Genomic DNA, 444863 nt, shown 5'->3' on the forward strand with positions numbered 1-444863 from the left:
CACCTCGACACCTCCTTCGACATGACGACGACCGCCATCGCCGCCCACGCGCTCTCGGCGGGGCTGGTCATCGGCCTCGTCTACGCCTCGATGCCCGAACTCGGCATCCTGCTCGGACTCGCAATCGTCTCGCACAAGGGCCCCGCCGGCTACGCCGCCGCCCGACGCCTGGGCCGCAGCGGCAAGTCCGCAACCGCCCTCCTGCTCCCCGCGACCGGCGTCGGCCTGACGGCCATCCCGTCCGCCCTCCTCCCGGCCCCCGAGTCCGCGGTCGTCAACGCCGTCATCTTCGGCTTCGCCGCCGGCATCTTCCTCCACGTCGCGATGGACTTCCTGCCGAACTGCGAGGCCGGCAGCGAGATCGACGAGGTCTGCTCGCTCCACGAGCACTCCCACGACCTGCTCGACGAACTGCGGACCCACGCGGTCGGCTCGACCGTCCTCGGCGCGGCCGCCGTCGTCCTCGCCTGGGTCGCTATCTGACCCCCTTCGCAAGCCCGCGCGACCAGTGCGGCGACTTCGACGCGTACGCGAACCAGCACCACTACCGCTCGAATCGACGACTCCGCCGCTCGAGGGACGTGCGAACTGAACGGCGAAGGACCTATTACGAAAAAGTGAAATAAATGTATCATGAGCGCAGACAAGCAGGACTCGAGAAGGGAACTCGGGTTTTCGGTTCGTCGCTTCGTACTGCTCGTAGTCCTCCTGATAGCTTCGAGAGGCGCTGTTGCGTTTGTTTTTAATGGGAACCGGCTGGCTGGCGTTCTGGTTGTCATACTCGTGAGTATACTCGTCGGTTGGCTCTTTCTCCGGTACGAGGATTCTCGTAGTGGGGAGTAACGTCCCTGTGGTCACCACGGCAGGCTCGTCTATTGTAAGCGGGAGTCAGCGTAGGGCGTCTCACTGAGCGCCCCAGCGTCACTTTTCGAGGCGTTCCCGCCGCTCGTCGGGCGGTTCGAACGGGCGGTCCTGTCCGTCGAAGTCATAGACGGTCTCCGGAACGTCACTGGCGTCAGATGGACGCGCGCCGTCTGCGGTGCCTGACTGTCTGGCCCGGTCCCCAGACTCCGACCGCACCGGCACGTGCCACTCCGCCGCGTCGTCTTCGTCGACGATGACGTAGTACTTGCTCGCCTCCCAGCAGAGGAACAGGACGAAGGTCGCGGGCGTGAGAAAGAACGCCCCCTCGAAGGCCGACAGGTGCGAGCGGAGCACGACGAAGGCGGTGGTGGCGACGAGTCCACCGGCACAGACCCCGAAGACGAGCGTCCGGACGCGGGCTCGCCTCATCGGTACCCCGCCTGTTCCCACCGGCGAGCGAGTTCGACCTTCCGCTCGGGCGGGTAAAACTCGTGCTCGGGCGAGAGCGATTCGACGTACTGCAGCCGTCCGAGGAGCCCCGTACGGGTCGTGTTCTGAATGCCGAGTCCCGGCGAGGCATTGACTTCGAACACCTGCGGCACGCCGTCGCTGTCGACCGCGATGTCGACGCCGGCGTAGCCCAGTCCCGACGCGCCCGCCGCCCGGACGGCGACGTCGAGCACGTCGGTCCAGTTCGGCACCTGAAACGTCGTGAGGTCGGTTCCGGTGTCGGGATGCGTCGTCAGCCAGCGGTGGTGGCTCTGCTGGTACGCGCCCAGCGACGTCCCGTCCGCGATCGACAGTCCGACGCCGACCGCGCCCTTGTGCAGATTGGCCTGGTCACCGGACTCGGCGGTGGGGAGACGCACCATCGACATCAGCGGATACCCCTCGAACACGAGGACGCGGATGTCGGCCACACCGCCCGAACTCCGCGCCTCGAAGAACGGGTGCTGCTCGATGCGCTCCTCGACGATCACCTTCCCGTCGCCACCGAGCCCCGAATACTGCCCCTGGAGGATCCGGCGGGCGTGCCGGAGCAGTTCGGTCGCGGTCCGGGCCCCCTTGCCGGTCCGGTACGTCTCTCCGTCGCGGCCGCGCACGACGACGATCCCCTCCCCGCCGGAGGCGCCGTCCGGTTTGAGCACGAACTGGTCGTGGGTCTCGATCGCGTGGCGAACGTCGTCGAGGTCCGCCTCCTCCTCGGCGATCGCGAAGGCGACCGGCGTCGGGATACCGATGGCGAGGAATCGGCGTTTCGCCTCCACCTTGTTCGCGCTGTGTCTGAGATGTCCGGGGTTGTACTTCCTGATGTAGCGGTTCCTGACGTTCATCGTGAGGGCCGTGCCGACGTGGAGGCGCTGGGTCTCGCCGCGGAGCCGGGCTCGGAGGTTCGTGCCGGCGACCTGGAGCCGTCGCCAGATCCCGTTGAGCGCACCGCCGTAGTGGACGCTGAACCGGTAGTACTCCTTGAGTCGGATGCGGGTCGTCGCGCCCAACACGATGCTCAGCGCCACCATCGCGACCCACGCTTCCGGGGTGTCGAGGAACCACTCGATGAAGGCGGTCGCCGAGATGACCGCGTACGCGACGGTGATCGTCACCAGCGTCCAGAGCAACTGAATCGACGGGACCGACCAGCCGCGTTCGTCGACGTCGCTCGCGAACCGCTCGGCGTACCACGCCGTGAGGATCGCCGGGAAGAATACCCGAATCGTCCCGGAGAGCCGCGGGAGGAGCCCGATGTCTCCGAGCACGAGAGCCGAGGCGACGGCGATTGAGACCACCGCCATGATCGTTCCCACCCGGTGTGCCGTCCCGATGCCGAACGGCTCCAGGATGTAGTAGACGCCAAGCGAGATGACGAAGATGTTGAGAAACAGCGCCATTCCCCAGAGAAGCCCGGTCGAGACGAGGACGAACGAGATGACGGCGGGTGCGAACAGGCCGTAGGTCTTGATACCGAACTCGTTGCGGAACGTCGCGATGAGAATCCCCGCGATGGCGAGCTGAAAGAACGTCTCGTACCGGGAGAGTGCGGCCGAGAGCGACCCGGTCAACACCCGGAGAACCCAGCCGAGTAACAGCAACGTGAGCAACAGACTGAGCAGCAAGTAATAGCGACGAAACGCGTCGTCGAAGATCGTCGTTATCGGTCGTAGCGTCCGTACACCCATCAGTACTGCCAGTTTGGGTACCGATGAGCATTAGGTATTCGGTGTCGATGATCGAGATTGATACTTTCTGCATCCGGATAATCACGATTGAACAGTTGTACTATTTGCTTACTCACCAGACACGGTCGTTTGCGCCTATCGATCAGCGGTGATCGCCCCGGTCGGTGCGTACGGATTTAGGCTGCGCCGTCCACCTGAGTCTATGAGCGGCCGAGAGCCCGAGACCGAGCGCGTATCTCCGCAAAAGCAGCTGACCGGCGAGTACATGCAGATGGCGGGGCGTCGGAGCAACGTCCACGGACTGGTCGAAATCGACGTCACCGACGCCAGAGAGCGGATCCAAGCCATCGAGGAAGAGACCGGCATAGCGCTCTCGTTCACGGCTTTCGTCGTCTCCTGTCTGGCGGCTGCCGTGGCGGAACAGCCGGAAGTCGACCGCTATCACGACTGGCGGGGACGGGTCCACGAGTTCGAGGACGTGGACGTGAACGTCCTCGTCGAACGGGAGGTCGACGGCGAGCGGATCGGCGTCCCCCACGTCGTCCGCGCGGCGAACCGGCGGACGGTTCGGTCGATTCACGACGAGATTCGACGCGTCCAGACGGAGCCGTCATCCGGTACGGAGGCCGGGTTCGACGCGCTCGTCCGCCGCCTTCCCGGATTCGTCCGCAGGCAGCTCTGGCGACTCCCGCAGTGGTTCCCGTCGCGGTGGAAGGGCCTGGCCGGCACCGTCGCCGTCACGTCGGTCGGGATGTTCGGTTCCGGAAACGGGTGGGCGATCAGTCCCACGAACTACACCCTCCAGCTCACCGTCGGCGGCATCGGAACCAAACCACGCCTGATCGACGGAGACCTCCGGTCACGCGAGTTCCTGAGCGTGACCGTCACCTTCGACCACGACGTGGTGGACGGGGCGTCGGCCGCGCGGTTCGTCCAGCGTCTCCGCACACACCTGGAAGACGGGTCCGGGCTGGACGCCGTCTCCGGCGAGTGAGCGACCGCTCGGCTTCGATCCGAGACCCAGCGTCTCGCGAGACCGACCGTTCTCGCCCTACCGATTCGCCAGCGACGAGAGCGCCCGATACCCGCCGCCGTAGCTGAGCGCGTAGGCGAGCACCGTCCCCGCCACGGCCAGCGCTCCGGCCGCGAGTAACTGCGTGAACGGGTCCGGCGGCGTGAGCAACGCTGTGAGAGGAACGACGAGTCCGAGCGCGACCAGCGCCGTGACCGCGAACTGCGTTCGAGTCGAGAGGGCCATGGTGTCGCGATGACGGCGCAGGGTCAAATATCGTCGCCCCTGCTTTCCAGCGTGAGTCGCCAGCAGGCAAACACCTACAGGCCGCCTCTCTCAAGTGACGATATGCCCACTGGGGACGCGCCGCCGCTGGGGACCAACATCGAGGGCGAGGAGCCGGACGTCGAACCGACCGTCGAGACCGACGAGGCGACCTACACCGACGACGCCGAACTGGAGCGGACCATCGGGCTGTCCGGCGGGCTGGCCATCGGCATCGGGACGATGATCGGCGCGGGGATCTTCGTCTTCCCCGGCCTGGCGGCGGGACAGGCGGGTCCGGCCGCCGCGGGGTCGTTCGCCCTCGGCGGCGTCGTCGCGCTGCTGGTCGCCCTGCCGACCTCGGAGCTGGCGACGGCCATGCCGAAAAGCGGCGGCGGCTACTACTTCATCTCGCGGGGGCTGGGCACGCTTCCGGGGGCCGTCGTCGGCCTGTCGCTGTGGTTCGGCCTGGTGTTCGCGACGGCGTTTTACCTCGTGGGGTTCGGCTACTACGCCATCGACACGCTCGCCGTGCTCGGAATCGCGCTCGGCGGACAGTACGTCGTGCCCATCGCGCTGGTCTTCGGGGCGGGCTTCACGCTGCTGAACGTGACCGGGACCGAGAACGCCGCAAAGCTCCAGAACGGCGTCGTCGCGCTCCTGCTGTCCATCCTCGCGGTCGTGTTGCTCTGGGGGGTGCTGAACGCCGTCGGGCTGGTCGGTCAGCCGAGCACGCCGGAGCGGTTCATGCCGTTCGGCCCGTTCCCGGTGCTGACGACGGCGGCGCTCGTGTTCACGTCCTATCTCGGGTTCGCCCAGGTCGCGACGGTCGCGGGGGAGATGAAGCGCCCGGGGCGGAACCTCCCGCTGGCGATGACGGGGTCGGTGCTCGTCGTCGGGACGCTGTACGTCGTTACCATTTTCGTCGCCACGAGCGCCTTCGAGAGCGCCACGCTCGCGAGCCTCGGCGAGACCGCGATGGTCGACGTGGGCCGCCACTACCTCGGCGGGGCCGGCGCGGTCGCCATCGTCGTCGGCGGCCTGCTGGCGACCATGTCGAGCGCGAACGCGTCGATACTGAGTACGTCGCGCGCCATCTACGCGGTCTCGAAGGACGCGCTGTTGCCGCGGTGGGCGAGCCGCATCAATCTGAAGTACGGGACGCCACACGTGGCGCTCGGGCTGGCGGGCGGGCCGGTGCTCGTCCTCGTCGCGACCGGGCGGGTCGAGGTGCTGGCGGAGGTGGCGTCGTTCCTCCACCTCGTCCTCTACGGCCTCATGTGCGTCGCGCTCGTCGTGCTCCGCCGCGACGAACCCGACTGGTACGACCCCGACTTCCGGACGCCGGGCTACCCGGTCGTCCCGGTGCTCGGCGCGATTGCGAGCTTCGCGCTCATCGGCTTCATGCGACCGCTCTCGCAGGCCATCGGCCTCGGAATCATGCTCGTGACGGCCGGCTGGTACGCTTATTACGCGCGGGACGTTAGTCTCAGGGGGGCTCTCTAGTGACTCGCGTCGTCGTCCCGGTCGCGGTGCTCGAGAACGAGGCGGTCTCGTTCGGGCTGATGAACCTCCTCGGAACGATGGACGTGACGGTGCTCGGCTACCACGTCCTGCCCGAGCAGACGCCGCCCGATCAGGCGCGACTCCAGTACGAGGAGCGTGCGAACGAGGCGCTCGCCGACATCACGGAGGAGTTCCGCGAGGCCGGCGGCGCGGCCGACTACCGACTCGTCTTCACGGGCGACCGGGCGAAGACCGTCCGGCGGGTCGCCGACGAGGTCGACGCGCGGGCCTTCGCCATCACCGGCGCGACAGGCACGGTCGACCGCCTGCTCGTCTCGCTCTCCGGCGACGTCGCGGCGGACCGAATTCTCGAATTCGTGATCGAACTCGTCGGCGACCGCGAGATCGGCGTGACGCTGCTGCGGGTCGCCGACGACGAGGAGACGACGACGCTCGCGGACGCGCAGGCGCGACTGGCCGACGCCGGAATCGACGCGCGGACGGTGCTGGCGGAGGAAGCAAGCCCGCTCGACGCGCTGCTCGCCGCCGTCCCGGACCACGACGCCATCGTGATGGGTGAGCAGGCGCCCTCGCTCCAGTCGTTTCTGCTCGGCGACGTCACCGACCGCGTCGCGGCGGGCTCGGTCGGACCGGTGCTCGTCGTGCGACAACCACCGTCGGAGCAAGGATAACTCGGACTCTCGAGGGAGCGCGTCGGCGGCCATCCCGCGGACTCGCTGAACCGAAAAGCGCTCGCTCGCTTCGCTCCCGGCCGTCTCACTCTTCCAGCAACTGCTCAGCCAGAATCGGGACGAACGTGCCGATGTCCGTCACCATCCCGACGGCCTGGGCGGACCCGCGGTCGAGCAGTTGCGTGACGGTCGCGGGGTTGATGTCGACGCAGACGACCCGCGTCGTCGACGGGAGGCAGTTCCCGACGGCGACCGAGTGCAGCAGCGTCGAGAGCATCAGCACCATGTCGGCCTCGTGGGCCTGCTCGCGGATGGCGTTCTGGGCCTCGACGGCGTCGGTGATGGTGTCGGGCAGCGGACCGTCGTCGCGGATCGAGCCGGCGAGGACGAACGGGCGGTCGTTGTCGACGCACTCGTACATGACGCCGGACTCGATGGTTCCGGATTCGACGGCCTCGGCGATGCCGCCCTCGCGGATGACCTCGCTGATGGTGTAGATGTGGTGCTTGTGGCCGTGGCGGGGGTGGTCCAGGCTCTCGGTGTCCATCCCGAGCGACGTGCCGTAGATGTCGCGCTCGATGTCGTGGACGGCGAAGCCGTTGCCGGCGGACAGCATGTCGACGTAGCCCTCGCGGACGAGGCGCGCGAGGTCCTCTCGCGCACCGGAGTGGATGAGCGCCGGGCCGCAGACGGCCAGCACCTTCCCGCCCTCTTTTTTCGTCTCGCGGATGGCGTTGGCGATCTTGCGGATGGTCGACTCCGACGGGCGCTCGGAGGAGACGCCGCCCTGCATGAAGCCGAACGCGCCGCCGGAGTCGCGCGGGCGCTCCGGGGGCTGGACCTTGATCCCGGTCTCGTCGGTGACGACCATGTCGCCCGCTTCGATGGCGTTCAGAACTTTGGTGTAGGCGCGCGGGGCGTCTCCCCCCTCGTCGTCTTCGTCCTCCACGACGACCGCGCAGTCCATCTCCATGTCCTCGACCTCGATCCACTCGCCCTCGTAGCGGATGTACGTCGGGTGATTCGTCGTCGAGTAGAAGCCGTGCGGGACGACCTGGTCGTCGGGCGCGGGGACGAGCGTGGCGTCTTTCGGGTCCGAGGGGTTGACGCCGTGCTGGTGCAGTTCGTGGATGATCGACTGGAGCTGGTCCTCGTCGTCGGCCTCGACGAGCATCCGTGCGTAGGACTCCTCGTCCTTGTGGCGGCCGATGTCGAACTCCTGGACGGAGAAGGAGCCGCCCATGTCCATGATGATGCCGAAACAGGACTGCATCATCCCGGAGTCGATGATGTGGCCCTCCAGTTCGACCTCGCGAGAGACGGTCATGGCGGAGACATGGAGGCAGGTGTGTAAGACGGTTTTGGGTCCCCGATGGGTGTGTCGGCCCGCCGAGCCCCGGCGGGCTACCGACCGTCGACGTGGCGCTGGACCGACCACGACAGGGCCGCGTCGCTGGCGCGGAGGCGCTCGAAGAACCGACGGAGCCCGTCCGGCTCGGTCGTCGGGAGGACGTGCAGGCGGACCGTGCCGTCCCTGACGGCGACGCGGAACACGTCGGCCGTCTCCTCGTCGCGGACCAGCCACAGCGGCATCGGCAGGTCGTGGAAGTCGCCGTAGCGGTACGGTCCGTCCGCGAGGATGTCGACGACGGTGTCGGCCAGCTCCGGGGTCGCCCGCTCCGCGTCGGGCGTGAGTCGGAACTCCGTCCCGCCCTCGTACTCGACCCCGCTCCCGTGCGGGAAGCGCCGCTGTGGATGGGCGGGAATGGTGAACGAGGGGTCCGTCGTCATCTGTGAAGTGGTTGGGCGTGATACAAGATAAATTCGCGGGCGAGTCTGGACCGGGAGTGGCGTTTATCCGCGAGCGACCCGTCTCCTCGGGCATGTGTGGCCGCTACAGCCTGTTCGCCCCGCCGGCCGACATCGAGGAGCGCTTCGACGCCGCCTTCGACTTCGAGTTCGCGCCGCGGTACAACGCCGCCCCGAGTCAGGCGCTCCCGGTGATCGCGAGCGAGGAGCCCGAGACGCTCCAGCGGATGCAGTGGGGCCTGATCCCGTCGTGGGCCGAGTCCCGATCGGACCACGGCTACATCAACGCCCGCGCCGAGACGCTGGCCGAGAAGCGCTCGTTCGCCGAGGCCTACGAGTCGCGGCGCTGTCTCGTCCCGGCCGACGGCTTCTACGAGTGGGTCGAAGAAGACGGTGGGAAACAGCCCTATCGGGTGGCGCTGCCCGACGACGACCTGTTCGCGATGGCGGGCCTGTACGAGCGGTGGGAACCGCCACAGCGCCAGACCGGGCTCGGCGAGTTCGGCGCGAGCGGGGTCGGTGACGGCCAGGACGACGTGATCGAATCGTTCACTATCGTCACCACGGAGCCGAACGAGACCGTTTCCGCCCTCCACCACCGGATGGCCGTCGTCCTCGCGCCGGAGGAGGAGGCGCTGTGGCTCCGCGGGAGCGTCGCGGAGGCGAAGTCGCTGCTCGATCCCTACGACGGTCCGATGCGGACCTATCCGGTGTCGACGGCGGTCAACGACCCCGGCAACGACTCGCCGGCACTGATCGAAGAAGTCGGAACGTGAGCGGTCGCGGTCGGCTCACTCGCTCGCGGCGTGCTGGCGCTTGAAGTGGTACACCATCTGCCAGAGCGCGTCCTCGTCGGCCTTGCTTCCGGCGGCGGCTCGAAGTTGGCGGTACAGCCCCTCGGAGACGTCGATCTCGGGCATCACCGGAGAAGTGGCACTCAGAATAGATAAAGTTCCGGAGACTCGGAACCGAGTGAACAGTTCGACCCGCAGTTTTCGGGGTGTGGAGTTACGGCGGCCACTCCGCTACACCCGGGCGTATGCAGACTCTCGCAGAGCGAGACGGTGCTGTGGCGTCCAGTGTGACGGATCTCATCGGCGACACGCCGCTGGTCTGTCTCGACGCCTTCGCCGACACTCTCTTTGGAAAGGTCGAGGCCGCGAACCCCTACTCGGTCAAGGACCGCATCGCGCTGTACATGGTCGAGGCGGCCGCCGAGTCGGGCGAACTCCCCGACGGCGGGACCGTGGTCGAGGCGACCAGCGGCAACACCGGCATCGGCCTCGCCGCCGTCAGCGCCGCCCGGGGGTACGACTGCGTGCTGACGATGCCAGAGTCGATGAGCGAGGAGCGCCGCCGTCTGCTCGCGGCGCTCGGCGCGGACCTCGAACTCACGCCGGCCGACGACGGCATGAGCGGTGCCATCGAACGCGCGGACGAACTGGCGAGCGCCCCCGACGCGGTTCGCGCGCGGCAGTTCGAGAACGAGGCCAATCCGCGTGCCCACCGCGAGACGACCGGGCCGGAGATCTGGCGGGACACCGACGGCGACGTGGACGCGGTCGTCGCCGGCGTCGGGACCGGCGGCACGATCACCGGCATCTCCGAGTACGTCGAGGAGGAGGTCGGGGCCGACCTCACCTCGGTCGCAGTCGAACCCGAGTCCTCGAAGCTCCTCTCCGCCGACGACCCGGACAGCCACGAGATACAGGGCATCGGCCCGGGGTTCGTCCCCGACATTCTCCGGACGGACCTCCTCGACGAGGTGCGCACGGCGAGCAAGGACGAGGCCGTCGCGGCGGCCCGGCGGCTCGCGAGCGAGGCGGGGCTCATGGTCGGCATCTCGTCGGGCGCGGCGCTGCACGCGGCCGCCGACTACGCCCGCGACAATCCCGACGAGACGGTGGTCGTCGTCCTCCCGGACACCGGCGAGCGCTACCTCTCGACCGACCTCTGGGGCGGCGACTGAGCGCGACTCACCGGACGAACTCGTGCGGGTCCGTGTCCTCGGTCAGCACCCGCCCGTCGTCCCCGCTCTCGAACGCCTCGCCGGCCAGCATGAGGTACAGGGAAGACCCGGTAGCGAGGAGGACGCCGGCGAGCGGGACCGCGACCGTCGAGCCCGTCAACAGGGGGAGCAACTGGACGACGGCGAGACCGCCGAACGCGACGACGCCGACCCAGCGGCTCCACGGTTTCCTGAGCGCGAGCCCGACACCGGCGGGAACGAGGAGGAGGCCCAGCACGGCCTGGCTGACTGCGAGAACGAGCGCGCCCGGCGACCCGAGTGACGAGACGAGTCCCAGGACCCCCGACAGCGTGTGGACGGCACCGAGTCCGAGCGCCAGCGCCGCGACGGCGTAGAGGCCCGCCTCGCCGTGATCGTCGACCATAGTCCAAAACTGAGCAGCTGAAATAAATGCTTTCTGTGGCGACCGCCGCCCGGAGAGCGGCCTACTGGACGCGGCCGAACGCCAGCGTCCCGCTGATGCTCTCGATGTAGGCGGTGACGACCTGGCCCTCGCGCGCGCCGGAGACGAAGATGGTGTACTTGCCCTTCTCGGCGACGCCGTCGCCCTCGCGGCCGGTGCCGGTGATCTTGACCTCGTAGGTCTCGCCCTCTTCGAGCGTCGGGCGGTTCTGCTGGGTGTTCGAGCGCGCGCCCTTCTCGACCGGGCGGAACGCACCACAGGCCTGACAGCGGAGCATGTCGACGCCGTCCTCGGTCTTGAGGACGGTGTCGGGCAGGCCACACTCCGAACAGGTGACGTACTCGGCGACGTAGGCGTCGATGGCCGCCTGGAAGTCGGCGGTGTCGAACGACCCGTTGTAGCGGGCCTCGCCGCCGTCGAACTGGCCGTTGGTCCCGAACTCGCGCTGGATGGCGCGGTGGAGGTGCTGGGCGTCGCGGGAGACGGCGTCCGCGATGGCCCCGAGGTTCGTCAGCCGCGTGAACGCCCCGTCGGTCTGGCCCTCGGGGTCCGGAATCGACAGCCGGTCACCGGATTCCCTGGGCTGGTCTGGCAACACGTCGTACGCTCGCTGGAGCGCTGCGTCGTAGTTCATACGTATTCGACGGCGCTGGCACGTAAATGGATTCCGTCACGACCGCACGATATTCACTGCCAGTGACATTATTAGGCTGACGAACGAACGGAGGCGCATGGAGCCTACAGAGGACCCCGGCGAGACGAGCGAGGGAGCGCCGCTCTCGGCGGACCGCCTCGACGGACTGCTGCGGGCGTTCTCGGCCGAACACCGCCGGATGGTCGTCACCTACCTCGCCCAGCACGACTCGGCGTCGGTCGAGGAGCTCACCGACGTCGTCGTCGGCTGGTCGCAGACCAGCGACGGGTCTGCCGACGCCGATGAGAGCTGGCTCCAGACCTACTCGGACCTCTATCACCACCACCTCCCGGCGCTCGCCGACGCGGGACTGGTCGAGTACGACCCGGACACCGAGACGGCGACACTGGAGTCGCTCTCGGACCCGGCGTCGGATCTCCACTCGACGATAACCGAGCTGGCCCGCGTCGGCCGTAGCGAGGACGAGTGATCGACGATGACGGTGCGAGAGCTGCTCGACCGGTTCGAGCGGACCGGGCTGCGGCTGACGGTGTACGGCCCGGAGCCCGACGCGGCGATCACCGAACGGCTCTCGTCACAGCACGTCGCGGTCGACTGGCAAGTGCTGCCGACAGCGCCGTCCGAAGCCTTCGTCGTCATTCGAGATCAGAGCGGGTTCGCCGGTGTAGTCCGCCTCGACGACTTGCGGGCGTTCCTGTCGGATCCGCCGCCGATCGAGAGCGAACTGGGTCCGACGAACACCGGCGAGTGCGGAGCGGACGAGACGGCGTCCGACGAGCCCGTCCAGCGGGTCCTCGAAACGCTCACGAACGTCCCCATATCCACGCTGCGGCGGCCGCAGTTGCTCGCCACGGCACACGAGTTCGAGGACCGGGCCTACCGCGTCGGACGCGGAACGCTCCGGGTGAGCTTCCAGTCGCTGTCGCGGTTTCGCGCCCAGTTCGAGCGCTATCGGCACCTCGCCGACGACACGGCGCTCGACATCCACGTCTACGGACGGAGGGACTGGTATCCGCCGTCGATACCCGGCGTGACGGTTCACGCGGTCTCCGACGACGAGATCGAGCGCCTGTGGCTGCTCGCCTTCGACGGGGGCGGCGACGACGACCGCAAGTGCGCGCTCGTCGCCGAAGATCTCGGTGACGATCGATTCCGCGGGTTCTGGACGTACGACGCTGCAGTGGTCGACGAGGTCATGGCCGAACTGGCCGCCGTCGACGGCTGAGCGCCGTTCTCGCGACGAGGCGTCCCCGCTCACTCCTCACACGAGAGGGGGACCCGGAGCCCCGCGCCGGCGCGCTCGACGGGCGTATCGAAGGGGTCCGAGCGCGCTCGCATCGTCGCCCGGAGCCACGCCGCGGCGTCCGGTCCCGCCTCGACCACCTGCGCGTACTCGTTCTCGACCGGGACGAGTCGGAGCGCAGCGAGCGTCCCGTCCGCGACGCGGAGTTCGAACAGGAAGCTCCGATCGTTGCGGTAGCCGTCCTTGATCGCGTAGTCGTCGACGAAGTTGCCGGTGTCGTACATGATCGGCCGGCCGCGGTACACCTCGACGCCCTGGAGGACGTGGGCGCTGTGGCCGTGGACCACGTCGGCTCCGCGGTCGACGAGCCAGCGGGCGAACGACCGCCGGGTCTCCGTGGGCTCGGTCACCCAGTTCGGGCCCCAGTGGGCGGTGACGACGAGCAGGTCCGGGTCGGCGTCGCGGGCCGCCGCGAGCGCGCCGCCGACGCGCCGCCGGGTGAGCGGATGGGACGGGTCGAGCGGCGCGTAAGCCGTTCCGGGGCCGTCCCGTCCGGCCGCGTAGCTCGGCGACTGGTCGGTGACGGCGACGACGGCGACCGAGAGCCCGCCGATCTCGACCACCGCGGGCTCGAACGCGGCCGCTCTGTCGGCCCCCGCACCGGTCGCGGCGACGCCGCCGTCCGCGAGGTGCGCCGGCGTGTCGGTCAGCGCTCCGGGACCGAAATCGAGCAGGTGGTTGTTCGCCAGTCCCGCGCACGTCACGCCGGCGCGGGCGAGCGCCGGGACGGCCCAGTCGGGGGTCGCCCGGAAGTGGAAGGTCCGGCCCGGCCGCGGGTCGCCCCGCGTCGAGACGCAGCACTCGAGGTTCGCAACGAGGCCGTCGAGCGAGCGCAGTCGGTCGAGCGTCGACCCCCAGACGGCGGTCGGCCCGTCGGGGTCGTCGCGCCAGCGCTGGTCGACGCTCCGGCCGAGCATCACGTCGCCGACGAAGCCGATGCGGAGCGCGTCGTCGGTGGGAACCGACGGCGGGCACGTCACGCCGACCTCGCTCGAACCGCCGAGACAGCCGGCGAGACCGCCGACTCCGGCGAGAGCGAGTCCGGCCCGCGAGGCGTCCGCGAGAACGCGCCGTCGCATCGGAGACACGTAGACCACTGAGGGTCTGACGGCTCTTGAATCTCTGGCCGTCGGTCAGTGCCCGTCGACGACGTGCGCGTCGCCCGGGTCGAAGCCGACGGTCACCGTCCCCTCGGGCGGGTCTTCGGCCCGAAGCAGAATCTCGCGGCCGACCCAGTCGAGGTGGACGCGCGTGGTCTCGCCGAGGAACTCCGCGCTCGTCACGTCCGCCGTCAGTTCGTTCCGGCCGGCGTCGACGGCGAGGCGCTCCGGGCGGACGCAGACGGTGAGTCGGTCTCGAACGGTGACCGACGCGGCGTCCGCGTCGGCGTCGAGCGCGACGGTGAACGTCGCGTCGCCGACGGCCACGTCCGCAAGCCGCCGCCCGTCGTCGGTCCGCACCGCCGTCACGTCGCCAGTGAAGACGTTGTTGTCGCCGACGAACGTCGCCACGAACTCGGTCGCCGGCCGGCGGTAGACGGTCCGCGGCGGGGCGACCTGCTCGGCGCGCCCGTCGTTCAGCACCGCCACCCGGTCGGACACGGCCAGCGCCTCCTCCTGGTCGTGGGTGACGTAGACGGTCGTGATGCCGAGTTCCTGCTGGATCTCGCGGACCTGCACGCGGAGGCGCTCGCGGAGTTTGGCGTCGAGGGCGCTCATCGGTTCGTCGAGCAGGAGCACGTCCGGGCCGGGGGCGAGCGCGCGGGCCATCGCCACCCGCTGCTGCTGGCCGCCCGAGAGCGTGTCGGGGTCGCGGTCCGCCATCCCGCCGAGGTCCACCAGGTCGAGCAGGTCGGCCACGCGCTCCTCGGCGCTGCCACCGCCGGGCGGGTCGGTGAATCGGAGCCCGTACGCGACGTTCTCGCCGACGGCCATGTGCGGAAACAGCGCGTAGTTCTGGAACACGACGCCCACGTCGCGGTCCTCCGGCGGGACGCCGGCGACGGACTCGCCGCCGAATCGGACCGTCCCCGCCGTCGGTTCCTCGAAGCCGGCGATCAGCCGGAGCGTCGTCGTCTTGCCACAGCCCGACGGGCCGACGAGCGTGAAGAACTCCCCCTCTCGCACCGACAGTGAGAGGTCCGAGACGGCGGTCGTCTCGCCGTAGCGCCGCGTGACGCCGTCGAGGGAGACGGCGGGCGGTCCATCGTCCCCGCCGTCCTCGCCCGGCGGGCGCTCAGAAGCCAACGTCCTCACCCCCCAGGCGGTCGATGAGCAGGAAGCTGACGGTGGTGACGACCAACAGGACGACGCCCATCGCCGTCGCCGGGCCGAGCCGGCGGCCGATGAAGCGCTCGATAGCGACGGGCATCGTGAACTGGCTCGTCCCGGAGGCGAGGACGACCGTCGCCGAGAACTCCCCGATTGAGATGGCGAAGGCGAACGCCGCGCCGGCGACGACGGCGGGCCACACCAGCGGGAGTTCCACGTCCACGAGCGCCCGAACGCGGGGCGCACCCAGTGCGCGGGCGGACTCGACGAGCGTGCGGTCGACGCCGTCGAGGCCCGGCGCGACGGTGCGGACGACAAAGGGGTAGCCCGCGACGGCGTGGGCGGCGACGATGGCGACCGCGCCGCCGACGGCCAGTCGCGTCCCGCCGACCTCGACGCCGAAGACGAGGCCGCGGAGGAGTCCGAGGCCGACGACGATGCCCGACACCGCGAGCGGGGCCATCGCCGCCGCGTCGACCAGTTTTCGCCCGCGGTAGTCCCGCGTCGTGAGGACGGCGACGACGACGCCCATCGGGAGCGCGACGGCGAGCGACGCGACGCCGAACAGCAGCGAGTTCCGGACGGCGTCCCACGGCCGGACCTGGAACGAGGCCCCCGTCGTCTGTCGCTCGACGAGGAACCGGTAGTGCGCGAGCGTCGCCCCCTCCGGCCCGGAGACGCTGGCGAGTATCATGCTCGCGATGGGCGCGACGAAGACGGCCAGCGCGACGACGGCGTAGCCCGCGAGGCCGACGCGGAGGAGCAGGGCGCGAAGCGACGGCGACGACGGGACGAGCGGCCGGCGCGGGAGCGGCCGAATCCCGCGCGACCGGACGGTGTGGCGCGCCTCGTAGCGGAGGTAGGCGTACAGCAGCCCGAGCGAGATGCCGAGTTCGATGAGCGCCAGCGCGGCCGCCTCGGCGTACTCCAGATCGCGGATGAGGCGGTAGACGAACACCTCGACGGTCGCCAGCTGGAAGCCCCCGAGCGCGAGGACGATCGGGAACGTCGAGAACGTGAACACGAACGTCAGCGCCGCGCCCATCAGCACCGACGGGACGAGCTGGGGGGCGACCACGTCGCGGAACGCCCGGAGCGGGCTCGCACCGAGGCTGCGGGCCGTCTCGACCGCGCTGGCGTCGACGGACTCCCAGGCGGCCGTCGTCACCCGCGCCACCAGCGGCGCGTTGTAGAACGCGTGGGCGACGACGACCGCTTCGAGCGTGAACAGGAGGTCCACCGGGCCGAGACCGAACGCGCCGAGGACGGCGTTCAGCGTCCCGCGCTGGCCGAAGGTCGCGACGAAGCCGACGGCGACCATGATCGACGGCAGGACGAACGGGAGGATGGTCAGCGACCGGAGCGTCCGCCGGCCGGGGAACTCGAAGCGAGCCAGCAGGTACGCCGCGGGCAGCCCGAGCGCCACGCTGGCGACCGTCGACAGCGCGGCCTGGTACGCGGTGAAGCCGACGATGCCGAGCCGCCGGTCCGGCGACAGCAGGCCCTCGACGACCGACGCGAGCGAGTCGCCCGCGAGCAGGCGGGCCGGCTCGCCGAAGTAGAACGGGTCGCTGAGGATATCGAAGAAGACCCGCGCCGTCAGGCGGCCCTCGACGAGGACGCTGTCGACGAACACCGTCGCCACCGGGTAGTAGAAGACGACGAGCAGCAGGCCGACGGTGGCCGCGGCGAGGGCGACGAGCGCGCGGCGTTCGAGGCGGCCGCGGAGCGAGCGGCTGTCGCGGTGTTCCCGGTCCCCGCTGGTGGTCGCGTCGGCTGGCGCGCCGTCGTCGCCCTCGGTTCCACCCTCGATAGCGTCGGCCACGGTCGGTCTCAGTTCGAGGCGTACTGGCGCTCCCAGTCCTCGACCCAGCCCGAGACGGAGCCCTTCAGTTCGTCGTAGGTGAAGGTCACGGGCTCGGGCGGTTCCTGTGCCAGTTCGGCGTAGTCCCCCGGGAGCTCCGCGGTGGTGGTGGCGGGGAACTGGACGTTCCGGACGGCGATCTCGCCCTGGACCTCCGGACGCAGGACGAAGCCCAGGAACTCGCGGGCGAGGTCGGGGTTGCTCGCGCCCTCGAAGATCGCCATGCCCTCGGGGTTGGCGTAGCCCTGGTCGTTCAGGAAGCGAATCCGGTGCTTCTGGAGGTCGGCGTCGTTGCGGTCTGCGTACACCTGGTCCGTGGAGTAGGAGACGACCATCGGGGCCTCGCCGCCGGACCACGCGCTGTAGGCGTCGCTCCACGAGCCGAGCACGCGAACGTCGTTGTCCTGCAGGTCGCTCCAGTAGTCGAGGTAGCCGTCCGCGCCGAACTGCTTGATCGTGTGCAGCAGGAACGCCCGCCCCGTGGCGGTACCGGCGGGATTCGGCGTGATGAGGTCGCCGGCGAACTCCTCGTTCAGGAGGCCGTCGAACGTCTCGGGGGCCGTCACCGAGGTGCCGTCGAACACGAGGCTGATGTAGCCGGTGTCGTAGGGGATGGCCCGCCCCCGCGGGTCGAACTGCAGGCCCGGTTTCACGTCGTCGCGGCCGGCCACGTCGCCCGCCTCGGCGAACAGCGGCTCGTCGAGGTTCTGGTCGACGCGGACGAGATCGTCGGTGTTCAGCCCGACGTACGCGTCGGCCTCGATGTCGACGCCGGCGGTCCGGCGCTCGACGTAGTGGTTGAGTTCGTTGCTGGGCGTCTGCCAGACGAGGCGCGCGTCGAACTCCGCCTCGAAGCGCTCTTTCAGCCACGCGCCGGGACTCGTCGACGGCGAGTCGACGAGGGAGCTGTACGTGCCGACGACGAGCGTCGGGTCGCCGCCCGCATCGCCGGTCGTCGTCCCGGTCGGGGTCTCGCCGGTGCCCGTCTCGCCAGTGCCCGGTTCGCCGGTGCTCGTCTCGCCGCTCCCGCCCAGTCCCGCACAGCCCGCGAACGACGCGGCGACCGTCGCACCGGCCGCTGAGAGGAATCTCCGTCTATCCATTACTCCGTGGTCACACCCAGTGGTACTTAACGTACCTGTTCCCGTCCCAAACGGCGATTCGCCTCAGAACGGCCCGGCGAGGACCAGCAGGCCGCGGTGCTGGAGAATCACCAGCGAGTTGTGCGCGACGACGGCGAGGGTGACGACGGCGAACACGGCGAGAAACGCCGTCGCCTTCCGCTCGTCGAGGGCGCGCCAGCCGGCGACCAGCCACAGCATCGCTCCGAACTTCACGAGCCAGAAGCCCGCGACGCCGAACTCGGCGAGCATCGCCCGGACGACGACGTTCCCCTCCTGCAGCCCGGCCGTGAGGCCGGTCAGCGTCAGGAGGATATCGCCGATGGTCGCGACGAGGACGGCCGTCCAGAGCACGACGTCCGCTTCGGACATGGCGTGACTGCCGAACCACGCGCGCCACGAGTCGTCGTCCGCCGACGGGCCGGTGTCCGGTGACATCACCAATCACACGGACTGGACCGAAAAATAGCTCCCGGTCGGCGGCCGACGCACCGAAATTGTCGCCATACGCACCTTTTTGCCGGTCTGCTCCGACGTGGTGACACGACATGGCACGCGACGTTCTCGACCGGGACCCCGACGACCAGGCCCGCGCGCTCTCCCCGGACGGCGACATCGTCGAGCCGGACCTCGTCCCGGACGTCGGCGACGAGGCGATGGTGTCGATGTACCGCGACATGCGCTTCGCCCGCCGGTTCGACGAGCGCCTCATCAGCCTCCAGCGCCAGGGCCGTCTCGGGACCTACTCCTCGCTCGCCGGCCAGGAGGGCGCACAGGTCGGGTCGACCTACGCGCTCGCCGACGACGACACGATCTTCTATCAGTACCGCGAACACGGCGCGCTCGTCGCTCGCGGCCTCCCCTGGGAGTACGTCTGCTACTGGATGGGCCAGGAGATGGGCAACGCCGCCATCGCCGACGTGAACGTGTTCCCGCTGAACATCTCCATCGGGAGCCACCTGCCCCACGCCGTCGGGTGGTCGTGGGCGGCCAAGCGGCGGGGCGACGAGCGCGTCGCCGTCGCGCACTTCGGCGACGGCGCGACCTCGGAGGGGGACTTCCACGAGGCGATGAACTTCGCCGGCGTCTTCGAGACGCCGACAGTGTTCTTCTGCAACAACAACCAGTGGGCCATCTCCGTCCCCCGAGAGCGCCAGACCGCAAGCGAGACGCTCGCCCAGAAGGCCGACGCCTACGGCTTCGACGGCGTCCAGGTCGACGGCATGGACCCGCTCGCGACCTACACCGTCACGGAGGCCGCCCGCGAGCGCGCCGTCGGGGCCGACGGAAACGAGCCAGAGCCCGTCTTCGTCGAGGCGGTCCAGTACCGCTTCGGCGCGCACACCACCGCCGACGACCCCTCGGTGTACCGCGAGGACGCCGACGTGGAGCGCTGGCGCGAGCGCGACCCGCTCGACCGGATGGAGGCCTTCCTCCGGCACTGCGACCTGCTCGACGACGAGCGCGTCGAGGCGATGGACGAGCGCATCGGCGAGCGAATCGACGAGATCATCGAACAGGCAGAAGCCGAGGCCCCGGACCCCGCCGACCTGTTCGCCGACGCGTACGCCGAGCCGACGGCGGCCGTCGAAGCCCAGCGCGAGTACTTCGAGGCGCTCCGCGAGCGCCACGGCGACGGGGCCCTGCTCGAATCGGAGTAGCGCGACCGAGCCCGTTATCCCCCTGCCGCCACTGCGTCTCGCTGTGACATCCTGGCCACCAGTCGACCCCGCCGACGCGAGCGCCGTCGCCGAGCACCGCGACGACCTCCTCGCGGCGGTCCGGGACCACGCCGGACGGATCGCCTACCAGCTCGCGCGCCTCGAGGGCGGCGACTACGGGCAGGCGACCGTCGAGACCGACCGCGCCGAGTGGACGGTGAAGTACGAGGGCGGCGACCTGGAGTACCTCCGCTTCGCTCCCGGCCGCGGGACCGAGACGTACGTGATCTCGACGAAGCAGCCGCCGGAACCGGAGGCGCTCGCCGACGCGCTCGCCGACTACGACGCCTTCGTCGCCGGCTTCAACGACTACGTCGCGTCGCTCGACGGCGTCCTCGACGACGTGTCGACGGAGTTCCCCGAGGTCGCGACGACCGACGGCGTCGTGGCCGAACGCGACCGCGTCCTCGGACGCGTCCGGGAGGTCTGCGACCGGATCGCCCGCGAACTCCACCGCTACGAGGGCGGGGACTACGGCACCTTCACCAGCCGGGTCGACGGCACGCGCTGGGAACTGAAGTGGGACGCCGACGGCGCGTCGTACCTCCGCGTCGGCGGGACCGGCGGCCTGTACCTGCTCTCGCAGTACGAACCGCCGTCGGCCGACGACATCCGCGAGTACGCGCCGCGCTTTCGCGGCTTCGTCGACGCCTACAACGAACACGTCGGTGAACTGGAGTCCGACCTCGCGACGGTCGAGCTCTGAGGTGTGCGGTCTGTCAGCTCTTCCTCACTTCCCGATAGATCGCAAGACAGCGACCGAATCACTCCAAAATACCACTCGGAGATAAGTCGGCAGAGTTTTGAGAGGCCATCACCCACGCCGGAGCAATGAGTCAGACAGAGGCAGTCAGCGAGTCCGCCGACGGTGTCGGGACCGTCGCCGAGTACGTCGACCGAATGGGGCCGTCGTGGATCGCCGGGGCCATCGCCGCCGGGCCGGCGACCATCGCCAGCCTCGTCACCGCTGGCGGCGCGTACGGCTACACGCTCCTGTGGGTGGTCGTGCTCTCCGCGGGGGCCGGCGCGCTGGCGCAGTACCTCGCGATGCGCCTCGGCCTGCTGACGGAGCGCGGCATCGTCGCCGTCGTCGAGGACCACCTCGGCGAGACGTGGGCGTGGCTGCTCGTCGGCGACGCGGTGCTGGCCGCCGGCGTCGCCCAACTGGTCATCATGAAGACCGTCGCGACGGTGTCGGCGACGGTGACGGGTATCGACGCGCGGGTCTGGGGAGTGGCGTGGGCGCTGGTCCTGGCCGCGGGACTGGCCGGCGGCGGCTACCGCTTCCTCGAACTGGCCGCGAAGACGCTCGTCCTGCTCGTCGTCCTCGCGTTCGTCGCGAGCCTGTTCGTCGTCCCCATCGACGCCGGGGCGGCCGCGGCCGGACTCGTGCCGTCCGTTCCGAGCGGCGGCGCGCTGGTCGCGGCGGGCATCCTCGGCGGCGCGGTCCACATCACGCTCATCACGATGCACTCCTACACGATGCGGGCGCGGGGCTGGGACCGCGACGACTACGGCCTCGCCACGGTCGACGTGGGCGCGTCAATGCTGGTCGCCTTCGGCGTCTACAGCCTCGCCATCTTCCTCGTGACCGCGAGCGTCCTCACGTCCGCCGACCTCTCGACCGTCGGGGCGGCCCAGGCGCTCGGCCCGCTGGTCGGCGACAGCGCGCAGTGGCTCTTCCTGCTCGGCCTCTGGGGCGCGGCGGTGTCGACGCTGGGCGGCAACACCATCGTCCCGCCGTTCCTGCTGGCCGACAAGCTCGGCTGGGGGACCACCATCGAGGACGGCCGCTATCGCGCCCTGCTCGTTGCCGTCGCGCTGCTGTCGGCCCCCGGCGCGTTCATCGGCGGCTCCGTCCTCGGCCAGCTCGTCCTCGTCCTCGCGCTCGGGACCGTCGGGACGCCGTTCGCCATCGCGCTCGTCCTCTACCTGCTGAACTCCGAGGCGGTCCCGGAGGCGAATTCCCGGCTCGCGAACCTCGGCGGCCTGGCGCTGGTCGTCGTCTCCGGCGGGCTGGCGGGGAACTTCGTCGTCGAGCAGGTCGGCGGCGGCATCGGCCCGCTCTCCGGGTTCGTCCTCGCCTTCGCCGTCGCGCTCGGGCTGGCGACGCTCGGCCTCGGCGGGAAGTACGTCCGGGAGGAGCTGGTCGCGTGACCGAGCTCGGGTTCCCGCTGTCGGGGTCGACGCTGTTGACTGGGCCCTCGAACGTCGGGAAGACCCGGCTGACGGCGGCCGCGCTCGACGCGTGGCTCGACCGCGAGGGGACCGACGGCGTCGTCGTCCTCGACTTCGCGCCCGAACTCGAACGCGACGGGACGGTGCTGGGCGGCCACCTCGACCGATTCACCGAGATTCCGAACCAGGTGTGGGTCGGCCGGATGGACGCCCGCGCGCCGCGGGCCGAGAGCGACACGCCCGCCCAGGCGCGGGACCTCGCCCAGGAGAACTGGCGGCGCGCGCGCACCCTCCTGGAGGCCGTCCCGAACGCGCCGCGAGCGGTGTTCGTCAACGACGTGACCATCCCGTTCCAGCACGGTCGGGCGTCGCCGGACGACCTGCTCGAGTACTGCGACGCGGCGGCGTGTTTCGTCTGTAACGCCTTCGATAGCGACGAACTGGGGGTCGACGACCCGGTGTCCCGCGCCGAGCGCGACGCGCTCGCTCGCGTCCGAGCGTGGGCCGACCGGACCGTCGAACTGTCCTGACTACCGGTTCCACTCGTAGAACCACCACGCGCCGCCCAGGAACATCAGTCCGATCCCGAGCGTGGACGTGGCTGGCTCCGGGATGAGAAACAGCACGAGGCCGACGAGGACCATCCCGACCGGTTCGACTTCGTCCATGTACTTCACGAAGTCCATGGTCGACGGTTCGCCCGCCTGCGGTAAAGAGGTTCGTCCGATTGGTGAGCGGCGCTCTGCGAACTCGCGCTCGCGTGTTCAGCGGAAGCGGAACGTCTCTAAGTTCTGCGGGGCGAACGTCCGCAGGTTCATGTCGTGATACAGGCTCGACGAGAGGTCCTGCGTGGCCGACTCGTCGCCGTGGACGCAGAGGATCTTCTCGGGGCGGGGGTTCATCGTCCGGACGAAGTTCTCCAGGCCCTGGCGGTCGGCGTGGCCGGAGAAGCCGTCGACGGTCTCGACGTTCATGTCGAGCGAGACCGTGTCGCTGCGGCCGTTGCCGTCGCCGTTGATCGGAATCTCGTCCCGGCCGCGCTGGATGCGACGGCCGAGGGTCCCGCTCGCCTGGTAGCCCACGAAGGTGAGCGTCGAGTCCGGGTCGGGGCCGAGGTGTTCGAGCCAGGACATGATCGGACCGCCGGTGACCATCCCGGAGGTCGAGAGGACGATACAGGAGTCGCCGTCGGCCACGTCCGCCCGCTCGTCGTCGCCGCCCTCGATGTGGTGGAACTGGTCGGCGAGGAAGGGATTGTCGTCAGCGTCGAAGATGCGGTCACGGAGGCTATCGCGGAGGTATTCGGGGTAAGTGGTGTGGATGGCCGTCGCCTCCCAGATCATCCCGTCGAGGTAGATGGGCATCTCCGGGATGTCGCCCTCCCGCATCGCCTCCTCGAGGACGAGCATGAGTTCCTGCGAGCGACCGACCGCGAACGCCGGGATGAGGACCTTGCCGTCGCGGTCGTAGGCGTTCTGAACGATCTGCTTGAGCTTTCGCTCCGAGTCGTCCTGGTCGGTCTGGTAGTCGTTCTTGCCCCCGTAGGTCGATTCGAGGACGAGCGTCTCCACCCGCGGGAAGTCGTTGACCGCGCCGTCGAACAGCCGGGTGTCGTCGTAGTGGATGTCGCCGGAGAACGCGACGTTGTACAGGCCGTCGCCGACGTGGAAGTGACAGATCGACGACCCGAGGATGTGGCCGGCGTTGTGCAGCGTCAGCTTGATGTCCGGCGCGATGTCGGTCACGTCGCCGTACTCCAGCGGGATGGTGTGCTTGATCGCCTCGCGGACCATCTCGGACCCGTAGGGCGGGCTGCGCCCCTCCTTGGCGGCCACGTCGAGGTAGTCGAGCGTCAGCAGGCCCATCAGGTCCCGCGTGGGTTCCGTGCAGTAGATCGGGCCGTCGTACCCGTACTCGTACAGCAGCGGGACGAGCGCGGAGTGGTCGAGGTGGGCGTGGGTCAGGACCACGGCGTCGATGCCGTTCGCGCCGGCCCCGAACGCCTCCGGAATCCGGAGGTAGGGCGTCTCGCCCTCCGCGCCGGGCTTGTCGCCGCAGTCGATGAGGATGCGCGTGTCCGGCGTCGAGAGGATGAACGCGGCGCGGCCGACCTCCCGACAGCACCCGAGCGTCGTGATCCGGACGTACTCGTCGTCGGACATCGGGTCGCGGTGGATCTGCCGGCCGACGCGTTCGAGGATGTCGCGGCGGTCTTCGCGCTCCTGCTTGAGGAAGTTTCGAACGTTGTCGACGGTCGAGGACTCGATGGGCGGCGTGCGGACGACTTCGGGCGTCCAGCCGACCTCGCGGGTGACGTCGCGGAGGGTCGCGCCGTGGCGGCCGATGACGACGCCCGGCTTCTGTGCCTGGATCACGACCTCGCCGGTGTCCTCGTAGAAGTCGAGGTCAGTGACGCCGGCCTCCTCGGGGATGAGGTCCCGAATGGCCTGTTCGGCCCGCGTCGGCGGCGTCAGCACGTCCGGGTCCGGGCGGACGGTGATCCGTTTTCGGAGTTTCGATGCGAGGCGACGCACGAGGTCGCCGTCGGCGGCGAACTCCTTGGGGTCGCGGGTGTAGATGACGAGTTCCGGCCCCTCGTAGGTGACGTCCGAGACGGAGATGTGCCTCGGGACTTCGTCGTCGATCGTTGCCTTCACGTCTTCGAGTTGCTTGTCTACAGTACTCATTGCTCAGCAGTGGTGGGCGTCCCGGTGGCTCGGCAGTCCGCGGCCGTCGCGGGCCAGTCCGGAACCGACGGGACGAACGCGCTCTAATAAAGTCATACAGTTATCGGTGCGATGTGAGTGTCCGGACGAGGAGGCGTGTCCGGAAAACCGACCTCTAATCGTGAGTATTCCCTTCGGATTATAAAAGCCTTCGCACTACGACGGCGGCGTCACGGGCAGACGGTGGCGGGGCCCGCATCACGCCGCCGCCGACTCGCGCTCAGCGCGTCACCGACGGGCGCGAAGGTTTACCATTCCCGGCCGAGAACCCGGCGTTCGTGCCGTCGTCCCCGTCCGATACCAGACCGACCGTCGCCTGGCACGCGAGTGACGCCGAATCCGTCCTCGACGCCGTCGAGACCGACCACAGCGGGCTCTCGGAGGCGGAGGCCGAGCGTAGACTCGAACGCGACGGGCCGAACACGCTCCCGCACCGGGGCGCGCCGCCGGTCTGGGCCGTCTTCGCCCGCCAGTTCCGCAATCCGCTGATATACATCCTGCTCGCGGCCGCCGTCGTCTCGATCGGCATCGGCCACCCGACCGACGCCGCGTTCATCGGCGTCGTGTTGCTCCTGAACGCGGTCATCGGAACCGTCCAGGAGTGGCAGGCCGAGCGCAGCGCCGAGTCCCTCCAGCGGCTCCTCCGGACGCGGGCGACGGTCCGACGGGACGGCGAACTGCGGGACGTGGACGCCGCGTCGCTCGTGGCGGGCGACCGCGTCGAACTGGAATCCGGCGACCGGGTGCCCGCGGACGTGCGCCTGCTCACGGCGACGGGACTGACGGTCGACGAGTCGGCGCTGACCGGCGAGTCCGAACCCGTCGAGAAGGACCCCGACTGGACGGGCGACCGCGACGCCACGCTGGGCGACCGCCGGAACATGGCCTACGCGGGCACCTCGGTCGCGCGGGGGCGGGCGAGCGGCGTCGTGGTCGCCACCGGGACGGCGACCGCCGTCGGCGAACTGGCCGCCGACGTGACCGAGCGCAGCGGCGGGAAGCCGCCGCTGGTCGTCCGGATGGAGCGCTTTACCCGCGTCGTGGGGGCCGTAGTCCTCGTCGCGGCCGTCGTCGCGGCGGCGATCGGCGTCTTCGTCCAGGGATACCCGCTCGCCGAGATGTTCCTGTTCGCCGTCGCCCTGTCAGTCTCGGCGATCCCCGAGGGCCTGCCAGTCGCGATGACCGTGGCGCTCGGCATCGCCACGCGGCGGATGGCCCGCGTCGGCGTCATCGTCCGCAAGCTCGTCGCCGTCGAGGGGCTGGGCAGTTGCACGCTCATCGCGACGGACAAGACCGGGACGCTGACCGAGAACGAGCTGACGGTCACGCGCGTCTGGCTCCCGGACGGCAGGGAACTGGAGGTGACCGGCGAGGGCTACGCGCCGGACGGCCGCGTCCTGCAGGAGGGGCACCCGCCGGACGCCGAGACGCAGGCGGAACTTCTGGCCCTCGCGCGGGCCGGGGCGCTGTGCAACGAGGGCGACCTGACCTACACCGGCGAAGGCGACCTGACCGAACGTGCGACCGAGCCGGGCGACTGGTCCTGGTCCGGCGACCCGACGGACGTGGCCATCCTCTCGGCGGCCCACAAGCTGGGCATCGAGCGCGACCCGCTCACCGAGTCGTTCCCGCAGGTCGCCTCGATCCCGTTCGAGGCGGACCGGCGCTTCGCCGCGACGTACCACCGAGACGGCGACGCGACCCGGGTCTTCGTCAAGGGCGGCCCCGAGCGCGTCTTCGAGATGTGTGACCTCACCGCCGAGCGCCGCGAACGGCTTCGCGAGCGGGCCACCGCCTACGCGACCGACGGCTACCGCGTGCTCGCCGTCGCCGAGGGGACGGTCGAGACGCCGCCGAGCGAACTGGGTGGGTCGGAGCCGCCGACGCCCGCGGACCTCGACCTGCTCGGGTTCGTCGGGATGGTCGACCCCCTCCGAAGCGGCGTGGCCGAGGCCATCGCCGCGGCGCGTGCGGCGGGCATCGAGGTGTCGATGGTGACCGGCGACCACCCGCAGACGGCCCTCTCGATCGCCAGACAGCTCGGGATGGCGACCGACCTCGGGGAGGTGCTGACCGGGAGCGAACTGGCGGAGATGAGCGACGACGCGCTCCGCGAGCGGCTGGACGACGTGCGCGTCTTCGCCCGCGTCACGCCCGACCAGAAGCTCCGCATCGTGCAGGCGGCCCAGTCGATCGGTCACTTCGTCGCGGTCACCGGCGACGGCGTCAACGACGCGCCCGCGCTCCGGGTGGCGAACGTCGGCATCGCGATGGGGCGAGCCGGGACGGACGTGGCCCGCGACACGGCCGAACTGGTCCTGAGCGACGACAACTTCGCGACCATCGTCGCCGGCATCGAGCAGGGCCGCGTCGCCTTCGACAACGTCCGGAAGGTCATCTACCTGCTCGTCTCGACGGGCGCGGCCGAACTCGTCCTCGTCATGCTGAGTCTCGCGGCCGGGACGCCGCTGCCGCTGCTGCCCGCGCAACTGCTCTGGCTGAACCTCGTCACCAACGGGATTCAGGACGTGGCGCTCGGCTTCGAGCCGGCCGAGGAGGACGTGCTTGAGCGCTCACCGCGGCGACCGGACGAGCGCATCTTCAATCGGTTGATGATCGAGCGGACGGTCGTCGGCGCGCTCGTGATGGGCCTCGTCGGCTTCGGCGCGTTCACCTGGTGGCTGGACCAGGGGCTCTCGGAGGCCGCGGCCCGGAACTCGCTGTTGCTGCTGATGGTCCTGTTCGAGAACGTCCACATCGGGAACGCGCGCTCCGAGGTCAGGTCGGTGTTCCGGCTCTCGCCGCTGCGGAGCCCGATCCTGCTCGTCGGCGCTGTCTCGGCGTTCCTGCTCCACGTGCTGGCGCTGTATTTCCCGCCCGCGCAGGCCGTCCTGGGGACGGTGCCCGTCGACCGCTCGACGTGGGCGGTCGTCGCCGGTCTCGCGCTCACGCTGCTGGTCGCGATGGAGCTACACAAGCTCTCCTGGCGCTACCGATACGGCACAAGGAGTATCTCCCCGGAGCGCGAGTGACGGCGTATGCGCGTGACCCAGGCGACCGTCCGCGAGGAGTACGAGTGGGTGTGCGGGCGGGCCGATACCGTCGTGCCGCTCGTCAACGACACGCGGGCGCACCTCGGCGACCTGTTCGGCGTCGACGTCGACAGCCTGGACGACGACGAGTACCGGGCGGCCGTCGACGAGGTGTTCGCGAACGGCGACCGCGCGGTCAACGTCGCCGCGCTCGTCGGCCTCCTCCGAGACCTGGACGTGGCGGGCGATTACCCCGGCTTCGTCGTCGACGAGCTACTCGGGCGAGAGCTTGCGGCGATGATCGCCGGCGACCAGCCACTGCGACTGCTCGCCGAGGCGACGTTCCACGTCGCGGACGTGCGGACCCACGGCGGTGAGGGCGACGCGGCAGGGGCGGACGACCTCGACGCGGCGCTGGCCGCCGGAGTCCAGACCCGCGTCCCGGGCTGGCCCTGGCAGGCGGGCGAGAGCCCGTTCGCGGTGGAGTGAGCGGACGCCGGTCGCCCTCAGAAGGAGAACGACGGCGTCGCGAGAAACGCGGTCTCGTAGCCCTCGTGACGCGACACCTGCGGCGGGGCGATCACGTCCACGCCGACGGACGGCTCCGACGCGTCCGTCTCGACCACCGCGCCGTAGTGGTACCCGATGTCGGGGTGGACCGTCGCCGTCAGCGCGTCCTCGAAGACCGCCTCGCCGTCGGCCTCGACGCGGCCGTCGAGGGACATCATCGGGAGCGGCACGCGGTTGTACGGCGTCCGCACCGAGACGGCGAGGTACGACTGACCGTCGTCGAGGAACGCGGCGTCCCGGAGCCACGAGGCGACGTAGACGGCGTCGCGTCCCTTGCTCGTCCCGAGGACGGTCCCCGGGAGCGCCGATACCTCGGGGGCCTGCGAGGTCGGAATCATGTCCATGTTCATCAGGTCGACGGCCCCGCGGTCGCCCTGGGTGTCGGGGAGCCGCTCGAAGGAGAGCTGCTCCAGCGTGCTCTGGCGGAAGTCGAAGTCGACGGTCGTCTCGCCCGCCTCGCCGAAGCGGCCCGAGAACGCGCCCAGCCGTCGCTCGCTCATCCCGTTGACGCGGACCGTGACCTGGTAGACGCCGTCGCCGTCGAGCGCGTAGTTGTCGCCGTAGTGGAAGCCCATGTTCTGTGAGACCATCGGCCACGGCGGCTTGTCGGCGACCGGGTCGCCGTCGCGCTCGACGGTGATCGAGAGGCCGGCGGAGACGGGCAGGACCATCTCGGTCTCGGGATCCCAGACGGTCGCCATCAGGTGGAGGCTGTCCTCGCTCCGGATGTCGACCTTCTCAGCCGTCGTCCCCGTGACCGTCCAGAAGCGGTGGGGAAACGAGTACGTCAGTCCCACCATGTAGTCGCCGGCCTGGGCCATCCCGGCCATGCCCATCCCCTCCACGTGCGTCGGGCGGTAGGTGGCGTCGGGGCGGTCTTCGACTAGCGGCGGCGCGCGCGTCGACTGCGTGCTCAGCGACCCACACCCGGCCAGGGCCGTGATGCCGGCGAGGCCGGCCCCGGCGAGGAATCGTCGGCGGTTCATGGCCGTCCCTTACCGCGTCGCGTGAAAGACGGTTCTGGTACGGCGGACGAAAACACCGACCGCCGTCGGCGTGAGAAAGGGGCTACTTGCTCGGCGACGCCGGCGGCAGCGACCGCAACGAGCGCGGCGGAACGAGGTAGTTCCCGCGGCGCTCGACGTTCATGTACTGGAGGATGCCGTTGTTGACGCGCTGGCCCACGGCGGAGTTCTCGGCCACGTCGGTCCCGTTCATCGCCTCGCGCGTCGCGACGAAGTCGGCGATAGAGCCCTGCAGCGAGAGGAAGTGCAGGCCCGCCTGCCCGCCGTCGGTCGAGTCGAAGTCCCGGCGGAGGATGCGCGGCGAATCGTCCTCGCGGGCCGAGACCATCTTCTGGGAGTGGCCGACGACGCCGTTGCGTCGGCCGCTCTCGACCGCGTCCTCGGGGCACTCGTCCATCCCGCTGTCGGTGCCGAGGTTCTCGCCGACGCCCTCGACGCGGTCCTCGGCGGCGTGGGCCGGACAGAACATCTTCGAGACGCGCTGGTCGCGGGAGTCCTGCTCGTACCACTGCTGGAGCTGCAGGCGGATCTTCGAGAGGTGCTGGGTCGTCCCGTCGGCGAAGGGCCCCGAGGCGACCGTCACGCGGTCCTCGGTGGCCTGGTTCCCCTTGAAGCCGGACTTGAATCCCATGAACAGCGGGGACTCCTCGGGAACCGGCTCGGAGTCGGGAACGCCCTCCACGTCCTGATTGTCGGCCGGCAGACCCGCGCCGATGAACCCCGTCCGACGGTCCGACTCGGTCAAAATGCCGTCGAACGAGGCGGTCATCTCGCGGTCGTTGGCCGTCTCTCGGGTCCCCTTCAGCGCCTCCTCGGCTTCGAGGACGACGCGCTCGTCGTCGCTCGCGAGGTGAAGCAGCGCGTCCGGCGTGTCGAAGGCCGGGTCTTCGAAGGGGGCGAGGGCCTCCGGCTCGGGGAGGTCGACGCCGGCCGGTCCCGACCCGAAGCGCTCGAAGTACGCCGGGCCGTAGCCGAGCGTGAACAGGAGCCCCTCGGTGCTCCACTCGTAGGCCCGTTCGAGGTCCCGGAGCGCCGTCTCGACCCGCTCGCGGTGGGCGTCGATCGGGGTCCCGTCGCCGGCGTAGTCGAGCAACAGCAGGACGTGGTGGCGCGGCATGCGGGGGTTGCCCGCGTCGTCGGTCGCCAGCGCGTCGTTCCAGGCGTGCTGGCGTTCCGGGAGCGTCGACGGGTCGTCGGTCCCCTCGGGAACCGAGGCCGACCCGCGGTCGAGGCAGGCCGCCAGCGCCGCCGTCCCGCCGATGGCGACGGCGCTCTTGGCGAACTCGCGTCGGGAGATACCGCGTCCAGTCATCACCCGCCCTAGGGACTATCCCCTCTTATGCGGTTGTGGTACAGCGCTCGAAAAGCGTACTCGTGGCCCACTCGCCGATGAGCCGCGTTAGCTCTCTAGCAAGCCGTCGAGCAGCCGTTCGAAGCGGTCAGACAGCCGCTCGGGAGTCGAGGGTTCGACCCGCCGGAGGAGGGCGGCCGTCGCCGCTGGTCGACGGAGCGCCAGCGTCACCGCGCCGCCGTCGCGGCGCTTCTCGACGACGCCGCTGTCGACGAGGCCGTCGAGGTGATGTTCGAGCGTGCTGCGAGCGATACCGAGGCCGTCCGCGACCGCACCGGGCTGTGCCGTCTCTCGTTCGAGGAGCGCGATCAGCACGTCCCGGGCGGTCTCGCGGCGCAGGAAGGCGATGGTGCGGCGCTCCCAGGGGTCGTACGACGCGCCGTAGTAGTGCGTGCGGCCGTTGACCGCCTCGCGGCGGACGCCGTCCAGGCGGTCGAGGTGGTACTGCACCTGCCCCGTCGCGAGGTCGAGCGCGCGGGTCAGTTCTCGGAAGTGGACGCCGGGGTTGGCGTCGATGTGCTCGCGGATGCGGGCTCTGGTCTCGCTCACAGTTCACCCTCGTCGAGCCGTTTCTCGACCGACCGCGTGTAGTACACCGCCGCGAGGACCAGCGCGACGAAGACGGTGTCGAGCGCGTGTTCGATCAGGTGGTGCGTCTCGGCGGAGACCATCGCCGCGCTCGACCCCAGGGCGACGAGCGGGCGGGCGAGCAGCGCCGCGAGCGCGACGACGACGAGCAGATACGAGCGCGATCGGCGTCGGCGATACGCGACCACCGCGAGGCCACAGAGCGCCGCCCCGGCCAGCGTCGAGACGAGGAGGACGGCGGCAATGTCGGCGTGGAACCCGCCGAGGTGTCCCCCGACGTGGGCGGGCCGGATCATGGTCGGGCTACGACCTCGACGTGCCTCAGTCGTTCGGTCCGGCACGACTTTTTTATCGGACCGCTGAGATGTGGCGGTATGGACCGCATCGGCTTCATCTGCGAGCCGGGCCATCCGGTGTTCAGCGACGTCGCGGAGCGCCTCTCCGCGCGGGGGTTCGACGTCCGATTCTTCCGCCCCGGCGACCCGATTCCCGAAGCCGACATCGACGACCTGACGGCGCTCGTCAACGAGAAAATCCGCCCCGAGTCTTTCCGGGCGCTCCACTACGCCGACCGGACCGGCGTCGAGACGTGGAACGGCTTCTTCGCGACGACGGCGCTGTCCTGCCGGCTGGTCGCCTTACACGGGCTGGAGCGCGTGGGCTGTCGGGTCCCGGCGGTCTGGTTCGAGAAGCCCGACTGCGAGTACGTCGCCAGGACCCGCTACAGCTGGGGCGGCGTGCCAACGATGGGGGTCGAGGGCGACTTCTACCAGGAGCGGATCCGGGCAGAGCCGGTCGAGTACAAGTACTACGCGGTCAACGACGGCCGCGAAACCCACCTCCGCGCGCTCCGGGTCCGCTCGAAGCTCACCGGCCCGAAGGCGGTCGTCGCCGAGGAGACCGTCGAGGTGACGCTCGCCGCCCGCGTCCGCGAACTGCTGGACCGGTTCGACGCGCGGGCGCTCGGCGTGGACTTCATCCAGGGCGACGACGAGTACTACGCGGTCGACGCCAACCCCGCACCGACCTTCGCCGGAACCGGGATGGAGCGACGCATCGCGGATTCCGTGGCCTCGCTGACCACCATCGGGGCTTGAGACTGACCGGAGAATCAGCCGAGGAGAGTATACGTTGTTCTACACTGTAGTACACAGAGCCGCGCGCCTCGCTCCGTCGCGGACGCCGGTGATGGTGACGACGCCGGCGTCGCCGGCGTGCCTGCGGGACGATCGAACCGCCGACACCGGTCGCCGCGGCCACCCTTCGGGGAGTTTATTAGCGCCGTGGGCCACGACTCACCTAATGAGCGGCGAGCAGGAACTCGGCATCACCGAGAGCAAGGAGCATTCACCCGGCGAGTGGTACGCCGAGGTCGTCCAGAAGGCCGGCCTCGCCGACTACGCCCCGATGGGCGGGTTCATCGTCACGCGACCGCGCGGCTACGCCATCTGGGAGCGAATCCAGGACAACCTCGACGGCTGGTTCAAGGACACCGGCGTCACGAACGCCTACTTCCCGATGTTCATCCCCGAGAGCTACCTCGAACGGGAGAAGGACATCGTCGAGGGGTTCGACCCGGAAGTCGCGTGGGTGACCAAGGGCGGCCACGAAGAACTCGAAGAGCCGCTGGCCGTCCGGCCCACAAGCGAGTCGATCATCGCGCCCTTCATGGCCGACTGGATCCGCTCGCACCGCGACCTCCCGATGCAGCTGAACCAGTGGTGTTCGGTCGTTCGGTGGGAGGCCACCGAGACCAAGCCGTTCTTCCGCACCAAGGAGTTCCTCTGGCAGGAGGGCCACACCGCCCACGCCGACGAAGACGGTGCGTGGGAGGAGACGATGACGCGACTGGACCAGTACGCTCGCCTCTACGAGGAAGTCATGGCGATGCCGCCGCTGAAGGGGCGCAAGCCGCCCCACGACAAGTTCCCCGGCGCGCACACGACGACCACCGTCGAGACGCTGATGCCCGACGGTAAGACCGTGCAGGCCGCCACGTCGCACTACCTCGGGACCTCCTTCGCCGAGGCGTTCGACATCACCTACGCCGACGCCGACGAGGAGGACACGCTGGCGCACACCACGTCGTGGGGGCTGTCCTGGCGCGCGATGGGCGCGCTCATCATGACCCACTCCGACGACCAGGGCCTCGTGCTCCCGCCCGCGCTCGCGCCCGACCAGGTCGTCGTCGTCCCCATCTGGCAGGAGGACAACAAGGACGAGGTCGTCGAGTACGCCGCGGACCTCGCCGCCGAACTCGACGAGGCCGGCGTCCGCGTCGAACTGGACGACCGCGAGCACCGCAATCCCGGCTTCAAGTACAACGAACACGAGCTCCACGGCGTCCCGCTCCGCGTCGAGATCGGTCCCCACGAGGTCGACGACGGCGAGGCGACGCTCGTCCACCGCCCCGACGGCGAGAACGCGACCGTCGACCGCGAGGACATCGCCGAGACGGTCGAAGAGCACCTCGACACCGTCCACGCGAAGCTCTACGCCGAGGCCGAGGAGACGCTGGAGGGCGAGATCCGCGAGGCCGAGTCCCGCGAGGAGATCCTCGGCACCATCGGTCAGCACGGCGGCTACGTCAAGGCAGGGTGGTGCGGCGACGAGGACTGCGAGGAGCCCATCAAGGAGGCCATCGCCGCCGAGATCGTGATGGTCCCGCTCGACCGCGACGAGGAGCCGATCCACGACGACTGCGCCATCTGCGGCGAGGACGCAGAAGAGACGGCGTACTTCGCCAAGAGCTACTGAACGGCCCCGAGCGAAGCGAGGGGCCGCAGTTTTCGCCGACGTTTTGCGACGAGCGGTGCGCGAGTTCCGCGAGCGCACCCGAGGAAGTAAAAGGTCGGACCGAGACAGCGTACTTCGCCAAGAGCTACTGAACGGCCCCGAGCGAAGCGAGGGGCCGCAGTTTTCGCCGACGTTTTGCGACGAGCGGTGCGCGAGTTCCGCGAGCGTAGCCAGCGGCGCTCAGGCAACTCGGTCCAGGAAGTCCTCGGCCGCCCGTTCGCCCCGTTCGAGCAGGTCCTCGATGAACCGCGGGTCGCGGTCCAGTTTCGAGGAGGGGGTGTCGTCTCTGGTGAGGTGGAGGCGGCGGATCTCGACGTGTTTGTACTCGTCCGGGAGATATCCCCTGTCAACCCACTCGTTGACCGTCTCGATGAAGTCGAGTTCCTGATTCAGGGAGATGTTGCCGGCCAGTTCCTGCCGGCGGTCGGTGATCTCCCCCAGCGAGGTGGGGACGCCGTCGTAGGTCTGTGGCTCGATCTGGACGACCCAGAGTTCGTCGGGCTTGGGCCGCTCGCTGGCCAGGAACTCCTTGACCGGCGGATTCTGCGAGTACAGGCCGTCCCAGTGCCAGTGGCCGTTCATCTCGACGGCCTCGTATAGCAGCGGGTGCGCGGCAGAGGCGAGCACCGTTTCGGGGGTGACAGCGTCGTCCGTGAAGGTCTCGAACTCGCCGCTGTTGAGGTCCACCGCGCCGACGGTCACGTGTGGCGGGGCCTCGGCCGCGAGCGCGTCGAACTCGTCGAAGTCGATGTGGCGGTCGAGCAGGTCGAGGTACCAGTCGTGGCCCGCGTTGCCCGGCACCGCGTACGGCGAGACGTCCGGGACGGGGACCATGAGCTGTCGGAGGCGCGAGCGCCAGACGAGCGACTCGTTGAGCAGGAACTCGCCTGGGTCGGTCGCGGCCACGTCGCACCAGACCTCGTCCAGCAGGGCCGCCGCGCGATCTGGGCCGTTGCTGAGCAGGCCGTACCACGCGGTGACCGCACAGAGCGCCCCGCCGGAGGTCCCGCTCAGTCCGACGAGATCGTAGTCGGCGTCGACGGCGGGGAGCAGTCGCTTCAGCGCGCCGGCCGTGAACGCGGTGTGACTCCCGCCGCCCTGACAGGCGATCGCGACACGTCGACCCAGAGCACTCATGGTTTAATTCAGCTACGAGCGCCTCGTACAGATAGCTACCGTCCGCGCGAAGGAAGGATGGGGTCGGGGAGCGTGTGACGTTTTCTCCGTGCCCCCGGTGACCAGTCATGCCCCTACGTATATAAATCGGCGTCAGACTGCAGTCATACAAACGGCAACCGGCGAACAAATGCCGTCGTGGGAACAGGTATTTCAGGGCGGTCGGTGCCCGCGCTCGAACGCCGTTTCAGTGACCCACGCCCGTACAGGCGGAGATATCGACAGGAAGTGTAAGTTTCCGATGTATTATTACCTAGTATGTTCCGTGTCGACGGCGCGGACGGTATCTCCGGGACCGGTACGACTTTATGCCGTAGTGTGTTAACTAATGGCATGGACGACGTGTTTGTCGGACGACTCATGTCCGCCCCGGTGTCGAGTGTCGACGCGGAGACCGACGCGAACGAAGCGGCGCGCCTGATGCTTCAGGAGAACATCAGTTCGGTCGCGGTCGTCGACGACGACGGCGACCTCGAGGGGATCCTGACCTCGACTGACTTCGTGCAAATCGCGGCCCGGGACGGGGCCAGCGCGGAGGTCGCCGTCGCGACGCACATGTCGAGCGACCCCGTCACGGTGACGGTCAACGATTCGATCGTCGAGGCGGCGGACCTGATGCTCGAACACGGCGTACACCACCTCCCGGTCGTCGACGAAACCGAGGGACTCGTCGGGATGCTGACGACCACCGATCTCACGGCCTACGTGTCGGGACTCGAGGTCAGATCCCCGCCGACGCTCGCGTGACCGCCCGGAATCGCTAGCCGGCGGGACCACACGGATAAACCCCGAATCACACTAAATAATCGTTAGGAATATATATGGCTTAATGTGGGGTTAAACAACACTAATACCATTAGGAGTACCCTCTTATAGGGGCACGCCTAGTCCCCGGACACATGGTTGAGCGACAGACAGACACAGGGATGTCTGCGGGCGAGGCCGGGCTCGTAGATCCCGCCGACGAGCGGTCGAACTGCGGCGTCGGGGTCGTCATGGACCTCGACGGCGACAGCGACCACTGGGTCGTATCGGACGGACTCGAACTCCTCGACAACCTCGAACACCGAGGGACGACGGGAGCCGAACAGAACACGGGCGACGGCGCGGGGATCATGCTGCAGATTCCCCACGGATTCTTCGACGACGAACTGGATACCGAGCTTCCGCCCGCCGGCGAGTACGCCGTCGGAACGCTCTTTCTCCCGAAAGACGACGAGGTCGCGGCCGGGCTGAAGGACCTCGTGGAGACGGAACTCGCCGGCGAGGGTCTCGACGTGCTCGAGTGGCGCGACGTGCCCACGGACAACAGCGACCTCGGCGAGACGGCGCTCGAGTCCGAGCCGGACATCGTCCAGTTCTTCGTCACCTCCGCCGACGGCAAGACGGGCGAAGCCTTCGAGAATCAGCTGTACATCGGCCGGCGCGTCCTCGAGAACACCGTCGAGGACGAGACGCCGGCGGGCCACGAGCGCTTCTACGTCGTCTCCCTCGCGACCGACGTCGTCGTCTACAAGGGCCTCCTCAAGGCAGAACAGCTCGAAGACTACTACCCGGATCTGACGGACGAGCGGATGCGGTCGACGTTCGCGATGGTCCACGCCCGCTTCTCGACGAACACGCTCGGGGCGTGGCACCTCGCGCACCCGTACCGCCGCATCATCCACAACGGCGAGTTCAACACCATCCAGGGCAACATCAACTGGATGCGCGCCCGCGAGACGGACATCGACAGCGACGAGTTCGAGGGCGACTTAGAGAAGATCAAGCCGATCATCGACGACCCGGAGCAGTCCGACACCGCGAGCGTCGACAACGCGCTCGAACTCCTGCTGCAGGGCGGTCGGGACCTCCCGCACGCGCTCCGGATGCTCATCCCCGAGGCGTGGCGCGGCGAGATGAACGACGTGACCGGCGACCGGCGCGACTTCTACGACTACCACGCCTCGCTCGTCGAGCCGTGGGACGGGCCGGCGCTCGTCGCCGCGACCGACGGGGAGCGGATCGGCGCGGTCCTCGACCGCAACGGCCTGCGCCCCTGTCGCTACGACGTGCTCGAAAACAACACGCTCGTGATGTCCTCGGAGGCCGGCGCGCTCGACCACGACGCCAGCGAGATCCGCGAGCGCGGCCGTCTCCAGCCGGGACAGTGCTTCCTCGCTGACCCCGAAGAGGGCCGCGTCATCCCCGATGAGGAAGTGTTCGAGGACATCGCCGACGAGAAGTACGGCGAGTGGGTCGACGAGGAACAGGTCGACATCGACGACGTGGCCGACCGCGAGGACACCATGCCCCGCGAGGGCACGTCGGCGCTCCGCAGCCAGCAGGCGATGTACGGCTACACCTACGACGAGGTCGACCACCTCATCGAGCCGATGGCCGAGAAGGGCAAGGACCCGGTCGGCTCCATGGGCGACGACACGCCGCTGTCGGTGCTCTCGCAGTTCAACCGCCCGCTGTTCACCTACTTCAAGCAGCTGTTCGCGCAGGTGACGAACCCGCCGCTGGACTACATCCGCGAGGAACTGGTCACCTCGCTCGAGTCGCGGCTGGGCTTCCAGCGGAACCTCCTCGACGAGTCCCAGGACCACGCGCGCCAGCTCGTCCTCGACTCGCCGATTCTGACCGACGAGGAGACGGCGAGCATCAAGGACCTCGACGCGAACGGCATGTCCACGAAGGTCGTCGACATCACCTACGAGAAGGGCGGCGACCTCGAAGCGGCCGTCGAGGACGTGCGCGCCGAGGCCGACGCGGCCGCGAGAGAACACGACATCATCGTGCTCTCGGACCGCGCGGCGGGCGGCGACCGGGTCCCCATCCCGTCGCTGCTCGCGGTCGGCGGCATCCACCACCACCTCGTCCGCAACGGCCTGCGAAACCACGTCGGGCTCGTCGTCGAGTCCGGCGACCCGCGGGCCGTCCACCACTTCGCGACGCTGGTCGGCTACGGTGCGGGCGCGGTCAACCCCTACCTCGCCTACCAGACCATCGAGGACCTCGTGGCCGGGCCCGACGGCGCGGACCTCGAGGAGGCCATCGACGCCTACATCACCGCCGTCGAGGACGGCCTGCTGAAGACGATGGCCAAGATGGGCATCTCGACCGTCGAGAGCTACCAGGGCGCACAGATCTTCGAGGCCGTCGGCCTCTCCTCTGACTTCATCGCCGAGTACTTCGAGGGCACGACCTGCCGCACCGAGGGCATCGGCATCGAGGAGATCGAGGAGGACCTCCACCAGCGCCACGACGTGGCCTGGAGCGAGGAGGAGGAGCCGGAGATGCAACGCCAGGGCGAGTTCGAGTTCCGCTCGAACGGCATCCACCACCAGTGGAACCCCAACACGGTCGGCAAGATCCAGCAGGCCGTCCGCATGGGCGACTACGAGACCTACAAGGAGTTCGCCGAACTCATCAACGACCAGAACGAGCAGCTCCAGACGCTTCGGGGTCTGCTCGAGTTCGACTCCGACCGCGAGTCCATCCCGGTCGAGGACGTGGAGTCGGTCGAGGACATCGTCGAGCGCTTCGAGACGGCCGCGATGTCGCTCGGGTCCCTCTCGCCCGAGATGCACGAGAACAACGCCATCGCGATGAACCGTCTCGGCGCGAACGCCAACACCGGCGAGGGCGGCGAACCGCCCGAGCGCTTCGGCACGGAGAAGGAGTGTACGACCAAGCAGGTCGCATCCGGCCGCTTCGGCGTCACGTCCGAGTACCTCTCCTCGGCCGACGAACTGCAGATCAAGATGGCCCAGGGCTCCAAGCCCGGCGAGGGCGGGCACCTTCCCGGCAAGAAGGTCAACGAGATGATCGCGCACGTCCGGTACGCGACGCCGGGCGTCGGCCTCATCTCCCCGCCGCCGCTGCACGACATCTACTCCATCGAGGACCTGAAACAGCTCATTCACGACCTCAAGGCCTCGAACCCGGAGGCCGACATCAACGTCAAGCTGGTCGCCGAGGACGGCATCGGGACCATCGCGGCCGGCGTCGCCAAGGCCAACGCCGACGTGGTCCACATCTCGGGCCACGACGGCGGGACCGGCGCGTCGCCGAAGACCTCCATCAAGAACGCCGGCCTCCCCTGGGAACTGGGCGTCTCGGAGGCCAACCAGATGCTCCGGGCCACCGGCCTGCGCTCGCGCATCAAGGTCACGACCGACGGCGGCATGAAGACCGGCCGCGACGTGGCCGTCGCCGCGCTGCTCGGTGCCGAGGGGTACACCTTCGGGACCGCCTCGATGGTCACCTCCGGCTGCGTGATGGCCCGGCAGTGTCACGAGAACACCTGCCCGGTCGGCATCGCCACCCAGAACGAGAACCTCCGCGAGCGCTTCCCCGGCGAGCCACAGCACGTCATCAACTACATGACGTTCGTGGCCCAGGAGCTCCGGGAAATCATGGCGGAGATCGGCTTCGAGACCATCGACGAGATGATCGGCCGTCCGAGCGTCCTGCGACAGCGCGACGACGTGAGCCAGCCCAAGGCCCAGAAGCTCGACCTCTCGTCGGTCATCGCGGAGCCGGCCGACAACGACGGCCGCTACAAGCAGCGCGAGCAGACCCACGAGGTCGACGAACAGCTCGACTGGGACCTCATCGACGCGGCCGAGGGCGCGATAGACGGCGGCGAACCGATCGCCATCGACGCCGAGATCGACAACGTCGACCGGGCGGTCGGGGCGACGCTCTCGAACCGCATCTCCCGCGCCCACGGCGGCGACGGCCTCGCCGACGACACCATCCGCGTCGACTTCGACGGCACGGCCGGCCAGTCCTTCGGCGCGTTCCTCGCGGAAGGCGTGACGATGGAACTGACCGGGACGGCCAACGACTACGTCGGCAAGGGCCTGTCGGGCGGGAAGCTGATCCTGAACACGCCGGACAACGCCCCGTTCGACCCGACGGAGAACATCGTCATCGGCAACGTCGCGCTGTACGGCGCGACCCAGGGCGAGGCCTACGTCAACGGCATGGCCGGCGAGCGCTTCGCCGTCCGCAACTCCGGCGTCAAGGGCGTCGTCGAGGGCGTCGGCGACCACGGCTGTGAGTACATGACCGGCGGCGCTATCGTCGTGCTGGGCGAGACCGGCAAGAACTTCGCGGCCGGGATGTCCGGCGGCGTCGCCTACGTCTACGACCCCGACGGCGAGTTCGCGTCGAAGTGCAACACCGGCATGGTGTCGCTCGACGACTCGCTCGAGGGCAAAGACCGCCAGATGATCACCCGCCTCGTCGAGAACCACGCCGCCTACACCGACTCCGACCGCGCGGCGGAACTCCTCGATGACTGGGACGCCGAACTGGCGAACTTCACGAAGGTGATGCCCGACGCCTACGCCGAGGTCATCGCCGACCGCGACCGCGACGACGTGCGCAACGAACCGCCGGCGAAGGCCGCGCCGAGCGCCGACGCGACCGAGGCCGACTTCGTGGCCTCCGTCGACGACTGACCGGACGCGCGGTCGCCCCCGTCGGCCCGTTTTTTGTCGCTGCCGCTCCAGGCGTCGGTATGGACAGCGCCCTCGTCATCGGCGGCACCAGATTCATCGGACGACACGCCGTCACCGAGTTCCGCGAGGCCGGCTACGACGTGGCGATGCTCAACCGCGGCCGCCGCGAGAACCCCTTCGGCGACGGGGTCGAGCACGTGACCGGCGACCGGCGCGACCGGGACGCACTCGAAACCGCCCGCGAGCGGATCGATCCCGACGCCGTCGTCGACTGCGTCGCGTACTTCCCCGAGGACGTGGCGACGGCGACGGACGTGTTCGCCGACGCGGACGCCTACGTCTACGTCTCCAGCGGCGCGGCCTACGGCGAAGAGCGGGTGCCGAAACGGGAGGGCCAGACCGCGCTGGAACCGTGCGACGACGAGCAGGCCACAACGGACAGCGCGGCGACCTACGGCCCGCGCAAGGCCGAGGGCGACCGGGAGGTGTTCGCCGCGGCCGAGGACGGCGTCCGCGCGATGAGCGTCCGGCCCACCGTGGTCTACGGGCCCCACGACTACACCGAGCGCTTCGCCTACTGGGTGGACCGAGTCGCCGTGCGAGACCGGATCGTCGTCCCCAGCGACGGCCTCAGCCTCTGGCAGATGGCGTACGTCGAGGACGTCGCGACCGCACTCCGGATCGTCGCCGAGCGCGGCGAGGCCGGCGAGGCGTACAACGTCGGGGACGAGCACGCGCCGATGCTCACCCAGTGGGTCGACCTGCTCGCCGAGACCTGCGAGACCGGCGTCGAGCAGATCGGCGCGACGGCGCGCGACCTCGCTCGCGAGGGACTGGAGCCCCAGGACTTCCCGATGTACCGCGCCACGCCCCACGTCCTCAGCGTCGAGAAGCTCCGGTCGCTGGGCTGGTCCTCGACGCCTCACCGGGTCGGGCTCCAGCGGACCGTCACCGAGCACCGTGAGAACGGCCGTACCGGACGGAAGTACGGCCCGGACCGCGACACCGAGACGGCGGTCATCGAGCGCGTCACGGAGTGAGACACTCCGGTCGAGGGCCCCGAGTCACGGCGAGCGAAGCGTCGTGTGCTTGACCTCGTAATCTTCGAGGAAGGCCCCGTACCCGCCGACGGAGAGGCGCTCCTGGCCGGTGTCGACGACCAGCGAGTTCTCGAACCCGAAGTCGCTGTCGCCCGGTTCGACGAGGTTCTGCCGGACCGAGACCACCTCGCCGGTCAGCATCTCGAACGAGCGGTCCGAGCCCGTGGGCCGCGCGTACAGTTCGGCGACGAACCGCTCGCCGGTCCGCCCCAAGAGCGTCGCCGTGAGCACGACGTGACGGAACATGTCGTAGCTGACCGGGAGCGCCGGCGGGCGCGACACCAGGGCCTCCTCGCCGATCGGCCAGTAGTTGCCCAGGTAGGAACCCACGAGGACGGACGCGACCGCCTCCTGCGTGAAGGTGATCGCCCGCGTCTCGTCGTGGTCCCAGCCGAGCGTCGACGCCGGGGAGACGAGGCCGCGCCGCTGGTCCGTGGCGAGCATCGAAGGTGCGCCGTCGAGACCGATGCGGACGACGTTCGCGATCCCGTCGAGAGCCGGCGCGGACGCGGGGTCGTAATCGGAGAGGGACAGCAAGACGAGGACGCCGCGCCGACGCGCGCGACGGAGGCTGTCCCGGATGTCGGGCACTCGACTGGCCGGCAGTTGGAGGACGACCTCGCTCTCGGCGGCGTCGATGTGGCGCTCCAGGCGCTTGACGATGGTCGGTCGGGACTTGACGACCTCGAACGTGTCGTCGCCCTCGTCGCCGGCGTTGTACCGGGCTTCGACCGCGGTTTCCAGCGTGTCGAGTTCCCGTTTCAGTTCGCCGAAGGCCTCCGAGGGTGGGGCGGCGCGAACGACCGTCGGCGTCCGGTGGTCGTCGACGGTGACGAAGCCGTCGGCGGCCAGACCGTCGCAGATGTCGTAGACGTAGCTCTTGGAGACGCCGGCGGCGCGCGCGACGGTGCTCGCCGTCGCCGGCCCCCGCTCGACCACCGCGAGGTACGTCTCGGCCTCCTTCTCGGAGAGTCCGTACTGCGTGAGGGCGTCGCGAACGGGTTCCGCGGACTGCTGTGTCGTGTCGGACATGGGTAGTCGGCCTGACGGCGGTCCAGGCCGCCGCCGGCCATGCTACCACAGGTGGTGTCACCGGAAGTATATAATAGTTCGTCAGGGCAGACAGCGACCGCCCGTCAGGACGTTCGCCTGACCTCGTCCAGCAGGTCGACGACGTCGTCCATCGTCGGGTCGCGGCGCTCGTCGTTCCCGCCACCGTTGCCCTGGTTCCCATCAGCGGCTTCGTCGCTGCGGCCCGGCCCGTCGCCCGCGTCGGTCTCGCGGCCGGGGACCGGATCGGGATCGGTGATGCTGGCGGTGTTCTTGACGGTGAGCGTGGCCGTCGGGCCGTCCTGGCCGACGGTGAGTTCGTATTCAGCGGCCTCGACGGCCTTGGGTGCCAGCGCGAGGACGTTTCCGGGCACGACCTCCAGGGCGGTCAGGTCCGCGGTCACGTCGACCGTCGTCGTCTCGCCGGCGTCGAGTGCCACGCGCTCGTAGCCGAGCAGTCGCCGCCGGGGCTGGAGCACCGACCCGTAGGACTGGGTGTTGAACACCTCGACGACGTGCTCGCCCGCCCGGTCGCCGGCGTTCGTCACCTCGACGCTGACGGTCACCTCGGACTTGTTCGCCGGGTTCCCGACGGTCGGCGGGGTGACCGAGACGGAGCCGTACTCGAAGGACGTGTAGGACAGGCCGTGGCCGAACTCGAACAGCGCCGTGTTGTCGGTCCCGCCCGTGGAGGTCGGCTCGTAGCGGTTGTACTGGACCGGCGTCGTCCCGACGTTGTCCGGCCAGCTGAAGGCGAGCTTGCCCGACGGATTGTAGTTTCCGACGAGGGTATCCGCGATGGCGACGCCGCCGTCGCTGCCGGGCTGGCCGGCGAACAGGGCGGCGTCGAGCTGGTCGAAGGTGTCGGGCGAGCCCCGCGGCGACCCGGCGAGGAACACGCCGACGATGGGCGTCGCGTCGTCGGCCGCCTCCGTGACCGTCGCGAGGAGGTCCTGCTGGGCCTCGTCCAGCACCAGTTCGTCGCGGTCGCCGAAGCCCTCGTTGTGCGTCCCTTCGCCGAGGACGACGACGACGGCGTCGGCGTCCGGGGCGGCGGACTCGACCTGCGAGCGCTGTTCGTCGGTGAAGTCGAAGTTGCCGTTCTCGTCGCTCTGCTGGTTCTCGCCGTCGCCCTGGCCGGCGTACCAGGTGGTGTTTTCGTACGTGGTCGGGACGTGCGTGAGGCTGCCGACGCGGGACTGGAGTTCGTCGACGAGCAGGTTCTGTCGCGGGTACGGCCCGCCGGCGCTCGCGCCCTGCCAGCCGAGCGTCCAGCCGCCGTGTTGCATCAGCGCCCGCGTGTTGTTGCCGTCGCCGTCGACGCCCGGCCCGGTCAGGAGGACGTTCTCGTCGCCCGAGAGCGGGAGCGTCTCCTCGGCGTTTTTCAGCAACACCAGCGACTCCTTGGCCATGGTCTCGGAGGCGTCCTGTGCGCCGCCCAGCACGTTCCCGATGCGGCCCTCGTCTACCGTCGGTGACTCGAACAGCCCCAGGTCGACCTTCAGTTCGAGCACGCGGCGGACGGCCTCGTCGATGCGTTCCATCGGGATCTCGCCGTCTTCGACGAGACTGACTACGGTGTCGATAAACTGCACCGGCCCGGGCGCGCTGCCGCCGTTGCCGATCATGTACATGTCGACGCCGGCGTTGATCGCCAGCTTCGTCGCCGTCCGGAAGTCAGGCGCGTAGTCGTGGTTCGTGAGCATCCGGTTCAGGTCGTCCCAGTCGGAGACGACCAGTCCCTCGAAGCCGTACGTCTCCCGGAGGAGCGTCGTCAGCAGCCACTCGGAGGCGTGGGCCGGGACGCCGTTGATCGCGCCGCTGTTGACCATCACCGTACCGGGTTCGGCTTCCAGGGCCTCGCGGTACGGCGGCAGGATGTTCGTCCGGAGGTCGCGAAGCGAGGTCGAGGCCGGCGCGCGGTCGTTGCCGTTGTTCGGGATCGAGTACGCCGCGAAGTGTTTGACGCAGGCCGCCAGCCGGTCGTCGTCTTCCAGCCCTCGCGCCCGCGCTCGCGAGAAGTCGCCCTCCAGCTTGGGGTCCTCGCTGATGCCCTCGAAGAACCGCCCCCAGCGAGGGTCCCGCTGGAGGTCGGTGGTCGGCGCGAACGTCCAGTGAGCCCCCATCGACGCCGTCGCGTCGCTGGTGTGGCGCTCGGCCTCCTCGACGAGGTCCAGGTCACGCGTCGCGCCCATGTTCAGCCGCTGGGGGAACACCGTCGCGCCCTCCAGCAGGCCGTTGCCGTGCGTCGCGTCGACGCCGTACAGGAACGGGATGGCGTGTTCGGTGTTGTCGAGGTTGTACTGCTGTAAGGCGTTGATCCCCTGGACGACACTGTCGGCGTCGAAACTGGGCGGTGCCGCGCCTCCCGAGAGAATCGAGCCGACGCCCAGTTCGCTGAAGTACTCGCCGACGGTGTCGACGCCGAAGCTGTCGGGGACGTTCGACTCCTCCGGCTCCGGTTCGAAGGAGCTGATGGCGACCTGTGTCATCTGGCCCGCCTTCTGTTCCAGCGTCAACTCCGAGAGGAGCGCGTCCACGTCGCCCTGGGCCGCGGCCGTCCCGAGACCTGCCCCGGCGGCTACCGTCGCCGTGGCCGCGCCGGTCGCTTTCAGGAACGTCCGTCGATACGTCCGCAAGCCGTCGTCGGATACCGTGTGGTCATCAGACATGACAGACAGACACAAACTCGGTTATTAATAATTATTTGTGGAAAAGAAGTGTGGAATCGTTGCTAGCACATTTGTTCCGTCACCCGAACTGACCGGGAGTCGCTGCCAGGCAGCTGTCGCATCCCGACGTGGCGCGCGCGACGCCCTCAGAAACTATCAGTCAGAACATCATCAACGATACACCTCAGATTCATTATCTGTAAGGCTATCTATATCAGGCACCCATGACTGGCCACCATCACCTTACAGCTGAGATATTACGGCATCGAAGGTGACACAGATACCGGAAAAAGTACGATCTGACACATAGATATAAATGTCATCATCCAATCTTGTCGGTCGCATGACGAAGGAACTCGTCATCGGAAGACGCACCGTCCTGAAGAAGGGAAGTGCCCTCTGTGCCGCCCTCGGTGGCGCGGGGGCCGTCGTCGGGTCCGCGGCGGCCCAGGACTGGGAGTACAAACTCGTCGTCGAAGCCGACGGCGGGAGCGGAAAGTACACCGCAGACTGGGAAGACCTCGATATCGTCGCGACGGAGAACATCGAACAGAACGACTGGGTCGGCGACAACAACGTCTCGCTGTGGGTCGACGACCAGTGGAAACCGGTCAAAGACATCGTCAAGTTCAACGCCGCCGACATCTACCCCACTGACGAGACGGTCACGCGGGCGTCCAACCTCGACGTGACGGTGTCCGGCGACGGGCAGACCGTCGACTTGGTGTAGTCCGCACCCTCCGGCCCCAGCCTCTCGCCGTTTTTCGGGTCCCCGCTGTCGCCCGTCAGTCCAGCCGACGCCGCCGGAACACGTTACGAGGTCGCGCTGTCACCGCACCTAAACTGTTTTCACGCGCGGCCGGAGACTCACTGATATGTTCGAGAAAACAACGTGGATCCGCCTGCCGCGCAACGTCGTGGTGGGCCACGGCGTCCTCGATCAGACCATCGAGGCCGTGAGCGAACTCCACCTCACCGGGCGGCCGCTGGTCGTCTCCAGCCCGACCCCTCACCAGGTGGCCGGCAGTCGCGTCGTCGCACAGTTCGAAGACGCCGGCTACGATCCCGACCAGATCGTCATCGAAGAGGCCAGCTTCGACGCCGTCCAGCGGGTCATCGAGTACGCCGAGGAGAGCGACGCGGGATTCCTCCTCGGCGTCGGCGGCGGGAAGGCCATCGACATCACGAAGATGGCGGCCGACGACCTGGGACTGGGCTTCGTCTCGGTTCCGACGGCGGCCAGTCACGACGGCATCGTCTCCGGCCGCGGGTCGGTCCCGGAAGGCGACACGCGACACAGCGTGGCCGCGGAGCCGCCGCTTGCCGTCGTCGCCGACACCGAGGTGCTCGCGGAGGCCCCCTGGCGGCTGACGACCGCGGGCTGTGCGGACATCATCTCGAACTACACCGCCGTCCGCGACTACGAACTCGCTCACCGGCTGAAGAACATCCCCTATTCCGAGTACGCCGGGGCGCTCGCGCGGATGACCGCCGAGATGCTGGTCGACAGCGCCGACTCGATCAAGAAGGGCCTCGAGGAGTCCGCCTGGATCGTCGTGAAGGCGCTCGTCTCCTCGGGCGTCGCCATGTCCATCGCCGGGTCCTCGCGGCCCGCCAGCGGCGCGGAACACCTCTTTTCGCACCAGCTCGACCGGCTCGTCCCCGACGGCGCGCTCCACGGCCACCAGGTCGGCGTCGGCTCGATCATGACCGAGTACCTCCACAGCGGCCCGAAGGGCAAGTGGCGAGACGTGCGAGACGCCCTGTCGGCCATCGGCGCGCCGACGACGGCCGCGGGGCTCGGCATCGACGACGAGACGGTGATCGAGGCGCTGACGACGGCCCACCGGATCCGCGACCGCTACACGATTCTCGGAGACGGCGTGAGCGAGGAGGCCGCCATCGAGGCCGCGTCGGTCACCGGCGTGATCTAGACGAACTCCGCGACGGCCGCGCCCTCGGCCTCGTCCCACCGGATGGCGGCGTCGGACGCCGCGGCCGCACCCGTAGTCTCGGTGTCGGCGTCGCTCCCGTCGAGCGCGTCGCTGTCGATTTCAGCGTCGAAGACGACGCTGAGCCGATAGACCGTCTCCGCGTCGCCGTCGTCGCCGTTGCGGACGCCGCAGATCGTCGCTCGCACGGCGTCGCGGATCGTACACTCGACGCCCGCCGCGTCGCTGACGACCCGCTCTGCGGCGTGGGCCGGCCGCTCCGCGTCCTCGGTCTGGCCCTGGGGAATCGTCCACGAGCCGTCGTCCTCGCTGAGCAGTACGTCCCCCGACTCGTTGTGCACGAAAGCGTGTACATCTACCCGCCCCTCGCGCGAGTGCTCGACAGCGTTCCGATACGCCCCCTCCCCCACGGAGAAGGTCGTCTGGTCCACCGCGGTCGAGCCGAACTCCTGTTCGAGGCGGGCGAGCCGTTCCTGTACCCGCGCCCGCGAGCGCTCGGCTACGTCCATGCGTCTCACCTGTGGCCCGACGGGCATAAACCCGAGCCAACGTTCTCACGCGCTGAAACCGTTTGCGGCAGAGACACCGGAACCACGAGCCCGCTCAGACGTGGGCGTCGAGGAAGTCGACGACGGCGGTGTAGGCTTCGATGCGGTTCTCGCGCTTGCTGATGCCGTGGCCCTCGTCGTCGAAGACGAGCTTCTCGACGGGGACGCCCTGCTCGGCGGCCCGCTCGGCGATCTGCTCGGCCTCGCCGACCGGCACGCGCGGGTCGTTCGCGCCGTGGAGGACGAACAGCGGGGCCGCGATGCGATCGACGTTGTTGATGGGAGAGATCGACTCGAGGAACTCGCGGTCCTCGGCGAGCGACCCGTACTCGGCCTCGCGCAGTTCGCGCCGCCAGTCGCCCGTGTTCTCCAGGAACGTCACGAAGTTCGCGATGCCGACCACGTCGACGCCCGCCGCCCAGAGGTCGGGGTACTCCGTCAGCGCCGCGAGCACCATGAAGCCGCCGTAGGAGCCGCCCATCGCGACGACCCGGTCGGGGTCCACCGCGGGGTGGTCGTGGAGCCACTCGACGCCCGCGCGCACGTCTCGCACCGAGTCCATCCGCTTCTCCACGTCGTCGAGGTGAGTGTAGGCCTTGCCGTAGCCCGTCGACCCGCGGACGTTCGGCTCGAAGACCGCGTAGCCCCGCGAGAGGAAGTACTGCGTCAGTCCCGAGAAGGAGGGCCGGCGCTGGCTCTCCGGGCCGCCGTGGATGTCGACGACGACCGGCGTGTCGCCGTCGCCGGCCCCCTCGGGCAGCGAGAACAGCGCCGGAATCGATCGCCCGTCGAACGACTCGAAGCGGACGACCTCGGGTTCGACGAACGTCTCCCGCGGGATGCCGGCCGTCGACGCCTCCGTCCAGCGCTCGCTCTCGCCCGTCTCCGTCTCGACCACGAAGGCGTTCGTGTTCTCGGTCCGGCCGGTGACGCTGACCGCGAAGCGCTCGGCGTCCGGGCCCCACGAGACGCCGCCGGCGAGGCCGCCCGGCAGGTCCGGCGTCGGGAACTCCTCGATAGTCGTCGGCCCCGTCAGTTCGCCGACGGTGAGGTCGTTGTAGCCCTCGACGTTGCGCGAGTACACCAGGCGGGCGCTGTCGCGGTCCAGCGCGACGCCGTCGATGTTCCACTCGGGGTCCGAGCGGACGATTTCGAGGTCGCCGTCGAGCGAGAGGCGCGCCAGCGAGAGCGTGTCGCTCTCGGCGTCGGTGACGCAGTAGACGCCCTCGCCGTCCGGCCCCCACGACGCGCTGGTGTAGCGGACGCGCCCCTCGTGTGGCGTGAGGTGGGTCAGCGCCTCGGTCGCCAGGTCGAGGACGTAGAGGTCCTGATCGAAACTGGAGTGGGCCTCGCTGACGAGCAGCTTCGCGCCGTCGGGCGACCAGCCGCCGACCGAGAGCCAGCCGTCGCCCTCCCAGACGAGGTCGGCTGCGTCGCCGGTCGCGTCGCGGTCTTGCACGTACACGTCGAAGACGGCCCGCTCCCGTCGGTTCGAGGCGAAGGCGAAGCGCGCTCCGTCGGGCGACCAGCCGCCCCAGCGGTGCTTGGCCTCGGGTCGGGCCGTCAGGTCGTGGATACGTCCGTCGGCGTCCAGCCGGTACAGTTGCATCCGCTCGTTGCCGCCCTCGTCCATGCCGAACACTAATTCGGCGCGCTCGGGCGAGTAGTCGACGAAGCTCACCGGCTCGTCGTAGAAGGTCCGTTGCTCCGGCCAGCCCCGCGGGTCGTCGAGCGTCCAGACCTGGGCGACGCCGGTGGTGTCCATCAGGAAGGCGAGCGTCCCGTCCGGCGCGAGCGAACTGCCGTAGGCGCTGCGGACAGAGAGGTAGCGAGAGAGGTCGTACGCGTTCACACCGGAGGCAGGGCGGGAGCGGCCAAAACCCTTTGCGGCAAACGGGTGGATTTTTGAGCGGGCATACCGTCGCCCCTGTATGCGTGTCGCGGTCGTCGCCATGAGGACGAGCCACTACCGGGACACCGAGGGCCGGCGGCGACTGGAACGGGTCGCGGCCGAACTCGCCGACGCCGGCCACGACGTGACCGTCTTCTGCTCGCAGTGGTGGGACGGGTTCGACGACGAGTTCGCGCCCGACGACGTCACGTACCGCGCCGTCACCGTCTCGCCGACCGTCCCCTCCTTCTGTGCGCGCCTGCCGTTCATCCTGGCGCGGTACCGGCCCGACGTGGTCCACGCCCTCCCGACGCCGCCGTCCGTCGTCCTCGCGGCCAGCGCCGGCGCGACGCTCGCCCGAGCGCCGCTGGTCACCGAGTGGTACGGCGACGACGACGTGCCCGAGAGCGTGCCGGCCTCGCTCTCGCTTCGTTCGCCCGAGCGGATCGTCACGCCGTCGGAACTCGTCCGCACGCGCGTCCGCGAGCGGGGCGCGTCGGCCGACCAGACGACAGTCCTCCCCCAGAGCGTCGACATGGACCTCGTCCGCGAGGTCGACCCCGACGACGAGATCGACGTGGCCTACGCCCACCGCCTCGACGGCAGCGCCAACGTCGAGTCGCTGCTGCTCGGCCTCGCCGAACTCCGCCAGCGCGACTGGTCGGCGACCGTCGTCGGCGACGGCCCCGAGCGCGAGTACTACGAGCAGGAGGCCGCCGACCTCCGCATCGACGACCGCGTGACCTTCGTCGGTGCCTGCGACCTCGAGCGGCGCGTCTCGATCTACAAGGGCGCGCACGTCTTCGTCCAGACGGCGTTCCGCGAGTGCTTCGCGACGGACCTCCTCTGGGCGATGGCGTGTGGCTGTATCGGCGTCGTCGAGTACCAGGCCGACTCCAGCGCCCACGAACTCGTCGAACAGCGCGACCGCGCCTACCGCGTGACGAACCCCCAGGAGATCGCCGACAAGATCGCCGAGTCGGCGGCCTACGACCGCTGGACCGTCGACGAGTCGGTCGCCGAGTACGACCACGAGGCCGTTCGCGGACGCTACGAGGAGCTGTACGAGACCGTTGCCGAGGAACACGGGCTGTTCTGAGACGAGATCGAGCGCGAGACGAGACCGCCCGTCAGTACGGGATGATCCGGAATCCCTCGGGGAGCACCAGCCCGAACACGAGGAACAGCGCGGCGGCGAGCCCCGCCGTGATGAGGGCGTAGGGGGCCTGACTCCTGACGTGGACCATGTGGTCGCTTCCGCTCGTCGAAGACGCCAACACCGTCGTGTCGCTGATGGGCGAGGTGTGGTCGCCGAAGATGCCGCCGCTGAACACCGCGCCGAGGACGAGCGGGAGGTTCGCGCCCGTCGAGAACGCCAGCGGGATGGCGATGGGGAACATGATGCCGTAGGTCGACCACGAGGAGCCGTCCGAGAAGCTGACGGCCGAGGTGACGAGGAAGACGCCGACCGGGACGACGAAGGCGGGCACGCCGCCGAAGACGTTCGTCACGAACGAGGAGATGCCCAGTATCGACACCGCGTTCTGGATGGAGCTGGCGAACATGAGGATGACGGCGGCCAGCAGGATGCCCTTGAAGCCGACCATCATCGCGTCGGTGGCGTCGTCGTTCGACGGGATGTCGCCCTTCCAGCGGTACAACAGGAAGGCGACGGCCAGCGCCGAGAACGAGGCGAGGCCGAGCTGGACGCCGCCGATGTTGAACGCCCACGGGCCGCTCGGCGGTGCGACGAGCTGCCAGCCGCCGACCTGAAGCAGCGTCTCACCCATCCCCTGCTTGCCCTCCACGTAGACGACGGGGCTGGCCCGCCAGAACATCGCGCCGAGGCCGACGACGATCATCGTCAGGATGGGCCAGGCGAAGTTCCGCCAGTCCGGCGTCGCGGTCTCGGAGACCTCGTACTCGTCCATCTCTTCGGAGATCATCGGGTCGGCGTCGTCGCCGACCACCTTGCCCGTCTCGCGGGCGCGGGTCTCCTCGACGCCCATCTCGTAGAGGTTCGGCACGACCTGCCAGGCGACGAGCCCGGCGAGCGCGAGCGCGATCCAGGAGTAGAATCCGGTGAACAGCGTGTTGAAGAACAGCGGCCAGACGGCCCCCGTCGCGGCGGTCACCTGCTCGCCGCCGGTGTTCACGAAGTTCGACATGCCCGACGGGAGCGACCCCTGTCGCTGGGCCTGGACGAGGCCGCCGCCGATGAAGCCGACCATCGCCGCGCCCCACGTGGAGTAGAAGGCGAGGCGGGCGGCCGGCGAGCCGGCGGAGTCGACGTAGTAGGCCAGCTTGGCCCGCGAGACGTCGAACCGGTCGGTCAGCGGGCGCATCATCGAGCCGACCACGAGGCAGTTGAAGTAGTCGTCGATGTGGATGGCGATGCCCGCGAGGAACGCGGCCTTCTCGGCGTCTTCCGCCGAGTCGGCCCGCTCAGCCAGCACTTCGAGGACGCCCTGTATCGCGCCGGCGCGGATCATCAGCCCGATCATGCCGCCGATGGCGAAGATGGCCAGCAGGACGTTCTTGACGTACCACTCCCCGAACAGCGGCGCGGTGGCGATGATCTCCGGGACGACTTTCAGTCCGAACAGCGCGCCCAGCGCGACGCCGCCGACGCCGACGGTCCACGGCTCCGCGTCCTCGGCTTGCGGCTGGACGGTCGCCACCTCGCCGCCGGCAGTGACGAGGTCCGACGGGACCCCGACGGCCTGCGGGTGCAACGCGCCGACGATGACGCCCGTGACGACGATGCCGACGAACAGCCCGATGAGGGCGTCCCGCGTGTACCAGGCGAGACTGATCGCCACCAGCGCCGGGACCACTGACCACGGCCCTGCCGCTATTCCATCGACCATGCCGGCAGGTCTGGGGGACGGTACATTAATGTCCTGTTCGAGGGCGTCGGACGACGGTTGGCGTGCTCCGAACCCACAGGTCGACCAACACGGCTCGGATGCCGAGTCTCCGCCCGAATCGGAGGACAGGCGGTCCGTTCGACGAGAGTTTCGAGAGCCGTACCAAACGCGATTTCGTTCGCCGAACGAGAGCTTGTTTGTGAACCGTCGAACCGCACTCAGAACCGCGGGGTCGTTGCTCGGCGCTGCTGGCCTGACTGGCTGTCTGGGAGCGCCCGCGGGACAGGCAGCGCAACAGCGACCGACGCCGGTGGACCTCTCCGGTAGCAAGGCCGACGACGAAGGCGGAATGGTGATCGGGCTGCACGGCGGCCCGAACGGACAGATATTTTATCGGAACAACAGCCCCGACGGACGCGAGAACCCGGCGTGGTTCCACACACTCGCGTTCGGACTGTTTCCCTACTATTTCGAGCACGAGCGAGAGGGGTGGGAAGCGACCGCGATCTACGTGACCGACTACTCGACCGTGGACTACACGCTCTCGACAGAGGGGGACCCGACGCTGCCGTCCCCGACGGCCCCGGACACGTTCGGCGACGCGACACAGATGCACTACGTCATGGAAAGTCGCGTCTCGGGCGGTATGGGTCCGGCACTCGTCCCGTTCTCCGCTCGGGCCGACGCGGACTCGTTCGGTGACGAGTACGGCGGCCGGGTCGTCGTGTTCGACGAGATAACCCCGGAACTGATCGCGACCTACACGCGAAAGTAGCCGCTCGACCGCGTGGCAGACATGACCGCTCGCTCTACGTTCCCTCCGGCCGGTGTGCCGTCTCACTCCGCCTGCCTCGGGGCTTGTCCGTGTCCGCGTGGACGGCAGACGTCGGGCCACAGACGAAACCCGTTTCCCCCTCGGTCGCCTCCCACCGGTAGTGACAGCCGAGGAGCCAGCCGACCGAACCGACGACGAAGACGCCGCGGGGGCCCTCGAACTCGACGCCGTCTACGACGCCATCGACGCCGTGGGCCGACCGCACCTGACCGCGACGGAGCTCTCGCGGAAGACCGACCTGACGCCGGACGAGGCCCGCGAAGCCCTGGCGGCGCTGGCCGAGGAGGGCGACATCGAGCGCCAGGACGTGTCCGAGGTGGAGTCGGTGTGGTATCCGGCCGATATCGCCGAGGTGACCGACCGCGAGCGCGTCGTCCTGTTCCCGGACCGCCGCGAGGTGGTCGTCGAACATCCCGAGCAGTTCACGCGGGCCCAGCTCTCGCAGTTCGCCCGCCTGCAGGACACGAACCGCTCGGGCGGCTACGTGTACGAACTCCGCGAGGAAGACGTGTGGGCCGCGCCCCACGAATCGCTGGACGACCTGCTCGCGACGATGCGGGACGTGCTGGGCGAGCGCTCGCCCCACCTCGAAGAGTGGGTCGCGAGCCAGTGGGAGCGCGCCCGGAAGTTCCGCCTGAAGACCCACGAGGACGGCTACGTCGTCCTCGAAGCCGAGAGCGACGACCTGATGGGCAACGTCGCCCGCCAGAAGCTCGACGACCACCACCTCCGCGCGCCCATCTCCGACTCGGAGGCGTGGGTCAACGAGGACGCCACCGCCGAGATCAAGCGCACGCTGTACGAGGCGGGCTACCCCGTCCGAGACGACCGCGACCTCGAAACCGGCGACGCGCTGGAACTGGATCTCCTGCTTCGCCTACGCGATTACCAGCGCGACTGGGTGGAGCGCTTCACCGAGCAGGGATCGGGCGTGTTCGTCGGCCCGCCCGGGTCGGGCAAGACCGTCGCCGCGATGGGCGCGATGGCGGCCGTCGGCGGGGAGACGCTGATACTCGTCCCTTCGCGCGAACTCGCGACCCAGTGGCGCGACGAACTGGTCCGACACACCTCGCTCACCGACGACGACATCGGCGAGTACCACGGCGGCGAGAAGTCCATCCGGCCGGTCACCATCGCCACCTACCGCACCGCCGGGATGGACCGCCACCGGAAGCTGTTCGACCAGCGCAAGTGGGGCCTCATCGTCTACGACGAGGTCCATCACATTCCATCGCCAGTTCACAAACGCAGCGCGGACCTCCAGACCAAACACCGGCTCGGCCTGACCGCGACGCCGACCCGCGAGAGCGACGACGAGGAGGAGATCTTCACGCTCGTCGGCCCGCCGATCGGGACGGACTGGGGCAAGCTGTTCGACGCGGGCTACGTCGCCGAGCCGGAGGTCGAGATCCGCCTCGTCCCGTGGGGCGACGAGACCGAGGGGGCCGAGTACAGTTCCACGTCGGGCCACGACCGGCGACAGGCCGCCGCCGGCAACTCGGGGAAGATCGACGAGATCCGCTACGCGCTGGCGGAGAACCCGGCGGCGAAGGCGCTGGTCTTCGTCGAGTACCTGGACCAGGGCGAGGCCATCAGCGAAGCCATCGACGTACCCTTCATCAGCGGCGAGATGCCCCACGCCCGCCGGGGGAAGCTGTTCGACGAGTTCCGGCAGGGCGAGCGCGACACGCTCGTCGTCTCCCGCGTCGGCGACGAGGGCATCGACCTCCCCGACGCCGAACTGGCCATCGTCGCCTCGGGGCTCGGCGGCTCCCGGCGACAGGGCGCACAGCGGGCCGGACGGACGATGCGGCCGGCCGGCGACGCGCGCATGGTCATCCTCGCGACGCGCGGGACGACCGAAGAGGACTTCGTCCGCCGGCAGATGCGCCACCTCGCCTCCAAGGGAATCCGCGTCACGGAGACCGAGGCCGAGGCGGTCGAGCCGCCCGATAATGGGGAGTGAAGTGCGGCGCTATCCGTCGGTGTCGAGCCGACGGGCGGACTCGGCCACGTCCCGAATCTTCGCCGTCTGTTCCTCGTTCGTCGCCGCGAGATCGCCGAGCTGTCCGGAGATGTCGTCGATCCCGGCCGACAGTTCGTCGATCATGCTGGCGACTTCCTCGGTCGAGGCCGCCTGATCGTCGGTCGCGGCCGACACCTCTCGGATCCCCTGGGCCGTCTCGTCGATCGCGTCGACGATCTCGTCGAGCCGTTCCGTCGCCGCTTCGACTTCTTCGATGCCGTCTGAGACCTGTTCGGTGACGGTCTCCAGGCTCTCGACCGCGTCGACGGTCTCGTCTTGAATCTCCGTGACCGTGTCTTCGATGCGGTTGGCGTGGGCCTGGGAATCGCCGGCGAGCGTCTTGATCTCGTCGGCGACGACGGCGAACCCGTCACCGGCCTCCCCGGCGCGCGCGGCCTCGATGGAGGCGTTCAGCGCCAGCATGTTCGTCTGGTCGGCGATGCCGTTGATGACCTCGACGATCTCGTCGATCTCGTCGGCGCGGCGCTTGAGCCCCGCGATATCGTCCGAGACCTCGTCGACGGCGCCGTCGACCTCGTCCATCACGTCCGCGGCCCGCTCGGCGGCCTCGCTGCCGCGTTCGGCCTTCTGCTCGGCCGACGTACTGGTGCTCGCGACCTCCTCGGCGGTGGACGCGATCTCCTCGATGGTCGCGCTCATGTCCGCGACCTCGCCGGCCACCTCGTCCATCGACTCGGCCTGGCTGTCGGCTGTCGCGCTGAGTCGCTGGTTCGTCTCCGCGACGCGCTCGGCCGACTCGCTCAGTTCGTCGATCGGCTGCTGGAGTCCTTCCTCGACCTCACGCATCAGTTGCTCTTGCTCCTCGTTCGCGGCCTCCAGGCGCTGATTGTACGAGTCGATGTAGGTGTCCATCGCCACCTGCTGGTCGAGATTGAGGAGTTTGAAGACGGAGAGGACGCGGTCAGACAGCTCGTCGAGCGCCTCGTCGCGGTCGGCGTCCGTCGACCGGATGTCCGCCGCGATCATCGACAGGAAGTGCTCGAAGTACGTCGTGTAGGCCCCGAGATAGACCTTGGGGCCGAGGTCGAGCATGTCGTGGATCTTCCCGATTCGGGCCCGGTTCTCGAAGTACTACCGGCCGTAGTCACCGGCGACGAGGTCCCGGAGGTACTGCTCCTGGGTCCGTTTGAGTTGCTCGACCGACTTCGAAGAGCGTCCGAAGATCTCGACGGTCTCGTCGAACGACTGGAGGTTGTCGTAGAAGTCCTCGACGACGGCCTCCGCGCTGGCGTCGACCTCGTCTTCCATCGCGACGAGCGCGTCGATATCGGTCTCGTCGAACCCCGTGAACTCCTTTCGCCACCGGATCTCCGCGTCGTCGAGACCGATACGCTCGGTGAGTGTCGATCCGTCCACGCCGTTTCGGTCCGCCGCCGTGACCCGATTTCGCGGGACGGCGGCCGTCTCGTCAGTGGCCATACTCCTCGTCGGAAGATACCGCGTTAATATGTTCGCCTCCCCTTTTCAAACGAGATAATAGAAACGCGTCCACTACCGAGCGGCGGTTCTGGGCGTTTGACCGGCTCGAAGCGATTCGGTTGGTGACAGCCGATACGTTTTCGCTCAGTCTTCGAAGTTCTCGGGGTCGCGGGCCGCCTCGGCGACCCGCACCGCGGCGGCGTTCTCGGCCACGTCGTGGACGCGGACGATGTCGGCACCCTGTCGGGCCGCCAGGGTCGTCCCGGCGATGGTCGCCTCCAGGCAGTCGCCCGCGTCCTCGCCGACGAGGGAGAACAGCGACTTGTGGGAGTGGCCGACGAGGAGCGGGCAGCCGAGCGCTCGGAACTCCGCCAGTCGGCCGAGCAGGTCGAAGTCCTCGGCCGGGGACTTCCCGAAGCCGAGGCCGGGGTCGACGATGATCTGGTCGCGATCCAGCCCGGCCTTCTCCGCGAGCAGGACCCGCTCGGTCAGCTGGTCGATGCAGTCCTCGACCACGTCGTCGTACTGCACGTCGCTGTCGGGGTCGACGGGCGTCTCGATGGAGTGCATCACGACGACGGGCACGTCGTACTCCGCCGCGACGAGGCGCATCTCGGGGTCTTCCAGCCCGGAGACGTCGTTGAGGATGTCCGCGCCGGCATCGAGCGCGGCCCGCGCGACGGCGGCCTTCCGCGTGTCCACGGAGATCGCCACGTCGAGGTCCGCCAGTTCCTCGATGACGGGGACGACGCGGTCGATCTCCGCGTCGGCGGAGATCGGTTCCGCGCCGGGGCGCGTCGACTCGCCGCCGATGTCGAGGATGTCGGCCCCGTCGGCGACCATCTGCTCGGCGCGCTCGACGGCGTCCTCGACGGCGTTGTACTCGCCGCCGTCGTGGAACGAGTCCGGCGTGATGTTGCAGATGCCCATGACGGCCGTGCCGTCGTCCCACGGGTGATCGCGGTCGCGCTCGTCTGACTGCTGAATGGACAGCGCACTCCGGAGTTCGTCGGCGAACGTCGAGAGCCCGTAGGGCTGGCCGTCCAGTTTCTCGGCGAGGCGCTTGAACTGGGCCATCGTCGCCATCAGCACCACGTCCAGCGACTCCTCGTCCTGATCGTTCAGGCCCGAGACGGCGCACTCGCCGCCCAGCGACAGCAGTTCCTCCTTGAGGTACTGGGCCTGCCGGGGCTGGACGCGGGTCCGCAGGACGCGGTGGACGCCCTTGCCGCGCATCCGCCACGCGCCGGCGTCGGTGACGTGGGCGGCCTCGATGGCCTCGCGGGCGTCGGCGAGCGAGTCGACGCGCTTCGGGACAAGCGAGCGCGCCCAGCGGGTGCGGGCCTCCCGGACAGCGTACAGCGACCCGGTCACGAGGACGGCGTCGCCCTCGTCGGCGGCGTCGAGCGCGATGCCGAGCGCGCCGGCCACGTCGTGGCGCGTCTCGACCTCGGCGTCGGTCGCCGCCGTCAGCGCCGTCGCCAGCACGTGGTGGGACTCCGCCCGGTCGACGTTGGGCTGGCAGGCGACGACGCGGTCGGGGTCCGGCAGCGCCCCGGCGATGCCCGCGTGGTCCTTGTCGACCATCGCGCCGAGGACGACGTGCAGGTCGTCGTAGTCGAACGAGTCGAGCGTCTCCGCCGTCCGCTCGACGCTGCCGGGGTTGTGCGCGCCGTCGAGGACGACCAGCGGCGACTCGCCCATGACCTCGAAGCGGCCCGGCCAGTGGGCGTTCCGCAGGCCGCGTTCGAGCGTCTCCCGCGACACGTCGGCGACCTGCCGGCACAGCGCGGCCGCGATGCCGGCGTTCTGGGCCTGGTGCTCGCCGAGCAACGGGATGTGCGTGTCGACGGCCCAGTCCGGTCCGTCGATGGCGACCGCGCCCTCAAGTCCGTCGCGGCCGCCGTAGGTGGCGGTCACGTCCGCGTCGTCGCCTTCTCCGACGGTCACCACGTCGCCGGCGATCTCGCGAACGGCCGCGAGCGCGTCGCCGGTCGTACCGGTCACCAGCGGCTCGCCGTCGGGCGCGACGTGGGCCTTGTCACGGGCGATCTCGGAGACGGTGTCGCCGAGGATGTGGGTGTGTTCGAGCGTGACCGACGTGACGGCGCTGGCGACCGGATCGACGACGCTCGTGGCGTCGTGGCGGCCGCCGATGCCGACCTCCAGCACGGCAACGTCCACGTCCTGTCGGTCGAACTCCCAGAGCGCGAGCGCGGTCAGCGTCTCGAAGAAGGTCGGCGAGTCGCCGGCCGCGCCGCGCTCGGTGACGTATTCCCGGGCCGCCTTGACGTACTCGACGACCGCGGCCTCGGGAATCTTCCGCCCGTTGACGCGGATCCGTTCGCGAACGTCGTCGAGGTGCGGCGACGTGTACAGTCCAACGTCGAGGCCGGCCTCCCGCAGCGTCCGCTCGACCATCCGCGCGGTCGATCCCTTCCCGTTGGACCCCGCGATCTGCACGCAGCGCAGTCCCTCGTGTGGGTCGCCGAGCGACGATAGCAACTCCCGCGTGGCGTCGGTGCCGGGTCGCGAGGCGAACCGGCGCAGCTCGAAGAGGAAGTTCGCGGCCTCGTGGAACTTCATGCTCGCTGTATCGGAGCCGCTCGCTTTAGCCTGTCGAACTACTGCCCGGGCCCCGTCTCGTGCTCCCGCCTGGCCCACCGACCCAGCGCGCTCGTCGCGATGAGGAACGCGGCCCCCAGCAGCGGTGCCGGGTCGATGGACGCGCCCGGCAGGTCCTCGCGCTCGTCCTCTGCCGACGCATCCGTCTCCGTTTCGGTCGTCTCATCCGTCCCCGCTCCGGCTTGCGACGATTCCGTCGCGTCGCCGGGAGTCCGGTCCTCGCGGACGCTCCAGTCCACGTCCTCGCGGTCCTCGCGACGACCGCGAACGGGGATGTCGTCGCCCCGTTCGCTCCGGGCCGCCTCCTCGCCCAGCGCCGTCTGCTGTGGCTCGGGGGCCGGTCCGTCCTCGGTGTCACCAGCGTCGGTGCCGGCCACTCCGTCCGCCGACCCCGTCGGCGACGGCGTGTCCACCGACGGCGGCGGCGAGTCCATCGTCTCGGATGGCGTCCACTCGTCCCACTCCTCGGTGGCTTCCTCGGCCGCCGACCCGTCCGCGCTCCGGCGTCGGTACAACCAGAGCCCGACGAGGCCCGCGCCCAGCGCGACCAGCGTGACGCCGGTGCCGAGCAGGCCCCACTGCCGCCAGAGCGCTCCCAGTTTCGCCGTCGCGCCGCCGTCGGCTTCGTCGGCCGTGTCACCGGGGGCTGCGCCGGGGACCGGCGTCGCCTCCGGCCCGTCGTCGTCTGCGTCGTCGTCACCGACGGAACCCTCGCCCGCGTCGTCGCCGGCCACGGCGACGCCGGGGACGACGCCCAGCGCCCGCGCGACGGCGTCGCGCTCGACGTCGAGTTCGATGTAGTCGTCCATACCTGACCCGTCGTCGCGACGGTACGTAAAACCGGGCAGTGGTCCCTACTCGCGGGCCGGTTCGCGCTCGGATTCGGTCTCCGACCGCGGCGCGTCACGCGAGGCGGCGGCGGACGCTGACCGCCCGGGCTCGACCCTGGCCTCGTCGAGCGGTCCGGTCTCCGCGTCCGAACCGTCGAGGAGGTCCTGGAGCTCTCGCTCGTAGGTCGCCTCCGTGATCTCGCCTTCGACGTACCGGCGCGTCAGTGCCTCGTGGCGGTCCTCGAAGCTCGGGGCGACGGTGTCCGAGAGGCCGAGCGCGGCCAGCGGTGGAATCAGCGACTCGGCCCGCGCGAGGACGCCGGCGGCGCGCTGGCTCTTGGGGAGCGACGCCCGCCTGGCCAGTTCGCGGACCAGCGCCACCGAGAACACCACGTCGAGCCCGGCCAGCAGCAGCGTTCCCAGGAAGAAGACCGCGAAGGTCTGGACGACGGCGCCGCCGCCCACCAGCGCGCCGAGCGTCGCGACGACGCCGACGATGGCCGCGCCGACGGCTCCGAGCGTCGTCAGGACGACGGCGGCGAACAGCAACAGGAGGCGGTTGTCTGCGAGCCAGCTCACACCACCTCTAGCGCCGAGCGTGTCAAATGCGTTTGGCTTGTCCCGTCGGCAGTGTTTAGTTAAGAGAAAGCGATCGCAAACAGCCAGAAAGCCCCCCGAGTTCAGCCAGCCGGGGCTTTCTGGCTCTCTGCACTGCTGACTGCTACGCTAAACGCCACCTTCCAGTCCGGTCGTGGGCTATCGTAGCCAGTGAAAATCAGTGCGCACCCGATTGCACGGTGGGAGTGCGTGGTGTGTAACTCGGTTCAGTTGGTACGTCAGTGGTCGTCGTTCACCGGGACGTACGACCGGCCGGAGTCGGAGAACGGGCCGAGCACCCACTCGCGGACGGTGAGCTGGAGGGTCGTGCCGCCCTCGCGGATCGCTTCCAGCCGGCTCTCGGTCGTCTGGAAGTAGTTGACGACGGTGACGAGGACCACGCCGCCGATGGAGTTGCCGAGCAGCACCGGGAGGACGAACTGCGTGGTGCCGACCATCAGGCCGAGTTCGCCGTTGTAGACCAGAAACAGCATCTCGGTCGCCGAGACGACGACGTGGTAGAGGTTCCCGAACGGGATGGCCAGGAAGGAGAGGTAGACGAGCAACAGTCGCGAGACGCTGTCGCGAAGCGAGTAGTCGACCCAGACGACGCCGGCGACGATGAGCCCGGCGAACACCGCCTTGGCGAACAGCGTCCACCACGGGGTCTCGATGGCCTTCTCGGCGAACCCCTCTGCCGCCGTCACGGCCTCGGGCGAGAGGACGCCGGTCGATGCGAGCGCGAGCGCGCCGAGCGCGCCGCCGACGAGGTTCCCGAAGAGGACGAGCCCCCAGATGCGACACAGCGCGGGCAGCGAGGCGATCCGTTCCAGCGTGAGCGCGACCGGCGGCAGCGTGTTCTCGGTGTACAGCTGGTAGTCCCCGAGGATGATGAAGACGAAGCCGAGCGGATACAGCAACGCGCTCAGCACCGGGTCCCCGCCGGTCGAGGCGTACAGCGACGCGTAGAGCAGGAACGTGATCGTGATGGCGAACCCCGCGGCGAGGGCGCTCGCGAGCAGTTCGCGCTTGCTCGACGTTATCTCGTGGTCCGCGGCGACGATGATGCGCTGGAAGATCTCGTCGGCGGAAAATCGGTCCCGGATGGTTCGCCCGCCCGCCGGCGCACCGCTCTGGGAGCGGTCAACCGCGTCTCTGACCGCCGTCTCGCGGTCGGTGTCCTCGGACATGCCCGCCGCTTCGAAAGCCCGTCTGAAGCGTCTTTCGAGACGGGAAACTGCGTCGCGCGCTCGATCAGTCGTGTCTAAACGACCGCTGGCCGGTGAACACCATCGCCATGTCGTGTTCGTTGGCGGCCTCGACGACGCTGTCGTCGTTCTTCGAGCCGCCGGGCTGGATGACGGCCTCGATGCCCGCGTCCGCGGCCTCCTCGATGCCGTCCGGGAACGGGAAGAAGGCGTCGGAGGCCATCACCGCGCCCTCGGCGTCCTTGCCCTCGGCGTGCTCGTCGGCCTTCATCGCGGCCAGCCGGACGGCGTCGACGCGGGAGACCTGCCCCATGCCGATGCCGACCGTCTCCGTCCCCTTCGCGAAGAGGATGCCGTTCGACTTGACGTGCTTGAGCGTGTGCCAGGCGAACAGCATCGACTCGACCTGCTCGTCGGTCGGTTCGCGCTCGGTGACGACCTCCAGGTCGTCGGCGGAGAGGTGCTGCGTGTCGCGCTCCTGGACGAGGCGACCGCCGACCAGCGGTTTCTCGGTGAGCGTGTCCGTGACCTCGAAGTTGTCGTTCACGTCGAGGACGCGGAGGTTCTCCTTCTCGAAGAGCACGTCGAGCGCGGCGTCGGTGTAGCCGGGCGCGACGACGACCTCCTTGAAGGAGTCGATGATCTGCTCGGCGGTGGCGGCGTCGCACTCGCGGTTCAGCGCCACGATGCCGCCGAAGGCGCTCATCGGGTCCGTCGAGAGGGCCTTCTCGTAGGCCTCGGCGACGGAGTCGGCGGTCGCACAGCCCGCGGGGTTGGTGTGCTTGATGACCGCGGCGGCGGGCTCCTCGAACTCCTTGATGAGATTCAGCGCGCCGTCGGCGTCGTTGTAATTGTTGTACGACAGGGCCTTCGCGCCCTCGTTGAGTTGGTCGGCGTGGACGACGCTGGCCTCGGAGACAGTGGCGTCGGCGTACAGCGCGGCGTCCTGGTGAGGGTTCTCCCCGTAGCGCAGGCTCGCGGCGATGTCGTCGGAGACGATTCGCCGAGCGGGGAAGTCGCCGCCCGCGTCGCCCTCGACGCTGACCGCGCTCTCGCCCCAGTCGACCTCGACGCGGTCCTCGGCGAACCACTTCACGACGCGGGGATAGGCGGTGAACTCGCCTTCGTAGAGGACGCGCGCTTTCAGGTCGTCCTCGTCGTCGCCCTCGAAGACGGGAATCGGCTCCTGCGTGACGATGGGGCCGCCGTCGACGCTCTCGTCGACGACGTGGACGGTACAGCCGGTCACCTTCACGCCGGCGTCGAGCACCTGCTCGTGGGCGTCCATGCCGGCGAAGTTCGGCAGCAGCGACGGGTGGACGTTCAGCGTCGTCGGGGCCGCGTCGAGGAACGTCTCGCTCAGGACGCGCATGTAGCCGTCGAGCGTGACGAGGTCGAAGTCGTACTCCGAGAGCGCGTCGAGGACGCGCTCTTCGTGGGCCTCGCGGGCCTCGTCGTCGTCGCGCTCGACGACCTCCGTCGGGATGCCGCGCTCGGCCGCCGCTTCGAGGACCGGCGCGTCGGCGTCGTTCGTCAGGACGACGGCGAACGACGCGCCGCCCGGGGCGCGGTCGGCGATGTTCATGAGATTTCGGCCGCGGTTACTGGCCATACCGGCGAGTTTCATGTGCGACCGACGGGTCGGCCGGTGCAAAGTTGTTGCGAAACCCCGCCCCGGCCGTCCGCGGCGCGCGTTCGACGTGCATATGTGGCCGGCCGTCGACGCGCCGGTATGTCGAAGCTACGGTGTCAGTACGCCGGCGCGGTCGCGGCCGCCGCGGGCGTCGTCTGGACCGCTTGGGCCGCGGCGCTCGCGGCGACCGGCCTGACGACGACGAGCCCGCCGGTCCTCGTCGCCAGCGCCGTCTCCAGCGTCGGCGTCGTCGCCGGTCACTACGCAGTCGAGGACTTCTACGGCGCGCGGATGAAGCGCCCGGGGACCATCGGCGCGTGGCTCGGCGCGCTCGGCGGCCTCGTGTTCGGCGTCGGACAAGTGCTCCGCCTCCTCTCGGGCGGCGGCGAGGCCATCGTCGGCATGGGCGTGCTCGCGCTGGTGGGCGGATCCCTGCTGGTCGCGGTCGGGCTCGTCCGGACGCGCATCCAGCCGCCGTGGCTGGGCGTGGCGCTCGGCGTGGGGACGCTGGCCTTCCTCGGACTGAGCGTCCAGCCTGGGGCGGCCGCCCTCTACGGACTGGCGTGGCTCGCGCTCGGCCGGGACCTCTACCGGCACCGCCCACCGGACGGTCGGTTCGGCGACGCCGAGGCCGACTACGGCTGGCTCGGCTGACCGCGGAGCCCCTCGCAATCTTGCCTGTGCGGGCGAAACCCTGACGTAGCCGCCACGTGACGGACCAGCCGTGACAGACGAGGACACGGATCCGGTCGCGGCGTCGATGAGCGGGACGACCGACTTATACGACATCGCCGAGTGGGACGCCCGGTCGCGGCTCGACGGGGTCGCCGTCGGGCTCTACGGGGTGTTGCACGCGTCGCGGCGCTGGCTCCTCATCGCCATCGCGGTGCTCCTGTTCGTGGTACAGCTCGCGGCGACGGTCCTGCTGGCGATTCGCCGGCCCGAACTGGGTGCGCTGGCGGCGCTGTCGGCGGTCCCGGCGCTCGGCATCGTCGGCTTCCTCTGGTACGGCGACCCGACGATGCGCGAACCGCTCGAGCCGCTCGCGATCACGTTCGTCCTCTCGATCCTGTTCGCCAGCATCGCCGCGCTGGTCAACACCCTGCTGCAGCCGCTGTTCCAGGTGGTCCCCGTCGTCGGGATGGCGCTGTTCTTCTTCGTCGTCGTCGGCCCCATCGAGGAGACGGTGAAGTGGCTCGCGGTCCGCGTCGGGAGCTACGACACCATCGACGCGGTCGTCGACGGCGTCGTCTACGGGGCCGTCGCGGGGCTGGGATTCGCGACCATCGAGAACGCGCTGTACATCTCGCAGGGCTACTCGCAGGCAATCGCGGCCCAGAGCGGCCAGCCGATCGTCTCGGCCATCCAGACGGCGACGAGTCGCGCGTTCGTCGGTCCGGGCCACGTCCTCTACTCGTCGTTCGCCGGCTACTACCTCGGCCTGGCGAAGTTCAACCCCGAAGACGCCGGCCCCATCGTCGTCAAGGGGCTGCTCATCGCGGCGCTCATCCACGCGACGTACAACACCATCGTGACGTACGCGCCGCTCAGCACGCTGGCGTTCCTCGGGTTCGTGATCGTCTTCGACGGCGTCGTCGGCTACCTGCTGTACCGGAAGGTCGCCCGCTACCGCTCGCACTATCAGGACGCGACGGCCAGCGGGCAGTAGCGCGGCCGCTCCCGAGCGGGCTCAGCGGGCGGTTCCCCAGTAGACCAGCGATCCGACCGACGCGGCCGCGACGACCACGTGCATCACCATGAGAGCGACGACGCCGGCGACCGTCGCCGCCGGGTCGTTCAGCAGGAGTCCGACATCGGGGAGGAACGACAGCACCAGCACGACCGCCGCCAGACGGACGAACGACCGGTCTGGGGCGTTCCGGTAGCGCGTCAGGCCCCAGTACACCGCCGTCGCGCCGACGGCCCCCACCGCCGACAGGAAGGCGACGGGCGGAACGGCGAGCGGTCGGAACCCCGGTGCGATTCCCAGGGCCCCGACGGCGAGGACCAGGACGACGTTGACGAGGACCGAGACGACGACGGCGACAGCCCCGCGAACCGCGAGGGGGCGGCTGTGCTCGGACGGTCGGGCCTGCGTGACTTCTGCCATGACGTATTATAGGTCGGCTGATAGGATATAGCCACCTGCTGTGAGCGCACGACACGGAACGGCGGGAGGTGGCCGGACCGAGCGAAGGTCGAGAGAGCGCGGGAACGACACGCTTTTTCGCGCCTCCCGCGGACAGTCGGACATGACCGACAGAGGGCCACTCGACGCCGTTTCGCCGCTCGACGGCCGATACGCCCGCTACACCGAACCGCTCGTCCCGTACGCCAGCGAGCGGGCGCTGATGCGCGCCCGCGTGGAAGTCGAAGTCGAGTACCTGCTCGCGCTCGCGGACCTCGACGCCACGCCGCTGTCCATCGACGACGACCAGCGCACCGCGCTCCGGGCGCTGTACGAGGACTTCGACGACGAGGACGCCGCCGTCGTCAAGCAACTGGAGACGGAGGGCTACGGCGAGTACGCGGCGACGAACCACGATGTGAAGGCCGTCGAATACTTCATCCGCCTCGGCATGCCCGCGGACCTCGACGCCGACAACTGGATCCACTTCGGGCTGACCAGCGAGGACGTGAACAACCTCGCCCACCGCCTGCTCGTCAAGCCCGCCGCCGAAGAAGTCCTGGTCCCCGAACTCCGCGAGATTCGCGACGCGCTGGTCGAGATGGCCCACACGTACGCCGACGTGCCGATGCTCGCCCGCACGCACGGCCAGCCCGCGACGCCGACGACCTTCGGCAAGGAGATGGCCGTCTACGCCTCCCGGCTGGGGCGGGCCGTCGCGCGCGTCGAGCGCGCCGCGGACGACCTCTCCGGCAAACTGGCCGGCGCGTCGGGGACCTACGCGGCCCACGTCGCCGCCTACCCGGACGTGGACTGGCCGGCGTTCTCCGAGCGCTTCGTCGCCGACCTCGGCCTCGAACACGAACCGCTGACCACGCAGGTCAATCCCTGCGACGACTTCGAGGCGCTGTTCGACGCGCTCCGGGGCGCGAACAACGTCCTGCTCGACCTCGACCTGGACGTGTGGCTGTACGTCTCCGACCGCTACCTCGGCCAGGAGGCCGTCGAGGGCGAGACGGGGTCGTCGACGATGCCCCACAAGGTCAACCCCATCGACTTCGAGAACAGCGAGGGGAACCTCTCGAAGGCCAACTCCGACCTCGTCTTCCTCGGGGACTACGTCACCACCTCCCGACTCCAGCGCGACCTCTCGGACTCGACGGTCAAGCGCAACGTCGGGGCCGCGTTCGCGCACTGCCTCGTCGGCTACGGCAAGTGCCAGAACGGCCTCGCGAAGGTCGTCCCGAACGAGCAGGTGATGGCCGACGACCTCGCGGACACGCCCGAAGTCATCGGCGAGGCCGTCCAGACCATCCTCCGGCGCGAGGGCCACGACGACGCCTACGAGCAGGTCAAGAAGGCCACCCGCGGGCGTTCGGTCACCATCGAGGACTTCCGCGAGATGTACGCCGACCTCGACGTGAGCGAGGACGTGCGCGCGGAACTGGAAGCGCTGACGCCGGCGGGCTACACCGGCATCGCCGAGCAGTTGGCCGACGACATCTGAGCGGGTCGCCGCTCGAACGCAACGCTCAGGGAGGTGGGGCCGTTCGCGTACGATAGATGGTCCTCGGAACCGACTCGCGAGTCCTGACGCTCGCGTTCGCGCGGATGGCAGACGCCCTCGGGAACTCGTTTCTCATCATCGTCCTCCCGCTGTACATCGCGAGCGGGCAGGTGTCGCTCGCCGGCATCGTCGGGACGGAACTGCTCGGATTCACGCTCCAGACCGAGACGCTCATCGGCCTGGTGCTGTCGCTGTTCGGCCTGCTGAACAGCTTCGGCCAGCCGTTCACCGGCCGCCTGTCGGACCGCACCGGCCGGCGGCGAGCGTTCGTCCTCACCGGCCTCGTCCTGTTCGCCGTCGGGAGCGCGGCCTATCCGTTCCTCTCCAGTTACTGGACCGTCCTCGCCGCGCGGGCGTTCCAGGGCCTCGGCGCGGCCTTTACCATCCCCGCGACCATCGCGCTGGTCAACGACTACGCGGGGAGCGACGCCGAGCGGGGCGGGAACTTCGGTGTGTTCAACACCTTCCGGCTGATCGGCTTCGGCTTCGGCCCGATCATCGCCGGCGTCGTCGTCACGGGCGGCCTCTCGGCGAGCGAGGTGGTGACCTACCGCGTCGCCGGGACGGCCGTCTCGGGCTTCACCGCTGCGTTCGCCGTCGCCGTGCTGGGCGCGGTCGTGAGCTTCCTGCTCGTCTGGTTTCTCATCCAGGACCCGCCGGTCGACGCCGAGGCCGGCAAGGACCTCTCCATCGCGATCATGGACCCCGACGGCCGGGGCCTCGACTCGGTGTTCGTCCTCGGCGTCGGCACGTTCATGATGGCGACGACCATCGCCCTGTTCGCCACGCTCGAAGGTCCCATCCGGATGCGACTGGACGAGTCGACGCTGTTCTTCAGCGTCCAGTTCGCCGCCGTGGTCATCGCGAACGTCGTGTTCCAGGTCCCCATCGGCCGGGCGAGCGACCGCTTCGGCCGGCGGCCGTTCGTCGTCGCCGGCTTCGCCGTCCTCGTCCCGTCGGTGTTCGCACAGGGGCTCGTCACGGACCCCTGGCTCATGCTGCTGGCCCGCTTCGTCCAGGGAATCGCCGTCGCGCTCGTGTTCGCGCCGTCGCTCGCGCTCGCGGGCGACCTCGCCGGCGCGCGCGGCTCCGGGACGACGCTGTCGGTCCTGACGATGGCGTTCGGGCTGGGCGTCGCCGTCGGCCCGCTCGCCTCAGGCGTCCTCTACAACCTCGGCTCGTTCAGCACGCCCTTTACCGCCGGCGCGGTCCTCGCGCTGCTCGCGCTCGTCCTGACGTACTCGCAGGTCGAGGAGACGCTGGACACGGGAAGCGAGTCGTCCCGACCGTCGCCACAGGACTGAGCTAGACACGGACCCGAAGCGACGCGCCGCCCCAGATATTTCAGGCAACATCGACCGGAATCGTTACCACTGCCGACGGCCTACAGTGCAGTATGTTCACAGACCGCTCGGACGCGGCGCGACATCTCGTGGCCGCGCTCCGCCGGCGGGAGGTCGAGAGCGACGCCGTCGTCGCCATCGCGCCCGCGGGCATCCCGGTCGGAACCGTGATCGCCGAGGAGCTGGGGGATCCGATGGACGTGCTCGTCGTCCAGCGAATCCGCGCACCGGACCATCCGGACCTGACCATCGGCGCGGTCGCGCCGGGCGGCTTCTCGTGGATCAACAGCCCGATGATGCGCTTTCTCGACGTGAACTGGGAGTACGTCCAGGAGGCGAAGACCCACGCCGCCGACGCCGTCGAGACGCGGGCGGTCGAGTACGGCGAGCAGTGGGGCCCGCTCGACGTGGACGGAAAGCGGGTCCTGCTGGTCGACGACGGGATACCCACCGGCGCGGCGATGCGCGTTGCGGTCCAGCGACTGCGAAAGGCCGGCGCGGAATCCGTCGTCGCCGCCGCCCCCGTCGCGCCGCCCGACGTACTGGCGGAGGTCCGCCGGTGGACCGACGAGGTGGTCGTCCCCCTCCAGCCGTCGGCGTTCCAGGCCACGGCGGACTACTACGAGGAGTTCGGCCGCGTGACCGACGAGGAGGCGACGACGCTGTCGTCGCTCGCCGGCGAGCGGCCCGCCTAGACAAGTCGCTCGACCGTCTCGCGGACCGCACGGGCGGCCGTCCGTACGTCCGAGAGGCGGACGTACTCGCGCTTCGAGTGGGCGACCGCGCCCACCTCGTCGCTCAGGTCACCGGGCCCGAACACGACGGTCGGCCCGTGCTCGGCGAAGTAGGAGGCCTCCGTCGCCGCGCCGAAGGGGCGGACCGCGCCGCCGCTGGCGTCCTGCAGCGTGCGGACGAGGTCGGTCTCGGGGTCGGTCGCGAAGGCCTCGGGAAACGGCGTGTCCGGGCGGATGAGTTCGACCGCCAGTCCCATCTCCGCCGGGAGCCACTGGTCGAGGTGCGCGCGCAGGTCGTCGCAGAACGACTCGCTCGTCTCCGGCGGGACGCTCCGGCGGTCGAAGGTGATGGTGCACTCGGCCGGGACCTGGTTCGTCGCCTCGCCGCCCTCGATCATCGACGCCGTGAGGATGGGGCGGCCGAGCGTCTCGTGGTCGTCGGGGCCGCTGGCTCGCGGCTCCCCGTCGTCACCGCTCGCGGGTCCCGAGGCGCTCCGCGCCTCGCTGTCGTCGTAGGACTCCATCGCTTGCAGGATTGGCGCGGCAGCCCGAATCGCGTTCAGGCCGCTCCCCGGGTCGGCGGCGTGGGCGCTCTCGCCGCGGATGGTGACCGTCCCCTCGAACTGCCCCTTCGCGGCGGTACACACGTCGAGGCCGGTCGGTTCGCCGACGATATAGCCGTCCGCATCGACGGTCTCGGCGAGGTGCGCGCCGCCGGTCTGCGTGGTCTCCTCGTCGATGGAGACGGCCAGCGTCACCCGCCCGTCGTCGGGTTCGACCGTCAGGAAGGCGTCGAGCAGCGCCGCGAGCGGGCCCTTGGCGTCGCAGGCCCCGCGACCGCAGACCACGTCGCCGTCGCCCTCGTCGCCGCTGCCGTCGACGCGCTCGTCGCCGGGTCGCTCCGCGCGGCGCTCGTAGGGCAGGTGCGGCGGGACGGTGTCGATGTGCGTGTTGAGGAGGAGGTGCGCGCCGTCGCCCTCGCCCCGCGTCGCGACGACGTTCCCGAGGTCGTCGACCTCGGGCGACTCGCCGTTGTCCTCGAGCGTGTCGACCAGCAGCGCGCGCATCTCAGACACGCTCTCGTGGGAGGGCGTCTCGACGGCTTTCCGGTGAAAGGAGGGGATGTCGAACGCCATCGTCACGTCCGTTCGAGCCGGGTCACGTCGTCGAGCGTCTCGCGCTCGCGGACGACGCGCGTCTCGCCATTCTCGAAGGCGACCTCGGCGGGCCGGGGCTGAGAGTGGAACTGATTGGCGAGTTCGTATCCGTACGCGCCGGCGTTGCCGATGGCCAGCAGGTCCTCGCGCTCGGGGCGAGCGATGGGCCGGTCGGTGCAGAACACGTCGGCGCTCGTACAGCAGGGGCCGCCGACCGACACGGGCTCGCTGTCGCGGTCCGGCGCCGTGACGTTGCGGATGGGGTGATACGAGCCGAACATGGCGGGGCGGATGAGCGTCGCCAGCGAGGCGTCGACGCCGACGACCGTCGCCACGGGCGTCTCCTTGATCGTGTTGACCTCGGTCAGGATCAGCTCGGCGTCGGCGACGACGTAGCGGCCGGGTTCGAGCTTGATCCGCGCGTCCAGGTCGCCGACGGCCTCGCGGACCTTCTCGCCGACCACGTCCATGTCGAGCGGTTCGACGGTCTCGCGGTAGGGGACGCCGAAGCCGCCGCCGAAGTCCACGAACTCCAGGTCGGCGCCGTCGGCGATGACCGTCCGGCCCATGTCCGCGACCTTCCCGATGGCCCGGCAGTGGTCGTCCAGGTCGTCGTGGAGGACGCCGCTGCCTGCGTGTGCATGCAGGCCGACGAGGTCGAAGCGTTCGCGCACGTCCGCGGCGACCTCGGGGACCGCGTCGTAGGGGATGCCGAACTTCGCGTCCTTGCCGGTGGCGACCTTCTCGTGGTGGCCCGTGCCGATGCCGGGGTTGATTCGGATGGCGACGCGGCCGTCGTAGCCCCGTTCTTCGAGGCGGTCGAAGGTGTGGCGCGCGCCGGCGGTGATCGTGAGGCCGGGGTGTTCGGCGGCCAGGTCGACGGCGTAGTCGAGGTCGCGGTCCGGCGGATTGACGGCGGTGTACTGGAGCGTCTCCGGGTCCGCGCCGGCGTCGATGGCGCGCTGGAGTTCCCCCCACGCGGCGCACTCGATGTCGGCCCCGGTCTCCACCAGCGTCGAGAGGACGGCCCGGCCGGTGTGGGCCTTCGCGGCGTACATGACGTGGGCGTCGGGGAACGCCGCGGCGAAGCGCTCGTAGTTCTCGGCGACGCGGTCGAGGTCGACGGCGTACAGCGGCGTGCCGTGCTCGGCGGCGACCGCCTCCAGGCGCTCGTGGTTCCAGTCCGCGAGACGGCGGACCGGCGGCGAGTCGTGACTCATTGGGGAAACAACGGCGAGCGGGGCTAACAAGGGTTCCGTTTCGGGACTCGGCGACGCTCGCAAGCGGCGACGAGAACCGACTGTCCAACCGCGGAGTACCGTGGGAGACACGATCCCGGCGACGGGCCACGAGGACGGAGTGCCGTGGGACGAGGATCCGTCGCGGTGCTGGTCGAGAGGCCCCGCACGGAACGCGGCAAGATATGTCTATTCGCTTCAATGAACACGATCCGACGGTGGCATCGATCCATTCGATTCCGGTCCTCTGGCGGTATTCGCCAAATACGGCCGACTGCTACGATATATCAGCGTAGATTTATTGTATTCCCAATACGACGTTCACGTATGCCTTCCAGGCTCTCCAGCGGCGGCCGCCGAGTCGCCGTACTCGCACTCGTATCGCTCCTCGTGCTATCGACCGCGACCGGCGTCGCCGCGGCACAGTCGTATCAGGGTGCCGGCGGCACGATCGTCGTCGGCGTGGACGAGACGTACGACAGCATCGAGGGCGTCGCCGGGACGATCATCGTCCGCGGGACGGTGACCGGAGACGTCGCCGCCGCGGCGGGGACCGTCCACGTCACCGAGACCGGAGAGGTCGGCGGAAACGTCGAGGCGGCGGCTGGGACCGTCCGCATCGACGGCACCGTCGGCGGCGACGTGAGCGCAGCCGGCGGCACGGTCGAGATCGGCGAGACGGCCCAGATCGGCGGGGACCTCGACGCGGGCGCGGGCTTCCTCGCGATTCACGGGACCATCGACGGGACCGTCCGCGCCGGCGCGGAGGAGGTCGTCGTCGGCCCGACCGCATCGGTCGGCGGCGACCTCCGCTACGACGCCGCCACGTTCACCCGCGACCCCGAGGCCGCCGTCGGCGGGAGCGTCGTCCAGGACGAGAGCATCGGGGACAGCGCCGGACCGGACTTCGGGGCGTTCACGCTCCCGTCCTGGCTCGGCGTCGTCTACGGCCTGTTCGTGAATCTCCTGCTCGGCGCGGTCCTGTTGGCCGCCTTCCCGGCGTTCTCGACGCGCGTCGCCGACCGCGTCGCGGAGAGTCCAGCCAGGTCCGGCGGCGTGGGGCTACTGACGCTCGTCCTCGTGCCGATCGTGCTCGTCGTCCTCCTGCTCACGATCATCGGTATCCCGCTCTCGCTGGTCGGTGCGGTCGCGTTCGGCGTCGCGGCGTGGGTCGCCGCCGTCTACGGCCAGTTCGCCGTCGGGTCGTGGGCGCTCTCGCTCGCCGATCGCGACAACCGCTGGCTCGCGCTCGTCGTCGGCCTGGTCGGATTCGCGATCCTCGGCGCGATTCCGATCCTCGGCGGACTGCTCGAACTGGTCGCGTTCCTGCTCGGCCTCGGCGCGCTGGCGCTCACGCTCCGGGAGTCCTACCGGGGCCGCGGGGAGCAGTCCGCTGGCGGCCGGCAGACGACGCTCGACGAGAGCGGCAGCGACACCACCGCGGCGTGAGTTCCCGGTGGCGGCGCGGCGACGACCGTCACGCCTCGCTCGCGATTCCGTCCGAAGCCCCGCGAACCCTGACCGCGGCGTAGGTCCAGCCGAGGAGCAGCCCGTACACGAGGTGGGCGACGCCGACCGACGCCACGACGATGAGACTCCCGAGCATGCCCGGCAGCGGGACCAGCGGCTCGGGGAACGACTGTACGCCCAGCGCGCTCATCGAGACCGGGAGCAGGAGTCCCGTCGAGAGCAGGCCGATCGCGGCCGCGAAGACCACGCCGGCCGCGACGCTCTCGCCGACGGACTCGACCTGGCTGTGAAACACCGGCCGGGTGACGACGAACGCGAACAGCAGGCCCGCGAGGACGCTGTTCACCAGGTGGACGACCCACCCGCCGACGACGGTCGGCCAGCCGTACAGCGCCCCGACGAACGGCATGAGGTTCGCTCCGGCGTGGAACACGACGCCCATGCCGACGCCGGCGACCAGCCCGCTCGCACCGCCAGCGACCCATCTGTACTGCGTCACCGCCGAGACGCGAGAGACTGAGTGTCCCTGGCTCATGCGCGCTATATTGTCACACGGTAACAAATATACAGCAGACCGTCCACGGGCCGCGGTGAGGCGTAACGTCGGCCTACGGCACGTTGGAGGCGGGGGTGCAGGGACAGTCAGGGGCGCCGTGCTCAACGGCCCCTTCGGTCGCCGTTCCATCGAGGGCCGCGCCTCGCGCGCCCCTCGTTACTCCCGGGTCACTCCGCTACCCGCTCGTTATTCGAGAAAGCTCCCTTCGGTTAGAGCCTCGCTGCTCGCGGGTCACTTCGTTCCCCGCTCGCCCATCGAGGTTCTTCGCTTCGCTCAGAACCTCGCTACTCCACGGCTCCCGCTGGTCGCCGTTCCGTCGAGGGTGCTCCCGATAGTCGCACCCTCGCTACTCCCGAAGCGCGTCCTCTCGCTCCGTCGCTTCCAGCGTCTCTTCTTCCACATCAGTCGCCACGACGGCGGGCTTGTACGCGCCGCCGGGGATGAGGTCGTGGTCGCCGACGGAGGAGTCGACGAAGCGCTGGAAGGCGCGTCGCTCCGGCGGCAGTTCGCCGTAGATGACTTCCTCCTCGACGAGGTCGTAGACCGGAATCCGGGGGGTCAACAGCGTGTTCTCGCCGACGACGGAGCCCTCGCCGACGACGAAGCCGCTGGTGACGCGACAGCCAGCGCCCAGCGACACCTCGTCCTCGACGATGACCGGGGCGTTCTCGACGGGTTCGAGGACGCCGCCGATGAGCGTGTTCGCGCCGAGCTTGACGTTCTCGCCGATCTGGGCGCAGGAGCCGACGGTGTCACAGGAGTCGACGAGCGTCCCGTCGCCGACGTGGGCCCCGATGTTGACGAAGGAGGGCGACATCATGATGCAGTCCTCGCCGAGGTACGCGCCGCGGCGGATGGTGGTCCCGTCCGGCGTGTTGCGCGTCCCGCGCTCGCCGAGGTCGTCCGTCTCGCGCAGCGGGAGTACGTCGTGGTAGTCGACGCCGCCGTACTCGCGAGCCACCGTCTCGCGAAGGCCGAAGTTGAGGAGAATACCCTGCTTGACCCACGCGTTGGCCTCCCACTCGCCGCCCGATTTCTCGGCGGCGCGGACCTCGCCGGCCTCCAGCGCGGCGAGGAACTCGTCGAGGGTGTCCAGGTGGTCGTCGGTCGCGTCAGCGGCCGTCAGCCCGTCCTGTTTGCGTTGCCAGAGGTCGTCGATGTCGGCTTCCAGACTCATATCTCCCGGTTGCGACTCCGGGGGCTTACCTCTCCGGGTTTCGGGGTGACCGTGCTACCGGGGCACATCCAGGTCGCTCGCCCGTCCGCGGTCGGTCTCTGTCCGCCGTCCGGCTCAGTCTGCGCCCTGACCGGGGATGTAACCGCAGTCGTCGCAGATGCTGATGCTGGGGGCCGACGCTTTGAACTCGCCGGAGCAGTGCGGGCAGTCGGTCGCTGGCAGTTGTACGCGCTGGTTCGTAGCCATACGCGACAATCATCCAGACCGATATATAAGGCTACCCGTAATATGGAGAAAACTATCAGAATGTGTATTATCGCATATTAATGCCCCGAGGCTGGCCTCAGGCGTCCACGACTTCGCCGAAGGAGTACCATCCGGCGTCGCGACCGACGAGCCACGCGGCGGCGTCGAGCGCGCCGGCGGCGAACACGCCGCGGTCCTCGGCGCGGTGGGACAGCGAGAGCACCTCGTCGTCGCCCGCGAGGAGGAGTTCGTGCTCCCCGCGAACGTCGCCGGCCCGGCGGGCGAACACGCCGATCTCGTCCTCGTCGCGGGGCGCGTGGCCCTCGCGGCCGTACACCGGTTCCACGTCCCGTTCGGACTGAATCACGTCGAGGATGGTGTTCGCGGTGCCCGACGGCGCGTCGACCTTGCGGTTGTGGTGGGTCTCCACGAGTTCCAGGTCGTACTCGTCGAGCGTCCCGACCGCCTCCCGGACGAGGCGCTGGAGCACCTGAATGCCCCGGGAGAAGTTGGTCGCCTTCAACAGCGGAACCGACTCGCTCACGTCTTTCAGGCGGGCCATCCCGTCCTCGTCGAAGCCCGTCGTCCCGACGACGATGGGCACGCCCGCCTCCGCGCAGGCCTCGGCGACGGTCAGTGCACCTTCGGGGACGGCGAAGTCGACGACCGCGTCCACGTCGTACTCCGCGAGCGCGTCGGCCGCGTCGGCCGGGTGGACGACCGGTACGCCGTCGACGGCGTCGGCGTCGCTCGTGGCGAACCCGACCACCACGTCGGCGTCGCCTGCGGCCGCGAGGACCGCGTGTCCCATCTGTCCGGTGACGCCGTTGACCGCGACCCGCGTCATCGCTCGGCCTCGGCGTACTCGTCTTCGAGGTCCTCCGTCTCCAGCGTGGCGAGCACGTCGCGGAGGTGGTCGAGGTGCTCGTCCGAGAGGCGGGTCAGCGGCGACCGGAGGTGCGCCGGGCCGTAGCCGCGGATGCGCATGGCCTCCTTGACCGGGATGGGATTGGTCTCGACGAACAGCGCGCGGAACAGCGGCCCGAGTTCGTGGTGGATGTCGCGAGCGCGCTCGAAGTCGCCGGACAGCGCCGCGCCGACCATCGCGCAGGTGCGCTCGGGTTCGACGTTCGCGGCGACGGAGATGCAGCCGTCGGCACCCACCGACAGCATCGGGAGGGTCATGCCGTCGTCGCCCGAGAGCACCGCGAACTCCTCGTCGCGGGTTCGCTCGATGATCTCAGAGATCTGGTTCATGTCGCCGCTCGCCGCCTTGTAGGCCGCGACGTTGGGGTGCGAGGAGAGTTCGACCGCAGTGTCGGGCTCGATGTTCTGACCCGTTCGCGACGGGACGTTGTAGACGATCTGGGGCAGATCCACGGCGTCGGCGATGGCCGTGTAGTGGTCGACGAGGCCCTGCTGTTCGGGCTTGTTGTAGTACGGGGAGATGAGCAACAGGGCGTCCGCGCCCGCGTCGGCCGAGCGCTGGGAGAGCTCCAGCGCCTCCGCCGTGTTGTTCGAGCCGGAGCCGGCGATGACCGGCACGTCGTCGACGGCGTCGATGACCGCCTCGACCACCTCGATGTGCTCGTCGTGCGAGAGGGTCGCGGACTCGCCGGTCGAACCGACCGGGACGAGGCCGTCGACGCCGGCGGATTCGAGCCGCTGGGCGTCTCGTCGGAGGGTTTCGAAGTCGATGCTGCCGTCCTGTTCGAAGGGCGTGCACATGGCCGGGAACACGCCGCGGAAGTCGATGTCTGTCATTGCTGGGGGTGTCGTGTCGCTGTGGGATATGTCGTCCGGTTGGAGACGGTGCGGTCGACAGTCGGACGCGGACCGATGGCTGTCGACGGTCGAAGAATCCGACCCGAAACGGAGTCGCCACGTCCGCTACGAGCCGCTAAAACGGCGGTTTACGTTTCGCACGGACGACGCGCTCGCCGATCGGCGGCGAACCGAAACGGGACGGGCGTCGTCGCATAGTGAGACGACGGCGTGTCAGCGACTTAGCTCTTGTGCTCTCCGCCTGACCGAGCCCGAAAGCATATCCCCGCAGGAGCGACAAGACCTGATATGACAGTCTCGCATCCGGGACAACGCGTGGCCGTCCTGGCCGACGCGCAGAACCTCTATCACACCGCCCGGAGCCTCTATACGCGAAATATCGACTACGCCGCACTGCTGGAAGAAGCCGTCGACGGCCGAGAATTGACGCGGGCGATCGCCTACGTGATCCGGGCCGACTCGCCCGAGGAGGAGTCGTTCTTCGAGGCGCTCGTCGACATCGGGTTCGAGACGCGCATCAAGGACATCAAGACGTTCCAGGACGGGTCGAAGAAGGCCGACTGGGACGTGGGGATGAGCCTCGACGCCGTCACGCTGGCGAAACACAACGACGCCGTCGTCCTCTGTACCGGCGACGGCGACTTCGCCCGCCTCTGTCGGTATCTCCGCCACGAGGGGTGTCGCGCCGAGGCGATGGGCTTCGAGGAGTCCTCCTCGGAGGACCTGAAAGCGGCCGTCGACGGCTTCATCGACATGAGCGACGACTCCGAGCGATTCCTGCTGTAGCTGGCGGCGTCGCGTTCTGAGAGGTGTCGGAGAAGTGGCGCGATTAGACCGGGCGACCTTCTTCGGACGTCCCGACGAGCAGTGCGCCGGCGGCGAGCCCCAGCGCGGCCAGCCCCGCGGCGACGGTCGGGATGCCGATATCGATCGTTCCTGTGCCGAGGATGAGCGCGCTGCTGACGACCAGCAGCAGGACGCCGAGCGCCACTTTCCGCGTGTCCGTTGCCATATTCCTCCCTTGGAGGTCATCCGGTATAAATTTCCCCAAAACCGCCCGACGGGAGTGCGTTATGGGTTATCACACACCGTATCGTCCGGCCGCGGTCGTCGAGCGCCCGCCTGTCCCACTGAAGCAGTACACTCATTCGCACGGACACCCCGGTTTCGGCCGGGTCACAGCGACTGTGGGTGTCGGTGACTGTCCGTCGAGAACGGTGTTGGTATCGTGACCCACCGATCGTCGCGCCCTCGCGGTCGCGACACTCGCCGCGAGGGCGCGTCCCTGACGAAACCGAAGGCATTCCGGTTCGATCGGCGCGCGATCATGCGGGAGACGCTCTCGGGTAGACCCGACGGTTCGGGCAAGCCGCTCGGTGTCCACCCGCACTCGGCCCACCATTTCCTCTCTCTTTCCACCTCGAACCGGCGAGTGGCAGCATCTCTGTCGCGACAGACCGAAAGGGGGTTTATCGCCCGGCGACGAACTCGGGCCATGACAGACAGCGAGTTCCGGGGACTCCGCCGCGCGGCCGACTACCAGTTCGGCGACGAGGGCGGCGCGGCGCTGTTCGCGGACGCCGACGCGCTCGACGTGACCCACACCAGTTCCGGCCGGCCGCGACAGGTCCACGCCGGCGACGGCCGCGTGGCGACCTACGGGAGCGACGGCCGCTTCAGACTCGGACTGGCGGGCGGACGCCGCCTGCTCGCCGCCTTCGACGCGCCCCGCCACCGCGTGGTCGTCGGCGACGAGAGCGAACCCTTCGTCCGCGAGGGACGCAACGCCTTCGCGAAGTTCGTCCAGTCGGCCGACGACGGCCTCCGGCCGGGCGACGAGACCCTCGTCGTCCACGAGGACGGCGACCTGCTCGCCGTCGGCCGCGCGGAGCTTCCAGGCAGCGGGATGGGCGACTTCGAGACGGGGATGGCCGTGAAGGTCCGCCAGGGTGCGGACGACTGAGACGGAAGCCCGCCGACAGAAAGCACTTCACGCCGTCCCCGGAACGACCAGTATGCGCCGCCGTCAGGTCCTCGCCGCGCTCGCCGCCCTCCCGGCCGCCGGCTGTGTCGCTCCCGGTTCCGACCGGTCGACGCCGAGCGACTCGTCCTCGACAGCCGCGGACCGTGGTTCTCCGACGCCTCACGACCAGTCGTCGCCACCGCCCGCCGACCAGCCCGCAACGACACCGCCGCTGACGGCCAACCCGGACGATCCGATACTGTTCGTCATCCACAACACGACGGACAGCGAACGAACGGTCCATCTCCGCGTTGCTCGTGGCGAGACGGCGGTGCTCGACGAGACGGCGACGCTGGCCCCTGACGCGTCCCGAGAGTACGATTCGGGCATCGCCACGACCGGCGAGTACTCGATCAGCGTCGATGTGGAGAACGGACCGAGCCAGAGGCTCGACGTACACATCGGCGAATTCGCCGTCCGAAGCGGGTCGAACCACTACGTCGAAGTCACCCCCGACGGAGTCGACGTCTCCTGGGAGGAGTAGTCACAGCACCAGACCCGTCTGGAGCGCCCAGACCAGCACCGTCACCGTCAGCGCCGACGCCACCGTGGTCAGGAACACGGTCGCGCTGACCAGTTCGCTGGCCGAGCCGCCGTCTCGCTGGCCGCTGAACGCGCCGACGAGGATGATCGTCGTCACGCCCGTCGGCGTCCCCAGCAGGAGGACGACCACGCGCGCGACCGTCGGGTCCCGAAACCCGACCGCGAACACCGCGGCGAGCGCGAGGAACGGCGCGAGCAGGAGCCGCATCGCGCTCGCGAGCCCGACCGACCGGAAGTCGCTGTCGCCGTCGACGTTCGACAGCTGGACGCCGAGGATGAGCAGCATCACCGGAATCGAGGCGTTGCCGAGCAGTTCAAGCGTCTGCATCAGCGTCGAGTCCGCGGGCGGGACCGCACCGAGCCAGCGGGCGGCGAGGGCGACCACGACGGCGTAGACGAGCGGGACGCCGAACACGCGGCGCATGTCGGCGAGCGCGCTGCCACCGCTGCCGCGGGCGGCGACGTAGATTCCCAGGGTGTACAGCAACACGCCCTGGAGCGCAGTCACGAGGACGGCGACGCTGCGGCCAGTCGCGCCGAACGCGAAGTCCGCGAGCGGGATGCCGTAGTTCCCGGTGTTGGGGAACACCGACACGAGCACGAACGCGCCGAGGAGCGGTTCGGCGTGACCCGTGAGGCGGCCGACGCCCTCAGCGACGGCGAGTATCGCGGCCGTGAACAGCGCGACGGCCAAGACCACGCTGAGAATCGTCCCGCCGCCCAGCATCGACGTGGTGAGGCTGTGAAAGACCAGCGCGGGCGCGAGGACGTACACCGTGACGGTGTTGAGCGCGTCGGGGTCGACCCCCTTCGCCCGCCCGAGCGCGAAGCCGGCGGCGGCGACCACCACGACCGGGAGGATGGCCGTCGCGAAAATCGAGAGCAGCGACACGGCGAGGATGGTCGACCGAGCCTTAGAACCGTTACGAAACCCCGGAGCGCGACCGCGCCGGCGAGCGCTCGCCTGCGGTGTGGGTCGCTACGCTTTTCTGCCCGGCCACGCGACTCACACGTATGTTTGGCGGAGGCGGCGGGATGAACCCGCGCAAGATGAAGCAGATGATGGAACAGATGGGCATCGACATGCAGGACATCGATGCGCAGGAAGTGATCATCCGCACACCCGACGAGGAGCTCGTCTTCAGCGACGCGGAGGTCCAGCTGATGGAGGCCCAGGGCCAGAAGACCTACCAGATCGTCGGTGACCCCGAGAGCCGCGACGTCGACGCGAGCGAGAGCGACGACGCGGCAGAGGACGCCGAGGAGAGCGAGAGCGACTCGGGCGTCGACGAGGACGACGTTGAACTCGTCGCGATGCGGGCCGGCGTCGACGAGGACACCGCCCGCGAGGCGCTGGAAGCCAACGACGGCGACCTCGCGGACGCCGTCGACGAACTGGAGTAACGTGGCCTACCTCTTCGTCCACGAGGACCGCGAGTACCTGCTGGACCCCGGCGAGCGCTTCGAGTCCGACCTCGGAATCCTGGAGGTCCCCGAAGACGTGACGCCGGGCGAGGTCGTCGAGACGCACCTGGGTACCGGCTTCACCGTCCGGCGGCTCCGCGGCCCGGACCTGTTCAATCACCTCGAACGGACCGGCGCGCCGATGATGCCCCGCGACGTGGGCCTCGTGGTCGGCAAGACCGGGGTCGCTGCCGGCGACCGCGTCCTCGACGCCGGGACCGGGACCGGCATCCTCAGCGCGTACATGGGCCGGCTCGGCGCGGACGTGGTGACCTACGAGCGCGACCCGGAGTTCGCCGAGGTCGCGCGACAGAACATGGCGATCGCCGGCGTCGAGGACGCCGTCGAGGTCCGGACGGGGGACGTGACCGACGACCTCGACGAACTGTCGGGCTTCGACGTGCTGACGCTCGACACCGAGGACGCGCCGACCGTTGTCGAGCGGACGCCGACGCTCCTCGAACGGGGCGGCTCGCTCGCGGTGTACTCGCCGTTCGTCGAGAACACGCGGGCCGCCGCCGAGGCTGCCACGGAGGTCGGCCTCGAACAGGTCGAGACGCTCGACACCATCCAGCGGGAGATGGACTTCGACGACCGCGGCTCGCGCCCCGCCACGGCCGGCGTCGGTCACACCGGCTACCTGACGTTCGCTCGGCGGCCCTGACAGCCGCGCCGGCGTCGGGCCCGATTCCTTGGGGTGTGTTTTTCATCCGGGACTACGCCCTAGTGTCAGCTGCATGAGCGAATCAGAACCGCCGTCCGAGACGACGACGTGGCCCGAACTCGCGATCGGGCTGTACGACAGACTGACCGGGCGCAACGCCGAGATCACGTACGAGTTCGAGGACATGGAGGTCGACGTTCCGAGCAAGGCCGGCGCGGACGCCGACCACGCCCACTGGCGGGTGGACGGGACGCTGACAATCACGACCCGCGAACGCGACTGACAGTGACGTCCGGGGCACGGACGGTCGGCGACCTGCTCGACGCCGTCGAGCGCCGCCCGAACCTCGCCGTGGACGCCGATCTGACCCTGGCGGTCGACGGACGCGACATCGACGTTCGCGCGTACGACGACCTGGTCGCAGTAGAGTTGCCGTCGCTCGGGGCGGCAGTCGCGCTCTGGCGCGGGCGGCCGTTCGACCAGACGGACGCCGCGGTGGCGCTCGCGGCCGCGGGCTTGACGGTCGAACTCCGGGTCCGCGGCGCGCCCGTCGCTCGGCTGGGCGCGAAGGCGGTTCCGGGCGACCTGACTCGGCGACTCGGGTTCGGCCCGGTGGAACTGTACCCGGAGGGAGCGCTGCTGGCGCTCGTCAGTGCACGGCGCGGATGAGCGTCAATAGCTCCGACTGGTAGTCCGACGGCGCTCGCTGGAGGGCGTCGTCCGGATCCGAAACGCCCAGCAGCGCCGCCAGCGAGCGGTCGGGATACGCGCCCGCGGCAATGCGGAAGCCGTCGCCGTGCCAGACGCCCACCCAGCCGGTGATCGACAGCGTCGCGTCGGCGTCGTCGAGCGCCAGCGACGCGCTGTAGGTCCGAAGGCGAGCGCGGTCCCCGCTGTCGACGCGGACCCGCTCGGTCCGACCGCGCTCGACGTCCTCGAACCCCCTGTCGCGCAGCTGGTCGGCGAACGCCGACTGGGCCTCCGAGCGGACCGTCGGGAGGATCATCGCCGGTCCGATACCCGGCGAGAGCGGCGGCGTGAACGACAGCGCCGTCGCGAAGAAGAACCGCCACTGCCGGTCGATGCCCGTCGCCGCCTCGACGGCCGCCCGCGTCTCCGCGTCGTCGTACACCCTCGTCGCCCCCTCGACGCGCGCGGTCGGCAATCGGAACACGGTCTCGACGCGCTCGTCGACGAGCGTCCAGCCGCCGTCGCGAAGGCGATCCGCGGGAACGTCCGGGAACGAGGCGTCGGGCACGCTCAGCTCAGTGGTCGTCCTCGCGCCACTTGTGCTCGCACTCGGTACAGGTGAAAAAGCGCGTCTCGGACTCGTCGGCCGCTCGGATCTGCTTCATCTCGTAGAACGCCCGGTCGTTGCCGCACTCGGGACAGCGCGCGCCGGTCGTCGGGCCCATGTCCGCGGCGTCGACCTCGGAGGTGTCGACGATCTCGGACTCCTCCTGGCCCTCGGTCGTGACCGCCATCTCGCGCTCGGCCTCGGCGTTCCGGGACTTCTCGTAGCCACAGCTCCCGCAGACCCAGGTGTCGTCTTCCGTTTTCATCATCGAACCGCATTCGTCGCAGAACTCCATTGTTGGTCCAGCCTTGGCCGGCCACGCGTGTTAAACGCCCGGTTTCGTGGACGGGCACTGACTGCCGGCCGTCTCAGTCGTTGCGGATCCAGGCCGAACAGGGGTCCATGTCGTCCATCACTTCGCCCTTGAACGAGCAGTACGGCTCGATGTCGCCGTCTTCCATCACGTACTGGAAGTGTCGGCAGTTGCCGCAGTACGTGTCGGGCTCGCCCTGGTGAACGGCGGTCTCGGTTATCGCGTCGCGGCTCTTCGCCGCGGTCCCGCCGTCGGTCGAGTGCGCGGCTTCCGGGCCGGCCTGCGCGATAGACGGGTCGAGCGTGTCTTCCGACGGGCCGCGCGGGGCCCCGGACTGCGATGTGGACCGAGACGATGCGTTCGAGCGGGCGGTGTCAGCGGCCCCCGTTCGGCCGGACTGTCGCTGAGCCGACTGGCGACGCTGGCGGTCCGTTCGGGTCGTGGTCGCGCCGTCGTTGCCGCCGTCGCTGACGGCCCCGCCCTTCGGAGTCCGGTTCGTCTGGGTCTCGACGCCGCCGTCGGGGTCCTCGCCGAAGAAGCCGATACCGCCGAGTCCGGGGATCGACCGGGCCTCCTCGACGAGGCGGATCGTCCCTTCCTCGGTCACCTCCATGCGAGCGGTCCCGCCCGGGTCGTTCCGGGTCTTGAACGTCGCCAGCGCGGCGAACAGCGCCCAGAACGCCGTGATGACGCCGGCGAAGTAGACCACGCCGGTGAGCAGCGCCAGTAGCGGGTCGCTGCTGGTCCAGCTGTACGGGTAGAGCTGCCGGAACAGGCCGACGCCGACGACGGCGACGACGGCTCCCGCGACGGCGGTCGCCCGGACTCGCAGGCTGGTCGGCAGGACGGCGAACAGCCCGAGGATGACGCACGGCAGTCCGAGGCCGGCGACGGTCCCGGCGAGTCGCCGGGCGGCGTACGCGTCCAGTCCGTACCGGCCCCCGATACCGGTCGTCGCGAGCGCGATCGCTCCCACGAGCCCGGCGGCACCCGCGAGAAACAGCGCCGTCCCGACGAGCTGCTGACGGCGCGACGCGACTCGCCCGACATCCCCCTCGTACACGTCGGAGAGACTAGTCATGGGCAATACTACCACGACATCGGATAAAACTACCCGTCAGACACGCGCATGACGCGGGCACGCGCGATGTTGGAGGGTGAGCGACGAGTCGCACCCGGAGCGCGGCGTTCCGAAAGCACTAATCGGGCCCGCGGGAACACTCGAAGTATGAGCGACGACGATAGCGAGGAGGAAGCGGCCCCGGCCGTCGAACTCGGAGAGGGACCGGACGTCGAGGGTGCGCCGCTGTCCCGCGTCTCCGCGCGACTGACGTGGGGGATCGAACACAGCACCATCGTCGAGCGCGAGGGCGAGACGACCATCCGGACGCCGGACGGCCCGCAGGAGCTCGCGTCGGTCCTCGAAGACGTCGACGTGCCGTACTTCGCCGACCGTCAGGAGTTCGAGAGCGAAGTGCGCGATGTCGTCGGGGCCGGCCCGGTTCCGACCGAGTGAGCGCGACACGCCGTCTTCTGTCGCCGCAGACCGGCGGAACGTTGAAGCGGGCGCGACCGGACGGTGGAGTCGAGGTACCCTCCAGATGGTCACGGTCTCCCGCTATCACCTGCCCGCCGTCGCGCTAGTCCTGTTAGGTGCGTGTCTCGCCGTTCCGGCGGGGGTACAGGTCGCCGACGCGGCGGTCGTGGAGTACAGCCATTCGATCGAACGCGTGAGCGAGGCGTCCGTCGGCGACGCGACGGTCCACGAGTACGAATCGCTCGCGGAGAAGCCGCGCTGGGCGTTCGACGCGGCGCTGTCGGCCCCGTCCGGCGAGGCGACCGTGCGCTCGGTGACCCGCCGACCGGACGCCGCCTACGCGGGCGACGCCGCGGCCGTCACCTACGTGAGCTACGACGGGAACGTCTACCGACTCGTCTCCACGGTCGACAGCGGGCCGCTCCTCGGCTGGGTGTTCGGCCCGCTCTTCCTGCTGGGAGCGGGGCTGCTCGCCGTCGGTGCGAACGGCTTCCGATACGACCGACCGCGGCTTCCCGCGGCCGTTCTCAGCGGCGCGGTGACGGCCGGCGCGCTACTTGCGGGCGGTGCTTTCGGGGTCGTCCTCAGGTATCAGTCGCCGTGGGTCGTCCTCGCGATGCTCGCGCTCGTCGTCGGCGTGACCGCGGGCACCTGGCGCCTCCTCTCGCCGACGCTGGCGGTCACAGGCCCGAGGTGACGGCTGAAAAGGGGTCGCTCGGCGACGCCGCGTCAGCGCATGTTGTCGAGCGCGTACACCGTATCGGACATTATCCACTCCGTCTCGCAGTCGGCGTGCTCGATACTGAGGGCCCGAAAGGTCTCTCGGCCGCCGTCGACCGTGATCTCGAACGCACGGCTTCGAAGCGGCTCCGAGTGGGGACGCTGTGGGGACACAGATACCCCTCGGAGAGTCTGACCGATAAACGAGTCGATTCGGCCCGAGAGCCCGAGAGACGGCGACTGGGCGCCGTCTGGCGATTCCGTCAGGAATCGGGCGGTTCGGCGTCTTCGCCCGCCGCAGTCGCTTCCGCCCGCCCGCGGCGCTTGCCGAAGAGGTACGCCGCGACGACGAGCGCGAGCGGAACCACCAGAACCATCGCCATCATCACGAGAATGACGATGAGTTCGGTTATACCGGGCACACCGGGAAACAGTGGGAAGGGGACCATACGCCGACGTGATGCGGCCACGTCTGTTAAAAGTCACTGAGCTGGGACTGCAGGCCGGCGACCAGTTCGGACTTCCGGCGCAGTTGCCCGAGTCCGACGGGAAGCTGGTCAGAGATGGCCGAGAGCACCTCGCGGAAAGACTGGCCCGTCCCGGGCTCGCCGTCGAAGGCGTTTCTGACGCCCTCGCGCACCTGCCAGACGCCCACCGGGGCCCAGTAGTCGTCGGTGATCTCGCGGAGGACGAGACACTTCGCTTGCCGGTCGCGCTCCCGGAGGTGTTCGAGGACGCCCAGGCGGGCCGCGTAGTAGGCCCCCGCGGTCTCCTCGACGTAGGACGTTCGGCCCTCGTAGCCCTCGTGGGCGCTGGCGAGGAAGTAGCCCGCGTCGGGACGCGGGTTCCAGACGCTCTGGGGCCCCTTCATCTCGACGAGTTCGAACTCCCAGCGGCCGGGCGCGAGCACGACCCAGTAGCGGTTGCCCATGTACTCGTTGTACCACAGCTCGGGCTTGTCGATGGTGTCCGCGTTCCGCAGGGTCCCGCGGACGTACTGGCCGACGGTGTCGTCGACGGCCGTGATCGACCAGCGCGTGGGCACGAGCGAGCGCTCGCTCGCCTGCCCCAGCGCGCCCGCCGAGAGGATCGTGTTGATGTCGTACACGTCGAAGCCGCGGCGATAGAGGTAGGTCATCGCGCCCTCGGCGCGCCAGTCGTCGTCCGAGAGCGTCTTCTCGACGGCGCGCGGAACGTGGGGATTCTCCGCGAGGTCCGCACCGGTCGCCCGCGCCCGGGGTCCGGTCGGCGTCCGCACGTCGTCGAAGCCCACGTCCATCTGGGGCGTCCCGTCGAGGCCGATTTCAACGTCGACCGGGCGGTCTGCGATGGCGACCTCGCGCTGGACGCCCACGAACCCGTTCCAGACGTCGTGGACGCCGCCACCGGTACTGACCGAATCGACCGCTGTCGACTGCGTGGAGTTCACCATCCCGGTCCGGCGCTGGAGCACGTCCTCGATGCCCAGTCCCTGCTGATACCAGTCGCCGCTCGTGGCGAACCCCTCGGCGGCGGCGTCGGTGTCGACGGGCGAGAGCAGTCCCGTCGAGACGTTCGGGTAGCCGGAGCGACCGACGAAGATCTCGGGGGCGGTCGAGCCGAACAAGGAGTCTCCCTGCACGACTTCTTCGAACTGTCGCTCGACGTCTTCGAGGTGGTCGGTGATCGCGTAGGACTTCTCCGCCGCGAGGCGGCGTCGCTCCGCGGCCTCGTCGCGCTCGAATCCCTCGATGAACTCGTCGAGCTGCATCGGTTGCGACTTGGCCCCTGGCTCCCAAGAACCTTTCTGGGATGGCCGTGGGAGAGCAACTCTTACAAGGGCCGATTGAGTAACAACGGGTGGTATTAATCATGGCCAACATCTCGAAGTGGATCCTGCTCGCCGCCACGCTGGTCAGCGCCGCCGTCATCTTCGTCTCCGCGGTGCTTCCGGTCGCCTACGAACAGGCGCTCGTGAACCTACTCGTGGGCGAGCTGGCAGCGCTCGCGCTCGGCCACGCCACGTACCGTGTATCCTCCGGGAAACCGGTCGCGCCGATGTCGATGGTGCTCGCCATCGTCAGCGGCGTCGCCATGTTCCTCTCGCCGCTGTTCATCGAACCTGTCGATCCGATCCTGACGATCATGTTCGCCTCGGGCGTCGTCGTCACGGTTGGCGGTGTCGTCGGCGTCGTGGGGCGGGTCCTCGGCGGCGAAGAACAGCGACGGTCCGGCGGAGAGCGGATCGCAGAGCGGGCCAGGACCGAACAGAGCGGGAACTGACCGGTACCGGGCGGACCACAACGGCTATACGACCGCGTCGGTCACCCACGGACGATGCCGGTCATCGAATGCGACGAGGCGGCGGCCCGCGAGCGCCTGGAAGCCGAGGGGGTCTCGGTCCAGTCGGGGAACACCGACCACGAGCAGTGGCGCGCGGACCACGGCAGGGCGACGGCGGTCGCGTACGACGGGAAGGTCGTCGTGCAGGGCCAGGACACCGCGCGGCTCGAAGCGCTGTTGCGGGGCGAGTCAGGGGGACGCGTCCACGCGTATTTCGACGGCGCGTCGCGAGGGAACCCCGGCCCCGCCGCCGTCGGCTACGTCCTCGTCGACGACAGCGGAATCGTCGCCGAGGGCGGCGAGACCATCGGGACGGCGACGAACAACCAGGCCGAGTACGACGCCCTCATCCGCGCGGTCGAAGTCGCCCGCGACTACGGCTTCGACGAGCTCCGCATCCGCGGCGACTCGGAGCTGATCGTCAAGCAGGTCCGCGGCGAGTGGAACACGAACGACCCCGAGCTGCGGGAAAAGCGGGTCCGCGTGCGAGAGCTGCTCACGGGCTTCGACGACTGGCACATCGAGCACGTTCCGCGGGAGATAAACGACCGCGCCGACGAACTGGCGAACGACGCACTCGACGATGACTGACCTGCCAGCCGACGTGATAGACAGAGCCGAACGGCTCACGAGACTCGCTCGCGAGGCCGTCGACGAGGCGGAGGCGGACGCGTACCGGGCCGAGCGCGAAGACTGCTTGGCGGAACACGGCTACACCGCGCGCGTCAGATCGGAGGACACGGGCGACGTGCTCGTGTGCCACCCGCGAGAGTGGGTCGACGACGGCGTCATCCGCCCGGGCCGAATCGAGGACGTCGACCGGGGCGTCGAAGTGCAGCTGTCGGGCCCCGGCGACCCGGACGAGTGGGAGACGGTCGACGAGCGGAACCGAGCCGCAGTCGACGCGGTCGCCGAGGAACACGGCGAGCCCCACGGCGCGACCGCGGCGGCGCTCGCCGATTTCATGGGGAACCACTACGCGAAGCCCATCGCTGACGCGACGCCCGACGAACTCAGAGAGTTCCGCGAGGAGTACTTCCCCCGGAACGCGTGGCCGACCGACGAACAGCGCTCGGTCCTCGAGCGGTCCGTCGAACTGACCGTCGACGCGGCCGACAGTCAGCTCTCGGACAGCTATAGTAACAATTGAAACGATAAACACACCGATCGCACTGCTGTCGTGCGATCGGGTGTGTACTGACTTTCAATGGCTACGATAATTCGCGCCGACCAGCGCGCCGCGCACAGCTAGTAAGCAGTTGTTACCGGCAAAAATGGCGCAATTGCCCAATTGCGCGAGTTACTGCTGTGCGGCGATCAGGTCTCGGAGTTCGTCGGCGCGGCCGTCATCGGCCACGAACTTCCCGAACACCCACCCGAGCTGGTCGAGAACGGCTTCCTTACCCTCCTCGGTCAGCGAGTACTGATTCGTCCGCTTGTCGAGTTCGCTCTTCTCGACGAGTCCCATCTCGACGAGGTCGTCGAGGTTCGGGTACAGACGGCCGTGATTGACTTCGTCGTCGTAGTACGATTCGAGTTCACGTTTGATAGCCAGTCCATACCGCGGCTCTTCGGCGAGGATAACCAGGATGTTCTGCTGAAAAGCCGTGAGTTCTTTCGCGATGCCCGGAGTGCTCGTTACTGTTTGTGCCTCTGACATGGTTGGGTAAATGTCAGCAAGCTATTTAACACTTGTTAACTCTGGCGCACATTACACGATATACCGGAGGAACCACCCGACAGACGGACCTTCAATTCAAAACAGATTTCTAATAGGTCCGCCAGACTATAATATGAATCCGCCGCCACGAATCCGTCTGACAGGTCGAAAACAGCGGTTAAGTATGTCCTAAATTTATTTCTATCTTCAGATATGATTTGATTAGTGAACAGATAATCCCTGCCAGTGAGGGGTTTCACGGCGATTACGAAAGGACTTTTTGACGCCGTTGCGCAGACGCCGGTGATGACGAACCTCTGGGAAGACCTCGAAACCGGCCCCAACCCGCCCGAAGAGATCTACGCCGTCGTCGAGTGCCTGAAAGGCGAACGGAACAAGTACGAGTACGAAAAGGACATCCCCGGCGTCGTCCTCGACCGGGTGCTCCATTCGAACGTCCACTACCCGTCGGACTACGGGTTCATCCCGCAGTCGTACTACGACGACGAGGACCCCTTCGACGTGCTCGTGCTCGTCGAAGACCAGACCTTCCCCGGCTGTGTCATCGAGGCCCGCCCCGTCGCCCTGATGAAGATGGACGACGACGGCGAGCAGGACGATAAGGTCATCGCAGTCCCGACGGAGGACCCGCGGTACGATCACGTCGAGGACCTCGACGACATCCCCCAGCAGACCCTCGACGAAATCGACGAGTTCTTCTCGACCTACAAGAACCTGGAGGAGGGCAAAGAAGTCGAGACCCTCGGCTGGGAGGACAAGGAATCGGCAAAGGACGCCATCGTCCACGCGCAGGAACTCTACGACGAAGAGTTCAACTGAGCGAACCGCTCGTTTCATTTTTCCGCGTCACTCGCCGGGTCGGCCTATGTCTCGAAGTAATACCGGCAGACGTTTCCGATTATGTATGAGCATGGGTAATCTTTTGGGGCTTTAGCGGGTAGAGAATCCTGTATGGCTACCGACGAGACCGACGCGGCGCTAGACCACCCGACCGTCGTACCGGACGCCGAACGCCGGCCGACGCCCGGGATCGCACACCTGACGGTCGTCCCGGAGAACGCGGATCGCTCGGCCTGACTCCGGCGTCGGCGAACACCTTGCCGCTTTCCACGACGGCAGTTCGAAAAGAAGCTTCTTGTTCCCGACCTGACTAACAGCCCTCATGGGATTGTTCGACCGTTTGAAGGGAGACGACGCACCGCGTGTCGCCTTCTTCGGCATCGACGGCGTACCGTTTAGCCTCATCGACGAGCACCCGGACGTGTTCCCGAACCTCTCGGAGCTGGCCGCCGAGGGCAGCGCAGGCCCGATCAACAGCATCGTCCCGCCGGAGTCGAGCGCCTGCTGGCCCGCGCTGACGACCGGCGTCAACCCCGGCCAGACCGGCGTCTACGGCTTCCAGGACCGCGAGGTCGGCTCCTACGACACGTACGTCCCGATGGGACGTGACGTGCAGGCGACGCGCCTCTGGGACCGCGTTACCGACGAGGGTCGCAACGCGACGGTCCTCAACGTCCCCGTGACGTTCCCGCCCCAGCGGAACGTCCAGCGGATGGTCTCGGGCTTCCTCTCTCCCGGCGTCGACAAGGCCGCCTACCCGGACGACCTGCGCGACTATCTCCAGGACAACGACTACCGTATCGACGTCAACGCCAAACTCGGCCACGACGACGACAAGTCCGAGTTCGTCGACGACGCTCACGAGACGCTCGAAAAGCGCTACGAGGCGTTCAAACACTACGTCGAGCAGGACGACTGGGACCTGTTTTTCGGCGTGTTCATGACCACCGACCGGGTGAACCACTTCCTGTTCAAGGACTACGAGCGCAACGGCGAGAACGAGGAGGCGTTCCTCGAGTTCTACCGCAAGGTCGACGAGTATCTCGGCGACCTGCGCGACCGACTCCCCGACGACGTGACGATGGTCGTCGCCTCCGACCACGGGTTCACCTCGCTCGACTACGAGGTCCACTTCAACGAGTGGCTCGAACAGGAGGGATGGCTCGAGTACGAGGACGACGACCACTCCGAACTCGGCGACATCAGCGAGGACACGAAGGCGTACTCGCTCATCCCCGGCCGCTTCTACGTCAACCTCGAAGGCCGCGAACCGAACGGCGGCGTCCCGAAGGACATGTACGAGTCCGTTCGCGCCGACCTCAAACAGCGCCTCGAGGAACTCGAAGGCCCCGACGGCAAGAAGGTCGCCGACCGCGTCGTCACCAAGGAGGACGCCTTCCGCGGCGACCACGACGACATCGCGCCGGACCTCGTCGTCGTCCCCAACCACGGGTTCGACCTGAAGGCCGGATTCAAGGGCTCCGACGACGTCTTCGGCGTCGGCCCGCGAAACGGCATGCACAGCTTCGACAACGCGACGTTGCTCGTCGACGATCCGGACGCCCGCATCGACGACGCCGACCTCTACGACATCGCGCCGACGGTCCTCGACCTGCTGGACCACGACTACGACCGCGGCGACTTCGACGGCGCCAGCCTGCTGAAGTAGGCACCGGCTACGCCGTCGGTTTTCTCTGGTCGACTGAACGGTGCGACGCTAGCGCTAGAACAGCCCGTCCAGTTCCTCGTTCGTGAACTCGTCCGGGTCGGTCGTCCCGCCCTGGGCGTCCGCCGCCTCGCGGGCGCGCTCCATGAATTCGTCGACCCGCGCGGAGCGTTCCACGCCCGAGAGCACGACGAGCGAGGCGATCTTCTCGGAGGCGAGCGGGAAGTCCCCGCCGCGGACCTCCATGCTCCCGGTCTCGTCTTCGACCCAGCGGCGCGCGCGTTCGACGCCTTTCCGAGAGAGGCGCTGCGGATCGCCGGCGACGACGAGGAGCGCGGAGTCGGCCTCGACGGCGTTGGGCAGGCTCATGCTGGTGAGGAGGGCCTTCCGGGTCACGCTGGTGATGGTGTTGACGTTCTCTCCGGGGTCTTCGCTGGCCTGCGCGCTGGCGTAACCGATGGAGGCGATGCCGCCGCCGCGGAGGGTGTTGATGATCTCGGAGGAGTCGACGACGCTCTCGCCGACGCCCTCGACCGCCTCGCCGGAGGCCAGCAGGAGGCCGACCCGCTGAGAGATGGCGTCGTTGACTCGGTCGAAGCCCTCGCCCACGCTGTCGCCGCTCCCGCGCCAGGCGTCGTTGTCCACGAGGAGGAGGGAGTCGGCCTCGCGGACGGCGGTCTTGAGCGAGCGGCCGGCGTTGGCCTGATACAGGCCGCCCTCGTCTCGGCCGGGGAGGACGCCGAGGACGTACACCGGCTTCTCGTAGATGCGCTTGAGTTCGCGGGTGAGCATCGGCGCGCCACCGGAGCCGGTACCGCCCCCGAGGCCGGCGACCACGACGATGGCTTCGGCCTCCGTCGTGATGCGGCCGTCGAGTTCGTCGAGCACCTCGGTGGCGTTCTCCTGCATGATCTGGGCGCCGAGTTCGTTGTCACCGCCGACACCGTGCCCTTTCACCCGGTCCTGGCCGATAAGAGCAGTGTCGATGTCGAGGTTCTGGAGGTCGGCTCGCGCCGTGTTGACCGCGAGCGCGCCGCGGACGGCGTCGAACCCCATATCGTAGTCGAATTCGACCAGGGACTGCGTTACCTTCCCACCGGCCTGGCCGACACCAATCAGGACGACTTTCATACTGGAAGTCTTGGGAGGCCGACTAATCAACGTTGCCCCCTGAGAACGGCGATCGCGGCGCGAACGGCGACAGCAGAACGAATCCGGGGAGGTTACTCGATTCGGAGCGTGTAGATACGCTTGCGGGCGTCGGCGAAGGAGAACCGCGAGTCGACGACGCCGACCTCTTCGAGGCGGTTCAGAGCGTATCGGACCGTCCGCGGCGGTAGCAGCGTCTCATCGGCCAGTTGGCTCTGGGTCAGCGTGTCGTTGTACTCGAGGACTTTCGCGACCAGCTTCGCGCTCGGCGGGAGCTCGCGGACCGCGTCCCACCCGGTCGAGTCGCTGTCACCGTCGGCGTCTGCGTGCTGGATATCGGAAGCGCTCATCGTATCTCATCGTATCCGATACAGCGTGATAATATTTTCTGTTCTCGATTATGCGCTATGGGAATGTTGCGGCAACCGATGCGTCGTTCGGCGCCGCCGATGCCCCCCGAAAGCTTACGTCCAGCACCTCCGGTGTTGGGGACGTGGACGAAGTCGAGGTCAGCACGGTCGTGTACGTCCCGCCCGAGGAGATCTACGAGTTCCTGCTGGATTTCCCCGGGTACGCGCGCTACTCGGAGTACCTCGACCACGTCGACCAGGACGGCGACGGGACGCCGAGGACGACCTACGACCTCGTCTTCTCGTGGTGGAAGCTCTCCTACACCGCCCGGTCGGAGGTGACCGCCGTGTCGCCGCCGACGGAGATCGACTGGCACCTCGTCAAAGACATCGACGCCCAGGGCCACTGGCGGGTCGAACCCGATCCGGACGACGCGCCGGCCGACGTAGACACCGCCTCGCGGGTCAGGCTGCGAATCACCTTCGACCCGGATTCGGCGTCGAGCAACGCGGTCGACCTGCCGCGACTCGTCTCGATGGACTGGGTCATCGAGAAGGTGAAGCCGCTCATCCGCAAGGAAGCCACGAGAATCGTCAAGCGGGTCGTGAAGGACCTCGAAGGGAGAGAACGGGACGTCGACCTGCGAATACACACCGGGCCGGACTCGGTGTAGCGTGCGTGAAAACGCGGACCGCGGTTACTCGGGCGTCTCGTAGTCGCCGCCGTAGCGGATGAAGAAGTACGCCAGCCCGAGCGTCGCGACCATCACGAAGGAGGTGGCGACGCCGAGAGATTTCGCGCTCCCCGGGACCTCTGGCGGACCGGAACTGCCGCCGCCACCGCCGCCGGATGAGACCGTCGGGTAGTCGGAGCCGACGACGACGGCCCCTTTCATGCCCAGACTCTCGTGAGGGACACAGACGTACGTGTAGATGCCGTCCTCTTCGAACGTGTGCTCGTAGTTGACGCCGGCATTGGAGACGGCGCTACCGGAGTCAAGCGGGCCGTCGGGTTTGGAGACGACGTTGTGGCCGCCACCCTCGCCGGTCCACTCGAACTGGACGGTCGCGCCGTTGTCGACGTGGATGGCGGGCGGGCCGAACCCGAACGCGCCGCCGTTGGCCTGGGTACCGACCTGAACCGTCGCCGTGTCCTGTCCCGTCGCGTCGACGACCGTGCCGTCGAAGTTACCGACCGGGTCGAGGAAGCCGCCGAAGTCCGGCGTGCCGCCGCTGCTACCGCCGTCCCCACCGCCACTGCTTCCACCGCCAGTCCCAGTCTCTCCGCCGCTGGCCGTCCCGGTGCTTCCGCCGGCAGTGCCGGTCGCGGTCGGGGTCCCGGTCCCGGCCGGAGTCCCCGTGGCGTTCTCCGTGCCGGCTTCGGTCGTCCCTTCCTGTGCAGCTGCAGTGCCCGCAGCGGCCGAGGCAGCCGTGGCTCCCGCGGCCGTCCGCAGGAAGGCCCGACGGGACACGTCCGCTCTACCGTCTGTCATACCCGACAGTTTGAGAGTCCCCGTCGTGAATATGTCGGTTTCGAGTCGGCATCGCCCCCCGAATGACAGCGATATCAAAGGTGAGTGCTCGGCCTGAAAGCTTTAACCCGGGTACTCCCAAACCCCTCGGTATGTCCGTCGGGAGCGAGGGGGTCGTCAGCGGGATCCGCTTCGACCTCAATCGATTACACGAAACCTGGATGGAGATCGTCTACCCACGCCAGCGAGACGCGAGCGACACCGTCCTCGGGACCTGGACGCCGGATTCGGCGCTCGGGATGGCGCTCTATCGACTCTGGTCGGCGCTGGGCGTGCCGGTCATCGCCGTCGTCTACCCGCTGGTCCTGTGTGGGGTGTTCCTGCGCTATCAGACGCGCCGCATCGACGGCACGGCGACGCGGCTCGGTGCCGTCGGCGTCGTCCTCCTCTCGGTGCTGGTCTGGGGGAGCCTCGCCGCGCTCGCTCGCTACGAGCCCGGGAGCATCGACCTGGTGTCGGGCGGCTTCACCGCCGTCGCGGTCGCGGGCGGCGTCGCCACCGTCTCGGCCGCGCTCGCAGTCACGTTCAGGCGCGTCGGCGGCCGCGGGACGACCGTCGCGCTCGCGTATCCCTTCGCGATGACGGCCATCTTCCTCCCGCCGGTCGTCGCCGCGCTGTACTCGACGGCGGTCGCCTCGGTCGTCATCCCCGCGAGCGACTCGCTCTCGCGGTGGTTCCTCTACGAGGTGCTGACCGTCGTGGGAGTCGCGGACTTCTTCATCGAGAACTTCGAGCGCCAGGGCTTCGCCTACGTCGTCATCTGGCTCGCGATCTCGTTCCCGGTGGGCTGGCTGCTCGGCCTGCTCGTGACGCTCGCGGACCTCGTTCGCCCCACCGAGTGAGCGCGAGGCGACGCGGAGACGACCCCATTTCCGGTGTTTTGCTGCCCTCAGTTCTCCCCTACGCGGCGAATCCGTTCGTAGCGGCGTGGTACCGAGTTCCCGTTACAGCGGCCGTCCTACCGGGGGAGCCATGCCCACGCGTTCCGTATGGGCGTCCGATGCCGGGTTCGGATACGACCTCTATCTACGAGTGGCTGTGTTGTCCGGATTGTGACTCCCGAGAGAGTATCCGCGGCCCGCGAAACGAGCACGGGGCCGTCAAAATCGAGTGTGAAGCATGTGGTACGACCGGATGGGTCGGGCTGTGAATTCGGTGTCGAGCACGACAGTCGCGGGTGCGTGTGGACGGTATCGACGCCAGTCTCGCACGAGAGTCCCCAGATTGTTGAGTAGCTAGCGCGCGCCGGACCCGTGGGTGCTCGAACCGGTACGGTTCGGCGTCGGAATCGACCTCGCGGACCGCTACGGACTGGCTCGGAACTCGCCGTGTTTCATGCCGAGGAAGAACGCGACGACGGAGAACACTATCATCGAGGGCAACACCATCATGAAAACCGTCGACGGTTGCATCACGGACGTGAGCGCGACCGTCGCTACGGCGACGATGACGACCAGCGGAGCCACCGCGGGCACGAAGTCGAAATCCATGTTTCCGATTGCGGCCGGACAAATAAATTCTTTAAGAAAGCGAACCCGCCGAACGACTGACGGAGACCCGTGTGAAACCGACCGCGACCGAGTGTTGACCCCTCTACGCTCTCCGCCACCACCGGCCGCTACGACGGCGTCGCCTCGTCCGGCCGAACGACCACTTCTTCCGGCGCGTCACCGTCCGCGACGGCCACGTCGGCGGCGGCCGCGTCGCCGTACACCACCGTCGCTCCGGCCCGCATCGGCGCGAGCAGACCGGCGACCAGCGCGCCGGCGCTCGTCATCGGCGCGCGCACCGCGACAGTCGTCTCCGCGTCGAACTCGTAGTCGGCCGCGACGCGGCGGCCCTCGGCCAGCAGTTCCCCGTGCGTGTAGATCCGATCGGCCGCAAGCAGGGCGTCGTCGGGCGCGAGCTCGCCCGGCGGCTGGAGGGGGTTCTCGCTCCACAGTTCCCGCTCGAACTGGGCGATCGTCGGATCCTCGACCGGCCCGCCGTAGGCCAGTCCCTTCGTCCCCGGTCCGAGCGCGTAGCGGTCGAGCCACGCCGCCGGAGCGACCAGCGCCGTCGCGTCCACCGCGGCCGGCGGGTCCAGGTCAACGACCGCGCCGTCGAGACCCGCCGCCAGGAACGCGAGCAGCCCGTCGGGGGCGTCTCGCAGCGTTCCCGGCTCGTCGTCCTCGGTGGGTTCCTTGGGCCCGACGACGACAGCGACCCGAGTGCCGTGTCGGACGCCGTAGTGCCGCAGGAGGTTGCCCCCCTTCCAGGCGTTCGTGGCGAAGTCCCGGTAGCTGTACGGCGTCGAGCGCTCGGGCGAGCGAAACAGCACGCCGTCGCGCTCGCGCGCGTCCGCGACGAGGTCGGCGAGTACCTGCATAGCCGACCGTTCGGCCCCGCCAGTGAAAAAGCGCGCGGGCCACAAAGCCGATATAGTCGGGCCGCGGCAGTGCCTAGAAATGAAATATCAACAACAGGTCGCCGCGTTCGTCGACCGCAACGACATCGAGACGCCGCCGGCGTACCGGCTCCTCGACGTGGTCTCGGAACTGGGAGAAATCGCCGCGGAGGTCAACGAGAGCACGGGCTACGGCGCGGACCCGTCCGCGCGATCGGTGCCGGAAAACGAGGTCGGCGACGCGCTGTTCGCGCTGCTGGCGTTGTGTGAGCAATGTAACATCGACGCCGATCGGGCGCTGTCGCGGGCGTTAGCGAAGTACGAGGGGCGGCTGGATTCGAGCGGGACGCCGGCGAGCGAGCGCTGACTACAGCGAGTTCTTGAGCTTCTCGAAGAAGCCCTCCTCCACGTCGACCTCCTCGCCGCCGGCCTCCGCGAACTGCTCTAGGGCCTCCTTCTGCTCGGCGTTCAGGTCGTCGGGCGTGACGACCTGGACCTGGACGTAGAGGTCGCCGTTGCCGCGGCGGCGCAGGCGGGGCATACCCTTGCCCTCCAGGCGGAACACCTCGCCGCTCTGGGTTCCGGTGGGCACGTCGAACTCGGCCTCGCCGTCGAGCGTCGGAACAGTCACTGTGTCGCCGAAGACGGCCTGTGGGAACGAGATAGGATGCTGGTGAGTGAGGTCGTCGCCGTCGCGCTCGAAGTCGGGGTGGTCGCGGACGCTCACCTGGATGAGGAGGTCGCCGTTGGGGCCACCGCGCTCGCCCGGCGCGCCCTCCCGTTCCATCCGGAGCGTCTGGCCGTCGGCGATGCCGGCCGGGACCTCGACTTCCAGGGTCGCATCGTTCTGGACGACGCCGTTCCCCCGACAGGTCGAACAGGTCTCGTCGTACAGCGTCCCGTCGCCCTCACAGCGCCGGCAAGTGGCGGTCTGCTGGACCCGCCCCATCGGCGTCTGCTGGACGCGCGTCGTCTGGCCCTGTCCGTTGCACTCGGGGCAGGTCTGCGAGTCGGCGTCGGGCGGGTGACCGGCCCCGTCGCAGTCCGCACAGGCCTCCGGGCGCGTGACCGTCAGTTGCTTCGTCGCGCCCTCGTAGGCCTCTTCGAGGTCGATGTCCAGCCGCGTCTGGAGGTCCTGGCCCTGGCGCGGGCGGTTCCCGCCGCCGCCGCGGCCGCCGCCACCGAAGAACTGGTCGAAGATGTCCTGCATGTCGAAGCCGCCGCCCCCGCCGAACGGGTCGCCGCCCATCCCGCCGCGGCCGCCGGCCCCACCGGCACCGCCGCGCTTCTCCGCCTGCTCGAAGCGCTCGTGTCCCATCTGGTCGTACATCTGGCGCTTCTCGTCGTCGGTCAGCACTTCCTTGGCCTTCTTTGCCTGCTTGAACTTCTCCTCGGCGTCCGGCTCGTCGCTCACGTCCGGGTGATACTCCCGGGCTTTCTCCCGGTAGGCCTCCTTGATCTCGTCTTCGGAGGCGTCCCGCGAGACACCCAGTATCTCGTAGAAATCCTGACTCATTCGTTGTAGGAGGCATAGACGATTGAGCCACTTGAAAAGAACGGGTTCCAGGTCCGACCGACGCGGCCGAGCGCGGTACCGGGGGGCTTATTTCCGTCCCGGCAGAGGTCTCCGGCAATGAGCCCTGCGTCGCCCCGGAGCCGAGGTGCCGTCACCGTCGAGCGAATCGTCGTCTGGGGACTCGCTGCGCTCGCGCTCGCCGGACTGGCCGCCCTCGTCGTCGGACCGGGGGCCGACCTCCGAACGGCCGCGCCGTCGGCGACGGTCGAGGGCCAGTTCGACGCCGAGACGGGAACGGTCACTCTGACCTACGCGGGCGATACGCTCACCGACACCGCGACGCGAGAGCTCGCGCTCGTCGTCACCGACGCGGACCGGAACGCCAGCACCCGACTGACGTGGGCCGACGAGAGCCGACTGCCCGTGGAGGCCGGCGACACCCTCATCGTCGACGACCCGCGCGTGGACGCGGACGGCGACGGGAGCTACCTCGACGGGGACGCCTCTGTCGGCTTTCATCTCGAAGCCGGCGACACCGTCGCACTCCGCTGGATCGGCCGGCCGCTCGGTGCGCCGAGCGAGCGGACCACCACGCTCGATACGGTCACGCTCTCCAACGAGACCGAGTGACCGTCGAACAGTGAGCTTACGACCGCAGTCGATTCGACTCCACGAACACGTCTCCGTCCACGGTGACGGTCACGTGGAACTCGTCGACGTGGAAGGCGAGTGTGAGATCCGACTCGGCGGCGTCGACGGTGCCGAGCAGCGTATCGAGGGCGTCGGGGTCGAAGGTCTCGATGAGCGGTCGCAGATCTGTCGGCTTCCGGTCTGCGGCGATAGCGACGGTCTCGATGACGGCCATCGACGGCGAGACCGAGCCCCAGTCGAAGTTCGCGTGGATAACGTCGGGGCCGTCGTCGGCGCTCGACGCCGATGACCCGTTCGGACCGTTCATTGTCACCGTACCGACAGCCAACCAACTTAGTACTGTTGTTATCATCGTAAAAAATACCTTGGCCAGAAAGAACCCGATGATGGTCATCGCCAGCGGCCGAGAACCGTCAGAAGAGGGGGCCGATAAGCACTGAAAGGGGCTTGTGGGGGTAAGTGGCACGCAGTCGATGTGGTTGGGACACATGTGGTGCTGCGTGCCATTCGCAGTTACGTACTTCTCCGGCATAACCGTTTTGTGATTAATTGGGTAAATCAAATCTGTCACTCGAAGCTAAGTTCCAAAATAGTATCATGAGGGCCGTTCTGCTGGACTCGAGTGTGGGCTCGGGGCGACCGGCACCGCGAGAGCGAACCGTCGGAGAAGGTAGTAATAACGTCTTTCTACCTGAAGGGACAAAAATCGACAACACCCCAGAACAGACGGGGTACAAGGTTGGGACACATGACATCAGAGTTAACACACGAAGATGCAGTCGAGATACTCCAGGAGTTGGGGTTGAAAGAGTACGAGGCGAAGTGTTTCGTTGGCCTCTCCCGGATGCCACACGGCACTGCCAAGTCACTCAGCGAAGTGACGGACGTTCCGCGCACGCGCGTCTACGACGCGGTTCGCGTCCTCGAAGCGAAGGGACTGGTGGAAGTCCAGCACTCGAGTCCACAGCGATTCAAGGCCGTCCCGCTGGCCGAAGCGACCGAGACGCTCCGAGATCAGTACGAGACCAAGATCCAGCGGTTTCAGACCGCGCTCGAAGACATCCAGACCGTCGACGGAGACGACGATGCCGACCGCCCGGAGATCTGGTCGCTCACGGGGACAGACGCCGTCGAGAACCGTGTGAATCGAGTCATCGAGGACGCGACCGACGAGGTCGTGCTGGTCATCGGGAGCGAAAGCGTGCTGACGGATGCGCTTATCGAGTCCCTCACCGCGGTCGACGACAGCGTCACCCTGTCGGTCGGAACGTCATCGACTGATATCAGAGAGTGTATCGAACGGGAGATTCCGAACGCCACGGCCATTCTGTCTGATCTGAACTGGCTGGAGTGCGAAACCGAACTCGACGCCGACGCCGCCGTCGGCCGGCTCCTGCTCGTCGACCGCTCGGAAATCCTCGTCAGTTCGATCGACCACGACACCGGCGAGGAACGGGCGATCTTCGGGACTGGCCTCACCAACGGACTCATCGTTATCGCTCGGCGACTGCTGTCTCAAAACGCCGTCGAGACGGCGCCTCCTGACCACGACTAGTCACTGGGGGAAGACAGTCGCCCCTTCGAACCGTTCGTGTCGCTCGGTTTTTCAGACGCCGGAAACCATCGCTGTGCTCGACTTCAGCGCCGTCGAAAGCGATTCGACTCCCTCATCTCTTCGTCGCTGTCGTCTCCGTCGTCAGACGTAGTCTGACGGACTGGTGAAAACGACTTACTCTTCGTCGTTTTCGTCTACGTCTTCGAAGTCGGCGTCGACGTACTCCTCGCCCTGTTCGGCTCCGCCAGCCGCTCCACCGGGGCCTGCGGCACCTCCGGGACCGGCACCCGCAGCGCCGCCCGGTCCAGCGCCCGCCGCGCCGCCGGCGGCCTGTTGGGCCTGCTCCTGGTACATCTGCTTGCCGATCTCCTGCAGCTCCTCGCTCAGGGTCTCGGTCACTTCCTCGTAGTCGTCCTTCTCGGCGTCTTCGTCTTCGAGGACGTCCTCCACGTCTTCGATCTTCGCCTCGATGTCGGCCTTGAGGTCGTCGTCGATCTCCTCCTCGTTCTCGTCGAGCAGGGTCTCGGCGCGGCGGACGGACGCCTCGGCCTCGTTGCGGGCCTCGATGCGCTCGCGGCGCTCCTCGTCTTCCTCGGCGTGCTGTTCGGCCTCCTGTTGCATCTCTTCGATCTGGTCGTCGGAGAGGCCGGCACCGCCCTCGATGGTGATGTCCTCCTTGTTACCCGAGCCCTTGTCCTCGGCCTCGACGTTGACGATGCCGTTCTCGTCGATGTTGAACGAGACCTCGATCTGCGGGGTTCCGGCCGGAGCCGGCGGGATGCCCGAGAGCGCGAACGCGCCGAGCAGTTCGTTCTCCTCGGCGATCTCGCGCTCGCCCTGGAAGACGCGGATCTGGACCTGCGTCTGGTTGTCCTGGGCGGTCGTGAAGATCTTCGACTCCTCGGTCGGGATGGTCGTGTTCTTCTCGATGAGACGCTCGAACAGACCGCCCTTGACCTCGACGCCGAGCGAGAGCGGCGTCACGTCGAGCAGCACGATGTCGTCCACGTCGCCGGAGAGGACGCCGGCCTGGATGGCCGCGCCGAGCGCGACGGCCTCGTCGGGGTTGACGTTCTTCTTCGGCTCCTGGCCGGTCATCTCCTCGACCTGCGCCTGGACCTGGGGCATCCGCGTCGAACCGCCGACGAGGATGACCTCGTCGATGTCGCCCTTGTCGTAGTCGGCGTCGGCCAGCGCCTGCTCCGTCGGGCCGACGGTGCGCTCGATGAGGTCCTCGGTCAGGCTCTCGAACTTCGCGCGGGTGAGTTTCTCTTCTAAATCCAGCGGGCCGTCGTCGGTCGTCGCGATGAACGGGAGGTTGATGCGGGTCTCCTTGCGCGAGGAGAGTTCGATCTTAGCCTCCTCCGCGGCCTCGGTCAGGCGCTGGAGCGCCTGGCGGTCGTCGCGCAGGTCGATGCCGTGTTCGGCCTCGAACTCGTCCGCGAGGTAGTCGATGATGGCGTGGTCCCAGTCGTCGCCGCCGAGGTCGTTGTCCCCGTTGGTCGCGACGACCTCGTAGACGCCGCCGCCGAGGTCGAGGATGGACACGTCGAAGGTCCCGCCGCCGAGGTCGTAGACGAGGACGGTCTGGTCGGACTCGTCGTCCAGCCCGTAGGCCATCGCGGCCGCCGTCGGCTCGTTGACGATGCGCTCGACCTCGAAGCCGGCGATCTCGCCGGCGTCCTTGGTCGCCTGGCGCTGTCGGTCGTTGAAGTACGCCGGGACGGTGATGACGGCCTTCTCGATCTCGTCGCCGAGGTACTCCTCGGCGTCGCGCTTGATCTTCTGGAGGACCATCGCCGAGACCTGCTCGGGCGTGTACTCCTCGCCGTCGAGAGTGACCGAGTAGTCGTCCTCGCCCATGTGGCGCTTGATCGACTGAATGGTCTGATCGGGGTTCTTTACGGCCTGATTCTTCGCGGGCTTCCCGACGAGTCGCTCGCCGTCGTCGAACGCCACGACGGAGGGCGTCGTGCGCTCGCCTTCGGCGTTGACGATGATTTCGGGGTCGCCGCCTTCCATGACCGCGAACGCGCTGTTCGTGGTCCCGAGGTCGATACCCAGAATCTTGTTGCTCGCCATGTTATCGGCTCATAGCGGACTCGGCCGGTTAAAAGTTGCTAGATGTACTGATGCGGAAACCGTCACGAGGGCGCGCCTCCCGGCGGTTTTATACTTCTCGGAATTGGTCGACCGGTGGTTATTTACTGTACCGCAATGCGACCGCTCGCTGGCCGTCGACGGACCGTTACTCGTCCTCGGAGACAGTGACCTGCGCCTCGCGCAGCACCTTCTCGGCCATCTCGTAGCCGGGGCGGTGGACGTCCGCGATGGTCCCGCCGTCCTGGTCGCTCTCGACGCGGGCCAGCACCTGGTGCTGGGTCGGGTCCACGTCCTCGCCGGGGTCCGGGTCGATCACCTCGACGTTCTCGGCGTCGAGCACGTCGTCGAGCTGGCGCAGGGTGGACTCGACGCCGCCGCGGATGTCGGCGTCCTCGTCCTGGTCGAGCGCGCGGTCGAGGTTGTCGCGCACGTCGAGCAGCCGCGACACGAGGTCCTCCGTGGCGCGCTGTTGCTCCTGCTCGCGGCGCTTTTTCATCCGCTTCTTGTAGTTCTGGAAGTCCGCCTGCTTGCGCTTGAGCTTCGACTCCAGCTCCTCGACGTCGTCGTCCCGGCGCTCGATCTGCGATTCGAGGCTCTCGACGCGCGTCCGCAGCGCGGCCAGTTCGCGGGCGACGTCCTCCGGGTCGGACTCCGCGACGCGGTCGACCAGCGCCTCGTCGGCCTCGGCGTCGAGGTCCACGTCCTCGACGGAGACGCCATCGGGCGCGTCGTCCAGGTCCACGTCGGCGGCGTCCGCCGTCTCGGCGGCTCGCTGGCCCGCCTCGCCGGTCGACTCCTCGGTCGCGGCCGCGTCGTCGGCTGCGTCCTGCTCGGTCATACCCGATAGCAGTCGTTTCGCGGATAAAAGGATTTCAGAAACGGTTCGCGCTCGGCGGCGCGTGAAACGGCCTCGGCCACAGGTGGCGTTACGGACCGACGGCGAAGGCGTCCGTGTCGTAACGGAACCGGGTCCGATACGTCTCCCACTCGCCGCGTTCGATCAGTCGATACCGCGCGAACTCCGGGTTGCGTATCAGCTCCAGCTCGGCGAGGCGCTCCTTGACCGGATCGAACAGCTCGTCCCAGTCGAGCGTGCGCATCGTCTCCTCCGGCTCCGACACGTCCTCGACGAAGGTCACGCCGTCGTCAGTCCGTTCGATCGTCCCGTTGTGGTAGCGGCTCCAGACGGTGTACTCGTCGAACGGAGCGTCCTCGGTGGGTGGCGGCGACCGCCGGTACTGGGCCTGGAAGCGCTGGTGCGTCTCGGAGCCGCCCCAGAACACGCCGCGAGTCAGCAGTTTGATCCGGCGCATCTCGTCGATGCCGCAGTTGTAGATGACGCGTGCGTTGTCGTAGTCGTGCGAGCGGAACTGCTCGGCCACGTCGGCCGTGTGATGGATGTCGACCTCGTACTGGTAGGGGACCGGCGTTCGGTTCGCCCGGTCGAGCACCGACACGGTCTCCTCGCCGCACCGCAGGTCGTCGAACGGGCCCTTCCCGCGCCACTGCGCCGGATCGGCCTCGTCGGGGTCGACCCAGTGAACCATACCGAATCTTCGTGACGAACGAAGTTAGGTCTTCCCGCAGTGGCGGCCGAATCGCTTCCACTCGCAGAGGCGAGATCACACCAGTACGCGGCCGAGTTCGACCACGAGGCCGTCGGCGGCGTCCGGGTCGCCGACGAGCGTCCCCAGACAGACCGCCGAGCCCTCTGGCGTCACGCAGACGACCGGCGCGTCGCGGGCGGGCACGGCGTCGCCAACCTCGGCCGGTTCGGCGTCGACGACGCCCGGCGCGTACACGGGCGCGCCCTCCGCGACCTCGCGGGCGGCGCTCGGCGCGACGACGACCCGCGGGAGGTGGACCAGCGCGCGCTCGGCCGGCAGGACCACGTCTCGAAGCGGGCTCTCGTCGCCCTCCTCGGCGAACGCCAGCGCGTCGACGAGGTCGTGCATCGAGCACAGCGACCCGTCGTCGAACGTCCCCGTCGCGGTCCGGCGGAGGTCGCCCATGTGCGCGCCGGTCCCCGCCGCCAGGCCGATGTCGTGACACAGCTTCCGGATGTACGTCCCCGACTCACAGCGAACCCGCAGGAGGAGCCGACGCTCCTCGCGTTCGAGGACATCGAGCGCGTGAATCCGCCGGGACCGGAGCTGTCGCTTCACCGCGCTCTTGCGCGGCGGCTTCTGGTAGATCTCGGTCTCGAACTCGGCGACCACGTCCGCTATGTCTGCCGGCGCTCGGTCGTGGAGTTCCAGCACCGCGACGTACTCCTTGACGGCGTCGTCGAAGACGCGCGCCATGCGGGCGGCGTCGCCGAGCAGGATCGGTAGACAGCCCGTCACCTTCGGGTCGAGCGTGCCGCCGTGAGCGACCCGGTCCTGCCCGGCGGCGTCGCGCACCCAGGCGGCGACCTGGTGGGCCGACGGCCCCGGCGGCTTGTCGAGGTTGACGACGCCGAACGACAGGAGCGACTCGACATCGCGGTCGCCGGGCGGGGCGCGGAGCGTCATCGGTTCAGAACTCGTACCGGATGTTCTCGACCGGCGCTTTCCCTTCGTCGCCGTCGGGGCTGTAGGACTCGACGGCGTGTAACGTCACGCTCAGAACCCCCTGCGGGTCCCAGCGGGCGGTGTTGACCGACAGGTCGTAGATGGAGAGGTCGTCGAAGTCGATGTCGTAGTAGTCGCTGTAGCGCTGGGCCTCGCTCTCGCCGCGCTCTCGCGTCTCGGTCTTGGCCTGTTCGAGGGGCTTGTTCTCGCGCGTCGCGATGCGGTCGGCGCGTACGTCCAGCGGCGCGGTCAGCCACAGTTTGATGTCGGCGTACTCGCCGGCCATCCAGCCGGCGAGACGGGATTCGAGCACGAGGTCGTCGCGCTCGGCGGCGATGTCCCGGAGCCGCCGGTCGAGGTCGCGGTCGATCTGGTCGTCCTCCTCGGCGGCCTTGTTCAGTTCGAGCGGCGTCATCCCCCGCTCCTCGGCGAGCGAGCGGAAGATGTCACCGCCGCTGACGTGTTCGTAGTCCAGCGCGTCGGCCAGGCTCTTGGCGAGCGTGCTCTTGCCGCTGCCGGCCGGGCCGGAGACGGTGATCAACATACAGGAATTCGGGGGGTCCCGGTAGAAAGGGCTGTCTCTTCGCGCCTACCCGGTCGGCGTCGTCTCGACGTTGAGCGCCTTCCGGATGATCTGGGTGAAGGAGAGCGAGCACAGGAAGTACCAGAGGATCCAGGCCTGGATCGGGCCGGCGATCGCGTTCCGCCAGGCCTCGACCTCGCCGAAGATCGGGAGCGTGATGACCGGCGGCGTCGGGTCGTGAATCTGGCCGCCGCCGAAGACGATCCAGTAGATCCAGAGGAACAGCGGGATGTTGACCAGCATGATCCACACCATCGGGCGGAACTGCTGTTTGAACATGCCCATCTGGTCGGTCATGAGCTCCATCTGCTCCTGTTCGAGGCGGTCGAGGGCCTCCTGGTCGTCGCGCTCCTTGGCGGCCTGCCGGCGCTCTTTCAGGTCCTCCATCTTCTCCTGGTGGTCGCCCATCCCGGACATGTCCATGAGGTTGTCCTGCAGGATGGTCGAGGTCGTCCCGGTGATGACTGCGAGCACCAGGATCACGACGTAGAAGGGGAGCAGGTCGTTGAGCGGACCGAGGAAGAGGTCGACGAATCCGCCCGCGATGGCGTCTCTGACTGAGGTCAGGGAGTAGCCGGCGAACAGGCCGAGCGTCCCGAGCCCGGCGAGCTTGTCCCACGTCGACCAGCCGCCGTCCTCGTCGTCCTCGCTCGGGGCGGCGTCGGCGTCTTCGAGCGCCTCGCGGACGCCCTCGGGGTCGTCGACGACGAAGCCCTCGCCGTCGGCGTCGATGAGCAGGCCGGACTCGATGAGCCGGCCCCACTCGCCGCTCGTGATGTCGTCACTGACATCGCTCCACGTGACGGTCCCCTGCTCTTCGGCCACCGAGAGGACCGCCGCGAGCGCGTCGGTCAGTTCCTCGCCGTCCTCGGCGAGTCGTTCTACCTTCGGCGCGGTACGTGCCATTGTGTGTGCTTGTGGTACGACGGCATATCAACGTTTTACTCTGTCCGTCACGGTAGCGTCGGCCTCGAACGGCGGTTCAGGCCGCTTTCAGGCCGTTCGCTCGTCGACGGCGGCTTCGATGTCTTCCCACACCTCGTCGGGCGTCTGTTCGCCGTTGATCGCGACGAACCCGTCGTGGTCCTCGTAGTGGGCGATGACGGGCGCGGTGTTGTCGTCGAACACGTCCAGTCGGTTGCGGACGGACTCCTCGTTGTCGTCGTCGCGCTGGATGAGGTCGCCGCCACACTCGTCGCAGACGCCCTCCTCCTCGGGCTGATTGAACTCGACGTGGTAGTTCGTGCCGCAGTCGTCACAGACGCGGCGACCGGTGAGTCGGTCGACCAGTTCCTCGCGCGAGACGTCGAGCGAGAGGATCACGTCGAGGTCGGTCATGCCTTCCAGTTCTTCCGCCTGGTCGAGGTTACGCGGATAGCCGTCGAGCACGAAGCCGTCGGCCTGCGAGAGCGCCTCGTCGACGATGGCGTTGACCACCGCGTCCGGGACCAGGTCGCCCGCCTCCATGTACTCCCGAGGCGTGTCGTACTCGGTGTCCATGTCGCTGATGTCCATGTCCTTGTTCGCGCGGAGCGCGTCGCCCGTGGTGACGTGTTCGACGCCGTACTCGTCGGCGAGCTTCGCGCTCTGCGTTCCTTTGCCGGCTCCCGGCGGACCGAGGATCAGGATTCGCGGGTTCGACATAACCGCGGATTCTCCGGGGTCCGTTAAATGGTTGTCCAAACACGTCCGTCGGAGCGAGACGCGTCTCCCGTCATTTGGTGGGTGCAGGCGCGCTCGCATTGTCGTCGCAGCCCGCCTATTTTTGGCTCGCCTAAAGACCAGAACGCCTTTATGCAGTAGGCATGCCTAAACACGTGACGGGCTTTTCAGACCGTCGAATCGGTCGGTACGGCGCGGTTCGATAAGCATCATATTTTTTGGCTAGCCTAAAATCCGCAACTTATTTGTATTGTTTTAGGCTTGCCTAAAACGCATGGTGAACAATGCCGACGGTTCGACTCGGCGGGACTCTCCGAACGACGCGCGAAGCGCGCAATGGAGTCCGCCGACGTGGACAGATCGCACGACGACGGAATCGAGAACAGGGGCGACCGACAAACTCCGCGGTGTGTTGCTCTCGGCGATGGTGGTGATGTCGGTGGTCGCCGGGACCGTCGCCGTCTCCGGGACGGCGGCCGCCGCCAGTAACGTGAGCGTCGAGCAGGCGGTCGAGTACTCCGCCGCCAGCGGGGGGAGCACGGTCGAACTGGCGCTGAACAGGTCCGTCACGAACGGGCTCGACGGGACCGGTGAACTCGAAGTCTATCTCGACGGTGACGAAGTCTCCGGGACGCTGGTCGACAGCATCGACGCGGACGGGACCAGCGGCCGCGTCGAAATCGACCTCACGGAAGACGTGACGCCGAACCGGAATCTGACGGTGAGGCTCACCGACTTCGGGAGCGGTTCCGCCACCGCGACAGACATCGAGGTGACCTCCCAGACGATCACACCGGCTTCCGGCGGGGCTTCCGACGTGAACGTCTATCACGGCGAGGTCATCGCCATCGAGGACACGGACGCCGATTCGGACACGGACCTGCTCGTCGAGGCTGACGGCGGAAGCGTCGTCCTCGACGGGAGCTACGCGGACAACAGCCAGGTCTACGTCTTCGACACGGACGACCTCGACGCGGGACAGCGCTACGATATCACCGCTGGCTCCGACACGGCCGGGTTCCGTATCAGCGACCTCGACCTCGCCGTCGAGGCGGACACAGACGTCACTGACGAAGACAGCATCACCGCCGACGTGACGTCTGTCCGCGGCGGCACGGCGGCGACCGCGACACTGACCGACGGGGACGGCGACGAGGTCGCGACAGCCGTCGAGACCCTCGACGGAACCGAGGCTGTCGAGTTCGACTTCGGCAGCCACACGGCCGGCGACGGACCGTACACAGTCAGCGTCACGGACAACCAGACCGGCGTCACTGTCTCCTCGGATGACATCACCGTCTCCGAATCACAGGAGGGCGAGGTGCGCTTCGAGAACAGCGTCGTCTCCGACGAGCGCGGTGACGTGGTCAGCGTCACGTACCGGTTCGAGAACACCGACGACGCCTACGTCGTCATCGGGGACGAGAGCGAGGACAACTACGCCGTCGCCGGCCAGATTACCGACGACGACGGGGACGGCGAGGTCACCGTCCTGTTCAACAGCTACCTCGCCGGCGTTCCGAACAGCGGAAACGCGAGCATCGCGGCGAGCGACGTCCTCAGCGTCTCGGGCGACGACGAGATCAGCGGCGTCAGCGAGAGCGGGACCTTCGCGCGAGCTGACCTCACGGACGAGGCGCTGGACGCGGCGAGCTACGAGATGAACGCGACCGCCGGCACGAGTCGGAGCGACGACCCCGACGCAGTCGGGACGCTCCGCCTCGAAGCGCGCTCGACCGAACGCGTCCAGAGCTGGGTCGCGCCGAAGGGAGCCGACCTCACGGACGAGGACATCGGAATCTACGACCGCGTCGGCGCGAACCTCACGCAGTCGAGCGAGGTCGCGGACGGTGACGTCGTCGTCCACCGGATCTCCGCCTCCGGGATCGAGGGGGCGCTCGACTACCGGACGGACGTCGAGGGCGCGAGCGACACCACGGCCGCGTTCCTCCAAGCGACCGGGGACGGGGACGCATTCAATATCTGGGTCAACCGGACGAACGTCGGCGCGAACGCCGACGAGGACCCGCTGCGACTCAACGACAGCAACGTTGTCGTCGTCGACGACCCCGACAACGACACGTACTTCGTCGCCGTCGAACTCGCGAACGCGAACTACCAGAGCGGAGCGCCGATCCGCGGGGACGGCGACGACGAGATCACGGCGACCTTCGTCGTCTCGGACGCCACCGGACTGACCGACGAGGACGATGGCGGGACGGCCAACTACACGATCACGGAGCGCGACGCGGGCCTCGACACGACCGGCGGGTTCGTGACCGTCGAGGCCGCCACGAACCAGTCCGTCTCGGGCGCGACGACCGTCGCGCCCGGTTCGGAGGTCGAAGTCAGCCTCGACTCCGAGAGCGAAGCGAATCCGTTCATCCACCGTCCTGCGGCGACCGTCACGTCGAGCGGGACGTTCACCGCCACGGCCGACATGAGCGAGTACGCCGCCGGCGCGAACTTCACCGCGGACGTCCTCGACGTCGACGGTGACAGCTTCGCCGTCGACGAGGACGGCCGTATCGTCACGACAGCCGCTGCGAACGGCGGCGGTGAGCCCGCGAGCGCGAACGTCAGCGATGGCGGGGCAACGACCGAGGAACCGACGGACGCTCCGACCGAGCGGCCGACGGAAGACCCGACCGCGACGGAGGGCAGTGACGGCGCGACTGCGGCGCCGACCGAGGAACAGACCGCAGCGGCCAGTACCGACGCCGCCACGGAAGCCGGTACCACGCCCGCGTCCGGTCCGGGCTTCACCGCGGCCGTCGCGCTCGTGGCGCTCGTCGCCGCGGCGCTCCTCGCCGTCCGACGCGACACCTGACCGAGTCGGCTCCGGTCCCTGGCAATCCGCTTTTTTCGTGATCCGTCGGTCGCGCCAGCGACTGCAACAGCCGACGGACAGTCGAATCGGGGTGACGAAACGCGCGGCGACTCCGCGTCGCCGCCGGCCGTGTCGGTCGCGGTCGTCGAAAGTGTTTTTCGACCGGTGAACGCAGAGATCCGTGATGCCCTCCATCATCAGCGACGCGATCTTTAGCGAGCCGTCCGGCCGCCGTCACGCGGCGGTCATGTTCGGCGGCGCGCTCGCGCTAGCCCTGTTGTACGCGTACTCGGCGCTCGTCGGCCAGTCCGCCTCGATCGCCGTGCTCTTTCTGCTTGCCGGGGCGGCCCTCTCCGGCGTCGCCGAGCTACTCCCCAGCGACCGGCGGCTGGCGGCCGGTGGCCTCCGCCTGACGGGGATTCTAGTGCTGGTGTGTCTGCTCGCGCTCGTCGTCGTCGCGCCCGAACTCGTCGCCGGATAGCGATCGTAGTGAGGCAGGAACCGGCCCGGCGCTCAGAAGATCTCCGCGCCGCGGCCGATGCGCGTCTGGTAGACGCGGGCGTCGACGCCGCGGTCGCCGAACGCGTCGAGCATCGCGCTCGCGATCCGCCGTCGGTCGTCCTCCGCGCAGGCCGCGATGACCGTCGGCCCGGCCCCTGAGATGGTGACGCCGGTCGCGCCGGCCTCGAGCGCGGCCTCCCGGACGGTCTCGTAGCCGTCGATGAGTTCCGCTCGGGCGGGCGTCACGATGGTGTCGTGCATCCCCCGCCCGACGAGTTCGGGGTCGTCGCGGTGCATCCCGGTGGTGAGCGACGCGGCGTTGCCGACCGTTTCGACGACCTGTTCGACCCGTGCGGTCTCGGGGACGACCCGGCGCGCGTCGCGCGTCGAGACGACGATGTCGGGCAGACAGGCGACCAGCGGGATGTCGGCGTCGACCTGCGTGACGCCCTGGTCGGTCGCGATGGTGAACCCGCCCAGAATCGAGGGGGCGACGTTGTCGTCGTGGGCGTCGCCCGAGACGACGGCCTCGCCCTTCGCGGCGATGGGGACCAGCTCCTCGCGCGTGTGACCGCGGTCGTACAGTTCGTTCAGCCCCACGGCCGCGGCGGCTGCGCTGGCGGCCGAGGAACCGAGCCCGGAGGCCGGGCGGACGCCTTTGTCGATCTGGATTCGCGCCGGCGCGTCGAGCGCTTCGGCGACCGCACCGACGGTGTTCTTGTCGGGGTCTTCCGGGATGTACTGGCTGCCGGCCCCGGTCACTTCGATGGTGATCCGGTCTGCCCTCTCCAGGCGCACGACGTCGGCCGGACGCTCCAGCGCGACACCGAACACGTCGAAACCGCTCCCGAGGTTCGCACTGGTAGCCGGCGCCCGGACTGTCAGCATGCCCGGGAATTTCAGCAGTGTAGGCAAAAAGGTAGCGAACCGACACAGTGGCTCGCTCTCACGAGTGAGAACAGGCCCAAAGCAATAAGAGTCGAACCGATGTCTGTCCGGTAGACTCAGCCATGGATGTCGACCTCGTCGCCGTCGCCATCCTCGGAAACGCGGGCGGAGTGGTCACTACGCTCACCGTCGCGTACATGGCGTCGCAGAATCGGGACCGGCCCGGCGCGCTCTCGTTCGGCGTCCTTGCCCTCGTGGGAAGCGTCTGGTGTGTAGTCTCGATCGCACAGCTCCTGGCCGCCACGCCGGACGCGGCCGCAGCGGCCCACGTCGTCGACCGGATCGTCGCGGCACAGGTGGTCGCGCTGTGGCTCGTGTTCGCGCTCATCTACACGGGTCGACGCGAGTGGATCCGTCCTGGCCGTCTCGCCGCCGTGTTCCTCGCGTCGAACGGCTACGTGCTGTTGCTCCTGACGGCGCCGATTCACGGACTGGTCGAGCCGACGGTACTCCCCGTCGCACAGCGCGGCGTGACCCTGTTCACCGTGCAGCGAGGAGCGATCTACGCGGTCCAGTCGGCCGTCAGTTACGCCCTGCTCGTCTTCGGATACGTGCTTCTCGTCGAGTTCCTGTTCGAAGCACGGAACGTCTATCGGAAACAGACCGCGGCCATCGTCGCGGGCGCGGGGCTCCCTCTGGCCGTTTCGATCGCACACAGCACCGGCTTGACGCTCCACCCGGGGCTCGATTTCACGCCGATCGCGTTCTCGCTCAACACGGCACTCGTGGGCTGGGCGCTGTTCGAGGACGACTCGCTGTCGGTGACGCAACTGTCAGGGGACGGCCTCGTCGACGACCTCCCCGACCCGGTCATCGCGCTGAACGACGAGCGCGTCGTGGTCGATTTCAACGCAGCGGCCGCGAGCGTGCTCGACCACCCGAACGCGGTGGGAAACACCATCGACGACGTCGCCCCGGGGTTGGTCGAGCAGATCGACCGGGGCGAGGTGTTCACCTTCGGCGAGCCGTTCACCTACTACAACCCTCGGACGACGGAGATCACCGACCAGTTCGGCGAGGAGCGCGGCTGCCTGATCGTCCTCCGCGACGTGACCGGGCAGCAGCGCCGCCAGGAGCGACTGGAGGCCCTCCAGTCTGCCACCCAGCAGTTCATCGGCGCGGAGACAGCGGAGTCCATCGCGGAGATGTCGGTGGAGTTCGCGACGGCCGTCCTCGACCAGAACGCGGCCGGCGTGTTCCTCGAACACGACAACCGCCTGGAGCCGACGGTCGTCAGCGAGGCGGTCGACGAACAGGTCGACGACGACCTGCTCACCGCGTCGCCTGACGACCAGCCCGACAGCGCGCTCTGGGTGACGTACGAACGCGGCGAGGCACGGACGGTCAGTCTAGAAGGCGACGGCGTCGGGGCGCTCAGGGCCGCGCTCATGCTCCCGCTCGGCTCACACGGCGTGCTGGCGATCGGGACGACCGACGACGGCGAACTCGCCACGGAGGACCGGCGTTACGCCGAGGTCCTGGCACAGACCACGCAGGTCGCACTCGACCAGGTAGAGCGCGAGCGCGAGCTCCGGCAGAGCCGCGGGTCGGTCAAGCGTCGCCGCGAACAGATCGAGTTCTTCAACGGCGTGCTCAGGCACTCGCTGCACAACGCGATGGTGGTCATTCGGGGGCGAGCGGAACACGTCCGCGACGACGTGCCCCCGTCGAAGCGCCGCCACCTCGACAGCATCGTCACCTGGTGCGGGCGCCTCACGGACATGAGTGAGACGATCCGCGACATCAACAACACGGTGACGGCCAGCGAGGCGGAGCGCCTGGAGGTAGTCGACCTCGACGCCACCATCCGGCGGTCGGTCCGGACGCTCAGATCGGAGTACGAGCACCCGTCGATCGAGTGTGAGCTGAGCGGCGACCACTACGTCCAGGCGAACAAACTGCTCGAGGAGGTTCTCCTGAGCATCCTCCGCAACGCCGTCGAGCACAACGACGCCGACACCCCGTCGGTGACGGTGTCGGTGCAGGAAGCCAGCGACTGGCTCCAGGTGCGAATCGCCGACGACGGACCGGGGATCAGCGACGAACTGAAAGCCACCGTGTTCGAGCGGGGACTCACGCCCGACCAGACCGCCGGCGGCTTCGGCATCTACTTCGTCTCGGTGATGATGGAACTGTACAACGGCACGCTCTGGTTCGAGGACAACGAGCCGACCGGGACCGTCGCCGTCCTCGAGTTCCAGCAGGCGTCGACAGCCCAATTCGAGGCGGTGAACCGAGCGCAGAACGCTAGCGACGACGGGATCGAGACGGGGCGCTGACACAGGGAGTTCCCGGACGGCCGGCCAAAGCGCAAACTAAATCCCACGACCGCTGATACGTCGGGGTATGATCGGCGTCGTCGGCGGCGGTATCGCCGGCCTCTCGGCAGCGTATCGGCTGAAACAGCGCGGCCACGACGTGCGCGTCTTCGAGGCGAGCGAAGACCTCGGCGGACTGGCCGCCACCTACGAGACGGCCGGCGACCCAATCGAGAAGTTCTACCATCACCTCTCGAAGTCGGAGGAGACCATCGTCGACCTCGCGGAGGACCTCGGCCTGGGCGACGCCGTCGAGTGGCGCGTCGGGAAGAACGCCTACTACGTCGACGGCGTCGTCCACCCGATGGACAAGCCCTGGGAGATCCTCTCCTTTCCCCACTGGAGCCTCTACGACAAGTTCCGGCTGGGGATGCTCACGCTCGATATCGACGTTCGGGGCGGCGTCCCGTCGTTCGACACCTACGAGCGACTGGAGGACTTCGAGGACGTGCCCGTCGAGCAGTTCGCCCGCGAACACACCACGCAGAACGTCTACGAGACGTTCTTCGAACCGCTGCTCGACGCGAAGTTCGGGAGCCGAAAAGGCGACGTGAGCGCCGCGTGGCTCCTGGGCCGCATCAAGTTCCGCGGGGAGCGAGACATCCTCAACGGCGAGATCCTCGGCTACTTCGACGGCGGTTTCGGCCGACTGCTCGACGCGCTCGTCGACGCCGTCGGACGCGAAAACATCGAGACCGGCACGCGCGTGACCGACATCGAGACGAGCGGCGGGCGCGTCTCGTCGCTGACGGCGACCGACGGCGCGGACTCGACCACCCACGACGTGGACAGCGTCGTCGTGGCGACCATGCCCGACGTTCTGGAGGGGCTGACCGGCTACGCCTGCGACATCGACTTCCAGGGGACGGTGTGTTCGGTCATCAGCATGGACGAGTCGCTGCTCGACACGTACTGGCTGAACATCGCCGACGACGCGCCGTTCGGTGCGCTCATCGAGCACACGAACTTCGTCTCGACGGAGCGCTACGGCGGCGAGCACCTGCTGTACGTGGCCCGATACATCCAGGACGAGTCCGAAGACGTCTGGCAGCAGACCGACGATGAAGTGGCCGAGACGTGGTTCAGCGGCATCGAAGCCCTGTTCCCGCAGTTCGACCGCGGGGCCGTCAACTGGATTCGGACGGCCCGAAACCCACGGACTGCGCCGGTGTACGAGCGTGGCTATCTAGACATGGTCGTCCCCTACGACCTCGGCGACGCCGTCGCCGACGGCCTGTACTACGCCGGCATGGCCTCGCGCGCCCAGTACCCCGAGCGCTCGCTCAACGGCGGCGTCGTCGCCGGCTTCGAGTGCGCCGACCGCATCGACGGCCGCGACATTGAGGTCGACCGTCCGAACGCCCCGGCGTCGGAATCGGCCGACTGACCGCTCCATAGTATTGCACTCGTCTACGTGTGGCCTCCGAATACGTACCACTATATATCAATACGCTAATTATCGTCAGACATATGTTAATGCATAAGTAAGTTTTATGATCCAACCACTCCTTGAGCCTACTGTATCGTATCGCGCGTACGGTACAGCAAGAACTGGAGTCCTCGGCAGTGGACTCCGATCGGCCGGCCACACCTACCGGGTCACGAGGCCGTGTCGGCCGCGGACCGTGTGAGAGGGACTCGCTGGGGGGCGAGGACCGCTCAGAACGCGACGTGGGTCCACACCGCGCGCCGACGTTTCAGGGGTGGGGTTCGTCCGCTCTTCGTTTCAGACTGGGTACAGCCGCGTGTGGTGATCTGTCGGGCGGCCGCGCGACGCGCAGTCCGGAGTCAGTCGCCCGCCGCGTTCTCCACGTCGTCGTCGTCGATCACCGGCGCGTCCGCCGGACTCACGTCGTCGGGTTCTTCCCCGCCGCCGACGACGAGGTCGCCGTCCTCGGTTTCGACGTAGACATCATCCGCGAAGCCGCCGACCGCGTGGGGGTGTTCCGGGTCGTCCAGTTTCTCCGGCGTCGACGGGGCTTCGGCGACGCCGTCGGCGGGCCGGAACGAACCGAGCGGGTCGTCGATGGTGATACCGTGGATCTCGAAGAAGTCCGCGTAGCGCTCGTAGTGCGCTTCGAGTTCCCCGGCCGGGAACTCCATCATCTCCGTCCAGCCGTGGTTGTAGAAGTCGAAGTTCGCCTGGATGTGCGTGATCTCGCGGGCCTCGGCCTCGGAGTAGTCCGCCCGGAGTGCGGCCACGTAGGTGTCCATCGTCGCGTCGAAGAAGTCGTCGAGGTGGTCGCGGCGCTCCTCCCGACGGTCCTCGTCGGCCTTCCCGAGGAAGATCTTGGTGTGGAGTTTCACCAGCCCGTAGTTGGCCACCGACCGAACGCCCGGCGTCGTCAGCGCCTTCTTGCTCGCCCAGTGTCGCGGGTTCTGGTATAGCTTCATCTCGTCGGCGAATACGGGCTGCAGCGCCTTCAAAGACCCGACTACCGGTCGATTTCGGCCCGTTTACCGGAGATCTCGCAAACGATACGCAGATAGCAATCCACTTTAAGGCCGATTTCGTACCGTCCGTACATGAGCACGTCGCACGTGATAATCGGTGACGGCATCGCGGGTGCGTCCGCGGCCGAAACGATCCGGGAAGCGGACCCGGATGCGTCCGTGACAGTCCTCACAGACGAGGGCGAGGCACTGTACAACCGGATTCTGATCAAAGAGTTCGCCAAGGGCAAACTCCCCGAAGCGCCGATCTCCATCCACGAGCCGGAGTGGTACGAGGAGCGCGACATCGACCTCCAGCTGAACACGCACGTGACGGACATCGACCCCGACGCCCACGAGGTCAACACCCACGAGGGCGACACCTACGAGTACGACAAGCTGCTCGTCGCGACGGGCGGGACGCCGGCACAGCTCCCGGTCGACAACAGCGACGCCGACGGGGTCCACCACTTCTGGACGTTCCAGGACGCGCGCGGCATCCGCGAGCACGCCGACGAGGCCGACCAGGGCATCATCGTTGGGGCGGGCCTGCTCGGGATCGACCTCGCCGCGGTCTGTGCTGCACAGGGCATCGACGCGAAGTACCTGATGCGCGGGAACCGCTGGTGGCGCTACGCGCTCTCGGAGGACGGCGCGGCGATCATCCACGAGGCCCTCGAAGAGAACGGCGTCGAGCCGGTGTTCGAGTCCGGCGTCGACCACTTCGAGGTCGACGACGACGGCGCGGTCACGGGCGCGGTCGACCCCGACGGCAACCACTACGACGGCGAATGGGCCGGCGTCGCCATCGGCCTGGACTTCAACACGGAGTTCCTCGCCGGGAGCGGCCTCGAACTCGACGACGGCGTCGTCGTCGACGAGTACATGCAGACCAACGTCGAGGACATCTACGCCGCGGGCGACCTCACCCAGTTCTACGACACCATCCTCGACTCCCAGGCCCAGAACGGCGCGTGGGGCTCGGCCAAGGAGCAGGGCTCGGTCGCCGGGACCAACATGGTCGCCGACGCCGAGGAGAAGGAGTTCCGCTGGGTCTCCTCGTACTCCATCACGCACTTCGACTTCCCCTTCCTCTCCTTTGGCCACCCGGCGCGGGGCGACGACGAGGCCGAGCGGAAGTACTCCGACAGCGAGTGGCGACGGCTCGCCTTCGAGAACGGCCAGCTCATCGGCGGCGTGCTGATCGGCGACCTCTCTCAGCAGTCGAAGTTCAAGCAGCTCATCCGCGAGGAGCGCCAGGTCGCGGACAAGAAGGAGCTGCTGCTGGAGAAGGACGTGGACCTCGAAGAAGTGAAGGCCCAGACGACGGCCCCTGCCGAGTAGCGTTCGCGGGCGGACCTTTTTCGCGCTGCGTGACGCAATTCGGGTATGTTTCGCGCCCTCCGAAAGCGGCTGGCACGGATCCTTGGTCGCGAGAGCGACGGCGATAGCGACGACGACGACGGCGCGTTCGCCGGCTCTGTCCTCGACTGGTCGACGAACTACGCACACGGTTCGAGCGACGGCGAGGGAGCCCGCGAACTGGCCGCACTCCGGGAGAAAGCCGAGACGCTCGAAGACCAGGACCGACGGCGGCAGTAGCGGGCCGGGAACGACGCGCTTTTTTCGACCTGGGGCGGAGTGTCGTGCATGGACGGCGGCAGCGGCGACATGACCCTCGCGTTCGACCTCGACGCCCTCAAGCAACTGGCGTACCCCGACAGCGTGTTCAACGACGCGCGCCAGTGGTCCGAGTACGTCGGCGTCATCTCCGAACAGCCCACGTACGTCGTGACGAACTTCACCCGGAAACACCGGATCCGACAGGACTTCTTCTCCGGCCCGCGCGGGCGCGAGGAGAGCCTGGAGAACGTCAAAGAGCAGTTCGACACGGACCGGCACGTGTTCGTCGGCACCGACGAAGCGGACGCCGACCTTGCCGAGCGGGCCGGCTGGGAGTACCTCGCGGTCGAGGACGCCGCCGAGGCCGCCGAGTGGGAACTCGGCGAGCCGGAGGCCCCGACCGAATCGAGCGACGAGGACCGCGACGACTGGCCCTGACAACCACGGCGGCGGCGTGCGGTTCCGTAGCAAGCTACCGCCCATTTTTATCAGTTCTCCCGTCGGGCAGACAGACATGGCCCTCCAGATCGGTGACGCGCTGCGGAACGGTTTCGACGACCTCCTCAGCGAAGACGGCGTCCTCGTCACGGGCGTCTTCCTGTTGTTCCTGCTCGCCAACCAGTTCGCCAGCGCGACGTTCACGCGCGCTCTGTTCAGTTCCTTCGGCCCGAGCGGCGGCCCGCCCGGCGCCGGGGCCGGGGTTTCGAGCCTCGTCGGTCCCTTCAGCCTCGACCTGGCGCTCCCGATCGCCGCGGTACTCGCCGTCGTGTTCATGCTCGTTGGTCAGCTCGTCCGGTTCTGGGGGATCCGGCTGTTCGCCGGTCCCGACGAGATCCGCTCGGACGACGCGCGAGAGCGAGCGGTCATGGCGGTGGTCCTCGGCGGCGGCGTCGCCGTCGGCCTGTTCGCCCTCTCGATGAGTTCCAACGTGCTCGGGCAGGTGTTCAGCCCCATTCTCGCCGGTATCGCCGGCCTCGCGGCGGGCATCCTCTCGCTCGTCCTCAACGTCGTCCTCGTGTATCTCCGGCAGGCCATCGCGCTGTCCGACGGCGGCTACGTCGACACGGTGACCCACAGCCTCGCCCGATTCATGGACGCGCCGGCGCAGATCCTCGTCCTGCTGTTCGTCCTGTTCCTCGTCGGGATCGTCGCGGCGATTCCCGCGATCGCCTCCGTGCTCTCGATCGTGTTCCCGGGAACGGCCGGCCTCCCCGACCGGTCGCTCCTCCAGATCGCGTCGGTCGTGCTGCAAGCCCCGGTGTCGGCGTTCAGCCTGGCCGTGGTGACCGACGCCTACGTGCAGGTGCGCGCGGACGGGGCCGAGGACGAGTTCTAAGCCAACGGCGCGTCTTCGGAGGTCCCCGAACGGCGCTTGCTCCACGCCGGACGCGCACGTGATTGCCTGGCATTCCCTCACCCGGTTTTATTTCGCTACGTCGCGCGAGTGTGTCTGTGTCCCTCCAAATCGGTCGTGCCTTCCAAGACGGTATCGACGAGTTACTGAGCGAGCGCGGCGCGATGTTCGCCGGCGCGTTCGTCCTCCTGGGACTGCTCAACGCAGTCGTGTGGGCGTCACTCTCGCAGAGACTCATCGAACTGTTCATCGAACAGCTCCCAGAGGGGATGCAGGTGAGCCAGGCCGCGACGGCCGGAAACGCGTCGCTGGCGCTAGACGTTCCCCTCGCGGTCGCCGGCGTCGCCGCGCTGGTCCTCTTCGTCGCCGGCGAGGCGCTGAACATCGTCGCGGTCCGCGCGTTCGCCAGCGGCGACCGGGACCCGATCCCAGACGACGTGACGCGCCGGCTCGGTCGCACCGTCGGCGTCGCCATCGTCGCGGGGATCCTCGTCGCCATCGCCGTGGTGATCGGGTTCCTGTTGCTGATCATCCCAGGGCTGGTGATCGCGCTGCTGTTCTTCTTCGTTCGACAGGAGGTCGCCCTGAACGACAGCGGCGTCTTCGAGTCCCTTGCCAACAGTATCAGCGTCGTCGGCGACAACCTCCTGGCGACGGTGGTCATCGCGGTGATCCTGGCGGCGATCGGAATCGCGGTCAGCCTCGTGTTAGGGGCGCTCCCGCTTCCGCTGCCACCGGTCGTCTCGACGACCGTCACCACCGTGCTCTCGAGCGTCGTCGGCGTCTTCGGACTCGCTGTAACCACGGTCGCCTACCTCCAGGCGACCGACGAGACCGACGGCTTCTCCGAGGGGACGGAGCCAGCGAGCGGGTTCTGAGCCCGTCTCGACTCGTATCGCGGCCTTTAACCGCGCGAGCACCCAACGACGGCCAATGGCAGAACCGCGCGTGCCCGGCGGACGCGAGTCCGAACTCGACCTCCCCTGTGGCGAACGCGTCGACACCCACGACCTCCATCTCGGGATGCGGGAGTTCGAGTGCGCCTGCGGCGGGACCCACGCCGTGGTGCTCGACCCGCACCCGCTGGCACGGTTCGTCCCCGAGTTCCTCACCGAGGTGCTCCAGGCGACCATCGAGACCAGCGACGACTACGAGGAGTTCACGACGGTCCACCTGATGGGCGTCGTCATGGAGGAGTTCCCCGACGCCGTCGTCGCCGCCGACACGAGCGAGGACGGCAACGTCGGCTTCTCGCTGGCGTGGGTGAGCGACTTCGACTCCCGGCGACTCCACGAGATCGTGGTCGAACTGGTCGTCGAGCTGATGGAACACGCCGTGAGCCACGCCGAGGACGACGACGTGATGGGGGAGTTCGAAGAGCAGATGCTCCAGTTCGACGTGGCGGCCTTCGTCGAGCAGTACCGCCGCGAACGCGACTTCGACGGCCGCAACGACACCGCGATATAGGGCCGCCGACCGAGACAGCGACCGTCGTTCGGGGGACGGCGACAGACAACGACCCCGTCGTCGTCCGACATCCCCCACTGCGTCGCCGTCCCCGGATTTTCCGAAATCTGCCGTCTGACTGCTGTCTGACGGCATTATATGGGGAATCAGGTAGTGACTGTGTGTATGGCTATGCGCGACGGCGAGTTCGAGCGCATCCTGACGGTGCTCGACGAGGCCGACGCGGACGGGTCGTTGACGGCCAGCGAGATTCTCGACCTGCTCGCCGAACACGACGAGGACTTCGACAGCGCCCACCGGGTCGCGACGATACTCGGTCGCCGCGCCCAGACCGGCGAGGTCGAAGTCATCCGGGAACAGCCCTACCGCTACCGCGTCTCCGACAGCGGAAACTGAGCCGCCGGGATCCGTTGCCGGCGGTGTCCGGCCCGACGGCCGGACCGGTCGGGCCGGGAGTGAGACGCATACCCGTGTGACGGAGCCACATTACGATATTCGAAATTCGGCTTCGAGCTTCGCATTGTTTCGCCGGGCTTATTACGATGTGCGGACTCCGCAGGAACAATGACAGCGGACGAGGACCGTACGATCCTGCTTATCGGTAGCGGCCCGATCAAGATCGGTCAGGCGGCCGAGTTCGACTACTCCGGCGCACAGGCGTGTCGCGCACTCCAGGAGGAGGGCGCCCGCGTCGTGCTCGTGAACTCGAACCCGGCGACGATCATGACCGACCCCGAGATGGCCGACAAGGTGTACCTCGAACCCATCAACACCGAGGCCATCTCCGAGATCATCCGGAAGGAGAAGCCGGACGGCGTCATCGCCGGCCTGGGCGGCCAGACCGGACTCAACGTCACGGCCGAACTCGCCGAGGAGGGCGTCCTCGAGGAGTACGACGTGGACGTGATGGGGACGCCGCTCGACACCATCTACGCGACGGAGGACCGCGACCTGTTCCGCCAGCGCATGGAGAACATCGGCGAGCCGGTCCCCCGCTCGACGACGATCACGCTCGACGAGGGCGAGAGCGTCACGGACCTCGACGAGGACTCGCTCGTGGACCGGGTCGAAGCGGCCGTCGACGAGGTCGGCGGGCTCCCGGTCATCGCGCGCACGACGTACACCCTGGGCGGCTCCGGCTCCGGCGTCGTCGACGAGATGGACGAGCTCCTCGAGCGCGTCCGCAAGGGCCTGCGCCTCTCGCGCAACAGCGAGGTGCTCATCACCGAGTCCATCGAGGGCTGGGTCGAACTGGAGTACGAGGTGATGCGCGACGCCGACGACTCGTGTATCATCATCTGCAACATGGAGAACATCGACCCGATGGGCATCCACACGGGGGAGTCCACGGTCGTCACGCCCTCGCAGGTCATCCCGGACGAGGGCCACCAGAAGATGCGCGACTCGGCGCTGAAGGTCATCCGCGAGCTCGGCATCGAGGGCGGCTGTAACATCCAACACGCCTGGCGCGACGACGGCACGCCCGGCGGCGAGTACCGCGTCGTCGAGGTCAACCCGCGCGTCTCTCGCTCCTCCGCGCTGGCCTCGAAGGCGACGGGTTACCCCATCGCCCGCGTGACCGCGAAGGTCGCACTCGGCAAGCGCCTCCACGAGATCGACAACGAGATCACGGGCGAGACGACGGCGGCGTTCGAGCCCGCAATCGACTACGTCGTGACGAAGGTGCCGCGCTGGCCCATCGACAAGTTCCAGGACACCGAGTTCGAGCTCTCGACCGCGATGAAGTCCACGGGCGAGGCGATGTCCATCGGCCGGACCTTCCCTGAGAGCCTGCTGAAGGCGCTTCGCTCCTCGGAGTACAACCCGGCCGTCGACTTCGACGAGATCGGCGACGACGAGCTCGAATCGCGGTACCTCGAACGCGCGAGTCCCGACCGCCCCTACGCTATCTTCGAGGCGTTCACGCGCGGGTACACGGTCGACGGGATCGTCGAACTGACCGACATCCACCGGTGGTACGTCGAGCGGTTCAAGGAGGTCGCCGACGCCGCAGAGGCCGCGCGCAACGGCGACTACGAGACCGCCGCCCAGGCCGGCTTCACCGATCAGGAGATCACCGCCCTCGCCGGCGGCGAGTTCAACGACACGCACGTCTCCTGGCTCCCGGCCGACCTGGACGACGACAGCGGCGACGAGGCGGAAGTCGAGGCCGCCACCGACGGGTCTGGGGTAACCGTCGACACCGTCGAAACCGATACCACCGACCGCGACTTCAAACTGGTCGACACCTGTGCGGGCGAATTCGAGGCGACGACGCCGTACTACTACTCGACGCGCGACCCGGTCTCGGGCATCGACCGCAACGAACTCCAGATCGACCCCGACGTCGAGAGCGTCGTCGTGGTCGGCGGTGGCCCCATCCGCATCGGGCAGGGCGTGGAGTTCGACTACTGCTCGGTCCACGCCGTCCGCGCGCTGGAGGAACTGGGCATCGAGGCCCACGTCGTCAACAACAACCCCGAGACGGTGTCGACCGACTACGACACCTCCGACGGCCTGTTCTTCGAGCCGGTGACCGCCGAGGAGGTCGCCGACGTGATCGAGGCGACCAACGCCGACGGCGTGATGGTCCAGTTCGGCGGCCAGACCTCCGTCGACATCGGCCACCCGCTCGAACAGGAACTCGAGCGCCGCGACCTCGACTGCGAGATCATGGGGACCTCCGTCGACGCGATGGACCTCGCCGAGGACCGCGACCGCTTCAACAAGCTGATGGACGAACTCGGCATCTCACAGGCCGAGGGCGGGTCCGCGACCTCCAAGGAGGAGGCCCTCGAACTGGCCCACGACATCGGCTACCCCGTCCTCGTGCGCCCGAGCTACGTGCTCGGCGGCCGCGCGATGGACGTTGTGTACAACGACGACGACCTCGAGACGTACATCGAGGAGGCCGTCCGCGTCTCGCCGGACAAGCCCATCCTCGTCGACGAGTTCCTCGCCGACGCCGTCGAACTCGACGTCGACGCCGTCGCCGACGAGGACGACGTGCTGATCGGCGGCGTGATGGAGCACGTCGAGACCGCCGGCGTCCACTCCGGCGACTCGGCGTGCATGATTCCGCCGCGCTCCCAAGAGATCAAGGACGTGATGCCGCGCATCCGCGAGGTCGTCGAGGATATCGCCGACGCGCTCGACACCGTCGGCCTGCTGAACGTCCAGCTCGCCGTCCGCGACGGCGAGGTGTACGTCCTCGAAGCGAATCCGCGCTCCTCGCGCACCGTCCCGTTCATCTCGAAGACCGCCGGCGTCCCGATCGCGAAGATCGCCGCGAAGGTCATGGCCGGCGCGTCGCTCGACGAACTCGACATCAAGGAGCAGATCCCCGACCAGGTGTCCGTCAAGGAGGTCGTCCTGCCGTTCGACCGCCTGCCGGGCTCCGACCCGCGCCTCGGCCCGGAGATGAAGTCCACCGGCGAGGTCATGGGCACTGCCGGCTCCTTCGGGAAGGCCTACCAGAAGGCCCAGATGTGCGTCGGCAAGCCCATCCCGCTCTCGGGCACCGCCATCGTCGACCTCCCGATCCTCGGATTCGAGGAGCACTTCGACGTGCAGGACTTCGACGACTACGAGGACACCGAGGCCATCATCGAGGCCATTCAGGGCGGCGAGATCGACCTCGTCGTCTCCCGCGACCGCGACGTGCTGGAGGCCTGCGTCGAGGAGACGGTGACGTACTTCTCGACCCGCGAGAGCGCCGAGGCCGCGCTCGAGGCGATCAACTCCGCCGACCAGCCCCTCTCCGTCCAGGCCATCGACGAGCGCCCCAAGACACAGCGCGAGTGGGGCTCTGAGTAGCACGACCGAACCGTAGCGATCGCGGTCACTTCTTTCGCTCTAGGCACCAGGAGCGACTGGTACTGCCGCGACGGGCCGTTCGAAGTTCGTGTTTCGAATCGTGACGTGAAGCGGGCGTCTCGTTGTCGTCTTCAACGGAATTCGTCCACAATTCATTACTCACTACCCTGTGAGGCGAAAAACACCACGTTCGTAATTCACTTACCTGCCGCTGTCACAGTAGGGGTATGCATCACGCTGTGACCGTCGCCACTAACGCGAGCGATGAGTGACGGGAACGTCGCGGACAGGGCGTTCACGCTCGCCGAGATGACGTCCAGCGACTCGGTGACGATGGAGGTCCTCGCCGGCCGCGAGGGTCGCTTCTCCCAGTCGCCGCCGCTCACCGAACCGCCGGTGACCTACCTCGACGTGGGGGAAGCGCCGGCGTACGTCCTGACGAACGGAAAGCGGGGCATCGGCCTCGGAACCAAGCGAAAGACCGTCTCGCCGGACGGCGACCGCCGGACCGTCGTCCTCGTCACCGGCCGCCGGACCCTCTGTCTCGTCGGGAAGCACGACGAGGACGAGGTCATCTCCGTCCCGCACGAGGCCGTCGCCGACGTGTCCTACAAGACCGGGCTCCGCGCTCACCGACTCGCGCTCAGGACCCCCCGAAAGATGTTCCACTGCTGGGTCCACCGCAAGACCGACGAATCGGTGCTCGAAGCCGTCGCGGCGTTCATCGAGGAGCGACAGACCGACGCGCCGGAGTCCATCGACGGCGGCGACGACGCCAACCGCGTCATGTACCGCGGCCGCCCCGTCGCGCCACAGGAACCGACGCCAGAACCCGAGGAGAAGCAGACCCGATACTACCGCGGCCAGCCGATCGACGACGACGAGTAAAGGATATTCTCTTCGCTCAACGACTCAGCGCTCGCGGCTGCGCCGCTCGCAATTCCGAGGGCCGCTCCCGTCGGTTGCGCCCCCTCGCTTCGCTCGGGCTCTCCCTACTCCCCGGTCATCGCCAGCACGTCGTCGAAGAAGCCGAGCGAGTCGTGCGGGCCCGGGTTGGCCTCGGGATGGTACTGACGGGTGATGATGTCGAGGTCGTCGTTCTCCAGCCCCTCGGGGGTATCGTCGTTGACGTTGATCTGCGTCACGTCCAGCTTCTCGCCGGGGTCGGCGACGGTGTAGCCGTGGTTCTGGGTCGTCATCACGACCTGATTGGTGCGGAGGTCGCGCACGGGCTGATTGACGCCGCGGTGGCCGAACTCCATCTTCTCGGTCTCGCCGCCGAGCGCGTTGGCGACGACCTGCTGGCCGAGGCAGATGCCCGCCAGCGGCACGTCGCCGACGTACGTCTCGACGAGTTCGCCGGCCTGTTCGAAGTTCTGGGGGTCGCCGGGGCCGTTCGAGATGAACAGCAGGTCCGGGTCGACGGCGGCCACGTCGTCCTCGCTCGCGTCGTAGGGGAAGACGTGGACCGTCGCGTCGCGCTCGACCAGCGAGTCGACGATGGAGCCCTTCGCGCCGCAGTCGACGAGCGCGACGGTCGCGCCGTCGCCGCCCTCGTTGTAGGACTCCACGTCGTCGACGGAGACCTGCGCGCCGATGTCCGTGTGGTCGGACATGTGCTTGCACTCGTGGAGTTCGTCGAGCGCGTCCTGCTCGCTCACGTCGGGACCGGCGGCGACGCCGCACTTCATCGCCCCCTCGTCGCGGATCTCGGTGACGATGTCGCGCGTGTCGAGGTGGTCGACGGCGGGGACGCCCTCGGATTCGAGCCACTCGGCCACGTCGTCGGTCATCTCGCGAGCGACGGCCGCGCGCGGATGGACGCGGTCGGACTCGAAGCGCTCCTCTCGGACGCCGTAGTTGCCGATGAGCGGGTACGAGAACGTCAGGACCTGCTCCTCGTAGGACGGGTCGGTGAGACTCTCCTCGTAGCCGGTGTAGGCCGTTGTGAATACCAGTTCGCCGCGAGCGGTGCCGGGAGCGCGTGCGCGCGCCTCGATGACGCGGTCACCCTCCAGCGCCACGTATGCGTCAGCCATTACGAGATGCGTATACTTTTGTGGGCCATAAGGGTTGCTTTCGAAGCCGAGTTTCGAATTTCGTAATCCTCAAGTCGGGACCGGGAGTATCCTCGCATCTCGATGGACGACCTCGACAGAGAGATACTCTCGATCCTCCGCCGGGACTCCCGAACGCCCTACACGGAGATCGCCGACCAGGTCGGAACGTCGGAGGGAACAGTGCGAAACCGGGTCGAACAGCTCGTCGAGGACGGCGTCATCGAACGCTTTACCGTCGCGACGCGGACCGGCAACGTCAAAGCGATGATCGAAGTCGGCGTCGACGTGAACGTCGACACCAGCGCCGTCACCGACCGCATCGCCGAGTGGCAGGAGGTCGACTTCGTCTGGCAGGTCTCCGGTGAGGAGGACATCGTGGTCGTCGTCGACGCCGCCGACACCGACGCCGTCAACGGACTCATCACGAAGGCCCGGGAGCTAGAGGAGGTCGTGGGGACGAAGACGAGGCTGATCTTGGACGAGCGAGTGGGGTGAGCGACAGCGAACCCACTCGGTGAACCGATATTTGCCGAGTGAGGCTAATATTGGACGAACGCGTCGGCTGAGCGCAGGCGAAGCGACGCGCAGAACCGATATTTGCCGAGTGAGGTTGATTTTGGACGAACGCGTCGGCTGAGCGCAGGCGAAGCGACAATCTATCCGCGTGGCTGACATTCATGGTCGTCGCCCCGGTACGGAGGGTATGCAGGTCACGGACCCGTTTTCGGGGGACCTCGCCTCGACGTACGCGCAGCTCGCGGAGGACGGCGCGGAGTTCCTCGTCGTGGGGGCGGTCCTCTATTTCCTGGGTCGGTTACTCCTCGTTCCGGCCATCCGCTGGGGACTGGAACGGTCGAAGATCGACCAGACGCTCGAGAGCGCGCTGGGAAGCGTAAGTCACCTCGTCGTCGTCGTCCTCGCGGTGGTCGTCGCCGCGAGCGTCGCGGGGTTCCAGGGGACCCTCGCCGGCTCGACGCTCGTCGCGGCCGGCGTGACGATCGCCGTCGGACTGGCCGCCCAGGACGTGCTGGGGAACTTCGTCTCGGGCGTGTTCATCGTCACCGACCCGGACCTGAACGTCGGCGACACCATCGAGTGGAACGGCAAGCGCGGCGTCGTCGTCGACATCGACCTCCGGGTGACGCGCGTCCGGACGCCCGACAACGAGCGGATCATCGTCCCGAACACCGACCTGGCGACGAGCGCGGTGACCAACCGGACCTCGACGGGACCGATCGGGATCTCGTACAACTTCGGCGTCGGCTACGACGCCGACCTCGACGAGGTGGAGGCCATCATCAGGAGCGTCGCCCGCGACATCGACCACGTCGCCGAGAAGCCGGAACCGGTGGTCGGGGTCGACGAACTCGCCGACACCGCCGTCCTGGTGACCGGGCGCATCTGGATTCCGAACAACCGTCGGAACCGATTACCGAGCGTCCACTCGTCGTTCGTCCGCGGCGTCCACGAGGCCTGCCGCGCCGAGGGCATCGACCTCAGCGAGACGAGACAGCACGCGGTCTCGGGCGACCTCGCGGTCCACGACCCCGCGGAGACGGTCGACGAGCGGTCTCCGTGAAGAGTGCGCCCGATCCGGTCCCGGGTGGGCCACCGGCGAGCGACTCTCGGCGTGCCGACGCCGCGAGGTCGACGACACGCTCGCACGAATCGCACCAGTACGGGGCGAAAAACGTCCGTACGTTTATATTGATAGATAAGATGGCAAGTATATGGACGAGAAACGGTTCGTCGTCGCCCTCTTCGGTCTCCTGGTCGCCGTCGTCGTCGGGTTCCTCGCGTTCCGGTTCATCGCCGCGTTCACCGTCTCGGTGTTCCTCTACTACTCGACGCGGCGGTACTACGGCTCGCTTCGGCGGCTCAAGCTCCCCGCGCGGGTACGGGCGGTCGTCGTCATGGCGTCGCTCGCGCTCCCGCTGCTGTTGATCGTGAGCTACGCGACCGTGTTGCTCATCGTACAGGCCCGGCAGTTCGTCACCGAGTACGCCCTCATCGACGTGGCCGCGACGCACGTCAGCTGGCTCGACGGAGCGGAGTCCGTCCCTGACTTCACCGTCGAGGGGCTGTACACCGCGTATCAGTCGGGACAGCTCTCGCCGTTCGTCACGTTCCTCAGCGAGAACGCCATCGTCTTGACCTCCGTCGCCTCGTCGTTCGTCCTCAATCTGTTCGTCACGACCATCGTCACGTACTACCTCCTGCTCGACGGGCGTCGCATCCGCGAGTGGCTGCTCCGGTTCGACGACGACGCCATCATCCGCGAGTACCTCGAGGCCGTCGACGCGGAACTCGAAGCGGTCCTGTTCGGGAACCTCCTGAACGTGGTCGCCATCTCGCTCATCGCCATCGCGGCGTTCTCCGGGTACAACGCGGTCGCGCCCGCGGCCGTCGAGGTCCCGTATCCGGCCCTGGCCGGCGCGCTGACGGGCATCGCCAGCCTGATTCCCGTCGTCGGGATGAAGGTGGTCTACCTCCCGCTGACCGGGATCGCGGCGCTGCCGGTGCTGCTCGACGGCGAGTCCGCGCTGCTGGTGTACGTGCTCGGCCTCCTGCTCGTCGCCGTCGTCGTCGTCGACACCGTCCCCGACCTGGTGCTGCGGCCGCTCCTCAGTGGCGAGGACACGCACGTCGGGCTCCTGATGCTCGCGTACACGCTCGGGCCGGTCGTGCTGGGGTTCTACGGGCTGTTCTTCGCTCCGATACTGCTCGTCGTGGGACTGACGTTCGCGAACACCGCGTTACCGCGACTCCTCGGGGCCGACGAGCCCGAGACGCTGGCGTCGAACCAGATGCGACTCGACGACTTCCGATAGCCGTCAGCTCGTCTCGCCGGTCAGGCCGTCGAGCAGGTGAATCGCGCCGTGTTTGTCCAGCGGATCGTTGGCGTTGCCGCAGTGGGGCGACTGCACGCAGGCCGGACAGCCGTCGGCGCAGTCGCACGAGCGTAGCATCGACAGCGTCGTGTCCAGCAGCGGTCCGATGTCGCGGTACCCGGCACGCGTCAGGCCGATGCCGCCGGGATAGCCGTCGTAGACGAATATCGTCGGCTCGCCGGTGTGAGGGTGGTGCGGCGTCGAGAGGCCGCCGATGTCGCCGCGGTCACAGAGGTACTCGAAGGGGAACATCGAAATCGCGGCGTGCTCGGCGGCGTGGATCGACCCGGGGAAGTCGCCGGTCCCACCGCCGTCGGTGGCCGCGTCGCCGGAACGACTGTCGCCAACGCCGCGGCTGCCTTCAGGTCCGTACTCGCCGCGGCGAATCTGAGCCGTCAGTTCAGACGGGACGGTGTGGTACAGCGCCTTGGTCTCCAGCGTCGTCTCGGGCAGGTCCAGCGCGCGCTGGCCGAGCACCTCCCCCGAGGAGCCGTCGCGGCGCTCGTACCCGGTGATCTGCTTGCGCATCGTCACCGACGCGAAGCGGACCGGCACGTCCTCGCGGGCCGGCAGTCGCCGCTCGTCGAGGTCGGCCTCGACGGTGATGGTCTTGTCGTGCAGGACGCGCGTGAAGTAGTCCGCCCACGTCCGGGACAGTTCGGCGACACCGGTGGCGAGGTCCAGATCGGTCACCTCGTAGCGCCGACCCTGGTGGTGGTAGATCGCGCCGGGGTGGGCGTCGCGCAGCGCGTCCTCGAACGGGAGCGTCGCGATCACGTCGCCCTTCGCCACCAGTTTCACCTCGCGGTCGTCGACCGTCCGGAGGTTCATCTCGTGGTGCGGGCTGCCGGTGCCGAGCCAGCGGATGCCCTGGTCGGTCTGGCGGCGGTCGAGCGCGCCCGCCGATTCCAGGTCCGCGACCACGTCGGGAAACCGCTCACCGAAGTGTCGGTCGTCGTCGGGCGAGAGCCAGTTCTCGCAGGCCGCCGCGTGGACGTGGTCGGGGAGCAACTGCTCGTTCTCCGGGTTCGTCACGGCCTGTTCGGCCCCGGTCTCGAACAGCGCGTCGGGATTGCGCAGGACGTACTGATCCAGCTGGTCCTCGCCGCCGACGAGCGCGACGAGCGCCGGATCGGTCCCGCGGCCGGCCCGCCCGGCCTGCTGGAACGCCCGCATCCGCGTGCCGGGGTACCCGTCGAGCAGGACGGCGTCCAGCCCGCCCACGTCGACGCCGAGTTCGAGCGCGCTGGTCGACCAGACGCCCCGGAGGTCGCCGGACTGGAGGCCCCGTTCCAGTTCGCGGCGGCGCTCGTCGGTCAGCGCGGCCTGGTACGCCCCGACGGCGTCCGCGAGGTCGTGTTCGCCGCGGTCGCGGAGTTCGTCGGCGCTGTCGCTCGCGTAGCGCTCCGCGGTCTGGCGCGAGCCGGCGAAGACGACCGTCTGGAGCCCCCGCGCCACGAGGTCGACGAACAGCCGCTTGGTCTCGACGTGGTTCGACCGCCGCCGGCCGCTGCCCCAGCCCTCGCCCTCGTACTCGGGCGGGTTCCACAGCAGCCAGTGGCGCGGGCCGCTGGCGCTCGCGTCCGCGTCGACCAGTGCGAACGACGCCTCCGACTGGCCGGTGACGGCCGCGGCGTGTTCGACGGGATTTCCGATAGTGGCGGAACAGCAGATCCACTCCGGGCCGTCCTGGGTGCCGCTGTCGCTGCCCGCGTCGAAGCGCTCCGCGACCCGCTGGAGGCGGCGCATCACGAGCGAGACGTGGCTACCGAAGACGCCGCGGTAGCCGTGGACCTCGTCGATCACGACGGTTTCGAGGCGCTGGAAGAACCAGTCCCACAGGCGATAGGCGTGGGGCAGGATGCCGTAGTGGAGCATGTCCGGCGTCGTCAGCAGGACCGTCGGCTGGCGCTCCCGGATGGCCTCCTTTTCGGACTTGGACTGGCGGCCGGTGTACTGCGCGACCGAGACGCCGGAGGCGAAGCCCAGGCCCCGCGCCAGCTCGGAGAGCGTCTCGGTCTGATCGTTGATGAGCGCGACCTGCGGCGCGACGTACAGCGCCGTCGCGCGCCGGTCGAGCGCGCGCTCGAACGCGGGGACGGTGTAGGCGAGGCTCTTGCCGCTCGCCGTCTCGGTCGCGAGCACGACGTTCTCGCCGCTGCGGACGGCCTCGATGGCCGCGACCTGGTGGGCGTAGAGGTCCTCGATGCCCCCGTCGGCGAGCACGCCGGCGAGGCGGTCGTCGACGTCGCAGTCGGCCGTCCGCGCGGATCGCCCGGGGACCGTCCGCTCGTCGACGATCTGGCCCTCGTAGTACGGGCGCTCGCGGAGCCACGCGATGGTGTCGTCCACGGGCGGGCTACGGGGACAGGAGGTATCGGTGTTGCTGTTTTTCGGCTCGAAGCCGTCCGGGGAACGACACCCGTTCAGTCGGTCGAGGACTGACCGAGGGGCGCGGCCGCGTCCGTCTCGACGGGTGGCGGCAGGGTCGCGACTGCCGCCGGAAGCGCGGCCAGCGGCACCGTGTCGCCGACGAGTCCGGATGGGGCGTCGTCGGGACCGTCTCTCCCGTCGGTCTCGACGCCCAGACGGACGCGACCGGCCTCGACCACGGGCGCGTTCCCGTCGCCGACCGCCCCCGCGACCACGACGGCGTCGGCGGCCCGGGCGAGGGCGACCGCGCGCTCGCGGGCCGTATCGTCGACGCCGGCGAAGGCCGGAACCGTCACCGCCTCGCAGTCGAGGTCGGCGGCCCGCTCGGCGGCCGCGTCGCCGGCCGGAACGACCCCCACGCTCACCCGGCAGTCGGCACCGACCAGGCTCGCGAGCGCGTCGGCCGCCGGCGCGCCGGTCCCAACGACGTGGACCTGCCGGTCGACCGCCTCCCGCTCGGCCAGCGGCGTCACCAGCGGTGCGTCGGTGCCCGGTTGGGTCGTCACCAGCGTCTCCGCGTCGAACGCGTCCCGGAGCGTGTCGCTGGTGAGCACGTCGCTCGGACGGCCCGCCGCGCGGACCGCGCCGTCGGCGAGCAACACCAGTTCGTCGCAGTACCGCGCCGCCAGATTGAGGTCGTGGATGGCGGCGACGGCCGTCTTCCCGTCGGCGACGAGCGAGCGGACCAGTTCGAGCGTTCGGACGGCGTGGTTGATGTCCAAGTTCGCCGTCGGCTCGTCGAGCAGGAGGACGGGCGTCTCCTGGGCCAGCGCCCGTGCCAGCAGGACGCGCTGGCGCTCGCCGCCGGAAAGCGATGTGAACGGCCGGTCGGCGAACCGGTCGACGCTCGCGCGCTCCATCGCCGTCTCGACGGCGGTGTGGTCGCACTCACCCATCCGGTCGAAGCGCCCGAGATGGGGCGTCCGCCCCATCTCCACGGTCTGTCTGACGGTGAAGTCGAAAGAGAGGTCGGTGCCCTGGGGCGTGCTCGCGACGAGGCGGCCGACCGCCTTCGCCGAGCGGTCAGCCACCGGTTCGCCGTCGACGCGGACTGTCCCGCCGTCCGGTTCCAGCGTCCCCTTCACCGTCCGCAGGACCGTCGTCTTGCCCGCGCCGTTGGGACCGACGAGTCCGACGAGGGTCCCGCGCTCCACGTCGAAATCGACCCCCGAGAGCACGCGCTGGTCGCCGAAGGTCACCGAGAGGTCGGCCACGTCGAGCATCGGCCCGCGGCGGTCCGGCGCCGGGTCCGCGTCGTCACCGGCCCCGCTCACAGCTCTCGCACCTCCCGCTTGCGGAGCAGGTACAGGAAGAAGGGCGCGCCCAGCGCGGCGGTGACGATGCCGACGGGGACCTCGGCGCTGCCCGAGCGCGCGAGCGTGTCCGTCGCGACGAGAAAGGAGGCCCCCGCGAGCGCCGCCGTCGGGAGCAGGATCCGGTGGTCCGGGCCGACGAGCAGGCGCATGACGTGGGGGACGATGAGGCCGACGAAGCCGATGATCCCGGCGACGGCGACGCCGGCGGCCGTGACGACCGACGACAGCGCGAGCAGGACCCGCTTGGTCCGCTCGACCTCGATGCCGAGGCTCTGGGCGTCCTCCTCGCCCAGCAGCATGACGTTCAGGTCGCGGGCGTAGGCCAGCAGGACGACGAACGGCACGGCGACGAGGAGGACGCTGCTGGCCACCTCCGGCCACGACGCGCCCTTGAGGTGGCCCATCAGCCAGAACAGCGCCTGGCGGATGCTCTCGCCGCTTTGCAGGAGGAGAAAGGAGACGACCGCGCCGAGGAACGTCTGGACGGCCACGCCGGCGAGCAGCAGCGTCGCCACGGGCGTCTCGCCGTTGCGCGTCGCGATGAGGTAGACGCCGAAGGCGGCGAGAATCGCCCCCGCGAAGGCCGCGCCGCGCAGGCCGAGGCCGAGGGGAATCGCGACCGGCGCGACGATGTACCCGACCGCGCCGACCGCCGCGCCGGAGGAGACGCCGATGATGGAGGGGTCGGCCATCGGATTCCGGAAGATTCCCTGCATGATCGTGCCCGCCGCGGCGAGCGAGAAGCCGACCACCGCGCCGAGCAGGATGCGAGGCAGGCGGACCTTCATGACGATCTGCGTCTGGAGGTCGGTGACCGGATAGGCGAACAGGCGAGTCGTGGACACGTCGAGCGCGAGGCCGGAGAGGGAGACGCCGGTCGGGACCGCGACGGCGTTGAGCAGCACCTTCGCGACCGCACCCGGGGGAATCCAAACCGGGCCGATTCCGGCGCTCACCGTCACCACGGCACAGAGGACGGCGGTGAGGCCGGCCGACCACCCGACGGTACGCCCCGCGAAACGCATGTGTGAAACCCCACTTGCAGTAGGTAAGTATTTATTGCTCCTGACGCCCGCCTACAGTATGTCACGACTCTCGCCCGCGGTTGTCGGACTCTTGCTCGTCGTCTCGCTCGTCGGCGTCGCTCCGGCGTCGGCGACGACCGCCGCCCAGTCGGGTGACTGCGCGTTCCCGGTGACGCTGACAGACGCGACCGGGACCGAGGTCACCATCGAGGAGCGCCCCGAACGCGTCACGACGACGAACCCCTCGGCCGCCCAGACGATGTGGGAGGTCGGCGGCCGGTCCCAGGTCGTCGGACTGACGCAGTACGCCAGCTATCTGGATGGGGCCGAGAGCCGAACCAACGTCTCGGCCAGTTTCGGCGTCAGCGTCGAGAAGGTCGTCGGCACACAGCCGGACCTCGTGCTCGCGCCGAACGCCAGCGCCGGCGACGTGGAGGCGCTCCGACAGGCCGGCCTGACGGTGTATCACTTCCGCGCCGCGACGACCGTCGCGGACATCCGCGAGAAGACGACGACCACCGGCCGGCTGACCGGGAACTGCGAGGGCGCGGCCGAGGCCAACGCCTGGATGGACGCGAACGTCGAGGCCGTCGGCGCGGTGACCGCCGACGTCGAGGACCGTCCGACGGCGCTGTACCCGCTCGGGAGCGGCTACGTGGCCGCCGGGAACACGTTCATCAGTTCGCTCATCGAACTCGCGGGAGTGGAGAACGTCGCCGCGCGCAACCACACTGGCTACCCGCAGCTCAGCGACGAAGTGATTCTGCAACTGGACCCCGAGGTGCTGTTCGTCACCGAGAACTCGGCCGACATCGCCAGCACGGAGCCCTACGCCAGCACCACCGCCGGCGAGCGGAACGCGACGGTGTTCCTGGAGGTTCGAGACCTCAATCAGCCCGCGCCCCGGAGCGTGGTCAACGTCGCGCACAACGCCACTGCACAGCTGTATCCGGACCGCTACGACGCCGACAGTTACGTTCCCCGGTCGGCCGTCGCGGTGACGCCGACCGAGACGGAGGCCGGCGGCGTGACGGGAACGGCGACGGGCACCCCGACCCAGACGAGCGAGCCGACGCCCGCGGACCACACGCCGAGCAGCGACCAGCCCACGACCGACGCCAGCGGCCCCGGATTCACTGCCACCGCGGCGCTCGCGGCCCTGGTCGCCCTCGTCTGCGCGCTGGGCGTCCGACGGCGGGAGGACTAGCGTGGACAAGCAGGCCATCCGAGAACGGGTGTGGGACGCGCTGGAGGAGCGCGGCGTCGCCCGCTTCCCGTTCCCGCCCCACGATCGGATTCCGAACTTCGAGGGGGCGGGGACGGCCGCCGAGCGCCTGACCGAGACGCCGGTCTGGGACGCGGCGGAGACGGTGAAGGCGAACCCCGACGCGCCGCAGTTGCCCGTCCGACGGGCGGCGCTCCGGGCAGGCAAGACGGTGTACATGGCCGTGCCGCGCCTGCGAGACGAGCGGTGTTTCTACGAGCTTGACCCCGAGGAACTGGACAACGTGGAGGCCGCGCCGGCGGTGTCGAACGTCGCCGACCACGCGCGCCAGGTCGGCCCCGAGGCCGTCGGGTCCGTCGACCTCGTCGTCTCGGGGTCGGTCGCGGTCACCGAGAACGGCGCACGCGTCGGGAAGGGCGAGGGGTACAGCGACCTCGAATACGCCGTGCTCCGCGAGTTGGGCCTCGTCACCGAGGACACGCCGGTCGCGACGACGGTCCACGAGCTGCAGGTCGTCGGCGGACCCGAGGGCGTCGTCGACGCGACCGCCCCGGTCGACGCTCACGACGTGCCGATGGACTGGGTGGTCACGCCCGAGCGCGCCGTCGCGACGGAGACGCCACACGCGCGGCCGACGGGCGTCGACTGGGACGCGCTCGCCGACGACCGGATCGCCGAGATGCCGGTCCTGGCCGTCCGTCGACCGAACCGTCGGGAGGACGAGTGAGGCGCGGGGTTGGCCGAATCGGACGGCGACCGCGGATTGAATCGGTCAGTAGTGCTTTATGTACTCACACGGTAATGTGGGCATGGATTCTCCCGTGACGACCGGGACTCAGCGCGAGGGAGGCCAGCGGCTCGGTCCGCTGCATGTCGTCTACGTGGACAGCGACGACGGCGACGCGTCCGAGGTTCGCACGACGCTTTCGGCGGCCGACGACGAGTTCGACGTGAGAGTGTGTGAGACCGCTGACGACGCGCTCTCGGCGCTCGAAGACGGCGCCGTCGACTGCGTCGTCAGCGAGTACCAGCTGCCGGACCGGGACGGCGTGGCGCTGTTGCGAGCGATCCGGGACAGCCGCCCGACGCTCCCGTTCCTCCTCTTTACCGACGACGGGGACGAGCGCGTCGCCAGCGACGCCATCTCCGCCGGCGTCACGGACTACCTGACGAAGACGCCGCTCGCTGAGCAGACGGCGGTGCTCCGCCAGCGAATCGCCGCCGCGGTGTCGGAGCGCCACGCGGAGACGCGCATCCTCGACCGCATGACGGACGCGTTCTTCGCGCTGAACGAGGACTGGGAGTTCACCTACCTCAACGACCGCGGTCGGCAGGTCATCGCGGACGCGGCCGAGATAGCGACCGAGGACGACGACCTGCTCGGACGCGACATCTGGGAGGCGATTCCCTCGGCGGTCGGGACGGAGTTCCACGAGCAGTACCACCGGGCGATGCGCGAGCAGGAGGCGGTCTCCTTCGAGGCGTACTACGACCCGCTCGGGACGTGGTTCGAGGTGAACGCCTACCCGTCGGCGTCGGGGCTGTCGGTGTACTTCCGGGACGTCACCGAGCGCCGCGAGCACGAGCGCGAACTCGGACAGCGCGAGGAAACGCTCAGGGAGACGTACCGCGTCGTCTCGCGGAAGGACCTGGACCTCGAAGCGAAGGTCGAGCGGTTGCTCGACATCGGTCGCGAGGCCCTCGGGACCGACATCGCCGCCCTCTCGCGTATCGAGGGCGACACCTACGTCTTCGAGATCGTCCGGGACCCGACGGGCGAGACGGAGGCCGGCGACACCGTCCCGCTGGCGGCGACCAACTGCGAGCGGGCGGTCGTCGAAGAGGAGACGCTCGTGCTCGCCGACATCGCGTCGGACGCGCCGGACCTGACCGAGCGCGCCGGGTTCACCGAGATGGGCATCACCTGCTATCTCGGGACGCCGGTCGTCGTCGACGGCGAGGTGTACGGCACCTTCTGCTTCTACGACACGGAGCCCCGCGAGCCGTTCACGGACTGGGAGGTCACGCTCGTCGAACTGATGGGCAACTGGGTCAGCTACGAGCGCGAACGCGAGCGCCACCGCGAGGAACTCACACGCGAGCGAAACCGCCTCGAGGACTTCGCAAACGTCGTCAGCCACGACCTCCGGAACCCGCTCAACGTCGCCTTCGGCCGGCTCGAACTCATCGCCGCCGAGTACGACGGGGACACCGAGCACGTCGCCGCGGCCCGGCGCGCGCTCGAACGGATGGACGAACTCATCGAAGACGTGCTCGCGCTGGCCCGCGGCGGCGACAGGGTCGTCGACGCCTCGGCGGTGGCGCTCGACGACGTCGTCACGGCCGCCTGGGACACCGTGGAATCGGGCGACGCGACGCTCGCCCTGGTGGACGAAGACGCGCGGCTCACGGGCGACGCGACGCGGCTCCAGCAACTGCTCGAGAACCTCTTTCGCAACGCTCTCGAACACGGCGGCGAGTCCGTCACCGTCCGCGTCGGCGCGCTCCCGAACGGCCGGGGCTTCTTCGTCGAAGACGACGGACCGGGCCTCTCGGAAGACGACCGCGAGCAGGTGTTCGAGCGCGGCTACACCACGAGCGACGACGGCACCGGCTTCGGCCTCGCCATCGTCAAGCAGATCGCAGAGGCCCACGGCGGCGACGTCGCGGTGACCGAGAGCGAGGCAGGCGGCGCGCGCTTCGAGGTGACCGGGATTCCGGCCGGGTGAGCGCCGTCAGGACTCCAGTTCGGCCACGCAGTCCCGGATCAGGCCGTCGACGTTCTCGGGCAGCGTCGGGTGGTAGGCACGGTCCGGCAGGTCGCGCACGTCGAGACCGAGTTCGACGACCATCTGGAACGTCTTGGCGAAGCTGTCGGCGTGGTAGTGCATCCCCTGCCAGCCCAGCACCGTCCCGTCGTCGGCGTCGACGACGAGCTTGCCCAGCCCCTCGGGCACGTCCTTGGACTTGAACACGCCGTCGTCGCTGGCCTGGCGCGTCGCGGTCACCACGTCGTAGCCCGCCTCTCTCGCGGTCTGTTCGTTGTGCCCGACGCGGGCGAACGGGTAGACCCCGAGCCCGGAGAAGATGACGTGGTGGTGGACGTTCTCGTACTCCTGGGGCGTCGCGCCGGCCTCCTGACGGAGGATGTTCTCGGCGGCGGTGAAGCCCTGCTCCTTGGCGACGTGGAGGATCGGCTCCTTGCCGTTCACGTCGCCGACGGCGTAGACGTGGTCGGCGTCGCGGGTCTGCATCGTGTCGCGCGCCCAGTCGCCCTCCGCGGAGACGGACGTGTTCTCCAGGCCCAGCCCCTCGACGGTCGGGCGGCGGCCGGTGAACAGGAACAGCTGGTCGGCCTCGAAGGCCTCCTCGCCCCCGTCGTCGTACTCGACGGTGAGGCGGACGCCGCCGTCCTCGGTCGCTTCGAGTGCCTTCTCGTGGCAGTTCGTCGGAATCGTCACGTCCCAGTTGTCCTCGTAGATGTCGAGGGCCTCGTCGCCGAAGGCCGGGTCGGCCTCGTCGATGGGGCGGTCGTCGTGTTCGACCACGGTGAGCTCCATCCCGCCGGCCTCGGCGAGGTACGGGACCATCTCCATCCCGATGTAACCGAAGCCCATCACGATGCCGGAGTCGGGGAGTTCGGTGGCGTCGAGCACGTCGGCGCTCGACATGAAGTCGACGTCGCCGATGCCCGGCGTGTCCGGGACGTTCAGACTGGAGCCGGTGGCGACGACGACGTAGTCCGCCTCGTACTCCTCGCCGCCCGCGCGGACGGTGTGGTCGTCGACGAACGTCGCGGTGTCGTGGACGAATTCCACGTCCTCGCGCTCGGCCATCTCGTGGATGGACTCTCGACGGTAGCCGGCCCACTCCAGTACGTGGTCGTCCTTGCGCTCGACGACGGCCTCCAGGTCGACGTCCGGCACGTCGCCGACGAGGCGCTCGTCGTGGCGCGCCTGGAAGCGGTGGGCCCCGGCGGAGAGGACCTCTTTCGACGGCATGCACCCGCGGAGGATACAGAGCCCGCCGCCGGGGTCGCCGTCGTCGATGAGCGTGAGTTCGATGTCCTCTTCGTCGACGAGTTCGCCGGCGACGGCGGCGCCCGCGCTGCCGTACGCGCCGATGATGACGACGTGAGTCATATCGAGGGCTAGGGCGACGCCGCGGGATAAAGGCTTCAATGCCGTGTTCGGGACGGACACGACCGGCGCGCGGAAGCGAGCGGCCCTGTCGGCCCCACCCCGTCTCAGTCGTCGCCGTCGATCGGTTCCGGCCGGCGGGTCTCGCCGAACGAGAACAGGTCACCGAACAGGCCCTGCGCGTTGAGCAAGCGATCCCAGACGACCAGTACCGAGGGGAGCACCAGCAGGGACGAGAGGAAGGCGTAGGCGATTGACAGCGCCGTCAGGATGCCGAACTGTCCGATGGCGGGGAACACCGCCAGCGCGAGGACGCCGATGCCGAACACCGTCGTGAGCATGCTGCTGAACAGCGCGCCGCCGGTCCCGCGGACCGTGCGGTCCAGCGCCGTTTCGAGATCGTTCTCGGCGTACTCGTCGGCGAAGCGGTGCGTGACGTGGACCGAGTAGTCCACACCCAGCCCGATGGTGATGGCGAGCATCGTCGCCGTGAGCGCGTTGAACGGAATCGCGAGTACGCGCATGGTGCCGGCCAGCCACGCCACCGTGACGACGACCGGGACGACGTTGGCGAGGCCGAGCGACGGCCGTCCCTCCAGGACGTAGTAGATCAGGACCAGGAACATCGACGCCCCGGCCAGGGCGATGGCCAGCGACTGGATGGCCGACTCGAAGATGAGGTCGGCCACGGCCTGGAAGACGACGATCGACCCGGTCGCGGTGGCCTGATAGCGGAAGTCGTCGGCCACGTTGCGGGTGTCGGCTGCCACCGCGGAGTCGCTCGCGTCGGACTCGACGGTGTAGACGACGCGCGCGCTCCGGTAGTCCTCGGAGAGGTAGTTCAGCGTCCGCTCGCGGGAGGAGGAATCGAGCAGGTACTCGTAGATCGTTTCGAGGTTGTCGTCGGGGACGCCGTTGTCGTTCCGGTCGTTTCGCTCGACGAGCCGGCGGAACTCGGGGTCGCTCTCGGCCCGATCCTGAATGACCGTCACGATGGATGTCGAGTCGGCCCGACCGTCCTCGCGGACGAACGACTCGGGCGGGTCGTCGCCGGCGCGATACATCTGTTCGAGCGCCGAGTCCTGGCGCATCGGCCCCTCGACGTACACCGTCGCCTGGCTCGACTGCGTCGTGGCGAAGTTGTCCTCCAGGTAGTTCAACACCCCCGTGACGGTGTAGTCGCTCGGGGCGAACGGCTCGGGGAGCGCCTCGACGAAGTCGGGGTTGTCCTCGGGCGGGAGGAAGTCCTCCTGCGTGAACGACGTGGAGACGCCGGTGGCGTAGTAGCCCGCGCCCGCGGTCGTGACCAGGATGATCAGCAGGAAGACGACCGGCGTCCGCTGGGCGATGACCACGCCGCCGCGCAGGACGCCCCCGAGGGCCGACCCCTCGGAACCGAGCGGGCTCTCGCTGAACGTCGGGATGGGGTAGCGCTGGCGGAGGCGGTCCAGTTCCACCTTCGCGGCCGGCAGGAAGACCCCGAAGATGAAGAACGTGAACGTGATCCCGACCGAGGCGACGTAGCCGAAGTCCTGGATCGGCGGCAGCGAACTGGTGAGGTTGGCCGCGAAGCCGATGACGGTCGTCCCGGTGACGATGAAGAACGCGACGAGCAGCTGGTCGGTCGTGATCCGCATCGAGGTCGCGACGGACTCGCCCTCAGCCCGCTCTTCGCGGTAGCGGTTGACCGCGTGGATGCCGAAGTCGATCCCGACCGCGAGCAACAGCGGCGGGACGGCGATGAGCATCTGCGAGAAGGGGATCCCGGCGAGCCCCATGAAGCCGAACGTCCAGATGACGGTCATGAACAGCGCGAACAGTCCGAGCGCCATGTCCGCGAGGTCGCGGTAGGCGATCATCAGGAACAGGAGGATGAACAGCACGGCGGCGGGAACGGTGAGGATGAGCGAGTCGACGACGACGCTCGAGAACTCCTCGGCGACGATCCCGCTCCCGAAGACCGTGATGCTCCCGTGGGCCGCGGACTGGATGGTGAAGTCGGCCTGTTTCTGGATGCTCGTCAGCGGACTGGAGCCACCCTGGCCCGACCCCGACGAGATCCCTGCCGGAACCTCGTGAGTGACCACGCCGATGGTCGCCGAGGCCGAGGCCGACCGTCGGTTGAAGTCGGTGCTCAGCAACGACGTGAACCGCGGGCTCTCCTCGGCGGCACTTCTGACGGCGGCGTCGATCTCGCTACTCGTCGCGGACTCGACGGCGTCGATCTGTTGTGCGGTCGTCGACGCGTCTGGATCGAGCTGCTGGGCGACGATGCTGGCCGCGCTCGACGTTGATGTGACCCGGAGACTCGCGTGTTGCTCGACGCGGTGCTGGGATTCGAGCATCCGCAACAGCGCCGGCTTCGAGAGGACGTTGGTCTCTCGCTGGATGAGCTGTGTGCTCCCGGTGTCCGGCGAGAACGTCGGAGAGAACTCCTCGTTGACGCGAGTGAACGCCTCCTCGGCCGGGAGGTCCGTCGTGAACTGCGACGTGCCGGCGTTGGTCGAGACGCTCCCGAGGCCGGCGCTGAACACCACCGTCACGAGCAGGAAGGTGACGACCACCCTCCGCGAGTCGTTGACGATGCGGTCGTCGGCCCAGTCGATGTAGCGCTGGTAGTCCATGCGTCAGCGGAACCTGAAGTAGCCGCCGATAGCGAGGACGGCGACGATGGCGACGCCGATGATCGCGGTCAGCGGGGTGCCGCCACCGCCGGTGTTGGTCACGGAGATGGGGAGCCGGTACGTATCAGACACCGGCGTATCGCCGTCGGGCTCCTCGTACTGGAAGTCGACCGAGACGGGGTAGTCCTTGGTCATCGCGCCCCCGCTGGCGCTGATGCCGAACTCGATGGTCGCGGACTCGCCCGGTTCGAGGGCGTTGACGAACGCCTGGTCGTCGGAGACAGAGATCGGCGACTCGGCGAACAGTTTCGCCTCGATGTTGGTCAGCGTCTCGTTGGCCCGGTTCGTGATGGTCACGTCGAACGTGCCGGAGCCGCCGACGTTGACGGACGCGTTGGTCGTCTGAAGGTCGAACTCGTCGGCGCTTCCGTCGATCGACTGCTGGATCTCGATGGTGTCACTCTCGCGCCTGTCGCCCTCGCGGTTGCGGTAGTTGGCGACGAAGTCGAACTGTCGGGGGCCGGCGTTGGCGTTGTCGGACACGTCGGCGTCGAAGGAGACGGTCGCCGACTCGCCCGGTTCGAGGTTCCCGACGGCGTACTGAGTCACTTTCGGCGAGATGTTCCGATGATCGCTCGTCCAGTGGAGGACGACGTTGCGCACCGTCTGGTCGCCCGTGTTCGTCAGTGAGGCTTCGAGCGTCCCGTCGTCGCCGGCCTGCAGCGTCGACTGAACGTTTCCGAGGGCGAACGACTGCTCGGGTTCGGGCATGATGCCGAGCGTGAGGTCGTCGTCGACGCCGCTGTCACCCTCCGGGTCGTCGTAGCTGACGGACGCCGACAGGGTGTAGCTCCGGGTCCTCGCGTCGTCCGCCGCGTCGGCGTCGACGCTGACGGTGCGGGTCTCACCGGGTTCCCACGCGCCGACGAACTGCGATGTGGACTCGGCCTCACCGAACGTGATGGCGCTGCTCTGTGAGGTGACCGTCACGGACGCGTCGGAAACGGCGATGGGACCGTCGTTACGGATCGTCACGTTGTACGTCCCCGAGTCGCCGACCGACACGTCGCTGTCAGTCGCCTCGACGACGAAGCGCTGCTCGCGGTCGGGCGTGACACCGATGGAGGTGGCTGCGGACTGCTTGCGGACGCCGTCGGTGTCGTCGAAGGCGACCGAGAGGTCGAACTTGTAGGGTTCGGAGCGGGCTTGCTCGGACGTCTGGACGCGGTAGCGGAGGGTCCGCTGTTCGCCGGACTCCCACGTGTCGACGTACCGGGAGCTAGTGGTGTCGCCGCCGACGGTGAGTTCGGAGTTCGTCGATTCGAGCGTCACCGCGGCCTCGCTTGCGGCCTTCTTGCCGGTGTTCTCGACGGTGACGGCGACCGTTCCGGTCGATCCCACCCGCGCCCCGGAGTCGACGGACACGACGTCGAACGCCGCGTCGTCGTCGATTTCGAGGTCGAGTTCGATCCGCTCGGTGGCGGTCTCTTCCTCACGCGTGCCGTCGTTCTCGGAGATGTAGTCCGTGTACTCGTACTTGACGACGACGGGCACCGTGTAGGTCCCGGGCTTGGCGTCGTCTTTGACGCTGATGTCGAAGGAGATGGGCTCGGTCTTGCCCACGGGGACGGAGCCGACGGCCTGCTTGTTGGTCGTCACCGTGATCGGCGCGTCGCCGTCGTTGACGTTGACAGTCGTGCCACGCGCTGTCGTCACCTCGCTGGTGGTGACGGACTGCGAGGACGGGCCGGAGTCGACCGTCCCGCTGTTGACGAGGACGACGTCGAGCGTCGTCTCCTCGCCGGGCGCGACGGTGTTGTCGACGAAGGTTGCATCGAAGTCGGGACTGCCGGTGACGGCGGCGAGCGCGGTCCCTGATCCGAGGAGCATTGCGACGACTGCCAGCGTGGCGATGGTGCGTAGTTTCATGCGTGGGGACACAGGCGGTTTCGGGGACGGTTCGGGTGTTCCATGATTGTGAAGCGGTGATTCAGCCGGTACGTCGGTCACCGGAACGGTCACGGATTCGACCACCCCCGTGCGGACCGAACGCTACTCCGGCACTGTACGTCGAACGAACGTTCGGTCATCTATCAACGTTGTGGTTCGCACACAGTAGGAAGGCATATACGTACCGACCGAATATTCGGTCGGGATGAGTGATCGTATTCCGTTCGCCGGGGATCCGGAAGACTCCCACGAAGCGATAATGCGGGCCACGTTCTGTGCCCTGCAGGAATACGGGTACGCCGGACTGTCGATTCAGCGAATCGCGGACGAGGCCGATCTCAGCAAGTCCACGTTCTATCACCACTTCGACGGGAAGGAAGACCTCCTGCTGTCGTTCCAGGAGTTCATGCTGGCGCAGTTCGATCGGATCGTTCAGCTCGAATCGACCGGTGACCCGGAACAGGATCTCAAGACGTTCCTCGGTCTCATCCTCGACGATCTCCCCGATTACGGCGAGATGCCCGAAAAGGACGCGGTGCTCCGGTCGCTCGTCGAGCTTCGCGCCCAGGCCGTCCACAACGCCGAGTTCCGCGAGAAGTACGCGGAGACGGACGAGCAGTTCGCAAAGCGGTTCGAGGGGCTCATCCGCGACGGGATCGAGCAGGGCGAGTTCGCCGACGTCGATCCGGAGCGAACGTCGCAGATGCTGCTGACGATCCTGCACGGGGCCATCCTCCAGCACGCGACGCGGGACGACGACCCGGCCGTCGAGATCCGCGAGACCATCGACGAGTACATCGAACAGCACCTCGTCGTCGAGGACGTGGCCGGTGACGCCTGAGCCGAGTTTCTGCGCGTATTGCCGTCGTGCTCCCGGATGGACGAGGACCCCGCCTCTTACTCAGACGGATCCCGGGCTGATCGAGCGGTGCGTCTCAACGAGTTCCTCGAAGTCGTCGTGTTCGGTTTCGAGGACCGCTCCGAGCTCCGCGGCGCGCTCTTTGAGCGCCGTGTACTCCGCGCTGGATTCGAGCTGGCGCGCCGACTTCTCTCGCTCCAGCACCGCGAGCTTCGACGTGATCTCGAAGAACTCGTCGAGCCGGTCGTCCTCGCCAGGTCGGTCGAGGTGCTGTTCGAGCGCCGCGACCAGCGTCGACTGCTCGACCGGCTTCTGGAGGTAGTCGTCGAAGGCCATCTCCAGAATGTTCAGGTCGGGGTCGACGGCGGTCAGCATGATCACCACGCCGTCGTAGCCGCGCTCGCGGAGGCGCGCAAGCACCTCGTCGCCGTGTACGTCCGGCATCCGGCGATCGAGGAGGATCGCGTCGAACTCCGGACCCGCGGTGTCGAGCGCCGCCGCGCCGCCGTAGACGACGGTCGTCTCGTAGTGGTGGCCGAGCTTCAGCGCCTGGGTGTCGGCGACGTCGTGCTCGTCGTCCACGACGAGGACGTGAGGGTGACCGGATCTGGCTCGTGACACGTCACCGCGATTAGGGCGTTCGCGCGTATATGTCTTATCAGCGAGCCGTTCTCGAAAAGTGTTAACCGGTAGCCCACAGAGACTCAACCGATGGATGGAGAGTCGGGGGGAACCGGGAGTGGAACGCACCGCCTCGGGAGTCTTGCGGCCGCGGTCGGGTGGATCGGTGCGGGAGCGATCTTCGTCGCGACGGTCGCGTTGGTCGTCCAGTCAGTCGCCGGGCTGGCGATCACCCAGGAGGTCACCGTCGGTCTCGGTCTCGCCATGGGCGGTGGCCTCGGCGGCGTCTCCTATCTCATCGCTACCGACGACGGCGAGACCGCCGACGGGACCGTGACGGTGTCATCTGATGACGACGACGACGCGACACCGGACCCACAGCCGGCCGACCTCTTCGATGGGCACCCGGACCCGGTCCTGTACTTCGCCGACGAGGGGCACGGGCCGGTGGTGCGGGCGGCGAACGACGCCTTCGGGAGCGCGTTCGACGTGCCGGCCGACCGGGTCGGTGGGACCGCCCTCTCCGAAGCGCTCCTCGTGGCCGGCATCGACGAAGTGGACGCCGAGACGGTTCGCGACGAGCCCCTCGACACCGTCGTGCTCTCGACGGCTCCGGACCAGCCGACGCGCTTTCGCCTGCGCACCGTCGGCGAGTCCTCGACCGGCTACCTCCTGTTGACGCCGGTCGGTGGGGCCGCCGACTGAGCGTGTCGGAGCGGGCGCGTGGCTGTAGCGGGGCGGTAGCGTAACGGAACTTTAAAGATTCCGTCAGAGCGAGATTCTGGATAGGAATGCTCGCGCCACCGCTGCAAGTCATCGACAGCTTCCTGCTGAACTACACCATCGGTGATGTCCTGTTACTCGGATTCGTGGGCGGCCTCGTGGCCATTCTCCCGCAACGATCGCTCCGGATGCTCGGGCTTCACACCGTCGCGCTCGGCGCGCTGCTCTTGATCACGCCGACGTCGGCCATGGAGCCGAACGCCGGGAGCGTCCTCGCGTCCGCGTTCCAGTACAAGGTGTTCGGTATCGTCCTGCTCGTGCTCGCACCCGTGCTGTTCGCCGTCGGCCGCCGTTAGGCCAGTTTGTCCAGCGCGGTGAAGAAATCCAGCGGTGGACCGGCGAGGCGGACCGGTTCGCTCGCACGCGAGAGCGTCACCTTGGCGGGTGGCGAGACGTCTTTTCGGACCCGCCCGTCGCTGACGACGACGCCGCTGTCGGCGTCGGCGAGTTCGACCGTGACCTCGCTGTCCACGTCGACGACGAGCGGCCGCGTCCCCGCCTCGTCGGCCATCCCCGTGACGACCAGCCCGGACACGTCGGGGTGGACGAGCGGCCCGCCCTCGCTGAGGTTGTACGCCGTCGAACCGGTCGGCGTCGCCACGAGCACCCCGTCGGCGTGCCCGCTGGCGTACAGCGAGTCGTCGACGTAGACGTCGACGGTCGCGCCGCCGCCGTGGCCCCGGCGCGTCCCCTGCACCACGACCTCGTTCAACGCCGGTGCGAGTGACCAATCATCGCCGCTGGCCCGGATCCGCGGCATGGCACGCGTCCGGGCGCTCCCGGTCTTCTGGATATGTTCGACCTCGGCGACGACCGTCTCGACGGCCTCCTCGGGAGCGATGGCGTTCAGGAAGCCGACCTCGCCGAGGTTCACGCCCATGAGCGGCGTCGACCCGGCCCCGCGAGCGGCGTAGAGGAACGTGCCGTCCCCGCCGATGCTCACGACGAGGTCGCAGTCGGCCATCTCCTCGACGGGCGCGGCGTCGGGGGACGAGGCGTCCCACGCCTCGTGGTCGTCCGCATCCCTGGCGGTCGTCTCGTCGACGACGACTGCTGCGGACGTGGCTCGCAGCCGGTCCGACAGCGTGCTCGCGAGCGACATGGCCCGGTCGTTGTCGCGCTGGGCGACGATACCGACAGTCATCGTCCGGGGCTTTCCGCCGGGCGCACATAAACCTACCACGACGGCAATTATATCCGTCCGCACGAGTATTCGACCTCATGGGCCGTTCGCGTCGGGGGCAGGGCGTATGAGCGAGGAAGACACGTCAGACGACGACTGGTTCGAGAGCGCGCTCGACGAAGAGTCCGCGTCGAGCGACGACCCGGGAGACGTGGACGAACCGGCGACGGCCGACTCGCCGGACGCGGTCGACGACGAGACCGAACCGGGCAGTCCGTTCGAGGGCGACGCAGACAGTCCCTTCAGCGACAGCGAAGACGGCAGTCCCTTCGACGACGAAGGAGACGGCAGCGACGGCGGCGGTGGGCTCTTCGACGACGACTTCGCCAGCGCGTTCGAGGCCGCTGGCGGAGGCGGGAGCGATGGCGGCGGTGATTTCGAAGAGGAGTTCGACTCCGACATCCCGCGGGTCGACATCGGTATCGAGGGACTCGACCAGATGATACAGGGCGGGATCCCCGAGCGCCACCTCATCGTCACCGTCGGCTCGGCCGGGACCGGCAAGACCACCTTCGGACTACAGTTCCTCCATCACGGCCTCCAGAACGGCGAAAGTGCGGTGTTTCTCACTCTCGAGCAGTCACACGAAGCGATCATGGACACTGCGAGCGACCGCGACTGGAACTTCGAGGAGTACGAGAGAAACGGCCAGCTGGCGGTCGTGGACCTCGACCCGGTGGAGATGGCAAACAGCCTCGACAACATCCGCGGCGAGCTCCCGTCGCTCATCGAGGACTTCGGCGCGGACCGCCTGGTGCTCGACTCCGTCTCGCTGCTGGAGATGATGTACGACGACCAGGCGCGACGGCGGACCGAGGTGTTCGATTTCACCCGCGCGCTGAAGCGGGCCGGCGTGACGACGATGCTCGTCTCCGAGGCCAGCGAGGACAACCCCTACGCGTCCAGACACGGCATCATCGAGTACCTGACCGACGCCGTGTTCATCCTCCAGTACGTCCGCACCGAGACGAGCGAGACGCGTCTCGCCGTCGAAATTCTGAAGATCCGAAACGCGAACCACTCGCGAGAGACCAAACCCTACGAGATCACGAACGACGGCATCTCGGTCTACCAGCAGGCGAACATCTTCTAGACCGGGGCCGTCCCGACCGACTCCGCCTCCTCGCCGTCTTCCAGTGCGGCTTTGTAGCCGCTGGCCCAGAGGTCCGTCGCGACGACCGCCACGTAGAACGTGGCGAACGCCGTGAGGACGCCCGCGATGAGCGAGCCGACGAACGGGATGACGTTGAACAGGTTCACCGCGATGTTGGCCCCGACGAACAGCACGACCGAGACCAGCCACGCCGTCGCGTACTCCGAGGAGAGCGCGAGCTGGCGGAGCGTGCCGATGTCGAACGCCGCGCTCAGGTCGCCCGTGACCGAGAAGTGGACGACGGCCGCGACCGCGACGTAGCCGAACACGAGCGAGAGCACGGCCGAGATGAGCAGGCCGCCGAGGAGACCGGCCATCCCCGCACCGACGCCCGCGCGGGTCCCGGTCATGATGGAGATGAGGCTGCCGCCGACGACGACCGCCGCGACGATGCCGGGGATGAGCATGTACACCGCGCCGATGACCCAGGCCTTGATGCCGTCGACGAACAGGTCGCCCCAGTCGTCGAACTCGGGCGGTTGCGTCGCCCCCGCTACCCGCTCGTTGATCGCCCTGACGATGTACCCGTACACCGGCAAGATCGGGATGAAGAACACCCCGAGCAGCGTCAGGACGCCGCCGATGACGACGGTCGTCAGCCAGTCCTCGTCCTCCATGGGATAGCGCAGCGAGTCACCTATCGAATCCATGGTATGTTTTGACACAACGAGGGCGTTTAGTTACAGACTCCCTGTCGAGACGTTTGGTCGGCTTACCGCGGGACGGGAGGCAGTCGAAACGAGCCGCGACGCCGGTCGGGTTCGCCGGGGTCCCCGGAAACAATTAAACCACGACCGGGTGACAGGTGAGACATGGTACTGCTCGTCCCCTTCGACGGGTCCGATCTCTCACGAACGGCGCTGGAGCGTGCGACCGAGTTCGCGACCTACCGGAACGAAGACGTGCTCGCACTGACGGTGATTCCCGACGAACCGGAGTACGCCCTGGAGCGGGGCTGGGTCGACGCGAACGACCCGTTCGACATCGAGGCCATCGCGAATCGGATGGCCGAGCAGGTGAAGTCCGTCGCGCCCGAGGCCTCGTTCCGCCACGAGGTCCCCGAAGACGTGAGTTCGATGGCCTCCATCACGACCGACGTCGTTCGGACGATCCGGCAGATCGCGAACGAGGTCGACGCGTCGATCGTGTTCGTCGGGAGCGAGAACGCCGGTCGGGTCTCGTCGCCGGTCTCGAGCGTCGGCTCACCGGTCTCCGAGGACCCGCAGTACGACGTTCACATCGTCAGGCACGCGTAATTATCTGACGACGGTCACGGGAACGGACGCGCGCCGAACCACGATCTCGGCGACGCTGCCCAGCAGGATACGGGACATGCCGGCGCGACCGTGGCTGCCCATGACGATCTGGTCGATGTCGTTGTCCTCGGCGTAGTCGACGATCACCTGCGTCGGCCGCCCCACTTCGAGGACGCGCTCGACGGTCTCGACGCCGGCCTCGGTCGCCGCCGCTTCCAGGTCGTCGAACAGCGACTCGGCGGCGGCCTCCTGCTGTTCGTACCACTCCTCGGAGAACGAGGGGATCGACGCCTCGGCGCTATAGCCGGCCTCCGCGGGGTTGATGACGTGCAGGAGGACGAGCGTCGCGTCCGGATACTCTTCGGCGGCGAACGAACAGGCGTCGGACGCCTGCTCGGAACTGTCCACGGCGACGAGTATTCGCTTACCCATACCAACACATCCCACGGCAGGCGTGTTGAATCTTCGGCCGCGGGAGAACCGACCGACGGCGAGCCAGCATCCGGGGTCGACCGGCGGACCGACGGCGAGCGGTGAGAGTCGCGATCAGTCCCGCCCGTGCCGGGTCACGCAGGTCGAGAGGCCGATGAGTTCCACCGGCTCGGAGTTGTCGGGCGAGTAGACGACGCGCTGGCCCTTCTCCATGTAGGGGACCTTCGATTCGAGGTTGCTCGGGATGTTCACGGCCTTGATCGCGTCCTCGTCGCCCAGATTGAGGACCATCGTCGTGTTGATCTGCTTGAAGACCGGATCGGCGATGTCCTGGGGGTCCTGCGTGATGAGGTACAGCCCCAGGCGCTCCTTCCGGCCCTGTTTGGCGGCCTCGGTGAACTTCCCGATGACCTTCCGGGCCTGGACGCTGTCGGCGTCGGTGAGGAAGTTGTGGGCCTCGTCCATCCCGAGGACGAGCGGCGTCTCCTTGATACGGTCGTAGGTGGGATCGTTCGAGAGCTTCTCGTCGATGAGCAGGCTGGAGACGGCCAGCACGATAGTCGAGGCCGTCCGGGAGTCCGTGATGTGGTACGTCGGGATCACCGTCAGGCCGCCGTCGCGGACGAACTGCGAGATCTGGTCGGTGATTGGGCGGGCGTCCTGGTCGAAGACGGCCCCGAAGCCCTGGACGCGGCGCTTGATGGCGTCGAAGGTGGCCTCGTGCACGTCGCCGGCCTCGTCGAGTTCCTCCCGCAGCGCCGGGTCGCCGAGGAAGCTTCGGAACTGCTCGTAGGTGCCGCCGTCACCGTACTCGTGTCTGAATCGTGGGAGGAGCGTGTTCACGAGCGCGCCGTACTGGTTGTCGTTCAGGCTGGAACCGGCGATCAGCCAGGGGTTGTCGTACACCAGCGAGAACGGGACGGTGAACTCCACCTGCTCGGCGCGGTGGTGGCTGACGTTGTAGTCGGCCCCGGCCACCTTCGGGACGAAGGCGATGGTGTCGTCGTAGCCGCCGTAGGCGACGCCCTCGCGCTCGCAGCGCCGTTCGAACTCGTCGGTCGTCGCGGGGTTGTCGTCGTGCATCTGGGCGTACTCGTCCTGCGGGTCGAACTGGACGACGGCGAGTTCGGGCGTCCGCCCGTCGCCCATCTCGTAGGTCCGGCCGAGGTACTGCCGGAGGACGTTCTTCGAGCTGTGGGTCTTGCCGGACCCGGTCCCGCCGGCGACGAGCGTGTGGCGGAAGACGAGCGGGTCGCCGGCCTCGTAGTCGTCTTTCAGCCGGTAGTCGATGGTCGGCGGTTCGGCGGCGGTGCGGACCTTCTCGCCGCCGACGGAGAGGTGGCCGAGGAAGACGCCGTCCTCGGGCATCTTCAGCCCGGTCTTGATCTCGGACTTGTCGGTGGCCTCGCGGACCACGGTCTCCGGCTTGGGCACCCGGTCGGTCATCCGGCGCTTGAGGTCGCCGCCGTCGCTGTAGAGGACCGCGACCGGCTCCAGTTCCGCGATGAACTTGAAGTCCCGCTCGTCGATGCCCCGCTCGCGCATCGCGCGCCGAGCGTGGATCTCGGTCGCGTCGTCGGCCCGGAACTCCTGGGCGTACTCCAGGGACGTGATGCGACAGAACAGCCGCTCCCCGTCGGGATACGGCACGAGCAGGTACTTCCCGATGCGGACCCGCGAGCGGTTCCGCGCGGTGACGTAGGCCCGCAGGACGCACTCGTCGTCCTCCTCGCTGATGCGGAGACCGTCGGACGCCGAGAGGACGCCGAGGCCGCTGTCCGCGCCGGCCGGGTCGACGTCGATCTCCTCGAAGTCGTCGGTGGACTGCGGCGCCTCTGTCCGCGGTTCCTCGTCGTCGGCAACGGCGTCTGTCGACGCCTCGTCGACCGTCTCGGCCGCGTCGCCCGCGCCGTCGTCATCGTCGCCGTCGAAATCGGTGAAATCCCCGAGGTCGGACATACGACAGACGAAGACAGCCGGGGATTAACACCTTTCCCCACCGCGGCGAAAGTGAAGCCTTACCCATCCGGGTGTCGACGAGCGAGTATGAAGCGGACGCGGGTGATGTCGTACAACGTTCGGTACGACACCGCCGGGGACGGACTGGACGCGTGGCCGCATCGACGACGACTGGTGGCGTCAATCGTTCGCTATCACGACCCGGACGTGGTCGGCATCCAGGAGGCGATGGCTCACCAGCTTCGGGAACTGGAGTCGCTACTGCCGGACTACGAGTGGGTGGGCGACCCGCGCGACAGCGTCGACGCCGGCGGCGAGCACACGGCCGTCGGCTACCGGACCGAGCGCTTCGCCTGCGAGGAGACGGACACCTTCTGGCTCTCCGAGCAACCGAGCGAGCCCAGCAGCGTCGGCTGGGACGCGAGCTACCCGCGGGTGGCGACCTGGGCGCGGCTTCGGGACCGAGACACCGACGAGCCGCTCCTGTGTCTGAACACCCACCTCGACCACACCGGCGAGCGGGCGCGGGTCGAGGGCATCGACCTCGTCCTCGACCGACTCGACGAGGTCGTCGGCGACGCCCCGGCCGTGGTGATCGGCGACTTCAACTGCGTCGTCGGCGAGCCGGCCCACGAGCGCGCGGAGGGGCACGCGCTCCCGGACGGGCGTGCGCTCGAAGACGCCCGCGACGCGGCCGCCGCGACCCACGGCCCGACGACGAGCCGGACGGACTTCCACGATCTGCTCCCGGAGATGGGCATCGACCACGTGTTCGTCAGCGGGGACCTCTCGGTCGCCACGCGGGCGGTGCTCGCCGACCGCGACGACGACCACTACGGCTCGGACCACCTGCCCGTCGTCGTCGACGTCGACCGCTGAGGCGGGGAGAGTCTTTTGCCGGTGGGGCGCGTATCGTCCGATATGTTGCTTATTCGGGGGACGGCCGGCGGGACGGCCCTGACCGGGACCCTGTACGAGCCGGGCGAGGAACCGCCCGAGTTCAGCGGCGCGCCGGACGAGGGGACGCCGTACGTCTGGGTCTGCGACGCCTTCTACGAGGTCGAGAGCGGCGGGCAGGTCCAGGCCATCGGCGACCGCGAACTGCGCATCGCCTTCGAGTCGCCCATGCCGCGCGGATTCGAGACGCGGGACGCGGCCATCGAGGCGGCCAAAGAGCACATCCGGACGCAGTTCGCCCGCGTCGGCGTCGCCGGCGACTCGGTCACCGTCTCCGTCCAGCGGGCCGAGGAGGCGTGAGTCGGGAAGTGGCCCCAAGTTGCTGGGTCAGCGACTGACCACCTGTTTATACCACGCCGACGGTCCAACCGCCGGCCGTGGCCGAGGACCCATCCCCAACGGAGGTGTTCGCCCTCCTCGACGACGAGTACGCGCGCTCGCTCCTTGCCGCCACGAGCCACGAACCCATGACAGCGACAGCACTCAGCGACGACTGCGAGATGTCCAGATCGACCGTCTACCGTCGCCTCGACGCGCTCGAGGACTGCGGTCTCGTCGCCGCGAGGACGGAACTCGCGGACGACGGCCACCACGCGACCGTCTACGAGGCGCGGATGGACGAACTCACTGTTCGACTCACCGACGGCGCGTTCGACATCACCCTCGCCGTTGAGTCGACGACACACGAGTTCGCCGACGCCCTGGTAGACCTCTGGGAGGGGCTCTGATGCAGTTCGCCGGACTCTCCGCCGAGACGTGGACCACCGTGAAAATCGCCATCCACCTCGTACAGACGGGACTCGGCCTGTTTATCGCCGCCCTCGCGTTCGTCGGTTACCGTCGCCGACACACGCGCTCGATGCTCGCGCTGGCCGTCGGCATCAGCCTCCTCACCTTCGTCTCGTACCTCGTCACGCTCGCGACGGTCCGTGTCGTCCCCGCCGTCGTCGTCCCTATCCCGAGCACGCTGACCGAGAGCCTCGGACTGCTGGCGATCCTCTACGCCATCGTTCTGGCACGGGACGGCTGAGGTCTCAGAACGTCTCTTCGACCGCGCCCCAGCGGATGTCGTTGAACTCCCGGTCGCGGTCGGTGTCGAACTCCCGCTCGATGCGGCGGGTGAGTTCCTCGCTGCCCTGGCGGTCGATCTTCGCCAGTTCGTCGGCCTTCGCGACGGCCAGCGGCGGCCCCTGCTCGGCGGCCACGTCGTGGAGGACCTGGCGCGTGAGCTTCGCCCGCCGGTCGGGGTCCTTCGTGAACGCGTACGGCGCTTCCACGCGGAAGACGAGGTCCGACCGCGGGTCGTAACAGACGAAGAAGGTCACCTCGTAGGCCTCGGGATCGAGCGAGCGCTCGATGCCCAGCGCGGACCCCTCGACGGACATGATGCCGTCGGTGCCGGCCCGCGACCGGAACCAGTTCGTCGCGGTCAGGCAGTCGGTGTGGCGGTCGCCGTCGTCGTCTCGGCGCTCCAGGATCCGTCGGAAGAAGGCGGCATCGGTGACCCACGGCGCGTTCGTCGTTCGCCGTAGCGCCCGGGTGAGCGCCTTGGTCGAGGAGTTCTTGACGAACCCGACGAGCGGCACGTCGCGCTCGACGAACCGCTCGATGAGTTCGACGTAGTTGCCGACGACCGTCTTCGGGCGGTCGTCCTCGGCGAGCAGGTCGGCCAGTTCGGTGTCGCGGTCCGCCCAGCGGAGGACGCCGGTCGGGTAGATGGGGCCGTCGAGGACGAACAGGTCGTCGACCACGTCCGCGTTGGTGAGCGCGTGCTGGCTCTCCGCGAGGTACAGCGCCAGCGCGTGGACGACCCGCTGCTCGTAGCGGTCGACCTGGGGCACGTCGAGGACGCGCCGCATCGCGTAGCCGCGGTCGCCGCCCTGCCAGTCGCCGTCGAAGCCCAGCGTCGCGTCGTTGGAGTGGACCGCCATGATGATCGTCCGGCCGCGGTGAAGTTCCACGTCGGAGGGGACCGCGCTCATCGCCGCCTGGGCCACGTCGATGACCAGCCCGTTCTTGAACGTCGTGGGGTTGATCGTCCCCGAGTCCAGGCCGTGCTGGCTCGGAAACGGCGGGTCGGCCAGCGCCACGTCCTCGATGGTGACCTTGCGGCGGCGCTGCTCGCCCATCGGTTCCAGTACTTTCGCGCCGTCGTGCCACAGCGGGTCGAGGAACTCCTCCCAGACCGTCTCGGCTGCCGCGTCCTGGTCGCTCGTCTCGACGGTCTGGCGCACCTGCCCGGCTAACTGCGCGATGCCGTCGACGTGGACCGGGTCCAGTGTCATGCCCGTGGGTTCGCCGGGACGGGCATAACTCTGGTGGGGCGCCACAACAGTTAGGAGCGTGCTGGCGCAAGCCGTCTCCATGTCGAGCAACTCGGCGGCGAGACGAGAATGGGAGTCGGACCGGGACCACGATGGTCCTCGTTGACGCGCTCCTGATCGGCGTCGCCGTCGTCGGCCTGTGGGTCGGGGCCGACCAGTTCGTGGCCGGGGCCGCACGCACGGCGCGCCGCCTCGGCGTGCCGGGCCTGGTGGTCGGCCTCACCGTCGTCGCCTTCGGCACGTCGGCCCCCGAGTTCGTCGTCACCGTCGACGCCGCCCTCGTCGGACGCGCGGACGTCTCCGTCGCCAACGTCGTCGGCTCGAACGTCCTTAACCTCGGGTTCATCCTCGGCGGCGTCGCGCTCGTTCAGGCGCTCGCCACCACGCGGACGCTCGTGCGCCGGGACGCGACCCTGCTCGTCGGGTCGACCGCGCTCCTGCTGGGGTTCGTTGCCGACGGCCGCCTGGGCCGGATCGAGGGCGCGGTCCTGTTCGCCTCGCTGCTCGCCTATCTCGGCTACCTCGTCCGCGCCGGTAACGGCGGGTCGGCGGCGGACGGTGAAGGGTCGTTTCACTGGCCAGATATCGGCCGACTGGTCGGCGGCCTGGCGGTCGTGATCGGTGCCGGGCACCTGCTCGTCGCCTCGGCGGTCGACATCGCCGGGAGCGTCGGCGTCTCGGAGTGGGTCATCGGACTCACGGTCGTCGCGGCGGGGACCTCGCTCCCGGAGTTCGCCACCTCGCTCGCGGCGGCCAGGCGGGGTCGGACCGGTATCTCGACGGGGAACCTCCTCGGAAGCTGCATCTTCAACGTCCTCGGCGTGCTGGGACTGGCGGCCGTCGTCCGCCCGCTCCCGGTCGGGTCGAGCGGGGTCGAAGGGACCGCATGGCTCCTCGGGACGGTCGTGCTCGTCGCGGTCGTCGCCCACACCGAGTCCGTCGTCTCGCGCGTCGAGGGCGCGCTGCTGGTCGCGCTCAACGCGGCGAACTGGCTGCTGAATCTGGCGTGATCACTCCTTGCCGGACTCCTCGCGGAGGAGGCGCTCGATGGCCTCGGCGATCTCCTCGTAGGACTGCATCGTCAGGCCGTCCGTGGTGATGAGCACGCCCTGGCGCTCGGTCGTGGCGCGCAGCAGGTAGCCGTTGGAGAACGCGCGGACGGTGAAGCGGTAGTCGCCCAGTTCGGAGTCCTGATAGGCGTTCTTCGTCTGCTTGTACCCCTGCCACTCGTGGCCGACGAAGTCGTTGAGGTCGGCGTCCTGTTCGAGGTCGTCCCGCAGGTAGAGCTGTTCGAAGTTCGCACGTGTGAAATAGGTCACTGACCGGAGGGAATCGCCCGTCGCCGTTCGGGCCGTCGTGACGATTGCGTCGGCCAGGTCGTCCGAGAGAATGTTCCGAGTCATACGCGAGACGAGACGGGCCAGCCTCTTAACAACACGGTCCGCACCAACCCCCAGACGGAGCCAGTGTGGCGAGACCTGCTATCGGTCGTCTCGACCGGGGCCGGTGTCGCTTGCGTGTGCGCGAACTCGCATCATCGACCGTGGCGTTCGCGACTGACCGACAGTGTATTAGGCCGCTCGCGTCACTCGTCGGACATGGAAGTCGGGCTCATCATTCTCGACGGCTGGGGACTGAACCCGGATGAGGGCGTCCGGGACGCGGTCGCCGCCGCCGACACGCCGAACTTCGACCGGTACTGGGACGCGGGCGCGCACTCGACGCTGGAGACCCACGGCCGCCGGGTCGGCCTCCCGGAGGGCCAGATGGGCAACTCCGAAGTCGGCCACCTCAACATCGGGGCCGGCCGCGTCGTCAAGCAGGACTCCGCGCGCGTCAGCGACAGCATCGCCCGCTCGCGCGGCGAATCACCGGCCGACGACGACGCCCGGGACCCCCCCTTCTTCGAGAACGAGACGGTCCTGTCGGCCTTCGAGTACGCGGAGGACCACGGCGGCCGCGTCCACTTCATGGGGCTGGTCTCCGACGGCGGCGTCCACTCCTACCAGGACCATCTCCACGCGCTCATCGAACTCGCCGGCGAGCGCGGGACCGACGCCGTCTCCCACGCCTTCACCGACGGTCGAGACACCTCGCCGACCGGCGGCGAGGACTACCTCGCCGACCTCGAGGCCCACGCCGAGGAACACGGCACGGGCCACGTCGCCACCGTCTGCGGGCGCTACTACGCGATGGACCGCGACCAGAACTGGGAGCGCACGCGCCGGACCTACGACGCCATCGTCCACCGCGAGGGCGATCACCACGCCGACGACGCCGTCGCGGCCGCCACGGAGTCCTACGCCCGCGACACCACCGACGAGTTCGTCGAACCGACCACGGTCGGCGACCACGACGGCCTCGCGGACGGCGACGCGGTGATCTTCTTCAACTTCCGCTCGGACCGCGCCCGACAGCTCACCCGGATGCTCGGCGACATCCGGCTGGACGACTGGGGAGCCGACACCGAGCCGCCGGACACCCGCCTCGTGACGATGACCGAGTACGACGAGACGTTCGACCTCCCGGTCGCGTTCCCGCCGAACCAGCCCGAGGACGTGCTGGGCGAGGTGCTCGCCGACGCCGGCCGTACCCAGCTCCGCATGGCCGAGACGGAGAAGTACCCCCACGTGACGTACTTCCTCAACGGCGGTCGCGAGGTGGCCTTCGAGGGCGAGAGCCGCGAGATCGTCGACAGTCCCGACGTGGCGACCTACGACCTCCAGCCGGAGATGAGCGCGCCGGAGCTGACCGACACAGCCATCGCGTTCGTCGAGGACGAGGACCCCGACGCGCTGGTGCTGAACTACGCGAACCCGGACATGGTGGGCCACACCGGCGACTTCGACGCGGCCGTGACCGCCGTCGAGGCCGTGGACGCGCAACTCGGCCGTCTCGTGGACGCGATTCAGACCGCCGGCGGACACGTGCTGCTCTGCGCCGACCACGGCAACGCCGACGACATGGGGACCGAAGACGACCCCCACACGGCCCACACGACCAATCCCGTGCCGTTCGTCTACCTCTCGCCCGACGGCACGGCGGCCGGACGAACGGCCCGCGACGGCGGAACGCTCGCCGACCTCGCGCCGACGCTGCTCGCGCTCGCGGGCATCGAGCAGCCGGCGGCGATGACCGGCACGCCGCTCTTAGAGTAGCGTCGGGCGACGACAGCGACTTCACGCGTCGTCGAGCAGGTCGAGATACCGCGGCGGCACGCCGTCGGTCGTGTACGTCCCGGTCCCACGCTTGGCGACGCGGAGACCGTCCGCCCCCATCGCCGCGGCGTCGACGGCGAACACCACCGGGTCGTCGGCGTGGCGGCGGCCGACCGCCTCGGCCTCGTCGACCGACCCGGAGAGGTGGACCGTCTGACGCGACATCGGTTCGAGGCCGCCGTCGCGGATGGACGCGACGTTCCGCGGCGCGGTCCCGTGATACAGCGTCTCGGGGACCGGGGCGGCCGTCGCGCCGAGGGACACGTCGACGGAGTGGCCGTACGCGGCGCGGATCCGGTCGTCTGTCGTCGCCGCAGCCGGGTCCGCTGTTTCCCCGCTCGGGTCCGCCGTCTCTGCGACCCAGTCCGCCGTCTCTCCGCCGGTCCGCTCGAAGCGCCCCTTCGGGTCGGTGGCGACGACGCCCGCGAGCGCGTCGGCGTCGGCCCAGTCATACCGTCGCGCGACGGCGTCTGCGAGCGCCGGGAAGGGGGTCCAGCCCGACGAATCGAGTTCGATGCCCGCGTCGTCGGGGAAGTGCCTGAGCGCGCCGGAGACGAACTTCGAGAGCCGTCGCCGGCGCTCGCCCTCGAGGACGTGCGCGCCGGGCGCGTCGCAGGTCGGACACGCCGCGCCCTCGAAGAAGCCGTGGTCCGGACAGCGGCGGATCGCGTCTGGCATCGCCGGTGCTCCGTCGCGGCGGGCCTAAAGAGTCACGCGTCGTTCGGCGGCGACGGCGGTGGTTCGATTATCGGCCTGAGCAATCATGTGTAAATTCCGAGTGTTTTCAAGTGGGTACGGCCGTCACAGGTCCGTAGGGATGGCGTCGCCCACTGATCTCGATCTCGACGACGACCGCTCCGACGTGTACCGCTTCGTGGAGCGGAACGGCCCGGTCGCGCCGGCCGACGTGGCCGAGACCCTCGGCATCGACCCGGAGCGCTTCCAGCACCAGGTTTCGATACTCAAGCGCGACGACCTGGTCGAGACGACGGACGACGGGAGGCTCACGGTCGCGCTCCACCACGGGGAGGCGGCCGAGCACTACGAGGCCGGCGTCCGCTACGAGATCCGGCCGTCCCGGCCGGCGGACCTCTCGGGCGTCGTGGGGACGATTCGGGAAGTGACGAGCGGGGAGTCGTACGTCGTCGCCGGCGGCGTCGCCGAGCAGTTGGCCTACGAGGACACGCTGGTCCGCTGGTGTCCGACGCGCTGTCGCGTGGTGTTCGTCGCGACGGTCAGGGACGACGTGGTCGGCTGGGTCCACGTCGCGATGTCGGAGGTCGAGGAACTCGCGTCGACGGCCGAACTCAGCCTGGGCGTGATGGAAACCTACCGCCGCCACGGTATCGGGAGCCACCTCCTCGCACGGGGGGTCGAGTGGGCCGCCAGCCGCGGCTGTCGGAAGGTGTACAACAGCCTGCCGGCCACGAACGAGCGCGCCGTCGAGTTCCTGACGGAGGCCGACTGGACGGTCGAGGCCGTCCGCGCTGACCACTACGAGATCCGAGGGGAACTGGTCGACGAGGTGATGCTGGCCCGTCGGCTGGACTGAGGCGGACCGTCGGCAAGAGGTCCCGCGTGGCGAGCCCGTCGAGACCGCCCTGTGGCTTTATCATCGCTACCAGACAAGTGCCGACATGACAGTTGACGAACTGGACGACTACGGGATGCTCCAGATGGACGGCGAGGACATCGAACGGACCCTCGAACGGAAGAGCGTCGGCGTGCTCGGCCTCCCGACCGGCTCCGTGCCGCTACTGCGCCCGCTCAGTTTCTGGTACGACGGCGAGTCCGCGCTCTACTTCGTGTACGTGCTCGGTGCCGACAGCCAGAAGGTGACGGTAAGCGATCAGGCGGACGTCGCGGGGTTTCTCGTCTACGACATCGAAACGACGTTCAACTGGCGCAGCGTCCTGCTGACGGGCACGGTCGAGCGAGTTCCCGACGGCGAACGCGCGGCGATCGAAGAGCGGATTGACACCGACTGGAAGCCCGACCTGTTCGAACGGGCGGCCGAATCGGAGGCGACGGCGCTGTACCGGTTCCAGATCCAGGACCGGAGCGGCATCAAGCAGCTCGAACGCCCGCCCGAACTCGGAACCGAATCCTCGACGAGTCGGCCGGACTGACCGCGGCTCAGCCCGTTCGGAAGGAGAGATCGAGCGTCGGCGCGGAGTGGGTCAGCGACCCCATCGAGAGCACGTCGACGCCGGTCTCGGCGTAGGCCGGCACGTCCGCGACGGTGATGCCGCCGCTTGCCTCGGTGAGCGCGTCGGCGTCGGCCGCCGCCACGAGGTCGACGGCCCGCTCGGTCTCGGCGGGCGTCATGTTGTCGAGCAGGACGATGTCAGCACCGGCCGCGGCGGCCCGCGGCGCGTCTACCGGAGTTTCGACTTCCACGTCGATCTTCGTGGCGAACGAGGCCCGCTCGCGGAAGTGCTCGACAGCGTCGACCAGTCCCATCTCCGCGACGTGGTTGTCCTTGACCATCACCATGTGCGAGAGGTCGAGGCGGTGGGTGTCGCCGCCCCCGGCGGCCACCGCGCGCTTCTCGACGCCGCGCAGGCCGGGCGTGGTCTTTCGCGTGCCGGCGATTCGCGGCGGTGACCCGGTGTCGGCCGACGCCGCGGCGTCGACGGCGGCGCGGGTCTTCGTTGCGACGCCGGAGGCGTGGCCGGTGACGTTCACGGCGACGCGCTCGCCCCGGAGCACTGCTTTCGCCGCCCCCTCGACGCGGAGGACGACGCCGCCGGCGTCGATGCGGTCCCCGGCGTCGACCGGCGTCTCGACGGCGCAGTCGAGATACTCGAAGACGGCCGTGGCCGCGTCGAGGCCGGCGACGACGCCGGATTCTTTGGCGACCAGCCGCCCCGTCGTCTCGCCGGGCACGTCGTTGGTCACGTCGTGGTGGCCCACGTCCTCGCGGAGCCATCGCTCCACGTCGGCGTCGGTGAGCATCAGTCCGCCATCTGCTCCCGGCGCTCGTCGCGCTCGTCGGAGACGAGGTTGTGCGTACCGACGCTCTCGTCGTTCTCGGCGGCGTGGCGTGCGACCAGCAGGGCCGTGACGCTCGCGTTGCGGAGTTCGTACAGCGACCGGCTGGTCCGCGTGCGCACGTAGGCGTCGACCTCGCCCTTGAGCCGGCGGAGCACGGCCATCGCGCGCCGGAGGTCGTCGGGGTCGCGCTCCACGCCGACGTACTCGTCCATCACCCGGGTCAGCCGGTGGAACTTGTCGCTGGCGAAGCGGTCCGGCAGGTCCGGGTCGCGCTCCAGCAGGTCCGGGGCTTCGATGGGGTCGGGGTCGTTGCCGGCGGCGTCCGCGCCGGCGCGCAGCCCCCAGACCAGCCCTTCCAGTAAGGACGTGCTGGCGAGGCGGTTCGCGCCGTGGACGCCCGTTCGCGCGCACTCGCCGACGGCGTAGAGGCGGTCGAGCGTCGTCCGCCCGCGGTCGTCGACGCTGACGCCGCCACAGAGGAAGTGCTCGGCGGGGGCGACCGGGATGCCCTCGGTCCAGTCGACGTCGTGCTCCTCGCAACGCTGGGCGAGGTCCGGGAACTCCGCGGCGAAATCGAGCGGCGAGACGTCCAGCGTGACCTCGCCGGTGGCCTCGCGTTCGCTTTTGACGGCGCGGGCGACCACGTCGCGGGGCGCGAGTTCGGCGTCCGCGTGGTAGTCGGGCATGAACCGCTCGCCCTCACCGTTGCGGAGCAGGCCCCCCTCGCCGCGGACGGCCTCGCTGACGAGGAAGGCAACGTCGCCGCCGTCCTCCGTTACACACGCCGTCGGGTGGAACTGCACGTACTCCATGTCCTCGACCTCGGCCCCGGCCAGCGCGGCCATCGCGACGCCGTCGCCGGTCGTGTTCTCGGGGTTCGTCGTCCGCGGGTAGAGGTCGCCGATGCCGCCCGTCGCCAGCACGACGCTGCCGGCGAAGCACGGTTCGACGGCCCCGTCGGATTCGAGCATCGCGCCGTGGACGCGGCCCTCGTGGCGGATCAGTTCGAGGGCGGCGGTGTCGTCGCGAATCTCCACGTCCTCGCGGCCGTCGAGGTAGTTCAGGAACGGGACGTGGACGTGCTTGCCCGTCGATGCGTCCACGTGGAGGATGCGGTCCTCGCTGTGGGCCGCCTCGCGGGTGAAATCATGACCGGAGCCGTTCTGATCAAATTCGACGTCGAGCGTCTCCAGTAGCACGTCCTCGACGGCCTCGTTGGCGTTCTCGACGAGCACGCCGACGGCGTCGGGGTCGGCGGTCCCGTCGGAGGCGGCGACGATGTCGCGCTTGAACTGCTCGGGGTCGTCGCGGGAGACGGCGATGCCGCCCTGCGCCCACCACGAGGAGGCCCCCTCGGGCCGCGTGGCCTTCGTGGCGAGCGTCACCTCGTCGCCGGCGCGCGCGGCGGCCAGCGCGGCCGCCAGCCCGGCGATGCCGGAGCCGACGACCAGCACGTCCGCCGTGAGAGCGTCGTCCGTCATGGTCAGATCTCCAGCATCCGGTCGAGCGCGACCCGTGCGAGGTCCTTCTCCTCGGGCGCGACCTCGATGACGTTGCGCTCGCGGCCCGCGACCAGTTCTTCGAGGACCCACGCGAGGTAGTTCGGGTCGATCTGGCGCATCGCGTTGCAGTCCATGCAGGCGTCGCCACAGAGCGGCAGGACGTTCACCTCGGGATGCCACCGCTGGAGGTGGTGCGTGAGGTGGATCTCGGTGCCGATGGCCCACGTGTCGCCGGGCTCCGCGTTCGCGACGGTCTGGCAGATGTCGGCGGTCGAGCCGGCCCTGTCGGCGGCCTCGACGACCTCGCGGCGGCACTCGGGATGGACGATGACGTTCGCCTCGGGGTGATCGGCGCGGACCTGCTCGACGTGGTCGGTCCGGAACCGCTCGTGGACCTGGCAGTAGCCCTCCCAGAGGATCACGTCGTTCTCGACGGCGGCCTCGGCGTCGGTCCCCTCGGCGTCCCAGGGGTCCCACTCGACGGTCTCGTCGGCCATGCCGAGCCGGTGGGCCGTGTTCTCGCCGAGGTGCTTGTCGGGCAGGAACAGGACCTTGTCGCCCTTCTCGAAGGCGTACTCGAACGCCTTGTGGGCGTTCGAGGAGGTGCAGACGAGGCCGCCCTGCTCGGCGCAGAAGGCCTTCAGGTCGGCGTAGCTGTTCATGTACGTGATGGGGATGATCTCCTCGTCGGTCGCGGCGGTGAGTTCCGCCCACGCCGCGTCGACCTGGAGCGCCTCGGCCATGCCGGCCATCGGGCAGGACGCCTCCATCGACGGGAGGATGACGCTCTGGTCGTCGTCGGTGATGATATCGGCGGACTCGGCCATGAACGTCACGCCGCCGAAGACGACGTACTCGGCGTCGGACTCGGCGGCCTCCTTCGAGAGCTGGTAGGAGTCCCCGATGAAGTCGGCGTGCTCGACGATCTCCCGGCGCTGGTAGTTGTGGCCGAGGATGACCACGTCGTCGCCGAGTTCGTCGAGCGCCGACTCGATGCGCTCCGTTCGCTCGTTTTCCTCCAGTTCCCGGTATTCGGGGGGAAGCTGTTCGAGGTTGTCGTACTTGAAGAGACTCAGGTCCGTTTCGAACGCTGCCATTTCCATTTCGGGCACGATGTATCCACCTGTGAGTACACTAGCCTTCGGACTAGGATGTTGAAAAGATTTTATCTTCAATGGTGCCCCGTGGAGAATATCGGAGTCGGTATCGAGTACATTGTTCGTACATGGTACGGTTTGACAACCGACAGTTCCGGGGAACCGACCCCGATCGCCCGAGGTCCGCGGCGGAGCAAACGTTATTGTTGAATAATCTAAATATGTTTGTGTATGACACGCATACTCAAAGCCTCCGGCTTCCTCGGACTGGCGGTGATGATGACCGTGGGCATGTACCAGTTCGTTCTCCTGTCGGGCGGGAGTTCGGTCCCTGGGTGGATGACCGGCGGGCACGCGCACCTGGGAGTCCTGTCGATTCTGGCCATCGTGATGGGCTTCGCCGTTCCGGCGCTCGACGTGACGGGCACCCTCAGGACGGCCGTCACTGGGCTGTACGTCGCCGGCCAGTGGGGAGTCCCCGGCATCGTCTGGCTGGGCGAGGGCGCGGGGCTGACGCTCCTCCTGCCGACCGGGTTCCTCTGGGGCGGCTGTCTCATCGCGTCCATGCTCATCATGTTCTACGTGACGGTCACGGGGGAGAGCGGGCGCACGGAGAGCGGACCGGCCGGAACGCCGGCGGCCGATGACTGAGACGGAGCGCAAGAGCAACTGTTAGGGGGGCGGCCCGCTACCGGCCCTGTATGACCGACGCTGACGCCGCCGACCTCGCACAGCGGGTCCGCGAGGGCGACCTGCGGCTCTACGAACTGGAGGACCACGCCGACGCCGACACCGCCGCCGCGGCCCGGAGACACCTGCTCGCCGAGGAGACCGGAACCGACCTCGGGGCGGTCGGCGACTACGCCTTCGACGCCGCCGACGCCGAGAGCAACGTCGAGAACATGATCGGCGCTGCGCAGGTCCCGATGGGCGTCGTCGGCCCCCTGCCCGTCGACGGCGGGGCCGCCTCGGGCGAGCACCACCTGCCGCTCGCGACCACCGAGGGCGCGCTGCTGGCCTCGGTCAACCGCGGCGTCTCGACCATCCGGAACGCCGGCGGCGCGACCGCTCGGGTCCTCAAGTCGGGGATGACCCGCGCGCCGGTGTTCAAGGTCGAGGACGTGGCCGCCGCCGGCGAGGTGTCGGCCTGGGTGCGCGAACACGTCGACGACCTCGCCGAGGCCGCCGAATCCACGACGAGCCACGGCGAGCTACAGGACGTGACGCCGTACGTCGTCGGCGACAACGTCTTCCTGCGCTTCGACTACGACACCAAGGACGCGATGGGGATGAACATGGCCACCATCGCCACGGAGGCCGCCTGCGAGGTCGTGGAGGCCGAGACGCCCGCCGACCTCGTCGCGCTGTCGGGCAACCTCTGCTCGGACAAGAAGCCCGCCGCCATCAACGCCGTCGAGGGCCGGGGCCGCACCGTCGCGGCCGACGTGCTCGTCCCCCACGAGCAGGTCGAGGAACGGCTGGACACGACCACCGAGGCCATCGTCGAGGCCAACACCCGCAAGAACCTCGTCGGCTCGGCGAAGGCGGGCGCACTCGGCTTCAACGCCCACGCCGCGAACGTCGTCGCCGCCGCCTTCCTCGCGCTCGGTCAAGACATCGCGCAGGTCGTCGAGGGGAGCAACGCCATCACGACCGTCGACGCCCGCGAGGACGGACTGTACGCCTCCGTCACCATCGCCTCGCTCGAAGTCGGGACCGTGGGCGGCGGGACGAAGCTCCCCACGCAGGCCGAAGCGCTCGACGTACTGGGGTACGCCGGTGGCGGCGACCCCGCCGGGAGCAACGCCGACGCGCTCGCGGAGGTCATCGCCGCCGCGGCGCTGGCCGGCGAACTCTCACTGCTCGCGGCGCTGTCCTCGCGGCACCTCTCCTCGGCACACGCCGAACTCGGTCGGTGAGCGCGGGCCGCGACGCCGACTACGCCGCGCCGTTCTCGCCCGACCGCGCCGCGCGGATCGACATCGCGAAGCACGCCAGCCCGTAGACGGCGGCCACCGCGTACAGCCGCCTGTCGAGGTTCAGCAGGACGACAAGCCCGAACAGCCCCCAGACGCCGGCGAATCCCACGTGACGCCACCAGTAGCGCGGGTCCGGTCGGTGGGTCGCGAGCGCGGCGTTGGTCCCCGAGAGCGCGAAGGCCGCGAACGGGAGCAGGGGAAGGCCGGCCACCTCGAACGGCCCGAAGAGGAAGAGCACGACGACGACGCCGAGTAGGGCGGTGTCCAGCGCCCGGAGCCGCGAACCCTGGTCTGTCATCGGCGGGAAGTCGACCTCGGAGCGAATAAATCTGTCTCGGCTGCGGCGGCGAAAGCCATCATAGGCGTCGGTACTGGCCCCGGTTCTCTGAGAGGTCGCCGGCCCGGACGAGTTTCGCCAGGGCGCGCTCGGTGTAGGACGCCGGAACGCCGCGCTCCTCGGCGTAGGCGACGACGGCCGACTCGGTCGGCTCGTCGAGGTCGCGCACCGCCGCCAGTACCGTTTCCTTCCGACTCGACCCGCTCGTGGCACCCCGTTCGGCGCGCTCGGCGGCCGCGGACACGGCGTCGGCGTCGACCCCCGAGGCTTCGAGGTAGGTCTCGTCGTCGACGCCCGCGTCGTCTAGCTGGCCCTCCATCTCCGCGTAGGAGTCCAGTTCGGCGAAGGCGTCGCCCTGGCCCTGCCGGTTCGCGAGCATCGAGGCCCTGACCTCGCGGGCGTGGGCCTCGTCGTCCGTCTCGACGAACTTCCGGCGCTTCGCGTGCTTCCGGCGCGTCCCACAGCGCGGGCACTGGGTCGTCTCGGGCCGCCCCTCCGTGACCCACAGCGCGCTGCACTCGCTACAGCCGACCACCGCGTACATGCTACCCGCTCGGGCCGCACGCGTAGTGAATCCACCGACGACCGATGCCGGGGGACGAAGGCTTAGGTGCGGCGGCCGAGACAGGTCCGGCCATGGAAGAAGTCCCACAGGCGGCCTGCGAGACCGTCGAAGCGGTCGAGGGAGTCCACCTGACACAGCTGGCCGTCGGCGAGCGCATGAGCGTCCAGCAGTTCCACATCGAGCCCGGGGCCGCAGTTCCCGAGCACAGTCACCACCACGAGCAGGTGGGGTACGTCGCGAAGGGGACGTTCACCTTCCACGTCGACGGCGAGGAGTACGTCATCGGTCCGGGCGACTCCTACGTCATCCCGGGCGGCGAGCCCCACGAGGCCCGGAACGACGGCGAGGAACCGGTCAGCGGCATCGACGTGTTCAGCCCGCCCCGGGCGAACCCGGACTGGCAGGACTGAGTCGGTCGGGCCGCCGGCCGTCGGGTGACTCCGGTGACGATGGCGGGAGTTAATACGTATGCAGAACTGGGTACCTGATATGCTGCGGACAGCCTCGCTGCTCTCACGACCGACGCCGACTGGTCTCGTCGCCACGGGGGGAGACGATGAGTGACCTCCTGGAGAACGTCCTGCTCCCGGTCGCGAGCGAGGAAGACGCGCGCACCTCCGCGCGAGCCCTCACCGGCCACGACTACGGGACGGTGACCGTCGTCCACGTCGTCGAGAAGGCCGACGGCGCGCCCGACAAGGCGGGCGTCGAACAGCGCGAACAGGCGGCCGAGGAGATGTTCGAAGCCGCTCGGGCCGTGCTTGGCGACGTGGAGACCGACGTGCTGTACGGCTCCGACGTGGCCGAGACGATCTTCGACGCCGCCGCCGAACGGAACAGTTCGGCCATCGTCGTCACGCCGCGCGGCGGGAACCGGTTCGTGCAGCTCATCACCGGCGACGTGGCGCTGCACCTCGTGACCGACACGGACCGACCCGTCGTGGTACTGCCCGACGACGAGACCGACACAGACCCACCGGACACCGATGAGTGACGGCGAACTCGCGAAGGACATCGGCCCGCTCGCGGCGCTGACCATCGGCGTCGGGACGATGATCGGGGCCGGCATCTTCGTCCTGCCGCGGACGGCCATCAGCCAGGCCGGGTCGTTCGCCATCGTGGCGTTCACGGTCGGCGGGGCGATCGCGCTCCTGACGGCGTTCTCGGCCAGCGAACTCGGGACGGCCATGCCCAAGTCCGGCGGGGCCTACTACTACGTCAACCACGCGCTCGGCCCCATGTTCGGCTCCATCGCCGGCTGGGCGAACTGGCTCGGACTGGCCTTCGCCTCAGCGTTCTACATGGTCGGCTTCGGCCAGTACATCCAGCAGATCTTCGGGCTCTCGACCGCCGTCGGTGTCGGGCCGATCTCGCTCGACCCGGTGAAGCTCATCGCGCTCGGCGGGGCCGCGCTGTTCATCGCGGTCAACTACATCGGCGCGAAAGAGACCGGGCGGCTCCAGAACGTCATCGTCGTCATCCTCGTCGGAATCCTGGCCGTGTTCACCATCTACGGCGGCCTGCAAGCCGATCCGTCGAATCTCCCGCCGACGGCCGGGTTTAGCGATACGATGGCAGTCACCGGCATCATCTTCGTCTCCTATCTCGGCTTCGTCCAGATCACGAGCGTCGCCGAGGAGATACAGAACCCCGGCGTCAATCTCCCGCGAGCGGTCATCGGGAGCGTGCTGCTGGTGACGGCGATTTACGCGCTGGTTTTGCTGACGATGGCAGCCGCCGTCGAACCGGGGTTCATCAACGGACTGCCGACCGAACAGATCGCCGTCGTCGAAGTCGCCCGGATACTGCTCGGGCCAGTGGGGGCCATCGCAATGTTGCTCGGCGGCCTGCTGGCGACGGCCTCCTCGGCGAACGCCTCGATTCTCGCCTCCTCGCGAATCAACTTCGCGATGGGACGAGACGGCATCGTCAGCGAGTCCCTCAACGAGATTCATCCGCGCTTTGCGACCCCGTACCGCTCGATCGCGGTGACGGGCGGGCTCATCCTGCTGTTCATCGCCGCGGGGACCGTCGAGACGCTGGCCTCGATGGGGAGCGTGCTTCATCTGATAATATACGGGCTGTTGAACGTCGGACTCATCGTGATGCGCGAGGGCGAACCCGCCGAGTACGACCCGGACTACACCGTGCCGCTGTACCCAGTGGTCCCGATTCTGGGGACGCTAACGTCGCTGGGCCTCATCGTGTTCCTCCCGCCGGTGGCTATCGGTCTGAGTGGGGCCCTGGTCGTGGGGGCCGTCCTGTGGTACTTCGTCTATGCACGCTCGCGGGCCACGAAGGAGGGGATCCTCTCGCAGTTCATCCTCTCGCGGTCCGACGAGATGCCCGACGCGGCGGTCAACGCCGCGACCGGCGTCCAGCCGGACGGCGGGAACTACCGCGTGATGGTCCCCCTCGCGAACCCCGAGCACGAGACGGATCTCATCACGCTGGCCAGCGCGGTCGCCAAACAGCGCGGCGGAACGGTCGTCGCGACCCACATCGTCTCCGTTCCCGACCAGACCGCGCTCGCGGGCGCGGCCGAGCGCGCCGACGAGATCGACGAGACCTCGGAGCGCCTGCTGGCGAGCGCGAAGGAAGACGCGAAGACGTTCGGCGTCGACGTGGAGACGAGAACCATCATCTCCCACAAGTCCTTCGAGGCCATCTTCGACGCGGCCAAGTCCCACGACGCGGACCTCGTCGTGATGGGCTGGGGCCCGGACTCCCACGGCTCGCCCGGGCGGGCCGAGTCGGCGATGGACGAACTGACCGAGGCGGTTCCGTGTGACTTCCTCGTCATGCGCGACCGCGGGTTCGACCCCTCGCGCATCCTCCTGCCGACCGCCGGCGGCCCGGACTCGGATCTCACGGCCTCCATCGCGAAGCTGCTCCAGGCCGAGTACGACTCCGAGGTGACCCTGCTCAACGTCGCGGACGAGGGCGAGCGCGACGACGCCGAGGCGTTCCTCGAAGCGTGGGCCGACGAGCACGGGCTCGCCGACGCGACGCTCCGCATCGAGACGGGCGACGTGGAGACGGCCATCGAGTCGGCCGCCGAGGACGCGACGCTCCTGTTCGTGGGCGCGACCGAGGAGGGACTCCTGCGACGGCTCGTCGGCGGTTCCATCGTCCTCGACGTCGTCGACGACGTGGAGTGCACCGTGGTCCTCGGCGAGAAACACCGCCACCGAGGCCTGCTCGAGCGCCTGTTCTGAGCGGTCAGCGGGCCGGTCGCGATCCCAGCGCAAACACCTCGATCCTCGCCGTTCCACGCCTACAATGGTCGAAACCGGCAGACAGAGGCCGAGAGCGAGAAGGTAACTCGAACGATACTATTACGTGTCGACTGGGGTAATCAGTTGCCAGACGAATGGTCGAGCACACACGAACGCTAGACTTCAAGATCGCGTTCGCGATCGGGCTGGGGACGATGATCGCCGCCGGGATCTTCTCCCTGTCGGGCACTGCCGTCGCAGCCATCGGGTCGAGCGCCGTCATCGCGTTCGTCATCGCCGCCGTCATCGCGGGGGTCACCGCCGCCGCGTACTCCGAGTTCGCATCCGTCTACTCCGAGAACGGCGGCGGCTACCTCTTCTGTTCGCGGACATTCGAGGACCGGGACCTGCTGACGTACAGCATCGGGATGTCGCTGTTTCTCGGTTACACCGGCACGACGGCGTTCTACCTCGCGACGATGGACGAGTGGGTCGTCCGCTTTATCCTCCCCGAATCGCTGCACTTCCTGCCACACGGGACCGCCGGCGTGGCGACGGCGCTCCTGCTCGGGATCCTCAACGCCCGCGGGACGGAGGAGAGCGGGAGCTTCCAGCTCATCGTCACGGGCGCGAAGGTCGCCGTCCTGCTCGCGTTCATCGGCGGCGCGTTCGCCTTCCGCGGGCCCTCGGCGGCCGTGGGGAAGTTCGCCGGAAACTTCGGCGGCGGCCCGGTCGACATCCTCGCCATCTCCGCACTGGCGTTCATCACGTTCTTCGGCTTCTCGGCAATCGCGGCCAGCGCGGGCGAGATCATCAAACCGAAGCGGACCGTCCCGCGCGCCATCGCCGCGAGCATCCTCACGGTGACGGTCCTCTACGCGTTCGTCATCATCGCGATGGTGAACTCGCCGGTCCCCGCAGAAATCATCGCTCAGGAGGGCGAGACGGCGATGGGCCGCGTCGCCGCCTCGTTCCTCGGGAGCATCGGTGAGAGCCTCATCGTCGCGGGCGCCATCTTCTCGATGGTGTCGGCCTCGAACGCGTCGATCCTCGCCGCGAGCAGCATCGGCTCGCTGATGGGGACCCGCGGACAGGCCCCGCGGCGGTTCTCGCGCATCCACCCGGACTACGGGACGCCGTCCTGGAGCGTGGCCACCGCGACGGCGACCATCGTCGCGCTCATCGTGTTCTTCATCGCGCTGTTCCCCGCCGAGGGCGGTCTACTCGACGGCCTCGGCCTCCATCTCGGGCTGAACGCCCTGACCGGCTTCGCGACGCTGAATCTCCTCTTGCCGCTGGCCGTCGTCAACGTCGCGCTCATCTACTCCCGACGGCGGTTCCCGGACATCACGCGCGGCTTCCGCGTCCCCGGCGTCCCGGTCGTCCCGGTGATCGGCGTGCTCGCGAACCTCGGCCTCATCTACAACCTCCCGCCGAAAGGCGTCGTGACCGGGCTGGTGCTGACGGGCGCGATGGTCGTCGCGTACCTCGCCTGGGGCGGTGCGCCGGAGACAGAGGACCTGCTCCGCGAGGTGGTCCCGGAGACGCCGGCGTCGAGCGCGGCGGACGGGAGCGAGGGCGAAGCGGCCGCCGAGACCGGCGGCTTCCGCGTCCTCGTCCCTATCGCGCGGCCGGACCGCGCCGTCCGCTACGTCGAACTCGCGGCGGCGCTCGCGAAGGTGTCCGACGAGGACCCGATCGTCCACGTCCTCAACGTGACCCAGGTGCCCGACCAGACGCCCTGGGAGTCCGTTCAGGAGACGGCGAAGGCTCGCACCGAACGCATCCGGTCGGAACTGGACGAGAACGACTACGGTGCCGAACTGCACATCGAAGGACACACCTGCCGTGACGTGGCCTTCGACATCCTGCAGACGGCGCGAGACGACGACGCCGATCTCGTCCTCATGGGCTACCCCGAGCGCCATCAGGACGTGACCGAGACCGTCGAGCGCGAAGCCCCCTGCGACGTGTTCTTCGCCGACAAGACCACGTCCGCGGACGACCTCGACGTCATCAACATCGGTGCGGGCGGCGGCCCGCACCACCAGGCCGTGCTCCCGCTCGTGAACGCGCTCGGCCAGCAGGGGAGCGAACTCCATCTCATCAACGTCAGCACCGAAGACGAGGGGACGAACGAGGCCTCCGGGACGACGCTCGACGCGCTCGAAGGCGTCGAGACGACGCAGGTCCACAACGTCCGGGCCGGCTCAGTCGCCGACGGCCTCGTGGAGACCGCGGCGGAGAACGGCGGCGTGCTGGTCATCGGCGCGTCGCGGGACCGCTGGCTCAGACAGGCGCTGTTCGGGAGCACGCCGGACGAGGTCATCGCACTCGCCGCCGAGCGAGACGTTCCGGTCCTCGTCTACGCCAGCCAGACAGGCGTCTCCGGCCGGCTGAGCGAGCGGCTGTTCCCGGTCGCGCGGTACCTCAGAAAACGGCTGTCGCGGTCCGGTCCGCAGCAGGGGTCGAGTCCCGACTGGAACTGACTTCGTCTCGTCGCTGACGGCCTTATCGGTGGATTTCGACGGATTCGAGCAGCATCTCCTTGTTCGGGGCGTCCCGCGGGTCGGTGTCGACGCCGCCGATCTCCTCGACCACGTCCATCCCGTCGGTTACCTGTCCGAAGACGGCGTGCTTGCCGTCGAGATGAGGCGTGGCGTCGAGCGTGATGAAGAACTGCGAGCCGTTGGTGTTCGGGCCGCTGTTGGCCATGCTGAGGACGCCCGGGCCGTCGTGGGTGAGGTCGTCGTGGAACTCGTCGTCGAAGGAGTAGCCGGGGCCGCCGCGGCCGGTCCCGGTCGGGTCGCCCATCTGGATCATGAAGTCGTCGATGACGCGGTGGATCTCGACGTCGGTGTACAGCGGATCGATCCGCTTCTCGCCGGACTCGGGGTCGGCCCACGCACCGGTTCCCGGACCGACGTCGGTCCCGTCGTAGTCGTCTGCTCCCTCGGCCAGGCCCACGAAGTTCTCGACGGTCGTCGGCGCGCGCTCGTCGTACAGTTCCACCTCGATGTCGCCCGCTGTCGTGTGCAGGGTCGCGGTCAGATCGCTCATACCCGTCCGGAGGATTGCCCGGCAGAAAAGCCTGCCCACTACGCGCCCACCGGACAAGGGTTCTTGTACCGGGGCGGGGCCAGCGCCGCCGTGTCCTGAACGCCACCGCGCGGCGGCGAGCGGGAGTCCGACGCACCGCCGCGCGCCCGAGCGCGTCGGCTGTTCGCTACTGCGTGAGATGCGACAGCAGCAGATCCGTCACCCGCTCGGGCGCGTCGGCCTGCACCCAGTGGCTCGCCTCGGGGAGCCGCTCGACCCGGCAGTCAGGCACCCAGCGGTCCAGGCCCTCCGTGAGCGAGACGCTCAGGGCGTCGTCGCGCTCGCCCCAGACGAGCAGCGTCGGCGCGTCGACCGGGAGGTCGCCGACGCCGCCTCGCGTGACTGTCAGCCACGCGTTGCGCTGGGCGATCGATCGGTAGTAGTTGAGTGCGGCCGTCAGCGCGCCCGGCCGGCCCAGCGCGCGCTTGTACCGAGCCACGTCGGTGTCGGTAAACGCGTCGGATCGGGTCGGCCCCGTCCTGAGCAGTCGCTCCAGCAGCGCGAAGTCCCGCGCCCGCATCGCCGCCTCCGGCAGCGCCGGGAGCTGCGCGACGCCCACGTACCACGAGCGGAGCACCTGCGTCGGCGAGGTCCGCAGCGCCCGCTCGTAGGCGGAGGGGTGCGGCGCGTTCAGCGCCGCGAGCCGGTCGACGACGTCGGGTCGGTCGATAGCCGCCTGCCAGGCGATCAGTCCGCCCCAGTCGTGTCCGACCACGTGTGCGCGGTCGCGATCAAACGCCGCAACGAGGTCCGCCACGTCGCCGACCAGTTCGTCGAGGTGATAGGCGTCGACGCCGGACGGCTTCTCGGAGCAGTTGTAGCCGCGGAGGTCCGGCGCGATCACGCGGTATCCCGCCGCCGCCAGCGCCGGGAGCTGGTGGCGCCAGGCGTACCAGAACTCGGGAAATCCGTGGAGCAGGAGCACCAGCGGGCCGTCTTTCGGTCCGGCGGTGACGGCGTGCAAGCGAACGCCGTCGGCGTCGACCCAGCCGTGGGCGCCCGGCGTGTCAGCCGCGGAGACGGTCCAGTCGGTCGCGTCGTCGCGCTCGCCGGGCGGTTCCATCGCTCCGTAGTTGGTCCGCCGACGGAAAACGGTGCGGGTCGATTCGCTTCGCGACTGGCTGATCCGTCAGAACGACCGGAGCGCGTCGAGCGTGTCGGCGGCGCTGCCGTCGTCGATAGCCGCGCGGGCCTGGTCAAGTCCGTCCTGAATGCTGTCGGCGTCCTCGCGGGCGTAGCTGCGGAGCGCGGCGTTGAGCGCCACGGCGTCCGCGAAGCCGTCGTCGCGGTCGCCGGCCACGACGGCCTCGGTGATCTCGGCGGACTGCGCGGCCACCTCCTCGACGCCGAGGTCCTCGCTCTCGATGTCCATGCCGTAGTCGCCGGTCCGGATCTCGAAGTCGGCGATGTCGTCATCGTCGGCGTCGTCGCCCTCGACGGGCCACTCGGCGACGATGGTCTCGCCGGGGCGCACGTCGTCGTAGCCCTCCATCCCCTGGAAGAACAGCGCTCGCTCGACCGACGTGGTCTCTGACTCTTTCAGGGTACGGACCATCTTCTTCGCGAAGGCGAGGTGGTAGAAGCTCCCGAGGTGGACGCTGGCGTTCGCGGGGTTCGCGAGCGTCTCGACGGTGTTGACGAACGTCCGGACGCCCATGTTGTCACGGCGGTCGAACAGGGCGTCGATACCGGGGTTGAACGCGGGCTGGTAGTAGAAGCCGAAGCCGACGTCGTCGACCATGTCGGCGCTCTCCTGCGGGTCGAGTTCGGTCCGGACGCCGAGTTCGTCGAGGACGTGCTTGTAGGCGTCCTGCTTCTGTGTCGGGACGCGGTCGCCGGAGTGGACGACGATCGGCGTGCCCGCCGCGGCGGCGACGACGCCCGCGGCGACCCCGAGGATGGCAGAGCGCCCCTTCCCGTCGTAGTTGGCTCCGCAGTCGACGGGGTCGGCGTCGGGTTCGGCCGTCGCGACCGACTCCTCGGCCATCACGTCGACGTACGCGCCGAGTTCCTCCGGGTTGTTTCGCTTCCAGCGGTTGGCGAGCCAGAACGAGCCCAGCGTCGTGTGGTCCGGTTCGCCGCCGAGGATTCGCTGAAACGCCTCCCGGGCCTGGTCGCGGGTCATGTCGTCGGCCGACTTCGGTCCCGAGCCGACGACTTCCGTCACGAGTCGTTTGAGCGGCCATTCGCCGTATTCCCGGGTCGCTTGTGCCATGCGAACGCGTTCGGGCGCGAGTCCAAAAGCCCCTGCGTTTCGTTCTCAATTTGCGGGAACTGGCCCGTCTCCCGAAAGGGATACACCGTTTGCTTCCTAACGGAGACCAATGAGCCTCCAGTCGGGCGACTGGCGCGAGCGCATCGACGAGGTAGACGCCGCCCTCATCGACGAGTTCCAGAGCGGGTTCCCGATCGAGGAGCGACCGTTCGAGGCCGTCGGCGACGCGCTCGGCGTGTCCGGCGACGAGGCGCTCGACCGGGTCGAACGGCTCCGCGACGACGGCGTCTTCCGTCGGTTCGGTCCGGTTCTCAATCCGCCGGTCATCGGGTCCTCGACGCTCGCGGCCGTCAGCGCGCCCGAGGACCGCTTCGACGAGATCGCCGAGGTGATAAACGGGTACCGGCAGGTCAACCACAACTACGCCCGCGACCACGAGTGGAACATGTGGTTCGTCGTCACCGCGGGGTCCAGACAGCGCCGCGACGAGATCCTGGCAGACATCGAGGCGCGGACGGGGTGTTCGGTGCTCGTCCTCCCGATGCTGACCGACTACTACATCGACCTGGAGTTCCCGGTCGTGAACGGCGACCGGTTCGCCCGGGAGACGGGCGCGGGACGTAGCGAGCGTGCGAGCGAGCGCCTGGGCCAGACTGACGCGAGCGCCACGCGCATCAGCGAGGACGCGGCCGCGGACCTCTCGGCACTCGACAGGCGGCTCGTGCTCGAAATCCAGGGCGGGTTCCCGCTGGTGGCGACCCCGTATCGCGAGGTGGCCGAGGCCGTCGACGCGGACGTCGCCGACGTACTGTCCGCCATCGAACGGCTCCAGCGCACTCACTGCATCAAGCGCATCGGCTGCGTCGTCAACCACATCGCGACCGGGTTCGACAGCAACTGCATGGTCGTCTGGGACGTGCCCGACGGCGCGCTCGACGACCGCGGCGAGGCCGTGGGCGAACTCCCGTACGTGACGCTTTGCTATCACCGCCCCCGGCGACCGGAACAGGGCTGGTCGTACAATCTGTTCACGATGATTCACGGGCGCGAAACGGCCGCCGTCGACGAGAAGATCGACGAACTCGCCGGCGAGTATCTCCCATACGACCACGACAGACTGTACTCGACAAAGACGCTCAAACAGACCGGGGCACGCTACGACGACATCGTCGGTCAGTAGCTATACCTTGCTAAATCAGGCTACACGGCCGCCGTAACCCCCGGAACCCTTTTCTTATTCTACCCGGAACGTGGTAATCAATGTCACAGAGTCGGCGAGCGAACGTCCTCGTGGTCGACGACGAGTCCGACGTGGCCGACACGTATGCGCGACAACTGCGCGAACGGTACACGGTCGAGACGGCCTACAGCGGCGAGGAGGCCCTCGAACGGCTGAATCCGTCCGTCGACGTCGTCTTGCTCGACCGACGGATGCCCGACCGCACCGGGGACGAGGTTCTGTCGGCGATTCGCGACGACCGATACGATGCGCGCGTCGCGATGGTCACCGCCGTGGAGCCGGACTTCGACATCATCGAGATGCCCTTCGACGACTACGTCGTCAAGCCGGTGACGGAGGCCGACCTCGTCGAGACGGTCGAGCGCCTGACGCGCTACGCCGACTACGAGGAGCGGCTGCGCGAGTGTTACTCGCTGACTGCGAAGTACGCCGCCCTGCAGTCCTCGAAACCGGACGCGGCCCTCGAAGAGAGCGAGGAGTTCGCGGACCTCGAAGCCGAACTGACGGCGGTCCGATCAGAGCTAGACGAAATTAGCGCGTCGTTCGACGCGACCGACTTCGAGGCGCTGTTCCGGGAGTTCGAGACCGACGACGGGAGCGGTGGCGCGACCGACCACACGACGTAGGCCGGGTCGGCATCCAATGGTCGCGCCGGGCGACGATACGGACTGCGGTCCGCGTGAGGGGCTGTCCCTTTCGAAAGCACTAACCGAGTCTCTTCCATAGGAAGGCCAATGAGTCAACAACTCCCGGACGTGCAGGCGTCGAGTCCGGACGTAACGGTCGGCCTCAATCGCGTCGGTGTGACGGGCGTCGAGAAGCTCGTCAAGCTGGGGCGTCGCGACCGCGACCCGATCGTGCTCATGGCGGAGTTCGAAGTGTTCGTCGACCTGCCCTCCTGGCGGAAGGGCGCGGACATGTCCCGCAACATGGAGGTCATCGACGAGACGCTCGAGACCGCCGTCGCCGAGGAGGCCTACCGGGTCGAAGACGTGTGCGGCGACGCCGCCGAACTCCTGCTCGAGAAACACGACTACACGACGAAAGCGGAAGTTCGGATGGAAGCCGAGTACGTCACCCACGAGAAGACCCCCGAGTCGGGGATGGCCACCCAGTCGACGGCCGACATCATCGCCTCGGCGACCGCGACCGAAGACGGGACGAGCGAGGAGATCGGCGCTCGCGTCACCGGGATGACGGTCTGTCCGTGCTCGCAGGGGATGTCCGCCTCCCGCGCCCGACAGACGCTCCGTCAGCTCGACGTGGAGGAGGACGTCATCGAGGAGTTCCTCGAGACCAACCCGCAGGCGGGCCATTCCCAGCGCGGCCACGCCACCCTGACCGTCGAGAGCGACGGCGCGCCGGAGGTCGACCTGAACGACCTCATCGAGGTCGCGCGGGACTCGATGAGCGCCCGCATCTACAACCTCGCGAAGCGGCCCGACGAGGACCACATGACCTACGAGGCCCACAAGGACGCCAAGTTCGTCGAGGACTGCGTGCGCGCACTGGCCGAGGGCGTCGTCGAGACGTTCCCGGACCTCGACGACGACGCCATCGTGACCATGAAGCAGTCCAACGACGAGTCCATCCACCAGCACAACGCCCACGCCGAGCGCGTGGCGGCACTGGGCGACCTGCGCGCGGAAGTCGAAGACGGCGAGCGCTGAGCGAGAATCCGGGGCGAACTGAGGAACGCGCGCTCAGCGCGGCGGTCCGATGGGCGTCGCCTCGGCCCAGTGTTCCGCGAACGCGTCGCTGATGTCGCTGGTGAAGTCCGGGTCCTTGAGGTCGATGACGCCGAACGTCTCCTCCCGGCCGAGCGGATGGGGGACCTCGATACAGACCTCGATCTGGTCGAGCAGTTCGAACGTGGTCGTGATGTTCGGGCTGGCGCGGGCGCTGTAGTTGTCGTAGGGCGAGAGGCGGTCGTAGTACTCGCGGTTGGCTTCCTCGGGGAGGTTCTCGAAGAGGTCGGGACGGACGAGCAGAGACACCTCGACGCCGCGTTCCAGCGCGGCCTCGAGTTCGTCGACGATGCGCTCGGTCCCGGACCGGATGTCGACCTGCCGGGCGGGCGCGGAGCCGACCATGACGATCTCCCGGTCCGCGGCGGCCAGCCGCTCTAAGAGGAGGTCCAGCGAGTCGTCCGGTCCGACCGCGGCCGTCCAGAACGGCTCCTCGACCGGCTCGGCGGATTCGAGCTGCGAGGACAGGTCGTCGACGATGTCCTCGTACTGGTCGACCTTCTCCTGGAGTTCGCGCTTCTTGTCCTCGAGCAGTCGGTCCAGCGCCGTGTCCGGCTCGACCGCGACGTACTTCTTCGGCCGGCTGGCGGTCTGGCTGCGGATCAGATTGTAGGTCTCGAGGCTGTTGAGCACGTCGTAGATGCGCCCCATCGGAACGTCACTGGCGCGTGACAACTCTTTGGCCGTTGTCGGCCCGGTTTCGAGTAGCGACCGATACGCTCGGGCCTCGTACTCGGAGAGCCCGAGGTCTCTGAGACTCGACATACGCACACATCGGCGGAGCGCGGCAAAAACTTATTGGATGTTTACCGTTTGTCTCCGTTTTCGACCGTTGTCCAGCGGGCGTCAGACGACCGCGGTCCGCCTCACTCCGCGCCGGTGAGCGCGCCTTCCAGTTCGGCCGGCGTCGCGCCCTCCGCGACGACGGCGTCGCCGTCGAGCAGTCGCGCCGTGCCGTCGCCGTCGGGGTCGGGGACGACGGTGGTCTCGTGGTCGGCCATCCGGAGCGCGGCGCGGTGGAGGTCGGTCCCGGCCTCCGTGCCGACGGTGAGGCGCTGGGGGTGCTGGAGGCGGGCCGCGACGGCGGCGTAGCCGGCCACCTCGACGCCCATCCGCTCGGCCGCACCGGCGAAGGACTCGACCGCGTCGAGCGCGGTCCGGTGGTACCGCTCCTCGCCGGTCAGCGCCGCGAGGTCCACTAGCGCGTCCGCGAGTTCGACCGTCGCGTCGAGCGGGTGGAGCGACCGGCCACAGAGGCCCGCGCCCGAGTCCGGGCCGTCGCGGAACGCGCCGCTGTCCTGCTGGCGGTGCTCGATGGTCCAGTCGGCGACGGCCCTCGCGGGGCCGGGCTCGCCGAGCACCTGCCAGCTCGTCGTCAGCCCCTGGAGGAGCCGGGCCTGGTCGAGCAGGAGGCCCGTGTCGCTCGCCGGCCCGTCGTAGTGGGCCACCTCGCCGCCGTCGACGAGCGTGTCGCAGACCGCGTCGCGCGCTCGCTGGGCGTACTGCCGGGCGCGCTCGTCGTCGGTGTAGGCGGTGACCCACAGCAGGGCGTCGACCGCCAGCCCGTTCCGGTCGGCGAACACCGTCTCGTCGACGTGGGGCGGCGTCCGGTCCTCGCGGTCGGCCGCCTCCAACCGGTAGTACTCGTCGTCGCCGGCCTGGCTGGCCGCGAAGGCCTCGCCCGTCCACTGCGTCGTCGTGAGGTAGTCGACGGTCCGCTGGGCGGCGTCGCGGTAGGCCTCGGTCCCGGTGTAGCGGTAGCCGTGGGCGAACGCCCGGACCAGCGCGGCGTTCTCGTCCAGCAGTTTCTCACGCCGCGGGTTCCCCCAGTTGCGCTCGGTCGCGTAGCGGAAGAAGCCGCCGTCGTAGGTGTCGAGCAGGTGCGTGCGAATCGCCTCGAGCGTCCGCGTCGCCTGGTCGCGCGCCCGGACCAGCGCGAACTCCACGGTCCGGGGCAGCGGGAACTTCACGTCCGAGCCCCAGCCGCCGAACTCGTCGTCGAACGCGCCGAGCAGCTGTTCGACCATGTGCTCCTCGATGCGCGGCCGCAGGTCGCCCGCCGGCGGCGCCTCGTCCTGGAGCTGTCGCGGGACGGAGCCGGCGGCGGCCCCCTGCGCGTCCCACGACTCGCGGACCGAGTCGAGGATGCCGCGGAAGCCGTCCGGGCCGAGGAACGTCGCGCCCGTGATGACCTCGCCGTCGGGCGTGAGAAACACCGTCGACGGGAAGCCGCCCATCGTGTAGCGCTCCCGGACGCGGGGGTTCCGGTCCGCGTCGACGCGCACGGGGACGAAGCCGTCGTTGATGTTGGCCGCGATGCGGGGCTCGCCGAACGTCCGGCGGTCCATCTCGCGACACTCCGCGCTCCACGGGACGGTCAGCGCCAGCAACACGGGCCTGCCGGTCTCAGCGGCGGCGTCGAAGGCGTCGGGCCCCCACTCGCGCCACTCCACTTTGGTCTCGCTCGCGAACTCGTCCATACGGGGCCTCGGCGGCGGGCGTACAAAGGCCCTCTCATAGGCACTGTCGACGGCCCCGCTCCCGACGAAAGACCGATTGGCCGGGCGACCCAAGTGTCGCCGATGGACGCCCTCCGCGATTCGATCGAACCGTCCGAACCGGTCACGCCCGGCGACCGCCCGCCGCGCCTCGGTCGCGTCCCGCTCGTCGACAACACCGTCGGGATGCTGCGGGACCCGCTCGGCTTCTACGACCGCGCCGGCGACCACGCGGCCGACGTGGTCGGCTACAACGTCGCCGGGACGACTGGCTACTTCGTCTGTCACCCGGACCTGGTGGAGCGCGTGCTCGTCACCGACGCCGCGTCCTACGAGAAGGGCGCGCTCCTCCGGCGGTCGCTCGGCCGCTTCATCGGCGAGGGGCTGTTCCTGCTGGAGGGCGAGGAGTGGCGCGAACAGCGGACGGCGCTCCAGCCGGCGTTCTTCCGGGAACGGATCGCCGCCTACGGCGAGACGATGACCGACTTCGCCGCGCGGACCGCCGCAGAGTGGTCGGACGGCCAGCGCCTCGACGTGCGCCCGCACATGCAGTCGCTGACGCTCGACATCCTCGGCAAGACGCTGCTGGACGTGGACATCGAGACGACAGCCGACGCGCTGGAACCCCTGCTCGACGCGCTCCGCCATCGCCTCGACCCCCGGTCGCTGTCCGCGTACCTCCCGCTGTGGGTTCCGACGAAAACGAACCGCGCTGTCACTCGCTCACTCGCCGACTTCCAGGCCACCCTGGACGAGGTCGTCGCCGCCCGCAGGCGCGAGGACGACGCGGCCCGCGACCAGCGCGACGACGTGCTCTCCCTGCTGCTCTCGCTCGGCGAGGAGACGATGGACCGCGAGCGTCTCGGTCACCAGCTCCTGACCTTCCTCGTCGCCGGCCACGACACGACGGCGCTGACGCTCACCTACGCGTGGCTCCTGCTCGCGAACGACCCCGACGCCCAGGGGCGCCTGCACGACGAACTCGACGACGTGGTCGGTGACCGCCGACCGACGCCAGACGACCTGTTCGATCTGCCCTACCTCGACGCCGTGCTGAACGAGGTCCTCCGGCTGTACCCGCCCGCGTTCACCGTCTTCCGTCAGCCGACGGAGCCGGTGACGCTCGGCGGCTACGACATTTCGCCGGGAGCTCAGCTCACCCTGCCGCAGTGGCTCGTCCACCGCGACGAGCGCTGGTACGACGAGCCCGACGCGTTCCGTCCCGAGCGCTGGATCGACGGCCTCGAAGCCGCCCTGCCGGACTACGCCTACTACCCCTTCGGCGGCGGCCCGCGCCACTGCATCGGGATGCGCTTCGCTCGAATGGAAGCCAAGCTCGCCCTGGCGACCATCGCCCGGGAGTACGCCGTCGAGGCAGTGACCGAGCCGCCGCTGTCGCTGGCGATGCAGATCACGCTCAGCCCCACCGAACCGGTCGAAGTTCGCGTCCGCGAGCGCTGACACCGCCGTCAGAGGGCGCGCACGTCATCGGCGCGAAGCGATGCCACTCTCGAAAGGCGTTTGGGGGCGGACCTGCAAGCGGTGGTATGCTCCGGGTCATCGGGCTGCTGTTGCTCATCCCGCTGTTCGACATCGTGCTGCTGGTGACGGTGGCGATTCCCTATCTCGGCCCGCTCGTCACGGTCGCCCTCGTCGTCCTGACGGCGCTCGTCGGAATGCTGCTCGTCCGCGCCGAGGGGCGTGCCACGCTACGGACGATACAGGAGAAGCTGGCGACCGGCGAGCTCCCGACCGACGAACTCGTCGACGGCGGACTGCTCATCGCCGCCGGCGCGTTCTTCCTCACGCCCGGCCTCGTGACCGACTTCGTCGGCCTCCTGCTCGCAGTCCCGCTCACCCGCTACCCGGTCCGGGTCGCCACGCGCCGCTGGGTCGTCCGCCCCTACATCGACTCCAAGACCGGCGGCTTCGCCAGCGGGCAGGTGTACATCGGCGGCTTCCCCGACGAGGACGGCGGTCCCGCGGGTCCCGGCGCGGCCGGCCCCTCCGGCCCCGGCGACGCCCCCGACGGCGGCGCGGGCGGCTCCGGCTCGTCCTTCGATCGCGACGACGCCACCGATATCGACTTCGAGGAACGCGACGAACACTGAAGCCCTGCCGCGGTTTCACATCCCCAGGCGCCCGCGAAACGTTACCCTTTTCAATACCCCTCGGGTACTGGAATATACGCTCATCCGGGCCAATAGCTCAATCAGGTTGAGCGCTCGGCTGATAACCGGGAGGCTCTCGGTTCAAATCCGAGTTGGCCCACTCCCTTTCCGGGTGGTTTCCAGCCCATCCAATTCACCACTCTCAAGCCCTCAGAGACTCCTTTTCTGCATCTCAGAAATATACCCATAGAGGTCATTCTGACAATCCCGGCCGCAACCGTGGCGGCCCCCTCCGCCGTCTGCGATACATCGTAGCCACGACGAGGGGCGAGAGTCTGTACCGCTCCATCTCAATCCGATCGCCGTCCGAGTGAGCGCGCAGGACCCTATAGGACCGTCAAATCGGGGGTGACGGTCCTTTGTCCGTCCCCACGGGGTGACGGATACATGGCAGACTTCCGCTTTACCTGCCCGGACTGCGGGGCGAGCACGGTCGTCGACGGCGGGGTTCGAGAGCGGCTCTTGGCGGTCGGCTGCCCGGTCTGCGGGCGACCGGTCGGGAGCGCCGCGTTCGTCGATGCGACCTCCGCGGAGCAGTGACGTCGGCGGGGACCCGCTCGCAGTTGTATCACCGGGACGGCTGTTTCGTCTGCGACACGTAAACGGCGGCCGCGTGACTGATTTTTCAGGCCGAGCATAACCTATTTAAAATAGACCAGAGACTGATACTGATATGATAGAAGACGCGCTCCGGTATCAGACGCAGGGCGACGACTGGCTGAAACGCGTGGCCATCGGCGGCGGCGTGCTCTTTCTCGGGTTCCTGCTCGTCCCGCTGTTCACCTTCCAGGGCTACATGCTGGAAGTGATGCGCCGGGTGATGCGCGGGGAGACGGAGACGCCGCCCGCGTGGGGCGACCTCGACCTCGTGGAGACGACCGTCGACGGGGTCCGACACACCGTCGTCGTGCTGGGATACGGGCTGGCACTGCTCGTCGTCCTCGCCGTTCCGGGCGTGGTGATGTTCGTGGGGATCGCGGGCGAGTCGGGCGCGCTGGCGGTGCTGGGCGTGCTCGTCGGCGGACTCGTCTACCTCGCCGGCGTGCTCGCGATGGCCGCGGTCCTCCCGGTCGCGACGGGGAACTTCGTCAAGGAGGACAGCATCGCCGCCGGCTTCGACCTCGACGTGCTCCGGGCCGTGGTAACGAACCGAACGATGCTGATGGCCGTCCTCATGGCGTTCGCGGTCAACATCATCGTCTCGGCGGTCAGCAGCGTCCTCGGATTCACCATCGTCGGCTACCTCCTCGTGCCGTTCGTCGCGTTCGTCGGGCAGTCGGGGATCATGTACATCTGGGCCGAGGGATTCGCAGACGCCTACGAGGAAGAGTACGGCGAACCGCCGCTCGCGCCCGAAGCGGGGTTCGGCGCGGGGACTGACGCCACGACAGGCGTCCGCGACGAGTCCACCGACCGGGTCGCGGGTGAGACGGACGACGACTCTGCGACCGGCTGGGACGACGACTCGACGAGCGCGTGGGACGACGACTCGACGGGCGACTGGGACGACACCGGCGACGACCGGTACTGACGGTCGGCCGGCGCGGCGGCGAACACGTTCGGGGCAAACCCCTGACGAACTGCCGCCGTGACTATCGGTATGAGCACCGACTCGCAGGGCGGCGTTCGCGAACTGGACGTGCGGCGCGTCGAGGGCGAACCGTTCTCGGACATCATGGAGGCGCTCGACGCCATCGAGGGCGACGAGCGGCTCCGGCTGGTGAACAGCTTCGAACCGGTTCCGCTGTACGGCGTCCTCGAAGAGCGCGGCTTCAGCTACGAGGCGGAACAGATCGCCGACGAGGAGTGGCACGTCACGGTCCGGCCGGAGTGAGATGGGGATAGCGCGCGCCTCGCGGTGGTTCGTCGCGGCGGGCGCGCTGTTTTTCCTCGGCGTCCAGCTTGCGATAGCCGCGGGCGCGCCGCGTCGGACGGTCGTGACCCTGGGGCTGTACGGCTTCGTCCTGCACGTCGCGTTCGGGAAGGCCTACGCGCTCGTGCCGTCGTACTTCGAGCGGTCGCTGGCGTGGCCGACCGCGCCCGCGATCCAGTGGCCGCTGTCGGTCGCCGGGACCGCCGCGCTGGCCCTGGCTCCGGCAGGGCCGGCGTGGCTCGACCCGGCGGGGACGGCGCTGTGGGCCGGCAGCGTCGCGATCTTTCTCGGGACGCTCGGCTGGACGATCCGCGACAATCCGACCGGCGCGGCGACGGGGACCGGTGACGCGAACGCCCACCGGCGGCCGGTCGACAGGCGCGCGAACGCGGTCGTACCGGTGGCGCTCGGCTACCTGTCGCTGGCCGTCGTCGCGGCGCTTGCGGGCGCGTTCGGATCCGGCTGGCTCGCCGACCAGCAGCGCTCGCACCTGCTGGCGGCGGGGACGGCCGCCCTGCTCGTCTTCGGGGTCGGCTTCCGCCTGTTCCCCCGGTTTCTCGTCGCCGAGCCCCCGCGGCGACTGGTGGCGGTCGTGTTACTGACCGGAGCCGTCGGGCCGGCGCTGCTCGCGTTCGGACTGTTCTCGCCGACCGTCCTGCTCGTCGGCGGCGTCGTCGAGGCCGTCGCCGTCCTCGGGTTCGCCGTGTCGTATCTCGTCCTGTTCGCCCGCTCGGACCGCCGCCGGGTCGGCTTCTACGCGGTGGCGCTTGGGGCCGTCGCCGGCGTCGCCGGCGTTGGACTCGGGCTGGCGATGGCCGTGACCGCCCGCGAGCCCGCGCTGGTCCGGGCCCACTACCGGCTCATGCTCGTGGGCTTCCTCGGACTGACTGTCGTCGGGGCGGCGTACCAGTTCTATCCGCCGGCGGTCGGGACCTGGCCGCTCGCGTCCGACCGGACGGCGCTCGGCTCCATCGCACTGCTCGGCGGCGGACTCGGTCTCCAGGTGGTCGGGGCGCTCCTCGGGCACGACCTCGTCTCGGCGGTCGGCGCAATCCTCGGAGTCTCGGGAGCGGCGCTGTTCGCGTATCTGCTGTTCGCGGCGTTCGACCGCCGTCGCGGCCGGTGAGGGCGGGCTACGCCTCGACGATGCTGTCGAGCAGCTTCGTCTGGGCCGCCGCGAGGTGCTCCGCGAACGTCGACACCGAGATGTCGAGTTCCGTCGCCACGTCGCCGGCGTTCGCCCCCTTCGGATACTCGAAGTAGCCCATCTCGACGGCCGTCTCCAGCACCTCGCGCTGGCGGTCGGTGAGCGTGCTCCGGTCGACCAGGATCGAGTCGACCGGATCGACCGAGCCGTTCTGGCGCATCGACCGGAGCGAGACGCCGTCGTACAGCTCCTTCAGACGGGTGACGATAGCGCGGACGCGGTCGATGTCCGGCGCGTGAAACGTCATCTGGAGCTGTCCGCCCTCGGCGCGGATGTCGGCGACAGGGCACTCGAAGCGCTCGACCGCCTCGCAGACGCAGTCGGTCCGCGTCCGGGTGAACTGGTACCGCGTCCCGTTGCCCGTGACGAACACCTCGTCGAGGTCCGACCGATCGTCGAGTGCCGTCTCGCCGTCGTCGTCCGCCGCGGTGAACTCCTCGATGACTCGCCCGTCCGCGTCCGGACTGCTCCTGGCCACGTCCGTCATCGCCGTCCCGGCCTCCTCGGAGACGCTCGCCACCGGGCACGCGCCGGGGGAGTCGACCGATAGTTCCACTCTGATGCCCGAGTCACTCATGTTCGATAGTTCCCGTCAGGCCTACAAAACGCACGTGGCGGATTCCCACGGAGTGAAAAAGCCCCTCAATCCGCCGGGTGCTGGTCGGGGACGGGCCCGTCGTAGCCCGCCGGCTCGTAGCCACACAACGGATCAGCGGCCAGCGGGTCGCCGGTCGCCGCGTAGGCGCGCGACCGGCTGCCGCCGCAGACGGCGCGATACTCGCAGGCCCCGCACTTGCCCGTCAGCGCGTCGTCGTCTCTGAGCCGGCGGAACAGGTCCGAGTCGCGGTAGATGTCGACGACGCTCTCGTCGGGGACGCTCCCCGCCGATTGCGGGAGGAACCCGGAGGGGAACACCTCGCCGGTGTGGCTGACGAAGGCGAACCCCTTGCCGGCGCGGATGCCGAGCCGCCGGCGGAAGTCGCCGTCGTCGTCGCTCTCCTCCAGCGCCACGCGCCGGTAGTGGGGCGCTTCAGTCGTCTTGACGCCGAACCCGGCGTCCTCGCTGACCTCGTGGAGCCACGACATGACACGCTCGGCCCGGTCGGGGTCGATGGGGGTCAGCACACGGCCGCGGCCGACTGGGACGAGGAAGAAGACGGACCACAGCACCGCGCCGAGGTCGTCGACGAGGTCGCGGATCGCCGGGAGTTGCTCGACCGTCTCGGCGCAGACGGTGGTGTTGATCTGCAGCGGCACGCCGAGGTCGCGGGCCGCCTCGGCGGCCGCCATCGTCGCCTCGAAACTGCCGTCCTCACCGCGGAAGGCGTCGTGGGCTGCCCGGTCGCCGCCGTCGACCGACAGCGCCAACCGCCGGAGGCCGGCGTCGTCGAGGTCGGCCAGCCGCTCCCGCGTGAGCGAGGCCGTCCCGCTGGGCGTCAGCGTCATCCGGAGGCCCTGCCCGGTCCCGTACTCGATCAGCTCGGACACGTCCTCGCGGGCGAGCGGATCCCCGCCGGAGAGCACGACCAGCTGGCCCTCGCCGAACTCGCGGGCCTGATCGAGGAGGGCCTTCCCCTCGGCGGTCGAGAGCTCGTCGGGGTGACGACGGGGCTGGGCGTCGGCCCGGCAGTGCTTGCACGCCAGTTCGCAGGCCTGCGTGAGCTCCCAGATGAGGACCAGCGGCCGCCGGTCCAGGTCGAGTTTCCCGCGCATCTACGCCTCCCGACGGACGTGGACGCGGGTGACGTGGCCGCCACAGCCGCACTGGTCGACGTACTCGGCGGTGACGGCGTCGCCGAAGCGGTCCTCGAGCGCGTCGAACAGGTACGTCTCGGGGTGGCCGTGGGCGGCGTGACTCACTAGGTTGACGTGGTTGCCCGCCGTCGTCTTCTCGACGGCGTCGACCGCCTGTGCGACGACCAGCGACCGGTCTTCGGCGTGTTCGGGCGTTTCCAGGTTCGCCGACCAGGAGTTGTCGTGGACGGCGTCGGTGACCGGTGGGACGTTCTCGTGGACGCGGCTCATGGGCGACCGTAGTCGGCCCGGACCCCTCGGTCTGCTCCCGCAGATGTTCGGGGGTTTATCCCTGCACCTGCTCGTCGAGCCAGTCGAACTGGCGGTTCAGTTCCTTGCTGCGCTGGCGCGAGACGATGGTCGAGTCGATCATCGTCCCGAGGACCGGGAGATCGAGCGCCGTGTACTCCGTGGTCGCCGTCACCTCTGTCCCCCCGTCGACGGCCTCAACGGTGTAGTCGGTGACCATCGACTCGAAGATGCCCTCCCGCTGCTCGTAGGTCAGTACGGCGTCGGTCTCGATCAGTTCGACCACCAGTTCGATCTGGAACAGGCCGACGTGGTTCTGGATGACGACGGTGTCGCCCTCGACCGTCACGTCGTCGAAGCCCGCGGCCCGCATGAACGGCTCCACGTCGGTGATGCGGTCGATTACCGTGTCCGGGTCGGCGTCGACCGTCCGGGTCAGCGAGACGCGCTCCATACCGGATGGCGTTCGCCCGACGGAATAAGCGTTCGCCACGACCGCACGTGTTCGGACCGGCGCTCTTGGTCGCGGTCGGCCTGCGTTCCGTTGGTCGCGGTCGCCCCGTCCGCGACTAGTGTCCCGCCCTTGCCACCCATGCGCAAGGTTCATCTATCGCGCCGACGAAACCGAACATGTTCGGCAACACGGCCGCGGGACCGGGGCGAATATATTCGGATAGACAGATGCCACACGCTGAACTCACCCTCACGATACCCGAGGAGATCTGGATCGGCGACGTGTCGCGGACCTACGACGACGCGGCCTTCCGGATCCTGGCCGCGCTCCCCGGCGAGGACTCCGGGGTCGGGCTCGCCGAGGTGACCTCGGCGGACCTCCCGGCGGTCCTGCGGGACATCGAGAGTCGGGACTCCGTCACGTCGATGGAGATCCTCTCCCACCGCGACGACCGCGCGCTGATACAGTTCGAGACCTCGATGCCGCTGTTGCTGTTCCCGGTGCAGGGGTCTGGCATCCCGCTGGAGATGCCCTTTACCCTCTCGGACGGACAGGCGGTCTGGGAGATCTCCGCGCCCCAGGAACGGCTCTCGGAGCTCGGCGAGCAACTGGAGGAGTTCGGCATCCCCTTCAACGTGGACCGCATCCAGCAGCACCTCGAATCCGAGCAGCTCCTGACCGAGAGCCAGCTCGAACTCGTCGAGGCGGCCATCGACGCCGGATACTACGACACCCCGCGGGACTGCTCGCTGACCGAACTGGCCGACCGCGTCGGCATCGCGAAATCGACCTGCAGCGAAACGCTCCACCGGGCCGAGGAGAAGATCCTGAAGGAGTTCGTCACCGACCGCCTGGCGCGCTGACGGGAAGTCGAAGGGCGTAATACTCACCTCCGTGAGATGGTGGACATATGAGCAACGACGCGGTCGACGAGACGCACAAAAACGCCCGGCAGGAGGTCATCGCCGTCGACGCCGACGACAACGAGGAGGGGCTCGTCAACCGACTGGAGGCCCACACCGGCGACGGCGTCCGCCACCGCGCGTTCACGGCGCTGCTGTTCGACGAGAACGACCGGATTCTGCTGGCCCAGCGCGCCGCGAACAAGCGCCTCTGGGACACACACTGGGACGGCACCGTCGCCTCCCACCCCGTCCAGGGCCAGACGCAGGTCGAGGCCACCGAGGAGCGGCTCGAAGAGGAACTCGGGATCACGCCCGCCCAGTACCGCGATCTCCGCGTGACCGACCGGTTCGAGTACAAGCGCTACTACGAGAACGCCGGCCTGGAGTGGGAGGTGTGTGCGGTCCTGCAGGCGACGCTGACCGACACCGCGCTCGACCCGAACCCCGAGGAGGTCGACGGCCTGCTGTGGGTCCCCTACGACCGGCTCCGCGAACACCCGGAGTACTACCGCCAGCTCCGCCTCTGTCCGTGGTTCGAGATCGCGATGCGACGCGACGAGGAGCGATAGCGGAGTCAGTCGTCGTCCGCCCGGATCGTCCCGTCCTCGGCCGTCTCGGGATCGGCTGCCGGCACCTGCAGTTCGACCGTCGTTCCCGGCTGATCGCCGTCGGTGAAGGCCATCCGACCGCCCAGGTTCCGGACGATCCAGTTGACGAGCCAGAGCCCGACGCCGGAGCCGTGTTTCAGCGGCGTCTCGGTTCCCGAACGGATGACCTCCCGCTCGTGGGCGGCGATCCCGGGACCGTCGTCGCTGACCCGGACGGCGACGCCCGGCGTGTCGGCCCTCCGCTCGACGGTTATCTCGACCGTCACGGTCCCGTCGCCGGCCGCGCCGTGTTCGGCCGCGTTCTCGATCAGTTCCTCGAAGGCGATGATGATCGACGGGCCGCCCTCGATCCAGACGTCGCGGTCACACGAGAGCGAAATCGTCGCATCCGGGTAGCTGTCGCGCGCCTCCTCGACGACCGGCTCCAGCAGCGACCGGAGTCGCATCGGGCGGTGGTGCTCGCTCTCTAAGGCTTCCGTGACGCGACCGATCTTGTTGCTCCGGTCGACGATACCGTCGACGGTGCGGATGATGCGCTGGATCCGCTCGCGCTCCTCGGAGCCGGCGGTGTCCCTGAGCATGTCGGCGTTCCCTTGCACGACGTTCATCTCGTTGCGGATGTCGTGGCGCAGCAATCGGTTCAGCACGTCGAGGCGCTGTTCGCGCTGGCGGCGCTCGGTGATGTCTCGCAGGCTGATGAGATGCCCGGAGACGACCCCGTAGGCCCGGTACAGCGGCGTTACGCGAACGTCGTAGTACCGGAGGGCGCCGTCACGTTCGAGGGCCATCTCTGTCTGCGCGCGCTGACCGGGTTCCGGGACGGTCTCGGCGAGTCGCGGGAGTTCCTCGGACAGCGGTCGTCCCAGCAGCGCGTCCTGATCGCGCTCGAACAGGGCTACTGCGGCCCCGTTTACGTCGACGACGCGGAGTTGTTCGTCGACGATCACCACCTGGTCGTCGAGTTCCGTGAAGATGGCCTCGCGGCCGAGTTCCCGCGTCACCGGCGCGACGTCCAGCAGCTTGGTCCGCAAGATCGCAACCGAGAGGACGACGCCGGAAGCGACGTAACTGAGACTCGTCGGATCGAAGTCGACAGGCAACACGCCGAGGACGAACAGCGACTGGACGACCGTCGGGACGCCGATGGCGACCAGCAGCGCGAGCACCTGTCCGCGAAACAGCTGATTCGACCCCACCATCACGCGCAGGAGCAACAAGCCGCCGGCCAGCACCAGCACCAGCATGTACGACAGGTGTCCCCAGTAGGCGATTCCGTACGCGGGATCGAGCGCCACCGCCGCCGACGAGAGGTACCGCGTCTCGGTCGCTGTCCAGACGAGGTCGTGGGCCTCGTTCGACCAGACGAGCGTCACGAACAGGGCCGGCTCGACGAGCAAGAGGGCCACGCGTCGCCGCGTGAGCCAGTTCGGGTGGCCGGTGTACTCGACGACGGTCGCGAGCCACGCGACCGGGATGACGACCGAGAGCGTCAGTTGCACCTGGAGGAGCCGAATCATGCCCTCCAGGCCCGGCATCGCGAGTTCGATCCCGTACGCCACCGCCCAGAGGCTCGCCGCGACGACGAACGCCGCCAGCGGGCCGGCTCCCGGTCGGTCGCGGTGGAGCCACACGAGAAAGGCGACGGCCATGCCGACGACGCCGGCCAGCAAGACGACTGCGAGCGGCGTCGTGACCATTCGTTTCCGTAGTAATGCAGTCCCAGATATAACTGTTCTCGCTCACTCGGCGTGGGAACGAAGCGCCGACCAGACCGCGAACGCGCCGAGGGCGAACGCGGGAATAAGCGGTAGCGTGAGGTACGCGTCCCGGAGCGTGAGCCCGAGAGCACGGATGATGCCCTGAGCGGCCGGTAGCAGCAAGATCGCGCCCGGAACGATCAGGAATGCGACGACGAGCATCCCGACGAGAGCCCACCCGCTCGTCCCGAACTCCGCGTCGGTCCCGGCGTCGGGCGACGCGTCGGCGTCTCCCTCCGGCCGGTGAACGTAGCCGCCGTCCGCGTCGGCCGGCGCGGACTCGTCTGGCGTCATCGAGCGGCACCTCCGCGCGCCGACGGGGCGGACGGACCGGTGTGCGAGCGAGTCGTCATGGCTCGGCGTGAGGGAAGCACGCGCAAAACGCTGGCGGTCTCGTCGTCAAGAAGGACCCGGCGTACCGGCGGGTTCCGGCTCAGAGATGTCGAGCAGGGTCGTCTGGTGATCGGTCGTCGATTCGTGTGCCGCTCGCTCCCGCTCGGCGGTCGCGCGGTCGTCGAACAGCCCTTCGAACGGACACTCGTGACAAACGAGGTGATAGGCCCCCACCATGATTTTTATTTCCCTAGTTTCTCGGATAAATCTATCGAACTCAGATCCCAGATCTGGCGTCGCAGTTCCAGTGGCTCTAGGCCTATTTACCCGCGGCGACACATCTGTCGGTATGGTCGACTTTCAGTCTCGGGACACGCGCCGGGGCCCGACTGACGACGAGGACGAGAGCGAGGACGATGACGGGGCCTCGGAGACAGACGACGAGACGGCCGAATCCCCCGAACAGACCATCGAGTCGGAGACGTCCACAGACGGTGCGAGCGACGAAAACGCCGCCACGGAAACGGTGGACGATGCCGCCCGTGACGACGAGGCTGGAGCGGACCGGGACCCGCTCGCGGACGACGCCGCCCGTGGGGACGAAGCGGCAGTCGCGCCGGACGCGGAGGACGCCACCGACGCCGACGCGTCGGCCACCGGGGCGGACGCGACAGAGCCGACCGCGACCGGCGGCGGACCCGCGACGAGCAAGGGGGGCACCGGCCCCGCCTCGGCGGTCGGGACCGACCGTAGCCAGTCCGTCGACGTCGCCGTCGTCACGGTCGGGACGGCGACCGAGGAGAGCGGCGACTCGACGTCCGAGCGCCTGGAAACGGCGCTCGAAACCGGCGGGCACGCGGTCACGGCCCGCGAGCGCCTGCGCGGGGACTACGACGGCATCCAGCAGGCCGTCGACACCCTCGTCGGGCGCGCGGACGTGGACGCCGTCGTCACCGCCGGCGGAATCGGGATCGCGCCGTCCGAGGCTACCCTCGAAGCGGTCCACCCGCTGTTCGAGAAGGCGCTGCCCGGCTTCGAGGAGGTGTACCGAAGCCTCCTGTTCGAACAGATGGGGACGAGCGTCATCACCGTCCGGGCGACGGCCGGCATCGCCGACGGCACGCCGGTGTTCTGTCTCCCGGCGGACCCCGACGCGGCCGGCCTTGCCGTCGAGGAGATCATCGCGCCAGAGGCCAGCGACATCGTCGCCGCACTGCAGTGAAACCGCCGGAGAGGGGCGACCGTATCAGTCTTGTGTCGTTTGCCCGGATTTAACACCCGATTTAGCCGCGGAAACGGCCGACCGGGAGTTTCCGGTCCTCAGCCCCGTTGCGTCGGCGAATCGTCGGCGTAAACGAACAAAACGGCGCAAATGCACGTTAACTGCGGCACCCATTGAAGTGCCATCGGTCCCCAGCGCTCGATGCCATGTCCGAACGCGAGGCGACTCGACGCGGCGTGCTCGAAGGCATCGGCGCGACAGTTGCGACGGCGCTCGGCGGCGCGGCGCTCGCCGGGACCGCCACGGCGACCGAGACGTGGACGGCCGTCGAGTCTCCGACCGGCAACACGCTCCACGACGTCGAGGACACGACGGCCGGCGCGTACGCGGTGGCCGGCGGCGGTATCGTCCTCGAGCGGACCGAGACCGGCTGGACGAAGATCCTCGGCGGCGGCCCGACCGGCAACGGCCACAGCCTCTACGGCGCTGACGTGACCGACGACGGGAAGCGGCTCTGGTTCGTCGGCTCGTCCGGGGCCGTCGGCGAGTACGACGTGGAGACGGGCGTGGTGACCGACCACAGCGCCCCGATGGACGCGACGAACAACTTCAACGACGTGGCCGTGACCGGTGCGGCCGGCGAGGCCACCGTCTCCGTCGCCGGCGACTCAGGGAAAGTGTACTCCTCCTTCGAGAACGGCGCGAGCGGCACGTGGGAGTACACCACCCCGGGGTCCGGCTCGGCGATCACCGCCGTCGACTTTCACGGGCGGCGATCGGGTCACATCGTCGACGGCAACAAGTCGGTGTTCGCCACCGACGACGGGGCGACGTGGGAGGAGATCGGACTGGCAGACGCGAACGTCGACTTCTACGGCGTCGATTCCGACGGGCCGGACGACGTGTGGGTGTCGGGCGGTGGCGGCATGGCGTTCCACTGGAACGGGTCGACGTGGACGCCGGCCGACACCGGCGACGCCGGACTGCGTGACGTGGAGGTCTCCGACGGCGACGACAGCGGCTACACGGTCGGTAGCGGCGGCAAGCTGTACGCGCTCGACGGCGGCGACTGGACACAGGCACAGACGCCGACCGGCCAGAACCTGAAAGCGGTGGTCCGGGGGGACCCCGCAATCGCGGTCGGTGCGGGCGGCACGATTCTCGAAGCGTAACGACGGCGCGCTCGTCAGGCCACCGAACCGACCGAGCGCTTCGGCACTCCAGCGACCGCTGTGCCCGCGGTCGTCCGACGGCCGGGAGCCGCTACGCCGGGTCGCAGTCCGTGTCGCCCTCGTCGACCATCCGCATGTCGACGTACTCGTCGCCGCTCTCGGCCAGCCAGACCTTGTGTCCGTACTCGTTGCCGAGGCGGGCCGACCCGGTCGATTCGAATATCCGCGTGCTCGAACGCGTGTGGAGGTGGACCCGACACGACGACAGCTCCCAGAAGTCGTCGCCCCGCGAGGTCCGGTCGCCCTGCTTGCGCAGGTAGACGTGCGTGACGTTCGGCATGCAGACGGTCATGCGATCCAGTTGTTCGGCCGCCGTCGCCGGCTCCTTTCCGCCGTAGAAGTCCGCGTACTGCCCGAAGGAGTAGGTGACGACGCTCCCCTCCTCCCAGTCGTCGAAGTCCGCCACGTCGAGGGCGAACTCCCGCCCGCCGACGGTCCCGCAGACGCCGAGGTACACGTGGTCGTCGGTCCCCTCGTACCGCCCCGAGCCGGTCGTCAGTGAGACGAATACGCCCGAAACGTCGCTCATCCGCCTCGCTCCAGTGGTCCGGGCTGTCGGTCGTCGATCCGTTCCCGCCGCCGAGTGCTGTGTCGCATGCGTTGTGCTCCTGTCTCGCGAGAGACGGTGCGTATGGCTCGCTGGCCGGCTTAATACCGGGAAACCGTTCAGCGGATAGTCACCGGTTACGGACGTGCGTGGCGCGGTTCGGCCCACTGGCGTCGCGAGCGGACGACGGTCGGTAGCCCCGGAATACCCTGATACGGAATGGAGACAGGCGACGGCCGCCGCGCTCCCGAACTACCTTCGCGATGCCATCGCCGAACACGACCGCGGCGGCCCGGAGCAAATTTTGCGACACGCGAAACTATCATGAGTCCGCTCGCCCGACGACGACTGTGGTGTGGTATCAATAGTCTCGGGTGGAAAGCACACACCGACGAAACCGCACCGTGGATACCGTGTCTGTACACGAATCCGAGCCGATACGACAGAGCGTCGAGGTCGAGTACTGGGTGATAGACGAGGACGGTCGGCTGGTACCCCCGGGGCCTCTCGTCCAGGCGACACCGGGAGCCGAGCGGGAGTTCGTCGAGCCGGTGCTGGAGGTCAAGACCACACCGTGCGAGACGACGGCCGACCTCCGCGAGGAACTGTTCGGACGGATCCGAGCCGTCCTGGAACTGGCCGACGACCTGGGGAAGCGACTCGTCCCGCTCGCGACACCGATCCACGCCGACGAGATCCGGGAACTGCCGAGCGACCGGACGCGCGTCCAGAACTGCGTCGTGGGCGAGGACTTCGAGTACGTCCGCCACTGCGCCGGCACGCACATCCACGTCGAGCAACACCCCGGCCGCGCGGTCGACCAGTTGAACGCGCTGGTCGCCATCGACCCCGCGCTCGCGCTGATCTCGTCCTCGCCGTACTTCCGGGGCCAGCGAATCGCCGACGGGGCGCGCTCGAAGCTGTACCGCTGGATGGCGTACAACTCCGTCCCGCACCAGGGGTGGCTGTGGTCCTACGTGGCAGACGAGGCCGAGTGGAACCGGCGGCTCGAACGGCGCTACGAGGACTTCGTGACCGCGGCCGTCGACGCGGGCATCGACCGCCACACCGTCGAAGCGAACTTCGAGCCGGAGAGCGCCGTCTGGACGCCGGTACAGCTCAGAGCGGAGTTCGGCACCGTCGAGTGGCGCTCGCCCGACACCGCGCTCCCGAGCCAGGTCGTCCAGTTGGCCGACGACGTGACCGATTTCGTCGGCGGGCTCCGCGGCACCGACGTCCGCATCGACGGCGACACCGGCCGGGTGAGCGAGCGCGAGGTCGTCCTCCCGGAGTTCGACGCCGTCCTCGGCTACGTCGACGACGCGATTCGGGAGGGAACGGCCGACGCCGAGGTGCGCGCCTACCTCGACCGGATGGGCTTCGACGTGGACGCCTACGACCCCGTCTCGCGCGACATCGACGGCCGAGAGCCGGTCTCGCCCGAGGAAGCCCGCGACCTGCGACTCGACTACGCCGACCGGCTCGAACGGGACGTGCGCCGGACCGGCAGGGCGCGTCTGGACTGAGAGCGGCCGCGGAGCGAGTGACCAACCGTTTTGTCGGCCGCGTCCCTACGCCGTCGCATGGTAACGGCGCTCGCTGACGCCGTCTGGTGGTACGACCTCCGGGGAGTCAACGCGGCCCTCGTCGACGACGGCGGCGACCTGACGCTCGTGGACGCGGGGATGCCCTGGCACGGCAACGCGCTCATCGCCGGCCTCGCCGACGCCGGGTTCGAACTCCGCGACCTCGACAGAATCCTCCTCACGCACTTCGATTTCGACCACGTCGGCGGGCTGCCCGCCTTCGACGGCATCGACGTGACCGTCTACGTCGGCGAGCGGGACGCGCCGCTGGTCACCGGCGAGCGCGACCCGCCGCTTTCGAACCACAAGGGGGCGTTCCAGCGCCTCGCCTCGTCGTTCCTCGACGCGCCGGACAATCCCGTCGTGACGCTTGCCGACGGCGACACCGTCGGGAGCTTCACCGCCTACGAGACGCCCGGTCACACGCCGGGCCACGTCTCCTACGTCAGCGAGCGCCACTCGCTCGCACTGCTCGGCGACATGGTGAGCGAAGACGGCGGGCGCTTCGAGCCCTCGCCGTGGCTGTTGAGCTACGACACCGACGAGGCGGCGCGAAGCGTCGCGGCGTTCAGCGAGCGCGCGCCGGCCGTCGAAATCGCCGTGCCGGGCCACGGCGTCCCCTTCCAGCGCGGTGGGTCCGAGCGACTCGGCCGCTTGGCGGCGACGCTGTGATCAGTCGAGTTCCTCGGCGACGGCCTCGGGGTCCAGCAGGTTCGGGTCGACCACGAGGTCGGCCTGCCGGCTGGCGAAGTCGGGCAGCGAGCCCTCCGCGTAGACGACGACCCGGAGGTCGGGGTTGAGGTCCTTGGCGACGGCGATGGAGGTGGCCTGCTCCATCTCCGTCAGGAGGTACACGTCGGCGTCGTGGACGCCGGCCTCCTCCAGGCCCGGTCGGTTGCCGACGTCGGCCACCGTCACCGCGTGGCCCTCGGCGTCGAGCGCGTCCGTCAGTCCGTTGGGATCCGTCCCGACGAGGACGACCTTCATTCGTACTCGATGGTCGCGGGCGGTTTGTGGGTCACGTCGTAGACGACGCGGGCGACGTTCTCGTGGGCCCCGGTGATGCGCGACTGCATGCGCTGGAGGGTGTCCCAGTCGAGTTCCTGCGCCCGGGCGGTCATGCCGTCCCGGCTCTCGACGGAGCGGACGGCGACGACCCAGCCGTGGACGCGGTTGTCGCCCTTGACCCCCGTGGCCTTGCCGATGACGGCGGCCAGCGCCTGCCACGGCTCGTACTCCTCCAGTTCCTCCTCGACGACGTGGTTGGCCTCGCGAGCGACTTCGAGTTTCTCCTCGGTGACCTCGCCGATGATGCGGACCGCGAGTCCGGGGCCGGGGAACGGCATCCGCTCGGAGATGATCTCCTCTAAGTCGAGGGCGCGGGCCACTTCCCGCACCTCGTCCTTGTAGAGGTCCCGCATCGGTTCGACGATGCCGTCGAAGTCGATGCGCTCGGGCAGGCCGCCGACGTTGTGGTGGGACTTGATCGTCCCCTCGCTCTCGATGCGGTCGGGGTAGATGGTCCCCTGGACGAGGTAGTCGGCGTCGACCTCGCGGGCGACCGTCTCGAACTCCCGGATGAACTGCTCGCCGATGATGTGGCGCTTCTCCTCGGGGTCGGTCTCGCCCTCGAGCTCGTCGAGGAAGCGGTCCTGCGCCTCGACGATGCGCAGCGAGTCCATGTAGTCGAACGTCTCGCGGATCTCGTCGGTCTCGCCCTTGCGCATCAGCCCGGTGTCGACGTAGACGGCGGTGAGCTGGTCGCCGATGGCCTCGTAGGCCAGCGCGGCGGCGGTCGAGGAGTCGACGCCGCCCGACAGCCCGATGACGGCGTGCCTGTCGCCGATCTCCTCGGCGATCTCGGCTTTCGCCTCCTCGATGAACTCGTCGACGTCCACCATCAGTGGCTCACCTCCTCGGTCGTCGCGGCGTGGGCGTCCTCGCCGATGACGGCCTCGAGCAGGCCGACGAACGGCGGGCTGGCGCGGGTCGGGCGCGAGCGGAACTCGGGGTGGAACTGCGTCCCGATGAAGTAGGGGTGGTCGTCGGGCGCGAGTTCGAGGATCTCCATGCGGTTGCCGGCGCGACCGGAGAACACCATGCCGGCGTCCTCCAGGTCGTCGATGTACTCGGGGTTGACCTCGTAGCGGTGGCGGTGGCGCTCGGTGCAGGACTCGCCGCCGTACAGCGCCGCGGCGAGCGTGCCGGCGTCGATGTCGGTCTCGTGAGCACCGAGTCGCATCGTCCCGCCCATGTCCTCGATCTCGTACTGCTCGGGGAGGATGTCGATGACGGGGTGGGGCGTGTCCGCGTCGAGTTCGGCGGAGTGTGCGCCCGCCAGGTCGAGGACGTTCCGGGCGTACTCGACGACGGCCATCTGGAAGCCGAGACAGAGGCCGAGGAACGGCACGTCGTTCTCGCGGGCGTAGCGGATGGCCTCGATCTTGCCCTCGGTCCCGCGCGCGCCGAACCCGCCGGGGACGACGACGGCGTCGGCCTCGCGCATCCGGTCGGCGTGGTGGTCGCTCATCTTCTCGGAGTTGACCCACTGGACGTTCACGTCGACGTTCTTCTCCAGGCCGGCGTGTTTCAGCGCCTCGTGGACGGACATGTAGGCGTCTTCGAGGTCGTACTTGCCCACCAGCGCCACGTCGACCTCGCCCTCGGTCTGCTGGGTGACGAGGTCGCGCCAGCGGTTCTCGCGCTCGGCCTCGGGCAGCGCCTCGTCGGCGATGTCGAGCCGTTCCATCACGTACTCGTCGAGGCCCTCCTCTTCGACCATCAGCGGCACGTGGTAGATGTCATCGACGTCGGGGTTCGAAAAGACCGCCTCCGTCGGAACGTCACAGAACAGCGCGATCTTCTCCTTGGTGTCGATGTCGAGCTTGTCCGAGCAGCGACCCACGAGGATGTCCGGCTGGAGGCCGATGGAGCGCAGTTCCTTCACGGAGTGCTGGGTCGGCTTGGTCTTCTGCTCGCCGTTCTTCGAGTAGGGAACGAGCGTGACGTGAGTAAAGAGAATGTCGTCCTCGTCCTCCTCGTGGGCGAACTGACGCAGGGCCTCGAGATAGGGCATCCCCTCGATGTCGCCGACGGTGCCGCCGACTTCGATGATACAGACGTCGTTGCCCTCGGCGGCCTCGCGGATGCGCCGCTTGATGTCGTCGGTGATGTGCGGGATGATCTGGACCGTGCGACCGAGGTAGTCGCCGGCGCGTTCCTTCTCGATGACGTGCTGGTAGGTCTTGCCCGTCGTGACGTTGTGGTCGAACGTCATGTCGATGTCGAGGAACCGCTCGTAGTTCCCCAGGTCGAGGTCGACCTCCCCGCCGTCTTTCAGCACGTACACCTCGCCGTGCTGAAACGGATTCATCGTACCGGCGTCGACGTTGAGATACGGGTCGATCTTGACCGCTGTCACGTCGAACCCGGCGTTCTTGAGCAAGCGACCTGTGCTGGCGGCGGTGATGCCCTTCCCCAGGCCAGACATCACGCCGCCGGTTACGAAGATGAACTTCCGACCCAGTTCCGGGTCGTAGTCCGTTTCGGGTTCGGTCGGCATACCGACGGTGAACCCCGCGTGGTCTAAACGGTTTCGGAGCGTGCCATCTTCGCCACCCCGTCGCACTGTCAGCGCGGAGACAGCGACGACCGCGTGAGCGTGCGCCAGGCCGTCACGAGCACCGCGAGCGAGAGCGCCGAGAACAGCGCGTCACCGGGCGGGGACCCGACGGCGATGAACAGCAGGTATCCGGCGACGAAGCCTCCGAGGAGGGAGACGACGCCGTGGCGCGTCGACCGTGCGACCGCCGTTCGCGGCTGTGTCGACATACTCTGATATTATTCATTATATAATATAAATTTACCTTCGATCACGGTTCGAGGACGCCAGACCTGACGGCGAGGTACGTGCCGAGGCCGGCCGCTATCGCGAGGACGACCGCTCTGAGCGGCCCGCCGGCGACGAGCGTCGTCGTGGCCATGAGCGCCAGCATGGTCGCGAGACTGGCGGCGAACGCGACTGCCGCGTAGGCGAGTGGGCGTGCCATGCCCGGCGCTACGGGCACGCGCCCCTGTTGGCTTTCGATTCGGGTCCGACGGCCAGGCCGGCGGAACTCACAGGCCGCCGCTGGACCCGCCGCCGAATCCGGCGTTCCCACCGGTCAGTCGGACGTAGAACGCGGTGGAGAACGTCAGTCCGAAGGCCCCGGAGACGGCCGACATGACGACGGTGAGCGCGACGTAGGCGAGTCGGACGGACCAGGACGCGGTCGACAGTCCGGCGAAGCCGTCCGCGATTACGAAGACGAACGCGAACGGGATTGCGACGATGAGTACTCCGAGGACGGTCGCCAGCAGGTCGTATCCCAGCACCGAGACGACGTTCCCGCGGGCGACCGCGTAGCTCCGCTTCAGCGAGCCGACCGCGTCGGCGTCGTCGACCACGATGGCGTGGGCGTAGAACTGCAGCAGGAACAGCACCGCGAGGATGACCAGCGCGAACACCAGGACGAGGACGCCGATGAGCGCGACGGCTGCCATCGACACCCCGCCGAGCCCCGCGCCGTGCCCGGCCAGCACGTTCCCGAGGTTCGCACCCAGCGCGAGCACGAGCGCGATGACCAGCATGAACATCCCGAAGCCGACGACGAAGTACACCACCAGCCCGAGGAGCACGACGACGAGGATTTGCAGGTAGTGCGTCTTTCCGCCGCTCCAGAGCCGGGACAGATCGGTCGGTCCGGAGAGCCCCTCGCGCGCCATCGAGATCATTCCGCCGAGGAAAAAGGGCATGATCAGGTAGAACAGGAAGTTGTACCCCGACGAGGCGATGTTGAGGAGGGGATTTCCGGCGACCTGTAGGAGTAACCCGGGTGCCTGTGCGAGGCCGTAGAGGGCTGCGGCCACGAACAGGACCGGATTTCGCTGGAGCGTTTCGACTGCGTCTCGGAGGGCCTGGAGGACGGCCATACCGGAGAGTCCACCAGATACCCGATAAGTGTTCTGTCCTGACACACGCGGCCCGAAACTGACTGGAAGTGCGCCGTTGCCGGGTGTGGCAGTGACCCCGCCGCGGTCACAGCCGCTGGCGGAGGAACGGCCCGACGACTTCGCCGACGCGGTCCGCCTGCCCGAGGAAGTGATGGTCGGCCGGCAGGCGCTCGACCGGATGGCCCAGCGCGGCGGCGCGCTCTGCGACAGGTCGCCAGTCGACGGTGTCGTCGCGCTCCCCGACGACGACCTGCACCGGGCAGCCGAGTTCGTCGAGCGCGCCCACGGCGTCGAGGGCGTCGGTCTCGCGCGCCGGCGGGGCGAGCACCGAGAGGGCCGCCGGCCGCGCCGCGGGATCGACTTCGGCGGCCGCACAGAGCGCCACCGCCGCGCCGAAACTGTAGCCGAACAGCCCGACGGCGTCGTAGCGCTCGCTCGCCCACCGGAGCGCGTTCTCGGTGTCGACGCGCTCTCCCCGACCCTCGTCCCAGGGACCGTAGTCGAAGCGGAGACAGCCGATGTCGGGGGCGACGGCGTCGCTGACGGCCCGGAGCCGCCGGTCAGAGCGCGAGCCGCCGTACTGGGGGTGGGGCGGGCAGGCGACGACCACGGCGTCCGAGTCGCCCCGGTCGAGCGTTCCCGTGACCGAACGGCCGCCCGGAATCCCGACGGGAGCCATACGGCTGTCTACCACGGCCCATGAAAAAGGTCCGGCGACCGGCAGTCGGCTGGCCAGCGGTGTGGGCCGCCGGGCGCACACCGAAACTATCTGACGCACCGCTGTAAGAAATTTAAGGCAGGCGACCCCTATGCCGTACTATGGGAATCCTCTCGCGCGCGTCGTACGTCATCCGCTCGAAGCTCAACGCCGTCCTGAACAGAGCGGAGGACCCGACAGAGACCCTCGACTACAGTTACGAGCAGTTGCGGAACGAACTCCAGGACGTCAAACAGGGCATCGCGGACCTGACGACCCAGAAGAAGCGACTGGAGATCCAGAAGCGCCGCCTCGAAGAGAACGTCGAGAAGCACAACGAACAGGCCCGGCAGGCGGTCGAGCAGGACCGCGAGGACCTCGCGCGCCAGGCCCTCGAGAAGAAGAAACAGAAGATGACCCAGATCGAGGAACTGGAGAGTCAGATCTCGGACCTCCAGTCCCAGCAGGACACGCTGGTCGAGCAGAAAGACGAGCTCCAGAAGCAGATCGAGCAGTTCCGCACCAAGAAGGAGACGATGAAGGCCCGCCACGAGGCCGCGAAGGCGTCCGCGCGCGTCAACGAGGCGATGACCGGGGCCGGCGACGAGATGGCGGACGTCAATCAGGCCATCGAGCGCGCCGAGGAGCGCACGGAGGACATGGAGGCCCGCGCGCAGGCGATGGACGAACTCCGCGAGGACGGCGTCCTCGAAGACCAGCTCTCCGATAAGAGCTCGCTGGAGCGCGAACTGGAAGACGTCCAGCAGCAGGGGTCGATCGACGCCGAACTCGACACGCTGAAGGCCGAGATGGGGAAAGGCGAGGCCGACGGCGGGTCGACCGACGCCGAGAGCGTCTCGGAGTCCGACCTCGAACAGGAGCTGGCCGACGAGTCCACGCAGGTCGACGTGGACGAGAGCGAGGTCGAGGCCGAACTGGACGAACTGAAAGAAGACGAGAAGTAGCCGGACGACAGCCGGCGTCGATCGGGTTTTTCACAGCGGCCAGACGACCGATACCGAGAGCGTCGTGACGACGCACAGGAGCAACTGGAGCGGCGCGCCGACGCGCGCGAAGTCGGTGAAGCGATAGCCGCCGGGCCCGTACACCATCAGGTTCGTCTGGTAGCCGATTGGCGTCAGGAACGCCGTCGCGACCGCGAACGTCACGACGGCGAGGAACGGGAACCCGGCGACGCCGATCTCGGCGGCGGTGGCGACGGCGATCGGGACCATCAGGACGACGGTCGCCGCCGGGGTGATGACGCTCGCGAGGACGGCCGTCAGCAGGTACACCAGCGCCAGCAGCGCGAGCGGCGGGAGGACGCCGGCGGCGTCGACGAGGAGGCCGCCGACGAACGCCGCCCCGCCGGTGGCCTGCATCGCCTGACCGAGCGGGAGCAGGCCGGCCAGCAGGAACACGACGTTCCAGCTCACCGCGTCGTAGGCCCTCGACGCGCTCAGCGTCCCGGTCGCCACCGTGGCGACGACGCCGCCCAGCGCGGCGATGTAGATGGGGAGCAGGTCCAGCGCCGCGAGTGCGATGACACCGAGCAGGGTCGCGAGCGGGACCGCCGCAGCGGCGTCGAGCGACGGTGGACCGCCGTCGAGCGCCTCGAACAGTTCCGGCGGTCCCTCGGTCAGGGTCAGATAGCCCTCGTCCTGCAGGTGGCCCACCTCGTCGAGGGGCGTCTGGAGCAAGAGCAGGTCGCCGGCGGACAGTTCGACCGCCGCGAGGTCGTCGTGGATGATCTCGTCGCCGCGACGGACGGCGAGGACCGTCACGTCGAACCGGCTTCGCAGTTGCACGTCGGCGAGCGTCCGCCCGCGAAGGCGCGACTCCCTGTCGATGACGGCCTCCGCGAGGACGCCCGGATGGCCGCTCTCCGCCAGGAGATCGGCGGTGACGGACTCGCGGGCGAGGTCTCGCAGGTCGAGCGTCTGGGCGAACCGATTGACGGCCTGGCGGTTGCCCCGGACCGTCAGCACGTCGCCGGCTTCGAGCGGGCGGTCGGTGGCCGTCGCGAAGAACGACTCGCCGTCGCGGTCGATCTGGAGCACGTCGATGTCGAGCGGGTCGCTCGCGGCGATGACCTCTTCGACGGTGGCGTCGGTCGGCAGTGACTCCCCTGCGCCGGCCACCTCCTCGACCGCCTCGACGACCTCGTCGGGGACACCGCCTTCGAGCGCTTCCTGCACCGTCAATCCGACCAGCGGCGACGCCTCGCGCACCCGCAACTGCGCGAGGTGACGGTCCATGTCGAACTCCTCGGTGAAGTCGGCCGCCGGGTGGATCCGCTCGGGGACGAGCGCCCGGCCGACCGTCAGCAGGTAGGCCACGCCGACGGCGAGGACGACGACGCCGACGGGCGTCAGCGTGAACATCGAGAACGGCCGACCGAGCAACTGCGCCGAGAGGTCGCTGGCGAGGAGGTTCGTCGCGGTGCCGACCAGCGTGAGCGTCCCGCCGAGCATCGCGGCGAAGGAGAGCGGCAACAGCAGGTTCGACGGCGAGATGCCGTACCGCTCCGAGAGGCCGGTGACGAGGGGAATGAAGACGGCGACCACCGGCGTGTTGTTGACGAAGCCCGCGCTGACGCCCGTCGTGCCCACGATGGCGGTCAGCAAGCGCCGCTCGTCGCCGCCGGTCAGCGCGGCCAGTCTGGCTGCCAGCCAGTCGACGACGCCGGCCGACTCGACGCCGGCGCTGAGGATGTACATCGCGACGATCGTGACGACCGCCGGGCTGGCGAACCCCTCGATTGCCGACCGCGCCGGGACGCCGGTGTACGGTTCCAGGACGACCAGCGCGACGAGGACGGCGACGGCCGTCATGTCCGGCGGTAGCCACTCGGTGACGAACAGCGTCAGCGCGGCGGCGACGAGCGCGAAGACCACGAGCGCGCCCGTCGAGAGCGGGGCCATACCAGTCTCTCGACGGACGGAGACAAAAACGTCGGGGGGACGGCGTCGGGTGATTTCGCGGGACGACTCGCTCCGACCGCCGTCGCTCGCCGGACGGGCCGACGCGTCACTCCGGATTCGGCTCGTAGCCCGCTCCCACCCGGAGCGTGAGCCCGCGCTCGCGCACCGACAGCGTCAGCGACTCGTGGGTGCTGAGTTCGCCGTCGCGGCTGAACGTCAGTTCGTCGCCGTCGCCGTCGACCGAGATCTCGTTCGCGCGGACGTGGGTCACGCCCTCGGTGTCGAGCGCCAGCAGGCGCTGGCCGATGGCCTCCGCGACGAGGTTCCCGGCGGGCATCTGCTCGACGACCGCCACGTCGAGCAGCCCGTCCTCCATGTCGCCCTGGCCGCCCTCGCCCACGAACTTCCGGGCGTTGCCCACCAGCAGACAGGTCGCCGTCCCCGACCAGGTGAACGGCCCGTCTTCGCCGACGGCCTCGATGTCGATGTCGAGCCCGTCGAAGCGCAGCGTCTCCTGAACGCCGGTGATGAAAAACGCGAGGGTGCCAAAGCGCTCCTTGAGCTCGCCGGAGGTCGAGACGCTGGCGTCGGCCGGCAGGCCCGCGATACAGGAGACGAGAAACGGCTCGTCGCCGGCCATCCCCACGTCCACGGACCGTTTCTCGCCGGTGTCGGCCACCTCGACGCCGTGCTCGGTGTCCGTGATCCCGACGTTCCCGGCGAGGAGGTTCGCGGTCCCGGCGGGCACGACGCTCAGCGTCACGTCCGAGAGGTGGCCGGTGTCGTGCAGGCCGCGGACGACCTCGTTGATGGTCCCGTCGCCGCCACAGACCGCCAGTTCGGACACGCCGTCCCGGCCCGCCTCGCGGCCGAGCGCAAGCGCGTCCCCGGGCCCCGCCGTCTCCCGGACCTCGAAGCCGCGCGCCCGCATGAGCCTGGGGACGTAGTCGGCGTGTTCGCCGTCGCCGCTGACGGGGTTGAGTACGCACCGACGCGAGCCGATCTGCATGTGCCTACCGAGTGGGGAGTCACACTTATACCGTTGGACTCGCCCTGAACGGGCTAGTCCCAGTCCACGTCGACCGATCGGTCCGTCTCGCGGAGGATGAACGGGCCGATCGAGAGCGTCCGCTTGGTGATGGTCACGATCCGGAGGATGTACGACAGCAGGATGGTGAAGGGGAGGATCGAGAGCGTGGTCGTCGCGGCGAGGATGAGCAACGCGTCGGAGATGCCGGCGGTGACGCCGACGAAGTCCCGCGGGTCGAAGAACGTCTGGGAGGTGATCGAAACGAGCAGCGCCGGGACCGCGACGTACAGCAGCGTCCGCGAGAGGTTCGACAGTTCCCACTGGAAGTACAGCGTCTTGAAGTGCTCGCGGGCGGGGCCGAACAGTTCGAGCGTCTCCACGAGGTCGATGAGCGACTCTTCCACGTCGTCAGAGAGGTCGGCGGCGTACGACTCGCGAATGCGCCGTCCGGCGTAGAGCTTCCAGGAGTAATTGTAGTTCAGCGCGGCCTTGATCACGTCGAAGTCGCCGAACGTGCTCCCTTCGAGCTGGTCGGTGACGTGCTCGGCGTTACTGACCACGTCGTCGAGGTACCGCGTGAGCAGGTCCCGGTGCTCCTCGGTGAGGTCGCTCCCGTCGACGGCGTTCTGGACGGTGCGCGCTCGCTCGCCGGTCGCCCGGACCAGCGAGCGCAGGAACGCCGAGGGCTCGGCCGGGCTGACGGCGGTGCCGAGCGCGTCGGCCACGTTGTCCCGGAACTCCATCGCGCCGTCCATCCGGTCGCGCTGGTCGCCGACCGCGCCGAGCTCCTGCGAGAGGACGAGCTGGCTCAGCGTCAACACCAGCGTCACGGCCGTGATCGTGCCCGTGATGAGCGCCTGAAACAGCGTCTCGACCGGGTCGCCACGCGTCAGCAGCGTCAGCGCCGACGACGGGTGGAAGTGACCGACGGCGATGATGCCACAGAACAGCACGGCGGAGAAGAGCCCGGTCACCAGCCAGCGGTCGGCGTCGAGCAGGAGCCAGAGGAGCCGCGTGTCCTCGGACGCGCGCTCACGCATGGTGTCGCTCGAATGACCGTCGGGATCGCTCGAGTCACCGTTCGCGTCGGAGTGGTCGCTGCCGTCGTCAGAGCGACCATCGGAGGAGCCCATACGCCGACGGTCGCCCGCCGGGAATAAAAACGCGGGCCCGGAGTCTGCCGGGTGGCCGGTCGAGTGCCGAAGAGGGAGCGACGACGCGCCGACTTACCGGCCGGCGAGGAAGGTCACGGCGGTCCGCTGTTGCTCGATCTCGGTTTCGAGGTGGTCGCGGAACGCGTCGAGGTCGACGTCCGCCTCCTCGCGTTCCCGCCGGTCGCGGACGGAGATAGTGCCCGACTCCTCCTCGTTGTCCCCGATGACGCACATGTAGGGGACGCGGTCGTCGTGGGCCTGCTGGATCTTCCGGCCGACCGTCCACGAGCGGTCCTCGATGGTGACCCGGAAGTCGTCGAGCGCCGCGGCGATCTCCTCGCAGTACTCGATGTTGTCGTCGCTGACCGGGAGCAGTCGGATCTGCTCGGGCGCGAGCCACGGCGGGAACTTCCCGTTGTAGTGTTCGGTCAGCACCATGAAGAAGCGCTCGTAGGAACCGTACAGCGCGCGGTGGATCATCACCGGGCGGTGGTCCTCGTTGTCCTCGCCCGTGTAGGTCAGGTCGAAGCGCTCGGGCATGTTGAAGTCCAGCTGGACGGTCGGACCGTCCCAGTGGCGGCCGAGCGCGTCCTCGAAGGCGAAGTCGATCTTCGGGCCGTAAAACGCTCCGTCGCCCTCCTCGACGACGTAGTCGATGTCCTGCTCCTCGAGGACGGCCTCCAGTTGGGCCTCGGCCTTCTCCCAGATCTCGTCGCCGCCGACGGACTTCTCGGGCCGCGTGGCGAACTGGACCGTGTAGTCGAGGTTGAAGGTGTCGAGCGTGTCGAGGATTATGTCGACGGTCGCGAGCACCTCCGACTCGATCTGGTCGGGCCGGACGAACAGGTGGCCGTCGTCGATGGTAAAGGCCCACGTCCGGGACAGGCCCGACAGCTCGCCGCGCTGTTCCTTGCGGTAGACCTTCCCGTCCTCGAAGTACCGCACCGGGAGGTCGCGGTAGCTCCAGGAGTTCTGCTCGAAGATGGTCGCGTGGCCCGGGCAGTTCATCGGCTTCAGGCCGTACTCCTCGTCGTTGACGTCGAGCAGGAACATGTCGTCGACGTAGTTCTCGTAGTGGCCCGACTTCTTCCACAGCTCCGTCCGGAAGACGTGGGGCGTCTCGACCTCGTCGTAGCCGGCGTCGCGGTTGAGCCCGGCGACGTAGTCCGACAGCTCGTTGAGGATCTTCTTGCCGTTCGGCTCGTACAGCGGCAGGCCCGGCCCGGTCGTGTCGTCGATGGAGAACAGGTCCATCTCCTGGCCGATCTTGCGGTGGTCGCGCTCCTCGGCCTTGCGCCGGCGTTCGAGGAACTCGTCGAGTTCGTCCTGCGTGGGGAACGCGGTGCCGTAGACGCGGGTCAGCGTCTCGTTGTCCTCCTCGCCGCGCCAGAACGCCGCCGAGATTTCGAGCAGGGCGAATCCGCCGATTTCGCCGGTCGACTCGACGTGGGGACCCTGACAGAGGTCCTCGAACTCGCCCTGCGTGTAGAAGGAGACGGGGTCCTCGTCTGCGGCCTCGGTCTCGAGGATGTCCTGCTTGAAGGGGTTGTCCTCGTAGCGCTCGAAGGCGTCCTCGCGGTCGACGAGTTCGCGCTCGATGTCGTAGTCCTCGTCGATGATCTCCGCGGCCTCGGCCTCGATCGCCTCGAGGTCGTCCTCGTCGATGTCGACGCCGGAGATGTCGTAGTAGAACCCGTCGTCGGTCCACGGCCCGATGGTCAGCTTCGCCTCGGGGTAGCACCGCTGGAGCGCCTGCGCGAAGACGTGGGCCGCCGAGTGGCGGAGCACGTCGAGGTACTCGTCGCTCCCGTCTGTGACGATCTCGAGTTCCACGTCGTCCTCGATGGGGGCGTGCTTGTCGACCAGCTCGCCGTCGACGACGCCGGCGACCGTGTCGTCACCCAGCCCCGGCCCGATTTCGTAGGCGACATCCTCGACCGTGCTGCCACGCTCCACCTCGAGCGGCGTCCCGTCGGGCAGCGTGACCGTGACCGTACTCATACCCGGGAATACGATGGCGGCCGGGGATAAGTGTATTGAGACGCGGGCGTCACTCCGGCAACAGCGGGTCGGAATCCTCGTCGATCGCCTCGTGGCTACGGGCCTCGACCTCGACATCGGTTTCGGCCTCGGAGCCGGTCGCCGGTCTGGGGGCGCTGGCGCGTTCGAGCGGCGAGAACGCGGTCGAGTCTTCCCGTTCGAGCATCTCGACGTGGTCGGTGACCGTCACCGTCTCGCCGTCCGCGGTGTGGGGAGACACGCACGTGAGTTGCGCGCCGCGGTACTCCGCCAGGAGCTGGACGGGAAACACGAGCGCGCGGTACTGTTCGTCGGAAATCTCCGAGTCGACCGTCCGGACCCGGAAGGCGGGTTCGAGCGAGCAGTCGTTTCGCTTGGCCCACTCCTGAAAGACGCTGACGCGGTTCAGCGCGAACAGCCCCATGTCGGTTCGGGCCTCGGCCGGCGTGGACGGGATCTGTCTGCCGACGACGTGAACGGTCACGTCAGTCAGCTCGTCGCCGTCGGTGAGCGCTTCGAGTCGGTCTATCACCCCGGCCTGTTGCCGGGTGTGTCCGTCGGGCAGTAACGAGCGGACATACAGCTCTGCCCGTGTGTCATCCGGCTGCGTGCTCCCCTGCATCGTATGCAAACACTAGACAGGGACGGGGAAAAGTATTCCCGTTGACAAGTAATGGGCGCTCGAACTTTATATTGAACAGTGGTACCCGGAGAAAACAAAATCTGCACCGGAGACGGGGGTCGGAGACACGACGACTCGGTGACAGGGAGTACTATGTGGGCACGGGCCGCATGGCCACGCGTAGCAATGTACGACTCGGTACTCGTCGCCACGGACGGTAGCTCGGGAACGAAGGAGACTCTCGCCCACGCGACCGCTATCGCACGGGACAACGACGCGACGCTCCACGGGCTCTACGTCGTCGACAAGCGACTGTACCTCGCGGCCGACAAGGACGACCAGGACGACGTGCGCCAGTCCCTCGAAGAGGAGGGCGACATCGCGCTGGACGACATCGCCGTCGGCGGCGAGGAGTCGGGTCTCGACGTGGTCACGCGGATGGAGGAGGGGATTCCCCACAAGACGATCATCGACTACGTCGAGGAGGCGGGCGTCGACCTCGTCGTGATGGGGACTCACGGCCGCACCGGTCGCGACCGCGTCGCGAACCTCGGCAGCGTCACCGAGCGCGTCGTCCAGAACGCGCCCGTCCCGGTCCTCGTCGTCCACATCGAGTGAGCCGCGTTCGGCGCTGCGACCGCGTCGACGGAACGTTTTCCGCGATTCCCGACGACGGCCAGCGACGGGCACGTCGGGCAGGCCGGCGCGGCGACGCCGTCGACCGGACCGCGCTCACCCGTCTGACCGGTATCTTTTCGGACGAGCGACACGCTGGCGTACGTATGGACAGCCGTGACTACGCGTTCGAGGGATCGACGCCGGAGATCAACGGATACGCACACGTCAGTCGCGAGGCGACCCTCGTCGGCGACGTGACCGTCGGCCCCAACGCGAACGTCTGGCCCGGCGCGGTCCTGCGCGGCGACGTCGGCCCCGTCGAAGTTGGCCGGGAGTCGGCCATCGGCGACGGCGCGATCGTCCACGCCTCGACCGTCGGGGAGAAGGTGATGGTCGGCCACGGGGCCGTCCTCAACGACGCCGAGGTGGCCGACGGGGCGCTCGTCGGCTTCAACTCGACCGTCAGCGACGCCGTCATCGGCGAGGGGTCGATCGTCGCGATGGGGACGGTCGTCCCGCCGGGCTACGAGGTCCCGCCGGAGTCGTTCGTCCGCGGGTCGCCGGCCTCGGTGACGCCGCTGTCCGAGACAACCATCGACCCAGACGAGGTGTTCGAGGCGTTCCACTCCGGCGACTACGCCAACCTCGCGGCCCGCCACGAGGACCTCTTCGAGTAGGGGCCGAGTATCAGAAATGGCAACGGGTGACGGGTCACTTATAGTGGAAGAGCCCACACACTACCGAGCATGGACGAGATCGTCGACCTGGTGACGCGGTCGCTCGCCGACGAGACAGCCGCCGAGTTCACCGAGCGGGTCGACGAACAGGCGATGAAGCTCCGGTCCGCCATCGACGCCGGGGAGTTCGACAACGAGGCGTTCTCCGTGGGCATCGAGGTCGAACTGTACGCGATCAACGCCGAGCACGACCCGCCCGAACCCGACGCGGACGAGGGAAGCGACGAGGAGATCGACGAGTCTGACCTCGACGACGACCTGAGCGGGTCATCGGGCGCGGCCTGGAGCGGGTCGCTCGACGCGCCGGCCGAACCCGAGAGCGGAGGTGGCGCGTCGCTGGAACCCGAATCCGACAGCGGCGGGGAACTCGAAGCAGACGCGAGCGGGTCGCTCGACGACAGGCGTGGTGAGGAGGGCGACGACGCACCGGCTGACGCGGACGCCGGGTTCGGCCCCGGCGAAGGCCCGTCGCTCGACATCGACCCGGACAGCCCGCTGGCCGAGGACGAGCCGGAGACGCCCGCCGCGGACGAGGAGCCGGCCGTCGAGGCGACCGACGACGAGCCCGACGAGCCGTACATGGCCCCCGAGGACTGGGAGGGCCGGCTGACGCGGCTGCCCGACGCCGTCTTCGAGGGAGAGGCGAACAAGGAACTGGGCCTGCACAACGCCGAGGTCAACACCGAGCCGGACAGCTTCGACGAGACCGGCATCGCGGTCCAGACGACCGCCGTCGAGATGCAGACCAAGCAGGCCCGCCAGCAGGCGAGCAACCGCAACTGCGAACTGGTGCTCGACGCGATGTGGACAATCCCCCCCGAGGAGGGAAGCGAAGCGTACCTCTCGGCTCACGAGACGCGCGACGGGGTCGTCCTCGCCGAGAACATGCGCCAGGCCCCCCGGTACGTCGCGCTGGACAACGAGGCGCTGCGCCGGGCCGGCGGCAGCATCGACTTCGACGTGCCGGGCTACAGCGGGTCGTTCCCCTCGATCCTGTTCGAGTCGCTGGCCACCTCGATCCAGCCCCACCTCCAGATTCCCGATACCGAGGCGTTCCCAGAGTACTACAACGCCGCGATCCGGACCCTCGGGCCGCTGCTCGCGCTGTCGGCGAACTCGCCGTTCCTCCCCGCGGACCTGTACGACGAGGTGGACGGTCAGTGGCTGTGTGAGAACACGCACCACGAGCTTCGCATCGCCGCCTTCGAGCAGTCGGTCAACACCAGCGAACACCCGAAGGTGCGCGTCCCGCGAGACCTCGACTCGCCGACGGACGTGGTCGGCCGCGTCGTCGAGGACGACCTGTTCGCGCCGTTCCTGCGCGAGTGGCTCGAAGACGGCGACCGCGACGACTTCGCCGACGAGTTCTGGGAGTTCGACCACAAGCGCGGGACCTACTGGCGCTGGCTCCGCTGCGTCGTCGGCGGCGAGCCTGTCGAGGGAGCCAGCACCGAGCGCTCGCTCCGCATCGAGTACCGCCCGCTCCCGACCCAGCCCCACGTCAAGGACGTCATCGGCCTCCAGTTGCTGACGGTCGGACTGCTCCGCGGACTCGTCGTCGACGACCACCCCGTCTCGGAACTGCCCTGGCGGGACGCCGAGAGGAGCTTCTACGCCGCCGCCCGCGACGGGCTCGACGCCGACCTCTCGTGGGTGACGGTCCACGGCGAGCGGACCGGCGACCGCGAGGTCATCTACGACGAGGTCTTCCGCTACGCCCGCCGCGGCCTGGACGAACAGGGCGTCCCCGAGGCGCAGGTCGAGGAGTACCTCGGCCCCATCGAGGCGCGATACGACGCGGGGACGACGCCGAGCGCCTGGAAGGTCGAGCGCGTCCGCGAGCACCTCGACGACGGGAAGCCGCTGGCGGACGCCATCTGTGCGATGCAGCTGGACTACATCGCCGCGAGCCGGGAACACCACTCCTTCGACGAGTGGCTGTGACTGCCGTTTGCGTGGGGTTCGCGAACACGTGTCATTGATGCTTGGTATTTATTCCGGTGACGCCGCTACTGTCGCGTGATGGTATCCACTGGTGACACCGCACCGGACGTCTCGGCGACGATCGCGAACGGAGAAGTAGAGGCCTTCGAACTGAGCGACCACCTGGGCGACGGCCCGGTCGTCCTCGCGTTCTTCCCCGGGGCGTTCACCCCGCCGTGCTCGAACGAGATGGTCGCCCTGCAGGACCACCTCGACGACTTCGAGGACGCCGGAGCCACGCTCCTCGGGGTCAGCGCGGACTCCGCGTTCTCGCTCAACGCCTTCCGCGACGAGCACGATCTGGCGTTCGACCTCGTCAGCGACATGGACCGGGACGCCATCGAGGCCTACGGGGTCCGTATCGACATCGAGGACCTCGGCCTGCTCGGCGTCGCGAACCGCTCCGTGTTCGTCCTCGACGATGAGGGAACGGTCACCTACGACTGGATCGCCGACGACCCGACGAACGAGCCTGACTACGAAGAACTGCTCGAGGCCGTCCGGTCGGCCTGAGACGGACGGCGATCCGTCCTCTCGCGCCGACCGGCGGTCGGTGACTTTTCCGAGACGCCTAGAGAGCCGTGTCGAGGGTCCGCTCCCCGTCGGGACCGTCGATGGCGAGCTCCGCGCTCCGACGGTCGGTAGCGTCCACGTCGATGTGGGTCTTGAAGGACGTTTTCAGGCCCGTGACCGTGCTGTCCACGTCCGCGCCGATGTCGGCGCTCGTGTCGATCGCGCAGACGCCGATCCCGTTGCCGCGGCGCAGTTCGGTCAGGAAGTTCGAGTTGAGGAAGCGGTACAGCGACCGGGTGTCGTCGATCTCGCTGGCGATGGTCGAACAGAGGAAGATCCCGGTCCGGAAGCGCTCGGTCTCCTGTTGTGCCTCGGCGACGAGCGACGAGAACGTCATCCCGAGCCCGGTCAGGTCTGAGAGGTCGTCGATCGCAGTGATGTCGTCGCTCGTCGCCGCTCCTTCGGCGGCCAGGACGGCGGTCCGGTCGTCAGCGCCGCGGCGCTCGCCGTTCAGGGCCCGCTGGACGGCGCGGCCGCGGTGCTCGGTCGTGAGGACGACGCCTCGCTCGGCGTCGGCCGGAGCCACGATGCGGGCGAACACCGACTCCAGCGCGTCCGCGTCGTCGCCCGTCAGCAGGACGCTCGTACCGCTCTGCAGCGGGCCGATCCCGTCCGGCACGTCGAATCCGTCGGCAGAGAGCGAACTCATCTCGCGACCTCCGTCTCGGCGGCGTCTCGAACGCTCTGTCGGAGTTCCAGGATCTCCATCGCCGTGTCGGCGAAGTCTTCGAGTTCGGCCTGCTCCTCGGCGTCGTAGCTCCGCGGCACGTGATCGAGCAGACACACCTGCCCGATGACCTGCCCGTTGCTCGCGGTCATGTTCGCGCCGGCGTACGAGCGGATGCCGAGGTTCTGGAGCTGCTCGTTCTCGGCGAAGCGGGCGTCCTCCATGATGTCCTCGACGATCATCACGTCCTCCTGGAGCATGCTGTGCGTGCAGATGGTGTTCTCGCGTGTCAGCGTGTCCAGGTCGCCGCCGTGACAGGCGAGGAAGTTCTCCTCCTCCTCCTCGATGAGGCCGATGAACGACACCGCGGCGTCGAAGTGGCTGGCGATGAGACCGGTCAGGCGGTCGAAGCTGTCCTCGATCGGGAGCTCCTCGACGTCGTACTGCGCGAGCGTCTCCAGTCGCTCGTCCTCGTCGTCCGGGCGGATGAAGCTCGCCTGTGCGCTGTAGTCGATCACGTCGTTCGCGACGAACGCCAGCCGGTCGTGCGCGTCGGGGAGGCCACGGTTGAGGTACTCGACGATGCTCTCCTCGAACGATGCCGTGTCGATCTCCGCCGGCGGAACGTCCGTGAACAGGACGCAGGGCGTCTGGGGCGCGATGTCCCGAATCGCGCCGACGATTTCGAGGCCGGTCCCGTCCGGGAGGTCGTACGCCGTGACCACGCAGACGATGGGCTCGGCGTCGAGTGTCTCCCGCGCTTCCGCGACCGTCGTCGCCGTCCGCGCGGTCAGCGACTCGTCGTCCTCGACCGCCGCCGCCACGTCGTCTATCCGTTCTTCAGTATCAACACAGAGAACTGAGCGTGCCATAATCCTGTGTTGTAAGACGCATACAAAGTAGTTCGTCCCTGATTATCAACAGTGATTGTACTCGTTTCGATTTTCCAGCCCACCGTCTCAGTCGGAGTCGCCGAAGGACGGGTCCCGCCTCGCGCCGGTGCCGGCCGACACCGCCGTCAGGTCGAACACGTCGCCGTCCAGCGGGACGCCGGCGTAGGGGTCGGCGGCGAGCAGGAGCGCGCCGTCGAGGTCGAGGTAGTCGACGAGCGGCGCGAGGTGGACGGCGGCGGCGATACTGGCGTTCGACTCCACCATGCAGCCGAGCATCGAGTCGAGGCCGTGGGCGTCGGCAGCGTGGAGCAGCCGCATCGCGGGTCGCAGGCCGCCGCACTTGAGCAGTTTCGCGTTGACGATGTCGCAGGCGTCCGCGACCCGCGGCACGTCCGCGGCGGTGCGACAGGACTCGTCGGCCGCCACCGGGACGTCGGTCGCCTCGGTCACCTGACGGAGGCCGTCGAGGTCGTCGGCCGCCACCGGCTGTTCGAGCATCGTGACGCCGGCGTCGGCGAGCCACTCGGCCGCGTCGACGGCCTCCGCGGCGGTCCAGGCGGCGTTGGCGTCGACCCGCAGCTCCGCGTCGGGGGCGGCGTCGCGCACCGCGTCGAAGCGCGCCCGGTCGTCGTCCGTCCCGAGCTTGACTTTCAAGCGAGAGAAGCCCGCGTCGGCGGCGTCGCGGGCCTTCTCGGCCATCCGCTCGGGGGGTTCGATGCCGACGGTGTAAGTGGTCGGCGGCACCGCCTCGGGGTCGAGTCCCCACCGGCGGTACAGCGGCAGGCCGACCGCCCGAGCGGCGAGGTCGTGGACCGCGATGGAGACGGCCATCCGGGCGGCGGGCCGGTCCGGCGCGCACTCCCAGAGGGCCCGCTCGATGCGCTGCTGGTTCTGCGGGTCGCCGACCCGATCGACGCGTTCGAGCAGTTCCGGGAGGACGTCGGTGACCGACGCCGCCACCTCGTCGTAGTACGCAGAGGGCGTGACGGCCCCGACGCCGGTCGTGCCGTCGCGGGTCAGTTCAACCACGACCGTCTCGCTCGTCTCGCTCGTCTCTCGCGAGATGCCGAAGGGGTCCGACAGCGGCAGGTCGCGGCGCTCGACGGTCCAGTTCATACGACGGCGTCCAGCACCTCGTCGGGGACGCCGTGGCGGACCGGGTCCGTCGCCGGCGCGCCGAGGTCGTCGGCGTAGTCCGCGACGGCGTGTGCCGCCTCGTCCCCGTCCAGGTGGCGCGTGTTGAGCATCCCGGCGACGACGGACGCGTCTGAGACCGGAGCCGCCATCCGCTCGTAGATGTCGACGTACTCCGACAGCGGCGGGATGGCGAACGACTCGTAGCCGTGGACGGCCTCGCGACCGGCCTCGTGACACATGACGAGGGCGTCCGGGGCCGACCCGTGGAGGATGCTCGCCGTCACGCCGGAGTAGGCCGGGTGGGCGATGGCCCCCTGGCCCTCGACGACGAGCAGGTCCCGGTCGCCCTCCGCCTCGACGAGGCGCTCGACGGCCCCGGCGGCGTAGTCCGCGATGACGCGGTCGACGACGATGCCCCGGCCGGTGATGGCGATGCCGGTCTGGCCGGTCGGGACGACGGCGGCGTCGAGGCCCCGTTCGCGCGCCGCGTCGCGGATCTCGAACGATGCCGTCATCTTCCCCGTCGAGCAGTCCGTCCCGACGGTGGTGACGACCGTCGCGTCCACGTCGCCGGCCGTCCCCGCCGCGACGCTGAGGTCGTCGGGCGGTTTCCGGAGGTCGTGCAGTTCGACGCCGTGTTCGGCGGCGAGGTCGGCGAACTCCTCGTCCTCCGCGAGGAAGTAGTGGAGCCCCGAGTACACGTCACAGCCGCGTTCGATGGCCGTGCGCACGTCTTCGCGCCAGGACTCGTCGAACTCGCCGCCGATGGGCGAGATGCCGATGAGGAGCGCGTCGACCGCGGGCGCGTCGGCCATCGACGCGACGATGGGGGCGTCCTGCACGTCCGGGAGCGAGTCGCGGACGCGCTGGCCCGCCCGCTCGCGGTCGACGACCGCTCGCACCGTCTGGTCGCCGTAGCGCAACAGCCCGACGCCGGTCTTCGCCCGGTCCGGGAACGACCCGTGTGTGAGGATGGCGAGGTCCATGTCCCGAGAGAGTCGCCGAGCGGCGAAAAAACTACCCACGCGTCACCGGTGGCAGCCACGGCCCCGCGTGGGTGCGCGGTCCGCAAAGGCTAGGGCACGCGCAACTGCGCGGTCCACAGCGACCGGACGGCGTCGTCCAGCGCGGCCGCCGGCTCGCCCGTCGCGTCGACGGCCTTCGTCGCCGTCGCGCGCCCGTCGAACTCGTGGATGACCGAGCGCTCGCCGACGACGTACAGCCGGTCGGGCGATACCTCGTCGAGGGCCGCGTGACAGCGGTCGAGGTGCGTGTCGATCTGCTGGTCCCGGAGCCGCTCGAACCGTCCCTGCGAGAAGCCGCCCTTCGAGTGCTGGCTCTTGAGGTCCGAGTCGAAGCCGTGGAACGCGGTCCGCTCGCGCCCGTCGTACTCGCCGACGGCGAACAGGTCCGAGCGCACGAGCGCGACGACGTACTCGCCGGTCGGTTCGAACCACGACCGCTCCAGTCGAACCGTCTCGCCCCACTGGGCGAACGGCGTCGGCGGCGCGGGGACGGAGAGACAGGCCGACAGGAGGCCGGCGTCGTCCGCGACAGCCAGGCAGGGCGCGGCGCTCGCGACCAGCGACGCGCGGTCGCCGAATGCGTCGCGGACCGGCCCGGGCAGGTCGTGCTCGTCGGCGACGTAGGCGCTGAAGACGCCCTCCGGCCCAGTCTCGAACGATTCGAGCCGATCGAGGACGGCCGCCAGCCGCTCCCGGGAGAGCGTCTCCTCGGCCCGAAACGACGCGTCCGCGCCCTCGTCTCGCAGGCGCTCGACCCGGTCTTCGAGTTCGGCGACGCGGTCCTCTAACCGATTGACCTCGGCCTCCGCCCGCTGGCGCTCGGTCGACGCGTCGGCCCGTCGCTCCTCCTCGGCCTCCAGTTGGCGCTCCAGGTGGTGCTTGTCCTCTTCGAGTTCGGCCACCCGCTCCTTCAGCGCGGCCCGTCCCAGCAACCGATCCAACATCGACTGAGTGGCGGGCGGCGACGGGCTTAAAAGTGGCTTCCCAGAGGCCCGACCGCGACCGGGTGCCAAACATTGATTGCCCGACCCTCGGTAGACCGGCATCATGGTCCAAGGCGGCCCGGCCGTCCAAATCGGTGTGATTCTCGTCTCGATACTGGGTCTCTGGGTCGGCGCACGGCTCCTGGTCGACGCCGTCGTTCGGCTCGCACAGCGGCTCGGTCTCTCGGATCTCACTATCGGACTGACGGTGGTCGCGATGGGGACTTCGACGCCAGAGCTGTCGGTTTCAGTCGACGCAGCACTCAAAGGTGTGGGCGATATCGCCGTCGCGAACGTCCTCGGCTCGAACATATACAACCTGGCGTTTATTCTGGGCGTGGTCTCCCTGTTGAAGGTAATTCCAATCGCGAGATCACTCGTTCACCGCGACGGCGTCGCGCTGCTGGCGAGCACGCTCGTCGGCGGCCTCGCGATTCTCGACCTGCAGATTACGAGACTCGAAGGAGGGGTCCTGGCGGCGCTGTTCGCCGCTTACACGACCTACTTACTCCGTACCAGCCAGTCGGAACCGACGGCTACCAGTGACCACCCGCTCGGGACAGGCGGGCTGGTCAGCCCCGTGACGGAACGGGTGACCGTCCGCGGACGGGACATCGGATTCCTCGTGGGCGGGCTCGCGCTGGTACTGGTGAGCGGCGACTTCATGGTCGTGGCGGCCTCGGAGTTGGCCCGGAGCGCCGGTATCTCCGAGTGGGTCATCGGTGGGACAATCGTCGCGGCCGGGACCTCAACACCGGAGTTCGCCGTCTCGCTGGTGGCAATCCAGCGCGGGAGCCTCGGCGTCTCGGTGGGGAACGTCGTCGGCAGCAACGTCTTCAACATCACCGGCATCGTGGGTATCGCAGCGCTCGTTCGACCGCTCGCCGTGAGTGCCACGGCACTGGAGACGCTGGCGTGGCTGAGCGGCGTCACGATACTGCTGGTCGCTGCCCTCTGGACCGGGAGAGTCCTCTCCCGTCTAGAAGGCGCGGTGTTCACGGCCTCCGAAATAGCCCGTTGGACGGTCGGTCTCGTCGGGTAGCGGGGCCAACAAATCGACCGCTCTGGACGGGGGTCTCTCCCACTGTCGGCCTCTGGGCATCGAATCCGACTCTTCACTCGGTACGGTGGTCGTATCCGCCAGTGCAAACCTCAACCGAGCGGATACCTTCGGTCGTCACACCGCTGCGTCTGGAAGCGTCGGCGTCCCCTCGGAGATCGAGAGTAACTGCGCCGCGTGGTCGGCCTTGGCCAGGAACACCTCTTCGAGGCTGGGCGGGTTCCTGACGTTGGCGTCCTCGAGCACTGTCTCGGGGAGCGCGAGCGTGTCTGCCGGGACCTGTTCGTCGCCGTGGACGGCGAAGTGCCGCGAGCCGAGTTTCATCACGAGCGGGTAGTCTGTCCGCTCGACCCCGTCTCCGGAGGCGTACAGCTGTTCGTTCACTCGTTCGTGCTGCTCGCGACACATTGCGGCCGCCGCGTCGTCTCTGGGTTCGATGTAGAGGCGGCCGAGGTAGTATCCGCTCGAAAACTGTTCGAACATCGGTGCAGTTGCATGTGGACTGTTGCCACACATAAGCTTTTGCCGGTATCCTTTTCCCGTCGTGCATTCAGACCGCAATATTCGCCGGGCGAACGGCGGTCCCCCTTCGACAGGGCTTTGCCGCGAGCGGTCCCGGTTCGACCCATGAGTGACTGGGGGCCGTTGCCGCGCCGGTACGCGCGCTACTACCTGGAACAGACGCCGAGTCTGGTGTGGCTGCTCGTCGTCAACGCCGTCGCGATGCTGGTCGGCGTCCGCTACTACGTCGAGACGATGCCGGACGTGTCGACGTTCCTCTGGCCGCTGTACGCCGACTCCCCCGCCGCGCTGTTCCTGATGACGCTGTCCGTGGCGACGCTGCTTCCCTTCCTCGGGCGGTCGCTCGACGACGTACCGCTGACGACCCCGCTCGCGTACCTGCACACGCTGGCGCTGGTCTGGCTCGTCAAGATGGGACTGTGGACCGTCGTCGCGCTGAACCTCGGGTTCGACGCCTACTTCCCGGCCCCGTGGGCGTACTTCGGTATCATCGTCACCCACGTCGGGTTCGTCGCGGAGGGGCTGTTAGTGCCTCACTACGCCCGGACGACGAAGGGCGCGCTGGCGACCGCCCTCGTGCTGGCGCTCGTCAACGACGCGCTCGATTACGGCCTCGGCTACTACCCGCCCCTGCGGTACGAGCCCGGGCTCGCGCTCCCGCTCGCCACGGTCGCGCTCTCCGTTCTCTCGGTCGCGACCGCCTGGGTACTCCTCCCAGGAGGGAAACGGCCCGTGAGCGACCGATAAACGCTCTTGGACTGTCTGGCGGCGTTTCGGTCGCGCGTGAACGACACGAACGAAGGCACCTCTTTTTTAATTCGGGGTCGATAGACGGGAGTACGAATGAGCCAACGCCAGGCCGCGCTGCTCGCGTCGCTGGTCCTCGTAGCGGTCGTCGCCGTCGCTGTCCCGGTCGCGGCGGCACAGGAGACCGCGACGGAGACGCCGGCCGTCCAGAACGAGTCCGACGGCGGCCTGGGGACGCGCCTGACCGCCTTCCTTCAGTCGAGTTCGGCCGCCGCGAACGACACGGTCGAGAACGGGATGTGGCAAGCATCGTTCACCCGGTCGAACGAGACCGAGCGAGCGCGGCTGGTGACGGAGCGAGCCGGATCGCTCGAACGGCGGCTGGAACGCCTCCAGGACCGCAACGAGTCCCTCGAAGCGCGATACGAGAGCGGGAATCTCTCGCGGCCGGCCTACGTCGCCCAGCAGAGTCGGCTCACGGCGGAGATCGAGGGGCTCCAGACCGCGATCAACGACACCGACGACGCCGCCGAGCGGACGGGCGTGAACGCAACCTCGCTCGAGCGGCTCCGGGAGAACGCGAGCGAGCTCTCCGGCCAGCGGGTCGCCGTGATCGCGCGGGGCCTCGGCGGACCGCCCGAAGGCGAGCGCGGCCCGCCGACCGACGCGCCCGGCAGAGACGGGAACGGGAGCGAACGCGGCCCGCCGACCGACGCGCCCGGTCAGGGAGCCAACGAGAGCGACCGGGGGCCGCCGACCGACGTGCCCGGTCAGCCGGGAAACGCGACCGACCGAAACCAGTCTGATGCGCCGGGACAAGGACCCGACGGGGCCTCGAACGAGTCCGGACCGCGGGACGGCGCGAACGAGACCGGACCGAACGACGAGGGAAACGCCGGTAACGGCGGCGACTCGGCGTCCGGAGACGGGTCCGACGATTCGGCGGCCGGCGGCGACCAGTCGAACTCGGGGAACGACGGAAGCGAGGCCGGCGAGGGAAACGGGAACGGGGGTGACAGCGCCGAGAACGGCGACGGTGGCAGCGGCGACGACGCCGGGAATAGCGGCACCGGCGACAGCAGCGGGAGCGATGACAGCGGCGGCGGTGACAGCGACGGTGCTTCCGGAAACGGCGGCAACAGTGGTGACAGCGACGGTGCTTCCGGAAACGGCGGCGACGATAACAGCGGCGACAACGGCGCCGGGGATAGCGGCGACGGTGGCGACGGCGGAAGCGACAACAGCGGCGACGGGAACAGTGGGAGCGGCGCTGGCGGCAACGGTGGCAACGGCGGCAACGGCGGCGGACCGAATTCCCTCGGGTCCGACGACGACGTGACGCCGCTGCCGTAACGACTGTCGAAGGAATTTCCGACAGGCCGCGAGAAATCACCCGACGAGAGTCATGCTTTTGAACCGTGACCCGCTATCTTCGGACGAATGGACTCCGCCGAGCTGCTCAATCTCCTCGGGAACGCCAACCGGCGGCGGATTCTCCGACTGCTCGCCCACAAACCCTGTTACGTCACCGAGATCAGCGAGTACATCGGCGTCAGTCCCAAGGCGGTCATCGACCACCTCCAGAAGCTCGAAGACGCCGGGCTCGTCGACTCGCGGACGGACGACCAGCGGCGCAAGTACTTCTCCATCGCCCGGAACCTCCGCCTGGAGGTCCGCGTCTCGCCCTACGAGTTCGGCACCAAGAGCGCCTACCCCGCGAACCCCGAGTTCGAGATGCCGTCCTGTCGGCACCTGTCGATAACCCTCGACGCCGAGCCCGGCGGCGACTTCCGCGACCTCGCACGCGAACTGGAGCACTTAGAACAGCTCGAAAACGAGCTCTCGCTGGCCCAGCGGTGGGTTCAGGCCCGAATGACCGACGTGCGCGACCGCATCGACGAGGGGTTCGAGAACGGCGACGGCCGGCTGTACGCGGAACTGGTCAGCGGGCTGGCCAACGGCGTCGACTCCGTCCCCGCGCTGGCCAGGGAGATCGAGGCACCGCCGGAGATCGTCGAGGAGGCCCTGCTGCGGCTCGAAGACGACGGAATCGTCGAGCAGACCGACGACGGCTGGGAGATCACCTGAGCGCCGGCCGGGCCGCCCGCGCGTCGGTCACAGGTCCTTCGTGAGGCCGTCCCGCAGGTCCCGGCCGAAGTAATGACCCACGACCGAGAGCACGAGCCCGACAGCGCCGGCGATGGCGAACAGCCGAGTCCCGTTCAGCCCCGCGGCGAGCTGGGGCAGCAGCGAGAAGACGGCCGTGAGCCCGCCGCTGACGCCGCCGGCGACGGCGAGTTCGAGGTAGCGGCGCTGGCTCGCCACCAGTCCGTAGACGAACGCGCCCAGGGCGATGCCGAGCATCTCGGTGAACGGCAGGAGTGGAATCAGCCCGCCAAGCACCATCCCGCCGCCGACCGCGCCGAAGGCGTACAGCAGCGCGCGCAGCGAGAAGTAGCTCCGGGTGGACTCCGACGACCGCTCGGGATCGGCGTCGGTCGCTCCGCCGCCCAGCGACTCTGTCGTGCCGACGTCGACGCCGAAATCGCCCTCGGCCTCGGCGTCCGCCTCGCGGGTCCGTTCCTCGGTTCGCTCGGCCATACCGAAGGTGGGACGGCGAGCAGTATGGACCTTTTGGGGGGCCGTCAACAGCCGTGCGCGTGGCAGTGCCGCCGCTCAGACACCGAGCCAGTCGTCGTTGCGGACCGAGTAGCCGTTCTCCCGGCAGAACGTCGCCGCTCGCCGGCGAACGTCACGCGAGCTCGGAAGTCGCTCTTTCTCGTGGATGCGCTCGACGATCCAGTCGGCGACGACCCGGATACCCTCGTCGTCGTCGTCCCCGTCGATGGCCTGTAACTCCCGGAACGTTCGCTCGTAGCCGTCGCGCTGTGAGGTACCGAAGGACGCGCTCTGGTGGGCGTCGGCGGCTTCCACGACGCGCTTCATCGCCCCCGCTATCGTCGGCCGCTGGACCCGCGTCCGAACCGCGGCGGGCGAGTCGAAGGACTCGACCGTCGCCTCCGGGAGGAGGTCCGCGACGGCGTGCGTCCCCTCGGTGGACTCGACCTCGTAATCGCCCATCGCAGCCACCACGTCAGCCGCTGTCGCTGGGAATTCGAGCGCGTCGAGCTCTGTCTCGAAGTAGGCGAGCGCCGTGGGATCGACCGGCGGCTCGGGGTCGTCCGCGCGTTCGAGTTCCTCCGCGATGGCACGTTCTCGCTGGCGGCGCTCGTCGTTCCGGGCCTGGTTCTCGCGGCCGGACTTGTTGTCTGCCATACTTGTTAGGAGAGTGTCTATTGGGATAACCTTGTGGTCTGGTAGCGCGCGTGAGTTGCAGTTCCGAACGCGAGTGAAGCGGTACGTTCCGGGCCGATGCTGGGCGCTGGCCGAAACGAGTGGGTTCAAGTCCCGCCGGCGGAAACTCCCGCGCATGAACGCAGGCGACCGGGTCCGCGTCGAGCGCGCGGCCCAGACCTACGAGGGCGTGTTGCTCCCCTCCAGCACGCCGGCACACCTCGTCGTCAAGCTCGACGGGGGATACAACGTCGGTATCGACCGCGAGGAAGCGAGCGTGGACGTCCTCGAATCGGACGTCTACGACGTGGAGAGCGCACAGGACGAGCAGGGCACGTCGGAGATCGAGTTCGACGACGACCTGCCGACGGTGTCGCTCATCTCGACCGGCGGGACCATCGCCTCGACCGTCGACTACCGGACCGGCGCGGTGACGGCGCAGTTCGACGCCGAGGACGTGCTGCGGGCGGTCCCGGACCTGGCCGGGATGGCGAACTACCGCGGCCGGGTCGTCGCCAACATCCTCTCGGAGAACATGACGCCCGCGGTCTGGCAGGACCTCGCCCGGGCCGTCCACGAGGAGATCGAGGCCGGCGCGGACGGCGTCGTCGTCATGCACGGCACCGACACGATGCAGTACACCGCGTCGGCGCTCGCCTTCATGCTCGACACGCCGGTCCCCGTCGTCTTCACCGGGAGCCAGCGGTCGGCCGACCGCCCCTCCTCGGACAACGTGATGAACGCCGTCTCGGCCGTCGAGGCGGCCAAGAGCGACTGCGCGGAGGTGCTGGTCTGCATGCACGCGGACGAGTCCGACGACCGCTGTGCGCTCCACCGCGGCACCCGCGTCCGCAAGAACCACACCTCGCGCCGGGACGCCTTCGAGACCGTCGGCGCGAAGCCCATCGGCGAGGTCGACTACGACATCGACGGCGAGAGCACGGTGACCTTCCGCCGCGAGTACGCCGAGCGGGGCGCGACCGATCTGGCGTTGTACGACGCCGTCGAGACGGACGTGGAACTGGTGAAGTTCTCGCCCGGCATGGACGCCTCGCTGCTCGAGGCGGCCGCCGCCGACAGCGAGGGAATCGTCATCGAGGGGACCGGGCTGGGCCACGTCAACACCGACTGGATCGGCGTCATCGAGGACCTCGACGTCCCGGTCGTCATGACCAGCCAGTGCCTCGAAGGCCGCGTCTGCGACCGCGTCTACGACACCGGCCGCGACCTGCTGGACGCCGGCGTCGTCGAGGGCGAGGACACGCTGCCCGGCACGGCGAAGGTCAAGCTCATGTGGGCGCTCGAGAACAGCGACGACGTGGAATCCGCCATGCAGGAGTCCCTGGCCGGCGAGGTTCAGCAGCGCTCGACCCCCTGGCTGTAACGGCCGGGCGGGCGAGCGAAGCTTTTCACGCCCCCGCCGCGCAGTGTCGGGTATGTCACCGACGGTGCGGCAGGCGCGAACCGACGACTACGACGACGTGGTCGCGTTCGTCGAGGAGGTCTGGAGCGACCGCGACACGGCGGAGTACATCCCGGCGGTGTTCCGCGACTGGGTGGCGAGCGACGGCCCCGACCAGCGGACCGTCGTCGCGACCGTCGACGGGACCGCCGTGGGGCTCTGTCAGGGCGTCATGCTGAGCGGCCACGAGGCCTGGCTCCAGGGCATCCGGGTCGACCCCGCCAACCGGGGCGAGGGCCACGGGCTGGCGATGGTCGAGGACCTCCTCGACTGGGCCGGCGACGGGGGTGCGACGGTCGCGCGGAACATGGTGTTCTCGTGGAACGACGCCGGCCTCGGGCAGTCCGTCGCGGCGGGGTTCGAACCGACCTGTTCGTTCCGGTGGGCGTCGCCGGACCCGAACGAGGCGACGCCGTCGCTGTCGGTCACCGACGACCCGACGGTCGCCTGGACCTACTGGACCGACAGCGACGCTCGAACCGCGCTCGGGGGACTCGCACTGGACGGGGAGCAGTCGTGGGCGCTCTCGGAACTCACCCACGACGACCTGCGGGCCCTCGCCGACGAAGAGGCGGTGTTCGCGATCACCGGGGGCGGGACCCGCGCCATGGCCTGTCGCGCTCGGGTGACGCGCGACCCGGGAGACGACGTGCGCCTGGCTGAGTACGCCGTCGGCGCGTGGGACGACGGCGAGGCGGCCGCGGCCCTGTTCGACGCGATTCGCGACGACGCCACCGCACTCGGCGTCGATCGGACGCGGGTCCTGCTCCCCGAGACGCCGCGCCACGTCGCGGAAGCGGCCGCCGTCCGGGGAGACACGAGCGACTGGCCCACCTTCGTCTGCAGCGCAGACCTCACCTGATCCCGGTCCCGTTATCATCCCTGGAAACGTGGCCAGTGCGTTCATGACGTGACCGGTCCGTACTCGAAGTCAATGTGGATCTCCGGACTCTCACTCTCGTTCGCGGCCTACACGATGGCGTACGCCGTCGCCACGATCGGATGTCTGGCCGCCGTGCCGCGCGCACTCCGGATCGCAGACCCCGACACGCGGCGCGGTCTCGTCGGCCTGCTCGCCGGAAGCGGCGGCTGGGCCGCGCTGGAACTGGCGTTCCTGCTCGCGCCGACGCCGGAGTTGCAGTACGCCGCCTACCTGCTCAGTCTCGTCGTCGGCCTGACGACGGTCGGGTCGTGGCTCTACTTCACCTCGGCGTACACCGGGCGGTCGCTCCACCGGGCCGCGCCGTACCGCCGGCTGGCAGTCGGGGTCTACCTCGCCATCGTCGCGGTCAAAGTGTCGAACCCGATCCACGGGCTGTACTTCCAGACGGTGGTCGTTCAGACGCCGTTCCCGCACCTGACCATCGAACACCAGACGTTCCACTGGCTCGTGACCGGGCTCTCGTACGCGCTTGTCGCCGTCGGCTTCTTCATGCTGTACGAACTCTGTACCGAATCGGACTACGACACGCGACCGCTGGTCGCGCTCGTCGGCGTGGCCGGGCTCCCGGTCCTCCTCGACATCGTCGGGTTCGCGAGCGACCGGCTGCTCGACATCAACTACGAACCGCTGGGAGTCGTCGTGTTCGCCGTCGGCGTCCTCTACGTCTTCGACACCACGTTCCTCGCCGTCCAGTTGACCGACGGCGTCGACGATCCGGTCATCTACCTCGACGACGCCGGTCGGATCCGCGAGTACAACGACCTCGCGGCGTCGACGTTACCGGTCCTCGACGGAACGGTCGGCGAGCGACTCGGCGACGCGCTTCCGAACGTCGAGCGCGCCCTCGACAGCGACGAGCAGATACTCGAACACGCCCAAGACGGCGACGTTCACTACTACCTCGTCAGCGGGACCTCCTTCGCCCTCGGACAGACCAACATCGGCGAGATGCTCGTCCTCTCGGACGTGACCGAGGTCGAGCGCCAGCGCCGAGAGCTCTCGCGGCAGAACGAACAGCTCGAGGGGTTCGCCGCCGCCATCCGGCACGAACTGCTCAACACGCTCCAGACCGTCAACGGACGGGTCGACATCGCCGGGAGCGCCCTGACGGACGGCGACGTGAACCGGGCCCGCGAATCGCTCCAGACCGCCTCGCAGTCGGCCGACCACATGACCGACGTCGTCAACAAGCTCGCTCGGCTCGCACAGCACGGACAGACCGTCGAATCGACGCGACCCGTGAACGTGGCGGACATCGCCGAGCGCGCGCTCCGCTCCGCCGACGTCGGCGACCTCGCGCTCACCGTCGAAGCGGACGGCACGGTGGAGGCCGACCCGCCGCGCCTGCAGACCCTGCTCGAGAACGCGTTCCGGTTCGCGGCGCACAACGGCGCGTCGTCGGTGTCGGTCGCGGTCACCGACGACGGATTCACGATCACCGACGACGGCCAGCCGCCGGCCCGCGACGACCCCGCACCGTTCTTCACGTACGGGCAAGCGATCCCGGACGGCCAGTCGGGACTGCCGCTCCCGAACCTGCGGTTGCTGGCCGAGACCCACGGCTGGGAGCCGACCATCGACACGGACTACCGGGACGGCTTCCGCATCGTCGTCTCGGGCCGGACGACGATCGGACGGGCGTGACGCGAGCGCTCTTCACCCGCCGCTGACCGGCGGAAACAGCGCGAGTTCGGTGTCGCTATCGACCGGCGTCGCCAGGCCGTCGCCGCCGGCGAACGGGTCCTCGCCGTCGACCAGCAGTCGAACGTGGTCGGCCAGTTCGTCGTCCTCGTCGAGCACCTCGTCGGCGAGCGCCGGGCGCGCCGAGAGCAGGGCGTCGAGCGCCGTCTCGACCGTCGCGTCCCCCTCGACGTCGACGCTGACGGACTGGCCGTCGACCGCGTCGCGGAGGTGTGCGAACAGCTTCCACTCCATAGTCGCACTCGGTCCGTCGGCCAAAAGAGCGTTCCGAACCGCCGTCCGGCGACTCAGCCGGACCGCTCGGTGTCGTCGCCTTCGGCGGAGGTATCGCGCTCGCCGTCGCCACGGCCGTCGGACTCGGAATCGTCGTCTGTAGCCGTCTCTCGCCCGCTGTCGGCTTCGGCGGGATCCGCCGTCACGTCGTCGCCCGCTTCGTCGGTCGTTCCGCGAGCCGTCGCGTCGTCGTTCGGCTCGGCTCCGTTACTGTCGCCGCTTGCCTCGCCGTCTTCGTCCCCTGCGGCCGAGTCGCCGATTCGCTCCGCCGGGTCCCACACTTCCACGGGGTCGTCGCCATCGTCGCCCTCGGTGAGTTCGTCGAGCGGGTCGGCCCCCTCGGCGTCGGGGATCGCGTCGAAGGGGTCGTCGCCGGACGGTTCGTCGCCGGACGCCTCGGCGGTGTCGCCGACAGCGTCGTCGGCTACTGTGTCAGCGGTTTCGGTGTCGTCGGCCGTCGTATCCGCAGCGGTCTCGTCCGCCGAGCCGTCACTCATCGCCGACTCACCGACCGCCGACTCGGAATCGGTGGTTGCCGGTCCCGCCGGCGCGTTGAGTTCGTCGGCGTGGCCGCCCTCAGTCGGTTCCTCGTCCGCCCCCTCGGCGGCCTGTTCGAGCCGTCGGAGCGCGTCCGGGGTCGCGATGGCGTAGAGCGTGTCGCCGGCCGCCAGCACGCGCTCCCGGGACGGAATGGTCTCCGGCGACTCGCCGTCGCGGGTGATGGCGATCACCGTGACCTCCAGCGCGCCGACCGTCTGGCCCGCGACCTCGCTGCCGCGCCCGACCGTAGCGGTCCCCATCGTCTCGTCGGCAGCCCGGAGCAGCGAGGCGAACTCCCGGTCGGGACGCTCCTGAACCGGGAGCGTGACCAGCTTGTACGACGTCTGCGGGTCGAGCTTGGGCGTGTCGGCGGCGTCGATAGCCACCGTGACCACGTCGCCGGCGACCCCCCGGAGTTCGCCCGTGAGGACGCGCGTCGCCGGGTTCCGCTCCCAGACCTGGACGAGGTCGCCGGCGCTCGCGGCGTTCGCCGGGTCGGCCCGGATGGCGACGGCGTTGGTCGCCGGGGGGAGCGTCGGGCCGATTCCGGCCGCCCGCGAGCCGATGGCGAGGTACTCGACGGTCCCGTCGTCGGCCAGTTCGAGGTCGACGTGGCCGACGCCGTAGTCCGTCTTGAGCCGGGCGACCAGCCGCTCGCGCAGTTCGGCCTTCGTCAGCCGGCGCGGGAAGAGGAAGCGCCGGTTCGCGAGCTTCTTCTTCGTCGCGTCCGGTGACGGGTCGTAGCCGACGATGTCGTCGACGTCCTCCGGCAGGCGGACTGACGTGACCCGGCCGACCGTCTGGACGATCTCGCTCACGTCGGCGTCGACCGCGCCGCGCGCCGTCGCCGCGAACAGGTCCGTGCCGAGCCGGTCGCCGACCCGCGTTCCCGTGTACGCGCCGAGACCGCCGACGACGAACGCCGAGATGTTTCCGAGGACCCGCGGCAGTTCGAGGACCTCGTCTTGCCCCCCGATGACCTGGCCGAGCGCCGTCGTCGTTCCGAGGTACAGCACCACGACGGTCAATCCGAACAGGACGGCGACTCCGGTCTGAACGCGCTCGCGGACGTACCAGCGATACACCAGTGCCGTGAACGCGGACATGCCGCCCGCGGCGACCGCCACGCCGAGCAACTGGGCCAGCATCTCGACGACGAGATCCATCGTCGAGTCGCCCTGGAGCACGATACCGCTCTGGAGGAGCGCGAACGTCACGCTACCGCCTCCTCGAAGCCGTCGAGGGCGTCGCGCCCCCCGACGGCGTACAGTTCGTCGCCCGCTTCGACGGCCGCCGTCCCGTGGGGCGCGACCTGCCAGCCGTCGGGCTTCCGGATGGCGACGACGGCGACGCCGTAGGTGTCGCGGACCCGCGCGTCGCTGAGCGTCACCCCGTCGAGGGCCCCCTCGGCGCGGACGGTGAGTCGCCGGAACCGGCTGCCGGCCCGCCGGAGCAAGGAGACGAGTTCGTACTCGCGGTGCGTGCCCCGCGGCTCGACCACGACCTTGGGCGCGGCCGAGCGCAGGAGAGGCTGGACGTCGGTCCGGGTGACGGCGACGGTGAGTCGGCCCTCGCCGCCGTCGGTCGTGGGGGCCCGAATCGGGGCCGCCGGCTGTTCCGCGTCGGCGATGTCCGGCTCCTCGGGCGTGTCGACTGGCGTCTCGTCGGCGGCCTCTGCCGACCGCGCGCTGAGGACGGTGCCTCGGATCTGCGCGTCCTCGGTCAGGACCGTCACTTCGTCGTTGCGGGCGAGGCCCGTGGGCAAGAGCGCGTCGACTGACACCGCGTGTCGGCCGTCGCCCACGCGCTTCGAGAGCCCCGAGAACGGCGGTGCGGCAGCCACCGACGCCCGGCCCTGTTCGTCGATGGTGACGGCGACGTCGCCGAGGTCGAACTCGGACTTCAGCCGCTCCTCCATGCGTCGTTCGAGTTCCCCGATGCGGAGGTCAGCGGGAAATCGCCACTCCTCGCCGCGGATGTCGGCCCGGAGCGGTTCCGGCAGCGGCGGGTACCCCTCCATATCGGCGATCTCGCCGACGATCTGGATGCGGACCTCGTCCCGGCCGCCGACGAATTCGACCACGTCCGCGGAGAGGCGCTTGTCACGCAAGCCTTTCAGCGAGAGCCGTTTCGGGAAGTTCGCGCCGAGCTGGTCGCCCTTGCTGTGGGCGTACATCGACACCATCCCGACGAGGAGGATCGCGGTGACGACGCGCTCGGCGTTCGGCGCCTGCGTGATCGACCGGTCGGCGAGTGCGAGGAGGCCGCCGCTGACGCCGGCGAGCGCGATCGCCAGCACGACGACACCGAAGCCGGGGACGCTCACCCCGGTGAAGTACTTGAAGATGAAGCCGAGCGCCCAGGAGACGAGCGCCGGGATCACTCCCACCAGCAGCCCCAGATAGATGCCCATGAGAATCTCGATCGGGAGGGAAGCCATGTCCACACCGTGCGCGTCCGGTAGTAAATCGCTTCCGGCGGACGGGTCCCAGACAGTACATTTACGCCCACCCATACAATCTGGATGGACATGGACAGACCGCGGGACTGGCTGGGGGCGCGGGCGACCATCCTGCTCCCGGTCCTGGTGGCGATCCTCTCGTTCGCCACGGGCGTCGTCAACATCAGCGACGTATCCATCACTGGGCCGCTCGCCGCGTACATCCCGCGGAGCGTCCAGCGGGCCGCCGGCTTCACCGGCGCGCTCACCGGGTTCACGCTGCTGGTCAGCGTGCTCGGACTCCGCCGGCGGCTGCGGATCGCGTGGTACGTCACCGTCGTCTTGCTCCCCGTCTCGGCGCTGCAGGGACTCGTCCAGAGTTCGGCGTTCTCGCTGCCCCTCGTCGTCCTCTCGCTGCTGTCGCTGCCGACGATGCTGTTGAACCGCCGACGGTTCGACCGACCGATCGACCTCTCGACGGCCCAGCTGGCGGCCGGCGCGGCGCTGGTCGGCGCGCAGGTGTACGGGACCGTCGGGGCCTACGCGCTCCGCGACGAGTTCGGCGGCATCTCGACGCTGACCGACGCCTTTTACTTCACGCTGGTCACCGCCAGCACGGTCGGCTACGGCGACATCACGCCACAGAGCCCGCAAGCTCGGCTGTTCGGAATGTCGGTCGTCGTCCTCGGGACGGCCAGTTTCGCCATCGCGCTCGGGTCGCTGCTCGGTCCGGCCATCGAAAAGCGGCTCTCGGAGGCCCTCGGAAACATGTCTGACGCACAACTCAATCTGCTCGAGAACCACGTGCTGGTGCTCGGCTACGGCGACCTTACGGAACCGATCATCGAAGAACTGGCGGACGCGGTCGACTTCATCGTCATCACGCCGGACACGGACGCGGCGACTCGACTGCAACAACAGGACATCAACGTGCTGACCGCCGACCCGAGCGACGAGGAACCGCTCCAGCGGGCCGGTATCGAGGACGCGTCGGCGGTCGTCGCGGCGACCAACGACGACGCCCAGGACGCGCTGGCGATTCTCACCGCCCAGACGCTGAACCCGACGGTCAACATCGTCGCCGCCGCAACCGACCGCGAGAACATCGAGAAGCTCCGGCGGGCGGGCGCAGACACGGTCATCAGCCCGGCGGTCCTCGGCGGCCACCTCATCGTCCAGTCCGCGCTCGGGCGGGAAGGCATGGAGAACATCGCCGACCACTTGCTCGACGTGAAAGACGAAGACGACGCAGACATCTGAGGCCGGCATCGAAGTTGTCCCCCGATCCGTTTCGGGTCCCGTGGTCGCGTTCGCTCGATCGGCGAACCAGGCGCTCGGGCGAGCGAGCGGGAAAAATGGCTATCAGGTCACGATGGAGTCGGGTGCGGTCGATCGCGGTTCCCACCACTCTGGCGTGCGTCGGTCACGTGACGGAACCGCTACTATACTGCGCTACAGAAAACGCTCATAGTCCTCTCGCACCTGGCCGATACTGTCGATACAAATGGCAGACTACGAACTCCCGCCGCTCCCGTACGACTACGACGCACTCGAACCGCACATCAGCGAACAGGTCCTGACGTGGCATCACGACACCCACCATCAGGGCTACGTCAACGGCTGGAACAGCGCCGAAGAGACGCTCGCGGAGAACCGCGAGGAGGGTGACTACTCCTCGACGGCCTCGGCGATCGGCAACGTGACCCACAACGGCTCGGGGCACATCCTCCACGACCTGTTCTGGCAGTCGATGAGCCCCGAGGGCGGCGACGAGCCGACGGGTGACCTCGCGGACCGCATCGAGGAGGACTTCGGCTCCTACGAGGCGTGGAAGGGCGAGTTCGAGGCCGCCGCGTCCGCCGCCGCCGGTGGCTGGGCGCTGCTGGTCTACGACAGCTTCAGCAACCGACTGCGCACCGTCACGGTCGACAAGCACGACCAGGGCGCGCTCTGGGGGAGCCATCCCATCCTGGCGCTCGACGTCTGGGAGCACTCGTACTACTACGACTACGGCCCGGCCCGCGGCGACTTCGTCGACGCCTTCTTCGAGGTCGTCGACTGGGAAGAACCCAGTTCCCGATACGACGAGGCCGTACAGCTATTCGAATAGGCGGCCACTGACGGGCGGAAACCCCGCTTTCGACCGTGGGCAGCAGCGGCCGGCCGCCTTTCTAACCGATCGCTTGTGCGCGTGACTAATACGAGAGGTGTTCCCGTCTCGCGGTCTCGGTCACCGTGAGGGTCTCGTCCAGCACGACGCGTAGCTCGTCCCCCGCACACGAGATGTCGAGACGCAGGCGCAACGGGTCTTCGGACAGGACTTCTGTACAGGCATCGCTCACGCACCACTCGAAGTGCCAGAACGGTTCCGTGCTCAGGTCGATACCGCGTTCGGAGTGAAACAGGAGCACCTCGGCGTTGTCGAGGAGGTTCACGCCGACGCTCGACTGGAGGTCGTACCCGCACCGCTGGCACGTGTGCTCGACCGTCACGTCGAGAGGGTCCGCTTGCGCCGGTTCGTAGCCCAGTTCCGTCTCGACGGGGCCGGTGCACTCGGGACAGACGCCGTCGGCGGCGATGCAGTAGTGGTGCCGAACGTAGTGGTGGAACGCCTGGAGGAGCTCCTCGGGCGTTCGCTCGTCGATCCCCCCGGGTGGGAACGGATACCGCACGAGAACGGTCGCGCAGTCGACGCAGGCGATGGTGAGAACCTCGTCGACGTACCACCCGTGCAGGTCGCCGTCGCACGTGTGACAGGAGCCGTCGACCGGAAAGAACCCGAGCTGTGCGCGGTCGGTGAGCGTGCCGGCGAATATCGAGCTCACGACCTTTCGACCGGGGTGACGGAACTCGTAGCCGTCTTCGGTCTGCTTGATGAAGTGGCCGGTGAGCTTCTGCAGGTGGTAGTTGAAGTTGGCGCTGTCCGCCATCTCGACTCGTTCGAACAGGTCCGTGAAGCCGACCGGCGCCTTGTCGGCGTTCTCGTCCAGCATCGCCTGCAAGATGTCGATGCGGGTGTCGTTTCCGAGCAGCGAAAACGCCTCCGCGGGAAGCATCCGTTCTTCGGTGAACTCTGTTCCGAGATGGTCTCGCTCCGCGGTGGAGGGCGAATCTCGCTCGACGTCGCCGTCGAATTCTGGTTCAGAGTCCGTCTCGTGACTGAACCCGCTCATACACCGGAATCGGCCGGCGTGCCGGTAAATCTATGGGTGAGCGGTCTCGACCGACACCGCGTCGCTCCCGCCGTCGAGACCCGCGGATCGCGGTATTCGGTCAGCGAGACGGGATGCACTGTGGCTGTATCTCCCTACAGCGAACGCTTTTGTCACACGCTGTCCGCGGCCGCCTCTGGCGTGACGGTTTCGACGCCGCTGGCGCAGACACACGCTGTAACGAACGACCGTGAGTGTGAACGGCTCGCCGCGAGCCCGCTACGTCCGCCCGCGGTCGACGATGGCCACGTCCGTGTCCACGTCTTCGAGGCGCTCGAACGTCGGCGGCGAGACGAACCGCGAGGCCGCGCTCCGGTCGCGGCTCGCGCCGATGACGACGAGGTCGTACTGCGGCCCCGTCTCGGACAGGAACGACAGGATGTCGGTCCGCGGGACCCGCGTCTCGAAGGAGCCCTCGAACGGTTCGATGAGGTCCGCGAGCAGTTCCTCCGCCCGCCGCCGGTCGCCGCGCGGGCCGATACAGGTCGCGACGGCGATCCGGCCGCTCTTGCCCGCCAGCCGACAGGCGAAGTCGATCATGTTGTGCGACACGTCGCTGACCGACCGGACCGGGACGAGCACGCGCTTCCAGCGCGTCCGGTCGCCCCGCGAGCGGTGGACGACCACGTCCGACTCGCTCTGCAACAGGCGCTTGAGGTACGGCGACAGCGCGCCGCGCTGGGTCTCGTAGGGCGCGGCGATGAGGTCGCAGTTCGTCTCCTCGGCGGTCCGGAGCGTCGTCGCGGCCGGCGACCCGTCGTCGGTGGCGACCACGACCTGACAGGGGACGCCGGTCCGCGTCTCGATGCGGTCCGCGTGCGTCTCCAGCCAGTTCACCTGCGCGTCGAGGTCGGTCCGGGCGTGGTCCGTCGCGGCGTCGGCCGGGTCGCCGCCGTCGCCGACGAGTCGCTGGTCCGCCACCGGCGGGTCGCCGCCGGTCGGCGAACCGTCGCGGCCTCCCTCGGAGAAGATGTCCACGCTGATCGTATCGCGCAGGAGCGCCTCCTCGGTGGCCGCGGCGTCGTCGTCCGGGACCATGTCCAGCAGGACGACCTTGCCGGCCTCGTGGGCCGCGGCGAGGCGCGCACCGAGCATCGCGGTCCGCCCCGCGGACTCACCGCGCATCGGAATGAGGACGTGGTCGTCGCCGGTCATCGACTCGTAGAGGTACGAGGCGCGCCGCTCGTAGAACTGGTCGCGCCAGACGACGAAGATGCCGGCCACGAGCGCGCTCGCGAGGAAGATGCTCCCGACGAACGCCGCCCGCTGGTTCGGCCCCACCAGCAGCGCGAGCAGGGCGGTGGAGTACGACGACGGCTCCTCGATGTCGAGCGGCCAGGTCACGACGCCGGTGGCGAACACCGCCAGTCCCGCGCCGAGGGCGCTGGCCTGGAACTGCCCGGACGAGGCGGGAAGAACCGCGTTCGAGACGGCGAGCGCGACCAACCCGCAGACGGCCCCGATGGTCAGTCCCGCCACGAACCGCCCCGGCTCGGAGTACTTGCCGGTGGGGTCGACGAACAGCGTGTACGTCCCGGCGGCCAGGGGCGGAAAGAGCAGGAACGTCAGCCGCGGGACCGCGTTCGCCAGCGCCGTCACGAGCGCGATGGCGAGCGGGACGACCACCAGCATCGAGAGGTGGACGAGGTTGTCGGTGACCTCCGCCCAGCGCCTGAAGTCCCGCACCTCGCGTCGCTCGACCCGTCGCGCTCGCGCGACCGCCGCGCGAATCCGGTCTCGGAGACGGTCGAGCATACGTCGATGCACGAGAGACGGTCTGTTAAGCCCTCCGCCGTCGGCAGCGGAGCGACGCCACAGCCCGGTAGCGGGCGACGTGCGACCGCTACAGCGACGCCGCGGCGGTCAGACTGATCTCGATGGCGCGCTCGACGTTGTTCTTGGCCTTCTCGGGTAGTTCGCTGTCGTCGGTCTCGCCCTTCTGGGTGCCCTCGACGAGGTTGCCGTCGACGGTACAGATCGCGCCGGAGCGCAGGCCCTTGCGGCGACACAGCGAGAACAGCGCGGCCGCCTCCATCTCGACGGCGAGCAGGCCCGCGGCCTCCCAGTCGCGGACGTACTCGTCGGTCTCGGCGTAGAAGGCGTCGTCCGTCGCGATGGGGCCGACGTGGACTCGGCTCGCGGCTTCGCCACTCGCCCCATCCGCGGCCGTCCCGGCCGCGCGCTCCTCGTTCGCCTCGGCGGCGTCGACCAGCGACGAGAGCACGTCGTAGTCGGGGACGGCCGGAATCTCCACGTCCTCGTAGCGCTTCGTCGTTCCCTCGTCCTTGGCCGCGCCGTTGGCGACGACCATGTCGCCGATCTCGATGCCGTGCTGGAGCGCGCCGGTCGTCCCGACGCGGATGAGCGTCTCGACGCCGACCGCTTCGAGTTCCTCGACGGCGATGGCGGTCGAGGGCGAGCCGATACCGGTCGAGCAGATCGTCAGCTCGCGGCCCTCGTAGGTCGCGTTGACGACCTTGTACTCGCGGTTCTGCGAGACGACCTCGTGGTCGTCACAGAGCCCGGCGATGCGGTCGACGCGCCCGGGGTCGCCGGGGACGAGCGCGATGTCGGTCAGGTCGCCCGGTTCGACGAGCAGGTGGGGCTGTTTCGCCATAGCGGCCACATCGAACGGGAGCATATAGTAGTCGGCGAAGCGACGACGCCGTCGCGTCACGGAGGCCGGCGGCGACCGGTCCGGCCGCCTCAGAACTGGATGACGAGAATCGGGACCAGCAGCGCGAGCGTGGTCCCGTAGATGAACGCCGTCAGCGCCCACTGCTCGACGATCTCGTCGGCGTCGTCCCGCAGGTTCCCACCGAACCGCGGCATGGCGATCCGAGCGAAGAAGGCGAAGATCGACGCCGTGACCGTCACCGCGCCGACGAGGTGCGGAACGAGCGGGAGACCGCCGAGCGAGACGGCCGTGGGCAACACCAGCGAGAGGACCGCGACGAGCGCGCCGTACAGGAGCGACGCGACGACCGCGACGACGTGGTGAACGGCGACCGCCAGCGCGTCGCTCGCCTCGGTCGGATCGACGCCCGAGAGCCCGCCCGCGGCCACGTAGGCGGGCAGGTATCCCTCGGACTGCGTGACCATCGGGATGTTGAGCAGCAGGCCGGTGACGACGCCGGCGACCGCACAGATCGCGGCCCACTGGGTCAGGGGGACTTCGAGCACGGTGAAACCCTCGCGGTCCCCGCGTATGAGCGTTACGTCGCGCGGTCAGACCGGGGTGAACAGGAACAGGACGACGTTGTTCGCGGCCGGGCCGAGTCCGACGGCCGTGACGACGGCGAGCAGGAGGCTCGCCTCGACGGGGTCCTCCTCGAGGTAGTCGTCAAAGAGGACGACGATCGCCACCGCGACGACGACCTTGACGAGGACGAACAGCCAGCCCCGACCCAGATACGGGGCCGTCGGCAGCGAGGCGGCGAACTCCATGATGTGCGCCGGGATGGGCGTGCGCTCGGTGACGCCGATCACGTCCGCGCCGACCGCCGTCGAGGCCCCGTCGAGCGCGTGGGCAAACACGACGGTCGGGGCCGCGTAGCGCATTCGGACCACGGTGGGCGTCCGCCACAGCGCGACGGCGAGGACCGTCAGCGCCGCGAGCACCGCGGCGACGGTGACCGAGACGGTCGGCCAGACGAGCGCGAGCAGGTCGGATCGCAGCGCCATGATGACGCTGAGGACGAGCACGACGGTGAGAAAGCCGGTCCCGACGAGACCGAGGTTCCGCGAGATGGTCTCGCTGTGGCCGCGCCGGACGCTGAACAGCGAGAGCGCGATCCAGATCGCCCCGAGCGTGACGTAGGTGGTCAGATACACCGCCGGAGCGCCGAAGAGCGGCGCGACCACGGGGCGGTAGGCCTCGATGGGTGGCTGGTGAAGCGCGTGCAGCGCCCCGCCCAGCGCCATCCACGGCGTCAGCGCCACCACGGTCCGCTGGTCGATCGGCGGTTCGAGGGCGTACAGCAGCGCCGTCACGACGAGCGTCCCGGCCAGCAGCGCCACCGCGTACTCGACCGGCGGCAGCGCGAGCCCCGAAGGCAGTACCATGTCCCCCACGCCGGTGTCTGTAAGGGAAAAGCTTCCGGCCCGCGGCGGCGTTGGAATTATCTGCCACGGTCGCGGTCATTTACACCTCGACGCCGGCACGCGCCCGCTGTCTTTACGTACCGCCCGCGCGTCACCCGGGCCTATGGACGACCTGCCAGACCGGATCGAGCACACGGTCCTCGGGCCGACCACGACGCCGGACGACGTTCGGACCTGTCTCGACGAGGCCCTGCAGTACGGGACGCGAGCCTGCATCGCGCCGTGTTACCTCCCGCTGGCGACCGACTACGCCAACGTCCCGCTGACGGCCGTCGTCGACTTCCCCCACGGCCAGGGCCAGACCGAGGCGGTCTGCCGGGCGGCGAAGCTCGCCTGGAACGCCGGGGCCGACGAGCTGGACGTGGTCTGTAACGTCGGCCTCCTCAAGGCCGGCGAGGACGACGCGGTGGCCGACCACCTCACCGAGGTCGTCGCCAGCGTGCCGATCCCGGTGAAGGTCATCGTCGAAGCGCCGCTGCTGACCGACGACGAACTGGAGCGGGTCGGCCAACTCGTCGCCGACGCCGACGCCGCCTACCTCAAGACCGCGACGGGCTTCAGCGAGGGCGGCGCGACCGTCCACGACGTGGAGATCCTGAGCACGTACCTGCCAGTGAAGGCGAGCGGCGGCGTCGGCTCGTGGGCGGAGGCGAAGGCCATGTTCGAGGCCGGGGCCGAGCGCATCGGCGCGTCGAGCGGCGATACCATCGTCCGGGAGTGGCGCGCCGAGCGGGAGGGCGGCGACGCCCCCGAGGAACACGGCGACGGTGGGTCGGACGCCCCCGACGAGAGCGACGACGACACCGAGGACGGCTACTGACGCGGGACCGCCCCAATCCGTCGCCCTTTTGCCGTCCTGGCCACACGAGTAGAACGAATGGCCCGCTATCACATCGAGACGTACGGGTGCACCTCCAACCGGGGTGAGACCCAGGAGATCGAGCAGGCGCTCCGAGCGGGCGGCCACCACCCGGCCGACGGCCCGGAGCACGCCGACGTGGCGATTCTCAACACCTGCACGGTGCTCGAGAAGACCGAGCGCAACATGCTCGCGCGGGCCAAAGAGCTGGACGAGGAGACGCCGGCCGACCTGGTCGTCACGGGCTGTATGGCCCTGGCCCAGGGCGAGCAGTTCCGCGACGCGGACGTCGACGCCGAGGTGCTCCACTGGGACGACGTGCCCCAGCACGTCCTCAACGGCGAGTGTCCGACAGTCACGCCGGACACGGAAACCGTCCTCGACGGCGTGGTCGGCATCCTCCCCATCGCCCGGGGCTGCATGTCCGACTGCTCGTACTGCATCACCAAGCAGGCGACCGGCTGCATCGAGTCGCCGTCGGTCGAGGAGAACGTCGAGAAGGCACGGGCGCTCGTCCACGCCGGCGCGAAGGAACTGCGCATCACCGGCCAGGACACCGGCGTCTACGGCTGGGACACGAACCGGGGGACGAGCCTCCTGCCGGAGCTGCTGGACCGTCTCTGCACCGAGATCGACGGCGAGTTCCGCGTGCGGGTGGGCATGGCGAACCCGAAGGGCCTGCACGGCGTCCGCGAGGAACTCGCGGCGGTGTTCGCCGAACACGACGAGCTGTACAACTTCATCCACGCGCCGGTCCAGTCCGGCAGCGACGACGTGCTGGGCGACATGCGCCGGCAACACGCCGTCTCGGAGTACCGCGAGGTCGTGGCGGCGTTCGACGAGGCCCTCGACTACTGGACGCTGTCGACGGACTTCATCGTCGGCTTCCCCACGGAGGACCCAGAGGACCACGACCGGTCGATGGAGCTCCTCCGGGAGACCCGCCCGGAGAAGATCAACGTCACGCGCTTCTCGAAGCGGCCCGGCACCGACGCCGCGGACATGAAGGGACTGGGCGGCCAGGTCAAGAAGGACCGCTCGAAGGAGATGAGCGAGGCGAAGATGGAGCTGATGGCCGAGGCCTACGAGGAGATGGTCGGGCGCACCTCGTCGGTCCTGCTCGTCGAGGACGGCACGGACGAGTCGCTGGTGGGCTACGACGAGGCCTACCGGCAGGTCGTGATCGCCGACGCGGAGACGCGCGGCCTCGAACTGGGCGACGTGGTCGACGCGGAGATCACGAGTCACAACACCGTCTACGCCTTCGGCGAACCGGTCGAGCGGGCGCGAATCGCGGACTGACCGAGCCCCGAACGGATCGGGGCGGCCGTGTCGGTCAGGGCAGCAACACGCCGTCGATGACGTGTAACACGCCGTTCGACGCCTCGTAGTCCGTGTCAGTGATCGCCGCCTGGCCGCCGTTGAGGACGCCGCCGTCCTGTTCGATGAACGCGCCGTTCAGCGTCGGCAGTCGCGGCGCGCCCAGGACGGACTCCGAGTATCGACGCCCGGGCGTGACGTGGTACGTGAGGACGTTGGCCGGCACCTCGTCGGCGTTCGACTCGGTGAAGCCGGCGTCGTCGAACGCCGCGTCCGTCGGCGCGAACACCGTGTACTGCCCCTTCCCGTCGAGGGTGTCCAGTACCCCCGGATTCGCCTGCAGCGCGGCGATCAGCACGTCGAACTGCCCTTCGTTGAGATCGATCGCCAGGTCGACCAGCGAATCGCCTCCGCGCGCGCCGTCTCGCTTCGCCGAAACAGCGCCCACGCCGCCCGTGGCGAGCAGCGCGCCCGCGCCGCCAAGTGTTTTCAATATCCGTCGTCGGGTGTGGTCTGTCATTGGAATGACCACTTGATAATTAATGTTGCTCGAGAATCAAGAATATGGGCAATCTATTCGGTATTTTTAACTGGCCCATCACGAGCCGGTCGCAACGCCACCGATTGTGCGTCCGCTCACGCCGTCAGCGTCGGGACGGTGAACTCGGCGCCGTTCCCGCGTGGCCGCCCGTCACGGCGTTCGAGAGTTGCCGAGAGCGCCTCGGCCTCACGCGAGGAGGACCGTGAACGCCGCGTAGGTCGCCGCGGCCGACAGCGTCGGCGTGGCGACCCAGACGGCGACACTGCGCCACGTCGTGCCGGTGTCGAGCAGTTCCTCGGTCTCCGACGTGCCGCCGTCCGTCGCGACCGCCCGCTGCTCGCGCCGCCGGCTCCGGCCCCAGTTCAGCCCGATGATGGAGCAGGTGGTCGTGATCGCGAGACTCGCGGGGATGCCGAGTATCGAGAGCAACGAGATGGTCGAGGCCGCGACGACCTCGACGACCAGCGCCGCGACGAGTGGGAGTTTCGCGAGGTCGTTGCCCAGCACTTCGAGCGTCCGGCGAGCGACGGTGAACGCGCCGACGCCGATGGCGACCGTCGCCAGGAGGACCGCCGGACCGATCGTGAGCGAACCCTCACCGACGATCGGGGCCACCGCGTTCGCGACGTTCGAGGCCCCGGCCGAGAACGCCATGTAACAGCCCATGAGAACCGTGACGACGACGAGTACGCCGCGACGCCCACGCAGCTCCCCCTGGAGCGCTACCCGCGGCCGCCAGCCGTCGCGCTCGATGGTGAAAAACGGCCCGTCGACGCCGTCGCCGCCGACGAGTCGGCGCTCGACCCACGGGTACCAGTAGCGACCCAGCGCCGCGGCGGCGAGCAGGGCGAGGAGCGGCGAAGCGACCCACCACGCGGTGATCTCGGCGACCTTCCAGACCCGCAGCGTGCCGGTCGCCAGTCCGAGTCCGACGATCGCGCCGACGGTCGTCTCGGAAGTCGACGCCGGAATGCCGAGCCAGTTGGCGAGCACCAGACTGAGCCCCACGAACACCAGTACGACCACGCCGGCGCCGAGCGTGAGCGTCCGCGCCGGCACGATCCCCTCGTTCAGCGTGCGGATCACGTTGCGACCGACCGTCCACCCACCGAGCAGGACGAAGACGGTCATGAGTGCGCCGGCGACCGCCTTGGTCAGCACTCCGCTCCCCACCGAGGGGCCGAAGGCGGCAGCGGTCGACGACCCGCCGATGTTGACGCCGACGAAGACGGCCGCGAGGACACCGACGCCTGCAATCACAGTAGCGTTCATCCGTTGCACGCGTGTCGGGGCGCGAACGGCCTGAAGCCGCGGCTTGCGAATTCCAAGTGCGGGACGGAGCCGTGATTGGAGGGGACTGACGATCGCCCCCGGTCCAGCGACGCCGGACGACTCACTCCAGATCGGCCAGCCGTTCGACCTCGGCGTCGTCTTTCCACTCCCCCAGTTCCTTCGGGTCGACGTGGACGAACGCGTCGTCGACCTCCGGGAGGTCCTCGATGGAGCGGATCACCGCCGACTCGATGTCGTGGGCTTCGAACAGCGTCAGGTCGCCCTCGACCTCGATGTGGAGGCTCACGTCGATCTCCGGACCGACGTAGTGGGCGATCACGTCGTGTGCGCCCTCGACCTTCGGGTGGTCGAGCGCCCGCCGGAGAATCTCCCGGCGGAGGTCCTCGGGGGGCGCGCCACCCACGAGGTAGGTGACGTTGTCTTGAACGACCTCGATGCCGGTGTAGATGATCCCGACGGCCACGACGACGGCGGCCAGCGGGTCGGCGACGGGGTAACCGGCCATCGCACCGGCGACGCCGACGAGGGCCGCGGCGGCGGTGAGGATGTCGTTTCGGTTGTCCTTCGCCGTCGCCACGAGCGCGGGTGAGTTCCGATCTCGGCCGGCGCGGAGGCAGTAGCGGTACAGCCCGTACTTCGTGGCCGCCGAGAACACGAGCACCCCGACGGCCGCGGGCGCCTGCGTCACCGCGATGTTGCCGGTCAGAAGCGCGTTACCGGCCTCCCAGAGGACGACGCCGCCCGCGAGGAAGATGCCCGCGGCGACGAACAGGGAGACGAACGGCTCGATGCGTTCGTGGCCGTGGGGGTGTTCGAAGTCCGGCGGCTGGGTCGTCAGATAGAGGCCGGCGACGATGACCAGCGAGTAGGCGGTGTCGGCGGCGCTGTTGACCGCTTCGGACTGCACGGCCAGGCTGCCCGTCGAGAACCAGACCGCGCCCTTCGCCAGTACGAGAACGAGGTTCACGCCGAGCACGAGCAGGCCGACCCGTCGGAGCGTCACGCGGCGCGACATCGACCGATGGTTGACGGGCCCCGGTCAAAGCCGCTTCGACACCCGCTCGCGACCGCTCGGCGGACCGATCTACCCGGCTCGCACGGCGGTCAGTCGATCCTGACCGCGGCGTCGTCGCCGACGACCGTGGTTCCCTCCTGCTCGGCGAAGGCCTCGTGGAGTCGCTCGTAGGTGTCTTCGACGGCCTCGACGATCACCTTCGTGTCGCTGACGACCGGCATGAAGTTCGTGTCGCCCTCCCAGCGGGGCACGACGTGGGTGTGGAGGTGGTCGTCGATGGAGCCGCCGGCCGCCGAGCCGCCGAGGTTCAGGCCGGCGTTGAACGCGTCGGGACCGAGCGCCGCCGCCAGCGCGTCGAACGTCCGCTGTTTCAGCCGCGCGTGGTCGAGGAGGGTCTCGTCGTCGAGATCGCCGTAGTCGCCGGTGTGCTCGTGGGGAATGACCATCACGTGGCCGGGGTTGTACGGGTAGTTGTTCAACAGCACGAACGCGCGGTCGCCCCGCGCCACGACGTTGTTGGCCCGGTCGTCGTCGGCCGCCTCGAACGCGCAGAAGACGCAGTCGGCGTCTGGATCGGTCTCCTCGCGTTCGACCCACTCGATGCGCCACGGCGCGAACACTTTGTCCATGACCGACCCCACCGTCCCCTCGGCAAAAACGGCTTCGAGGTGAAGGGTCGACCTAGTATATAAATCCGTTGGCCGTTCACGACGATATCACCCAATTAAGGCGTCGAGGAGCGGTATTAAACGTTCTACAGCGACCTCGGCCGGTAGAGTGGGTATATCGGGCTTCCGTCTGTGGATAAACAGTGTTGAACGGACCACAACAGAAGGGGGTTTTTATGCGGTCTATCGGGGTAGGCAGAGACGGGATGGCAGCGACTAACGACGGCGTCGACATGGCCGAAGCGTGTTCAACGTGCGACAGGGAGACGCCCCACGCCGTGCGAGTCCAGATCCAGACGGAGAGCACCAAACCCGAGAACGCGGAGTTCTCCCGCGAACCGTACCGGGTCAGCGAGTGCCAGGTCTGTGGCACCACCACGAGCACGCGGATGAACAACGCCTGACCATCCCCACCACCCCCACCCCCAACCACCCCGATTTCAGTACGCCACGTGGTCGTGGACTACGTGGCTTACACACCCCCAATTTCCACCACACCCCATTTCGATACGCCGCGTGGTGACCGACTGCGCGGCCCACACACCCCCCACCTTCACCCCATTCAGACGCCGCGAAAGCGCCGCCGTCCCTTGCGGTCGAAGATGCCGAGAGTCGATTCCGACAGCGTGCGCGGTGTCCGTGCGACCCTACCGCGAGCGGGTCGTCACTTCGCAGCCGTCCTCGGTGATGATGACGGTGTGTTCCTTCTGGCTGACGTACGCCCCGTCGCGCTCCTTGAGGACCGGGTAGCCGTGGACGATGTCCTGCTGTTTCAGGCGGCGCAGCGCCATCTCCGCACGGGGCGAGTCGAGCCAGCGGGCCGCGAACGGCAGCGTGCGGTACTCCTCGGTGATCTGTTCGAGGACCTGGCGGGCCTGTCGGTTCCGGACGCTCCCCTCGCGTTCGAGCGCGAAGATCTCCTCGGAGGACCCCTCCTGGACCTTGCCGCGACCGTCGGTCGCGAACGGTTCGATGGCGACCACGTCGCCGACGTTCAGCGTCGCGCCCTGTGCGACCTCCCGGTTCGGGATGTTCGGCGCGGTGTGCTGTTCCCAGTGGCCCAGGCCGTGGCCGGTGAGGTTCACGACGGGGTTGTACCCGTAGCCCTCGATGACCTCCTCGACGGCCGCGCCGATCCGTCCCACGTCGACGCCGGGGCCGGCCACGTCGAGCGCGGCCTCCAGCGCCTCCGCCGGGGCCTCGGCGAGTTCGTCCTGCCCCGAGAGGTCGACCGTCACGGCGGTGTCGGCCAGCCACCCGTCGACGTGGACGCCGATGTCGAGGTTGATCATCTCCTCGCCGAAGGTGGCCTCGTCGTCGCGCTCGGGCGTGGCGTGGGCCGCCTCCTCGTCGATGGAGATGTTCACCGGGAAGGCGGGCTCGCCGCCGAGTTCGCGGATCTCGTCTTCGGCCCACTCGGCGACTTCGAGGTGGGACACGCCCACCTCGACGCGGTCCGCCGCTTCCTCGCGCACCTGCGCGAGGATTTCGCCCGCTTCGCGACACTTCTCGTACTGCTCGCCGTCGAGGTCCACGTCGGTCATGCACGCCGGTTCGTCGCTGGCGGGCAAAGGGGTTTCCCTCTGGTGCGTTCGGCAGGGGGCAACCGATTCCGGCGACGACCGAACGAGCGTTCGACCACAGTCGAAATGCCATCTGACCGCAGTCGAAATAGGGTCGCGTCCGGTTCGAACCACCCCGAAAATACAGGACCTACAGGTCCTCTATCTCCCCTCCTCCGCAACAGAATGATTATTAATGAGGGTTGTTACCAAAGGATGCGCAAAGCGGCACTCCTTTAGGGGCGACTATCGATGGGCGGAATATGGGCTACGACTACGACAAAGTGGAGGTGCCCGACGAGGGCCAGCAGATTCAGGTCACAGAGGACAACGAACTCGACGTGCCGGAGAACCCCATCATCCCCATCATCCACGGGGACGGCATCGGGACCGACGTCGGACCGGCGGCCCAGAAGGTGCTCGAGGCCGCTGCGAACGCCACCGGCCGCGACATCTCGTGGATGCGCGTCTACGCCGGCCAGTCCGCCCGCGACAGGTACGACGAGAACCTCCCCGACGACACCGTCGAGGCCATCAAGGAGTTCAACGTCGCCATCAAGGGCCCGCTGACGACGCCCGTCGGCGCCGGCTTCCGGTCGCTGAACGTCGCGCTCCGAAAGACGCTCGACCTCTACGCGAACGTGCGCCCGACCTACCACATCGAGGGCGTCCCCTCGCCCGTCAAGGACCCCGAGGAGATGGACATGATCACCTTCCGGGAGAACACCGAGGACGTCTACGCCGGCATCGAGTGGGAGGCCGGCACCGACGAAGTCGAGGAGGTCAAGCAGTTCGTCGAGGAGGAGATGGGCTTCGACAGCACCATCCACGACGGCCCGGTCGGCATCGGCGTCAAGCCGATCACGGAGTTCGGCACCAAGCGCCTCGTCCGCGAGGCCATCGACTACGCCATCGAGGAAGACAAGGAGACGGTCACGCTCGTCCACAAGGGCAACATCATGAAGTTCACCGAGGGCGCCTTCCGTGACTGGGGCTACGAGGTCGCCGAAGAGGAGTACGGCGAGGACGTCATCACCGAGGACGAGCTCTGGGACGAGTACGACGGCGAACAGCCCGAGGGCACCATCGTGGTCAACGACCGCATCGCCGACAACATGCTCCAGCAGCTCCTGACCCGCACCGACGAGTACGACGTCATCGCGACGATGAACCTCAACGGCGACTACATGTCCGACGCCGCCGGCGCTCAGATCGGCGGCCTCGGCATCGCGCCCGGCGCGAACTTCGGTGAAGCCCGCTGTCTCGCCGAACCGGTCCACGGCTCCGCCCCGAAGTACGCCGGCGAGGACAAGGTCAACCCGACCGCGATGATCCTCTCCGGCCGGCTCATGCTCGAGTACATGGGCTGGAAGGACGCCGGCCAGCTCGTCCGCGACGCCGTCGAGGAGACCATCTCCTCGGGCGACGTGACCTACGACCTGGAGCGCCAGATCGAGGGCGGCAACAAGCTCGCCACCAGCGAGTTCGCCGACAAGGTCGTCGAGAACATCGAGCGGCTCTCGTAGAGAGTCGCTCGTGCTCTGACGGCTGCGCCGTCAGAACATCGAGAAGTTGGCGTAAGCGGTCGATCTGAGCGTTCTCGACGGACGCTCGAACGGCTCGCGGGAGACAGGTGCCACCGCGACCGACCGCAGACAACGCAGGCTCGCTTTCACACGCCCGTACCCGAGACCGCCGTTTTTCGCCTTCGTCACTCGGTCAGCGGGAGGATCACGCCGAAGACCAGCGGCGAGAGCAGTCCGACCGCGATGCCGAGTATCTCCATGTCGATCAGCAGCGTGTTGCCCCACGCGGGGATCGTGCCGACTGCGTGACCGCCGATCTCGACGGCGGCGGCGAGCAGGAACAGCCCGGCACCGAGCATGAATCCTCGCTTCGCCATCGTCGCGTAGTCGGCGTTCCAGTTCTGTGCCATGTGCCGAGATTCGCGCTCGCTCACTAAGCGCTTTCCACTCGAACCGAAAGAGCTACAACCGCGTTCGCACTGCTCTCTCGCAGTAATGGTCGGCTCAGAATCGCTCCCGGAGGTCCTCGAACTGGTACTGTCTGCGCTGCTCGCGACCGCGTTCACCGCCGGCGGGGCGCTCACCGAACAGGCCGCCCTCAGCGACCTGTCGGCCGGCGTCTCGGCGTTCGGCCTCTGGGAGCTCTACATGGGACTCGTGCTGTTGTACGCCGGGGTCTACATGCTCGGCTATCAGCGCGTCCTGCCCGCAGTCGGTCGGATCGCGGCCTGACGCACCGGTCGCCGGGAGACAGCCGAGTCCGGCCGTCAGACCGATCGCTGGGACGCGTTCGCGACCCAGTCCGGGCGCGGGACCGTCGTCGAGCCGATGTCGCGCACGCGGATGTCCTGCGTGACACGCACCGATTCTCGACCCCGTTCGGCGTCGAACACCAGACGCATGGCCTCGACGGTCCCGTCCGGACCGACGCGCAGCTGGGCCGAGACGTTGGTCGGTTCGTCGATGAACAGCGGCGTCACGAGCCGGTCGGGGCGGACGAAGCGATGGCCGACGAGGAGGACGTCTCCGGACGCCCGCCGCTCGGCGACGGATAGGTCGACCGCTCCCGCGACGCCCTGGATCGTGCGCCTGTCGGGGAGGTCGGCCACGGGACCGGCACCCTCGACCTCCCATCGGACGATCTGGGGTCGATTGATCCGCTCGTCGTACCGGACGGCGACGACGGACCCGTTCGTCCAGTAGTCGAAGCGGGCGGTCCGCGAGCGGACGGCGCGGCTGGTCTGATTGAAGCGACCCGCGTACACCGTGGCGTTTCGCGCCACCCAGCGGGTGTGGTTCGATCGCCGGAGGAGCGTGCCGTTGCGGTCGGTGACACGCTGGCGGTGGACCACCGTGTAGTTCTGCCCCGCGAGCGTTCGCGCGTGAGCGCTCCCGAGCGCGGGTGCGACCACGCCGTCCTCTGTCACGCCGGGCGGATAGGCCGCGCCCGGGGTCGGGACCGGAGCCGGGGTGACCGGCTCCACGTCCTCGCCGACGAACCCCGCGCAGCCGGCACACGCGATGGCGAGCGCCAGGACGACGGCCGCAGTCCGTGCCATTAGCTGTCATACGGGCGGGAGACTCAAACGCGTATCGCCCCCGGCGGACGCGGCGGAATCGGGCACGGCTATAACGGCGGCGCGAGAAGGGACCGACAGTGGCACACGTCGAGCGACTCACCGTCTACCCCGTCAAGGCGCTGGACGGAATGGACTGCGAATCGGCATCGATCCGGCCGGGCGGCACACTCGCCCACGACCGCGAGTTCGCGCTGTTCGACGACGCGGGCGAGGTCGTCAACGGGAAGCGAACCGCTCGCGTTCACGACCTCGAAACGGCGTTCGACCCGACGGACGGGACGCTGACCGTCGAGCACGCCGACGGCCGGGAGGCGTTCGCGCTCCGCGACGAGGCGGGCCGCGAGCGGGCGACCGACTGGCTCGGCGCGTTCTTCGACGTGGACCTGACCGTCGAGCGCGACGGCTCGCTGGGCTACGTCGACCGCCGGGAGATGGGGCCGTCGGTCATCGGCACCGCGACGCTCGAAACCGTCGCCGGGTGGTTCGACGACGTGACCGTCGACGGCCTGCGCCGCCGCCTGCGAGCGAACGTCGAGGTCGGCGGCGTCCCGGCGTTCTGGGAGGACCGCTTCGTCGGGACCGACGCGCCGGCGTTCGAGGCCGGCGGCGTCCGCATCGAGGGCGTCACCCCCTGTGGCCGCTGCGTCGTCCCCCAGCGCGACCCTGACACCGGCGAGGAGACGCCCGAGTTTCGGACGCGCTTCATCGAGCGCCGCGCGGAGACGTTCCCGGAGTGGGCCGACCGCGACGCGTTCGACCACTTCTACACGCTGATGCTCATCGCGCGCGTCCCCGAGGTCGACCGCGGGGAGACGCTCGCCGTCGGCGACCCCGTCGAAGTCGTCGAGTGAGACGGACAGGGCGAGGCCGGTGGGGACCGACAATCGAAAGGCCGTCCGGCCCGAACGGCGGGTAATGGCAGACGCGGACGACCCGATCGACCCGAGCGAGGTCGGCGAACAGGACGCCCCGCCCGTCGACGAGAAGCCCTACAAGCTCATCTTCGAGGCGAACAAGTGCTTCGGCGCGGGCAAGTGCGCCGAGAAGTCGCGCAACTGGACGCTCGACCTCGACACCGGCATCGCCAGGCCCGAGACCTACTTCTTCGGCGAGGAGGACTTGGACCACAACGTCGCGGCCGCCGAGGCCTGCCCGGCCAAGAAGGACCGCGGCATCATCCACGTCGTCGACCGCCGGACGAACGAGGAGATCGCACCCGATCCCAACGGCGACGGCACGCTATCGGTCGACTGGTAACGAGGCGCGCCGACCCCCTTTTCGAAACGCCGCTCACTCTCGGTGCAGGTGACAGGCGACCGTGTGGCGGTCGGTCCCGTACTCGGGGTCGACCTCGTAGTCCGGTTCCTCGCGAGCGCAGACGCTCTGTTCGGCGAAGGCGCTCTGCAGCCGTTCTGCGGCGTCCTCCCAGTCGTCGGCGGCGATATCGTCGATGGCCGCCGAGACCACGTCGCCAGCCGCGCCGTCCGGAACGCGCCCGTCGAAGTACCGGCGGCGGATGGCGTCGGGGTCCGTCTCCGTGAAGTCGCGGCGCTTCACGTGGCGCATGAACGCTCGGACGCGGTCCCACGTCTCGTCGGACAGGTCGTACTCGGCGGGCGCGATGAGCTTCGGACAGCGGGTGCGGAACCGACAGCCCGACGGCGGCTGGATCGGCGAGGGCACGTCGCCCTCCAGAACGCCGCGGCGGCCGTCCGCCCGCGGGTCCGGCACGGGAATCGAGTCCAGCAGCGCCTGCGTGTAGGGGTGGCTCGGGTTCTCGAACAGCTCTCGCTTGTCGGCCAGTTCGACCAGTTGCCCGAGGTACATCACCGCCACGCGGTCGGAGATGTGCCTGATGACCGAGAGGTCGTGAGCGATGAACAGGTAGGTCAGGCCGAACTCCTCCTGGAGGTCCCGCATGGTGTTGAGCACCTGCGCCTGTATCGACACGTCGAGCGCGCTCACCGGCTCGTCGCAGACGACGAAGTCGGGGTTGACGGAGAGCGCCCGGGCGAGGTTGATGCGCTGGCGCTGGCCGCCGGAGAAGGCGTGCGGATAGCGGTTGTAGTGCTGGGGGTCGAGCCCGACCTTCTCCAGCAGTTCCTGCGCCCGGGCGGCCCGCCCCTCGGCGTCGAGCATCCCGTGGGCCTGCATCGGCTCCTCGACGATCTTCCCGACCTTCATCCGCGGGTCGAGCGAGGACTGGGGGTCCTGGAAGATCATCTGGACGTCCTTGCGCGTGTTGCGGAGTTTCTCCCCGGAGAGGTCGGCGAGGTCGCGACCCTTGAAGTAGATGCTGCCCTCGGTCGGTTCCAGCAGGCGGAGGATCGTCCGGGCGAGCGTGCTCTTGCCGCACCCGGACTCGCCGACCAGCCCGAGCGTCTCGCCCTTGCGGATGGTGAAGGAGACGTCTTCGACCGCTTTGACCCACTCGCGTCCGGTCTCGACCGGCAGTCCGTCGGCGTCCCGGTTCACGGAGAGCCAGGAGAGCATGCCCTCGTCGTTCGCGAAGTACTTGCTGACGTTCTGTATTTCGACGAGCGGGTCGCCAAAGCCCACGCCGTCGACGCCCTCGGCGGCCGCGGCGGCGCGCTCAGTCATCGGTCTCACCGCCCGAGAGCGACACGTCGAACCCCTGTTGGGCGGCCGCGTCGAGCGGCGGCGAGCCGCTGTACGCCGCATCGAAGGCGTCGTGTTTGATGCAGGCGGCGCGGTGGGGCGGGTCGCCAAAGCCCACCTCCCGGCAGTCGGGGTTCGTCGTCGTGCAGGCCTCGCGGGCCTCCGGACAGCGCGTGTGGAACCGACAGCCCGAGGGCGGGTCGATGGCCTCCGGCATCACCCCTTTGATGGGATTCAGCTCCTCGACGGTCTGGTCGGGCCGCGGCACGGAGTCCAGTAGCGCCGCCGTGTAGGGGTGTTTCGTCTCGTAGAACAGGTCGTCGACCGGGGCCTGTTCCACGATCTCGCCGAGGTACATCACGTTCACGCGGTCGCAGATCTCGGCGACGACGCCCATGTCGTGGGTCACCCAGACGAAGCTGGTCCCGTAGCGGTCCTGGAGGTCCTCGACGAGGTCGAGTATCTGGGCCTCGACGGTCACGTCAAGCGCGGTGGTGGGCTCGTCGGCGATGATGAGCGACGGCTCGCAGGCCAGCGCCATCGCGATGAGGACGCGCTGACGCATCCCGCCGGAGAACTGGTGGGGGTAGTCGCCGTAGCGCGCCTCCGGCTCGGGGATGCCGACCTCGCGGAGCATCGACACCGCCTCCTCGCGGGCCTCGCGCTCGGAGAAGTCGCGGTTGAGCTCGATGAACTCCCGGAGCTGGCCGCCGACGGTGAACACCGGATTGAGCGACTCCATCGGGTCCTGGAAGATGATGGCGATCTCCCGGCCGCGGATGCGCTCGCGGAGTTCGCCGTCCGGCATCGTCGCCTCGGTCCGGTACGGGTCGCCGTCGGGGCCGGTCTCGACCTCGACGAGCGTCTCGCCGTCGAACTCGATACGGCCGCCGACGATCTTCCCGGGGGACTCGATGAGCCGCATGATCGCCGAAACGGCGACGCTCTTGCCGGCGCCGGACTCGCCCACGAGGCCGACCAGTTCGCCCTCGTGAACGTCGAAGCTGATGCCGTCGACGGCGCGGACGACGCCGTCCTCGGTGAAGAACTGTACCTGCAGATCGTCGACGCGGAGGAGTGGGTCAGACATTGTCAGTTGTCGAGTCGGGGGTCGAGGGCGTCTCTGAGGCCGTCGCCGAACATGTTGAACGCGACCACCGTGACGAGGATGCACAGCCCCGGCCAGATGCTGAACCACGGGTCCGCGATCATGTGGTCCCGGGAGACGGAGAGCATCTGGCCCCAGGACGGCGTCGGCGGCTGGATGCCGAACCCAAGGAACGAGAGGCCGGCGATGATGATGATTGCGGTGCCGACCTGGAGGGTCGCCTGGACCAGCACCGGCGCGAAGCTGTTCGGGATGACGTGCCGGAGGATGATGTTCCGGTCGCGCACGCCGGCGGCTTTCGCCGCCTCGACGTACTCGTCTTCGCGGACGCTGACGACCCGCGAGCGGATGAGGCGGGCGAACTTCGGGATGGAGGCGACGCCGACGCCGATCATCGCGAACGTGATGCTCCGGCCGAAGGCGGCGATGAACGCGAGCACGAGCACGAGGAAGGGAATGGCGTACAGGGTCTCGGCCAGCCGCATCAGCACGTCGTCGACCCAGCCGCCGTAGTAGCCCGACACCGCGCCGACGACCATCCCGCCGACCAGCCCGATGGCGGTCGCGAGCACGCCGACCATGATGGCGATGCGCGTGCCGTAGATGAGCCGCAACAGGATGTCGCGGCCGCGGTCGTCGGTCCCGAGCGGGTGCGCCCAGGTCCCCTGTCCGTAGGCGTTCTCGATGCCGACCGGCGGCAGCAGCGCCGTCGTGTCGGCCGACTCCTGGACGGGGCTCATCCAGACGGTCTTGGCGAGCCAGTACTTCTCGACGCCGAACTGGGCGAACACCTGATACTGCGCGAGGAACTCGAAGACTACGGCGTCGATGGTCGTCACGACCGCGACGACGGCGGCGGCGACGATCACCAGAAAGCCGCCGAAGGCCGTGGGGTCCTCGCGGACCTGCGAGAGCGTGTAGCGCCAGCCCACGCGGGCCTCGACCGATTGCTCCGATTCGTCAAAGTCCTCGACCGACTCGCCCCCTAACGTCTCCGAATCTGAATGTGTCGTAGCCATAGTTACTCCTGATCACCGTACGAGACCCGCGGGTCGACGTACGCGTACGAGATGTCCGTGAGGATGACGCCGACGACGAACACGAACGCGAACACCAGCGTCGTCCCCATCACCAGCGGGAAGTCCTGCCTGGAGATCGAACTCACGATGAGCCGGCCCATGCCGTTGATCTCGAACACCGTCTCGGTCAGCACCGCGCCGCCGATGGCCGTCGTCAGCTGGAGGCCGATGATGGTGATGACAGGGAGCTGGGCGTTCCGGAACGCGTGTTTCCGGAGGATGGTCCGCTCTTTCACCCCGTAGGCGCGGGCGAGGCGGACGTAGTCGTCGGACAGTACTTCGAGCATCGAGGAGCGCTCGATGCGCGTGATCGCCGCCATCTGGAGCGTCCCGAGCGACAGCATCGGGAGCAGGAGGTGCTCGCCCGCCACGACCAACACGCCGAGGCGAGTGCTCGCGCCGGCGACAGCCGAGGGCGGTGCCCACGGCATCACGAGGTTCGTCGCCGGCAACACGCCGAGGTGGAACGAGAAGACGAGGATGAGGACGAGCCCGATCCAGAACGACGGGGTGCTCACGCCGACGAGCGAGACGACGCGCGTGAGGTGGTCGGTCGGCTTGTTGCGGCGCTGCGCCGAGACGACGCCGAGCGGGACCGCCGCGGCGATGGCGAAGGCGAAGCTCGATCCCATCAACAGCAGCGTCGCCGGGAGTCGCTGGGCGATCTTCGCCGTCACGGGCGCGTCGTAGTAGATGCTCCGGCCCATGTCCAACTGGACGAGGTTGACGAGGTACTTCCAGAACCGAATGTGAATCGGCTGATCCAGTCCGTACTTGGCTTTGAGCGTCTCGACGGCGGCCTGGTTCGGCGACGGGCCGAGCATGATATCGACGGGATTGCCCGGCGCGGCGTTGATGAGCGCGAACGTGATGGCGACGACGCCGAGGAGCACGGGAACGGCCTGCAGGACGCGTCTGGTGGAATAGCGTATGAGACTCATGTTCGGTAGCGATTCGGCCCGGGCTACTGGACCGAGACGTTGTTGTAGTCGCTGACGATGGAGAACTGGTCGATCGGGTGCGCGAGGAAGTCCTCGACCCGGCTACGGACGCCGAAACTGTTTTTCAGCGTGTAGGCGGGGACGTGCGGCCGTTCTTGCAGAATGGTCTCGACGGCCGAGACGTACAGGTCGCGGCGCTCCTCGCGGTCGGTCGACTGTCTGGCGTTCATGATGGCCGAGTCCACCTCGTCGTTGCGGTAGTAGGTCCCGTTCGTGACGCCGATCTGCTCCTGGGCGAACAGGAAGTACATGAACGTGTCCGGGTCCGGCGAGCCGGACCAGCCGAGCGTGAACATGTTGTAGTCGCTCGCCTTGCCGGAGACGTACTTATCGAGGAACGCGCCCCAATCGAGGCGCTGGACGGACGCGCCGTAGCCGGCCTCCTTGATACCGTTCGCGACCGACGTGCCGATCTGTTCGCGCTTGTCGTCCGGCGGGACGATGATGGTGGCTTGCCAGTCGTCCGGGACGTTGTCGTTGTCGTCGAGCGCCGCCTTTGCGGCGTCCACGTCCTTCTCGCTCCCGAGGTCTGCCCACTCGTCGACGGGGAACTCCCACGCCTCCGCCAGCGTCTCCGGGATCGGCGAGACGGCGCGGACGCCGGAGGGCTCGACGAACCGCTCGACGGCGGTCTGCATCGAGAACGTCTGGTCGATGGCCTTCCGCACCGCTGGGTCCGCGGTCGGGCCCTCGTTGCAGTTGAACGCGAGGTAGAAGTAGCTCATGCCCAGCGCCGACTGGATGGCCGCGTTCTCCATGCCCTCGACGGTCTGCCAGGACTTCGGCGGGATGCTCTTGACCACGTCGTTCTTCCCGTTCTTGAGCGTCGTGATGCGGGTCGTCGGCTCCTCGACGGGGACGAACTCGAGGGTCGAGATGTTCGGCATCGGGTCGCCCCAGTAGTCGTCCCACCGCGAGAGGACGACGGATTCTCCCTCCGCCCAGCTCTCGAGCGTGAACGGCCCCGAGCCGACCGGCTCCTCCTTGTTGAACGCCTCCTTGTCCTCCGTCCGGACGCTCTTGGGGACGACGTCGCGCGTCATGTACTGCTTGAACGCGCCGAACTGGTACTTGAGATCGAACTGGACGGTCGACTCGTCGACCAGCGTCACGGAGTCGATCATGTTGACCTCGCCGGCGTTCTCCGTCTCCTCCTCGACCGGCGCGACGAACGTGTGTTTCACGTCCTCGGCGGTGACCGTCTCCCCGTTCTGGAACGTCACGTCGGTGTTCAAGGGGACGATCCAGCGCTGGCCGCCCCGTTCGACCGTCGGCATCTCCGCGGCGACCGCCGGCGTGATATCGGTCCCGTCCTCGTTGTACGCGTACAGCGGGTCGAACAGCATCATCGCCACCTCGTCGGAGGGGACATCGTTCAGGACGATGGGGTCGAACTCGACCGGCGACTTCGCCTGGGCGAGTCGGAGGCGCGTCCCGCCGCTTTCGCCGTCGCTGGTTCCGCCCTCGCCGCTGTTCGTCGATCCCTGACAGCCCGCCAGCAGCGACGCGGCGGTACCGCCCGCGACGGCGCGCAACAGGGTTCGTCGTGATACGTCATTTCGTGAGGGACGTTCAGGCATGGTCATTGTCAATATAGCACAGCGCCATCGTGAAGTGTAGTTGTAATAAATGCCTAGGTTGTTTCCTCGTTATATTTCACCCATTACCGATTCGTGGGGCGTATACTGCCGCTTAATCGGAGATTTGGATAATATGTGTGTCCGGACACATGTACGGGAGTTATCACCGGAAAATCGAAAGGACCATTCCCGGGCCACCGCAGAGTTCGACCTGCGCGAGGGTAGCCGAGCCTGGCCAAAGGCGGTGGGCTTAAGACCCGCTCCCGTAGGGGTCCCTGGGTTCGAATCCCAGCCCTCGCATGCGTGTGCGAGGCGAAATCCGCGTCGCACCGACCCGTCTCGCTGGCGATTCGAAGCCTATCAGTCGCGCGCAGCGAAGCGAGCACGTCTGATTTCGGTTCGAATCCCAGCCCTCGCATCCTGCTGCGAGCAACTCCGCGAGCAGCGATTGCGCCACTGGATTCGAGCCCTGCCAGTCGCAGCGCGAACGACCGTGAGCGACCGTCTGGCTCCGGTTCGAATCCCAGCCCTCGCATCCTGCTGCGAGCGACCTGAACGGCCGCTCTGGAGCGGCGACGTGACCAGCATCGAGAGCGACTGGTGGCTGGCTCGACCGCGCGACACACGCTGTGGCAAACGGTCTGTGGGTCGCACATCTGCTGTGGTATCAGGAGGCTACCGAGTGTCGGCTGTGGTACGAGCCCAATACTGCCTGATTTGTCGTGTCGCGATGCCAACGCGATGCGCTTTTCCAGCCCAACGGCCTACTGGGAGGTGATGACCGACGTGCCAGACGACGTTGCGACGGCCTTCGACCGACACGACGCGCTCGCGGCGGACGGCGACGGCTACGTCGTGGAGACGACGAGTTTCGACGGGCGCGTGACCGCGACCGAGGGCGAGGACTGGCGGACCGACTACGAGGTGACGGTCCGCGCGCCGACGCTCCAGGCCGCGACCGAGGACGAGGTGGGCGACGCCGTCGCCGACGGCTGGTTCGAGACGCTGGAGCGGCGCCTCGAAGACGCCCCGAAGGCGACCCGAACGGCGGTCGAGCTAGACGAGTACGGCGTGACCGAAGACGGCGACGAGGTCGTCGTCACGTTCCGGTTCAGCCTCGGCGGCGAGCGACAGGCCGCGGACGTCGCGAAGACGTTCGTCGAGTACGTCGAGGGGACGTACGTCGAGGGGATCGTGCCCGGCTACGACTACGTCGGCGTGGTCGCAGAGCTACTGGATTCGGCGAGCAGCGGCGCGAGCGAGGGGAGTCGCGGCGGGACGCCCCTGTAGTCGACTCGTGAGAAGGCGGTCCGAACGGGCGGTCAGTCCATCGCGATGTACGTCTGGGTGTTCTCGACGCCCTCGATGTCCTGGATGTGCGTCGCCGCCACGTCCTTGACCTCGGCGGGCGTCTCGACCTCGACCTTCGCGATGAGGTCGACGTCGCCGGCGACGATGTGGGCTTCGACGACGCCGGCGACGGCTTCGATCTCGTCTTTCAGGCGATCCGCGTCTCCGGTGTGAGCTTTGACCATCACGTATGCAGTAACCATAATCAGGCACCTCCGAGCGCAGTCGCGCGGCCGGACTCGCCGACCACGATGCTGCGGACGTCAGCGAGCGTTCCGAAGTCGGCGAGAATCACGACTCTGTCGCCGGTCTCGAGCGTTTCGTCGGCGTCGGGAACCGAGAGCGGGGCCTCGCCCTTGCCGTGGGCGAGCAGTCGCGAGTCCGCGGGGAGTTCCAGTTCCGACAGCGAGTACCCTTGCATCGGCGAGGTCTCCTGGATTGTGAACTCCACGAGCTGGAGGTTCTGCGCGATGTCGGCGACCGCGCGGATGTTGCCCCCCAGCAGGGCGTTCTTGGCGGCGATCGCGCCGAGCCGTTCGGGGTAGATGATCTCGTCGACGTCGGAGGCGTAGCGCCGGTAGATCTCCTCGCGGTAGTCCTCGTCGATACGCATGACGGTCCGGCAGCCGTGTTCCTTGGCGATCATGCAGGCCACGAAGTTGTCGTTCAGGTCGCCCGTGAGCGCGCCGAGCGCGTCGGCGGCCGCCAGGTCCGCCTGGTCGAGCGTCTCCTCGATGGCCCCGTCGCCACCGATTACCTCGAACCCGGCGGTGCGAGCCCGCTCGACCGCGCCGTCGTCGCGCTCGATGAGGACGACCTCGTGACCGCTCTCTTGCAGGACGCGAGCCGTCCGCAATCCGACACGACCTGCACCCACGATAACGAATCGCATACACGGCCCTATGGGACGGGGGTGAATAAAAGTACCCACCCCGGCGGAACCGCCCGACGCCCTGACCGCGCAGGCGCGCTGGCCGGGTACGAGTCCGCGGGCAGAAACCTTTTCGTGTTATGTGACGACATATCACAATATGGTCACAGCGTTCATCATGGTCAAGACCGCCGCCGGGAAATCCGACGAACTCCTCTCCGCGGTTCGGGAGTCCGAGGGGGTCACAGAGGCACACATCGTCGCCGGCCAGTACGACATCATCGCCGAGGCGACCGGGACGGAGGTCTACGACATCATGCAGTCGGTCTCGAACCACGTCCGGGACCTGGAGGGCGTGGCTGACACGCGGACCTACATCTGCCTGGAGTGACGCGCAGTCGACGACGGCGTGCGCGTTCCGACACGGCAAAGGCGCTCGCCCACCAATCGCAGGTATGGTCAGCGTCGTCGGTATCGCCGGCTTGCTCGTCATCGTGCTGGTCAACAGTGCCGTGACGGCCCTCATGACGCGCTTCTTCCGGGTTCGGCTCAACACGCGGTGGGGGAGCCTGGTCTACGCGCTGTTGCTCTGTCCGGTCGTCATGTTCGTCATCGTCCTGCTGCTGAGCGGCGTGTTCAGCCTGGGGGCGAACCTCGGGAGTCCGGCGGCCGTCGTGCTCGTGACTCTCCTCATTCCCCTCGCGACCGGCATCACCTTCGATTACTTCTGGATGCCCTCGCCGGACGAGGTCGATCTGCCGGCGACGATGGAGTAGGGCCGCCGGACGAACGCCTCTACTCCAGTACCGCCCGGACGCGTTCGTAGACTGTGTCCGGATCGGCGGTCGCGTCGACGCGGACGAACCGCTCGGGGTCGTCCCGAATAAGTCGCTCGTAGTTGTCCCGAACGTCGGCGAGGTACTCTGCGGTCTCGAACTTGTTTGTCGCGCCGCTCCGTCGCGCGGCCGTCTCGGGGTCGACATCGAGGTAGACGGTCCGGTCCGGCGGCCGCGTCCAGGGCGCGTGGACCTCCCGGACGAACTGAAGGGGATCGTCGAACCGGTCGCTCGACGCGAGCGTCGCGCCCTGGTAGGCGAATCGGGAGTCGCTGTAGCGGTCGGAGACGACGAGGCGATCCTCCGAGAGCGCCGGTCGAACGGTATCAGAGAGGTGCGCCGCGTGGTCCGCAGTGTAGAGGAACAGCTCGGCCAGCGAGTCCGCGTCGTCGTCGTCGATAGACCGCTGGACGGCGTCCCCGTACCACGAATCGGTCGGTTCGCGTGTGAACACGGCGTCTGGCGGCACGGCGTCGTCGGCCCGGAGACGCTCCCACACGGTGGTCTTCCCGCTGCCGTCCAGCCCTTCGAGCGTGACCAGCATACGCCTCCATCTGTCTGGGGGGTACGTAAGCCCCCCGACAGGCCGCCTGCGGCGCGCATCGGCCCGACATGTCAGGGCCGTGACCGGCCGAGATCGCGCCGGCAGCAGGCGAATTGCCCCACTGATTGCGCCCAAGCTTTAGGATTGTACCGGACCTACGTAGAGGCATGGACGTACTTGTCGTCGGCGGGACCGGATTCGTCGGAGAGCACCTCTGTCGCGAACTCGACGACCGCGGGCACGCAGTCACCGCCCTGTCCCGGTCACCGGACGACGCCGACCTCCCGGCGAGCGTCGAGCGGGTCGCGGGCGACGTGACGGACTACGAGAGCATCGAAGGCGCGTTCGAGGGGAAGGACGCCGTGGTCTTTCTCCCCGCCCTGACTCCGCTGTTCGAGCCCGACGGTGGCAACGAGATGCACAGGAGGGTTCACCTGGGCGGGACCGAGAACGCCGTTCGAGCGGCCGAGGAACACGGTGTGGACCGCTACCTCCAGATGAGCGCGCTCGCGGCCGATCCCGACGCCGCGACGCACTACCTCCGCGCGAAGGGGGAGGCAGAGGCGGTCGTCAGGGACGCGGACCTCGACTGGATCATCTTCCGGCCGTCCATCATCTTCGGCGACGGCGACGAGTTCACCTACTTCGTCAAACGCCTCAAGCAAATCTTCGCGCCTGGCGTGCCCCTGTATCCCCTGCCCGGCGGCGGCCGGAAGGCGCACTTCCAGCTCATCTGGATCGAGGACTTCGCTCCGATGCTCGCCGACGCGCTCGAAGGGGACGAACACGTCGGCCAGACGTACGAGATCGGGGGTCCAGAGGTACTGAGCCTGCGGGAGTCGACCGAACTCGTCTTCGAGAGCGAGGGGAAGTCCATCAGCATCGTCCCGCTCCCGATGCCGCTCGCGAAAATCGGGCTGCCCGTGCTCGGCCTGTTCGGGTTCCCGATGGGAAGCGATCAGTACGAGGGACTCGACTTCGACAACGTCCCCGAGGACAACGACGCCGCTGTGTTCGGCCGCGACCCGTCGTCGATGAAGACCTTCGGGACGTATCTCGGCCTCGAGCAGTAGCGGTCGCTCACGTTCGATAACAGCTCGACGACCGACGAAATCTACACCTACGGCGTCTATAGAATGTCCCTAACGACTCTCAGCGAAGATGTCCGACGTTGAGCGGTTGGAGTAGTCTCCCCCTATAGCGAACTGGTGTCACCGACTATTAGTTTTCAAGCCTAGCTTTCACAGTTGAGAGTTGGGCAAAACACTTATACTCGCCATCGCTCTTTAGCCCTTTAAGCGGAGAACCATATAATGAAACTGGCGATGATCGGCTTCGGGCAGGCCGGTGGCAAAATTGTGGACAAATTCCTCGAGTACGACAGGGAGACCGGCTCGGGAATCGTCCGCTCTGCTGTCGCGGTCAACACAGCAAAAGCAGACCTGCTTGGGCTAGAACACATTCCGGAAGAGAATCGAGTGCTCATCGGCCAGGCCCGCGTCAAGGGCCACGGCGTGGGCGCTGACAACGAACTCGGCGCGGAGATCGCCGAAGAGGACATCGACGAAGTGCAGGGCGCGATCGACAACATCCCCGTCCACGAAGTCGACGCCTTCCTCATCGTCGCCGGCCTCGGCGGCGGGACCGGGTCCGGCGGCTCGCCGGTCGTCGCGAAGCACCTCAAGCGCATCTACACGGAGCCGGTGTACGGGCTCGGCGTCCTCCCCGGCAGCGACGAAGGCGGTATCTACACGCTGAACGCCGCCCGCTCTTTCCAGACCTTCGTGCGCGAGGTGGACAATCTGATGGTGTTCGACAACGACGCCTGGCGACAGACGGGCGAGTCCGTCGAGGGCGGCTACGACCACATCAACGAGGAGATCGTCCGCCGGTTCGGCGTACTGTTCGGAGCCGGCGAGGTCGAGGCCGGAGACAACGTCGCAGAGAGCGTCGTCGACTCGTCCGAGATCATCAACACGCTCGACGGCGGCGGTGTCTCCACCGTCGGCTACGCCTCCGAGGACGTCGAAGTGTCCTCGGGCGGCGGGCTCCTCTCCCGGTTCAAGGGCGGCGACGGCGGCACCGACGACGGCATGGACACCGCGAACACGACCAACCGGATCACGTCGCTCGTCAGGAAGGCCGCGCTCGGCCGACTGACGCTCCCCTGCGAGATCGAGGGCGCGGAGCGCGCCCTGCTCGTGATGGCCGGGCCGCCGGAGCACCTCAACCGGAAGGGAATCGAGCGCGGGCGCAAGTGGCTCGAGGAGCAGACCGGCTCGATGGAGGTCCGCGGCGGGGACTACCCGACGAACGCCCCGAAAGTCGCCGCGTCGATCCTGCTCGCGGGCGTCCACAACGTCCCGCGAATCAAGGAACTGCAGCAGGTCGCGATCGAGGCCCAGGACAACATCGACGACATCCGGAGCCAAAGCGAAGATAACTTGGAGGACTTGGTCGAAGACGACGAAGATGAACTTGATCCGCTGTTCTAAGGGAACCGCGACGCTGCTCTGTGTCGTGTTGCTGCTCGCCTTCGCGGGCACAGCCAGCGCGTTTTCTGTCTCTGCCGAGGGTGTGCCGACCGAATCGGCCGTCGACGAGGAGATCACCGTCACGTACACTATCGACGACCCGTTCACCGACGCGCCCGACGAGTGGACGCTGACGGGCGAGACCGAGCTCCAGAACGTCAGCTGGACGGTCACCGTCCTGCGTGCGGGCAATCAGGTCAGCCAGGAGACCTACGGCTCGCAGTCCATCGAGCAGGGCCTGAACATCGGCAACAACGGCGACCAGGTCCGCATCGAGCTGACCGGGACGACGCCCGCCGTCGGGAACTACACGTACGAGCCGGCCCAGGAGTACCAGGTCGCCTCGCTGAACCGCGTCACCGGGAACAACGAAGCCGAGTTCCGCAACGACACCGCCCACCACTACACCGAGGAGAGCGCCGCGGCGCGACAGGCCATCGACGACGCGCAGCTCGCGATCGACGAGGCCGGCGGGAACGAAGACGCCCAGGCGCTGGTCCAGAGCGCAATCTCCTCCTACGAGAACGGGAACTTCCAGAACGCACAGGACCTCGCCGGCCAGGCCCAGACCAAGGCAGAACAGGCCCAGCAGAGCGCCCAGACCCAGCGGACGCTGCTCATGGTCGGCGCTGGGCTCATCGTCCTGCTGCTGCTGGCAGGCGGCGGCTACTACGCCTACACCCAGCTGAGCGGCGACGACTACAGCAAGCTGTAATGCGCGTCGTCGTCCCCGTCTCGGGGTCCGACCCGAAAACCCGTCTCGCATCTGTTCTCACGCCCGACGAGCGCCGCGACTTCACCGACGCCATGCTCGCCGACGTGCTGGACGCGCTGACCGGCGCGGGCCTCGAACCGGCGGTGGTCTCGACGGCCCCCGTCGACTGCGACGCGCCGGTCACCGTCGACGAGCGGGGACTGGACGCGCTCGTCAACGACCTGCTCGCGTCGACCGTCGACGAGGCCGGCGGGGCGCTCGCGATCGTCATGGCCGACCTGCCGCTCGCGACGCCCGAGAGCGTCGACCGGCTGGTGTCGACCGACGGCGACGTGGTCCTCGCGCCGGGACTGGGGGGCGGCACGAACGCGTTCGTCTGTCGCCACCCCGACTTCCGGGTGGACTACCACGGCGCGTCGATCCGCGACCACCGCCGCATCGCCCGCGACGCGGGCGTCGATCTCTCTGAAGTCGATTCCCGCCGCCTCGCGACCGACATCGACGAGCCGAGCGACCTCGCCGAGGTCCTGCTCCACGGCGACGGCGCGGCCGCCGACTGGCTCGCCGACGCCGGCTTCGAGGTGGCGCTCACAGACGGCCGTGTCGCCGCCGTGCGCAAATGATACCGACTGCTGTCCCTGTGTCCCGCGATGACCGCGCGTCGTCGGGCGGTCGACGCGGCACCGAGGACAGCAGTCCGTGTGAAGTTTTTTGTCCGTGGGACGCAGATCCGGTGACGTGATTCCCGGCGCGGAGGACTACGACATCGACCTCGAAATCCCGGACGCCGACGTGGAGCGGGCGCTGTCTGTGATGCCCGAGGACGTGTCGGCCGCGCCGGAGCTGTCCTACTGCCGGAACGTCTTCCTGCCGCTGACGACCGCCTGCCGGTACACCTGCACCTACTGCACCTACTACGACCCGCCGGGCCAGGCCGAACTGCTGAGCCGCGAGGAGATCCGCGAGACGTGTCGCCGGGGGGCCGACGCCGGCTGTACCGAGGCGCTGTTCACCTTCGGCGACGACCCGGACGACCGCTACACCGAGATCCACGACCAGCTCGCCGAGTGGGGCCACGACTCGATCCACGAGTATCTCCGGGAGGCGTGTGAGATCGCGCTCGACGAAGGGCTGCTCCCCCACGCAAATCCGGGCGACCAGACCCGCGAGCAGATGGCCCACGTCGCCGACCTGAACGCCTCGATGGGCGTCATGCTGGAGACGACCACCGAGGTGCGGGCACACGGCGGCCCGCGCTCGAAGACGCCCGGCCAGCGGCTCAACACGCTCCGCGTCGCGGGCGAACTCGGCGTCCCGTTCACGACCGGGATTCTCGTCGGAATCGGCGAGGACTGGGAACACCGCGCCGAGAGCCTGCTCGCCATCCGCGAGATGCACGAGCGTTACGGCCACATCCAGGAGGTCATCGTCCAGCCGGTCGTCGAGAACGAGCGCTGGACGGGCGGCTCGCCCGATCTGGCGACGATGCGGCGCGTGACCGCGATGGCCCGCGCGACACTCCCCGAGGCGGTGTCGGTGCAGGTGCCGCCGAACCTCGCGCCCGCTCGCGATCTGACCGACTGCGGCATCGACGACCTCGGCGGCGTCTCGCCGGTGACCGTCGACCACATCAACCCCGAGTACGAGTGGCCCGCGCTCCAGGAACTGACGGCCGTCGCGGACGCCGCCGACGTGCCGCTGCGCGAGCGACTCCCCGTCTACGAGCGGTTCGTGGACGACGGATGGCTGTCCGAGTCGATCGAGGTCGCAATCGACGCCGATAGCGCGGCCGGCGAGCGCTTCCGAGCGATACTCGAACGCGGCGAGAACCCGGTCAGCGCCTGAGCCGGTGCGTCGACGCTTCGCATATAAATGAGCCCCACCAGCGGCGCACCAGTCTCAGGACGGATGCCGCCGTCTCGTCGAGTATGGCAACTGGCACTACGCCGCCGGGTCCGGACGGCCTCCCGCTCATCGGAAACACCCACCAGTGGGCCCGCGATCCCTGTGCGTTCCGGGAACGCGCGGCCGATTACGGCCGGGTCGTCGGCTTCGAGATCATGGGCTGGGACGCCTACATGCTGACCGAGCCCGGTGATATCGAAGCGGTCCTGACAGACGAGCACGGCCGGTTCGAGAAACACGACGAGAGCACGGAACAGCTGGAGGAATTCGTCGGGCAGGGGCTGCTCAACAGCGAGGGCGAGCTGTGGGAGCGCCAGCGCGAGGCGATTCAGCCCGCGTTCTTCATGGAACAGATCAAGCGCTACGGCGACATCATGGTCGACCGCGCCGAGGCCGCCGTCGACCGGCTGTCGAGAGGCGTTTCAGTCGACGTGCAAGAGCAGATGCTGCGGACCACGCTCGAGATCCTCGTCGAGTGCATGTTCGGTGAGGACATCGACCTCGAAGCCCGCGGGCTCTACGACGCAGTCGAGGCGGTCCAAGAGCCGCTCCAGCCCGCGAACCAGCCCGTCACGTTCCTCGTGCCGGACTGGGTCCCCGTGCCGATGCGCCGCCGGGCACAGCGGGCCCAGGCCCACATCGAGCGCGAGATCGACGACATCCTCCGCGAGCGCCGGTGGTCGGACTCGGACCGCAACGACCTGCTCGCGATGCTGCTGAACAGCGACGCGCCGATGTCCGACCAGCAGATCCGCGACGAGATGCTGACGTTCCTCTTCGCCGGCCACGAGACGACGGCGCTGACCCTGACGTACGTCTGGGACCTGCTCTCGCGCACGCCTGACGCCGAGGCTCGCCTCCACGAGGAACTGGACGACGTGCTCGCCGGCCGACCGACGGTCGAGGACGTGTTCGCCTTCGAGTACACCGAGGCCGTCGTCCGAGAGGCGATGCGGCTCTACCCGGCGGCGCACGAGATCCGCCGTCAGCCGGTCGAAGACGTAGAGATCGGCGGCTACACGCTGCCCGAAGGGTCGCTCGTCGTCCTCCCCACGTGGGTGCTCCACCGCGATGAGCGATTCTGGGACGAACCCGAGCAGTTCAGGCCCGAGCGGTGGCTGGGCGACGCCGACCGGCCGGCGTTCGCGTACTTCCCGTTCGGCGGCGGCCCCAGGCGGTGTATCGGCCAGCAGTTCGCGATGACGGAGGCCCAGCTCGTGGTGGCGACGATGGCGGATCGGGTGACCTTCGAGCGCGAGTACGACGATCTGGAGCTCTCGGCGGCCGTCACGCTCCAGCCGAAGACGACAGTGCAGATGCGGCCCCGATTCCGTTGATTCCGGCACTCGGGCGACGGCGCATCGCTCTGTGACGCTCCCGGGTCGGAGAAATCTGGACGACGCGGGTCGGACGTGTCGTCGATACTGGGATAGCGCCTAGTCATCTAGGCGGTAGTTACACAACGGTCGGAGAACCAATAGTTATCATGCCTGGGCGTGCCTCTGACAGCTATCCCGGGTACGAAGCGAGTTCGGTCCGGTCGCGGCCCTGCCCAGCCGCGACCGTTTTCACGGCCAAACACGAACGAAGAGCGACGGCGACGCTCACTCCAGTAGCGGCGTGCCGTCTGCTCGGGGGCCGAGCGTCGGGCCGAGCACGTCCGCGTCCGGGTCGACGGCGCGGCGCTGTTCGTAGTCGGTCGAGCGCTCGACCGGCGTCCGACCGATGGCGGTGATCATGTCGGCGTACTCCTGGAACGAGCGGAACTCGCCGTAGTCGCCGCCGGCGCGCTTGGTGATCTCCTCGGAGAGGATCGTTCCCATGAAGTCGTCCGCGCCGCAGTTGAGCAGCTTCAGGCCCTGCGCGTCGCCGTACTTGACCCACGAGGACTGGATGTGCTCGACGTTGTCGAGGAACAGTCTGGCGACGGCGACGAGCAGTTCGTCCTCGTCTCGGCTCGCTCCGCCCTCGACCATGCCGCGCTCGTACAGCGGCGTCTCCTCGTGGACGAACGACAGCGGGACGAACTCGGTGATTGCGCCGGTCCGGTCCTGCAGATCACGGATGCGCTGTAAGTGGAGCGCGCGGTGGCGCTCGTTCTCGACGTGGCCGTACATCATCGTCGAGGTCGTGTCGAGTCCGACCGCGGCGGCGGCCTCCATCGCCTCGATCCACTCGCCGGTGTCGATCTTGCCCGGACAGATCACGTCGCGGACCTCGTCGACGAGGATCTCGGCGGCCGTCCCCGGCACGCTGTCGAGGCCGGCGTCTTTCAGCCGGCGGAACACCTCCTCGTAGGTCCAGTCGGTCCCCCGTCGGGCGTGGTAGGCCTCCTCCGGCGTCATCGAGTGAACGTGGACGCCGCCGACGTTCATCGCCGAGATCTGCTCGCAGTAGGTGGCCGGGTCGGTGTCGTACTCGGCGGGCGAGCGGTAGTTCAGGTCGCCGCGGTCGCTCGCTTCGAGGATCTCCCGGTGTTCCTCGTCGAGCGCGAACCCGGGGTGGAGCCCGCTCACGGAGCAGACCTCGTAGATGCCGCGGTCGACCGCGTCGCGGACGATTTCGCGGGACTCGGCGGGCGTCTTGGTGAACCCGCCGTGGTCCGCCTGGTACTCGCTACGGAACTGCTCGGAGCGGTCCTTGAAGTTACAGAACAGGCATCCGGTGTTACAGGCCGTGGTGACGTTGTTGTTGAGGTTCGCGACGAACGTGACCTCGTCGCCGACGACCTCCGCCCGCCGGCGGTCGGCCGCCTCCAGGACGCGCTCCTTTCGGTAGTGGTCGATGCCGTCCCGGTCGGTCCCCGTCGTGAGGAGTTCGACAGCGTCGTCGACCGTCAGTCGCGTCCCGTCGCGCGCCTTCGCCAGCGCGTTCTCGAACGACTGATCGGTCGTCGGACGGTGGTCGAACTCGACGGAACCGTCCGGCGAATCGACGGGCTCTGAGACATCCGGCATTGCTGAACTGGAGGGAAAGCACCGTCAAAAACGTGTGGGTCACAGACAAGATGTGGCCGAATCTGTGTCTGGCAGGTCTGGCTCCGGCACCGGTCGGCACAGCCTCGACCCGCCGTCGCGGTCACCCAGTCGGCAGGAGCCCGACAGTGCCACCGGCGGTCTCCGCGAGGATCCACCCCACGAACAGCGCGTACGCGCCGAGCAGCGCGTACGATTCGAACTCGCTCAGCACGAGGTCCGTTCGGAGGGCAGTGAACAGCAGGATCGTCGCCGCCGTCAGGACGCCGAACATCGGGACGGCCATCGCGAAGTCGACCGTCCACGCGCCGGCGATGAGGACGCCGAGCGGAATGGCGACGAGCAGGTCGAAGGTGTTCGAGCCGAGGACGTTCGCCAGCGACGTGACGCCGCGGTCCTGTCGGGCGGCCCTGACGCTGACGAGCGTGTCGGGCAGGCTCGTCGCCGCCGCGAGGACCGTCACGCCAAGCAGGAACTCCTGGATGCCCGCGGCGCGGCCGACGACGCCGACCGAGTGGACGAGGCGTTCAACCGCGACGAGGATGACGCCGAGGCCCAGCGCGAGAAAGAGCCACTGCCGGCCGACGGCGATCCCGCTTCCGGCCTCGGTTCCCGCCTCGTGGTCGGCCGTGTCCTGGTACTGGATGAAGATGTAGAGACCGTACAGAAGCAGTGGGACGAGCGCCAGCGGCCGTGTGACGACGCCCGATAGCGCCGGCCGGCCGGGGTAGTAGATGACCGCCAGCGCGAACGTGATGAGCAGGACGGAGACGGAGAGCATGTAGAACTGCGCCTCCTTGTACACCAGCGTCCGGTTCGACTCGAGCGGATCGTCCGTCGCGAGGCCCGCCGCGGCCGGGATGACGAGGACGTTGAAGATCGCGGAGCCGACGATCGCACCGACCCCGAGCGGCATCGACCCGCCGAGTGCGGCGACGACGACGGTGGCGACCTCCGGAAAGCTCGACCCAACCGCGACGATGATCGCCCCCTGGACGACCTCCGGCAGGCCGTAGTAGGCCGCCAGTCGCTCGCTCGACGTTTCGAGCCAGTCGCTGCCCTTCCAGATCGCCCCCGTCGCGACCGCGATGACCGCCGCCTCGACCAGTAGGTTCGCCGCCATCGTCCGATTGTCGGCGGCGAGCGGGAAAACCCTTCCCGGACGGCGCGAGTGAGAAACGTCTTTGTCCCCGGCCCGAAAGGCGGGCACAATGACGAGCGTCAAGGAGTTCCGCGTCGACGAACCGGCGACGGCCGAAGCTCTCGGCCGCGGCGCGTTCGTGTTCACGGACGACTACTCGGTGTTCGACTGGGGGAAGATGCCAGACGAGATCCCGGACAAGGGCGCGTCGCTGTGTACGATGGGCGCGTACAACTTCCAGTTGCTCGAAGAGAACCACCTCCCGACCCACTACGAGGGGGTCCGACTGCCGGACGGCGACGAGGTGCTGGACCTCGGCGAGGCGCTGTCGGCCGGCACGCCCCCCGAGGAGATGGTCATCTCGCTCACGCAGGTCCCCGACCTCCCCTTCGCCGACGGCGGCTACGACTACGACGCCTACCACGCCGACGCCGGCGAGAACTACCTGATCCCTCTGGAGATCGTCTTCCGGAACCGCGTCCCCGTCGGCTCCTCGCTGCGCTCGCGGACCGACCCGGCCGACCACGGACTCGACTACGAAGACTGGCCCGACGAAGTGGTCGACCTCGACGAGCCGATCGTGGAGTTCTCGACGAAGTACGAGGAACAGGACCGCTACCTCGACCGCGAGGCGGCCGACCGCATCGCCGGCGCGGCGAGTATCGACCGCCTCGAAGAGCTGGCGCTGGCCGTGAACCACGTCGTCACCGAGCAGGCCGCCGAGGCCGACCTCGTCCACGAGGACGGGAAGATCGAATGCCTGTACCACGAGGGCGAGATCCGCGTCGCCGACGTGGTCGGCACGTTCGACGAGAACCGCTTCTCCTACGCCGGCCAGCAGGTCAGCAAGGAGGTCATCCGCCAGTACCACAAGCGCACCCAGCCCGCGTGGGTCGAGGCCGTCGGCGAGGCCAAACGAGCGGCCGGCGAGCGCGGCGTCGCGGACTGGAAATCGCTCTGCGACGAGTCGCCCGACCCGCTCGACGAGCGCGTCATCGGCGTCGCCCGCGACCTCTACTGCGCCGGGACGAACGCCTACGTCGGGGGGAGCGTGTTCGATGCGCCGTCGCTCGACGCGGCCGTCGACGCCGCTCGCGACCTCTGATCGGGATACACTGATTTCTGTAATCTAGTCGTCTTCCTCTGCGAACCGGCCGACGAAGGGGTCGGACACGCACTACCGCGCGGTCCTCGCTGGCTTAGTCGTCCGCTTCTGCGAGACAGCCGACGAAGGTGTCGGACACGCGCTACCGCGCGGTCCTCGCTGGCTTAGTCGTCCGCTTCTGCGAGACAGCCGACGAAGGTGTCGGACACGCGCTACCGCGCGGTCCTCGCTGGCTTAGTCGTCTGCCTCGACTTCCTCGTCCTCGCCTGCAACGAACTCGCCGAGGCCGTCGATCGGCCGGTCGGGGTTGTTCCGGTCGAGTTCGTCGGGCGCGCCGAGTTGCGCGTCCGTCTCCTCCGGGTTCCGGAGCTTCGTCCGGCCGCGGTGGACGGTCACCTCGTCGTTGAGGTGCAGTTTGATGGCCTCGATGAGCGCCTCCGCTTCGAGGGGCTGGCCGATCTGCTGGAGCTCCTCCTCGGTGGCGTCGTCGGGGACGTTGAACGCCCGCTGTGTGATGATGGGGCCCTGGTCAAGGTCGGTCGTCACGTAGTGAGCGGTGACGCCGGCGATGCGGACGCCCTCCTCGATGGCCTGCATGTACGCCGACGCGCCGGGGAAGGCGGGGAGCAGGCTCGGGTGGACGTTGATGATCCGGCTCTCGTAGCGAAAGACCACGTCCGGCGAGAGGATACGCATGTAGCGGGCCAGCGCGATGAGGTCGGCGTCGTACTGCGCCAGCAGGTCGAGCAACTGTTCCTCGTCGGGCGTGCCCTTCTCGTCGCCGATGTCGTGGAAGGGCACGTCGTACTTCGCGGCCAGCGGTTCGAGGTCGCTGTGGTTGCCGATGACCACCTCGATGTCAGCGCCGAGGTCGCCGTTGGCCCACGCCTCGAACAGGGCCTCGAGGCAGTGGGACTCCTTGGTGACGAGGACGGCGATGGACTGTGTCTCGCGGTCCGAAGGGAACCGGACCTGGACGTCGACGCCGAGTTCGTCCCCGAGGTCGGTGAGGTCCTCGCGGAGTTTCTCCTCGGTCGTCACCATCTCGGACGTGTCGACGCGCATCGTCATGCGGAATACGCCCTCGCGGACGGCCTGGTCGAGGTCCTCGATGTTGATGCCGCGTTCGAACAGCAGCGAGGTCACTTCGGCGATGAGTCCCGTGTCGTCCTCCCCGACGACGGTGATCTCGGTCAGCGAATGGCGCACGGTACCCACCTCCGGACGAACTCGTCGTTCATTTGCTGCTGATTCGGCAGGCCCGAGCCAAAAGCCTTCGTTTTCGGTCACCACACCTTTGTGCCCAGCGACCGACCTCCGGTCGTGACGAGAGATTCGCCGACGGTCCTCTGTGCCGACCCGGACGACGCGTCGAGAGCGGCGACGGTCGACGCGCTCGCGAGCGCCGGGCTGGCTGTCATGGAAGCGGCGTCGATCCGAGCCCTTGAATCGACGCTCGACGACGCCGTCGACTGCGTCGTGACGGCGTTCGAGTTCGACGACGGCGACGGCTTCGACGCGGTCGACGCCGTCCGAGCGGCGAACCCCGACTGCGTCTGCGTCCTGTTCACCGACCGAGACCCCTCCGACCTGCCGCGTGGAGCGCCCGAGCAGGTCGTCGAGTACGTCCCGAAACCGGACGACGGCTCGCGTGACCGATTGACCGAAGTGGTCGCGACGGCCGCCGCCGAGACGACGCAGGCGGCCTATCCTCTCCCGGAGGCGGAAGCCGAGCGGCTGGCCGCCGTCCGGCAGTACGACGTGGCGTCGCTGTCGGCCGCCGAGACGTTCGATCGGCTGACGGCGCTCATGGCCAGCCACTTCGACATCGACGTGGCCTTCGTCGGCCTCGTCGACGAACACGAGGAGCGCTTTCTCGCCTGCGAGGGAGCCAACTGGCGAACCCTCGCTCGCGAGGACTCGATCTGCACCCACACGATCCTCACTGACGAGACCGTCGTCGTCGAAGACGTGCGCGAGGACCCCCGATTCGCCGCCGTCGACGCGCTGGAGGAACTGGACATCCGGTCGTACGCCGGCGCGCGAATCACGGACGACGCGGGGAACGCGCTCGGCGCGGTCTGCTGTACCGACGGCGAACCGCGGCGATACAGCCGCGCGGAACTGGACGACCTCAGGCGGTTCGCCGACGAGGTCGAAGAGCAGCTCCGGTTGCGGCGACAGCTCGGGGGAGCTCCCCGATGACGGCGCGGCAGGACGACCGCTACGCGTTCGACGGCCTCCCGCTGGGACCCGTCGATCCGGGGACGAGCGTCATCGTGACGGGACCGGTCCTCGACGGCGCCCGGGAACTCGGACTGCGACTACTCCGATGCGACGACGGCGACTGTGGCGTCGTCATCATCGCGGCGGACAGCGGAGCGGCCACGACGGCCGAAGACTTCGAGCGTTACGGCGGGACCTTCGACCGGAACCGGGTCGGGGTCGTCGACTGCGCACAGGACGGGCGCGAGCCCCCCGCGGACTGCGTCTCGGCGGTCGGGACGCCGGCCGACCTGACCGGCATCGGCATCGAGTACTCGGGGCACTACGAGCGGCTGTACGCCGCGGGATACGAGCGCGTCAGAACCGGGATCCTGACCGTGACGCCCCTGCTCGTCTACAGCGAGGACGTGCGGCCGGTGTATCGCTTCCTCAACACCGTCACCGGTCGCATCGACACCGCGGGCGGGGTCGGCGCGTGCGTCGTCGACCCGAAGGCCCACGACGAGCAGGTGGTCGAGAGCCTGGTCCAGTGCTTCGACGGCCGCATTCACGTCCGGTCCGGCGACGAGGGGCTCGAACTCAGGGTCGACGGCCTCCCCGACCAGCCGACCGACTGGACGGCGGTCGATCCCGCGGCGTGACGACCGCGGGAGAACACAAGCGTTTTCTCCGCCGCCCGCTCGCTTGCCAGTAATGACTGCCTTCACCGCGACCGTCACCGTCCGGCTCAAGCGGGGCGTCCTCGACCCCGAGGCCGAGACCACACAGCGGTCCCTCGAACGGCTGGGTTTCGAACTCGACGACCTCCGCTCGGCGGACGTGTTCGAACTCGACCTCGACGCCGAGAGCGCCGACGACGCGGCCGACCGCGCCGAGGAGATGGCCGAGCGCCTGCTCGCAAACCCCACCATCCACGACTACGACGTGGAGGTCGACCCCGCGGAATGACGATCGCAGTGAGACTAACGACGATGCTCTGTTCCCACACGAGGTGGTCACTGTGACCATCGCAGTGATACAGTTCGGCGGTTCGAACTGCGATCGCGACTCCGTGCAGGCGCTCGAATCGCTGGGACTGGACGCCGAACTCGCCTGGCACGAGGACGGCCTGCCCGAGGACGTCGACGGCATCGTCCTCCCCGGCGGCTTCTCTTACGGCGACTACCTCCGGGCCGGCGCGATGGCCGCCCGCTCGCCGATCATGGCCGAGGTTCGCGAGGCCGCCAGCGAGGGAACGCCCGTGCTCGGCATCTGTAACGGCGCGCAGATCGGCTGCGAGTCGTCGCTGACCCCCGGCGCGTTCACCACCAACGAGAGCGCCCGGTTCCAGTGCGAACACGTCCACCTGCGCGTCGAGAACGCCGACACGCCCTGGACCAGCCACTACGACGAGGGCGAGGTCGTCGAACTGCCCATCGCCCACGGCGAGGGGCGCTACGAGATCACCGACGACCGACTCGACGAACTGGAGGCCGACGACCGGATCCTGTTCAGGTACTGCGACGCGGACGGGAACGTGACGCCGGAAGCGAATCCGAACGGCTCGAAACACAGCGTCGCTGGCGTCACCGGCGAGAACGACCACGTCGCCGTCATGATGCCCCACCCCGAACGCGCGACGCTCTCGGATCTCGGCCGGACCGACGGCCAGGGCGTGCTCCGCGGCTTCGCGGAGTAACGCCGTTCTCGGCGCGGAGTCGCGCCGCTCGCGAGCGTCGTATCAAGGGGAGAGGGACCAGCGGAGCGTGTGACAGTGCCCGACGGCCCCTACGTCTGAATATGTGGTCGAGCGGTATAAGCGCACGCTTACCGCAGTGAAAGTGAAATCGAGCTGATTGGAGCGTGTGGCGCCGCTTCGTGGGCTTCCTCGACCCGACCGCTCACCGCGCGAGCGGGAGCGAGTAACTCCGTTCGCGGGTCAGCACGGCGTCCCACGTCGCCTCGCACTCGCAGGACACCTGCTCGAACACCGACGGGTCCTGTCGCAGGTCGAAGTCCTTGATCGCCCGCTGGACCCGGTCGTCGCACTCGCCGCAGTTGTGCGGGCCGCGGTCGCTGCCGTGTCCGACGGGGTCCGAGACGACGATGACGTCCTCCTCGGCGGTCGATTCGAGCACCTCGGCGACCGACCAGAGCCACGGCGGGCGGTAGCCGCCGTCGTGGTAGAGCTCCTCGACCATCGTGTAGCGCTGGACGTTACAGGGGTTCATCGAGACCGTGTGACAGCCGTCGACGGCGGCACATCGGCGCACGGAGCGTTTCATGTCTTCGACGGCCTCCGACTCCGAGAGGAAGGGCGGCTTCATCAGCAGGTAGGCCTTGACGCCCGCGCCGGCGTCTCGCGCGGCCTCGCAGGCGTCCTCGAAGTCGGCGAAGTCGAAGTACTTGTTCACGCAGTCGTGGCGCACGCGGTCGGTCGCGGTCTCGAGGCCGACCGCCACGTCGGTCTCCAGCCCCGCGTCGACGAAGTCACCGACGGTCTCCCGGTCGACGAAATCCGGCAGTGACTCGACGACGATCCGGTCGCGGTCGGCGAACGTCTCCGCGATGGCCCGGCGCGTCTCGGCGGGGACCTCGCGCTCGTCGAGGAAGCTCCCGGAGGTGTAGATCTTGATGAGCCCCGACGGCTCGTCGGCGTTCTCGGCCTCGTGGTCCAGACAGTGCTGGATCTGGGCCATCAGGTCCTCGTGGGCGACGCTGCCACCCTCGACGCTCTCGGCGACGTAACCACACATCGTACAGCCGCCGGCGCGGGCCCACCGACAGCCGCCGGTGTTGAGGATGATGGTCAGGCTCTGGTAGACGCCGTCGGGCGTGTTGTCCTCGTCGAGCCAGACGCGGGTCGGCTCGCGGGGGTCGTACGTCGAGTCGTTTCGCGCCCGGATGTCGCGCATCACGGCGTTGTGGGCGTCCATGCCCTTGCCCTGCTCGTACACGTCGGGACTGGGCGTACTCATTGGCGCGAGGTAACCGACGGGCGCGTAAAGCCGCTTCGTTACCGCCGGGCGGGGGCTTCGCTCCCGTCCGAAGCGGTGTCGGCGTGAGCGAGCGCCAGCCACAGCGCCCCGGCGAGTACCGCCCCGACGCCGTTGGCGAGGAAGTCAGCGCCGCTCAGGCCGCGGGACGGAACGAGCCCCTGCAGGAGTTCGATGCCGGCCCCGTAGCAGACGGCGACCGCGGCGAGCGCCGCGACGACTGGGAGCGAGCGGGCGCGGCGGGCCCACGCGAGCAGCGCCGTCAGAACCCCGTAGCTCAGCGCGTGGACCCACTTGTCGAGGGCGATGCCGAGCAGCGCGGGGACCTGCTCGCCCGCGCCCTCGGGGACCGGCGTGAGCGAGGTACCCAGCAGGACGAGGGCGAATCCGGCCGCCGGCAGATAGCGTCGGAACCGGCGGAGAGCCGACCGTTCCATACCGGTGAGAGGGTCGCTCCGCTGATAAGTCGGGCGGTCGGACCGCCGCTCACCGCTCGTCGACGTGGCGCATCTGGACGGCGATGCCGCGCGTGGAGGACTGCATCTCCGGCCCGCTCATCTCGGCGCGGCCGACGCCGAAGGCCGCGTCGCCGCGGACGACCACGTCGTCGCCGACCCGGATGTCGTCGCTGGCGTCGGTGATGCCCGGCGCGAGGACGGAGCCGTGGGGGACGAACGGCTCGATGTCGACCGCCTTGGTCGGCACGTCGCTCTCGACCCAGCGGCGCGCGCCGGCGGTGGTCAGCGAGAGGACGCCGTACTGCTGGGCCAGCGTGGCCAGTTGCGTCCCCTCGCCGTCTTCGGCGCGCAGTTGCGGGTAGCGGCCCGCCGTCGCGAGGTCGTCGAACAGCTCATCGCCCGCTCCCGCACCGAACTGGTAGTCCGCGACGGCGCGGATCGTGTTGTGCTCGCGCTCGCGCTTCGGGTAGCGGTCCCGCCCCTCGAGTTCGGCCGCGAGGTTCCCGAGCGAGTCGGCCGTCGTCGGGTGGTCGGTGACGGTGTAGGTGAACTCTCGGCCCAGCGAGTCGGCGATGCGCTCGCAGATGTCGCGGTAGCCCTCGCCGGAAACGTGGGCGATGATCTCGGGGTAGTCGGCGGCTTCGAGATAGCGTTCGAGGACGCGGCTGACGAACTCGATCTCGTTGGCCGTCCACCGGCCCGTCACGACGGAGTCGTAGTGCTGAGCGGGGTACGTGAGTTCGAGTTCCTGCGGGACGACGCCGATGGGCGAGGTCATCGAGACGACGTGGGCGCGCCACTTGATGGCGTCGTGGTACTGCTTGTGGCTCTGGGAGTCGCTGTAGGGCTTGCGCGCCGAGCAGGGGACCAGCACGAGCGGTCGGTCGTCGAACCGCGGGACGTAGCGCTCGGTGACCCGCTCGGCGAAGCGCTGGATCTCGACCCGGCGCAGCGAGTCCTCGCTCGCCGCCGAGAGGTCGGCCCGCCGGATCAGCGGCGTTCGCGCTTCGAGGTAGCCGTACTGCTGGTCCAGCCGCCGGAACGTCGCCGTGAGCCAGTTGTCCTGCCGGGCCTGGCCCTCGACGTAGTCGCGGAGGCGGCCGTCGCGGACCCGGCGTCGGACCCGGCGGAGTTCCGCCGCGAGGGCGTTGACGTTGTGTTCGACGCAGTCCGTCCGGTCGAACGCCTCTCGGGGCGTCTGACAGGCCGGGCACGCACACGGGAGTTCGTCGAGGTCTTCGAGGAAGTACGCCTCGTCGGTCGTGAGGTAGCGGCCCTCGGTCCCGCGGACGACGGCGCGGTGCGGGTCGACGAGGTCGACGCCGGCGTAGACGAGCGTCGCGACGTTTCGCGGCGTGGCGACCCCGGGCAGGTAGAGCGCGGTGTCGGCGGGCGTGGCCTCCTTGACCGCGGTCACGGCGTCGACGAACGCCGAGGCGTGCCCGACGTAGCCGGGGCCGCCGGCGAGGACGGACACGTCACACGAGTGATCGGTGGCGGCGTCGGGCGAGACGACGGCCGCGCTCGGGAAGTCCACGTCCGGGTAGTCGACGGCGAAGGCGCCCTCGACTTCCTCGGGCGTGCCAGCCGGGAAGCCGCGGTGGGGGAGTACCGTGATCCGCGACTCGTCGCCCGCGGGGTCGTCGCGCTCCGCGGCCCAGTAGCTCCCGGCGTCGTCGAGGACGCGGTGGCACGCGCCCGGCGTGTCGGCGTCCACGTCGTCGATCAGCGCCGGCGTCGTCACGGACTCGGCGAGGCGGAGCTCGCCCAGCCGCGCGGCGCTGTCGCGCTCGTGGACTTCGAAGTAGTCGGTCATGCAATGGCGTCGGCCGCGCGCGACCAACTATCTTGCCTTTGGGCCGACCCGTGCGCTGACGCCGCACCGTCGCGTCCCGACGAGCGACCCGCGGCGGTCTTCGGGAAGCCGCCGTCGGCCAATTAACTACTCCTTAACTAACTGTACGGTGGACGATGGATCGAGCGTGCAGAGTCCGACACGAAGAGAGATGTTGCTCGCGCTCTCCGGCGCGACCGCCGCGCTGGGCGGCTGTTCGACGGGGTTGTCCTCCGACGACCCGAACGCGGATTCCGCTTCCCAGACGACACCAGAAGGGGAGCGGTCGACCTCGGTACAAGAGCAGTCGACCGCGTCACAGAATCTGCCGGCAGGCCGTCCCGCGATGTTCGTCGACCTCGACACGCTTGCGGCGATACGGTCCCGAGTCGAGCGCGGCGACAGCCCGTGGTCCTCCGCATACGAGGCGTTCATGTCAGACGTCCGTGACGCGATGGACGCCGAACCCGAGAGCGTCACCGACAACGGTGACGGTCACGAATTCAAGACGAAAGGCCCCAACGACCCCGAGGAACGGAAGGACTACGTCGCCGCCATCAGGACCGGCGACCGGATCAGAGACCTGGGTCTGGCCTACCAGTACCACGGCGATGACCAGTACGCCGAGAGGGCCGTCGAACTCCTCGACCACTGGTTCCTGAACGCCGAGACGCGGATGGCTCCGGTCATGACCAACAGCATCGAGCAGTTCATCACGCTCCCGAAGATGTGGTGGGGCGCCGAACTCGTCCGCGGTCACGAGGCCTGGGACGACGGCGACGTCGGGTCCGAAGCGGACCTGCAAGAGTGGGTTCGGACGTTCCTCGACGACGTGGGACACGGAGTCCAGACCTCGATGGGCCAGCAGAACATCTTCAACTGGCAGGAGATGGCACAGGCCTCTGGCGCGGTGTACTGCCGGGACTGGGACCGCTTCCGGACGGCCATGCAGCGCAACCGCGAGGTCGGCTTCACCCAGCTCCGGGAAGACGGCCTGCTGGAGAACGAGATCAGCCGCGCGTCGAGCCTCGCGTACTCGCTGTACGCGGCGAAGGCGCTCGTCACCGGCGCGGAGCTCAGTCGCCTCTACGCCGACAAGCTCGACGGACCGACGCTCTACGAGTACCGGAAGTTCGATGACGACGACCGGAGCGCCATCGAACTGATCCTCGACGCTCACGCACCGTACGTCTCCGACCCCGAAGCGTGGGAGGCGTTAGGCGAGGGCGACAGCGAGGTGTTCGAGAACGTCCACGGCTTCCCCGCCCGCAAACAGGAGGCCGCGTCCTCGCTGTACGAGGTCGCGTACTCCTACTATCAGAAGGAGGCGTACCTGGAGGCGGTCACGGTGAGCGGCCAGCCGGTGAAGAACGTCCCGACGTACGTCTCGGCCCAGCAGGTGGCCATCGACGAGCCGGGCCGCCCGCACCGCGACGAGCGCATCCTCGGCTGGACGACGTTCTCCCACGGCGAGCGGTTCCGGCTGGACCTGTAGGCCGTCGGGCGAACGACCGGGTCGCCGGCGGAGACGATCGGACCGCCACGCTTTGGACGCCGGCGCTCCCAGCGGGCACATGAACGTTGTCGTCACCGGCGGTCGGGGGAGCTCCGGTCGCTGGATCGTCGACCGCCTCGCCGCCGACCACGACGTGACCGTGCTCGACCGCGCCCTCCCGGACGAGGGTCACCCGTCCGTCGACTACCGCGCGCTCGACCTCACGAACGCCGGGAGCGTCTTCGACGCGCTGACCGCGCTCGACCCCGACGCGGTCGTCCACTGGGCGGCGATCCCCGTCGCGGGCAACCACCCCGGCGTCGACCTCTACCGGAACAACACGCTCGCGGCCCACAGCGTCCTCACGGCGGCCGGCCGCGTCGGAGCGGACGTGGTGCAGGGCTCTTCCGACGGCGCGTACGGCTTCTTCTTCGCCGAGGAGACGCCGGTCCCCGACGAACTACCGATCACCGAAGCCCACGCGCTCCGCCCGGAGGACGACTACGGGCTCTCGAAGGTCGTCACCGAGGAGATCGGAAAGACCATCGCGCGGCGGGACGGCGTCTCCGTCGCGTCGATACGGCCCTCGTGGATCCAGACGCCCGGCGAGTACGCCTGCCGCGACGACGGCTACGTCGAGGACATCGCGGCGGGGGCCGGCAACTACTGGTCCTACGTCGACGTTCGAGACGTGGTCGACCTCGTCGAGGCCGCGCTCGCGGCCGACCTCGGCGGCCACGAGGCGTTCAACTGCGTCGGCCCGGACAACGCGCTCGGCCGTCCGCTGACGGAACTCATGCGCGAGCACTACGGGTCGGTCCCCGCGGACTGCGCCGTCGAAGGGGACGCGTCGGCCTACGCGACCGCGAAGGCCACCGAGCGATTCGGCTGGGAACCGACGCGCTCCTGGCGGGACGCGGCCGACGAGGACGTGCCGGAGCCGACGGTCTGAGGGGTGGGAGCGGCGGGGCAGTGGGGGACAGTGTGGGCGGGCCGGGAAGTCCCGCGACCCACGGTTCTACTCGTTCGCGCGCAGGTCCCGCACGCGGACGCGGTCGGGGACGCGAGCGAGCGCCGTCTCGGGCCAGTCGTCGTGGAGCAGCGTGAACGACACGTCGGGGTGCAGGTCGACGAGGCGAGCGACGCCCGTCGCCGCGGCCTCGAAGCCCGCCCGGCCGGTCCGGTCCGGCGTCTCGGCGGTCAGGGGATACGTGTCGGCCAGTTCGCGCGGGTACGGACCGAACGGTGGCAGGACGCCCCAGGACTCGTCGTACTGGTCGCTGGAACTGCCCTCTGTCAGCAACACGTCGTCGCCCTCGACCGGGAGGCGGTCCAGTCGCTCGTGGTGGCGGCGGACCTCTGGGCGGCGCGCGGCCTCGGCCGAGGTGTAGAAGAACGCGTCCTTCGAGACGGGGTCCGTTCGCTCCAGTTGCTCGGCGTGGTCCAGCAGCGCGCGGTAGCCGTCGAGCATCGTCGGGTGGCCGCGGGCGCGGCTGTCGACCAGTTCGAGGAGGTTCCCCGCGCGGATGGCCTGCCTGACCGTCCGGATCTCGCCGTAGGTGACGTGGAGGTTGTGGCGGGCCAGCAGTTCCTCGCGCCGGTCGTCGGCCATCGCCTCCAGGTCCGCCGGGGTGTGCTCGGTACAGACCGGGCAGTGACAGGGGAACTGCGACAGCTCGTCGAGCAGTTCTGTCCCGCGGACCGTCAGATAGCGGTCGTCGCGGGCGTACAGCGCGTACGCGGCCGAGTCGAACAGGTCGCAGCCCAGCGCCGCCGCCAGCGCGAACATCATGGGGTGGCCCGCGCCGAAGAGGTGGACCGGCCCGACCTCGCCCAGGCCGCGCTTGCAGGCGGCGACCACGTCAACGAGGTCGGCGTAGCGGTACTCGTTCAGCAGCGGGACGACGGCTCCGAGCGGGAACACGTCCAGGCCGGTCGCGACGGCGTCCGCGGCGGCCCGCTCGCGCAGGTCCGGGTAGGTCGCGCCCTGGACCGGCGCGGTGACGAGCATCTCGCCGGTGTCCGCGTCGGCCGCACGCTCCAAGCGCTCCTGGGTCGTCGCCAGTTCCTCGGTCGCCCGCTCGCGGTCCACGTCGGGCGGCGTCGGGATGTCGACCGGCGTCCCGATGTCCGAGCCGATGTCGCGCTGGAACTCGAGTATCTCCTCAGTCGTCACGTCGATGTCACCGTACTCCGCGAGCTGGAACGAGCCGGAGTCGGTCATGATCGCGCCGGAGAAGTCGAGCAGGTCGTGGAGGCCCCGCTCCACGACCGGTTCTCGGAGGTCCTCGGAGCCGTGGAGGATGTAGCTGTTCGTGATGAGAATCTCGGCCCCGAACTCCGATTCGAGCGTCGACGGCGCGACCGTCTGGACGTGGGGGTTGACCACGGGCAGAATCGTCGGGGTCTGGACGGTGACGCCGGCGCGGGGCACCGTCAGTTCGCCCAGTCGGCCCGCGGCGTCGTACCGGCGGACCTCGAAGTGAGTCATTACCCGTCGTCGGCGGGCGGCGCGCCTAAGGGTTGTGTTCCCGCCCGCGAGCGAGCCCGCCGGCCGCGCGCTACTCGTCGCTCCGGTCGTCGGAGCCGGCGACGAGCTTCCGCTGGGGCCGCTGCACCGCTCCCGTCTCGTCGTCGGCGACGTACAGCGTCGCGTCTCTGAAGAGGTCGACGGTCTCGTCGCGTGACGCGTATCCGTCGTCGATCAGCCGGCCGACGATGTCGGCCCGCGAGACGGGACGCCCCGTCCGGCGGCGGACGGCGCCCCTGAGCTTGTCCAGTCGACGCGCGGTCTGCTCGTCGAGTGTGACCGATGGCATGTGAACAAGTAGCACGGCAGAGGCTTTCAATCTACCGTCGAGTCACCGGTCGAGAGCGTGACAGCGAATTCGTCAGTCACCACTCACACGGCCCCCCTCACAAAATACTCATAGACTCGTTCGGAAATCTGAACAACACCAATGAGGAAGACCCTTCTGGCTGTGGTCCTGGTATCTATCGTCCTTTCGGGGTGCACCACGTTCAGCGACACCGATAGCGATTCGACGGCGACTCCGCTCACGACACCGGATTCGAACCAAACGACACCATCTGAATCAGCCACATCAGCAGCGTTGCTCGCTTCGGGGTCGGCGTGTACAGACGGTCTTCAGGTGGGCTTCTGGGGTCTCATGGAACCCAAATTTTGGGGCCAGGACCGGATTCGCATTACCGCAGAAGTGCCAGCAAATATGAGCGTGTTGTTCGTTGTATATGTAGACGACTCGATTTCGGGCGTCTCGGCAGAGCAGACACAAGAGAAGCCTGTCGCTATTGATGGAGGCACAATCGAACTCGACGAGCCGCGAGCGGGAGAACACACGGTCACTGTCGTGGTTTTCAACGACACGAACGACAATCAGCGATTAGACCGGGACGTGGACGAGCCCTGTAAAAACGGAGGCGGTATCGTCCAGACCATGCCAGAGCGAATCAATTTTACCAGGTTTTCGTGATCGATTCGAATGGGTCGAGTTCGGGTCTAACCGTTCCGCCGGAGCGAGTCGGTCGCTGGCGTACCGCTCCAGACGAAACGGCACCGCTCACCGCTCGAACAGCGCGTAGTGCATGATTCCCAGGGCGGAGCGGCCGTCGCGGAGCGTGCCGTCGCGGACGGCGGTGAGCAGGGCGTCGAAGTCGGTCGTCTCGACGCGGATGGACTCGTTGTAGTCGAGGTCCTGGTCGTCGGCCGGCTCACACCCGCGGGCGACGTAGTAGTGGAACGTCGAATCGGCGTAGCCGTTGGCCGGTTCGGCGGTGTAGAGATGCGAGACCGATTCGGCTGCGTAGCCGGTTTCCTCCCGGAGTTCGCGGTGGGCCGCGGCCTCGGGGTCGTCGTCCTCGGGCTCCATCGACCCGGCCGGCAGTCCGCGGTTGACGCGGTCGACCGCCTGCCGCCACTCCTCGATGACGACCACGTCGCCGCCCGCGGTGAAGGGCAAGACGACGACGCTGTCGCCCTCGCGCATGAAGTCGAAGTCGGTGTCCGTGCCGTCGGGGAGGCGAACGTCCTCGTGGACGATGTCGAACCCGGGGCAGGCGTAGGCGACCTCGGAGTCGAGCGTCTCCCAGGCGAGTTCGTCGGTCATACCGGCGCTGCGGACCGGAGCGGCATACCCCTGACGGTGCTTGCGTGTGCAAACAGCGAGGATTCCCGTGGGGCCGCCGTACGTGAGGGTACAATGAGATTATCAACGGCCGTACTCCTGATCGGCGCAGTCCTGTTCGCCCTCCCGGTCCCCGGCACGTTCATCGCCGGCGGACTGGTGCTACTGCTCGGCGGGCTCGCTCGCTGGTTCGACTTCTGAGGCGGGGTGGCGCGGCGCGCTACAGCTTGTCCGCGTTCCGCGCTTGCTCGGTTCGCCGGTTGGCCTGTTCGAGGCGCTTCTCGGCGGCGCGCGAGAGCGGGTCGGACAGGTCGTCGCTCGCCTCGTCGAGTCGCGTCGCGACCCGCTGGAGTCGGTCGGCGACGGCCTGGAGCTGTCGGTCTGCGTTGGCGCGGTCGCCCGATTCGGCCCGCTCGGTCGCCCGCCGTGCCGCCTCCACGACCGCTCCGAGCGCCCGTTCGAGCCCGGTGATCGCGTTCGTCGAGCCGCCACTGTCGGTCGTCTCGGCCGCCTGTGCGGCGACCGCCGCGCGCGTCTCTTCTGCGATGTCGGCGAGGAACGAAGCGAGCGACGCCTTCCCCGTTCGTGGATCGTCGATCCGTGCCGCCGCGTCGGCCGCGGGGTCGGGGTTCACCCGGTACGCCCCGATCTCGTCGTCGCTGTCCCGGACCGCCGCCGTGTAGGCTCCACCGGCGTGGACGTACACCGCGTCCGGTCCCGAGAGCGGCGCGTCGTACAGTCGCCCCGCGAAGTCGTCTTCGACGGCGAGGTCAGTGAGGTCGCTGTCGGCGTCGCGTGGATCGACTTCCAGCTTGCGCGCGTTCTCGCGTGGTACGAGCGGAATCTCGCCCTCGACGCCCGCCAGCGTCGGGCCGCCGTCGGCCGCTTCCGGGACCGACACCGTCTCGCTGTGGGGCGCGACGCCGGCCCCGTTGACGGTGAGCCGGTGCTCGCCGGCTGGCACGTCCCGGACGACGGCGAGCCCCGAGAAGGTCGGAACGGCCTCGGGGTCGCTCTCCAGCAGCGCGACCGACTCGACGGCCGTGTCCTCGGTCGTCACCCCCTCACCGTCCGGCGCGTCGTCGTTCGAGACGGCTTCCGAGAGACTCGCGACGACGGTTCGCACCGCGGCCGGCGCGCCGATGGCGTCGTAGCGCTCGGCCAGCGCGGCGCGGTGGTTCGGCTCCGTGACATCCGCGGCCGGGTTCTCGTACCGGGGCTGGTCCCACGGCGCGCCCGTGGTCGTGATGTGGCCCGCGACGGCGTCCTCGGCGACCGACGGGACCGCGAACTCGAAGCTCAGTTGCGGCCCCGTGAAGTCCGCGATGTGCTCGAGTTCGCTCGTCGGCACGAGGTCGTATTCGATGTCGGCGTCGGGGTCGTCGCGCCCGGCGTGCTGGAAGACCAGGCCGGTCTCCCGCGTCGGCAGCGACGACGGCGGCGCGGCGAGGCTGTCGAACGAGCGCACCGTCAGCGCCTCGGGGACGAGGTCCTCGTGACTGACGGACGGGAGGCGGTCGTGTTCGTACAGCGGCGCGCCCTCGTACTCCGGTACGAGGTAGGGGAGCCGCGAGCCCTCGTCGCGCGGGAGCCCGTACGCGACCGGAATCTCAGCGATGTCCTCGATGGTCTCGATGGCGCTGTTCGTGATGTCGGCCAGCCGATCGCCCTCGGGCAGCCGGCTGAACCGGTCCGGTACGTCGTTGACCGACAGCGCGCTGGAGTGCGACCCGAGTTCAGAGAGGATGCGCGGGACCATCTCCGGGTCGGGGTCGAGGAACTCGTTGTTCGGGACTTTCCGAGAGTGCGAACTGGCGACGTACAGTTGCGGGTCCGCGGCGGACGCGTCCGCGGTCTCGCTGTCACCAGCCGCTCCACCGGTGTCGACGAACACGTGCAGGACCTCCCAGTCGTGCCAGTGGAAGTTCGTCGTGAACTGGTCGAACGCCGAGTAACACCAGAACTGGACGACGGCGAGCGGCGAGTCCGCGTACTCGACCGCGTGGTAGAACACCGTCGGATCCGGCGGCGCGTCCGCGGTGGCGCGCTCGTGGTAGCCGTCGAACGCGTCGAAGCCGTCGACGATCGTTTCGCCGTCGCGCTCGCTCGCGTACGGTCGCGGGTCGGTCGGGAACCACGGCTCCCGACGGTCGAAGTACAGCGTCGGCGCGAACCGCTCGGCGAGTGCGCGCGCCCGGTCGCCGTCGACCGGCGTCGCCGTCCCGTCGGGCTCTCCCTCCAGCGCCGAACAGCCGGCCAGGGAGGCCGCCCCGGCTCCGGCGACCGTCTGCAAGAGCGTGCGCCGGGAGAGCGAGTCGCCGCCGCTCATCGCTGTCGGGGACGCGTCGCCGCGCTGGTCGACTCCCGAGCGGCGAGACGGCCCCCTTCGTTCCGGTCCGATTCGTTCATACACCATCCAGCGAATCGCGTGGCAAAACCCTTCTGGCAGCCGCCGGCACGGTCGACCACGGCGCGCGGGCAGGTCAGTACCGCTCGAACCCCTCGGTGTCGAGGTAGTTGTGCGCGACCGTGATCGCGTGGTCGGCGTGGAGTCGCTCGGGGCCGAGCGAGACGCGCTGCTCGGCGTGGTCGGCCAGCAGGTCGGCCTCGCTCTCCCGGAAGTCGCCGTGGTCCGAGAGCACGAACACGGGGTCAGAGGGGGGCTCGACGTCGACCACCGGGTCGCCGTCCTCGTGCAGCTGGACGACGGTGCCGCGGCGGGCGACGTCGTCGAGCGTCCCATCGAACCCCCGTCTGGTCAACGAGACGCCCGGCGACGTCTCCACGGGGATGTGTCCGATGGCCTCCTCGCGTTCGTCGAGCGCGTTCCGGATCAGCGCCGCCGTCGAGCGCTCGTCCGGGTTCAGCCGGCGGAGGTCGCTCCCCTCGAAGGAGACGGTGTACTCGTCACGAAGGACCGCGTGGACGCGGACGTCCTCGCGGATCGCGTGGCTCAGGAAGAACGCGCTGGTGACGCACCGACAGAGCACGTCGAGCCGACCGGCCGCGCCGGCGAGGTCGTCGAGCGAGAACTCCGGCGTCGTCGGCGCGTCGTGGCCGATGATGACGAACTGGCGCATATCCGGACTCGACCCCGCGAGGGCTTACGTCCATCGTCGTGACGACGGACGCGAGGGCGGCGTCGAGAGAACGACATCGGTCCGCGAACGTGGGACGGTCCAAGAGCCCCGTGTTAGGGCCACGTCCCGGCCTGTTCGCCGGCGTCGATGACGCGCTCGAGCGCGACCACGTACGCGGCGGTACGGAACGACGGGAGCGCCCGCTCCTCGTAAGCGTCGACGAGGTTCCAGAACTGCTCGACGATCGTCGCGTCGAGTTCCTCGTTGACGCGCTCCTCGGACCAGTAGAAGCGCTGCCGGTTTTGCACCCACTCGAAGTACGAGACGATGACGCCGCCGGCGTTCGCGAGGATGTCCGGGACGACGAGAACGTCCGCGTCACTGAGGACCTCGTCCGCCGCGGGAGTGATCGGACCGTTCGCGGCCTCGGAGACGACGTCGGCCGAGATCTCGTGTGCCAGCGACTCGTCGATGGCGTTTTCGAGCGCCGCCGGGACCAGCAGGTCGACGTCGAGCGTCAGCAGTTCGTCGTTCGTGAGTTCGTCGCCGGCGTCGGGGTACCCGACGACGCTGCCGGTTTCGCCTTTGAACTCTTTGACCGCGACGGGATCGAGACCGTCACCGTCGTAGACGCCCCCGCTGGAGTCCGAAACGGCGACCACATCGGCACCCATCTCGTGGAGGAGGCGCGCCGCGATCCAGCCGGCGTTACCGTAGCCCTGGACAGCGGCGCTCGCGCCTTCGAGGTCCGTACCGAGGTAATCGAACGCCTCGCGGGCCGCGACGACGGTCGAACGGCCCGTCGCCTCGACACGGCCCTGGCTTCCGCCGCTCGAAAGGTCTTTCCCGGTTATCACGCCGGGTTCGGTCGTATTTTCGAGGGTCTCGTAGGTGTCCTTGATCCAGTTCATCTCGCGCTGGCCCGTGTTGACGTCGGGCGCGGGAACGTCGCGGTCGACGCCGATGAGCGGTGTCAGTTCCTTCGCATAGGCGCGTGTGATCCGTTCGAGTTCGCTCCGGGAGTAGTCGCTCGGGTCGATGACGATGCCCCCTTTCCCCCCGCCGAGGGGGATATCACTCGTCGCCGTCTTGTAGGCCATCCACCCGGAGAGCGCTTTGACCTCGTCGCGACTCACTTGCGGGTGGTACCGAATGCCGCCTTTGTAGGGGCCTCGATCGCCGTTGAACTGCGACCGGTACGCGCGGAACACCTCGATGGACCCGTCGTCCATCTCGACCGAGAGGTTCGCCTCCAGGATCCGCTCGGGGTTTTTGAGCCGTTCGAGTTGTCCATCAGACACGTCCAGGTACTCGGCCGCGTCGTCGAGCTGTGTCCGCAAGCTCTGGTACGGATTGACGTCGGACATATATCGACCAGCGGAATAGAGATACCAAAATCTACCCATTTCATTCAAAGATTCGACAGAAATTTCCGCGTAGAAATCTCTAATAGAGGGGCTAAAAGACTATTTTTCCGACTATTGGAGTTAGATCTCTATTTTCCTATCAAATTCTTTTATTATTGATCTCCCCTGCTGTTCCGTTACACGAACGGCGGTGTCCGTGCTGAGTGCCACGGCACTGCCGACCCACTCTATCTCGCTCGCTCGAACGTCGACGCGGTCGACGTTCGGGAGGAGACAATCACGACGCTCCGCGAGTGTGAGGAGGACGTCGCCACTGGGGAAGTGCCAGATCCGCTCGACGGACCGGAAGACCGGAATCGACGTCGGATCTGCGACGTACCGGACGCCTCTCGTCCGTTCCAGGCGACTTTGGTGGTCTGTCATGGGTCCAGATGGCGGCGACCGGCGAGTGACATCGTCACTCGATCGGCGTCATTCGGTTTCGCATCTCGCCGCCACAGCTGGGACACGAATCCGGGTTGTCCGCCGAAACGACGACGGTCCCGCACTCGAAACACTCGTACGGCGACTTCTCGTCGAGTGGTTGCGTAACGTCTCTCATAGTATGTTGACGAGTGCCTGTCGACGGCCGCAGCACTCGATTGAGGCGTCGAACGGAATGAGGGAATACGGAGGAGTTTAACAGCGAAGTAGGATGGGGCGGCCTGGTTTACTATGTAACCCCTATCTCGATGCGGTGACCGAGGGATTCCGCTCCTCGAAGAGTGTCGTGAACAGTTTCCGTTGCACCGTCCGGACGTGCTGATAGAACGCCGGCGGAGAAATGTCGAGCATGGACGCGACCTCTTCGCCGGTGTTCTCTCGCGGCGACTCGAAGAAGCCGCTGTAGTAGGCCGTCTGAACGACTTCCAGCTGGCGGTCGGTGAGCGCCGAGAGAAAGCGTTCGTAGATGTCGGTCTCCGCGGCCTGATCGAGCGTCCGCTTGCTCCGGAGGTCGACACCGGAGAACGCCTCGTCGACCAACCGCGTGATGTTTCTGACCTCGATGCTGTCCGGGACGTCGATGGTGAGCGTCGCCGACGTCCCGTCGGCGGTCGCCTCCCGGAAGACGGCACCGTGATCCGCCAGTTCCAGGGCGAGAAACGGCCGAGTGAGGCCCAGTCGAAGGACACCGCCGCCGCTTGCATCGCTGATCGGTTGTACGTCGTCGATCCCAGCTAGCTCGGCCGCGGCGGACTCCACGGCCTCGATAGGCGCGTCGTCGACGGTGACGAACACGTAGCTCCCGTCGGTCGTGTGCTGCATCCCGCCCTGATACGAGAGCGTACAGTCGGCGTCCCGGGCGAGACGGGACAGGATAAAGGATCGATCGTCGATCTCGAACGCGACGCGCGTCACCGACGTCGTGAGGAGGGCGTTTTTCCGCTCGATAGCACTCAGCGCAGAGGCGATCGTCTCCCCGAGTTCGGCCAGTACGGCGCGGGCAGTCTCGTCGAATGCATCACGGGTGTCGGCGTAGACGGTCAAGACGCCGTGGCTGAGATCGTTGTATTCGAGCGGAATGCTCAGTACGGACAGGAAGTCACGGGTGAGCGCGCCCCCTCGCCACGAGTCCTCACGGAGATCGGTCGCGACGTTTGGAACCATCGTCACCTCGCCGGTCGCCGCGGTTCTTCCCGCCGGTTCGGTGCCCGACGCGTCGACGGCGAACTCCCGACTGTCCAGATATCCCTGCTCGTCTCCCGCCCACGCCCGCGGTTCGAGCGTGTCGGTCGCCGTGTCGACGCGGCCGACCCAGGCGAAGCTGAACCGGTCATCGCTGGCCAGCAGTTCGCTGGCGGCGTGGTCGATTTCGTCGCGCGTCTCCGCCTGAACGATCGCCCTGTCGATCGCCCTGATCGTCTCGTTGATGCGGTTCAGTGCGGAGAGCTGTTCGTTTTGCGTTTGGAGTTGTCTGTCCTGCTCGCGGAGCCGGGATTCCCGTGTGACGCGATCGAGGGCCGCCTCGGCGGTCGCCGCGAGGAGGTCTGCGAGTTCGCGGGTCACGTCGTCGAACGCGGCGACCGTCGAGGATCCGACGACGAAGACTCCGTGGTCGCCAAGCGGGATGTAGCCCGCGCTTCTGAGATCGGTGGCCCGGTTGTCGAGCCGCTCGGCCTCGTGGACGTCGTCGAAAAACAGCGTCCGCCCCTCGATGAACCCGTACCCGGGCAGCGTTTCACCGTCGGCGTGGACCCTCGGTAGCGGACCGTGGAGACTCCGCATCGCTTGTGAGTGAGTTGCGGGGCGAAGCTCGTTAGTGTCGGCGTCGAACAGATAGACCGCCGTCGCGTCCAGGTCGAGGACGCTCGGTGAGTCCTCGACGATGTGCTGTGCGATCTCGTCGTGCGTGCCCGCGTAGAGGAACCCGCGGGCCAGTTCCTGAAGCGTCGCGAGGGCCTCCTCGCGCTGTTTGCGTTTCGTGATGTCTCGGCAGCTATAGAGGAGCTTGCCGCCCTGGATGTCCACTTCGCGGACGTTGACCAGGAGCGTGTGTTCGCGACCGGCCTTGTCGGTCGCCGTACACTCGATGTTCTTGAGGCTCCCCGTCTCGGCGAGCTCGTCGCGGTCGAAGAGGTCCTCTCCAAGGAGGTCGTCGATCGTTTCCCGGGTGCGAATCTCGTCTGCCGTGTATCCGAAGATGAAGTGGACGTTGGGACAGACGTACGTGTACTCGCCGTCCTCGTCCGTGATGAGGACGGTATCGGTCATGTTGTTGAGCGTGACTCGATGGAGTTCCTCGGACCGCCGGAGGTCGCGTTCGAGCGAAACCCGTTCCGTAATCTCGACGCCTCTGACGACGATCGACGTTAGCTCGCCGTGCTCGTCTTCGACGGACCGAACGGAGAGATCTATCACTCGCTCCGAACCGCCGTTCGTCGGGTCGAAGATAACGCTGCTACCGGACGTCCCGTCCTGCGTCTCGGCGACGAGCTGGCGAATCTCCTGCTGAGTCGACTCCGTCTGTGACCACCACGGGAGCGACCAGAACGGCTCACCGAGCACCGACTCGGCGTCTCCGTCGATCATCTCGCAGGCCGTCTGGTTCACCCGTACGAGGGTCCCGTCGGGGTCGAGCACCCACGTCGCCGTTTGCGTGTCACGGAAGACCGCGTCGAACTGTCGTGCCCGGCGGTGTTTGACCCGCTCCTGCTGCGCGGCGTCGAGTGCGCGTTCCAGCCGACGCAGGACGGTGTCGACCGCCTGCTCGGGTGGATCATCGACGACGACGTAGTCGGAGACCCCGGCCGCGGTTGCGTCGCTGGCGACGGTTTCGTTCCCGTCTGCAGTTCCGAGTAGTACCGGTACCGACGGCGCTTCCGTTCGGATCCGCTCGGCGAGTTCGATACCGGTCGTCTCGCCGACCGCGAGTGCCGTGACGACGCAGTCGACCGGGCCGTCGGTGACCGCGTCGATGGCCTCCGTTGCGGTTTCGGCGGTGCGTGCCGTCGCGTCGGCGTGCGATTCGATCCGCTCGGCGAGTCGCGCGAGCCAGTCTGTCGTTCCCGCCAGAAGGACGGACGAGGATGCTATCGGGGAGTCGGACTCCGTCATCAGTCACCCACTGACCGAACGCAGTCTCGAGACGGTACCGCACCGGCAGATTCGAACGGGGGTGTGCGCATACAGGGCCGATAGTCGAACATCCAGTCTCATAAAGTCATTTGATAGTAAACCCCTCAGACCGGTCGACGAGCGTATCGGATGTCACAGTCTCGAACGTGAACGCCGGCCACCGAACGATCCGCATCGGCACTGCCGGCCCGTCGCGACCCTCACCCGTCCCCAGGGGATGGACAACGCTAGTCGAGGTCGGTTATAGCAGCCATTGAAAGTCACTGCACACCCGATCGCACGACAGCAGTGCGGTCGGTGTGTACATCGCTTCAATTGTTACTATAACCGGCAGGAAATCTGCGAAAGGGGGTTGTCGTAGTGGGCCGGTGCGAACCTCGAACGCGGGAAGGGAACGCTGATTCTGCCGCTACGATACGTCCGACTACAGCGACCGAATCCAGCCGTGACCAGCGACCGGAGCGCGTGGACGAGATTCGGGTGTGGCGAGAGAGATTGGTGGGGCATCACGGATTTGACATCCTCCCCGCGCTAAAGCGCGAGGATTCCCCGAAGGGGATATTCAGGTTGCGCGTTTCCTCGGTTCTCAAAGACGCTTTCGCGTGGAACGTCAAAGGTCGCCGTCCAGTTGTGACCATGGACGTGCTTTGCAGCGCGTACAGCCCTGTCAAAGGGGCCTTCCTCCCTACATACAGCAAGCGTCAACGACGGCTGGCTATTCAACCAGCGAGGCAGCACGGTTCGCGTCAGCCGAACTGTTACGCCGTGCATGGGTCTCCCTCCCGTTGAGCGAGATTTTCCGATGCATTCAGATCGGCGTGGCGTCCACGACCACACTCCGAACATAAAAAGTGGGCACCATCACGAGCCCCTGTCGAACCACACGCCGAACACTCCTGACTGGTGTGGTATGCATCGACCTTCTCGACGCGGATACCAGCACGTTCGGCCTTGTACGTGATGAACTGCTGGAGCTGGTGGAAATGCCACGAGTGAACGCCTGACCATGAACTGTCTTCGCGGATGCCTTTGAGGTCTTCCATCCGAATGATAGGGTTCTCGAACTGTTCCGCGAACGTGATGAGGCGACGGGAGAGTTTGTGATTCAGATCTGTGATTCGACGCTGTTCTTTGTCACCCACACGGTTGCGTGCGCGAAGCGCACCCGCCTCTGAAAGCGACTCGCGTAGGGAACGATATTTGCGCCGAACGTATTTCGCCTCACCACCAGAGACCAGCATCGACTCGTCTTCGCCGTAGGCTGTCGCAGCGAGTATGTGGCGTTCACCAATATCGACACCGATGGGTGTTTCACCCGACGTGACGGCATCGTATTCGATATTGAACGTACAGTACCAGTCGTCTCCGCGACGGTACACCTGTAGCCGGGTCTTGTCGGCGTCTCCTTCGACGAGTCGGTCTACGGGGTCGGCAATGTCGTCGTACACCTCTATCGGAGTGTACCACCATTGGGAGACGCTTGGGAAGCCGACGACGACTGTGCCGTTCTCCGTCGTGTCGAGTTCCCAATTCTGATTATTGACGGCGAAGGGCTGACTCTCTCGGTAGCGAACCGCTCCATCTTTACTGTGGTCGGATTTGGCCTCACGGATGGCTTGGTTCTGAATAGCCGAGTAGAGTCCGTTGTCGATGCTGGCTGTGGTCACAGATTTATCGAAGTCACCGTTTTCCCATCCGTCGATACAGAACTGCTTGGTGTCACGGTAGAGCCGAGTAGCCTGTTGCCACTCTTTCCGCCGTGAGAGAGATGGGTTATGGAATTTCGCAGTGACAGTCACTGTGACCATTACATTTGTAATTATATTCTATATTGTAAATATCTGTTGGAATATCAGGCCGTGCTATCGACGGTGGTTGTGTCATCTACTGTCGGATTCATCCCCGCGCTGAAGCACGGCGCTTCCTCGTCAGATTCCCGTTCGTAATCGCTGGGCTGCATCGAGTCAAAAATGCGATGACCACAGTGTCGGCATTCCGGCGGGTTTTGCGAATGAATAGTTCGGCATCTGCTGCACATCCACAACATTGTGGGTGCGATATGAGTGGTCCCTGATAAAATGTCCCGTGCTGACGATTTCTCAGACAAGCCGCTATTTGATCAGTACAGGGTGTAAGCGTAGCAGCCCACGTGCTGAATATAGCGAATACGTGCGGCAACAGAACAGCGATCGGCCTCTCGCCGGGGATAGAGAGTTTCCCTGTGAGATGGGTGACCGGAATCCGGATTCAACGTACAACGCTTTGGACCAATGGACTCAATCCGTACACATGGTATCACTCGCGGCTCGATTCCGCCGATTTCCACGCGACCGCCCCGCCATCGCCCTCGCAGTCGCTATCCTGACCGTCGAGGTCGTTGGAGCTTCCGGATCAGTCTTCACGGCGCAAAGTCTCAGCACGTGGTACGGTACCCTTCAGCGGCCGATGGTCGCTCCACCGAACTGGGTATTCGGCCCCGTCTGGACCACTCTGTTCGCACTCATCGGAGTCGCACTATGGCTCGTCTGGCGACAAATCGAGTCTTCGCCCCGCGAGGCCTGGATCGCTCTTGGCGTATTCGTGGTACACTTCGTCTTCAATTTGGGCTGGTCGGCAGTCTTCTTCGGACTGCAGGATCTCGGATTGGGGCTGGCAGTGATCGGACTCCTGTGGCTGCTCATCGTCACAACGATGTGGGCCTTCGACCGCGTTGATCGACGGGCGACACTCCTCCTCGTACCGTATCTTCTCTGGGTCTCGTTCGCCGCCTATCTCAACTATCGCTTCTGGGTCTTAAATTAGGCCGCGGTTCGAGGCGATTTCACCCGCGCCAGCATCGAGCAGAGTGACCATCTACCGATCTGTTTCGGACTGGCTTGCACGTCTGATGGCACCTTCCGCATACTGTGAGTTGTGTAACAGCCGACAGACAGCTGTACGAAGTGACTACTCGATTTCTAGCTGACCACTTCCGCTGGCCTCCCCATCGGCGTTCTCGTCCCATTCGAGTTCGAACTCGACACTCAACTCAGTCATATTGCCAGCCGGACCTTCGCGTTCAGCTTTGACCTCGAAGGTTGGCCGGGCAGGGGGATTCAGTGTGACAGATTCGGAGCCCGCTTTCAGACTGATAGCGGTTCCGTTGTCGAGATTATCTGCGACTTTCCGAAGGTATGCTGCGATCTCTTCTCGGCTCTGATTGCTTTCCGATTTGAACAGGACATCTTCGGGCATTGTGAACGATACGCTGTCTGCACCGATAAGTGAATCCCCTCTCTGCAGCAAGGGTTTCGCGGACAACTCGGTCTCTGTCAGTAACGGCGTGACTGATACAGATGGATCCAGCAAACCACTGGGCTGTGTTTCACACCGGCGGAACTGGACGCGCCGAGGGGTAACTCTGTGTATCGAACTGTGAGAGTCGAGACGCGGTTCTCAGTCAGAACTCGCCGTTGATGTCATCTGCGAGGTGCTGACGGTCGAACAACTGCCCTTCGTCCGGGAATCTGGGTACGCGCCGCCCTCGTAGGTCGGCCATGCGCCAAACTGCTCGGGGTAGAGCGCTTTCGCGGCCATCTCAAGTTGGACGAGGTTCATGATGGGGCCGCCGAATCGAACGGCGAGGGGTGGATTCGTCCGTTTTCGACAGCCGTGATCTCACTTGCTACTGGATCCGCTTGGAGTTCGGACTTGATCTCGGTCCAGTTCGCTCCAGAGGTCATCCCATCCGTCCGGAGAATGACATCTGGGTCGGGTTCGGCTAGCGTTTCGAGGGCAATCTGGCTGTCAATCCCCACGTCGCCGAACACATCCTCCGCACGCATCGCCCGTGTGTGCGCCTGATAGAATACATCACTTGACCGTGGATCCAAGACGCCCAGGTTCGTTCGCTCAGGCTTGATGGGAAGTTGTTCAATCGCTGGTTGCTTGCGTGATGTCGCTGGCGTTGGTGAGTTTGATGCCGCCGGAGAGTTCGGTGTTGGGGTAGGGCATGTCGATGTCCTCGGCGTCGAATCGTTCCTTCACGGCTTCGACGAACTGGGAACGGATAGCTCCGTAGCTGCTCGCGGTCGGGTCAATCCAGACCCGACCTTGAAGCACGACAGCCGAATCCCCCAGTTCCGTGACAGGGGCGGAGGGTTCGGGATCTTCGAGCACCCCCTCGATGTCTGTGCCCTCCTCGGTGATTGCGTCCCGTGCCTGTTCGATATCATCGTCGTAGCCGATCCCAAAGCCAACGGACACGCGTCGCTGGTCGTTCGCTACATTATTGATCACCGCCGCGTTGGCGAGATCGCTATTTGGGACGGTCACCAACTGGTTATCGAAGGTGTCCAGCTTGGTTACCCGCAGTTGGATTTCCCGGACCACCCCGCCGTTCCCATTCCATTCGACCCAGTCGCCAGTCTTGAAGGGTTCATCCTGGATGATGAACACGCCGGCGACAAAGTTGGCGATGAGGTCTTGGGCGGCGAAGCCCACAGCGAGGGCGAGGGCACCAGCGAGGGTGGCGAAGGCAGCAAGGACGACGCCGAACCCGGCAATGGTAGCGGCGAGTGCGACTGCCACCACGGCGGTAATCACGATGGTAGTGCTGACGGCCAGCCCGACGAGCGCGTCATCGAAGTCCCGTCGTGTGAGGCCGGCTTCCACCACCTGGGTGATGAAGTATTTCCCGAGGAGATAGATGACGATGAACACCACGATGAACAGCACCACCGTCGTAATCGCACTGATCAGTGGTGGGACATACTGCTGGGGGTCAAGTACACCTTGTTGAAGTGGTAACATACCACTTGACACGTAATTTCGGTGGCCTATTAGTCCTTTGTCACCTCGCTACCGGCCGATATAGTGGTAGACATACGTATTAGACATAGATTATTTTGTGAATATCAGAATTGTATTAGAATCTGGCTGCTGAATTTCGAGGATGTTTACAGCACAGTCGTGTGAGGATTTGTCTCCAGCGCTCGATCGTAATGGCTAGATTGCGAGGAGAAGGAGACCACTCACGACAACGAGGCCGAGTACGATGGTGACACGTCGTCCGAGGCGGTCAGTGCCCAAGAGCCACGCCAACGCCGCCTTGACGATCGTGTTTGCGATGGCCGCGATGACGATTCCCGTGGTTGCCACTTCCGTCGAAATTGTACCCTCGGCTGCGAGTTTACTCAACGTAATAGTCATCGCATCTACGTCTGCCAACCCAGAGAGGAACGCCGTGGCATACACACCTGATGTGCCGAGCCATTCGTGTGCGTATTCAGAGATGAGCAGTACGACCGCGAAGATCGTACCGAAGAGGAGTGCTGGCCGAAGTCGAAAGGGGTTATTCAGTTCGTTGGGTTCGATTGTCTCGTCGGTTGTCGTCCGCCAGTACAGCGTTCCAGCAGCAACGACTCCCACGAGAGTCATCGCTCCCAGTGGGACGGCTGCACTAAGGAATAGATCCGGGTTGATGACCGCAACTTCGATGAGCGCTCGCGGGAACATCACGATGGACGCAGTGACGACCGCAAAGGCGCAGACGTGATACAGTCGCTCATTCTGCACTGTCTTCTCTGCCATCGAAACCGTGGTCGCTGTCGAGGAGACGAATCCGCCGATGATTCCGGTTACCGCGATGCTCCGTTCCGGGCTGAGGAATTGCGCGAGCACGTAGGCGACGAACCCGAGTCCGGTGACGAACGCCACCATCAACCAAATAAATCGAGGATTGAGCCCATAGAGAACGTCGAGTGAGTGGTTTGGAAGCGCCGGTAGAACGACGAGGACAACGACGATGAATTTCACGGAAGCGCGGCGTTCAGTTTCTTCGATCTGGTCGGCGAACTCGTGGATCGGATCCTTGACCGAAAGGAGCACCGTGATGACACCGCCGACGATGATCGCGACAACCGCGCCGGTGTCCGAATGCATCGCCGTCGCTCCCAGTAGTGCAGTGAGAAGTGCAGCTATCAGCGTCGTCAGACCGATATCCTGTTCGTACCAGATTTTCCCGGCGTATGCGACGGTAAGCGGGACGACGAGTACACCGATGGCGAGAGAAATACTCGTCGGGAAAAATGCCGCGACAAGCGCTCCATAGAGTGCAAACAGGGGGAAGGTACGACTCCCGGCGAACGTCCCACCAGACTCGCTTTGCTCTCGTTCTAACCCGATCAGAGCGCCGAGTCCAACACCGACGAAGAGATGGAAGAGAACCTCAACGAACGGGTCGGTTACAGGATCGACCATCACGTAGGGCTTCAGCAAACGTCACCGTCAAACTACGGGACGACGAAATTGCGTACTTGCACCCGCATCAACTGGGCCACCCTTACTGAATACGTGCTCTGTATCTTGCAAGCTGGTTTGAACATCACAGGTTTCACCTGTGGTGTTTTCAAACGTTCTACACTCCTGGGTTGCGACTCCATCCATAGATGGAGCAATCGCCACAGAGAAATGGTTAGTTCGACAAACTGGCCGGCTTCGCGCCCCTTGAAGCACCACGAACCGTGCGCCGTCGGCGAGGGCCCGAACAGGCCGGCCGCGACGGCGTCGAAGTGGTCGTCCTCGTTGGCGGCCGCGGCGCGCGTGTCGATCAATAGCGTCTCGACGGCCGTCCCGATCGCCTTCGACTGGGCGAGCGCATCGGCCTTACTCGTCGGCATCCCCTGAGTGAGCAGCCCCGACGCCACGCTTTTTGCCCCGGCGTCGGACGGCCCCAGTGTCCTGTGTCCGACCCAATCCAGTGCCCGATTTGTGGATGGACCGGGGAACAGTCAGACATTGAACGTCCACAGAACAACCCGCTCTGCCCTGCGTGCGGCGAGACTGTGGTGGTCGAGTAGTATCGCGTAGTTCCGTCGCGCCCCCGTCACACCGTCCCCCGCCGTCGGTCAGCGACTCGCCACTGTCGGCCCGGGCGCGGCGTGATTTACAAACTCACTACGGACTCCTCGCTACCGCTCGTCGTTGCGAAGTGGAGTGAAAATGGGCCGGCGCGAATTCGAATCGCGGTTACGGCCACCCGAAGGCCGAAGGATACCAGGCTACCCCACCGGCCCGTGCGATAGCAACAGGACAGAGAACGCGGTTAGTTTTAACGGTTGCGAAACGGCCGGAAGCGGAGCGGTTTCCCGTCCCCCCGCCGACACACAGTTCATGAGGGTCCACGACGAGTTCATCCCGCCGGAGACGTTCGCGACCTGTCTCGACAACATGCCCCAGCCCTGCGTCGACCTCGTGGTCGAGTACGAGGGCGGCATCTTGCTGACGCGACGCCAGAAGGAACCGGCGAAAGGCGAGTGGTTCTGGCCGGGCAGTCGGCTGTTCAAGGGCGAGCGACTGGAAGACGCGGCACATCGAATCGCGCGCGAGGAACTGGGGCTCGACCCCGTGGCGGTCGAGCGACTCGGCGTCAGCGAGCACTTCTGGGAGGCGTCGGCCGTCGACGGCGTCGACACCCGCCACACGATCCCCGTCGTCTACCGAGTCGAACCCGAGGGCGACCAGTCCGTCACGCTGGACGAGCAACACGACGCGACCCAGGTCGTCACGGCCCCGCCCGAGGGGGCGAACCGGTACGTCACGGAGTACTTCGAGCGGTTCGACATCGGCGAGTAGCGGACGAGAATCTCGTTTTTGGACGGCCCGGTGTTCGATACCGCAGAGTCACTGCTAGAGATCTCACAGGCCGTTGACCAGAAGATTGATTACGGACTGCAGTTACTCACTATCTGAGTAACTATGACCATCCTCATCACAGGCGGCGACGGCTACGTCGGGTGGCCGGCCGCCCTGCGCATCGCTGACCGAACGGACGACCGCGTGCTGCTCGTCGACAACTTCGCGCGACGGGAGTGGGTCGAGGAGGTCGGCGCGACGAGCGCGACGCCGGTCGCGAGCATCGACGCGCGGCTGGAGGCGGCCCGCGAGGTCCACGGCCTGACGAACCTCTCGTTCGTCGAGGGCGACCTGGTCGAGAAGTCCTTCGTCGACGAACTGCTGTCGGTCCACGAGCCCGACGTGGTCGTCCACACCGCCGCCCAGCCCTCTGCGCCGTACTCCCAGATCAACGGCGAGCGGGCCAACTACACCCAGCACAACAACCTCCAGGCGACGCGGAACCTCCTGTGGGGCCTCGAAGAGCACGACCTCACGGACACCCACTTCGTCGAGACGACGACGACGGGCGTCTACGGCGCACCGGAGTTCCCCATCCCCGAGGGCGGCGCGACGATGGAGAACCAGGGCGAGCGCGACGACGTGCCGTTCCCGGCGATGGCCGGCAGCTGGTACCACCTCACGAAGTCTCACGACGCGGCCAACATGCGACTGGCCCACAAGCAGTTCGACATCCCGGTCTCGGACGTGCGCACGGCCATCGTCTACGGGACGGAGACCGAGGAGACCCGCGCCGACGACCGCCTCAAGACCCGCTTCGACTTCGACTACTACTTCGGGACCGTCACGCACCGGTTCTGCGCGCAGGCCGTCGCGGGCTACCCCGTCACCGTCTACGGCAAGGGCGAACAGCGCAAGCCGTTCATCTCCCTGGAAGACACCGTCGAGGGGCTAGCCGAGGTCGCGCTGGCCGACCCCGACGACCGACCGGACGGGCTGACGGTCTACAACCAGGTCACGCGGGCCATCAGCATCGTCGAGATCGCGGAGACCATCGCCGACGTGGGGAGCGAGTTCGACCTCGACGTCGCCGTCGAGCACTTCGAGAACCCCCGCGACGAAGACGAGACCCACAAGATGGAGATCGAGAACGACCGCTACGCGGACCTCATCGGAGAGCAGTCCCAGTCCTTCGAGGACGGCGTCCACGACATCTTCGAGACGCTGACGCGCTACGGCGACACCATCGAGGCCCACGAGGACCGCTTCCTGCCGGGCGTTCTCAGCGAGGACTGAGCCGTGGACGTTCTGGTCACCGGTGCCTGTGGCTACATCGGCAGCGCGCTGGTCCCGCTGCTGCGCGCGGACGACCGCGTCGACAGCGTCGTCGTCTTCGACGACCTCTCGACCGGGTCGCCGCGCGCGCTGCTCGGAACCCTCGGCGACGGCCTCGAATTCCGCCGTGGCGACGTGCGCGAGTACGGCGACGTGGAGAGCGCCATGCGCGGCGTCGACCGCGTCATTCACCTCGCCGCCATCACGGGCGCGTCGAGCACCCACGACCGCCGCGAGGAGACGTTCGCCATCAACTACGACGGGACGGAGAACGTCCTGACGGCGGCGGGCAAGCTCGGCGTCGACCACGTCGTCTTCGCCTCGTCGTGTAACGTCTACGGCCGCGCGACCAGCACCGACATCGACGAGACGGTCGACCCGGATCCGATCAACCCCTACGCGGAGACGAAACTGGAGTCAGAGACGCTGCTGTCCGAGTACTGCGACGAGTTCGACATGACCGGGACGGCGCTCCGGATGGCCACGAACTTCGGCCACTCGCCGGGCATCCGCTTCAATCTCGTCGTGAACTACTTCGTCTTCCGCGCGCTGACAGGTCGGCCGCTGACGGTGTACGGCGACGGATCGAACTGGCGACCGTTCGTCCACGTCCGCGACGCCGCCCGCGCCTACGCCGAGGCGATTTGTGATCCCGCGGCGTGGGACGAGCCCGTCTACAACGTCGGCTCGGCGGCCGGGAACTACCAGATCGCAGATATCGCCGAGGTCGTCGCCGAGGAGGTCGCGCCGGTCGACGTGACCTACCTCGAAGACGAGCACCCCGGCCCGTCCTACCACGTCAGCTTCGACCGCCTCGGCGACACCGGATTCGAGACCGAGTGGACGCTCCGCGAGGGCATCCGCGACCTCGCAGACAGATTCACCGCAACCAATGACTGAGACTCACGACTCTCCGCACGTCGCCGTCACCGGCGCAGCGGGCTACATCGGCAGCCGCGTCGTCTCCGAGCTACAGCAGGCCCACCCCGACTGGGAGATCACCGCCTTCGACAACTTCTACCGCGGAACGGTCCAGTCCATCGGCGACGTGGACGTCGACCACGTCGACCTCCGGAACCGCGACCGCCTCGAAGCGACCCTGTCGGGCGCGGACGTGGTGATGCACCTCGCCGCCATCTCCGGCGTCGACGACTGCGAGGAGAAGCAGGACCTGGCCTACGAGGTGAACGTCCAGGGCACGGAGCACGTCGCCTGGTTCTGTCGCAAGACCGGCGCGGCGATGATCTTCCCGTTCTCGATGGCCGTCATCGGCGACCCGCGGGAGTTCCCCATCACGGTCGATCACCCGCGCGACCCGCTGAACTGGTACGGGCGGACGAAGCTGCTCAACGAGCGAGCCATCGAAACGTACGCCGACGGCGCGTTCCCGGCCCACCAGTTCATGATCTCGAACCTCTACGGCGGCCACGAGGTCGGCGGCCAGTCGGTCTCGAAGGGGACCGTCATCAACTTCTTCGTTCGCCGCGCGCTCGCCGGCGAGACGCTGACCGTCTACGAGCCCGGCACGCAGTCGCGGAACTTCATCCACGTCAAGGACGTTGCCCGCGCCTACGTCGACAGCTGCGAGCGCCTGCTGGAGCAACTCGACGCGGGCGAGACCGGCGTCGAGAAGTACGAGATCGCGAGCGACGAGGACCCGAGCGTCCACACCGTGGCCGAGCTGGTCAGGGACGTCGCCGCCGAGGTCGCCGACATCGACGCCGACGTCGAACTCGTGGAGAACCCCCGGGGCGACGACGAGACGCTCGTCGACTCCTTCCCCGTCGACACCAGTCGCGCGGCGGACGTGCTCGGCTGGGAGGCGGTCCACGACGTTGAGTCGGCCGTGCGGGACGCGTTCGCCGAGGAAGCGGAGTAGCCTCTCGAGATTCGCCGACGATTGCGGCGAGAACCGCTCTCGATGGATTTATTCTCCCGTCCGGAAAGAGTCGATACATGAGCGACAAGCCCGGGGCGCTGGAAACGCTCGAAGACCGCCCCGAGCTCGAATCCGCCGTGCGGGAGATTCTCCCTGTCGACGACGAACAGGACGGCTGGACGTTCGACGACGTGCCGGTCGACTCCGGGCGGTTCGGGGAACTCGTCTCGGCGGGCATCGTCGAGAAAGACGACGACCGGTACCGACTCGCCGACCCCGAAGCCGTTCGGGCAGTCCTGGACGGCGACGCGTCGGCCGAAACCGTCGGGAGAGACCGCGACGGCGAATCGATCCTCAACGGGGTCAGTCTCGATATCGACACGCGCACCGCGGCCCTGGTCGCGGGCGTTCTCGCTGTCGTCGTCCTCGCTCGCACGTACGTGATCGGGTCGATCTACCGCGGCGGCGACATCGTGCTGTCGGGGAACGACCCGTACTACTACCGATACCACGTCGAGCAAGTCGCGGCGGAGGCGAGCCACGCCGCCGACGTGGGCGCGCTGTCGGTCCTGCCGGAAGGGCTGACGAAAGGCGAGCCCCTCATGGTCGCGACGCTCTGGTGGGTCGCCAGCCTGTTCGGCGGCAGCGAGGTCGCGATCGGCCACGTCCTCGCGTGGTACCCCGTCGTCTCCGCGCTCGTCTCCGCAGTACTCCTCTACCTGCTCGCGCTCCGGGTGACGAACGACCGCCGGGTCGGGCTCGCGTCCGTCCTCTTTCTGGCGATCATCCCCGGCCACGCGTTCCGGACGAGCCTCGGCTTCGCGGACCACCACGCCTTCGACTACCCGTGGCTGGGCCTCACCGCGCTCTCGCTCGCAGTGATACTCACTGCGGCCGTAGATCGGGACGCGCTCCGCGAACCACTGCCGTGGCTCGGCGCGGGCGCGCTCGGTGTGGGCGTCGCCGGGCAGGTCCTCGCCTGGGAGGCCGGCCCTCTCTTGCTGCTCCCCATCGGACTCGCCGTGCTGGGACAGACGCTGCTCGACATCGACGCGAGGCGGTCGTCGATGCGCACGACCGGGCCGGTGCTCGCGGGCGTCGGCCTCGGTGCGGCGGTGATTGGACTCGTCCACCTCGCCGCCGGCTGGCAGGCGACCCCCGTCGTCGTCGCACCAGCACTGCTCGCGGGTGGAATCGTCGCCGCGATCGCGGCCGAAGAAGTCCTGCGGCGGGCGGGCGGAACCGCCAGACAGTTGGCGGCGGTCGACGTCGTCGCCGGCGTTCTCGCGGTCGCGGCTTTCCGGTTCGGGCTCCCTCAGCAGTGGGCGGCGTTCAGCGGCCGGTTCGGGACGCTGCTTCGCTCCGGCGGCGTGGCGGAGACCTACGGGCTGTTCAGTTCCGACGCGTTCGGTTTCCTGTTCCTGCTCGGGCTAACGCTCCCGCTGGCGCTCCCCGCGATGGCCTGGAGCCTCAAGCTGGCGCGGGACGGACACCGGGGCTGGCTCGTCGTCGGCAGCTACGGCTGGCTCCTGTTCGGGCTGGCCGTACTGCAGGTCCGCTTCGTCGGCGAACTGGCGGTGTTCCTCGCGCTGTTCGCCGGCTACACGTTCGTCTGGGTCGCAGCGTGGGTCGACATCGCACGCCCCGTGACAGACGGGGCCACAGAGCGACTGGCCGTGCGCGCCCCGGACGCCAGGACCGTCGCCTCGCTCGTCGTGTTGTTCCTGCTGTTCGGGTCGCTAGGAATCGTTCAGGTCCCGATCAAGACGAGTCAGGTGACCATCAGCGACGGCGCGTACGGGGCGGCGAGTACGATCGCGGACGACGCCACGGAACGCCAGCTCGACTATCCGGAGGACTACGTCCTCAGTCGGTGGGGGCGCAACCGCATGTACAACTACTTCGTCAACGGAGAGTCGGAGAGCTACGGGTACGCCGAGGTGAACTACGGCGAGTTCCTCTCCTCGCGGTCGCCGAGAGACGCCTACAACGGCGTAATTGACGGCGACGTGGGCTACGTCGTTCTGGGGGACCTCGACGTCGGCGATCGGACCACGATGTACAGCCGGCTCTACGAATCGTACGGAAGCCGGCGCGGAAACGTCTCTGGGCTGGAACACTATCAAGCCCTCTACGTCAGCGATTCGGGGCGGCACAAGGCCTTCACAGTCGTCCCCGGGGCGACGATACGGGGAACGGCCGCGCCGAATACGACTGTCACGGTGGCGACGAACCGGACTGTCTCGGGAACGTCCTTCGAGTACGTTCGGCAGACTGAGGCCAACGCCACCGGAACGTTCGCCGTGACCGTCGCCAACCCCGGCACGTACACGATCACCACGGCGGGCCAGGGTGAACGAAGGAGCGTCGACGTGTCGCAGGCGGCCGTCTACGAGGGGGGCACTGTCGGGATTGGCGAGAGCGCACAGCGGCGGGACGCGGAGCAGCCAGCGAGGACGACGGCGGGGGCGAACCCGTGAGGGCGCGGTATCGCGCGCTCGTCGCTCTCGTCTTGCTCGCCGGACTCGGTGGGCTCGCGGTCCACGCGGACGTGACCGGAGACGACCGCTGGCCGTACCCGGGCCCCGAAGCTCTGGAGTCGGACTACGACCGATACGTCGACCAGCGGACGTTCGTCACCGGATCCGTCGCCGCCGTCGACGGGACGGAGATGACGGTCGAAGCCGACACCCCCAATTCCGTGCTCCGCCTCCGCGTCACCGGAGTGGCCGCCCCGGTCGAACCGGGCGGGGTCGTCCAGGTGTACGGAACGATCAGGCCCGATCGAACGATCGCCGCCGAACGCGTGGAAGTCGTGAACAGCAGTTTCGGGGCCGAGCTGTACAAGTACGGCGCGTCGGCCGTCGGCGCGCTCGGATTCCTGATGCTATTCTTCCGGTATTGGCGTCCCGATACCGATACCTGGACCCTGGAGGCGAGAGATGGCTGATCTGCTCACCCATCTCCTTGTCCCGTACGTGCTCCTCACGATCGCGAGCTGGCGAGTCGACTGGCTCGACCGGACGTGGGTCGTCGTCGGGATGGGCGGGGCCGCCATCCCCGACATGGTCAAGCTGAACATCGTCCTCGACTCGAACGCCGTCGAAGCCGCGCTCGGCATCCCGTTCACGTACGCGCCGCTGTCGTCGCTCGGCGGCGTCCTGCTGATCGGCGGCGTCATTACGATGGCGTTCGACCGACGACACTGGTCGCGCGTGTTCGGCCTCGTGACGTTCGGGGGGCTGACCTCGCTCGTCCTCGACGGGATGCGGGTGTACGCCGACGGACGGGCGAGCGCGTACCTCTACCCGTTCACGAACTGGCGGCCACCGACGCCGAGCCTCTACGTCTCCTCGGACCCGCGAGTGCTCGTCGTGGCGCTCCTGATTGCCGGAGCGGTGGCGCTCCTCGACCGGCGACAACGAAGTGCCGTCTGACGGATAGCTAGCGGAAGCCTCGCCCTTCAGGGCGGGGTTCAAGCGACAGCACACCGCCGCAAGCCCGATGCTACGACTTGTCTGGATGTTCCACGGTTTCAAGCCCCCTCTCTATGATTTCTTGGTAGGCTTCTTCGAGTCCCATATCCTGCTGTTCGGCGTAGTCTTTCACCCGCCCGTTCAGCGTGTGCGAGATGTTGATGTTCGGTCGCATCGTCTGTGTCCAAAAGACATATAGACATACAGTTATAAATGTCCACCGTCGTGAGGCGAACCAACACCTTCGTGGTACGTCCGCTATCCGACGCCGACGAGCGGCTACTGCTGAACCTGTTGGACGCCTCTGCCAGCCTGTGGAACGAGTTAAACTACGAGCGTCGCCAGCAATTCTTCGACGGTGAGAGCGTGTGGGACACTGCTGACTACCGCAAACAGTACGTCGGCGTTCTCGGCTCCGCCACCGCACAGCAAGTCATACGGAAGAACAAATCGGCGTGGCGGTCGTTTTTCGCCGCCCGCGAGAACGGCGATGACACCGCCCCACCCGGCTACTGGGGCAACGAGGAGGATGGTCGCGAGCTACGCACGTTCATCCGAAACGACCTGTACACGCTGGAAACTGGTGAGCGGTCACGAATCGAGATACCAGTCGGCCAAACCCTGAAAGACGAGTACGGGCTGGGCTATCACGACCGCTTGCGGCTGGAAGTCTGCGGCGCTCCGAAATGGGGGGGCGAACAGGGCCGCTTGGAGATACAGTACGACGAGATGGACGACACGTTCAGAGCCTTTCAGCCTGTCACCGTACCCGATTCTCGGCAGGATTCACCACTGGCCTCTGAAGAGGCCGCGCTGGACGTGGGCGCAAACAATCTTGTCGCCTGTACCACCACGACCGGCCAGCAGTACCTCTACGAAGGCCGGGACCTGTTCACCCGCTTCCGCGAGACGACCGAGGAAATCGCCCGCTTGCAGTCAAAACTCCGAGAGGGTCGATACAGCAGTCAGCGGATACGGCGGCTGTATCGCAAACGGACGCGACGGCGCGACCACGCACAGGACGCGCTGGTTCGGAACCTGACCGAACGACTGTACGCCGAGGGTGTCGCTACGGTGTTTGTGGGCAACCTCACGGATGTTCTCTCAGCCCATTGGTGCGCCGAGGTGAACGAGAAAACGCACCATTTCTGGGCGTTCCGGGCGTTCATCGACCGATTGGCGTGTACTGCTGAGGAGTATGGAATCTCTGTCGAAGTTCGGTCGGAGGCCGACACAACCCGGACGTGCCCGGAGTGCGGTGAACAGGACAACACCGACCGGGACGGCGACGTGTTCCGGTGTCCATGCGGTCACGAAGCCCATGCCGACCTCTGTGCGTCTCGCACGTTCCTCGAACAGCAGGCTGGCGAACTCGAAGTCGGGTCGATGGCTCGGCCCGTGCGTCTCAAGTGGGACGGCCACTGTTGGTCGGAGCTATCAGGCTCTCCCGAGAGGGAAAGTCCCAACGAGGAGCGCACAAACCGGAGTACCGGCGACGGGAAATTTGCCTCCGTGGGTACGGCATAGCCAACATCCCCACCGGAGGAATCCTCGCGCTTTAGCGCGGTGAGGAAGTCAAGCTTACCAGGTCAGCCCCTCGTAGGTGATCCCGTCGCGAGGCTCGACGACGCGACGGCCGTCGACGACCACCGGCTCGGTCATCGCGTCGAACTCGGCGTCGAGCGCCGCGAACTCGTCCCAGTCTGTGACGACGACAGCTCCGGACGCGCCGTCTAGCGCCGTCGCGGCGGAGTCCGCGTACTCGATGTCGGGGTAGCGCTCGCGCATGTTCTCGGTCGCGACGGGATCGTACGCGACGATTTCGGCCCCCCGCTCGCGGAGGCCCTCGATGACCGGGACGGCCCGCGTGTTCCGGATGTCGTCCGTCCCGGGCTTGAACGCGAGGCCGAGGACGGCGACGCGCTTCCCGGTCACGTCGACGTGGTCGTCGAGCAGCGAGAGCAGGCGTTCGGGCTGGGCGTCGTTCAGTTCGACGGCCGCCGAGAGGACCGCGGGGTCGTACCCCAGGTCGCGCGCCGCGGCGATGATGGCGTCGGTATCCTTCGGGAAGCAGCTGCCGCCCCAGCCGACGCCGCTGCGGAGGAACCGCTCGCCGATGCGGTCGTCGAGACCGATGGCGTCGGCCACTTCGTAAGCGTCGACGCAGAGTTCCTTGCAGATGTTCCCGATGTCGTTGATGAGGCTGACCTTGGCCGCGAGGAACGTGTTGTTCGCGTACTTGATCATCTCCGCCTCCGGGATGCCGGTTTCGACGACCGGCACGTCGCCGGCGGCGGCTTCACGGAGCGGCTCGTAGAGTTCGTGTAAGAGCGCCGTCGCGCGCTCGTCGTCCGTCCCGAAGACGAGCTTGTCGGGGTTCAGGAAGTCCTCGACGGCGGTCCCCTCGCGCTGGAACTCTGGGTTCGAGGCGACGAGGAAGTCCTCGCCGCGCTCCAGTCCGGCCTCCGCGATTCGGGCGGCCAGTCGGTCCTCTGTCGTGTTCGGGACGACCGTCGACTTGGTGACGACGAGGTGCGGGCCGTCGTCGTCACCGCCGGCCAGCGCCTCGCCGACCGACGACGCCCCGGCCTCCATGAACTGCAGGTCGATGCTGCCGTCGTCGTTCGACGGCGTCGGGAGCGCGAGCATCGTCAGGTCCGTCTCCCGAATCACGTCGTAGTCCGTCGTCGCCCGCAGGCGCTCGCCGCCGTGCTCGGCGACCAGTTCGTCAAGTCCCGGTTCGTGGATCGGCGCGTCGCCGTCGTTGATCGCGTCGACGATGTCCTCGTCGATGTCTACCGTCGTCACCTCGTGTCCGAGGTCGGCGAGACAGGCCGCGACAGTCGTGCCGACATATCCGCTGCCGACGATGCTGACGTTCATCGGGCGGGGGTAGTCGATGGGCGGATATTATAATTCGGGTCCTATATTCGACAAGAGTTTTACCGGCCGGCGGACGAGTGGTCTGATATGAAAGCTGTCGTGCTCGCGGCCGGCGAGGGGACGCGTCTCCGCCCCCTGACCGAGGACAAGCCCAAAGGGATGGTAGAGGTCGCAGGCAAGCCGATCTTGACCCACTGTTTCGAACAGTTGATCGAGCTAGGCGCCGACGAACTCCTGGTAGTCGTCGGCTACAAGAAGCAAGTCATCATCAACCACTACGAAGACGAGTTCGAGGGCGTCCCGATCACCTACACGCACCAGCGCGAACAGAACGGACTGGCCCACGCGCTGTTGACCGTGGAGGAGCACGTCGACGACGACTTCATGCTGATGCTCGGCGACAACATCTTCGAGGCGAACCTCCAGGACGTGGTCAACCGCCAGCAGGAGGACCGCGCCGACGCCGCCTTCCTCGTCGAGGAAGTCCCGTGGGACGAGGCGAGCCGCTACGGCGTCTGTGACACCAACAAGTACGGCGAGATCACCGAAGTGGTCGAGAAGCCCGACGACCCGCCGTCGAACCTCGTGATGACCGGCTTCTACACGTTCACGCCGGCCATCTTCCACGCCTGCCACCTCGTCCAGCCGTCGAACCGCGGCGAGTACGAGATCAGCGACGCCATCGACCTCCTCTTGCAGTCGGGCCGGACTATCGATGCCATCCGGATGGACGGCTGGCGAAACGATATTGGCTATCCCGAGGACCGCGACGAAGCCGAACGGCGGTTGCAGGGCGAAGTCGACCCCGAGATGGCCGCCGACGCCATCGAAGCGACCGACGGCGAGTGACGCAGTTCAGCGGGTGCCAGGACACCGGCCCGGAGGCCGTATTCGACTTCCGGTAGGTGCGCCGCTCGTTCGGACGTGTGCGTATCGGCCACCTGTCCGCCCGAACGTCTGACGGCGTTAGCGTTCCTCACAGAGTTTTTATACGGCAGCGACATTCCCACAGGTAATGCAGTCTGGGTGGCGATACCGGCTAGCTGCAATCTTCGGAGCGGCAGTCTTCGTCACGTCCGCGGTGGCCGTCGCCAACATGCCGCCGATCCAAGCGCTCGTGACGACCGTTCCGCCGCTGCAGAACCTTCGACCGGAGACGCTGTCACATCGTGACCTCGTCGACCAGACGGCGGTCACCGTCCTCGTCACGCTCGGCGTACTGTGGCCGCTGTTTAAACCTCGTCCGCGCCGGATTCTCGATACGATATCGCTCACCCACAAGCGGGTGTTCCTCACGGCGGCCGTCCTCGCGACCATCGGCTATTTCGACTGGTCGTCGCGGCTCCCGCGGCCGACTCTCATCGCGACGATCGCCCTGCTCGCGGTCGTCCTTCCCGTGTGGTTCGTCAGCATTCGTCAGCGTCCGCGGTCCTCTACCCGAGCGATAATCGTCGGTGACGACACCGAGATCATGCGGACACTCTACGAGAGCGCCGATCTCCCCATCCTGGGTATCGTCTCGCCGCCGGGCGCGTACCCCGGCCGACCCCGGCAGCGACTCACCGACGGGGGGATGACCATCGAGCGACCGGAGGACCTGCCGCGGCTCGGCGGGCTCTCCCGACTCGACGAGGTGCTCGTCGAACACGACGTCGACACCGTGTTGCTCGCGTTCGAACACCCCGATCGAGAGGAGTTCTTCGGGACGCTCTCGGCCTGTTTCGAACACGGCGTCGCGGCGAAGGTCCATCGCGAACACGCGGATAGCGTGCTCGTGACGGACGCAGCCGGCGGCGATCTGGTCGACACGCACCTCGAACCGTGGGACTGGCAGGACTACGTCGTCAAGCGACTGTTCGACATCTCGTTTGCAGGTCTGGCACTGCTGTGTCTGCTCCCGATCATCGTCGGAATCGCGGCGGGCATCAAGCTCGACTCGTCCGGGCCGATCCTGTACAGCCAGACCCGGACGGCCGCCTTCGGGGAGACGTTCACCATCTACAAGTTCAGGAGCATGGTGACGGACGCCGAAGCCCGAACCGGGGCGAAACTGAGCGAGGAGGACGCGGGCAAGACGGACCCGCGGGTGACCCGCATCGGCCGAGTGCTCCGACGGACGCACCTCGACGAGATCCCGCAGTTGTGGTCGATCCTCGTCGGCGACATGAGCGTCGTCGGGCCACGGCCTGAACGCCCCGAACTCGACGCCGACATCGAAACAGACGTCGACGAGTGGCGGAGCCGGTGGTTCGTGAAACCTGGGTTGACCGGACTCGCACAGATCAACGGCGTGACCGGCCACCAGCCGGAGCAGAAGATCCGGTACGACATCGAGTACATCCGTGAGCAATCGTTCTGGTTCGACATGAAAATCGTCGTGCGCCAGATCTACGGCGTCGGCCTGGACGTCGTCGTGTTGCTCGACCCCCGGGAGTGAGCGAACGCAGCGGCGGCCATCACTGCGCCTCTCGGACCGGAATCCAGTCGGAGTGCGCCGACGCCACGAGCAGGAGGACGAGCAGGAACATGATCCGCGGCACCCGCGCGTAGGCCCCGCCGATGCCGGCACAGAGGAGGCCGACGAGCCAGCCCGCACCCGCTGCGCCCAGTACGTACGACCCGCGATAGCGGTTCCGGACGAACGTGCGAACGAGCGCGAGATAGAAGCCGGCGAGGATTACCACGCCGACGATACCAACGTCCACCAGTATCTGGGAGTAGAACACGTCGAGGTAGCCGACCGTTTCCGGGGACGCGAACCAGCCGTACCCGAAGATGGGCTGGTCCTTCCACAGGTCAATCGCCCGTAGCGCCAGGTCGTATCTGGAGTAGATCGCTCCGGTCCCTTTCCCCGTGAGAACGATCGTCCCGCCTTCGAACGTCACGGTCGGGAGGAACCGCTGGAATATCGTCGCGTTGAGGACCGACGCGAGACCGAGTCCCGCGAGCAAGCCGCACCCGGCGACGCCCGCGACGAGCGGCTTCGAGAGATGTCGATAGGAGAGCGCCGAACCGACGACGATACCCGAAAGAAGCGTTATCAGACCGGATCGGGACCCGCTCATGACGACGCCCACGGCGACCAAGAGGCCGCCTGCGAGGAGCCAAACGGCCCGCCGCCGCTGAAACGAGAACGAACAGGCACCGGCGAGGACGCTCATGATCGCGACGAGTGCGAGAAACACGGCGAGGCCGTTCGGGTTCTGCCAGAACACGGTCGGTTGCCCGTACGTGGACAGGAATGGCAGAACGGTGATACGGTCGTATCCGGTCAAAAGCGGCGTGATACTGATCGCGACGACCGCCTGAAGCGTCCCCCCCACGAGTACCGTCCAGACGACGGGGTTCCAGTCCACCCGCTCCGCGTACTGCTGAGCGAGCAGGAAGAACACGGCGATTTCGAACCACTTGAGCGTCCAGAGCGTGTTCGGAAGCATCGAGACTTCGGAGCGGATCGTGGCCACGACGACGGTGACGACGATCCAGGCCCCGGCGACGAGGAACCAGGCCATCGGCCGGGGCAACGAAAGGTCGATTTCCCAGTCGTCTCGCCGCTGGCGCTCCTCGACGAACAGCACGAAGATCAAAAGCAGTGCGAAGTCCGAGCTGTTGATCGAGGCGAATTTCGAACCGACTCCGGGGAGCGGTATCTGGATCGAGAAGAGGATAGCCAGCGCGAAGAGGACGAACAGCCACGTATCACGGTTCAACGACATGTAGTTAGAGATGCGCCAGGGCTTCTGGACGGCCGTCCGTGAGGTGATACAGGCCCTGTAGCCCCATCGCCGCCCCGCTGAGAATCGGTTTCGGGAGGAGAGTTTCGATAGCTGACGTCGGGTAGTCCGCTTCGAGCCGGGCGATCTCTCGCCGTCGTTCTGCGGGGGGCTCTCCAGTAGTCTTCGCCGCTTCGTGAAGTCGCCGGGCCCCGAAGAAGACTGGGACGTGGGTCAAGGTGAAATCGGTCTCCAGCAGTCGCCAGAAGAGGTCGGTATCCATCGCGTAGTCGTAATCCTCGTCGACGCCGCCGAGAGCGTCCATGACCTCGCGTTTGAAGAAACTGCTGTGGTTGCCGGTGAACTGATACCAGTACTTGTGAACGAACTTCGAGGGCTTCGTGTTGTACTTCTTGCCGATTTCGTTCCCGTCGGCGTCGACGAACACGAAATCGCCGTAGATGAAGTCGCTCCGCGGGTTCGCCTCCCGGGCCTGGGCGAACGATTCGATGGCCCCAAGCAGGAGGTAATCGTCGGAGTTGATCCAGCAGAGCCACTCGCCGGTCGCCATCTCGATGCCCTTGTTGACCGCGTCGGATTGCCCCTCGTCCGGTTCCGAGACCCATCGGAGATTGTACTGGTCCTCGTACTCTTCCAGCAGTTCGACCGAACCGTCGGTCGAGCCGCCGTCGACGACGACGTGTTCGACTGGTGGGCCGGACTGTTCGAGGACGGAGACGAGCGTGTCTTCCAGGAACTCCGCCTGGTTGTAGGACGGCGTTACGACAGTGACGAGTGGAGATGACATCGTTCCATATTCGGAGAGAGTCGTTCGTTGGCCGACGCGCGAGACGGACGGTAGTGGCGCGTTGAAACGGTGTTATCGCCGTGAATAGATAGTGGTTGCGCAATCGCTCACCGATGGAAGGCTAACCAGAAGATACAAACAGTGAAATCGTGTTCCAACGGATAGATGAATATCGAATCCGCGTTCGCCGAGCGCCCAGTGTTTGTCACTGGAGCTGATGGATTTGTCGGATCACATTTGACCGAGCGACTCGTCGACATCGGAGCGAACGTTCACGTGTTCGTCCGGGCGACGTCGAGCGGAGAGCTCCGGAACATCCGACACCTTCGGGACGAAGTTACGGTCCACCGCGGCGACCTCCGAGATAAGCACTCGGTTTCGAACGCACTGAGTGCGCTCTCCGAGTACAGCGACAGCATCGTCTTCCACCTCGCCGCACAGGCCCACGTCGGAGAGTCCTGGGATCGGCCGTACGAGACCATCGACACGAACGTGACCGGGACACTGAACCTCCTCCAGAGTATCGTCGACCTGGACCTGGACATCGCGAAGTTCGACACCGCAGGGACCTCGGAGGAGTACGGGAACGTCGACAGCCAAGTCGCCGACAAACACGACTACCACGAGGAGGGACAGGTCATCCTCAACGAGCGCTCACCGGTCAATCCGAAGTCGATCTACGCGACCTCGAAACTGGCCGCCGACTTCCTGACGATGAACTTCTACGACGCCTACGGCGTTCCCGGCGTCACGACGCGGATGTTCAACAACTACGGTCCGCGACAGAATCCCCGATACATCACGGGGACCATCATCACGCAGGCCCTCGAACGCGACATCGTTGAACTCGGGAACCTCCAGCCGAAACGCGACATGTGTTACGTCACGGACGGCGTCCGCGGACACATGTACGTAGCTCTAGACGGGAATCCCGGCGAAGAGTACGTCTACGGCTACGGCGAGAACATCTCGATGCGCGAGTGGACGGAGACGATCCTCGAGGTCGGAACGGAAGAGGGGTACTGGAACGATCCCGAAATCGTGCAGGCCGATGACCGCTATCGGCCGGGCGATAGCGACGTGGAAGAGCTCCTCGTCGGGTACGAGAAACTCCACGAGGAAACCGGCTGGGAGCCGGAAGTCGAGTGGCGAGACGGGATCCGGGCGACCATCGAGTGGTACGCCAAGAACAAGCCGTCGTGGTATGGACGAGTCGACTGGCAATGAACGGAGCCGAGGGCTTCTGGGACGGCCGAACCGTGATGGTAACCGGCGGCGCGGGCTTCCTCGGCAGCCACCTCGTCGAGGACCTCCGGACGCGGTCGGACGACGTAGAGATATTCGTCCCCCGGAGTCGAGAGTACGATCTCCGGGGGAAATCGGACATCCGACGGGCGTTCGAGGATTCGGGAGCAGATACAGTGATCCACCTCGCGGCGTCGGTCGGCGGCATCGGCGCGAACCGCGACAATCCGGGACGGTACTTCTACGACAACGCGATCATGGGCGTCGAACTCATCGAACAGGCCCGTCAGTTCGGCGTGGACAAGTGCACCATCCTCGGGACGATCTGTTCGTACCCGAAACACACGCCGGTCCCGTTCTCTGAGGAAGACCTGTTCGACGGCTACCCCGAAGAGACGAACGCGCCGTACGGCATCGCGAAGAAGGCGCTGCTGACTCAGTCGAAGGCGTATCGGAAGCAGTGGGACTTCGACAGCATCTATCTCCTGCCGGTGAATCTGTACGGACCACGCGACGACTTCGATCTCGAGACGAGTCACGTGATTCCCGCGATCATTCGCAAAGCCATCGAAGCCCGCGAGCGGGGCGACGACGCCATCACCGCGTGGGGGACCGGCGAGCCGACGCGCGAGTTCCTGTACGTCAAAGACGCCGCCGAGGGGATCCTGGACGCGACAGAGCAGTACAACAGGAGCGACCCGGTGAACCTCGGGAGCGGCGACGAGATCAGTATCCGGGACCTGATCGAGACCATCGTCGACCTGACCGGGTTCGACGGCGACGTCGAGTGGGACACGTCGAAACCGGACGGGCAGCCGCGCCGACGGCTCGATACGTCCCGCGCCAGAGAGCGGTTCGGCTGGGAGGCGACGACCGAACTGGAAGACGGACTCCGGCGGACGATCGAGTGGTACGAGGAACAGCGGATCGACGAGGGCGGAGACTGATGGCAGGTGTCACCGTTCGAGAAGAAGTGACTGTGCCCCGACGGGCGGGTGTCAACGAGATCATCCGGTTCCCGTCGTCTGGGCTTCTTAGCAGAGACACATGAGTGAGAAGCTATCACGTCGAGACCGATTCACTGCGTTGCTACGAGCAGGAGGATATCGACCGAAGTTAGCAGTCGTTGCTATCGCTCTGAGCGTCTTTTCAGCCGCCTTCGAGGGAGTCGGACTCGGGTTCATCTTACCGATCATCGAACTCGCGAGAGGGGACATCGACCCCACCGAAGCGAGCGGAATTCTGGGCACCTTCGCAGAGGCCTATCTAGCTCTGGGACTCCCGTTCACGCTGGGGTATCTCATCGTGGGCGTCGCAGCGATACTATCCATTCGATACGTCACGAGTTTCCTCGTAGGGTGGTTACGCGGAGCGATCCGTACGTACTACACCGCATATCTTCAGGAACAGGCGTTCACGCGAGCCACAGTCGCCGAAACCTCGTATTTCGATCAAGAGGGGTCAGACGATATCCTGAACGCCATCGTCACACAGGCGGAGTACGCGGGACAGAGCCTGAACGCGATTATCAGAATCATCCAGGAAACGCTGCTCTCGTTGATGTACTTCTCGATTGCCCTGTACGTCGCCCCTCGTCTTACCCTCGTAACGACGGTCCTGTTCGGAGCGATTAGCTACCTCTTCAACAACGTCCTCGAATCGGGCTACAACCTCGGTGGAAAGGTCGCCGACGCCAACGAACGAATCCAACAGGCGGCACAGGCCGGTACGCAGGGAATTCGCGACGTGAAACTGTTTCGGCTCCGTTCCGAACTGCTGGACTCGTTCACAGGAGCGGTCACTCAGTTTCGGACGGCCTCGGTCAAGTCGGCACGCAACGCGGCAGCCATCCAGAACTTCTATCAGCTCCTCACGGCGATCGCGATATTCGTTCTCATCTACGTGGGACTGACGTACTCCTCGTTGTCGCTGAGTTCGCTCGGCGTATTTCTCTTCGCACTCTTCAGGCTCGGTCCGCGTGTGAGCACGCTCAACCACCTCTTCTACAACCTCGACACGAGGTTGCCACATCTCGTTCGCACACAGGAGTTCATCGACGAACTGGAACGAAACCAAGAAATGCAGGCGGGAGGCTCGTCGGTTCCAGATCGTATCCATTCCGTTCGCTTCGAAGACGTCACCTTCGCCTACGAGGTGGGAGACGAGACAGTTCTCGAAGAGGTGAGTTTCGGGGTCGAACGGGGAGAGTTCGTCGCGTTCGTCGGCCCGTCGGGCGCAGGGAAGTCGACCATCGTCTCGTTGCTCGCCCGACTGTACAGCCCGGACGCGGGACAGATTACGGCGAACGAGACCGACATCTCCGAATTCGATGTCGACGAGTGGCGGTCGAAAGTGGCCGTGGTTCGGCAGGACCCGCATATCTTCAACGAGTCTCTCCGACGGAACCTGACGATCGGGAATCGAGACGCGTCACAGGCCGAGATCGACCGCGCCTGTGAAATCGCCCACGTCTCGGAGTTTTTCGATTCCCTCCCCAACGGATACGAAACCCGACTCGGTGACGACGGCGTCCGACTCTCTGGCGGACAGCGCCAACGTGTGGCACTGGCCCGGGCCTTACTCGTCGATGCCGACGTGCTCGTACTCGACGAAGCGACGAGCGACCTCGACATCGGAATCGAGCGGAACGTCCAGGAAGCGATCGAGTCGATGGATCGGGACTACGCGCTGCTCACCATCGCACACAGACTGTCGACGGTCCGCAACGCGGACCGAATCTACAGTATGGACGACGGCCGAATCACAGAAGTGGGACGGCACGACGAACTCATCGACGCCGACGGGACGTACGCCGAACTCTACTCGTCACAGCGAGAGAACCTATAGAACGGGCGACTTGGGCTTACGTGCTTGCACACCCGTTCCGGGGAGGGGAGATAACACTGGAGCAGTCCGAGAATGTCAGCAGTGGTGAGACTCTGGTATTCAGAATCGGAGAACCGAAGCAATTAATCCCACAAAGATAGTGTGACTGAACTACGATGCCACGGGTACTCGTCACCGGCGGAGCCGGATTTCTGGGCTCACATCTCTGTGAATCTCTCCTCGAAGACGGCTACGAAGTCATCGCCATGGACAACCAGATTAGCGGGCAAGCGGAGAACCTCGAGCCGATCTTCTACCACGACAACTTCACGTACTACGAACACGACGTAACCAACTTCATCCACTCGACAGGTGACCTGGACTGGGTTCTACATCTGGCCAGTCTCGCGTCTCCCGTGTTCTACCAGGAGAACCCCATCAAGACGTTGAAAGTGGGTGCGCTCGGGACACACAAGACGCTCGGACTCGCGAAAGAGAAGAACGCGAAGTACCTCTTTACCTCGACCAGCGAGGTGTACGGCGACCCAGAGGTCAATCCACAGCCCGAGAGTTATCGGGGGAACGTCGACCCCTACGGCCCGCGGTCGTGTTACGACGAATCGAAGCGCTACGGCGAGGCCCTCGTCAGAGCCTACCGCGACAAGCACGACATCGACGTCCGAATCGCGAGGCTGTTCAACACGTACGGTCCCCGAATGCGGCTCGACGACGGCCGTGTAATCCCGACCTTCATGCGACAAGCGCTGCAGGGCGAACCACTGACGGTCCACGGCGAGGGAAAACAGACACGTAGCTTCTGTTACGTCAGTGATCTCATCGACGGACTGCGAGCGCTAATGAAGGCAGAGGTCCAATCGCCCGTCAATATCGGCAATCCAGACGAGTGGTCGATCCGTGAGCTCGCCGAACTAATCATCGACGTGACCGATAGTTCGAGTGAGATCGTATACGAAGAGCGACCGAAACAGGATCCACAGGTCCGGAAACCGGATATTACGAAGGCAAAACGCCATCTCAACTGGACTCCAACGATCACACTACGTGAAGGACTACAGGAGTTGCCGGAGTATTATAAGCGACGAATGCAAGATTAAAGTGAAGACAATTAGGGGTTGACATTTTGTAAGCAGTTTGGATTCAGTGCCTTGTTCGGCTATTTTCGGTTCAGCGTGCTTGGAGTCAAAATCAGTATCTCGGGAGCGTTCTGACCTTGTGGCGACACTTCGCCAATTGAGCGGTATTATAATAATATATTGCTTGGAGTTTAGTCACCGCACTGGTAAAATCCCCCATGTGAAAATAAAGCTGAATATGGAAACAACACCGAATATCTATAATTTCTGGCTGTTGCTTCAGATTGTGAAAGCGGATTTAAACCACAGGTATAATTATATGTTTTAAACTGAATGTTTTGAATGAAATTCAATTCCACCTTCCGGTCTCAACAGAATAAAATTTCTCTCTTCCACATTCAGAAAGTTTATCGCGATCTATAGAGACATTTAGTTTCTCTTCAAGTTCCGGCAACGTATAGGTAAGCGATGGTTGTCTCCGGTCGCGTTCTTTCCAGTCTCTGAATTCATCAGGTACGCTATAGCTTTGTTTTGGTAGCGAGAACAGGTATGCCAACGGCAATATTATGAAATTAACTAATTTATCTTTGGTTTCCAATCTATCATCACAGACTACCATATGTTTGAAGAGGCTTTCAAACGTGATACCCATCTGGAATCGTGAGACAGTTGCTCGAAAAGAACGTTTAAATCCATAAGTTTTCTTTTGCTTTCGATCTGGCTTATCTATCTCTTCAGAAAATGGAGTATGATCTAAATAGATGATGTCGTTGTTATATAACAGGCGGATGGCAAAATCCTCCTCGGCGGCAGCAATCGGGAGATTTCGATGAGGTACTTCATTAAGAAGGAAATCTTTGGATGAGATTTTGATGTTGGCACCATCAATATAGAAGTCTTTTCCAAGCTTCTCGCTTAGTTGTTCATAGATTTTAGCAAAATCAACTATTCCGCACTCATATCGATCGTCTGCATCAACATAAATCAGGACAAATTCGCCATTAGCTTCTCGAATACCGATGTTCCTCATCATACCAAGATTACGGCCAGGATCTTGCTGAACTTCAACTAAGCGAAGGTTATCATGTTTTTCCTGCAACTTCTTGATGATCTTTCTGCTATTATCTGTTGACTCATCAACAACCAATACTTCAAAATCATCATTGACATTATTTAGAATGCTTAATAAAGATTCTTTTATCGTATTCTCCATATTATAATTACATATTGATACTGTGTATTTATATTCTTCACTCATGAGTTTAGCCGTGGTAATTCATACACTCAATTAAATATATCGTTCCGCTACTGTCTCAAATCAACGAAAAGAGTGTCATACAGTAGTTTAATCCTCTAATCAGAGGATTAAAACTCCAAGTCACAGTATAAGTATTGGAATAATCAGGCCATATATTACTTGGCATTAATTACCATCAGAGATAACCAAAGTTTTATTTTTCTAACACACTTGGGAGAGATAATGACAAAAATGGAAGTAGTACGAGATATATTTCAGAAAATCAAACTAGAGTTGAAAGATCCATATTCTTTTACTGTCGATAGTCTGACGACGGAACTCCGCGTTATCGAACCCGGCGACCTCATTCATTATCAATCTACTTTAACTTCGGAACAACCGGTTTACGAAGATTTTGTTAATTCAATTGAGAACAACGATATTGTCTGGGATATTGGGGCAAACCTTGGCATCTATGGATTACTTGCAACTGAGACCGGATGTGATGTCTCGTTTTTTGAACCACATCCAGAAAGTGTTGAGCGGATCTTTCAGAATATTGCTCATAATGAATACGACGCAACAGTTTATGAAGCGGCTCTCTCAAACGAATCGGGTACTGTAGATTTTGTTACCGGGCTACAGTGGTCTGGAGCAGGGGTAAATGCGATTAATAGTGGCAATCTAGCAGAAAATTATGACAAGAGATACGACAATTCCAAGATAATTACTGTCGATACTCAGCGAGCAGATGCTATTCGCGACAACGGTGCTACCCCACCGACCGTTGCTAAAATAGATGTTGAGGGAGCTGAGATGGATGTTTTACTCGGTGGTCCGTCTGTGTTTGATCCCTCTACATGCCGATTGATATACTGCGAAGTCCACTCACAGGTAACGGAATACGGTTATTCAATGGAGGATGTTAGGACAGAGTTGGCAGAGCGCGGATACTCTCTCGAAATGTTGGGAGAGGAAGAAGGCAACTGGAATCTCAAAGCGACAGCAGATCAAGAATAGCATCGTCTGCCAGTGCAGACGTTATTTTATAGACTGACTCATGTGTTCATCATCCAAAGAATCCAACAGCGGACGGTCAAGTTGTTCAAATCCATGATCCACGACAGAGTCATACAACGGGACAAGTGGACAATCTCCAAGAAAGGCGGCGAAGGTACTGAACGTACTGGGAGGTGTGAGAACTGCATCGCAGAGCGATAGCTCGGCGAAATTTTCGAGATAGTGACCGGAGCCAAAGGGATCACCAGTCGCAAACCGATACGACTCCGCCTTGAATAAGTCGTCATCCTGTGACTCGTCTGATGCGATTACGAAACAAACATCCTTTTCAGCGTGTTGCTGTTCAAACTTCTGCAGCAACTCTCGATACTCCGGTGAGGTGAAAAAGTATCGTCCATCGTTCCATGTTCGATAGTCCCCTTGTCGAATTAGTACACCAACCACGAAGTCATGCGACGATTGAAGAGAGTCAATGTAGCTACGTGCCGTATCGAGATATACCGGGGCGGGCTGAAGGTGATCCCGTATTCGGTCTCTGTATTTTTCGACCAGTGACCAGCAGCGGACTCCCCATCCAGCTAGCACAGAGACACGTTTTGACTTGAGTTGTCGGATCATTTGCGCGTCATCAAGATCTACACGATCAAGCGAATCACCTGCAACAGAGAATGGAGCATGAGTGTTACCTCCGATCATACTTTGTGCATCGGTACGCAAATTTGCTACCCGGTGTAACATCTGATATTGAAGCCCGTTGAGCGGACGGTGCTTGAGGATTCGTTCCACTACACCGTCTCCCCATCCATATCTGATGATCGCCTGCCAGAGTCCGTCAGGACTCTTCTCACGAATATCGCCAAGTGGTAAAACTGGTGATCCATACTGGTCTATATGCGGATGAATTGCGAGGTCCAGCACATCGACGTCGGGATTTTCAAGTTCAAATGCGAGCAAATTCGCGTAGTTGACAAGTTGATTTCCTAACCGCCCGCCACCGTGAGTGTAGATTAAATGCTTAGTCATCTGTAGAGCAAACTCCTAGTCAATATTCCAAATCAGTCTACTCAGCAATTTCAACTGTTCGGTCCAGTTCTACCCACTTCAGAATATTCTGGAAAAGATTCCGTAATCCGTGAGTCATTTGCCAGTCAGGGGGCCACATCGAACCTTCAAGAATTCGGTTTCTAGCCACTGATTGTCAATTATGCGTTGTGTTCCGTGTGCGAACTCAGCACCTCACCTAAGAAGTCCAGATCCAAGAAGTAAATCCGATCGTGGTCTAAGTTGGCAGCAATGTTCAATTCCGTGTCGCACTCGGTCCCGAAGATATCTCCACGCCCGTAGTTGTCGATACTTTTTTGCGATTTCACGACCTCTGTAACATACCCTCCAGACGGAGGGTGTCCGGCCGCTGATCAAACATCTGCTGGTCGCGCACATGGCCAAGTCCAAAACGTACAGTTGGACAGCGAAATGTACGGGCAGCGCATGGAAGTCGAAACAGTGCTTTCCGCCGTCAAGCACCGATCCGGTTCGGAGCCATGCGCCAAGTACTACCAGTTCCGTGAGCCGGTCGTGACCGCTGCGGTCACAACCCCGAATAAGCCATCAAGGAGTGATCGTTACCCCTTTCGTGGATTTAATAGAGTCGGTGAAAAGGGAAACAACCTAATGATATCGTTATCAAGACGGATTAATGAACCCAATAAAATCCATAGCCAAAGAGATCGTCACAACAGATATAGCACACCATTACATCTCAAAAGCGTATCATTTGAAATATCCTGGCTCACGTCAATATTGGGAAGATCGGTATCAAAGAGGAGATAACTCTGGTGCTGGCTCATACGGAAAATTAGCTAGATTCAAATCAAATGTCCTTGAGAACTTTATTGATCAAAACGAAGTGAAAGATGTAATCGAGTTCGGTTGTGGAGACGGAAACCAATTATCTATGACTGAGTTTCCACCATATATTGGATTAGATGTCTCATCGACTGCAATCCAAATGTGTATAAATAAATTTGAGGATGAGGAATATAAGAGTTTCTTTCTATATAATCCCGAATCTTTCGTTGACAACCGCGGAATATTCAAATCTGATCTAGGCCTCTCGTTAGATGTAATCTATCATTTGACGGAAGACGATATATATCAAAAATATATGGAAGATTTGTTTTCGAGTTCTAGGAAGTATGTTATTATTTATTCATCAAATACTACTAAAAAGTATGTCGACGACAAACATGTTAAACACAGAAAATTCACTAATTGGGTAGAAAATAATGCAAGGGATTGGGAACTTGATAGAGTGATTGATAACAAGTATTCATATGACCCTTCAAATCCCGAAAACACTTCTTGGTCCGACTTTTATATATTCAAGCACACGTCACATTGAATAGCCGTAGAAAATTGCGAGGTATAACTTGATTTCACGATCGCTTAGACACCTTGGTGTTTTGAGCCGTACATATCAAGACGAGTTCGTGAAATTCACCGACCGGATTCCTGCGCGCACGGCATCGGAAAAAGTGATTACAGTTCGCTCGCTGGCACGACACCCCAAACTAAACACTACTATTTAAATATCCGATATTTGACTACAGAGCTGATAGGATAGTGCTCATCTATTCCAGATATCCCAAAGACTTCAATGTCTCTTTAACCGACTGTTCAGAATAGTCACCATCATCGTCAGGCGAAAAAGAAGGGATATAAGACCTTGTGTCTTCTGCGGAAGTCTCCGCCCACGGGACTCGTCTTATCTGAGGATGTAAACTCCCAGCATGATGGTAAAAAACACCAAACTCCCCAAAGGCTTCGCCATGATCAGCTGAGATTGCAACGTTTCGATAGTTAGAATTTTCCAACAAGAGTTCGATTTCCTCTAACACCCACCGCAGCATATTCAAATAAGACCGAAAAACTTCGTCCCTGTTTCCGGTTCTTTCTAAATAGCCGAACTCGTCCCCCTGGTGGTCTTTTAAATTACTTCCTTCAGGAATGCACTCTAGAGTATATGGTCCGTGTGGTGGCATATAATGGAGAATGGTCTTGTCGAAATCATGTTCTCTTGAAAGAGTAATACCTCGATCGGTCACATACCTCGGCGGACAATATTTGTACCCACGCCCCTCGTATTTCCACAGTCCTTCGTAATGGCCAAGATCGTCTTTGCTTGCCAAGTTCCAGTCACCGCGGCTACGCATTTGGGAGACGTCTTTATTTTCTGTTTCCGGATCCCAATTTGATTCAATACCGTTTCCAAGAACCGTCTCAGAATGGGGGTTTGCGGATATGTATGCTGTATTTTCAATGTCGTCCTCATAGTCTAAATCGAAGGTTTTCGCAATCCACTCTGGAGAAGAACCGCCAACTGAGTAGATAGATCCGACTTCTGGGATACACGAAAATTCCGACGAAACTGTCCTTAATGCATCTACACGGCATGTGTCGAGAATAATAAGCAAATCCCAATTTTGATTGAACACGTTGGTCCCGATCGTTTTCCTTGAATTGAACGCAATAGACTGATTTCTGTATGTGGCAAGAGCATTTTGAAAGCCCTTTGCCTTTATATAAGATAGCGCCTTCTGAGGATTTTTGACTCCTCGTCTAACTTTATTCGCGAGTCTCATCTATGTCGCCAGTTTCTCTCATTCATATTAGTCACTTCGACTGGTAGGAACAGCCACCCATTTTCTATTTACGAGTACTCCACACATCAACTGATTCAATTCTTTGTCTGAAACATATATAATCTCTTCCGCGGTATGATAGTAGTATCAAAAAAAAAAGTTTCGAACTAGTCGTCAACGATTTCTTTCTCAGCGCTGTAAAAAAACAGTTTGAAATCGAAGAGGTTCATCGGTCTTTTCCCTGCCAAAGACACGTTCGAGACTGGTCTGATTTCCGTGGAATTCCTATCTGAAATCGAGGCCGTGTCGCTACAGGTGTCTTTCAGCGGGGCGGCACCGTAGAAGAGAGCCACGGAGTCTGCCACATCATGTCTCCGCGGAATTCGGCGAAGAGCACATGAGCGAGGTCGTTGATTCACGTCGGTTCAATCCGTGCATCAGTAATTCACGGTGTCTGGGTCGACGGAAGCAGACAGCTAGTAGCACTCATCTTTGAGTTGGATCACGGCTTCGTCGACCGCAACGTGATCCGGGCTGCGTCCATCGCTGGGTTATAAATCAGCATTGTGGACCCAGTTGTTAACAATAGAGCGAGTGCATTGGACACTGGATATTACAAGAAGCGTACCAGTATTCGAGAGCGATAGTTCAGTAAGATGCAGTTGAATACGGAGTTTCACTATCAGCCGTAGTATCTCTTCGCTCTCCACAAATTCTAACTTAGTCTTGTCTAAACAATAGTTAAGATAGATAAGAAGCTTTTTATGTAGATGAACCTATTTCCGTCTTTTTCAATCTTATCTGGAAGTGCTCCCTTCCCAAGGAAAAAAGAATAACTATAATAATTAGTTAAGCGAAAAGCAGAGTCAGACTGTGTTTCCAAAGCAGTGGTTTATTTGCCCGACACACATTAAGTAGGACTAAGCGATCTATAAAAATCAAAATAGTCTAGCATGGATATATTATACGTATTAGAACGGTTTCCACAGATTTCAGAGAGTTTTATCGTTAATGAACTGTATGAATTATCTCGTAGAGGGCATAATGTGTATGTGTTTTCATTTGATGAAAGTAATGAAGACATTGAACATGACGAATTAAGTAAAGTACAAATACCTATCGAGTACGGGAGTACACCATCATTATCCTCATATAGCGAGTTATCGCTCGGAAAATTGTCCATTCACAAATTCTGGAAAGAATTGATATTTATTGATCATCCAGTCCGTCATCTAAATAGGTTATGCTACAGTAAACAGATATTAGATTATATAAGAGATTGTGGCGGTGTGGATGTTATCCATGCACATTTTGCAACGACATCAAAATTGAGTGCAGTCTACGCATCGAGATCATATGGCATACCATGTACTGTAACGGCACATGCAACCGAGATTTTTGCAGATCCGAATTTTCGGTTATTACGACAAGTTCTGCAAAGCTATGATGGTATTTTAACACCTTCAAAGTACAATAAAAGCTATTTGAAGGACAATTGTGGAGAGGATCTCGATATTCGAGTGGTTCCGGCTACTACTAGAGTCGACAAATTCAAGCCTTCAAATGAACATGTTCCTGGGCGGGTTTTGACAGTAGCAAGGCTCGTTGAGAAGAAAGGGCATAAATACGCCATTGAAGGAATTTCCGAGTTACTTGACCGAGGATATAACCTTAAGTACCATATTGTAGGGACTGGAAGGCTTGAGTCCGATCTACGACAGCAAGTAAATGAGAATTGTATCGAGGACCATGTAGAGTTCTTGGGTCATGTGACAGATTCCCAACTCCAACAAGAGTTCAATGAAGCAGAATTGTTTATTCTTCCTTGCGTAATTGCCTCGAACGGAGACAGAGATGTAGCACCAGTTTCGTTGAAGGAAGCCATGGCAACACAAACAGCTTGCATCTCTACGACAGTATCGGCAATACCCGAATTAATAACCGACGAATACGACGGATTATTAGTTGAGCCGCGACATTCGGATAAACTAGCAGACTCAATCGCCCATCTGATTGATAATCCGACATATCGTGAGGAAATTGCAAAAAATGGAAGAGATACAGTGAGAAAACAGTTTGATATTTCCACATCAGTAGATGCAATGGTGGAGTATTTCAAAGAGATAGATGATAGATAAGGATAATAATCGAACGGATCGAGTTTCATCCAATTCAGACATCGCTAGCGGTTCAATTGAAGGACACGTCTCAACAGACGACCAAAACAAAAAAGAATTTACGCTTGATAAACCTATAGCATTATTCATATATAATCGGCCCTCACACACAGACCAGGTATTAAACCGCATTAAGCAAGTTAAACCTCCAAAGCTACTAGTGGTTGCTGATGGTCCTAAAAACAAATCAGACCAAGAGATGTGTCGCCAGACACGCCAGCTGATTTCTCAGAGGGAGTGTCAATTTCCCGTAGAAAAGAACTTTGCATCTACGAATCTTGGTTTACCGGACCGTTTTACTACCGGTCTAGACTGGGTTTTTGATAAGGTTCCAGAGGCAATAATATTAGAAGACGATATTATACCAGAACCCAGTTTTTTTCGTTTCTGTCAGGTACTACTTGACCGATTTCGAGATGACAATCGAGTTATGGAGATCACGGGCCGAAACCAACTTGAAAGGTGGAAATCAGGGGAGTATGACTATCATTTTTCATACTACGGTGGTATTTGGGGATGGGCAACCTGGAGAGAGGATTGGGAGAAGTACGAGCAGGAAATCAGCCTCTGGAACGACACGACAGTCAAAAATCGAATTCGAGATGTTATTGCCGATGAAGATCAATTCAGATACCTTCAACGGATATACGATATGACGCAGTCAGACGAAATCAATTCTTGGGCCTATAGATGGGGATTCGCTCGTCACATCAACAACGGGCTTTCCGTGGTTCCTTCAAAAAACTTAGTCAAGAATATCGGCTTTGGAGAGGGTGCGACAAATACCACAAGTACGTCTAATGGGTTTGCAAATAAAGAGACGTATGAAATGTCCTTCCCGCTTACTCACCCGCCATTCGTTGCCCCAGACCGAGAATACGACAGGCGCTTCCACGAACTCAGGCAAACACGCTCGAAGCCGAGACGAATTCTCGATGCGCTCTTGGACACTACCGGAATCAAAAAACTGTGACATCACCGTATTTTTGTAACGGCTTCGTCTGTATCCAGCATGACTTCTGTTGACCCGCTCCTCCTCACCGAACGCGATTCGGGAGGTGCCGGGACTGCGGCCAGACGGATACACAGGGGACTTCGTGCAATCGGGGTGGATTCGAAGATGCTGGTCAGGCGGAAGTCGTCCGACGACCCAACGGTTCTGGGACCCGAGACGAAAGGCTCGAAAGCGCTGGCGAGACTTCGTCCCCTCGTCGACGGCCTCCCGCTGTCGTTTTACGACGCCGCGAGCGAGTTCTCGCTCAGTTGGCTTCCGGATCGGCTCGGGCCCCGAATCGAGGCCGTGGACCCCGACGTCGTCCATCTCAACTGGGTCGCTGGCGGGTTCATGGGACCGGAACGGATATCGTCACTGGATCGCCCTATCGTCTGGCGTCTGCCCGACATGTGGCCGATGACGGGCGGGTGTCACTACACGAACGGGTGTGCTAGATACCAGTCTTCGTGCGGGGCTTGCCCGAAGCTCCAGAGTACGAGCGAGTGGGACCCGTCCCGCATCACCCTCGGCCGGAAGCGTCGTGCCGTGGCTCGATCGGACGTGACCGTCGTCGCGACGACATCGTGGCTCGCCGAGCACGCCCGATCGAGTTCGATCTTCGAGGGATGCCCTGTCCAGGTGATACCGAACGGTCTGGATACGAGCGTCTACAAGCCGTTCGATCAGCACATCGGTCGTGACCTCTTCGAGTTACCGGAGGAGAAGCCGCTCGTCCTGTTCGGCTCTGTCGGACCACTCAGCAACGAGCGAAAGGGGTTCGATCTTCTGCGAGACGCGCTCCGCCATCTCGCGGCGGAGTTCGATACGGACGCCGAACTAGTCGTCTTCGGAACGCGCCGTCCGGAATCCGAACCCGAGTTCGGACTGCCGACGCATTACACCGGATACATCAACGACGACGAGAGCTTATCACTTCTTTACTCGGCCGCAGACGTGATGGTCGTCCCGTCCCGTTACGAGGGGTTCGGACAGACGGTCACTGAAGCGATGGCGTGTGGAACGCCGGTGGCCGCCTTCGACGCGTCAGGCCCCGCCGATACGATCGTCCATCGTGAAACGGGGTATCTCGCTGATTCGTACGACCCCGTAGATCTCGCCGCCGGGATCCACTGGCTGCTTTCCGAGACGGCAGTCGACGACTCCCTCGGCACCAAAGCGCGCGCTCGGACGGTCGAGAAGTACGATTATCTCGACATCGCAACGCAATATCGGGAACTCTACGAAGGGCTCGTATAGTCTGTCGTCTGTGCGATACGGAGGAGGTCAGTCGACTTGATTACGCCACGTAACCGAGCGATTCGAGTCGACTCCGAGTATCGGTATCGGTCACCGCGTCGGGACGGGAGTCAGGACAGTACGTGCCGGAATCCGTCGTTTCGACCTCGATCCACGGAACCTCTCGGAGGAACGGAAACGGCATACTGCCGGGGTGACCGTAGATGCCGTACTCGCCGATGGCGTTCCCGTGGTCCGAACTGACCACTGCGTGGTCGGCGTCGAGATTCTCCAGGAGGAGAGTCAGTTCGTCCATGACCAGTTCGAGGTTCTCCCGATAGTTCGTCCAGACCTCGTTCGCGTCGAGTTCGCCGTAGCTCAGTTGTGTCCAGACGTCGCCGTCCGGAGTGACGGGCCACGAATCCAGCGACTTTCCCTCCTCCATGGGACTGTCGGTCAAAAACGGGCTGTGAGGCTGCATGTAGTGAACGATGAGGCGACCGTCGTCCATCGCTCGCCCCTGACGGATAGCCTCGTCAGTGACCGGTCTCGGAGGCTGCGTTCCAGTCCCGTCGTCCCAGCCGTATCGCCAGACTTCGATCAGTTCCCGAAACCAGTCCGCGTCGAGTTTCTGCTCCGAGAAGGGATTGCCACAGACGTAGACGGTGTCTTCCATCTCCGGAGCGTATCTCGGGACGAAGTTTCGCTCCATCCAATCCGGCGTCATCGAAGCCACAGACGTGGACGAGTCGCGCGTCCGAACGTACGAGTACTCCGTCGAGGTCAGGAGCTCTCGCATCAGATCGACACGACAGGCGTCGAGGATAATGAGGACGTCCCAGTCCAGTTCATAGATCGGGTCGCCGATCGGTTCGAGCAGTCCGTCGCTAAGTGTCTGCAGAGATTTAATGTACGGGCGATAGAAGAACTCGAAGGCACCAGCCCTGAGGCTCCGTTCATGCCCCGCTCGAATAGCACGCTTGATCCAACTCTCGTAGAGTCCCATCTTACACCCTACTCACTCACGAGAATATAATTGTCTGTCCCTCCCACGATCCGGCGTACCGACGCAGTTCTATCACGGAACACGGGCAGTCGGCGCCACGTAGTAATGTTTTACTCCGTCGAAATCGTTCGCTGGGTCACAGCATCCCAGATGCCACGAGTCAGCGTCGTCACCCCTACCTATAATCACACTGAAGAGCTCGACAGGGCGATTCAAAGCGTCGTGGACCAGACGTTCGACGATTTAGAGCACATCGTCGTCGACGACGCGTCCGACGAGTGCGATCCACGTACAATCGTAAATCGATTCGACGACGACCGACTCGAATATGTCTCCCACGAGGAGAACAAAGGAGCAGGTGCCGCTCGGAATACCGGGATAGCAGCGGCGGAGGGAGACCTGATCGCGTTTTTGGATTCGGACGATTTCTGGACGGAGCAGAAACTCGAACGTCAGGTTTCCGAGATTGAGTCACTGAATGATGAGTGGGTCGGGGTGTACTGCGGCGTACAGACAGATAGAAAGCGCCTGTTCAAGCACGTTGCTGGGAGAGTACTCGGAGATCGGCCCGCTGTCACTGGCGATACAGAGGTTCTGAGACGACTCCTCTATCCGAACTCCGGGTTCGCACTTGGTTCGACGTTTCTGGTGAAGCGAGACGCTATCGAACGAGCCGGTCTCTTCGACGAGTCGTTGAGTCGATACGAGGAGGTCGAACTGGCAACGCGGATAGTTGAAGTCGGGAAAATCGGCTACGTCGACGAAGACCTAGCCGTTATCGGACGGTCAGGCTACCCCAGGGCGACAGCGGTCGCTCGCTCCGGAGAACGTCTCTTCGAGAGATACCGGGACGCATATTCGGAGACTGATCTCGATGTCGAAGCCGCCATTCGATCGCATCACTTTCTCATCGCACGGTCGTTCTTTCGAGAGGGGAAATTCGCCGCCGGATATCGGTATCTGAAGCGGGCGGAGCCCCACGACGTACGTCAGTATCCGCGCCTAGGCTATTGCCTGTTTCTCGGTGCGCTGGAGTTGGGGAAAGGGGTGTCACAGAGTTCGTGACAGAGACAGACTTCTCCGTCCTCCTCCCGACGTACGGCGGCGACGATGCCACGGAACTCGATCAGTCTCTCCGCAGCTGCTTCGAACAGACGCGACTACCGAGTGAGGTCCTCATCGTTGAGGACGGTCCGTTGACCGAGGAACTGACCGCGACGCTCACAGACTGGAAGAAGCAGTATCCGGACCGGCTTCGACGGATCCGTATTCCAGAGAATCGAGGCCTTGGAAACGCTCTCAATAGGGGAGTGAAAGAGTGTACGTATTCGCTGATCGCTCGCCACGACTCGGACGACATCAATGTACGGACCCGTTTCGAGAGACAGATAGCGTACTTCAACGACCATCCAGACGTCGACATCGTCGGCGGCTACATTGGTGAGTTCTCCAGAGACCCTTCGGCCGTGAAAACGGTGAGAAAAGTGCCAACGGATCACGACAGTATCGAGGCGATGGCTCGGTTCAGGAGTCCGATGAACCACGGAACGGTCATGTTTCGGAAGGGCGCTGTCCTCGCCGCCGGCAACTATCGAGCCGTCACAAGAATCGAAGACTACGACCTCTGGGTTCGCATGTTTTGCTCGGATGCGACGTTCGCGAATATCCCCGACATCCTCGTCAAGGTTCGGGCAGGAGCGGGACTCGCAGAGCGACGCGGCGGTGCTGAATACGCCAGAGCGGAAGTTCGCCGACAGGTGGAGTTCTATCGCCGTGGGTTCATCGGTTTCCCGGTCTTCGTGTTCAACGTCGTGAGTCGAGTCGGACTCAGGTTCCTCCCGAATCGCATCCGTCGCTGGGTGTATCGAACCGTCGCACGTGAGTCGTAATTCATTGCACTGCAGGCCCGGACTGGAAGATCACCCGACGTGACACCGATCCGAATCCGTGAGTAAACGACGAAACCTAACGGATTCTGGAAGGGCGAACTGGAGACTACCAAACACAGGCAAACAGCCCTTCTAGCAATGGCAAAACTTAATGAAGGCGTCAGAATAGAACACGTAGCTACGCTCTACGAGTATGAGTCGATTGTCTCACCCATCTACACTCCGTCACGTTCGCCAACGACCGGTGTACGGAGCCGTCGTCGTCTTCGTGGTCGCGCTGGCGGTCCGCTTGGGATATCTCTCTCGGATTCTTCAGGGATCGTTACGAACGCCACCCGATACAGGCTCATATCTCCAGGCATGTGAGGTTCTGTTCACCGATCCCCTCGTGATCCACGAACAGACTAAGGGACTCACCTATCTCGGATTTACGCTCCCATTTTGTAGCGTCCGTTACTTGAGTGGCGGATCAGGGGTCGCATGGGCCGTCGTCCAAGTGTTCCTGTCCACGGTCACCGCTGTTCTCGTGTACTACGCAGGCGTCCGAGTCGTCAACGTCGTCGCCGGGTTCGTCGCCGGAATCTCCTTCGGGTTGTTGTTCGAGGCACTTCGGTTCGTGGTATACATGCTCTCCGAAACGGTGTTCATCCTCGCACTCGTCCTGTCCCTCTACGCTATTATCCGGTACAAGGACCGGCCATCGAAGTGGAATCTCTTGCTCCTCTTGGGAAGTTTTACGTGGCTCATCACGTCTCGTCCGTTCGGGTTTCCTATCGTCGCCGGGTGGTTAGCGTTCGACCTGTTCCCACGGGATAGCGGCTACCGTATCGGATTCCTCCCGCAGAAGGCGGCAATCGCTGGGGTCATCGGAGTACCAATCGTCGTGCAACTATTCACAGATGTGGCACGTAAACTGAGACAGGTGGAAGATTCGTGGAAAGATGGCTGGATTTACTGGCACGGGCGGTGGGATTCACCACTGGCTTCGTACGATTACACGCCACGTGCAGCCGACAGCCTCCTTGAGTTCTTCATTGTGAACCTCGACCACGTGTTGGTGATGATGTTCATGCGACTGTTCGTGTTCTTCATTCCGCTGGTCCCACGGTTGGAGCGCGGCGCGATAATATACACAGTGGGTAATGCGGTGATCTTGATTCCACTGCTGATCGGAAGCCTCCTCGGGATCGTTCGTGCTCTCAGGGAGCGGCCGATCGTTTTCAGCCTGTTCGCGACGCCGATTCTGGTCGTCGTCGGAATTACGATGGTGACGTTCGTCAGTTCCTCCTGGCGGTATCGCGCGCCCTTAGCGCCCTTCTTTGCGTTGCTGACAGGATACTTCGTCGCAACGAATCCGCAAATCAGTCGCGTAACTGAGAAACTGAGTGACTCGTTCGGGGCCAAGTGACGGAAAAGACGTTCAACACCGGAGAGACGAGAATGATACAGTGTATTTATCGACGGACCGAAACGCGGTTTGAGTCCGCGCCCAAACTGATCGAACAATCAGAGACACCGCGGTACAAAGACAATCGATGAACGTTATCGACGAAAACGGAAATCTGTTTGGCGTCGTCAACGCGATAGACGCATTGGCTATATTGGTAGTACTCACGGTTCTCACTGCGGGTGCCACGCTCGTCTTGAGTGGCTCAAACGACAGGACACAGACGTCCGAGCCAGAACCGATCAGGTACGCGACGGTTTCGTATACCGTCCCCCTCACCAGTGATGCAGCGGCGATCGACACCGGAACTATGATCTCCCCCTCGGGAAGCGACGAAACGTTTCAGGTTGAGGACGTCCACCGGAGCTTCTCGAACTCGTCGGCTCACATCGTCGCACGCGTCTCGTATCGGGGGACGCCGAGAGCGAACGGAGGGAGAATATACGGTGGAGACACGATAGCGATGGTCACGAACTCGTATCGGTTCCGTACGACCGTTCTCTCCGTCAACGATACCGCGAAAGAGATTCGGCGGACGACGGTTCCGGTTGTCGTTCGCGCCAGTGTCGACGAAGCCGTCGCACGGGCGATCAGGTCCGGCCAGCAGGTCGAAATACAGAATCAAACAGTAGCCAGCATACAGTCGGTGTCGAGACGCTCGGGAACCGGGAATGAGCAGGTCGTTCGTGTCGAGATCGAACTCGCCGCACGGACTCAGAAACAGGTACCAATGTTCGGAGGCAACCAGATCCGCCTCGGAAGCCGAATCTCGATTGTCACCGACAATTTCATGATGCGAGGAAGTGTCATCTCGGTTGAATCACGCGCGTCCGAAGAACTGTCAGATCGGCACACGGCTGGAAACGAAGAACGATCGTCAGACAACCCACCAGACACGATAGAACAGCAATAACTCGCAGATAATGTTACGAAGCCGCCTCACTAGCGCCTACTCTGCGTCACGCCTTGGTGACACTACAGAACGACTGCAGACAGCGATCGATCAGTCGCAATTGGTGGCCTGGTTCACCAGGGAGACAGAGCCGAAGAGTGCGACAATTGACCTCAAGGGGACTGCGGTAGGGAAACCGGGAATTTACCTAATCACTATTGCTGGGACGTTGCTTCGTCAGTCGTGGACACAGTCGACGGTCCAGCGAATAGCCACCACGGTACGGAGCGTCCTGTTCCGATCCCCGAGAACCAGTATAGTAGTCGGGTTGCTCGCCGTTCTTGTGATTGGACTCGTTTCGTCGTTCTGACTGGACTCCAGTGAGACAGAGAGAGCACGCCGGCAGACTTGATTCACGAACCACGCAATAGGCATATCTGCCGCAGCTCGCTGTCATCGGTTCGCCTGAACGACTCGACGTGCAATCGTTACTCCACCGTCACGCTCTTCGCCAGGTTCCGCGGTTTGTCGATGTTCCGACCCAGCAGCGCGGCGGTGTGATACGACACGAGCTGGAGGTGGATGTTCGCGAGCACCGCGGCAGCGCGGGGATGGGTTTCGGGCAGTTCGAGCACGTGGTCGGCGTAGCGGGACACGTCGCTCTGGCCGTCGGTGATGGCGACGACGGGCGCGTCGCGGGCCTCGACTTCCTTGACGTTACCGACGGTCTTGCGGGCGCGTTCGTCGTCGCCGGTGACGATGGCGAACACGGGCGTGTTCTCGGTCACGAGCGCGAGCGGTCCGTGCTTGAGTTCGCCGGCGGCGAAGCCCTCGGCGTGCTTGTAGGTGATCTCCTTCATCTTCAGCGCGCCCTCGAGGGCGACCGGTTCGTGGTAGCCGCGACCGATGAAGAAGTAGGCGTCGGCGTCCTGGTAGATTTCGGCGATTTCCTGCGCGGCGGACTCGTCGAGGATCTCCTGGACGTGGCCCGGGAGGTCGCGGAGCGCGCTGATGACCTGGCGGGCGTCGCCGGTCGAAGACGTGCCGAGCGCGAGGAGGTTCAGCGCGGCCAGCTGGGAGGCGAAGGTCTTGGTCGCGGCGACGCCGATCTCGGGGCCGGCACGGATGTACAGCGCGTGGTCGCACTCGCGGGCCGCGGTCGAGCCGACGACGTTCGTGACGGCGAGGGTGCGCGCGCCGCGCCGACGGGCCGCTCGGAGCGCCGAGAGCGTGTCGGCGGTCTCCCCGCTCTGGGTGACGCCGACGACGAGCGCGTCGCCGATGGGAGGCGTCGCGGTGGCGTACTCGCTGGCGAGGAACGCCTGCGAGGGGATGCCGGCCTCGCGGAACAGTTGCGCTCCGTGGAGGGCGGCGTGATAGGAAGTTCCGCAGGCGACGAACTGGACGCCCGTCGGCGAGAGGTCACCGAGGTCGCCGATGTCGACCGTGCCGGAGAGTTCGTCGACGCGGCCCCGGAGACACTGTCGCAGGGCGCGGGGCTGTTCGTGGATCTCCTTGAGCATGTAGTGTTCGTAGCCGCTCTTGCCCGTCTCCTCGGGGTCCCACTCGACGGTGTCGACGTCCTTCTCGACGACCGATCCGTCGCTGTCGGTGACCGTCCAGCCGTCGGCGTCGAGCCGGGCGAACTCGCCGTCCGCGAGGTAGACGACCTGGTCGGTGAAGTCCCGGAAGGCCGGCACGTCGCTGGCCAGGAACGTCGCGTCCTCGGCGAGTCCGAGGACGAGCGGGGAGTCGTTTCGAGCCGCGAAGACGGCGTCACAGCCGGCGACGACGGCGGCGACGGCGTAACTCCCCTCCAGCCTGGAGATCGCCTCCCGGACCGCGTCCTCGGGGTCCGAACCCGCCTCCAGTGCGTCCTCGATGAGGTGTGGCACGACCTCCGTGTCAGTGTCGGAGGTGAAGGTGTGGCCGGCGGCGACCAGTTCGTCGCGCAGGGACTGGTAGTTCTCGATGATGCCGTTGTGGACGACCGCCACGTCGCCGTGGCAGTCCTGGTGCGGGTGGGCGTTCGCGTCGGTCGGCGGGCCGTGCGTGCTCCAGCGGGTGTGGCCGATTCCGACCGAGCCGGAGAGCGTGCGGTCCGACAGCGCCTCGCGGAGGTCGTCGATCTTGCCGGAGTTCTTGCAGATCTCGACGTGGTCGCTCGAAAGCGCGACGCCGGCGGAGTCGTAGCCGCGGTATTCGAGCTTCGAGAGCCCGTGAACCAGCGTGTCGAGCGTCTCGTCGCCGCGGCCGACGCAGCCGATGATGCCACACATCAGCGGACCACCTCCGCGTCCTCCGGGACGGTCCCATCGACCGTGACACCGGTGGCGATCCGGGCGTTCGGTCCGACGAGCGAGCCCGGGACGAAACTCACGTCCCCGCGGGCGTCGGCCCGGTCGGCGACGACGGCCCCGAGCTGCTGGTCTTCGAACACCTCTGTCCCGACCTGCACGTCGGCCGGACCGCCTGGGGCGACGGTGGCGGCGCCCAGTGTCACGTCCTGACCGGTCACGGTGTCGATAAGTGTCGAGCTCGGATCCACGCGCGTGTCGGCGTCGAGGACGGAGTGCTGGACGACGGTGTTCGCGCCGACGGTGACGTTCCGGCCGAGCGCCACGTCCGGCCCGATGACCGCGTCGGGTCCGATCTCGCAGTCGGGACCGACGACGACGGGCGCCTGCAGGACCGCATCGTCGTGGACGCGTGCCGAGTCGTCGACCCAGACCCGTTCGTCGCGGGCCGATTCGACGACGCGACCGCGCGCGAGAACCTCGCAGGCGACGGTCAGCAGGTCCCAGGGGTAGGTCGCATCGACCCACATCCCGTCGACCTCGACCGCCCTGACGCGGTCGGTCTCGAGCAGGAGCTCGATGGTGTCGGTCAGCGCCAGTTCGCCCGCGTGGCGCGTCGTTTCGTCGATGGCGTCGAACACGTCGGCGTCGAACGCGTAGACACCGCCGTTGATGAGGCGGTAGTCGTCCTCCTGGGGCTTCTCGACGATCTCGACGATGTCTCTGTCGCGGACCTGCACCGCGCCGTAGCGACTCGTGTCCTGGCGCTCGACGACGGCGATGCTCGTGTCGCCCGTCTCGTCGTAGGAGGCGTCGACTGCCTCGATAGTTCCGGCGTCGACGAGTCGGTCGCCGTTCATCACGAGCAGCGGCCCGTCGACAGCGGCGCGGGCCTGGAGGAGCGCGTGCCCGCTGCCGAGCTGTTTGTGCTGCGTGACGTAGGTGATCGGGACGCCGCGGTACGTCGGACCGAAGTGGTCCTGGACGCGGTCGCGCTTGAAGCCGACGACGGCGACCAGCTGCTCGATGCCGGCCTCGACCAGCGCGTCGAAGACGTGTTCGAGGATTGGGCGGTTCGCGGCCGGCAACATCGGCTTTGGGCGGTTGCGCGTCAGCGGCCGCAGGCGAGTCCCCTCGCCCGCGGCGAGGACCACAGCCGTGTCGATGTGCATACGGGGTGCAGGCGGAGGAGGGGTTTCAATATGGCGGCCCTAACGCGATTGGACGGTGGCTACTCTCGAACGACCGTCCAGATTCGTTCGAAGAAACCGAACGACTGGGCCAGGGAGCGGCGTGTTATGTCACGTCGTCCCGTCGAACTGCACGACGCAATCCGATCCGGGAGGCGAGCCGGGACGCCTCCTGGCACGCGTCTCGCTCCCCCCTCGCGGGCCGCTATCGGTCACCGCTCGCATTCGGCGGCCCGTGCTTCGCGAGCCCCGCTCGCGGGTCACTACCGTTCCCCGCTCGCATTCGAGGCCCACGCCATGCGTGCGCCTCGCTCACGGATCGCTGTCGCTCTCCGTTCGCTCATCCGGCGGGCCGCGCTTCGCGCGCCCCGCCCGGCTACTGCTCTCCCATCCGCTCACCCGCAACCCGACGGCCTTTCGTCGTCAGATTCACCTCGGTCCGTTCGCGGAGGACGCTGATGACGTCGAGTTCGATGAGGCGGTCGAAGATCTCCTCGGTCTTCTCGACGGAGATGCCGACGAAGTTGGGGATGTCGAACGGCGAGACGCCGGAGTGGAGCGCCATGATGACCCGTTTCTCCGTCGAGCTCAGGTCGAGGTCGGCGCGGTTCTGCTCGGCGCTGTCTTCGAGCATCGTCCGCAGGACCGTCGCGTGGAACTCCTCGCCGGCGAGGTGGGTCTCGACGCTGATGTCGGCCTCGCTGTGTTCGACCTGGATGACCGTCCGCTCCTCGCCGGTGACCTGCTTCTCCTCGACTTCGAGGTCGCCGATGTCGGCCCGCTCGATGTCGACGGCCTGGCCGTCGGCCAGGGCGAGGCGGAGCGCCTCGTCGGTCACTTTCAGTCGGCCCTTCGTCCACTCGGCCGACTGGACGACGCCGCCTTTCAGCGCGGGGTGTTGCACGAGGACGATCGCGCCGTCGAGACTCGCCCGGTAGAAGTCGGTCACGAAGGTCTCGTGGTCCGAGGCCGACACCAGGACGACGTCGTCGCCGATGTGGAGCGCGACGTACTCGGAGACGCCGGCGCTCTGCTGGTTCACGTCGAACCGGTCGGCGATGCGGTCGATATCAGCGAGTGAAATCTGTCGCTTGCTGTCGCCGAGCAGCGCGAGCCGTTCGGTCGTGAGGACGATGCGGCAGTTCCGCCACTCGGCGTCGGTGAGGCGCTGTCCCTGCGAGACCGCCTGCAGGTACTGTCCCTTCGTATCGGCGATCTTCTTCTCGGTGTCGCTCATGCCCTCACCGGCCTCCTGTGACTCCGTTGTCCGCAGGCTGGAATATAACTTCCGCCGCGAGTGTCGCTACCGATAACGGTGGCGCGGGTGCGGGCCCAAGTCGGGCTGGTTAGATGGAACGTTTTTAAACGGCCCGACGTATTGTCAACCGATGACAAGCGGCGACGAGCCGGCCGATGACCGCTCGCACTCGGACCACGCGACGGTCGAACCGCCGGAGTGGTTCGTCGAGCAGGCGAACGTCAGCGACCCGGCCGTCTACGACCGCTTCGAGCGGGAGTGGCCCGACTGCTGGCGGGAAGCGGCCTCGCTACTCGACTGGGACGAGCCATTCGAGGGGGTGTTATGCGGTGCGGAGGGGCCGCCGTTCGAGTGGTTCCCCGGCGGTCGGCTGAACGCCTCGTACAACTGCATCGACCGTCACCTCCCCGAGCGCAAGAACCAGTTGGCGCTGGTCTGGGAGGGCCACCTCGGCGAGTCGCGGACCTACACGTACCTCGAACTGTACCGGGAGGTCAACGCCTTCGCCGCGGCGCTGCGCGAGTTGGGCGTCGGCGAGGACGACGTGGTCACGATCTACCTACCGATGGTGCCCGAACTCCCGGTCGCGATGCTGGCCTGTGCGCGCCTCGGCGTGGCCCACAACGTGGTGTTCGCCGGCTTCTCGGCCGACGCGCTCGCGACGCGGATGGAACGGGCCGACTCGGAGTACCTCGTCACCTGCGACGGCTACTACCGCCGCGGGAGCGCCGTCGCACAGAAGAACAAGGCGGACAACGCCCGCATCGCCGTCGAGCAGGACGTGTCCGTCGTGGTGCTCGACCGCCTGGGTCACGACATCCACTTAGGCGACGACTACGTCGACTACCACGACTTACTGGCGGCCCACGAGGGAGCCGAGGTCGAACCCATCTCGCGGGCGGCCGGCGACCCGCTCTTTCGTATCTACACGTCGGGGACGACCGGCCGGCCGAAGGCGGTCACACACACGACCGGCGGCTACCTCGCCCACGTCGCCTGGACCTCGCAGGCGGTCCTGGACATCAAGCCGGAGGACACCTACTGGTGCTCGGCGGACATCGGCTGGATCACCGGCCACTCCTACATCGTCTACGGCCCGCTCGCGCTCGGGACCACGACGGTGCTGTACAACGGCACGCCGGACCACCCGGAGAAAGACCGCCTCTGGGAACTGGTCGAACAGTACGCGGTCGACGTGTTCTACACCGCGCCGACGGCCGTCCGGGCGTTCATGAAGTGGGGGAAAGAACACCCCGCGAAACACGACCTCTCCAGCCTGCGCCTGCTGGGGACGGTCGGCGAACCGATGGACGCACGGGCGTGGGAGTGGTACCGCGAGCACATCGGCGGCGGCGAGTGCCCCGTCGTCGACACCTGGTGGCAGACCGAGACCGGGGCCATCCTCGTCTCGACGCTGCCGGGCGTCGACGAGATGAAGCCCGGCGTCGCCGGCAAGCCCCTTCCCGGAGTAGAGGCGACCGTCGTGGACCGCTCCGGCGCGGACGTGAAACCGAACGAGGCGGGCGAACTCGTCGTGACGCAACCCTGGCCCGGGATGCCGCGCTCGCTGCTCGACGGGACGGACTGGGGCGTCCCGCCGAGCGACGGGGAGTGGCGGTATCGCCCGGAAGACAGCGCTTCGATGGACGGCGACGGCTACGTCACGTTCCTCGGGCGAATCGACGACGCGATCAACGTCGCCGGGCGCCGGTTCAGCACGATGGAACTGGAGTCGACCGTCGCCGGAGTCGACGGCGTCGCCGAGGCGGCCGTCGTCGGCGCGAACCACGAGACCACCGGCACCGCGATCTACGCCTTCGTCTCCCCGGAGGACGGCTACGGGAAGAACGGCCTCCGCGCGGACATCGAGGGGGCAATCGTCGAGGCCATCGGCGGCATCGCCAGACCCGAGGAGATCGTGTTCACGCCGGACCTCCCGAAGACGCGCTCGGGCAAGGTGATGCGTCGCCTGCTGACGGCGGTGGCCAACGACGAGGACCTCGGCGACACCAGCGCGCTCCGGAACCCCGAGATACTCGGCGAAATCCAGTCGTCCACCGCGGGAGAGTGACTGTTTCGTAGATTCGAATATTTTCGAAATAGCAATGACAGGAGAAGCTCCGCACTACCGACGGGTCGGCAAGCCGGTATCTCACACTCGGTACTGAGCCGGGCTTCCGGTGCACCTCCCGTCCGATACCAGGTGCAACCGTATCCGAACACTTATTTCGATATTCTTTGTATTTCCGAAATATATGGACGAACCGGCGGACGAACTCGGCGAGTGCGGGTACGAGCGCCTCCGACGCGCAGCCGAGACGCACCGCTCGGACCTCGTACTCCGGCTCGGCGCGGAGGTCGGACTCCGACCGACTGAGATGACGGCCCTGCGGCCGGCCGATATCACCGAGTTCGAGGGTCACTACCTGCTCTCCGTCCGTGGGGGTGACGAGGTCACGCGCGATGCGTACCTCCCCGAATCCGTCGAGCACGACGTGCGCAAGTACGCGAACGCGGCCGGAATCGCCGACGGCGAGCCGCTGTTCTCCGTCTCCGCGCGCCGCCTCCAGATGCTCGTCAGGGAAGTCGCCGAGCGCGCGGCCGAGTCCGCGCCGCGGCTTGCGGACGTGTCCTCCCGCGACCTCCGGTGGCGATTCGCCGCGAGCCTACTCGACGACGGCGTTCCGCCGGACGTGGTCTGTGCGCTCGGCGGCTGGGACCGGCTGGACCGCCTCGTGCCCCTCCTCGACGATCCCGACCGCGAGGGGATCGTGGCGGCGCTCGGCGACGCCGACGGGGGCGAGGTCTCGGCGCGCCTCCAGCAGGTCATCGCCGCCACGTCGACCGTCGGCGAGGGGCTCACGGACGCCGCGACGGCGTCGGAAATCGCCGCGACGGTCTGCGACCGCCTCGCGGCGACCGAGGGCTACCGGTTCGCGTGGCTGGCCGAGCGGACCGGCGACGGCCTCACGCCCGACGCGGCGACGGACGTGGCCGACGCCGCCGTCGAGCGACACCTCGACGATCACGCGGAGACGCTCAGCGCCGCGCTCGACGCCCGCGAAGTGCACGTGCGCGAGGCGGCCGGCGGGCCCGTGGCGTTCGTCCCGATCGTCAGAGAGGGCGCGACCGCGGGCGTCGTCGGCGTCGGCCCGACCGACGACGTGACCGACGCCGAGCGGGACCTGCTCTCGGCGCTCGGCACGCAGGTGGGCCACGCCCTCGCCGCGGTCGAGCGCAAGCGCCTCCTGCTGGCCGACACCGTCACCGAACTGGAGTTCGACTGTGGCGACGCGCGAGCGTTCACCGTCGGGCTGTCGCGCGCGCTCGACTGCGCGCTCGAGTTGTCGGGCATCGTCCCCGTCGGCGGGCAGTCGCTGCTGTACTACCTCGTGGTCGACGGCGCGTCGGCGGACGCAGTGCTGTCCTACGCGGCCGACGACGACGCCGTCGCCGACGCGCGGCTCATCGAGGACTACGGGGACGGCGCGCTGCTCGAAGCGGTCGTGACCGACGCCCCCGCGCTGAAACTGGTCCGGAGCGGCGGGCGCGTCAGCGACCTGACCGCTGCGAACGGAACGGCGACGATCGCCGTCGAGATGCCCGGTGAGGTCGACATCAGACCGCTCGTCGACGCGGTCGTCGACGCCTACCCGGAGACCTCGCTGACGGCGAAACGCCAGACCGAACGCCCGGTCGAGACGGACGCCGGCTTCCGCGAGCGCCTGACCGACCGGCTCTCGGACCGCCAGGAGACGGTCCTCCGGGCGGCCTACCACAGCGGCTACTTCGAGTGGCCGCGCGGGACGACCGCGGAGGAGCTGGCCGACTCGCTCGACGTGTCCTCGCCGACGCTCCACAACCACCTCAGAAAGGCCCAGCAGAAGGTCCTGACGGCGTTCTTCGACGACAACCCGGCGGATCCCAGACACCCCCTCGGCGACTGAGTTCGTGACTGCCGTTACCATAGTTAGACCCCCAGTTTATATGCCCGCTGTGGATTATCGATGATAGACCATGGCAGATGATGATGTACAACTGGAGGCGCGACTCGAGGAGCAGGAGGTATTCGAGCCGCCGGAGTCGTTCGTCGAACAGGCGAACGTCAGCGACGAGTCGATCTACGAGGAGTTCGAGGAGAACTGGCCGGAGTGCTGGGAGGCGGCCGCCGACCTCCTCGACTGGGACGAGGACTACGACCAGGTGCTGGACGATTCGAACCCGCCGTTCTACAAGTGGTTCACCGACGGGTCGCTGAACGCGTCGGCCAACTGCCTGGACCGCCACCTCGACGAGCGGGGTGACGAGGCCGCCATCGAGTGGGTCGGGGAACCGGTCGACGAAGACAACGTCACGTACACCTACGAGGAGCTCCACCGCGAGGTCAACGAGTTCGCGGCCGGACTGCGGGAGATGGGCGTCGGCGAGGACGACGTGGTCACGATGTACATGCCGATGATCCCGCAGCTGCCCATCGCCATGCTGGCCTGCGCCCGCATCGGCGCGCCCCACTCCGTGGTGTTCGCCGGGTTCTCCGCGGACGCGCTCGCGACGCGGATGAACTCCGCGGACTCCGAGTACCTCGTCACCTGCGACGGCTACTACCGGCGCGGCGACCCGCTCGACCACCTCGACAAAGCCAACGAGGGCCTCGACGGGGTCGAGCACGAGGTCGAGCGCGCCATCGTCGCCGAGCGCCTGATGGACGGCGACGGCTTCGGCCACGACTACGCCGACAACCAGGTCGCCTTCGACGACGTGGTCGCGGACAACGAGGGCGCGACGGTCGACCCGGTCGAGCGCGACGCCGAGGACATGCTGTTCCTGATGTACACGTCGGGAACGACCGGCCAGCCGAAAGGGGTCAAGCACACCACCGGCGGCTACCTCGCCTGGTCGGCCTGGACCTCACAGGCGGTGCTGGACATCAAGCCCGAGGACACGTACTTCTGCTCGGCGGACATCGGCTGGATCACCGGCCACTCCTACATCGTCTACGGCCCGCTCGCGCTCGGGACCACGACGATGATGTACGAGGGGACGCCGGACTACCCGGACAACGACCGCCTGTGGGAGATCGTCGAAGACTACGAGGCAGACCAGTTGTACACCGCGCCGACGGCCATCCGGGCGTTCATGAAGTGGGGCAAGGAGTACCCCGAGCGTCACGACCTCTCCAGCCTGCGCCTGCTGGGCACGGTCGGGGAGCCGATCAACCCCCGCGCCTGGAAGTGGTACTACAAGCACATCGGCAACGAGGAGTGCCCGGTGGTCGACACGTGGTGGCAGACCGAGACGGGCGGCATGATGATCACGACGCTCCCGGGCGTCAAGGACATGAAGCCCGGGTCCGCCGGGCCGCCGCTGCCGGCCAACGACGTCCGCATCGTCGACACAGAAGGCGAGCAAGTCCAGCCCGGCCGCGCCGGCTATCTGACGGTCAACAAGCCCTGGCCCGGGATGCTCCGGACGCTGTACAAGAACGACGAGCGCTTCATCGAGGAGTACTGGGCGGAGTACTCCGACACCGACAGCGACGACCCCGACGACTGGGTGTACTTCCCCGAAGACGGCGCGAAGATCGACGAGGACGGCTACATCACCGTCCTCGGTCGCGTCGACGACGTGATCAACGTCTCCGGCCACCGCCTCGGGACGATGGAGATCGAGAGCGCCATCGTCGGCGTCGAGGGCGTCGCCGAAGCCGCGGTCGTCGGCGGCGACCACGAACTCAAGGGCGAGGCGGTGTACGCCTACGTCATCACTGAGGACGGCTACGAGGAGAACGACGACCTCCGACAGCAGATCATCGACGGCGTCGAGGACGCGATCGGGCCCATCGCCCGCCCCGAGCAGGTCATCTTCACGCCGGAACTGCCGAAGACCCGCTCCGGGAAGATCATGCGTCGGCTACTCGAAGACATCGCCAACGGCGAGGAACTCGGTGACACGAGCACGCTCCGCAACCCCGATGTCGTGAGCGACATCGAACGAAAGGTCCAGGGAGACTGAGCGCTCCCCTCTCGAACCGCGATTTAGACACACCAGAATTCGACGCTGACCATGACAGATACCGATATTCACGACGGCAGTAGCGACCGCTCTCTCGCTCCCGACGGCGGGACGACGACCGACGCGGCGCGAGAGCACCAGAACACGAACTACCTCGAAGAGGAGGTGAACCTCCTGAGCCCCAGCACGGCGTACATGCGGGACCACCTGCGCATCGTCTGGTCCGGCTTCATCGTCTGGGCGCTCATCGTCTTTGGACCGGTGACGTTGACGGTCATCGCCCCCGAGACGATGACGTCGATAACGGTGCCACCGGGCTTCCCGCTGCACTACTTCACGGTGGCCTTCGGGGGCCCGACCGGGGCGCTGGTACTCGCCTTCTGGTACGCTCGCAAGCGCGATTCGCTCGACGAGAAGTACGGCATCGACCACAGCGTCGTCGAAACCGACGCCGAGTCCGACGGCGGTGAGCGGGGCGACGCCGCCGCGACCGACGGGGGTGTCGAGCAGTGACGGTCCCGCTGCAGGCCGAGGCGCTCGACATCTCCTTCAAGCTCGTCCCGGCGATCATCGTCTTCCTGATGATGGCCTCGTTCCTCGTCATCGGCTACGTGTTCAAGGTGGCCGACACCGAGGGCATGTGGGTCGCCGGCCGCGGCATCGGTAACATCGAGAACGGGATGGCGATCGGCGCGAACTGGATGTCGGCCGCCTCGTATCTCGGGCTGGCCGGGCTGGTCGCCCTCTCCGGGTTCTACGGCCTGGCGTTCATCGTCGGCTGGACGACCGGCTACTTCGTGTTGCTCATCTTCCTCGCCGCGCAGATGCGCCGGTTCGGGAAGTACACCGCGCCCGACTTCGTCGGCGACCGGTTCAATTCCCCGACCGCTCGCGCGCTCGGGGCGTTCACCACGCTGCTCATCGCGTACGTCTACTCCGTCGGGCAGGCCCGCGGCATGGGGCTGGTCGGCCAGTACGTCTTCGGGCTGGAGATCATCCCGATGATCGTCGTGATGATGACCATCACCGTCGGCTACCTCGCGCTCTCGGGCATGCTGGGCGCGACGAAGAACATGGCCGTCCAGTACGTCATCCTCATCGTCGCGTTCCTCGCGGGCGTCTACGTCGTCGGCTGGTCGCAGGGTTACTCGACGATCCTGCCCCAGATCGAGTACGGCGCGCTCTTTGGCGAACTCAGCCGCCAGTTCTCGGCTCCGTTCCGGACGGGGTCCTACTACATCTGGGTCGCGACGGCGTTCTCGCTCATCGTCGGGACCTGCGGCCTCCCGCACGTGCTGGTGCGGTTCTACACGGTCGAGAACGAGCGGACCGCGCGCTGGTCCTGCGTCTGGGGCCTGTTCTTCATCATGCTGCTGTACTGGGCCGCGCCCGCGATGGCGGCCTTCGGCGTCGACCTCTTCGCGGCGGTGAACGACATCACCCCCGACGCGGTCTACAACGGTCAGCAGGCCATGTCCGGTGCCGAGGGCGACGTGATCGTCGTTCTCGCGGCGCAGTTCGCGGACCTCCCGCGCTGGTTCGTCGGCCTCGTCGCCGCCGGCGCGATGGCCGCGGCGATCGCGACCACCGCGGGGCTGTTCATCACGGCCTCCTCGGCGGTCGCCCACGACATCTACACGGAGCTCGTCAACCCCGACGCGACCCAGCGCCAGCAGGTGCTCATCGGTCGGGCCACCATCATCGCCATCGGCGCGCTGGTGACCGTGACCGCGTTCAACCCGCCGGCACTCATCGGCGAACTGGTCGCCTACGCGTTCTCGCTGGCCGGCACCGTGCTGTTCCCGATGTTCTTCCTCGGCCTCTGGTGGGAGAACACCAACCGACAGGGCGCACTCGCCGGGATGACGGTCGGGCTGTTGCTGTGGATCGGCTCCGTCGTCAACAGCGTCCTGCCGAGCTACATCGGCGCGCTCGGTGCGGCGGCGGGCGAGAGCGGCGCGCTCGTTCCCATCTACGCCCAGTACGTCCCGCCGATCGGCGCGGCGCTCATCGGCACGCCGCTGGTGTTCCTCGTGACCATCGCCGTGTCGCTCGTCACGCCCGAACCCCCGATGGAGACCAAGCGGATGGTCAGGCAGTGTCACAGCCCCGAACCGATGGGCCAGCAACAGACCGCCGAAGACATCGTGAGCGATAGCGGCGGCAGCGGCGGTACCCCCGCAGACGACTAAAGACATGTACGATCACATCCTCGTTCCGACTGACGGTAGCGACACCGCGGAGAACGCGGTCGACCAGGCGATCGACATCGCCTCGAAGTACGGGTCGACGGTCCACGCGCTGTACGTGGTCGACGTCGACGCCACTAGCTACTCGCTGGGCACGGAGCAGGTCGACCGCATCCGCCAGGGCCACCTCGACGAGATGACCGAGGTGAAAGAAGACGCAGACGAGGCCACCGGCTACGTCGCCGACCGCGGCGCGGAACACGGCGTCGAGGTGGTCGAACACGTCACCGCCGGCGAGCCCGCGCGGGCCATCCGGAAGTTCGTCGACGACAACGACATCGACCTCGTCGTGATGGGGTCCCACGGCCGCTCGGGCCTCAAGCGCGTCATCCTCGGCAGCGTGACCGAGAAGGTGCTGCGCCGGACCCGCCTGCCCGTCCTCGTCGTCGACGTCCACGGCGACACCGACGTGGAGGAGTGACCGGACCGACGGGCTACCGCCTCGCGACACGACACCACGAATGATACCCACGAACCCACTGCCGACCGCCCCGGGAGGAGCGCGATGAGCGTCGTCGACACCATCCGCGAACACGTCCGCGACCACCAGCGAGGCATGGTCGTCGACCTCGTGTTCGCCATCGCCTGGGTGACGGTGGTCAGCGTCGTCTTCGACGTGCTCCAGGGCCCGCAGTGGGCGTACTACCTGACGCTGGCCGGCGGCGTCGTCGCGTACTACGGCTTCTTCTGGTCGCTGGAGATCGCACGCGAACAGCAAAAGACGTAGGCGGCCACCGCGGCCCGTTTTCTCGACGCGCTCCGAGCGGGCACTCACGGCTGCTCGGACTGCCACCCGCGATATTCAGGTGTGCGATATCTACACTCACCGGTACTAATAAGCCAATGTAGTTCGATTGACTTTTTCACGGAACCACCCGCTGTGGAGCCACAATGATATACGAAAGTTCCTCGGGAGAGTACTACAGTGGCCTCGATATCTGGATGCGCTTCGAATCCGGTCTGTGGACCCCACACGACTGGGACGACGAGACCGGACAGGAGTGGGTCCGGGCCGACGACGGGACGGTCATCACGCTGACGCCGATCACGGAAGCCGAGCTGCCGGAGGGAGTTTCGGTCACGGAGATCCGCGACGTAGAAGCGGTCGAGGACGCCTGAGCGAGCTCCCGTACAGAGCAGCTCACAACCCGCACACGGCACCAACAGCGACCAGTACGCGTCTGGAGGCCGTCGGTCTTACTTCTCGCTCATCGCCTCGCTCGCCATGTTCCGCCCCTGGGCGTTCAGCGCGACCTCTGTCCGCACGCGAACCTCGTCGACCGCGCCGATGTCGAGCAGTCGCTGGTAGATCTCCTCGACCTCGTCGGGGGTCGTCCCGACGAAGTCGGACATCTCGAACGGAGACACGCCCGAGTACAGCGCCATCAGTACCTGACTCTCCATCTCGGAGAGTTCGTAGTCGTCCTCGCGGCCCTCGACGACCCGGGTGAACAGCGTCTCCAGCGCGCGGGTGTGGTGGTCCATGCCCGAGAGATGCGTCTCGACGCTGCGGTCCTGGTCGTCGGTGTGCTCGACCTCGATGACCGTCCGCTGCTGGCCCATCACGGTGCTGGTCCCGGTCTCGATGGTCCCCACGTCCTCAACCTCGAAGGAGAGCCCGCCGCCGCCGGGGAACTGGAGGCGGACGACGCCGTCGTCGAGCTGGAAGCGCGCCTTGCTCCACGCCGCGTCGTCCTGGACGACCCCGCCGACGACGGCCTGCTCGCGCGCGAGGATGACCTGTCCCTGCAGGGCCGCGCGGACGTACTCCGTCTCGAAGTCGTCGACGTTCGGGGCGTCGACGAGCAGGACGTTGTCGCCCACCTCCAGCGCGGTCGCGCCGCTCGCGGCGTCCGGGACCAGTTCCGCTGCGTCGTCAGCGAGCCTGATCTTCGAGTGCGCGATGGGCTGTTTCGACCCGTTCGTCGCCAGGACGAGGCGCTTGTTGGTGACGATGAGCCGGCACGAGCGCCACTGCGGGTCGGCCACGTCCTCGCCGTTCCGGACGACGTACTGGAAGTCCCCCGACGTGTCGACCAGCTTGCGTTCGTCACCACTCATGGCCCCTGATACACGTGATTTGGCCCCGAGCGATATATAAGTTCCAGCACGGTATCACAGCGCGACGAGGAGACCGCCGAGGACGCCGAGGCCGCCGAAGACCGTACAGACCGCCCAGAACGGCACGCGGCGGACGAGTCGGACCAGCGCGTCGACGGTCAAATAGCCGACGACGGCGCTGACGGCCAGGGCGACCACGGCCGGCAGCGGGTCGATGACGGGCACGCCGTCGTCGACCAGCACCAGCGCGTTCGCCGCGAGCGCGGCCGGAATCGACAGGAGAAAGGAGAGGCGAAGCGACGACTCGCCCTCGTGGCCGCGCAGCAACAGGGCGCTCACGGTCGTCCCGGAGCGGGAGACGCCCGGTAGAATCGCGAGGCCCTGCAGCGCGCCGACGAGGAGAGCGTCGGCCCAGTCCGGCACGTCGCGCTCGCCCAGCGACAGCGCCGCGGCGAAGCGCTGGAGCAGGCCCGTCAATACGAGCAGACCGCCGACCAGCGCGAGAAAGAGCCCGCCTTCCAGTTCCGAGACGGCGGCGTCGAGAGCCAGGTAGGCCGGGAGGCCGGTGACGGCCGTCGCCAGCGTCGCCACGACGAGAAAGGAGAGGTCGGCCGTCTCGTCGGCGAAGGGACGCCGGGAGAGGCGGCGGGCGGAGTCGAGGATGTCGCGGACCTCGCCGCGGTAGTACGCCAGCGCGGCGACGGCCGTCCCGGCGTGCAGAAACAGCGCGAGTCGGGTGGCCGCGGCGGGCGAGACCCCGGTGACCACCGTCGACGCGAGCGCCACGCCGCCCTCGCTCGACACGGGAATCCACTCCAGCACCCCCTGGAGCAGGCCCAGCAAGATCGCGACGAGAATCGGGTTCATATCCACGGAGCGAACGGCGGACGACAAAGGCCGTTCGGTTCGGTGGAGGCAACCGTATATATAATCTCGCTGACCAACAGACGGTATGCAACTGGATAGTGGGCTGGTGTCGCTCCTGGCGGGGCTCCCGCCCTGGCAGGGCTTTCTCGTCCTGATCGGAAGCGGTCTCCTCGTGGCGGCCGCCGTTCGCGTCCTCGGCGACCGACTGCTTGTGCAGGTCACTCCACACATCAAGGGCGACGTCGACGACATCGTCTTCCGCGGCGTCCACACGGCGCTGTACGTCTCGATCGGTCTCGCCGGTGCGTACGTCGGCGCGCGGCTGTACGACATCCGGCCGGCGATCGCCGTCTCGCTCGAAGCGGGGACGCTGTCAGTCATCGTGGTGGTCTGGATGACGACCCTGCTGCGCGTCGGCCGGCAGGCGTCCGCGGCCGCGACCGACTCGGCGTACATCGACCGGCAGATGGTCCCCATCCTCCAGAACGTCTGGAGCGCGCTCGTCGCCGGCGGCGGGATCGTCCTCTTGCTGGTGCTGTGGGACATCGACGTGACGCCGCTGCTGGCCTCGGCCGGCATCATGGGTATCATCGTCGGCCTGGCGGCCCGCGACACGCTCTCGAACTTCTTCGGGTCGCTGTCGCTGTACCTCGACGGGACCTACAAGGTCGGCGACTTCGTCGTCCTGGAGACCGGCGAGCGCGGCCGCGTCGAGGACATCTCGGTCCGCTCGACGGTCATCCGCACTCGCGACGACATCCTCGTCACGGTCCCGAACTCGAAGCTCAACAGCGCCGCCATCGTCAACGAGTCGACCCCCAAGCGCAAGCGCCGCATCCGCGTCCCCGTCGGCGTCGCCTACGGCACCGACATCGACGCCGTCGAGGAGCTGCTGCTGGACATCGCCGAGGCGGAGGACCTCGTACAGGAGCGTCCGCGCCCGCGGGTCCGCTTTCGCTCCTTCGGCGACTCGGCGCTGAACCTCGAACTGCTGTGCTGGGTCGGAAACCCGGCGCTGACCGCCCGCGCCACCCACAAACTCAACCGAGCCATCTACAAGCACTTCCAAGCGGAGGGCGTCGAGATCCCGTTCCCGAAGCGGTCTATCTCCGTCTCGGCCGAGACGGTCCCGGGCGACCTATTCGGGGAGCACACGGCGGGATTCCCGACCGACGGCGGCCACCGGCCGGAGTGACGAACGCCGACGGCGGACCGCCAAAGCGGTGAGGTCGAAACGCAGTTAGGGGGGCGTCGCGTCGCCTCACACAATGACTGTACTCGAGGACGCCCGCGCGGCGCTCGCGACCGGGCCGCTGTGCGATTCCTGCCTCGGCCGGCTGTTCGCCGATCGGAGTTTCGGGCTGGCCAACGCCGAGCGCGGCCACGCCCTGCGGGTGACGCTCGCGCTCGCCGACGACGATCCCTTCGAGGAGAGCGAGGACTGCTGGGTCTGCGAGGGCGAGTGCGACCGCTTCGACTGGTGGGCCGAGCAGGCCGCCAGCGCCGTCCGCGGCTACGAGTTCGACACGTACCAGGTCGGGACGAAGGTCCCGCCGCTGCTCGAAGAGAACGACGACCTGCTGCGCGAGGACGTTGGCCTCGACGCCGACGCCGGCGAGGCGCTGAAGACGGAGCTCAACCGCGAGGTCGGCAAGCGCATCGGCGACCTGACCGGCGCGGAGGTGGACTTCGGCCGGCCGGAGGTCCAGTTCACGCTCGACCTCTCCACGGACGAGATAGACGTTCAGGTCAACTCCGCGTTCGTCTACGGCCGCTACCGCAAACTGGAGCGCGACATCCCGCAGACGAAGTGGCCCTGCAACGACTGCAACGGGACGGGGCTGTGGCAGGGCGAGCCCTGCGACGGCTGTGACGGCACCGGCTACCGCTACGACGAGAGCGTCGAGCAACTGTCCGCGCCGGTCGTACTGGAGGCGATGGACGGCGAGGAGGCGGTGTTCCACGGCGCGGGGCGCGAGGACGTCGACGCGCTGATGCTCGAATCCGGTCGCCCGTTCGTCATCGAAGTGATGGAACCGCGAACGCGAGACGTGGACACGGAGCAGTTGGAGGCCGATATCAACGCCTTCGCCGACGGGAAGGTCGAGGTCGAGGGGCTCGAACCGGCGACTCACGAGATGGTCGAGCGCGTCAAGGAACTGGACGCCTCGAAGACCTACCGGATGGACATCGAGTTCGACGAGTCGGTCGACGCGGCGGACTTCGACGATGCGCTGGCAGAACTCGACGGCGCGACGATCCAGCAGGAGACGCCCCAGCGAGTCGCCCACCGCCGCGCGGACCTGACGCGGACGCGCAGCGTCTACGGGGCGACGGGCGAACTCACCGACGACCGCCGCGCCGAGCTCCGGGTCCACGGCGAGGGCGGCCTCTACGTGAAGGAACTCGTCTCCAGCGACGAGGGGCGGACAGAGCCGAGTCTGTCCGGCCTGCTCGGCGTCGACGCCGAGGTGACCGCCCTCGACGTGGTCGACGTGGAGGGCGAAGACGAGCCGTTCGCGACGGACGAGTACCTGAAAGAGTAGGCGGTGCGGGTCGGCGCGGGTTCGACGTGGCGGACCGGGCCGCGCCGCCGACCGGAATCGGAACTGCGACCGGAACCGGTTTGTCCGACGGCGAACACCGACCAGCCATGCGATTCGGTGTCGACGAGGCCGGCAAGGGACCGGTGCTGGGGTCGATGTTCGCCGCCGCGGTCCGCGCCGAGCCGTCGGCGCTCCCCGACGGGGTCGGCGACTCGAAGGACATTCTCCCCCAGCGCCGCGAGCGGTTAGACCGCGAAATCCGGGAGTGCGCGACGGTCGGCGTCGCCGAGATCCCCGTCGAGCGCATCGACGACGATGAGACGGACATGAACGCGCTCACCGTCGCGGCGCAGGCCGAAGCGCTGGCACAGATCGCTTGCGATGGCCTCGCAGGCACCGTCGACGCCGGCGACACCGACGCCGAGCGGTTCGGCCGCCGCGTCGCCGCCGCCGTCGAGGCCGACGTGCGCGTGACTTCGGCACACGGGGCCGACGAGACGGACCCGCTGGTGGGCGCGGCCTCGATCGTCGCGAAAGTCGCCCGGGACGCGCACGTCGACGCGCTGGCCGCCGAGTACGGCGCGGTCGGGTCCGGGTATCCCAGCGACCCGACGACGCGGGCGTTCCTGGCCGACCACGTCGAGCGCCACGGCGACCTGCCGGCCTGTGCCCGCCGGTCGTGGTCGACGTGCGACGACGTGCTCGCGGCGGCGGAACAGTCGACGCTGGGCGAGTTCTGAAACGCGTAAAATCCCCGCAGACGCGGCTTGGAGTCGGACGGGAGATGTTTTCCGCAGTCCGTACGGCCGTGCCGGCGATACGTGCCGCCTGTAGCCGGACTCTCACCGACCTTGCCCTGACGGGCTTTAGCTGGGCTTTCACCAGCGTTTGACGGCGTGCCGGGTTCCCGAACGCCCCTCGCGCGGCGTCCGGTACTTGGCCTTGGCACCGATCCTGCCGGCCGGACCGGCGGTGGACTGGTGTGGTTCTCCTTCAGAGCGTTAACCTCGGAACCGTGTTACCGGTCGCTTGGTTGTTGCCCCCAACGCGTTCCGTTCCGTCCCGAACGGACAGTCTGAAGCGCGTCGTCCGATGGCTCCCCGCATCTATCGGGATGTGAACATACGACACGAGAGATAATAAGTCATTCGGTACCATGTGCCAAGGACTGGGAGACGGTCCAGTAGACCCAGAGTGCGACGGTGAGAAACGTCGACGCCTTCAGTCCTCGTCCAGCACGAGGTTCCGCAGGATGTCGCCGTAGGCCGGGCGCGTCACCAGTACGCCGATGAGGACGCCCACGATGGTGATGATGGCGAACCCGGAGAGGTCGCCGAGCGGGAGGACCATCAGCGGGCTCATCGCCATGATGGTCGTCGCCGCCGCCGCGCCGATGACCCAGAACGCTTTGCGGAAGCGGCTCTGGAAGACCCGTCCCGTCTCGACCTTACCCTGCTGGAGGATCTCGTCGGCGATGATGATGAGGTCGTCCACCCCCGTCCCGATGACGGCGATGAAGCCGGCCAGGTGCGAGAGGTTCAGCGGGTACTGGACGAACGCCACGAACCCGAGGAGGATGAACACCTCGGAGAGCGCGGTGGCGACCATCGGGACGACCACTTCCACCCGCTGGTAGCGCACGTAGACGACGAGGCTGACCATGAGGACCGCGATCAGGCCCGTCAGCAGCGAGTTCTGCTTGAAGCGCTCGGCCAGCGCCGGGTCGAGCGACGCGCCGGAGTCCTCCGAGAGGTCGAGCGGCGCGGGCAGCTGTCCCGCCTCGAGGTTCAGTTCGATCTCGTTTGCCTGCTCGGAGCCGTTGGTTTGCATCACGTACACGGGGTCGTTGGCGAACTCGCCGTTCGCGAAGCTCCCACCGAGGTCAGGCGTCACCCCGCGGGCGGTGACGACCTCGCCGTTCAGCGTGTGGACCAGACAGCCGTCGCCGGTGGTCTGCTGGATGTCCGAGTGGTTGTAGTTCCCGCAGGACGCGCCGTCGTCGAAGCCGGCGTCGACCATCCGCTGTGCGAAGGCGTCCGCGGCGTCCTGCCTGACGGTGATGTATACCGCCCAGCCGATGCCCTCCCTGTTCGCTGAGGAGATGTCGTCCATCTGGGAGCGCTGGAGGACCTCCTCGCGGACGTACGAGCCGTTCTCCCCGCCCGGATACACGGCGTAGATCTTGACCACACCGCGCTCGTTCAGGATGTCGACGAGGTCCTCGCGGTCTCGGTCGGGGGCGGTGATGCTGACGAAGTGCTCACCGCCGGGGACGTTGACGATCTGAACCGACGCGCCGCTGAGCGCCGAGGTCCGGAGCTTCTCGTCGATGGTCTCGACCATCTCCTGGCGGGTCTCCCGCGTCACGCCGTCGCGGACGGTGTCCGGCTGATAGCCGTTGGCTTCGAGCGCGGCGCGCAGTTCCTGCTGGGTGACGTTCTCGATGACGACCTCGACGGCCCCTGTCTGGCGGTCGTTGCTGATGGGGCGAACTCGAACGTCGATGGTGTCGACGCCGAGTTCGTCGGCGACCGTCTGTTCGAGCTGGGTCGCTTCCGTCGCCTGCACGTCGACGCCTTCGGCGGTGATGCCCACGATGGGCGCTCGGAGACGGGTCCCGCCGCTGAGCTGGATGCCGTAGTTGAGGTTCGTCAGCTGGCTCGCGCTCTCCGCTTCCGGGCCGCCGGCGTCAGTTCCGCCGTCGGCGCTCGTTCCCGGCGGAACCCCGGGAACGAACAGGGCCGTGGCGCTGGCGACGAGGAGGACGACCAGCGCGACGATGCGCCAGTTCTCACGGAGGGCGCTCATCGGTTCACCCCCTCGTACTTGTACCACCGAAGCAGCGTCACGTTGAGCATGTAGGTGTTCATGAGGTCGGCGGTCAGTCCGAGCACCAGAATCAGACCGATATCGGCCATCAGACCGATTCCGAAGAACGTCGCCGAGATCGCCATCACGGCCATCGCCGCGATCGAGGTCAGAGTCATCGTCACACCGGTCCGCATCGCGCGGTACGTCGACTCGTAGAACCCACCCGAGCGCCTGAGGACGTGGTTGTTCAACAGGATGTCGGAGTCGACGGAGTACCCGATCAGCATGAGGAAGGCCGCGACGATGCCGAGCGAGAGCTGGATTCCCAGCAGGTTCATGATCGCGAGCGGGATCATGATGTCTGAGAACGCCGAGATGACGATGGCGATGCTCGGCACGAACGTGCGGAAGAACGCGAAGGCGAGCAGGCTCATGCCCACGAACGCGACGCCGACACCCATGACGGCGAGCCGTTGGTTCTGTGCGCCGAAGAGCGGCGACGTGGTCCCGCTCCCGAGCAGCGTCATCCCGTCGGCCGACTGGACGGCGGACCGGACCGCCGACACGTCGGTCGAGTTGTCGAACGTGACGACGTACTGGTTCTCGTAGGTGGAGTCCGAGGTGGTGGTGATGCCCTGAATCGAGACCACCGGTTCCTCGAAGGTTCCGGCGATCTCGTCGTTCGTGAGCGTGGAGTTCGACCCGATCGTCAGTTCCGTCCCGCCGGTGAAGTCGATGCCCCGGTCGACGGGCGCGCCGGTGACGACCCACCAGCCGCCGACGACGGCGAGCGAGAGCACCAGCACCGCCAGCGGAACCGCCACCAGTTGGCGGTTCGAATACCGGGTGTAATCGACTTCCGGGACCTCGAACTCGAACATGAGCGAACGGTGTGAGACGGGTCCGAATAAGCCTTCTCAATCGGCCCGGGCAGCACCCCCGCCTCCCGCAGTGATTTGGTGTATGAGCACGTACGTCACACCATGACTGGCGAGGCACGGACGGTCGAGCTCTCCTACCCGGCGGACCTCAGCGGCTGGGGTCGCCAGAAAGTCGAGGGGTCGCCGTTCCGCGCGTACCTCCGGAAGGTCCACGAGACCGCCGCGCACGGCGACGTGTGGACGGAGTTCGTCGGCGTGGGGTGTTGCGGCGACACGCTCGATTTCCCGCTCCGCGTCGAGTCCGTCGAGGGCGGTGAGCGGGTAACCGACGACACGGCGTTCGCCTTCAGCGAGCGCGAGGCCTGCGGCGTCGCCGGCGGCTGGCGAGTCCAGAGCGCCGCCGGGCCGACGGAGTAGACCGGTGGGGCCGCTTGCGGGTCCGAAGCTCAGTCCGGCAGGTAGCGAACGCTGACGACGCCGCGCTCGGTGCGCACCTCGACGCGGTCGACGCCGAGGCGCGCCGCCCGCGCGACGGTCGACTCGTCCTCGACCACGTCGGCCGCGGCCGCCTCCGTCTCGTCTTCGGGCACGGTCAGCACGTGAATCTCGCCCTCGCCGGCTCGCTCGACCGTCGTCAGTTCGCCCGTCGGCTGCTCGGCGGCGATGTCGGTGGCCTGCGTCGTCGGCGCGAGGTCGACCGCCTCGACCGGGATGGTGCGGCGCTCGACGATTTCGGTGACGGTGTAGGTCACCTCCATCGGCGGCTCCGGTTCGACCGTCCCCTCGAGCACCTCGCCGGCCTCGACGCCGGGGTTGGCAGCGAGCGTGAGCACCTGCGAGTCGCTGACGTTCCGGAGCGTCGCCGAGTCCTCGTCGGCGTGCGTGACCAGGAACGTCCCCTCGATGGCTGTCATACCCCCGGCTTGGCGACGGGCGTTTTTCCCCGTTTCGACCGCGGGAGCGCGCCGCCGGTGAGACGCGGCGCTACTTCAGCAGGCGGTGAGCGAGGTACATCCCACCCACGGCCAGCAGCGGCGGGACCAGTCCCGCGAGCGGCGGGAGCGAGTAGAAGAAGCCGACGACGGCGCTCTCCGTGGGGTCGCGTAGCTCGGCCGGCGCGGAGACGAGCAGCGCGAGGTACAGCGATCCGACGAACAGCAGCGCCGAGAACGCGATGCCCCGGTCGTAGGCCACCGAGGACCCCGTCCGGCGGTGGCGGCGGGCCACGGCCAGCACCGGCGCGAGCAGCGGCGCGACGACGAGCAGGCCGACGAACAGGAAGAACGTCCGCGAGAAGGTGAACGTCCCGCCCCTGACCGACCCGGTGGCCGCCAGCTGGACGACCAGGCCGAACGCGAAGACGATAGCGATGGCCGCCGACAGGAACAGGGCGACGGGGACGTACGCCTTGCACAGCAGCGAGTCCGTCGCGCGGAAGGCGTACAGAAACGCGCCGGGCAGGCCGCGGTACGGCTCCGATCCGTCGTCCTGGCCGTCCCCCGCGGCGGACCCGTCTCCCGGAACTGACTCCGCGGCCGTCGCGTCTGTCATGACCGGTGGTACGGACACCGCGCCGTTAAGCGTCCCGTTGTCGCGTCGTCGGTCCGGGTCAACCGGGGAGCCGCCATCCAGGTTCGACCGACCCGCAGCCGTTCGGGAGTTGTTTGTACCCGCCCCCCGACAGCCCGAGTATGCACGTCGATATCGGGGCCGCACTCGCGAGCGCCGCCGACCCGGGCGTCGAGCGAGCGGCGCTGGACGACCTGGACGAGCGCGTCGCCGACGCCCACGAGCGAATCGAACGGGGACGAGCCGAGGGGGAGTTCGGCTACGCCGCGTTGAACCTCCCGGAGACGACCGACGCCGACGAGATCCGGGACGCCGTCGCGCCGGTGACCGACGCCGAGTCGGTCGTCACCGTCGGCATCGGCGGCTCAGCGCTCGGCGCGCGGACCGTCACCGAGGCGCTGGCCGACGACCCCGGCCGACACGTCGTCCTCGACAACGTCGACCCGGAACACGTCGAGCGGACGCTCGCAGGGCTCTCGCTCGCCGACACCGCCATCAACGTCGTCTCGCGCTCCGGGACCACCGCGGAGACGCTGGCGAACTTCCTCGTCGTCCGCGCGGCCTACGAGGACGCGGGCGTCGACTGGACCGAGCGCATCGTCGTCACGACGGGCGAGTCCGGCCCGCTGCGGGCGCTCGCCGACGAGCACGGCCTGCCGACGCTGCCGGTCCCGGAGGGCGTCCCCGGCCGCTTCAGCGCGCTCTCGGCGGTGGGGCTCGTTCCGCCGGCGATCCTCGGGCTCGACATCGAAGGGCTGCTGGCGGGCGGACGTGCCGCGGCGGACGACCTCGCGCCGTCGCTGTACGACTCGCCGGCCTACGCCTACGGCGCGATGTGCTACGCGCTCGAAGAAGAGGGCGCCTCGGTCAACGCGTTCATGCCCTACGCCGAGCGCCTGGAGTCCTTCGGCGAGTGGTTCGCACAGCTCTGGGCCGAGAGCCTCGGGAAGGACGGGCGTGGCCAGACGCCGGCCCGCGCGCTCGGCGCGACCGATCAGCACTCCCAGCTCCAGCTGTACCGCGCCGGCCCCCGCGACAAGGTGGTCACGTTCGTCAGGCCCCGCGAGCGCGCCGACGTGGCGATTCCCGACCCGGACCACGACGACCTGTCGTACCTCTCCGGGACCGACCTCGGCGACCTCATCGACGCCGAGTACGAGGCGACGGTCGCCAGCCTCCCGGCGGCCGATCGACCGGCCCTCGAAGTCGAGATCGACCGGCTCGACGCTCGCAGCGTCGGCGAACTGCTGTACGCGATGGAGGCGGCCTGCGTCCTCGTCGGCGAACTCGCGGGCGTGGAGACGTTCACCCAGCCCGCCGTCGAGTGGGGGAAAAACGCCACGCGAGCGCTCGTCCGTGGTGAGGAAACCGAGGAGACCGCTGTCGTCGACGACCGCGAGCGGCTCCGAATCGGCGAAGCGGAGTCCCTTTAGGACGCCGACCCCGACTGCCGACAATGGACGACACTGCCGCGGAGTGGGGCGTTCTCACGGCCGGTCTCGGCCTCGTGGCCGTCGCCGCGACCGAGAGCGGTCTCGTCAGTTGGGTGTCGCCGGCGACGACGGTCGGCCCGGTGAGCGCTCGCGCCGTCGCGGGCGTCGGATTCCTCGCGGCGGTCCTGGCGTTCTCGCTCGCCCGCCACGGGACCGTCACGTCGCGCCAGAGCGGTCTCGGCGCGGCGGCCGCGAGCGCCGTCGCGGTGCTCGCCACGCTGGCGGCGTTCTTCGGCCCGACGTTCCAGGCCGGCGGCGAAACGGCCATTGGAGCGGGTCCCTATCTGGCCGTCCTCATCGGCGCGGTGTCGGTCGCGCTCGGTCGCGCGCTCGCGACGGGCGTCCCGACCGACCGGCTGTACACGGTCGCCCGGGCGCTGTCCGTCGCGACGCTCGTCGGCCTCGTCGGCTACGTCGTGGGCGCGCTCGTCGCGCAGTTCGCACTCCTCGGGGCGATGCTGGCCGGCCTCGTCAGCGCCGGTGCGCTCGAAGGCGGGACGGTCACCGGCCCCGCGTACCTCGTCATCACCGTCGGGAGCGGCGTCGGCTTCATCGCCTTCGGGGCGGCGGTCGCCTGGCGACTCGAGCGGACGTGGGACGACCTGGACCTGACCGTGCCCACGCTGCGCGACGCGGGCTACGCCGTCGGCGGCGTCGTCGTGCTCCTGGTGGCGCTGGTCGCGTTCAGTCAGGCGCTCCGGCTCCTCGGCCTGGAAGCGGCCACCAGCAGCGTCGAGGAACTGGCCCGGCAGAACCCCTCGTTCCTGCTCCTGATGGTCCCGCTGTCCTTTCTCACCATCGGGCCGAGCGAGGAGTTCCTCTACCGGAACCTGATCCAGAAGTACCTCTACGACGGCTTCGGCGAGGTCCGCGCCGTCGTCCTCACCAGCGCCGTCTTCGGCGTCGTGCACTTCAGCCAGTACAGCACCGGGACGCCGACGCAAACGCTCCTCTCGCTGTTGCTCGTGTTCGTCCTCTCGACGCTGCTCGGCGCGAGCTACCTCAAGACCGAGAACCTCCTCGTCCCCGTCTTCATCCACGGCGCGTTCAACGCGATCCAGTTCCTCACGCTGTACCTGGAGATTACGGGCGGACTGTGAGACGGGCCGTCACATCGTTCCGGGGACCGTCGGCCGAGCCGACGACCACCGATGCACAGCGACAACCGCCCGTCTGGGTCGTCTGACTGCCGTCTGACGGGTGTTTATGCGAGCGGATAGCAAACGGTTGGCCATGTCTCGGCGGTTCACGGTCGTCTGCGACGAAGACCAGACGCGGGCCATCGAAACGCTTGCCCGCCGGTACGGTATCACCGAGGAGGAGGTCCTCAAGCAGCTTCTCGACCTCGGTCTCGAAGCCAGGGACGGCCAGACCGCCTAAGCGGGGTTCTTCCGCGAGAGCTGGCTTCCGCAGATCGGACAGCGGTCGTGGTTGTCGTCGAACTCCCGACCGCAGCCGGCACACTGGAACCGCCAGTCGCGCTGCTCGGTGATGCCGTCGCGGGCGATGACCTCGACGCTCACGTCGAGTTTCTCGGCCACGTTCTGCATGGCGTAGTCGTCCGTCACCAGCCGGCTGTCGAGTTCGAAGGCGGCCGCGATCAGGCGAACGTCGGTCTCGGAGAGCTCCGCCAGGTCGCCCGTTTCCCGGGCGGCGCGCTCGATGCGCTCGACGGTGTTCTCCTCGGGGATGTGGAGGTGCATCCCCGACCCTTCGAGCGCGTCGAAGCGGTAGGCCGCCTCGTCTTCGAGCTCCTCGCGGACGAGCGGAATCGTCGCGATCTGCTCGTCGGTGTGATACTCGTTGATAAACGCCGAGGAATCCAGAACGTACATCTAACGCTGAACGATCATGTGGTCTTTCACGGCCTTGACCCGCCCGACGGGGACGAGCAGGCGGCCCTGGTCGCTGTACTCGAAGTCTGTGTTGCGAAGCGAGTCCGCGGGGTCGATAACGAGGTTGTGCAACGCGCCCGAGGAGAAGTCCATCGTGATGTTGTAGAGGCTACCGATCTCCGCGCCGTCGGTGCCCATCACGTCTTTCCCCGAGAGGTTCTCTGCGAGTATCGCAGCCATACCCCCTTGTTCCGAACGCGGTTACATAAACGCCACGGGGACGTCTGACGGAGAGAGCGCCCCGCTGCGTCCGTGACCGACGGAATCCGGATCGAGTTCGGGGCAATACTAAGCGGGAGGCGTCCGAGGACCGGGCATGGAGCAGACCAGACGGCAGCTACTCGGCGTCCTCGGGGCCGCAATCGCGGGATCGACCGCGGGCTGTTCCGGCGACGGCGGTGACGGCGCGACACCGACGGACGCTGCGACGCCGACCGACGCCGGTACGGAGTCGCCGACCGCCACGGACACGCCGACGGAGACGGCGACACCCACAGCCACGCCGACGGCTACGCCGACGGAGACGGCGACACCCACAGCCACGCCGACGGCTACGCCGACCGAGACACCGACGCCCACACCGACTCCGGTCGACGCCGCCCAGACGGTCGCGGTCGGCCCGGGCGACTTCGTCTTCGACCCGGAGACGTTCGAGGTCCCCGTCGGAAGCACCGTACGCTGGGTCTGGAAAAGCGGGGGGCACAACGTCAAGGCGACCGCGACACCGGAGGGCAGCGACTGGGCGGGGACGCCCGGAGACGACACGTATCCCGGCGGCCACGAGTACACTTACACGTTCGAGGTCGCGGGCGAGTACGAGTACCACTGCGTCCCCCATCAGAAGGCTGGGATGACGGGATCGTTCACCGTCACCGAATGACGCACGCGTCGGGTTTCAGAGGGCGTCTCGTCGCGCCGCCGGGGCGCACGCGTCGCCATTACGACGAACTTAACTGCGACGGCCGACTCCGTTCTGACAACTTCTGGAGCCATCTATGTCTGACACGGATGCCACCCCACCCACCGACACCCTTCGGACACCGATCGTCGCCGTTCTCGGCCACGTCGACCACGGGAAGACGAGCCTGCTCGACAAGATCCGCGGCTCGGCCGTGACCGCCGGCGAGTCGGGCGCGATCACCCAGCACATCGGCGCGACCGCCGTCCCGCTGGACGTGATCTCCGAGATCGCGGGCGAACTGGTCGATCCGACGGACTTCGACCTGCCCGGCCTGCTGTTCATCGACACGCCGGGCCACCACTCGTTCTCGACGCTCCGCTCACGCGGCGGCGCGCTCGCGGACATCGCCATCCTGGTCGTCGACGTGAACGACGGCTTCCAGCCCCAGACGCTGGAGGCCATCGACATCCTCAAGCGGACCCAGACGCCGTTCATCGTCGCCGCCAACAAGATCGACACCGTCCCCGGCTGGAACCCCACCGAGGGCGCGCCGGTCCAGCAGACGATGGAGTCCCAGTCCGACCGCGTGCAGTCCGACCTGAACGAGAAGCTCTACGAGATCATCGGCGAACTCTCGGACAACGGCTTCTCCGCCGACATGTACTGGCGGGTCCAGAACTTCCAGGGCAACATCGGCGTCGTGCCCGTCTCCGCCGAGACCAGCGAGGGCATCCCGGACCTGCTGACCGTCATGATGGGGCTGTCCCAGCGTTACATGAAAGAGGAGATGGAGATCGACACCGCCGGCCCCGGCGTCGGGACCGTGCTCGAAGTGAAGGACACGCAGGGCTTCGGGACGACGCTCGACGCCATCATCTACGACGGGACGATCCGCAACGACGACACCATCGTCGTCGGCGGCCTGCAGGGGCCCATCGTCACCGAGGTGCGCGCGCTCCTCCGGCCGCGCCCGCTGGAGGAGATCCGGACCGAACAGGAGTTCGAGCAGGTCGACGAAGTCGTCGCCGCCGACGGCGTCAAGATCGCCGCGCCGGACCTCGACGACGCGATGGCGGGCGCGCCGATCCGCGTCATCCGGAACCGCGAGCGCAGCGAGGTCATCGCCGAGGTCGAGGAGGAACTCGCCGAGATCGAGGTGCGGACACAGGAGGAGGGCGTCGTCATCAAGGCCGACACGCTCGGCTCGCTGGAAGCCCTCTCCAGCACGCTCGCGGAGGAGGAGATTCCGGTCATGCGCGCCGAGGTCGGGGCCGTCGCCCCGCGGGACGTGCGCGTCGCCGACACGGCCAACGAGTCGACTCACCGTGCGATTCTGGCGTTCAGCGTCGACGTGCTCGACGACGCCCGCGACCTGGCCGAACAGGAGGGCGTCGAACTGTTCGAAGACGAGGTCATCTACCAGCTCGTCGACGCCTACGACGAGCACGTCACCGCCATCGAGGAGTCCCAGCAGGAGCAGATCCTCGACAACATCACGCGGCCCGCGAAGTTCCGCATCCTGCATGACCACACCTTCCGGCAGTCGGACCCCGCCGTCGTCGGCGTCGAGATCCTCTCGGGCGAACTCCGGCGCAACGTCAACGTCATCAGGTGGGACGACGGCGAGCCGACCCGCGTCGGCCACCTCAAGACCATCCAGGACGAGGGCGAAGACGTCGACTCCGCGCGCACCGGCGAGCGCATGGCCGTCTCCATCGAGGGCCCGACCGTCGGCCGCCAGATCGAGGAGGGCGACGACCTCTGGGTCGAACTCCCCGAGAAGCACGCGAAGATCCTCGAACAGGAGCTCAGAGAGGACATCTCCGTCGACGAGCGAGAGGCCCTGTCGATGTACGTCGAGAAGCACCGGAACCGCGACCCGTTCTGGGGCAAGTAGAGCGAGCCGACACGCATTTTCGGCGGGCGCTCGAACCGCCGCTATGGTCTCCCGCGAGAACCGCGTCATCGCCGCTTGCGTGGTCGCCGCGCTGGTCCTGTCGTTGCTGCTCGGCGCACTGACACAGTTGGACGACAGAGTGTTGCTCGCCGTGTTGCTGGGCGTCGGCGTGCTCGCACCGCTGGCCGTCAACGGCTACCTCGACGACCTGCGCCCGGAGTGACTCGCCGCGATCGACACCGGCGGCACCCCTCGCCACCGCTAGTAATAATATTTAATTAGCAGGCGTGTCTCCGCACAGACAGGAATGACCGGTCACTCGCTCTCGCTCTCCGTGGCCGATCTCGTGCTCGCCAGCATCGCGCTGTCGATGGCGGCGGCGTCGCTCGGCGCGGTGCTCACGTCGGTTAGCCTCGTCACCGCGCTGAGCGCCGGGAGCCTCCCGGCCACCGGGTCGATCGGCTACGCGCTGTTCTACGACCCGCCCGTCCCCGACGGCGCCGGATAGCGCCGCTCGCCGAGAGTCGACCGAACAGACGGCTAGCAGCGAAAACGGTCCTCGACGGCTACTGGGCCGTCGGCGTGGTGTCGTCGTTCATCACCTGTTTCACCTGGAGCGCGGCGGAGGCGGCGATCCCCTGTGCGAGGTCGTCGCGCTCGTCGGCGGAGATGCTGGCGCTCTCGGGGTCCTCGGGCGTGTAGTCCGCGCTGACGACCGATCCCACCGGCGGCTGGACCGCGATGGTGGCCCGCGGGCCCGTCGCCCCGTTGCTGATCTCGGACCCGACGACGAACTCGCCCGGGAGCAGTTCGCGGGTCCGCGCGGCGACGCTGGCCAGGTCACGCCGGAGTTCCTGGCGCTGTTCCGCGGTCAGCGTCACCGCTTCGGACTCCCCGCCGAACGACGTATTACCGTACATGAACGTTCTCCGATGCTAGGCGGGGGGTACTTAAAAAACCGGCGGCCTCGAGGCTCGCTGACATGATCGCGGCGAGCGGTCGCCTCGGCCCCGCTAGACGACGGGACGGCTCTCGCCGTACGTCGCGAGGACGACGGCGCTCGCGTACTCGTGTTCCGGCGCGACCGACTCGACGTACACCTCCTCCTCGACGAACTCCCAGTCCCGCAGGTCCCGCCCGGCGGCCAGTCCCTCGCGGATCTCCATCCGGACCGCGTCGGGGCTCGTTCCGTCCACCTCGTAGAAGATGCCCGGGCCGTCGGCGCTCCGGGCCCACCCGACGCCGGCGGCCGCCCGCTCGCCCGGTGCGGCGGTGGCCGACGACTGGACGACTTCGAGGGCCTCGCCGGGCGGCCCCAGGTCGGGCGCGCGTCCGACGACCTCGATGTCCGGGCCGGCCGGGATGACCGACGAGAGCGTGACGAGGTTGTAGTTGTGGACCCCCGCCTCGGCGAGTGCGGCGTCGTACGACGACAGCGCGGTCGGGCCGGTGGCGGTCCCCCAGACGACCCGAATGGTGCTCATGGGCGACACTCGACGGTCCGAGAGGTAAGGGGTTTCGCTTCACTGCCCTACGCCGGGACGAGCTTGTAGCACATGCCGGGGTCGTCGGCCTCGCCGTCGACGGCCCGCTCGGCGTAGTAGATCGCGTCGTCGGTGACCAGCGGCGCGCTGGTGACGTGCCCGCGGTTCGCCGTGGTCCAGACCGGCTCGCCGCTGTCACGGTCGAGCGCGTACAGCCGCGTGTCGTAGGAGCCGACGAGGACGTGATCCCGCGTCGCGACGACGCTCCCGATGATCCAGCCGCCGGTCTCGAAGCGCCAGCGTTCCTCGCCGGTGGCGAGGTCGATCGCGTACACGCGGTCGTCGTGGCTCCCGACGTAGACCGTACCGTCGTGGACCGCCGGCGCGCACATCGCGTCGGCGTCCGTCGAGAACGTCCACTCCTCGGTGCCGTCGGTCACGTCGACGGCCGTGACCGTCTCGGCCCACGACGGCGCGACGGCGAGCCCGTCGGCGACAGCGATCGGCGCTTTCACGTCGCCGCCGGTGTCGTAGCGCCAGGCCCGCTCAAGGTCCGGGAACGACCACGCGTAGCAGTACCCGTCGTTCGACCCGAACAGCAGGCGACCGTGCTCGCGGTCCAGCGCGACCGTCGAGTGGGGGTGGTTCGTCGGTCTGCTGTCGCGCCACTGCACGTCGCCCGTCGCGGCGTTCACCGCGGCGACGCTCCCGCTCGGCGCGGCGTGCTCGACGGCGACGTACAGCGACCCGTTGTAGTACGTCGGGCTCGCGCCGATGGCGTCGCCCAGTTCCGTGCGCCAGCGCCGCCGTCCGGTTTCGAGGTCCAGCGCCGACAGCGCCCCGTCGTAGGCCCCGACGTAGACCGTGTCGTTGGCGACGGCGGGCGTCCCGTGGCTCCCGCGGGTCGCCTGCGTGATCGTCGTCTCCCACTGGACCTCGCCGTCAGTCGAGATGGCCCGCACCCGGCCGGTGTCGTCGGCCAGGACGATGTCGCCAGTCGGAGCCAGCACCGGGCTGCCCTTCGCCGCGGTGTGATCGCCGCGGTTCGCCGGCACCTCCCACGCCCGCTCGACCGAGTCGGGGAGCGACACGTCTCGATAGCCTTGATTCAGGAGCCCCTGGCGAAACTGCGTGGCGGCGTGCTCGTCCAGCGCCGTCGACGCCAGCGGGTCGAACTCGGCCTGACACCCCGCGAGCGTCCCCACCGTCGTCGCGCCGAGCGTCGCGAGAAACGCCCGTCGCGTCTGTCCCGTCCCGTGCACGCGAAGCGCTACCGGGCGTGGTGGCTTAAATCGCGCGACGGAGCGCAGCACGTGCGGACGAAAACGAGACTCAGGCGAAGGCGACGGGCACGCTGCTCGCGTCGTCGTCGCCCTCGATCTTCTCCAGGGCGTCGTGGAAGTCGGCCTGTTCGACCGTCGTCCGGCCGTCCCGGATGGCGAACATACCGGCTTCCGTGGCGAGCGAGGCCAGCTCCGCGCCGGAGAGGCCGTCGGTCTCGGTGGCGAACGCGCCGAGGTCCACGTCGCCCGCGAGGTTCATGTCCTCGGTGTGGATCTCGAGGATGCGCTCGCGGCCCTCGATGTCGGGGTTCGGCACCTCGATGAGGCGGTCGAAGCGGCCGGGGCGGAGGATGGCGCGGTCGAGCATGTCGAAGCGGTTCGTCGCCGCGATGATGCGAATCTCGCCGCGCTCGTCGAAGCCGTCCATCTCCGAGAGCAGCTGCATCATCGTCCGCTGGACCTCGGCGTCGCCCGAAGTCTTCGACTCGGTTCGCTTGGCCGCGATGGCGTCGATCTCGTCGATGAAGATGATGGCCGGTTCGCGCTCGGTGGCCAGTTCGAACAGGTCCCGAACGAGTCGCGCGCCCTCGCCGATGAACTTCCGGACCAGTTCGGAGCCGGCCATCTTGATGAACGTCGCGTCGGTCTCGTTGGCGACGGCCTTCGCCAGCATCGTCTTGCCCGTCCCGGGCGGGCCGTGCAACAGGACGCCGCTCGGCGGCTCGATCCCGATCTCTCGGAACTGATCGGCGTTGATGAGCGGCTCCTCGACGGCCTCGCGGACCTCCAGGATCTGCTCTTCGAGCCCGCCGATGTCGTCGTAGCTCACGTCGGGCGAGCCGTCGACCTGCATCGCCTGGGCGCGGGCGTCCGTCTCGGGGTCGAGGATCTGCTTGACGCCGAAGGAGTCGTTGATGGCGACCCGGTCGCCGGCTTCGAGGTCGTCGCGGATCGACGGCGACACCTCGGTCAGGACCTCCTGGTTGTTGCCGTGTTGCTTGACGACGACGCCGTCGTCCGTCAGCTCCTCCGCCGTCGCGATGTACAGCGAGGAAGTCTTGAGCGTCTCGTTCTCCCGTTCGAGCTGGTCGACCTCGTCCGTGAGATCGGTCTGGCGGTCCCGGGCGGCGTCCAGTTGTTCGGTGAGCTGTTCGTTGACCTCGACGATCTCCGTGAAGTGTTCCCGGAGCGCCTCCAGACGCTCGTCAGGCGTCATATCGGGGTCGAGTTCCAACCGTGGTCGTTCCGGAAGCGAGGGACTGCGCGACATTTGGATGAGCGGTACTAAACGGTTGAGACACAAAGTGCCTTCGGGTCACGGGGGTGAGAAACAGTGGCAAACAGAGAGCGGTACTCGGCGGCCGCCGATGGCCGACCTACAGCAGGCTCGCGAACTCTTCGAGGTAGTCGCCGTAGGTCGACAGCGCGGCGTCGACCGGCTCCGGGCTGGCCATGTCCACGCCGGCGTCGCGCAGCAGTTCGAGCGGGTACTCCCGGGAGCCGCTGCGGAGGAAGTCGACGTAGCGGTCTGCGGCTGGCTCGCCCTCTTCCAGAATCCCGTCGACCAGCGCGACGGCCGCCGAGATGCCGGTCGCGTACTGGTAGACGTAGAACGCGCGGTAGAAGTGCGGGATGCGCATCCACTCGCGGGCGATGCGGTCGTCGAGCACCGCGGGCTCGTAGTAGTCGCCCTTCAGGTCGGCGTAGAGGTCGTCGAGCCGGTCGGGCGTCAGCGGCTCGCCGGCCTCGGACATCTCGTGGGTCCGCTGTTCGAACTCGGCGAACATCGTCTGGCGGTACAGCGTCGAGCGGAACCGCTCTAAGTACTCGTTGAGGATGTGTCGGCGCAGGCGCTCGTCCTCGACGGTGTCGAGCAGGTGGTGGGTCAGCAGCGTCTCGTTGACCGTCGAGGCGACCTCGGCGACGAAGATCTCGTAGCCGGAGTAGACGAACGGCTGTTCCTCGCTGGTGTACTCCGAGTGCATCGAGTGGCCGAGTTCGTGGGCCAGCGTGTACATCGACTCCACGTCGTCCTGGTAGTTCATCAGGATGAACGGCTGGGAGTCGTAGGTCCCGCCGGAGTACGCGCCCGACTGCTTGTGTTTCGTCTCGTAGACGTCGACCCACCGGGAGTCGAGCCCCTCGGCCAGCCGGGACTGGTAGTCCTCGCCCAGCGGCGCGACGGCCTCGGTGACGTACTCGCAGGCCTGCTCGTAGTCGATTTCGGGCGACTCCTCCTGGACGAGCGGGACGTAGAGGTCCCACATCCGCAGTTCGTCGGCCCCGATGGCCTCGCGCTTGAGGTCGGCGTGGCGGTGGAGCGTGTCGAGGTTGTCGTGGACGGTGTCGACGAGCGTGTCGTACACCTCGCTCGGCACGTTCGGCCCGTCGAGGGCGGCCTCGCGGGCGGTGTCGTAGTTCCGCGCGTTCGCCAGTTTCACGTCGGTCTTGACCGCGTTCTTGTAGGCCGTGCCGACGGCGTTGCGGACCGTCTCCCACTCGTCGTAGAACGACTCGTACACCCGTTGGCGGAAGTCGCGGTCGGGGTGTTTCTGGAGGGTCGTGAAGTTGTTGAGCGTGACCGGCTGGCGGTCGCCGTCGGGGTCTTCGACGCTCGGGAACTCCATGTCGGCGTTGGCGAGCATGTTGTACACCTCGCCGGGCGCGCCGGTGACCTCGCCCAGTTCCGCCAGCAGGGTCTCGACCTCGGCCGAGCGGGTGTGCGGTTTCATCCGGAGCACGTCGTCGAAGTAGTGCTCGTACGGTTCGAGACCGGGTTCGGTCTCGATCATCGCCTCGATGTCGTCGTACTCCAGGGCCTGCAGTTCGGGTTCGAGGAACGAGGCCGCCGAACTCGCCTCCGAGGACAGCGACTGCGAGCGCGCGGTCAGCGCCTGGTAGGTGTCGTCTGTCGTGTCCTCGTCCCGGCGCATCCGGGCGTAGGCCGCGACGTTCGAGACGGTCCGCATCAGTTCCTCGTAAGTCTCTAGCGTCTCTAGCAGGGTCGCGGCGTCCTCGGTGGCCCGTCCCTCGTAGGCCGCCAGGTCCGCGGTCAGTTCCTCCGCCCGCGCGTAGGCGGCCTCCCAGTCCTCGTCGCTGGCGTAGAGGGAGTCGAGGTCCCACTTGTACGCCTCGTCGATGTCGCTCCGTGCGGGTACCGAACTCATGGCCCGCTCTTTGACCGGCGGCGAGGTAAGCCTTCGTTTCACCGGCGCGAGAGAATCGTCGCGACGGCGGCGTTCCCGAACCCGCCGACGTTACACGCGAGCCCCACGTCGGCGTCGACCTGGCGCGGTCCCGCGGCGTCGGTCAGTTGCTCGTACAGCTCGACGGCCTGAGCCACGCCGCTCGCGCCGATGGGGTGGCCCTTCGACTTCAGCCCGCCCGAGGTGTTGACCGGGAGTACGCCGTCACGGGCGACGGTCCCGTCTTCGACGAGCCGCCACGCCCGGCCCCGCTCGGCGAGCCCGAGCGCCTCGAGTTGCAGGAACTCCAGAATCGTGAACATGTCGTGGAGTTCCACCACGTCGAGGTCTGCCGGTTCGAGGCCGGCCGCCTCGTAGGCCCGCTCGCCCGCCGTGGAGACGGCGTCCATCGCCGTCAGGTCCGACCGCTCGTGGACGACCTGCCGCCCGGTCGCGCCCGCGACGCCGGCGACGCGGGCGTAGTCGTCGGTCAGTTCGCGGGCGCGCTCCTCGGTCGCGAACAGCAGCGCCGCGCTGCCGTCGGAGATGGGACAGAAGTCGTACAGTCGGAGCGGGTCGGCGACGATCGGCGAGTCGAGCGCCGTCTCGACGGTGAGGTCCGTCTGGAAGTGCGCGTTGGGGTTGTCGACGCCGTTGCGGTGGTTCTTGACGGCGACGCGGGCCAGCGACTCCCGTGACGCGTCGAAGCGCTCTAGGTAGCGCCGCGCAGTCAGGCCCGCGAACGAGGGAATGGTGACGCCGTGTCTGTACTCGGCGGGGTGGGTGATGGCCGACACCACGTCGGATGCGACGGGCGTCGAGAGGTGCGTCATCTTCTCGCCGCCGACGAGCAGCGACAGGTCGCTCTCGCCCGACGCGACCGAACGCCACGCCGCGGCGATACCGGCCCCGCCGGCCGCCGAGGTCTGCTCGATGCCGGTGGCGTAGGCGCTCCCGAGGCCGAGGTCGGATTTCAGGGCGTTCACGAGGCCGCCCTTGGACTCGTAGGCCCCGCCGGACTCAGCGAGGTAGAGGTGGTCGACGGCCCGCGGGTCGACGCCGGCGTCGGCGAGACACGCCTCGCCCGCCTCGACGAGCAGGTCGCGGAGGCGGGCCTCGCGAACGCCGAACTGGGTCATCGACGCGCCCGCGACGGCGACGGTCATGCCCGAGTGGTCATTCGTCGTCGACCTATCTCTTTCGGTGGGTTGACGGTGTCGGCTGGGCGGTCCCTACGGTTCCAGTAGGACCTTTCCCTGCGTCTGCCGGCTCTCGACGTGTTCGTGGGCGGCCGCCGCGTCGGCGAGGTCGAACGCGCGGTCGACCTGCACCGCGACCTCGCCCGCCGACAGCGCCGACAGGACCGGGGCGAACGCGCCGAACACCCGGTCAGGCTCGCGGTCGGCGGCCTCGCCGAGGTGGTAGCCGCGGACGCTGTGGTTCCCGAAGATGAGCCGCGGCGTCGAGACGCGCGGCACGTCGCCGCTGGCGAGTCCGTAAGTGACGATTCGGCCGCCCGGCGCGAGCGCGTCGAGGCTCTCCTCGAAAGCGTCGCCACCGACCCCGTCGAGCACGAGGTCGACCCCCGCGCCGTCGGTCGCTTCTTCGACGGCCTCGGCGACGTCCCGGTCGGCGTAGTCGATGGTCCCGTCCGCGCCGAGTTCGGCGACGAAGGACCGCTTCTCGGCCGTGCTCGCGGCCCCGAGGACCGTCGCGTCGGTCTGCGTCGCGGCCAACTGGACCGCGGCGGACCCGACGCCGCCGGCCGCCGCGAGCGCGAGCACCGTCTCGCCGGCGTCGAGACCGCCCCACTCGAACAGCGCGTTGTGCGCGGTGAGCCACTGGATGGGGACGGCGGCGGCCGCCCGGAGCGAGAGCCCGTCCGGGACGTGCCGAACTCGCGCGGGGTCGGCGACCACGGCCTCGGCGTAGCCGCCTCGCAGGACGTAAGCCGTGACGCGCTCGCCGGGCGCGAATGCCTCGACCGCGTCGCCCACAGCGTCGACCCGCCCCGCGACCTCGATACCGGGCGCGTACGGCGGCGACGGACCCCCGAAGTACGTCCCGCGGCGCTTCGCGACGTCGGCGAAGTTGACGCCCGCCGCGTCCACGTCGATCCGAACCTGCTCCGGGCTCGGGTCGGGGCGCGACCGCTCCACCACCGTCAAGACCGAGCTATCGCCGTGTTCCGTGACCTGAACGGCTCGCATGGGCGTGGGTGCGACGGCGGGGCGCAAAACCGCTGTGGCTCGCCGTCGGTCCGGGCCCAGTTTCCGAGTCTTTGACTACAGTCCGTCGCTGAGATGGCCCGCGACGCGAGCGACGGCGAGCGCGCGTCCGCGCCGCTCCTCGAAGGCCGCGCGCGCCGACGCAGCGGCCTCCTCGTCGACGGCGAAGGTCACGCCCGGATAGCGCACGTCGGTCAGCACGAGCGGGGCGGGCGGGGCTGGCGCGACGCCGTCAGGGCCGCTGACCGGGTCGGGCGAGAGCACTCGGTCGACCCGCGCGAGGTCGGCCGACCCGCGACCGACCGCGGCCGCCAGGCCGACGAGCCGACGGACCAGTTGCCGGCAGAAGCCGCTCGCGGTGAACCGAACGACCAGCACGTCCCCCTCGCGCGTCCACTCGACGTCAACCGCTCTGACGGTGCCGTCGTCGTCGGGCGTGAGGTTGTGAAAGTCGTGCTCGCCGGCGAGGGCGTCGACGGCGTCGGCCCAGCGGCCGTCGTCGAATCGCGGCGAGGAATCGCCGTCGGCGGTCGCTCCGCCCCGGGTCCGCGGTGCGTAGAGGTAGTAGGTGTAGGTCCGCTCCGCGGCGTCGTGGGTCGCGTGGAAGTCCGCGGGCACGTCGGCGCTGGCCCACGCGCGAACGTCGTCGGGGAGTTCGCCGTTGAACGCGGTCGGGGAGAGCCACTCCGGCGCGGCGAAGGCCACAGTCTGCGCCCGGGCGGAGACGCCGGCGTCGGTCCGGCCGGCCGCGGCGTATCCCGGCGGGACCTCGTCGCGCTCGCAGATCCCGAGTCGCGCGAGCGCCGAGAGCAGTCGGCCCTCGACGGTGTCCACGTCGGGCTGGCGCTGGAAGCCGTGATACGCTCGGCCGTCGTATGCCACCCGATAGGCGCGCATACCGGTGCATCGCCGGCGAGACACTTGGCTCGCCCGGAATCCCACCTGTTGGGAAGGATAGGTGACCTTAGGCGGCGTGAGTTCGTAGGGGCCCCCATGACTGACGTCCCCGAGCCCGGAGCGGAAACAGAGCTCCCCCGCCCGCCGAAGACGTTCGCCGACGAGAAAGGGCGATCCGTGACCGTAGAGGCGTACGAGGACGGCGACGACGAACCGCTGGTCGAGATGTACGCCGCGTTCGGGTCGGAGTCGCGATCCCAGGGGGTGCCGCCGCGCACGAAACCGGAGATCCGGACGTGGCTGGCGAACCTCCTCGACAACGGGCTGAACGTCGTCGCCTGGCACGACGACCGCGCCGTGGGCCACGCCGTCCTCGTCCCCTACGAAGACACGTCGGAGCTCGCCATCTTCGTTCACCCCGACTACCAGCGGGCCGGGATCGGCTCACAGCTCATCCGCGTCCTGCTCGGCTACGGGCGCGACAGCGAACTCGAATCGGTCTGGCTCACCGTCTCGCGCTCGAACAAGATCGCGCGCGAACTCTACGAGTCGGTCGGCTTCGAGACGGTCACGCGGGACCGGGTCGAACTCGAGATGGAGCTGGCGCTGTAGTCACTCCCGTTCGAGTTCGAAAGCGTCACCGTCGGCCGCGTCGGCGGCTTCGTTCGCGTGATCGGCCACCGAAAGTCCCTCCGTCTCAAGCAGTCGGTCGAGTCGCCGCTCGAACTCCTCGTCGGACAGTTCGCCGCGGGCGTACCGCTCCCGGAGCTGCTCGACGGGGCTCTTCGAATCTACTGTCGGTACGTCTTCTACGGTCGGCTCGCCGTCGTCCCCTGGTGACTCGACCAGCGGGAGGTCCGAGCCGAGGAGGGCGACGAGCGGGATCAGGATGAACCAGCCGGTAATCAGCGCCGCAGGTGCGAGCGACGACCCGAATCCGGCCACGCTGGCGAGCATGGTGACCCCGAGCGACAGGACCCCGATGACCGCCGCGAGCTTCCACCGCGGGAGGGCAATGGTAGGGAGGGCCATATCCGAGAAACGACGTGGCGAGCGCAAAAAACTACTGTCGTGCGGAACGGTCCTCGTGCGCGCCTTACTCCGCGAAGTCCTCGAACGTCGGCCGGTCGCGGTCGCCGGGGAACTCGGACAGCGGAACGCTCACCTGCTCGCCGCCGTCCATCTCCTTGAGCGTCACCTCGTCGTTATCGAGGTCCTGCTCGCCGACGATGACGACCGTCTCGGCGTTGACGCCGTCGGCGTAGCCCATCTGCGCGCCGAACGAGCGGTCGGCCACGTCCGACTCGACGACGTGGCCCCGCTCGCGCAGTTCGCGGGCGATGCGGGCCGCCGTCGGCCGGGTGTCGCCGACCTGCAGGACGTAGTAGTCCGTGGATAGCTCCTCCTCGGGCCAGACCCCGGCGCGCTGACAGAGCAACTGGAGCGTGGCGTGGCCGGGCGCGAACCCGACGGCTGGCGTGGGCTGGCCGCCGAAGCCCTCGATGAGGTCGTCGTAGCGGCCGCCGCCGAACACCGACCGAGAGACCTCGCCCGTCGAGTCGAAGCACTCGAAGACGACGCCGGTGTAGTAGTCCAGCCCGCGGGCGGTCGTCAGCGACAGCGTGAGCTGGTCGCGGACGCCGAAGTCCGCGGCGGCGTCGAGCACCGCGCGGAGGTTCTCCGTGGCCGCCCGAACGTCATCGGAGCCGGTGATGTCGCCGAGCGCGTCGAGGCCGTCCGCGTCGACCTGGAGCATCTCGTCGAATTTGTCCGACTGGCCGTAGTTGAGGCCGGCCTCGACGAGGGCGTCGTGGTACTCCTCGCGGTCGATCTTCGCGCGCTTGTCGACCGCGCGGATGGCCGCGGGCACGTCCACGTCGGCCTCGAAGGACTCCAGCAGCCCCGCGAGGATGTCGCGGTGCGAGACGCGGATCTCGAAGTCCTCGTCGGACAGTCCCAGTTCGGTGAGCATGTCGACGGCGACGGCCAGAATCTCGGCGTCGGCGGTCGGCTCCGACGACCCGAAGATGTCGACGTTGGTCTGGTAGAACTCCCGGAACCGGCCCTGCTGGGGCTCCTCGTAGCGCCAGAACGGCCGCGTCGACACCCACTTGATCGGCTTCGAGAGCTCCTGTTGCTTGGCGACGACCATCCGCGCGACGGTCGGCGTCAGCTCCGGCGTCAGAGCGACCTCGCGGCCCCCCTTGTCCTCGAAGCTGTACAGCTCCTCGACGATCTCTTCGCCGCTCTTGTCGACGTACATCTCGGTCGGTTCGAGCGCCGGCGTCCCGATCTCTCGGAAGCCGTAGCGCCGCGCGACGCCCTCCAGCGTGTCCATGGCCCACCGCCGGGCCTGCATCTCCTCGGGATAGAAGTCGCGAAAGCCCTTGACGGAGTCGTACATGTCCGCGCCTACAGGCAGGGCGCGCTTGAAGCTGTCCGTTCACCGGCGTCGTCGGCCGGCCGAGCGTGCTGTGAGCGGTGACTGGAGGAGGGCTCGGGACCGGAACGCCGGTAGCTGACGGCTTTCAAGCGCTTCTCCCCCGCCGCCGTAGCGTGCGACTACGCGTCGACCGCGCTGGAGTAGCGAGTCCACAACAAAGCCACAAGCCGCGTACCACGGTACCATGTGCCAAGTCCGAGGGGCGCGCTTCTCCGGCGGGGTGAGACGGTGAGCGGACGGGTCGCGACCGGCGTTCGGGCGCTCGACAGGAAGCTCGACGGCGGGATTCCGACGGGCAGTCTGGTCACGCTGCTGGCCGAACCGGCGAGTCAGGCGGAGCTGTTCCTCGCGGAGTTCGCCGCGGGACAGCGGACGGTGTACCTCTCCGGCGAGCGGACGCCGACCGCCGTCACGTCGTCGCTCCGGACCCGCGGCGCGTCCGAGGACCTCACCGTCAGCCGCCTCGATCGCGAGGCCCCGGTGAACGACGCGCTCGGCCACCTCGACGGCCTTCCGAAGGAGTCGCTGCTCGTCGTCGACCCCGTCGAACCGCTCGAACGCGCCGCCGACGGCGAGTTCCGCTCGTTCCTCGAAACGCTCCGGGCCGCGCTGTCACGGACCGAGAGCGTCGCCGTCCTGCACGCGCTCAAGCACGGCTCCTCGCCGCCACAGCGCCACCGGACGGAGTACCTGAGCGACGTCGTCCTCGATCTCGAAACCGTCCGCGCCGACGACTCGCTCGACAGCAGGCTCTTCGTCCCGAAGTTCCGCGGCGGCCGCGCGCTCACCGAGCCGCTGCGTCTCGAACTGACCGATCGGATCGACGTCGACACCAGTAGAGACATCGCGTGAGCGGCGGCGTCCAGTAGACGGCGGCTACCGCAGCCCGCGGACGCGAGACTGCGTGTGGTCGGGAAAGACCTCGTCGACGGCCCCGCCGCCGTACTCGGTCCGCAGGAGCGCCCGCAGTTCCACCTCGTAGTCGGCCTTCGGGACCTCGGCGCTGGGCCCGCGCTCGACGACGAGTCGGTCGGCGGCCATCGCGTCGATTGCGCCGCGGCCGATTCCGGCGAGGGGCGCGAGGTAGTCCACGCCGAATCGGTCCTCGACGCTCTGGGCGAGCGGTCGGTCGACCGTCGGCACGCGGTCGTCGCGCCGCGTTCCATCGGCGACGGCGTCGATAGTCTCGACGGCGTCCGCGTCGGCGACCCACTCGCCGGCCGCTACGGTTTCGACCGCGTGTTCGTGGACTCGCTGGATGCCGTTTCGCGGGTAGCCGTCGTCGTGCATCTGCTCGACGGCCTCGCGGGCCACGTCCGGGTCCAGGTCGACCGTCGCGTGGTCGAAGCCGACGGCCGACGCGGCCTCGCGGGCCGGCTCGGCGTCGCGAACGCCGAACGAGCCGCTGACGAGGGTCACGTCGTAGAAGGGGTCGAGCAAGAGCGCGGCGAGCGTCGAGTCTTTGCCCCCGCTGAACAACAGGGCGCAGTCCATCTACCGGCGCTTGATGTCGAAGCTCTTCGAGTCCGGCGTCAGTTCCGAGAGCAGCTCTTTCATCTGGTCCTCGTCGATCTGTCCCTGGACGCGCCCGCTCCGAGCCAGGGCGATGACCTGCTGTTCGACCTGCTCGCCGACCTGGGGCTTGGACATCTTGACCGTGTTGAGGCGCTTGCGCGCGCCGTCGGTGAGGTGCTGGCGGAGCAGCGCCTTCTTCTGGGCGTCGGCTTGCTGCTGGGCGGCCTCCTGGGCCTCGGGGTCACCGCCCTCCTGCTGTTCTTTGAGCTGTTCCATCTTCTTCTTGCGGAGCTCTTCGATCTCCTCCTCGCTGGGGTCGCCGCTCATAACTGGGATAACCTACTGGAGTCGGCCGGAAAACGATTTCGGAGCGGACGCTATCGGCGGGTCGGTCGAGAGAAGGGAGAGCCGTCAGTTACGCGTAGCGTTCGAGTTCCGGGCGGTCGAGATCATCGAGAACCTCGCCGGCCGTGTCGTCGAGGAGGCTGCGGCCCTCGCCGGTGACGCGGCGGCCGTCGCTCTCGCTGGTCTCGATGTAGCCGGCGTCTTCGAGCTGCTGGAGCGCCGTCCGGATGATGTTCCCGGAGCCCTTGCTCTTCTGGTGGGGACGGACGCGGTAGCGGGTGGTCCCCTGCTTCGCGGTGCCGTAGTCCGAGCGGAGGGCGTTGACGCCGACGGGGCCGTCAACGGCCACCTTCCGGAGCAGGCTGGCCGAGCGTCGCGCCCAGAAGTCCTCCTGTTCGGGCGGGAGTTCGCGGTCGACGCCGGTTTTGGTGAACGCGGCCCACTCGGGTGCTTCGATCTCGTCTTCGGCTGCGAGCGTCTCCGTGAGCGCCTCGATGAGGTCCTCGGGGGGAACGTCGTAGAGTGTCGCCATTGGGGATTCCTTTCCGTCGCCGTCATTTAAACGCGTCGTTACCGCTCGGTGGGCGTGAACCGTTCACTCGCCGCGAACGGCGACGAGGGCGACCGTCGGCGGGCCGGGGCGATCCGTCACGTCTCCGGTGACGCCGCGTGGTCGACGCCGAGTGCGGTGGCGACGCCGCCGCCGACGAGCGTCGGCAGGAGATAGCTCCCGACGCGATGGATGAGGACCGCCGAGGTCGCGACCGGCGCGGACACGGGAGCCGTCGAGACCAGCAGCGTCACCAGGACCGTCTCGATGGCCCCGGACCCGCCCGGGAGGGGAACGACGCTGGCGATGCTCCCGACGGGGACCACCAGGAGGACGACCTCGGCGGGGACCGGCGCGCCGACCGCGTACAGCGAGGTCCACAGCGAGGCGGCCAGACAGGCCCACCCGAACGCGGAGAGGCCGAACGTCTGGATGACCGTCCGGCGGTCCGTCGCGATGCGGTCGATGGCCGCGAAGAAGCGCTCGATTCGCGCCTCGATGCTCGCCGCGGAGGGCGGCGACCACCGCGGGACGACCCTCGCGACGGTGGTGACGACCGGCGTGAAGCCCCTGATGACGGCGGCCTCGATGCGGTAGCGGTGCTGCCAGCCGAGGACGGCGGCGACGGGGATGCCGAGCGCGAGGACGGCGACGGCGGCGGCGGCGAACGCCAGATTTCGCGTCAGTTGGACCGCGCCCGCGGCGACGAACGTGAACCCGACGATGGCGTAACCCACGGAAGGGAGGAAGTGGACGGTGTCGACGCTGGCGATTGCCGCCAGCCCGGTCTCGTACTCCGTGTCGGCGGCCGTCGAGATGAGCAGCGCGCTCAGGGGCTCGCCCCCGGCCTGTCCGAACGGCGTGACGTTGTTCGAGAACACCGCGGCGACGAACACGAGAATCGCGATGTGGGGCGACACAGGCGACCCGAGCGCCCGCAGGACCGTCCACAGCGCGAGGCCCCACGAGACCAGCCAGCACAGCGCGATACCGGCGACGGCGGCCAGCGCGACGGGGTCGGCCGTGGTGAGCGCCGCGAGCGTGTCGTCGATGCCGACGACCCACACCAGCCCCGCGAGGACGACGAGCGTCGCCGCGAACCCGACGAGGGTGGCCACCCGGTTCCCGTCCATACCGGGCACGTCGTGAGTCTCCGATTTCAACCCTCCGACCCCGAGGCGGCGGAGTCCGTCCACCGCCCCGTCCCTCCGGCCGAGATCCCGAGCGTTTTGGTCCGCGGCGTCCGAGGGTCGGACATGGACGAGCGGACCGCCCTCGCCGAACTCGCCGACCGCCTCCCGGACGCAGGCGACGACTGCGCCGTGGTCGACGGGCAGGTCGTCACCACCGACATGCTCCACGAGCGGACGGACTTCCCGGACGGGACCAGCCGCTACACCGCCGGCTGGCGGGCCGTCGGGGCCTCGCTGTCGGACGTGGCCGCGATGGGGGCCGACGCGACCGCCGCGGTGGCCGCTTACGGCGCGCCGTCGTTTGACCCGGACGAGCTGGGAGCGTTCGTCGACGGCGCGCGCGACGTGTGCGAGTCGGTGGGCGGCGAATACGTCGGCGGTGACCTCGACAACCACGACGAGTTCACCGTCGCGACGACGGCGCTCGGAACGGCGAGCGATCCGATTCTCCGCTCCGGCGCGAGCCCCGGCGAGGCGGTCTGCGTGACGGGCACACTGGGTCGGTCGGCGCTCGCGCTGGCGCTGTTCGACCGCGGCGATACCGAGGGGGCGAACGCCCTCTTTCGGTTCCAGCCGCGCGTGAGGGCAGGGGTCGCTCTGCGCTCCCACGCGAGCGCGATGATGGATTCGAGCGACGGATTGGCCCGCTCGCTCCACCAGCTCGCCGAGGCCAGCGACTGCGGCTTCGCCGTCGAGGAGCCGTTACCCATCGACGAGCGGGTGGGAGCAGTCGCCGAGAGCGACGAGGAGCGTCTGGAACTCGGCGCGTTCTTCGGCGAGGACTTCGAACTCGTCTGTACGATGCCCGAGGCGGCCGTTTCGGCGGCGCGCGAGGCGACGCCCTGCCCGCTCCACCGTATCGGAACCGTCACCGAGCGCGGCGTGACGCTCGACGGCGAGGCGCTTCCGGACCGCGGGTACTCGCACTGAGAGAGACGGGCCGCAGGCAGCTCAGATCGGCGTGATCTCGAACGGGATCGGCGTGAAGCAGGCGATCCCGAGCGCGAACGTCGTGATACCGAGGAGCGTCCGCGACCGTCCCAGCGACCGGTCGACGGTCGGGTGTGCAGGACCGGCGTAGGCCAGCCCCGTCGCGAACAGCCCCCAGAACACCCACAGTGTCCAGACGCCGAGGCCGATTGCCGCCTGCTCCTGCGTGAAGTAGAGGTAGCCAGCGAGCGCGAACAGCGCGCCCGGGACCGCAGCGGCGATGGTCTCCTGGCGCTGGCCGACGATGGCCCGGACGACGTGGCCGCCGTCGAGTTGCCCCACAGGGAGGAGGTTCAGGAAGGTGAAGAACATCCCCGCCCAGCCGGCGAAGACGATAGGGTGGATCGACTCGCGCGGGCCGAGTTCCGTACCGATTCCGAGCGCGTGGACCAGCGCTTCGAGCGCCTGAAACAGCAGGGGATAGTTGAACGTGATGACCGCGCCGGTGTCGCTGTTTGCGACTCGCTCGGGGACCGTGATGGGATCGAGCGAGAGTCCGATCACGGTCACGACGGCGGTGGCGACGAGGCCGGCGAGCGGCCCGGCGACGCCGATGTCGAACAGCGCCTCGCGATCGGGGATGCGCCCGCGGATGTTGATGACCGCACCCATCGTCCCCAGCAGCGAGGGGAACGGGATGAAGTAGGGCAGGGTCACGTCGACGCCGTGGTACCGCGCCGCGGCGTAGTGCCCGAGTTCGTGGATGCCGAGGACGCCGAGCATGGCGACCGTGAACGGCCACGCCTCGAAGATGCGAAGCGGCTCCTGCCCGACCGGGATGTAGTACCAGGTGCTCGCCCCCACGTACAGCGTGGAGGCGATCGTGGCGAGCAACAGGACGACGTTGAGCCACGGGACCCCGCCACCGGTCGCCTCGGTCGGTTCGGCCACCAGCGCGTACTGTCGTGACGGAGGCGACCGGCCCGGAACGGCGATCGGCCCGGATTCGGGTGCGTGGGCATCGGTACCGCCGTTCGTCGCTGATGCGGAGAGTCCTTCGAGCCGAACGTCGTAGCCCCGCTGGCGAAAGACCGGGCGGAGCTGTTCCACGACGGCGTCCGGCGGCACGAGCGGATCGCCGACGTACCGCACCGTCCCGCCGGTCTGCCGGACGGACGAGACGCGGAACACGCCGGACAACTGTTCGGGCGACGGCGGGTCACCGGCGGGGCCACTCATCGACTCTCGCTACACGTCGCGGCCACTAATACTCCGCGAACGGCGGCACCGCTCGCGGGGAGCGAAGCGGAAAACTGACAGCGGGGGGACCAATCCGTTATGCCGGTTCGACGCGCCAGGTGGTCGCGCTCGTGTACGACCACTTCTCGACCTCGATCTCCGAGGCGCTGTCCTTGAGCTTGACCATCAGGGCGCCGATCTCCTTGGGGGAGAGTCCGACTTCGTCTGCGATGAACTTGCTCTTGAAATACATCTCGCCGTCTGCGGCCTTCTCCGCGAGGAAGGACTTCAGACGCTCTTCTTTGGAGGGCTCTTCCTCGCCGGAGGGCGTTACGGTAGCGCTCATCTGTGTCACCTCACTCACTCGTAACCCCGCTGGGAGTATATAAAGAAGGGAACCTTCAGGTCGATTCGGCCACTTTCAGGCCAAATCGGAGTAAAACGCACGTTTTACAAACGTTCCAGAGTTCTTTAGACGTTTTATCGGCTGATTTCAGGCGGTCTCTCTGACTACGGCCCAACCCATTTTTTCGGGTCTGTAAAAGCAGAATATCACTTACGCTCGGCCGAGTAAACGGTATAAATCGCCGGTAGCGGCCCCGTCACCGTCAGACGCTCGTCAGCCAGCGCCGGCCCAGGCACAGACGCCAGCGAGAGGTCTTGACAACCCTTAAGAGTGCATCGCGGTTACGCCGGGCTAATGAAAGTCGTCGTCTCAGTCGGCGGAAGCGTACTGGCCCCGGACCTCGATTCGGACCGGGTAGCTGCCTACGCGGACGCCATTCACTCGCTCGACGCACAGGGACACACGCTCGGAACGGTCGTCGGCGGCGGTCCGACCGCCCGCGACTACATCGAGAGCGCCCGCGAGCTGGGTGCCAACGAGATCGAACTCGACCAGCTCGGTATCGCCGTGACCCGGCTGAACGGCCGGCTCCTCATCGCCGCGCTCGACGACCGGGCCGCGCCGACGCCGGCCGAGAGCTACGACGAGGGCCGCGAGGCGATCCGGCGCGGTGACATCCCCGTCCTGGGCGGCATCGTCGCCGCGCAGACGACCGACGCCGTGGCCGCGGCCTTCGCCGAGTACGTCGGCGCTGACCTGCTCGTCTACGCCACGTCCGTCCCGGGCGTCTACGACGCGGACCCCAACGACGAGGAGGAGGCGACCCGGTTCGACGAACTGGGAGCGAGCGAGCTCGTCGACGTGATCGCCGACATCGAGATGGACGCCGGCAGCAGCGCGCCGGTCGACCTCCTCGCGGCGAAGATCATCCAGCGGTCGGGCATTCGAACGGTCGTGCTCGACGGGACGGACCCCGAGCGCGTCGTCAGGGCGGTCGAGGACGACGACTTCGACGGGACCGAGATCCTCCCGGAGGCGTAGATGGCCGAAGACCCCTACGAGGTCGGGCGCGGCGGCACGCGCGCGTTCTGGGCGGACTCGGTCGCCGACGCCGTCGAGGCGCGCGATCCCGATGACCCCATCGTCATCAAGGGCGGCGTCTCGCCCTCGGGCGTGCCTCACATCGGCCACTTCAACGAGATCATGCGCGGGTACTACGTCGCCGAGGCCCTGCGCGACCGCGGCCACGAGGTCCGGCAGGTGTTCACCGCCGACGACAAGGACCGCCTGCGGAAGGTCCCCCGCCAGCTGGCCGACCTCGACTGGAACGTCGTCGGCCTCGGCGAGGTCGACGCCGGCGCGCTCGGCCGGAATCTCGGGAAGCCCTACACGGACATCCCGGACCCGTTCGGCTGCTGTGACTCTTACGGCGCGCACTTCACGACGCTCCTGCAGCAGAGCGCCGACCTGGTCGGCGTCGACGTGGAGTTCGTCTCCAACACCGAACTGTACGCCGACGGGGAGTTCGAGGCAGTCACGCGCCGCGTCCTCGAACGCGCGGACCGTGCCCGCGAGGTGCTCGCCGAGTACCAGAACAAGGTCGACGACGACTACGTCCCGTTCCTGCCCCAGTGCGCCGAGTGCGGGAAGCTCACCGAGGGCGTCACCGCGGTCGACCTCGACGCCGGCGAGGTCAGCTACGTCTGCGAGGACGTGGAGGCCGGCGACCAGACCATCGAGGGCTGTGGCCACGAGGGGACGGCGACGCTCCGCGACGGGAAGCTCCCGTGGCGCTTCGAGTGGCCCGGGCAGTGGGAGCTGCTCGGCGTCGACTTCGAGCCGTTCGGGAAGGACCACGCCGAGGGCTCCTGGCCATCCGGCGAGGACATCGCCGAGAACGTCCTCGACATTCAGCCGCCCGTCCCGATGGTGTACGAGTGGTTCACGCTCGACGGCGAACCGCTCTCCTCGTCCTCGGGCAACGTCGTCACCGTCGACGAGGTGCTCGACATCCTCGAGCCGGAGGTGTTCCGGTACTTCTTCGTGAAGGACCCGCGCAAGCAGCGGGACTTCTCCGTCGAGCACGTCGACCAGCTCGTCGACGAGTTCGACCGGTTCGAGCGGCGGTACTTCGATGAGGTCGAGACCGACGCGGACGAGCGCGAACTCGCCGAGCGGGCGTACCCGATGGTCGTGGACGACCCTCGAGAGGAACGCGTTCGCATCCCCTACACGTTCGCCGCGGTGCTGGGGATGACCGACGACCCCGACCTGCGCGAGGAGATCGCCCGCAAGGAGGGCCACATCCCCGACGACGCGCCGGAGTGGGCCGTCGAGGCGGCGCTCGCCCGCGTCGAGCGCGCTCGCGAGTGGGCGCGGCGCACGGACAACGAGTTCAACTACGAACTGAAGCGCGCGGAGCTGCCCGAAGCGGAATTCGACGACGCGACGGCGGCGGCGCTCGACGAACTGGCCAACTTCGTCGCGGAGGGCCACGACGGCGAGGCGATCCAGGGCGAGATCTACGAGACGGCGAAGCGAAACGACATCGACATCGGCGAGTTCTTCTCCGCGGGCTACCGGCTGCTGTTCGACGACACCGAGGGGCCGCAACTCGGCCCGTTCATCGCCAAGCTCGACCAGCAGTTCGTCGTCGACCGGCTCCGGCGAGAGCGGTAGTCCTGCAAAATCAGCCGGTAAGAACGGCTTACTCGACCGTTCATCCCCGCGTTCGACTGCTCAGGCAGACGGCTCTCGCTCGGTGAGTCGCTCGAACATCGGTCCGAGGTGCTCGTCGTAACATTGCCGGCAGACGTACGCCTCGACGACGCCCGCCTCGCTCCGCGTGTGAACCATCGCGTGGACGGTCGCGTCGAACGGAACGGTCTCGCCGCAGATACCGCAGTCTTCTGTCATCGGCTGGCACCACTGTGAGTGATGATCTCAATACCCAAAGAACGGGTGGATGGTTTTCTCGGAGGTGACCGATTCAGGGAGCCACTACGGGCGAGAGCCGGCGTGGCAGCCGGCGGGGTCGCTCACCGCCTTCGGGGCTGCGATCCGTCACTCACGGCTGTTCACCACCAGCACCGGCACGTCGATGTTGCGGAGCAACCGGGAAGTGACGCTCCCCAGCAGCTGGCGTTTCAGGTTCGACCGCCCGTGGGACCCCATGACCACGAGGTCGACGTCGTTGGTGTAGACGTACTCGCGAATTCCGACGGCGACGCCGTCGAGCGACGCGGTTCGATTGACGGCGGTCTCCACCGACACGTCCGGAGCGCTGGCCGCGAGGTCCTCGGCGACGGCGTCGACGGCCTCTCGACCCTCCCGTTCGAGTCGCTCGACGAACTCGTCTTCCAGGCCGCCGGCGTTGAACGCCCCGCCCGCGGCCTGCAGGTCGACGACGCTGAGGACGTGGAGGGCCGCGCCGTACTGGGAGGCGACCGCACCCCCGTGGGGCGTCGCGACCTCGGCGTTCGCGCTCCCGTCGGTCGGGACGAGGACCCGCGAGTAGTCGCCGGTCGGTTCGGCGTCGGCGGGGACGACGAGCACGGGGACCGCGACGTGCTGGACGACGTGCTCGGTCACGCCCCCGAGGAGCCGTTTTCCCAGCCCCGTCGCTCCCTGCCGGCCGAGGACGAGCAGCGAGGCGTCCGTCTCGCGAACGTGCTTGCTGATCTCGGCCCCGGGTCTGCCGTCGAGGAGCGTCGTCGAGACGGACCGATCGCCGGCGAGGGCCGCGGTTTCGGCGAGGATCGACTCGCCGCGCTCCCTGAGCCGCTCGCGTTCCCCCGACGACTTGGTGAGACGCAGGGAGCGATGTTCGACGACGTGGACGACCTCGACCGACGCGCCGAAGCGGCGAGCCAGATCGAAGCCACGCTTCGCTGCCCGCTCGGCCTCCTCGCTCCCGTCGACGGCGATCACGATGTGTTCGTACATTGGCTGGCGGTTCGACGGCCAGCCCCTTCACCGTTTGCCGACGGCGGTGCCCCAAACCAAACCCTCTTGCTTGGGTGGACCGTCCTTCTGACAAATGGTGAGCACGCTGACGTGGGTCCTCGCTGGCCTGGTTGCGTACACCCTCCTCGCGATGGCGTTGCAGTCCCGCGGCGTCGTGCCCGAGTACGTCCGCTTCAGCGGCCCGATAACGACGATCCACACGCAGAAAGGCAAAGCCGTGCTGAACTGGCTCGCCCGACCGAAGCGGGCCTGGCGGGCGTGGGGCAACCTCGGCGTGGGCTTCGGCCTCGTCGTGATGGTCGGCTCCTTCCTGCTGGTCGCGCTCGGGGCCTACCAGGCGATCGTCGACCCCCAGCCCTCGGCACTGAACGAACCGCGGAACGCGCTCGCGATCCCCGGCGTCAACGACTTCCTCCCGCTGTCGGTCGCCCCCGAGATCGTCCTCGGCCTGCTGCTCGGCCTCGTCGTCCACGAAGGCGGCCACGGCCTGTTCTGCCGGGTCGAGGACATCGACATCGAGTCGATGGGGCTGGCGCTGCTCGCGATCGTTCCCGTCGGCGCGTTCGTCGAACCCGACGAGGACGAACTTCTGCGCGCCGACCGCGGCGCCCAGGTCCGGATGTACACGGCGGGCGTGACGAACAACTTCGCGCTGGCACTCGTCGCGTTACTCCTCCTGTTCGGACCGATCGCCGGCTCCATCGCCGTCGTCGACGGCGTCCCGGTCGGTGGCGCGCTCAGGGGCGCACCGGCGGACCAGGCCGGCATCGGCTCGGGCGACGTCATCACGGCCATCGACGGCCAGCCGGTCGCGAACGGACAGGAACTCGAACGGGCGCTGGCCGAGAGCGACGCGCAGACGGTCGAGGTGTCCAGGCGAAACGCCGCGCCGGTGACGGTCGAGCGGTCCGTGGTCGTCTCGGCCGCGCTTCAGAGCGCCCCGCTGGGGACCGGGGACACCGTCGTCTCGGTCAACGACTCCGCGGTCGCGACCGGGAGCGGCTTCGAGCGGGCCGCCCGGAACCACACCGTCGCGACGCTCCAGACGGAGTCCGGCGAGTCGGTCACGACTCCGCTCGGCGCGTACGTCCTGGTCGTCGAGGACAGCCCGCTCGACCAGGCCGGCGGCCCCGGCGGAGAGTCGATGATCATCACCGCCGTCGACGGCCAGCGAACCCATAGCGGAAGCGCGCTCGTCGACGCGCTCGACGGCCGCGAACCGGGCGACAGCGTGACTGTCGTCGGGTACGTCGACGGCCAGCGTGAGACGTTCGACGTGACGCTCGGCGAGAGCGACACCAGCGACGACGGCATCGTCGGCATCAGCATCCAGCGGGGCATCAGCGGGATGCAGGTCAGCGACTTCGGCATCGATGCCTACCCCGCCGCCGCGTTCCTCGAGTTCCTGGGCGGGTCGCCGGACGCCCCCACGTCCGTCTCCGATTTCTCGTTCGCCCAGCGGGTGTTCAGCACGCTCTTGCTCCCCTTCATCGGCGTCGCCGGCGGCTTCGGCTACAACTTCGCCGGTTTCACCGGTATCGCCGCGAACTTCTTCACCGTCGAGGGCCCGCTGGCCGCGCTCGGGACGACGCCGGTGTTCCTGCTGGCGAACGTCCTGTTCTGGACCGGCTGGATCAACCTCGTCATCGGCCAGTTCAACCTCATCCCGACCTTCCCGCTCGACGGCGGTCACATCCTCCGGGCCGCCACCGAATCGTTCGTCTCCCGGCTGCCCGTCTCGGACGCCCGTCGGCTGACGACGGCCGTCTCGGTCGCCGTCACGGTGTCGATGATCGCGGGCCTCCTGCTGATGGTGTTCGGGCCGCGGCTGCTCGCGTAAGGGGTTTCGTTACCCATTTACTCCCCGCCGCGAAAGCCGGGCGTATGTTCCTGCAGCTCCGCGCGGAGGTCGAGGACGCCCTCGCCGACGCGCTCACAGCACTCGACCTGCCGGCCGAGGACCTCGGTATCGAGGAGCCGCCCGAGGGCGTCGACGCCGTGCTCGCGTCGAGCGCCGCCTTCCGACTGGCCGGCGAGGTCGGCGCACCGCCGCCGAAGGTCGCCGCCGACATCGCCGACGCCGTCGACGCGGACGACCTCACCTACGTCAGCGCCGTGACGACGCAAGGCCCATACGTCAACTTCCTGCCGAGCGAGGCGTACTTCGCGGCGACCCTCGACGCGGTGGCCGACGACGGATTCGGCCGGCTCCCCGACCGCGAGACGAGCGTCGTCGTCGAGCACACCTCGGCGAACCCGACCGGCCCGGTCCACGTCGGCCGGGCGCGAAACCCTATCATCGGTGACGCCGTCGCTCGCGTGCTGGATTACGCCGGCTACGACGTCGACCGCCACTACTACGTCAACGACGCGGGCCGCCAGATCGCGGTGTTCACGTGGGCCTACGAGACCTTCGACGAGGAGGACCTGCCCGAGCCGGAGCGGGACTCCCCCGAGTACGAGATGGTCCGGTACTACCGCAAGGGCAACGCCGTCCTCGAAGACGGCGACCCGGAGGACGTGGAGGCGGCCGAGGCGGAAATCCAGGCCATCCTGCAGGGCCTCGAAGACGGCGACGAAGAGACCTACGAGCGGGTCGCCGAGGTCGTCGACACGGTGCTCGGCGGGATGCGGACGACGCTCGAACGCCTGCCCGCCGAGTTCGACGAGTTCGTCAAGGAGACGCGGTTCATGCGCAACGGCGCCACCGACGCCCTCGTCGATCGGCTCAAGGCCCTCGACTGCGCCGTCTACGAGGAGGACGCCTGGCAACTGGACCTGCCCGACTTCGAGAAGCACCTCGTCTTCCTGCGCTCCGACGACACCTCGCTGTACACGACCCGCGACCTGGCCCACCACGAGTGGAAGTTCGAGAACTACGACCGCGCCGTGACGGTGCTGGGCGAGGACCACAAGCTCCAGGCCGACCAGCTCGACGCCGCGCTCGGTCTGCTCGGCAACGACACCGACCAGCTCCGGCAGGTGTTTTACTCCTGGGTGAACCTCCCCGAGGGCGGGATGAGCACGCGCGAGGGGACCGGTATCGACCTCGACGACCTGCTCGACGAGGCCATCGACCGCGCCCGCGACGAGGTCGAGTCCCGCCTCGACGACCGCACCCGCGGCGACCTCGACGACGAGGACGTCGAGCGCATCGCGCGCCAGGTCGGCATCGGCGCGGTCCGCTACGACATCGTCTCGAAGCAGCCGACGAAGGGCATCACCTTCGAGTGGGACCGCGCCCTCGACTTCGAGGCCCAGTCCGCGCCGTACGTCCAGTACGTCCACGCACGCTGCTGTGGCATCCTCGATGACGTAGCGGACGAGGTCCCCGACGAACCGGACTTCGGTCCGCTCTCCGAGCCGGAGGAGCGCGACCTGCTCCGCGAACTCGCCCGATTCCCGGCCGTCATCGAGTCGGCCGCCGACGACCTGACGCCTCACACCGTCGCCACCTACACCCGCGACCTCGCCGAGACGTTCAACGCCTTCTACCGGGAGTGCCCGGTGCTCGACGCTGACGCCGAGACGCGCGCCGCGCGGCTTGCGCTCGTCGACGGGACGCGGACCGCGGTCGCGAACGCGCTCGACGCGCTGGGCGTCGAGGCGCCGACCTCGATGTGACGGGGAGAAGGGTCAGTTGAACAGGCCGAAGACGCCGCCGGAGTCGTCGTCCGAGTCCGAGTCGAGTTCCTCGTCGTCGAGGAACCACTCCTCGTCGACGATGGCGTCCACGTCGTCGTCGACGACGGCACCCTCGAAGAAGACTCCTTCGAGCATCTCGGCCAGTCGTCGGTACGCCTCGGCGGCCGTGCTCTCCGGTGCGTTGAGTACGAGCGGTTCGTCGGTCGTCGCCTGCGGGTCGTCCGGAACGACCGCGAGCAGCGGGAAGTCGAGTCGGTCGGCAATCTCCGCGACGTCGGTGTGACGGGTCGCGCGGTTGATGATCGCCCCGGTGACGGGGCCGTCGATCCGGTTGGCGAGTTCGGCGGTCTTGACCGTGTCGCCGACTGCAACGTCGTCCGGGGTCGTCACGAGGACGACGCCGTCGGCCAGCCCCAGCGGCACGGCCACCTCGTGGCTCAGGCCGGCCCCGGTGTCGATCAACACCACGTCGTAAGCGTTGCGGAGCGTCTTGATGACCTTCCGCAGCTTCGCCGGGTCCGCGTCCGCGAACGCTTCGAGGGACTGCTCGCCCGGGATGACGGTGAGGCCGCCCGGCGCGTCGGTGAGCGCCTCGCTGACCGCCGCGTTGCCGGCCAGGATCTCGTGGAGGCTCTTGTCCGGTTCCACCGAGAGCATCGATCCGAGGTTGGCCATGCCCAGGTCCGCGTCGACGACGACGACGTCGTGACCCATCTCCTGTAAGACGGCGCCGACGTTGACCGCGGTCGTCGTCTTCCCGACGCCGCCTTTTCCGCCTGCGATCGTACACACGTACCCCGCCATATTCTGATTGCTTGGGTACAACACAGGCAGTCATATAAAGCCGGCTGTCACGCGCCGACGCGCCGCAACGGGCGGCATTCGCGCTCAGTCGGCGGGACGGCCGTCCGCTGCTGGCGGTCCGCTTCGCTCACTGTTCGCTCTTTCCGAGGGCCCTCACTTCGTTCGGCCAACCGCGTGGCTCACGGCTTCGCCGTTCGCTCTTTCCGAGGGCCCTCACTTCGTTCGGCCCCTCGCTACCCCCGCGGCTCACGGTTCTCCACTCACCGCTCGCTCTATCCGAGGAGCCCTCCCTTCGGTCGCGCCCCTCGCGGTGCTCGACGCCCGAAATACCCCTCGTTACACTCGGGCTTTCGCTCCCTGTCAACAGGTTCTTACACCACCTCGGCTTATACGGAGTAATGAGCGAGCAGCAGGAACAGGAGCAGTCTGACAAACAGAAATACGAGTTCCGAAAGGTCATCGAGGAGCTCAAGGACTACCAGGGCTCGGGGACACAGCTCGTCTCTATCTACGTTCCCGAAGACAAGCAGATCAGCGACGTCGTCGCCCACGTCACCCAGGAGCACTCCGAAGCCTCGAACATCAAATCGAAGGACACCCGCACGGCGGTGCAGGACGCGCTCACCTCGATCAAGGACCGGCTCCGCTACTACGATAACACGCCGCCGGAGAACGGCCTCGTGCTGTTCTCGGGCGCGTTCGACACCGGCGGCGGCCGCACCGACATGGTGACGAAGGTGCTGGAGTCGCCGCCGGACCCCATCGAGTCCTTCCGCTATCACTGCGACTCGGAGTTCCTCACCGAGCCGCTGGAGCACATGCTGGCCGACAAGGGGCTGTTCGGCCTGGTCGTGCTCGACCGACGCGAGGCCAACGTCGGGTGGCTGAAGGGCAAGCGCGTCGAGCCGGTCAAGTCGGCGTCCTCGCTGGTCCCCGGCAAGCAGCGCAAAGGTGGCCAGTCAGCACAGCGGTTCGCCCGTCTGCGTCTTGAGGCCATCGACAACTTCTATCAGGAGGTCGCGGGGATGGCAAACGAGCTGTTCGTCCCCGAGCGCCACGAGATGGACGGCGTTCTCGTCGGCGGCCCCTCGCCGACGAAAGACGAATTCCTCGACGGTGACTACCTCCACCACGAACTGCAGGACATGGTGCTCGGCAAGTTCGACGTGGCCTACACCGACGAGTCGGGGCTGTACGACCTCGTCGACGCGGCCGACGACGTGCTGGCCGAACACGAGATGCTCCAGGACAAGGAGGTCATGGAGGAGTTCTTCAAGCAGCTTCACGACGGCGAGAAGGCCACCTACGGGTTCGACCAGACGCGCAAGAACCTCAACATGGGGGCCGTCGAAGAGTTGCTCATCTCCGAGGACCTCCGGAAGGACGTGGTCGCGTACACCTGCGAGAACGGCCACGACGAGTACGAACTGATCGACAGTAACACCGAGACCGAATCTCACGGATGCACGCGCTGTGCCGCGACGGTGGACGCCGACGACGGCGAGCGCGAGGACGCCATCGACCACCTGATGGAACTGGCCGACCAGCGCGGGACCGAGACGGTGTTCATCTCGACGGACTTCGAGAAGGGCGAACAGCTCCTGACGGCGTTCGGCGGCGTCGCCGGCCTGTTGCGGTACTCGACCGGCGTCTAACGCACGGCTTTTCTACAGACGCTCGTCCTGCAGGTTTCCGCAAGCGCAGTCCATCGGTACGCTTCCGCAGTACAGCAACGGTGTAATTGAGAGATAGCTGGACTGCCGAAGGGCCCAGCAACCACGAGACGGTCGACAACAATGTCGAATCCCCATCCGACGCGGGGACCCGACTCGCGGACCGGACGGCGACTGGCCTGTGGACCGTCACCGTGCTCAGAGAGCGGGTCGGTACCGACTGAGCCGATTCATCGAACGGCCCGGATGCCGTCGATAGGCACGGTATCCATATAATATCAGACATGTGGTTCCGACTCTAGAAATAGCCTCGATAGTTTGTCGGGTTTCTAGATACGAACCGTCGAAAGATCAGAAGTCCGTACCATCGGGATATCTAATTGCACCACGATGCGCTAGTTCAGGGATGCTAGCGGAGTTTACAAATCCGGGCGGCTGCACGACGGGTTGACATCTAATGTAACTTATTTATGTAATTATAATGAAAATACATCTTTAGAGATATCTTAGAAACGTATAAGTAATAATTGCGATAAGAGTTGTGTTGCCATGACAGGGAGGGGACAAGAGTGAATACGCGGCGGAAGTTCTTGCAATCGCTCGCGATGGGGTGTATTGGAACTGCAGTACTAAGTGACGTGGTGACAGGTTCCCCACCGGCGGTCACCATAGACGGTGGTGGCTCTGACGTCTGGGGGACCGAAGACCAGTGTCACTACTACTACGAACAGGTCAGTGGGTCGTTTGACGTGACCGTCCACGTCGACGATATCGAGGATACCGGTGACTGGGCGAAAGCCGGGATACTGGTCAGGGAGAGTCTCGCGCCTGACGCGAAGAACGCGATGATCAGGCACACGCCGGACAACGAAAGCTCCGTCCAGTGGCGTCCCGACACCGGTGGTGAAACCAACAGTACGACACAGAGCGATATCGGAAACGGAACGTCCGACGGTGACTGGATCCGGCTGGTCCGGGAAAACGATGCGATTGTCGGCTACGGATCGACCGACGGTAGCGACTGGGCCCGTGTCTGCCGGCTACCCAGCAGCCGAATCGAATTCAGTGACGAGACGTACGTCGGTCTCGCCGTTTCGAGTTTCGACTGGGGAACGCTGTGTTCGGCGACGTTCGACGAACTGTCCGGACTCTCCCCGGAGAAGAACCAGGATATCGGGAACGTAAATCCGGCAGGGAGCGTCTCTACGAGCGGCGGTAGTGAGACACCGACCGAAACGGAACCCGACGACACTGAGACACCGACCGAAACAGAACCCGACGACGACGGTGAGCCGATCGACTCCGGGACCTACAGGGTCCGAAACGAAAACTCCGGCAAGGCACTCACCGTTGAGAACGGCTCCGAGGAAAACCGTGCGTCGCTGATCCAGCAGCCGTATCAGGGGAGGCCGTCCCAGCAGTGGACCGTCGAGTCGCTCGACGACGGCTCCTATCGCCTGACCCCGACGCACTCGGGCAAGGCCGCCGACCTCAATAAAGGGCGGGAGACGAACGGAGCCAACATCGTCCAGTGGGACTGGCACGGGAGCGATAATCAGCGCTGGAACATCGAGGCCGTCGGCGGAGACGTGTACCGGATCCGGTCGGTGCATTCCGGGAAGGTGATGGCCGTCAGCGACGGGTCCGAAGACGACGGCGCGAACGTCCACCAGATGGGATGGCACGACACCGCCAGCCAGCGATGGCGCTTCGACGGCGACACTTCCGAACCCGCGACCGAAGAACCCACCGAAACACCCATCCAGGAGACTTCACAGTTCGGTCTCGATTCTGGATTCGCCGATCCAGCGCCGTGGCTCGACGACAGCGTCTCGGTCAGGACCGTCACGGAACCGACCCGTAGCGCTGTCGAATCAGCTATCGGTGGTAGTGGTCCCCGAGTCGTCGTCTTCGAAACGAGCGGCACGATAGATCTGGGGGGGATACCCCTGAAGATCACCGTCGACGACTGCTGGGTCGCGGGCCAGACGGCCCCCTCACCCGGGATCACTTTCATCAACGGCCGCGTCCAGATTAGCGCCGACAACTGCGTTCTCCAGCACATCCGTTCGCGGATCGGTCCGGCTCCGAACGGCGACATCCAGGGCAACGACTCGGTCAACACGGCCTACGATACGCACAACAACGTGATCGACCACGTCAGTGCCTCGTGGGGTACCGACGAGTGCATGTCTGTCGGCTACAAAACCAGCGAAACGACGTTTACGAACAACCTCGTCTACGAGGGATTGTACGGCCCCTACGGCGACCATACCGACCATCACTACGCGACGCTCGTCGGTAACGACGCGGACGACGTCACTCTCGCCGGCAACGTCTGGGCGAAGTGTCGTCGCCGGATGCCCCGGCTGAAAACCGGCTCCAGCACCGCCGTTGTGAACAACCTCGCGTATTTCTTCGACGGCGGCAGCAACATGGACGGCGATACTGAGGCGAGTTTCGTCGGGAACAGGTATATCGGCCAGATCGACACCGGTGACAGGGTGTTCGAGGGCGGCAACGCCTACATGGAGGACAACACGGTCACCGAGCCACCGCTCGACTCGGATACGCCGAAATACAGCGGCAACGAACTCGATTCCCGGCCGCTGTGGCCTGACGGACTCGACGCCATGTCCTCGTCGGCCGTCGAAGCGCACAACCTCGCGAACGCCGGGGCACGACCCGCCGACCGGACAGCGAACGATCAGCGGATCGTCACCGAGATCAGAGAACGGGCCGGCAACGACCGACTCGATTCGCCCTATGACTACTGGATCGCCGACCATAACGACGTCGGAGGATACCCGGACCTCCCGGAGAACACACATTCGCTGACCGTCCCCGACAGCGGCCTCCGTGAGTGGCTGGACGCCTGGGCGAAAGCAGTCGAAGACCCGAACGCGAGTCCGCCGTAGGCCGCCCGGTCGTAGGACCGTTCACAGCAACTGTTCGAGCTGGCGACGCCGGGCCGACAGGTCGACGTGAGCGCGGTCGCCGTAGCTGTCCGCGAGTCGGTCGACGGCGAGCAAGGGATCGACACCCTCGCGCTCGACCCGCTCGAGCAGCGCGGTGATCTCCTGACGATTCAGCGCCAGCGAGTCGAGCAGACCCACGAGCAGTGCCAGCGGAACAGCCGCATTCGAGTCAGTGGGGAACGCATCGTCGACAGCAGAGAGATCCGGCGTCTCGGCCGGCGGGTCCGGTTCGGGATGGATCGACAGACAGGCTCGACAGAGCGCCGTGCCGGGCGTTTCGCCCGGAAGGTACTCGCGTAACTCCGCGGGAACGGGGATCGAAACGGTCTCGCCGCCGCAGGCTGGACAGGCCATACCGGCTCACGGACGGGCGCGGACAAAAAGGACGCGGAGAGAACGGTCAGTCGTCGGCGGTGACGGGCTCGGGCTCTTCTTCCGCTTCGGCGGCGGCGACGGCGTCTTCCTCTTCTTCCTTCTTGGCCTTGATCTTCTTCATGCGGAAGATCTCCTCGCGTTCCTGCTCTTCGAGCTTCTGCTCGATGTACTCCTGGTTGTCGTAGAGGTCCGGGAGCAGCTTGAACTCCAGGGCGTTGACGCGGCGCTTGGTCGTCTCGATCTCTTCGAGCATCTTCTTCATCGCCGTCTCGACCTCGGCGGCGAGGATGATGTTCTCCAGCAGGTCCTCGTAGGCTTCGGCGGCCTCGTCGATCCGGGCGGACGTGCCCATGACGCCGTAGCCCCGCTCGTCGAGGGACTTGCGGACCTTGCTGGACTCGATCTGCGGAACGACGACGCCCATGATGTTCTTCGACTGGGTCGTCAGTTCCGGGTGCTCTTTCAGCGCCGAGGCCGCGCCGCGGACGGCCACGTCGCCCTCCATCGCCCGCGCCATGTTGATGGCCCGTTGGGCGCGCTCGTAGGAGTCGTCGAGGTCCTCGCGCACGTCCTGTGCCTGGTCCAGGATGTCCATGAACTCCATGATGAGCCCGTCACGCTTCTTCTCCAGCGTGTCGTGCCCACGCTCGGACAGTTCGATGCGGTCCTCGATCTGCATCAGGTTTTTGCGCGTGGGTTTGACGTCCTTAGCCATTACGGGGTCCTTTTCGACGTAGGCAGTTAACGGTTTCCAGTTCTCTCGGTTCGAACGGGCGGGACGCCCATCGAACCGGTCCGAGACGACCGCTCGGCGCGGTCAGTCGTCGGCGGGCGTCGCGGCGCGACCCGTCGCCTGTGCCGATCCGTCAAGCACGGTGTGGCTCCGGAGCAGGATGATCCCGAAGCCGACCTTCGCGACGAGGTCGATGACCATAAATCCGGCCGTCTCGACGCCGATCCCGACGAGGCTCAGCCCTTCGGTCCCGACGAGCCACCACACGGGGTAGACGAGCCAGACCACGGTCACGAGGTTTCGCAGGGTCCGGAAGGTGCTCTGCGTGTCGCTGGGGAGGTCGCTGACGCGACCCGACAGCGAACTGAACAGGAAGTACAGCAGGATCAGCAGGAAGCCCGTGCTGACTCCCCACCAGACCAGCCGTTCCGCGCCGGCCGACAGCACGCCGCTGCCCGCGCTGAAGGTCGCGACGACGCCGGTCCCGATCATCAGCACGTCGAGGCTCACCAGCGTGGCGATGGTGTTCCGGTCAGCGCCCGCCAACAGTCCCAGGTCGTACAGCAACAGCGGCGTCGTGAACAGCCAGTCGGTGTAGCGGGCCCAGTAGATCGGGTGCTCGGTCCCGCCGAACTCGATGAACGTCAGCCCGAACCCCAGCGCCATCGCCAGGTAGTTCACGAACGCGATGGCCGTGATGAGTATCGTCGCGATGTAGAACTTCTGTCTCCGCTCGTCGGTCTCGCCCCACCCGCGGCCGATGAAGTATAGCATGCCGACGAACATGCCCACGGTGCCGAGCCACAGCCAGATGCCTTCGGGTCCTGGTGCTGGCATAGTACAGCTACACCTTAGGAATGTCAACTGAACTTTCGATTGCCCAAACAATTAGGTATCCTCTGTCGAAGAAGCGGCAAAAACCGGAGAAAACGCGTGACGGGGCGGGTCTACGCTTCGGCCTCGACGGCCTCTGCGGTCTCGTCCTCGCGGTAGTGCTCTTCGATGAGGTCCTCGTCGATGCGGTTGAGCGCGTCTTTCGGAAGCATCGAGAGCAGATCCCAGCCGAGTTCGAGCGTCTCGTCGATGTCGCGGGCCGTGTCGAAGCCCTGGTCGACGAACTCCTCCTCGAACCGGTCGGCGAAGTCGAGGTACTTGTTGTCCAGTTCCGACAGCGCCTCGCGGCCGACGATGTTCACGAGGTCGCGCAGGTCCTCACCTTCCGCGTACGCGGCGAAGATCTGGTCTTTCACGTCGGCGTGGTCGGCGCGGGTCAGACCCTCGCCGATCCCGTCGTCCATCAGGCGCGACAGCGACGGCAGGACGTTGATCGGCGGCTGGATGCCCTGGCTGTTGAGGTCGCGGTCGATGTAGATCTGGCCCTCGGTGATGTACCCGGTCAGGTCCGGGATCGGGTGCGTGTCGTCGTCGCCGGGCATCGTGAGGATCGGCAGCTGCGTCACGGAGCCCTCGCGGCCCTCGATCCGACCGGCGCGCTCGTAGAGCTGGGCCAGGTCGGTGTACATGTATCCGGGGTAGCCACGGCGGCCCGGGACCTCCTCCCGAGCGGCACCGATCTCGCGCAGCGCCTCGCAGTAGTTGGTCATGTCCGTCAGGATGACCAGCACGTGGTAGTCCTTCTCGAAGGCGAGGTACTCGGCGGTCGTCAGCGCCAGTCGCGGCGTGATCGTCCGCTCGACGGCCGGGTCGTCCGCGAGGTTCATGAAGACGACGGAGCGCTCCAGCGCGCCGGTGCGCTCGAAGTCGTCCATGAACTCGTTGGCCTCTTCGGCCGTGATACCCATCGCGCCGAAGATGACGGCGAACTCCGAGCCCTCGTCGTCGTCGCTCGCCTCGTCCTCTTCCGGCACCGTCGCCTGTCGGGCGATCTGGAGCGCCAGGTCGTTGTGGGGCAGACCGGACGCCGAGAAGATCGGCAGCTTCTGGCCGCGGACGAGCGTGTTCATGCCGTCGATGGCCGAGACGCCCGTCTGGATGAACTCCTCGGGATACTCGCGCGAGAATGGATTGATCGCTTCGCCGACGATGTCACGGCGTTCGTCGGGAACGATCTCCGGACCGCCGTCGATCGGCTGACCGGTCCCGTCCATCACGCGACCGAGGAGATCCTCGGTGACGGGCATCTTCATCGTCTCGCCGAGGAAGCGAACCGAGGCATTGCGGTCGATGCCTTCGGTGCCTTCGAACACCTGAATGGCGACGTAGTCGCTGGCGGATTCGAGCACCTGGCCACGGCGGGTCTCGCCGTCGCTGAGCTCGATTTCCACGATGTCGTCGTAGCCGACCGGTTCGTCGGTCTCGACGAACACCAGCGGTCCGCTGATTTCCGTGATTGTCTGGTACTCTTTCATTGTTAGTACAGCTCCCGGAGCTGTTCCTGGATATCCGCTTCGAGTTCGTCGATGTACTCGTTGTAGTCTTCCTGCACACCGATACGGTTGAGCCGCGGTGCGGCGTCGATGTCGGTGATCTCCTCGACGGGGACACCGGCATCGAGCGCCTCGAAGGCCGCATCGTTGTACGTCTGGATGGCGTCCATGATGCGGTAGGTCTTCTCGGGCTCACAGAAGGTGTCCACGTCGTGGAACGCGTTCTGCTGGAGCCACGCCTCGCGCAGGTAGCGCGCGATCTCGAGCGTGAGCTGCTGGTCCTCCGGCAGCGCGTCCTTCCCGACGAGCTGGACGATCTCCTGCAGTTCGGCCTCCTCGTCGAGCGTGTCGATCGCCCACTGGCGCGTCTCCGGCCAGTCGTCGCGGACGTTCTCGACGAACCACGGGTCGAGCTGGTCGCGATACAGCGAGTACGACTCGTTCCAGTTGATCGAGGGGAAGTGCCGACGTTCCGCGAGGTCGGCGTCCAGCGCCCAGAACGTCTTGACGATGCGCAGCGTGTTCTGGGTGACCGGTTCCGAGAAGTCCCCGCCCGGCGGCGAGACGGCCCCGATGACGGAGACGGACCCCTCGGTGTCGTTGATGTTGTTGAAGTAGCCGGCGCGCTCGTAGAACTCGCTCAGTCGAGCCGAGAGGTACGCGGGGTACCCCTCCTCGCCGGGCATTTCCTCGAGCCGCGAGGAAATCTCGCGCATGGCCTCGGCCCACCGGGAGGTGGAGTCGGCCATCAGCGCCACGTCGTACCCCATGTCGCGGAAGTACTCCGCGATGGTGATCCCCGTGTACACGCAGGATTCGCGGGCCGCGACGGGCATGTTCGACGTGTTCGCGATGAGGCACGTCCGGTCCATCAGCGCGTTGCCGGTGGTCGGGTCTTCCAGCTCCGGGAAGTCCTCGATCACTTCGGTCATCTCGTTGCCGCGCTCGCCACAGCCGACGTAGACGACGATGTCCGCGTCGGCCCACTTGGCGAGCTGGTGCTGGGTGACCGTCTTCCCGGACCCGAACGGACCCGGAATCGCGGCCGTCCCGCCCTTCGCGATGGGGAACAGACCGTCGAGCACGCGCTGGCCGGAGATGAGCGGCTCGGTCGGCGTCTCCTTCTCCTTGGCCGGGCGCTGACTGCGGACCGGCCACTCCTGGCGCATCTGGATCTCCTCGCCGTTGTCGAGTTCGGCGACCGTCTCCTCGACGTTGAAGTTACCGGACTCGATGGCGACGACTTCGCCGCCCTCGTAGTCGGGCGGGACCATCACTTTGTGGTCGATGCTGGGCGTCTCCGGGACGCTCCCGACGATGTCGCCGGGCTCGACGGCGTCGCCCTCGGCGACCTCGGGGTTGAACTCCCAGGTCTTCTCCAGGTCGATGCCCGGCGCGTCGACACCGCGGTCGAGGAACGCCGAGCCCATCTTCTCCTCGAGGACGTCGAGCGGGCGCTGGACGCCGTCGTAGATGGCGTCGAGCATGCCCGGCCCGAGGTCCACGGAGAGCGGCGCGCCCGTCCCCTCGACGGGTTCGCCCGGGGAGACACCCGATGTCTCCTCGTACACCTGGATCGTGGTGATGTTTCCTTCGATCTCGATGACCTCGCCCATCAGCCCCTCAGAGCCGACGTACACGACGTCGTTCATCCGGGCGTCGAGGTCTCGAGCGGTTACGACCGGTCCCGAGACGCTTTCGATAATGCCGTCCTCGCGGACGTCTGATTCTGTTGCTTGACTCATGATTAGTCTTCGTCCATCAGGTCGATACCGATGGCTCGCTTGATCTGTTCACGCAGTCCGCCGCTACCAGTGCCACCGCCGAGCGTGACCATCACCGGCTCGACGCTCGTCTCGGCGTCCTTCCTGACGCCGCGCGAGAGATGCGAGAGGTCGTCGTCGTGCATCACGAGGATGCCGACGTCGTCGTCCGTGAGCATCTCTTCGACGGCGTCGTCGAGCTGCTCGTCTTTCTGTTCGGCCGGGATGTCCGCGAACTTGCGGACGCCGGCGAGTCGGAAGCCCGTCGTGAACTCCGGGCTGCCGACGACAGCGATCTCCTGGCTCATAGTATCACCAGTTCCTGTTCGATTTCGTCGGGTCCGAGTCCGGCCTCGCGACCGCGGGCGATGGCGCGGATATTGTCGACCTCGCGCTCCTTGGCGAGGACGTAGGACAGCACCGGACAGACCGACAGCGGATAGCGGTTCGAGAGCCGGTCCGCGTACTCGAGCAGCGCCGCTTCCAGCGCGCGCTCGAAGTCGAGGAGGTTCTCGGCGTCTTCGAGTGCCGAGAGCGCCGCATCGAGGTCGTCACCGTACTTGCTCTCGCGGACGGCGCTGACCAGCTGGTCGAGGTTCGTCGACAGCTGGGCGACCTCCTTGGCGTCGAAGAGCTGTCCGCCTTCGATGAAGTACTCCGAGGGGTCGACGTCGGCCCCGCTGTGAGCCAGCCGGAGCGCGTTCCGAAGGTTCCGGAAGTCGACCTCGGTTTCGAGGAACTCGACGTACAGGCCGGTCGGGCTGTCGATCTCCGGGTTCTCCGGGAGACCCGACAGCAGCGTCTCGTAGAACGCGCGGTCGAGCGCGTTCTCGAGGGGGACCAGCACGCCGCTCTCCTCGTAGACCTCGAAGGCTTCGGCCAGCGACTCACCGAAGACCGTGTCGTCGAGCAGTTCGACGACCTCCTCGATGGAACCGGCGTTCAGCAGCGATTCGATACGGCGGTCGGAGAACTCGCCGGCCCGGATGAGGTCGTCTTCGACCTCGGTGCGGTCGAGGTCCGAGTACAGTCCCCGAATCACCGTTTTGGCGTTCCACACGTCGAACTTCCGGAGGTAGCGGGCGATGTAGTCGTACAGCGCGCCCTCGGACCACTCCAGCAGGTCGTCGAAGTGTTTCGCGAGGTTCCGGTTCAGCGCGTACTCGACGAGGTCGACGCCGCTGTAGCGGGAGCCGAGCGCGTTCATCTCCGTCTCGTACTCCGTCTCCTCCATGAAGCGGGCGATCTCGCCCGTCCCCATACGGACCAGCTTGCGGTAGTCGTCGTCGTCGAACAGCGAGGCACGACGAGAGCGGACCCGTGCGATGACGTACTCGTAGTTGCTTCCCTGGCCGCGCTTTCCCGTCGTTCGCGGACTCATTGGTCTTCGAACAGGCGCTCACTGATTGCTTTCAGGTTGTCCTCCCAGACGCTCTCCAGGATGGAGTCGAACGTGTTGTTCACACGAACGCGGGATTCGCTGCTCTCGACGACGACGCCGCCGAGGCAGTCCCGTTCACCAGCGTAGGTTACGTTGTCGTAGTCACTGAGCACATCTTCGAGAAGCGCCTGATCCGACGCGCGACCGTACACCGACAGGTCTGCTCCGTCCTCGAACTCGTCGGTCGCGGCGTCGAGCAGCGCGCGCGTCAGCTCTTCTCGCCGGTCTCCCTCGAGATCGGCGAGCGCGTCCTCGACGCTCTCGCGAACGTCTTCGAGGATGTCGCGTCGAGCGTTCAGTCGGGCCTGCTTGGCCTCGAGCTTCGCAGAGGAGAGCCGCTGCTCTCGCTCCTGCTCGATCGTGCGCTCGACCTCGGCCTGGCGCTCCTCGCGGATCTCCTCCGCGTCGGCCTCGGCCTCCGCGATGATCTGCTCGGCGCGCTCGTCGGCCTCGCCGCGAATCTCCTCTGCACGCGCGCGGGCTTCGTCTCGGATGTCCTCTACGACTGTATCAAGGCTCATTGTTGGAAAAGGGGGGTGCGTTAATTAGGAACGACGAAGACGACGACCAGCGCGAGGATGACGAGTGTCTCCGGCAGGACCGTCAGGATGAGGCCGCGACCGAACATGCTGTCGTCCTCGGCGATGGCGCCGACTGCGGCGGCACCGATACCGCGTTCCGCGTATCCCGAGCCGAGCGCCGCCAGACCGACGGCGAGGGCCGCAGCAGCTTTGTTTGGGATAGCCGGCGCAGCAGCGGTACCTTCTTGCAGTACAGCGTTGACAACGAGTGCGATGTTCTCGATCATGTTGTTGAAGTCCTCTCTGGGATTGCTCGTGTCCGAACAGGCGTATGTGCCCCCACGTTCTTCATAAAGCTTCCCAAAACGCTTCGCCAAGATGCTGTCCCGACGGTTTAGCCGCTCTCTGACCCGGGGTTGTGAGCTGATACCAGCCGGCGCTGTCGGGAGACTGGTGCGACGCTACAACAGCGAGGGAAACGCGGTAAAGTGCGGCGAACGACCAGTGGTCAGTCGTCGGTCGTGTACGTCCGCTCGTAGCCGAACGGGGAGTAGGGCTTGCCGCCGCCCTCGAAGAACTTGCCGAAGAACTCGACGTACTCGAGACGCACGCCCTGCAGCCCCGCGCTGGTGACGCCGAGCGTGAGGACGAGCACGTGGCCGAGCACGAGGACGAGCAGACCGCCGACGATGCCGGCTACGCCGGAGTGCATCAGACCGCCGAACATGACCTCGGTGACCTCGTGTCCGTGGTAGGTCCCCTGTTCGAGCATGTGCGCCGGCGAGTGGTTGATCCCGAAGTGCCACTCCGCACCGTGGTCGGTCTCGACGACGTACACGCCGAAGAACAGTAGATTGACCACGAAGGCCATCCCGGCCTTCGCCAGGAGCACCGCGGCGAGTCGCGTGTACGACAGCACGTTCACGAGGACGTTGAGGAACTCGACGACCTCGATGAGGTCTGCCATCGCCAGCAGCACGAGCCCGACGAAGAACACGATCAGCCACGCCGAGATCGGGAATCCGGCGACGCTGAACAGATTGATGGCCGGCAGCCCGGTGAATCCGAACGCGTACGGGTGGCCGGCGAAGATGCCTTCCTCGGCCGTGTAGAGGAAGTTCGGCGCGGAGCCGTTCGCGCCGGAGAACACCCACGCCCACAGGCCGAAGAGCATCAGCAGCCACGATCCGCTCTCGGTGACCGCGTCCCAGAGACCGTGTCGCATGTTCTTCACGAAGTCGAAGATCCATCCGACGGCGAGGTGAATCATACCGACGAGCAGGCTGATCGTCAGCCACGCGATGGCGTAGTCACCGTACGCAGGCTGGAGACCCTTGTGCATCGGCGGATTACCGCCCCAGACGATCTCTCCGAGTTGGTGCAGACCGAACACCTCACCGTAGAGGACGCCGAACAGCGCGGTGAATCCACCGGCCCACATCGCGACGCCGCCGAGGCTCTTGAGCACGTCGCTGTCGACGTTCGCGTAGAGTCCGTAGCCGGCGAGGAAGTACAGCAGCCCGTAGCCGAGGTCCCCGATCATGAACCCGTAGAACGCCGGGAAGGTCAGGAAGAACACGACCGTCGGGTCGAACTCGCTGTACTTCGGTCGGTTGACGACCTCGACGAGGTCCTCGAACGGCCGGGCAACGCCGGGGTTGTCCATGATGACCGGCGGCTGGTCGTCGCTCATCGTCACGAGACCGCCGTCGGCGACAGCCTCCTGAGACTGGTCGTCAGCCTCGGAGATGGTCGCGCCCTCGTGTTCGTCGGCGCCACCGCCGCCCTCGTGTTCGACCTCCTCGCGAGAGTGAGCGTGGCCCTCCTCGTACTCGGCGACCTCGAGCTTGTCGATGTCGACGGCCTCGGAGACCGCCGAGTCGACCGTGCGCTTGAACTCGGTGTAGTGCTCGTTCGGAATCCACCCCTCGGCGATGAACGCGTTCTCGGTGGTCGCGAACGTCAGCGGCGCTTCGCCCTTCTGGGACTCGATCGCCAGCTTCTCCTCGGCGGCGAGCAGGAAGCCGGCGTAGTCGAGACGGAGCGCCTCCAGTTCCTCCTCGACGGTCGAGAGCTTCGACTCGAGCTGCTGTTTCTTGTGTTCGAGCTCCTCAAGGTACGCCGTCGGACTGCCGTCGCCCTCGGGGATGTCGAGCCGAGAGAACGTCGCGCCGACGAGCGCGTCCTGCAGTTCGTCCTCGTCGGCCTGCGCGAAGACGGCGACGACGCCGTCCTCGGCGAACAGTTCGAACGTCCGGATGTCGCTCTCGACGAGCGTGGTGTCGATCTCGTCGCGGTCGCCCTCACCGACGGCGACGGCGAGCGAATCGTAGCCCCGCAGGAGGTCGAGGTCGATGCCGAGCGCCACGAACGGCTCCATCGTGCTGATCTGGTCCTCGACCGCGCGGAGGTCGTCGCGGATCTCGTCGCGGCGGTCGTCGAGTTCGTTGACCTCGGTGCGGACCTCTTCGAGCTGTTCCTGGATGGCCTCGTCGGTGACGACGCGCGTCGGGCCGGCGTCTTCCTCGTCGACGCCGAGGATCGACTGTAGCGAGCGGACCGTGACGAGCTTATCTGCCGCCTCATTGGTCCCCTCGAGAGAGTCACCCGGCTCGAATCCGTCCCACGAGCCGTCGTACTCGGTGACGTGGAGCATCTCGAGGTCGTGAACGGCCTCGATAGTGGCTTCCATCGCCCGTTTCGATCCCGTCACCGAAACGCGGCACATCTTCTCAGGTCTGAGCATGTACCGCCTCCTCGAACAGGTCTATGACGTATTCGACGACCGCCTCGGTCTCGTCTGCGGCCTGCGCTTCGAGGTCGGCGCGAGCACTCTCGCCGTCCTCGAGTATCTGCTCGCGCTCGGCCTCTATTTTCTCGCGGGCCGTTTCGAGGCGGTCCTCGGCCGCCGCCTCGGCGTCTTCGCGGGCCGTCTCGCGGATTTCCTCGGCTTCCTCGCGAGCCTCGGCGATCCGCTCCTCGCGGTCTTCTTCGGCCTCTGCGACGATCTCGTCGGCCTCCTGCTCGGCCTCCTGTATCCTGTCGAGAACTTCTGGCCGTGGCATTTGCTAATCACGTGAGGGTTGCCAGAGCGCCTATTTGGTAGTTGCGAAGTTCGCCCGCCGAGAGTCGCGTCCGTGGCGGCACGCCGGCCGAAATCCGGGGAATTATGACCGCCAAGCGCGAACGCAGAGACAATGGGAGTCCTCGAGAACAAGGCACGCGCGCGGACGTTCTACAAGTACCTCTCGAAGGTGTACGACCAGATCAACCCCTTCATCTGGGACGAGCGGATGCGCGACGAGGCGATCGCGATGCTCGACCTCTCCCCCGACGACCGCGTCCTCGACGTGGGCTGTGGGACCGGCTTCGCCACCGAGGGGCTCCTCGAACACGTCGAGACTGTGTACGGACTCGATCAGAGCGCCCACCAGCTCTCGAAGGCCTACCGGAAGTTCGGCAAGCGCGGGGACGTTCGTTTCCACCTCGGCGACGCCGAGCGACTCCCGTTCAAAGACGACAGCTTCGACGTGGTCTGGTCGTCCGGGTCCATCGAGTACTGGCCCAACCCCGTGGACGCCCTCGCGGAGTGTCGGCGGCTGACCAAACCCGGGGGACGGGTCCTCATCGTCGGCCCAGACTATCCGAACTCGAGCATCTTCCAGAAGATGGCCGACGCCATCATGCTGTTCTACGACGAGGCGGAGGCCGACCGGATGTTCACCGAGGCCGGCTTCGAGGACTTCGAACACCACATCCAGCAGTCCCGCCCCGGCAGCCCGCGCGCGATCACGACCATCGCGACCGTGCCGGAGTGAGGGCAGGCCAGTCCGCGGGCGTCAGCGCCCGTTCTCGACGCGAACGGAGATCCGTTCGCCGTCCTGTGTCGTCACGGTGACCGTGTAATCGTCCTGCGGTTCGATCGACCAGAGCGCGCCGTCCGTGCCGGTCGTGCCGACGCGCTGGCCGTTGATGGCGACGGTACCCTCGATCGGCGCGGCGGTCGCGTTGTCGGACACGGCGATCAGGAGCGGCCCCGATTCGTAGGACTGACTGACTTGGAGGCGCGTCGACTGGTCCACTGCGGTAGCAACGGTCGAGCGCTCGACGGTCGACAGCTCGATCGACTGGTACTCGTAGAAGACGTTCGCCGTCCCGCCGTCGAGGAAGGCCGTCAGCTGGCCGTTCGGGTGATCGGCCTGGAGCTGGTAGATCGCGGTTCGGCCGTACGTCTGGACGGCCGGGTACTGCTCGCTGTAGAGCCACGGGTAGAGGCCCTCGGCGCGTGAGTTGACCGCCCCGAGCGGGTCCGGCGTGTCGGCGAACTGATCGGGCGACTCCGGCCGGCGCTCGCTCCCGAGGTACGTCTCGCGGGTGTACTGCCCGTCGGTGACCGTCGATAGCATGTATCCGGTCGAGGACGCCTCGAGGTACACCGTGGTCGCGTCTGCCTCGCCGGTGGCTTCAGTCGCCACCTGCCGGCTGATGGGGCCACGGAAGGTCTTGAGGACGCCGCGGTTGTTCTCCAGTCGGAACCGCTGGGCCTGCGACAGCGAGTAATCGGGGGCCGTCCCCGCGGCGGTCCGAACCCGTTCGAGCCGCCGCGTCAGCTGTCTGGATTCGGTGTCGACGAGCGCGCGCTGGCGAAGGAACTCTTGGGTGGTGAGCGCGCCGCTCGCGTATCGCTGCGTCGCGGATTCTTGCTGCCGTTCCAGACGCTCGACGCGCGTCTCGATGTCGGCCAGCGTGTCGGCGACGAGCTGGTCGCGTGCGGCATCGGTATCCCGCCGGAAGAACTCCTGTTCGAACTTCGAGACGGCGTAGCGCGAGCGGAGCTCACGGGAGCCGGCCGCGACGGCCACCCCGACGTCGATCGAGGTCCGGTTGTAGGTCGCCACGCGGACTTCGCTGTCGGGTATCGAGAGGTGGTTCGTCGTGTTGTCGACGACGGTGATCTGCGGGAGGGACTCGCCGTCGGCCGCCTGTGCGGGTGCGGTCGGCGCCGCGACGGACCCGGTCGCCGGAACGGCGAGTGGCACCACCAGGAGGAGGGCGACGAGAGGTGCGAGGAGGGGGCGCATCAGCGGCGATTACTCACTGACCGTACAAAAACCCCACCATTCTCCACGCAAAGATAGTCGCCTGAGACGGCACGAGACCTTTCAAAGAGCGCTCTGACGTTTTATTCACGGATGGAAAGGGTTTTGCCCCCAGGCTGATGAGCAGTGAACGAGAATGACCCCGCGGGTATCAGGTGCCCTCCTCCTCGTCCTGGTCGCCGTGCTGGCGATCACCCCGCTCGCGACCGCGGCGACCCCGGCGGCCGCCACCCCCCTCCAGCAGACGACGGCGACACCGGAGCCGGTCGCGGAGAACACGACGTTCTCGCTGCAGATCCGCGAGAACGGCGACGCGAGATGGACGATTACGGACACGTACGCGCTCGAGACCGAGAACGAGAGTCAGGACTTCAGCGGCTTCGGTGAGGACTTCGCCAACGGCGACGCCGAGGTGGGATGGCTCGACGCGTTCCGGACCGCGAACGACGCGGCGGGCACGGCGACGGGTCGCGAGATGGAGATCACCGCGGTCTCCCGCAACTACACGGTCTCGGACCGGAAAGGGCAACTCGTCCTCGCGTTCACGTGGACGAACTTCGCGACGCGCTCCGGCGAGGATATCGTCGTCGGTGACGCGTTCAACACGACCCGCGGAACGTGGTTCAACAGCCTGACCGAGGACCAGCGGCTGGTGATCTCGCCGCCGACCGGATACGGGGTCGAGAGCGCACCGAGCGCCGTCGACGACGGCAGGCTCACGTTCGAGGGCCCGCGGACGTTCGAGCCCGGCTACCTGTCGATCGTGTACACGGGCGAGCAGTCGCTGGAGGCGACCGACACGGACACGCCGGCGACGTTCCTCGGTGACGGCGGCTCGCTCTGGATCGGCGGAGTCGTCCTCGCGATGCTCCTCGTCGGCGCTGTGGGCTACATGGTCAGACGAGGCCACGCCGGCTCGCTGCCGTCGGCGGCGAGCGGGACCGACGACGAGGACGACGGGGACGTGACCGAGCCCCCGGCCGACGGGGAATCGGCGGACGACGTCGACGTCGAACTGCTCAGCGACGAGGAGCGGGTCGAGCGGTTGCTCGAGGAGAACGGCGGCCGCATGAAACAGGCCCGGATCGTCACCGAGACCGGGTGGTCGAACGCGAAGGTCTCCCAGTTGCTCTCCTCGATGGACGAGGACGACCGGATCGACAAGCTCCGCATCGGCCGCGAGAACCTCATCTCGTTCCCCGACGAGGACATCACCGACTTCGACGAGTAAGGACCAGCGCGGCGGTCAGCCCTAATAAACGACCCCGCGGTGGTTTCTGGTTCGGAAACGTTTATTCGCGGTCCGGTCGCACGGGCCAGTATGAAAATCCTTGTCACGGTGAAGGAGGTGGCGGTCGTCGACGACGAGTTCGAGATCGACGGGCTCGGCATCGACGAGCGCTACGTCACGGCCGATCTCAACGAGTGGGACGAGTACGCCGTCGAGGAGGCCGTCCAGATCAAGGAGGCCGGCGACGACGTGGAGGTCGTCACCGTCACAGTCGGACCGGAGGGGACCGAGGAGACGATCCGGCAGGCGCTAGCGAAGGGGGCCGACCGCGCGATCCGGGTCTGGGACGACGCGCTCGCGGAGGCGGGACTGCTCGACCCCGAGACGAAGGCCGAGATCGTCGCCGCCGTGGCCGCCGACGAGGACCCGGACCTGGTGTTGACGGGCGTCCAGTCTGCCGACGACGGGTTCGGCGCGACAGGCGTGACACTCGGCGAGAAGCTCGGCTTCGAGTGGGCCGCCGTCGTCAATGCCCTCGATCTCGACCGTGACGCGGGCGTCGCCCACGTCCGCCGGGAGCTGGAGGGGAGCGTCGAAGCGCTGACCGACGTGGAACTGCCCGCGGTGCTGACGATCCAGACGGGCATCAACGATCCACGGTACGCGAGCCTCCGGGGCATCCGGCAGGCACAGAGCAAGGAGCTGGCGACGAAGTCGCTGTCGGAGGTCGGCCTCGACGCGGCGGCCGTCGAGAGCCCGCTCGAACAGACCTCGCTGTACGAGCCGGAGACCGAGAGCGAGGCGACGGTGTTCGAGGGGAGCGCCGAGGAGACGGCCGGAGAGCTTGCGACGCTCCTCCGCGAGAAGGGGGTCGAGAACTGATGTCGGTCCTCGCAGTCGCCGAGCACCGGCGCGGCGAGCTCCGCGACGTGAGCCTCGAACTGCTGACCGCCGGGCGCGAACTGGCAGACGACCTAGACGGGGAGCTCCACGCGGCGGTCGTCGGCGGCGACGTGGACGCCTTCGGCGAGAAGCTGAACCGCGAGGGCGTCGACGCCGTGCACACGGTCGACGCCGGCGAGGAGTTCAACCACGACGTGTACACGCAAGTGGTCGCCCAACTCGCCGAGGAGCTGTCACCCTCTGTCGTGCTCATGCCGAACACGGTCGACGGCATGGACTACGCACCGGCCGTCGCCAGCCGCCTCGACCGGCCGCTGGTGACCGACGCTGTCGCCCTCGACACCGACGACGGGCTCACCGTGACTCGGGAGCTGTACGGCTCGAAGGTCGAGACGACCATCGACGTGCACGCCGAGCGGGCGGCCGTGACGCTCCGTCCGTCGGAGTGGCCGACGGCGGAGGGCGTCGGCGACGCGACGATCGAGGCGTTCGACGCGACGATCGACGAGAGCGCGGTCCGGTCGACCGTGACCGGCTTCGAGGAAGTCGGCGGCGGCGACGTAGACATCACCGACGCCGACGTGCTGGTGTCGGTGGGCCGCGGTATCGAGGAAGAGGAGAACCTCGACATGATCTTCGACCTCGCCGACGCGCTCGGCGCGACGGTCTCGGGGTCCCGACCGCTCATCGACAACGGCTGGCTGGCGAAAGACCGGCAGGTCGGCCAGAGCGGGAAGGTCGTCACGCCGGACGTGTACATCGCCATCGGCATCTCCGGAGCCGTCCAGCACGTCGCCGGCATGAAGGGGTCTGACACCATCGTCGCGATCAACACCGACCCGAACGCGCCGATCTTCGACATCGCCGACTACGGCATTCAGGACGACCTGTTCGACGTGATCCCCGCGCTCATCGAGGAGTTCGGCGGCTGACGCTCGGACGGTCCGGGCGGTTCGGTGGATTCGAGCGGTCGACAGCCATCGCGGGTGGCAAGGTACTTTTTACGCTAGTCCTAAGGGGGCGATAATGGAGTATCTGGAGCGCCGGCGCGACCGGGTCGAGGAGCGGTTACAGGCGGTCCTCGACGGCGTCGAGCCGGACGAACTCGCCGAGGAAATCCGCCACGTGGCGCTCTCCGGCGGCAAGCGGGTCCGCCCGACGGTGACCGTCCTCGTCTGTGAGGCGCTCGGGGAGGAGCCGGCGGACGCTGTCGACTACGCGGTGGGCATCGAACTCGTCCACAACGCCTCGCTGGTCATCGACGACATCATCGACGAGTCCGAGCTTCGCCGGGGGACCCCGGCCGCCTGGGCGGCGTTCGGCCACGGCCCGGCGATCATCGCCTCGGACGGCCTGCTCGGCGAGGCGTTCGACCTGTTCTCGACGGACGAGCGCGCGATGCAGACCGTCTCTGAGTCGATGGTCGAACTCGGCGAGGGCGAGGCGATGGAGCTCGTCGAGCAGCCCTCGAACGAAGAGGAGTACATGGAACTGGCCCGGCGGAAGACCGGCGCGCTGTTCCGGGCGGCCGCGGAGCTGGGCGCGATAGCCGCGGATTCGGACCCCTACACGGTCGAGGCCGTCGGACGGTACGCCGAGCGGGTCGGCGTGGCGTTCCAGATGCGCGACGACGTGCTGGACGCGACGGCCGACGCCGAGACGCTGGGCAAGCCCACCGGTCACGACGCCGAGATGGACCGCCCCTCGCTGGTCGAGGTGACGGACCTGACGCCCGAGGAAGCGAACGAGCGCGCCCACGCCGAGTCCGACGCCGCGCTGGAGGCGCTGTCGACCGTCGACGCGCCCGACTCCCAGTCGATGGAGTACCTGCGCGACCTCGCGGAGTTCGTCGTCGTCCGCGAGCGCTAGCCGAACGGGAGGCTTTTGGCCGCCGCTCGATTACGGCCGCCAATGACAGTTATCGGCATCGTCGGGTTACCGGGCAGCGGCAAGAGCGAGGCGGCCAACGTCGCCGCCGAGATGGGCGTCCCGGTGGTGACGATGGGCGACGTGATCCGCGAGGAGTGTCGCGACAGAGGTCTCGATCCGGCGGCGGACCACGGGACCGTCGCGAAGGCGCTCCGCGAGGAGAACGGGCCGGCCGCCATCGCCGAGCGGTCGCTCCCGATCATCGAGGACGCGCTCGACGACCACGACACGGTGCTCGTCGACGGCCTCCGCTCGGACGTGGAGGCCGAGGCGTTCGCGTCGGCGTTCGGCGAGGACTTTCTCCTCGTCCAGGTCGACGCGCCCTTCGAACTGCGCGCCGAGCGCCTCGACCTGCGGGGCCGCGACGCGTCGGCGGCCGACGGCGGCGAGTCGCTCGAAGCCCGCGACGAGCGCGAACTCGGCTTCGGCATGGGCGAGGCGATGGAGATGGCCGACGTGACCATCGAGAACACGGAGACGCTGGCGGCGTTCCAGCGGAAGGTGCGCGTACTGATCCGGGACGGCCCGGAGGGGCTCGACGGATGAGCGCGGTCTACAGCGTCGACGTGGCCATCGCGGCCCCGGTCAACGACACCGAGGTGACGGACAGGGTCGCAGACGCGGTCCGGACCCTCTTCCCCGAGGCCGAACTCGACCACCGGCGGGGCGAACTCGTCGCGGAGGTCCACGCGATGGAGGCGTTCTCGGAACTGCTACACCGGGCCGAGATCCTCGACACCGCCCGCTCGGTCTTCTTCGACTCGCTCGAGGGCGACACGTTCGCCTTCGACGTGAAGAAGCAGGCCGCCTTCGAGGGCCGCGTGAACTTCGCCGTGGGCGAGCCGTCCGAACTGGGCGACATCCACGTGACCGTGACGGTCCGCGAACCGGACGCCGAGGCGTACATCGACTACGTCGCGCCGCCGACCGAAGACGGGACGCCGATCTCGCCGTCGGACGAATGACCACCGCGCTCTGTTTCGACCTCGACGGGACGATCGTCCACTACCCCGAGCCCTACGAGGCGGTCGTCCGCGAGACGCTGGAAGCGCACGGAATCGCGTTCACCAGCGACCTGGAGTCGGTGGGCGAAGACGCCTTCCGGGCCGCGTTCAACGCGCTGGAGCCCGATCCATACCGACAGTCGATGGCCGCGGTCGTCGAGGCGGCTGACGCGGACGCCGACCCCGACGCGATGGTCGAGACGCTCCGCCGGAACGAGTACGCCGCGACGACGGTCCCCGAGGCTGCCCGCCTGAGCCTCTCGGGGCTGGCCGACGACGCGGACGACCGGCTCGCGGTCGTCACCAACGGCGTCCGCGACTGGCAGGTCGGCAAGCTCGACCACCACGGCCTGACCGACCTGTTCGACGCCGTCGTCGCCTCCTACGAGGTCGGGGCGCACAAGCCCGACTCCGCCCCGTTCGACGCCGTCCGCGAGCGGGTGCCGGCCGACGAGTACGTCATGGTCGGCGACGAGTACGAAGCCGACGTCGAGGGCGCACGTGCCGCCGGGTTCGTTCCCATCCACTTCGAAGACGGCGACGACGGCCCGGACCTCTGGGCGACTATCGACGCGCTGCTCTGACCGGGGCGCGAATACCGGCTTCGGTCAGCGGGCCGCACAGCCGTCGGTGGCCCCGACTTCGGGTAAGGCAATAGTACCGCGATAGCGCCATCACGAGAGCGAGATAATCCTCAAATAACTATCACCGCCTGATTTGGAATGGTCCACATGGGTGACACTGACAAAACAGGCCCTGCAGAGTCTATCGACCGCCGTCGACTCCTCGGCGTTATCGGTGGCGGGGCCGCGGGCGCGTTGCTCGGGACCGGCGTCGGTGCGGCGAGACCGGACCACGCCAACGGCGGGAACGGAAACCGAGAGCGCGGACCCCCCGGGAACGGCAACGACGGTGTCGGGCCGTGTACCTGTGACAGCTGTCCCGAGGGGACGTTCTGCGGGAAGATCGAGGGCGCGCCGGAAGACAGCGAAACGTACACGTTCGAGTCCGACGGCGACAGTTTCAGCGTGACGATCGAGAGCGTGACCGAAAAGGAGGGCGGAGAGGTCACGTGCTTCGAGTTCTCCACCGACGACGAGATCGAGCAGGTGTGCGTCAAGGGCGGGCCGGACATCGCGACGTACGACGACGACCCCGAAGGGACGGAACTGTGCGCACCGGAGAATCCCGGCGGCCAGCAGGCGGCCATCAGCAACGTCTCGTTCTGCGGGACCGCCGGGGACGAACTGGAGTGCTACCAGATCGACCTCGTGGAGGGCGAGGTTATCAAAGAGTTCGGCGGTGACGACGACCCCGGCGAAGCGGGATACGGTGACGCGCGGCGGTTCGAGGACTTCAGCGTCTGCGAGGACGGGAGTAACCGGCAGAACCTCGATCCATCGGGAACGCGTACGAGAGAAGGCTGTGAGATCAAGTGGGAGAATCTCGGCTTCGATTCCGCGGACAACACGGCCAGCGTCTATGTCGAACTCCTGTCGTCGGACAACGGGTCCTGTACGATCACGCTGGCCGGCTACCTGCTCCCCGACGGCGAGACGGAGTACGACCCGGACACGCTCACCGACCAGGAATACCGCGATCACGACACGGCCGGCCTCGAGGAGGGCGAGTCGGTGACCCTGTCGATCGACCTCGACGACTGAGCCGCGACGGCGGCACTCAGCCGGTGACGGCGACGAGTATGATGCCGGTGTTCCACACCGTCACCGCCACGCCCAGAATTGACAACCCGAGCGGGATGCCGACCGAATACGGCCACGAGGCGTACTTCCAGATGGCGAAGAACGCCGCGATGACCCCGGTTTTCAGGAGTGTGAGCGACAGGAGCGCGCGCTGTTCGAGCAGGAGCGCGACGACGGGGCTGAGTTCGACGACGCCGGCGACGCTGTAGCCGATGGTCGTCGTGACCAGGTCGCCCACGCCGAAGAAGGCGACCGCGACCAGCCAGAGGTGCGCGTCGACGTTGGAGGGCAGCGCCGCGCGCTCGGGGGAACCACGCCAGTTCATGCCATCCGCTACCCGGGGTCACTACTTCGTTAGCAGTCGCTTCACTGACACCACTCGTCGGTAAGCCCCGCTTTCCGTGGATAACGGCGCCGTGAAACGTCCCGCACCGCTCCCCTCAGAGCCCGCTGACGAAAATCGCGAGCCACTCGCCGACCTCGCGGCGCTCGCTGACGCGGACCGACTCGACCCACTTGACCCACTGGAAGCCGCGGCGGCCGGGCGCGACGAGGCGGAGCGGGTAGCCGTGACCGTGGGCCAGTCGCTCGCCGTCGACGTGCGTGGCCAGCAGCGCGTCGCGGGCCTCCGCCAGCGGGAGGCTCCAGCGGTAGCCCGTGACCGAGCGGAACTGCACCCACGCGGCCTCGTCGGCAGTGTCGGCGGCGTCGAGCAGGTCGCCCACGCGGACGCCGGTCCACTCGTGGCCCGAGTACCAGCCGCTCGTGCAGTCGAGGATCGCCCGCTCGGTCGCGTCGGGCGCGAGCTGGTCGGCGTCGTAGGCCCGCTCGTGAGCGACGCGGCCGGCGACCGACAGCGACCAGTCGGCCGCGTCGACGGGGTCCGGGTCGTCGGCGACCCAGCTCGTGACCGGAAATCGGTTCCCGTCGCCGGTCCCCTCCTCGCGCGACCCGGTGTAGCGCCGGTCCGCGCCGGCCGACTCGATGGCGTCGTTGACCGGCCCCTGGACCCGCCAGAGGAGCGCACCGGCGGTCACCAGCCCCGCGTACCGGAGTACGTCCCGTCGCCCGCCGCGCGTCGCGTTGGCCGGGGAGTGAAAGCGGTCGCAGAGGTGCCACAGGAGCAGCGGCGGAACGAACAGTCCCAGGCCGACGTGGAGGTGAAACAGCCCCCACGGCCCGAGGTCCAGCGTGCCGCCGAACACCCACCAGACGCCGGTCCCGAGCGCGCCGAGGACGACGGTCGCGAGGACGGCCGAGAACGCGCGGATGCCGGTGAGCCGCGACGGGGCCACGCGGTGGGCCACCCGTCGGAGCTTCACCGGCAGGAGCAGGACAAGCACGACCCCCGAGAGCGCGTGTGCGTCGATGATCCACGCGGCGCTGGGCGTCCCGGCGAACGCCGTCGCCACGCCGGTCGAGAGCAGCGTCGCCACCGCGGCGAACAGCCCCCAGTCGACCGCGCGGGGACTCGGGGAGAGCCGCCCGAAGTTCATGAGTATCGTTGGCACTCGACTCGGTTATACTCCCGGCTCAGTACGAGCGCTCCAGGACGAGGTCCCCGTCGGCGTTCCTGACGGTGACGGTGTCGCCGCCGTTGTTCCAGACCGCGCCGGAGCGCCCCCAGTAGCGCTCGGTCGCCGTGTCGGTCCCCTGTCCGGTGTACAGCGTGACCGCGGCCTCCGAGTCGAGCGTGAGGTTCTCGAAGACGTAGCGGTGGCCCGCCTCGTCGGCGACCGTCCAGCCCGACAGGTCGACCGCCTCCTCGCCGGTGTTCGAGATGGTGACGTATTCACCGTTCAGGTTCTCGTTGTCGTTCCCCGAAGCGTCGGCGTGGATGTCGGTGATCGCGAGGCCGTTCGGCGCGGCGGTCACCGTCCCGCCGTCGGCGAGGGGCGTCCCCGTCACCGCATCGGGGTCCGTACAGCGCCAGAGCCCGTGGCGCTCCGTCCGGGCCGTCTCCTCGGCGGCGTAGAAGGCCTCGGCCCGCGAGAAGTCGCTGTCGTACACCCGCGCGTGGCCGGTGGCGACGAGGCGGTAGTTGTACAGCGTCTCGCCGACGACGACGTAGGCCAGCAGGCGGTCGTAGTAGCCCCGGCGGTCGAGCGCGGGGTCGAACGCCAGCCCCACCGTTTCGCCGAGGAGCCGCTGTTTGGCGAGCGTCGACGCGTCGACGCCGGCGTCGCGGAGACAGGCCGAGCCGGCCGTCGTCTCCGGAACGCCCTCGAACTCGGCTGGATCGTTCTCCACGTGGACCTCGGGCGTGTCGACGCCGACGAGGCGGACGGTGTCAGTCGTGCCGTTCGCGTACGCGACGCGAATCGTGTCGCCGTCGACCACCGCGGTGACCGACACCGTCAGGGCAGCGTCTGGCGCGTCGACCGTCGACTGCCCGCCGAGTCCGGCATCGGTCGGCTGTGACGGCGCGCCCGAGAGCGCGCTACAGCCGGCGAGAACGAGCAGAGCGGCGAGCGCGAGAGACACCGTGGCCTGTCGCATCGTCGGAACGAAGGGGTCGACGGTGACAAGCGTGCCGGTGTCGGTGGCGGAGAGAATCGGCGCCCGCGAGCGACCCGGAACTCAGGCGAAGCGCTCCAGCAGGCTGGCCCCCTCGACGTACACCAGGCCCTCGCGGTCGGCGTAGGCCCGCGCGGCCGCCGGAGGCAGCGCCGCGCCGGTCTCGTCGTCGAGCATCTCGCAGACGACGGCGGCCTCGGGCAGGTCGGCCGCGTCGGCGAGTTCGAGCGCGAGTTCGGTGTGGCCCTCGCGGTCGGCCAGGCCGTCGGGGGCGGCGCGGAGGAGGTGGACGTGCCCCGGGGACCGGAACGCCTCGCTGAAGGCCTCGGGGTCCGGGTCCGTCGCGGCGGCGGCCAGTTCGCGGATGGTCAGCGAGCGGTCCTCGTCCGTGATGCCGGTGAAGGTGTCGCGGTGGTTCACCGTCAGCGAGAACGACGAGCGCTCGTCGTACGCGAGGTCGTGATCGGCCGCCGTCGGGTGGTCGAGCACCTCCTGCAGGAACGGCAGTCCGAGCGCGCCGGCGACGCGGTCCGAGAGCGCGACGCAGACGAGCCCGCCGGCGTCGTTTCGCATCCGTGCGACGGCTTCCGGCGTCACCGCGCCGGCCGGGTAGACGAGGTCCGTCTCGCCCTCGCGGTCGGCGGCGTCGTGGACCAGCACCGGTTCGCCGCGGGCGAAGGCGGCGACGGCGTCGGCCACGCTGTCGGCGTCGACGGCGGCGTCCTCACTCCGAGACACGAACGATCACCTCGTCGCCGTCTTCGAGGTCCAGCACCTCGCGGAGCTTCTCCGGCGCGATGACCTCCAGTTGCTCCTCGCCGTGGTGGGTCCGCTCGGGCGCGATGACGTGGGCCGGCTCGTACTCGCCGTCGCCGCCCTGAATCGAGGCGGGGTAGCAGTACGCGGGCCCGTAGGTCCGCTCGTCGTCTTCCCAGCCCTCGATAGTGACCGGCTCTAGGGTACCCATCCGCGCGCGCTTGCGGACGCTCTCCTCGGTGAGTTCGAGGTTGAGCGTGCCCGCGAACGGCTCGTAGTCGAGGCGGTCGATGAACTGCTCCATGTAACCCGGGAGCGTGATGTAGTGTCTGCCCTCTCCCATCCCGGACGTGACGATGCCGGTCAGGTCGACGCCGGCGTCGGACTCGAAGATGCGCCGGTAGTCGGCGTACTCCGACTGGAGGCGGCGCTCGCCGTCGCCGGTGAGCGTGACCTCCTGCCCGTCGCTGACGATGTCCCGATCGACCAGCCCGGCGTCCTCCAGTCGCTGGAGGCGCCGCGAGGCGGTCTGGTTCGAGGCGTCCAGCCGACCCGCGAGGTCGGCACAGGACACCTTCGTCGGCCCGTCGAGCGCGCCGTCGAGCGCGAGCAGTTTCAGCGTCGCCAGTTCGTCCCGACCGACGCCCTGTCCCGTCGATTCAGCCATACGCCGGGATACGGAATCGCGCCGGATAAGCATACCGAAGATGAGATGCATTCCAAAAATGGAACGGCTGGCAACTGACGCGGCGTTGCAAAAGCGTCGCTGTATCCACGTTGGGGACGGGAACGTTTGAATCCAGTGCCGAACGGATTCGAAGCGGTATCGCCTCAGTACTCCGCCACCGCGTCGCGCTCCCGAGACCACCTTTTTCCGCGTCGGATGTGCTCGCATCGCTCGCACACCCTCGCGCAAAAACGTGGGCGAAAAATGCCTCAGTACTCCGCCACCGCGTCCCGCTCCCAGAACTCGCTCGACTTCTCCAGTTTCGGGACCCATGTCTGCTTCTCGCGGGCGAGCACCGCCACGCGCGACTCCTCGACCTCCTTGAGCACGTCGTGGTCGGGCAGGTACTCGCCCAGTTCCTCGGTGAACGCCCTGACCTCGCCGTGCTCGGGCATGGAGTCCCGGTCGAGGCGGCCCCGCGAGTGGCCGACGTGCATGTACGCCTTCATCTCGACGAAGTCGGCGTCGGCCCGGTCGCACATCGCCGCGTACCACTCGGGGTGGTGCATGTTGTGGCCCTTCACGAGCGTCGTTCGGATGACCGTTCGGGTGTCGTCTTTCTCGGCGAGCACGTCCAGCGTGTCCACAAGCGAGTCCCAGGCGTCGTCCTCGACTGCCTTCACGGTCGAGTCGAACGTCTTGCGGTCGGCGGCGTCGACGGAGACGTACAGCTGCGTGGGGTCACACCGTTCCAGCATCTCCGTGTTCGTCCCGTTCGAGACGAGGAACGTGGTGATGTCGCGGTCGTGGAACTCCTCGATGAGCTCCGGGAGGTAGGGGTACAGCGTCGGCTCGCCGTCGAGCGAGATGGCGACGTGGCGGGGCTCCATCGCCTCGTCGAACACCTCGCGAGGCACTTCGTCGTTGCCACCGAAACCCGACAGCAGTTTGCGCTGGAGTTTCACGGAGGCGTCGGCGACCGCCGCGGGGTCGTCCCACTCCACGTCGCCGAGTTCGTAGGCGTGGCCGGCGTGGTCGCGCCAGCAGAACACGCAGCGCTCGTTGCACTTGACGACCGGCGTCATCTGGATGCAGCGGTGGGACTCGATGCCGTAGAAGATGTACTTGTAACACTTGCCCTCGCCGCGCAGCGCGTTCTTCGTCCAGCCGCAGGTCTGGGCCGCCGTGTGGTTCTCGCTGTGGTAGGCCGGGTCCGACACCTGCTTGGGACCGCCGTCGGCGTCGCTCATTGGGAACGGGTTCTGCATCCAGCGGCAAAAACTCCCGGATGTCGACGGCCTGTCGACCGCGTACAGCGACTCGATTACGTCAGTTTGACGATTGGGTTACTCATGTGGTGTCCGACGACCATCCCGTTCTCCATGATCCGGTCGTACCCGTCCGCGTCGACTTCGATCCGCGTTTCGCTGTCCTTCTGCATCAGATAGAGCGTTTTGTCCATGCACGAAGGGAAGCCCTAGACGGGCAAGACCGAAACTGCTAGATGAATAGGTGACCTCCGAAAGCGACGCTATATGTATTAGATCGGCCGCCAAGCTGTCGCTGAGCCGGAAAATTTTCGGGCGTGGAGACGAGAGTTTTAGTATGGGGATAATTAGCACAGTATCCGGTCTCTTCGGATCGGAAGGGAGGCATTACCGATACCGCTGTCGCGACTGCCGGACGGAGTTCGCCCAGCGGGCGACCGGCGAGGACGACCTGATCTGCCCCGACTGCGGGAGCGACGCGGCCCGACCCGTCGAGTCGTCGTAACGGAACCTCAGCGACCCAGGTCGTAGAACTCCTCGTTCGGCCGGATGTCGGCCAGGTGCGCCAGGCGGTTCGAGAGGTTGAAGAACGCGGCGACGCTGCCGACGTCCCAGATTGCGCGCCGGCTATAGCCGCGTTCTTCGAGGCGTTCGAAGTCCCGCCGCCCGATGCGTTCCGGTGACTCGGTGAGTTTCACGGCGAAGTCGAGCATGGCCTCGTGGGTCTCGTTGATGTCGGCTGTCCGGTGATTGGTGGCGACCTGCTCGGCCAGTTTCGGCGCGTCGGCGTAGATGCGAAGCAGCGCGCCGTGGGCGACGACGCAGTAGAGGCAGTCGTTGACGCCGCTGACCGCCACGATTATCAGTTCGACCTCCTCGCGTTCCAGTTCCGTCTCCTCGACCAGCGCATCGTGGTACGCGAAAAAGGCCCGGAAGTGCGACGGCCGATACGCCAGCGCCGGGAAGATGTTCGGCGTGAACCCCGCGCGGTCTGTCTCCTCTTCGATACGGTCTCGCAGGTCCTCCGGGAGGCCCTCGACGTCGGGCGTCTCAAACCGACCCATCACCGTGCCATCATCTGCCATACCACCGATGCGGTCGGATCGGGCTTGAAACTTGCCGCTCGACCCCCGTTCGGATGGCGACCCGCACATAGCTCTTACGGGGACGTGGCCCCGCCCCGAACACCCTCGCCGGCTCTTTTCGCCCGCCCGGCGAGGATTCAGCCGCATGTCCACCACGACCGAAACGACCCGATCCTACGACCTCGGTACCGGCAACTGGAAAGCAGGCGTCCTCGGCGGCGTCGCGGGCAGCGCCGTCATGGGCGCGCTGATGCTCGCGATGAATCCGCCGACGCTCGCGGTCGCGATTCCCTCGCTGTACGCGCTCGCGCCGCCACCGAACCCGGCCGCCGGGCTCGCGGTGCACCTCGCCCACGGCGCGGTGTTCGGCGTCGTCTTCGCCGGGCTGGCCCGCCTGGCGAACGCGGACTCGCCCGGCACGCTCCTCGGGCTCGGTATCGGCTGGGGGATCGCCACCTGGGCGGTGTTCGCGGCACTGGTGATGCCGGTCTGGCTCGGGGCCGTCGGCTCGCCCGCGTCGCCCCCGTTCCCGAACTTCGCGCCGCCGTCGCTGCTGTGGCACGTCGTCTTCGGCGTCGTCCTCGGCGGCGTGTACGCGCTGACCGCCGACCGGCTCTGAGCGCTACGGCTCCTGGAACACCCGCCACCGGCGCTCGCCGGTCTCGGACTCGGCGATCGCCTCCACTTTCTCCCGTCCGAGCTCGTCGAGCTGACCGGCTGCCAGATTGACCCAGGACAGGAACGCCTCGCGAAGGCGCGCTCGGACGGTCTCGGGGTCCCGCGGCGTGTAGACGTACACGTGTCCGCCCGCGGGCCGGATCCGTCGCCGCTTCTCGACGACGCCGAGATCGGCGAGGTGATTGAGGTGGCGCGCGACCACGCTCCGGTCGTACTCGATCTGCTCCGCCAGCTCCGCCACGGTGAGCTCGCCGCCCTCCATGACACAGAGGCAGATTTCGAGTTCGGACCCGGACATCTCGAAGACCGTACGCGTGAGCGCCTCCAGCGACGGTTCGGTGACCGCGCCGGTCGGCTCGACGGGCGTCATCGCCTCGCCACAGCAGCGCGGCGGCTCGTTCGCGAGCGCCACGCCGTCGCAGTTCTCACACTCGAACGGACGCATCTGGTCACGGGCGTCTGACATACGGTCCGGTAGCAGCCGCGCCGGTAGAAGTGTCAGGTATGGTCGAGGTAACCCCTTCAGCCGACGGTCGACGACGGCTGCGAGGGCCGCCAGGCGAACGGGTCAGTCCAAAGGTCTAAGCCCTCCCGGGACCGAATACCACTCACTATGAGCACCGAGACAGAGGACGGGGACGACCTGCGCGAGCGCATCACGAACTTCCTGCGCCGGAACTTCCCGCAGATCCAGATGCACGGCGGGAGCGCCGCCATCGAGGAGATCGACCGCGAGACGGGCAGCGTCACCATCCGACTCGGCGGCGCCTGTTCCGGCTGTGGCATCTCCCCGATGACGATTCAGGCGATCAAGACGCGCATGACCAAGGAGATCCCGGAGATCGAGGAAGTCACCGCGCGCACCGGGATGGATCAGCAGGAGGGCATGGCCGGCGGCAGCGGCGGCATGAGCCCGTCGTTCCCCGGCGAGTCCCGCGGCGGCGACGTCGGCGGCGACGACGAGGGTCCCGAAGCGCCCTTCTGAGGTCAGCACTCGCAGTTTTTTCGACGCGACGGCTCGGAGCCGTCGGCTCGCCGGCCGCCGCGTGGCGGGTCGCCTTTTTGCCGGACCACGTGGGACCCCCGGCGTGACGCCCGCGCCGAGCCACACCGATTAAGACCACGGGGACAGTCGCCGCGAACATGGAGACTGTTGGGACCGTCGTGTGGGCGCTGTGGGCGATGTTGCCGGCGTACGTTCCGAACAACGCTGCGGTCCTCGCGGGCGGGGGGAGACCCATCGACGGCGGCCGGGTGTGGGGCGACAGCCGCCTCCTCGGCGACGGCAAGACCTGGCGCGGAACCGCGGCCGGGACGCTCGCCGGAACGGCGCTGGCGCTCCTCCTCAACGCGCTGTCGCCGGGCGTGAGCGCCGCCGTCGGATACGCCCTGCCGACGTTTCCGCTGCTGGCCGGCCTCGGGCTGGCCCTCGGTGCGATGCTCGGAGACATCGGAGCCTCCTTCCTGAAGCGCCGGTCGGGCCGAGAGCGCGGAGCGGCGTTCCCCGGGCTGGACCAGCTCGACTTCGTCGTCGGCGCGCTCGCCTGTGCGTTCGTCGCCGCGCCGTCGTGGTTCGGCGAGACGTTCACCCTCCCCGTGCTCGTCGTCGTCCTCGTGGCGACGCCGGTGCTCCACGTCGTGACCAACGCCGTCGCGTACCTCCTCGGCCTGAAGAACGAGCCGTGGTGAGCGAGGGCGGCGAACCGACGAAGAAGTGCGTTTTTACGCGCTGACCGAGGAGTGTCGAGTATGACTACACGCGGGGAGACGCTGCGACTGGCGACGCGGGGGTCGGACCTCGCGTTGCGGCAGGCGGAGACGGTCCGGGACGCGCTGTCGAGCCGCCGGCTCTCGGTCGAGCTCGTCGAGGTGGAGACGACGGGCGACCAGATCCGGGACGAGCTCATTCACCGGCTGGGCAAGACCGGCGCGTTCGTCCGGAGCCTCGACGAGAAGGTGCTGGACGGCGACCTCGACGCGGCGGTCCACTCGATGAAGGACATGCCGACCGAGCGTCCCGACCGCCTCGTCGTCGCCGGCGTGCCCGAGCGAGCGCCGGCCGAGGACGTGCTGGTGACACCCGACGGCCGCTCGCTGGACGAGCTTCCGGAGGGCGCGACCGTCGGCACGTCGAGCCTGCGTCGACGGGCCCAGTTGCTCGCCGAGCGGTCCGACCTGACCGTGGAACCGCTGCGGGGCAACGTCGACACGCGAATCGAGAAGCTGCTCGCCCCGTCGCTCCAGCGCGAACACCAGGAGCGCCACGAGGCCGAGCAAGAGCGCAAGGGCGAGGCGGGCGGCGACGTTGACGAAGCGGACGAGACAGACGCCGATAGCGAGGACCACCCCTACGACCGCACGGTCGAGGAGTGGTTCGACGACCTCACGGAACTGGAGCGGCGCTCGATGGGGCGCGACCTCGACGTGGAGTACGACGCAATCGTGCTGGCGAAGGCCGGCCTCTACCGCGCCGACCTCACGCGCTACGTCGAGCTGAGCGACCTCGACCCCGACCGCTTCGTCCCGGCCCCAGGGCAGGGCGCGCTGGCCATCACCGCCGTCGACGGCGACCTCGCCCTCGACATCAAGGAGCGCCTCGACGACCCCCAGACCCGCGTCGAGACCACCGTCGAGCGGACGATTCTCGAAGAGTTGGGCGGCGGCTGCGTCGCCCCCATCGGCGTCCACGCCACGCTCGAAGGCGGCGTCGTTCACACGCGCGTCCGGGTCCTCTCGCGCGACGGTGACGAGGAGGTCTCGGTCGCCCGCGACCTCCCCGCCGAGCGCCACATCTCGGCGGCCCAGGACCTCGCCGCGGAACTCGCCGACCGAGGGGCCGACGACCTCATCGCCGAGGCGAAACGGGAGACCGGTGGCGCTGACGACGACGCCGCGACCGCCCGGGAGGAAGACGACGCATGACCGAGACGGGGAAGGTGTACCTCGTCGGCTCCGGACCGGGCGACCCCGACCTGCTGACGGTCAAGGCCAAGCGCCTGCTGGAGGAGGCCGACGTGGTGCTCCACGACAAGCTCCCCGGCCCGGAGATTCTCGGCGCGATCCCCGAGGAGAAACGGGAGGACGTGGGCAAGCGCGCCGGCGGCGAGTGGACGCCACAGGAGTACACCAACGCGCGCATGGTCGAACTCGCGGAGGAAGGAAAGACCGTCGTCCGCCTGAAGGGCGGCGACCCGACGGTGTTCGGCCGCGGCGGGGAGGAACTGGCGCACCTCGCGGAGAACGAGATCCCCGTCGAGATCGTTCCAGGAATCACGAGCGCCATCGCCGGGCCCCAGGCCGCCGGCATCCCGGTCACGCACCGCGACCACGCCTCGTCGGTCTCGTTCGTCACGGGCCACGAGGACCCGACGAAAGACGAGTCGGCGGTCGACTGGGACGCGCTGGCCGCGACCGGCGGCACGCTCGTCGTCCTGATGGGCGTCGGCAAACTGCCCCAGTACACCGAGGCGCTGCGCGAGGCGGGGATGGACCCCGAGACGCCCGTCGCCCTCGTCGAGCGCGCCACCCGGCCCGACCAGCGCGTGGCGACCGGGACGCTCGACACCATCGTCTCGGTCCGGGACGAGGAAGAGATCGAGCCGCCGGCCATCACCGTCATCGGCGACGTGGCCGGCGAGCGCGAGCGGGTGGTCGAGTTCCTGGAGGGGTACTGATGCGCGAGGAACCGCGCCTCCGCGTGGCCGCGTTCCGCCCCGACGACGAGCGACTGGCCGACGCCGTCGAACTCCTCGAATCGCTCGGCGCCGACCCGGTTCCCGACCCGATGCTGGCAATCGAGCCGGCCACCGACGACGGCGGCGAGCCGGTCGCGCCACGGACCGACGCCGACTTCGTCGTCCTGACGAGCAAGACCGGCGTCGAACTCGCCGCGGACGTGGGCTGGGAGCCCGGCGCGGCCACGGTGTGCGCCATCGGCGAGCCGACGGCCGATGCGCTCCGCGAGGCCGGCTACGCCGTCGACGTGGTCCCCGAGGAGTACTCCTCGACGGGGCTGGTCGCGGCGCTCGACGACGAGGTGGCCGGCGCACGCGTCGAGGTCGCCCGTTCGGACCACGGCTCGGCGGTGCTGACCGACGGGCTCGAAGCGGCCGGCGCGTACGTTCACGAGACGGTCCTCTACCGCCTCGTGCGGCCCGACGGCTCTGGCGAGTCGGCCGACCTGGCGGCCGCCGGCGACCTCGACGCGGCGCTGTTCACTTCCTCGCTGACGGTCGAGCACTTCCTCGACGCGGCCGCCGAACGCGGCGTCCGGGACGAGGCGGTTTCGGGCCTGAACGAGGCGACCGTCGGCGCGATCGGTGAGCCGACGCGCGAGACGGCCGAGGGACTCGGGATCGTCGTCGACGTGGTCCCGGAGCGAGCCGACTTCGAGGAATTGGCCTGCGAGGTCGTCGAGGCGGCGGCCCCGACCCACCGCGAGTGACGGGGCGAGAGGCGTCGGGTCGGGGGTCGGCGACGACTCGCCAGCTCGGGCTCGTGACCGGCTGGCAGGTCGTCGCGAGTACCTGCTTCTACGCGCTGTTCGCCGGTACCGCACTCCTGCGTGACGCGATCGGTATCTCGCGGTTCCAGGTCGGGATCGTGGTCACCGCCGCGACGCTCGGCTACACCGTCGCGCTGTTCCCCGTCGGCGCGGCCGTCGACGGGGCCGGCGAGAAGCCCGTGCTGGTCGGCGGCCTGCTCGCGCTGGCCGCCGGCGTCGGCGCGGTCGCGCTCTCGGACTCGTTTCTCACGCTACTGGCCGCGGCCTGCCTGCTCGGCGCGGCGTACGCGACTGCGATGCCCGCGACGAACCGCGCCATCGTGACGAGCGTCCCGTCGGCCGTCCGCGGCCGCGCGATGGGTATCAAGCAGGTCGGCGTCACCGGCGGCAGCGGCGTCGCGGCGGTGCTGGTGGTCAGCCTCGCGCCCTCCGTCGGCGCGTGGAACCTCGGCTTCCTGGTGGCCGGCGGCGTCGCCGCCCTCGTCGCCGTCGCCTTCGCCGTCGGGTACCGCGGCGCGCCCGGCGGCCAGTGGCGGCTCCCCGACGTCCGCGCGCTCGCTGGGAACCGGGCCTACGTCGCGCTGGCGGCGGCGGGATTCTGCCTCGGCGCGGCGCTGTTCACGACCGTGGGCTACGCGACGCTGTACCTGACCGACGCCGTCCGCGTCTCGGTCGCCGTCGCCGGCCTCGGCTTCGCGGCGATGCAGGTCTCCGGAAGCGCCGGCCGGGTCGTCGCCGGCTGGCTCGCCGACCGGCGCGAGGAAGGCGAGGCGCTGGCGAACGCCTCGGTGCTACTGGGACAGGCCGCCCTCGGCGTCCTCCTGCTGGCCGCGCTCGCGATACCAGCGCTCTCGAAGCCGGTCGCGATTGCGCTGCTGGTCGGCGTCGGCGCGACGGTGCTCGGCTTCACGGGGCTGTACTACGCCTGCATGACCGCGCTGGTCCCGACCGAGGAGGTCGGGGCGGCCACCGCCGGCGGGCAGACGGCGCTCAACGCCGGTGCGCTCCTCGCGCCGCCCGCGTTCGGCTGGCTCGCCGACGCGAGTTCGTACCGGGCCGGGTGGCTCCTGCTCGCGGCCGTCGCCGCCGCCGGCGTCGCCTCGCTCGTCGTCGCGCGCCGCGAGACCGCCTGAACGGGCTACTCCGAGGCTTCTGCGCGCTCGCGTGACCCCTCGACCTCGGCGCGGAGCGTCGCCAGTTCGTTGTCGACGGCCCGCTCGCTGGAGAGGCGGTCGAGTTCGCGGTCGATGGAGTCGCCCTCGTCCAGCACCGATTCGAGGTCGCCGCTCTCCTCCAGTTCTTCGAGGGCGGCCGCGCGGGCCTCCATGCGCTCCGTGCGCTCGGTCGCTCGCTCGATGGAGCGGTGCACGTCGGCCATCGTGTCCCCGGCCCCGGTGAACGCCTCGGAGACGCGCGCCGACGCCTCTGCAGCCTCGTATCGGGCCTTCATCGTCTCCTTCTTGGTGCGGAACCGCTCGATCTGGCTGCTGAGCTCGGCGCGCTTGCCGACCAGTCGGTCCTGGGTCGCCTGCAAGTCGTCGATCTGCGCCGTCAGCTCCGATATCTGTCCGACGTTGACCTGCTTCTTCTCGAGGGCTCGGCGCGCGAGGTCTTCGCGGCCCTGCTGGAGCGCAGAGCGGGCCTGAGCGTCGTGTTTCTCGACGTTCTCGCGCAGGCGGCGGCGATGGATCTCCAGCCGTTTCTTCTGGGTCGTCACGTCGGCGATGCCGCGGGTCACGTCCTGGAGTTCGTCCCGCAGTTGCTCGTATGAGTAGTCCAGTTCCGCCGACGGGTCGGACGCCCGGTTCAGCAGGGCGTTGAGCTTCGACCTGACGAGGAACAGGAACCGGCCGAACAGACTCATCGTTGCCCCGCCCGGACGGGCACTCGAAGCGGACGCGCTGTGGTGGCGAACGAAGACATATCCAGTCGTACGGCTGACACCATTATAAGAGCGAGGTGTCGTCCCGGCTTAACACGTGGTTAATCGGGCGAAGTGAGCGAAACTCGCGTCCAACGTCTGCCCGCTTGATATGGGGTCGGGCCGGACGGGCAACCAATGAACGAGAAGCTGCTCGCGGTCAGCGGCGTCTGCGCCCTGGTGTTCGCCGGCGGCGTCCTAGCGTTCGTCGCCGGCGTCGGCCCGCTCCCCGACGGCGGAGACCCGGTGTCGCCGCTCCCGACCGAGACGCCGACAGCAGAGCCTGACACGGCCGCCGGAGACGAGAGAACGGGGGGTGGCGCACAACAGCCCTCGGCGACCGAGCGCGGGACGGAGCGTGTGCCACCGTTCGTGTTCGCCATCGACGCCATCGAGTCCTGCGGGCGGACCTGCCGCGACGTGACCTCCACGCTGACGAACCGCCAGGACCGGACGGCGACGAACGTCACGGTCTCGACGCGCATCTACGCCGGGAACGACACCGGCGGCGAACCGGTCTGGTCGGGGACCGAACCCGTGGGAACGCTCGACGGCGGCGACGCCTACACCGCGACGCGCCGCGTCGAACTGTCGTACCGCGACGGCTTCGCCATCCAGCGAGCCGGCGGCTGGATAACCGTCCAGACCACCGTGACGACGGCCGACCGGACCGTCACGCTCACCGACCGGCGCAACGTCGGGTGAGCGGGCCGTCCATCGCTATCGAGGGGGCGACGCCGCGACCGCGCCGCGTCTGAACGTTTTTATCCCGGGGCGCACCTACCCCGGTACGATGACTACGACCGGCCCGGTCCCCGCACTCGCCGCTCGCGCGACGGCGTGCGCCGACCGCCTCCGAGCGGCCGACCGCGTCCTGCTCGCGTCCCACATCGACGCCGACGGGCTGACCAGCGCCGCCGTCGCCACGACGGCGCTGTCGCGGGCCGACATTCCAGTCGAGACGGTGTTCAAGAAGCAACTGGACGCGACTGAAATCGCGAGCATCGCGGCCCGCGAGTACGCCACCGTGCTGTTCACCGACTTCGGCTCGGGCCAGCTCGACGTGATCTCCGAACACGTCGCCGCGGGCGACTTCGAGGCCGTGATCGCCGACCACCACCAGCCCTCGGACCCCGCGGACTGCCACCCGGACGCCGTGGTCGACACAGACGGCTACGCCGACTTCGACACGCACCTCAATCCACTGCTGGAGGGCATCGACGGCGCGTCGGAGCTCTCGGGTGCCGGCGCGGCGTACGTCCTCGCCCGCGCGCTCGCTGACGGCGACACCGACAACCGCGACCTCGCCTCGCTGGCCGTCGTCGGGGCCGTCGGGGACATGCAGGCCGTCGGCGGCGAACTGGTCGGCGCGAACGCCGGACTGGTCGAGGAGGGGGTCGACGCCGGCGTCGTCGAGGAGGGCACCGACCTCTCGCTGTACGGCAAGCAGACCCGCCCGCTCCCGAAGCTGCTCGAGTACGCGACGGAGGTCCCGATCCCCGGCATCTCCAACGACGAGGCCGGCGCGACGCGCTTCCTCGAGGGCCTCGGCCTCGATCTGAAGGCCGACGGCGAGTGGCGGACGTGGGCCGACCTCGCCGACGACGAGCGCCAGACCGTCGCGAGCGCGCTGGTCCGTCGGGCGGTCGAGCGCGGCGTCCCGGCGGACAAGATCGAGACGCTCGTCGGGACGACCTACACGCTGCCGGCCGAACCCAGCGGGACGGAATTGCGCGACGCCAGTGAGTTCTCGACGCTGCTGAACGCCACCGCTCGGTACGAGCGAGCTGACGTGGGGCTGGCGGTGTGTCTCGGCGAGCGCGACGCCCCCCTGGAACGCGCCCGGAGACTGCTCGCGAACCACCGCCGCAATCTCTCGGAGGGGCTGACGCTCGTGAAAGAACGCGGCGTCACGCAGGCCGGGGCCGTCCAGTGGTTCGACGCCGGCGACGCCGTCCGGGAGACCATCGTCGGCATCGTCGCCGGGATGGCCCTCGGCACCGACGGCGTCGACTCCGAGAAGCCCATCATCGCCTTCGCCAGCAAGGACGACGCGGAGACGAAGGTGTCCGCGCGCGCGACGGGGCCGCTCGTCGGCCGCGGCGTCGACCTCTCGGCCGTGATGCGCGAGGCCGCCCAATCGGTCGGCGGCGACGGCGGCGGCCACGACATCGCGGCGGGCGCGACCGTGCCCGCAGGCGAGGAGGACGCCTTCGTCGAGGCCGCCGACGAGATTATCAGCGACCAGTTGTCGTAGCAGGGCCGGCGTGAAACGCATCGCTCGGTGAGAGCGGGCGGCGATCTCACTGTCGCCGAGTATCAGCAATAATATTATACGTGTCGTTCTCCGATACCCACCAGATGGACTCTCGGGGCCTGTTCGACATCGCACTGGTCGCCCTCGCGGGGATACTGGCCTACACCGAGACGTTCGGCTTCGCGAGCCCGCGGGCCACGCTCGAAGAGATACTGGCCATCGTCGCGGGCCTCGACGTCCGGGTGTACCTCGTCCTCGGAGGCGTCTTCGGCATCTGCTTCGTCGCGTACCTCACGGTGTACCTCCCGCAGAAGGACGCCCGGACCATGCAGCGCTAGTATCGGGCCATCTTTATTCCCGGCCATCGACCGTCCGGGCAATGACGGAGTTCGATCCCGAGAAGTTCGAGGACAAGTACGCGAACTACTTCCCGGAGCTACAGAAGGCGTACAAGAACGCCTTCGAGCGGATGAACGATACCTACGACTCGGAACTGGTCCACGCCATCGACCAGCAGATCCTCAACGAGTCCGAGCCCTTCTACGAGGACGGCGAGTTCACCGTCGAACTGCCCGAGAACCCCACGGACCGCCTGACGGCGATCATCGTCGACGACGAGAAGCTCGACGCGGTGCTCTCGACGTACGTCGAGGAGATCGAGGCCGAACTGCGCCGCGTCTTCGGACTGGACGACTGAGCGGCCGACGACGCGATCGGAGCGGCGAGGTGACTTCGTGCGAAAAATGAGAGCGGCGCGCTTACTCGTCTGGCGTGGCCGTCGCCTCGGGCGTCGCCGTCGATTCGGGCGTTGCAGGTGACTCGGGAGTCGGCTGCGGTGCCGGCGCGCCGCCGCCACCGCCGATGGTCGTGCCGCCGCTTCCGGGCACGGTCGCGCCGGGGCCGGACTGCGACGGACCGGCCGGCTGGGGCGCGTTCGCGGGGGACTTCTGGCCCGAGACGAGGAAGTCGAGGACGTTCCCGACCAGTTCCTCGTTGTCGGCGCGGTAGAGGTACTCCTGGCTGATGACGTTCGTGTCGCCGACGGCGACGACGGGGCCGGACCGAGCGACGACGCCGTAGGTGTCCTGTCGCCGCGTCTGTGAGAGGGTTGTTCGCTCGGTCGCCGTGACTGCTTGCTCGCCGCCGCTGACCGGAATCGCCGCGTGGAACACCGCGCGGTCGACGCCCTCGGTGAGCGCCGAGTCGCCGGCCGGCGTCGCGTAGACGCTCCGGTAGTTCGTGTCGTACTGGTGCATGTTGTACAGGTAGCCGTTCTCGTAGGCGAGGCCGTACTGGCTCGCGATCGGGGCCATCGGGCTGGTCACGCCCTCGCTACCGAGAGAGATCACGATGCCCAGGCCAGCGGAGGTGGCCTGTGATGGCTCGTTCAGCAGCAGGACGCGACCGCCGGCGTCGGTGAACGCCGACAGCCCGTCCAGTTGGCTCTCGGTGTAGTGCCGCTGGGCACCGACGACGACGAGGGCGTCGGCCGAGCGCAGCGAGGCGTTCAGCGGCCGCCCGCCCTGTCGTTCGCCGACGTGATAGCGCACCGTCGCGCCGTTCTCGGTCAGCGTCGAGACGAGCGGCGACAGCTCTTCGCGGTCGATGCTCGCCGAGTGGGCTGTGTCGATGACGACGACCTTCCCGTCGGCGTCGGCCGACATCGAGAGCGTGCCGTTCTCCGCCGGCACGTCTGCGACGGCCCCGTCGCTGTTGAACGACTTGGCGTCGACCTCGGAGACCGCGGGGGCCGACTGGCCGGCGGAGCCGACCAGCGCCGTCCCGACGGCGGCCGCGACGACGACCACGGCGGCGAAGAAGCCGACGCGGGCGACCGTTCCGGTGAGCGCCATCTCAGGCACCCCCCTGTGCGCTGCTGTTGTAGACGACCTGCTGGTGCTCCGGGGTTCCGTAGATCATGAGGAAGTGGACCGAGTCGACGCCGCGGAACGTGTAAGGCGCGCGCTCGGCGGCGGCGGCGGTGGCGTTCTGTCCGGCCCCGTTCGAGCCGGCGAGCAGCAGCAGGCTCTGGGGCTGTGCGGGGTTGCGGTACGTGACCTGGTACTCCGAGAGGCCGGCGGCTTCCGCCGCGCCCGCGATGGCGGCTTCGAGGCCGCCGATCTCGTCGGCGTAGCCGGTCTGGACCGCTCGACCGCCGGTGTAGGCCGACGCCTCGGCGACGGTCTGACGGGAGACCGTCAGCCGGTCGCCGCGCTCGGTCACGACCGCGCCGACGAACGAGCGCTTCATCGATTCGAGGCTGGCGAAGTACTGGTCGCGCGTCATGCCGCGGTGGGCCTTGTCCGGCCCGGTCGTCGCGGCGGAGCTCAGCCCGTCACCGGGGACGGTGCCGATGACGCCCACGTGGCCGACGAGGCTCGCCGGCGTCACGTAGATGCGGTCGCTCGGGACCGCGGTGTAGTACGCGCCCGAGGCGGCGTACTGGCCGACGCTCGTGTACACCGGCTTCTCGGCCGCGAGGCGCTTGACCGCCAGGTACATCGACTCGCTGGCGGCGGCGCTCCCGCCGGGGCTCGACACCCGCAGGACGACCGCTTCGACCGATTCGTTGCTCCGGAGCGCGCGGAGTTCCTGAACGGTGCTCTGTGCGCTCGAACTGGTGATCGTCTCGTCGACGTTCACGACCGCGACGTACTGGTCGTCGGTCGCGGCGACCGACGCCGCGTACGGAACGATCGCGGCGGCGACGAGGAGGGCGACGACCGCGAGGACCGTATACGAACGGAGGGCAGTCGCGACCCGTCTGTCGATTGGGTTGTTCATGGGACCACATTCGTCCGCTGCAACGACTGGCTAATAAAAGGGCTGCCTGAACTGCAGAGCCAGCAGTCGGTTCGCCCGACGCGGAGATGGGAAGGTTCGTTAGTATCGACCTGCAACCGTCGGCCATGGACAAGCGCAAGCCCCCAGCCACCGAAGAGGGCTGGTACGCGCTGCACGACTGTCGGAGCATCGACTGGGACGCCTGGCGGGACGCGCCCCAGCGAGTCCGCGACCGCGCGCTCTCGGAGGGCATCGACTTCCTGGAGGCCTACGAGGCCGTCGAGGACGCCGACGAGGGACAGACGGCGGTGTACACGGTCATGGGACACAAGGCCGACGTCATGATCCTCCACCTGCGGCCGACGATGGGCGACTTAGACGCCGCCGAGCGCCACTTCGAGCAGACCGAGTTCGCCGCCTTCACCGAGCGGGAGTACTCCTATCTCTCGGTGACCGAGGCCTCGGGCTACACGGAGAAGTCCCGCGAGTACTTCGAGGGCGAGGTCGACGACGACTCCGGCCTCGCGCAGTACATCCAGGCCCGCCTCCACCCCGATCTGCCCGACGACGAGTTCGTCTGCTTCTACCCGATGAGCAAGCGCCGCCAGCCCGAGCAGAACTGGTACGACACCTCCTTCGAGGAGCGGGCGGCCCACATCAAGCGCCACGGCGACATCGGCCGGGGCTACGGCGGCGACGTGAACCAGATGATCGCCGGCTCCATCGGCTTCGACGACTGGGAGTGGGGCATCACGCTCTGGTCCGACGAGATGCGGAACATCAAGGAACTGCTGACGGAGATGCGCTTCGACCCGTCCTCGTCGAAGTACGCCGAGTTCGGCCCGTTCTACGTGGGCCGGAAGTTCGACCCGGCGGACCTCCCGGCCGTCCTGGCCGGCCAGCGCGTCCCGACCGACTCGAGACCGGCCGCGGCTGAACCGGACGCCGGAGCCGCGACGGCGAGCGCCGCGGAACACGACGGCGGGCAGGGCGCGCACGGACACGCCGGCGGCGACGCCGAGGGCCACGGCAGCGCTCACCCCGGAAGCGCCGGGCAGGGCGACCATCCGCACGCGGAGGACGCCGCCGAGGACGCCGACCACCCGAGCGGCTCGGGCGGGTCGAGCGGCGGCCGGCCGGACGTTTCGGCGGACTTCGAGGAGGTCGACGACGCCGTCCAGCGCGTCGGTCGGCTCGGCATGACCGAGGGCGAGGACTACGACGCCGGCGACTACGCGCTCGTGTTTCAGACCTCGGCGGACGCGGAAGATGTCGTCGACGACGTGTCTGACCTCGCCGAGAGCTTCGACCACTACGACCGCCACGTGACCACGACGGTCCGGGCCGACGGCGGCCAGACCCATCTCGTCAGCCTCTGGACCGCGAAGGACGCCGCCGAGACCGCCGCCGGGTTCCTGAGCGACATCGACGGCGTCGAAGAGCAGGTCGGCGGCCCGCTCGGTGCGAGCGACGACGACGGCGAGGAGGGCGACCACCGGGCCGCCGAGTCCTCCCAGTCCATCCGCGACCAGCTCGAAGCCGAGGGCGTCTACGCCGGCAAGCCCCACGGCGAGGACGTGTACGCGCTCGTCGTCTACTCCGAGGCCGACGCCGAGACGCTCGACGGCGAGGTCGCGGACCTCCGGAGCGCCTTCGAGCGCTACGACACGCACGTCCGAACGACGGTCTACGGCGGCGACGTTTCCGCCGTCGCGTCCCTGTGGGAGACCGAGGACGCGGCCGAGACCGCGAGCGGCTACCTGACCGACCTCCCCGGGGTCGTCGGCCGCGCCGGCGAGGGCGACGGCTTCGGCACGATGGGGATGTTCTACACCGTCAAGCCCGAACACCGCGAGGACTTCGTCGAGAAGTTCGCGACGGTCGGCGACCTGCTCGAAGAGATGGACGGCCACCGCGAGACCTCGCTGCTCGCGAACACCGACGACGAGAACGACATGTTCATCGCGAGCCAGTGGGACTCGAAGGACGACGCGATGGCGTTCTTCCGCTCCGACGCCTTCTCGGACACGGTGAGTTGGGGCCGCGACGTGCTCGCTGACCGACCACGACACGTGTTCCTTGCCTGAGCAGGTCGCTCGTCGCGAGGCGGTCACGCGTGGCTGACGCACCGAATCACCGATCCCGGGCGAGTCTTCCGGATTATCACACATGATATATAAGGGAGAGTCTATATCCCGATCCAGAGGGTCGGTTCGCTTATGGTGTCGGTCGTCGGCTTCGTTTTACTCGCGCTCCACGTCGTCGCCGTCGTCGGCAGCTTCGGCTTCGCGTGGTACTCGTGGCGGCGGGCCGACCACCCCGTCTCCGACCGGTTCGCCTGGGTGATGCTCGCCGACGGGACCTGGGCGCTGTTGGCGCTGTTGGAACTGGTCGGTCCGACGGATGAGCTATCGGTCTTCTGGATGACGCCGATGGCGCTCGTCGCCCCGCTCGCGGCGGTGTGCTGGTTCCGGTTCGTCGTCGAGTACACCGGTGACAGCGAGCGGATTCCCGACGTACTCGAGCGAGTAGCGGTCGCACACGCGCCCGTCTACGCCGGCCTCTACGCCCTCAATCCGTCGGACATCGCCTACAGCGCCCGCGACGTGGCCACCTTCGCCGGACTGCGCCTTCCCTACGCGACGTTCGGACCGCTGGTCGTCGGGGAGCTACTCGTCCTCTATGGCATTCTGGGCGTGAGCTTCGCGCTTCTGGGCCGCTTTTTCATCCGCACGCGGAACCTCTACCGCAAGCAGACCGGCGTCATCTTCGGCGTGACGGCGCTGGTCGTCGTCGCGAACGTGGCGTACTTCACCGGGCTCTCACCGCATCCCCGACTCGACCTCACGCCGGTGTTCTTCGCCTCGCAGGCCGTCGGCGTCGGCGTGGCGCTGTACCGGTACGACTTCCTCGACGTGGCGCCGCTCGCGGCCAACACGCTCCTCGAAGACATGGCAGATCCCGTGTTCGTCGTCGACTCGAAGGGGCGGGTGGTCGACTACAACGCCGCGGCCGGAGAGTTCGTCGAGCAGACGCGCCAGCCGACGCTCGAAGACGTGGCGATCCCGGACCTCGCCGCGGCCATCGACAACGGCGACCGATCGGGAGCGTTCGAGGGGGCGGAAGTCACGACCGCGCTCCGCGCAGGTGGTCGCTACGTCCCCGTGACCTACGACGTTCGGACGACCCCGGTGACCGACCGCTACGGAATCGTCCGCGGGAGGGTGATCGTCCTCAGAGACGTGACCGAGCGGCGGGAACGCAAACAGGCGCTGGAGGATCAAAACAGGCAACTCGAATCGTTCACGGGCATCGTCAGCCACGACCTCCGTAACCCGCTCCAGGTCGTCAGCGGGAAGATCGAACTGGCCAGACAGACGGGGAATCTGGACTATCTCGACGACGCCAGCGACTCCGTCGTGCGGATGGAGCAGATGCTCGACGACCTGCTCCAGCTCGCCCGTGAGGGCCAGACCATCGGCGAGAAGACGGAGATCGACCTGCCGACCTGTTGTCGCGAGGCCTGGGCGGCCGTCGGGACGGACGGGGCGAGGCTCGCGATCGAGACCGAGATGACGGTGCTGGCGGACCCCGACCGACTGCGACAGGTCTTCGAGAACCTCTTTCGGAACGCCGTGGAGCACGGCATGCCCGACGAGCGACCGACGGTCGGGCCTGGCGGCGAACCGGCGTTGACAGTCACCGTCGGCGAGACGGAAACTGGGTTCTTCGTCGCCGACGACGGCCCGGGCGTCCCGCCGTCGGAGCGCGATGCGGTCTTCGACTTCGGCGTCACCACCGTGGAGGATGGGAGCGGCTTCGGCCTCGCCATCGTCGACCGCATCGTTCGGGCCCACGGATGGGACATCGCGTTGACGGCCGAATCCGGCGGTGGCGCGCGCTTCGAAGTGACGATTCCCTGCCCGGAGCCGTCAGGGGTCTGAACCGGCCCACACGACAGCCTGCGGTATCAGCTCCCAAGCATGACGCGGGACCCCCGGCTCGCCGGTCGGTCGCGCGAAAACGAGACGGCGCTCAGTCCTCGGTCGACGTCCGGTCGAGGTCCTTCTCGCCGAAGTAGATGTCGGCCCCGTCCTGGGCGACCTTCTCGGCGAGGACGGCGCACTTGACGCGCATCGGCGAGATGTCGACGCCGAGCATCTCCGTCACGTCGTCGCGGTCCATGGCGTCCAGTTCCTCGACGGTCATCCCGGCGAGCTTCTCCGAGAGCATCGAGGCGGAGGCCTGCGAGATCGCACAGCCGTCGCCCCGGAACGCCACGCGTTCGATCGTCTCCTCGTCGTCGTCGAGGACGACGTCCATCCGGATCTCGTCGCCGCACATCGGGTTCTCGCCCACGTGCGTGAACGTCGGCTCCTCGATCTCCCCGTAGTTGCGCGGGTTCTTGTAGTGATCGAGGATCTGCTGCCGGTACATGTCTGAGCCACCGATACCCATTGGTGTTACCGGATACGGCTGTCGGCCGGAAAAGGCTTCCTCTCCGCTTCGTCCTGCGGCCAGTGGCGTCTCCGCGAACGCGAGGGTCCTCCCGAGTTGCGCGTGGCGAGAGATACCAAAGAACCGTTCTGAGGGGATATTCTGGACGGTCACGGTCCGCCACTCGGCGACGCGGCCCGTATCGAAAGCGGAGACGACAGTATCAATTGTGCTGAGAAAGCTTGACAAACGAAAAAGAATGGTTTTGCTGTTACCAACAATCCCTTTCGGAGTTAGACAATTTTAACAGGGGAAAGGAACAATAGCCTCGTGATGAACCGAACAAATCAAGACTGGTGGCCGAACCAGTTGAACCTCGACATACTCGATCAGAACACGCAGGACATCAGTCCGTACGACGAGGACTACGACTACGCCGAGGAGTTCCAGAAGCTCGACTTCGAAGCGGTCAAGGAAGACCTCAGAGAGGTGATGACCTCCTCGCAGGACTGGTGGCCGGCCGACTACGGTCACTACGGTCCGCTGTTCATCCGGATGGCGTGGCACAGTGCCGGGACGTACCGGACCATCGACGGACGCGGCGGCGCCGCCGGCGGTCGACAGCGCTTCCCGCCGCTCAACAGCTGGCCCGACAACGTCAACCTCGACCGGGCCCGCCGACTGCTCGAACCGATCAAGCAGAAGTACGGTCGACAGCTCTCGTGGGCCGACCTGATCGTCCTGGCCGGCAACGTCGCGCTGGAGTCGATGGGCTTCGAGACGTTCGGCTTCGCCGGCGGCCGCGAAGACGACTTCAAGGGCGACGACGCCGTCGACTGGGGCCCCGAAGACGAGTGGGAGACGATGTCCCCGGAGCGCTTCGACGAGGAGGGCGACCTCAAGGAGCCCCTCGGTAACACCGTGATGGGGCTCATCTACGTGAACCCGGAGGGTCCAAACGGTGAACCCGACGTCGAGGGGTCGGCGAAGAACATCCGGCAGGCGTTCAGCCGGATGGCGATGGAGGACGCGGAGACGGTCGCCCTCATCGCCGGCGGGCACACGTTCGGGAAGGTCCACGGGGCCGACTCCGGCGACAACCTTGGTCCCGAGCCCGAGGCCGCGCCGATCGAGGAACAGGGCCTCGGCTGGGACAACGAGTTCGGCGAGGGCAAGGGCCCGGACACCATCACCAGCGGCATCGAAGGGCCGTGGACCCAGGCACCGACCCAGTGGGACATGGGCTACGTCGACAACCTGCTGGAGCACGATTGGACGTCGGTCAAAGGCCCCGGCGGTGCGTGGCAGTGGGAACCGGTCGGCGACGAACTGGAAAACAGCGTTCCCGACGTCGAGGGCGCACCGGACTCGGTCACCCCGATGATGCTGACCACGGACATCGCCCTCAAGCACGACTCGGACTTCCGGGCGGTCCTCGAACGCTTCCAGGAGGACCCCGCCGAGTTCCGGGAGGCGTTCGCGCGAGCGTGGTACAAGCTGATCCACCGCGACATGGGCCCGCCCGAGCGGTTCCTCGGTCCGGAGGTCCCCGACGAGGTGATGCTCTGGCAGGACCCGATCCCGGACGCGGACTACGACCTGATCGGCGACGAGGAGGCCGCCGAGCTCAAAGCGGAGATCCGCGACTCGGACCTGACCGTCCAGCAGCTGGTCAAGACCGCCTGGGCGGCGGCGTCGACGTACCGCGACAGCGACAAGCGCGGCGGTCCGAACGGCGGCCGCATCCGCCTCGAACCCCAGCGGAGCTGGGAAGTCAACGAGCCGGCCGAACTCGAAACGGTCCTGGAGACCCTCGAGGGGATCCAGGCGGCGTTCAACGACTCCCAGCCGGACGAGACGAAAGTCTCGCTGGCCGACCTCGTCGTGCTCGGCGGGAACGCGGCCGTCGAGACGGCCGCGGCGGACGCCGGCTACGACGTCGAGGTCCCGTTCGAGCCCGGCCGCACCGACGCCACGCAGGAGCAGACCGACGTGGAGTCCTTCGAGGCGCTCAAGCCCGACGCCGACGGGTTCCGCAACTACATCGGCGACGACCACGACTCCTCCGCAGAGGAACTGCTCGTGGACAAGGCCGACCTGCTGAACCTCTCGGCGGCCGAGATGACGGTTCTGGTCGGCGGCATGCGGGCGCTGGACGCGAACTACCAGGGCTCTGACCTCGGCGTCTTCACCGACCAGCCGGGGACGCTGACCAACGACTTCTTCGAGACGCTGCTCGACATGAGCTACGAGTGGGAGAAGCCCGAGGACTCAGACGACGTCTTCGAACTGCGCGACCGCGAGACCGGCGAGGTCGAGTGGCGGGGCTCCCGCGTCGACCTCATCTTCGGCTCGAAGGCCCGACTTCGGTCCATCGCCGAAGTCTACGCCGCCGACGACGGCGAGGAGCAGTTCGTCCAGGACTTCGTGGACACGTGGCACAAAGTGATGACGCTCGACCGCTTCGACCTCGAGTAACACCGCACGCTCCGTTTTCGCCTCACTCGTTTCGCGCGCCGAAACCGCTTTTTCGAACCGCTGACGCGCCTACGCGAACAGCTGACGCGCCGGGCGAGACGACGTCTCGCTGGCACTGTACTCACTGCGTTCGTGCAGTACGTCGTCGGTGGCATCGATCAGCTTGTCGACCTCCTCGCGCGTATCGTGAGGCCACGTTTTCACCGAGAAAGCGCACTTCAGTCGGTCCCGAAACGAACGATCAGGCGAACAGCTGACGCGCGTCGTCGATAGCCTCGATCAGCTTGTCGACCTCCTCCCGCGTGTTGTAAACGTAGAAGGAAGCGCGCGCGGAGGCCGGGACGCCGAGCTTGTCGTGGAGCGGCTGGGTGCAGTGGTCGCCGGCGCGGATGGCGACGGCGGAGTCGTTGAGGATCGAGGAGAGGTCGTGGGCGTGGACCGAATCGAGGTTGAACGAGACGAGGCCGCCGCGCTCGACGCCGGCCGGCGGGCCGAGCGCCGTCACGTCGCCCTCGTCGTCGAGGCGCTCCAGCGTGTACTGGGCGAGTTCGTTCTCGTGGCGGCGGATGTTCTCCATCCCGATGTCGTCGAGGTAGTCACAGGCCTCGGCGAGCGCGATGCCCTGACAGATGACCGGCGTCCCCGCCTCGAACTTCCAGGGGAGGTCGTTCCACTTCGAGTCCTCGAACGTGACCTTGTTGATCATCATCCCGCCGTAGAGGTACGGCTCCATCTCCTCCAAGAGGTGCTTCTTGCCGTAGAGGACGCCGATGCCGGTCGGTCCGGCCATCTTGTGCCCCGAAAAGGCGAGGAAGTCGGCGTCGATGGCCTCCACGTCGACGGGGCGGTTCGGGACCGACTGCGCGCCGTCGACGAAGATGTAGGCGTCGTGGTCGTGGGCGATGTCGGCCAGTTCGGCGACGGGGTTGACGGTCCCGAGCGTGTTCGAGACGTGGACGACGCTGAGCATCGCCGTGTCGTCGGTGATGATCTCCCGAGCGTGGTCCATGTCGAGCGTGCCGTCCTCCTCGACGCGGATGTACCGACAGGTCGCGCCGGTCTTCTTTGCGATCTGTTGCCACGTCACGAGCGAGGCGTGGTGTTCCATCTCGGTGAGGACCACCTCGTCCTCGGGGCCGAGTTCGTTCAGGCCCCAGGCGTAGGCGACGAGGTTCTCGCTCTCGGTGGTGTTCTTCGTGAAGACGATCTCCTCGCGCTCGCCGGAGGCCCCGATGAACTCCGCGACGCGGTCGTGGGCGTCCTCGTAGGCGATGCTGGCCTCCTGGCTGAGCTGGTGGAGGCCGCGGTGGACGTTGGCGTTGGTCGTCCGGTAGTAGTCGGCGATGGTCTCGACCACCGGCTCGGGCGTCTGCGTGGTGGCCGCGTTGTCGAGGTACACCACCTGCTCGCCGTCGAACTCCCGCTGGAGGATGGGGAAGTCCTCGCGGATTCGCTCGACGTCGAGCGCTTCGGATTCGGAGTGTCCCATTACCGACTAACAGGGACTCGACGGGCAACATTCCTTCGGTTCGCCTAGACTCGGTCGCAGCGGCGGTCCGGTCAGCGGTCACTCCGACGCCCGCTCGGCCGCCCTCGCGTGCTGTTCGCGGTAGGTCTCGAGCCGGTAGTTGTCCCAGACGAGGTCGGCGAGGACGTGGGCGTACAGGACGACGGCGGTGAACAGCGCGAGCGGTTCGGAGACGAGCCAGAGGGCACCGACCCCGAGGCCCCCGAGGGCGTGGTGGCTCAGGAGGCGCTGGAGCGGCCAGAGGTCGAACGGATCGAAGATCTCGTCCTGTCCGACGACGACGAGGCGCGGGTTCCGGAGACACCGACGGAGGGCGGCCCAGTCGCCGGTCTCCAGCCGGGCTACCAGGAAGTGGTCGATGTCGATTGCGACGCCGACCACCACCGCGTAGGCCAGCGCCGCCCACCAGGGGAGCGGCAGCGAGAGGCCGACGACGCCACCGGCCCCGACGACGGCGGAGACGACGGCGTGGTCTCTTGAGTACATACGGACCGTTCCGGGCGGCCGGGTAAAAGGGTCGGCGTCGCGGCGGGCGTGGCTACAGCCAGAGCAGCTGCGCGTGGCGCGTCTCGCCGACGTCGAGGACGTTCTCCTCGTCGACGAAGCCGTGTTCGACGGCGACGCCGACCGCGTCGTCGCCGACGATGTTCGCGACCGAGCAGCGCGCGAGGCTGTCGATGATCTCGTCCTCGGAGGCGGACTCGCCGCCGTAGAACTCCTCGTCGACGGTCAGCGAGACGGGACCGTCCTCGAACGTCTCGCCCACGATGTCCGGGTCGCAGACGGAGACGAGCAGCCCCTCGTCGGTGTCGCGCTCGTTGAGTATCATTCCAGCAGCTGCTGTTCGGCCTGCTCGCGCATCTCGTCGACTTCCTCGGCCAGTTCCTCGGCGCGGTCGTACTCGCCCTCCTCCTCGAGCGCGCGGGCCTTCTCCTCCAGCACGTCGGCGTTGCGGAAACCGAGTCGGATGGCGTTGTCGAACGCTTCGAGCGCGTCCTCGGACAGGCCGCGTTCGAGCAGGAAGAAGCCGCGGTTGTACCAGGCTTCGGCGAACCGCGGGTCGATCTCGACGGCGCGCTCGGCGTGTTCGAGCGCCTGCTCGGAGCGGCCGGACTCCCAGAGCGCGTACGCGAGGTTCGTCTCGGCGGTGGCGGCGTGGTCGCTGTTCGCGGTTGCACCGCTCACGTCTTCCGAGGCGCGTTGCGCCTCGCTCTCCTCGTCGAAGTCGAGCGCCTCCCGGTACGCGCCGATGGCGGCGTCCCACTCTTCGAGTTCGGCGTGGGCCGCGCCCTTGTTCGTCCAGGCCTCCTGTTCGATGCGGTCGTCCTCGGTGTACTGGGCGACGCGCTCGAACGTCTCGGCGGCCTGTTCGTGGCGGTTGATGTGCATGTACTCCAGGCCCACGTCGAGCAACTGCGTGGGGTCGACGGCGTCCGACGGGATGTTCCGCCGGTCCAGCATGTCGGTGACGACACGCGAGTCGACGGGGTCGACCTTGTCGGGGTCGACCTCGAACTCCGGGGGTTCGAGGTCGAAGCCCTCGTAGGGGTCGTCGAACCCCTGGCCCTCGGAGAACGCGTGGTCGTCGGGGTCGTGGTCAGTCATACGCCCGGATTGGCGGCCGACCCGGTTAAGGGCTACGTCCCGAGTCGAAACGAGCACCGCGCGTCGGTGGGTTCTTGCACCCGCCGGCGGAACGTCGAGACGTGAGCAAGCGCCTGTTCGTCAGCGTCGACCTCGACGGACTGAGCGACGCCGTCGCCGCCGTCCAGGAGCGCTTCGAGGGCGTGTCGGGCCTCCGGCTGACCGACCCGGAGCAGGCCCACGTCACGCTGAAGTTTCTGGGAGACACCGACGTGGACCGCGTCGACGATCTCGTCGACGCGCTCGATACCGCCGTCGCGGACAGCGGCGTCGAGCCGTTCGAGGCGAGAGTCGGCGGGCTGGGCGTGTTCCCGTCGCTCGACTACATCAGCGTCGTCTGGGTCGGCGTCCGCGGCGGGGCGGGCGACGCCGAACTGACCGCGCTCCACGAGGCGGTCGAAGAGCGCACGGTCGACGTGGGATTCGA

Annotated in this window: 447 protein-coding genes, 3 tRNA genes and 1 pseudogene (2 of these 451 cut by a window edge); 221 read left to right on the forward strand and 230 right to left on the reverse strand. The window is 67.4% G+C overall.

Going from position 1 to position 444863, the window contains the following annotated elements; genetic code table 11:
* Together GM656_RS02070 and GM656_RS02075 are read left to right on the forward strand one after the other, a co-directional pair.
* Window positions 1-483 carry the 3' portion of a ZIP family metal transporter gene (locus GM656_RS02070; protein WP_162411988.1) on the forward strand. Its footprint begins 384 nt before the window's first position, so the window shows 483 of its 867 coding nt (coding positions 385-867); its start codon lies beyond the left edge, outside the window; the stop codon is at window positions 481-483.
* 150 nt (window positions 484-633) lie between these two features.
* Window positions 634-843 (forward strand): hypothetical protein, encoded by a 210-nt coding sequence (locus tag GM656_RS02075; RefSeq protein ID WP_162411989.1) that lies wholly within the window; start codon window positions 634-636, stop codon window positions 841-843.
* A 78-nt stretch (window positions 844-921) separates the two neighbouring features.
* On the opposite strand, the gene GM656_RS02080 is transcribed toward GM656_RS02075, so the two are convergent.
* Window positions 922-1293: a hypothetical protein gene (locus GM656_RS02080; protein ID WP_162411990.1), complete on the reverse strand. Its 372-nt coding sequence runs from the start codon at window positions 1291-1293 to the stop codon at window positions 922-924.
* On the reverse strand, window positions 1290-3041 hold the full coding sequence (locus GM656_RS02085) for a sugar-transfer associated ATP-grasp domain-containing protein (RefSeq protein WP_162411991.1): 1752 nt from the start codon (window positions 3039-3041) through the stop codon (window positions 1290-1292). The genes GM656_RS02080 and GM656_RS02085 overlap by 4 nt, the downstream gene beginning before the upstream one ends.
* Before the next feature lie 202 nt (window positions 3042-3243).
* Between GM656_RS02085 and GM656_RS02090 the strand changes: the two genes are divergently transcribed.
* Window positions 3244-4035 (forward strand): 2-oxo acid dehydrogenase subunit E2, encoded by a 792-nt coding sequence (locus GM656_RS02090; protein ID WP_162411992.1) that lies wholly within the window; start codon window positions 3244-3246, stop codon window positions 4033-4035.
* A 57-nt stretch (window positions 4036-4092) separates the two neighbouring features.
* On the opposite strand, the gene GM656_RS02095 is transcribed toward GM656_RS02090, so the two are convergent.
* The gene (locus GM656_RS02095; protein WP_162411993.1) at window positions 4093-4299 is read right to left on the reverse strand and encodes a DUF7534 family protein; all 207 of its coding nucleotides are present in this window, start codon (window positions 4297-4299) and stop codon (window positions 4093-4095) included.
* Between the two features lie 102 nt (window positions 4300-4401).
* On the opposite strand from GM656_RS02095, the gene GM656_RS02100 reads away from it, so the two are divergent.
* Together GM656_RS02100 and GM656_RS02105 are read left to right on the forward strand one after the other, a co-directional pair.
* Entirely contained in the window at window positions 4402-5823 is a 1422-nt protein-coding gene (locus GM656_RS02100) for an APC family permease (protein WP_162411994.1), read from the forward strand.
* Window positions 5823-6515 (forward strand): universal stress protein, encoded by a 693-nt coding sequence (locus GM656_RS02105; RefSeq protein ID WP_162411995.1) that lies wholly within the window; start codon window positions 5823-5825, stop codon window positions 6513-6515. Before GM656_RS02100 ends, GM656_RS02105 begins: the two co-directional genes overlap by 1 nt.
* Before the next feature lie 85 nt (window positions 6516-6600).
* Here GM656_RS02105 and GM656_RS02110 read toward each other — a convergent pair whose 3' ends face one another.
* Together GM656_RS02110 and GM656_RS02115 are read right to left on the reverse strand one after the other, a co-directional pair.
* Window positions 6601-7842 (reverse strand): ornithine cyclodeaminase, encoded by a 1242-nt coding sequence (locus GM656_RS02110; RefSeq protein ID WP_162411996.1) that lies wholly within the window; start codon window positions 7840-7842, stop codon window positions 6601-6603.
* Between the two features lie 77 nt (window positions 7843-7919).
* Window positions 7920-8306: a hypothetical protein gene (locus GM656_RS02115; RefSeq protein ID WP_162411997.1), complete on the reverse strand. Its 387-nt coding sequence runs from the start codon at window positions 8304-8306 to the stop codon at window positions 7920-7922.
* Between the two features lie 92 nt (window positions 8307-8398).
* Between GM656_RS02115 and GM656_RS02120 the strand changes: the two genes are divergently transcribed.
* Entirely contained in the window at window positions 8399-9100 is a 702-nt protein-coding gene (locus GM656_RS02120; RefSeq protein ID WP_162411998.1) for an SOS response-associated peptidase, read from the forward strand.
* A 15-nt stretch (window positions 9101-9115) separates the two neighbouring features.
* Here the strand turns inward: GM656_RS02120 and GM656_RS19435 are convergent, their stop codons facing one another.
* Window positions 9116-9244: a hypothetical protein gene (locus tag GM656_RS19435; RefSeq protein ID WP_277815032.1), complete on the reverse strand. Its 129-nt coding sequence runs from the start codon at window positions 9242-9244 to the stop codon at window positions 9116-9118.
* A gap of 119 nt (window positions 9245-9363) precedes the next feature.
* Between GM656_RS19435 and cysK the strand changes: the two genes are divergently transcribed.
* Window positions 9364-10293 carry a cysteine synthase A gene (cysK, locus tag GM656_RS02125; protein WP_162411999.1) on the forward strand — a complete coding sequence of 310 codons (930 nt, stop codon included), beginning with the start codon at window positions 9364-9366 and terminating at the stop codon, window positions 10291-10293.
* 7 nt (window positions 10294-10300) lie between these two features.
* Here the strand turns inward: cysK and GM656_RS02130 are convergent, their stop codons facing one another.
* Together GM656_RS02130 and GM656_RS02135 are read right to left on the reverse strand one after the other, a co-directional pair.
* Window positions 10301-10717: a hypothetical protein gene (locus tag GM656_RS02130; protein WP_162412000.1), complete on the reverse strand. Its 417-nt coding sequence runs from the start codon at window positions 10715-10717 to the stop codon at window positions 10301-10303.
* A 61-nt stretch (window positions 10718-10778) separates the two neighbouring features.
* Window positions 10779-11390 (reverse strand): translation initiation factor IF-2 subunit beta, encoded by a 612-nt coding sequence (locus GM656_RS02135; RefSeq protein WP_162412001.1) that lies wholly within the window; start codon window positions 11388-11390, stop codon window positions 10779-10781.
* Between the two features lie 97 nt (window positions 11391-11487).
* Here GM656_RS02135 and GM656_RS02140 point away from each other — a divergent pair, with 97 nt between their 5' ends.
* Both GM656_RS02140 and GM656_RS02145 read left to right on the forward strand, forming a co-directional pair.
* Entirely contained in the window at window positions 11488-11880 is a 393-nt protein-coding gene (locus tag GM656_RS02140; RefSeq protein ID WP_162412002.1) for a DUF7344 domain-containing protein, read from the forward strand.
* A gap of 6 nt (window positions 11881-11886) precedes the next feature.
* Window positions 11887-12636 (forward strand): DICT sensory domain-containing protein, encoded by a 750-nt coding sequence (locus GM656_RS02145; protein ID WP_162412003.1) that lies wholly within the window; start codon window positions 11887-11889, stop codon window positions 12634-12636.
* Window positions 12637-12665: 29 nt separating this feature from the next.
* Here GM656_RS02145 and GM656_RS02150 read toward each other — a convergent pair whose 3' ends face one another.
* The 5 genes from GM656_RS02150 to GM656_RS02170 form a co-directional block, all read right to left on the reverse strand.
* Window positions 12666-13802 (reverse strand): CapA family protein, encoded by a 1137-nt coding sequence (locus GM656_RS02150; RefSeq protein ID WP_162412004.1) that lies wholly within the window; start codon window positions 13800-13802, stop codon window positions 12666-12668.
* A gap of 45 nt (window positions 13803-13847) precedes the next feature.
* Complete coding sequence (locus GM656_RS02155) at window positions 13848-14969, reverse strand: ABC transporter ATP-binding protein (RefSeq protein WP_394352090.1); 1122 nt, start codon at window positions 14967-14969, stop codon at window positions 13848-13850.
* The gene (locus tag GM656_RS02160) at window positions 14950-16809 is read right to left on the reverse strand and encodes an ABC transporter permease (RefSeq protein WP_241692685.1); all 1860 of its coding nucleotides are present in this window, start codon (window positions 16807-16809) and stop codon (window positions 14950-14952) included. The genes GM656_RS02155 and GM656_RS02160 overlap by 20 nt, the downstream gene beginning before the upstream one ends.
* 8 nt (window positions 16810-16817) lie before the next feature.
* A complete protein-coding gene (locus GM656_RS02165; protein WP_162412006.1) occupies window positions 16818-17951 on the reverse strand; it encodes a thiamine ABC transporter substrate-binding protein in 1134 nt (377 codons plus the stop codon).
* A gap of 63 nt (window positions 17952-18014) precedes the next feature.
* Window positions 18015-18410 (reverse strand): DUF5658 family protein, encoded by a 396-nt coding sequence (locus GM656_RS02170; RefSeq protein WP_394352091.1) that lies wholly within the window; start codon window positions 18408-18410, stop codon window positions 18015-18017.
* Window positions 18411-18517: 107 nt separating this feature from the next.
* On the opposite strand from GM656_RS02170, the gene pdhA reads away from it, so the two are divergent.
* The 4 genes from pdhA (at window position 18518) to GM656_RS02190 (ending at window position 22398) form a co-directional block, all read left to right on the forward strand.
* Window positions 18518-19630: a pyruvate dehydrogenase (acetyl-transferring) E1 component subunit alpha gene (gene pdhA, locus GM656_RS02175; protein WP_162412007.1), complete on the forward strand. Its 1113-nt coding sequence runs from the start codon at window positions 18518-18520 to the stop codon at window positions 19628-19630.
* A 43-nt stretch (window positions 19631-19673) separates the two neighbouring features.
* Window positions 19674-20396 carry a hypothetical protein gene (locus GM656_RS02180; RefSeq protein ID WP_162412008.1) on the forward strand — a complete coding sequence of 241 codons (723 nt, stop codon included), beginning with the start codon at window positions 19674-19676 and terminating at the stop codon, window positions 20394-20396.
* Window positions 20397-20521: 125 nt separating this feature from the next.
* A complete protein-coding gene (locus GM656_RS02185) occupies window positions 20522-21847 on the forward strand; it encodes a divalent metal cation transporter (RefSeq protein WP_162412009.1) in 1326 nt (441 codons plus the stop codon).
* Window positions 21844-22398 (forward strand): hypothetical protein, encoded by a 555-nt coding sequence (locus tag GM656_RS02190; protein WP_162412010.1) that lies wholly within the window; start codon window positions 21844-21846, stop codon window positions 22396-22398. Before GM656_RS02185 ends, GM656_RS02190 begins: the two co-directional genes overlap by 4 nt.
* Here GM656_RS02190 and GM656_RS18985 read toward each other — a convergent pair whose 3' ends face one another.
* Both GM656_RS18985 and GM656_RS02195 read right to left on the reverse strand, forming a co-directional pair.
* Complete coding sequence (locus GM656_RS18985) at window positions 22399-22554, reverse strand: hypothetical protein (RefSeq protein ID WP_174242918.1); 156 nt, start codon at window positions 22552-22554, stop codon at window positions 22399-22401.
* 78 nt (window positions 22555-22632) lie between these two features.
* Window positions 22633-24555 carry a beta-CASP ribonuclease aCPSF1 gene (locus tag GM656_RS02195; protein WP_162412011.1) on the reverse strand — a complete coding sequence of 641 codons (1923 nt, stop codon included), beginning with the start codon at window positions 24553-24555 and terminating at the stop codon, window positions 22633-22635.
* Window positions 24556-24872: 317 nt separating this feature from the next.
* Between GM656_RS02195 and GM656_RS02200 the strand changes: the two genes are divergently transcribed.
* Both GM656_RS02200 and GM656_RS02205 read left to right on the forward strand, forming a co-directional pair.
* Window positions 24873-27626 carry a cation-translocating P-type ATPase gene (locus tag GM656_RS02200; RefSeq protein WP_162412012.1) on the forward strand — a complete coding sequence of 918 codons (2754 nt, stop codon included), beginning with the start codon at window positions 24873-24875 and terminating at the stop codon, window positions 27624-27626.
* Window positions 27627-27632: 6 nt separating this feature from the next.
* On the forward strand, window positions 27633-28115 hold the full coding sequence (locus GM656_RS02205; RefSeq protein WP_162412013.1) for a hypothetical protein: 483 nt from the start codon (window positions 27633-27635) through the stop codon (window positions 28113-28115).
* A 17-nt stretch (window positions 28116-28132) separates the two neighbouring features.
* Here the strand turns inward: GM656_RS02205 and GM656_RS02210 are convergent, their stop codons facing one another.
* From GM656_RS02210 to GM656_RS02225, 4 genes are all read right to left on the reverse strand, one after another.
* Window positions 28133-29182, reverse strand: a complete 1050-nt coding sequence (locus GM656_RS02210) for a DUF7350 domain-containing protein (RefSeq protein ID WP_162412014.1) — start codon at window positions 29180-29182, stop codon at window positions 28133-28135.
* A gap of 82 nt (window positions 29183-29264) precedes the next feature.
* The gene (locus GM656_RS02215; RefSeq protein ID WP_162412015.1) at window positions 29265-30533 is read right to left on the reverse strand and encodes a DUF7405 family protein; all 1269 of its coding nucleotides are present in this window, start codon (window positions 30531-30533) and stop codon (window positions 29265-29267) included.
* 87 nt (window positions 30534-30620) lie between these two features.
* Window positions 30621-31121 (reverse strand): winged helix-turn-helix transcriptional regulator, encoded by a 501-nt coding sequence (locus tag GM656_RS02220; protein ID WP_162412016.1) that lies wholly within the window; start codon window positions 31119-31121, stop codon window positions 30621-30623.
* Window positions 31118-31456, reverse strand: a complete 339-nt coding sequence (locus GM656_RS02225) for a DUF7471 family protein (RefSeq protein ID WP_254282005.1) — start codon at window positions 31454-31456, stop codon at window positions 31118-31120. Before GM656_RS02225 ends, GM656_RS02220 begins: the two co-directional genes overlap by 4 nt.
* 78 nt (window positions 31457-31534) lie before the next feature.
* On the opposite strand from GM656_RS02225, the gene GM656_RS02230 reads away from it, so the two are divergent.
* Window positions 31535-32257 (forward strand): ATP-grasp domain-containing protein, encoded by a 723-nt coding sequence (locus tag GM656_RS02230; RefSeq protein WP_162412017.1) that lies wholly within the window; start codon window positions 31535-31537, stop codon window positions 32255-32257.
* Between the two features lie 205 nt (window positions 32258-32462).
* Window positions 32463-33917: a proline--tRNA ligase gene (proS, locus tag GM656_RS02235; protein WP_162412018.1), complete on the forward strand. Its 1455-nt coding sequence runs from the start codon at window positions 32463-32465 to the stop codon at window positions 33915-33917.
* A 219-nt stretch (window positions 33918-34136) separates the two neighbouring features.
* Here proS and GM656_RS02240 read toward each other — a convergent pair whose 3' ends face one another.
* On the reverse strand, window positions 34137-35093 hold the full coding sequence (locus GM656_RS02240) for a patatin-like phospholipase family protein (RefSeq protein WP_162412019.1): 957 nt from the start codon (window positions 35091-35093) through the stop codon (window positions 34137-34139).
* A gap of 372 nt (window positions 35094-35465) precedes the next feature.
* Between GM656_RS02240 and GM656_RS02245 the strand changes: the two genes are divergently transcribed.
* From GM656_RS02245 to GM656_RS02255, 3 genes are all read left to right on the forward strand, one after another.
* Window positions 35466-35879 carry a CBS domain-containing protein gene (locus GM656_RS02245; protein ID WP_162412020.1) on the forward strand — a complete coding sequence of 138 codons (414 nt, stop codon included), beginning with the start codon at window positions 35466-35468 and terminating at the stop codon, window positions 35877-35879.
* 152 nt (window positions 35880-36031) lie between these two features.
* Window positions 36032-40588 carry a glutamate synthase large subunit gene (gene gltB / locus GM656_RS02250; protein ID WP_162412021.1) on the forward strand — a complete coding sequence of 1519 codons (4557 nt, stop codon included), beginning with the start codon at window positions 36032-36034 and terminating at the stop codon, window positions 40586-40588.
* A gap of 59 nt (window positions 40589-40647) precedes the next feature.
* Window positions 40648-41628, forward strand: coding sequence for an NAD-dependent epimerase/dehydratase family protein (locus GM656_RS02255; protein WP_162412022.1), 981 nt, complete (start codon window positions 40648-40650; stop codon window positions 41626-41628).
* 24 nt (window positions 41629-41652) lie between these two features.
* Here GM656_RS02255 and GM656_RS02260 read toward each other — a convergent pair whose 3' ends face one another.
* Window positions 41653-42720 carry a TrmB family transcriptional regulator gene (locus tag GM656_RS02260; RefSeq protein ID WP_162412023.1) on the reverse strand — a complete coding sequence of 356 codons (1068 nt, stop codon included), beginning with the start codon at window positions 42718-42720 and terminating at the stop codon, window positions 41653-41655.
* A 104-nt stretch (window positions 42721-42824) separates the two neighbouring features.
* Window positions 42825-45410, reverse strand: coding sequence for a beta-glucosidase family protein (locus GM656_RS02265; RefSeq protein ID WP_162412024.1), 2586 nt, complete (start codon window positions 45408-45410; stop codon window positions 42825-42827).
* A gap of 343 nt (window positions 45411-45753) precedes the next feature.
* Between GM656_RS02265 and GM656_RS02270 the strand changes: the two genes are divergently transcribed.
* Together GM656_RS02270 and GM656_RS02275 are read left to right on the forward strand one after the other, a co-directional pair.
* Complete coding sequence (locus tag GM656_RS02270) at window positions 45754-46140, forward strand: hypothetical protein (protein WP_162412025.1); 387 nt, start codon at window positions 45754-45756, stop codon at window positions 46138-46140.
* Between the two features lie 145 nt (window positions 46141-46285).
* Window positions 46286-47344, forward strand: a complete 1059-nt coding sequence (locus GM656_RS02275) for an NAD(P)-dependent glycerol-1-phosphate dehydrogenase (RefSeq protein WP_162412026.1) — start codon at window positions 46286-46288, stop codon at window positions 47342-47344.
* Here the strand turns inward: GM656_RS02275 and GM656_RS02280 are convergent.
* Together GM656_RS02280 and GM656_RS02285 are read right to left on the reverse strand one after the other, a co-directional pair.
* Window positions 47341-47871, reverse strand: a complete 531-nt coding sequence (locus GM656_RS02280; RefSeq protein ID WP_162412027.1) for an NUDIX domain-containing protein — start codon at window positions 47869-47871, stop codon at window positions 47341-47343. The genes GM656_RS02275 and GM656_RS02280 overlap by 4 nt on opposite strands.
* 94 nt (window positions 47872-47965) lie before the next feature.
* Window positions 47966-49762, reverse strand: a complete 1797-nt coding sequence (locus tag GM656_RS02285) for a S9 family peptidase (protein ID WP_162412028.1) — start codon at window positions 49760-49762, stop codon at window positions 47966-47968.
* A gap of 79 nt (window positions 49763-49841) precedes the next feature.
* On the opposite strand from GM656_RS02285, the gene GM656_RS02290 reads away from it, so the two are divergent.
* Window positions 49842-50900, forward strand: a complete 1059-nt coding sequence (locus GM656_RS02290; RefSeq protein ID WP_162412029.1) for a glycosyltransferase family 4 protein — start codon at window positions 49842-49844, stop codon at window positions 50898-50900.
* 31 nt (window positions 50901-50931) lie between these two features.
* Here GM656_RS02290 and GM656_RS02295 read toward each other — a convergent pair whose 3' ends face one another.
* Entirely contained in the window at window positions 50932-52671 is a 1740-nt protein-coding gene (locus GM656_RS02295; RefSeq protein WP_162412030.1) for a Na+/H+ antiporter NhaC family protein, read from the reverse strand.
* Between the two features lie 199 nt (window positions 52672-52870).
* Here GM656_RS02295 and GM656_RS02300 point away from each other — a divergent pair, with 199 nt between their 5' ends.
* Together GM656_RS02300 and GM656_RS02305 are read left to right on the forward strand one after the other, a co-directional pair.
* Window positions 52871-53446: a nitrous oxide reductase accessory protein NosL gene (locus GM656_RS02300; protein ID WP_206673690.1), complete on the forward strand. Its 576-nt coding sequence runs from the start codon at window positions 52871-52873 to the stop codon at window positions 53444-53446.
* Window positions 53447-53606: 160 nt separating this feature from the next.
* Complete coding sequence (locus tag GM656_RS02305) at window positions 53607-55472, forward strand: DEAD/DEAH box helicase (RefSeq protein ID WP_162412032.1); 1866 nt, start codon at window positions 53607-53609, stop codon at window positions 55470-55472.
* A gap of 9 nt (window positions 55473-55481) precedes the next feature.
* Here the strand turns inward: GM656_RS02305 and GM656_RS19575 are convergent.
* From GM656_RS19575 to purH, 6 genes and pseudogenes are all read right to left on the reverse strand, one after another.
* A pseudogene (locus tag GM656_RS19575) lies at window positions 55482-56972 on the reverse strand (globin-coupled sensor protein).
* 144 nt (window positions 56973-57116) lie between these two features.
* Window positions 57117-59558, reverse strand: coding sequence for a dihydropteroate synthase (folP, locus tag GM656_RS02315; RefSeq protein ID WP_162412033.1), 2442 nt, complete (start codon window positions 59556-59558; stop codon window positions 57117-57119).
* A gap of 38 nt (window positions 59559-59596) precedes the next feature.
* Complete coding sequence (locus GM656_RS02320; RefSeq protein ID WP_162412034.1) at window positions 59597-60406, reverse strand: hypothetical protein; 810 nt, start codon at window positions 60404-60406, stop codon at window positions 59597-59599.
* Window positions 60407-60451: 45 nt separating this feature from the next.
* Window positions 60452-61006, reverse strand: a complete 555-nt coding sequence (locus tag GM656_RS02325) for an SHOCT domain-containing protein (protein WP_162412035.1) — start codon at window positions 61004-61006, stop codon at window positions 60452-60454.
* Between the two features lie 257 nt (window positions 61007-61263).
* Window positions 61264-62214 (reverse strand): formate/nitrite transporter family protein, encoded by a 951-nt coding sequence (locus GM656_RS02330; protein ID WP_162412036.1) that lies wholly within the window; start codon window positions 62212-62214, stop codon window positions 61264-61266.
* Window positions 62215-62278: 64 nt separating this feature from the next.
* Entirely contained in the window at window positions 62279-63859 is a 1581-nt protein-coding gene (purH, locus tag GM656_RS02335) for a bifunctional phosphoribosylaminoimidazolecarboxamide formyltransferase/IMP cyclohydrolase (protein ID WP_162412037.1), read from the reverse strand.
* 105 nt (window positions 63860-63964) lie between these two features.
* Here purH and GM656_RS02340 point away from each other — a divergent pair, with 105 nt between their 5' ends.
* Window positions 63965-64519 carry a hypothetical protein gene (locus tag GM656_RS02340; protein ID WP_162412038.1) on the forward strand — a complete coding sequence of 185 codons (555 nt, stop codon included), beginning with the start codon at window positions 63965-63967 and terminating at the stop codon, window positions 64517-64519.
* 70 nt (window positions 64520-64589) lie between these two features.
* Window positions 64590-65534, forward strand: a complete 945-nt coding sequence (locus tag GM656_RS02345) for a PrsW family intramembrane metalloprotease (RefSeq protein WP_241692686.1) — start codon at window positions 64590-64592, stop codon at window positions 65532-65534.
* A gap of 21 nt (window positions 65535-65555) precedes the next feature.
* On the opposite strand, the gene GM656_RS02350 is transcribed toward GM656_RS02345, so the two are convergent.
* Window positions 65556-65975, reverse strand: a complete 420-nt coding sequence (locus GM656_RS02350; RefSeq protein ID WP_174242919.1) for a DUF6069 family protein — start codon at window positions 65973-65975, stop codon at window positions 65556-65558.
* Between the two features lie 142 nt (window positions 65976-66117).
* On the opposite strand from GM656_RS02350, the gene purB reads away from it, so the two are divergent.
* The 3 genes from purB (at window position 66118) to GM656_RS02365 (ending at window position 69598) form a co-directional block, all read left to right on the forward strand.
* A complete protein-coding gene (gene purB / locus GM656_RS02355) occupies window positions 66118-67500 on the forward strand; it encodes an adenylosuccinate lyase (RefSeq protein WP_162412039.1) in 1383 nt (460 codons plus the stop codon).
* A gap of 56 nt (window positions 67501-67556) precedes the next feature.
* Window positions 67557-68864 carry an MFS transporter gene (locus tag GM656_RS02360; protein WP_162412040.1) on the forward strand — a complete coding sequence of 436 codons (1308 nt, stop codon included), beginning with the start codon at window positions 67557-67559 and terminating at the stop codon, window positions 68862-68864.
* 92 nt (window positions 68865-68956) lie between these two features.
* The gene (locus GM656_RS02365) at window positions 68957-69598 is read left to right on the forward strand and encodes a phosphoribosyltransferase (protein WP_162412041.1); all 642 of its coding nucleotides are present in this window, start codon (window positions 68957-68959) and stop codon (window positions 69596-69598) included.
* Here the strand turns inward: GM656_RS02365 and GM656_RS02370 are convergent.
* Window positions 69595-70773, reverse strand: a complete 1179-nt coding sequence (locus GM656_RS02370; RefSeq protein ID WP_162412042.1) for a M20 family metallopeptidase — start codon at window positions 70771-70773, stop codon at window positions 69595-69597. The two genes, GM656_RS02365 and GM656_RS02370, sit on opposite strands and share 4 nt — an antisense overlap.
* A gap of 2 nt (window positions 70774-70775) precedes the next feature.
* Window positions 70776-72014 carry a diaminopimelate decarboxylase gene (gene lysA, locus GM656_RS02375; protein ID WP_162412043.1) on the reverse strand — a complete coding sequence of 413 codons (1239 nt, stop codon included), beginning with the start codon at window positions 72012-72014 and terminating at the stop codon, window positions 70776-70778.
* 345 nt (window positions 72015-72359) lie between these two features.
* Between lysA and GM656_RS02380 the strand changes: the two genes are divergently transcribed.
* Entirely contained in the window at window positions 72360-73481 is a 1122-nt protein-coding gene (locus tag GM656_RS02380) for a bactofilin family protein (RefSeq protein WP_162412044.1), read from the forward strand.
* 28 nt (window positions 73482-73509) lie between these two features.
* On the opposite strand, the gene GM656_RS02385 is transcribed toward GM656_RS02380, so the two are convergent.
* The 5 genes from GM656_RS02385 to dapA form a co-directional block, all read right to left on the reverse strand.
* Entirely contained in the window at window positions 73510-74037 is a 528-nt protein-coding gene (locus GM656_RS02385) for a hypothetical protein (RefSeq protein ID WP_174242920.1), read from the reverse strand.
* Between the two features lie 367 nt (window positions 74038-74404).
* On the reverse strand, window positions 74405-75235 hold the full coding sequence (locus GM656_RS02390) for a 2,3,4,5-tetrahydropyridine-2,6-dicarboxylate N-succinyltransferase (protein WP_162412045.1): 831 nt from the start codon (window positions 75233-75235) through the stop codon (window positions 74405-74407).
* A 114-nt stretch (window positions 75236-75349) separates the two neighbouring features.
* The gene (locus tag GM656_RS19440; protein WP_277815033.1) at window positions 75350-75481 is read right to left on the reverse strand and encodes a hypothetical protein; all 132 of its coding nucleotides are present in this window, start codon (window positions 75479-75481) and stop codon (window positions 75350-75352) included.
* Window positions 75482-75578: 97 nt separating this feature from the next.
* Window positions 75579-76328, reverse strand: a complete 750-nt coding sequence (dapB, locus tag GM656_RS02395; protein WP_162412046.1) for a 4-hydroxy-tetrahydrodipicolinate reductase — start codon at window positions 76326-76328, stop codon at window positions 75579-75581.
* The gene (dapA, locus tag GM656_RS02400; RefSeq protein WP_162412047.1) at window positions 76325-77245 is read right to left on the reverse strand and encodes a 4-hydroxy-tetrahydrodipicolinate synthase; all 921 of its coding nucleotides are present in this window, start codon (window positions 77243-77245) and stop codon (window positions 76325-76327) included. Before dapA ends, dapB begins: the two co-directional genes overlap by 4 nt.
* Before the next feature lie 309 nt (window positions 77246-77554).
* Between dapA and GM656_RS02405 the strand changes: the two genes are divergently transcribed.
* Entirely contained in the window at window positions 77555-78052 is a 498-nt protein-coding gene (locus GM656_RS02405) for a LabA-like NYN domain-containing protein (RefSeq protein WP_162412048.1), read from the forward strand.
* A 43-nt stretch (window positions 78053-78095) separates the two neighbouring features.
* Here the strand turns inward: GM656_RS02405 and GM656_RS02410 are convergent, their stop codons facing one another.
* The gene (locus GM656_RS02410; protein WP_162412049.1) at window positions 78096-78278 is read right to left on the reverse strand and encodes a hypothetical protein; all 183 of its coding nucleotides are present in this window, start codon (window positions 78276-78278) and stop codon (window positions 78096-78098) included.
* A gap of 483 nt (window positions 78279-78761) precedes the next feature.
* Between GM656_RS02410 and GM656_RS02415 the strand changes: the two genes are divergently transcribed.
* On the forward strand, window positions 78762-79229 hold the full coding sequence (locus GM656_RS02415; protein WP_162412050.1) for a PUA domain-containing protein: 468 nt from the start codon (window positions 78762-78764) through the stop codon (window positions 79227-79229).
* A 52-nt stretch (window positions 79230-79281) separates the two neighbouring features.
* Window positions 79282-79773 carry a hypothetical protein gene (locus GM656_RS02420; RefSeq protein ID WP_162412051.1) on the forward strand — a complete coding sequence of 164 codons (492 nt, stop codon included), beginning with the start codon at window positions 79282-79284 and terminating at the stop codon, window positions 79771-79773.
* Here the strand turns inward: GM656_RS02420 and GM656_RS02425 are convergent, their stop codons facing one another.
* Window positions 79774-80724 carry an AEC family transporter gene (locus GM656_RS02425; protein ID WP_162412052.1) on the reverse strand — a complete coding sequence of 317 codons (951 nt, stop codon included), beginning with the start codon at window positions 80722-80724 and terminating at the stop codon, window positions 79774-79776.
* A gap of 122 nt (window positions 80725-80846) precedes the next feature.
* Between GM656_RS02425 and GM656_RS02430 the strand changes: the two genes are divergently transcribed.
* From GM656_RS02430 to GM656_RS02445, 4 genes are all read left to right on the forward strand, one after another.
* A complete protein-coding gene (locus GM656_RS02430; protein WP_162412053.1) occupies window positions 80847-81236 on the forward strand; it encodes a nascent polypeptide-associated complex protein in 390 nt (129 codons plus the stop codon).
* Window position 81237: 1 nt separating this feature from the next.
* Window positions 81238-81960, forward strand: coding sequence for a methyltransferase domain-containing protein (locus GM656_RS02435; protein ID WP_162412054.1), 723 nt, complete (start codon window positions 81238-81240; stop codon window positions 81958-81960).
* Window positions 81961-82033: 73 nt separating this feature from the next.
* Window positions 82034-82243, forward strand: a complete 210-nt coding sequence (locus GM656_RS02440) for a hypothetical protein (protein WP_162412055.1) — start codon at window positions 82034-82036, stop codon at window positions 82241-82243.
* A 2-nt stretch (window positions 82244-82245) separates the two neighbouring features.
* The gene (locus GM656_RS02445) at window positions 82246-82629 is read left to right on the forward strand and encodes a hypothetical protein (protein WP_162412056.1); all 384 of its coding nucleotides are present in this window, start codon (window positions 82246-82248) and stop codon (window positions 82627-82629) included.
* On the opposite strand, the gene GM656_RS02450 is transcribed toward GM656_RS02445, so the two are convergent.
* The 3 genes from GM656_RS02450 to GM656_RS02460 all read right to left on the reverse strand — a co-directional run bounded on the left by GM656_RS02450 (window position 82610) and on the right by GM656_RS02460 (window position 84651).
* Entirely contained in the window at window positions 82610-83224 is a 615-nt protein-coding gene (locus GM656_RS02450) for a hypothetical protein (RefSeq protein ID WP_254282055.1), read from the reverse strand. The genes GM656_RS02445 and GM656_RS02450 overlap by 20 nt on opposite strands.
* A 1-nt stretch (window position 83225) precedes the next feature.
* Window positions 83226-83552 (reverse strand): transcription factor S, encoded by a 327-nt coding sequence (locus GM656_RS02455; RefSeq protein ID WP_162412058.1) that lies wholly within the window; start codon window positions 83550-83552, stop codon window positions 83226-83228.
* A gap of 73 nt (window positions 83553-83625) precedes the next feature.
* The gene (locus GM656_RS02460; RefSeq protein ID WP_162412059.1) at window positions 83626-84651 is read right to left on the reverse strand and encodes a DUF7139 domain-containing protein; all 1026 of its coding nucleotides are present in this window, start codon (window positions 84649-84651) and stop codon (window positions 83626-83628) included.
* A 147-nt stretch (window positions 84652-84798) separates the two neighbouring features.
* Between GM656_RS02460 and GM656_RS02465 the strand changes: the two genes are divergently transcribed.
* A complete protein-coding gene (locus GM656_RS02465; RefSeq protein WP_162412060.1) occupies window positions 84799-85086 on the forward strand; it encodes a DUF5789 family protein in 288 nt (95 codons plus the stop codon).
* Window positions 85087-85171: 85 nt separating this feature from the next.
* The gene (locus tag GM656_RS02470) at window positions 85172-85804 is read left to right on the forward strand and encodes a hypothetical protein (protein WP_162412061.1); all 633 of its coding nucleotides are present in this window, start codon (window positions 85172-85174) and stop codon (window positions 85802-85804) included.
* Window positions 85805-85836: 32 nt separating this feature from the next.
* On the opposite strand, the gene GM656_RS18990 is transcribed toward GM656_RS02470, so the two are convergent.
* The 3 genes from GM656_RS18990 to nreA form a co-directional block, all read right to left on the reverse strand.
* A complete protein-coding gene (locus tag GM656_RS18990) occupies window positions 85837-86001 on the reverse strand; it encodes a hypothetical protein (protein WP_174242921.1) in 165 nt (54 codons plus the stop codon).
* A gap of 89 nt (window positions 86002-86090) precedes the next feature.
* Window positions 86091-86276, reverse strand: coding sequence for a hypothetical protein (locus GM656_RS02475; protein WP_162412062.1), 186 nt, complete (start codon window positions 86274-86276; stop codon window positions 86091-86093).
* A gap of 26 nt (window positions 86277-86302) precedes the next feature.
* On the reverse strand, window positions 86303-87577 hold the full coding sequence (nreA, locus tag GM656_RS02480) for a DNA repair protein NreA (RefSeq protein ID WP_162412063.1): 1275 nt from the start codon (window positions 87575-87577) through the stop codon (window positions 86303-86305).
* A gap of 101 nt (window positions 87578-87678) precedes the next feature.
* On the opposite strand from nreA, the gene GM656_RS02485 reads away from it, so the two are divergent.
* Genes GM656_RS02485 through GM656_RS02495 form a run of 3 tightly spaced genes read left to right on the forward strand, consistent with a single transcriptional unit; the run spans window position 87679 to window position 89299 of the window.
* On the forward strand, window positions 87679-88089 hold the full coding sequence (locus tag GM656_RS02485) for a hypothetical protein (protein ID WP_162412064.1): 411 nt from the start codon (window positions 87679-87681) through the stop codon (window positions 88087-88089).
* Between the two features lie 54 nt (window positions 88090-88143).
* The gene (gene rnhA / locus GM656_RS02490) at window positions 88144-88740 is read left to right on the forward strand and encodes a ribonuclease HI (RefSeq protein ID WP_162412065.1); all 597 of its coding nucleotides are present in this window, start codon (window positions 88144-88146) and stop codon (window positions 88738-88740) included.
* Entirely contained in the window at window positions 88733-89299 is a 567-nt protein-coding gene (locus GM656_RS02495; protein ID WP_162412066.1) for a DUF7108 family protein, read from the forward strand. The genes rnhA and GM656_RS02495 overlap by 8 nt, the downstream gene beginning before the upstream one ends.
* 150 nt (window positions 89300-89449) lie before the next feature.
* Here GM656_RS02495 and GM656_RS02500 read toward each other — a convergent pair whose 3' ends face one another.
* Window positions 89450-89809 carry a PadR family transcriptional regulator gene (locus GM656_RS02500; protein WP_162412067.1) on the reverse strand — a complete coding sequence of 120 codons (360 nt, stop codon included), beginning with the start codon at window positions 89807-89809 and terminating at the stop codon, window positions 89450-89452.
* 306 nt (window positions 89810-90115) lie between these two features.
* Between GM656_RS02500 and GM656_RS02505 the strand changes: the two genes are divergently transcribed.
* The 3 genes from GM656_RS02505 to GM656_RS02510 all read left to right on the forward strand — a co-directional run bounded on the left by GM656_RS02505 (window position 90116) and on the right by GM656_RS02510 (window position 92339).
* Window positions 90116-90649 carry an inorganic diphosphatase gene (locus GM656_RS02505; RefSeq protein ID WP_162412068.1) on the forward strand — a complete coding sequence of 178 codons (534 nt, stop codon included), beginning with the start codon at window positions 90116-90118 and terminating at the stop codon, window positions 90647-90649.
* 132 nt (window positions 90650-90781) lie between these two features.
* The gene (locus GM656_RS19445) at window positions 90782-90907 is read left to right on the forward strand and encodes a hypothetical protein (protein ID WP_277815034.1); all 126 of its coding nucleotides are present in this window, start codon (window positions 90782-90784) and stop codon (window positions 90905-90907) included.
* 85 nt (window positions 90908-90992) lie between these two features.
* Window positions 90993-92339: an alkaline phosphatase family protein gene (locus GM656_RS02510; RefSeq protein WP_162412069.1), complete on the forward strand. Its 1347-nt coding sequence runs from the start codon at window positions 90993-90995 to the stop codon at window positions 92337-92339.
* Between the two features lie 54 nt (window positions 92340-92393).
* Here GM656_RS02510 and GM656_RS02515 read toward each other — a convergent pair whose 3' ends face one another.
* Both GM656_RS02515 and GM656_RS02520 read right to left on the reverse strand, forming a co-directional pair.
* The gene (locus tag GM656_RS02515) at window positions 92394-93467 is read right to left on the reverse strand and encodes a tubulin/FtsZ family protein (protein ID WP_162412070.1); all 1074 of its coding nucleotides are present in this window, start codon (window positions 93465-93467) and stop codon (window positions 92394-92396) included.
* Between the two features lie 92 nt (window positions 93468-93559).
* Complete coding sequence (locus tag GM656_RS02520; protein ID WP_162412071.1) at window positions 93560-93835, reverse strand: MarR family transcriptional regulator; 276 nt, start codon at window positions 93833-93835, stop codon at window positions 93560-93562.
* A gap of 143 nt (window positions 93836-93978) precedes the next feature.
* Here GM656_RS02520 and GM656_RS02525 point away from each other — a divergent pair, with 143 nt between their 5' ends.
* Window positions 93979-94509: an SRPBCC family protein gene (locus GM656_RS02525; RefSeq protein ID WP_162412072.1), complete on the forward strand. Its 531-nt coding sequence runs from the start codon at window positions 93979-93981 to the stop codon at window positions 94507-94509.
* Window positions 94510-94533: 24 nt separating this feature from the next.
* On the opposite strand, the gene GM656_RS02530 is transcribed toward GM656_RS02525, so the two are convergent.
* Window positions 94534-95328, reverse strand: a complete 795-nt coding sequence (locus GM656_RS02530) for a halocyanin domain-containing protein (RefSeq protein ID WP_162412073.1) — start codon at window positions 95326-95328, stop codon at window positions 94534-94536.
* 131 nt (window positions 95329-95459) lie between these two features.
* On the opposite strand from GM656_RS02530, the gene GM656_RS02535 reads away from it, so the two are divergent.
* Window positions 95460-96209, forward strand: coding sequence for a hypothetical protein (locus GM656_RS02535; protein ID WP_162412074.1), 750 nt, complete (start codon window positions 95460-95462; stop codon window positions 96207-96209).
* A 462-nt stretch (window positions 96210-96671) separates the two neighbouring features.
* Here the strand turns inward: GM656_RS02535 and GM656_RS02540 are convergent, their stop codons facing one another.
* Window positions 96672-96857 carry a DUF7333 family protein gene (locus GM656_RS02540; protein WP_162412075.1) on the reverse strand — a complete coding sequence of 62 codons (186 nt, stop codon included), beginning with the start codon at window positions 96855-96857 and terminating at the stop codon, window positions 96672-96674.
* A gap of 128 nt (window positions 96858-96985) precedes the next feature.
* Window positions 96986-97735 carry a class I adenylate-forming enzyme family protein gene (locus GM656_RS02545; RefSeq protein WP_162412076.1) on the reverse strand — a complete coding sequence of 250 codons (750 nt, stop codon included), beginning with the start codon at window positions 97733-97735 and terminating at the stop codon, window positions 96986-96988.
* Window positions 97736-97814: 79 nt separating this feature from the next.
* On the opposite strand from GM656_RS02545, the gene GM656_RS02550 reads away from it, so the two are divergent.
* The gene (locus GM656_RS02550; RefSeq protein ID WP_162412077.1) at window positions 97815-98120 is read left to right on the forward strand and encodes a MazG-like family protein; all 306 of its coding nucleotides are present in this window, start codon (window positions 97815-97817) and stop codon (window positions 98118-98120) included.
* Here GM656_RS02550 and dnaJ read toward each other — a convergent pair whose 3' ends face one another.
* The gene (dnaJ, locus tag GM656_RS02555) at window positions 98121-99269 is read right to left on the reverse strand and encodes a molecular chaperone DnaJ (protein WP_162412078.1); all 1149 of its coding nucleotides are present in this window, start codon (window positions 99267-99269) and stop codon (window positions 98121-98123) included.
* Between the two features lie 117 nt (window positions 99270-99386).
* Between dnaJ and GM656_RS02560 the strand changes: the two genes are divergently transcribed.
* Entirely contained in the window at window positions 99387-99899 is a 513-nt protein-coding gene (locus GM656_RS02560) for a hypothetical protein (RefSeq protein WP_162412079.1), read from the forward strand.
* 16 nt (window positions 99900-99915) lie between these two features.
* Here GM656_RS02560 and GM656_RS02565 read toward each other — a convergent pair whose 3' ends face one another.
* Complete coding sequence (locus GM656_RS02565) at window positions 99916-100227, reverse strand: HalOD1 output domain-containing protein (RefSeq protein ID WP_162412080.1); 312 nt, start codon at window positions 100225-100227, stop codon at window positions 99916-99918.
* A 441-nt stretch (window positions 100228-100668) separates the two neighbouring features.
* Between GM656_RS02565 and GM656_RS02570 the strand changes: the two genes are divergently transcribed.
* Window positions 100669-101475, forward strand: coding sequence for a TrmB family transcriptional regulator (locus GM656_RS02570; RefSeq protein WP_162412081.1), 807 nt, complete (start codon window positions 100669-100671; stop codon window positions 101473-101475).
* Between the two features lie 174 nt (window positions 101476-101649).
* On the opposite strand, the gene dnaK is transcribed toward GM656_RS02570, so the two are convergent.
* The 7 genes from dnaK to GM656_RS02605 form a co-directional block, all read right to left on the reverse strand.
* Window positions 101650-103557 (reverse strand): molecular chaperone DnaK, encoded by a 1908-nt coding sequence (dnaK, locus tag GM656_RS02575; protein ID WP_162412082.1) that lies wholly within the window; start codon window positions 103555-103557, stop codon window positions 101650-101652.
* Between the two features lie 166 nt (window positions 103558-103723).
* Window positions 103724-104416, reverse strand: coding sequence for a nucleotide exchange factor GrpE (locus tag GM656_RS02580; protein ID WP_162412083.1), 693 nt, complete (start codon window positions 104414-104416; stop codon window positions 103724-103726).
* Between the two features lie 88 nt (window positions 104417-104504).
* Window positions 104505-105125, reverse strand: coding sequence for a hypothetical protein (locus tag GM656_RS02585; protein ID WP_162412084.1), 621 nt, complete (start codon window positions 105123-105125; stop codon window positions 104505-104507).
* Between the two features lie 75 nt (window positions 105126-105200).
* Entirely contained in the window at window positions 105201-106091 is an 891-nt protein-coding gene (locus GM656_RS02590; protein WP_162412085.1) for an RNA-guided pseudouridylation complex pseudouridine synthase subunit Cbf5, read from the reverse strand.
* A 4-nt stretch (window positions 106092-106095) separates the two neighbouring features.
* Window positions 106096-106674, reverse strand: a complete 579-nt coding sequence (gene cmk / locus GM656_RS02595; protein WP_162412086.1) for a (d)CMP kinase — start codon at window positions 106672-106674, stop codon at window positions 106096-106098.
* A 45-nt stretch (window positions 106675-106719) separates the two neighbouring features.
* Entirely contained in the window at window positions 106720-107619 is a 900-nt protein-coding gene (locus GM656_RS02600) for a DUF106 domain-containing protein (protein ID WP_162412087.1), read from the reverse strand.
* Window positions 107620-107706: 87 nt separating this feature from the next.
* A complete protein-coding gene (locus GM656_RS02605; RefSeq protein WP_162412088.1) occupies window positions 107707-108357 on the reverse strand; it encodes an adenylate kinase in 651 nt (216 codons plus the stop codon).
* A 427-nt stretch (window positions 108358-108784) separates the two neighbouring features.
* On the opposite strand from GM656_RS02605, the gene GM656_RS02610 reads away from it, so the two are divergent.
* On the forward strand, window positions 108785-111205 hold the full coding sequence (locus GM656_RS02610; protein ID WP_277815035.1) for a DUF7827 domain-containing protein: 2421 nt from the start codon (window positions 108785-108787) through the stop codon (window positions 111203-111205).
* Window positions 111206-111389: 184 nt separating this feature from the next.
* Entirely contained in the window at window positions 111390-111686 is a 297-nt protein-coding gene (locus GM656_RS02615; protein ID WP_162412090.1) for a hypothetical protein, read from the forward strand.
* Between the two features lie 32 nt (window positions 111687-111718).
* Here GM656_RS02615 and GM656_RS02620 read toward each other — a convergent pair whose 3' ends face one another.
* A complete protein-coding gene (locus GM656_RS02620) occupies window positions 111719-112594 on the reverse strand; it encodes a homoserine kinase (protein WP_162412091.1) in 876 nt (291 codons plus the stop codon).
* Window positions 112595-112716: 122 nt separating this feature from the next.
* Here GM656_RS02620 and GM656_RS02625 point away from each other — a divergent pair, with 122 nt between their 5' ends.
* Both GM656_RS02625 and GM656_RS02630 read left to right on the forward strand, forming a co-directional pair.
* On the forward strand, window positions 112717-114933 hold the full coding sequence (locus GM656_RS02625) for a sensor histidine kinase (protein ID WP_162412092.1): 2217 nt from the start codon (window positions 112717-112719) through the stop codon (window positions 114931-114933).
* A gap of 67 nt (window positions 114934-115000) precedes the next feature.
* A complete protein-coding gene (locus tag GM656_RS02630) occupies window positions 115001-116359 on the forward strand; it encodes an NAD(P)/FAD-dependent oxidoreductase (protein ID WP_162412093.1) in 1359 nt (452 codons plus the stop codon).
* Window positions 116360-116760: 401 nt separating this feature from the next.
* Here GM656_RS02630 and GM656_RS02635 read toward each other — a convergent pair whose 3' ends face one another.
* On the reverse strand, window positions 116761-117366 hold the full coding sequence (locus tag GM656_RS02635; protein ID WP_162412094.1) for a DUF6149 family protein: 606 nt from the start codon (window positions 117364-117366) through the stop codon (window positions 116761-116763).
* A 132-nt stretch (window positions 117367-117498) separates the two neighbouring features.
* Here GM656_RS02635 and GM656_RS02640 point away from each other — a divergent pair, with 132 nt between their 5' ends.
* From GM656_RS02640 to GM656_RS02680, 9 genes are all read left to right on the forward strand, one after another.
* Complete coding sequence (locus tag GM656_RS02640; protein ID WP_162412095.1) at window positions 117499-118749, forward strand: NAD(P)/FAD-dependent oxidoreductase; 1251 nt, start codon at window positions 117499-117501, stop codon at window positions 118747-118749.
* 45 nt (window positions 118750-118794) lie between these two features.
* Complete coding sequence (locus GM656_RS02645; RefSeq protein WP_162412096.1) at window positions 118795-119007, forward strand: hypothetical protein; 213 nt, start codon at window positions 118795-118797, stop codon at window positions 119005-119007.
* Between the two features lie 48 nt (window positions 119008-119055).
* Window positions 119056-119466 (forward strand): DUF7124 domain-containing protein, encoded by a 411-nt coding sequence (locus GM656_RS02650; protein ID WP_162412097.1) that lies wholly within the window; start codon window positions 119056-119058, stop codon window positions 119464-119466.
* Window positions 119467-119542: 76 nt separating this feature from the next.
* On the forward strand, window positions 119543-120364 hold the full coding sequence (locus GM656_RS02655) for a hypothetical protein (RefSeq protein ID WP_162412098.1): 822 nt from the start codon (window positions 119543-119545) through the stop codon (window positions 120362-120364).
* A gap of 116 nt (window positions 120365-120480) precedes the next feature.
* A complete protein-coding gene (locus GM656_RS02660) occupies window positions 120481-121260 on the forward strand; it encodes a hypothetical protein (protein ID WP_162412099.1) in 780 nt (259 codons plus the stop codon).
* A gap of 55 nt (window positions 121261-121315) precedes the next feature.
* Window positions 121316-121849 (forward strand): DUF5815 family protein, encoded by a 534-nt coding sequence (locus tag GM656_RS02665; RefSeq protein WP_162412100.1) that lies wholly within the window; start codon window positions 121316-121318, stop codon window positions 121847-121849.
* 165 nt (window positions 121850-122014) lie between these two features.
* Window positions 122015-122245, forward strand: a complete 231-nt coding sequence (locus GM656_RS02670; RefSeq protein ID WP_162412101.1) for a hypothetical protein — start codon at window positions 122015-122017, stop codon at window positions 122243-122245.
* Between the two features lie 168 nt (window positions 122246-122413).
* Window positions 122414-125665 (forward strand): carbamoyl-phosphate synthase large subunit, encoded by a 3252-nt coding sequence (gene carB / locus GM656_RS02675; RefSeq protein WP_162412102.1) that lies wholly within the window; start codon window positions 122414-122416, stop codon window positions 125663-125665.
* 264 nt (window positions 125666-125929) lie between these two features.
* The gene (locus GM656_RS02680; protein WP_162412103.1) at window positions 125930-126553 is read left to right on the forward strand and encodes a hypothetical protein; all 624 of its coding nucleotides are present in this window, start codon (window positions 125930-125932) and stop codon (window positions 126551-126553) included.
* Window positions 126554-126657: 104 nt separating this feature from the next.
* On the opposite strand, the gene carA is transcribed toward GM656_RS02680, so the two are convergent.
* Window positions 126658-127704 carry a glutamine-hydrolyzing carbamoyl-phosphate synthase small subunit gene (carA, locus tag GM656_RS02685; protein WP_162412104.1) on the reverse strand — a complete coding sequence of 349 codons (1047 nt, stop codon included), beginning with the start codon at window positions 127702-127704 and terminating at the stop codon, window positions 126658-126660.
* A 102-nt stretch (window positions 127705-127806) separates the two neighbouring features.
* Between carA and GM656_RS02690 the strand changes: the two genes are divergently transcribed.
* The 3 genes from GM656_RS02690 to GM656_RS02700 all read left to right on the forward strand — a co-directional run bounded on the left by GM656_RS02690 (window position 127807) and on the right by GM656_RS02700 (window position 130556).
* Window positions 127807-128220, forward strand: coding sequence for an Lrp/AsnC family transcriptional regulator (locus GM656_RS02690; protein ID WP_162412105.1), 414 nt, complete (start codon window positions 127807-127809; stop codon window positions 128218-128220).
* Between the two features lie 208 nt (window positions 128221-128428).
* Entirely contained in the window at window positions 128429-129304 is an 876-nt protein-coding gene (locus GM656_RS02695) for a mechanosensitive ion channel family protein (RefSeq protein WP_162412106.1), read from the forward strand.
* 151 nt (window positions 129305-129455) lie between these two features.
* On the forward strand, window positions 129456-130556 hold the full coding sequence (locus GM656_RS02700) for an AI-2E family transporter (protein ID WP_162412107.1): 1101 nt from the start codon (window positions 129456-129458) through the stop codon (window positions 130554-130556).
* A 3-nt stretch (window positions 130557-130559) separates the two neighbouring features.
* Here GM656_RS02700 and GM656_RS02705 read toward each other — a convergent pair whose 3' ends face one another.
* The 3 genes from GM656_RS02705 to btuC all read right to left on the reverse strand — a co-directional run bounded on the left by GM656_RS02705 (window position 130560) and on the right by btuC (window position 135390).
* A complete protein-coding gene (locus GM656_RS02705) occupies window positions 130560-132968 on the reverse strand; it encodes a DEAD/DEAH box helicase (protein WP_162412108.1) in 2409 nt (802 codons plus the stop codon).
* A gap of 74 nt (window positions 132969-133042) precedes the next feature.
* Window positions 133043-134272: an ATP-binding cassette domain-containing protein gene (locus tag GM656_RS02710; RefSeq protein WP_162412540.1), complete on the reverse strand. Its 1230-nt coding sequence runs from the start codon at window positions 134270-134272 to the stop codon at window positions 133043-133045.
* A gap of 47 nt (window positions 134273-134319) precedes the next feature.
* Window positions 134320-135390: a vitamin B12 ABC transporter permease BtuC gene (gene btuC / locus GM656_RS02715; protein ID WP_162412109.1), complete on the reverse strand. Its 1071-nt coding sequence runs from the start codon at window positions 135388-135390 to the stop codon at window positions 134320-134322.
* A gap of 58 nt (window positions 135391-135448) precedes the next feature.
* Here btuC and GM656_RS02720 point away from each other — a divergent pair, with 58 nt between their 5' ends.
* The 3 genes from GM656_RS02720 (at window position 135449) to GM656_RS02730 (ending at window position 139344) form a co-directional block, all read left to right on the forward strand.
* On the forward strand, window positions 135449-136597 hold the full coding sequence (locus GM656_RS02720; RefSeq protein WP_162412110.1) for a PGF-CTERM-anchored ABC transporter substrate-binding protein: 1149 nt from the start codon (window positions 135449-135451) through the stop codon (window positions 136595-136597).
* 1 nt (window position 136598) lies between these two features.
* Window positions 136599-137342, forward strand: coding sequence for a 5-formyltetrahydrofolate cyclo-ligase (locus GM656_RS02725; RefSeq protein ID WP_162412111.1), 744 nt, complete (start codon window positions 136599-136601; stop codon window positions 137340-137342).
* Window positions 137343-137424: 82 nt separating this feature from the next.
* On the forward strand, window positions 137425-139344 hold the full coding sequence (locus GM656_RS02730) for a hybrid sensor histidine kinase/response regulator (protein WP_162412112.1): 1920 nt from the start codon (window positions 137425-137427) through the stop codon (window positions 139342-139344).
* A 6-nt stretch (window positions 139345-139350) separates the two neighbouring features.
* Here GM656_RS02730 and GM656_RS02735 read toward each other — a convergent pair whose 3' ends face one another.
* From GM656_RS02735 to GM656_RS02745, 3 genes are all read right to left on the reverse strand, one after another.
* Entirely contained in the window at window positions 139351-140757 is a 1407-nt protein-coding gene (locus GM656_RS02735) for a dihydrolipoyl dehydrogenase family protein (protein WP_162412113.1), read from the reverse strand.
* 104 nt (window positions 140758-140861) lie between these two features.
* Window positions 140862-143378: an efflux RND transporter permease subunit gene (locus tag GM656_RS02740; RefSeq protein WP_162412114.1), complete on the reverse strand. Its 2517-nt coding sequence runs from the start codon at window positions 143376-143378 to the stop codon at window positions 140862-140864.
* 3 nt (window positions 143379-143381) lie between these two features.
* Window positions 143382-145307, reverse strand: coding sequence for a COG1361 S-layer family protein (locus GM656_RS02745; protein WP_162412115.1), 1926 nt, complete (start codon window positions 145305-145307; stop codon window positions 143382-143384).
* A gap of 226 nt (window positions 145308-145533) precedes the next feature.
* Between GM656_RS02745 and GM656_RS02750 the strand changes: the two genes are divergently transcribed.
* A complete protein-coding gene (locus tag GM656_RS02750) occupies window positions 145534-146169 on the forward strand; it encodes a TetR/AcrR family transcriptional regulator (protein WP_162412116.1) in 636 nt (211 codons plus the stop codon).
* A 60-nt stretch (window positions 146170-146229) separates the two neighbouring features.
* On the opposite strand, the gene GM656_RS02755 is transcribed toward GM656_RS02750, so the two are convergent.
* On the reverse strand, window positions 146230-146808 hold the full coding sequence (locus tag GM656_RS02755) for a response regulator (RefSeq protein ID WP_162412117.1): 579 nt from the start codon (window positions 146806-146808) through the stop codon (window positions 146230-146232).
* A gap of 90 nt (window positions 146809-146898) precedes the next feature.
* On the opposite strand from GM656_RS02755, the gene GM656_RS02760 reads away from it, so the two are divergent.
* Entirely contained in the window at window positions 146899-147513 is a 615-nt protein-coding gene (locus GM656_RS02760; protein WP_162412118.1) for a hypothetical protein, read from the forward strand.
* 86 nt (window positions 147514-147599) lie between these two features.
* Window positions 147600-147887, forward strand: coding sequence for a hypothetical protein (locus GM656_RS02765; RefSeq protein ID WP_162412119.1), 288 nt, complete (start codon window positions 147600-147602; stop codon window positions 147885-147887).
* On the opposite strand, the gene GM656_RS02770 is transcribed toward GM656_RS02765, so the two are convergent.
* The gene (locus GM656_RS02770) at window positions 147884-148735 is read right to left on the reverse strand and encodes an NAD(+)/NADH kinase (protein WP_162412120.1); all 852 of its coding nucleotides are present in this window, start codon (window positions 148733-148735) and stop codon (window positions 147884-147886) included. The genes GM656_RS02765 and GM656_RS02770 overlap by 4 nt on opposite strands.
* Window positions 148736-148841: 106 nt before the next feature.
* On the opposite strand from GM656_RS02770, the gene GM656_RS02775 reads away from it, so the two are divergent.
* Entirely contained in the window at window positions 148842-149867 is a 1026-nt protein-coding gene (locus GM656_RS02775; RefSeq protein ID WP_162412121.1) for a KaiC domain-containing protein, read from the forward strand.
* Here the strand turns inward: GM656_RS02775 and GM656_RS02780 are convergent.
* Complete coding sequence (locus tag GM656_RS02780; protein WP_162412122.1) at window positions 149864-150577, reverse strand: DUF4013 domain-containing protein; 714 nt, start codon at window positions 150575-150577, stop codon at window positions 149864-149866. The genes GM656_RS02775 and GM656_RS02780 overlap by 4 nt on opposite strands.
* A 162-nt stretch (window positions 150578-150739) precedes the next feature.
* Here GM656_RS02780 and GM656_RS02785 point away from each other — a divergent pair, with 162 nt between their 5' ends.
* Window positions 150740-151183: a universal stress protein gene (locus GM656_RS02785; RefSeq protein ID WP_162412123.1), complete on the forward strand. Its 444-nt coding sequence runs from the start codon at window positions 150740-150742 to the stop codon at window positions 151181-151183.
* Here the strand turns inward: GM656_RS02785 and GM656_RS02790 are convergent, their stop codons facing one another.
* Window positions 151184-151615, reverse strand: a complete 432-nt coding sequence (locus tag GM656_RS02790) for a universal stress protein (RefSeq protein ID WP_162412124.1) — start codon at window positions 151613-151615, stop codon at window positions 151184-151186.
* A 114-nt stretch (window positions 151616-151729) separates the two neighbouring features.
* Window positions 151730-153574 (reverse strand): ATP-binding protein, encoded by a 1845-nt coding sequence (locus GM656_RS02795; RefSeq protein ID WP_162412125.1) that lies wholly within the window; start codon window positions 153572-153574, stop codon window positions 151730-151732.
* A gap of 87 nt (window positions 153575-153661) precedes the next feature.
* Here GM656_RS02795 and GM656_RS02800 point away from each other — a divergent pair, with 87 nt between their 5' ends.
* From GM656_RS02800 to GM656_RS02815, 4 genes are all read left to right on the forward strand, one after another.
* The gene (locus GM656_RS02800; protein WP_162412126.1) at window positions 153662-154453 is read left to right on the forward strand and encodes an endonuclease/exonuclease/phosphatase family protein; all 792 of its coding nucleotides are present in this window, start codon (window positions 153662-153664) and stop codon (window positions 154451-154453) included.
* Between the two features lie 42 nt (window positions 154454-154495).
* Window positions 154496-154831: a DUF7113 family protein gene (locus tag GM656_RS02805; protein ID WP_162412127.1), complete on the forward strand. Its 336-nt coding sequence runs from the start codon at window positions 154496-154498 to the stop codon at window positions 154829-154831.
* 77 nt (window positions 154832-154908) lie between these two features.
* On the forward strand, window positions 154909-155259 hold the full coding sequence (locus GM656_RS02810; RefSeq protein ID WP_162412128.1) for an ArsR/SmtB family transcription factor: 351 nt from the start codon (window positions 154909-154911) through the stop codon (window positions 155257-155259).
* Window positions 155259-155561 (forward strand): DUF7521 family protein, encoded by a 303-nt coding sequence (locus GM656_RS02815; protein WP_162412129.1) that lies wholly within the window; start codon window positions 155259-155261, stop codon window positions 155559-155561. The genes GM656_RS02810 and GM656_RS02815 overlap by 1 nt, the downstream gene beginning before the upstream one ends.
* A 4-nt stretch (window positions 155562-155565) precedes the next feature.
* Here GM656_RS02815 and GM656_RS02820 read toward each other — a convergent pair whose 3' ends face one another.
* Complete coding sequence (locus GM656_RS02820) at window positions 155566-156816, reverse strand: DNA double-strand break repair nuclease NurA (protein WP_162412130.1); 1251 nt, start codon at window positions 156814-156816, stop codon at window positions 155566-155568.
* A 131-nt stretch (window positions 156817-156947) separates the two neighbouring features.
* Between GM656_RS02820 and GM656_RS02825 the strand changes: the two genes are divergently transcribed.
* Window positions 156948-157865, forward strand: coding sequence for a calcium/sodium antiporter (locus tag GM656_RS02825; RefSeq protein ID WP_162412131.1), 918 nt, complete (start codon window positions 156948-156950; stop codon window positions 157863-157865).
* On the opposite strand, the gene GM656_RS02830 is transcribed toward GM656_RS02825, so the two are convergent.
* Window positions 157866-158258 (reverse strand): DUF7522 family protein, encoded by a 393-nt coding sequence (locus GM656_RS02830; RefSeq protein WP_162412132.1) that lies wholly within the window; start codon window positions 158256-158258, stop codon window positions 157866-157868.
* 195 nt (window positions 158259-158453) lie between these two features.
* Between GM656_RS02830 and gpmI the strand changes: the two genes are divergently transcribed.
* Window positions 158454-160013 carry a 2,3-bisphosphoglycerate-independent phosphoglycerate mutase gene (gpmI, locus tag GM656_RS02835; RefSeq protein WP_162412133.1) on the forward strand — a complete coding sequence of 520 codons (1560 nt, stop codon included), beginning with the start codon at window positions 158454-158456 and terminating at the stop codon, window positions 160011-160013.
* Between the two features lie 21 nt (window positions 160014-160034).
* Here the strand turns inward: gpmI and GM656_RS02840 are convergent, their stop codons facing one another.
* Entirely contained in the window at window positions 160035-160751 is a 717-nt protein-coding gene (locus GM656_RS02840; RefSeq protein WP_162412134.1) for an RNA 2'-phosphotransferase, read from the reverse strand.
* Window positions 160752-160890: 139 nt separating this feature from the next.
* Between GM656_RS02840 and GM656_RS02845 the strand changes: the two genes are divergently transcribed.
* Together GM656_RS02845 and GM656_RS02850 are read left to right on the forward strand one after the other, a co-directional pair.
* Window positions 160891-161625: a bifunctional helix-turn-helix transcriptional regulator/GNAT family N-acetyltransferase gene (locus GM656_RS02845; protein WP_162412135.1), complete on the forward strand. Its 735-nt coding sequence runs from the start codon at window positions 160891-160893 to the stop codon at window positions 161623-161625.
* A gap of 85 nt (window positions 161626-161710) precedes the next feature.
* Window positions 161711-162202 carry a pyridoxamine 5'-phosphate oxidase family protein gene (locus GM656_RS02850; protein WP_162412136.1) on the forward strand — a complete coding sequence of 164 codons (492 nt, stop codon included), beginning with the start codon at window positions 161711-161713 and terminating at the stop codon, window positions 162200-162202.
* A 7-nt stretch (window positions 162203-162209) separates the two neighbouring features.
* Here GM656_RS02850 and nadC read toward each other — a convergent pair whose 3' ends face one another.
* From nadC to nadA, 3 genes are read right to left on the reverse strand one after another with little or no spacing between them, the layout of a single operon-like run.
* Complete coding sequence (nadC, locus tag GM656_RS02855) at window positions 162210-163031, reverse strand: carboxylating nicotinate-nucleotide diphosphorylase (RefSeq protein WP_162412137.1); 822 nt, start codon at window positions 163029-163031, stop codon at window positions 162210-162212.
* Entirely contained in the window at window positions 163031-164551 is a 1521-nt protein-coding gene (locus tag GM656_RS02860; protein ID WP_162412138.1) for an L-aspartate oxidase, read from the reverse strand. The genes nadC and GM656_RS02860 overlap by 1 nt, the downstream gene beginning before the upstream one ends.
* A 2-nt stretch (window positions 164552-164553) precedes the next feature.
* Window positions 164554-165675, reverse strand: coding sequence for a quinolinate synthase NadA (gene nadA / locus GM656_RS02865; protein WP_174242936.1), 1122 nt, complete (start codon window positions 165673-165675; stop codon window positions 164554-164556).
* A 225-nt stretch (window positions 165676-165900) separates the two neighbouring features.
* Here nadA and GM656_RS02870 point away from each other — a divergent pair, with 225 nt between their 5' ends.
* Window positions 165901-166320, forward strand: a complete 420-nt coding sequence (locus GM656_RS02870) for a hypothetical protein (RefSeq protein ID WP_162412140.1) — start codon at window positions 165901-165903, stop codon at window positions 166318-166320.
* Between the two features lie 50 nt (window positions 166321-166370).
* On the forward strand, window positions 166371-167588 hold the full coding sequence (gene hmgA / locus GM656_RS02875; protein WP_162412141.1) for a hydroxymethylglutaryl-CoA reductase (NADPH): 1218 nt from the start codon (window positions 166371-166373) through the stop codon (window positions 167586-167588).
* A 19-nt stretch (window positions 167589-167607) separates the two neighbouring features.
* On the opposite strand, the gene GM656_RS02880 is transcribed toward hmgA, so the two are convergent.
* Window positions 167608-167946, reverse strand: coding sequence for a hypothetical protein (locus tag GM656_RS02880; RefSeq protein WP_162412142.1), 339 nt, complete (start codon window positions 167944-167946; stop codon window positions 167608-167610).
* A gap of 58 nt (window positions 167947-168004) precedes the next feature.
* Window positions 168005-168529 carry a DUF5817 domain-containing protein gene (locus GM656_RS02885; RefSeq protein ID WP_162412143.1) on the reverse strand — a complete coding sequence of 175 codons (525 nt, stop codon included), beginning with the start codon at window positions 168527-168529 and terminating at the stop codon, window positions 168005-168007.
* Between the two features lie 92 nt (window positions 168530-168621).
* Between GM656_RS02885 and GM656_RS02890 the strand changes: the two genes are divergently transcribed.
* The 4 genes from GM656_RS02890 (at window position 168622) to GM656_RS02905 (ending at window position 174257) form a co-directional block, all read left to right on the forward strand.
* A complete protein-coding gene (locus GM656_RS02890; protein WP_162412144.1) occupies window positions 168622-168960 on the forward strand; it encodes a cupin domain-containing protein in 339 nt (112 codons plus the stop codon).
* 146 nt (window positions 168961-169106) lie between these two features.
* Window positions 169107-169544, forward strand: coding sequence for a universal stress protein (locus tag GM656_RS02895; protein ID WP_162412145.1), 438 nt, complete (start codon window positions 169107-169109; stop codon window positions 169542-169544).
* Window positions 169537-171768 carry an amino acid permease gene (locus tag GM656_RS02900; protein WP_162412146.1) on the forward strand — a complete coding sequence of 744 codons (2232 nt, stop codon included), beginning with the start codon at window positions 169537-169539 and terminating at the stop codon, window positions 171766-171768. Before GM656_RS02895 ends, GM656_RS02900 begins: the two co-directional genes overlap by 8 nt.
* 155 nt (window positions 171769-171923) lie before the next feature.
* The gene (locus GM656_RS02905; RefSeq protein ID WP_162412147.1) at window positions 171924-174257 is read left to right on the forward strand and encodes an amino acid permease; all 2334 of its coding nucleotides are present in this window, start codon (window positions 171924-171926) and stop codon (window positions 174255-174257) included.
* Between the two features lie 22 nt (window positions 174258-174279).
* Here GM656_RS02905 and GM656_RS02910 read toward each other — a convergent pair whose 3' ends face one another.
* The 3 genes from GM656_RS02910 to GM656_RS02920 all read right to left on the reverse strand — a co-directional run bounded on the left by GM656_RS02910 (window position 174280) and on the right by GM656_RS02920 (window position 177082).
* Window positions 174280-174828: a peptidylprolyl isomerase gene (locus GM656_RS02910; protein WP_162412148.1), complete on the reverse strand. Its 549-nt coding sequence runs from the start codon at window positions 174826-174828 to the stop codon at window positions 174280-174282.
* 166 nt (window positions 174829-174994) lie between these two features.
* Complete coding sequence (locus tag GM656_RS02915) at window positions 174995-175930, reverse strand: alpha/beta fold hydrolase (RefSeq protein WP_162412149.1); 936 nt, start codon at window positions 175928-175930, stop codon at window positions 174995-174997.
* A 66-nt stretch (window positions 175931-175996) separates the two neighbouring features.
* Window positions 175997-177082: an anthranilate phosphoribosyltransferase gene (locus GM656_RS02920; protein WP_162412150.1), complete on the reverse strand. Its 1086-nt coding sequence runs from the start codon at window positions 177080-177082 to the stop codon at window positions 175997-175999.
* Window positions 177083-177191: 109 nt separating this feature from the next.
* On the opposite strand from GM656_RS02920, the gene ahbB reads away from it, so the two are divergent.
* The 3 genes from ahbB (at window position 177192) to mptA (ending at window position 179992) form a co-directional block, all read left to right on the forward strand.
* Window positions 177192-178262, forward strand: a complete 1071-nt coding sequence (ahbB, locus tag GM656_RS02925; protein ID WP_162412151.1) for a siroheme decarboxylase subunit beta — start codon at window positions 177192-177194, stop codon at window positions 178260-178262.
* A gap of 80 nt (window positions 178263-178342) precedes the next feature.
* Entirely contained in the window at window positions 178343-178948 is a 606-nt protein-coding gene (locus GM656_RS02930; RefSeq protein WP_162412152.1) for a response regulator, read from the forward strand.
* A gap of 108 nt (window positions 178949-179056) precedes the next feature.
* Window positions 179057-179992: a GTP cyclohydrolase MptA gene (gene mptA / locus GM656_RS02935; RefSeq protein ID WP_162412153.1), complete on the forward strand. Its 936-nt coding sequence runs from the start codon at window positions 179057-179059 to the stop codon at window positions 179990-179992.
* Between the two features lie 33 nt (window positions 179993-180025).
* Here the strand turns inward: mptA and GM656_RS02940 are convergent, their stop codons facing one another.
* Both GM656_RS02940 and GM656_RS02945 read right to left on the reverse strand, forming a co-directional pair.
* Window positions 180026-180835: a TrmB family transcriptional regulator gene (locus GM656_RS02940; protein WP_162412154.1), complete on the reverse strand. Its 810-nt coding sequence runs from the start codon at window positions 180833-180835 to the stop codon at window positions 180026-180028.
* A gap of 101 nt (window positions 180836-180936) precedes the next feature.
* Window positions 180937-182550 carry a DUF255 domain-containing protein gene (locus GM656_RS02945; protein WP_162412155.1) on the reverse strand — a complete coding sequence of 538 codons (1614 nt, stop codon included), beginning with the start codon at window positions 182548-182550 and terminating at the stop codon, window positions 180937-180939.
* Window positions 182551-182652: 102 nt separating this feature from the next.
* Here GM656_RS02945 and GM656_RS02950 point away from each other — a divergent pair, with 102 nt between their 5' ends.
* From GM656_RS02950 to GM656_RS02980, 7 genes are all read left to right on the forward strand, one after another.
* Complete coding sequence (locus tag GM656_RS02950; RefSeq protein ID WP_162412156.1) at window positions 182653-184029, forward strand: cytochrome P450; 1377 nt, start codon at window positions 182653-182655, stop codon at window positions 184027-184029.
* A gap of 86 nt (window positions 184030-184115) precedes the next feature.
* Window positions 184116-184679: an FxsA family protein gene (locus GM656_RS02955; protein ID WP_162412157.1), complete on the forward strand. Its 564-nt coding sequence runs from the start codon at window positions 184116-184118 to the stop codon at window positions 184677-184679.
* An 86-nt stretch (window positions 184680-184765) separates the two neighbouring features.
* A tRNA-Ile gene (locus GM656_RS02960) sits at window positions 184766-184839 on the forward strand.
* Window positions 184840-185126: 287 nt separating this feature from the next.
* Window positions 185127-185279, forward strand: coding sequence for a DUF7560 family zinc ribbon protein (locus tag GM656_RS02965; protein WP_162412158.1), 153 nt, complete (start codon window positions 185127-185129; stop codon window positions 185277-185279).
* Window positions 185280-185412: 133 nt separating this feature from the next.
* Window positions 185413-186270: a DUF4013 domain-containing protein gene (locus GM656_RS02970; protein WP_162412159.1), complete on the forward strand. Its 858-nt coding sequence runs from the start codon at window positions 185413-185415 to the stop codon at window positions 186268-186270.
* A gap of 69 nt (window positions 186271-186339) precedes the next feature.
* A complete protein-coding gene (locus GM656_RS02975; protein WP_162412160.1) occupies window positions 186340-186573 on the forward strand; it encodes a DUF2249 domain-containing protein in 234 nt (77 codons plus the stop codon).
* A 1-nt stretch (window position 186574) separates the two neighbouring features.
* The gene (locus GM656_RS02980) at window positions 186575-187738 is read left to right on the forward strand and encodes a hypothetical protein (protein WP_162412161.1); all 1164 of its coding nucleotides are present in this window, start codon (window positions 186575-186577) and stop codon (window positions 187736-187738) included.
* Window positions 187739-187745: 7 nt separating this feature from the next.
* On the opposite strand, the gene GM656_RS02985 is transcribed toward GM656_RS02980, so the two are convergent.
* The 4 genes from GM656_RS02985 to GM656_RS03000 form a co-directional block, all read right to left on the reverse strand.
* Window positions 187746-188396 carry a helix-turn-helix domain-containing protein gene (locus GM656_RS02985; protein ID WP_162412162.1) on the reverse strand — a complete coding sequence of 217 codons (651 nt, stop codon included), beginning with the start codon at window positions 188394-188396 and terminating at the stop codon, window positions 187746-187748.
* 65 nt (window positions 188397-188461) lie between these two features.
* The gene (locus tag GM656_RS02990) at window positions 188462-189532 is read right to left on the reverse strand and encodes a radical SAM protein (protein ID WP_162412163.1); all 1071 of its coding nucleotides are present in this window, start codon (window positions 189530-189532) and stop codon (window positions 188462-188464) included.
* The gene (locus tag GM656_RS02995; protein ID WP_162412164.1) at window positions 189533-189844 is read right to left on the reverse strand and encodes a CGCGG family putative rSAM-modified RiPP protein; all 312 of its coding nucleotides are present in this window, start codon (window positions 189842-189844) and stop codon (window positions 189533-189535) included.
* A 55-nt stretch (window positions 189845-189899) separates the two neighbouring features.
* Window positions 189900-190316 carry an SRPBCC family protein gene (locus GM656_RS03000; RefSeq protein WP_174242922.1) on the reverse strand — a complete coding sequence of 139 codons (417 nt, stop codon included), beginning with the start codon at window positions 190314-190316 and terminating at the stop codon, window positions 189900-189902.
* A gap of 227 nt (window positions 190317-190543) precedes the next feature.
* Here GM656_RS03000 and GM656_RS03005 point away from each other — a divergent pair, with 227 nt between their 5' ends.
* Window positions 190544-191179 carry a helix-turn-helix domain-containing protein gene (locus tag GM656_RS03005; protein WP_162412166.1) on the forward strand — a complete coding sequence of 212 codons (636 nt, stop codon included), beginning with the start codon at window positions 190544-190546 and terminating at the stop codon, window positions 191177-191179.
* A gap of 47 nt (window positions 191180-191226) precedes the next feature.
* On the forward strand, window positions 191227-191790 hold the full coding sequence (locus tag GM656_RS03010; RefSeq protein WP_162412167.1) for an isopentenyl-diphosphate Delta-isomerase: 564 nt from the start codon (window positions 191227-191229) through the stop codon (window positions 191788-191790).
* 5 nt (window positions 191791-191795) lie between these two features.
* On the opposite strand, the gene GM656_RS03015 is transcribed toward GM656_RS03010, so the two are convergent.
* The 3 genes from GM656_RS03015 to GM656_RS03025 form a co-directional block, all read right to left on the reverse strand.
* A complete protein-coding gene (locus tag GM656_RS03015) occupies window positions 191796-193526 on the reverse strand; it encodes a sensor histidine kinase (protein WP_162412168.1) in 1731 nt (576 codons plus the stop codon).
* A 42-nt stretch (window positions 193527-193568) separates the two neighbouring features.
* Window positions 193569-193880, reverse strand: coding sequence for a hypothetical protein (locus GM656_RS03020; protein WP_162412169.1), 312 nt, complete (start codon window positions 193878-193880; stop codon window positions 193569-193571).
* 105 nt (window positions 193881-193985) lie between these two features.
* Window positions 193986-194156, reverse strand: a complete 171-nt coding sequence (locus GM656_RS03025) for a hypothetical protein (RefSeq protein WP_162412170.1) — start codon at window positions 194154-194156, stop codon at window positions 193986-193988.
* 112 nt (window positions 194157-194268) lie between these two features.
* Here GM656_RS03025 and GM656_RS03030 point away from each other — a divergent pair, with 112 nt between their 5' ends.
* Both GM656_RS03030 and GM656_RS03035 read left to right on the forward strand, forming a co-directional pair.
* Window positions 194269-195141 (forward strand): MogA/MoaB family molybdenum cofactor biosynthesis protein, encoded by an 873-nt coding sequence (locus GM656_RS03030; protein ID WP_162412171.1) that lies wholly within the window; start codon window positions 194269-194271, stop codon window positions 195139-195141.
* A gap of 206 nt (window positions 195142-195347) precedes the next feature.
* A complete protein-coding gene (locus GM656_RS03035) occupies window positions 195348-196313 on the forward strand; it encodes a sialidase family protein (RefSeq protein WP_162412172.1) in 966 nt (321 codons plus the stop codon).
* Window positions 196314-196404: 91 nt separating this feature from the next.
* Here GM656_RS03035 and GM656_RS03040 read toward each other — a convergent pair whose 3' ends face one another.
* A complete protein-coding gene (locus tag GM656_RS03040; RefSeq protein WP_162412173.1) occupies window positions 196405-196902 on the reverse strand; it encodes a hypothetical protein in 498 nt (165 codons plus the stop codon).
* 431 nt (window positions 196903-197333) lie between these two features.
* On the opposite strand from GM656_RS03040, the gene GM656_RS03045 reads away from it, so the two are divergent.
* Together GM656_RS03045 and GM656_RS03050 are read left to right on the forward strand one after the other, a co-directional pair.
* The gene (locus tag GM656_RS03045; protein ID WP_162412174.1) at window positions 197334-198446 is read left to right on the forward strand and encodes a glutamate-cysteine ligase family protein; all 1113 of its coding nucleotides are present in this window, start codon (window positions 197334-197336) and stop codon (window positions 198444-198446) included.
* Between the two features lie 57 nt (window positions 198447-198503).
* Window positions 198504-199178, forward strand: a complete 675-nt coding sequence (locus GM656_RS03050; protein ID WP_162412175.1) for an MBL fold metallo-hydrolase — start codon at window positions 198504-198506, stop codon at window positions 199176-199178.
* Here the strand turns inward: GM656_RS03050 and GM656_RS03055 are convergent, their stop codons facing one another.
* From GM656_RS03055 to GM656_RS03080, 7 genes are all read right to left on the reverse strand, one after another.
* Window positions 199179-199493: a DUF7126 family protein gene (locus tag GM656_RS03055; protein WP_162412176.1), complete on the reverse strand. Its 315-nt coding sequence runs from the start codon at window positions 199491-199493 to the stop codon at window positions 199179-199181.
* Window positions 199490-200407, reverse strand: a complete 918-nt coding sequence (gene guaA, locus GM656_RS03060) for a glutamine-hydrolyzing GMP synthase (protein WP_162412177.1) — start codon at window positions 200405-200407, stop codon at window positions 199490-199492. Before guaA ends, GM656_RS03055 begins: the two co-directional genes overlap by 4 nt.
* The gene (locus tag GM656_RS03065; protein WP_162412178.1) at window positions 200407-202068 is read right to left on the reverse strand and encodes a CTP synthase; all 1662 of its coding nucleotides are present in this window, start codon (window positions 202066-202068) and stop codon (window positions 200407-200409) included. The genes guaA and GM656_RS03065 overlap by 1 nt, the downstream gene beginning before the upstream one ends.
* A 68-nt stretch (window positions 202069-202136) precedes the next feature.
* Window positions 202137-202337: a hypothetical protein gene (locus GM656_RS03070; protein ID WP_162412179.1), complete on the reverse strand. Its 201-nt coding sequence runs from the start codon at window positions 202335-202337 to the stop codon at window positions 202137-202139.
* A 41-nt stretch (window positions 202338-202378) separates the two neighbouring features.
* On the reverse strand, window positions 202379-202555 hold the full coding sequence (locus GM656_RS18995) for a hypothetical protein (protein ID WP_174242923.1): 177 nt from the start codon (window positions 202553-202555) through the stop codon (window positions 202379-202381).
* A 67-nt stretch (window positions 202556-202622) separates the two neighbouring features.
* Window positions 202623-203477, reverse strand: coding sequence for a DUF7847 domain-containing protein (locus GM656_RS03075; RefSeq protein WP_162412180.1), 855 nt, complete (start codon window positions 203475-203477; stop codon window positions 202623-202625).
* Between the two features lie 106 nt (window positions 203478-203583).
* Complete coding sequence (locus tag GM656_RS03080) at window positions 203584-204177, reverse strand: alpha/beta hydrolase (RefSeq protein ID WP_162412181.1); 594 nt, start codon at window positions 204175-204177, stop codon at window positions 203584-203586.
* A gap of 140 nt (window positions 204178-204317) precedes the next feature.
* Here GM656_RS03080 and GM656_RS03085 point away from each other — a divergent pair, with 140 nt between their 5' ends.
* The gene (locus tag GM656_RS03085) at window positions 204318-205160 is read left to right on the forward strand and encodes a PspA/IM30 family protein (RefSeq protein WP_162412182.1); all 843 of its coding nucleotides are present in this window, start codon (window positions 204318-204320) and stop codon (window positions 205158-205160) included.
* 30 nt (window positions 205161-205190) lie between these two features.
* Here GM656_RS03085 and GM656_RS03090 read toward each other — a convergent pair whose 3' ends face one another.
* The 5 genes from GM656_RS03090 to GM656_RS03110 all read right to left on the reverse strand — a co-directional run bounded on the left by GM656_RS03090 (window position 205191) and on the right by GM656_RS03110 (window position 211944).
* Window positions 205191-207119 carry an SLC13 family permease gene (locus GM656_RS03090; RefSeq protein WP_162412183.1) on the reverse strand — a complete coding sequence of 643 codons (1929 nt, stop codon included), beginning with the start codon at window positions 207117-207119 and terminating at the stop codon, window positions 205191-205193.
* Between the two features lie 106 nt (window positions 207120-207225).
* Entirely contained in the window at window positions 207226-208128 is a 903-nt protein-coding gene (locus tag GM656_RS03095) for a diacylglycerol/lipid kinase family protein (RefSeq protein ID WP_162412184.1), read from the reverse strand.
* Between the two features lie 53 nt (window positions 208129-208181).
* Window positions 208182-209189, reverse strand: a complete 1008-nt coding sequence (locus GM656_RS03100; RefSeq protein WP_162412541.1) for a hypothetical protein — start codon at window positions 209187-209189, stop codon at window positions 208182-208184.
* A gap of 186 nt (window positions 209190-209375) precedes the next feature.
* The gene (gene thrS, locus GM656_RS03105) at window positions 209376-211304 is read right to left on the reverse strand and encodes a threonine--tRNA ligase (RefSeq protein ID WP_162412185.1); all 1929 of its coding nucleotides are present in this window, start codon (window positions 211302-211304) and stop codon (window positions 209376-209378) included.
* 49 nt (window positions 211305-211353) lie between these two features.
* Window positions 211354-211944: an HTH domain-containing protein gene (locus GM656_RS03110; protein ID WP_162412186.1), complete on the reverse strand. Its 591-nt coding sequence runs from the start codon at window positions 211942-211944 to the stop codon at window positions 211354-211356.
* A 186-nt stretch (window positions 211945-212130) separates the two neighbouring features.
* On the opposite strand from GM656_RS03110, the gene GM656_RS03115 reads away from it, so the two are divergent.
* The 4 genes from GM656_RS03115 to GM656_RS03130 all read left to right on the forward strand — a co-directional run bounded on the left by GM656_RS03115 (window position 212131) and on the right by GM656_RS03130 (window position 215795).
* Window positions 212131-212562, forward strand: coding sequence for a universal stress protein (locus GM656_RS03115; RefSeq protein ID WP_162412187.1), 432 nt, complete (start codon window positions 212131-212133; stop codon window positions 212560-212562).
* A gap of 164 nt (window positions 212563-212726) precedes the next feature.
* Entirely contained in the window at window positions 212727-213239 is a 513-nt protein-coding gene (locus GM656_RS03120) for a gamma carbonic anhydrase family protein (protein ID WP_162412188.1), read from the forward strand.
* A 69-nt stretch (window positions 213240-213308) separates the two neighbouring features.
* Entirely contained in the window at window positions 213309-215243 is a 1935-nt protein-coding gene (locus GM656_RS03125) for an ICP22 family protein (RefSeq protein ID WP_162412189.1), read from the forward strand.
* Window positions 215244-215321: 78 nt separating this feature from the next.
* Complete coding sequence (locus GM656_RS03130) at window positions 215322-215795, forward strand: redoxin domain-containing protein (RefSeq protein ID WP_162412190.1); 474 nt, start codon at window positions 215322-215324, stop codon at window positions 215793-215795.
* Window positions 215796-215853: 58 nt separating this feature from the next.
* Here GM656_RS03130 and GM656_RS03135 read toward each other — a convergent pair whose 3' ends face one another.
* The 5 genes from GM656_RS03135 to GM656_RS03155 form a co-directional block, all read right to left on the reverse strand.
* A complete protein-coding gene (locus tag GM656_RS03135) occupies window positions 215854-216504 on the reverse strand; it encodes a DUF7504 family protein (protein WP_162412191.1) in 651 nt (216 codons plus the stop codon).
* Window positions 216501-217394: a GAF domain-containing protein gene (locus tag GM656_RS03140; RefSeq protein ID WP_162412192.1), complete on the reverse strand. Its 894-nt coding sequence runs from the start codon at window positions 217392-217394 to the stop codon at window positions 216501-216503. The genes GM656_RS03135 and GM656_RS03140 overlap by 4 nt, the downstream gene beginning before the upstream one ends.
* 87 nt (window positions 217395-217481) lie before the next feature.
* On the reverse strand, window positions 217482-218531 hold the full coding sequence (locus tag GM656_RS03145; RefSeq protein ID WP_162412193.1) for a dipeptide epimerase: 1050 nt from the start codon (window positions 218529-218531) through the stop codon (window positions 217482-217484).
* On the reverse strand, window positions 218528-219538 hold the full coding sequence (locus GM656_RS03150) for a DUF1611 domain-containing protein (protein WP_162412194.1): 1011 nt from the start codon (window positions 219536-219538) through the stop codon (window positions 218528-218530). Before GM656_RS03150 ends, GM656_RS03145 begins: the two co-directional genes overlap by 4 nt.
* 89 nt (window positions 219539-219627) lie before the next feature.
* Complete coding sequence (locus GM656_RS03155; RefSeq protein WP_162412195.1) at window positions 219628-220521, reverse strand: Vms1/Ankzf1 family peptidyl-tRNA hydrolase; 894 nt, start codon at window positions 220519-220521, stop codon at window positions 219628-219630.
* Between the two features lie 103 nt (window positions 220522-220624).
* Between GM656_RS03155 and GM656_RS03160 the strand changes: the two genes are divergently transcribed.
* Window positions 220625-221602, forward strand: coding sequence for a calcium/sodium antiporter (locus tag GM656_RS03160; protein ID WP_162412196.1), 978 nt, complete (start codon window positions 220625-220627; stop codon window positions 221600-221602).
* Between the two features lie 135 nt (window positions 221603-221737).
* On the opposite strand, the gene GM656_RS03165 is transcribed toward GM656_RS03160, so the two are convergent.
* A complete protein-coding gene (locus GM656_RS03165; RefSeq protein WP_162412197.1) occupies window positions 221738-222103 on the reverse strand; it encodes a DUF5802 family protein in 366 nt (121 codons plus the stop codon).
* Between the two features lie 144 nt (window positions 222104-222247).
* On the opposite strand from GM656_RS03165, the gene GM656_RS03170 reads away from it, so the two are divergent.
* The 3 genes from GM656_RS03170 (at window position 222248) to GM656_RS03180 (ending at window position 224977) form a co-directional block, all read left to right on the forward strand.
* A complete protein-coding gene (locus GM656_RS03170; protein ID WP_162412198.1) occupies window positions 222248-222889 on the forward strand; it encodes a DUF1405 domain-containing protein in 642 nt (213 codons plus the stop codon).
* A 96-nt stretch (window positions 222890-222985) separates the two neighbouring features.
* Window positions 222986-224242, forward strand: a complete 1257-nt coding sequence (locus GM656_RS03175; protein WP_162412199.1) for a hypothetical protein — start codon at window positions 222986-222988, stop codon at window positions 224240-224242.
* Window positions 224243-224329: 87 nt separating this feature from the next.
* On the forward strand, window positions 224330-224977 hold the full coding sequence (locus GM656_RS03180) for an ArsR/SmtB family transcription factor (protein ID WP_162412200.1): 648 nt from the start codon (window positions 224330-224332) through the stop codon (window positions 224975-224977).
* Window positions 224978-225004: 27 nt separating this feature from the next.
* Here the strand turns inward: GM656_RS03180 and GM656_RS03185 are convergent, their stop codons facing one another.
* Window positions 225005-225490 carry a hypothetical protein gene (locus tag GM656_RS03185; protein ID WP_162412201.1) on the reverse strand — a complete coding sequence of 162 codons (486 nt, stop codon included), beginning with the start codon at window positions 225488-225490 and terminating at the stop codon, window positions 225005-225007.
* Between the two features lie 75 nt (window positions 225491-225565).
* Window positions 225566-226165: a DUF5789 family protein gene (locus GM656_RS03190; protein ID WP_162412202.1), complete on the reverse strand. Its 600-nt coding sequence runs from the start codon at window positions 226163-226165 to the stop codon at window positions 225566-225568.
* A gap of 154 nt (window positions 226166-226319) precedes the next feature.
* On the opposite strand from GM656_RS03190, the gene gatD reads away from it, so the two are divergent.
* The 3 genes from gatD to GM656_RS03205 all read left to right on the forward strand — a co-directional run bounded on the left by gatD (window position 226320) and on the right by GM656_RS03205 (window position 230232).
* A complete protein-coding gene (gatD, locus tag GM656_RS03195; RefSeq protein WP_162412203.1) occupies window positions 226320-227567 on the forward strand; it encodes a Glu-tRNA(Gln) amidotransferase subunit GatD in 1248 nt (415 codons plus the stop codon).
* A gap of 52 nt (window positions 227568-227619) precedes the next feature.
* Window positions 227620-228507, forward strand: coding sequence for a GNAT family N-acetyltransferase (locus tag GM656_RS03200; RefSeq protein ID WP_162412204.1), 888 nt, complete (start codon window positions 227620-227622; stop codon window positions 228505-228507).
* Window positions 228508-228579: 72 nt separating this feature from the next.
* A complete protein-coding gene (locus tag GM656_RS03205; RefSeq protein WP_162412205.1) occupies window positions 228580-230232 on the forward strand; it encodes a sensor histidine kinase in 1653 nt (550 codons plus the stop codon).
* A 12-nt stretch (window positions 230233-230244) separates the two neighbouring features.
* Here the strand turns inward: GM656_RS03205 and GM656_RS03210 are convergent, their stop codons facing one another.
* From GM656_RS03210 to GM656_RS03220, 3 genes are read right to left on the reverse strand one after another with little or no spacing between them, the layout of a single operon-like run.
* Window positions 230245-230523 carry a ubiquitin-like small modifier protein 1 gene (locus GM656_RS03210; protein WP_162412206.1) on the reverse strand — a complete coding sequence of 93 codons (279 nt, stop codon included), beginning with the start codon at window positions 230521-230523 and terminating at the stop codon, window positions 230245-230247.
* 53 nt (window positions 230524-230576) lie between these two features.
* The gene (locus GM656_RS03215) at window positions 230577-232268 is read right to left on the reverse strand and encodes a TrkA C-terminal domain-containing protein (RefSeq protein ID WP_162412542.1); all 1692 of its coding nucleotides are present in this window, start codon (window positions 232266-232268) and stop codon (window positions 230577-230579) included.
* A 47-nt stretch (window positions 232269-232315) separates the two neighbouring features.
* Window positions 232316-233542 (reverse strand): potassium channel family protein, encoded by a 1227-nt coding sequence (locus tag GM656_RS03220; protein ID WP_174242924.1) that lies wholly within the window; start codon window positions 233540-233542, stop codon window positions 232316-232318.
* Between the two features lie 90 nt (window positions 233543-233632).
* Between GM656_RS03220 and GM656_RS03225 the strand changes: the two genes are divergently transcribed.
* Entirely contained in the window at window positions 233633-234802 is a 1170-nt protein-coding gene (locus tag GM656_RS03225) for an NAD-binding protein (protein ID WP_162412208.1), read from the forward strand.
* A gap of 244 nt (window positions 234803-235046) precedes the next feature.
* Window positions 235047-235652, forward strand: coding sequence for a superoxide dismutase (sod, locus tag GM656_RS03230; protein WP_162412209.1), 606 nt, complete (start codon window positions 235047-235049; stop codon window positions 235650-235652).
* Window positions 235653-235737: 85 nt separating this feature from the next.
* Here sod and GM656_RS03235 read toward each other — a convergent pair whose 3' ends face one another.
* The 5 genes from GM656_RS03235 to GM656_RS03255 all read right to left on the reverse strand — a co-directional run bounded on the left by GM656_RS03235 (window position 235738) and on the right by GM656_RS03255 (window position 240819).
* On the reverse strand, window positions 235738-236715 hold the full coding sequence (locus GM656_RS03235; RefSeq protein ID WP_162412210.1) for a helix-turn-helix transcriptional regulator: 978 nt from the start codon (window positions 236713-236715) through the stop codon (window positions 235738-235740).
* A 258-nt stretch (window positions 236716-236973) separates the two neighbouring features.
* A complete protein-coding gene (locus GM656_RS03240; RefSeq protein WP_162412211.1) occupies window positions 236974-238509 on the reverse strand; it encodes an HPP family protein in 1536 nt (511 codons plus the stop codon).
* Window positions 238510-238597: 88 nt separating this feature from the next.
* The gene (locus GM656_RS03245; protein ID WP_162412212.1) at window positions 238598-239371 is read right to left on the reverse strand and encodes a nucleoside phosphorylase; all 774 of its coding nucleotides are present in this window, start codon (window positions 239369-239371) and stop codon (window positions 238598-238600) included.
* 89 nt (window positions 239372-239460) lie between these two features.
* Window positions 239461-239937, reverse strand: a complete 477-nt coding sequence (locus GM656_RS03250) for a hypothetical protein (RefSeq protein ID WP_241692689.1) — start codon at window positions 239935-239937, stop codon at window positions 239461-239463.
* Window positions 239938-239982: 45 nt separating this feature from the next.
* The gene (locus GM656_RS03255; protein WP_162412213.1) at window positions 239983-240819 is read right to left on the reverse strand and encodes a DUF63 family protein; all 837 of its coding nucleotides are present in this window, start codon (window positions 240817-240819) and stop codon (window positions 239983-239985) included.
* 142 nt (window positions 240820-240961) lie between these two features.
* Here GM656_RS03255 and deoC point away from each other — a divergent pair, with 142 nt between their 5' ends.
* Window positions 240962-241678 carry a deoxyribose-phosphate aldolase gene (deoC, locus tag GM656_RS03260; RefSeq protein WP_241692690.1) on the forward strand — a complete coding sequence of 239 codons (717 nt, stop codon included), beginning with the start codon at window positions 240962-240964 and terminating at the stop codon, window positions 241676-241678.
* A 57-nt stretch (window positions 241679-241735) separates the two neighbouring features.
* Window positions 241736-243019 (forward strand): tRNA (N(6)-L-threonylcarbamoyladenosine(37)-C(2))-methylthiotransferase, encoded by a 1284-nt coding sequence (locus tag GM656_RS03265; protein ID WP_162412214.1) that lies wholly within the window; start codon window positions 241736-241738, stop codon window positions 243017-243019.
* 34 nt (window positions 243020-243053) lie between these two features.
* Here GM656_RS03265 and GM656_RS03270 read toward each other — a convergent pair whose 3' ends face one another.
* The 4 genes from GM656_RS03270 to GM656_RS03285 form a co-directional block, all read right to left on the reverse strand.
* The gene (locus tag GM656_RS03270; RefSeq protein WP_241692691.1) at window positions 243054-243530 is read right to left on the reverse strand and encodes a fasciclin domain-containing protein; all 477 of its coding nucleotides are present in this window, start codon (window positions 243528-243530) and stop codon (window positions 243054-243056) included.
* Window positions 243531-243764: 234 nt separating this feature from the next.
* Window positions 243765-244850, reverse strand: coding sequence for an inorganic phosphate transporter (locus GM656_RS03275; RefSeq protein ID WP_162412215.1), 1086 nt, complete (start codon window positions 244848-244850; stop codon window positions 243765-243767).
* Between the two features lie 121 nt (window positions 244851-244971).
* On the reverse strand, window positions 244972-245886 hold the full coding sequence (locus GM656_RS03280; RefSeq protein ID WP_162412216.1) for a cation diffusion facilitator family transporter: 915 nt from the start codon (window positions 245884-245886) through the stop codon (window positions 244972-244974).
* 89 nt (window positions 245887-245975) lie between these two features.
* The gene (locus GM656_RS03285) at window positions 245976-246515 is read right to left on the reverse strand and encodes an HIT family protein (RefSeq protein WP_162412217.1); all 540 of its coding nucleotides are present in this window, start codon (window positions 246513-246515) and stop codon (window positions 245976-245978) included.
* Window positions 246516-246760: 245 nt separating this feature from the next.
* Here GM656_RS03285 and GM656_RS03290 point away from each other — a divergent pair, with 245 nt between their 5' ends.
* Entirely contained in the window at window positions 246761-246958 is a 198-nt protein-coding gene (locus GM656_RS03290; RefSeq protein WP_162412218.1) for a DUF7835 family putative zinc beta-ribbon protein, read from the forward strand.
* A gap of 243 nt (window positions 246959-247201) precedes the next feature.
* Here the strand turns inward: GM656_RS03290 and map are convergent, their stop codons facing one another.
* On the reverse strand, window positions 247202-248098 hold the full coding sequence (gene map / locus GM656_RS03295; protein WP_162412219.1) for a type II methionyl aminopeptidase: 897 nt from the start codon (window positions 248096-248098) through the stop codon (window positions 247202-247204).
* Window positions 248099-248379: 281 nt separating this feature from the next.
* Between map and icd the strand changes: the two genes are divergently transcribed.
* Entirely contained in the window at window positions 248380-249642 is a 1263-nt protein-coding gene (icd, locus tag GM656_RS03300) for an isocitrate dehydrogenase (NADP(+)) (RefSeq protein WP_162412220.1), read from the forward strand.
* Window positions 249643-249827: 185 nt separating this feature from the next.
* On the opposite strand, the gene GM656_RS03305 is transcribed toward icd, so the two are convergent.
* Complete coding sequence (locus tag GM656_RS03305) at window positions 249828-250052, reverse strand: DUF7860 family protein (RefSeq protein WP_162412221.1); 225 nt, start codon at window positions 250050-250052, stop codon at window positions 249828-249830.
* 85 nt (window positions 250053-250137) lie between these two features.
* On the opposite strand from GM656_RS03305, the gene GM656_RS03310 reads away from it, so the two are divergent.
* The gene (locus GM656_RS03310) at window positions 250138-250374 is read left to right on the forward strand and encodes a hypothetical protein (RefSeq protein WP_162412222.1); all 237 of its coding nucleotides are present in this window, start codon (window positions 250138-250140) and stop codon (window positions 250372-250374) included.
* A gap of 35 nt (window positions 250375-250409) precedes the next feature.
* Here the strand turns inward: GM656_RS03310 and GM656_RS03315 are convergent, their stop codons facing one another.
* The gene (locus tag GM656_RS03315) at window positions 250410-251201 is read right to left on the reverse strand and encodes a hypothetical protein (protein ID WP_162412223.1); all 792 of its coding nucleotides are present in this window, start codon (window positions 251199-251201) and stop codon (window positions 250410-250412) included.
* Window positions 251202-251299: 98 nt separating this feature from the next.
* Between GM656_RS03315 and GM656_RS03320 the strand changes: the two genes are divergently transcribed.
* Window positions 251300-252073, forward strand: a complete 774-nt coding sequence (locus tag GM656_RS03320) for an MOSC domain-containing protein (RefSeq protein WP_162412224.1) — start codon at window positions 251300-251302, stop codon at window positions 252071-252073.
* 64 nt (window positions 252074-252137) lie between these two features.
* Window positions 252138-252479 carry a ferredoxin gene (locus tag GM656_RS03325; RefSeq protein ID WP_162412225.1) on the forward strand — a complete coding sequence of 114 codons (342 nt, stop codon included), beginning with the start codon at window positions 252138-252140 and terminating at the stop codon, window positions 252477-252479.
* A 33-nt stretch (window positions 252480-252512) separates the two neighbouring features.
* Here the strand turns inward: GM656_RS03325 and GM656_RS19450 are convergent, their stop codons facing one another.
* The 5 genes from GM656_RS19450 to GM656_RS03350 are packed head-to-tail and all read right to left on the reverse strand — an operon-like array spanning window position 252513 to window position 258609.
* The gene (locus GM656_RS19450; RefSeq protein WP_162412226.1) at window positions 252513-253823 is read right to left on the reverse strand and encodes an ABC transporter ATP-binding protein; all 1311 of its coding nucleotides are present in this window, start codon (window positions 253821-253823) and stop codon (window positions 252513-252515) included.
* A complete protein-coding gene (locus GM656_RS03335) occupies window positions 253816-254931 on the reverse strand; it encodes an ABC transporter ATP-binding protein (RefSeq protein WP_162412227.1) in 1116 nt (371 codons plus the stop codon). Before GM656_RS03335 ends, GM656_RS19450 begins: the two co-directional genes overlap by 8 nt.
* 2 nt (window positions 254932-254933) lie before the next feature.
* A complete protein-coding gene (locus GM656_RS03340; RefSeq protein WP_162412228.1) occupies window positions 254934-255968 on the reverse strand; it encodes an ABC transporter permease in 1035 nt (344 codons plus the stop codon).
* Window positions 255969-255970: 2 nt separating this feature from the next.
* A complete protein-coding gene (locus GM656_RS03345; protein WP_162412229.1) occupies window positions 255971-256969 on the reverse strand; it encodes an ABC transporter permease in 999 nt (332 codons plus the stop codon).
* A 23-nt stretch (window positions 256970-256992) separates the two neighbouring features.
* Complete coding sequence (locus GM656_RS03350) at window positions 256993-258609, reverse strand: ABC transporter substrate-binding protein (protein ID WP_162412545.1); 1617 nt, start codon at window positions 258607-258609, stop codon at window positions 256993-256995.
* Window positions 258610-258824: 215 nt separating this feature from the next.
* Here GM656_RS03350 and GM656_RS03355 point away from each other — a divergent pair.
* Together GM656_RS03355 and GM656_RS03360 are read left to right on the forward strand one after the other, a co-directional pair.
* Window positions 258825-258909, forward strand: a tRNA-Leu gene (locus tag GM656_RS03355).
* 477 nt (window positions 258910-259386) lie between these two features.
* Window positions 259387-259899, forward strand: coding sequence for a DUF5813 family protein (locus tag GM656_RS03360; RefSeq protein ID WP_162412230.1), 513 nt, complete (start codon window positions 259387-259389; stop codon window positions 259897-259899).
* Window positions 259900-259931: 32 nt separating this feature from the next.
* On the opposite strand, the gene GM656_RS03365 is transcribed toward GM656_RS03360, so the two are convergent.
* Both GM656_RS03365 and GM656_RS03370 read right to left on the reverse strand, forming a co-directional pair.
* Complete coding sequence (locus GM656_RS03365) at window positions 259932-260162, reverse strand: Lrp/AsnC family transcriptional regulator (RefSeq protein ID WP_162412231.1); 231 nt, start codon at window positions 260160-260162, stop codon at window positions 259932-259934.
* Window positions 260163-260164: 2 nt separating this feature from the next.
* Window positions 260165-260851: a potassium channel family protein gene (locus GM656_RS03370; RefSeq protein ID WP_162412232.1), complete on the reverse strand. Its 687-nt coding sequence runs from the start codon at window positions 260849-260851 to the stop codon at window positions 260165-260167.
* Window positions 260852-260990: 139 nt separating this feature from the next.
* Between GM656_RS03370 and GM656_RS03375 the strand changes: the two genes are divergently transcribed.
* Both GM656_RS03375 and GM656_RS03380 read left to right on the forward strand, forming a co-directional pair.
* Window positions 260991-261221 carry an Lrp/AsnC family transcriptional regulator gene (locus tag GM656_RS03375; RefSeq protein WP_162412233.1) on the forward strand — a complete coding sequence of 77 codons (231 nt, stop codon included), beginning with the start codon at window positions 260991-260993 and terminating at the stop codon, window positions 261219-261221.
* 64 nt (window positions 261222-261285) lie between these two features.
* On the forward strand, window positions 261286-261606 hold the full coding sequence (locus GM656_RS03380) for a hypothetical protein (RefSeq protein ID WP_162412234.1): 321 nt from the start codon (window positions 261286-261288) through the stop codon (window positions 261604-261606).
* Window positions 261607-261625: 19 nt separating this feature from the next.
* Here GM656_RS03380 and tmk read toward each other — a convergent pair whose 3' ends face one another.
* Window positions 261626-262210 carry a dTMP kinase gene (gene tmk, locus GM656_RS03385; RefSeq protein ID WP_162412235.1) on the reverse strand — a complete coding sequence of 195 codons (585 nt, stop codon included), beginning with the start codon at window positions 262208-262210 and terminating at the stop codon, window positions 261626-261628.
* 167 nt (window positions 262211-262377) lie between these two features.
* Between tmk and GM656_RS03390 the strand changes: the two genes are divergently transcribed.
* The 6 genes from GM656_RS03390 (at window position 262378) to GM656_RS03415 (ending at window position 268701) form a co-directional block, all read left to right on the forward strand.
* Entirely contained in the window at window positions 262378-263283 is a 906-nt protein-coding gene (locus GM656_RS03390) for a complex I NDUFA9 subunit family protein (RefSeq protein ID WP_162412236.1), read from the forward strand.
* A 240-nt stretch (window positions 263284-263523) separates the two neighbouring features.
* A complete protein-coding gene (locus tag GM656_RS03395; protein WP_162412237.1) occupies window positions 263524-264705 on the forward strand; it encodes a tubulin/FtsZ family protein in 1182 nt (393 codons plus the stop codon).
* A complete protein-coding gene (locus GM656_RS03400) occupies window positions 264683-265459 on the forward strand; it encodes a hypothetical protein (protein WP_162412238.1) in 777 nt (258 codons plus the stop codon). The genes GM656_RS03395 and GM656_RS03400 overlap by 23 nt, the downstream gene beginning before the upstream one ends.
* Window positions 265459-266082, forward strand: a complete 624-nt coding sequence (cofC, locus tag GM656_RS03405; protein ID WP_162412239.1) for a 2-phospho-L-lactate guanylyltransferase — start codon at window positions 265459-265461, stop codon at window positions 266080-266082. The genes GM656_RS03400 and cofC overlap by 1 nt, the downstream gene beginning before the upstream one ends.
* Window positions 266083-266197: 115 nt before the next feature.
* Window positions 266198-267304, forward strand: a complete 1107-nt coding sequence (gene cofG, locus GM656_RS03410) for a 7,8-didemethyl-8-hydroxy-5-deazariboflavin synthase subunit CofG (RefSeq protein WP_162412546.1) — start codon at window positions 266198-266200, stop codon at window positions 267302-267304.
* A gap of 83 nt (window positions 267305-267387) precedes the next feature.
* Complete coding sequence (locus GM656_RS03415; protein ID WP_162412240.1) at window positions 267388-268701, forward strand: cytochrome P450; 1314 nt, start codon at window positions 267388-267390, stop codon at window positions 268699-268701.
* A gap of 267 nt (window positions 268702-268968) precedes the next feature.
* On the opposite strand, the gene cofH is transcribed toward GM656_RS03415, so the two are convergent.
* The gene (gene cofH, locus GM656_RS03420; protein ID WP_162412241.1) at window positions 268969-270321 is read right to left on the reverse strand and encodes a 7,8-didemethyl-8-hydroxy-5-deazariboflavin synthase subunit CofH; all 1353 of its coding nucleotides are present in this window, start codon (window positions 270319-270321) and stop codon (window positions 268969-268971) included.
* 121 nt (window positions 270322-270442) lie between these two features.
* Entirely contained in the window at window positions 270443-271462 is a 1020-nt protein-coding gene (locus GM656_RS03425; protein WP_162412242.1) for a sodium:calcium antiporter, read from the reverse strand.
* An 88-nt stretch (window positions 271463-271550) separates the two neighbouring features.
* On the opposite strand from GM656_RS03425, the gene GM656_RS03430 reads away from it, so the two are divergent.
* On the forward strand, window positions 271551-272585 hold the full coding sequence (locus GM656_RS03430; protein WP_162412243.1) for a phosphoribosylaminoimidazolesuccinocarboxamide synthase: 1035 nt from the start codon (window positions 271551-271553) through the stop codon (window positions 272583-272585).
* 234 nt (window positions 272586-272819) lie between these two features.
* Here the strand turns inward: GM656_RS03430 and GM656_RS03435 are convergent, their stop codons facing one another.
* Window positions 272820-273794 (reverse strand): formyltetrahydrofolate deformylase, encoded by a 975-nt coding sequence (locus GM656_RS03435; protein WP_162412244.1) that lies wholly within the window; start codon window positions 273792-273794, stop codon window positions 272820-272822.
* Window positions 273795-273908: 114 nt separating this feature from the next.
* On the opposite strand from GM656_RS03435, the gene GM656_RS03440 reads away from it, so the two are divergent.
* From GM656_RS03440 to purQ, 4 genes are read left to right on the forward strand one after another with little or no spacing between them, the layout of a single operon-like run.
* Window positions 273909-274790, forward strand: coding sequence for a GAF domain-containing protein (locus GM656_RS03440; protein WP_241692693.1), 882 nt, complete (start codon window positions 273909-273911; stop codon window positions 274788-274790).
* On the forward strand, window positions 274787-275452 hold the full coding sequence (locus GM656_RS03445) for a DUF7504 family protein (protein ID WP_162412245.1): 666 nt from the start codon (window positions 274787-274789) through the stop codon (window positions 275450-275452). Before GM656_RS03440 ends, GM656_RS03445 begins: the two co-directional genes overlap by 4 nt.
* A 52-nt stretch (window positions 275453-275504) precedes the next feature.
* Window positions 275505-275759 (forward strand): phosphoribosylformylglycinamidine synthase subunit PurS, encoded by a 255-nt coding sequence (purS, locus tag GM656_RS03450; RefSeq protein ID WP_162412246.1) that lies wholly within the window; start codon window positions 275505-275507, stop codon window positions 275757-275759.
* 52 nt (window positions 275760-275811) lie between these two features.
* Window positions 275812-276489, forward strand: coding sequence for a phosphoribosylformylglycinamidine synthase I (purQ, locus tag GM656_RS03455; RefSeq protein ID WP_162412247.1), 678 nt, complete (start codon window positions 275812-275814; stop codon window positions 276487-276489).
* A 202-nt stretch (window positions 276490-276691) separates the two neighbouring features.
* Here the strand turns inward: purQ and GM656_RS03460 are convergent, their stop codons facing one another.
* From GM656_RS03460 to arcS, 3 genes are read right to left on the reverse strand one after another with little or no spacing between them, the layout of a single operon-like run.
* Window positions 276692-277768 (reverse strand): archaeosine biosynthesis radical SAM protein RaSEA, encoded by a 1077-nt coding sequence (locus GM656_RS03460; RefSeq protein ID WP_162412248.1) that lies wholly within the window; start codon window positions 277766-277768, stop codon window positions 276692-276694.
* 38 nt (window positions 277769-277806) lie between these two features.
* Complete coding sequence (locus GM656_RS03465) at window positions 277807-278223, reverse strand: VanZ family protein (protein WP_162412249.1); 417 nt, start codon at window positions 278221-278223, stop codon at window positions 277807-277809.
* Between the two features lie 49 nt (window positions 278224-278272).
* Entirely contained in the window at window positions 278273-280060 is a 1788-nt protein-coding gene (arcS, locus tag GM656_RS03470; RefSeq protein WP_162412250.1) for an archaeosine synthase subunit alpha, read from the reverse strand.
* Between the two features lie 190 nt (window positions 280061-280250).
* On the opposite strand from arcS, the gene GM656_RS03475 reads away from it, so the two are divergent.
* Together GM656_RS03475 and GM656_RS03480 are read left to right on the forward strand one after the other, a co-directional pair.
* Window positions 280251-281573: an alginate lyase family protein gene (locus GM656_RS03475; protein WP_174242926.1), complete on the forward strand. Its 1323-nt coding sequence runs from the start codon at window positions 280251-280253 to the stop codon at window positions 281571-281573.
* Window positions 281574-281652: 79 nt separating this feature from the next.
* The gene (locus GM656_RS03480) at window positions 281653-282525 is read left to right on the forward strand and encodes an NAD-dependent epimerase/dehydratase family protein (protein WP_162412252.1); all 873 of its coding nucleotides are present in this window, start codon (window positions 281653-281655) and stop codon (window positions 282523-282525) included.
* 66 nt (window positions 282526-282591) lie between these two features.
* On the opposite strand, the gene tgtA is transcribed toward GM656_RS03480, so the two are convergent.
* Together tgtA and GM656_RS03490 are read right to left on the reverse strand one after the other, a co-directional pair.
* Window positions 282592-284064 (reverse strand): tRNA guanosine(15) transglycosylase TgtA, encoded by a 1473-nt coding sequence (gene tgtA / locus GM656_RS03485; RefSeq protein ID WP_162412253.1) that lies wholly within the window; start codon window positions 284062-284064, stop codon window positions 282592-282594.
* A 70-nt stretch (window positions 284065-284134) separates the two neighbouring features.
* Window positions 284135-284392 (reverse strand): hypothetical protein, encoded by a 258-nt coding sequence (locus GM656_RS03490; RefSeq protein WP_162412254.1) that lies wholly within the window; start codon window positions 284390-284392, stop codon window positions 284135-284137.
* A 141-nt stretch (window positions 284393-284533) separates the two neighbouring features.
* On the opposite strand from GM656_RS03490, the gene GM656_RS03495 reads away from it, so the two are divergent.
* Window positions 284534-285067 (forward strand): PQQ-binding-like beta-propeller repeat protein, encoded by a 534-nt coding sequence (locus GM656_RS03495; protein ID WP_162412255.1) that lies wholly within the window; start codon window positions 284534-284536, stop codon window positions 285065-285067.
* Window positions 285068-285154: 87 nt separating this feature from the next.
* Here GM656_RS03495 and GM656_RS03500 read toward each other — a convergent pair whose 3' ends face one another.
* The gene (locus GM656_RS03500; protein ID WP_162412256.1) at window positions 285155-285700 is read right to left on the reverse strand and encodes an NUDIX hydrolase; all 546 of its coding nucleotides are present in this window, start codon (window positions 285698-285700) and stop codon (window positions 285155-285157) included.
* A gap of 93 nt (window positions 285701-285793) precedes the next feature.
* On the opposite strand from GM656_RS03500, the gene GM656_RS19455 reads away from it, so the two are divergent.
* Complete coding sequence (locus tag GM656_RS19455; RefSeq protein ID WP_277815037.1) at window positions 285794-285919, forward strand: hypothetical protein; 126 nt, start codon at window positions 285794-285796, stop codon at window positions 285917-285919.
* 19 nt (window positions 285920-285938) lie between these two features.
* Here the strand turns inward: GM656_RS19455 and GM656_RS03505 are convergent, their stop codons facing one another.
* From GM656_RS03505 to GM656_RS03535, 7 genes are all read right to left on the reverse strand, one after another.
* A complete protein-coding gene (locus GM656_RS03505) occupies window positions 285939-288047 on the reverse strand; it encodes a hypothetical protein (RefSeq protein WP_162412257.1) in 2109 nt (702 codons plus the stop codon).
* 154 nt (window positions 288048-288201) lie between these two features.
* Entirely contained in the window at window positions 288202-288798 is a 597-nt protein-coding gene (gene trmY, locus GM656_RS03510) for a tRNA (pseudouridine(54)-N(1))-methyltransferase TrmY (protein ID WP_162412258.1), read from the reverse strand.
* 113 nt (window positions 288799-288911) lie between these two features.
* A complete protein-coding gene (locus GM656_RS03515) occupies window positions 288912-290165 on the reverse strand; it encodes a Glu/Leu/Phe/Val family dehydrogenase (protein ID WP_162412259.1) in 1254 nt (417 codons plus the stop codon).
* A 120-nt stretch (window positions 290166-290285) separates the two neighbouring features.
* On the reverse strand, window positions 290286-290588 hold the full coding sequence (locus tag GM656_RS03520) for a hypothetical protein (RefSeq protein ID WP_162412260.1): 303 nt from the start codon (window positions 290586-290588) through the stop codon (window positions 290286-290288).
* Between the two features lie 34 nt (window positions 290589-290622).
* Window positions 290623-290766 (reverse strand): rubrerythrin-like domain-containing protein, encoded by a 144-nt coding sequence (locus GM656_RS03525; protein WP_162412261.1) that lies wholly within the window; start codon window positions 290764-290766, stop codon window positions 290623-290625.
* A gap of 122 nt (window positions 290767-290888) precedes the next feature.
* Window positions 290889-293759: a bacterio-opsin activator domain-containing protein gene (locus GM656_RS03530; RefSeq protein WP_162412262.1), complete on the reverse strand. Its 2871-nt coding sequence runs from the start codon at window positions 293757-293759 to the stop codon at window positions 290889-290891.
* Window positions 293760-294538: 779 nt separating this feature from the next.
* The gene (locus GM656_RS03535; RefSeq protein ID WP_162412263.1) at window positions 294539-295588 is read right to left on the reverse strand and encodes an RNA-guided endonuclease TnpB family protein; all 1050 of its coding nucleotides are present in this window, start codon (window positions 295586-295588) and stop codon (window positions 294539-294541) included.
* 481 nt (window positions 295589-296069) lie between these two features.
* On the opposite strand from GM656_RS03535, the gene GM656_RS03540 reads away from it, so the two are divergent.
* Entirely contained in the window at window positions 296070-296582 is a 513-nt protein-coding gene (locus GM656_RS03540; protein ID WP_162412264.1) for a TspO/MBR family protein, read from the forward strand.
* A 144-nt stretch (window positions 296583-296726) separates the two neighbouring features.
* Here GM656_RS03540 and GM656_RS03545 read toward each other — a convergent pair whose 3' ends face one another.
* The 6 genes from GM656_RS03545 to GM656_RS03570 form a co-directional block, all read right to left on the reverse strand.
* Complete coding sequence (locus GM656_RS03545; protein WP_162412265.1) at window positions 296727-297014, reverse strand: amphi-Trp domain-containing protein; 288 nt, start codon at window positions 297012-297014, stop codon at window positions 296727-296729.
* 359 nt (window positions 297015-297373) lie between these two features.
* Complete coding sequence (locus GM656_RS03550; RefSeq protein ID WP_162412266.1) at window positions 297374-297604, reverse strand: substrate-binding domain-containing protein; 231 nt, start codon at window positions 297602-297604, stop codon at window positions 297374-297376.
* An 88-nt stretch (window positions 297605-297692) separates the two neighbouring features.
* Window positions 297693-298571: a mechanosensitive ion channel family protein gene (locus tag GM656_RS03555; RefSeq protein ID WP_162412267.1), complete on the reverse strand. Its 879-nt coding sequence runs from the start codon at window positions 298569-298571 to the stop codon at window positions 297693-297695.
* Window positions 298572-298766: 195 nt separating this feature from the next.
* Window positions 298767-300020, reverse strand: coding sequence for an MgtC/SapB family protein (locus tag GM656_RS03560; protein WP_162412548.1), 1254 nt, complete (start codon window positions 300018-300020; stop codon window positions 298767-298769).
* Window positions 300021-300052: 32 nt separating this feature from the next.
* Window positions 300053-300466 carry a hypothetical protein gene (locus GM656_RS03565; protein ID WP_162412268.1) on the reverse strand — a complete coding sequence of 138 codons (414 nt, stop codon included), beginning with the start codon at window positions 300464-300466 and terminating at the stop codon, window positions 300053-300055.
* A 296-nt stretch (window positions 300467-300762) separates the two neighbouring features.
* Window positions 300763-300835 (reverse strand) — tRNA-Pro (locus GM656_RS03570).
* Between the two features lie 97 nt (window positions 300836-300932).
* Between GM656_RS03570 and GM656_RS03575 the strand changes: the two genes are divergently transcribed.
* From GM656_RS03575 to GM656_RS03605, 7 genes are all read left to right on the forward strand, one after another.
* Entirely contained in the window at window positions 300933-301394 is a 462-nt protein-coding gene (locus GM656_RS03575; RefSeq protein ID WP_162412269.1) for an NUDIX domain-containing protein, read from the forward strand.
* A gap of 123 nt (window positions 301395-301517) precedes the next feature.
* The gene (locus GM656_RS03580; RefSeq protein ID WP_162412270.1) at window positions 301518-302690 is read left to right on the forward strand and encodes an NAD-dependent epimerase/dehydratase family protein; all 1173 of its coding nucleotides are present in this window, start codon (window positions 301518-301520) and stop codon (window positions 302688-302690) included.
* Window positions 302691-302693: 3 nt separating this feature from the next.
* Entirely contained in the window at window positions 302694-303629 is a 936-nt protein-coding gene (locus GM656_RS03585) for an NAD-dependent epimerase/dehydratase family protein (RefSeq protein ID WP_162412271.1), read from the forward strand.
* On the forward strand, window positions 303622-304608 hold the full coding sequence (locus GM656_RS03590) for an NAD-dependent epimerase/dehydratase family protein (protein ID WP_162412272.1): 987 nt from the start codon (window positions 303622-303624) through the stop codon (window positions 304606-304608). Before GM656_RS03585 ends, GM656_RS03590 begins: the two co-directional genes overlap by 8 nt.
* 77 nt (window positions 304609-304685) lie before the next feature.
* Window positions 304686-307088 (forward strand): STT3 domain-containing protein, encoded by a 2403-nt coding sequence (locus GM656_RS03595; RefSeq protein WP_162412273.1) that lies wholly within the window; start codon window positions 304686-304688, stop codon window positions 307086-307088.
* On the forward strand, window positions 307085-307558 hold the full coding sequence (locus GM656_RS03600; protein ID WP_162412274.1) for a hypothetical protein: 474 nt from the start codon (window positions 307085-307087) through the stop codon (window positions 307556-307558). Before GM656_RS03595 ends, GM656_RS03600 begins: the two co-directional genes overlap by 4 nt.
* Entirely contained in the window at window positions 307551-308045 is a 495-nt protein-coding gene (locus GM656_RS03605; RefSeq protein WP_162412275.1) for a hypothetical protein, read from the forward strand. Before GM656_RS03600 ends, GM656_RS03605 begins: the two co-directional genes overlap by 8 nt.
* Window positions 308046-308115: 70 nt before the next feature.
* On the opposite strand, the gene GM656_RS03610 is transcribed toward GM656_RS03605, so the two are convergent.
* Entirely contained in the window at window positions 308116-308259 is a 144-nt protein-coding gene (locus tag GM656_RS03610) for a hypothetical protein (RefSeq protein WP_162412276.1), read from the reverse strand.
* Window positions 308260-308297: 38 nt separating this feature from the next.
* On the opposite strand from GM656_RS03610, the gene GM656_RS03615 reads away from it, so the two are divergent.
* Window positions 308298-309611, forward strand: a complete 1314-nt coding sequence (locus GM656_RS03615; protein ID WP_174242927.1) for an RNA-guided endonuclease InsQ/TnpB family protein — start codon at window positions 308298-308300, stop codon at window positions 309609-309611.
* 54 nt (window positions 309612-309665) lie between these two features.
* Here GM656_RS03615 and aglM read toward each other — a convergent pair whose 3' ends face one another.
* A complete protein-coding gene (aglM, locus tag GM656_RS03620; RefSeq protein WP_162412277.1) occupies window positions 309666-310967 on the reverse strand; it encodes a UDP-glucose 6-dehydrogenase AglM in 1302 nt (433 codons plus the stop codon).
* 87 nt (window positions 310968-311054) lie between these two features.
* Between aglM and aglF the strand changes: the two genes are divergently transcribed.
* On the forward strand, window positions 311055-311816 hold the full coding sequence (gene aglF, locus GM656_RS03625; protein ID WP_162412278.1) for a UTP--glucose-1-phosphate uridylyltransferase AglF: 762 nt from the start codon (window positions 311055-311057) through the stop codon (window positions 311814-311816).
* 166 nt (window positions 311817-311982) lie between these two features.
* Window positions 311983-313404 carry a sugar transferase gene (locus tag GM656_RS03630; RefSeq protein WP_162412279.1) on the forward strand — a complete coding sequence of 474 codons (1422 nt, stop codon included), beginning with the start codon at window positions 311983-311985 and terminating at the stop codon, window positions 313402-313404.
* 19 nt (window positions 313405-313423) lie between these two features.
* Here the strand turns inward: GM656_RS03630 and GM656_RS03635 are convergent, their stop codons facing one another.
* A complete protein-coding gene (locus GM656_RS03635; RefSeq protein WP_162412280.1) occupies window positions 313424-314683 on the reverse strand; it encodes an O-antigen ligase family protein in 1260 nt (419 codons plus the stop codon).
* Window positions 314684-314687: 4 nt separating this feature from the next.
* Window positions 314688-315488, reverse strand: a complete 801-nt coding sequence (locus GM656_RS03640; protein ID WP_162412281.1) for a glycosyltransferase family 2 protein — start codon at window positions 315486-315488, stop codon at window positions 314688-314690.
* Window positions 315489-315653: 165 nt separating this feature from the next.
* On the opposite strand from GM656_RS03640, the gene GM656_RS03645 reads away from it, so the two are divergent.
* The 4 genes from GM656_RS03645 to GM656_RS03660 all read left to right on the forward strand — a co-directional run bounded on the left by GM656_RS03645 (window position 315654) and on the right by GM656_RS03660 (window position 320674).
* The gene (locus GM656_RS03645) at window positions 315654-316715 is read left to right on the forward strand and encodes a GDP-mannose 4,6-dehydratase (RefSeq protein WP_162412282.1); all 1062 of its coding nucleotides are present in this window, start codon (window positions 315654-315656) and stop codon (window positions 316713-316715) included.
* Entirely contained in the window at window positions 316712-317680 is a 969-nt protein-coding gene (locus tag GM656_RS03650) for a GDP-L-fucose synthase family protein (RefSeq protein ID WP_162412283.1), read from the forward strand. The genes GM656_RS03645 and GM656_RS03650 overlap by 4 nt, the downstream gene beginning before the upstream one ends.
* 100 nt (window positions 317681-317780) lie before the next feature.
* On the forward strand, window positions 317781-319580 hold the full coding sequence (locus GM656_RS03655) for an ABC transporter ATP-binding protein (RefSeq protein ID WP_162412284.1): 1800 nt from the start codon (window positions 317781-317783) through the stop codon (window positions 319578-319580).
* 155 nt (window positions 319581-319735) lie between these two features.
* Window positions 319736-320674 carry a UDP-glucuronic acid decarboxylase family protein gene (locus GM656_RS03660; RefSeq protein ID WP_162412285.1) on the forward strand — a complete coding sequence of 313 codons (939 nt, stop codon included), beginning with the start codon at window positions 319736-319738 and terminating at the stop codon, window positions 320672-320674.
* A gap of 328 nt (window positions 320675-321002) precedes the next feature.
* On the opposite strand, the gene GM656_RS03665 is transcribed toward GM656_RS03660, so the two are convergent.
* Window positions 321003-321911: a glycosyltransferase family A protein gene (locus tag GM656_RS03665; RefSeq protein WP_162412286.1), complete on the reverse strand. Its 909-nt coding sequence runs from the start codon at window positions 321909-321911 to the stop codon at window positions 321003-321005.
* Window positions 321912-322133: 222 nt separating this feature from the next.
* Here GM656_RS03665 and GM656_RS03670 point away from each other — a divergent pair, with 222 nt between their 5' ends.
* On the forward strand, window positions 322134-322910 hold the full coding sequence (locus GM656_RS03670; protein WP_162412287.1) for an FkbM family methyltransferase: 777 nt from the start codon (window positions 322134-322136) through the stop codon (window positions 322908-322910).
* 21 nt (window positions 322911-322931) lie between these two features.
* On the opposite strand, the gene GM656_RS03675 is transcribed toward GM656_RS03670, so the two are convergent.
* Window positions 322932-323933: an O-fucosyltransferase family protein gene (locus tag GM656_RS03675; RefSeq protein ID WP_162412288.1), complete on the reverse strand. Its 1002-nt coding sequence runs from the start codon at window positions 323931-323933 to the stop codon at window positions 322932-322934.
* 673 nt (window positions 323934-324606) lie between these two features.
* Here GM656_RS03675 and GM656_RS03680 point away from each other — a divergent pair.
* The gene (locus tag GM656_RS03680; RefSeq protein ID WP_206673691.1) at window positions 324607-325311 is read left to right on the forward strand and encodes a class I SAM-dependent methyltransferase; all 705 of its coding nucleotides are present in this window, start codon (window positions 324607-324609) and stop codon (window positions 325309-325311) included.
* Between the two features lie 229 nt (window positions 325312-325540).
* On the opposite strand, the gene GM656_RS03685 is transcribed toward GM656_RS03680, so the two are convergent.
* Window positions 325541-326551 carry an alkaline phosphatase family protein gene (locus tag GM656_RS03685; RefSeq protein WP_162412289.1) on the reverse strand — a complete coding sequence of 337 codons (1011 nt, stop codon included), beginning with the start codon at window positions 326549-326551 and terminating at the stop codon, window positions 325541-325543.
* Between the two features lie 167 nt (window positions 326552-326718).
* Window positions 326719-326916 carry a hypothetical protein gene (locus GM656_RS03690; RefSeq protein WP_162412290.1) on the reverse strand — a complete coding sequence of 66 codons (198 nt, stop codon included), beginning with the start codon at window positions 326914-326916 and terminating at the stop codon, window positions 326719-326721.
* A gap of 588 nt (window positions 326917-327504) precedes the next feature.
* On the opposite strand from GM656_RS03690, the gene GM656_RS03695 reads away from it, so the two are divergent.
* The 3 genes from GM656_RS03695 to GM656_RS03705 are packed head-to-tail and all read left to right on the forward strand — an operon-like array spanning window position 327505 to window position 330979.
* On the forward strand, window positions 327505-328689 hold the full coding sequence (locus GM656_RS03695) for a glycosyltransferase (protein ID WP_162412291.1): 1185 nt from the start codon (window positions 327505-327507) through the stop codon (window positions 328687-328689).
* The gene (locus tag GM656_RS03700) at window positions 328679-329701 is read left to right on the forward strand and encodes a glycosyltransferase family 2 protein (RefSeq protein WP_162412292.1); all 1023 of its coding nucleotides are present in this window, start codon (window positions 328679-328681) and stop codon (window positions 329699-329701) included. The genes GM656_RS03695 and GM656_RS03700 overlap by 11 nt, the downstream gene beginning before the upstream one ends.
* A gap of 39 nt (window positions 329702-329740) precedes the next feature.
* Entirely contained in the window at window positions 329741-330979 is a 1239-nt protein-coding gene (locus GM656_RS03705) for a glycosyltransferase family 4 protein (RefSeq protein ID WP_162412293.1), read from the forward strand.
* 40 nt (window positions 330980-331019) lie between these two features.
* On the opposite strand, the gene GM656_RS03710 is transcribed toward GM656_RS03705, so the two are convergent.
* Window positions 331020-331964, reverse strand: a complete 945-nt coding sequence (locus GM656_RS03710; RefSeq protein WP_162412294.1) for a hypothetical protein — start codon at window positions 331962-331964, stop codon at window positions 331020-331022.
* Between the two features lie 150 nt (window positions 331965-332114).
* Here GM656_RS03710 and GM656_RS03715 point away from each other — a divergent pair, with 150 nt between their 5' ends.
* From GM656_RS03715 to GM656_RS03730, 4 genes are all read left to right on the forward strand, one after another.
* Window positions 332115-333029 (forward strand): glycosyltransferase family 2 protein, encoded by a 915-nt coding sequence (locus tag GM656_RS03715; RefSeq protein ID WP_162412295.1) that lies wholly within the window; start codon window positions 332115-332117, stop codon window positions 333027-333029.
* Window positions 333026-333853: a glycosyltransferase gene (locus tag GM656_RS03720; protein ID WP_162412296.1), complete on the forward strand. Its 828-nt coding sequence runs from the start codon at window positions 333026-333028 to the stop codon at window positions 333851-333853. The genes GM656_RS03715 and GM656_RS03720 overlap by 4 nt, the downstream gene beginning before the upstream one ends.
* Window positions 333854-334097: 244 nt before the next feature.
* A complete protein-coding gene (locus GM656_RS03725) occupies window positions 334098-335261 on the forward strand; it encodes a hypothetical protein (protein ID WP_162412297.1) in 1164 nt (387 codons plus the stop codon).
* 127 nt (window positions 335262-335388) lie between these two features.
* Window positions 335389-336213: a DUF4330 family protein gene (locus tag GM656_RS03730; RefSeq protein ID WP_162412298.1), complete on the forward strand. Its 825-nt coding sequence runs from the start codon at window positions 335389-335391 to the stop codon at window positions 336211-336213.
* Window positions 336214-336680: 467 nt separating this feature from the next.
* Here GM656_RS03730 and glmS read toward each other — a convergent pair whose 3' ends face one another.
* The 3 genes from glmS to GM656_RS03745 form a co-directional block, all read right to left on the reverse strand.
* Window positions 336681-338471, reverse strand: a complete 1791-nt coding sequence (glmS, locus tag GM656_RS03735) for a glutamine--fructose-6-phosphate transaminase (isomerizing) (RefSeq protein ID WP_162412299.1) — start codon at window positions 338469-338471, stop codon at window positions 336681-336683.
* Window positions 338471-339661: a bifunctional sugar-1-phosphate nucleotidylyltransferase/acetyltransferase gene (gene glmU / locus GM656_RS03740; protein ID WP_162412300.1), complete on the reverse strand. Its 1191-nt coding sequence runs from the start codon at window positions 339659-339661 to the stop codon at window positions 338471-338473. The genes glmS and glmU overlap by 1 nt, the downstream gene beginning before the upstream one ends.
* 394 nt (window positions 339662-340055) lie before the next feature.
* The gene (locus GM656_RS03745; RefSeq protein ID WP_162412301.1) at window positions 340056-340916 is read right to left on the reverse strand and encodes a CheF family chemotaxis protein; all 861 of its coding nucleotides are present in this window, start codon (window positions 340914-340916) and stop codon (window positions 340056-340058) included.
* Between the two features lie 151 nt (window positions 340917-341067).
* Here GM656_RS03745 and acs (GM656_RS03750) point away from each other — a divergent pair, with 151 nt between their 5' ends.
* The 8 genes from acs (GM656_RS03750) (at window position 341068) to GM656_RS03785 (ending at window position 350317) form a co-directional block, all read left to right on the forward strand.
* The gene (gene acs / locus GM656_RS03750; RefSeq protein WP_162412302.1) at window positions 341068-343008 is read left to right on the forward strand and encodes an acetate--CoA ligase; all 1941 of its coding nucleotides are present in this window, start codon (window positions 341068-341070) and stop codon (window positions 343006-343008) included.
* Window positions 343009-343192: 184 nt separating this feature from the next.
* Window positions 343193-344884 (forward strand): bacterio-opsin activator domain-containing protein, encoded by a 1692-nt coding sequence (locus tag GM656_RS03755; protein ID WP_162412303.1) that lies wholly within the window; start codon window positions 343193-343195, stop codon window positions 344882-344884.
* Between the two features lie 70 nt (window positions 344885-344954).
* Window positions 344955-346949, forward strand: a complete 1995-nt coding sequence (gene acs, locus GM656_RS03760) for an acetate--CoA ligase (protein WP_162412304.1) — start codon at window positions 344955-344957, stop codon at window positions 346947-346949.
* A gap of 51 nt (window positions 346950-347000) precedes the next feature.
* Window positions 347001-347462, forward strand: coding sequence for a DUF4212 domain-containing protein (locus tag GM656_RS03765; protein ID WP_162412305.1), 462 nt, complete (start codon window positions 347001-347003; stop codon window positions 347460-347462).
* Entirely contained in the window at window positions 347459-349141 is a 1683-nt protein-coding gene (locus GM656_RS03770) for a sodium:solute symporter family transporter (protein ID WP_162412306.1), read from the forward strand. The genes GM656_RS03765 and GM656_RS03770 overlap by 4 nt, the downstream gene beginning before the upstream one ends.
* Before the next feature lie 4 nt (window positions 349142-349145).
* Entirely contained in the window at window positions 349146-349619 is a 474-nt protein-coding gene (locus tag GM656_RS03775) for a universal stress protein (RefSeq protein WP_162412307.1), read from the forward strand.
* An 84-nt stretch (window positions 349620-349703) separates the two neighbouring features.
* The gene (locus GM656_RS03780; RefSeq protein ID WP_162412308.1) at window positions 349704-349925 is read left to right on the forward strand and encodes a hypothetical protein; all 222 of its coding nucleotides are present in this window, start codon (window positions 349704-349706) and stop codon (window positions 349923-349925) included.
* A gap of 164 nt (window positions 349926-350089) precedes the next feature.
* On the forward strand, window positions 350090-350317 hold the full coding sequence (locus tag GM656_RS03785; RefSeq protein ID WP_162412309.1) for a hypothetical protein: 228 nt from the start codon (window positions 350090-350092) through the stop codon (window positions 350315-350317).
* Window positions 350318-350395: 78 nt separating this feature from the next.
* On the opposite strand, the gene GM656_RS03790 is transcribed toward GM656_RS03785, so the two are convergent.
* Window positions 350396-351259, reverse strand: a complete 864-nt coding sequence (locus tag GM656_RS03790; protein ID WP_162412310.1) for a CheF family chemotaxis protein — start codon at window positions 351257-351259, stop codon at window positions 350396-350398.
* A 54-nt stretch (window positions 351260-351313) separates the two neighbouring features.
* Window positions 351314-352126 carry an undecaprenyl-diphosphate phosphatase gene (locus tag GM656_RS03795; protein ID WP_162412311.1) on the reverse strand — a complete coding sequence of 271 codons (813 nt, stop codon included), beginning with the start codon at window positions 352124-352126 and terminating at the stop codon, window positions 351314-351316.
* An 85-nt stretch (window positions 352127-352211) separates the two neighbouring features.
* Here GM656_RS03795 and GM656_RS03800 point away from each other — a divergent pair, with 85 nt between their 5' ends.
* From GM656_RS03800 to rnhB, 3 genes are all read left to right on the forward strand, one after another.
* Entirely contained in the window at window positions 352212-353321 is a 1110-nt protein-coding gene (locus GM656_RS03800) for a mechanosensitive ion channel family protein (protein WP_162412312.1), read from the forward strand.
* Window positions 353322-353394: 73 nt separating this feature from the next.
* The gene (locus GM656_RS03805) at window positions 353395-354672 is read left to right on the forward strand and encodes a tRNA pseudouridine(54/55) synthase Pus10 (protein ID WP_162412313.1); all 1278 of its coding nucleotides are present in this window, start codon (window positions 353395-353397) and stop codon (window positions 354670-354672) included.
* Window positions 354673-354779: 107 nt separating this feature from the next.
* Complete coding sequence (gene rnhB / locus GM656_RS03810) at window positions 354780-355412, forward strand: ribonuclease HII (protein ID WP_162412314.1); 633 nt, start codon at window positions 354780-354782, stop codon at window positions 355410-355412.
* A 481-nt stretch (window positions 355413-355893) separates the two neighbouring features.
* Here the strand turns inward: rnhB and GM656_RS03815 are convergent, their stop codons facing one another.
* On the reverse strand, window positions 355894-357480 hold the full coding sequence (locus tag GM656_RS03815; protein ID WP_162412315.1) for a preprotein translocase subunit SecD: 1587 nt from the start codon (window positions 357478-357480) through the stop codon (window positions 355894-355896).
* The gene (gene secF / locus GM656_RS03820; protein WP_162412316.1) at window positions 357477-358364 is read right to left on the reverse strand and encodes a protein translocase subunit SecF; all 888 of its coding nucleotides are present in this window, start codon (window positions 358362-358364) and stop codon (window positions 357477-357479) included. The genes GM656_RS03815 and secF overlap by 4 nt, the downstream gene beginning before the upstream one ends.
* 102 nt (window positions 358365-358466) lie before the next feature.
* On the opposite strand from secF, the gene GM656_RS03825 reads away from it, so the two are divergent.
* On the forward strand, window positions 358467-358781 hold the full coding sequence (locus GM656_RS03825) for a hypothetical protein (protein WP_162412317.1): 315 nt from the start codon (window positions 358467-358469) through the stop codon (window positions 358779-358781).
* A 29-nt stretch (window positions 358782-358810) separates the two neighbouring features.
* Here GM656_RS03825 and GM656_RS03830 read toward each other — a convergent pair whose 3' ends face one another.
* Together GM656_RS03830 and GM656_RS03835 are read right to left on the reverse strand one after the other, a co-directional pair.
* On the reverse strand, window positions 358811-359278 hold the full coding sequence (locus tag GM656_RS03830) for a DUF5812 family protein (protein ID WP_162412318.1): 468 nt from the start codon (window positions 359276-359278) through the stop codon (window positions 358811-358813).
* Between the two features lie 70 nt (window positions 359279-359348).
* The gene (locus tag GM656_RS03835; RefSeq protein ID WP_162412319.1) at window positions 359349-359915 is read right to left on the reverse strand and encodes a hypothetical protein; all 567 of its coding nucleotides are present in this window, start codon (window positions 359913-359915) and stop codon (window positions 359349-359351) included.
* Window positions 359916-360055: 140 nt separating this feature from the next.
* On the opposite strand from GM656_RS03835, the gene GM656_RS03840 reads away from it, so the two are divergent.
* The 3 genes from GM656_RS03840 (at window position 360056) to GM656_RS03850 (ending at window position 362806) form a co-directional block, all read left to right on the forward strand.
* On the forward strand, window positions 360056-361366 hold the full coding sequence (locus tag GM656_RS03840; RefSeq protein ID WP_162412320.1) for a glucose-6-phosphate isomerase: 1311 nt from the start codon (window positions 360056-360058) through the stop codon (window positions 361364-361366).
* 23 nt (window positions 361367-361389) lie between these two features.
* Window positions 361390-362526 carry a CPBP family intramembrane glutamic endopeptidase gene (locus tag GM656_RS03845; RefSeq protein WP_162412321.1) on the forward strand — a complete coding sequence of 379 codons (1137 nt, stop codon included), beginning with the start codon at window positions 361390-361392 and terminating at the stop codon, window positions 362524-362526.
* Between the two features lie 133 nt (window positions 362527-362659).
* A complete protein-coding gene (locus tag GM656_RS03850) occupies window positions 362660-362806 on the forward strand; it encodes a CopG family transcriptional regulator (protein WP_162412322.1) in 147 nt (48 codons plus the stop codon).
* Here the strand turns inward: GM656_RS03850 and GM656_RS03855 are convergent.
* Together GM656_RS03855 and GM656_RS03860 are read right to left on the reverse strand one after the other, a co-directional pair.
* The gene (locus tag GM656_RS03855; protein ID WP_162412323.1) at window positions 362803-363261 is read right to left on the reverse strand and encodes an NOB1 family endonuclease; all 459 of its coding nucleotides are present in this window, start codon (window positions 363259-363261) and stop codon (window positions 362803-362805) included. The genes GM656_RS03850 and GM656_RS03855 overlap by 4 nt on opposite strands.
* Window positions 363262-363501 carry a PRC-barrel domain-containing protein gene (locus GM656_RS03860; protein ID WP_162412324.1) on the reverse strand — a complete coding sequence of 80 codons (240 nt, stop codon included), beginning with the start codon at window positions 363499-363501 and terminating at the stop codon, window positions 363262-363264. It lies immediately after the preceding gene.
* Between the two features lie 136 nt (window positions 363502-363637).
* Between GM656_RS03860 and GM656_RS03865 the strand changes: the two genes are divergently transcribed.
* The 4 genes from GM656_RS03865 (at window position 363638) to GM656_RS03880 (ending at window position 366627) form a co-directional block, all read left to right on the forward strand.
* Entirely contained in the window at window positions 363638-364201 is a 564-nt protein-coding gene (locus GM656_RS03865) for a plastocyanin/azurin family copper-binding protein (RefSeq protein ID WP_162412325.1), read from the forward strand.
* Window positions 364202-364316: 115 nt separating this feature from the next.
* Window positions 364317-366119, forward strand: a complete 1803-nt coding sequence (gene infB, locus GM656_RS03870) for a translation initiation factor IF-2 (RefSeq protein ID WP_162412326.1) — start codon at window positions 364317-364319, stop codon at window positions 366117-366119.
* A gap of 43 nt (window positions 366120-366162) precedes the next feature.
* Window positions 366163-366342, forward strand: a complete 180-nt coding sequence (locus GM656_RS03875) for a hypothetical protein (RefSeq protein WP_162412327.1) — start codon at window positions 366163-366165, stop codon at window positions 366340-366342.
* 84 nt (window positions 366343-366426) lie between these two features.
* On the forward strand, window positions 366427-366627 hold the full coding sequence (locus tag GM656_RS03880; protein ID WP_162412328.1) for a hypothetical protein: 201 nt from the start codon (window positions 366427-366429) through the stop codon (window positions 366625-366627).
* Window positions 366628-366685: 58 nt separating this feature from the next.
* Here the strand turns inward: GM656_RS03880 and GM656_RS03885 are convergent, their stop codons facing one another.
* The 8 genes from GM656_RS03885 to truA form a co-directional block, all read right to left on the reverse strand.
* Complete coding sequence (locus GM656_RS03885) at window positions 366686-367039, reverse strand: DUF5811 family protein (RefSeq protein WP_162412329.1); 354 nt, start codon at window positions 367037-367039, stop codon at window positions 366686-366688.
* Window positions 367040-367132: 93 nt separating this feature from the next.
* Complete coding sequence (locus GM656_RS03890; RefSeq protein ID WP_162412330.1) at window positions 367133-367603, reverse strand: pyruvoyl-dependent arginine decarboxylase; 471 nt, start codon at window positions 367601-367603, stop codon at window positions 367133-367135.
* A 47-nt stretch (window positions 367604-367650) separates the two neighbouring features.
* A complete protein-coding gene (locus GM656_RS03895) occupies window positions 367651-368865 on the reverse strand; it encodes an outer membrane protein assembly factor BamB family protein (RefSeq protein ID WP_162412331.1) in 1215 nt (404 codons plus the stop codon).
* A 70-nt stretch (window positions 368866-368935) separates the two neighbouring features.
* Window positions 368936-370156, reverse strand: coding sequence for a proteasome-activating nucleotidase Pan2 (gene pan2 / locus GM656_RS03900; protein ID WP_162412332.1), 1221 nt, complete (start codon window positions 370154-370156; stop codon window positions 368936-368938).
* Window positions 370157-370262: 106 nt separating this feature from the next.
* Window positions 370263-372053 carry an oligoendopeptidase F gene (gene pepF / locus GM656_RS03905; protein ID WP_162412333.1) on the reverse strand — a complete coding sequence of 597 codons (1791 nt, stop codon included), beginning with the start codon at window positions 372051-372053 and terminating at the stop codon, window positions 370263-370265.
* 38 nt (window positions 372054-372091) lie between these two features.
* Window positions 372092-373237, reverse strand: a complete 1146-nt coding sequence (locus tag GM656_RS03910; RefSeq protein WP_162412334.1) for a thiolase family protein — start codon at window positions 373235-373237, stop codon at window positions 372092-372094.
* Window positions 373238-373303: 66 nt separating this feature from the next.
* Entirely contained in the window at window positions 373304-374281 is a 978-nt protein-coding gene (locus GM656_RS03915; protein ID WP_162412335.1) for a quinone oxidoreductase family protein, read from the reverse strand.
* 75 nt (window positions 374282-374356) lie between these two features.
* A complete protein-coding gene (gene truA, locus GM656_RS03920) occupies window positions 374357-375196 on the reverse strand; it encodes a tRNA pseudouridine(38-40) synthase TruA (protein ID WP_162412336.1) in 840 nt (279 codons plus the stop codon).
* Between the two features lie 96 nt (window positions 375197-375292).
* On the opposite strand from truA, the gene GM656_RS03925 reads away from it, so the two are divergent.
* The gene (locus GM656_RS03925; RefSeq protein ID WP_162412337.1) at window positions 375293-375808 is read left to right on the forward strand and encodes a GNAT family N-acetyltransferase; all 516 of its coding nucleotides are present in this window, start codon (window positions 375293-375295) and stop codon (window positions 375806-375808) included.
* Here the strand turns inward: GM656_RS03925 and GM656_RS03930 are convergent, their stop codons facing one another.
* Complete coding sequence (locus tag GM656_RS03930) at window positions 375809-376228, reverse strand: SHOCT domain-containing protein (protein ID WP_162412338.1); 420 nt, start codon at window positions 376226-376228, stop codon at window positions 375809-375811.
* Window positions 376229-376292: 64 nt separating this feature from the next.
* A complete protein-coding gene (gene hisS / locus GM656_RS03935; RefSeq protein ID WP_162412339.1) occupies window positions 376293-377600 on the reverse strand; it encodes a histidine--tRNA ligase in 1308 nt (435 codons plus the stop codon).
* Window positions 377601-377867: 267 nt separating this feature from the next.
* Here hisS and GM656_RS03940 point away from each other — a divergent pair, with 267 nt between their 5' ends.
* Window positions 377868-378491 carry an RAD55 family ATPase gene (locus GM656_RS03940; protein WP_241692697.1) on the forward strand — a complete coding sequence of 208 codons (624 nt, stop codon included), beginning with the start codon at window positions 377868-377870 and terminating at the stop codon, window positions 378489-378491.
* A gap of 24 nt (window positions 378492-378515) precedes the next feature.
* On the opposite strand, the gene GM656_RS03945 is transcribed toward GM656_RS03940, so the two are convergent.
* The 4 genes from GM656_RS03945 to GM656_RS03960 all read right to left on the reverse strand — a co-directional run bounded on the left by GM656_RS03945 (window position 378516) and on the right by GM656_RS03960 (window position 381182).
* Window positions 378516-379133, reverse strand: a complete 618-nt coding sequence (locus GM656_RS03945) for a DUF7411 family protein (RefSeq protein ID WP_162412341.1) — start codon at window positions 379131-379133, stop codon at window positions 378516-378518.
* A complete protein-coding gene (locus GM656_RS03950; RefSeq protein WP_162412342.1) occupies window positions 379134-379481 on the reverse strand; it encodes a DNA-binding protein in 348 nt (115 codons plus the stop codon).
* Window positions 379482-379569: 88 nt separating this feature from the next.
* A complete protein-coding gene (locus GM656_RS03955) occupies window positions 379570-380031 on the reverse strand; it encodes a 30S ribosomal protein S19e (RefSeq protein WP_162412343.1) in 462 nt (153 codons plus the stop codon).
* Window positions 380032-380147: 116 nt separating this feature from the next.
* Window positions 380148-381182, reverse strand: coding sequence for a lysylphosphatidylglycerol synthase transmembrane domain-containing protein (locus GM656_RS03960; protein ID WP_162412344.1), 1035 nt, complete (start codon window positions 381180-381182; stop codon window positions 380148-380150).
* Window positions 381183-381305: 123 nt separating this feature from the next.
* Between GM656_RS03960 and thiL the strand changes: the two genes are divergently transcribed.
* A complete protein-coding gene (thiL, locus tag GM656_RS03965; protein ID WP_162412345.1) occupies window positions 381306-382172 on the forward strand; it encodes a thiamine-phosphate kinase in 867 nt (288 codons plus the stop codon).
* A gap of 21 nt (window positions 382173-382193) precedes the next feature.
* On the opposite strand, the gene GM656_RS03970 is transcribed toward thiL, so the two are convergent.
* Window positions 382194-383411, reverse strand: a complete 1218-nt coding sequence (locus GM656_RS03970; RefSeq protein WP_162412346.1) for a site-2 protease family protein — start codon at window positions 383409-383411, stop codon at window positions 382194-382196.
* Window positions 383412-383508: 97 nt separating this feature from the next.
* The gene (locus GM656_RS03975) at window positions 383509-383757 is read right to left on the reverse strand and encodes a DUF7123 family protein (protein WP_162412347.1); all 249 of its coding nucleotides are present in this window, start codon (window positions 383755-383757) and stop codon (window positions 383509-383511) included.
* 354 nt (window positions 383758-384111) lie between these two features.
* On the opposite strand from GM656_RS03975, the gene pyrH reads away from it, so the two are divergent.
* Both pyrH and lysS read left to right on the forward strand, forming a co-directional pair.
* On the forward strand, window positions 384112-384798 hold the full coding sequence (gene pyrH / locus GM656_RS03980; RefSeq protein WP_162412348.1) for a UMP kinase: 687 nt from the start codon (window positions 384112-384114) through the stop codon (window positions 384796-384798).
* Entirely contained in the window at window positions 384799-386436 is a 1638-nt protein-coding gene (gene lysS, locus GM656_RS03985; protein ID WP_162412349.1) for a lysine--tRNA ligase, read from the forward strand.
* A 60-nt stretch (window positions 386437-386496) separates the two neighbouring features.
* Here lysS and GM656_RS19000 read toward each other — a convergent pair whose 3' ends face one another.
* Window positions 386497-386673, reverse strand: coding sequence for a hypothetical protein (locus GM656_RS19000; RefSeq protein WP_174242928.1), 177 nt, complete (start codon window positions 386671-386673; stop codon window positions 386497-386499).
* Between the two features lie 147 nt (window positions 386674-386820).
* Window positions 386821-387702 (reverse strand): universal stress protein, encoded by an 882-nt coding sequence (locus GM656_RS03990; protein ID WP_162412350.1) that lies wholly within the window; start codon window positions 387700-387702, stop codon window positions 386821-386823.
* Window positions 387703-387796: 94 nt separating this feature from the next.
* On the opposite strand from GM656_RS03990, the gene GM656_RS03995 reads away from it, so the two are divergent.
* Window positions 387797-389563, forward strand: coding sequence for a site-2 protease family protein (locus tag GM656_RS03995; RefSeq protein WP_162412351.1), 1767 nt, complete (start codon window positions 387797-387799; stop codon window positions 389561-389563).
* Window positions 389564-389607: 44 nt separating this feature from the next.
* Complete coding sequence (gene argS / locus GM656_RS04000; RefSeq protein ID WP_162412352.1) at window positions 389608-391347, forward strand: arginine--tRNA ligase; 1740 nt, start codon at window positions 389608-389610, stop codon at window positions 391345-391347.
* A gap of 12 nt (window positions 391348-391359) precedes the next feature.
* On the opposite strand, the gene GM656_RS04005 is transcribed toward argS, so the two are convergent.
* Window positions 391360-392172, reverse strand: a complete 813-nt coding sequence (locus GM656_RS04005; RefSeq protein ID WP_162412353.1) for a MinD/ParA family ATP-binding protein — start codon at window positions 392170-392172, stop codon at window positions 391360-391362.
* Window positions 392173-392570: 398 nt separating this feature from the next.
* On the opposite strand from GM656_RS04005, the gene prf1 reads away from it, so the two are divergent.
* Both prf1 and GM656_RS04015 read left to right on the forward strand, forming a co-directional pair.
* The gene (gene prf1, locus GM656_RS04010; RefSeq protein ID WP_162412354.1) at window positions 392571-393827 is read left to right on the forward strand and encodes a peptide chain release factor aRF-1; all 1257 of its coding nucleotides are present in this window, start codon (window positions 392571-392573) and stop codon (window positions 393825-393827) included.
* A 659-nt stretch (window positions 393828-394486) separates the two neighbouring features.
* On the forward strand, window positions 394487-396763 hold the full coding sequence (locus GM656_RS04015; protein WP_162412355.1) for an RICIN domain-containing protein: 2277 nt from the start codon (window positions 394487-394489) through the stop codon (window positions 396761-396763).
* Window positions 396764-396784: 21 nt separating this feature from the next.
* Here the strand turns inward: GM656_RS04015 and GM656_RS04020 are convergent, their stop codons facing one another.
* The 11 genes from GM656_RS04020 to ahaH all read right to left on the reverse strand — a co-directional run bounded on the left by GM656_RS04020 (window position 396785) and on the right by ahaH (window position 407108).
* Window positions 396785-397177 carry a DUF6276 family protein gene (locus tag GM656_RS04020; protein ID WP_162412356.1) on the reverse strand — a complete coding sequence of 131 codons (393 nt, stop codon included), beginning with the start codon at window positions 397175-397177 and terminating at the stop codon, window positions 396785-396787.
* A gap of 46 nt (window positions 397178-397223) precedes the next feature.
* Window positions 397224-397913 (reverse strand): V-type ATP synthase subunit D, encoded by a 690-nt coding sequence (locus GM656_RS04025; RefSeq protein ID WP_162412357.1) that lies wholly within the window; start codon window positions 397911-397913, stop codon window positions 397224-397226.
* A 102-nt stretch (window positions 397914-398015) separates the two neighbouring features.
* Window positions 398016-398768 carry a bacteriorhodopsin gene (locus tag GM656_RS04030; RefSeq protein WP_162412358.1) on the reverse strand — a complete coding sequence of 251 codons (753 nt, stop codon included), beginning with the start codon at window positions 398766-398768 and terminating at the stop codon, window positions 398016-398018.
* Between the two features lie 110 nt (window positions 398769-398878).
* Window positions 398879-400300 (reverse strand): ATP synthase subunit B, encoded by a 1422-nt coding sequence (locus GM656_RS04035; protein WP_162412359.1) that lies wholly within the window; start codon window positions 400298-400300, stop codon window positions 398879-398881.
* A 2-nt stretch (window positions 400301-400302) separates the two neighbouring features.
* Window positions 400303-402063, reverse strand: a complete 1761-nt coding sequence (locus GM656_RS04040) for an ATP synthase subunit A (protein ID WP_162412360.1) — start codon at window positions 402061-402063, stop codon at window positions 400303-400305.
* A 2-nt stretch (window positions 402064-402065) separates the two neighbouring features.
* A complete protein-coding gene (locus GM656_RS04045) occupies window positions 402066-402389 on the reverse strand; it encodes a V-type ATP synthase subunit F (protein ID WP_162412361.1) in 324 nt (107 codons plus the stop codon).
* Window positions 402386-403462, reverse strand: a complete 1077-nt coding sequence (locus GM656_RS04050) for a V-type ATP synthase subunit C (protein ID WP_162412362.1) — start codon at window positions 403460-403462, stop codon at window positions 402386-402388. The genes GM656_RS04045 and GM656_RS04050 overlap by 4 nt, the downstream gene beginning before the upstream one ends.
* Complete coding sequence (locus GM656_RS04055) at window positions 403459-404043, reverse strand: V-type ATP synthase subunit E (protein WP_162412363.1); 585 nt, start codon at window positions 404041-404043, stop codon at window positions 403459-403461. The genes GM656_RS04050 and GM656_RS04055 overlap by 4 nt, the downstream gene beginning before the upstream one ends.
* Window positions 404044-404063: 20 nt before the next feature.
* Window positions 404064-404330 (reverse strand): F0F1 ATP synthase subunit C, encoded by a 267-nt coding sequence (locus GM656_RS04060; RefSeq protein WP_162412364.1) that lies wholly within the window; start codon window positions 404328-404330, stop codon window positions 404064-404066.
* Between the two features lie 221 nt (window positions 404331-404551).
* Window positions 404552-406789, reverse strand: coding sequence for a V-type ATP synthase subunit I (locus tag GM656_RS04065; RefSeq protein ID WP_162412365.1), 2238 nt, complete (start codon window positions 406787-406789; stop codon window positions 404552-404554).
* Window positions 406776-407108, reverse strand: coding sequence for an ATP synthase archaeal subunit H (ahaH, locus tag GM656_RS04070; RefSeq protein WP_162412366.1), 333 nt, complete (start codon window positions 407106-407108; stop codon window positions 406776-406778). Before ahaH ends, GM656_RS04065 begins: the two co-directional genes overlap by 14 nt.
* Before the next feature lie 132 nt (window positions 407109-407240).
* Between ahaH and GM656_RS04075 the strand changes: the two genes are divergently transcribed.
* A complete protein-coding gene (locus GM656_RS04075) occupies window positions 407241-407861 on the forward strand; it encodes a methyltransferase domain-containing protein (RefSeq protein WP_162412367.1) in 621 nt (206 codons plus the stop codon).
* Between the two features lie 21 nt (window positions 407862-407882).
* Here GM656_RS04075 and GM656_RS04080 read toward each other — a convergent pair whose 3' ends face one another.
* Window positions 407883-409124: a DUF7096 domain-containing protein gene (locus GM656_RS04080; RefSeq protein WP_162412368.1), complete on the reverse strand. Its 1242-nt coding sequence runs from the start codon at window positions 409122-409124 to the stop codon at window positions 407883-407885.
* 154 nt (window positions 409125-409278) lie between these two features.
* Here GM656_RS04080 and GM656_RS04085 point away from each other — a divergent pair, with 154 nt between their 5' ends.
* The 8 genes from GM656_RS04085 to GM656_RS04120 all read left to right on the forward strand — a co-directional run bounded on the left by GM656_RS04085 (window position 409279) and on the right by GM656_RS04120 (window position 415873).
* Entirely contained in the window at window positions 409279-410373 is a 1095-nt protein-coding gene (locus tag GM656_RS04085) for a helix-turn-helix transcriptional regulator (RefSeq protein WP_162412369.1), read from the forward strand.
* A 90-nt stretch (window positions 410374-410463) separates the two neighbouring features.
* Window positions 410464-411255: an electron transfer flavoprotein subunit beta/FixA family protein gene (locus GM656_RS04090; RefSeq protein ID WP_162412370.1), complete on the forward strand. Its 792-nt coding sequence runs from the start codon at window positions 410464-410466 to the stop codon at window positions 411253-411255.
* Window positions 411255-412208 carry an electron transfer flavoprotein subunit alpha/FixB family protein gene (locus GM656_RS04095; protein WP_162412371.1) on the forward strand — a complete coding sequence of 318 codons (954 nt, stop codon included), beginning with the start codon at window positions 411255-411257 and terminating at the stop codon, window positions 412206-412208. The genes GM656_RS04090 and GM656_RS04095 overlap by 1 nt, the downstream gene beginning before the upstream one ends.
* A gap of 94 nt (window positions 412209-412302) precedes the next feature.
* The gene (locus GM656_RS04100; RefSeq protein WP_162412372.1) at window positions 412303-413145 is read left to right on the forward strand and encodes a polyprenyl synthetase family protein; all 843 of its coding nucleotides are present in this window, start codon (window positions 412303-412305) and stop codon (window positions 413143-413145) included.
* A gap of 42 nt (window positions 413146-413187) precedes the next feature.
* The gene (locus GM656_RS04105) at window positions 413188-413751 is read left to right on the forward strand and encodes an AAA family ATPase (protein ID WP_162412373.1); all 564 of its coding nucleotides are present in this window, start codon (window positions 413188-413190) and stop codon (window positions 413749-413751) included.
* Complete coding sequence (locus GM656_RS04110) at window positions 413748-414170, forward strand: RNA-binding domain-containing protein (protein ID WP_162412374.1); 423 nt, start codon at window positions 413748-413750, stop codon at window positions 414168-414170. The genes GM656_RS04105 and GM656_RS04110 overlap by 4 nt, the downstream gene beginning before the upstream one ends.
* On the forward strand, window positions 414167-414793 hold the full coding sequence (locus GM656_RS04115; RefSeq protein ID WP_162412375.1) for an HAD family hydrolase: 627 nt from the start codon (window positions 414167-414169) through the stop codon (window positions 414791-414793). The genes GM656_RS04110 and GM656_RS04115 overlap by 4 nt, the downstream gene beginning before the upstream one ends.
* A gap of 147 nt (window positions 414794-414940) precedes the next feature.
* Window positions 414941-415873 (forward strand): hypothetical protein, encoded by a 933-nt coding sequence (locus tag GM656_RS04120; protein ID WP_162412376.1) that lies wholly within the window; start codon window positions 414941-414943, stop codon window positions 415871-415873.
* A 16-nt stretch (window positions 415874-415889) separates the two neighbouring features.
* Here GM656_RS04120 and GM656_RS04125 read toward each other — a convergent pair whose 3' ends face one another.
* The 8 genes from GM656_RS04125 to GM656_RS04155 form a co-directional block, all read right to left on the reverse strand.
* On the reverse strand, window positions 415890-416237 hold the full coding sequence (locus GM656_RS04125; RefSeq protein ID WP_162412377.1) for a hypothetical protein: 348 nt from the start codon (window positions 416235-416237) through the stop codon (window positions 415890-415892).
* A 115-nt stretch (window positions 416238-416352) separates the two neighbouring features.
* Window positions 416353-417408: a molybdopterin-dependent oxidoreductase gene (locus tag GM656_RS04130; RefSeq protein WP_162412551.1), complete on the reverse strand. Its 1056-nt coding sequence runs from the start codon at window positions 417406-417408 to the stop codon at window positions 416353-416355.
* A gap of 37 nt (window positions 417409-417445) precedes the next feature.
* On the reverse strand, window positions 417446-418411 hold the full coding sequence (locus tag GM656_RS04135) for a lamin tail domain-containing protein (RefSeq protein WP_162412378.1): 966 nt from the start codon (window positions 418409-418411) through the stop codon (window positions 417446-417448).
* Window positions 418412-418492: 81 nt separating this feature from the next.
* Window positions 418493-419167 (reverse strand): 3,4-dihydroxy-2-butanone-4-phosphate synthase, encoded by a 675-nt coding sequence (gene ribB / locus GM656_RS04140; protein ID WP_162412379.1) that lies wholly within the window; start codon window positions 419165-419167, stop codon window positions 418493-418495.
* Window positions 419154-419852 carry a DUF120 domain-containing protein gene (locus GM656_RS04145; RefSeq protein ID WP_162412380.1) on the reverse strand — a complete coding sequence of 233 codons (699 nt, stop codon included), beginning with the start codon at window positions 419850-419852 and terminating at the stop codon, window positions 419154-419156. The genes ribB and GM656_RS04145 overlap by 14 nt, the downstream gene beginning before the upstream one ends.
* A 269-nt stretch (window positions 419853-420121) precedes the next feature.
* Window positions 420122-421102 (reverse strand): 4-demethylwyosine synthase TYW1, encoded by a 981-nt coding sequence (gene twy1 / locus GM656_RS04150; protein WP_162412381.1) that lies wholly within the window; start codon window positions 421100-421102, stop codon window positions 420122-420124.
* A 74-nt stretch (window positions 421103-421176) separates the two neighbouring features.
* Entirely contained in the window at window positions 421177-421314 is a 138-nt protein-coding gene (locus GM656_RS19005; RefSeq protein ID WP_174242929.1) for a hypothetical protein, read from the reverse strand.
* Between the two features lie 318 nt (window positions 421315-421632).
* On the reverse strand, window positions 421633-422205 hold the full coding sequence (locus GM656_RS04155; RefSeq protein ID WP_162412382.1) for a peroxidase-related enzyme: 573 nt from the start codon (window positions 422203-422205) through the stop codon (window positions 421633-421635).
* Between the two features lie 145 nt (window positions 422206-422350).
* Here GM656_RS04155 and GM656_RS04160 point away from each other — a divergent pair, with 145 nt between their 5' ends.
* Complete coding sequence (locus GM656_RS04160; protein WP_162412383.1) at window positions 422351-422824, forward strand: DUF6789 family protein; 474 nt, start codon at window positions 422351-422353, stop codon at window positions 422822-422824.
* A gap of 3 nt (window positions 422825-422827) precedes the next feature.
* Here GM656_RS04160 and GM656_RS04165 read toward each other — a convergent pair whose 3' ends face one another.
* Window positions 422828-423349 carry a helix-turn-helix domain-containing protein gene (locus GM656_RS04165; protein ID WP_162412384.1) on the reverse strand — a complete coding sequence of 174 codons (522 nt, stop codon included), beginning with the start codon at window positions 423347-423349 and terminating at the stop codon, window positions 422828-422830.
* 147 nt (window positions 423350-423496) lie between these two features.
* Here GM656_RS04165 and GM656_RS04170 point away from each other — a divergent pair, with 147 nt between their 5' ends.
* The 6 genes from GM656_RS04170 to GM656_RS04195 all read left to right on the forward strand — a co-directional run bounded on the left by GM656_RS04170 (window position 423497) and on the right by GM656_RS04195 (window position 428520).
* A complete protein-coding gene (locus GM656_RS04170) occupies window positions 423497-423868 on the forward strand; it encodes a NifU family protein (protein ID WP_162412385.1) in 372 nt (123 codons plus the stop codon).
* Between the two features lie 158 nt (window positions 423869-424026).
* Window positions 424027-424572 carry a CDP-2,3-bis-(O-geranylgeranyl)-sn-glycerol synthase gene (locus GM656_RS04175; RefSeq protein WP_162412386.1) on the forward strand — a complete coding sequence of 182 codons (546 nt, stop codon included), beginning with the start codon at window positions 424027-424029 and terminating at the stop codon, window positions 424570-424572.
* Between the two features lie 60 nt (window positions 424573-424632).
* Complete coding sequence (gene hemC, locus GM656_RS04180; protein WP_162412387.1) at window positions 424633-425805, forward strand: hydroxymethylbilane synthase; 1173 nt, start codon at window positions 424633-424635, stop codon at window positions 425803-425805.
* On the forward strand, window positions 425802-426557 hold the full coding sequence (gene cobA / locus GM656_RS04185; protein ID WP_162412388.1) for a uroporphyrinogen-III C-methyltransferase: 756 nt from the start codon (window positions 425802-425804) through the stop codon (window positions 426555-426557). The genes hemC and cobA overlap by 4 nt, the downstream gene beginning before the upstream one ends.
* Window positions 426557-427327 carry a uroporphyrinogen-III synthase gene (locus GM656_RS04190; RefSeq protein ID WP_162412389.1) on the forward strand — a complete coding sequence of 257 codons (771 nt, stop codon included), beginning with the start codon at window positions 426557-426559 and terminating at the stop codon, window positions 427325-427327. Before cobA ends, GM656_RS04190 begins: the two co-directional genes overlap by 1 nt.
* Window positions 427324-428520: an MFS transporter gene (locus tag GM656_RS04195; RefSeq protein WP_162412390.1), complete on the forward strand. Its 1197-nt coding sequence runs from the start codon at window positions 427324-427326 to the stop codon at window positions 428518-428520. Before GM656_RS04190 ends, GM656_RS04195 begins: the two co-directional genes overlap by 4 nt.
* A gap of 5 nt (window positions 428521-428525) precedes the next feature.
* Here GM656_RS04195 and GM656_RS04200 read toward each other — a convergent pair whose 3' ends face one another.
* Window positions 428526-429251, reverse strand: coding sequence for a PspA/IM30 family protein (locus tag GM656_RS04200; RefSeq protein ID WP_162412391.1), 726 nt, complete (start codon window positions 429249-429251; stop codon window positions 428526-428528).
* Between the two features lie 195 nt (window positions 429252-429446).
* On the opposite strand from GM656_RS04200, the gene GM656_RS04205 reads away from it, so the two are divergent.
* From GM656_RS04205 to GM656_RS04220, 4 genes are all read left to right on the forward strand, one after another.
* Window positions 429447-430013 (forward strand): hypothetical protein, encoded by a 567-nt coding sequence (locus GM656_RS04205; RefSeq protein WP_162412392.1) that lies wholly within the window; start codon window positions 429447-429449, stop codon window positions 430011-430013.
* Between the two features lie 88 nt (window positions 430014-430101).
* Complete coding sequence (locus GM656_RS04210; protein ID WP_162412393.1) at window positions 430102-431565, forward strand: single-stranded-DNA-specific exonuclease RecJ; 1464 nt, start codon at window positions 430102-430104, stop codon at window positions 431563-431565.
* 104 nt (window positions 431566-431669) lie between these two features.
* Window positions 431670-431903, forward strand: a complete 234-nt coding sequence (locus GM656_RS04215; RefSeq protein WP_162412394.1) for a hypothetical protein — start codon at window positions 431670-431672, stop codon at window positions 431901-431903.
* A gap of 41 nt (window positions 431904-431944) precedes the next feature.
* Entirely contained in the window at window positions 431945-432262 is a 318-nt protein-coding gene (locus GM656_RS04220) for a DUF5783 family protein (RefSeq protein ID WP_162412395.1), read from the forward strand.
* A 61-nt stretch (window positions 432263-432323) separates the two neighbouring features.
* Here the strand turns inward: GM656_RS04220 and GM656_RS04225 are convergent, their stop codons facing one another.
* Together GM656_RS04225 and GM656_RS04230 are read right to left on the reverse strand one after the other, a co-directional pair.
* Entirely contained in the window at window positions 432324-433418 is a 1095-nt protein-coding gene (locus tag GM656_RS04225; protein ID WP_162412396.1) for a DUF4350 domain-containing protein, read from the reverse strand.
* A gap of 1 nt (window position 433419) precedes the next feature.
* A complete protein-coding gene (locus tag GM656_RS04230) occupies window positions 433420-434349 on the reverse strand; it encodes a S49 family peptidase (RefSeq protein WP_162412397.1) in 930 nt (309 codons plus the stop codon).
* 125 nt (window positions 434350-434474) lie between these two features.
* Between GM656_RS04230 and GM656_RS04235 the strand changes: the two genes are divergently transcribed.
* Both GM656_RS04235 and GM656_RS04240 read left to right on the forward strand, forming a co-directional pair.
* Complete coding sequence (locus GM656_RS04235) at window positions 434475-436436, forward strand: heme-binding protein (protein ID WP_162412398.1); 1962 nt, start codon at window positions 434475-434477, stop codon at window positions 436434-436436.
* A 132-nt stretch (window positions 436437-436568) separates the two neighbouring features.
* On the forward strand, window positions 436569-438293 hold the full coding sequence (locus GM656_RS04240; RefSeq protein ID WP_162412399.1) for a sensor histidine kinase: 1725 nt from the start codon (window positions 436569-436571) through the stop codon (window positions 438291-438293).
* A gap of 91 nt (window positions 438294-438384) precedes the next feature.
* Here GM656_RS04240 and sufU read toward each other — a convergent pair whose 3' ends face one another.
* Window positions 438385-438807 (reverse strand): Fe-S cluster assembly sulfur transfer protein SufU, encoded by a 423-nt coding sequence (gene sufU, locus GM656_RS04245; protein ID WP_162412400.1) that lies wholly within the window; start codon window positions 438805-438807, stop codon window positions 438385-438387.
* Between the two features lie 312 nt (window positions 438808-439119).
* On the opposite strand from sufU, the gene katG reads away from it, so the two are divergent.
* Window positions 439120-441264 carry a catalase/peroxidase HPI gene (gene katG, locus GM656_RS04250; protein WP_162412401.1) on the forward strand — a complete coding sequence of 715 codons (2145 nt, stop codon included), beginning with the start codon at window positions 439120-439122 and terminating at the stop codon, window positions 441262-441264.
* 241 nt (window positions 441265-441505) lie between these two features.
* Here the strand turns inward: katG and GM656_RS04255 are convergent, their stop codons facing one another.
* From GM656_RS04255 to GM656_RS04270, 4 genes are all read right to left on the reverse strand, one after another.
* Window positions 441506-442753 carry an aminotransferase class V-fold PLP-dependent enzyme gene (locus tag GM656_RS04255; protein ID WP_162412402.1) on the reverse strand — a complete coding sequence of 416 codons (1248 nt, stop codon included), beginning with the start codon at window positions 442751-442753 and terminating at the stop codon, window positions 441506-441508.
* 78 nt (window positions 442754-442831) lie between these two features.
* Window positions 442832-443278 (reverse strand): hypothetical protein, encoded by a 447-nt coding sequence (locus GM656_RS04260; RefSeq protein ID WP_162412403.1) that lies wholly within the window; start codon window positions 443276-443278, stop codon window positions 442832-442834.
* Window positions 443279-443330: 52 nt separating this feature from the next.
* Window positions 443331-443621, reverse strand: coding sequence for a DUF424 domain-containing protein (locus GM656_RS04265; protein ID WP_162412404.1), 291 nt, complete (start codon window positions 443619-443621; stop codon window positions 443331-443333).
* On the reverse strand, window positions 443618-444397 hold the full coding sequence (locus tag GM656_RS04270) for a tetratricopeptide repeat protein (protein ID WP_162412405.1): 780 nt from the start codon (window positions 444395-444397) through the stop codon (window positions 443618-443620). The genes GM656_RS04265 and GM656_RS04270 overlap by 4 nt, the downstream gene beginning before the upstream one ends.
* Window positions 444398-444498: 101 nt before the next feature.
* Here GM656_RS04270 and thpR point away from each other — a divergent pair, with 101 nt between their 5' ends.
* Window positions 444499-444863 carry the 5' portion of an RNA 2',3'-cyclic phosphodiesterase gene (gene thpR, locus GM656_RS04275; protein WP_162412406.1) on the forward strand. It continues 199 nt past the right edge of the window, so only the first 365 of its 564 coding nucleotides appear in the window; its start codon is at window positions 444499-444501; its stop codon lies beyond the right edge, outside the window.

The sequence above is a fragment of the Haloarcula salina genome, from assembly GCF_010119195.1.
Lineage (GTDB): Archaea > Halobacteriota > Halobacteria > Halobacteriales > Haloarculaceae > Haloarcula > Haloarcula salina.

Coding starts and splice junctions, on each gene's coding strand:
- GM656_RS02075 (WP_162411989.1), top strand. CDS start 634: ATGAGCGCAGACAAGCAGGACTCGAGAAGGGAACTCGGGTTTTCGGTT.
- GM656_RS02080 (WP_162411990.1), bottom strand. CDS start 1,293: ATGAGGCGAGCCCGCGTCCGGACGCTCGTCTTCGGGGTCTGTGCCGGT.
- GM656_RS02085 (WP_162411991.1), bottom strand. CDS start 3,041: ATGGGTGTACGGACGCTACGACCGATAACGACGATCTTCGACGACGCG.
- GM656_RS02090 (WP_162411992.1), top strand. CDS start 3,244: ATGAGCGGCCGAGAGCCCGAGACCGAGCGCGTATCTCCGCAAAAGCAG.
- GM656_RS02095 (WP_162411993.1), bottom strand. CDS start 4,299: ATGGCCCTCTCGACTCGAACGCAGTTCGCGGTCACGGCGCTGGTCGCG.
- GM656_RS02100 (WP_162411994.1), top strand. CDS start 4,402: ATGCCCACTGGGGACGCGCCGCCGCTGGGGACCAACATCGAGGGCGAG.
- GM656_RS02110 (WP_162411996.1), bottom strand. CDS start 7,842: ATGACCGTCTCTCGCGAGGTCGAACTGGAGGGCCACATCATCGACTCC.
- GM656_RS02115 (WP_162411997.1), bottom strand. CDS start 8,306: ATGACGACGGACCCCTCGTTCACCATTCCCGCCCATCCACAGCGGCGC.
- GM656_RS02120 (WP_162411998.1), top strand. CDS start 8,399: ATGTGTGGCCGCTACAGCCTGTTCGCCCCGCCGGCCGACATCGAGGAG.
- GM656_RS19435 (WP_277815032.1), bottom strand. CDS start 9,244: ATGCCCGAGATCGACGTCTCCGAGGGGCTGTACCGCCAACTTCGAGCC.
- cysK (WP_162411999.1), top strand. CDS start 9,364: ATGCAGACTCTCGCAGAGCGAGACGGTGCTGTGGCGTCCAGTGTGACG.
- GM656_RS02130 (WP_162412000.1), bottom strand. CDS start 10,717: ATGGTCGACGATCACGGCGAGGCGGGCCTCTACGCCGTCGCGGCGCTG.
- GM656_RS02135 (WP_162412001.1), bottom strand. CDS start 11,390: ATGAACTACGACGCAGCGCTCCAGCGAGCGTACGACGTGTTGCCAGAC.
- GM656_RS02140 (WP_162412002.1), top strand. CDS start 11,488: ATGGAGCCTACAGAGGACCCCGGCGAGACGAGCGAGGGAGCGCCGCTC.
- GM656_RS02145 (WP_162412003.1), top strand. CDS start 11,887: ATGACGGTGCGAGAGCTGCTCGACCGGTTCGAGCGGACCGGGCTGCGG.
- GM656_RS02165 (WP_162412006.1), bottom strand. CDS start 17,951: ATGGATAGACGGAGATTCCTCTCAGCGGCCGGTGCGACGGTCGCCGCG.
- pdhA (WP_162412007.1), top strand. CDS start 18,518: ATGGCACGCGACGTTCTCGACCGGGACCCCGACGACCAGGCCCGCGCG.
- GM656_RS02185 (WP_162412009.1), top strand. CDS start 20,522: ATGAGTCAGACAGAGGCAGTCAGCGAGTCCGCCGACGGTGTCGGGACC.
- GM656_RS18985 (WP_174242918.1), bottom strand. CDS start 22,554: ATGGACTTCGTGAAGTACATGGACGAAGTCGAACCGGTCGGGATGGTC.
- GM656_RS02195 (WP_162412011.1), bottom strand. CDS start 24,555: ATGAGTACTGTAGACAAGCAACTCGAAGACGTGAAGGCAACGATCGAC.
- GM656_RS02205 (WP_162412013.1), top strand. CDS start 27,633: ATGCGCGTGACCCAGGCGACCGTCCGCGAGGAGTACGAGTGGGTGTGC.
- GM656_RS02210 (WP_162412014.1), bottom strand. CDS start 29,182: ATGAACCGCCGACGATTCCTCGCCGGGGCCGGCCTCGCCGGCATCACG.
- GM656_RS02215 (WP_162412015.1), bottom strand. CDS start 30,533: ATGACTGGACGCGGTATCTCCCGACGCGAGTTCGCCAAGAGCGCCGTC.
- GM656_RS02225 (WP_254282005.1), bottom strand. CDS start 31,456: ATGATCCGGCCCGCCCACGTCGGGGGACACCTCGGCGGGTTCCACGCC.
- GM656_RS02230 (WP_162412017.1), top strand. CDS start 31,535: ATGGACCGCATCGGCTTCATCTGCGAGCCGGGCCATCCGGTGTTCAGC.
- proS (WP_162412018.1), top strand. CDS start 32,463: ATGAGCGGCGAGCAGGAACTCGGCATCACCGAGAGCAAGGAGCATTCA.
- GM656_RS02240 (WP_162412019.1), bottom strand. CDS start 35,093: ATGAGTGCTCTGGGTCGACGTGTCGCGATCGCCTGTCAGGGCGGCGGG.
- GM656_RS02245 (WP_162412020.1), top strand. CDS start 35,466: ATGGACGACGTGTTTGTCGGACGACTCATGTCCGCCCCGGTGTCGAGT.
- gltB (WP_162412021.1), top strand. CDS start 36,032: ATGGTTGAGCGACAGACAGACACAGGGATGTCTGCGGGCGAGGCCGGG.
- GM656_RS02255 (WP_162412022.1), top strand. CDS start 40,648: ATGGACAGCGCCCTCGTCATCGGCGGCACCAGATTCATCGGACGACAC.
- GM656_RS02260 (WP_162412023.1), bottom strand. CDS start 42,720: ATGTCCGACACGACACAGCAGTCCGCGGAACCCGTTCGCGACGCCCTC.
- GM656_RS02265 (WP_162412024.1), bottom strand. CDS start 45,410: ATGTCTGATGACCACACGGTATCCGACGACGGCTTGCGGACGTATCGA.
- GM656_RS02270 (WP_162412025.1), top strand. CDS start 45,754: ATGACGAAGGAACTCGTCATCGGAAGACGCACCGTCCTGAAGAAGGGA.
- GM656_RS02275 (WP_162412026.1), top strand. CDS start 46,286: ATGTTCGAGAAAACAACGTGGATCCGCCTGCCGCGCAACGTCGTGGTG.
- GM656_RS02280 (WP_162412027.1), bottom strand. CDS start 47,871: ATGGACGTAGCCGAGCGCTCGCGGGCGCGGGTACAGGAACGGCTCGCC.
- GM656_RS02290 (WP_162412029.1), top strand. CDS start 49,842: ATGCGTGTCGCGGTCGTCGCCATGAGGACGAGCCACTACCGGGACACC.
- GM656_RS02295 (WP_162412030.1), bottom strand. CDS start 52,671: ATGGTCGATGGAATAGCGGCAGGGCCGTGGTCAGTGGTCCCGGCGCTG.
- folP (WP_162412033.1), bottom strand. CDS start 59,558: ATGAAGTTCCACGAGGCCGCGAACTTCCTCTTCGAGCTGCGCCGGTTC.
- GM656_RS02320 (WP_162412034.1), bottom strand. CDS start 60,406: ATGGACGACTACATCGAACTCGACGTCGAGCGCGACGCCGTCGCGCGG.
- GM656_RS02330 (WP_162412036.1), bottom strand. CDS start 62,214: ATGTCCGAGGACACCGACCGCGAGACGGCGGTCAGAGACGCGGTTGAC.
- purH (WP_162412037.1), bottom strand. CDS start 63,859: ATGAAACTCGCCGGTATGGCCAGTAACCGCGGCCGAAATCTCATGAAC.
- GM656_RS02340 (WP_162412038.1), top strand. CDS start 63,965: ATGTCGAAGCTACGGTGTCAGTACGCCGGCGCGGTCGCGGCCGCCGCG.
- GM656_RS02350 (WP_174242919.1), bottom strand. CDS start 65,975: ATGGCAGAAGTCACGCAGGCCCGACCGTCCGAGCACAGCCGCCCCCTC.
- purB (WP_162412039.1), top strand. CDS start 66,118: ATGACCGACAGAGGGCCACTCGACGCCGTTTCGCCGCTCGACGGCCGA.
- GM656_RS02360 (WP_162412040.1), top strand. CDS start 67,557: ATGGTCCTCGGAACCGACTCGCGAGTCCTGACGCTCGCGTTCGCGCGG.
- GM656_RS02365 (WP_162412041.1), top strand. CDS start 68,957: ATGTTCACAGACCGCTCGGACGCGGCGCGACATCTCGTGGCCGCGCTC.
- GM656_RS02370 (WP_162412042.1), bottom strand. CDS start 70,773: ATGGCGTTCGACATCCCCTCCTTTCACCGGAAAGCCGTCGAGACGCCC.
- lysA (WP_162412043.1), bottom strand. CDS start 72,014: ATGAGTCACGACTCGCCGCCGGTCCGCCGTCTCGCGGACTGGAACCAC.
- GM656_RS02380 (WP_162412044.1), top strand. CDS start 72,360: ATGCCTTCCAGGCTCTCCAGCGGCGGCCGCCGAGTCGCCGTACTCGCA.
- GM656_RS02385 (WP_174242920.1), bottom strand. CDS start 74,037: ATGAGCCAGGGACACTCAGTCTCTCGCGTCTCGGCGGTGACGCAGTAC.
- GM656_RS02390 (WP_162412045.1), bottom strand. CDS start 75,235: ATGAGTCTGGAAGCCGACATCGACGACCTCTGGCAACGCAAACAGGAC.
- GM656_RS19440 (WP_277815033.1), bottom strand. CDS start 75,481: ATGGCTACGAACCAGCGCGTACAACTGCCAGCGACCGACTGCCCGCAC.
- dapB (WP_162412046.1), bottom strand. CDS start 76,328: ATGACGCGGGTCGCGGTCAACGGCGTCACCGGACAGATGGGACACGCG.
- dapA (WP_162412047.1), bottom strand. CDS start 77,245: ATGACAGACATCGACTTCCGCGGCGTGTTCCCGGCCATGTGCACGCCC.
- GM656_RS02405 (WP_162412048.1), top strand. CDS start 77,555: ATGACAGTCTCGCATCCGGGACAACGCGTGGCCGTCCTGGCCGACGCG.
- GM656_RS02410 (WP_162412049.1), bottom strand. CDS start 78,278: ATGGCAACGGACACGCGGAAAGTGGCGCTCGGCGTCCTGCTGCTGGTC.
- GM656_RS02415 (WP_162412050.1), top strand. CDS start 78,762: ATGACAGACAGCGAGTTCCGGGGACTCCGCCGCGCGGCCGACTACCAG.
- GM656_RS02420 (WP_162412051.1), top strand. CDS start 79,282: ATGCGCCGCCGTCAGGTCCTCGCCGCGCTCGCCGCCCTCCCGGCCGCC.
- GM656_RS02430 (WP_162412053.1), top strand. CDS start 80,847: ATGTTTGGCGGAGGCGGCGGGATGAACCCGCGCAAGATGAAGCAGATG.
- GM656_RS02440 (WP_162412055.1), top strand. CDS start 82,034: ATGAGCGAATCAGAACCGCCGTCCGAGACGACGACGTGGCCCGAACTC.
- GM656_RS02455 (WP_162412058.1), bottom strand. CDS start 83,552: ATGGAGTTCTGCGACGAATGCGGTTCGATGATGAAAACGGAAGACGAC.
- GM656_RS02460 (WP_162412059.1), bottom strand. CDS start 84,651: ATGACTAGTCTCTCCGACGTGTACGAGGGGGATGTCGGGCGAGTCGCG.
- GM656_RS02465 (WP_162412060.1), top strand. CDS start 84,799: ATGAGCGACGACGATAGCGAGGAGGAAGCGGCCCCGGCCGTCGAACTC.
- GM656_RS02470 (WP_162412061.1), top strand. CDS start 85,172: ATGGTCACGGTCTCCCGCTATCACCTGCCCGCCGTCGCGCTAGTCCTG.
- GM656_RS02475 (WP_162412062.1), bottom strand. CDS start 86,276: ATGGTCCCCTTCCCACTGTTTCCCGGTGTGCCCGGTATAACCGAACTC.
- nreA (WP_162412063.1), bottom strand. CDS start 87,577: ATGCAGCTCGACGAGTTCATCGAGGGATTCGAGCGCGACGAGGCCGCG.
- GM656_RS02485 (WP_162412064.1), top strand. CDS start 87,679: ATGGCCAACATCTCGAAGTGGATCCTGCTCGCCGCCACGCTGGTCAGC.
- rnhA (WP_162412065.1), top strand. CDS start 88,144: ATGCCGGTCATCGAATGCGACGAGGCGGCGGCCCGCGAGCGCCTGGAA.
- GM656_RS02495 (WP_162412066.1), top strand. CDS start 88,733: ATGACTGACCTGCCAGCCGACGTGATAGACAGAGCCGAACGGCTCACG.
- GM656_RS02500 (WP_162412067.1), bottom strand. CDS start 89,809: ATGTCAGAGGCACAAACAGTAACGAGCACTCCGGGCATCGCGAAAGAA.
- GM656_RS02505 (WP_162412068.1), top strand. CDS start 90,116: ATGACGAACCTCTGGGAAGACCTCGAAACCGGCCCCAACCCGCCCGAA.
- GM656_RS19445 (WP_277815034.1), top strand. CDS start 90,782: ATGGCTACCGACGAGACCGACGCGGCGCTAGACCACCCGACCGTCGTA.
- GM656_RS02510 (WP_162412069.1), top strand. CDS start 90,993: ATGGGATTGTTCGACCGTTTGAAGGGAGACGACGCACCGCGTGTCGCC.
- GM656_RS02515 (WP_162412070.1), bottom strand. CDS start 93,467: ATGAAAGTCGTCCTGATTGGTGTCGGCCAGGCCGGTGGGAAGGTAACG.
- GM656_RS02520 (WP_162412071.1), bottom strand. CDS start 93,835: ATGAGCGCTTCCGATATCCAGCACGCAGACGCCGACGGTGACAGCGAC.
- GM656_RS02530 (WP_162412073.1), bottom strand. CDS start 95,328: ATGACAGACGGTAGAGCGGACGTGTCCCGTCGGGCCTTCCTGCGGACG.
- GM656_RS02535 (WP_162412074.1), top strand. CDS start 95,460: ATGTCCGTCGGGAGCGAGGGGGTCGTCAGCGGGATCCGCTTCGACCTC.
- GM656_RS02540 (WP_162412075.1), bottom strand. CDS start 96,857: ATGGATTTCGACTTCGTGCCCGCGGTGGCTCCGCTGGTCGTCATCGTC.
- GM656_RS02545 (WP_162412076.1), bottom strand. CDS start 97,735: ATGCAGGTACTCGCCGACCTCGTCGCGGACGCGCGCGAGCGCGACGGC.
- GM656_RS02550 (WP_162412077.1), top strand. CDS start 97,815: ATGAAATATCAACAACAGGTCGCCGCGTTCGTCGACCGCAACGACATC.
- dnaJ (WP_162412078.1), bottom strand. CDS start 99,269: ATGAGTCAGGATTTCTACGAGATACTGGGTGTCTCGCGGGACGCCTCC.
- GM656_RS02560 (WP_162412079.1), top strand. CDS start 99,387: ATGAGCCCTGCGTCGCCCCGGAGCCGAGGTGCCGTCACCGTCGAGCGA.
- GM656_RS02565 (WP_162412080.1), bottom strand. CDS start 100,227: ATGAACGGTCCGAACGGGTCATCGGCGTCGAGCGCCGACGACGGCCCC.
- GM656_RS02570 (WP_162412081.1), top strand. CDS start 100,669: ATGACATCAGAGTTAACACACGAAGATGCAGTCGAGATACTCCAGGAG.
- dnaK (WP_162412082.1), bottom strand. CDS start 103,557: ATGGCGAGCAACAAGATTCTGGGTATCGACCTCGGGACCACGAACAGC.
- GM656_RS02580 (WP_162412083.1), bottom strand. CDS start 104,416: ATGACCGAGCAGGACGCAGCCGACGACGCGGCCGCGACCGAGGAGTCG.
- GM656_RS02585 (WP_162412084.1), bottom strand. CDS start 105,125: ATGGTTCACTGGGTCGACCCCGACGAGGCCGATCCGGCGCAGTGGCGC.
- GM656_RS02590 (WP_162412085.1), bottom strand. CDS start 106,091: ATGACGCTCCGCGCCCCGCCCGGCGACCGCGATGTCGAGTCGCTCCTG.
- cmk (WP_162412086.1), bottom strand. CDS start 106,674: ATGTTGATCACCGTCTCCGGCCCGGCCGGCAGCGGCAAGAGCACGCTC.
- GM656_RS02600 (WP_162412087.1), bottom strand. CDS start 107,619: ATGGCACGTACCGCGCCGAAGGTAGAACGACTCGCCGAGGACGGCGAG.
- GM656_RS02605 (WP_162412088.1), bottom strand. CDS start 108,357: ATGTCGAACCCGCGAATCCTGATCCTCGGTCCGCCGGGAGCCGGCAAA.
- GM656_RS02615 (WP_162412090.1), top strand. CDS start 111,390: ATGCCCTCCATCATCAGCGACGCGATCTTTAGCGAGCCGTCCGGCCGC.
- GM656_RS02620 (WP_162412091.1), bottom strand. CDS start 112,594: ATGCTGACAGTCCGGGCGCCGGCTACCAGTGCGAACCTCGGGAGCGGT.
- GM656_RS02625 (WP_162412092.1), top strand. CDS start 112,717: ATGGATGTCGACCTCGTCGCCGTCGCCATCCTCGGAAACGCGGGCGGA.
- GM656_RS02630 (WP_162412093.1), top strand. CDS start 115,001: ATGATCGGCGTCGTCGGCGGCGGTATCGCCGGCCTCTCGGCAGCGTAT.
- GM656_RS02635 (WP_162412094.1), bottom strand. CDS start 117,366: ATGAAGCTATACCAGAACCCGCGACACTGGGCGAGCAAGAAGGCGCTG.
- GM656_RS02640 (WP_162412095.1), top strand. CDS start 117,499: ATGAGCACGTCGCACGTGATAATCGGTGACGGCATCGCGGGTGCGTCC.
- GM656_RS02645 (WP_162412096.1), top strand. CDS start 118,795: ATGTTTCGCGCCCTCCGAAAGCGGCTGGCACGGATCCTTGGTCGCGAG.
- GM656_RS02650 (WP_162412097.1), top strand. CDS start 119,056: ATGGACGGCGGCAGCGGCGACATGACCCTCGCGTTCGACCTCGACGCC.
- GM656_RS02655 (WP_162412098.1), top strand. CDS start 119,543: ATGGCCCTCCAGATCGGTGACGCGCTGCGGAACGGTTTCGACGACCTC.
- GM656_RS02665 (WP_162412100.1), top strand. CDS start 121,316: ATGGCAGAACCGCGCGTGCCCGGCGGACGCGAGTCCGAACTCGACCTC.
- GM656_RS02670 (WP_162412101.1), top strand. CDS start 122,015: ATGGCTATGCGCGACGGCGAGTTCGAGCGCATCCTGACGGTGCTCGAC.
- carB (WP_162412102.1), top strand. CDS start 122,414: ATGACAGCGGACGAGGACCGTACGATCCTGCTTATCGGTAGCGGCCCG.
- GM656_RS02680 (WP_162412103.1), top strand. CDS start 125,930: ATGAGTGACGGGAACGTCGCGGACAGGGCGTTCACGCTCGCCGAGATG.
- carA (WP_162412104.1), bottom strand. CDS start 127,704: ATGGCTGACGCATACGTGGCGCTGGAGGGTGACCGCGTCATCGAGGCG.
- GM656_RS02690 (WP_162412105.1), top strand. CDS start 127,807: ATGGACGACCTCGACAGAGAGATACTCTCGATCCTCCGCCGGGACTCC.
- GM656_RS02695 (WP_162412106.1), top strand. CDS start 128,429: ATGCAGGTCACGGACCCGTTTTCGGGGGACCTCGCCTCGACGTACGCG.
- GM656_RS02700 (WP_162412107.1), top strand. CDS start 129,456: ATGGACGAGAAACGGTTCGTCGTCGCCCTCTTCGGTCTCCTGGTCGCC.
- GM656_RS02710 (WP_162412540.1), bottom strand. CDS start 134,272: ATGCTCGACGTGGCCGACCTCTCGGTGACCTTCGGCGACCAGCGCGTG.
- btuC (WP_162412109.1), bottom strand. CDS start 135,390: ATGCGTTTCGCGGGGCGTACCGTCGGGTGGTCGGCCGGCCTCACCGCC.
- GM656_RS02720 (WP_162412110.1), top strand. CDS start 135,449: ATGTCACGACTCTCGCCCGCGGTTGTCGGACTCTTGCTCGTCGTCTCG.
- GM656_RS02730 (WP_162412112.1), top strand. CDS start 137,425: ATGGATTCTCCCGTGACGACCGGGACTCAGCGCGAGGGAGGCCAGCGG.
- GM656_RS02735 (WP_162412113.1), bottom strand. CDS start 140,757: ATGACTCACGTCGTCATCATCGGCGCGTACGGCAGCGCGGGCGCCGCC.
- GM656_RS02740 (WP_162412114.1), bottom strand. CDS start 143,378: ATGGACTACCAGCGCTACATCGACTGGGCCGACGACCGCATCGTCAAC.
- GM656_RS02745 (WP_162412115.1), bottom strand. CDS start 145,307: ATGAAACTACGCACCATCGCCACGCTGGCAGTCGTCGCAATGCTCCTC.
- GM656_RS02750 (WP_162412116.1), top strand. CDS start 145,534: ATGAGTGATCGTATTCCGTTCGCCGGGGATCCGGAAGACTCCCACGAA.
- GM656_RS02760 (WP_162412118.1), top strand. CDS start 146,899: ATGGATGGAGAGTCGGGGGGAACCGGGAGTGGAACGCACCGCCTCGGG.
- GM656_RS02765 (WP_162412119.1), top strand. CDS start 147,600: ATGCTCGCGCCACCGCTGCAAGTCATCGACAGCTTCCTGCTGAACTAC.
- GM656_RS02770 (WP_162412120.1), bottom strand. CDS start 148,735: ATGACTGTCGGTATCGTCGCCCAGCGCGACAACGACCGGGCCATGTCG.
- GM656_RS02775 (WP_162412121.1), top strand. CDS start 148,842: ATGAGCGAGGAAGACACGTCAGACGACGACTGGTTCGAGAGCGCGCTC.
- GM656_RS02780 (WP_162412122.1), bottom strand. CDS start 150,577: ATGGATTCGATAGGTGACTCGCTGCGCTATCCCATGGAGGACGAGGAC.
- GM656_RS02785 (WP_162412123.1), top strand. CDS start 150,740: ATGGTACTGCTCGTCCCCTTCGACGGGTCCGATCTCTCACGAACGGCG.
- GM656_RS02790 (WP_162412124.1), bottom strand. CDS start 151,615: ATGGGTAAGCGAATACTCGTCGCCGTGGACAGTTCCGAGCAGGCGTCC.
- GM656_RS02795 (WP_162412125.1), bottom strand. CDS start 153,574: ATGTCCGACCTCGGGGATTTCACCGATTTCGACGGCGACGATGACGAC.
- GM656_RS02800 (WP_162412126.1), top strand. CDS start 153,662: ATGAAGCGGACGCGGGTGATGTCGTACAACGTTCGGTACGACACCGCC.
- GM656_RS02805 (WP_162412127.1), top strand. CDS start 154,496: ATGTTGCTTATTCGGGGGACGGCCGGCGGGACGGCCCTGACCGGGACC.
- GM656_RS02815 (WP_162412129.1), top strand. CDS start 155,259: ATGCAGTTCGCCGGACTCTCCGCCGAGACGTGGACCACCGTGAAAATC.
- GM656_RS02820 (WP_162412130.1), bottom strand. CDS start 156,816: ATGACACTGGACCCGGTCCACGTCGACGGCATCGCGCAGTTAGCCGGG.
- GM656_RS02825 (WP_162412131.1), top strand. CDS start 156,948: ATGGTCCTCGTTGACGCGCTCCTGATCGGCGTCGCCGTCGTCGGCCTG.
- GM656_RS02830 (WP_162412132.1), bottom strand. CDS start 158,258: ATGACTCGGAACATTCTCTCGGACGACCTGGCCGACGCAATCGTCACG.
- gpmI (WP_162412133.1), top strand. CDS start 158,454: ATGGAAGTCGGGCTCATCATTCTCGACGGCTGGGGACTGAACCCGGAT.
- GM656_RS02840 (WP_162412134.1), bottom strand. CDS start 160,751: ATGCCAGACGCGATCCGCCGCTGTCCGGACCACGGCTTCTTCGAGGGC.
- GM656_RS02845 (WP_162412135.1), top strand. CDS start 160,891: ATGGCGTCGCCCACTGATCTCGATCTCGACGACGACCGCTCCGACGTG.
- GM656_RS02850 (WP_162412136.1), top strand. CDS start 161,711: ATGACAGTTGACGAACTGGACGACTACGGGATGCTCCAGATGGACGGC.
- nadC (WP_162412137.1), bottom strand. CDS start 163,031: ATGCTCACCGACGCCGACGTGGAGCGATGGCTCCGCGAGGACGTGGGC.
- GM656_RS02860 (WP_162412138.1), bottom strand. CDS start 164,551: ATGACGGACGACGCTCTCACGGCGGACGTGCTGGTCGTCGGCTCCGGC.
- nadA (WP_174242936.1), bottom strand. CDS start 165,675: ATGGAAATGGCAGCGTTCGAAACGGACCTGAGTCTCTTCAAGTACGAC.
- GM656_RS02870 (WP_162412140.1), top strand. CDS start 165,901: ATGACACGCATACTCAAAGCCTCCGGCTTCCTCGGACTGGCGGTGATG.
- hmgA (WP_162412141.1), top strand. CDS start 166,371: ATGACCGACGCTGACGCCGCCGACCTCGCACAGCGGGTCCGCGAGGGC.
- GM656_RS02880 (WP_162412142.1), bottom strand. CDS start 167,946: ATGACAGACCAGGGTTCGCGGCTCCGGGCGCTGGACACCGCCCTACTC.
- GM656_RS02885 (WP_162412143.1), bottom strand. CDS start 168,529: ATGTACGCGGTGGTCGGCTGTAGCGAGTGCAGCGCGCTGTGGGTCACG.
- GM656_RS02890 (WP_162412144.1), top strand. CDS start 168,622: ATGGAAGAAGTCCCACAGGCGGCCTGCGAGACCGTCGAAGCGGTCGAG.
- GM656_RS02895 (WP_162412145.1), top strand. CDS start 169,107: ATGAGTGACCTCCTGGAGAACGTCCTGCTCCCGGTCGCGAGCGAGGAA.
- GM656_RS02900 (WP_162412146.1), top strand. CDS start 169,537: ATGAGTGACGGCGAACTCGCGAAGGACATCGGCCCGCTCGCGGCGCTG.
- GM656_RS02905 (WP_162412147.1), top strand. CDS start 171,924: ATGGTCGAGCACACACGAACGCTAGACTTCAAGATCGCGTTCGCGATC.
- GM656_RS02910 (WP_162412148.1), bottom strand. CDS start 174,828: ATGAGCGATCTGACCGCGACCCTGCACACGACAGCGGGCGACATCGAG.
- GM656_RS02915 (WP_162412149.1), bottom strand. CDS start 175,930: ATGGAACCGCCCGGCGAGCGCGACGACGCGACCGACTGGACCGTCTCC.
- GM656_RS02920 (WP_162412150.1), bottom strand. CDS start 177,082: ATGGCACAAGCGACCCGGGAATACGGCGAATGGCCGCTCAAACGACTC.
- ahbB (WP_162412151.1), top strand. CDS start 177,192: ATGAGCCTCCAGTCGGGCGACTGGCGCGAGCGCATCGACGAGGTAGAC.
- GM656_RS02930 (WP_162412152.1), top strand. CDS start 178,343: ATGTCACAGAGTCGGCGAGCGAACGTCCTCGTGGTCGACGACGAGTCC.
- mptA (WP_162412153.1), top strand. CDS start 179,057: ATGAGTCAACAACTCCCGGACGTGCAGGCGTCGAGTCCGGACGTAACG.
- GM656_RS02940 (WP_162412154.1), bottom strand. CDS start 180,835: ATGTCGAGTCTCAGAGACCTCGGGCTCTCCGAGTACGAGGCCCGAGCG.
- GM656_RS02945 (WP_162412155.1), bottom strand. CDS start 182,550: ATGGACGAGTTCGCGAGCGAGACCAAAGTGGAGTGGCGCGAGTGGGGG.
- GM656_RS02950 (WP_162412156.1), top strand. CDS start 182,653: ATGGACGCCCTCCGCGATTCGATCGAACCGTCCGAACCGGTCACGCCC.
- GM656_RS02955 (WP_162412157.1), top strand. CDS start 184,116: ATGCTCCGGGTCATCGGGCTGCTGTTGCTCATCCCGCTGTTCGACATC.
- GM656_RS02965 (WP_162412158.1), top strand. CDS start 185,127: ATGGCAGACTTCCGCTTTACCTGCCCGGACTGCGGGGCGAGCACGGTC.
- GM656_RS02970 (WP_162412159.1), top strand. CDS start 185,413: ATGATAGAAGACGCGCTCCGGTATCAGACGCAGGGCGACGACTGGCTG.
- GM656_RS02975 (WP_162412160.1), top strand. CDS start 186,340: ATGAGCACCGACTCGCAGGGCGGCGTTCGCGAACTGGACGTGCGGCGC.
- GM656_RS02980 (WP_162412161.1), top strand. CDS start 186,575: ATGGGGATAGCGCGCGCCTCGCGGTGGTTCGTCGCGGCGGGCGCGCTG.
- GM656_RS02985 (WP_162412162.1), bottom strand. CDS start 188,396: ATGAGTGACTCGGGCATCAGAGTGGAACTATCGGTCGACTCCCCCGGC.
- GM656_RS02990 (WP_162412163.1), bottom strand. CDS start 189,532: ATGCGCGGGAAACTCGACCTGGACCGGCGGCCGCTGGTCCTCATCTGG.
- GM656_RS02995 (WP_162412164.1), bottom strand. CDS start 189,844: ATGAGCCGCGTCCACGAGAACGTCCCACCGGTCACCGACGCCGTCCAC.
- GM656_RS03000 (WP_174242922.1), bottom strand. CDS start 190,316: ATGGAGCGCGTCTCGCTGACCCGGACGGTCGACGCCGACCCGGACACG.
- GM656_RS03005 (WP_162412166.1), top strand. CDS start 190,544: ATGCCACACGCTGAACTCACCCTCACGATACCCGAGGAGATCTGGATC.
- GM656_RS03010 (WP_162412167.1), top strand. CDS start 191,227: ATGAGCAACGACGCGGTCGACGAGACGCACAAAAACGCCCGGCAGGAG.
- GM656_RS03015 (WP_162412168.1), bottom strand. CDS start 193,526: ATGGTCACGACGCCGCTCGCAGTCGTCTTGCTGGCCGGCGTCGTCGGC.
- GM656_RS03020 (WP_162412169.1), bottom strand. CDS start 193,880: ATGACGCCAGACGAGTCCGCGCCGGCCGACGCGGACGGCGGCTACGTT.
- GM656_RS03025 (WP_162412170.1), bottom strand. CDS start 194,156: ATGGTGGGGGCCTATCACCTCGTTTGTCACGAGTGTCCGTTCGAAGGG.
- GM656_RS03030 (WP_162412171.1), top strand. CDS start 194,269: ATGGTCGACTTTCAGTCTCGGGACACGCGCCGGGGCCCGACTGACGAC.
- GM656_RS03035 (WP_162412172.1), top strand. CDS start 195,348: ATGTCCGAACGCGAGGCGACTCGACGCGGCGTGCTCGAAGGCATCGGC.
- GM656_RS03040 (WP_162412173.1), bottom strand. CDS start 196,902: ATGAGCGACGTTTCGGGCGTATTCGTCTCACTGACGACCGGCTCGGGG.
- GM656_RS03050 (WP_162412175.1), top strand. CDS start 198,504: ATGGTAACGGCGCTCGCTGACGCCGTCTGGTGGTACGACCTCCGGGGA.
- GM656_RS03055 (WP_162412176.1), bottom strand. CDS start 199,493: ATGAAGGTCGTCCTCGTCGGGACGGATCCCAACGGACTGACGGACGCG.
- guaA (WP_162412177.1), bottom strand. CDS start 200,407: ATGGTGGACGTCGACGAGTTCATCGAGGAGGCGAAAGCCGAGATCGCC.
- GM656_RS03065 (WP_162412178.1), bottom strand. CDS start 202,068: ATGCCGACCGAACCCGAAACGGACTACGACCCGGAACTGGGTCGGAAG.
- GM656_RS03070 (WP_162412179.1), bottom strand. CDS start 202,337: ATGTCGACACAGCCGCGAACGGCGGTCGCACGGTCGACGCGCCACGGC.
- GM656_RS18995 (WP_174242923.1), bottom strand. CDS start 202,555: ATGGCACGCCCACTCGCCTACGCGGCAGTCGCGTTCGCCGCCAGTCTC.
- GM656_RS03075 (WP_162412180.1), bottom strand. CDS start 203,477: ATGGCCGTCCTCCAGGCCCTCCGAGACGCAGTCGAAACGCTCCAGCGA.
- GM656_RS03080 (WP_162412181.1), bottom strand. CDS start 204,177: ATGGCTCCCGTCGGGATTCCGGGCGGCCGTTCGGTCACGGGAACGCTC.
- GM656_RS03085 (WP_162412182.1), top strand. CDS start 204,318: ATGGGAATCCTCTCGCGCGCGTCGTACGTCATCCGCTCGAAGCTCAAC.
- GM656_RS03090 (WP_162412183.1), bottom strand. CDS start 207,119: ATGGCCCCGCTCTCGACGGGCGCGCTCGTGGTCTTCGCGCTCGTCGCC.
- GM656_RS03095 (WP_162412184.1), bottom strand. CDS start 208,128: ATGCAGATCGGCTCGCGTCGGTGCGTACTCAACCCCGTCAGCGGCGAC.
- GM656_RS03100 (WP_162412541.1), bottom strand. CDS start 209,189: ATGCGTGAGCGCGCGTCCGAGGACACGCGGCTCCTCTGGCTCCTGCTC.
- thrS (WP_162412185.1), bottom strand. CDS start 211,304: ATGAGTACGGTCACGGTCACGCTGCCCGACGGGACGCCGCTCGAGGTG.
- GM656_RS03110 (WP_162412186.1), bottom strand. CDS start 211,944: ATGCAGGGGAGCACGCAGCCGGATGACACACGGGCAGAGCTGTATGTC.
- GM656_RS03115 (WP_162412187.1), top strand. CDS start 212,131: ATGTACGACTCGGTACTCGTCGCCACGGACGGTAGCTCGGGAACGAAG.
- GM656_RS03120 (WP_162412188.1), top strand. CDS start 212,727: ATGGACAGCCGTGACTACGCGTTCGAGGGATCGACGCCGGAGATCAAC.
- GM656_RS03125 (WP_162412189.1), top strand. CDS start 213,309: ATGGACGAGATCGTCGACCTGGTGACGCGGTCGCTCGCCGACGAGACA.
- GM656_RS03130 (WP_162412190.1), top strand. CDS start 215,322: ATGGTATCCACTGGTGACACCGCACCGGACGTCTCGGCGACGATCGCG.
- GM656_RS03135 (WP_162412191.1), bottom strand. CDS start 216,504: ATGAGTTCGCTCTCTGCCGACGGATTCGACGTGCCGGACGGGATCGGC.
- GM656_RS03140 (WP_162412192.1), bottom strand. CDS start 217,394: ATGGCACGCTCAGTTCTCTGTGTTGATACTGAAGAACGGATAGACGAC.
- GM656_RS03145 (WP_162412193.1), bottom strand. CDS start 218,531: ATGAACTGGACCGTCGAGCGCCGCGACCTGCCGCTGTCGGACCCCTTC.
- GM656_RS03150 (WP_162412194.1), bottom strand. CDS start 219,538: ATGGACCTCGCCATCCTCACACACGGGTCGTTCCCGGACCGGGCGAAG.
- GM656_RS03155 (WP_162412195.1), bottom strand. CDS start 220,521: ATGTTGGATCGGTTGCTGGGACGGGCCGCGCTGAAGGAGCGGGTGGCC.
- GM656_RS03160 (WP_162412196.1), top strand. CDS start 220,625: ATGGTCCAAGGCGGCCCGGCCGTCCAAATCGGTGTGATTCTCGTCTCG.
- GM656_RS03165 (WP_162412197.1), bottom strand. CDS start 222,103: ATGTTCGAACAGTTTTCGAGCGGATACTACCTCGGCCGCCTCTACATC.
- GM656_RS03170 (WP_162412198.1), top strand. CDS start 222,248: ATGAGTGACTGGGGGCCGTTGCCGCGCCGGTACGCGCGCTACTACCTG.
- GM656_RS03175 (WP_162412199.1), top strand. CDS start 222,986: ATGAGCCAACGCCAGGCCGCGCTGCTCGCGTCGCTGGTCCTCGTAGCG.
- GM656_RS03180 (WP_162412200.1), top strand. CDS start 224,330: ATGGACTCCGCCGAGCTGCTCAATCTCCTCGGGAACGCCAACCGGCGG.
- GM656_RS03185 (WP_162412201.1), bottom strand. CDS start 225,490: ATGGCCGAGCGAACCGAGGAACGGACCCGCGAGGCGGACGCCGAGGCC.
- GM656_RS03190 (WP_162412202.1), bottom strand. CDS start 226,165: ATGGCAGACAACAAGTCCGGCCGCGAGAACCAGGCCCGGAACGACGAG.
- gatD (WP_162412203.1), top strand. CDS start 226,320: ATGAACGCAGGCGACCGGGTCCGCGTCGAGCGCGCGGCCCAGACCTAC.
- GM656_RS03200 (WP_162412204.1), top strand. CDS start 227,620: ATGTCACCGACGGTGCGGCAGGCGCGAACCGACGACTACGACGACGTG.
- GM656_RS03205 (WP_162412205.1), top strand. CDS start 228,580: ATGTGGATCTCCGGACTCTCACTCTCGTTCGCGGCCTACACGATGGCG.
- GM656_RS03210 (WP_162412206.1), bottom strand. CDS start 230,523: ATGGAGTGGAAGCTGTTCGCACACCTCCGCGACGCGGTCGACGGCCAG.
- GM656_RS03215 (WP_162412542.1), bottom strand. CDS start 232,268: ATGGATCTCGTCGTCGAGATGCTGGCCCAGTTGCTCGGCGTGGCGGTC.
- GM656_RS03220 (WP_174242924.1), bottom strand. CDS start 233,542: ATGGCTTCCCTCCCGATCGAGATTCTCATGGGCATCTATCTGGGGCTG.
- GM656_RS03225 (WP_162412208.1), top strand. CDS start 233,633: ATGGACAGACCGCGGGACTGGCTGGGGGCGCGGGCGACCATCCTGCTC.
- sod (WP_162412209.1), top strand. CDS start 235,047: ATGGCAGACTACGAACTCCCGCCGCTCCCGTACGACTACGACGCACTC.
- GM656_RS03235 (WP_162412210.1), bottom strand. CDS start 236,715: ATGAGCGGGTTCAGTCACGAGACGGACTCTGAACCAGAATTCGACGGC.
- GM656_RS03240 (WP_162412211.1), bottom strand. CDS start 238,509: ATGCTCGACCGTCTCCGAGACCGGATTCGCGCGGCGGTCGCGCGAGCG.
- GM656_RS03245 (WP_162412212.1), bottom strand. CDS start 239,371: ATGGCGAAACAGCCCCACCTGCTCGTCGAACCGGGCGACCTGACCGAC.
- GM656_RS03255 (WP_162412213.1), bottom strand. CDS start 240,819: ATGGTACTGCCTTCGGGGCTCGCGCTGCCGCCGGTCGAGTACGCGGTG.
- deoC (WP_241692690.1), top strand. CDS start 240,962: ATGGACGACCTGCCAGACCGGATCGAGCACACGGTCCTCGGGCCGACC.
- GM656_RS03265 (WP_162412214.1), top strand. CDS start 241,736: ATGGCCCGCTATCACATCGAGACGTACGGGTGCACCTCCAACCGGGGT.
- GM656_RS03275 (WP_162412215.1), bottom strand. CDS start 244,850: ATGAACGCTACTGTGATTGCAGGCGTCGGTGTCCTCGCGGCCGTCTTC.
- GM656_RS03280 (WP_162412216.1), bottom strand. CDS start 245,886: ATGTCGCGCCGCGTGACGCTCCGACGGGTCGGCCTGCTCGTGCTCGGC.
- GM656_RS03285 (WP_162412217.1), bottom strand. CDS start 246,515: ATGGACAAAGTGTTCGCGCCGTGGCGCATCGAGTGGGTCGAACGCGAG.
- GM656_RS03290 (WP_162412218.1), top strand. CDS start 246,761: ATGGCAGCGACTAACGACGGCGTCGACATGGCCGAAGCGTGTTCAACG.
- map (WP_162412219.1), bottom strand. CDS start 248,098: ATGACCGACGTGGACCTCGACGGCGAGCAGTACGAGAAGTGTCGCGAA.
- icd (WP_162412220.1), top strand. CDS start 248,380: ATGGGCTACGACTACGACAAAGTGGAGGTGCCCGACGAGGGCCAGCAG.
- GM656_RS03305 (WP_162412221.1), bottom strand. CDS start 250,052: ATGGCACAGAACTGGAACGCCGACTACGCGACGATGGCGAAGCGAGGA.
- GM656_RS03310 (WP_162412222.1), top strand. CDS start 250,138: ATGGTCGGCTCAGAATCGCTCCCGGAGGTCCTCGAACTGGTACTGTCT.
- GM656_RS03315 (WP_162412223.1), bottom strand. CDS start 251,201: ATGGCACGGACTGCGGCCGTCGTCCTGGCGCTCGCCATCGCGTGTGCC.
- GM656_RS03325 (WP_162412225.1), top strand. CDS start 252,138: ATGGCAGACGCGGACGACCCGATCGACCCGAGCGAGGTCGGCGAACAG.
- GM656_RS19450 (WP_162412226.1), bottom strand. CDS start 253,823: ATGACTGAGCGCGCCGCCGCGGCCGCCGAGGGCGTCGACGGCGTGGGC.
- GM656_RS03335 (WP_162412227.1), bottom strand. CDS start 254,931: ATGTCTGACCCACTCCTCCGCGTCGACGATCTGCAGGTACAGTTCTTC.
- GM656_RS03340 (WP_162412228.1), bottom strand. CDS start 255,968: ATGGCTACGACACATTCAGATTCGGAGACGTTAGGGGGCGAGTCGGTC.
- GM656_RS03345 (WP_162412229.1), bottom strand. CDS start 256,969: ATGAGTCTCATACGCTATTCCACCAGACGCGTCCTGCAGGCCGTTCCC.
- GM656_RS03350 (WP_162412545.1), bottom strand. CDS start 258,609: ATGCCTGAACGTCCCTCACGAAATGACGTATCACGACGAACCCTGTTG.
- GM656_RS03360 (WP_162412230.1), top strand. CDS start 259,387: ATGACCGACGTGCCAGACGACGTTGCGACGGCCTTCGACCGACACGAC.
- GM656_RS03365 (WP_162412231.1), bottom strand. CDS start 260,162: ATGGTTACTGCATACGTGATGGTCAAAGCTCACACCGGAGACGCGGAT.
- GM656_RS03370 (WP_162412232.1), bottom strand. CDS start 260,851: ATGCGATTCGTTATCGTGGGTGCAGGTCGTGTCGGATTGCGGACGGCT.
- GM656_RS03375 (WP_162412233.1), top strand. CDS start 260,991: ATGGTCACAGCGTTCATCATGGTCAAGACCGCCGCCGGGAAATCCGAC.
- GM656_RS03380 (WP_162412234.1), top strand. CDS start 261,286: ATGGTCAGCGTCGTCGGTATCGCCGGCTTGCTCGTCATCGTGCTGGTC.
- tmk (WP_162412235.1), bottom strand. CDS start 262,210: ATGCTGGTCACGCTCGAAGGGCTGGACGGCAGCGGGAAGACCACCGTG.
- GM656_RS03390 (WP_162412236.1), top strand. CDS start 262,378: ATGGACGTACTTGTCGTCGGCGGGACCGGATTCGTCGGAGAGCACCTC.
- GM656_RS03395 (WP_162412237.1), top strand. CDS start 263,524: ATGAAACTGGCGATGATCGGCTTCGGGCAGGCCGGTGGCAAAATTGTG.
- GM656_RS03400 (WP_162412238.1), top strand. CDS start 264,683: ATGAACTTGATCCGCTGTTCTAAGGGAACCGCGACGCTGCTCTGTGTC.
- cofC (WP_162412239.1), top strand. CDS start 265,459: ATGCGCGTCGTCGTCCCCGTCTCGGGGTCCGACCCGAAAACCCGTCTC.
- GM656_RS03415 (WP_162412240.1), top strand. CDS start 267,388: ATGGCAACTGGCACTACGCCGCCGGGTCCGGACGGCCTCCCGCTCATC.
- cofH (WP_162412241.1), bottom strand. CDS start 270,321: ATGCCGGATGTCTCAGAGCCCGTCGATTCGCCGGACGGTTCCGTCGAG.
- GM656_RS03425 (WP_162412242.1), bottom strand. CDS start 271,462: ATGGCGGCGAACCTACTGGTCGAGGCGGCGGTCATCGCGGTCGCGACG.
- GM656_RS03430 (WP_162412243.1), top strand. CDS start 271,551: ATGACGAGCGTCAAGGAGTTCCGCGTCGACGAACCGGCGACGGCCGAA.
- GM656_RS03445 (WP_162412245.1), top strand. CDS start 274,787: ATGACGGCGCGGCAGGACGACCGCTACGCGTTCGACGGCCTCCCGCTG.
- purS (WP_162412246.1), top strand. CDS start 275,505: ATGACTGCCTTCACCGCGACCGTCACCGTCCGGCTCAAGCGGGGCGTC.
- GM656_RS03460 (WP_162412248.1), bottom strand. CDS start 277,768: ATGAGTACGCCCAGTCCCGACGTGTACGAGCAGGGCAAGGGCATGGAC.
- GM656_RS03465 (WP_162412249.1), bottom strand. CDS start 278,223: ATGGAACGGTCGGCTCTCCGCCGGTTCCGACGCTATCTGCCGGCGGCC.
- arcS (WP_162412250.1), bottom strand. CDS start 280,060: ATGACCGACTACTTCGAAGTCCACGAGCGCGACAGCGCCGCGCGGCTG.
- GM656_RS03475 (WP_174242926.1), top strand. CDS start 280,251: ATGTTGCTCGCGCTCTCCGGCGCGACCGCCGCGCTGGGCGGCTGTTCG.
- GM656_RS03480 (WP_162412252.1), top strand. CDS start 281,653: ATGAACGTTGTCGTCACCGGCGGTCGGGGGAGCTCCGGTCGCTGGATC.
- tgtA (WP_162412253.1), bottom strand. CDS start 284,064: ATGACTCACTTCGAGGTCCGCCGGTACGACGCCGCGGGCCGACTGGGC.
- GM656_RS03490 (WP_162412254.1), bottom strand. CDS start 284,392: ATGCCATCGGTCACACTCGACGAGCAGACCGCGCGTCGACTGGACAAG.
- GM656_RS03495 (WP_162412255.1), top strand. CDS start 284,534: ATGAGGAAGACCCTTCTGGCTGTGGTCCTGGTATCTATCGTCCTTTCG.
- GM656_RS03500 (WP_162412256.1), bottom strand. CDS start 285,700: ATGACCGACGAACTCGCCTGGGAGACGCTCGACTCCGAGGTCGCCTAC.
- GM656_RS19455 (WP_277815037.1), top strand. CDS start 285,794: ATGAGATTATCAACGGCCGTACTCCTGATCGGCGCAGTCCTGTTCGCC.
- GM656_RS03505 (WP_162412257.1), bottom strand. CDS start 288,047: ATGAGCGGCGGCGACTCGCTCTCCCGGCGCACGCTCTTGCAGACGGTC.
- trmY (WP_162412258.1), bottom strand. CDS start 288,798: ATGCGCCAGTTCGTCATCATCGGCCACGACGCGCCGACGACGCCGGAG.
- GM656_RS03515 (WP_162412259.1), bottom strand. CDS start 290,165: ATGTCCGACGTCAATCCGTACCAGAGCTTGCGGACACAGCTCGACGAC.
- GM656_RS03520 (WP_162412260.1), bottom strand. CDS start 290,588: ATGACAGACCACCAAAGTCGCCTGGAACGGACGAGAGGCGTCCGGTAC.
- GM656_RS03525 (WP_162412261.1), bottom strand. CDS start 290,766: ATGAGAGACGTTACGCAACCACTCGACGAGAAGTCGCCGTACGAGTGT.
- GM656_RS03530 (WP_162412262.1), bottom strand. CDS start 293,759: ATGACGGAGTCCGACTCCCCGATAGCATCCTCGTCCGTCCTTCTGGCG.
- GM656_RS03535 (WP_162412263.1), bottom strand. CDS start 295,588: ATGGTCACAGTGACTGTCACTGCGAAATTCCATAACCCATCTCTCTCA.
- GM656_RS03540 (WP_162412264.1), top strand. CDS start 296,070: ATGGTATCACTCGCGGCTCGATTCCGCCGATTTCCACGCGACCGCCCC.
- GM656_RS03545 (WP_162412265.1), bottom strand. CDS start 297,014: ATGCCCGAAGATGTCCTGTTCAAATCGGAAAGCAATCAGAGCCGAGAA.
- GM656_RS03550 (WP_162412266.1), bottom strand. CDS start 297,604: ATGCGTGCGGAGGATGTGTTCGGCGACGTGGGGATTGACAGCCAGATT.
- GM656_RS03555 (WP_162412267.1), bottom strand. CDS start 298,571: ATGTTACCACTTCAACAAGGTGTACTTGACCCCCAGCAGTATGTCCCA.
- GM656_RS03560 (WP_162412548.1), bottom strand. CDS start 300,020: ATGGTCGATCCTGTAACCGACCCGTTCGTTGAGGTTCTCTTCCATCTC.
- GM656_RS03575 (WP_162412269.1), top strand. CDS start 300,933: ATGAGGGTCCACGACGAGTTCATCCCGCCGGAGACGTTCGCGACCTGT.
- GM656_RS03580 (WP_162412270.1), top strand. CDS start 301,518: ATGACCATCCTCATCACAGGCGGCGACGGCTACGTCGGGTGGCCGGCC.
- GM656_RS03590 (WP_162412272.1), top strand. CDS start 303,622: ATGACTGAGACTCACGACTCTCCGCACGTCGCCGTCACCGGCGCAGCG.
- GM656_RS03595 (WP_162412273.1), top strand. CDS start 304,686: ATGAGCGACAAGCCCGGGGCGCTGGAAACGCTCGAAGACCGCCCCGAG.
- GM656_RS03605 (WP_162412275.1), top strand. CDS start 307,551: ATGGCTGATCTGCTCACCCATCTCCTTGTCCCGTACGTGCTCCTCACG.
- GM656_RS03610 (WP_162412276.1), bottom strand. CDS start 308,259: ATGCGACCGAACATCAACATCTCGCACACGCTGAACGGGCGGGTGAAA.
- GM656_RS03615 (WP_174242927.1), top strand. CDS start 308,298: ATGTCCACCGTCGTGAGGCGAACCAACACCTTCGTGGTACGTCCGCTA.
- aglM (WP_162412277.1), bottom strand. CDS start 310,967: ATGAACGTCAGCATCGTCGGCAGCGGATATGTCGGCACGACTGTCGCG.
- aglF (WP_162412278.1), top strand. CDS start 311,055: ATGAAAGCTGTCGTGCTCGCGGCCGGCGAGGGGACGCGTCTCCGCCCC.
- GM656_RS03630 (WP_162412279.1), top strand. CDS start 311,983: ATGCAGTCTGGGTGGCGATACCGGCTAGCTGCAATCTTCGGAGCGGCA.
- GM656_RS03635 (WP_162412280.1), bottom strand. CDS start 314,683: ATGTCGTTGAACCGTGATACGTGGCTGTTCGTCCTCTTCGCGCTGGCT.
- GM656_RS03640 (WP_162412281.1), bottom strand. CDS start 315,488: ATGTCATCTCCACTCGTCACTGTCGTAACGCCGTCCTACAACCAGGCG.
- GM656_RS03645 (WP_162412282.1), top strand. CDS start 315,654: ATGAATATCGAATCCGCGTTCGCCGAGCGCCCAGTGTTTGTCACTGGA.
- GM656_RS03650 (WP_162412283.1), top strand. CDS start 316,712: ATGAACGGAGCCGAGGGCTTCTGGGACGGCCGAACCGTGATGGTAACC.
- GM656_RS03655 (WP_162412284.1), top strand. CDS start 317,781: ATGAGTGAGAAGCTATCACGTCGAGACCGATTCACTGCGTTGCTACGA.
- GM656_RS03660 (WP_162412285.1), top strand. CDS start 319,736: ATGCCACGGGTACTCGTCACCGGCGGAGCCGGATTTCTGGGCTCACAT.
- GM656_RS03665 (WP_162412286.1), bottom strand. CDS start 321,911: ATGAGTGAAGAATATAAATACACAGTATCAATATGTAATTATAATATG.
- GM656_RS03670 (WP_162412287.1), top strand. CDS start 322,134: ATGACAAAAATGGAAGTAGTACGAGATATATTTCAGAAAATCAAACTA.
- GM656_RS03675 (WP_162412288.1), bottom strand. CDS start 323,933: ATGACTAAGCATTTAATCTACACTCACGGTGGCGGGCGGTTAGGAAAT.
- GM656_RS03680 (WP_206673691.1), top strand. CDS start 324,607: ATGAACCCAATAAAATCCATAGCCAAAGAGATCGTCACAACAGATATA.
- GM656_RS03685 (WP_162412289.1), bottom strand. CDS start 326,551: ATGAGACTCGCGAATAAAGTTAGACGAGGAGTCAAAAATCCTCAGAAG.
- GM656_RS03695 (WP_162412291.1), top strand. CDS start 327,505: ATGGATATATTATACGTATTAGAACGGTTTCCACAGATTTCAGAGAGT.
- GM656_RS03700 (WP_162412292.1), top strand. CDS start 328,679: ATGATAGATAAGGATAATAATCGAACGGATCGAGTTTCATCCAATTCA.
- GM656_RS03705 (WP_162412293.1), top strand. CDS start 329,741: ATGACTTCTGTTGACCCGCTCCTCCTCACCGAACGCGATTCGGGAGGT.
- GM656_RS03710 (WP_162412294.1), bottom strand. CDS start 331,964: ATGGGACTCTACGAGAGTTGGATCAAGCGTGCTATTCGAGCGGGGCAT.
- GM656_RS03715 (WP_162412295.1), top strand. CDS start 332,115: ATGCCACGAGTCAGCGTCGTCACCCCTACCTATAATCACACTGAAGAG.
- GM656_RS03730 (WP_162412298.1), top strand. CDS start 335,389: ATGAACGTTATCGACGAAAACGGAAATCTGTTTGGCGTCGTCAACGCG.
- glmS (WP_162412299.1), bottom strand. CDS start 338,471: ATGTGTGGCATCATCGGCTGCGTCGGCCGCGGCGACGAGACGCTCGAC.
- glmU (WP_162412300.1), bottom strand. CDS start 339,661: ATGCACATCGACACGGCTGTGGTCCTCGCCGCGGGCGAGGGGACTCGC.
- GM656_RS03745 (WP_162412301.1), bottom strand. CDS start 340,916: ATGAGCGACACCGAGAAGAAGATCGCCGATACGAAGGGACAGTACCTG.
- acs (WP_162412302.1), top strand. CDS start 341,068: ATGACAAGCGGCGACGAGCCGGCCGATGACCGCTCGCACTCGGACCAC.
- GM656_RS03755 (WP_162412303.1), top strand. CDS start 343,193: ATGGACGAACCGGCGGACGAACTCGGCGAGTGCGGGTACGAGCGCCTC.
- acs (WP_162412304.1), top strand. CDS start 344,955: ATGGCAGATGATGATGTACAACTGGAGGCGCGACTCGAGGAGCAGGAG.
- GM656_RS03765 (WP_162412305.1), top strand. CDS start 347,001: ATGACAGATACCGATATTCACGACGGCAGTAGCGACCGCTCTCTCGCT.
- GM656_RS03775 (WP_162412307.1), top strand. CDS start 349,146: ATGTACGATCACATCCTCGTTCCGACTGACGGTAGCGACACCGCGGAG.
- GM656_RS03780 (WP_162412308.1), top strand. CDS start 349,704: ATGAGCGTCGTCGACACCATCCGCGAACACGTCCGCGACCACCAGCGA.
- GM656_RS03785 (WP_162412309.1), top strand. CDS start 350,090: ATGATATACGAAAGTTCCTCGGGAGAGTACTACAGTGGCCTCGATATC.
- GM656_RS03790 (WP_162412310.1), bottom strand. CDS start 351,259: ATGAGTGGTGACGAACGCAAGCTGGTCGACACGTCGGGGGACTTCCAG.
- GM656_RS03795 (WP_162412311.1), bottom strand. CDS start 352,126: ATGAACCCGATTCTCGTCGCGATCTTGCTGGGCCTGCTCCAGGGGGTG.
- GM656_RS03800 (WP_162412312.1), top strand. CDS start 352,212: ATGCAACTGGATAGTGGGCTGGTGTCGCTCCTGGCGGGGCTCCCGCCC.
- GM656_RS03805 (WP_162412313.1), top strand. CDS start 353,395: ATGACTGTACTCGAGGACGCCCGCGCGGCGCTCGCGACCGGGCCGCTG.
- rnhB (WP_162412314.1), top strand. CDS start 354,780: ATGCGATTCGGTGTCGACGAGGCCGGCAAGGGACCGGTGCTGGGGTCG.
- GM656_RS03815 (WP_162412315.1), bottom strand. CDS start 357,480: ATGAGCGCCCTCCGTGAGAACTGGCGCATCGTCGCGCTGGTCGTCCTC.
- secF (WP_162412316.1), bottom strand. CDS start 358,364: ATGTTCGAGTTCGAGGTCCCGGAAGTCGATTACACCCGGTATTCGAAC.
- GM656_RS03825 (WP_162412317.1), top strand. CDS start 358,467: ATGACTGGCGAGGCACGGACGGTCGAGCTCTCCTACCCGGCGGACCTC.
- GM656_RS03830 (WP_162412318.1), bottom strand. CDS start 359,278: ATGACAGCCATCGAGGGGACGTTCCTGGTCACGCACGCCGACGAGGAC.
- GM656_RS03835 (WP_162412319.1), bottom strand. CDS start 359,915: ATGACAGACGCGACGGCCGCGGAGTCAGTTCCGGGAGACGGGTCCGCC.
- GM656_RS03840 (WP_162412320.1), top strand. CDS start 360,056: ATGCACGTCGATATCGGGGCCGCACTCGCGAGCGCCGCCGACCCGGGC.
- GM656_RS03845 (WP_162412321.1), top strand. CDS start 361,390: ATGGACGACACTGCCGCGGAGTGGGGCGTTCTCACGGCCGGTCTCGGC.
- GM656_RS03850 (WP_162412322.1), top strand. CDS start 362,660: ATGTCTCGGCGGTTCACGGTCGTCTGCGACGAAGACCAGACGCGGGCC.
- GM656_RS03855 (WP_162412323.1), bottom strand. CDS start 363,261: ATGTACGTTCTGGATTCCTCGGCGTTTATCAACGAGTATCACACCGAC.
- GM656_RS03860 (WP_162412324.1), bottom strand. CDS start 363,501: ATGGCTGCGATACTCGCAGAGAACCTCTCGGGGAAAGACGTGATGGGC.
- GM656_RS03865 (WP_162412325.1), top strand. CDS start 363,638: ATGGAGCAGACCAGACGGCAGCTACTCGGCGTCCTCGGGGCCGCAATC.
- infB (WP_162412326.1), top strand. CDS start 364,317: ATGTCTGACACGGATGCCACCCCACCCACCGACACCCTTCGGACACCG.
- GM656_RS03875 (WP_162412327.1), top strand. CDS start 366,163: ATGGTCTCCCGCGAGAACCGCGTCATCGCCGCTTGCGTGGTCGCCGCG.
- GM656_RS03880 (WP_162412328.1), top strand. CDS start 366,427: ATGACCGGTCACTCGCTCTCGCTCTCCGTGGCCGATCTCGTGCTCGCC.
- GM656_RS03885 (WP_162412329.1), bottom strand. CDS start 367,039: ATGTACGGTAATACGTCGTTCGGCGGGGAGTCCGAAGCGGTGACGCTG.
- GM656_RS03890 (WP_162412330.1), bottom strand. CDS start 367,603: ATGAGCACCATTCGGGTCGTCTGGGGGACCGCCACCGGCCCGACCGCG.
- pan2 (WP_162412332.1), bottom strand. CDS start 370,156: ATGTCGCGCAGTCCCTCGCTTCCGGAACGACCACGGTTGGAACTCGAC.
- pepF (WP_162412333.1), bottom strand. CDS start 372,053: ATGAGTTCGGTACCCGCACGGAGCGACATCGACGAGGCGTACAAGTGG.
- GM656_RS03910 (WP_162412334.1), bottom strand. CDS start 373,237: ATGACCGTCGCCGTCGCGGGCGCGTCGATGACCCAGTTCGGCGTTCGC.
- GM656_RS03915 (WP_162412335.1), bottom strand. CDS start 374,281: ATGCGAGCCGTTCAGGTCACGGAACACGGCGATAGCTCGGTCTTGACG.
- truA (WP_162412336.1), bottom strand. CDS start 375,196: ATGCGCGCCTATCGGGTGGCATACGACGGCCGAGCGTATCACGGCTTC.
- GM656_RS03925 (WP_162412337.1), top strand. CDS start 375,293: ATGACTGACGTCCCCGAGCCCGGAGCGGAAACAGAGCTCCCCCGCCCG.
- GM656_RS03930 (WP_162412338.1), bottom strand. CDS start 376,228: ATGGCCCTCCCTACCATTGCCCTCCCGCGGTGGAAGCTCGCGGCGGTC.
- hisS (WP_162412339.1), bottom strand. CDS start 377,600: ATGTACGACTCCGTCAAGGGCTTTCGCGACTTCTATCCCGAGGAGATG.
- GM656_RS03945 (WP_162412341.1), bottom strand. CDS start 379,133: ATGGACTGCGCCCTGTTGTTCAGCGGGGGCAAAGACTCGACGCTCGCC.
- GM656_RS03950 (WP_162412342.1), bottom strand. CDS start 379,481: ATGAGCGGCGACCCCAGCGAGGAGGAGATCGAAGAGCTCCGCAAGAAG.
- GM656_RS03955 (WP_162412343.1), bottom strand. CDS start 380,031: ATGGCGACACTCTACGACGTTCCCCCCGAGGACCTCATCGAGGCGCTC.
- GM656_RS03960 (WP_162412344.1), bottom strand. CDS start 381,182: ATGGACGGGAACCGGGTGGCCACCCTCGTCGGGTTCGCGGCGACGCTC.
- thiL (WP_162412345.1), top strand. CDS start 381,306: ATGGACGAGCGGACCGCCCTCGCCGAACTCGCCGACCGCCTCCCGGAC.
- GM656_RS03970 (WP_162412346.1), bottom strand. CDS start 383,411: ATGAGTGGCCCCGCCGGTGACCCGCCGTCGCCCGAACAGTTGTCCGGC.
- GM656_RS03975 (WP_162412347.1), bottom strand. CDS start 383,757: ATGAGCGCTACCGTAACGCCCTCCGGCGAGGAAGAGCCCTCCAAAGAA.
- pyrH (WP_162412348.1), top strand. CDS start 384,112: ATGAAAGTCGTCGTCTCAGTCGGCGGAAGCGTACTGGCCCCGGACCTC.
- lysS (WP_162412349.1), top strand. CDS start 384,799: ATGGCCGAAGACCCCTACGAGGTCGGGCGCGGCGGCACGCGCGCGTTC.
- GM656_RS19000 (WP_174242928.1), bottom strand. CDS start 386,673: ATGACAGAAGACTGCGGTATCTGCGGCGAGACCGTTCCGTTCGACGCG.
- GM656_RS03990 (WP_162412350.1), bottom strand. CDS start 387,702: ATGTACGAACACATCGTGATCGCCGTCGACGGGAGCGAGGAGGCCGAG.
- GM656_RS03995 (WP_162412351.1), top strand. CDS start 387,797: ATGGTGAGCACGCTGACGTGGGTCCTCGCTGGCCTGGTTGCGTACACC.
- argS (WP_162412352.1), top strand. CDS start 389,608: ATGTTCCTGCAGCTCCGCGCGGAGGTCGAGGACGCCCTCGCCGACGCG.
- GM656_RS04005 (WP_162412353.1), bottom strand. CDS start 392,172: ATGGCGGGGTACGTGTGTACGATCGCAGGCGGAAAAGGCGGCGTCGGG.
- prf1 (WP_162412354.1), top strand. CDS start 392,571: ATGAGCGAGCAGCAGGAACAGGAGCAGTCTGACAAACAGAAATACGAG.
- GM656_RS04020 (WP_162412356.1), bottom strand. CDS start 397,177: ATGGCCTGTCCAGCCTGCGGCGGCGAGACCGTTTCGATCCCCGTTCCC.
- GM656_RS04025 (WP_162412357.1), bottom strand. CDS start 397,913: ATGGCTAAGGACGTCAAACCCACGCGCAAAAACCTGATGCAGATCGAG.
- GM656_RS04030 (WP_162412358.1), bottom strand. CDS start 398,768: ATGCCAGCACCAGGACCCGAAGGCATCTGGCTGTGGCTCGGCACCGTG.
- GM656_RS04035 (WP_162412359.1), bottom strand. CDS start 400,300: ATGAAAGAGTACCAGACAATCACGGAAATCAGCGGACCGCTGGTGTTC.
- GM656_RS04040 (WP_162412360.1), bottom strand. CDS start 402,063: ATGAGTCAAGCAACAGAATCAGACGTCCGCGAGGACGGCATTATCGAA.
- GM656_RS04045 (WP_162412361.1), bottom strand. CDS start 402,389: ATGAGCCAGGAGATCGCTGTCGTCGGCAGCCCGGAGTTCACGACGGGC.
- GM656_RS04050 (WP_162412362.1), bottom strand. CDS start 403,462: ATGAGTCCGCGAACGACGGGAAAGCGCGGCCAGGGAAGCAACTACGAG.
- GM656_RS04055 (WP_162412363.1), bottom strand. CDS start 404,043: ATGAGCCTTGATACAGTCGTAGAGGACATCCGAGACGAAGCCCGCGCG.
- GM656_RS04060 (WP_162412364.1), bottom strand. CDS start 404,330: ATGATCGAGAACATCGCACTCGTTGTCAACGCTGTACTGCAAGAAGGT.
- GM656_RS04065 (WP_162412365.1), bottom strand. CDS start 406,789: ATGCTCAGACCTGAGAAGATGTGCCGCGTTTCGGTGACGGGATCGAAA.
- ahaH (WP_162412366.1), bottom strand. CDS start 407,108: ATGCCACGGCCAGAAGTTCTCGACAGGATACAGGAGGCCGAGCAGGAG.
- GM656_RS04075 (WP_162412367.1), top strand. CDS start 407,241: ATGGGAGTCCTCGAGAACAAGGCACGCGCGCGGACGTTCTACAAGTAC.
- GM656_RS04080 (WP_162412368.1), bottom strand. CDS start 409,124: ATGCGCCCCCTCCTCGCACCTCTCGTCGCCCTCCTCCTGGTGGTGCCA.
- GM656_RS04085 (WP_162412369.1), top strand. CDS start 409,279: ATGACCCCGCGGGTATCAGGTGCCCTCCTCCTCGTCCTGGTCGCCGTG.
- GM656_RS04090 (WP_162412370.1), top strand. CDS start 410,464: ATGAAAATCCTTGTCACGGTGAAGGAGGTGGCGGTCGTCGACGACGAG.
- GM656_RS04095 (WP_162412371.1), top strand. CDS start 411,255: ATGTCGGTCCTCGCAGTCGCCGAGCACCGGCGCGGCGAGCTCCGCGAC.
- GM656_RS04100 (WP_162412372.1), top strand. CDS start 412,303: ATGGAGTATCTGGAGCGCCGGCGCGACCGGGTCGAGGAGCGGTTACAG.
- GM656_RS04105 (WP_162412373.1), top strand. CDS start 413,188: ATGACAGTTATCGGCATCGTCGGGTTACCGGGCAGCGGCAAGAGCGAG.
- GM656_RS04110 (WP_162412374.1), top strand. CDS start 413,748: ATGAGCGCGGTCTACAGCGTCGACGTGGCCATCGCGGCCCCGGTCAAC.
- GM656_RS04115 (WP_162412375.1), top strand. CDS start 414,167: ATGACCACCGCGCTCTGTTTCGACCTCGACGGGACGATCGTCCACTAC.
- GM656_RS04120 (WP_162412376.1), top strand. CDS start 414,941: ATGGGTGACACTGACAAAACAGGCCCTGCAGAGTCTATCGACCGCCGT.
- GM656_RS04125 (WP_162412377.1), bottom strand. CDS start 416,237: ATGAACTGGCGTGGTTCCCCCGAGCGCGCGGCGCTGCCCTCCAACGTC.
- GM656_RS04130 (WP_162412551.1), bottom strand. CDS start 417,408: ATGAACTTCGGGCGGCTCTCCCCGAGTCCCCGCGCGGTCGACTGGGGG.
- GM656_RS04135 (WP_162412378.1), bottom strand. CDS start 418,411: ATGCGACAGGCCACGGTGTCTCTCGCGCTCGCCGCTCTGCTCGTTCTC.
- GM656_RS04145 (WP_162412380.1), bottom strand. CDS start 419,852: ATGGCTGAATCGACGGGACAGGGCGTCGGTCGGGACGAACTGGCGACG.
- twy1 (WP_162412381.1), bottom strand. CDS start 421,102: ATGAGCGACGCCGACGGCGGTCCCAAGCAGGTGTCGGACCCGGCCTAC.
- GM656_RS19005 (WP_174242929.1), bottom strand. CDS start 421,314: ATGGACAAAACGCTCTATCTGATGCAGAAGGACAGCGAAACGCGGATC.
- GM656_RS04155 (WP_162412382.1), bottom strand. CDS start 422,205: ATGGCAGATGATGGCACGGTGATGGGTCGGTTTGAGACGCCCGACGTC.
- GM656_RS04160 (WP_162412383.1), top strand. CDS start 422,351: ATGTCCACCACGACCGAAACGACCCGATCCTACGACCTCGGTACCGGC.
- GM656_RS04165 (WP_162412384.1), bottom strand. CDS start 423,349: ATGTCAGACGCCCGTGACCAGATGCGTCCGTTCGAGTGTGAGAACTGC.
- GM656_RS04170 (WP_162412385.1), top strand. CDS start 423,497: ATGAGCACCGAGACAGAGGACGGGGACGACCTGCGCGAGCGCATCACG.
- GM656_RS04175 (WP_162412386.1), top strand. CDS start 424,027: ATGGAGACTGTTGGGACCGTCGTGTGGGCGCTGTGGGCGATGTTGCCG.
- hemC (WP_162412387.1), top strand. CDS start 424,633: ATGACTACACGCGGGGAGACGCTGCGACTGGCGACGCGGGGGTCGGAC.
- cobA (WP_162412388.1), top strand. CDS start 425,802: ATGACCGAGACGGGGAAGGTGTACCTCGTCGGCTCCGGACCGGGCGAC.
- GM656_RS04190 (WP_162412389.1), top strand. CDS start 426,557: ATGCGCGAGGAACCGCGCCTCCGCGTGGCCGCGTTCCGCCCCGACGAC.
- GM656_RS04200 (WP_162412391.1), bottom strand. CDS start 429,251: ATGAGTCTGTTCGGCCGGTTCCTGTTCCTCGTCAGGTCGAAGCTCAAC.
- GM656_RS04205 (WP_162412392.1), top strand. CDS start 429,447: ATGAACGAGAAGCTGCTCGCGGTCAGCGGCGTCTGCGCCCTGGTGTTC.
- GM656_RS04210 (WP_162412393.1), top strand. CDS start 430,102: ATGACTACGACCGGCCCGGTCCCCGCACTCGCCGCTCGCGCGACGGCG.
- GM656_RS04215 (WP_162412394.1), top strand. CDS start 431,670: ATGGACTCTCGGGGCCTGTTCGACATCGCACTGGTCGCCCTCGCGGGG.
- GM656_RS04220 (WP_162412395.1), top strand. CDS start 431,945: ATGACGGAGTTCGATCCCGAGAAGTTCGAGGACAAGTACGCGAACTAC.
- GM656_RS04225 (WP_162412396.1), bottom strand. CDS start 433,418: ATGGCGCTCACCGGAACGGTCGCCCGCGTCGGCTTCTTCGCCGCCGTG.
- GM656_RS04230 (WP_162412397.1), bottom strand. CDS start 434,349: ATGAACAACCCAATCGACAGACGGGTCGCGACTGCCCTCCGTTCGTAT.
- GM656_RS04235 (WP_162412398.1), top strand. CDS start 434,475: ATGGACAAGCGCAAGCCCCCAGCCACCGAAGAGGGCTGGTACGCGCTG.
- GM656_RS04240 (WP_162412399.1), top strand. CDS start 436,569: ATGGTGTCGGTCGTCGGCTTCGTTTTACTCGCGCTCCACGTCGTCGCC.
- sufU (WP_162412400.1), bottom strand. CDS start 438,807: ATGGGTATCGGTGGCTCAGACATGTACCGGCAGCAGATCCTCGATCAC.
- katG (WP_162412401.1), top strand. CDS start 439,120: ATGAACCGAACAAATCAAGACTGGTGGCCGAACCAGTTGAACCTCGAC.
- GM656_RS04255 (WP_162412402.1), bottom strand. CDS start 442,753: ATGGGACACTCCGAATCCGAAGCGCTCGACGTCGAGCGAATCCGCGAG.
- GM656_RS04260 (WP_162412403.1), bottom strand. CDS start 443,278: ATGTACTCAAGAGACCACGCCGTCGTCTCCGCCGTCGTCGGGGCCGGT.
- GM656_RS04265 (WP_162412404.1), bottom strand. CDS start 443,621: ATGATACTCAACGAGCGCGACACCGACGAGGGGCTGCTCGTCTCCGTC.
- GM656_RS04270 (WP_162412405.1), bottom strand. CDS start 444,397: ATGACTGACCACGACCCCGACGACCACGCGTTCTCCGAGGGCCAGGGG.